General features: G+C 30.0%; 349 protein-coding genes, 1 tRNA gene, 6 pseudogenes, 1 riboswitch and 1 other annotated feature. Of the genes and pseudogenes, 106 read left to right on the forward strand and 250 right to left on the reverse strand.

The features are described 5' to 3' along the window. The first annotated feature begins 158 nt into the window (after positions 1-158). From CRN98_RS00005 to tkt, 5 genes are all read left to right on the forward strand, one after another. Complete coding sequence (locus CRN98_RS00005; protein ID WP_097025372.1) at positions 159-803, forward strand: hypothetical protein; 645 nt, start codon at positions 159-161, stop codon at positions 801-803. Between the two features lie 13 nt (positions 804-816). Continuing rightward, positions 817-1953, forward strand: a complete 1137-nt coding sequence (locus CRN98_RS00010; protein ID WP_097025373.1) for an AAA family ATPase — start codon at positions 817-819, stop codon at positions 1951-1953. 11 nt (positions 1954-1964) lie between these two features. Next, entirely contained in the window at positions 1965-3359 is a 1395-nt protein-coding gene (locus CRN98_RS00015) for a vWA domain-containing protein (RefSeq protein WP_097025374.1), read from the forward strand. 77 nt (positions 3360-3436) lie between these two features. Continuing rightward, entirely contained in the window at positions 3437-4312 is an 876-nt protein-coding gene (locus CRN98_RS00020; protein ID WP_097025375.1) for a YitT family protein, read from the forward strand. Positions 4313-4396: 84 nt separating this feature from the next. Next, entirely contained in the window at positions 4397-6385 is a 1989-nt protein-coding gene (gene tkt / locus CRN98_RS00025) for a transketolase (RefSeq protein ID WP_097025376.1), read from the forward strand. Positions 6386-6422: 37 nt separating this feature from the next. Here tkt and CRN98_RS00030 read toward each other — a convergent pair whose 3' ends face one another. Further along, positions 6423-7190, reverse strand: coding sequence for a polysaccharide deacetylase family protein (locus tag CRN98_RS00030; RefSeq protein ID WP_097025377.1), 768 nt, complete (start codon positions 7188-7190; stop codon positions 6423-6425). A 333-nt stretch (positions 7191-7523) separates the two neighbouring features. On the opposite strand from CRN98_RS00030, the gene CRN98_RS00035 reads away from it, so the two are divergent. Further along, positions 7524-7769, forward strand: a complete 246-nt coding sequence (locus CRN98_RS00035) for a TM1266 family iron-only hydrogenase system putative regulator (protein ID WP_097025378.1) — start codon at positions 7524-7526, stop codon at positions 7767-7769. A gap of 22 nt (positions 7770-7791) precedes the next feature. Next, positions 7792-8319: an ECF transporter S component gene (locus CRN98_RS00040; RefSeq protein WP_097025379.1), complete on the forward strand. Its 528-nt coding sequence runs from the start codon at positions 7792-7794 to the stop codon at positions 8317-8319. A 29-nt stretch (positions 8320-8348) separates the two neighbouring features. On the opposite strand, the gene yyaC is transcribed toward CRN98_RS00040, so the two are convergent. Continuing rightward, positions 8349-8930 carry a spore protease YyaC gene (yyaC, locus tag CRN98_RS00045; protein ID WP_097025380.1) on the reverse strand — a complete coding sequence of 194 codons (582 nt, stop codon included), beginning with the start codon at positions 8928-8930 and terminating at the stop codon, positions 8349-8351. A 130-nt stretch (positions 8931-9060) separates the two neighbouring features. Beyond that, positions 9061-9243, reverse strand: a complete 183-nt coding sequence (locus CRN98_RS17435; RefSeq protein ID WP_143331263.1) for a hypothetical protein — start codon at positions 9241-9243, stop codon at positions 9061-9063. A 246-nt stretch (positions 9244-9489) separates the two neighbouring features. Here CRN98_RS17435 and CRN98_RS00050 point away from each other — a divergent pair, with 246 nt between their 5' ends. The 13 genes from CRN98_RS00050 (at position 9490) to CRN98_RS00110 (ending at position 21391) form a co-directional block, all read left to right on the forward strand. Further along, a complete protein-coding gene (locus tag CRN98_RS00050) occupies positions 9490-10521 on the forward strand; it encodes a pyruvate kinase (protein ID WP_097025381.1) in 1032 nt (343 codons plus the stop codon). A gap of 104 nt (positions 10522-10625) precedes the next feature. Then, on the forward strand, positions 10626-11345 hold the full coding sequence (locus tag CRN98_RS00055; protein ID WP_097025382.1) for a hypothetical protein: 720 nt from the start codon (positions 10626-10628) through the stop codon (positions 11343-11345). Positions 11346-11373: 28 nt separating this feature from the next. Further along, positions 11374-11473, forward strand: a riboswitch (purine riboswitch). A gap of 103 nt (positions 11474-11576) precedes the next feature. Then, positions 11577-13001, forward strand: coding sequence for an NCS2 family permease (locus CRN98_RS00060; protein ID WP_097025383.1), 1425 nt, complete (start codon positions 11577-11579; stop codon positions 12999-13001). A gap of 134 nt (positions 13002-13135) precedes the next feature. After that, the gene (locus CRN98_RS00065) at positions 13136-13900 is read left to right on the forward strand and encodes a ZIP family metal transporter (protein ID WP_097025384.1); all 765 of its coding nucleotides are present in this window, start codon (positions 13136-13138) and stop codon (positions 13898-13900) included. Positions 13901-13917: 17 nt separating this feature from the next. After that, complete coding sequence (locus CRN98_RS00070; protein ID WP_097025385.1) at positions 13918-14622, forward strand: pseudouridine synthase; 705 nt, start codon at positions 13918-13920, stop codon at positions 14620-14622. A gap of 14 nt (positions 14623-14636) precedes the next feature. After that, positions 14637-14801, forward strand: a complete 165-nt coding sequence (locus CRN98_RS00075; protein WP_097025386.1) for a DUF4264 family protein — start codon at positions 14637-14639, stop codon at positions 14799-14801. 98 nt (positions 14802-14899) lie between these two features. After that, positions 14900-15778, forward strand: coding sequence for a MurR/RpiR family transcriptional regulator (locus tag CRN98_RS00080; protein ID WP_097025387.1), 879 nt, complete (start codon positions 14900-14902; stop codon positions 15776-15778). A 52-nt stretch (positions 15779-15830) separates the two neighbouring features. Then, a complete protein-coding gene (locus CRN98_RS00085; protein ID WP_097025388.1) occupies positions 15831-17054 on the forward strand; it encodes a BaiN/RdsA family NAD(P)/FAD-dependent oxidoreductase in 1224 nt (407 codons plus the stop codon). 122 nt (positions 17055-17176) lie between these two features. Beyond that, complete coding sequence (gene cmk / locus CRN98_RS00090) at positions 17177-17845, forward strand: (d)CMP kinase (RefSeq protein WP_097025389.1); 669 nt, start codon at positions 17177-17179, stop codon at positions 17843-17845. Positions 17846-17851: 6 nt separating this feature from the next. Continuing rightward, entirely contained in the window at positions 17852-18694 is an 843-nt protein-coding gene (locus CRN98_RS00095; protein WP_097025390.1) for a 4-hydroxy-3-methylbut-2-enyl diphosphate reductase, read from the forward strand. A 232-nt stretch (positions 18695-18926) separates the two neighbouring features. Continuing rightward, on the forward strand, positions 18927-19307 hold the full coding sequence (gene speD, locus CRN98_RS00100) for an adenosylmethionine decarboxylase (protein ID WP_035307771.1): 381 nt from the start codon (positions 18927-18929) through the stop codon (positions 19305-19307). 88 nt (positions 19308-19395) lie between these two features. Further along, positions 19396-20472: a CotS family spore coat protein gene (locus CRN98_RS00105; protein WP_097025391.1), complete on the forward strand. Its 1077-nt coding sequence runs from the start codon at positions 19396-19398 to the stop codon at positions 20470-20472. Positions 20473-20524: 52 nt separating this feature from the next. Then, positions 20525-21391 carry a GNAT family N-acetyltransferase gene (locus CRN98_RS00110; protein WP_179631851.1) on the forward strand — a complete coding sequence of 289 codons (867 nt, stop codon included), beginning with the start codon at positions 20525-20527 and terminating at the stop codon, positions 21389-21391. Between the two features lie 205 nt (positions 21392-21596). Here CRN98_RS00110 and CRN98_RS00115 read toward each other — a convergent pair whose 3' ends face one another. Both CRN98_RS00115 and CRN98_RS00120 read right to left on the reverse strand, forming a co-directional pair. Beyond that, positions 21597-23249, reverse strand: a complete 1653-nt coding sequence (locus CRN98_RS00115; RefSeq protein ID WP_097025393.1) for a recombinase family protein — start codon at positions 23247-23249, stop codon at positions 21597-21599. A gap of 19 nt (positions 23250-23268) precedes the next feature. Then, positions 23269-23691 carry a helix-turn-helix domain-containing protein gene (locus CRN98_RS00120; RefSeq protein ID WP_242960760.1) on the reverse strand — a complete coding sequence of 141 codons (423 nt, stop codon included), beginning with the start codon at positions 23689-23691 and terminating at the stop codon, positions 23269-23271. A 205-nt stretch (positions 23692-23896) separates the two neighbouring features. On the opposite strand from CRN98_RS00120, the gene CRN98_RS00125 reads away from it, so the two are divergent. From CRN98_RS00125 to CRN98_RS00350, 48 genes and pseudogenes are all read left to right on the forward strand, one after another. Continuing rightward, on the forward strand, positions 23897-24106 hold the full coding sequence (locus tag CRN98_RS00125) for a helix-turn-helix domain-containing protein (protein ID WP_097025394.1): 210 nt from the start codon (positions 23897-23899) through the stop codon (positions 24104-24106). A gap of 71 nt (positions 24107-24177) precedes the next feature. Further along, on the forward strand, positions 24178-24324 hold the full coding sequence (locus CRN98_RS17550; protein ID WP_179631852.1) for a hypothetical protein: 147 nt from the start codon (positions 24178-24180) through the stop codon (positions 24322-24324). A 280-nt stretch (positions 24325-24604) separates the two neighbouring features. Further along, positions 24605-24730, forward strand: a complete 126-nt coding sequence (locus CRN98_RS18000; protein WP_278335384.1) for a hypothetical protein — start codon at positions 24605-24607, stop codon at positions 24728-24730. A gap of 18 nt (positions 24731-24748) precedes the next feature. Beyond that, the gene (locus tag CRN98_RS00130; RefSeq protein ID WP_179631853.1) at positions 24749-25675 is read left to right on the forward strand and encodes a phage replisome organizer N-terminal domain-containing protein; all 927 of its coding nucleotides are present in this window, start codon (positions 24749-24751) and stop codon (positions 25673-25675) included. Continuing rightward, positions 25656-26351, forward strand: a complete 696-nt coding sequence (locus CRN98_RS00135; protein WP_423237073.1) for an ATP-binding protein — start codon at positions 25656-25658, stop codon at positions 26349-26351. The genes CRN98_RS00130 and CRN98_RS00135 overlap by 20 nt, the downstream gene beginning before the upstream one ends. A gap of 12 nt (positions 26352-26363) precedes the next feature. Further along, positions 26364-26750: a single-stranded DNA-binding protein gene (locus CRN98_RS00140; protein WP_097025397.1), complete on the forward strand. Its 387-nt coding sequence runs from the start codon at positions 26364-26366 to the stop codon at positions 26748-26750. Between the two features lie 16 nt (positions 26751-26766). Next, on the forward strand, positions 26767-26934 hold the full coding sequence (locus tag CRN98_RS17555; RefSeq protein WP_179631854.1) for a hypothetical protein: 168 nt from the start codon (positions 26767-26769) through the stop codon (positions 26932-26934). Further along, positions 26903-27130, forward strand: a complete 228-nt coding sequence (locus CRN98_RS00145) for a hypothetical protein (RefSeq protein WP_097025398.1) — start codon at positions 26903-26905, stop codon at positions 27128-27130. Before CRN98_RS17555 ends, CRN98_RS00145 begins: the two co-directional genes overlap by 32 nt. Beyond that, positions 27130-27633 carry a dUTP diphosphatase gene (locus CRN98_RS00150; protein WP_097025399.1) on the forward strand — a complete coding sequence of 168 codons (504 nt, stop codon included), beginning with the start codon at positions 27130-27132 and terminating at the stop codon, positions 27631-27633. The genes CRN98_RS00145 and CRN98_RS00150 overlap by 1 nt, the downstream gene beginning before the upstream one ends. 31 nt (positions 27634-27664) lie before the next feature. Further along, positions 27665-28381, forward strand: coding sequence for a bifunctional 5,10-methylenetetrahydrofolate dehydrogenase/5,10-methenyltetrahydrofolate cyclohydrolase (locus CRN98_RS00155; RefSeq protein ID WP_097025400.1), 717 nt, complete (start codon positions 27665-27667; stop codon positions 28379-28381). A gap of 12 nt (positions 28382-28393) precedes the next feature. Beyond that, entirely contained in the window at positions 28394-28600 is a 207-nt protein-coding gene (locus CRN98_RS00160) for a helix-turn-helix domain-containing protein (RefSeq protein WP_097025401.1), read from the forward strand. A gap of 16 nt (positions 28601-28616) precedes the next feature. Beyond that, positions 28617-28790: a hypothetical protein gene (locus CRN98_RS17560; RefSeq protein WP_179631855.1), complete on the forward strand. Its 174-nt coding sequence runs from the start codon at positions 28617-28619 to the stop codon at positions 28788-28790. 51 nt (positions 28791-28841) lie between these two features. Next, the gene (locus CRN98_RS00165; RefSeq protein ID WP_097025402.1) at positions 28842-29177 is read left to right on the forward strand and encodes a hypothetical protein; all 336 of its coding nucleotides are present in this window, start codon (positions 28842-28844) and stop codon (positions 29175-29177) included. 32 nt (positions 29178-29209) lie between these two features. Continuing rightward, positions 29210-29572 carry a hypothetical protein gene (locus CRN98_RS00170; protein WP_097025403.1) on the forward strand — a complete coding sequence of 121 codons (363 nt, stop codon included), beginning with the start codon at positions 29210-29212 and terminating at the stop codon, positions 29570-29572. Positions 29573-29631: 59 nt separating this feature from the next. Next, positions 29632-29955, forward strand: a complete 324-nt coding sequence (locus tag CRN98_RS00175) for a hypothetical protein (RefSeq protein WP_097025404.1) — start codon at positions 29632-29634, stop codon at positions 29953-29955. A gap of 139 nt (positions 29956-30094) precedes the next feature. After that, the gene (locus CRN98_RS00180) at positions 30095-30904 is read left to right on the forward strand and encodes a hypothetical protein (RefSeq protein WP_097025405.1); all 810 of its coding nucleotides are present in this window, start codon (positions 30095-30097) and stop codon (positions 30902-30904) included. Positions 30905-30931: 27 nt separating this feature from the next. Beyond that, positions 30932-31396: a hypothetical protein gene (locus tag CRN98_RS00185; protein WP_097025406.1), complete on the forward strand. Its 465-nt coding sequence runs from the start codon at positions 30932-30934 to the stop codon at positions 31394-31396. 35 nt (positions 31397-31431) lie between these two features. Next, positions 31432-31704, forward strand: coding sequence for a hypothetical protein (locus CRN98_RS00190; protein WP_097025407.1), 273 nt, complete (start codon positions 31432-31434; stop codon positions 31702-31704). 78 nt (positions 31705-31782) lie between these two features. After that, positions 31783-32817 carry a nucleoid-associated protein gene (locus tag CRN98_RS00195; protein ID WP_097025408.1) on the forward strand — a complete coding sequence of 345 codons (1035 nt, stop codon included), beginning with the start codon at positions 31783-31785 and terminating at the stop codon, positions 32815-32817. A 356-nt stretch (positions 32818-33173) separates the two neighbouring features. Beyond that, positions 33174-34168, forward strand: a pseudogene (locus CRN98_RS00205) (tyrosine-type recombinase/integrase). A 25-nt stretch (positions 34169-34193) separates the two neighbouring features. Continuing rightward, positions 34194-34709, forward strand: a complete 516-nt coding sequence (locus tag CRN98_RS00210; RefSeq protein WP_097025687.1) for a hypothetical protein — start codon at positions 34194-34196, stop codon at positions 34707-34709. Positions 34710-34886: 177 nt separating this feature from the next. Further along, positions 34887-35213, forward strand: a complete 327-nt coding sequence (locus CRN98_RS00215) for a hypothetical protein (protein WP_179631856.1) — start codon at positions 34887-34889, stop codon at positions 35211-35213. Positions 35214-35235: 22 nt separating this feature from the next. Then, entirely contained in the window at positions 35236-35844 is a 609-nt protein-coding gene (locus CRN98_RS00220; RefSeq protein ID WP_097025409.1) for a tyrosine-type recombinase/integrase, read from the forward strand. A gap of 294 nt (positions 35845-36138) precedes the next feature. Then, the gene (locus CRN98_RS00225; protein ID WP_097025410.1) at positions 36139-36627 is read left to right on the forward strand and encodes a helix-turn-helix domain-containing protein; all 489 of its coding nucleotides are present in this window, start codon (positions 36139-36141) and stop codon (positions 36625-36627) included. Between the two features lie 8 nt (positions 36628-36635). Next, positions 36636-37076, forward strand: a complete 441-nt coding sequence (locus CRN98_RS00230; protein ID WP_097025411.1) for an HNH endonuclease — start codon at positions 36636-36638, stop codon at positions 37074-37076. Between the two features lie 117 nt (positions 37077-37193). Next, on the forward strand, positions 37194-37658 hold the full coding sequence (locus tag CRN98_RS00235; RefSeq protein ID WP_097025412.1) for a phage terminase small subunit P27 family: 465 nt from the start codon (positions 37194-37196) through the stop codon (positions 37656-37658). Beyond that, on the forward strand, positions 37655-39346 hold the full coding sequence (locus CRN98_RS00240; protein WP_097025413.1) for a terminase large subunit: 1692 nt from the start codon (positions 37655-37657) through the stop codon (positions 39344-39346). The genes CRN98_RS00235 and CRN98_RS00240 overlap by 4 nt, the downstream gene beginning before the upstream one ends. 222 nt (positions 39347-39568) lie before the next feature. Continuing rightward, complete coding sequence (locus CRN98_RS00250) at positions 39569-40819, forward strand: phage portal protein (RefSeq protein ID WP_097025415.1); 1251 nt, start codon at positions 39569-39571, stop codon at positions 40817-40819. Beyond that, a complete protein-coding gene (locus CRN98_RS00255) occupies positions 40794-41075 on the forward strand; it encodes a head-tail connector protein (protein WP_097025416.1) in 282 nt (93 codons plus the stop codon). Before CRN98_RS00250 ends, CRN98_RS00255 begins: the two co-directional genes overlap by 26 nt. A 15-nt stretch (positions 41076-41090) precedes the next feature. Continuing rightward, the gene (locus tag CRN98_RS00260; protein ID WP_097025417.1) at positions 41091-41690 is read left to right on the forward strand and encodes an HK97 family phage prohead protease; all 600 of its coding nucleotides are present in this window, start codon (positions 41091-41093) and stop codon (positions 41688-41690) included. A 50-nt stretch (positions 41691-41740) separates the two neighbouring features. Beyond that, the gene (locus tag CRN98_RS00265) at positions 41741-42820 is read left to right on the forward strand and encodes a phage major capsid protein (RefSeq protein ID WP_097025418.1); all 1080 of its coding nucleotides are present in this window, start codon (positions 41741-41743) and stop codon (positions 42818-42820) included. A gap of 50 nt (positions 42821-42870) precedes the next feature. Further along, complete coding sequence (locus CRN98_RS00270; protein ID WP_097025419.1) at positions 42871-43212, forward strand: phage head closure protein; 342 nt, start codon at positions 42871-42873, stop codon at positions 43210-43212. A 2-nt stretch (positions 43213-43214) separates the two neighbouring features. Continuing rightward, positions 43215-43568: an HK97-gp10 family putative phage morphogenesis protein gene (locus CRN98_RS00275; RefSeq protein WP_097025420.1), complete on the forward strand. Its 354-nt coding sequence runs from the start codon at positions 43215-43217 to the stop codon at positions 43566-43568. Between the two features lie 9 nt (positions 43569-43577). After that, positions 43578-43934, forward strand: coding sequence for a prohead protease (locus CRN98_RS00280; protein WP_097025421.1), 357 nt, complete (start codon positions 43578-43580; stop codon positions 43932-43934). Between the two features lie 21 nt (positions 43935-43955). Then, positions 43956-44534 (forward strand): major tail protein, encoded by a 579-nt coding sequence (locus tag CRN98_RS00285; RefSeq protein WP_097025422.1) that lies wholly within the window; start codon positions 43956-43958, stop codon positions 44532-44534. 61 nt (positions 44535-44595) lie between these two features. Beyond that, a complete protein-coding gene (locus CRN98_RS00290) occupies positions 44596-44931 on the forward strand; it encodes a hypothetical protein (protein ID WP_097025423.1) in 336 nt (111 codons plus the stop codon). A 74-nt stretch (positions 44932-45005) separates the two neighbouring features. After that, positions 45006-45146, forward strand: a complete 141-nt coding sequence (locus CRN98_RS00295) for a hypothetical protein (RefSeq protein ID WP_179631857.1) — start codon at positions 45006-45008, stop codon at positions 45144-45146. A 15-nt stretch (positions 45147-45161) separates the two neighbouring features. Beyond that, positions 45162-48422, forward strand: coding sequence for a phage tail tape measure protein (locus CRN98_RS00300; RefSeq protein ID WP_097025425.1), 3261 nt, complete (start codon positions 45162-45164; stop codon positions 48420-48422). Next, on the forward strand, positions 48422-49126 hold the full coding sequence (locus CRN98_RS00305; protein ID WP_097025426.1) for a distal tail protein Dit: 705 nt from the start codon (positions 48422-48424) through the stop codon (positions 49124-49126). The genes CRN98_RS00300 and CRN98_RS00305 overlap by 1 nt, the downstream gene beginning before the upstream one ends. Then, positions 49126-50763 carry a phage tail protein gene (locus CRN98_RS00310; RefSeq protein ID WP_097025427.1) on the forward strand — a complete coding sequence of 546 codons (1638 nt, stop codon included), beginning with the start codon at positions 49126-49128 and terminating at the stop codon, positions 50761-50763. Before CRN98_RS00305 ends, CRN98_RS00310 begins: the two co-directional genes overlap by 1 nt. 16 nt (positions 50764-50779) lie before the next feature. Then, entirely contained in the window at positions 50780-53401 is a 2622-nt protein-coding gene (locus tag CRN98_RS00315) for an SGNH/GDSL hydrolase family protein (RefSeq protein WP_097025428.1), read from the forward strand. A gap of 89 nt (positions 53402-53490) precedes the next feature. Next, positions 53491-53913, forward strand: coding sequence for a phage holin family protein (locus CRN98_RS00320; RefSeq protein ID WP_097025429.1), 423 nt, complete (start codon positions 53491-53493; stop codon positions 53911-53913). A gap of 3 nt (positions 53914-53916) precedes the next feature. Then, on the forward strand, positions 53917-54474 hold the full coding sequence (locus tag CRN98_RS00325; RefSeq protein WP_097025430.1) for an N-acetylmuramoyl-L-alanine amidase: 558 nt from the start codon (positions 53917-53919) through the stop codon (positions 54472-54474). A gap of 294 nt (positions 54475-54768) precedes the next feature. After that, entirely contained in the window at positions 54769-55407 is a 639-nt protein-coding gene (locus CRN98_RS00330; RefSeq protein WP_097025431.1) for a DUF4352 domain-containing protein, read from the forward strand. Between the two features lie 104 nt (positions 55408-55511). Then, complete coding sequence (locus CRN98_RS00335; protein ID WP_097025432.1) at positions 55512-55712, forward strand: helix-turn-helix transcriptional regulator; 201 nt, start codon at positions 55512-55514, stop codon at positions 55710-55712. Positions 55713-55839: 127 nt separating this feature from the next. Beyond that, complete coding sequence (locus CRN98_RS00340; RefSeq protein WP_097025433.1) at positions 55840-56076, forward strand: hypothetical protein; 237 nt, start codon at positions 55840-55842, stop codon at positions 56074-56076. A 12-nt stretch (positions 56077-56088) separates the two neighbouring features. Further along, positions 56089-57444: an FtsK/SpoIIIE domain-containing protein gene (locus tag CRN98_RS00345; RefSeq protein WP_097025434.1), complete on the forward strand. Its 1356-nt coding sequence runs from the start codon at positions 56089-56091 to the stop codon at positions 57442-57444. Continuing rightward, entirely contained in the window at positions 57441-58016 is a 576-nt protein-coding gene (locus tag CRN98_RS00350) for a hypothetical protein (protein WP_097025435.1), read from the forward strand. Before CRN98_RS00345 ends, CRN98_RS00350 begins: the two co-directional genes overlap by 4 nt. Positions 58017-58371: 355 nt before the next feature. Here the strand turns inward: CRN98_RS00350 and CRN98_RS00355 are convergent, their stop codons facing one another. Beyond that, on the reverse strand, positions 58372-58653 hold the full coding sequence (locus CRN98_RS00355) for a helix-turn-helix domain-containing protein (RefSeq protein WP_097025436.1): 282 nt from the start codon (positions 58651-58653) through the stop codon (positions 58372-58374). An 83-nt stretch (positions 58654-58736) separates the two neighbouring features. After that, positions 58737-58973, reverse strand: coding sequence for a helix-turn-helix domain-containing protein (locus tag CRN98_RS00360; protein ID WP_097025437.1), 237 nt, complete (start codon positions 58971-58973; stop codon positions 58737-58739). A 377-nt stretch (positions 58974-59350) separates the two neighbouring features. Here CRN98_RS00360 and miaB point away from each other — a divergent pair, with 377 nt between their 5' ends. The 6 genes from miaB (at position 59351) to CRN98_RS00390 (ending at position 68001) form a co-directional block, all read left to right on the forward strand. After that, a complete protein-coding gene (miaB, locus tag CRN98_RS00365; protein WP_097025438.1) occupies positions 59351-60709 on the forward strand; it encodes a tRNA (N6-isopentenyl adenosine(37)-C2)-methylthiotransferase MiaB in 1359 nt (452 codons plus the stop codon). Positions 60710-60780: 71 nt separating this feature from the next. Continuing rightward, positions 60781-63450: a DNA mismatch repair protein MutS gene (gene mutS / locus CRN98_RS00370; RefSeq protein ID WP_097025439.1), complete on the forward strand. Its 2670-nt coding sequence runs from the start codon at positions 60781-60783 to the stop codon at positions 63448-63450. Beyond that, positions 63450-65327 carry a DNA mismatch repair endonuclease MutL gene (mutL, locus tag CRN98_RS00375; RefSeq protein WP_179631869.1) on the forward strand — a complete coding sequence of 626 codons (1878 nt, stop codon included), beginning with the start codon at positions 63450-63452 and terminating at the stop codon, positions 65325-65327. The genes mutS and mutL overlap by 1 nt, the downstream gene beginning before the upstream one ends. A 14-nt stretch (positions 65328-65341) precedes the next feature. After that, entirely contained in the window at positions 65342-66277 is a 936-nt protein-coding gene (gene miaA / locus CRN98_RS00380; protein WP_097025441.1) for a tRNA (adenosine(37)-N6)-dimethylallyltransferase MiaA, read from the forward strand. A gap of 79 nt (positions 66278-66356) precedes the next feature. Then, positions 66357-66608: an RNA chaperone Hfq gene (gene hfq, locus CRN98_RS00385; protein WP_097025442.1), complete on the forward strand. Its 252-nt coding sequence runs from the start codon at positions 66357-66359 to the stop codon at positions 66606-66608. 112 nt (positions 66609-66720) lie between these two features. After that, the gene (locus tag CRN98_RS00390; protein WP_097025443.1) at positions 66721-68001 is read left to right on the forward strand and encodes a methionine gamma-lyase family protein; all 1281 of its coding nucleotides are present in this window, start codon (positions 66721-66723) and stop codon (positions 67999-68001) included. Positions 68002-68048: 47 nt separating this feature from the next. On the opposite strand, the gene lexA is transcribed toward CRN98_RS00390, so the two are convergent. Next, positions 68049-68648, reverse strand: a complete 600-nt coding sequence (gene lexA / locus CRN98_RS00395) for a transcriptional repressor LexA (RefSeq protein ID WP_097025444.1) — start codon at positions 68646-68648, stop codon at positions 68049-68051. Between the two features lie 185 nt (positions 68649-68833). Here lexA and CRN98_RS00400 point away from each other — a divergent pair, with 185 nt between their 5' ends. Next, a complete protein-coding gene (locus CRN98_RS00400) occupies positions 68834-69211 on the forward strand; it encodes a hypothetical protein (protein WP_097025445.1) in 378 nt (125 codons plus the stop codon). Between the two features lie 24 nt (positions 69212-69235). Here CRN98_RS00400 and CRN98_RS00405 read toward each other — a convergent pair whose 3' ends face one another. The 13 genes from CRN98_RS00405 to CRN98_RS17565 form a co-directional block, all read right to left on the reverse strand. Beyond that, positions 69236-70240: a tyrosine recombinase XerC gene (locus tag CRN98_RS00405; RefSeq protein ID WP_097025446.1), complete on the reverse strand. Its 1005-nt coding sequence runs from the start codon at positions 70238-70240 to the stop codon at positions 69236-69238. A gap of 155 nt (positions 70241-70395) precedes the next feature. Then, complete coding sequence (locus CRN98_RS00410; RefSeq protein ID WP_097025447.1) at positions 70396-70911, reverse strand: hypothetical protein; 516 nt, start codon at positions 70909-70911, stop codon at positions 70396-70398. A 549-nt stretch (positions 70912-71460) separates the two neighbouring features. Continuing rightward, positions 71461-72387, reverse strand: a complete 927-nt coding sequence (locus CRN98_RS00415) for a coiled-coil domain-containing protein (RefSeq protein WP_097025448.1) — start codon at positions 72385-72387, stop codon at positions 71461-71463. A 526-nt stretch (positions 72388-72913) separates the two neighbouring features. After that, the gene (locus CRN98_RS00420; RefSeq protein ID WP_423237074.1) at positions 72914-73543 is read right to left on the reverse strand and encodes a Vat family streptogramin A O-acetyltransferase; all 630 of its coding nucleotides are present in this window, start codon (positions 73541-73543) and stop codon (positions 72914-72916) included. Positions 73544-73573: 30 nt separating this feature from the next. After that, positions 73574-74329 (reverse strand): exodeoxyribonuclease III, encoded by a 756-nt coding sequence (locus tag CRN98_RS00425; RefSeq protein WP_097025450.1) that lies wholly within the window; start codon positions 74327-74329, stop codon positions 73574-73576. 373 nt (positions 74330-74702) lie between these two features. After that, positions 74703-75398, reverse strand: coding sequence for a pirin family protein (locus tag CRN98_RS00430; protein WP_097025451.1), 696 nt, complete (start codon positions 75396-75398; stop codon positions 74703-74705). A gap of 141 nt (positions 75399-75539) precedes the next feature. Continuing rightward, the gene (locus CRN98_RS00435) at positions 75540-75953 is read right to left on the reverse strand and encodes a (2Fe-2S)-binding protein (protein ID WP_097025452.1); all 414 of its coding nucleotides are present in this window, start codon (positions 75951-75953) and stop codon (positions 75540-75542) included. 80 nt (positions 75954-76033) lie between these two features. Next, the gene (locus tag CRN98_RS00440; RefSeq protein WP_097025453.1) at positions 76034-76222 is read right to left on the reverse strand and encodes a DUF1858 domain-containing protein; all 189 of its coding nucleotides are present in this window, start codon (positions 76220-76222) and stop codon (positions 76034-76036) included. 16 nt (positions 76223-76238) lie between these two features. Next, positions 76239-76823: a hypothetical protein gene (locus CRN98_RS00445; RefSeq protein WP_097025454.1), complete on the reverse strand. Its 585-nt coding sequence runs from the start codon at positions 76821-76823 to the stop codon at positions 76239-76241. A gap of 210 nt (positions 76824-77033) precedes the next feature. Beyond that, positions 77034-77465 (reverse strand): hypothetical protein, encoded by a 432-nt coding sequence (locus CRN98_RS00450; protein ID WP_097025455.1) that lies wholly within the window; start codon positions 77463-77465, stop codon positions 77034-77036. Positions 77466-77564: 99 nt separating this feature from the next. Continuing rightward, a complete protein-coding gene (locus CRN98_RS00455; RefSeq protein WP_097025456.1) occupies positions 77565-78011 on the reverse strand; it encodes a MarR family winged helix-turn-helix transcriptional regulator in 447 nt (148 codons plus the stop codon). A gap of 115 nt (positions 78012-78126) precedes the next feature. Beyond that, positions 78127-78627 carry a YybS family protein gene (locus tag CRN98_RS00460; protein WP_097025457.1) on the reverse strand — a complete coding sequence of 167 codons (501 nt, stop codon included), beginning with the start codon at positions 78625-78627 and terminating at the stop codon, positions 78127-78129. A gap of 191 nt (positions 78628-78818) precedes the next feature. Then, positions 78819-78962: a hypothetical protein gene (locus CRN98_RS17565; RefSeq protein ID WP_179631858.1), complete on the reverse strand. Its 144-nt coding sequence runs from the start codon at positions 78960-78962 to the stop codon at positions 78819-78821. 241 nt (positions 78963-79203) lie between these two features. On the opposite strand from CRN98_RS17565, the gene CRN98_RS00465 reads away from it, so the two are divergent. After that, positions 79204-80121: a DMT family transporter gene (locus CRN98_RS00465; protein ID WP_097025688.1), complete on the forward strand. Its 918-nt coding sequence runs from the start codon at positions 79204-79206 to the stop codon at positions 80119-80121. 62 nt (positions 80122-80183) lie between these two features. Here the strand turns inward: CRN98_RS00465 and CRN98_RS00470 are convergent, their stop codons facing one another. From CRN98_RS00470 to CRN98_RS17905, 8 genes are all read right to left on the reverse strand, one after another. Further along, entirely contained in the window at positions 80184-81149 is a 966-nt protein-coding gene (locus CRN98_RS00470; protein ID WP_097025458.1) for a carbohydrate kinase family protein, read from the reverse strand. Positions 81150-81631: 482 nt separating this feature from the next. Then, a complete protein-coding gene (locus tag CRN98_RS00475) occupies positions 81632-82342 on the reverse strand; it encodes a hypothetical protein (RefSeq protein WP_097025459.1) in 711 nt (236 codons plus the stop codon). A gap of 4 nt (positions 82343-82346) precedes the next feature. Next, on the reverse strand, positions 82347-83480 hold the full coding sequence (locus CRN98_RS00480) for a PD-(D/E)XK nuclease family protein (protein ID WP_097025460.1): 1134 nt from the start codon (positions 83478-83480) through the stop codon (positions 82347-82349). Between the two features lie 204 nt (positions 83481-83684). Further along, a complete protein-coding gene (locus CRN98_RS00485; protein WP_097025461.1) occupies positions 83685-83867 on the reverse strand; it encodes a hypothetical protein in 183 nt (60 codons plus the stop codon). 97 nt (positions 83868-83964) lie between these two features. Further along, positions 83965-84228: a hypothetical protein gene (locus CRN98_RS00490; protein WP_097025462.1), complete on the reverse strand. Its 264-nt coding sequence runs from the start codon at positions 84226-84228 to the stop codon at positions 83965-83967. Positions 84229-84316: 88 nt separating this feature from the next. Further along, complete coding sequence (locus tag CRN98_RS00495) at positions 84317-85312, reverse strand: helix-turn-helix transcriptional regulator (RefSeq protein WP_097025463.1); 996 nt, start codon at positions 85310-85312, stop codon at positions 84317-84319. A gap of 150 nt (positions 85313-85462) precedes the next feature. After that, positions 85463-85762 (reverse strand): recombinase zinc ribbon domain-containing protein, encoded by a 300-nt coding sequence (locus CRN98_RS17900; protein ID WP_242960761.1) that lies wholly within the window; start codon positions 85760-85762, stop codon positions 85463-85465. Further along, positions 85737-86081, reverse strand: coding sequence for a recombinase family protein (locus CRN98_RS17905; RefSeq protein WP_242960762.1), 345 nt, complete (start codon positions 86079-86081; stop codon positions 85737-85739). Before CRN98_RS17905 ends, CRN98_RS17900 begins: the two co-directional genes overlap by 26 nt. A gap of 322 nt (positions 86082-86403) precedes the next feature. Here CRN98_RS17905 and CRN98_RS00505 point away from each other — a divergent pair, with 322 nt between their 5' ends. Then, positions 86404-87111: a DUF2238 domain-containing protein gene (locus CRN98_RS00505; RefSeq protein WP_097025464.1), complete on the forward strand. Its 708-nt coding sequence runs from the start codon at positions 86404-86406 to the stop codon at positions 87109-87111. 101 nt (positions 87112-87212) lie between these two features. On the opposite strand, the pseudogene CRN98_RS00510 reads toward CRN98_RS00505, so the two are convergent. The 6 genes and pseudogenes from CRN98_RS00510 to CRN98_RS00535 form a co-directional block, all read right to left on the reverse strand. Then, a pseudogene (locus CRN98_RS00510) lies at positions 87213-87317 on the reverse strand (acetyltransferase); the annotation flags it as partial. Positions 87318-87386: 69 nt separating this feature from the next. Then, complete coding sequence (locus tag CRN98_RS00515) at positions 87387-87767, reverse strand: hypothetical protein (RefSeq protein ID WP_097025465.1); 381 nt, start codon at positions 87765-87767, stop codon at positions 87387-87389. Positions 87768-87837: 70 nt separating this feature from the next. Then, a complete protein-coding gene (locus tag CRN98_RS00520; RefSeq protein WP_097025466.1) occupies positions 87838-88167 on the reverse strand; it encodes a hypothetical protein in 330 nt (109 codons plus the stop codon). Between the two features lie 275 nt (positions 88168-88442). Further along, positions 88443-89174: an AAA family ATPase gene (locus CRN98_RS00525; RefSeq protein WP_097025467.1), complete on the reverse strand. Its 732-nt coding sequence runs from the start codon at positions 89172-89174 to the stop codon at positions 88443-88445. Between the two features lie 217 nt (positions 89175-89391). Beyond that, on the reverse strand, positions 89392-90348 hold the full coding sequence (locus CRN98_RS00530) for a DUF4367 domain-containing protein (RefSeq protein WP_097025468.1): 957 nt from the start codon (positions 90346-90348) through the stop codon (positions 89392-89394). A gap of 2 nt (positions 90349-90350) precedes the next feature. Beyond that, the gene (locus CRN98_RS00535; protein WP_097025469.1) at positions 90351-90896 is read right to left on the reverse strand and encodes an ECF subfamily RNA polymerase sigma factor, BldN family; all 546 of its coding nucleotides are present in this window, start codon (positions 90894-90896) and stop codon (positions 90351-90353) included. A 178-nt stretch (positions 90897-91074) separates the two neighbouring features. On the opposite strand from CRN98_RS00535, the gene CRN98_RS00540 reads away from it, so the two are divergent. Then, positions 91075-91488 (forward strand): hypothetical protein, encoded by a 414-nt coding sequence (locus CRN98_RS00540; RefSeq protein WP_097025470.1) that lies wholly within the window; start codon positions 91075-91077, stop codon positions 91486-91488. Positions 91489-91599: 111 nt separating this feature from the next. Here the strand turns inward: CRN98_RS00540 and CRN98_RS00545 are convergent, their stop codons facing one another. Together CRN98_RS00545 and CRN98_RS00550 are read right to left on the reverse strand one after the other, a co-directional pair. Further along, positions 91600-93219, reverse strand: a complete 1620-nt coding sequence (locus CRN98_RS00545; protein WP_097025471.1) for a methyltransferase domain-containing protein — start codon at positions 93217-93219, stop codon at positions 91600-91602. Between the two features lie 207 nt (positions 93220-93426). Then, the gene (locus CRN98_RS00550) at positions 93427-93936 is read right to left on the reverse strand and encodes a hypothetical protein (RefSeq protein WP_179631859.1); all 510 of its coding nucleotides are present in this window, start codon (positions 93934-93936) and stop codon (positions 93427-93429) included. A 470-nt stretch (positions 93937-94406) separates the two neighbouring features. Between CRN98_RS00550 and CRN98_RS00555 the strand changes: the two genes are divergently transcribed. From CRN98_RS00555 to CRN98_RS00570, 4 genes are all read left to right on the forward strand, one after another. Then, on the forward strand, positions 94407-95060 hold the full coding sequence (locus tag CRN98_RS00555; protein ID WP_097025472.1) for a Crp/Fnr family transcriptional regulator: 654 nt from the start codon (positions 94407-94409) through the stop codon (positions 95058-95060). A gap of 113 nt (positions 95061-95173) precedes the next feature. Further along, positions 95174-95665 (forward strand): OsmC family protein, encoded by a 492-nt coding sequence (locus tag CRN98_RS00560; RefSeq protein WP_097025473.1) that lies wholly within the window; start codon positions 95174-95176, stop codon positions 95663-95665. Between the two features lie 22 nt (positions 95666-95687). After that, positions 95688-95933: a TIGR03905 family TSCPD domain-containing protein gene (locus CRN98_RS00565; RefSeq protein WP_179631860.1), complete on the forward strand. Its 246-nt coding sequence runs from the start codon at positions 95688-95690 to the stop codon at positions 95931-95933. Positions 95934-95958: 25 nt separating this feature from the next. After that, positions 95959-97146, forward strand: a complete 1188-nt coding sequence (locus tag CRN98_RS00570) for an L-lactate MFS transporter (protein ID WP_097025474.1) — start codon at positions 95959-95961, stop codon at positions 97144-97146. A 200-nt stretch (positions 97147-97346) separates the two neighbouring features. Here the strand turns inward: CRN98_RS00570 and CRN98_RS00575 are convergent, their stop codons facing one another. The 4 genes from CRN98_RS00575 to purB all read right to left on the reverse strand — a co-directional run bounded on the left by CRN98_RS00575 (position 97347) and on the right by purB (position 103527). Then, complete coding sequence (locus CRN98_RS00575; RefSeq protein WP_097025475.1) at positions 97347-97952, reverse strand: methyltransferase family protein; 606 nt, start codon at positions 97950-97952, stop codon at positions 97347-97349. A gap of 41 nt (positions 97953-97993) precedes the next feature. Continuing rightward, entirely contained in the window at positions 97994-100456 is a 2463-nt protein-coding gene (locus tag CRN98_RS00580) for a heavy metal translocating P-type ATPase (protein WP_097025476.1), read from the reverse strand. A 621-nt stretch (positions 100457-101077) separates the two neighbouring features. Further along, entirely contained in the window at positions 101078-101731 is a 654-nt protein-coding gene (locus tag CRN98_RS00585; RefSeq protein WP_097025477.1) for an aspartate/glutamate racemase family protein, read from the reverse strand. Positions 101732-102096: 365 nt separating this feature from the next. Next, a complete protein-coding gene (gene purB / locus CRN98_RS00590; RefSeq protein ID WP_097025478.1) occupies positions 102097-103527 on the reverse strand; it encodes an adenylosuccinate lyase in 1431 nt (476 codons plus the stop codon). A gap of 179 nt (positions 103528-103706) precedes the next feature. On the opposite strand from purB, the gene CRN98_RS00595 reads away from it, so the two are divergent. Next, positions 103707-103925 carry a DUF378 domain-containing protein gene (locus CRN98_RS00595; RefSeq protein WP_097025479.1) on the forward strand — a complete coding sequence of 73 codons (219 nt, stop codon included), beginning with the start codon at positions 103707-103709 and terminating at the stop codon, positions 103923-103925. Positions 103926-103950: 25 nt separating this feature from the next. On the opposite strand, the gene CRN98_RS00600 is transcribed toward CRN98_RS00595, so the two are convergent. From CRN98_RS00600 to CRN98_RS00780, 37 genes are all read right to left on the reverse strand, one after another. Then, positions 103951-104208 (reverse strand): HPr family phosphocarrier protein, encoded by a 258-nt coding sequence (locus tag CRN98_RS00600; RefSeq protein WP_097025480.1) that lies wholly within the window; start codon positions 104206-104208, stop codon positions 103951-103953. Positions 104209-104290: 82 nt separating this feature from the next. Further along, positions 104291-105484 (reverse strand): pyridoxal phosphate-dependent aminotransferase, encoded by a 1194-nt coding sequence (locus tag CRN98_RS00605; RefSeq protein ID WP_097025481.1) that lies wholly within the window; start codon positions 105482-105484, stop codon positions 104291-104293. Positions 105485-105635: 151 nt separating this feature from the next. After that, positions 105636-105896, reverse strand: a complete 261-nt coding sequence (locus tag CRN98_RS00610; protein ID WP_035307675.1) for a stage V sporulation protein S — start codon at positions 105894-105896, stop codon at positions 105636-105638. 176 nt (positions 105897-106072) lie between these two features. Further along, positions 106073-107614, reverse strand: a complete 1542-nt coding sequence (rny, locus tag CRN98_RS00615) for a ribonuclease Y (RefSeq protein WP_097025482.1) — start codon at positions 107612-107614, stop codon at positions 106073-106075. Between the two features lie 191 nt (positions 107615-107805). Continuing rightward, positions 107806-108852, reverse strand: a complete 1047-nt coding sequence (gene recA / locus CRN98_RS00620) for a recombinase RecA (protein ID WP_097025483.1) — start codon at positions 108850-108852, stop codon at positions 107806-107808. Between the two features lie 198 nt (positions 108853-109050). Continuing rightward, positions 109051-109632 (reverse strand): CDP-diacylglycerol--glycerol-3-phosphate 3-phosphatidyltransferase, encoded by a 582-nt coding sequence (gene pgsA, locus CRN98_RS00625; protein WP_097025484.1) that lies wholly within the window; start codon positions 109630-109632, stop codon positions 109051-109053. Then, entirely contained in the window at positions 109616-110950 is a 1335-nt protein-coding gene (rimO, locus tag CRN98_RS00630) for a 30S ribosomal protein S12 methylthiotransferase RimO (protein ID WP_097025485.1), read from the reverse strand. The genes pgsA and rimO overlap by 17 nt, the downstream gene beginning before the upstream one ends. A gap of 10 nt (positions 110951-110960) precedes the next feature. Then, positions 110961-113204: an FtsK/SpoIIIE family DNA translocase gene (locus tag CRN98_RS00635; protein ID WP_097025486.1), complete on the reverse strand. Its 2244-nt coding sequence runs from the start codon at positions 113202-113204 to the stop codon at positions 110961-110963. 84 nt (positions 113205-113288) lie between these two features. Further along, positions 113289-113984 carry a ClpP family protease gene (locus tag CRN98_RS00640; RefSeq protein ID WP_097025487.1) on the reverse strand — a complete coding sequence of 232 codons (696 nt, stop codon included), beginning with the start codon at positions 113982-113984 and terminating at the stop codon, positions 113289-113291. Between the two features lie 60 nt (positions 113985-114044). Next, a complete protein-coding gene (dapG, locus tag CRN98_RS00645) occupies positions 114045-115253 on the reverse strand; it encodes an aspartate kinase (RefSeq protein ID WP_097025488.1) in 1209 nt (402 codons plus the stop codon). 14 nt (positions 115254-115267) lie between these two features. Beyond that, positions 115268-115543: a YlmC/YmxH family sporulation protein gene (locus CRN98_RS00650; protein ID WP_097025489.1), complete on the reverse strand. Its 276-nt coding sequence runs from the start codon at positions 115541-115543 to the stop codon at positions 115268-115270. 74 nt (positions 115544-115617) lie between these two features. After that, positions 115618-116919, reverse strand: coding sequence for a M16 family metallopeptidase (locus tag CRN98_RS00655; protein WP_097025490.1), 1302 nt, complete (start codon positions 116917-116919; stop codon positions 115618-115620). Positions 116920-116988: 69 nt separating this feature from the next. Next, on the reverse strand, positions 116989-119115 hold the full coding sequence (locus CRN98_RS00660) for a polyribonucleotide nucleotidyltransferase (protein ID WP_097025491.1): 2127 nt from the start codon (positions 119113-119115) through the stop codon (positions 116989-116991). A gap of 114 nt (positions 119116-119229) precedes the next feature. Further along, positions 119230-119493: a 30S ribosomal protein S15 gene (gene rpsO / locus CRN98_RS00665; RefSeq protein ID WP_035307656.1), complete on the reverse strand. Its 264-nt coding sequence runs from the start codon at positions 119491-119493 to the stop codon at positions 119230-119232. A 102-nt stretch (positions 119494-119595) separates the two neighbouring features. Continuing rightward, entirely contained in the window at positions 119596-120546 is a 951-nt protein-coding gene (locus CRN98_RS00670) for a bifunctional riboflavin kinase/FAD synthetase (protein WP_097025492.1), read from the reverse strand. Between the two features lie 10 nt (positions 120547-120556). Further along, complete coding sequence (gene truB, locus CRN98_RS00675) at positions 120557-121423, reverse strand: tRNA pseudouridine(55) synthase TruB (RefSeq protein ID WP_097025493.1); 867 nt, start codon at positions 121421-121423, stop codon at positions 120557-120559. Continuing rightward, positions 121423-122385 carry a DHH family phosphoesterase gene (locus CRN98_RS00680; protein ID WP_097025494.1) on the reverse strand — a complete coding sequence of 321 codons (963 nt, stop codon included), beginning with the start codon at positions 122383-122385 and terminating at the stop codon, positions 121423-121425. Before CRN98_RS00680 ends, truB begins: the two co-directional genes overlap by 1 nt. Next, positions 122372-122740 carry a 30S ribosome-binding factor RbfA gene (rbfA, locus tag CRN98_RS00685; protein WP_097025495.1) on the reverse strand — a complete coding sequence of 123 codons (369 nt, stop codon included), beginning with the start codon at positions 122738-122740 and terminating at the stop codon, positions 122372-122374. The genes CRN98_RS00680 and rbfA overlap by 14 nt, the downstream gene beginning before the upstream one ends. An 18-nt stretch (positions 122741-122758) precedes the next feature. Next, positions 122759-124843 carry a translation initiation factor IF-2 gene (gene infB / locus CRN98_RS00690; RefSeq protein ID WP_097025496.1) on the reverse strand — a complete coding sequence of 695 codons (2085 nt, stop codon included), beginning with the start codon at positions 124841-124843 and terminating at the stop codon, positions 122759-122761. Between the two features lie 17 nt (positions 124844-124860). Then, positions 124861-125175 (reverse strand): ribosomal L7Ae/L30e/S12e/Gadd45 family protein, encoded by a 315-nt coding sequence (locus tag CRN98_RS00695; protein ID WP_097025497.1) that lies wholly within the window; start codon positions 125173-125175, stop codon positions 124861-124863. Beyond that, complete coding sequence (gene rnpM / locus CRN98_RS00700; RefSeq protein ID WP_097025498.1) at positions 125165-125434, reverse strand: RNase P modulator RnpM; 270 nt, start codon at positions 125432-125434, stop codon at positions 125165-125167. The genes CRN98_RS00695 and rnpM overlap by 11 nt, the downstream gene beginning before the upstream one ends. Before the next feature lie 25 nt (positions 125435-125459). Then, positions 125460-126509 (reverse strand): transcription termination factor NusA, encoded by a 1050-nt coding sequence (gene nusA, locus CRN98_RS00705; protein WP_097025499.1) that lies wholly within the window; start codon positions 126507-126509, stop codon positions 125460-125462. 20 nt (positions 126510-126529) lie between these two features. Beyond that, positions 126530-126991, reverse strand: coding sequence for a ribosome maturation factor RimP (gene rimP / locus CRN98_RS00710; protein ID WP_097025500.1), 462 nt, complete (start codon positions 126989-126991; stop codon positions 126530-126532). A 244-nt stretch (positions 126992-127235) separates the two neighbouring features. Beyond that, positions 127236-128285, reverse strand: a complete 1050-nt coding sequence (gene ispG / locus CRN98_RS00715) for a flavodoxin-dependent (E)-4-hydroxy-3-methylbut-2-enyl-diphosphate synthase (RefSeq protein WP_097025690.1) — start codon at positions 128283-128285, stop codon at positions 127236-127238. A gap of 15 nt (positions 128286-128300) precedes the next feature. Next, entirely contained in the window at positions 128301-129314 is a 1014-nt protein-coding gene (gene rseP, locus CRN98_RS00720) for an RIP metalloprotease RseP (protein ID WP_097025691.1), read from the reverse strand. Positions 129315-129355: 41 nt separating this feature from the next. Beyond that, a complete protein-coding gene (gene dxr, locus CRN98_RS00725) occupies positions 129356-130507 on the reverse strand; it encodes a 1-deoxy-D-xylulose-5-phosphate reductoisomerase (RefSeq protein ID WP_097025501.1) in 1152 nt (383 codons plus the stop codon). A 16-nt stretch (positions 130508-130523) separates the two neighbouring features. Further along, entirely contained in the window at positions 130524-131513 is a 990-nt protein-coding gene (locus tag CRN98_RS00730) for an AI-2E family transporter (protein ID WP_179631861.1), read from the reverse strand. A gap of 2 nt (positions 131514-131515) precedes the next feature. Next, entirely contained in the window at positions 131516-132310 is a 795-nt protein-coding gene (locus CRN98_RS00735) for a phosphatidate cytidylyltransferase (RefSeq protein WP_097025503.1), read from the reverse strand. A gap of 20 nt (positions 132311-132330) precedes the next feature. Continuing rightward, positions 132331-133089 carry an isoprenyl transferase gene (locus CRN98_RS00740; protein ID WP_097025504.1) on the reverse strand — a complete coding sequence of 253 codons (759 nt, stop codon included), beginning with the start codon at positions 133087-133089 and terminating at the stop codon, positions 132331-132333. A gap of 64 nt (positions 133090-133153) precedes the next feature. Next, positions 133154-133711 (reverse strand): ribosome recycling factor, encoded by a 558-nt coding sequence (gene frr, locus CRN98_RS00745; RefSeq protein WP_097025505.1) that lies wholly within the window; start codon positions 133709-133711, stop codon positions 133154-133156. A gap of 14 nt (positions 133712-133725) precedes the next feature. Continuing rightward, positions 133726-134439, reverse strand: a complete 714-nt coding sequence (gene pyrH / locus CRN98_RS00750) for a UMP kinase (protein WP_097025506.1) — start codon at positions 134437-134439, stop codon at positions 133726-133728. A gap of 99 nt (positions 134440-134538) precedes the next feature. Further along, positions 134539-135453 (reverse strand): translation elongation factor Ts, encoded by a 915-nt coding sequence (gene tsf, locus CRN98_RS00755; RefSeq protein WP_097025507.1) that lies wholly within the window; start codon positions 135451-135453, stop codon positions 134539-134541. 80 nt (positions 135454-135533) lie between these two features. Continuing rightward, positions 135534-136235 (reverse strand): 30S ribosomal protein S2, encoded by a 702-nt coding sequence (gene rpsB, locus CRN98_RS00760; RefSeq protein WP_097025508.1) that lies wholly within the window; start codon positions 136233-136235, stop codon positions 135534-135536. 224 nt (positions 136236-136459) lie between these two features. Continuing rightward, complete coding sequence (gene codY / locus CRN98_RS00765) at positions 136460-137236, reverse strand: GTP-sensing pleiotropic transcriptional regulator CodY (protein ID WP_035307623.1); 777 nt, start codon at positions 137234-137236, stop codon at positions 136460-136462. Positions 137237-137478: 242 nt separating this feature from the next. Next, positions 137479-139572: a type I DNA topoisomerase gene (gene topA, locus CRN98_RS00770; RefSeq protein ID WP_097025509.1), complete on the reverse strand. Its 2094-nt coding sequence runs from the start codon at positions 139570-139572 to the stop codon at positions 137479-137481. Positions 139573-139652: 80 nt separating this feature from the next. Then, a complete protein-coding gene (gene dprA / locus CRN98_RS00775; RefSeq protein WP_097025510.1) occupies positions 139653-140762 on the reverse strand; it encodes a DNA-processing protein DprA in 1110 nt (369 codons plus the stop codon). A gap of 14 nt (positions 140763-140776) precedes the next feature. Next, complete coding sequence (locus tag CRN98_RS00780; protein WP_097025511.1) at positions 140777-142288, reverse strand: YifB family Mg chelatase-like AAA ATPase; 1512 nt, start codon at positions 142286-142288, stop codon at positions 140777-140779. 297 nt (positions 142289-142585) lie between these two features. Here CRN98_RS00780 and CRN98_RS00785 point away from each other — a divergent pair, with 297 nt between their 5' ends. Beyond that, positions 142586-142954: a YraN family protein gene (locus tag CRN98_RS00785; RefSeq protein ID WP_097025512.1), complete on the forward strand. Its 369-nt coding sequence runs from the start codon at positions 142586-142588 to the stop codon at positions 142952-142954. 4 nt (positions 142955-142958) lie between these two features. Here the strand turns inward: CRN98_RS00785 and CRN98_RS00790 are convergent, their stop codons facing one another. From CRN98_RS00790 to pta, 22 genes are all read right to left on the reverse strand, one after another. Then, on the reverse strand, positions 142959-143786 hold the full coding sequence (locus CRN98_RS00790; RefSeq protein ID WP_097025513.1) for a ribonuclease HII: 828 nt from the start codon (positions 143784-143786) through the stop codon (positions 142959-142961). Between the two features lie 15 nt (positions 143787-143801). Further along, positions 143802-144653 (reverse strand): ribosome biogenesis GTPase YlqF, encoded by an 852-nt coding sequence (gene ylqF / locus CRN98_RS00795; protein WP_097025692.1) that lies wholly within the window; start codon positions 144651-144653, stop codon positions 143802-143804. Positions 144654-144684: 31 nt separating this feature from the next. Then, positions 144685-145197, reverse strand: coding sequence for a signal peptidase I (gene lepB / locus CRN98_RS00800; protein WP_097025514.1), 513 nt, complete (start codon positions 145195-145197; stop codon positions 144685-144687). A gap of 52 nt (positions 145198-145249) precedes the next feature. Next, on the reverse strand, positions 145250-145594 hold the full coding sequence (gene rplS / locus CRN98_RS00805) for a 50S ribosomal protein L19 (protein WP_097025515.1): 345 nt from the start codon (positions 145592-145594) through the stop codon (positions 145250-145252). A gap of 116 nt (positions 145595-145710) precedes the next feature. After that, entirely contained in the window at positions 145711-146439 is a 729-nt protein-coding gene (gene trmD / locus CRN98_RS00810; RefSeq protein ID WP_097025516.1) for a tRNA (guanosine(37)-N1)-methyltransferase TrmD, read from the reverse strand. Next, positions 146424-146918, reverse strand: a complete 495-nt coding sequence (gene rimM / locus CRN98_RS00815; protein ID WP_097025517.1) for a ribosome maturation factor RimM — start codon at positions 146916-146918, stop codon at positions 146424-146426. Before rimM ends, trmD begins: the two co-directional genes overlap by 16 nt. A 56-nt stretch (positions 146919-146974) precedes the next feature. Then, positions 146975-147202: a KH domain-containing protein gene (locus CRN98_RS00820; protein ID WP_097025518.1), complete on the reverse strand. Its 228-nt coding sequence runs from the start codon at positions 147200-147202 to the stop codon at positions 146975-146977. A 16-nt stretch (positions 147203-147218) separates the two neighbouring features. Then, complete coding sequence (rpsP, locus tag CRN98_RS00825) at positions 147219-147476, reverse strand: 30S ribosomal protein S16 (RefSeq protein ID WP_097025519.1); 258 nt, start codon at positions 147474-147476, stop codon at positions 147219-147221. Between the two features lie 38 nt (positions 147477-147514). After that, positions 147515-148870, reverse strand: a complete 1356-nt coding sequence (ffh, locus tag CRN98_RS00830) for a signal recognition particle protein (protein ID WP_097025520.1) — start codon at positions 148868-148870, stop codon at positions 147515-147517. An 11-nt stretch (positions 148871-148881) separates the two neighbouring features. Beyond that, a complete protein-coding gene (locus CRN98_RS00835) occupies positions 148882-149226 on the reverse strand; it encodes a putative DNA-binding protein (protein ID WP_097025521.1) in 345 nt (114 codons plus the stop codon). A 162-nt stretch (positions 149227-149388) separates the two neighbouring features. After that, entirely contained in the window at positions 149389-150300 is a 912-nt protein-coding gene (gene ftsY / locus CRN98_RS00840) for a signal recognition particle-docking protein FtsY (RefSeq protein WP_097025522.1), read from the reverse strand. A gap of 11 nt (positions 150301-150311) precedes the next feature. Further along, positions 150312-153869 (reverse strand): chromosome segregation protein SMC, encoded by a 3558-nt coding sequence (gene smc / locus CRN98_RS00845; RefSeq protein ID WP_097025523.1) that lies wholly within the window; start codon positions 153867-153869, stop codon positions 150312-150314. A 14-nt stretch (positions 153870-153883) separates the two neighbouring features. Beyond that, positions 153884-153982, reverse strand: a complete 99-nt coding sequence (locus tag CRN98_RS00850; protein WP_097025524.1) for a DUF4044 domain-containing protein — start codon at positions 153980-153982, stop codon at positions 153884-153886. Positions 153983-154089: 107 nt separating this feature from the next. Further along, a complete protein-coding gene (locus CRN98_RS00855; RefSeq protein WP_097025693.1) occupies positions 154090-154350 on the reverse strand; it encodes a stage V sporulation protein S in 261 nt (86 codons plus the stop codon). Positions 154351-154411: 61 nt separating this feature from the next. Next, a complete protein-coding gene (locus CRN98_RS00860; protein ID WP_097025525.1) occupies positions 154412-155500 on the reverse strand; it encodes an elongator complex protein 3 in 1089 nt (362 codons plus the stop codon). Next, the gene (gene rnc, locus CRN98_RS00865; RefSeq protein ID WP_097025526.1) at positions 155493-156194 is read right to left on the reverse strand and encodes a ribonuclease III; all 702 of its coding nucleotides are present in this window, start codon (positions 156192-156194) and stop codon (positions 155493-155495) included. The genes CRN98_RS00860 and rnc overlap by 8 nt, the downstream gene beginning before the upstream one ends. Positions 156195-156319: 125 nt before the next feature. Continuing rightward, positions 156320-156553 (reverse strand): acyl carrier protein, encoded by a 234-nt coding sequence (gene acpP, locus CRN98_RS00870; protein ID WP_097025527.1) that lies wholly within the window; start codon positions 156551-156553, stop codon positions 156320-156322. A gap of 64 nt (positions 156554-156617) precedes the next feature. After that, on the reverse strand, positions 156618-157619 hold the full coding sequence (gene plsX, locus CRN98_RS00875; RefSeq protein WP_097025528.1) for a phosphate acyltransferase PlsX: 1002 nt from the start codon (positions 157617-157619) through the stop codon (positions 156618-156620). Between the two features lie 143 nt (positions 157620-157762). Next, positions 157763-157945 (reverse strand): 50S ribosomal protein L32, encoded by a 183-nt coding sequence (gene rpmF, locus CRN98_RS00880; RefSeq protein ID WP_097025529.1) that lies wholly within the window; start codon positions 157943-157945, stop codon positions 157763-157765. 19 nt (positions 157946-157964) lie between these two features. Then, positions 157965-158459: a YceD family protein gene (locus CRN98_RS00885; protein ID WP_097025530.1), complete on the reverse strand. Its 495-nt coding sequence runs from the start codon at positions 158457-158459 to the stop codon at positions 157965-157967. A gap of 101 nt (positions 158460-158560) precedes the next feature. Then, the gene (locus tag CRN98_RS00890; protein WP_097025531.1) at positions 158561-159760 is read right to left on the reverse strand and encodes an acetate kinase; all 1200 of its coding nucleotides are present in this window, start codon (positions 159758-159760) and stop codon (positions 158561-158563) included. Between the two features lie 66 nt (positions 159761-159826). Further along, the gene (pta, locus tag CRN98_RS00895) at positions 159827-160825 is read right to left on the reverse strand and encodes a phosphate acetyltransferase (protein ID WP_097025532.1); all 999 of its coding nucleotides are present in this window, start codon (positions 160823-160825) and stop codon (positions 159827-159829) included. 263 nt (positions 160826-161088) lie between these two features. On the opposite strand from pta, the gene CRN98_RS00900 reads away from it, so the two are divergent. Further along, positions 161089-162306 (forward strand): nucleotidyltransferase, encoded by a 1218-nt coding sequence (locus tag CRN98_RS00900; protein ID WP_097025533.1) that lies wholly within the window; start codon positions 161089-161091, stop codon positions 162304-162306. Positions 162307-162362: 56 nt separating this feature from the next. Then, positions 162363-163535: a sporulation integral membrane protein YlbJ gene (gene ylbJ / locus CRN98_RS00905; protein WP_242960763.1), complete on the forward strand. Its 1173-nt coding sequence runs from the start codon at positions 162363-162365 to the stop codon at positions 163533-163535. Here the strand turns inward: ylbJ and CRN98_RS00910 are convergent. The 6 genes from CRN98_RS00910 to CRN98_RS00935 form a co-directional block, all read right to left on the reverse strand. Further along, complete coding sequence (locus CRN98_RS00910) at positions 163515-164042, reverse strand: ATPase (protein WP_097025534.1); 528 nt, start codon at positions 164040-164042, stop codon at positions 163515-163517. The two genes, ylbJ and CRN98_RS00910, sit on opposite strands and share 21 nt — an antisense overlap. Before the next feature lie 2 nt (positions 164043-164044). Further along, the gene (gene coaD, locus CRN98_RS00915) at positions 164045-164536 is read right to left on the reverse strand and encodes a pantetheine-phosphate adenylyltransferase (RefSeq protein WP_097025535.1); all 492 of its coding nucleotides are present in this window, start codon (positions 164534-164536) and stop codon (positions 164045-164047) included. A 1-nt stretch (position 164537) separates the two neighbouring features. Beyond that, entirely contained in the window at positions 164538-165095 is a 558-nt protein-coding gene (gene rsmD, locus CRN98_RS00920) for a 16S rRNA (guanine(966)-N(2))-methyltransferase RsmD (protein WP_097025536.1), read from the reverse strand. Positions 165096-165217: 122 nt separating this feature from the next. Continuing rightward, the gene (gene recG / locus CRN98_RS00925; RefSeq protein ID WP_097025537.1) at positions 165218-167269 is read right to left on the reverse strand and encodes an ATP-dependent DNA helicase RecG; all 2052 of its coding nucleotides are present in this window, start codon (positions 167267-167269) and stop codon (positions 165218-165220) included. Between the two features lie 72 nt (positions 167270-167341). Further along, positions 167342-168982, reverse strand: a complete 1641-nt coding sequence (locus tag CRN98_RS00930) for a DAK2 domain-containing protein (protein WP_097025538.1) — start codon at positions 168980-168982, stop codon at positions 167342-167344. Positions 168983-168996: 14 nt separating this feature from the next. Further along, a complete protein-coding gene (locus CRN98_RS00935) occupies positions 168997-169350 on the reverse strand; it encodes an Asp23/Gls24 family envelope stress response protein (protein WP_097025539.1) in 354 nt (117 codons plus the stop codon). Positions 169351-169552: 202 nt separating this feature from the next. On the opposite strand from CRN98_RS00935, the gene rpmB reads away from it, so the two are divergent. Continuing rightward, entirely contained in the window at positions 169553-169744 is a 192-nt protein-coding gene (gene rpmB / locus CRN98_RS00940; RefSeq protein ID WP_035307559.1) for a 50S ribosomal protein L28, read from the forward strand. A 34-nt stretch (positions 169745-169778) separates the two neighbouring features. Here rpmB and spoVM read toward each other — a convergent pair whose 3' ends face one another. The 32 genes and pseudogenes from spoVM to CRN98_RS17910 all read right to left on the reverse strand — a co-directional run bounded on the left by spoVM (position 169779) and on the right by CRN98_RS17910 (position 195327). Beyond that, positions 169779-169871: a stage V sporulation protein SpoVM gene (gene spoVM / locus CRN98_RS18165; RefSeq protein ID WP_423237075.1), complete on the reverse strand. Its 93-nt coding sequence runs from the start codon at positions 169869-169871 to the stop codon at positions 169779-169781. Then, positions 169861-170106, reverse strand: coding sequence for a hypothetical protein (locus CRN98_RS00945; RefSeq protein WP_143331265.1), 246 nt, complete (start codon positions 170104-170106; stop codon positions 169861-169863). The genes spoVM and CRN98_RS00945 overlap by 11 nt, the downstream gene beginning before the upstream one ends. 25 nt (positions 170107-170131) lie before the next feature. After that, a complete protein-coding gene (locus CRN98_RS00950; RefSeq protein ID WP_097025540.1) occupies positions 170132-170770 on the reverse strand; it encodes a thiamine diphosphokinase in 639 nt (212 codons plus the stop codon). Next, entirely contained in the window at positions 170767-171420 is a 654-nt protein-coding gene (gene rpe / locus CRN98_RS00955) for a ribulose-phosphate 3-epimerase (protein WP_097025541.1), read from the reverse strand. Before rpe ends, CRN98_RS00950 begins: the two co-directional genes overlap by 4 nt. Further along, complete coding sequence (gene rsgA / locus CRN98_RS00960) at positions 171417-172298, reverse strand: ribosome small subunit-dependent GTPase A (protein WP_097025542.1); 882 nt, start codon at positions 172296-172298, stop codon at positions 171417-171419. The genes rpe and rsgA overlap by 4 nt, the downstream gene beginning before the upstream one ends. Before the next feature lie 34 nt (positions 172299-172332). Then, a complete protein-coding gene (gene pknB, locus CRN98_RS00965; RefSeq protein ID WP_242960764.1) occupies positions 172333-174222 on the reverse strand; it encodes a Stk1 family PASTA domain-containing Ser/Thr kinase in 1890 nt (629 codons plus the stop codon). After that, positions 174179-174925 carry a Stp1/IreP family PP2C-type Ser/Thr phosphatase gene (locus tag CRN98_RS00970; RefSeq protein WP_097025544.1) on the reverse strand — a complete coding sequence of 249 codons (747 nt, stop codon included), beginning with the start codon at positions 174923-174925 and terminating at the stop codon, positions 174179-174181. Before CRN98_RS00970 ends, pknB begins: the two co-directional genes overlap by 44 nt. A 26-nt stretch (positions 174926-174951) precedes the next feature. Beyond that, positions 174952-175980, reverse strand: a complete 1029-nt coding sequence (gene rlmN, locus CRN98_RS00975) for a dual-specificity RNA methyltransferase RlmN (RefSeq protein WP_097025545.1) — start codon at positions 175978-175980, stop codon at positions 174952-174954. A gap of 8 nt (positions 175981-175988) precedes the next feature. After that, complete coding sequence (gene rsmB / locus CRN98_RS00980; RefSeq protein WP_097025546.1) at positions 175989-177314, reverse strand: 16S rRNA (cytosine(967)-C(5))-methyltransferase RsmB; 1326 nt, start codon at positions 177312-177314, stop codon at positions 175989-175991. A gap of 85 nt (positions 177315-177399) precedes the next feature. After that, complete coding sequence (locus tag CRN98_RS00985; protein WP_097025547.1) at positions 177400-178086, reverse strand: zinc metallopeptidase; 687 nt, start codon at positions 178084-178086, stop codon at positions 177400-177402. A 15-nt stretch (positions 178087-178101) separates the two neighbouring features. Then, positions 178102-179031: a methionyl-tRNA formyltransferase gene (fmt, locus tag CRN98_RS00990; protein ID WP_097025548.1), complete on the reverse strand. Its 930-nt coding sequence runs from the start codon at positions 179029-179031 to the stop codon at positions 178102-178104. 5 nt (positions 179032-179036) lie between these two features. Beyond that, positions 179037-179489 (reverse strand): peptide deformylase, encoded by a 453-nt coding sequence (gene def, locus CRN98_RS00995; protein WP_097025549.1) that lies wholly within the window; start codon positions 179487-179489, stop codon positions 179037-179039. Between the two features lie 21 nt (positions 179490-179510). Then, the gene (gene priA / locus CRN98_RS01000; protein ID WP_097025550.1) at positions 179511-181712 is read right to left on the reverse strand and encodes a primosomal protein N'; all 2202 of its coding nucleotides are present in this window, start codon (positions 181710-181712) and stop codon (positions 179511-179513) included. A gap of 91 nt (positions 181713-181803) precedes the next feature. Then, positions 181804-183000, reverse strand: a complete 1197-nt coding sequence (gene coaBC / locus CRN98_RS01005; RefSeq protein WP_097025551.1) for a bifunctional phosphopantothenoylcysteine decarboxylase/phosphopantothenate--cysteine ligase CoaBC — start codon at positions 182998-183000, stop codon at positions 181804-181806. Positions 183001-183002: 2 nt separating this feature from the next. Continuing rightward, complete coding sequence (gene rpoZ / locus CRN98_RS01010) at positions 183003-183221, reverse strand: DNA-directed RNA polymerase subunit omega (protein WP_097025552.1); 219 nt, start codon at positions 183219-183221, stop codon at positions 183003-183005. Then, complete coding sequence (gene gmk, locus CRN98_RS01015) at positions 183202-183831, reverse strand: guanylate kinase (protein WP_097025553.1); 630 nt, start codon at positions 183829-183831, stop codon at positions 183202-183204. The genes rpoZ and gmk overlap by 20 nt, the downstream gene beginning before the upstream one ends. Then, a complete protein-coding gene (gene remA, locus CRN98_RS01020) occupies positions 183831-184106 on the reverse strand; it encodes an extracellular matrix/biofilm regulator RemA (protein ID WP_035307528.1) in 276 nt (91 codons plus the stop codon). The genes gmk and remA overlap by 1 nt, the downstream gene beginning before the upstream one ends. 16 nt (positions 184107-184122) lie before the next feature. Beyond that, positions 184123-185001, reverse strand: coding sequence for a YicC/YloC family endoribonuclease (locus tag CRN98_RS01025; protein ID WP_097025554.1), 879 nt, complete (start codon positions 184999-185001; stop codon positions 184123-184125). A 155-nt stretch (positions 185002-185156) separates the two neighbouring features. Next, on the reverse strand, positions 185157-186314 hold the full coding sequence (locus tag CRN98_RS01030; RefSeq protein ID WP_097025555.1) for an aminotransferase class I/II-fold pyridoxal phosphate-dependent enzyme: 1158 nt from the start codon (positions 186312-186314) through the stop codon (positions 185157-185159). A gap of 145 nt (positions 186315-186459) precedes the next feature. Then, complete coding sequence (locus CRN98_RS18005; protein ID WP_278335391.1) at positions 186460-186585, reverse strand: hypothetical protein; 126 nt, start codon at positions 186583-186585, stop codon at positions 186460-186462. Between the two features lie 285 nt (positions 186586-186870). Continuing rightward, entirely contained in the window at positions 186871-187020 is a 150-nt protein-coding gene (locus CRN98_RS17570; RefSeq protein ID WP_179631862.1) for a hypothetical protein, read from the reverse strand. A gap of 64 nt (positions 187021-187084) precedes the next feature. After that, positions 187085-187264, reverse strand: coding sequence for a hypothetical protein (locus tag CRN98_RS01040; RefSeq protein ID WP_097025557.1), 180 nt, complete (start codon positions 187262-187264; stop codon positions 187085-187087). A 96-nt stretch (positions 187265-187360) separates the two neighbouring features. Continuing rightward, positions 187361-188014 (reverse strand): N-acetylmuramoyl-L-alanine amidase, encoded by a 654-nt coding sequence (locus CRN98_RS01045; RefSeq protein ID WP_097025558.1) that lies wholly within the window; start codon positions 188012-188014, stop codon positions 187361-187363. A 382-nt stretch (positions 188015-188396) separates the two neighbouring features. After that, positions 188397-189608, reverse strand: coding sequence for a nuclear transport factor 2 family protein (locus CRN98_RS01050; protein ID WP_097025559.1), 1212 nt, complete (start codon positions 189606-189608; stop codon positions 188397-188399). Between the two features lie 642 nt (positions 189609-190250). After that, positions 190251-190391 carry an aspartyl-phosphate phosphatase Spo0E family protein gene (locus CRN98_RS01055; RefSeq protein WP_097025560.1) on the reverse strand — a complete coding sequence of 47 codons (141 nt, stop codon included), beginning with the start codon at positions 190389-190391 and terminating at the stop codon, positions 190251-190253. Between the two features lie 177 nt (positions 190392-190568). Next, positions 190569-190745 (reverse strand): H-type small acid-soluble spore protein, encoded by a 177-nt coding sequence (locus CRN98_RS01060; RefSeq protein ID WP_097025561.1) that lies wholly within the window; start codon positions 190743-190745, stop codon positions 190569-190571. Between the two features lie 276 nt (positions 190746-191021). Next, a complete protein-coding gene (locus tag CRN98_RS01065; RefSeq protein WP_097025562.1) occupies positions 191022-191978 on the reverse strand; it encodes an alpha/beta fold hydrolase in 957 nt (318 codons plus the stop codon). 237 nt (positions 191979-192215) lie between these two features. Further along, positions 192216-192533, reverse strand: coding sequence for a TIGR04076 family protein (locus CRN98_RS01070; RefSeq protein WP_097025563.1), 318 nt, complete (start codon positions 192531-192533; stop codon positions 192216-192218). A 470-nt stretch (positions 192534-193003) separates the two neighbouring features. Beyond that, positions 193004-193612, reverse strand: a complete 609-nt coding sequence (locus CRN98_RS01075) for a DUF3862 domain-containing protein (protein WP_097025564.1) — start codon at positions 193610-193612, stop codon at positions 193004-193006. A 324-nt stretch (positions 193613-193936) separates the two neighbouring features. After that, positions 193937-194194: pseudogene (gene tnpA, locus CRN98_RS01080) on the reverse strand (IS200/IS605 family transposase); the annotation flags it as partial. 173 nt (positions 194195-194367) lie between these two features. Further along, positions 194368-195168: a glycoside hydrolase family 73 protein gene (locus CRN98_RS01085; RefSeq protein ID WP_097025565.1), complete on the reverse strand. Its 801-nt coding sequence runs from the start codon at positions 195166-195168 to the stop codon at positions 194368-194370. Positions 195169-195171: 3 nt separating this feature from the next. Then, on the reverse strand, positions 195172-195327 hold the full coding sequence (locus tag CRN98_RS17910) for a phage holin family protein (RefSeq protein WP_479723513.1): 156 nt from the start codon (positions 195325-195327) through the stop codon (positions 195172-195174). Positions 195328-195374: 47 nt separating this feature from the next. On the opposite strand from CRN98_RS17910, the gene CRN98_RS17575 reads away from it, so the two are divergent. After that, complete coding sequence (locus tag CRN98_RS17575) at positions 195375-195548, forward strand: hypothetical protein (protein WP_179631863.1); 174 nt, start codon at positions 195375-195377, stop codon at positions 195546-195548. A gap of 197 nt (positions 195549-195745) precedes the next feature. Here the strand turns inward: CRN98_RS17575 and CRN98_RS01090 are convergent. The 22 genes from CRN98_RS01090 to CRN98_RS01190 form a co-directional block, all read right to left on the reverse strand. Continuing rightward, positions 195746-195821: transfer RNA gene (locus CRN98_RS01090), tRNA-Pro, on the reverse strand. 180 nt (positions 195822-196001) lie between these two features. Then, positions 196002-197480 (reverse strand): stage IV sporulation protein A, encoded by a 1479-nt coding sequence (gene spoIVA, locus CRN98_RS01095; RefSeq protein ID WP_097025566.1) that lies wholly within the window; start codon positions 197478-197480, stop codon positions 196002-196004. A gap of 147 nt (positions 197481-197627) precedes the next feature. Continuing rightward, on the reverse strand, positions 197628-198623 hold the full coding sequence (locus tag CRN98_RS01100; RefSeq protein WP_097025567.1) for an NAD(P)H-dependent glycerol-3-phosphate dehydrogenase: 996 nt from the start codon (positions 198621-198623) through the stop codon (positions 197628-197630). Position 198624: 1 nt separating this feature from the next. Then, positions 198625-199941 carry a ribosome biogenesis GTPase Der gene (gene der / locus CRN98_RS01105; protein WP_097025568.1) on the reverse strand — a complete coding sequence of 439 codons (1317 nt, stop codon included), beginning with the start codon at positions 199939-199941 and terminating at the stop codon, positions 198625-198627. Between the two features lie 2 nt (positions 199942-199943). Beyond that, the gene (locus tag CRN98_RS01110; protein ID WP_097025569.1) at positions 199944-201257 is read right to left on the reverse strand and encodes a DUF512 domain-containing protein; all 1314 of its coding nucleotides are present in this window, start codon (positions 201255-201257) and stop codon (positions 199944-199946) included. Between the two features lie 103 nt (positions 201258-201360). Further along, positions 201361-202068: an HAD family hydrolase gene (locus tag CRN98_RS01115; protein WP_097025570.1), complete on the reverse strand. Its 708-nt coding sequence runs from the start codon at positions 202066-202068 to the stop codon at positions 201361-201363. Positions 202069-202184: 116 nt separating this feature from the next. After that, a complete protein-coding gene (gene phoU / locus CRN98_RS01120) occupies positions 202185-202841 on the reverse strand; it encodes a phosphate signaling complex protein PhoU (protein WP_097025571.1) in 657 nt (218 codons plus the stop codon). A gap of 29 nt (positions 202842-202870) precedes the next feature. Beyond that, a complete protein-coding gene (pstB, locus tag CRN98_RS01125) occupies positions 202871-203620 on the reverse strand; it encodes a phosphate ABC transporter ATP-binding protein PstB (protein ID WP_097025572.1) in 750 nt (249 codons plus the stop codon). A gap of 11 nt (positions 203621-203631) precedes the next feature. Continuing rightward, positions 203632-204519: a phosphate ABC transporter permease PstA gene (gene pstA, locus CRN98_RS01130; protein WP_097025573.1), complete on the reverse strand. Its 888-nt coding sequence runs from the start codon at positions 204517-204519 to the stop codon at positions 203632-203634. Then, complete coding sequence (pstC, locus tag CRN98_RS01135; protein WP_423237072.1) at positions 204519-205412, reverse strand: phosphate ABC transporter permease subunit PstC; 894 nt, start codon at positions 205410-205412, stop codon at positions 204519-204521. The genes pstA and pstC overlap by 1 nt, the downstream gene beginning before the upstream one ends. 109 nt (positions 205413-205521) lie before the next feature. Next, a complete protein-coding gene (locus CRN98_RS01140) occupies positions 205522-206409 on the reverse strand; it encodes a phosphate ABC transporter substrate-binding protein (protein ID WP_097025575.1) in 888 nt (295 codons plus the stop codon). A gap of 95 nt (positions 206410-206504) precedes the next feature. After that, positions 206505-206681: a hypothetical protein gene (locus CRN98_RS17585; RefSeq protein ID WP_179631864.1), complete on the reverse strand. Its 177-nt coding sequence runs from the start codon at positions 206679-206681 to the stop codon at positions 206505-206507. Between the two features lie 70 nt (positions 206682-206751). Beyond that, a complete protein-coding gene (pnpS, locus tag CRN98_RS01145) occupies positions 206752-208470 on the reverse strand; it encodes a two-component system histidine kinase PnpS (RefSeq protein WP_097025576.1) in 1719 nt (572 codons plus the stop codon). Positions 208471-208478: 8 nt separating this feature from the next. After that, the gene (locus CRN98_RS01150; RefSeq protein ID WP_097025577.1) at positions 208479-209174 is read right to left on the reverse strand and encodes a response regulator transcription factor; all 696 of its coding nucleotides are present in this window, start codon (positions 209172-209174) and stop codon (positions 208479-208481) included. A 170-nt stretch (positions 209175-209344) separates the two neighbouring features. Continuing rightward, positions 209345-209800: a transcriptional regulator NrdR gene (nrdR, locus tag CRN98_RS01155; protein ID WP_097025578.1), complete on the reverse strand. Its 456-nt coding sequence runs from the start codon at positions 209798-209800 to the stop codon at positions 209345-209347. An 80-nt stretch (positions 209801-209880) separates the two neighbouring features. After that, entirely contained in the window at positions 209881-210144 is a 264-nt protein-coding gene (locus tag CRN98_RS01160) for a YlmC/YmxH family sporulation protein (RefSeq protein WP_097025579.1), read from the reverse strand. A gap of 102 nt (positions 210145-210246) precedes the next feature. Next, positions 210247-211020: an RNA polymerase sporulation sigma factor SigG gene (gene sigG / locus CRN98_RS01165; RefSeq protein ID WP_097025580.1), complete on the reverse strand. Its 774-nt coding sequence runs from the start codon at positions 211018-211020 to the stop codon at positions 210247-210249. Positions 211021-211095: 75 nt separating this feature from the next. Continuing rightward, positions 211096-211803, reverse strand: coding sequence for an RNA polymerase sporulation sigma factor SigE (gene sigE / locus CRN98_RS01170; protein ID WP_097025581.1), 708 nt, complete (start codon positions 211801-211803; stop codon positions 211096-211098). Positions 211804-211820: 17 nt separating this feature from the next. Next, positions 211821-212621: a sigma-E processing peptidase SpoIIGA gene (spoIIGA, locus tag CRN98_RS01175; protein ID WP_097025582.1), complete on the reverse strand. Its 801-nt coding sequence runs from the start codon at positions 212619-212621 to the stop codon at positions 211821-211823. Between the two features lie 156 nt (positions 212622-212777). Continuing rightward, entirely contained in the window at positions 212778-213905 is a 1128-nt protein-coding gene (gene ftsZ / locus CRN98_RS01180) for a cell division protein FtsZ (RefSeq protein WP_097025583.1), read from the reverse strand. Between the two features lie 19 nt (positions 213906-213924). Next, on the reverse strand, positions 213925-215214 hold the full coding sequence (ftsA, locus tag CRN98_RS01185) for a cell division protein FtsA (protein ID WP_097025584.1): 1290 nt from the start codon (positions 215212-215214) through the stop codon (positions 213925-213927). 192 nt (positions 215215-215406) lie between these two features. Beyond that, positions 215407-216687, reverse strand: coding sequence for a glycosyltransferase family 2 protein (locus CRN98_RS01190; protein WP_097025585.1), 1281 nt, complete (start codon positions 216685-216687; stop codon positions 215407-215409). Between the two features lie 409 nt (positions 216688-217096). Between CRN98_RS01190 and CRN98_RS17590 the strand changes: the two genes are divergently transcribed. Beyond that, positions 217097-217237 (forward strand): hypothetical protein, encoded by a 141-nt coding sequence (locus CRN98_RS17590; protein ID WP_179631865.1) that lies wholly within the window; start codon positions 217097-217099, stop codon positions 217235-217237. Between the two features lie 34 nt (positions 217238-217271). On the opposite strand, the gene CRN98_RS01195 is transcribed toward CRN98_RS17590, so the two are convergent. The 14 genes from CRN98_RS01195 to alaS form a co-directional block, all read right to left on the reverse strand. Beyond that, positions 217272-218327, reverse strand: coding sequence for a type IV pilus twitching motility protein PilT (locus tag CRN98_RS01195; protein ID WP_097025586.1), 1056 nt, complete (start codon positions 218325-218327; stop codon positions 217272-217274). 404 nt (positions 218328-218731) lie between these two features. Then, complete coding sequence (sigK, locus tag CRN98_RS01200; protein ID WP_097025587.1) at positions 218732-219433, reverse strand: RNA polymerase sporulation sigma factor SigK; 702 nt, start codon at positions 219431-219433, stop codon at positions 218732-218734. 180 nt (positions 219434-219613) lie between these two features. Next, on the reverse strand, positions 219614-221263 hold the full coding sequence (locus CRN98_RS01205; RefSeq protein WP_097025588.1) for a penicillin-binding transpeptidase domain-containing protein: 1650 nt from the start codon (positions 221261-221263) through the stop codon (positions 219614-219616). 146 nt (positions 221264-221409) lie between these two features. Then, entirely contained in the window at positions 221410-222039 is a 630-nt protein-coding gene (gene udk / locus CRN98_RS01210) for a uridine kinase (RefSeq protein ID WP_097025589.1), read from the reverse strand. Positions 222040-222077: 38 nt separating this feature from the next. Next, a complete protein-coding gene (locus CRN98_RS01215; RefSeq protein ID WP_097025590.1) occupies positions 222078-223295 on the reverse strand; it encodes a peptidase U32 family protein in 1218 nt (405 codons plus the stop codon). Beyond that, entirely contained in the window at positions 223288-223941 is a 654-nt protein-coding gene (locus tag CRN98_RS01220) for an O-methyltransferase (protein WP_097025591.1), read from the reverse strand. Before CRN98_RS01220 ends, CRN98_RS01215 begins: the two co-directional genes overlap by 8 nt. A gap of 13 nt (positions 223942-223954) precedes the next feature. Continuing rightward, positions 223955-224965, reverse strand: a complete 1011-nt coding sequence (gene mltG, locus CRN98_RS01225) for an endolytic transglycosylase MltG (protein ID WP_097025592.1) — start codon at positions 224963-224965, stop codon at positions 223955-223957. A gap of 17 nt (positions 224966-224982) precedes the next feature. Beyond that, on the reverse strand, positions 224983-226806 hold the full coding sequence (gene typA / locus CRN98_RS01230; RefSeq protein WP_097025593.1) for a translational GTPase TypA: 1824 nt from the start codon (positions 226804-226806) through the stop codon (positions 224983-224985). A gap of 181 nt (positions 226807-226987) precedes the next feature. Beyond that, positions 226988-228655: a ribonuclease J gene (locus tag CRN98_RS01235; RefSeq protein ID WP_097025594.1), complete on the reverse strand. Its 1668-nt coding sequence runs from the start codon at positions 228653-228655 to the stop codon at positions 226988-226990. 40 nt (positions 228656-228695) lie between these two features. After that, a complete protein-coding gene (locus CRN98_RS01240; RefSeq protein WP_097025595.1) occupies positions 228696-229148 on the reverse strand; it encodes a Fur family transcriptional regulator in 453 nt (150 codons plus the stop codon). A 131-nt stretch (positions 229149-229279) separates the two neighbouring features. Continuing rightward, the gene (locus CRN98_RS01245; protein WP_097025596.1) at positions 229280-229543 is read right to left on the reverse strand and encodes a DUF1292 domain-containing protein; all 264 of its coding nucleotides are present in this window, start codon (positions 229541-229543) and stop codon (positions 229280-229282) included. A 36-nt stretch (positions 229544-229579) separates the two neighbouring features. Beyond that, the gene (gene ruvX, locus CRN98_RS01250; protein ID WP_097025597.1) at positions 229580-229987 is read right to left on the reverse strand and encodes a Holliday junction resolvase RuvX; all 408 of its coding nucleotides are present in this window, start codon (positions 229985-229987) and stop codon (positions 229580-229582) included. A 56-nt stretch (positions 229988-230043) separates the two neighbouring features. Further along, the gene (locus tag CRN98_RS01255; RefSeq protein WP_097025598.1) at positions 230044-230295 is read right to left on the reverse strand and encodes an IreB family regulatory phosphoprotein; all 252 of its coding nucleotides are present in this window, start codon (positions 230293-230295) and stop codon (positions 230044-230046) included. 81 nt (positions 230296-230376) lie between these two features. After that, positions 230377-233016 (reverse strand): alanine--tRNA ligase, encoded by a 2640-nt coding sequence (alaS, locus tag CRN98_RS01260; protein ID WP_097025599.1) that lies wholly within the window; start codon positions 233014-233016, stop codon positions 230377-230379. A gap of 77 nt (positions 233017-233093) precedes the next feature. Then, positions 233094-233269, reverse strand: a binding site (T-box leader). A gap of 205 nt (positions 233270-233474) precedes the next feature. On the opposite strand from alaS, the gene CRN98_RS01265 reads away from it, so the two are divergent. Then, a complete protein-coding gene (locus CRN98_RS01265; protein ID WP_097025600.1) occupies positions 233475-234848 on the forward strand; it encodes a YjiH family protein in 1374 nt (457 codons plus the stop codon). A 92-nt stretch (positions 234849-234940) separates the two neighbouring features. Here the strand turns inward: CRN98_RS01265 and CRN98_RS01270 are convergent, their stop codons facing one another. The 12 genes from CRN98_RS01270 to CRN98_RS01325 all read right to left on the reverse strand — a co-directional run bounded on the left by CRN98_RS01270 (position 234941) and on the right by CRN98_RS01325 (position 244976). Beyond that, complete coding sequence (locus CRN98_RS01270) at positions 234941-235729, reverse strand: ABC transporter substrate-binding protein (RefSeq protein WP_097025601.1); 789 nt, start codon at positions 235727-235729, stop codon at positions 234941-234943. A 267-nt stretch (positions 235730-235996) separates the two neighbouring features. Continuing rightward, complete coding sequence (locus CRN98_RS01275) at positions 235997-237016, reverse strand: AI-2E family transporter (RefSeq protein WP_179631866.1); 1020 nt, start codon at positions 237014-237016, stop codon at positions 235997-235999. Next, complete coding sequence (locus tag CRN98_RS01280) at positions 236991-237509, reverse strand: PRC-barrel domain-containing protein (protein WP_097025603.1); 519 nt, start codon at positions 237507-237509, stop codon at positions 236991-236993. Before CRN98_RS01280 ends, CRN98_RS01275 begins: the two co-directional genes overlap by 26 nt. Before the next feature lie 139 nt (positions 237510-237648). Beyond that, complete coding sequence (nifU, locus tag CRN98_RS01285) at positions 237649-238077, reverse strand: Fe-S cluster assembly scaffold protein NifU (protein ID WP_097025604.1); 429 nt, start codon at positions 238075-238077, stop codon at positions 237649-237651. A gap of 1 nt (position 238078) precedes the next feature. Beyond that, positions 238079-239281, reverse strand: coding sequence for a cysteine desulfurase NifS (nifS, locus tag CRN98_RS01290; RefSeq protein ID WP_097025605.1), 1203 nt, complete (start codon positions 239279-239281; stop codon positions 238079-238081). Further along, on the reverse strand, positions 239274-239717 hold the full coding sequence (locus CRN98_RS01295) for an RrF2 family transcriptional regulator (protein ID WP_097025606.1): 444 nt from the start codon (positions 239715-239717) through the stop codon (positions 239274-239276). Before CRN98_RS01295 ends, nifS begins: the two co-directional genes overlap by 8 nt. 141 nt (positions 239718-239858) lie before the next feature. Further along, positions 239859-240329, reverse strand: coding sequence for a metal-dependent transcriptional regulator (locus CRN98_RS01300; protein ID WP_097025607.1), 471 nt, complete (start codon positions 240327-240329; stop codon positions 239859-239861). 60 nt (positions 240330-240389) lie between these two features. Then, on the reverse strand, positions 240390-241343 hold the full coding sequence (locus CRN98_RS01305; protein WP_097025608.1) for a 2-hydroxyacid dehydrogenase: 954 nt from the start codon (positions 241341-241343) through the stop codon (positions 240390-240392). A 2-nt stretch (positions 241344-241345) separates the two neighbouring features. Next, a complete protein-coding gene (locus CRN98_RS01310; protein ID WP_097025609.1) occupies positions 241346-242617 on the reverse strand; it encodes a replication-associated recombination protein A in 1272 nt (423 codons plus the stop codon). 43 nt (positions 242618-242660) lie between these two features. Beyond that, positions 242661-243632, reverse strand: a complete 972-nt coding sequence (locus tag CRN98_RS01315) for a hypothetical protein (protein ID WP_097025610.1) — start codon at positions 243630-243632, stop codon at positions 242661-242663. A gap of 56 nt (positions 243633-243688) precedes the next feature. Continuing rightward, positions 243689-244183: a flavin reductase family protein gene (locus CRN98_RS01320; RefSeq protein WP_097025611.1), complete on the reverse strand. Its 495-nt coding sequence runs from the start codon at positions 244181-244183 to the stop codon at positions 243689-243691. Positions 244184-244199: 16 nt separating this feature from the next. Further along, entirely contained in the window at positions 244200-244976 is a 777-nt protein-coding gene (locus tag CRN98_RS01325) for a histidinol phosphate phosphatase (protein ID WP_097025612.1), read from the reverse strand. Between the two features lie 295 nt (positions 244977-245271). On the opposite strand from CRN98_RS01325, the gene proB reads away from it, so the two are divergent. Together proB and CRN98_RS01335 are read left to right on the forward strand one after the other, a co-directional pair. Next, the gene (gene proB / locus CRN98_RS01330; protein ID WP_097025613.1) at positions 245272-246078 is read left to right on the forward strand and encodes a glutamate 5-kinase; all 807 of its coding nucleotides are present in this window, start codon (positions 245272-245274) and stop codon (positions 246076-246078) included. A gap of 12 nt (positions 246079-246090) precedes the next feature. Beyond that, a complete protein-coding gene (locus CRN98_RS01335) occupies positions 246091-247368 on the forward strand; it encodes a glutamate-5-semialdehyde dehydrogenase (RefSeq protein WP_097025614.1) in 1278 nt (425 codons plus the stop codon). 156 nt (positions 247369-247524) lie between these two features. Here the strand turns inward: CRN98_RS01335 and CRN98_RS01340 are convergent, their stop codons facing one another. The 7 genes from CRN98_RS01340 to CRN98_RS18225 form a co-directional block, all read right to left on the reverse strand. Next, positions 247525-248181, reverse strand: coding sequence for a lipase family alpha/beta hydrolase (locus CRN98_RS01340; RefSeq protein ID WP_097025615.1), 657 nt, complete (start codon positions 248179-248181; stop codon positions 247525-247527). Positions 248182-248392: 211 nt separating this feature from the next. Continuing rightward, the gene (locus tag CRN98_RS01345) at positions 248393-249568 is read right to left on the reverse strand and encodes a chloride channel protein (RefSeq protein ID WP_179631867.1); all 1176 of its coding nucleotides are present in this window, start codon (positions 249566-249568) and stop codon (positions 248393-248395) included. A 101-nt stretch (positions 249569-249669) separates the two neighbouring features. Beyond that, positions 249670-250236 carry a TetR/AcrR family transcriptional regulator gene (locus tag CRN98_RS01350; RefSeq protein WP_097025617.1) on the reverse strand — a complete coding sequence of 189 codons (567 nt, stop codon included), beginning with the start codon at positions 250234-250236 and terminating at the stop codon, positions 249670-249672. 179 nt (positions 250237-250415) lie between these two features. Then, positions 250416-251786, reverse strand: a complete 1371-nt coding sequence (locus CRN98_RS01355; protein ID WP_097025618.1) for an aldehyde dehydrogenase — start codon at positions 251784-251786, stop codon at positions 250416-250418. An 81-nt stretch (positions 251787-251867) separates the two neighbouring features. Continuing rightward, complete coding sequence (locus CRN98_RS01360) at positions 251868-252302, reverse strand: GNAT family N-acetyltransferase (RefSeq protein WP_242960766.1); 435 nt, start codon at positions 252300-252302, stop codon at positions 251868-251870. A gap of 52 nt (positions 252303-252354) precedes the next feature. Continuing rightward, the gene (locus tag CRN98_RS18220) at positions 252355-252600 is read right to left on the reverse strand and encodes a cupin domain-containing protein (RefSeq protein WP_479723511.1); all 246 of its coding nucleotides are present in this window, start codon (positions 252598-252600) and stop codon (positions 252355-252357) included. 6 nt (positions 252601-252606) lie between these two features. Then, the gene (locus CRN98_RS18225; RefSeq protein WP_479723512.1) at positions 252607-252921 is read right to left on the reverse strand and encodes a helix-turn-helix domain-containing protein; all 315 of its coding nucleotides are present in this window, start codon (positions 252919-252921) and stop codon (positions 252607-252609) included. 88 nt (positions 252922-253009) lie between these two features. Here CRN98_RS18225 and CRN98_RS01370 point away from each other — a divergent pair, with 88 nt between their 5' ends. Then, positions 253010-253597 (forward strand): LysE family transporter, encoded by a 588-nt coding sequence (locus CRN98_RS01370; protein ID WP_242960767.1) that lies wholly within the window; start codon positions 253010-253012, stop codon positions 253595-253597. Positions 253598-253717: 120 nt separating this feature from the next. On the opposite strand, the gene CRN98_RS01375 is transcribed toward CRN98_RS01370, so the two are convergent. Continuing rightward, positions 253718-254644 carry a DUF2935 domain-containing protein gene (locus CRN98_RS01375; protein ID WP_097025619.1) on the reverse strand — a complete coding sequence of 309 codons (927 nt, stop codon included), beginning with the start codon at positions 254642-254644 and terminating at the stop codon, positions 253718-253720. A 153-nt stretch (positions 254645-254797) separates the two neighbouring features. Then, positions 254798-255484 carry a ferric reductase-like transmembrane domain-containing protein gene (locus CRN98_RS01380; RefSeq protein WP_097025620.1) on the reverse strand — a complete coding sequence of 229 codons (687 nt, stop codon included), beginning with the start codon at positions 255482-255484 and terminating at the stop codon, positions 254798-254800. Between the two features lie 261 nt (positions 255485-255745). Here CRN98_RS01380 and CRN98_RS01385 point away from each other — a divergent pair, with 261 nt between their 5' ends. Both CRN98_RS01385 and CRN98_RS01390 read left to right on the forward strand, forming a co-directional pair. Beyond that, the gene (locus CRN98_RS01385) at positions 255746-256444 is read left to right on the forward strand and encodes an ABC transporter ATP-binding protein (protein ID WP_097025621.1); all 699 of its coding nucleotides are present in this window, start codon (positions 255746-255748) and stop codon (positions 256442-256444) included. Next, a complete protein-coding gene (locus tag CRN98_RS01390; RefSeq protein ID WP_097025622.1) occupies positions 256444-258687 on the forward strand; it encodes an ABC transporter permease in 2244 nt (747 codons plus the stop codon). Before CRN98_RS01385 ends, CRN98_RS01390 begins: the two co-directional genes overlap by 1 nt. Before the next feature lie 140 nt (positions 258688-258827). Here the strand turns inward: CRN98_RS01390 and CRN98_RS01395 are convergent, their stop codons facing one another. The 11 genes and pseudogenes from CRN98_RS01395 to CRN98_RS01445 form a co-directional block, all read right to left on the reverse strand. Then, the gene (locus CRN98_RS01395) at positions 258828-260177 is read right to left on the reverse strand and encodes an APC family permease (protein WP_097025623.1); all 1350 of its coding nucleotides are present in this window, start codon (positions 260175-260177) and stop codon (positions 258828-258830) included. A gap of 352 nt (positions 260178-260529) precedes the next feature. Continuing rightward, on the reverse strand, positions 260530-261402 hold the full coding sequence (locus tag CRN98_RS01400) for a polysaccharide deacetylase family protein (protein WP_097025624.1): 873 nt from the start codon (positions 261400-261402) through the stop codon (positions 260530-260532). 60 nt (positions 261403-261462) lie between these two features. After that, a pseudogene (locus CRN98_RS01405) lies at positions 261463-261633 on the reverse strand (ATP-binding protein); the annotation flags it as partial. A 104-nt stretch (positions 261634-261737) separates the two neighbouring features. Beyond that, positions 261738-262649 carry a PhzF family isomerase gene (locus CRN98_RS01410; RefSeq protein ID WP_097025626.1) on the reverse strand — a complete coding sequence of 304 codons (912 nt, stop codon included), beginning with the start codon at positions 262647-262649 and terminating at the stop codon, positions 261738-261740. A gap of 60 nt (positions 262650-262709) precedes the next feature. Next, positions 262710-263075, reverse strand: a complete 366-nt coding sequence (locus CRN98_RS01415) for a DUF4180 domain-containing protein (RefSeq protein WP_097025627.1) — start codon at positions 263073-263075, stop codon at positions 262710-262712. 48 nt (positions 263076-263123) lie between these two features. After that, positions 263124-264440 carry a sensor histidine kinase gene (locus CRN98_RS01420; RefSeq protein ID WP_242960769.1) on the reverse strand — a complete coding sequence of 439 codons (1317 nt, stop codon included), beginning with the start codon at positions 264438-264440 and terminating at the stop codon, positions 263124-263126. Next, positions 264433-265125: a response regulator transcription factor gene (locus CRN98_RS01425; protein ID WP_097025628.1), complete on the reverse strand. Its 693-nt coding sequence runs from the start codon at positions 265123-265125 to the stop codon at positions 264433-264435. The genes CRN98_RS01420 and CRN98_RS01425 overlap by 8 nt, the downstream gene beginning before the upstream one ends. Then, a complete protein-coding gene (locus tag CRN98_RS01430; protein WP_097025629.1) occupies positions 265097-266353 on the reverse strand; it encodes an ArnT family glycosyltransferase in 1257 nt (418 codons plus the stop codon). The genes CRN98_RS01425 and CRN98_RS01430 overlap by 29 nt, the downstream gene beginning before the upstream one ends. Before the next feature lie 19 nt (positions 266354-266372). Further along, on the reverse strand, positions 266373-266720 hold the full coding sequence (locus CRN98_RS01435; protein WP_097025630.1) for a DMT family transporter: 348 nt from the start codon (positions 266718-266720) through the stop codon (positions 266373-266375). Next, entirely contained in the window at positions 266717-267064 is a 348-nt protein-coding gene (locus CRN98_RS01440; RefSeq protein WP_097025631.1) for a DUF2304 domain-containing protein, read from the reverse strand. Before CRN98_RS01440 ends, CRN98_RS01435 begins: the two co-directional genes overlap by 4 nt. 17 nt (positions 267065-267081) lie before the next feature. Then, positions 267082-267762 (reverse strand): glycosyltransferase family 2 protein, encoded by a 681-nt coding sequence (locus CRN98_RS01445; protein ID WP_097025632.1) that lies wholly within the window; start codon positions 267760-267762, stop codon positions 267082-267084. Positions 267763-268006: 244 nt separating this feature from the next. On the opposite strand from CRN98_RS01445, the gene CRN98_RS01450 reads away from it, so the two are divergent. Together CRN98_RS01450 and CRN98_RS01455 are read left to right on the forward strand one after the other, a co-directional pair. Beyond that, complete coding sequence (locus tag CRN98_RS01450; protein ID WP_097025633.1) at positions 268007-268750, forward strand: hypothetical protein; 744 nt, start codon at positions 268007-268009, stop codon at positions 268748-268750. A 15-nt stretch (positions 268751-268765) separates the two neighbouring features. Next, positions 268766-269293, forward strand: a complete 528-nt coding sequence (locus tag CRN98_RS01455; RefSeq protein WP_097025634.1) for a hypothetical protein — start codon at positions 268766-268768, stop codon at positions 269291-269293. Between the two features lie 67 nt (positions 269294-269360). Here the strand turns inward: CRN98_RS01455 and pepF are convergent, their stop codons facing one another. From pepF to CRN98_RS01505, 10 genes are all read right to left on the reverse strand, one after another. After that, complete coding sequence (pepF, locus tag CRN98_RS01460; RefSeq protein WP_097025635.1) at positions 269361-271169, reverse strand: oligoendopeptidase F; 1809 nt, start codon at positions 271167-271169, stop codon at positions 269361-269363. Positions 271170-271402: 233 nt separating this feature from the next. Then, the gene (locus tag CRN98_RS01465; RefSeq protein WP_097025636.1) at positions 271403-271816 is read right to left on the reverse strand and encodes a hypothetical protein; all 414 of its coding nucleotides are present in this window, start codon (positions 271814-271816) and stop codon (positions 271403-271405) included. Between the two features lie 524 nt (positions 271817-272340). After that, on the reverse strand, positions 272341-272967 hold the full coding sequence (locus CRN98_RS01475) for a hypothetical protein (protein WP_097025637.1): 627 nt from the start codon (positions 272965-272967) through the stop codon (positions 272341-272343). 238 nt (positions 272968-273205) lie between these two features. After that, the gene (locus CRN98_RS01480) at positions 273206-273844 is read right to left on the reverse strand and encodes a hypothetical protein (protein ID WP_097025638.1); all 639 of its coding nucleotides are present in this window, start codon (positions 273842-273844) and stop codon (positions 273206-273208) included. Positions 273845-273868: 24 nt separating this feature from the next. Beyond that, positions 273869-274534, reverse strand: coding sequence for a hypothetical protein (locus CRN98_RS01485; protein WP_097025639.1), 666 nt, complete (start codon positions 274532-274534; stop codon positions 273869-273871). Between the two features lie 18 nt (positions 274535-274552). Continuing rightward, complete coding sequence (locus tag CRN98_RS01490) at positions 274553-275848, reverse strand: SPFH domain-containing protein (RefSeq protein WP_097025640.1); 1296 nt, start codon at positions 275846-275848, stop codon at positions 274553-274555. A gap of 189 nt (positions 275849-276037) precedes the next feature. Beyond that, positions 276038-276145 carry a DUF6688 family protein gene (locus CRN98_RS18170; protein ID WP_423237076.1) on the reverse strand — a complete coding sequence of 36 codons (108 nt, stop codon included), beginning with the start codon at positions 276143-276145 and terminating at the stop codon, positions 276038-276040. 27 nt (positions 276146-276172) lie between these two features. Beyond that, positions 276173-276358 (reverse strand): MerR family transcriptional regulator, encoded by a 186-nt coding sequence (locus tag CRN98_RS01495; protein ID WP_097025641.1) that lies wholly within the window; start codon positions 276356-276358, stop codon positions 276173-276175. Between the two features lie 196 nt (positions 276359-276554). Further along, a complete protein-coding gene (locus tag CRN98_RS01500; RefSeq protein WP_097025642.1) occupies positions 276555-277529 on the reverse strand; it encodes a DUF4367 domain-containing protein in 975 nt (324 codons plus the stop codon). Then, positions 277519-278034 carry a sigma-70 family RNA polymerase sigma factor gene (locus tag CRN98_RS01505; protein WP_097025643.1) on the reverse strand — a complete coding sequence of 172 codons (516 nt, stop codon included), beginning with the start codon at positions 278032-278034 and terminating at the stop codon, positions 277519-277521. The genes CRN98_RS01500 and CRN98_RS01505 overlap by 11 nt, the downstream gene beginning before the upstream one ends. 288 nt (positions 278035-278322) lie before the next feature. Here CRN98_RS01505 and CRN98_RS01510 point away from each other — a divergent pair, with 288 nt between their 5' ends. Beyond that, positions 278323-278991, forward strand: coding sequence for an SIMPL domain-containing protein (locus tag CRN98_RS01510; RefSeq protein WP_242960771.1), 669 nt, complete (start codon positions 278323-278325; stop codon positions 278989-278991). 163 nt (positions 278992-279154) lie between these two features. On the opposite strand, the gene CRN98_RS01515 is transcribed toward CRN98_RS01510, so the two are convergent. The 12 genes and pseudogenes from CRN98_RS01515 to CRN98_RS01570 form a co-directional block, all read right to left on the reverse strand. Further along, positions 279155-279517 (reverse strand): DUF5412 family protein, encoded by a 363-nt coding sequence (locus tag CRN98_RS01515; protein ID WP_097025645.1) that lies wholly within the window; start codon positions 279515-279517, stop codon positions 279155-279157. Positions 279518-279864: 347 nt separating this feature from the next. Continuing rightward, a complete protein-coding gene (gene preA, locus CRN98_RS01520; RefSeq protein ID WP_097025646.1) occupies positions 279865-281118 on the reverse strand; it encodes an NAD-dependent dihydropyrimidine dehydrogenase subunit PreA in 1254 nt (417 codons plus the stop codon). Positions 281119-281130: 12 nt separating this feature from the next. Continuing rightward, positions 281131-282345, reverse strand: a complete 1215-nt coding sequence (locus CRN98_RS01525) for an FAD-dependent oxidoreductase (RefSeq protein ID WP_097025647.1) — start codon at positions 282343-282345, stop codon at positions 281131-281133. 97 nt (positions 282346-282442) lie between these two features. Next, complete coding sequence (locus CRN98_RS01530) at positions 282443-282928, reverse strand: DUF1097 domain-containing protein (protein WP_097025648.1); 486 nt, start codon at positions 282926-282928, stop codon at positions 282443-282445. Positions 282929-282955: 27 nt separating this feature from the next. Further along, the gene (gene hydA / locus CRN98_RS01535; protein WP_097025649.1) at positions 282956-284344 is read right to left on the reverse strand and encodes a dihydropyrimidinase; all 1389 of its coding nucleotides are present in this window, start codon (positions 284342-284344) and stop codon (positions 282956-282958) included. Between the two features lie 116 nt (positions 284345-284460). After that, positions 284461-285681, reverse strand: coding sequence for a Zn-dependent hydrolase (locus CRN98_RS01540; protein WP_097025650.1), 1221 nt, complete (start codon positions 285679-285681; stop codon positions 284461-284463). A gap of 326 nt (positions 285682-286007) precedes the next feature. Next, a complete protein-coding gene (locus CRN98_RS01545) occupies positions 286008-287129 on the reverse strand; it encodes a DegT/DnrJ/EryC1/StrS family aminotransferase (RefSeq protein WP_097025651.1) in 1122 nt (373 codons plus the stop codon). Positions 287130-287159: 30 nt separating this feature from the next. Then, the gene (locus tag CRN98_RS01550; RefSeq protein WP_097025652.1) at positions 287160-287930 is read right to left on the reverse strand and encodes a DeoR/GlpR family DNA-binding transcription regulator; all 771 of its coding nucleotides are present in this window, start codon (positions 287928-287930) and stop codon (positions 287160-287162) included. Between the two features lie 169 nt (positions 287931-288099). After that, on the reverse strand, positions 288100-288594 hold the full coding sequence (locus CRN98_RS01555; protein WP_097025653.1) for a GNAT family N-acetyltransferase: 495 nt from the start codon (positions 288592-288594) through the stop codon (positions 288100-288102). Positions 288595-288837: 243 nt separating this feature from the next. Then, positions 288838-290724 carry an endonuclease MutS2 gene (locus tag CRN98_RS01560; protein WP_097025654.1) on the reverse strand — a complete coding sequence of 629 codons (1887 nt, stop codon included), beginning with the start codon at positions 290722-290724 and terminating at the stop codon, positions 288838-288840. A gap of 357 nt (positions 290725-291081) precedes the next feature. Continuing rightward, positions 291082-292428, reverse strand: coding sequence for a B12-binding domain-containing radical SAM protein (locus CRN98_RS01565; protein WP_097025655.1), 1347 nt, complete (start codon positions 292426-292428; stop codon positions 291082-291084). 67 nt (positions 292429-292495) lie between these two features. After that, positions 292496-292627, reverse strand: a pseudogene (locus CRN98_RS01570) (helix-turn-helix domain-containing protein); the annotation flags it as partial. A gap of 381 nt (positions 292628-293008) precedes the next feature. Between CRN98_RS01570 and CRN98_RS01575 the strand changes: the two are divergent. Beyond that, on the forward strand, positions 293009-293896 hold the full coding sequence (locus CRN98_RS01575) for a potassium channel family protein (RefSeq protein ID WP_097025656.1): 888 nt from the start codon (positions 293009-293011) through the stop codon (positions 293894-293896). A 252-nt stretch (positions 293897-294148) separates the two neighbouring features. Beyond that, the gene (locus CRN98_RS01580; protein ID WP_097025657.1) at positions 294149-294991 is read left to right on the forward strand and encodes a UPF0489 family protein; all 843 of its coding nucleotides are present in this window, start codon (positions 294149-294151) and stop codon (positions 294989-294991) included. Positions 294992-295514: 523 nt separating this feature from the next. Here the strand turns inward: CRN98_RS01580 and CRN98_RS01585 are convergent. The 7 genes from CRN98_RS01585 to CRN98_RS01615 form a co-directional block, all read right to left on the reverse strand. After that, on the reverse strand, positions 295515-296297 hold the full coding sequence (locus tag CRN98_RS01585) for a DeoR/GlpR family DNA-binding transcription regulator (RefSeq protein WP_143331267.1): 783 nt from the start codon (positions 296295-296297) through the stop codon (positions 295515-295517). A 47-nt stretch (positions 296298-296344) separates the two neighbouring features. Beyond that, entirely contained in the window at positions 296345-297307 is a 963-nt protein-coding gene (locus CRN98_RS01590; protein WP_097025659.1) for a sugar phosphate isomerase/epimerase family protein, read from the reverse strand. 16 nt (positions 297308-297323) lie between these two features. Next, positions 297324-298349: an ABC transporter ATP-binding protein gene (locus CRN98_RS01595; RefSeq protein ID WP_097025660.1), complete on the reverse strand. Its 1026-nt coding sequence runs from the start codon at positions 298347-298349 to the stop codon at positions 297324-297326. Between the two features lie 15 nt (positions 298350-298364). After that, entirely contained in the window at positions 298365-299153 is a 789-nt protein-coding gene (locus tag CRN98_RS01600; RefSeq protein WP_097025661.1) for an ABC transporter permease, read from the reverse strand. 7 nt (positions 299154-299160) lie between these two features. Continuing rightward, positions 299161-300003: an ABC transporter permease gene (locus tag CRN98_RS01605; RefSeq protein ID WP_097025662.1), complete on the reverse strand. Its 843-nt coding sequence runs from the start codon at positions 300001-300003 to the stop codon at positions 299161-299163. 85 nt (positions 300004-300088) lie between these two features. After that, positions 300089-301186, reverse strand: coding sequence for an ABC transporter substrate-binding protein (locus CRN98_RS01610; protein ID WP_097025663.1), 1098 nt, complete (start codon positions 301184-301186; stop codon positions 300089-300091). Between the two features lie 17 nt (positions 301187-301203). Further along, positions 301204-302007, reverse strand: a complete 804-nt coding sequence (locus CRN98_RS01615) for a histidinol-phosphatase HisJ family protein (RefSeq protein ID WP_097025664.1) — start codon at positions 302005-302007, stop codon at positions 301204-301206. Between the two features lie 408 nt (positions 302008-302415). Here CRN98_RS01615 and CRN98_RS01620 point away from each other — a divergent pair, with 408 nt between their 5' ends. Further along, positions 302416-302910, forward strand: a complete 495-nt coding sequence (locus tag CRN98_RS01620; protein WP_097025665.1) for a DUF2127 domain-containing protein — start codon at positions 302416-302418, stop codon at positions 302908-302910. A 121-nt stretch (positions 302911-303031) separates the two neighbouring features. Here the strand turns inward: CRN98_RS01620 and CRN98_RS01625 are convergent, their stop codons facing one another. From CRN98_RS01625 to CRN98_RS01670, 9 genes are all read right to left on the reverse strand, one after another. Beyond that, on the reverse strand, positions 303032-303970 hold the full coding sequence (locus tag CRN98_RS01625; protein WP_097025666.1) for a metallophosphoesterase: 939 nt from the start codon (positions 303968-303970) through the stop codon (positions 303032-303034). A gap of 296 nt (positions 303971-304266) precedes the next feature. Continuing rightward, positions 304267-304986, reverse strand: a complete 720-nt coding sequence (locus CRN98_RS01630) for an MBL fold metallo-hydrolase (RefSeq protein ID WP_097025667.1) — start codon at positions 304984-304986, stop codon at positions 304267-304269. Positions 304987-305601: 615 nt separating this feature from the next. Further along, positions 305602-306537: a nucleoside hydrolase gene (locus CRN98_RS01635; RefSeq protein ID WP_097025668.1), complete on the reverse strand. Its 936-nt coding sequence runs from the start codon at positions 306535-306537 to the stop codon at positions 305602-305604. Positions 306538-306968: 431 nt separating this feature from the next. After that, positions 306969-307688 (reverse strand): Crp/Fnr family transcriptional regulator, encoded by a 720-nt coding sequence (locus CRN98_RS01645; RefSeq protein ID WP_097025670.1) that lies wholly within the window; start codon positions 307686-307688, stop codon positions 306969-306971. Between the two features lie 699 nt (positions 307689-308387). After that, a complete protein-coding gene (locus tag CRN98_RS01650; protein ID WP_097025671.1) occupies positions 308388-309086 on the reverse strand; it encodes an LbetaH domain-containing protein in 699 nt (232 codons plus the stop codon). Positions 309087-309423: 337 nt separating this feature from the next. Further along, on the reverse strand, positions 309424-310332 hold the full coding sequence (locus tag CRN98_RS01655) for a sensor histidine kinase (protein ID WP_097025672.1): 909 nt from the start codon (positions 310330-310332) through the stop codon (positions 309424-309426). Positions 310333-310553: 221 nt separating this feature from the next. Then, positions 310554-311306 carry an ABC transporter permease gene (locus CRN98_RS01660; RefSeq protein WP_097025673.1) on the reverse strand — a complete coding sequence of 251 codons (753 nt, stop codon included), beginning with the start codon at positions 311304-311306 and terminating at the stop codon, positions 310554-310556. Continuing rightward, a complete protein-coding gene (locus tag CRN98_RS01665) occupies positions 311299-312219 on the reverse strand; it encodes an ATP-binding cassette domain-containing protein (protein ID WP_097025674.1) in 921 nt (306 codons plus the stop codon). The genes CRN98_RS01660 and CRN98_RS01665 overlap by 8 nt, the downstream gene beginning before the upstream one ends. A 118-nt stretch (positions 312220-312337) precedes the next feature. Further along, a complete protein-coding gene (locus CRN98_RS01670; RefSeq protein ID WP_097025675.1) occupies positions 312338-313039 on the reverse strand; it encodes a response regulator transcription factor in 702 nt (233 codons plus the stop codon). A gap of 245 nt (positions 313040-313284) precedes the next feature. Here CRN98_RS01670 and CRN98_RS01675 point away from each other — a divergent pair, with 245 nt between their 5' ends. Next, positions 313285-313704, forward strand: coding sequence for a MarR family winged helix-turn-helix transcriptional regulator (locus CRN98_RS01675; RefSeq protein WP_097025676.1), 420 nt, complete (start codon positions 313285-313287; stop codon positions 313702-313704). A 3-nt stretch (positions 313705-313707) separates the two neighbouring features. Then, entirely contained in the window at positions 313708-314910 is a 1203-nt protein-coding gene (locus CRN98_RS01680) for an MFS transporter (protein ID WP_097025677.1), read from the forward strand. Between the two features lie 402 nt (positions 314911-315312). Here CRN98_RS01680 and CRN98_RS01685 read toward each other — a convergent pair whose 3' ends face one another. Further along, positions 315313-316191 carry an AraC family transcriptional regulator gene (locus tag CRN98_RS01685; RefSeq protein ID WP_097025678.1) on the reverse strand — a complete coding sequence of 293 codons (879 nt, stop codon included), beginning with the start codon at positions 316189-316191 and terminating at the stop codon, positions 315313-315315. A 427-nt stretch (positions 316192-316618) separates the two neighbouring features. Then, entirely contained in the window at positions 316619-317029 is a 411-nt protein-coding gene (locus tag CRN98_RS01690) for a CGGC domain-containing protein (protein WP_097025679.1), read from the reverse strand. A gap of 143 nt (positions 317030-317172) precedes the next feature. Here CRN98_RS01690 and pdxR point away from each other — a divergent pair, with 143 nt between their 5' ends. After that, positions 317173-318585 (forward strand): MocR-like pyridoxine biosynthesis transcription factor PdxR, encoded by a 1413-nt coding sequence (gene pdxR, locus CRN98_RS01695; RefSeq protein WP_097025680.1) that lies wholly within the window; start codon positions 317173-317175, stop codon positions 318583-318585. Positions 318586-318864: 279 nt separating this feature from the next. Here pdxR and CRN98_RS01700 read toward each other — a convergent pair whose 3' ends face one another. Further along, positions 318865-319407, reverse strand: a complete 543-nt coding sequence (locus CRN98_RS01700; RefSeq protein WP_097025681.1) for a PadR family transcriptional regulator — start codon at positions 319405-319407, stop codon at positions 318865-318867. 300 nt (positions 319408-319707) lie between these two features. Between CRN98_RS01700 and CRN98_RS01705 the strand changes: the two genes are divergently transcribed. Both CRN98_RS01705 and CRN98_RS18175 read left to right on the forward strand, forming a co-directional pair. Then, entirely contained in the window at positions 319708-320355 is a 648-nt protein-coding gene (locus CRN98_RS01705) for a biliverdin-producing heme oxygenase (RefSeq protein WP_242960773.1), read from the forward strand. Between the two features lie 114 nt (positions 320356-320469). Beyond that, a pseudogene (locus CRN98_RS18175) lies at positions 320470-320676 on the forward strand (IS701 family transposase); the annotation flags it as partial. Here CRN98_RS18175 and CRN98_RS01715 read toward each other — a convergent pair. From CRN98_RS01715 to CRN98_RS01725, 3 genes are all read right to left on the reverse strand, one after another. After that, complete coding sequence (locus tag CRN98_RS01715) at positions 320677-321192, reverse strand: hypothetical protein (RefSeq protein WP_097025682.1); 516 nt, start codon at positions 321190-321192, stop codon at positions 320677-320679. A gap of 70 nt (positions 321193-321262) precedes the next feature. Beyond that, positions 321263-323359, reverse strand: coding sequence for a PocR ligand-binding domain-containing protein (locus CRN98_RS01720; protein ID WP_097025683.1), 2097 nt, complete (start codon positions 323357-323359; stop codon positions 321263-321265). Between the two features lie 571 nt (positions 323360-323930). After that, positions 323931-324983, reverse strand: coding sequence for a BtrH N-terminal domain-containing protein (locus CRN98_RS01725; RefSeq protein WP_097025684.1), 1053 nt, complete (start codon positions 324981-324983; stop codon positions 323931-323933). Between the last annotated feature and the right edge of the window lie 179 nt (positions 324984-325162).

Genomic DNA, 325162 nt, shown 5'->3' on the forward strand with positions numbered 1-325162 from the left:
ATAATAAGGGGCTGTCTCAAAATGATTAAAAAATCATTTTGAGACAGCCCCTTATCACTTATTCTTAGTAAGTAATAATTATTGTTTATTAAAATTATGAAATATGATATCATATTAACAGAAAATATAAAAGTTAAATCATGGATGGTGAGGAGTATATGAATATAGAAAAAAATTTAGATATCATAAAAAGGGATCCATATTTCATAAAAAATATAGATAATCCTACAGAGGAAATGTGCCTATGTGCTGTAAAAAATGCATGGAATTCACTAAAGTTTATAAAAACTCCTTCAATAGAGGTTATGAAAGAAGCAGTAAAAAACAGGGGATGGGCACTACAATTTATAAAAGAGCCTCCTTATGAAATTCAAAAGTTAGCAATAGATAGAGATCCAGATTCCATAAAATATATAAAAGAGCCCTCTTTAGAACTACAACTTATGGCAGTACATAAAGATTGGAGTGTACTAAAATATATTGAAAATCCATTTTTAGAGGTTGAAAAAGTTGCAATCAACAAAAATGAAGAGTCAATGAGATATATTGTAAACTTAAATGAAGAAAAGTTAAGAGTGCTTGTAGTAGAAAATATAAAAATAGCTAAGTATATAGATGAGTATAGCAAGGAAAAGTTATTAGATACAATAAAATTTAAACTAGGGGAAGAAGACATAGATAGCAAATATGTAATTGACTTTATAGAATGTGAAGCATTTAAGTTCAATAGAATAAAATTTATTCATAAGTATGGAAGTAAGAAAACTAAGAAAATATTAGTAGACTATAAACTTGGAACATAAGGAGTGATAATAAATGAATTTTAATGATGCGCTTTTAACAGTAAAACTTGCAATAGTAAGCGGTGCAGTACCACTTTTAATAGGAGAGAGCGGTATAGGAAAAACTTCATTGATAAAGAAATTAGGTGTAGATGAAAATTATTATGTAGTAAATATAGATGCTAATCTTTTAAAAGAAGGAGAAATAGGAGGACTTCCTACAGTAGAAGATTATGTAGTAAGTAAAGATGGAAAAATGATTAAAAATAAAAGAACGGTATATGCTATACATATAAAACTTTTGCAAATAGAGGAATATTTAAGAGAAAATAATGCTGGAAAAGTGCTATTATTTATAGATGAAATAAACAGATGTGAACATACAGTACAACAAGAGCTTATGAACTTAATATTAAATAGGGAAATAAATGGGTACATGCTTCCTGAAAATGTATATGTAATTGCTGCTATGAATCCTTCTAATAAATACGATAAATATCATCAAAGTGAATATCAAGTAGTAGATATGGATCCTGCCCAGGAAAATAGGTTCGTTTGGATTGATATTGATTCAGATGCAAAAACTTGGCTTACATGGGCAATGAGTAAAGAGGGAAATATACATAAAGATATTGTTGAATTTATTGGAACCTTTCCAGAGTATCTACATACACCTTATATAGAGGAAAGTATAAAAGCAACTCCAAGAAGCTGGCAAAGAGTTTCGAAAGCTTATGAAATTTATTTGAGTAATAAAAATAAATATCCTAGTAAAATATTTTATAATTTAATAAAGGGAAATGTAGGCGGAAGCATTGCACAAGACTTTTTAAATTTTTTAGAAGAAAACAAAAACCCAATTATTAAACCACAAGATATATTTGAAAAAGGATACTTAAGCGATGAATTATACGTAAAAGTGAAAAGTGAAAGTCATTCAAGACTTTATATTGCAGCTAAAAATGCTCTATCATACCTAAAGGACATTGAACATGGAGATAAGGAGATAAACTTATTTTCGGAGTTTATTCAGATGTATCCTAAAGATTTAAAGGTAGGTATAATGCAGGAGATTAAATTTAGTTACAGTGATTCATTGTACAAAGAATTTATAAATAATGATATATTTATTGAAGGATACTTTAGTCTATATGAAGATTTAGAGGATTAAAGGAGATATTGATGAATAGCAATGGTTTTGAGAATTTAAGAAAAGAACTTTTAAAAGAAGTATATACTTTAGGAGAAGAGCTAAGCAAAAGTGAAAGCTTTAGAGTAAAATTTAATAAACTAACAGAATATTGTACTTTTTCACTAATGGAGGGAGAAGATAATTTTTTTGGGTTATTCACTATGCAAATGAAAAGAAACATAAATTATAATACCGTTAGTGCATTAGGAACCACAGTATCCTTATCCAGCTTTATATTACATTTTAATCCAACAATATTTTTACAGTGTTCCTTAAAAGAAATGAGAGCTCTTATAAAGCATGAAATATATCATATCATGTTTGGACATTTTAAAAGACATACAGAACTTAGAAAGAAATATAGTGAAGCTATAGTAAATTTAGCTTTAGACGTTTCTATAAATCAATATATTGAAAATTTACCATCTTGGAGTCGCAGCATAAAGGAAGTAAGTTTATCTTATAATGTAGATTTAGAATATGAAGAGTCAGCAGAATACTATGCAGAAAAAATTCATAATGCTATAGAGAAATTAATTAAAGATTCAGGTACAGAAATATCAAAGGAAGTGTTTAATAAGAGTGGATCTGAAAGTGAATATGTATTAGATATAGAAAAAATCCATGATATATGGACGCAGGATAATTATGATTTTAATATGGAACATATAAATGAACTTACTAAAAAGACAGTTGAAAATGCCAAAAGAGGTAAAATGCCTACATCAATAGAAAAAGCTATAAATTTATTAAATAAAAAAGCAGAAATATCTTGGAGTGATTATTTAAAAAAGATTTTAGGTACAATGCCTTCAGGTTATAAGAAAACCATAACTAGAAAGGATAGGAGACAACCGCATAGACTTGAACTTAGGGGAAAGCTTTCTAATCATTTAGCACAAATAATAATAGCAATAGATATAAGTGGAAGTATAACGGATAAAGAAGTTGAAAAAATAATGATTGAAGTATTAGATATAGTTAAAAATTATAAATCAGAAATTACTATTATAGAATGTGATAATAGTATAAGAAGAAATTATAAGGTTAAAAGTAAAAAAGATGTAAAACCAAAAGTGGATACAAAGGGAGGCACTGCTTTTTCTCCAGTATTTGAATATATATATGATAATAAGTTAAGGAATCATTTCCTCATATATTTCACAGATGGAGTAGGAGAAAAGGAACTTACTGTAAATCCAATAAATTATAAAACGTTATGGGTTCTTACAGGAAAGGAAGAAAATTTATCGCTTACAAATCCCCAAGGTGAAGTAAAAAAATTATCTAATAAACCTACTATGAAAAATGATGTAAATATTGCAATAGAAGCAATGAAAGAAATAACTAAGGATTGGGCAGCAGCTGCTAATCAGTATATTTAATAAAGTATATAATAAAATTATCTAAAAAGGAAATTATAATATATGATATCGTATTTGTAGGGAAGGATGTATACTATATGAATTTAAAAATAATAGATAAACCTATAGCGTGGCATCTAAAAAATTTAACATTTATAATTATAGGTACGTTAATATCGTCATTAGGTATTAACCTATTTATAGTAAATGCTAATCTTTTGAGTGGAGGAGTATCTGGTATAGCTCTTATATTACAATATGTATTTAATATACCAGCGGGGTATTCAACTCTTGCAATAAATATACCACTTCTTTATTTAAGTTATAAGAAAATGGACTTAAGATTTACGTTATACACTATCATAGCAACTATTTCATTTTCTGTAATGCTTATAGTAACAAATCCATTACAAAATATAATTTCCATAGATGATACTTTGCTGTTATCCCTGTATGGTGGAATATTAAATGGGGTAGGAATAGGAATAGCATTTACTTATTATGGCTCTACTGGAGGATTAGATATAATTTCCTCGGTTTTGAAAAAGAAAAATGAAAATTTTAATATAGGAACTACTACATTTTCAGTAAATGCTGTAATAGTTATTATAGGAGCATTTATATTCGGAATCACAAGTGCATTATATACACTAGTATCTATATATATAACATCATATATGATAGATATGGTTATTAAAGGTTTTGATAGAAAAAATAAGTTGATTTTTATAATAACTGAAAAAGAAAAAGAAGTTAGTGAAGCTATAATGCAAAATTTAAGTAGAGGTGTTACTTTTTTATATGGTGAAGGTGCATATACTAATGCTGAAAGAAAGGTGTTATATTGTGTAGTAAATCTTCCACAAGTACCACTTTTAAAACAAATGGTGAAAGATATAGATCCAAATTCCTTTATTTCTATATTGGATGTAGCGGAAGTAGAAGGAAAGGGGTTTAGAAAAGATTCTATATAATACAAAAAAATTCTATATTTAATTTGAAAAACTATAGTTTTAGTTTATAATATTAATAGAATAAGTTAGAAAGGTGATGATTACATGAATAATGTAGATAATTTAGCTGTAAATACCATAAGATTTTTATCCGCAGAAGCTATAGAAAAGGCTAATTCTGGTCACCCAGGATTACCATTAGGTGCAGCACCTATGGCATATACCTTATGGGCAAAAAATATGAAACATAATCCTAAAAATCCTAACTGGATAGATAGAGATAGATTTGTGCTTTCAGCAGGACATGGTTCTATGCTTATATATTCACTTTTTCATATGTTTGGATATGGATTAACAATTGATGATCTTAAAAATTTTAGACAATGGGGAAGCAAAACACCAGGACACCCTGAATACAAGCATACTGTTGGAGTAGAAACTACTACAGGACCACTTGGACAGGGATTTTGTAATGCTGTAGGTATGGCTATAAGTGAAAGTTATTTAGCTGAAAAATTTAACAAACCTGATTTTGAAATGATAAATCATTATACATATACACTTGTAGGAGACGGATGTTTAATGGAAGGTATTACTTCAGAAGCAGCATCCCTTGCAGGTACTTTAGGACTTGGAAAGCTTATAGCATTATACGATTCAAATAATATATCTATAGAAGGACATACAGATATAGCTTTTAGAGAAAATGTGGGTAAGAGATTTGAAGCTTATAATTGGCAGGTACTTTATGTAGAAGATGGAAATGATATAGAATCCATAGATAAAACAATTAAAGAAGCTAAGAATGAAGAAAGCAAGCCTTCACTTATTATAGTAAAAACACATATTGGATATGGATGTCCAGCAAAACAAGGCAAGTCTTCTGCTCATGGTGAACCATTAGGAGTAGATAATATAGGAGCTTCAAAAGAATTTTTAAAATGGGCTTATAAAGATGAGTTTTATGTTCCAGATGAAGTTAGAAATCACATGGAAAACCTTCAAAATGATTTCTCAAAAGAAGAAGGAACTTGGAATGAGTTAAAGAAAAAATATGATGGAAGCTATCCTGAACTTGCTAAAGAATGGGATTTATGGTTTGCTAATAAATTAAATGTAGATTTATTAAACGATGAGTCATTTTGGAGTTTTGATAAAAAGATGGCAACACGTGCATCCTCAGGAGAATTGATAAATAGATTAGCTAAAGTTCTTCCTAATTTAATTGGAGGTTCTGCAGACCTTGCACCATCTAATAAAACTTATATGAAAGACAAAGGTGATTTTTCAAAAGAAGATAGAAGCGGAGCAAATTTACATTTTGGAGTTAGAGAACATGCTATGGCTGCTATAGGTAATGGTATTGCTCTTCATGGAGGACTTAAAACATTTGTATCAACATTCTTTGTGTTCTCTGATTATATGAAGGCATCAATGAGATTATCAGCCCTTATGGGACTTCCTGTAACTTATGTTCTTACACATGATAGTATAGGAGTAGGAGAAGATGGTCCTACTCATGAACCTATAGAACAATTAGCTGCACTTAGAAGTATACCTAATATGACAGTATACAGACCAGCGGATTCTAAGGAAACTGCTGCTGCATGGTATCATGCTATAACTCATGAAGAAGGTCCAACAGCATTAGTATTAACAAGACAAAATCTTCCTTTATACGATGAAACAGGTAGGGAAGCTTTAAAGGGTGCTTATATACTTAAGGATTCTGAAAAAGATATACCAGATGCAATACTTATGGCTACTGGTTCAGAAGTAGAATTAATATATGAAGCATCCAAAGTATTAAAAGAAAAAGGAATAGATGTTAGAGTAGTAAGTATGCCTTCTTTAGAAGTATTTGAAGCTCAGGGAGAAGAATATAAGGAAAAGATTCTTCCAATGAATATAAGAAAAAGAGTTGCAGTAGAAGCAGCTTCTTCATTTGGTTGGCATAAATATGTTGGATTAGATGGAGAAATAATATCAATTGATAGATTTGGCGCATCTGCTCCAGCAGAAATACTATTTAAAGAATTTGGATTTACTGTAGAAAATGTAGTTGAAAAAGTTGAAAAGTTAATGAACAAATAATAAAACTAAAAAAATAGAGCATGTTAAATAGTATGCTCTATTTTTTTAGTTTATAATAATATTCTTGTGTATTGTTATCTATAACTTTGAAGTCATATCCTAAGTCTTTATAGTATCTGATTATTTGTGGAAGAGCTTTCGCAGTGTTTTTATTCTTAGAATTACAATGAAGTAATAATATAAGTCTGCTATAGCTTTCTTTATATTTCTTTGCATTTTGAACAAGTTTATTTGTAGTTAAATTTGGATTCACTCCATCAAAAATATCTACATTCCAATCATAAACTTTGAAATTATGCTCATGTAAACTTAACAAAAAATCTTCAGTGAGATGGTTAGCGCTTCCGCCTGGAAATCTTATTACTGAAGGTGAAATATTAATAACATCCTTAACTTTATTACGCACCTTTTCCATTTCTTCTATAAATACTTCTTTACTTGAATATATACTTTTAAAATTGTGAGAATAAGTATGAAGTCCTATAGCATGACCCTCATTGTGTATTCTTTTTAGTATATCTTCTCGCCCTTCAATTTCCTTACCTACTACAAAAAATGTAGCTTTTACGTCATTTTCTTTTAAAACATCTAATAGCTTATCTGTAATTATACAGGTAGGACCGTCATCAAATGTAAGATATACAGTTCTTTTATAGGTTGAATCATCTGCATTATAAGCGCTTAAAGGATTTGATTTATCTTTAGCGTGTAATATATTTAAATTTTTATTCTTAGTACTAATTATAGCTATAAAGACTAAAACGAAAGATAATGTAAATATTATAATTTTTTTAAACTTAAGCACTGCTATCAACTACTTTCATTATATTATTATAATTAGTATCTCACTAAATTTTTTTTTTATTAAGTTTATTATTTTAAGCTGTCAATAATGTAAAATATAATTTTTTTAAATATATTATTAAAAATATATTAATTGACTAAAATGTACTAAAAAAGTATAATAAGATATATCCCTTTTGTTGGTAATTTTTACGAGCAAAAGAGATATTATATTTTAATATGCCTAATTGCAAGGAAGCTACTAAGCAAAAGGGGGAAATACATGAATAATAACGCATTTAAACCTTCTAGAGCTTTTCTAGAAGGTTTTTATTTATATAGAGGAGGATAATTTATGGATAAAAGAATAGGAGTAGTAGGCATAGTTGTAGAGGAACTTGAAAGTGCAGAAAAGGTTAATAATACGTTACATGAATTTGCATCTATAATAGTTGGAAGATTAGGTATTCCTTATAGAGAAAGAGGAATTAGTGTAATTTCTCTTATAGTAGATGGTACATCAGATGAGATAAGTGCCATGACAGGTAAAATTGGAAAAATAAAAGGTGTAAATGTAAAGTCGGCTATGACAAAGAAATAATTTTATAATTAGGGGGACGTAAATGAATACTGTACAAAAATTAGTAAGAGCATCTTTATTATTAGCTTTAGCCATTGCAGCACAAGCTATAGGAAGGAATTTCCCTCAAATAAGTCAATTATTTGTTGGATCTATAGTAAATGCTGTACTTATAATCGCAGCTATAAGCTGTGGAATGCAATGGGGAATACTGGTTGGAGGACTAACTCCTCTTTTAGCATGGTCTATTGGCCAATTACCAGCACCATTTGGTCCATTTGTACCTTTTATAATGTTAGGTAATATTATATTCGTGGTAGCATTTTCATTAATAAACAAAATGGGGGATAAAGCTAGTATTTTTGGAATAATAATAAGTTCATTATTAAAATTTGGATTTCTATTTTTAGCATCTTCTAAGCTTATTACTATATTTAACTTAGCCATTCCTAAAAAAGTTGCAGATAAGTTAGTAATTAGCATGGGAGCTCCTCAGCTTATTACTGCACTTTTAGGCGGGTTTATAGCACTTATATTAACAAATTTATTAAAGAAGAGAAGAGTATTATAAGAGGATGGAAAATTCCATCCTCTTATTTTTTACAGTAGCACTTTATTATTATCATAATTTGAATTGGTCAATGAATTACTTAGATTATATGTTCTTAATAAAGATTTAGCTAAATTATTAGCCATAGAATATACATAAAATAATCTTGTTTGTTGAAGCATATATAAATTAGCATATTTAATATTATGATATTTATTTACAACAGCTTTTATAGATACATTTCCCATACAAAATGCACTATCACATAAGGCAGAAGCAGGAATTAAAGGGGTATCCTCTATTATAAATTTACCAATACTTTTTTTATCTCCTAAACAAGCATCTAATGCAATTATAAAATGATCTTTATATTTGTCTTTAATTGTATCATTATTAGATTTAATAAAACCCAAGTCTATAATATTTTCAAGATCCCCTAGTATGTCATAAGAGCAATTGCTTTCCTTTAGAAGTGTACCAGTTAGGGGACCAAAAGAGTCTCCTAAACAATTATCAGTGCCTATACAAAGTATCAAAATCTTTTTTTTATCTTTAATTTTAGGATATATAAAATTAGAAACATTAATAATTGAATCATCACTTAAAGCATCACAATAATACTTTTCTCCCATGATTTTGGCCCCCTTTTAACTTTGCCATGTACTTACATTAAATAATATATATTATAACATATATTGCCTATATATTGAATAAATTGGAATAAAAAATAGAGCAGTATATAAATACTGCTCTTAATAATCTTTAGCATCTTCTACAAAACAAAGCTACTAAAACTAAAGGTAGTAAAAAATTATTGTTGTTTCCTAAAAATGAATTACCTCCACAGCATTGATTACATTCATGACTATGGCAACATTGACGATTTCTATTACAACAACAGCTAGACTTCTTACAACAATCTTTGTGTTTATGCTTATGACTCATATCCTATCCCTCCTTTTATGATATGTTTATTGTCGTAGATAGGAGTACTAGTCATAATTCATTATATTCAAATAGCGTAAATATGATAATGAATTAATTATTTACATATTAATATTATGTAAATAATTAAAATTAAAACAAACTTTTTTAAATATAATATTTAGTTTATAATAATATAAAAAAGAAATATAAAAGCTTATAGTAATTTTTAAATTTTCTATAAGTGATTCAAGGAGGTATGACAAAATGTATATAATAGCATCTATTGGACCTAAAGTAAATAATATTGATAGTATAACAAATATTATAGAAAATGGAGCAAATGTATTAAGATTTAATTTTTCTCATATTGATTATAGATATTCTGAGGATTTAATTAAATATGTTAAATCAAATTACCCTCATATACTTATTATGGCTGATATACAAGGTAGTAAAATAAGGATAAGTGATAAGTTTAAATTTGAAATAAAAGTGTATCCAGGTCAAAAGGTAGACTTTTATAATGAAAAGGCTAATTTATTTGTGAAAAATGATAGACATAGAGATATGATTCCTTTAATACCTTTAAAATTCAATGGAATTTCTATTGAAAATTTTAATGGTAAAAAGCTTTTAATGAAAGATGGAACTATGGAGTTTGATATTTTACAAAATAAAAATTCTATATTGCATACTATTGTAAGAAAAGGTGGAATACTAAGGAGAGAGAAGGGCATAAACATTCCAGGAGTTAAAAGAAAACATCTAAGATTAAATTATAAAGATAAAGAAGATATAAAATGGGCATTAATCAATAAAATGGATATAATATGCCTATCATATTGCTCGGTAGTAGAGCAAATTATTGAATTAAAAAACTTTATAAACACTCATAAAGGTAAATCGGAATACAATTCACTAATTTGGGCTAAATTAGAAGAAGAAGAAGGTATTAAGAATAGTAAAGATATATTAAAAGTAGCCGATGGAGTGGTAATAGGTAGAGGAGATTTAATAAGTGAAGTAGATATAGCTAAGATACCATTATTTCAAGAAAAAATTATTAAAAATGCATTATTAGAAAATAAGGATGTAATAATAGCTACCTATGTATTAAATTCAATGAAAAATTGCTCTAATCCAAATATAAGTGAAGTTAATGACATATATAATTTTATTACAAGAAAAGTTACTGGCTTTTTACTTGCAAGTGAAGTGTCAGTTGGTAAATACCCAATGGAACCTATAAAGTTTTTGAATAAAATGATCAATTTTTATAACAATAATATTAAATAGTATTATTGGATAATTAAGTATACATAATATATATTATGTATATAAAGAAAAATGTTATCCAACAAATAAAATTTAACTTGAACTTAAATAAAGGAGGGTAACAAATGAATAAACATTATAAAAAAGTATTAAAAAATAATAAAAGTGTATCTACTAATTGGGGAGCATTTCAAGACACTACAGATCCATTATTATTTGATTCTAAAGAACATGCAGTAGATCCATATCAAGATATAAATCAACCCTTAGGAGAAGATTCTCATACAATACCTCTAGATATGACAGTAGAAAATGATAGGGTAAATCCCTCTGTAGGTCGTGAAGCTATAAATACCATAACTGGAGATCCTTATATGTTTACTGGTGGATTAAATAGTAAGATGAATGCTAATATTGCTGACTTAGGTCCCGATACTATACCAGGTACCTATAAAATGCCTTATGAGAGTAGTAGAACTATAAATAGAGGTATTAAAGCCCCTATATTTGATGATACAGATGATCCTATTATTGCTTATGATGATATAAATAAAAATGTAGGAGAAGCAATAGCGCAAAATGGCTTTCAACTAAATGACAGATTAGATCCAAGTTTAAATACTAAAAAAGTAAATTATAATTTGCACAACAGGCAAGACCCTACTATTGAAACCTTGCAACATACAAAATTAAATCATCTTTTAACTGAGCAAAAAAAAGGTAGTGCAAATGAAGAATATATCCATACACGAGACAGCCATGGTTTATTTTATAACTTAGATACAAGGTTTAATGAAAATATCGAAAATAGAGTAGATGTGAACATAAATCCAAAAAAATCTTGACCATTTGCAATTTTCCTGTTATCATTAATAAAAATTGAATATTATCATCCATATAATTCTGATAATATGGTTCAGAAGTTTCTACGGGAGACCACAAATTTCCTGCTATGGGTGAATCTGTTGCATTTATTTTTAGGATTTACTATAGAATTAACATATGCTGGTAACGGGTTTGCTCATAACCCTTTACCAGCTTTTTTTATTTAAAAAACTAAATTTAGGAGGTCTGTAATGAATAATATTTATTCAAACAGCAATAAAAAATCATTATTTGAGTCAATTTTTAAATTATCTCAAAACAAAACTGATGTAAAAACTGAAGTTCTTGCAGGATTTACTACTTTTGTTACTATGGCCTATGCCCTTTTAGTTATTCCTAATATATTAAAATTTTCAGGAATGAATTCATTAGGAGTGATAGGGGACAAGGCTGCCAATCTTTCTACTGCAAATGATCCTGTTATAGCGGCTGCATTTGTCGGTATGTGTATTACTTCAGCTATTGGTACAATACTTATGGGACTATATGCTAATTTACCCTTTGCTGTTGCCCCTGGTATTGGGCTTACAGCGTTCTTTACATATAGTGTATGTTTAACACTAGGTTATACTTGGCAACAAGCATTAGCCGCAGTATTTCTTTCAGGACTACTATTTATTTTAATAACTGTTACTTCTATAAGAGAAAAAATTGTAGAAGCACTACCTGAAAATTTAAAAATAGCTATTACTGGTGGTATAGGACTTTTCATAGCATTAATAGGCTTAAAAAGTGGTAGTATAATAATTGCTAATCCATCTACCCTTGTAGGTTTCGGAAGCTTTACAAATCCTAGCACTATATTAACTTTAATAGGAATTGTTTTAATGGCAGTTTTAATGGCAAGAAACATAAAAGGTGCTATACTATTATCTATAATTATTACTACTATAATAGGGATACCTATGGGAATCACAAATATAAAAGATATAAGCTTTTTAAGTATGCCAGCGAACCCTGGTCCTACATTTATGGCTTTTGATTTTAAGGGACTTATGCATCACGATGGTACAGGAGTTTTAGGAGCATTCATAAGCATATTTATGGTAGTATTAACATTTAGCTTAGTAGATCTTTTTGATACTATCGGAACACTTGTAGGAACTGCACAAAAGGCAAATATGATTGAAGAAGATGGTAAAATTAAAAATATGAAAAAAGCACTTTTAGCCGATGCTATAGCTACAACTATAAGTGCAATGTTTGGAACTACAACAACTGCAACTTATGTAGAATCTACTGCAGGAATTGCAGAAGGTGGACGAACAGGACTTACATCCGTAGTAACAGGACTTCTATTTATACTTTCCTTATTTTTAGGTAGTTTAGTAGGTATAGTTCCATCTGAGGCAACTGCTCCAGCACTAGTAATAGTAGGAGTACTTATGATGAGTTCTGTTAAAGAAATTAACTTTGATGACTTTACAGAAGCAGTACCTGCTTTCTTTACAATAGCAATTATGCCATTTAGTTATAGTATTGCTAATGGCATAGCCGCTGGAATAATATTTTATCCAATAATGAAAGTAGCTACAGGAAAACATAAAGATGTACATCCTATAATATATATATTAGCTGTATTATTTGTATTAAGATTCTTATTACTTCCACAATAATATATAATATAAATATTAAAAGCTCAGCATAATTAATTTGTGCTGAGCTTTAACATTTATTGTTTAGTTGTATATAAATGTATTATAATAAATATTGGTTATTTTATGAAGTAATTAGTAGGAGGATGCATTTAATGTCAAATATAATACTTGGTACTTTAGCAAGCGTATTTACAGGTTTAGCAACAGGCATAGGAGCTATACCAATATTCTTTACCAGAAAAGTATCTCATAAGTATTTAGATGCAATGCTTGGATTTGCTGCAGGCGTTATGCTCGCTGCCACATGTTTTAGTCTTATAATTCCTTCAATTAACTATGGAGGAGGTAATATAAAAGCAGTACTTATAACAGCTGCTGGAATATTAAGTGGAGGTATAATGCTGGATTTAATAGATAAGTATGCACCTCATGAGCATTATTTATTTAATAATAAATCTGAAGGAAAAACCTCTAACTTAACAAAAGTTTGGCTATTCATCATTGCCATAACCATACACAACTTTCCTGAGGGATTAGCAGTAGGAGTTGGATTTGGTGGTAATAATATAAATGACGGAATATCTCTTGCTGTGGGAATAGCACTACAAAATATGCCTGAAGGTCTTGCAGTAGGCTTAGCTTTACTGAGGGAAAACTACTCTACAAAAAAAGCCTTTTTAATAGCACTCCTTACAGGCTTAGTTGAACCTATTGGAGGCATAATAGGTGTATCTTTAGTAAGTGTAGCAAAACCTATACTTCCATTTATATTGGCCTTAGCTGCAGGCGCAATGCTATTTGTAATAAGTGATGAAATAATACCTGAAACTCACGAACATGGTTTTGAGAGAATAGCAACCTATGGACTTTTAATAGGATTTATAATAATGATGATTATGGATGTTACTCTAGGATAAAGGAGTGTAAAAAATACATGGAAAGATTACAAAAGTTTATGGCTAGATGTGGTATAGCTTCAAGAAGAAAATGTGAAGAAATAATTCTAAGTGGAAAAGTTAAAGTAAATAATGAGATAGTAAAAGAATTAGGAGCAAAGGTAAATCCTTTAAAGGATACTGTTATAGTAGATGGTAAACTTATAAAGCCTGAGGAAAAAAAGCTATATATAGCTTTAAATAAGCCTGAAGGATATCTTTCAACTGTTAAGGATGATAGAGGAAGAAAAACCCTCTTAGATTTAGTAAAGGTAGATGAAAGAATATATCCTATTGGAAGACTTGACTATGATACATCGGGGCTTATACTTCTTACTAATGATGGTGAAATATATAATAATATAATGCATCCAAGGGTAGAGAAAAACAAAAGATATATAGCAGTAATCAAAGGTACTCCTGATGAAATAAAACTAAATAAATTTAAAAGTGGTATTGATATAGGTGGATATATTACTGCTCCATCAGATATAAAATTATTGAAGACGAAAAATAATAATACTGAAGTGTTAATAACGATACATGAGGGGAAAAACAGACAAATAAGAAAAATGTGTGAAAAAATAGATCACCCTGTGTTAAAATTAAAAAGAGTAGCTATTGGAAATATAGAGCTTGGTAATTTAGAAAAGGGTAATTGGAGATTTCTTACAAATGAAGAAGTAAAATATCTTAAAGAATAACAGGAGGAATACATATGAAAAATGAGTTGCAATTAATCGCTGTGAAGGAATTAAATCATTATGATGATATGTATAAAATAGTAGACTTTCTTAATAAAAATTTGAGTAATATTAATTTAGTCTTTGGATTAACCGAAAAAGAAGGCAAAGATATACTCTCCATATATAAAGAATCTTAGCAAAAATTGAAAGATATATTGATTATATGTTCATTAGATGATAAAATGAAATAAATGTTGCAATATTTTAGGGAATGTGGAGAAAGGATTGAATTAATATGGATGTTGGAAAACAAGATTTAATGAGAATTATTCAAAGTAGATTCCCAAGACTTAGTAAAGGTCAAAAGCTTATAGCTGAATATATATTAAAACACTATGATAAGGCTGCTTTTATGACTGCCGCAAAACTTGGAATAAGTGTTGGAGTTAGTGAATCTACTGTAGTAAGGTTTGCAAATGAGCTAGGTTTTAGTGGATATCCAAAACTTCAAAAGGCATTGCAGGAACTAATTAAAAATAAATTAACTACTGTTCAAAGAATTGAACTTTCTAATGATTTTATAAGTCAAGAATCTGCGTTAAAAAGTGTTTTGAAATCAGATATGGAAAATATAAGATCTACTCTAGAAAAGATAAATCATAAAACTTTTGATGATGTGGTAAATAGCATTTTTAAAGCTAGAAAGATATATATTGTAGGCCTTAGAAGTTCCACCGCTATGGCTGAATTTTTAGGATTTTACTTAAACCTTATATTAGATAATGTAAAGGTTATTGGTTTTGGAGTTAGTGACATATTTGAACACATGCTAAATATAAATGAAGAAGATTTAGTTATAGGAATTGGTTTTCCAAGATATGCAGCTCGTACTATAGAAGCTTTGGATTATGCAAAAGGTAAGTATGCTAATGTGGTAGCTATTACAGATAGTTTATTATCTCCCTTAGCAGCAAGAGCAGATTATACCTTAATTGCTCAAAGCAATATGGCTTCATTTGTGGATTCTTTAGTAGCTCCTCTAAGTGTAATAAATGCACTTATAATTGCAGTAGGCCTTAGAGAAAAGGATAAGATATCTTCTACTTTTGAAAAACTAGAAAAAATTTGGGAAGACTATGAAGTTTATGCTTATAAAGAAAAGAGATCTGAATAAATGAGAGCGAACCTTTAATGGTTCGTTTTCTTGATTATAGGAGGTTTTACAAGTGTCAAAGGTTGTTGTTATAGGTGGTGGCCCTGCAGGTATAATGAGTGCCATTACTGCGGCTGAGCATCATGATGTTATTTTAATAGAAAAAAATGAAAAGCTAGGGAAAAAACTTTTCATAACTGGAAAAGGCAGATGTAATGTTACTAATGCAAAGGATATAAGCGAATTCTTTGATTATATTCCTGGTAATCCTGAATTTTTGTATAGTTCTCTTTATACATATACAAACGAAAATGTAATGAGCTTTTTTGAAAATATAGGAGTAAAGCTCAAAGTAGAAAGAGGCGATAGAGTTTTTCCTGAATCTGATAAATCCTCTGATATAATAAAAGGTTTAGAACAAGAACTTATTAAAAGAAATGTTAATGTAAAATTAAATGCCAAGGTAAAGGATATAATATTAAATGAAGGTAAAATTGTAGAATTAGTTTTGCAAGATGATTCCCGTATTAGAGGTGATTATTTTATATTAGCTACAGGTGGGGCTTCATACCCTCAAACTGGATCTAGTGGCGAAGGATTCAATTTTGCTAAAAAAGCAGGTCATAAGATAATATCATTAAAGCCTTCATTAGTGCCTATAGAACTTGAAGAGGAATGGATTAAAGAACTTCAAGGATTGTCTCTTAAAAATGTAGAAGTAAAAATCAAAAAAAATAATAAAGTTATATATAAGGAATTTGGCGAAATGCTATTTACTCACTTTGGTATTTCAGGGCCTATAGTATTAAGCAGCAGTCGATTTGTAGAATCAAATTCATCCATGCAAGCTGTAATAGATTTAAAACCAGCTTTAACTGAGGAAGAACTTGATAAAAGAATACAAAAAGACTTTGCCAAATATATAAATAAAGATTTTAAAAATTCCTTAGATGATTTATTACCTAAAAAATTGATAAATATAATTATAAAATTGTCTTTTATACCTGAAGATAAAAAAGTAAACTCCATAACGAAAGAAGAAAGAAAATCATTAGTTTACTTAATAAAAAATCTTGCATTTAATATAAAAGGATTAAGACCTATAGCTGAAGCAATAGTAACCGCTGGTGGTGTAAATGTAAAAGAAATAGATCCTTCAACAATGAAATCTAAATTAGTAGATAACTTATACTTTGCAGGAGAAGTGATAGATGTGGATGCATATACAGGAGGGTATAATATACAAATAGCATTTTCTACTGGATATTTAGCAGGTAAAATGATAGGTGATAAATAATCTGTGGAGTAAGAGTAGTTATTACTATAGAAGAAAAAATTTAGCTAAATAAAGGAAAACTACTCTTACTATAGAATATATAATATATATATTTAAAAGTAAAAAGGAAAGGAAGTTTGCAATTGAAAGTAGCTATAGCAATTGATGGGCCTGCAGGAGCAGGAAAAAGTACCATTGCAAAAATACTAGCAAATAAATTTAATTTAATGTACATAGATACAGGTGCAATGTATCGAGCAGTAACTTTACTTGCTAAAACAAATAACATATCTCCAGATAATATATCAGCATTATGTAAGTTACTTGAAAATACAAATATGCATTTTGAAAATAATAAACTTATCTTAAATAATACTGATGTAAGTGAAGCTATTAGGACTCCTGAAATAAGCAATAGTGTATCCTTATATGCAGCTATTTCAGAAGTAAGAAATCTTTTGGTTAAACAGCAGCAAAAGATGTCCGAAAAATATGATGTTATCATGGATGGTCGAGACATTGGTACAGTAGTTTTAAAGGATGCACCTTTTAAATTTTATCTTATTGCCTCTCCAGAGTTACGTGCTAAAAGAAGATATGAAGAGCTTTTAGCTAAAAATATAAGTGTAAAATATGAGGAAATTCTTAATGATATTATAAAAAGGGATTATATAGATTCTAATAGAGATGTAAATCCTTTAAGAAAAGCAGAAGATGCTATTGAAATAGATACTTCCTACTTGACTATAGATGAAGTAGTTGAAAAAATTTCTAATATAATATCTAGTGCTTTAAAAAACAAAGAAAGGTGATATATTATGGAAGTTATACTTTCAAGACATGCAGGCTTTTGCTATGGGGTTAAAAGAGCTGTTGACATGGCAATAAGTGTTCAAGAAAAATATAAGAAAAAAATATATACCTTAGGACCATTAATTCATAATAATGATGTTGTAAGTTATTTAAAAACATTAAATATTTTTCCTATAGAAATAGAAGATATAGAAAATTTAAAAATAGATGATATAGTAATAATACGTTCACACGGTATTCCACTTGAAATATTTAATAAACTCAAGGAAAAAGAAGTTATAATAATAGATGCTACTTGTACATATGTTTCTAATATACAACAAAAAGTAAAAAAATACTACGATTCAGGATACTCTATATTAATAGTGGGAGATAAAAATCATCCTGAAGTTATAGGAATAAATGGATGGTGTAATAATTCTGCTATAATAACAAATGATAGTAATAATATAGAGCATCTCCCAAGAAAAATATGCGTGGTTTCTCAAACTACTGAGAAGCAATCTCGCTGGGAAGATGTACTTGAAAAGGTAGTTAAGTTTAGTAAAGAAATAGTTGCTTTTAATACTATTTGTAGTGCTACGGAGATTAGACAAAAGGCTGCTTATGATTTATCTAAAGATGCAGAGTATATGATAGTAATAGGAGGCAAAAATAGTTCAAATACAACTAAACTATTTGAAATATGTACAAAAAATTGTAAAAATACAATTCATATAGAAAACTCTAAAGAGATTCCTTTAGAATTATTAAATAATAAAAATATAAAGAAGATAGGAATAACCGCCGGTGCATCTACTCCAGATTGGATTATAGATGAAACCATAAATAAATTAAGTAATAAGTAACATAGTATAATTTTATAAAATGCGTGTATGCTAATATAGCACACGCATTTTACAAGTTAATGTAAAAAACATTAAATATAGTAGTAATCAAGAGATAAATAGAACAATTACTAGTTTAAATGAAAATATTTTATAAAAACAAGTAAATATATTGACATTTCTCGTATATTTGATAAAATTTACTTGTTAATGAATTATAAAATATACTGTATCAAGGAGGAGTTTTTATAGAATGAACACTTTAGGACGCCACATTTTAGCTGAAATATATGGTTGCGATGGTGATATATTAGATAATAAAGAAATGATAGAAAGAATAATGGTAGATTCTGCACTAAAGTCAGGAGCTGAAGTTAGAGAAGTAGCATTTCATAAGTTTAGTCCTATGGGAGTTAGTGGAGTAGTTATAATATCAGAATCTCACCTTACTATACATACTTGGCCTGAGCTTGGATATGCTGCTGTAGATGTATTTACATGTGGGGACAAGATAAATCCATGGGATGCATGTAACTATATGACTGAAAAATTTCAGGCTAAAAACATGACCGCTACAGAAGTAAAGAGAGGTATATTTGAACAGCCCGTATCCGTTAAGGTTTCCAATATTTAAAGGTCATCGCTTATAGATGTCCTTTTTTATTTGTAATAAATTCTCCTATAATTAATATAATTTAATAGATACTAATAGGAGGGTAATTATGGGAGATAGAAAGTTAATACAGTATGTGGACGAACTTACTGATAAAGAAAAATTGATGGTAAAAAAAGTTCTAGAAAACTATAATTTCTCCATAATAGATATTACCAAAGTAAGAAGTAGTTATAAAATAGATACTAATATAAGAACTGTATGCTTAAAAAGAGTAAAACATAATAAAACGAAAACTCTTAATAGCAATTATTTAGCAGAAGAATTAAATAAAAATAATTTTCCTTATACATCTAAATTTTTTAAAACAAAAGATAATTATTTATTTGCAAAACATAAAAAAATGTATTTTTATGTTGTAGAATGGATTGATGGGGATGAATGTGACTTAAATGATATAGATGAGGCATGTGATTGTGTTCGCCTTTTAGCTAAGTTTCATATATCTAGCCAGCATATTGACACAAAAGTATTAAAAATTAAAAACAATTTAAAAAACTGGCCAAGAATATTTAAAAAGGATTTAGAGGATTTGGAAAAGTTTAAAAAATACATTGAAAAGAAACGTTTAAGAAATGAATTTGATAAATTATATAAAAGTTATTTAGAGGGATTTTATAATATGGGCAGTATGTGTTTACAAGTATTAAATACCTCTGATTATTATGTACTATCTAAAAAAGCTAATGAACAAAAATTAGTTTGTCATGATAGTTTTGATTATCAAAATATAATAAAAAAGGACGATACTTATTATATAGTAAATTTAGATACTATATTAATAAATCTTCATATAAATGATTTAAGTAAATTTATACGAAGGCTTATGTTTAAAAAAGAGTATCAATGGGACTTTGAAAAAGCTAAAATAATGATAGAAGCTTATGATAGTGTAAATAAATTATCTAAATCTGAAATAGAAGCTATGCTTTCTATGATTATTTTTCCACATAAATTTTGTAGATTAGGTAAAAAAAGATATATAAAACATAAAGATTGGAGCGAAAATAAGTATATTCGTAAACTTAATAAACTTCTACGATATAATGAAGCTCAACAAAAATTCTTAAATGATTATTTAGATTACTTGGGAACTTTTAATGACTTGAAGGAAAATATTGACTAAGTTTTTTAAAAGTTTTATACTTATTTATAATATTAGACTTATGGGGAATATTATGTGCAAATATGTTAAATTAAGTAAAAGTTTAATGCCACAATTTGAAGAATTAAATGCTGATAGAAAATCATTTAACTCTTTAAATGAAGATTTTTTTCAATACTATAATACTACAACTTTACCTCAAAGATTATTTTTACGAAGAAATATAAACATACTTGAGAATAATAAAAATTTATGTGGCTATATTTGGACCTCTATAGATGACAAAAACTCTTATAATATAAGGGCTTTAAGTGTAAATTTATCTAGCAAAAGTGCAGACTATATAAGACTACTTTTAAAAACTTTAAAACCTGGTTTTACAGCAAATTTTTTATGTGAAAACAATGGAATTAATATGGAACTGCTAAAAGAAGCAGGTTTTTGCAAAAAAGTAGGCACAATTGAAATGAGCTTAGATTTAAAAAGAGAAATTAATTCTGTAGCAGTAGCAAATATAAGTTTTGAAGTGTTTAGAAAAGGATTTGATGAAAAAATACGATGTTATATTCAAAATGAGGTATTTAAAAATAAAAATAGAGTTCCTATTTCTACTAAAGATATATACTTTGATGAAAATCAATATTATTATTTTAGCCCTGGTACTATATTTATAAAAGAGGATAATAAATATATTGGATATGGTCAAGTTATAATAGAAGGAGATATACCTATTATTGTAAATGTAGGTATTTTACCTGCTTATAGGGGTAAGGGTTATGGAAAATTACTTATAAATTATCTTTTAAAGATAATTTATAGTTATAATTATAATATAGCAACTATAAATGTGGATATAAATAATACCGTTGCATTTAATTTATATAAGGATTGCGGATTTAATGTTTTAAAAGAATATGTGAAATTAGAAGTAAAGACATAGTCTCACGCTGTGTCTTTTTTTATTACTTATAATTTTACAAATTTCAATAAAAAATAGATAAACATTATAAAATATAGTATAATGTTTAATGTTACTTAGGAAAACTTTTATATGAGGTGAAATAATTTATGAATAATCAAAAATACTTTTATATAGAAACCTGGGGCTGTCCGTAAGTTCAAAGTGGTAGGAATAAAAGCAATACTTATAACTTGTATATAAACTTAGTTTCAAGGCCGTTTTTGAATTTTATATTTAAAATTTGCTTATCCTTTATCAATACTTTATCAATTATTGTATTTACAAAGTCCTTTAATTGTTCTCTACCAACATTTAATAATAAAGTTTTGTAATCTATATATTCTGCATTTAATAATTCTTTTGAAAGCATAAAATTAGATACTTCTTTCATTAAATTTAATTCTGATACATCTACACAAGTATCTAGTTCCTTTAGCTTATTGTTTAATTCTTTAAGTTTTTCATTTATTTTCGTCTTTTTAATTACATAGTCTTTTTCGCTCATAGTTTCATCATCAAAGAGGTACAAATCTTCTAATCTTTGCATAGCTCTTTCAAATTTAACTTTTTCTTTTTTTATAATTTCTAATTCAATCGAGTTATCCTTAGTATCCACATTCTTGGCTTTTAATATATTTTTAGAATAAGATATTTTTTGTATAGTTTCTATATTCTCAACTCCAATAATATCTTTAAATATTTTTCCATCAAGTAAAGCCCTTTCTAATGTTAGAGCATCAAGTTTATTTATTTTATTTTGAGATACCATAATGTTAGATATAAAATTAAATATAAAAGTACCTATGTAATTATCAGATATTGTTTTCTGTGTGCATCCTAAGTGATTGTATCTACCACTACAAACGTATATAGAAGGTATGAAACCATCAATATTGGGTTTATCTTGTTTGGAATACAAATTATTATGACATTCTCCACACTCTAACAATCCTGCAAATACATGTACTTTTCCATTAGATCTAAAGCCTGCTGCATTATTCCGTTGAGCATTTATGTCCATAATATTATTACATATACCCCATAATTCTTTATCTATAATTGCTTCGTGATTATCTTCAATCAAAACCCATTCTTTTTCATTTTTAACTTTACCACGTCCTGGCTCTCTATAATTATACCTATATGTACCTTTATAAAATGGGTTTCTAATTATGTCGCTTATCGTTTTAGTCGTCCAGCTACCTCCGCGCTTTGTTTTTATATTATTGGCATTTAATACCCCTCTTACTGCAGTAGTAGATTTTGTCTTTTTATATGTATTATAAATTAGCTCAACCGTCACATTTTCTCTTTCGTCTACCACGGGAAATTTTTTAACTTTATCCCAGACATAACCGAGTGGTATTGGAGCTCCATTCCAAAGGCCTTTTGTCGCTCGATCTAACATTACAGCAGTAACTCTTTCGCCCGTGAGTTTCCTTTCTAGTTCTGCAAACACCAATATTATTTTTAGCATAGCTTCTCCCATAGCAGAAGAGGTGTCAAATTGCTCGTTTCTGCTTATAAAAGCAACGTTATATTTTTTTAATTCATTGTACATATCACAGAAATCCAATAAGTTACGAGAGATTCTATCTATTTTCCATACTAATAAATGAGTAAATTCATTTTGCCTAATTCTAGACATCATCTCTTGAAATTTTGGCCTATCTGTATTCTTAGCAGAATACCCAGCATCTTGAAATATTTCATAATCGTCTGTGTTAAGTAAATACGAAGTATAATTTATAAGATCCTGTCTTTGAAGGGGTAGAGAATCTTTATCAATTTGATGATGCGTAGAAACACGCACATAAATAGCAACCTTAGTATTCATAATAAATTACCTCCTATGTTTAATCTTCTTTATTAATTTTCTTCTTTTCTAATAAATATTCAATATCGGCTTTTAAAGCTGCTATTAGTAATTCCTCCAAAGTTCCCTCTGGATAATTGCCATTAAATAGCTTATCAACATCTTTTACTAACCCTAAATCCATTATTTGCTCGACAGCTTTTCTAACACACTTTAAATCCTCTCTAACATTTATATAATCATTTTTTTCAATTCCATATATCCAGTATTCCTCTGGCATATTACTTTCGCAGACTAGCTTTTCAATAAAAGATTTACTGGGGTTCCTTTTACCATTTTCAATCATATTATAATAACTTTCACTTACATCAAGTGCTCCGGCGAATTCTCTTTTCAATAAGTTCTTACTCTCTCTATAATTTTTTAATCTTTCATTAAACAATATAATCACCATTCCTTCCATCTTTCACAATTTATTATACCAAACTTTACATAAAAGTAAAGTAAAAAAACAAAAATTTGCAATACTGAAAATTTATAAACATATAAAAACGATAGATATATTCAGAAATATCGAGTTATTTTTCAATAATAGCCAATTTTAACCAATTTTTAAACTTAACATATTAGAAAAGTTAATGTACTATTATGGCAAGGGGGTGCAACACATGACACTTAAAGAATTACGACAAGAGAGTGGGCTAAAAGCTTATAAAGTTGCTGAATTACTAGGTGTTAGCAGGGTCCAATTAAATAACTTAGAAAAAGGTAAATATAAAATGGACAGGCTAAAAATTGAGAAGTTAAGTAAAGTTTATTGTAAAGATGTTAAAGAAATTGAAATGGCAATTGGAAAAGGTGGTGAAAGCAATGTCTGAAAAAGAAATAAAGTTCAATAAATTATTAGAACAATTGAAAAAGAAAGTAAGTGGGAAAAATGAGTGAGGAAATGAAAAGAATTTGGGAAGTTTTAAATAATCGTTATGGTATTTACACTAAAGAACAATTAAAAGAAGAAATGAAAAAGACAGTATTAGATATAGGAATATTTACCATGCCAATTAATGAAGGGAATAGGATAAATACAGATATTTAGTTATAGTCCAAACTTTACCACAAGAGATAAGGGAGGCTGAAAAGCCTTTTTAAAAAAGCTTTTTACAGTAAAAATACAAACACTTCCTCAATATATTATATGCAGCAGTCTAAAAATTAGTACTAGGAGGTAGATAAATATTAGTAAAAAGTTAACTCAGTACAAAGCAAAATACACCCTCTGGCAAGGGTGCACTAAATCAAGATTTTAAATTTTTAGATAAGAGCTTTGGCCCTTATCTCCAGTATAGCAGAGTGCATATACTTTCTCAATATTTAGTATGCACAAAAAATATAAAATTTATACGGGGGATGGAAAAATGAAGAAGAAAATAAGGATTAAGTTTATAAATTGGATAGACGCGCATGGCAATAAAAGAGTTGTAATGGTAGGGAAAAACTTTTAAGCGAATGAGGTGATGTACTTGGCAGAAGTAAAGTGGATTAAGATAAATACAACTATGTTTGACGATGAAAAAATAAGACTTATAGAAGCTATGCCTGAAAAGGACACTGTATTGATAATTTGGATAAAATTATTAGTATTAGCTGGGAAATGCAATAACAATGGTTACATTTATCTCTCAGAAAATATTCCATATACAGAAGAAATGCTTGCAACTTTATTTAACAGACCACTTAATACAATAAGAATGGCATTACAAACATTTAAAACATTTGGAATGATAGAAATGAAAGATAATCAATTAATTTATATTGCAAATTGGGGGAAACATCAAAATGTTCAAGGCATGGAAAGAATAAAGGAGCAAACTAAGAAAAGGGTTGCTAAGCATAGAGAAAAGAAAAAACTATTAATAGAATCAGCAGCAGATGAAACTTGTGGAAATATATTTAGTAACGAAAATTGTAACGTTACTGTAACGTTAAGTAACGCAATAGAAGTAGAAGAAGAAGTAGATACAGAAGAAGATACTACTACTCCTACTACTGGTAAGGAGAATATAGAAGATTATATAAGTTTTTTTAATAAAAACATGGGACATTTACTAACACCACATGAATTAGAAATATTTAAAAGCTATGAAAATGATGGAATGGAGAAAGAAGTAATTACATTAGCATTAGAAGAAGCAGTTGAAGCAGATGCAAGAGATATAAGATATATAAAAACAGTTTTAAATAGATGGCTAGATAATAAAATAACTACGGTTGAAGCTGTTTTAAATGACAAGATGAATTTCAAAAATAAAAAATTGAAAGGAAGACATAAAAATGGAGCTTCAGGCTGTAATAGAAAGAATGAGAGTAAAGTCACAGGGAAATATCAAGGATACAGACCACCAGCGCCAAAAACCGCAGGGGAAGTCGATACAACAGGACTTATATAAATGTAGTATATGCAAAGATACAGGATGGATTATTAAAAGCCAAGAAGATTCTCAAGATTTGGTTATACCATGTAAATGTCAAGAGTTAGAAAAGGTAAAAAGAGTATGGAAGTCCTCTGGAATAAATTCAGAGCAAGCTAAGCACACGTTTGCTGGATATAAACCCTATAATGGGATAACTCAATTAGCTAAAGAAACTGCAATTAAGTATTATAAAGATTTTGGAGATATAAAAGAAACAAGACAAAACAGCATAGCTTTTTTAGGTCAAGTTGGGAGTGGTAAAACACATTTAAGTATAGCACTAGCTGTAAACTTTTTAGAAAATAAAAAAATTCCAGCTATTTATATGCCCTACAGAGATACCATTACAAGTATAAAGCAGAATATGCTAGATAAGGAGTACTATGTAAAACAGTTGAGTAGGTACCAATTAGCTAAAATTCTTTTAATAGATGATTTGTTTAAAGGCAAGGTTACAGAATCAGATTTTAATATAATGTTTGAAATTATTAATTATAGGTATCTAAATTACTTGCCAATAATAGTTAGCTCTGAATTTACTGCAGATAGATTGCTTGATTTTGATGAAGCTGTAGGGAGCAGGATTATACAAATGTGTAAAGACTATATGGTACAGATAGAAGGTAAGGATAATAACTATAGATTGAAATAAGGGGGAAAACAAATGAATAAAGTAATTTTAATAGGAAGACTTACAAAGGATCCAGAGTTAAAGTTTACTCCTGGAAACGGAACTGCAGTAGCAACATTTACATTAGCTGTTGATAGAAGATTTTCTAAGGATGGAAAAAAGGAAACTGATTTTATTCCAGTAGTAGTATGGGGCAAGCAAGCAGAGGCTACAGCCCAGTATGTAGGTAAGGGAAAATTAATAGGAGTTTCAGGCAGGATACAAACTAGAAACTATGAGGCTAAAGATGGTACAAAACGATATGTTACAGAAATAGTTTCAGAAGAGGTGCAGTTCATTGAATGGACTACTAATAAACAAGAAATTAGTGAGTATCCAGATGACTTAACTCCAGTAGATGATGGGGAAATACCTTTTTAAAAAGGGAGGTAGAAAGATGGTAAACGTTAAAAATGTAGTAGATCTTGCTGCAGAGATTGCCATTAAAGAAGTAGAGAAAACTGGCAAAGGATACATGGAATGCATTGATAATTCAATAGAAGAAGCGTGTATAAGATTAGAGGTGACAAGAGATGAAGTCTATAAGAGCATTGGAGAACAGTGATTATTTTAATGAAACATCTAGAAATTTAGTAGTAAAAGTTATAAGGCAAGCAATTAAGGATACTAGAAATAAAATGGTTCCAGAGTTCTTAAGGGAAGATGCCAAGGTGTGGTTAGAAAGTGAATCATGTAAGACTTATTGTGAGCTATTAGGATTAAGTCATTCAGAAATAATAAAGAGGGTAGGAGTAAACTAATGGATATTAAAATACTATTGGACAAGCAAAGGGAGCTAGATATTTTTATAGCAAAGGAAAAGAACTTAGGCAATGCATATGATAAGAAGTTCTTAGAAGATAGAAAGTTAGCATTACTTGTAGAGGTCGGAGAGTTTGCTAATACAACTAGATGCTTTAAGTATTGGAGCAATAAAGGTCCTGAAGCAAAGGAAGTAATTTTGGATGAAGCAGCAGATTGCTTACACTTTATTCTAAGCCTTATAAATCTAACTAATATACAAGCTAAATTTAACCTAGAAGATATAGCTATGTCAGCTAAGCTAGTTTTGGAAATAGGCCCGGTAAACTTAATAACTGGATTTAATACTTTATTTGAATTAGTAACTAAAGAATATTGGGAAGATGCATTAAAAAGCCTTATAGCACTAGTTACTGTTTTAGGCTTTACTTTAAAAGAACTGCATGAAGCTTATTTGAAAAAACATGAAGTAAATTATCAAAGGCAAAGATTAGGATATTAAGGTTGGTTTCAATAATAAGGAGGAAAAAACTATGTATATAAATTTAAAACCACTAATTTATAGTTTAGAGCATAATTCAACAGAAGAAAATCGTACATTAGCAATTTTAAAGCATGGAGAAAGAGAAGATAGTACTAATTATATCAAAAGTATAGAAAGAAATGCAGATCAAGCAAGAGTAAGTATTTTAACACTAGATTTAGAAAATAGATTTGATGTAGGCAAGGTGGTCAAAGAAGTACAAGCAAAGGTAAATGCAGTTTTGCCAATTAAACCTTTAGGAGCTCTTGAAGAAATTCTTATAAAAGCGTGCATGGATGAAGAAAAAGATATAGATAATTTCACAGGAGAAGGAGTCTTTGAAAATTGTACAGTTGAAGCTGTAAATAAGATATTAGAATCCTTGGATATAAACTCTAACAAACGTGTTTGTGTGATTGGTAGACATTTAGGTTTAGAGATAGCTTTATCTTTGTTAGAAAGAGATTTTACTCCTACTATATGCCACTCTAAAACGGAAAATTTAGAGCAATATACAAAAGATGCAGATGTGATTATAAGTGTTACAGGTAAAAAGGGACTTATAACTAAGAATATGGTAAAGGTTAATAGTTTAGTTATAGATGTAGGTCTTGGAGATGTATCAGAAGATGTTATAGAGAAGGCTTATGTAACTCCAGTTATAAATGGTGTTGGAGCAGTCACAACACAAATATTGTTCAAGCACATATTTGAAGCTGGTAAATAAGGAATGATGCAAATGAATATAGGGTTAATGATAGCAAAAGAAAGAACTAAAAGAAATATGAGTAAAAGAAAATTAGCCAAACTTATTGGCTGTACTGAGAGAGCTGTAGAATATTGGGAAAGTGGAGAAAGAAATATAAGCTTGAAATACTTAGATAATATTTTAAAGGTTTTTAATATGACAATGAAAATAGGATATGAAAGTGATCTAATCATTTAGAAAGGAGCCTAAAGTAATGAGATATGAAAATATTAATCAGAAAGATGCTATAGAGATATATAAGGAATATGGCTCTATGAATAAGGCTGCTATGAAGATAGGCTGTTGTGCCAAAACATTAAGAAGAATACTTGTCGAAAATGATATATCAATAAATAAACCTAAAAGTAACAGATTGGGTGCGAAGTAGTAATGTGGCGACATCTGAGAGTATTGTGAATTAAGAGGAGAGGAAATTTATATGATTATAAAAACAAATTGTAAAGATGCTCTTATAAAAGTAACAGGTGATGAAAGTGAAGTAAATGAATCTAAGTTTATGATTTTTGCAATTCCAAAAAGAAAAGTTTATAAAACATGGATTGAAATAAATTCGGATATGAGTTATCAATATGGTTTTGATTTAAGAAATTTTAAAAATGGAAGAAGTCTTATTCATCTCAAAGATTTTGGAACACAACATATTGTAGGAATTATCATTCCTTCAAGACTAAGACAACCAAAAGTATTTGTACATGATGATAAAGGTCAAGATATAAATAAAATTGCAAAATTCTATTATAAAAAATTAAAATAGTTCGCAATTCAATTAGAAAGGGTTGAAGACTAATGAAATATTCATGTTATGAGTGTAAGCATGCACCATACAAAAGAGATTTTCCATGTACTACATGTGGTAATTATGTGTTATCTGAAGATGGTGAAAGCACCGTTTATGTATATACTAATTGGAGACCAAAGATGTATAGTATGGAATTTGAAGTAGGCAATAAGATAATAAATCTTAAAAATGGAACATATGGAGAAATTGCAAGTATTAAAAATGATGTAGCAGAAGTTATTTGCCAAGAAAAAATAATAGGATTATTTAAAATTACTGATAAATTAGTATATGAATCAGCAAGAAGAACTATACATTTGAGTTTGTTAAGAAAAGGTATTGAAAGTGGACTGTATAAAGTTGAAAACTAATTCGCAATGCAAGAGTTAGATAACATGAAAAAATTGCGTACCAAGAAAGGAAGGTTTTTATGGTTAAAATCTCTTATGAGAAAGAAAAATTTATAACAGAAGAACTTGAATTTTGCATTGAAGACACTAAAAATATTTTTCTTGAAGGTCGTACAGAAAGTAATAATAGATTGTGTTATTTAGGAATATGGACAAATAAAAAAGGCTTAAAAGAAGTAACCTTAAGTGATAATAATATTTATTTTGATTATAGCCTTACTTGTTCAGTTAGCACTGAGATTACTATAAAAAACTTTCTAAGAAAACATACTGCAATTAAAGCAATAAGTAAAGATATGTTTTTTAGTAAACTAGATGACATCAAAACTATTCTGGAATCATAAATTGGAATCTTAACATTTTCTTCATTTTAGAGTACCATGGTGCTCTAAAATGAAGAAATAAGAAAAAATAATAAGTCAGACTTCAAAAATTAGATAAGGTGAGAATATGGCGAAGTAAATTTAAGGAGTGAAATAAATTATGGATAATGAAATGACGAGATGCCTCACAAGTTTATTTAATGCGTTAACTGCAAAATCGGAAGAAGAATCAATAGAAATGTTTGGAGAAGCAATTAGTCATGCAAAAGAAAGTAAGGTTAAAATAAATAATCCTGAGAATTTTGATTGTTTTATCAATCATAAATTAAAAAAAGGTGTGAAATTATTAGCAAGTACATTACATGAACCATCTGTTTGCAAAGATAAAAATAAACCTAATTTTATTTATGCAAATTATGGCTTTTTAGAAAATCATATAAAAAATTTATGTGTTCTAAGAGAAGGTTCATCCTGTTGTGCAGATAAATCAAGATATATTCTTAAAATGTATTTAGAATATTCTATAACTGGTAAAATTCCAAGTTTTAATCCAAATGTTGAAAAATACTGGATACCTAATTTTGGAGATAATCAAATGTGGGTTAATTATTGCGATAGCCTTTGTAGATTATATTATGGGTACACTGAAGAATATTTTAAGGCTTATAATTCTTTAATTCAATGTGAAATAAGAAAGTTCAAACATATCCTTCATAGATGGTTTGTTGAATATAGAAATGGTGAAATTATAGAGTTCACTACAAGCTGGGATGAACGTACTGAGAACCCTTTAAAAACAGACATGGAAGGAGACTATTATATTATAAATAAGAAATATACTGGAACAGTCGAGACAGAACCTTATGATGCTACAGATGAAGAATTTCAGTTTTTGTATAGACATTGTGTTAAGGTTCATAAAGATAAAATTGCACGTATTTATCATACAGATGAAGAAAGAATGTGCTAATGAAAATAAGGCGAAGGAGTGATTGAAGTGAAGGTTATTAAAGAGAAAAAAGATAAAGGCTATATAATAACAGTTTTAATTGGAAATCATGGTCAAAATAGTTATTGGACATCACCACCTATCTATGGAATAGATAATCACCACTATAATTTTGAAAAACAATACTTAGTTGGCAGATACCCAATGATTAATACAAAAGAAAAGGCAAAAACATTTTCGAGATTGTATAAAAATCTGTGGGTTGAAGTAACGCCTTATCAATTAGATTTAATGAAGCACTGCATAGGATTAGATTATAAGAAGAAGCCTTATAGAAATAGGTATCAAACTCAAGCAGAAGATGAAGGTTGGAATGATTTAGTTAAAAAGGGTTTGGCTAAAATGAGTGATAATATTGCTGATAATGGATTAACTTGGTTTTGGCTAACGCAACAAGGTGTGGAATATGTTCTTGGAAAGTCAGTAAGTAAAAAGGTTTATGAAGATTTATAGTCGCATTTCAAAAATAAGAAGCAGGAGGTTCAATAGTGCAAAGGCAAAAGTCAAGTATTTATCCTAAAGTTAAAACCATATATCCTAGATGGTTATGGCATGAATGTAGATTTTGCAATAAAGAATTTAAAAGAGAGAATGGGTTTAAGATAATAGATTATAAAAAAAGCAGAGCTGTTAATGAAGACCCTTTGTTTACTTCATATTGTTGTAATAAATGTGCTAATAGTATTGAAGAAGTAATCGAAAAAATAAAAAAACAGGATATACGCATAATATTAAAAAACTATAAAAGAAGTTGTGAATGAAAAAATAATAATACAATTATTGGATTAAAGATTTAGATAAAGAAATAGAAAATTTATAAGTGAAAAGGAGAAAATTTTATGGAATATATTAGAGAGGTAATTATAAATGAAGCTATAATACATGTTTTGGATAACAATGCGGATGAGCCTATATTAAATGAACAAAAATTAACACTTAATGATGAGGTATATACTTTTTTACTTAAGCATATTCAAAAATGCCTAAAGGATGAAGAACTTAAGTATGGTAAGTTTAAACAGGAAAGAAATATTATAAAGGAATTAAGCCAAGAATATTTATCAGGCCAAGGGAATTTTAAAGAAATATCAAAGGAAATAGGTAGACAACTATTCATACTAATGCAGTCAAATGGAAATATACCATCTTCAGATCTTATAGTTGTAAGTATATCTACGGAAAGAGGCAACATGATTGGCATTATAAAAATGGATTATGTTAAAAACTATACCCATAGTATAAGTTTTAATGGAGAAAAAATAGACATTGATATAGTTCCAGAGCATGCAGGACTTCCACTTAGTAGTCAAAAGATACAAAAGTGTGTTTTTATAAGGTTTATAGACCCAGAGCAGGAATATGATTTGTTAGTTATGGACAAGCAAAAGAAAAACAATGAAGAAGAATATGGCTCTAATTACTTTATAAATAAATTTTTAGGATGCAAGATCATAGAAAATGAGAGGGATATGACTAAAAATTTTGTAAGAGCTGCAGAAAAGTGGACTAGAACAAATCTCAATGAAAATGCAGATAAGGCAGAAGAGGTAAGAAGTTTCATTAAGAAAAAACTTAAACAGGAAGAGAACTTAAACTTATATGAAGTATCAGATGATATATTTGGTGAAGACACGGAGAAAAAGGCAAGCTTTGTGGATTATGTATTCTCAGAAGGTGTACAAGATAATATAACCTTAGATAAGGATTGGATAGAAAAAAAGTTTAAGAGGATAAGATTAAAAATAGATAAAGATATTGATCTTTATATAAATGAAGAAGCTTATAGTGATACAAACAAATTTCAGATTAATAGAAATGGTGATGGAACTATTAATATAGTACTTAAAAATATTGTTAATTATATTGAAAAATAAGTTTTTTAGTTTAGATAGCTAATAATGCAAGTAGTGAACGGCACAGGTATAAATTTAAATTATCATATGAAAATCAAATGATATAAAAGAGGGTGAGGGCATTGAGTAAGAGAGGGGAACCAGTCGCAATGGCATTACCATATCGAAATTTTAAAGAGAAAATTAAACTTACAAATAAATACTTAGAGAAATATAGGATAGAAGATCTTGGCGGGATTTTATATCTAGAGAGAAAAAAATAAAAAACAAAAGAGAGCTGCTTGTCTGGACAACTTTCAGCTCTCTTTAAAAATCTCAAACGAGACACCTATATTATACACTAGAGTGTCTCAGTAAACAATATAGGAGGAATTAAAATGTATAGTACAAGCAGCAAAGATGAAGTAGTAATAAAAATAGTTGGGAAATTAACTCAAGAGTTCCCAGAAATGAATCAAATTAAAGTAAGAAATATTGTAGAAGAAGTGTTGTACAAGTATAATGTTACTCCAACTGAGACAGCTCTAGTTACAAGCGATGTAGAAGAAAAAATACAGTTATATCTAGCAGTAAAGAAATTAGATGGTTTAAGTGCTAAGACATTAAAGAATTACGAATATAACTTAATAATATTAGCAAGCCATCTAAGGAAACCACTAGCTACTATAACTGCAATGGACTTAAGAATGTACTTATCTGTAAGATGTAAAGAAATGAAACCAAGTTCTATGAACGCGCAAATTTCTATATTAAAATCATTCTTCGGCTGGTTATGTGATGAAGAATATATACCCAAGAATCCAACGAAGAAACTGAAGCAAACCAAGGAGCCAAAGAGGTTAAGACATGCACTTACGGATGAAGAAGTCGAACTATTAAGACAAGCATGTAAAACAAATAGAGAGAAGGCGCTGGTAGAATTTCTTATAAGTACTGGATGTAGACTTAGTGAGGTAGTGGGAATAAACAAAGAAGATATAAATTGGTATGATATGAGCTTAAATGTTATCGGTAAAGGCAATAAGGAAAGAAAAGTATATTTTAGTATAAAAGCAAAAATATTGCTTAAAAAATATTTAGAGACAAGAAAAGATGATAATCAAGCTTTATTTGTTACAATCAGAGCACCTCATGGAAGAATGGGTGGAAGAAGCATAGAAAGAGAAATCCAAAAGATTAAGGAACGTGCTGGATTTGACAAATCAGTTTATCCTCATTTGTTTAGGCATTCATTTGCTACCCACAACATAAACTCAGGAATGCCATTACAGATACTGCACATTTGATGGGACATGAAAGCCCTGATACTACGCTTATTTACGCAGAATTGAATGAGGACAACGTAAAGCATGAGTATAAAAAAATCTCATAAAATACAAGTGATAAGGAGAATAATAATGATAGATAAAGAAATATTTAAAAAAATAGAAGGAAGATTATATAGATACTATAAAGATATGAGTGAAATAGATAAGCTAGAATATAGATGCATGGTATTAGAAAAAGCAAAAGAACAATTAAGGGAAGATATAAGAAATACCAATATAAGTATAGAAACAGAGTTAAATATGGGGATAAGCTATGAAGAAAGAGTACAATCTTCTTCTAGTGGGTCCAGTTATGCAGAGCAAGAAACTATAAGGCAAGTAGAAAAGTTAGAGCAGGAGTGGAAGAATACTAGAAGGCAGATACTTAAAGCTCATGCAAGGATAAGAGAAATAAAAAATAAAAATGCTGATATGAATTATATTATAAAGTTATTAGGAAGTAAGTATAAACTCATTGCAGAAATGAAATATAAAGATGAGTTAAGCTTAGATCAAATTGGTAATAGGCTGCACATGGATAAAAGTACAGTGAGTAGAAATAGAGAGAGGATTGTAATGGACGTAAGTAAATTGATTACATTATAAAACGTGCAACAAAAATGCAACAAAAGTGCAACGAATTATAATGAAATTCATGGTAAGATAATAGTATAGAAATTTAAGTTACTCATGAAATTCCCGTATTATCCCCATAGTTAAGCACTTGGACAAGTTCCGAGTGCTATTTTTATATTTATATAAATTTAAAGGTGGTGGAATCTTATGAATCAAGTCTATAAAAAAGAAAACTATGTAATAATACCAGTGGAAGAAAATTATATAGTAATTAATATAGAAAAAGCTTTTAAAAATGGACATACTCATATTGGAGATTTTTCCAAAGCAAAGTTATTAATAGATTTGGCTATTAAGAAAAAATTACCTAAAAATTATAAGTTAGTAGATAGCTTAGAAAGAATATCAAATAATAAAGAATATATAGATAAGTTAATAGCATTTAAAGAAGAATCGAATATAAACTTTGCAGAGCTAATGCAAGGTGAGCATGTATATAAAAGAATCAAAGGAGCTATAAAACAAATTAAATGAGGGGGTGGAGAGTGATGTATAAGTGAAAAATAAGAAAAGACCTGCTAGACCAATAAAAGATATAGAGCTAGTATATGACATTCAAGATTATTTAAGATATAAGAATGAACGAAATTATGTATTATTTGCATTAGGAGTAACAACAGGGTATAGAGCTGGAGATTTAGTAAAATTAAAAGTAAGAGATGTTAAAGAAGCTTTAAGAACCGGTTACTTTTTAATTTTAGAAAGTAAGAAAGAAAATACTAGGAACATAAGAAAAGAAAATATTAAGCCAAGAGAAGTTAAAATAGTAGCTAAAACTGAAAAAATATTAAGAAGCTATATAAAAGATAAAAAAGATTATGAGTATATGTTTATGAGTAGAAAAGGCACAAATAAACATATAACAGTATCTCATGTTAGTAGAGTAATTAGTGAAGCAGCAGAAAACTTTGGATTACAAAATATAACTGCTCATAGCATGAGAAAGACATATGCCTACCTAATATATGTTGAAAGTGGATATGATATTGTTGCTGTAAAAGAAATGTTAGGTCATAGTAGTATAGAAATCACCAAAAGATATTTAGGATTAGATAGAGAACTTTATGATAAGTACTCAGATAAACTAAATAATCTAATAAGGTGATTTTTTATTTTTGGAAGTGAATGTTTCATTTTAAGGATGGTAAGTATTGAAGTGTCAGAAAAGAGTGGCATATATTAGTAGAGATTTTTTAAAAGGAATGTGTGGTTCTATATACAAATAGCACATTCAGAAAATAAATAAAACTACAGTTAAATGCAGATACATCAATGCTTAAGGAGGATTTAACAAAGAATATAAAAGAATTGATTTTTAGTAAATTTAAGAAAGTAGGGAAATACAGAAAAATATCGTAGCACTTTGCAGAGTGACTGCTACGATAATGAGGTGATAAAAATGGCAAGAAGTGATAGTTTTGAGGAACTAATTGAGAGCCATCTAGACGAGATAGAACAATGGGTTGAACGTGGTGACACTGACAAAGAAATATCAGAAAAGCTTGGAGTAGCATATTCCACATATAGGAAATATAAGAGTGTTAGCGTAGCACTTAAGGCTAGAATTGCTACGGCAAAAGATAAGAAGAACCAAGAGGTTGAAAAGGCACTTTATAAAGGGTGCATTGGATATGCGTATTACGAAGAAGTTGCTACTAAAGTAAAAGAAGAATACTTGGCAGAAGATGGTCAAACTATTCTTTCCAGGGAAGATGTTAAAGTGGTTAATGTTAAAAAATATAAAGGGCCTGACTTAGCAGCACAGAAGTATTGGTTAAATAATAAGGAAAAGGCTAAGTGGAAAGAAGATCCTCACAAAGTTGAGAATGATAAGAAGCTTACTAAACTTAAAGAAAAAGAAGTTAATTCTAAGGTGATAGTGATATAGGAGAAGCAATGGCTATATATAGAAAGTGTACTCAATGTGGTAAGAAAGTATTGGAAGGTACATTGTGCCAATGTGAAGTAAAGAATAGAAAGGAGAAGTATAAAGAGTACAAACATAGAAGGCTACAAGACAATGCAGAAAAGGAAAGACAGAAGTTTTATAGCAGCAATATTTGGTTAACATTAAGTGAGAATATAAAGAAACATTACTTTGGTTTATGTGTAGTGTGTTGGTTTAAAGGATTGATACAAGAGAATGAATATACACATCACATTGAAACCATAAAGGATAGATTTGATTTAAGACTAGAAGAAGCCAACCTAATACCATTATGCGATTGTTGCCATAAGAAAGTGCATAGGCTAATGGATAAGAGTAAGAAAGATAAAGTTGGCATACAAAAGTTTTTAAAAAAATTAATGAAGAAGTTTAATGATGAATTTTATTAACCCGGGGGAGGTGCGAAAAGTTTTACATGGACTTAGAAAGTCCATGGTGCCCTCTCAGTCGGATAAATTTCCCGAAATGAAAGTTTAAAGTTTTAAAATAAAAGGCAGGTGAATATTTTGGCTAGGCCTTCCAAGAACGTAAATTTAATGAGTAAACATTTAACAAAAGAAGAAATAGAAAATAGACAAGAACAGGAAGAACAGCTTAAAGGAAAAGCTGATAATATTGAACCTCCTAATTATTTAAATGATAATCAGGCTAAGTTATTTAATTATATTAAAAATGAACTTGAAGAAAGTAAGCTTTTAAGTAATCTAGATGTTTATATTTTATCCTCATGTGTAATCGCTATTGATAGACTACAGTTTATAGAAAGTAAAATAAATAAGAATCCAGGATTAATAATGCAAAATCAAATTATGAGCGCAAAGGATAAATACACAAAAGACTTTTATAGGTGCTGCAATGAATTATCATTAAGTCCCCAAAGCCGAGCTAAATTAGGAAACATTAATTTACAAGCACAAAAGCAAAAAGAAGATCCTGTGCTAAAAGCTTTAAGAGAAGATGATGAAGAATGATACTTTTAGATAAAGCTTTGAAATACTGCACAGATGTTGTTGAAGGGAGAGAGATAACCACAATAGAGGTTGGACTTCAATGCAGCATTTTTATACAAGATTATTATAAAAATCAATGCCAGGAAGATTTTGAATTTTACTTTGATGAAAAAAAGTTAAAAAAGATAAATAGCTTATTGAAATTATTTAATTATGCAACAGGATTTGTGGCTGGCAAACAAGTATTAGAAGGCTTGGATGGATTCCAGGCTTTATTTATTGCAGCAATTTTTGGATGGAGACAAAAGAAAAATAAAAAGAAGTTTAGGTATAGAGATGTAGTCTTATTTATACCTCGTAAGAACGCAAAGAGCTTTATAGCTGCTTTGGTAATTCTTCTATTAATGCTTACGGAGCAAAACTTTAGTGAATTCTATAGTATCTGTATAGATAGAGACTTAGCAAAAGAAACAAGAAAAGCAATGGCACAACTTATTGAATCAAGTCCAGATATTAAAAAACATTTTACAGTATCTGAAAGTGAGATAGGAATTATAAAATGCAAAATAACCAACAGTTATTATGTGCCTAGAACTAGCAAGGCAAATAAAAATAACTCTATTAGACCAGCTTGTTTTGTGGCTGATGAAGTTGGAGCATTTACTACTAATGGCAATATCCAAGCTATGAGAAAAGGCCAGCTAAGTGTGTTAAATCCTATTCAGATACAAACAACTACTGCTTATGCAGAAAGCGATTCTATTATGCTTGAAGAACTAGAATATGATAGAGCTGTATTAAATGGAATTGTTGATAACCCGAGGTTATTCTGTTTATTGTATTATTGCAGCAAAGAGGAAGCGTGGACAGATGAAGGCCTTTACAAAGCTAATCCTCTACGAGTAGAAGAAAACTATGAAGAGATTCGAGCAGACAGGGAAAAGGCTAAGATAAAAACAAGTGAACAGGAAGAATTATTAACGAAAAACTTTAACATATTTCTTGAAACTAATGAGAAAAACAAATACCTTGATATGAAACACTGGAAAAAGTGGGTTGTTACCGAGGAAGAGTTTAGGGGAAGAATTAAAGGTAAAAAGGTTAAGGTTGGGGTTGACTTGTCAGTTACTACAGATTTAACAGCAGTAGGTATAGAATTTCAAGATGAAGAAATTGTTTATTGTAAATCACATGGATTTTTACCTGAAGACAGTTTAGCAAGTCGAAGAGAAAAAATAGACTATAGAAAATATGCTGAAGCAGGCTATTGTGACATTCATCCTGGAATGACAGTAAGTTATACGCTTGTTGAGGAATATATACGCAATATAGAAAGTAAGTATGAATGTGAAATTGAGGTAATAGTAACAGACCCAATGAACGCAAAAGAAATGATGGAGCGACTTGCAGAGGATTATGATGTGATACTATTAAAACAAACTTTCACTAATTTAAGTCCAGCTACAAAGGAATATAGGAAGGCTGTGTATGATAAAAAAGTAAGACACGTTAAAAATGAATTGTTGGATTGGAATATGAATAAAGCAAGTACTACTAAGGGAAAAGCAGATGATGAAATGCTTATAAAAGAGGATAAAAATAAGCAGAGAATAGATATGGTTGTAGTTTTAGTATTTTGTTATACAGAATTCGTAAGTGGAGATACTCACTATAACGCAGTTGATGCTTTAGAGAAAGCTGATTGGTAGAAAGAAGGTGATACAAGTGAAGAAAAAACTTAATAAATTACTTAATGAGACTATTCTCAATGACATTTTTGTTATGGAAGTAGTCTTTTTCATTGGTCTTTTTATCATCATTTACACCAATTTCAAGATAAATTTATATTTTGGCTTATACTTTCTAGGAGCAGCTCTAATAGCTTTTAGTATATTTCTATACAAATTCACAGGAAAGGGAGGTGATAATAAGTGATTTTTGATAAATTGATTGAAAGAAGAGAAGAAATTAACGCAAATGATTGGAAGTCGGTATATTCCTTTGAAAACGGCTATGATATTACCCCCTTTGAACTTGAAATGAGAGAAAGCACATATTTTAGTTGTATAAAATTTATATCTGAAAGTATTGCTAAATGTACCTTGCAGGTTAAAAAAGAAACTGAAAAGGGGGAAATATTAGCAAAAGACCATTATTTATATGATAAGTTAAGGTTGAGACCTAATGAATATATGAGTGCTATAGATTGCTACAAACCATTTGTAGCTTTAGCGAAGCATTGGGGATATTCAGGACTTTTTATTGATAGGCAAGGTTCCAAAATAAAAGGACTATATCCTGTTAAAATTACAAATGTAACAATAGATAATGCTGGATTAATTAAAAGTACAATGAATAATAAAATCTTATGGGATTTTGAAAGTGTAGAAGGCGAAACAGGAAGTTGCTTTGATAAAGAAATAATAATTCTAAGAGATTTTACTATGGATGGAATAAAGGGCAAGGCAAATAGAAGTATTTTAAGGGAGAGTTTAGATAGTAGCTTAAAAAGCCAAAATTATTTAAATAAGCTATTTACTAATGGGTTAACTAATAAAATAGTTGTACAAATGACTTCTGATATAAAAGAAGAAAAGGAATTAAAGAAAGTACAGTCTAAATTTGATAGGATTTATTCAAATAATGGGAGGATTTTCACGGTTCCTGCAGGTTACAATATACAACCTTTGAATTTAAGTTTGTCAGATGCACAATACACTGAACTAAGAAAGTTATCCAAAGAAGAAATAGCAACTAGCTTTAATGTCCCCTTATCAAAATTGGGGATAATGAGGGATACCGCAGTAAGTGAGGAACAGGACAATATTAAGTTTTTAACAGATTGCTTGCTAATAATATTTGAACAAATAGAGCAAGAAATGGACTGGAAGCTATTAACACCAACTGAAAGAGAAATGGGATACAAGATAAGGTTTAATATTAATGTATTGCTTAGAACAGATAGCAAAACACAAGCAGAAGTAATAAGTTCGTATGTTAGGAATGGAGTTTATGACCTAGACCATGCCAGAGATATTCTAGGGGTAGAGAAAATTGGAGGAGAGCTTATAATAACTCTTCCGAGTGGGCAAGTATTACTTTCCGACTTACTATCCGGCAATGTTAGTTACTTGAATAAGAAAGTAGGTGATGACAATGGCGGTAATATTGGAGCAGGTTAAAAGCTATCTTAGAATTGATGATACTTATGATGATGCTTATTTATCAGTTATAGTAGAAACAAGTCTTATATATATTGATTCTATGGTAGGGGAAGAGTATAAAGCTGATGTTAAAGCAATTAAATTAGCAGATTTATTACAGTTAAAAATAATAGCTGATATGTATGAAAACAGAGGTATAGAAATTCCAGATAATACTAAACAAGATAGAATTACTATGAGTATTCTAGATAAATTAAGTAATTATACAACTTAGAAAGGTGGTGATAATATGCAAATAGAAATTAGAGCAGACCATGCAATAATTAAAGGTTATGTAAATGCTATTGAGAGGGATTCAAGAGAGTTGTATGATTCAGAAGGTACGTTTGTAGAGCAAGTACGTGCTGGAACCTTTGGAAAGGCTATACAATCAAATAGCAATATATTTGGGTTGCTAAACCATGCTAAAAAGAGAATACTAGGCGAAACAGGCAAAAACTTAAAGCTTAAAGAGGATAACATTGGTTTATACGCTGAAATTAGAGTTACAGATCAAGAAGTTATTCAGAAGGCCCGAAAAAATAAATTAATGGGTTGGAGCTTTGGTTTTATACCTAAAAAACAAAGCTGGGGGAAAACCGACTCTGGAATAAGGAGAAGATACCTTGAAGAAATAGAACTAAAAGAGGTATCTATTTTAGATGATACCAGGACACCAGCTTATTTTGGTACAAGCATAGAAACTAGAGACGATAAAAACGAGTATGTTGAATTTAGGTGTATTGATGATGATTTAGAAATTGTAATTGATGAACAAAGACAACTTGAAAAAGAAGAGTTAGAAAGAGAATTAAAACTTAAATTATTAAATTTAGAACTGGAATTATAACGGTTCTTTTTTTATACCAAAAATTAAAATTCGAAAGTGAGGAAATTATAATGGGATTAGAAGAATTAAGAGCATTACTGGAGGCTAAAAAGAAGGAGATTAGAGAATTTATTACTAATAAAGATGCTGACAAAGCTGAAAAAGCAATGAAAGAAAAAAGAGATTTAGAAAGCTTGATTAAGGCAGCAGAGGATTTAGAAGAAGATGAAAAAAGAAATTTAGAAAGTCAAAAGAAAAAGAAAGCCAAAAAAACAGAAGAAGTAAACGAGTTTAGATCAATTGTTAAGAGTGTTATGGGTGCGGATATGACGATGGAGGAGAGAGCTGATATTACAACTACAGATAATGCTGCAGTTATACCTAAACAATTTGTAAATCAATTAATTGAAATACAAAAGGGATTTGGTTCTCTAAAAGGACTATGTGATATTATACCTGTTACAAAGAATGAGGGGACTATCCCAGTTGTAGATCTTGACCAAAACGAATTATTAGACGTTTTAGAAGGTGAGGACATAGTAGATGGTACTTTAGTTACTACAGATGTATCATTTAAGTGTGCAAAGGTAGGCCTAATACAATCCTTAACAAGTGAATTAATAGAAGATGCAGAGATTGAAATGGAAAGTTTAGTAAAGAAGAACTTTGCAAATATAGCTACTGCAAAGGAAAATATTAAGATATTAAAGGTTATAAAAGATAATGCTACTGAAATAACGGGAGCAACTTCTTATGAAGATGTAGAAAAAGCTATAGATGGTTCATTACCTTCTGTTAAGGCTGGATTAATAACTATTACAAACGTTACCGGATATGTCCACTTGAAAAATAAAAAAGATTTAGAAGGCAGACCATTAAATCTTATAACAGAGGTAAATGGAGTAGAATACTTTCATGGGAAACCAATAGTTCATGTAGAAGACACTTTACTACCAATTACAGAATTAAAAACTCAAGTTTTTTATTTAGCAAATATGAATGAAGCAGTTAAGTATTGTGACAGAAAAGCAGTAACTATAGCCAGAAGTACAGAAGCAGGATTTAAAGATGATACTGTTAAAATAAGAATACTAGAAAGATTTATACCAGTTTTAGGCTCTAAGAGATCAATAAAGAAGATAGAATTTTAGTTAAAAGGTAGGAAATCAACCTACCTTTTTATTATAAAAGTGAGGTTAACATGGCTGATGTAGGCAAAATGAAGCATAGAATTATCATACAGAGATTTGTAACAACAACAAGTGCTAATGGTTTTGATGAAGAAAAATGGGTGGACTATAAGCCAGTGTGGGCTAAAAAGAACAATCTATTTGGTAAAGAGTTTTGGGCAGCTAAAGCAATCCAAAGCGAAAAAACAGTAGAGTTTGAAGTAAGATATTCTAAAGATTTAGAACTTTTAACTGAAAAAAATGGCACTGAATCATATAGGATATTGTATAAAGATAGACCTTTTAATATTATCTATGCAGACAATGTAAGAGAAGAAAATAGATGGTTAAAGATTAAAGCTGTTGAGGTGTAGTTATGTTTCATGGTATTGAATTAGATGGTTTTGATGATTTGGAGCAAATGCTGCAGGATATGACTATAGATGAAGCAGATGAAAAAAAAGCCATGAAAAAAGCTATAGAAGTTATAGCAAATGAAGTAGGGAAGAATACTCCGGAGGGAACTACAGGAAGACTTAAAAGAATTAAAAAATCTGTAAAAAAAGAAGGACTTGCAACTGTAGGTATCGTCAAAATGGGAGCTTTCTATGATATATTTCAGGAGTTTGGAACTAGCTACTCTAAAAAGAATAAAGGTTTTTTTGAGAGAAGCGTAAATAAAACTCAAAATGAAGCCTTAGAAGTTTTAAGTAATGAATTATTAAAGTAGGTGTCTTATATGTCAAATATAAAGCAATTTTTAAGAAGTATCTTAATGGATCAGGAGATTATTGATTTAACTGCAGATAAAAAGGTTTATTTTCTTCATGCTATTAGTCCAACTCCACCTTACGTTGAATATGAAATAATAGATGAAAATGGAGAAGAATGGGCAGAAAACAAGGAAATAGCAACTACTTATTATATTCAGGTAGATATATTTTCAAAAGGAGATTACACAGAACTTGAAAATAAGATAAAAGAAAAAATGATAAACGCAGGCTTTAATAGATCTAGTGCTGTTGATTTATATGAAGAAAATACAGGACTATTTCATAAAGCTATGCGTTTTGTTTTTACAACAAATTCAAATTAGATTAGAGAGGAAAGTGATAATATGCCTATAGTAGGATTAGAAAAGTTATATTATGCAAAATTAACAGAAGATAATGCAACAACATTAACTTATGGAACTCCTGTATATTTACCAGGAGTAAAGGAATTAAAAGTAAGTCCCAAAATGGCAACAGAGAAGCTCTATGCAGAAAATAAAATTTGGGAGCAGGATACGGCATTGGATGAAGTCGAAGTAACAATTGCTTTAGCAGATTTGACTAATGCGGAAAGAGCTGAGCTATTAGGACATACCAAGGCAACAGAGGGTGGAGTTTTTGCTACTGCAAATGACTCAATGCCATATATAGCAGTATTATATAAGGCAAATAAAAGTAATGGGAAAGCAAGATATCAAGTGTTATATAAAGGGAAATTTGAACTGCCTGAAGATAGTGCAAAAGGCAAAGAGGGGAAAACAGAATTCCAAACACCTGAGATGAAAGGGATTTTCCAACCTACTCAAAATAATAACATGTGGAAATATCAAGTAGATTCAGATGATACAGATTGTCCAGCAGATATTGAAACAACATTCTTTACTAATGTAATAAAACCAACTAAAAAGGTAGTTGTACCATAAGAATAGGGTAGATTAAACCTACCCTATTCTACATTAGTTTATAAGGAGGATTGATTAATTTATGATAAATATAGAAGTAAGAGAATTTAAAATAAAAATAGATAATAAAGAGTATACTTTTAGATTAGATTTTGAAGCATTAATAAAATTTGATAAAAAATACGGGCTTGAAGGTATGGAATTATTTAACAAATTTTTAAGTGGTAATGATACTTATGAATGCATTATAAAAATATTATCTTGTTCTTGTATAGAAAAGGAATGGGAAGAAGAAGAGCTTAAAAAGGGATTGTCATTTAATTTCAATACTATGAGATTATTTGATGAAATAACATTTACATTAGCTGAAGGATTAATAAATGATGATTTAGATGGAAGTAATAAAGAAAAAAACTAGATAGCCAGTTAAAGAAACCACAACATATAGTGGACTTTGACTGGTTTTTCTATATTGCTACAGTACATTTAAATATGAGCGAAGAACAGTTTTGGAGAAGCACACCAAGAAAAATAGGAACACTTTGGGATTTACATTCTAGATTTAATGGTTTGAAGTTTAAAGAAAATAAAAAAGAAGAAAAAGTATATATAGACCAAATACCATTCTTATAAGAAAGGAGGTATACAATGGCAAATGATTTAGAAAAGCGAATAACCGCCAAGATGGTACTTGATAGTTCAGGTTTTAATTCTAATATTAAGGGCATAAATGGCCAGCTTAAATTAACTCAAAGCCAACTGAAAAATGCTAGTAGTGAAGTTGGCTTGTTTGGTAAAAGTTCAGAAAAATTAAAAGGTGTACAAGAAGCGTTAGCAAAACAAGTAGAACTTCATGCTAAAAAAGTTGATATATATAAAGATAGTATTGAAAAGACTACTGTGAAAATGAATGACAATATAAAAGAAAGAGACAAATTAAAAGATAGTCTTGAAAATGCTAATAGAAAATATGATGAAGCTATAAAACTTTATGGAAAAGAAAGTGATGAAGCTAAAAAAGCTAAGACAGAGGTTGATGAACTTACTGAAGAATATAAGAAAAAAGAAAAGGCGATTGAAAGTAATGCGAAACAAATAAATAATTATGAAACTAATCTAAATAAAGCAAATGCAGAATTGAATAAAACTAAAATTGAACTAAATAAATTAAATGATGAGTTAGGAAAAAGTAATAATAAATGGATTAGTGCTAGTGAAACTTTAAGAAATAGTAGTGAAAAACTTAAAAATATCGGTAGTAATATAAGTAATGCAGGAGATAAAATATTAAAAATATCAGCACCTTTAGTTGGAGCTGGAGTAGCATCCTTAAAATTTGCTACTGATTTTGAAAATTCTATAGCTAAAGTTAGCACCATTTCTGATGAAAGTGAAGTATCTATTAGAGATTTAAGAAAACAAATTTTAAATTTATCTAGTGATACAGGAATAGCAAGTACTGAAATAGCTAATAACGTTTATGATGCAATTTCAGCAGGACAAAAGACTGGGGATGCAGTTAACTTTGTTGCTAATTCTACTAAGCTTGCTAAAGCTGGATTTGCAGAGGCTGGACAATCGCTTGATGTACTTACTACTATTTTAAATGCTTATAAAATGAAATCACAAGAAGTAACTAGGGTTTCTGATTTGCTTATTCAGGTTCAAAATAAAGGTAAAGTTACAGTTGGAGAGCTATCTAGTGTAATGGGTAAGGTTATTCCTACTGCGGTTGCTACGAACACATCATTACAACAACTAGGTGCTGGATATGCAATTATGACCAGTAATGGTATAAAAGCAGCAGAGACAACAACATATATAAACTCTATGCTAAATGAATTATCTAAAACTGGAACTGATGCAGATAAAGCATTAAGAAAAATGACAGGAAAATCATTTTCTGACTTGATGAAACAGGGGAAAAGTTTATCAGATGTATTGATAATACTTGATAATTATGCTAAAAAAAATAAATTAAGCCTTAATGATATGTTTGGAAGTGCTGAAGCAGGAAAAGCAGCTTTAGTTCTTTCTACAAATGCAGGGAATGACTTTAATAACATGTTAAAAGATATGAATAATGTTACAGGGGAGACAGATAAGGCTTTTGCAAAGGTTACTAATACGAGTGGTGAGAGATTGAAGAAAACACTTAATCAATTAAAAAATGAAGCTATTAGATTTGGTGATACTGTAGCACCAATGCTTGATAAGGGCACTGAATTGCTTGGTAAAATAACTGATAAATTAAGCCAAATGGATGAAGAACAATTAAAGAATATAGCTAGTCTAGGAATGTTTACTGTAGGTTTAGGTGGAGTTTTAAAGATTGGTGGAAGTGTAATATCTACAGTTGGGAATATTGCAGGAGGATTAAGTAAATTAACAGGAATAATGGGAGTTACAGCCGGTGCTACCACTACAGTGGGGACAGCAGGTGCAGCAGCAGGTGGTGCAACTGGAGTAGGAGCATTGGCCGCAGGACTCGGGACTGTAGTTACTGCAGCAGCACCTTTTTTACTTACAGGAGCAGCAGTTGTAGGCACAGGATATGCTATTAAGAAGGTTATGTCACAGGAAGTAGTTCCTTCTATAGATTTGTTTGCAAATAAGATAGAGACTACTGCAACAAATGTTAAAAATTCCGCAGGAGAAATGGAGCAATCATACACACAAACTTCTACCAAGATAAGTGAAGAAACTAAAAAAGCAGTAGGAGCTTACATGGAATTAGATAAAAATGCTACACAAAGTCTTACTAATTTATATGTTAGTACAACTACCATAACAAATGGCAATTCTAAAGCGATTATAGACACTTATAATCAAATGAACCATCAAATTAAACAAGGTTTTGACCAGCATTACCAGGAAAGGATAACATCACTACAAACTTTCTTTGCTGAAAGTACTGCTATATCTACTACGGAAGAAGCTGAAATACTTAATAAAGAAAAGTGGAGCAATGAAGAGAGAAAAGCTTCCCAAGAAGAATTTAATCAAAAAATTCTTGAGATAATTAATAGAGCTAGTAAGGAAAAAAGAACTTTGACGGCTGATGAAGTAAGAGAAATAGGAATATATCAAAATAATATGAGGCAAAATGCAGTAGAAAGTCTTTCTAAGCAAGAAATTGAAAGCAAGATAATACTTGAAAGACTTAAAAGTTATAGTGGTAGAATTACAGCAGAGCAAGCTAGTGAAGTAATTAAAAATGCTGAAAAACAAAGACAAGAGGCTGTAAAAAATGCAGAGCAAGAATACCATGATAGAGTTGCTCAAATAATTAAAATGAGAGATGAAAGTGGAACCATAAGTGCTGCACAGGCTGACAAACTTATAAAAGAGGCTGAAAGGCAAAGGGAACAAAGTATTCTTAAAGCGGACTTAATGAAGCAAGGTGTAGTTAAAAAAGTAAGTGAAATGAATGCTGATATAATCAAAGATATAGATACTAGTGATGGAAGCATAAAAAGTAGATGGGATAAATTGAAGGAATGGTTTAATAATAATCCTATTGTACGAACTATAAAAACTGTTGGTGGTATGGGTAATTTAGTAGGTGTGAATAATACTATAGATGAAAATTGGACTGGTACAAGCAATTATAGAGGTGGATTAACTACATTACATGAAAGAAAATATGAGTTGTATGATTTGCCAAGAGGTACTAGGATATTCAACCATGAAGCAAGTGAGGAATTAGTCACAAAAACGGCTGAAAGTGTGGCAACTAAAGTAGCTAATAGTGTTTTATCTGGGATTAACATAGGAAGTGGTGCAGGAGAGAAAACTATTATAGTACCAGTAACTTTAGATGGTAGAGAAATAGCAAGAGTTGTAGCGCCATACAATGACCGAATACAAGGCAATAGCTTACGATTAGCTGAGAGGGGGATAGGTTAATGATAAGAGGTTTTACTTTTAATGATAAACATAATTACAAAGATTTTGGACTTGTATTAGAAAGTAAACAAATACTACCCCCATCAAAACAAAAGATAAAAATTAATGTTCCTTTTATGAGTGGTACTTATGACTTTAGTGTAATTGGCAGTGATGGAGAACAGATATTTGAAGAAAGGCAAATTCAAGTTGTATTAGGATTAGCTACAAGATCTAAAGAAAAATTACATGTATTATATTCGCAAATCTTAGAATGGCTACAAGATATAGGGCGGCGGAAATTAGTATTTGATGATATATGTGATTATTATTTTGAAGCAGAGGTTGAAAACGCATCTTCTTTTGAAGAGATGTGCAGATTTGGAAAGATAGCCGTAACCTTTATATGTCAGCCATTTAAAATAGGAGTTGATTATGAAGGTGAAAAGTTATGGGATAGTTTCAATTTCGATGTTGATGTATTGCAGGATACTGGATTTGATGTTGCTGGAAATAAAACAGTAAATATAATTAATGTTGGTAGAGCAGTATGTCCTGTAATTAATGCAGACGCTAGTATGTCTGTAGTATTTAATAGTAAGGTCTATAACTTAGCTATAGGGGATAATAAATTTTATGATTTAAAGCTACAACCAGGAGAAAATAATTTTATTATTAATGGAACTGGTCACACAAAATTTATCTTTAGGAAGCAGGTGTTATAGTGTATAAGGTATGTATTTATAATAATGGTATGGAAACTATAATGCATTACCCAAGTTCTGACCAAGAAGCTCCACATCTTAATAAACTTCCATTAAAAGAAGGATTATCTATGGTAGATAGTCTTTCTTTTATTTTGTATCCAAATAATCCAGGATACAATGATACCTTTGAAATTGCAACAAAAGTAAAGTCAATAGACGTAAGAGATAATTCTGTTAGGTTCACTGGTAGAGTGCTTAGCATTGATGAAAAGATGGACTCCAATGGATTGTTTTATAAAGAAGTGTTATGCGAAGGTGCACTAAGTTATCTTAATGATACTAAAACTAGAAATGAAACTTTCTTAGGTTCTCCTAGAGATTTTCTAATATGGATACTAAATAAACACAATGCAAAAGTGGAAGATGCTAAGAAAATAAACATAGGAAATATAGATATAGTAGGTTCTGTGGCTTACACATGTGATTTTAAAAGTACTTTAGAAACTCTGATAGAAGTAAGAGGAAAATTAGGTGGAGACATAAGGGTAAGGGAAACTAATGGATTATTATATTTAGATTGGTTACAGGTATTTTCTAGCGATACTATAGATATTATCTTAGGTATTAATATGAAAGAAATGGTTAAAGGCAAGGATATAACAAGCCTTGGTACCAAGATAATACCTCTTGGAGCAAACAACTTGACTATAGCTAGTGTAAACAATGGAATAGATTATATCGAAGATAATAATGCTTCAACTATATATGGAACATTAGAAAAAGTAGTTGAATACAGAGAAATAACAGACCCTATAGAACTTTACAATACTGTTTTGGCAGATTTACTAAATCATACTCAACCTTTATTATTGTTAGAAGCTAATGCCGTAGATTTATCCTATTTAACAGGCAATAAACCAGAGCAGTTTACTTTAGGTGTTAATTTGCACTTATTAAATCCAATTATGAACATAGATAGCATTTATAAAGTAGTTGGGTTAGATTTGGATTTGCTTCAACCCTACGATCCGAAATTGACAATTGCTAATTTCCCTGTAAAATTAACCAATGCAATAAATGACTTAAGAAAAAGCACTGTTCAAGACAATGGAGTGTACAATAACGTGCAAGTTGGAAGTGCTTTTGGTATTAGGGCAGTTAGAAGTGATGGGAAAGTTGTAACAACTATGAACGCTACTGAAGGTATAAGCATAGAAAATGAAAATCAAAAGGTGTTTAGCGTTGATGAAAATGGTGACATTATAGCTAATAAAGGTACTTATAATGAAATAACCACTAATAATATGGTAGCTAACGAAATGAGAACCTCTAATACAGTAAATTATGCTAAACTTCATGACCAATACTTAGATTTTTATAATGAAAATTCAAAAATAGGTTCTTTAGGATATGCTCCAAATCCATTGTATGAAGATGGAAATTATGACTTTGGTATAATAACTCCTCATTGCTCATTTACAGTATATCCCGGGTCTAGTGGGTTTGATTTGAGGTCAGAAGGTTGGAACTACATTTGGGGAGATTGTGATTTCAAAGGCCAAATAAAATCAGATGGTTATAGAGTCGTTACAGAGAGAGATTTGATTAGCTTGGAAAATAGAATAGCTGCATTAGAATCTTCATCAACACCATAGAAAGGAGCGTGATATAATGGCTAGTATAATTGATAAAATAGCACAAATTAGACAAGCAGTATTTGGTAAAGATGTTAGGGAAAGCATTGCTAGTGGAATTGAAGATATAAACACAGAAGTTGAGAGTACTACTGCAAAACAAAATTTACTAGAAACTGAATTTGACCAACTTATAATCAATGAAGGAAATTCTAATGCTGAAATAGTACAAGCAAGAGTGGATGCTTCAGGTAAAACTTATGTGAATTTACAACAAAGAATGAATAGTGTTGATTCGTCTTTGGCTGAAAAGTCGCAACAAATATCTGCTTTAGATACTAATAAGGCAGATAAAACAGAAGTTAATTCACTAGCTACAGAAAAAGCTGACAAAACACAAGTTAATGCTCTTGATATAAAAAAAGCAGACCAAGCTTTTGTTGATGCACAATTTGCAACTATTGTGAGTGGATCTCCTAAAGAAACATTTATATATTTGGCTGCTTTACAAACTAAATATCCCAATGGTACGGATGGTGTAATGTTAGTATTAGAAGATGGATATTGGTACTATTGGAACTCAACAACTCTAGAATGGACAAGTGGAGGGGTTTATCAAGAAAAAAAGATAGCAGATAAATCTGTAACATTTAAACATATAAAAACTATTCAAATCGGTAATTTAAACTCTGATTTACAAAAAGACTTTAAGAAACAGTTTTACCAATTAGATGTTGAATTTGGTGGCATTAATCTTGATGGCTCATTTCTCGAAGGGATTAATAGAATAAGAACTAAGGATTTTATAGACGTAAGTGCTGGTGATGAAATAATAAACAGACCTGTACTTAGTGGTAATACTAAATTTCTATATAATATCGGATTCTATGATGGTAATAATAAAATTATTGGATGGTCTGATTATATGTCTGATAATTATATATTTGCAGATAATGCAAGAATAAAAATTGTATTTAAGACTTCTGCTGGTACTGATATGTCTGTAAATGCACCAGTAAATGTAATGCAAGGCGCATATTTAAATAAACTATCAAAATATGATAAATATGTTTCTAAACATAAAAACAATATTGCTAGATGTATTGTAAATAATGCAAAAATTAATATAGGCACTGGTACAATTTCATTGATTTATGATGAAGCTTATTATTGCATAGCATTAGTTGAAATCGAAGGTAATGCTAAATATAAAGCAAATAAATTTAGAACTATATATTTATATGATGCAAATTATCAATATATATCAAATATACCTATAGCTAATATTATTGATAATACAATAACTACACCAATAAATGCTAAATATATGTCCTATTCTTTACTGAAAACCGATATTATCACTACTGATGATATTTATTGTGCAAAGGAATCTGATTATGTACAAGGTACTTATATAAAAGATTTATACATTGAGAAATCTTTGGAAGAATTAGGTGCAAATTTCATTTATCAAAAGGCGGATGAAAGAGGTGCTAATTTATATTTAACTAAGAAATATATATTTGGTTCTTATTACAAAGCTGGGCAATTAACTTACAATGATAGTGTTGTAAATAACGATGAACCATATGTTGTAGCTGAAGGTGATAAAGTCTATGCGAGTGTATTTGGCTTCACGATTGGCGGTATCACTGGAATTAGGTTAAGTTGTTGGAATAACGGAGTATTTGTAAAAGATATTTTGCCAGAGGAAGTTGCTAACAAAGAGTATATTACAATTCCAGCCGGTATAAATGAGTTATATATTCCAATTTGGGTAGAACTAGCTGAGTATGATAGAGATGTTAGGATATGGAATACTAGCACAACCCCACAAGTACAGATTACAGCAAATGAAAAAATCAAGGAGATTGATGAAAAGGTAGGTAAAATAGAAGGTTCTCCACTAAAAGGATTAAATCTATCAATAATGGGAGATAGTAGGTCTAGCTATCCTGGATGGGTTCCAGATGGGTATAGGTATTATTACAATGGAAGTAATGCTGGCGTATCATCTGTAGACCAAATGTGGTGGAAAAGATTAGCTGATAACAATGATATGAATATATTAAAAATAGAGTCTTACAGTGGTTCAAAAGTTTCAAATAATAAACTAAATGATCCTGACTATGTATTTGTTCCATTTTCTGACCTAAGCCGATGTAACAATTTGCATGCAGCTGAAGCAGACCCAGATATTATCGTGATTATGGGTGGAACTAACGATTTCTCAAAGGACTTTGCCAAATTAGGTACATGGAATGGACATGAAGCTATAAGTACAGATGATAGTAATTTTAGAGGTGCTTATGCTTTAATGTTACATCGTATCCAAACAAGGTATCCTTTTGCAAGAGTATTCTGTTGCTCTATACCTACATTTGTACGTACAAAGTCTGATACAGGTCAATGGCTAGAGTATAATGATGAAGGTAAAACAGTTGTGGAATATAATAATGCAATCAAGGAAATTGCTGAATTATTTAATTGCGGATATGTTGATTTAACTCAATGTGGAATCAACAGACAAAATATATATCCAACTTATTGTACTGAAGAAAATACGGCAGAAATCGGAAGATGGACACATTGCAATTCGGCTGGTCATTACATGGAATACAAGCAAATTGAAAGAGATATTTTAAAGGTGCTTAAGTAATTGAGTCATCTTAGGTTTAAAAGACGACACAATTAAATAATTTTAAAGACACTCTATAAAGGGTGTCTTTTTATTTTAAGGAGGAAAATATGAAAGAATTACAGTGGGATAAAATTACTAGTACATTTATAGCTAGCTTAGGAGCATGTGCAAATTATTTCTTCGGGGGGTTAGATATGACGATAAAAACATTGCTCTTACTTATGGTTTTAGATTATATAAGTGGGCTAATTTGCGCTGGCAAAGACAAGACATTAAGCTCAAGTATAGGATTTAAAGGACTAGGTAAAAAGATAATAATACTTACTATAGTGGCGTTAGGTGTATCTATAGATAATATAACTGGTACAAATGGGATTGTAAGGAGTTTGGTTGTGTTCTTTTATGCTAGCATGGAGGGTATAAGTATACTAGAAAATGCAACTAGAGCAGGAGTACCAGTACCAGATAAATTAAAAGATATGCTTATACAATTAAAAGAAGGTAATAAAAAAGAAATAAAGGAGGACTAATACATGAAAATTATAGAAGGAAATCTTAAATTTAAAGATTTAGACTATGGAAATAAGCCTGTTATGCTAGTGTATCATCATGCTGAAGCTTCTAAATGTGCGATACAAGATATTCATAATTGGCACTTAAACTTTGGATGGAGTGGCTGTGGCTATCATTTTCTAGTTAGGAAGGATGGTTCTATATATCAAGGAAGACCAGAAAATGCGGTAGGAGCACATTGCCCAAGTGCAAATGATAAGTCTATTGGTATATGTGCGGAAGGAGCATATGATACAGAGACTATGCCTGTAGCGCAAAAAAATGCACTAATAGAATTAGGACAATACCTAAAATCTAAATACAATATTGCAAAAATTTATGGACATAAGGAATTATACTCTACAGCATGTCCTGGTAAGAATTATCCACTACAAGAAATTAAGAATGCAGTATTAAAAGGTACTTTAGATACCGGAAAACTTTACAGAGTACAAGTAGGAGCTTTTAGTAGTAGATCTAATGCTGAAGCTCTGTTAAAAGATTTGAAAAAAAAAGGATATACAGGATTTATAGTCTAGACGTACACCCCAGGTTTGATGCCTGGGGCTTTTTTTATTTACTTAGAAAACTTTATCTTTCCTGTTTTTAGATATATGTTTAATAAAAAATGCTGCTATAGTTGTTATGTATATAAATAGCAGTATAATTGCAAATGAAAACCCATAGCACATTATTTTTATTATTTGTAAATCCATTTTTATCACCTCTACTTAGATACTAGACAAATGTAGCAAAGAATATACAAAACCCATAACAAACTTTACAAAATATGATAAAGGTTGTTATAATTGTAATGAAAGGTAGGGGTTGTAATGAATAAAAAACAAACAATAATTACTGTTGTAGCAGTCCTAGTGGCATTTATAGTTGGATATTTTGTAGGCGATAGCTCGGCTATAAATAGAGTAAATAAGCAGGTAGATTCGAAGATTGCAAGTCAGCAAGATAAAAACAAAGAAGAAAGTAACGAAGAACCTAAACAAGAGGAGAAAGAAGAGGCTAAAATATATAAATTAGGTGAGGAAGGGACTTCAGGTAGTTGGAATATTAAGGTCTTAGAAGCCAAAGAAACTAATACAATAGTTGGTGGAAATAGCTCAGATAAGGTAACAACAAAAGAAAAGTTTATTGTAATTAAATTGCAAATGAAAAATTTATCTAAGCAAGCAGCTGAATATAGTGCGAAAGAATTTGCTCTAGGGAATATGAAGGATAAAACTCAATACAACATAACAGATGTTGCGTTTGAAGCCATGGGAAATGCTAATAGCAAAGAAACTATATATAATAAAAATAGCAACTTTATAGGAGTATATTCAGATATTAATCCTAATACAACTAAACAAACTTATATAGTATTTGAAGTACCAAAAGATATGACTATTTCTGATAGTGTTCTAATAAATAGCAATGGTGGTTCTGAAGCTACGGGATTCTACTTAAGTAAATAAAGTAACCCTGGGTAATCCAGGGCCTTTTTATTTTTTGTAAAAATATTTCAAAATAAAGGAAAAGAAAAATCACTATAGAATATACTATCATTAGAGGTGGTTTTATGGAGGTTAAAAACAGACTGAAAGAAATAAGAATGAAGGAATACGCTATGGAACCAGGAGAGTTTGCAGCTCTTATAAAGGTAAATGTGAAAACATATTATGCTTGGGAGCTAGCCAATGCAATTCCATCTATGAAGGAAGGATTAAGAGTAGCTAAAGAACTGCATAAAAAAATAGATGATATATGGTACTTGGAATAGTATCATATTTTTTTATAATTAATTTCTATAAAATAAAGAAATATTTTATAAATTAAGGAAACTTTCTATAAATCACAGCATAGTATATACCATAGTAGATAGTTAAGTATTAAATGGAGGGTATATTATGAAACCAGATGCTATTGATCTTATGATTTTAGAACAACTTAAGAAACTAATTGACCTAATATTTCCAGTGCCTAATATCGACTTTGGAGGATGTGGAGATGTAAATTTAATAGGTAAGTATATTAGAGATTTACTTTTAATGTATGGGTGTGGAGAAGTTGTAGTTGCTTTTGTTAAAAGACGTGAAGCAAAGAAAAAGGTTAAATTGTTTGGTATGAATAGAAATGATGAATAAGGAGGATTATATATGTTTTGGCAAATAGGAGCTTATGCAATTACTTCTTATGCACTTTATAGAACAGTATGCAGAGAAAAAATTAAGTTTGAAAAAACGTTAAGAGAAATATGTGAAAAGGGAACGGGTTTTTTTAATAGGCAGATGGAAACTTTGAAACTAGATTATTTTAAAGTTATGGATTGGGGGTATTATGTTAAAGTGGGTATTCCATATGGCATAAGTTATCAAGAACTAGAAGATAAAAAGGACTTATTTAAAACTAATTTTAAAGCAATAGATATAGAAATGAAAAAAATTGAATCCTCTAGCATGATGGAAATGAACGTAATAACAAAACCTTTGAAGGAATTGAAGTATAAAGCTATGGATACAGATGATGGAGAAATATTAATAGGATACAGTTATAAAGATTATGTAAAAGTTAATCTTAATAAATTCCCTCATATGCTCATAGGTGGCGATACAGGGACAGGTAAGAGCAGATTAATGTTGCTAATACTGACTAATTTAATTAATAGATTTAAGGATATAGAAGTATATTTAATGCAAATAAGAAAGTCTGATTTGGCAGTTTTTAAGGATTGCAAGCAAGTTAAATACATGGCTAGAACTTTAGAGCAGACAAGAGATATATTAAAGTATTTAGATAGCATATGTAGTAAAAGAGACGCTATTTTAGAGAAGTATTTAATGGAGGGTGTATATAATATACAGGATTATAATAAGAAGTTTAAAAAGGATAAGATGAAATACATTTATATAGTATTAGATGAATTTGCTTTTTTTAATCATTCTGGAGCTGATACTAAAGAAGAGAAAGAAATAAAAAAGGAGATATTAGGCTATATAAAAAATATTGTATTAACAGGTAGAAGCACAGGGATATTTATATTTACAAGTTTGCAAAAGCCAACTAGCAGCAGTATTCCAACGGACATTAAAAGCCAATTAACCACCAGAATAAGCTTTAAGATGCTAGATAAAGAAACAAGCGTAATAGTTCTAGGTAATGCCAACGCAACTGGTCTAAAGGAACGAGAAGCACTTGTAAGGACTATAGAAGAAGATAAAATAAAAGTGCCCTTCATAGATCATAACTTAATTTTAAAGCACATCAAGGTGAGTATAGAACCTAATCACAAATATATTACAATTCCACAAATGCAAAAGAGTAGTCACAAGTTGCCTAGTATTAATTCTGAGCCACTTACAATTAATTTTAACAAGAATACCAATATCACTCCAAAACCTCCTAAAGTTGAAAAGAAGACTGAGAAGCCACATATAGAAGAAGTTGCAGTAGAAGGGACAAAGGAGAATGGTATAGTAGATTTAAGTAAGTTTAAAAAGGGGAATATAAAATGATGACTGATAGAGATAATAATATTATTCAATTCATTGATAAATTTGATGGGATTACAATTAATCAATGCGCTAAGCTATTTTTTAATAATGCTAACTATGGAAAGGATTTAGCTAGAAAGAGATTGAAAAAACTATCAGATAATAATGTTTTGAAATATGAAGACGATTGGGTAACTAATCAAAGGGTTTATTTTATAAAGAAGAAACCCTCTAGTCACAGTATTATGTTATTAAATTTCTATTCAGAACTAATAGAAACTGGAGTAGAGATAATAGAATTTCAAAAGGAATATAAGATAGATAATATTTGTCGCCCCGATGGATTTATAGTATTCCAATACCATAATAAAGGGAAAATGGCTTTTATAGAAATAGATATGAGCCATAAGACGGATTTAAGCAAATATGAAAAGCTATATGATACAGAATTATTCCAAAGGGAATATAATACCTTCCCCGAAGTAATTATTATATCATCAACTCAAAACTACGAAACTAAAGGACATAACTTTTCTATTAAGATATTAGATTATAGCTTAAATCAGCTCAAAGACAAGATACTATACTTTTAACTATAATGTTTATTTTCCTCTAGTAAGTACTAGATTATAATCTAGTACTCCGTACAGCCAAAGTGCCTTTAAATGTAGATAACAAGCTGATTTACAAAAGAAAATTAACTGGAATAATATAATATATTATATTAGGAAGTATAGATTCATTCTTATCTATATATTTTTTAAGACCATCTTTTCTTTTTCTTTCTTATCGTTATCTTATTACTGAGACAATTTATTATTATATTTGTATACTATTATTATTTACATTAATAAGATTATTATTAATGTAAATATAAATAGGAACCATCTAAGGTTCCTTATTTCTTTTGACGTCAAAAATTTAATGCGGTTAGTATATATAAGAGTCTTATTTTTTATGATTTTCTAATACCTTTATTATATCCATTATTAAATCTTTATCTTTTTTATTTTTTAAATTTAAATTAAATCGTTCTTTTGTTCTTCCTAACAAGTAATCTAGACTTACATTAAATATATCTGCTAACTTAACTAAGTTCTGGAGATTTGGTTCATTACCTTCTGCTTCGTATCCAGACACAGCTTGTCTAGAAATGTTTAATAGCTTCCCCAGCTCTTCCTGAGTGAGTTGTTTTTCTTCTCTTAATTCCCTAAGCCTATCCCCAAACATAATTGATCCTCAATCCTCCTATAAACTTATTTCTTATAAAATAAGTTTATAGCAGGTAAGGAGGTAAGAAGTATTAATTACAGTTATTCTGTCCTTTTGTTATTAAAAAGACAGAATAACTGTACATTTAAAAAATATAAAAATACAGCAACAGGGCAAATGTTAAGTTCAACTGCTAATTTTTCTATCATAGCTATGTTAACATTTATTTTGTAAATAGAATTATTTTCTAACTTGCTTAAATGTGATTGACTTATATCTAATCTTGATGCTAAGTCTGCTTGCCTAATACCTTTATGTTTACGAATAGCCTTTAACATTTGCAACACCCCACAGAATATTTGTTTTAGTACAATTTTACGACAAAATATACCAATAATAAATAAGAAATATGTAACAAAAAAGGGAACGATATTCAGCCTATGAATATTTTTTGAGGTATAATAGACATGCGAATGGTATATTGGATTTTAAATGGCATAAAATTTTAATTTTTTAAAAACACAAGGGGGCCAATTTATGATGAAGGAAAGCGAAATAGCATTTTACAAGTTATTGCTTAAATTAAAAAAGAAAAGAGATAATAAAAATAAACAAACCCAAACAAAATTCAACGAGTTTGTTTATTTTTAGATATTTATTATGATATAATACTAGAGAATTTAATACAATTATATTTTGGAGGGAACAGACTATCATGGATGAAAATATATTATCTAATATACAGAATAAACCAGAACAAAAACACTTCTTAATTTATACTTACGGTTGCCAGATGAATGAAGAGGATTCTGAAAAGCTTTCAGGAATGCTAAAAAACATGGACTATTCTAAAACTGAAGAAAAGAAAAAAGCAAGTATTATAATTTTTAATACCTGCTGTGTAAGAGAAAATGCAGAACTTAAGGTATACGGAAATCTTGGAGCATTAAAAGCATTAAAAGAAAAAAATTCTGATTTAATTATTGCTGTATGCGGATGTATGATGCAGCAAGAAGGTATGGCAGAAGCTATAATAAAGAAATATCCTTTTGTAGATATAATATTTGGGACTCATAATGCTCATATGTTCCCTGAGTATTTAAATAGAACAAGACAAGAAAATAAGTCAATAATAGAGGTATGGGATAAGGAAAAAGGCATTGTAGAGGGACTTCCTATAGATAGAGAAAGCAATACTAAAGCTTTTGTAACTATTATGTATGGATGCAATAACTTTTGTACTTATTGTATAGTTCCTTATGTTAGAGGTAGAGAAAGAAGCAGAACTCCTGAAGAAATTGAAAAAGAAATAATAGAGCTTGTAAATAAAGGATACAAAGAAGTAACCCTACTTGGACAAAATGTAAACTCTTATGGAAAAGATCTAGTTCCAAGTCTTAGCTTTGCAGATCTTTTAAAGAGGCTTAATATTATAGAAGGTATAGAGAGAATAAGATTTATGACTTCTCATCCAAAGGATTTAACTGATGATGTTATAGATGCTGTAGCTGAATGTAGCAAGCTATGTGATCACATTCATTTACCTGTTCAATCAGGTTCAAGTAAGATACTAAAAGAAATGAATAGAAAATATACAAGAGAAGAATATTTAAACTTAGTAAGTAAAATCAAGGCAAAAATTCCTGGAGTAGCTTTAACTACAGATATAATAGTTGGCTTTCCTGGAGAAACAGAAGAAGATTTTAATGACACTTTAAGCTTAGTTCGCGAAGTAGAATATGATTCCGCTTTCACTTTTCTTTATTCTACTAGAAAAGGAACTCCTGCTTGTGAATTTGAAACTCAAGTAAGCGAAGAAGTAAAACGCGAAAGATTTAATAGATTAGTTGAAGAAGTAAATAAGGCATGTGCAAAGAAAAACAAGGAATATGATGGCCGTACAGTGAAAGTTTTAGTAGAAGGTACAAGTAAAAATGATGATGAAAAGCTTATGGGAAGAACTGAAACAGGTAAACTTGTAAATTTTGCTGGAAATAAAGATAATATTGGTAAAATAGTTAGTGTAAAAATAACTAAAGCACAAACTTTTTCACTATTAGGCGAAGAAATATAAATTTGAAAGAGCATATAATGCACTAGCATCGCATTATATGCCTTTCATACTATTAAGGAGGTTTTGTAAAATTGGCACTCACTCCAATGATGCAGCAATATCTTGAAATAAAAGAAAAATGTAAAGATTCCATATTATTCTTTAGGTTAGGAGACTTTTACGAAATGTTCTTTGAAGATGCTGAAGTTGCATCTAAAGAATTAGAGTTAGTTCTTACAGGAAGGGATTGTGGTCTTGATAAAAGGGCCCCTATGTGCGGAATTCCTTATCACTCTGCAAGCTCCTATATAAGCAGACTTATATCTAAAGGCTATAAAGTAGCAATAGGTGAGCAGTTAGAAGATCCTTCTGTTGCTAAAGGAATCGTAAAAAGAGATATAATAAAAATAATAACTCCAGGTACATATACAGATTCCTCATTTTTAGAAGAAAATAAAAATAATTTTATAATGAGCATACATATTGACAAAGATAATGCGGGACTAAGTTTTTGTGATGTTTCCACTGGTGAATTTATCTCTACTTATACTAAAACAGAAACTTCAATAATATTAAATGAAATTTCTAAATTCAATCCTAGTGAAATATTAGTAGATAGTAATATAAGCGAGAGTTTTACTTTAGCAATTCAGGAAAGATTTAAAACTTCTCTTACTTTTATAGATGATACATATTATAACAATGAAGATGCATTACAAGTACAGTTTTTAGATTTTAATTCTTCTTCCTATAGTAAATGTGTAATAAAAAGTAGTGCTGCACTACTTACCTATATAATCGAAACCCAAAATACATCTCTTTCTCACATAGATAAATTTGAATATTATCATGTATTAGATTTTTTATCCATGGATATTAATTCACGAAAAAATCTTGAACTTACAGAAACTTTAAGAGAAAAAAGTAAAAAAGGATCTCTTTTATGGGTATTAGATAAAACCAGTACCTCTATGGGAGGAAGACAACTAAGAAAATGGGTTGAGCAGCCACTTGTAAATAAGGAATTAATAAATAATAGGTTAGATGCAATTGAAGAGGTTATATCTAATATTTCTCTTCATGAAGATATAAAAGAATCTTTAAAAAGCATATATGATATAGAAAGAATAGTGGGAAAAATATCTTCTAAAAATGTAAATGCAAAAGAGCTTATAGCTCTTAAAAACTCCATTGGAAATATCCCTGCTATAAAACAAATACTTAATAATTTTAATAGTAATTTGTTAAAAAATATGTATTTAAATATTGATGAATTAAGTGATATTTATAATTTACTTGAAGAATCAATCGTAGATAATCCATCTTTATCTATAAAAGAAGGAAACATAATAAAATCAGGATATAGTAATGAAATAGACAGTTTAAGAGATGCTAAAGCTCATGGTAAGGAGTGGATCTCCAAACTTGAAGCTCAGGAAAAAGATTTTACAGGTATAAAGTCTTTAAAAGTAGGATATAATAAAGTTTTTGGTTACTTTATAGAAGTAACTAAGAGTAATATTTCTTCAATACCAGAAGGACGCTACATACGAAAACAAACCTTATCAAATGCAGAAAGATATATTACTCCTGAGCTAAAAGAAATGGAAGAAAAGATCTTAGGGGCAGAGGAAAAATTGACCGCCCTAGAATATGATATATTTTTACAAATAAGAAGTACCATTGAAAATGAAATAGATAGAATGAAAAAGTCTGCTCATATAATTTCTGACCTTGATTGTTTAAGCTCATTAGCTACCGTGGCATTAGAAAACAATTACTGCAAACCTTCTATATCTGACGAAAATGACTTATCCATAATAGAAGGACGTCATCCTGTTGTGGAAAATATGATACCTACAGGAAGCTTTATATCTAATGATACACTTATGGATACAAAAGAAAATCAAATGATTTTAATTACAGGGCCTAATATGGCAGGGAAATCAACTTATATGAGGCAAGTTGCTCTTATAACTATTATGACTCAAATAGGAAGCTTTGTACCTGCAAAATCAGCTAAAATATCAATATGTGATAAGATATTTACACGAATAGGGGCCTCAGATGATTTAGCTGCAGGTAAAAGTACATTTATGGTTGAAATGTGGGAAGTTGCAAATATACTTCAAAATGCCACTAATAAGAGTTTAGTGCTATTAGATGAGGTTGGCAGGGGTACCAGTACCTTTGATGGATTAAGCATTGCCTGGTCTGTTATAGAGCATATATGTGTAGATGATAATTTAAGATGCAAAACGCTATTTGCTACTCATTATCATGAACTTATAGTATTAGAAAATAAACTTAAGGGCGTTAAGAATTTTTCAGTTTCTATCAAAAAAATAAATAATGAACTAGTATTTTTGAGAAAAATAGTACAGGGTGGTGCTGATGAGTCCTATGGAATAGAAGTTGCAAAGCTGGCTGGATTACCTGACAAAGTTATAGAAAGAGCCAAGGAAATACTTACTACAATTGAAAAAGATAAAAATGTTGTAACAAATATAGATGAAATATCATGCAACACTTCCGAAGTTGCAATAAGTAAAACTTTAAGTGAGCCAAGAAGTATTGCTGTAACTTCAAAGCATCATAATGAAATTAAAGAGGAAAGTCTTCAATTGAACTTTACTGACATTGAAAAAAATAATCTTTTAGCCGAGATTGCATCTATAGATATAATGAATGTAACTCCTATAGAAGGATTTAATAAACTTTATGAAATAATTAAAAAAGCTAAAACTATCTCAAAGGTGTGATGAGTTTGGGTAGAATAAATGTATTAGATAAAAATACTTCTAATAAAATAGCCGCTGGAGAAGTGGTGGAAAGACCATTTTCTGTAGTAAAGGAACTTTTAGAAAATAGCCTAGATGCCAATGCAAAAAGCATTGTTATGGAAATAAATGAAGGTGGTCAAAAACTTATAAAAATCACAGATGATGGAGTAGGTATACATCCTGATGATATAGAAAAGGCATTTTTACCACATGCAACAAGTAAAATTTCAAGCATTGATGATATATTTAAATTGAGTACCATGGGTTTTAGAGGAGAAGCACTAGCTAGCATCTCCTCAGTATCTAAGGTTACTCTTAAAAGCAAAATTAAAGATTTAGATTTTGGCAGGGAACTTCATATTGAAGGTGGCAATATACATTATTTAAAAGATACAGGAAGTAACAATGGTACAACTATTGAAGTAAGAGATTTGTTTTATAATGTACCTGCAAGACTTAAGTTTTTAAAATCTTCTTCCCGTGAAGCGTCATTAATATCAGATATTGTGCAAAGACTAGCACTTGCTCATCCTGATGTATCCTTTAAACTAATAAATAATGAAAAAACAGTACTTCATTCTTTTGGAACAGGAGATATAAAGGACGTTATCCGAAATGTATATGGGAAAAACGTTTTAGAAAATGTGATAAATTTTGAGTCTCATAAGGATATAATTTCTGTTCATGGTTTTATAGGAAATAGAGAGATAAGTCGTGGTAGTAGAAATCATCAAAGTATATTTGTAAATAAAAGATATATAAAGAGCAGACTTATTACCACCGCTGTAGAAAATGCCTTTAAATCCTTTTTAACTATAAATAAATATCCCTTTTTTATATTATTTATAGATATATTTCCAGAGTATGTAGATGTAAATGTACATCCTACTAAAACAGAAGTTAAATTTAAAGATGAACGGGAAATATTTGGCACTGTATTTCATTCTGTTCATGAGGCTATAAAAAATAGTGTTATAAATTCATTTAACATAGAAGAGGAAGTAAAAGAAACAGAAAAAGAAATAAGATCTATAGAAACCTTTAAGCTACCTATAGATTTTCTAAATTCCTCAGATACAGATAGTTTATCTACAAACTTCAGTGAAAAAACTAATAATATTAATATAAACTCAAATTTTAACAAAGAATACACTGAAGAAAAAGAAGCTATAACTATTAAAGCTCATAATGATAACTTTGAAGAAAAGTCATCATTATATATAAAAGAAGAACCCCTTAAGAAAGAACAAACTTTAGAAGCCCCAAAGCTCGCAAAATTACCTGAAATAAATATAATAGGTCAGTTTAATAAAACTTATATATTAGGGGAGATAGGTGACGATCTTTATATAATAGACCAACATGCAGCTCATGAAAAAATATTATTTGAAACATATTCTAAGAACATAGCAAAGCAGCAGGTGATTTCTCAAATACTCATAAGCCCAGTTATAATAGAACTTTTACCAGAAGACTACTGCTATTATATAGAAAATAGTGAGATATTTAATAAAGCAGGGTTTAATATTGAAATTTTTGGAGAAAATACTATAAGTATACGAGAAGTTCCTTTAATACTCGGAAAGCCAGAAATAAATAAATTGTTTTTAGAAATATTAGATAATCTTAAAAATATGGGAAGCGGCAAAACACCTGAAGTTAAATATAATACCATAGCAAAGCTCGCTTGTAAGTCTGCAGTAAAGGCAAATAATAAGTTATCTCTTGAGGAAATGAAATCCTTAATAAATGAACTTAGGTTTATCGACAATCCATTTACCTGTCCTCATGGTAGACCTACTATAATTAAACTAACCTTGTATGAATTAGAAAAAAGATTTAAAAGAGTTCAGTAGAAAGGGAGATAATTTTGAAAAAAGATTTATTTATACTAGCAGGACCTACTGGTATTGGGAAAACTGATATATCTATTAAGCTTGCCCAAAAATTAAATGGTGAAATAATATCAGCAGATTCTATGCAAATATATAAGTATATGAATATAGGCTCTGCTAAAATAACTAATGAGGAAATGAATGATATTGAGCACTATTTAATCGATGTAGTAGATCCTCATGAAAGTTTTAATGTAGCACAGTTTAAAGAGATGGCGGAAAAGTATATAAGCAAGATACATAATAAAAATAAATTGCCCATGGTAGTTGGTGGAACTGGATTATATATAAATTCACTTATATATGACTATAATTTTACCGAAGCAGATAAAGATGAAGAATATAGAAGTTATTTAGAAAAACTTGCTGGAGAAAAAGGAAATGATTATGTCCATGAAATGCTTAAGGATATAGATAGTGAATCTTATAATAAAATACATGCTAATAATTTAAAAAGAGTTATAAGAGCATTGGAAGTTTATAAATTAACTGGTAAAACTATAGGGGAATATACTATGGATAAAGAATGTTATGAAATTCCGTATAACCTTCATTACTTTGTACTTACCATGGACAGAGAAAAACTTTATAATCGGATAGATAGAAGAGTTGATATCATGCTTGAGAAAGGACTTATAGATGAAGTAAAGCACTTAAGAGCTATGGGATATACGGAAGAAATGCAGTCTATGCAGGGGATAGGGTACAAGGAAATTCTTTGCTACTTAGAAGGTAAAATATCCTTAGATGAAGCCATTTATCTAATTAAAAAAGGTAGTCGAAATTACGCCAAAAGGCAACTTACTTGGTTTAGACGTGAAAACCACGCTCATTGGATAAATAAAGATGACTTTTCTAGCGAAGATGATATAGTAAATGAAATTTTAATTCAAATGAAGGGTATTATTTAGTAATTTCTAGAAAAAATTAAAGGATTTTAATATATCATATAGAATAATAATATATAAGCTATAATGGAGGGTGAGTTATATGAATAAAACAGTAAATAATTTACAAGATATATTTTTAAATGGAGCACGAAAAAGTAGAACTGATGTAACTATACATCTTGTAAATGGATTCAAAATAAATGGTTTTGTAAAGGGATTTGATAGCTTTACGGTTATATTAGATTGTTTAGGAAAGCAAATGCTTGTTTATAAACACGCTATATCAACTATAACTCCAGCAAAGGCAATTTTATTTACACCTAATCCTCAAGATACGCAATTTAATGGTTAAGGAAATAATAGGCAAATTTTTTGCCTATTATTTTTTTATGTGGTAATATATTATGTTGTATGTTATTTTAAAAACTATATTATAAATTGTTAGGTTGGAGGATGTAATTATAATGATTAAATTAACTAAAGATTATCTTAAGAATGTCTATCACATAAAAGATAATATACTAGATTTATACGAAAAAGCCTTAAAAGATGTAGAAGAAGAGTTTAAAAAGTATGATGAAATAAGAGAATTTAACCAGTTAAAGGTTTTAAATGCACTTCAAGAAGAAAGAATAAGTGAATCTCACTTTACTAATTCCACAGGATATGGCTATGGAGATATCGGAAGAGATTCTTTAGATAAAGTATATGCAAGAATATTTAATACAGAAAGTGCACTAGTAAGACCTCATTTTGTAAATGGAACTCATGCCATTGGTGCAGCATTATTTGGGAATTTAAGACCTGGTGATACCATGTTATCAATAGTAGGTTCTCCTTATGATACTTTACACGGAATTATTGGAATTGGAGAGCAAAAAAACATAGGTTCGCTTAAGGAATATGGAGTAAATTATAGACAAATAGACTTAAATAATGGAAAAGTAAATTTAAAAGAGGTAGAAACAGTATTAAAAGAAGAAAGCTCTATAAAACTTGTACATATCCAAAGATCTACAGGCTATGGCTGGAGAAATTCATTGCTTGTATCTGAAATAAGTGAAATAATAAAATTTATTAAAAATATAAGAGAAGATGTTATTTGTTTTGTAGACAATTGTTATGGAGAATTTATAGATACTACAGAACCTACAGATGTAGGTGCAGATTTAGTAGCGGGATCTCTTATAAAAAACATAGGGGGCGGAATTGCACCTACAGGTGGATACATAGCTGGCAGGGAAGAGTATGTAACTCAAGCCGCATATAGACTTACAATTCCAGGTATAGGTGGGGAATGCGGTTCTACCTTTGGAGTGATGAGAACTTTATTTCAAGGCCTTTTCTTAGCACCTCATATTGCTATGGAAGCGGTAAAAGGAGCTATACTTTGTTCAAGAATAATGGAGCTTGCTGGTTTTGAAGTACTTCCAAAGTTTAACCAAAAAAGAAGCGATATAATTCAAGCTATTAAATTTAATGATAAAGAAAAGCTTATTAACTTTTGTAAGGGTATACAGCTAGGCTCTCCTGTAGATTCATTTGTACAATGTGAGCCATGGGATATGCCAGGGTATGAAGATCAAGTTATAATGGCGGCTGGAGCTTTTATACAAGGATCATCTATAGAGCTTTCAGCAGATGCTCCAATTAGAGAGCCTTATATAGCATATCTACAAGGTGGCCTTACTTTTGATCATGCAAAAATAGGAATACTTATAGCTCTTAATAAAATATTGAATTAGAAATTTATCATATAAATAAAAAACCAAGCATGATGTTATGCTTGGTTTTAATATTTTCTATAGAGTCCTATAAGTTTTCCTATAATTGTACATTCTTTTACTATTATAGGTTCCATAGTCTTATTTTCAGGTTGTAGTCTTATGAAATCTCTTTCTTTGAAAAATCTTTTTATAGTAGCTTCATTTTCAATAAGTGCTACTACAATATCTCCGTTTTCAGCTGAATTAGTTTTTTCTATTATAACTAAATCTTCATTCATTATTCCTACATCAATCATGCTTTCTCCATGAACCTTAAGCATAAATAATTCTTTATTGCTTCTTATAAAGTTAACAGGCAAAGCAAAGGTATCTTCTATATTTTCAACTGCTAGTATAGGCATGCCTGCAGTAACTGTACCTATTACAGGAATACTAACTAGTTCTCTTTTAAAAGATTCATCCGTAACTTCTATGGCACGAGGTTTTGTAGGATCTCTCTTTATAAGTCCTTTTTTTTCTAACCTTTGAAGATGACCGTGAACAGTAGAAGTTGATTTAAGGCCTACTGCACTACAAATTTCTCTTACGGAAGGTGGGTAACCCTTATCTTGTATTTGCTGCTTTATATATTCGTATATTTCCTTTTGCTTATCCTGCCTAGACATAAGAACACCTCTTACATATAATTTTAATAAAATTATATCATACTATAAACAAAATATCAAACTTATGTTCCCATATGCTATAACTTGTAATAAAATCATTTTTTATAAATACTTCATTGAATATAAAATAGTAATTTGTTATAATAAAATATTGTTATAAATTTTTTAGAAAAAGAGGGATATATATGGCTAGATATACATATTGTATTTTTGAAGAAGGAAAGTCTTGTAACGACTGCGGAAAATGCGATATATGTGATTTAAATCCAAATAAAATATGTAATAATTGTGCTAAATGTTTAGAAAAGGATGGCTTTGATATGCGTTCTGTAACTATAGATGGTATAGCACAAGAAGAGGAGGATATTACAGATTTTGATATGCCAGATTCAACTAATGACTCTTTTGTAGCAGATGGCGAAGATGGTATAACCGATACTGAAAATATAGAACTTATAGATGATATAGAAGGACTAAGAGGGCTTTTGGAAGATGAAGAAAAAGCTTCACAATATACTTATGAACAATTTCCAGGTCTTATAAGACTTAGAAAGAATAACTAAGAGGTTAGGGGAGAGGTATGAGGATTATTCCTCATACTCATCACTTAACGGATTTGATTTAACAGCTTCTCTTAATCTTTCATTATCTACATGAGTATAAATTTGGGTAGTAGATATATTCTCATGACCTAATATCTGTTGAAGGCTTCTTATATCTACATTTCCATGCTTATACATAAGCGTGGCTGCTGTATGCCTTAATTTGTGAGGAGTATATTTTTCTGTATCCAAACCAGCTTTGCCTATATATTTTTTTACCATTACTTCTATAGAACGTGTGCTTATTCCTTTTTTATCTTTATTTAAAAATAATATATCTTTATGTTCAAGGGGAATTTTATCTAGGTATTCATTTCTAACCTTTAGATAACTATTAATAGCTTCCATAGAAGCTTTATTTAAATAAACTGTTCTTTCTTTATTTCCTTTACCTATGACAGTTAGAGTATCGCCTTTAATTTTAGAAATGTTTATACTGCAAAGTTCTGATATTCTCAATCCGCAATTTAAAAATAACGTAATTGCGCAATAATCTCTCGCTTTATTAGGACCATCTATGGCCCTTAATAGTTTTTTGCTTTCTTCTAATGTTAAATACGCAGGATTTCTCTTATCGATTTTTGGTTTTTCTAATTCTAATGCTAAATTTTCATCTAAAATTTTAGCTTTGACCTGTAAATATTTAAAAAACGACCTTAATGCAGCTACTTTTCTAGCTCTAGCATAAGCACTATTTTCTCTGTATTTTTCAAGAAAAGACATAAATCCATATAAGTCGGTTAACTTTATTTTTCTTAAGAAGTCATTATCAATATCGTTTATAGGTATTTCTTCAAATTCCATAGTATCATCTTTATGTATCCCTTTATATAACTTCAAGAATCTAAAAAACATAGTTAAATCAACTTTATATCCCTTTATAGTATTAGGAGATTTTCCTTTTATAGTTTCTAGATAATTTAAAAAGTCTACTACACATTCTGGTAAACTATTGTTATTTTCTCGTATTGCACTAAAATCTAATTTCATATTTATTTCTACTCCTATTTATGCTACTTTTTATTTTCCAGTATATTAATTCGCATTAATTTATATTAGTTATCAACAGTATACTTAAAATACATTATATATTTTTAGCATGCTAATAATGAAAATAGTATACTTAGCCAAAGTTAATTATCCAGTTAATTCATTATAATTTTTATTAATTCTTCAATCTTTTTTTCTGTTTCTTCCGAACACTTTAATTTAGCATTATATCCATCCATTACTTTATAATCATTGAGTACTTGAATTAATAAATCATCAATTTTACCCCTGACATATTCCTTTGATAATCGCCGAGGCAGCTCTCTGTGCGAAACTTTGTTTTTAGACATTTTATCAAGAGTTTTTTTATTTCTTCCTTTTGGAGATTGGTTGATTCCAAGTTCTTTTAACCACACTTGTATAGTTCTTATACTTACATCGTAGATTTTCGATATATTTGCAGTGCTCATATTTTTCTTAACCATAAGTATATATAAGTCTTTTATGATGTATTTATAACCTCTGTCGATATTTAAAGATTCATAATAACTATAGATTTTTTTAAGTTCTTGATTATCTTTAGAATCAAGAATAGCAGAGGATAGTATAGTTTCAATATCATCAGTATATTTAAAGTTTTTATACTTGTAAGTTATGGTTCGCCCACGCATATATTATAACACCTCCTTAAACCGTTGAAACCGTTCATTTTACTAGCTTATATTATTTCGCTATGGAATTAATACGCAGTTTAATAAATGTATATTTAGCGAACATAATATTCTATGAAAAGAGGGGGAAAGTCCTTGTTTTTAGCTTATTTTTTTAATCCTTATTTCTACAAAATTTTAAGCAAATATTTAAGGTTAATAATAGAAAAATACATTCCGATAATTTTAAAATTTATTTTTTGGTCAAAATCCACGTATAAATACTTAGAATTATCGGCATAATATATAATAGTATTTTAATAAAAATCCCCCTTCTCTTCTTCATTTTAATTTCAATTGATAATACATATCACTTAGAAGGGTGTATACCTGTATTACTTATCAAAATAACAAAATACATACAGATCATATCCTAAAATAATCACTTCTAAGACTTACTTAGCACAGACTAGAAATTAGTAATTTAAAAATGCTATTTTTACGGCAAAAGAACATATGTTCATTATGCCCAAATTGACCATTTTTAGCTACAACTAATTATACACTTCTTCACTTAATTTTGGAACTTATAAGCAATTCATTATATTTGTTTTTCATATCTACTAGTTCAAGTTTAGCTTCAGCTAGCGAAAGTTTTCTTTCCGCATCCATTTCGGTTATAATTCTATTTTTGACTTCTTCTACTTCCTTTACTTTAGCATCATCATAGGATTTAACTTTATTATTTAATTCAGAGATTATAGTTTTATACTTTTCATCAATAGCTGAAATCTCTGCTTTTTTCAACATTTCTATATTATTTATCGTAGATTGAAAATTTGCATTTACAACTTCAAGAGATTTAATTTTGGTTTCATCAGCAGTTATTTGCTCTAATATTTTTTTATTCTCTAATTTTATATCAGTATTTTCCTTCTGCAAAACACTGTTTTGCATTTCCGATTCCTTGTTTTTTCTATATTGCTCTTTTACTAATATCTCATGCTCTTTAATTTCAACACTTTTCTTCTCAAGTAATTCATTTAACTCAGCTATTTTAGAGTCTAAACCACTTTTTACATCATTAAATATCTGATTTGTATGTTCCAGTTCTAAGTTTCTTTTTTTAATCTCTTCAATTTTCTTTGAAAGTGTGTCCAATTCAAGCTTTAAATTCTTTTCCGTTTGCTCTGAATTTGTTTTAAATGCCATTACTGTATTTTGCGCCTTTTCAGTAATGCTTTTAATATGAGATAACACATTATTTAAATCTGTAGATATTAAACTTAACTCACTTTCATAACTTATAGCTTCTTCTTTCTTCCCCTTTTCCTCACCACTGATGAAATTCCAAAACATATATTCAAACATCTCGGTTTGGCTTATTTTTTTATCAGCAGCCATCTTTTTAAACTCATTTTCTACATAATCTGCAGGTCTAATTGCTCCAAGACCAGCTTTTTGCTTCTTCGGTTCATTATTTTCTTCTTTTTTCATATGTATATCACCCCTATAATAATATCATCTATATTATACCAATCATTTTTGCAATAGTATATAAATTTTCATATTAGCAATCTATATTTGCACAATATACTTAGTATACTATATGATATACAGCATACTAATAATGCATTATAGTATGCTATGTGTGAAAATAATAATATTACAGAAATATTCAAAGAGTTATAAGTGCTGTTTAAATATTATAGTTACACATAAAAAAAGAGCTCGGCATTGCCTAGCTCCTTCAATAATCCTAATATTAATCTTTTTTATGTGTTTTTTTACTATGCTTAGTTCCAGCGTTGTTTTCTTTCTTTTCCTTTTGTTGTTGGCTTGCAACAGAAGAATCGTGTTTTTCACCCATAGTATTTATTCCTCCTTGTATATATAAGTTTATTATGAGTATTACTCTACTATTTTGTTCAATATACATATAATAATACTATGAAATTAATTGCAAGAATAAAAATACCCCTTCAAAAAGAAGGAGCACTTTTAGTATGTTATGACTTCGAAATTACTTAATAGATTTAATCCTATCTAAATCAGAACTACAAAGTATTTCAAGATTAGAAAATATTTTTTCTGCTGACCAATTCCACCATTTTAGATCTAATAGATATTGGATTAAATTATCATCAAAACGTTTTTTTATAATTTTAATAGGATTCCCACCGGCAATATGATATGGCGGAACATTTTTTGTAACTACTGAGTTTGCCGCAATAATTGCACCATCACCTATGTGAACTCCAGGCATAACAGTAACATTTTGCCCAATCCAAACATCATTACCAACAACAGTATCACCTTTAAATGGCAAATCTTTAATGGATGGCATTGCCTTTTCCCAACCGCCGCCCATGATATTGAAAGGATAAGTTGTCACAGAATTCATTCGGTGGTTTGCACCATTCATAATAAATTCTATTTCTTTTGCAATTGCGCAAAACTTGCCGATAATAAGTTTATCACCAATAAAATCATAGTGATGAGTAACATGTTTTTCAAAGTCTTCAGCGCCATTGACATCATCGTAGTAAGTATAGTCTCCAACTTTAATATTGGGATTTTTTATAACATTCTTAATATAGCAAATTTGTTTTATGTTTTCATTTGGATAAATACTATCTGGATTTGGTCCCATTTTATTCATAAATTACACCTCATCAGTTTATTAAATCTCTATCTCACATTCAACTGGGCAATGATCCGAGCCCATTACATCACTATGTATGGATGCAGATACAAGTTTTTCATCTAGTCTATTAGAAGTGCAGAAATAATCAATACGCCAACCGGCATTCTTTTCTCTAGCTTTAAATCTATAAGACCACCAAGAATAAGCCCCTTCCTTATCTGGATAAAAATATCTAAATGTGTCTGTAAAACCCGCTTCTAAAAGTTTACTAAACTTTGATCTTTCCTCATCTGTAAAACCAGCATTATTACGATTTGTTTTTGGATTCTTCAAATCAATTTCTTTATGTGCAACATTCAGATCTCCACACACTATAACAGGTTTATTCTTGTCTAAACCTAATAAATGCTCTCTAAAATCCTCTTCCCATTTCATGCGATATTCTAGTCTTGCTAATTCACTTTGAGAATTTGGAGTGTATACTGTAACAATATAGAATTTATCATACTCAAGTGTAATTACACGCCCTTCCTTATCATGCTCTTCAATTCCTATTCCATAAGATACAGATAGCGGAGTATGCTTCGTAAAAATTGCCGTGCCAGAATATCCTTTCTTCTCAGCATAATTCCAATACTGCTCATATCCATCAAATGAAATATCAATCTGCCCTTCTTGTAATTTAGTTTCCTGAATACAAAAGAAATCCGCATCTACCTTCTTAAAAAAATCTTCAAATCCCTTCTGTACGCAAGCACGCAATCCATTCACATTCCATGATATAAATTTCATTTTTTATCCTCCGTTCACTTAATATCTATTTTACTACTATCATACAAGATTTTTATACAAATTCAAATGACTTCGCTGTTATTTTTATAAAAAGAACCTTTGTTCATTCCCCTAGTTTTGTATATACTATTCTTGCAAGCATTTCATAAGCTTCATCAAATAGATTATACCATTTAATACCACAATATCAAACCAAAGGTAAAATTAAAATATCAAATGTGATGTTGAAGCTCTGGTATGCCTATTATCCTATTAGAAACAACAAAAGGAGAGGATTTAAATGAATAACAAAATTATATTTTATAAAAAAGTTACCTCAAACTGATCTGTCTGAGGTAACATAAAACATACTTCAATATATAACTGATAGAAATTACTTTTTCATCTCTATAATTATAAAATGTGAAAGAGTTTCCGCCTTTATCTTTATACTTTCTTCAATAATTTCCATGGCATCTCTTTGATTTAAAGTAATTCCATTAATATTTGATTTTCCTTCTATTTGAACTAAATAAGCCTGTCTACCTTCTTTTACTAAATAGTCTATCTCATTATTTTCTTCTAATTCTAATGCAGATAAATTGACGTCTTGATTTACCTTAATAGTTGCCTTGCCCTGCTTACTTGATACCATATGCAGCCATGCATTCTGTCTATCATTCCAATTAAATCTATAATCTCCGTAGTTTGGTTTATAGCCGTTATTATCAGGTAATATCCATATCTGCAAAAATCTTAACTCATCTCTACCTAGGTTATGTTCACTATGATAAACCCCTGTTCCTGCACTCATGTATTGAACATGACCACGGGTTATAGTGTTTTTATTTCCCATGCTATCTCCATGAGTAAGCTCTCCATTAACTACATAGGATATAATCTCCATATCTCTATGTGGGTGAGTATCGAATCCAGTACCAGCTTCAACTAAATCATCATTTATTACTCTTAGAACTCCGAAGTTCATATTGTTCGTATTGTAATACTCCGCAAATGAAAAGTGGAATTTACTTCTTAACCACCCAAGATCACTGGAACCCATATTTTTACTTTCAATTTTTTTTAGCATTATTAAACCCACTCCCTCTATATTCTTTAAATGTTAGTGATTTCTCAATAACTTCTAAACCATAACCACCAAAAACATTAATTTATCTGACATAAATTAGTTTCCTCATTTATTGCTTTACTATGCAAGCACTACGAATTATTATTTTGCTAATAATTGAGCAACTAATGCTTTATTGCTTTCTACACATTTACCACAACCAGTACCTACTTTAGTAACGGCTTGCACCTCTTCAAAAGATTTAGCGCCATTTTTGATTGCATTATTTAAATCTTGTACAGTAACTTTAAAACATCCACATACCACTTGATTTTCATCAACTTTTTTTCTTAATAATAATTCATTTGCCAATACTTTATTGCTTTCAACGCACTTACCACAACCTGTTCCTACTTTAGTAACGGCTTGCACTTCTTCAAATGAGTTAGCACCATTTTTGATTGCATTATTTAAATCTTGTACAGTAACTTTAAAACATCCACATACTACTTTGCCATTCACTTCTTTATTTTCGCCTTTGCTTTTTATAAACTTTGAAATTATTGATTTAAACATTTTTTATCTCCTCTTTTCATTTTTTTTAATCATCAAATGATCTTTTTAAGGATTTATATATTAAATAAACTTCAATCTTTTTAAATATTATTTAGACTTTGAAGTAAATTCTCTACATTAACTCCATGAACTACAGCAGCTTCTTCTATACTCTCATTTTGAGATGCAGGACATCCAATGCATCCCATCCCAAGACCTATTAATATTTCTATTGCTTTAGGTCCCATATTCACTATATCCTTTATTAATGTTTCTCCATTAACTTTCACAATATACACTCCTTTATTAAATATAATCCTTGCTCATATCAAACCAATTCTCCCAAGGTCCAAATAATTTTTCATGAGGTTCAATACATCCCCTCCTGTAAGGAAAACTATCCTTTTTATAAAGGCCTCTTTCCTTTAGCCCTTCTAATATTCTATTCATTCTCATATCTCTTTCTTCAATGGATTGACTATATATTAGTATAACCCTGTCACTGTCTATTTCCCCCTCTAGATATCGATCTGGTTTCGCATCTTCCGGTATTGTATGACTAATTCCAGTACCTAATCTCTCCCCTTTTTCCTCATAAATCAAAGATTTATTTTTCATCATCTTTCCGCTTAAATTATGATCTTCATCTGCCTCTTCTAATAAGAATAATAGGGTTTCATCCAAGTTCGTTAAGTTATCTTCCCAAATTTCAAACTTCCAACAATTTATACATTCCTTGTTTGGTGTTTTTTGTATTTTAAGTTTATAATAACATTGGGAGCATTTATTACCCCAATCTTCTCCATAGCCAAAATAAGTCCAATAATCATCTTCTGAAAAAGGTACGCGCTTTATAATTTCATTAAACCTATCTAGTTGCTTTTTTTCCATTATTATCTCCTTCAAACAATTTAACTAATAACCTATAGTTCTCTTGACATCTCATCCAAATCTTTTCTATGTATAAATGAAATTTTATTAGATAAGGTATATCCTATAGGTAGTAATGCAATAGGGATTCCCCCTTTCTTACAATCAAGGATTTCCTATTACCACATAATTTTTCAAATTCATTAATCATAATATTCTCCTAATAATAAACTATCCTATACGCATATATTCTTGCTTTATTAACTCTGCAAGCTCTGCTCTTTGCTTAGATACATTCATTAAATAAAGTATTATATTTCCTGGATATGCTATTTTATCTTTTAATTGCGTGTATTCTAAAGTTCTTCTTGTTAAGGCTATAACACAATTTTCATTATGATTTTCATTACACTCCTTGCATAACCTACATATATTAGCAATTCCCTTAGCAATCACTTTTTCATCATAATATTTAAAATCATCTTTTGGAATTAAATTTTCTCCATCATCTATAGAATAAGTTTGATTATCTTTGATATTTTTAATAACATAATCTGCGAATCCAATATTACACTTTCTAAAATTACATCTTTCAGATGATTTGTGGCTACATTCATTACAAATTTCTTCAACATTATTTTCCAAGCTTTTTAAATAATCCATCTTAATATCCCTCTTTATCTCTTATAGAATTAATCAAAACATAACTAATTAGTTTATTACTAATTAGTATTAAGTAGTTAAAAGCTAAGGTGTATACATTTATACACCTGATAATTTCTTTAATAAACTTATTAAATTTTTCTTTTCCTCTGATGTTAAGACTCTAAAGATTTCGTTTATATTTTGTAAATGTTTAGGGAAAATTTCACTTATAAGGTTTCTTCCTTCTTCAGTAATACTTATCAAATTAACTCGTCTATCCTTTGGGTCAATGCATCTTTTAACCAGATTTTCTTTAACTAAATTATCTATAACAACAGTCATGTTCCCACCGGTAGAAAGAATTTTATCTATTATTTCACAGACTCTTAAATCTCCTTTATGATATAATATCTCAAGTACCGCAAACTGAGTAACTGTTAAACCTCCTTCTTTAATGGTTTTGTATTCTCTTTTGTGAACATTTTGAGCACATCTACTTAATGCTATTAATGCTTTTAAATTTAAATCTTCCAATTCTCCATAAGTATTTTTTTCTTTATTCATATTTATAATATATTACTAATTAGTAATATCGTCAAGCTTTTTTTTATTATATTGTTAAGTATTTCAAATCAAATAATCAATTTTACAAAATCATATGTTTATTCTTTATCACCACCTAATAAATCTTTAATCTCTTAAGAAAATTAAAAATGAACCTCAAAAAATAATAAAATAAAATATTATAAATCATTGAAAATAAAAATATTATTGCTATCTGAATCATCATTGCACCTGGAATCTTAGTTCCAAAAACAGGGATTCCTATACCGTAATTCATTATGCTTAACGTAATTGTTAGCATAAGAGAACTTAAAAGCCAAATGATATATTTCTTTTTTGTGTAATAGCTGCATATTCCAAGTGAAATCCCAACAATTCCGTTAGTACATAAGAAAAACAGTCCTTCATGTATACTTAAAAACATAGTAAGCATAGCGGCTACAAAGTATGATAAAACACCTGCTCTAGGTTTTATCCTTGAAACAATATAAATAGGCAGTGCACTAAATATAGTCAAAAATACAAATGCTTCAGAAAACATAGTAGGCATTAATTGGAATAAAGCAGCTATGACTGCGAATAGCCCTCCAATTGCAATAGTCTTGGTATTTATCATTACATCCCTCCAATAATTTAATTGTTAATATACAGATAATGCAATATATATTATATGGCTTTAAATTATTTTATGTTACAAACTTCATTTGTATTTCTTAGTTTACAACCAATCAATAACGCGATTCAAAAATATAATATTATATAAATAAAACCCTATGCTCGGCATAGGGTTTTTGAACAATCTGAAGCCTATTTAGACTCCTTCTTATTCGCTATATTGTTTTTTATTTTGTTTTTAATCTCAGGGTTTTTATAAATCTCAGCTCCTACTTCTATCATATTATTTCCTAGAGCAGCCATTCTAAGCTGAGCTGCAGTTAGTTTTTTACTCATAAATATACACTATCCTTTCAAAATTAAGGTATCACTCTTAAATATAGTATGTATCAGAGGCTTATATTTTATGTTTTTTAAGAATAACTAAATCAGTATAATAAGCAAAATAACCATTATCTTTGTTATCTTCCATATCCAGCCAGAGTGTGATAGCATATAATATAGATAAATACTACATAAAAGGAGACGTACTGATATGTCTAGTACAGTATTAGAAGTAATAAAAGGAAGAATTGAAATGACTAACAAAAGACTACGTGCAAATATACTCTTGCTACTTACTGCTGCTATATGGGGATTTGCCTTCGCTGCACAAAGAGTAGGTTCTCAATATGTAGGAGCCTTTACCTTTAATGGGGTAAGATTTGCTCTTGGAAGCATTTCTCTCATACCCCTGATTGTATATTTCGATAAGAAAAAGAAAAGTGACAGTAATAATGATAGCGATAACGAAGTAAGTGCTAAGAAAATAATTGTACCTGGAGTGTTGATTGGTACGATTCTTTATATAGGTTCAACTCTTCAACAAATTGGTCTTTCCTATACAACCGCTGGAAAGGCAAGTTTTATTACAGGTCTTTATATGGTGGCGGTTCCGATAATTGGAATGTTTTTAGGGCATAAAATTGAAAAGAATTCATGGCTTGGAGTATGCCTTGCAGTTATTGGGCTCTATCTTTTAAGTGTAAATGAAGATTTCAGTATAAGTTATGGCGATTTACTTGAAGTTATAGGCTCTATATTTTGGGCAGTTCACATTTTGGCAATAGATTACTTTTCTAATAAGGTAGATTCTTTAAAGTTGTCATGTATTCAATGTGCAACATGCTCATTTTTAAGTCTTATATCAGCCTTAATATTTGAACAGATTACTATGAGTGGCATATCAAATGCCTTAATTCCAATCCTTTATGGAGGTCTTTTATCAGTTGGAGTAGCATATACTCTTCAAGTAGTAGCTCAAAAGAATGCTAAACCATCTCATGCAGCCATCATACTAAGCATGGAATCAGTATTTGGTGCTATAGGCGGTGCACTTATACTTGGAGAAATTATGAGTATAAGAGGATATATAGGTTGCATTCTTATACTTGGAGGAATATTGGTATCACAAATTAAACTCTCTCCAAAGCAACCATGTTCGGCGCAATCATAAACACTAAATAACAAAAATAGTTAAGAGATAATTGTTGTAAAAGACATTTATCACTTACTATTTTAATCATACTGTTTTATAAAATTTTCCACAGATTCCAAAGAAGGAATAGCACTTATAGCACCTTTATTCATAGTAGTTAACGCTGCAACTGCATTTGAAAATTTAAGAATATCATTCATATTTTTGTATGCTATGTTATTTATATCTATATCATTACTTGAAATTTGATATAAAAAAGCTCCAATAAACGAATCCCCTGCGCCAGTAGTATCTACTGCTTTAACCTTAAATCCCTCGGCATTTATTTCATAATCACCAAAGTAAGCTGAAGCTCCATCACTTCCCCTTGTAATAAGCAGAACTTTAATATCAAATGACAATAACCATTGAATTGCTTTTTCTTCATCATTAATTCCTGTAATAAATTCTAGCTCATCCTCACTTACTTTTAGTATATCAGCATATTTTATAAATTCACGGATTATACTTTTATATTCCTCATGATCCTGCCATAAAGGAAGTCTTATATTGGGATCAAAAGATATAATTCCTTTAGCTTTTTTAACCGCTTCAATAGCAGCTATATGAGCTTTTCTAACTGGTGCATCTATAAGACTTACAGAACAAAAGTGAAGAATATCTCCTGTTCTAAACCAGTCCCTGCATATTTCACTTTCTTCTAAAAGCATATCGGCACTCGGGTTTCTATAAAAAGAAAAGTCTCTTTCACCCTCGCCCTTTAAGGAGACAAACGCAAGAGCAGTATTAGCTTTATTAGTTCTAAATATATACTCCGTTCCTACTCCCGCATTTTTTAAAGTTTCAACGAGAAAATCTCCAAAAGCATCTTGTCCTAATTTTCCTATAAAATAGCTTCTACCGCCTAATATTGATACTGCAGCGGCTACATTGGCTGGAGCACCACCTGGGGCCTTTTGAAAAGAATTAACCTTTTTTAATTCAACACCACTTTGTTCAGAAATAAAATCAATCAGTGCTTCACCAATTGTAAATATCTTTCCCATTATTGAACCTCCTATTTAATCTTCTTTAGTTTATATGAAAAATACTAGTCTTTTTCTATAATTTAAGTAAATTTAATTAAAGAAAATCCCCTCAAACTAATGTAGCTAAAGCAATATTTTCTCTTTCGCCCAGTAGCCTTCTGTTTTATTTCTTTGCCACATTGCAGACAAAGTACATATAAGAATTCTTCCTGTAATAACATCTTACAGTGCATTGCTAACTCTTCACCAAAACCATCTAATCCATGTCTCCTGCAATATCCTTTTACAGAATCACGTTATAAGCCAATTTCATTTGCTATTTGCTTATAACCTATTCCTTGCTGGCGCATCTGCTTAATTTTTTCTTTTTGTTCATCTGTCATTTTTACATCTCTTCTTGGGAAATAATAATCTAGTAATTCCTCTAAAATTACTATTTGTCAAGGAGTTGTTTATAAATTCGTATTATCCACTACATTAACAATATCCTAATATACTAACTATTCTCTTAGTTCCTCTGTATAATTAATGGCTATTACTGAGTCACTATTCAAATTATTAAGGTTACTTTTATCAATTTTTTCTACTATATAATAGTATGAATTTACCCCTTTAAATTGTCTTATACTTGAATCTTTTGTATTAATAAAAACCGCTTTTGAATTTTCATTAGAATCAATATTTTTATAATTCCATACTATAATATTAAATTTATCTTTTTGATGTATATCTATATGCTCAATAATTATATTGAATTCGTACCCGATAATCATATTTAAATCATAAGGAAAAATATGATAACTATTAAAAGAGTAATATATGCTGAGAATTACACTTAATGCTTGTTCTTTTTCTTTAACAACAATATTACATGTTCTAATCCCATCAACATAAGAATCTTTTAAACATATTATGATACCTTTAAAATTCTCAAGTTTAATAAATTCTTCTTTTGAACTTGCAAAGTATATTTCATAACTTTCTTTTGAAATATTATTAATTTTATCTCCAATAATTGATTGGATTTTTTCTTCATCAAAGTATTTCAAATCAAACGAAAAATCCAATTCATTGCTAATGTTTTCAGCTTTTATTTCATTACTACTGTATAATTTAATATTGGAAAAATTCTCTTTACTTATTTTTCTATTAATAAAATTATCATCAGAATATAAATGTATTTCTGTTATTGATGGTTCAAAAGTAGCCATTTAGTCACCTCTGTTTTACTAGCTGCAAAAATCTGTTTGTAACAGCTGCCAGATTATTTTCAAGCCACACTAAAGTGTCTATACTGTCTAATCTAAAACAACCTATCTCACTTTCATAAGCTCCTCTGTTAGATGTATAAATTGTTATGTCTTTATTTAATTCTCTAACAGATTTTTCAAAGCATTCACGATATATGTCCAGCCTTTTCATTTTATCTTGAAACAAAATCTCTTTATCATTTATTCCTTCTTTTTTCATAAATTCTGCAGTATCGTATTTAGGATATTGTCTTAGCGACAGATAATACCCCTCTTTATTTCTACCAACTCTATAAAAAGCTTCATCATTTCCTTTTAGATATCTATCGTCAATATCATATAATGTCCATGGGTTTCCATTTGGGTTATTCCCTTTTCTTATATTATTCTCAGCGTTTGTTTCAATATTTGATGTTAGCTTTTTCATCAATTCCCATTGTGCAAAATCTATATTTAAAGTTTCTATCAATATACTTATATTTCCGCATTGAACTGCTCTGTCATATACAAAACTAATATGATTTTCATATTTTTGCTTGGTAACTAAATGTGCATAATAATCGCAAAATAGAAGCGGCATTTCGTAGTCTTCAAATATCTTCATAATATTTAAGATTTTCAGCTTATCATAAACAATATAATGATGTTTTTCCATTTCGGAGTATGATTCAAAAATATATCCAGTTTTGTAATAAATACATATAGGTTCAGGGAAATCAGTGTACTCCTCAATTATTATTTCTCTATACCTATCAAGCTGATTATCATGTTCTGATGTATCAGTCTTATCTTCAATTATGATTGGTAAAATTGATCCATTTCTTAACTTTGCCAAAACAAGAACATCAATATTTTTATATTGCTTTATTAATTCCACTTTCTCTATATCCAATGGATCTATTTGATTTTTATAAACAGATTCCTTCACAAAGCTTTCCAGAAGCAGATATGCAAACTCACACATTTGATGTCCACGTATATTTCTCCATTCTAATGCCCAACATAAAAAAGCATCTTGAGACAATTCTTTTGTTGCATAATTAAACAAATTGGGTAGGTCTAAATCATTAAGCCTTTCTTTTGGCGAATAAGTTTTCATAATTAAATCATCCTCTCACAACTATGTTATTTTATATATTAAATAACTTAATTCCCACATCAATAATTTATCAATTTGATTACTAACATTTCCATCATTGAATTATTACTACTTACTTATACCATTTTTGTCATAACACAACTGTTATAGTTATAGTAAATAATAAAAGAAAGTAGGTATATATTCAAATGTTTAATCTGTAAATTATTTACTTTTTTTATCATCCATTAATGCAAGATCAATACTATAAAGAATATTTGCATACTCTTCTTTAATTTTTGTTACTTCTTCCTTAGTTTCAGGAAATTTATTTACCACTTCCATATTGAGTTCTTTTAGATTATTAATAATAGATACTTCATTTGTATATATCTTTATAGGCTTCATGTATTCACCTTCTCCACTTTAATGTTATTACCAGTTATGTCACTATCAAATTAGGTTAGATATGAAAGGCACTAGTTCCATCTAAAAATTCACCATTTCATTTTTCATCAATACAGCATCCAATTATAATCAGTATAATTGGTGTAATTAACAGTACCCCAGTAACAAATAAATTACCACCTGTGGCTGTAGGCGTAAATAAGTATACTAATATCTTATATGCAGCAAATAATCCTAGAAAAACTCCTATTAAATTTGCTACAGTACCGTTAATTTTCATTACATTATGCAATATACCATATACGATTTTTATTATCATTATTGTCCAACCTATTGCAGAAAATATTGCTATTATGGCCATTATATTACCTCCCGCTCTAATCTTTAAATAACCAATCAATAACCATATAATACAACAATAGGTGTCCCATCCATCGTACAGTAATTACTTAATATAAGTTAATAATTCCTTCTGCTTTATTTTTAATCATATCTCTTAAACTCTTAGGTGCTATTACTTCCGCAGCATCACCAAAAATGAGCAACCATGAAACAAGACCATCACTAATAACTGCTTCCGTATGAACAATAAAACTTTCTTCATCTTCTTTTAATAATGAAACATCTATACCAAATCTATCTATAACAGCATCAATTAAATAATTTTCAAAACTGACTTCAATTTTCTGCAACTCCCCTGAAAACATATTATAAATTTTCTTTGAGTAATCTGCGGTATTGAAGTAATTTTTATATTCTACCAACTCTGTAAAACTTCTTCTTGGTTTATCTAATACATTAACAGAACATATTCTATCAACTCTATAATGAGAGATATTATCATATTTGTGGTAATTGCCGACTAAATAATAGTTATCATCAAACCAAGTTAAAGTATAAGGATTAACAAAATGTTCCATACCCCCATTACGAAATTCCTTATTTTTGTTTAAATCGTATTTATAATATTTAAATGAAACCATTTTATTTTCTGCTATTGCATTATGAATTTTATCTATACTGTAAAAAATTTCTTCATTGTCATATTTAATCCTATCATTCATAAAAACCTGCGTTTCCAACTTTTTCGAATTATTTTTACTTGTTAAGCCCTCTATTTTCTTGATTAATTCCTTTGATTTTTTAGGCGTTATAAATTTGGCTGATTGAACAGCATCTATTAGTAACCTTAACTCTGGAACTTCAAATTCACGACTACCAATAAAATACCCATAATTTTTTCCCTTGACTCTACAAATATCAATACCAAAATTCTCAAGCAAATTCAAATCGTTATATATAGATTTTCTTTCTGCATTTATACCATATCTACTAAGTTCATTAATTATTTCATTAATACTTAAAGGCTTTTCTTCATCAGACTGTTCATATAAGATTTTTGATAAGCAAAGCAACTTTATTTTACTTTTATCCGAACCTGCCATAATATCCCCTCAATCCACTAAACGCTTCCAAATATAATGATAACTTTCTACAACAATTTCATAATTCCTTTTATTTGTTAGTCTTTAAACTTAATTTTGTAAAGTAACAAAATAAATATGTTAATTATAGTGGCAAATTTTTTTAAATTCCTAGTAAATAAAGTAATCCTTATTTTCAATAATTGCATTGAAGATATTTATAAAAGTCTGATATAAAACCTTATCATCAATGTGTCTATTTTGGCAGCCTTTTTCACCTTTTACTACATACCTTTTATTGCATATCCAAACACTTCTCCTGTGTATTTCATTTGTGGAGTTCCAAACTTTCCTTCCAAATGGACTGCCACAACTTCCACATATAACTCTCCTTGCGAAATGATTATCTAATGTAGCATAGTTTAATTTATATACACCATAAATTTCAACAAATACTTTCCTTCTTTCCATTCCAACCCTTAACCCCTTCACCTTCAAATTCTCTTGCAATTCTATTTGAATCTTTTCCATCAAGATAATCCTTATAAATTCTTCTTACTATCTTAGCTTGTTTTTCATCTATTATTAAGTTTCCTTCTTCACCTTTATCATAACCTAAAAACTTTTTAGGGTTTACTACTACCTTTCTTTGTTCAAATTTTCTTCTAATTCCCCAAGTGGAGTTTTCGCTGATACTCCTTGACTCGTCTTGTGCCAAGGAACTTAATATGGTAAGTAAAACTTCTCCTTTTGAATCTAACCTATTTATATTTTCTTTTTCAATAAACATATAAAAACCCTGATTTTTCAGAACCTTTTTTCTATACTTTTACGCAATTTCTAAATAATTACGCAAATATCCTTAGCTCTGCGTAAAAGTAGACCCCCTAAACAAAAATCCCCCCAAACTCTTTAGTCTAAGGGAACATAAAACATACTTCAATTTTGATATCAGCGTATTTCCTCTCTATCAACACAACTGTCTCCACGTGCCTTGAGTGTATAAAAGTGATATAATTTATTATGAAGGATTATTTATTGTAATAAAATATAAAAATAAAGTGTCCGGATATCGGCAAAGCTAAACATCAATGAAAAGAGGAGGTAAAAGAATGAAAAAAATACTTAGCAAGAGGAATTTTATAAAATTTGTTTTTGTAACAATGATATTATCCTCTGTTTTTGTAACAATCAGAATGATTATGGCGCCCACAGTTGCACCGTTTTATAATCCCGATGTAAGGGTAAAGAGCGATTACTTTTTGATGCTTTTGCAGTGTATACTAGGCACATTTGCAATGTTGCTTCCGGGCTTTACAGAAAAACGTTTAAAAGTAAGCATACCAACAAATATGATATTTGTTTATTCTGCATTTCTTTACTGTGCAATTTATTTGGGAGAGGTAAAGAACTTTTACTACAGAATTCCCAACTGGGATATGATTTTACACACATTCAGTGGTGCTATGATAGGTGCATTAGGATTTACCGTAATAAGTTTTCTGAACAAAACCGAAAAAGTCCCGATTTATCTTACACCTGTATTTGTCGCATTTTTCTCGTTTTGCTTTGCTGTAACTGTTGGTGTCGTTTGGGAGTTTTATGAATATGCTGCAGACGGATTATTGGGAACCAATATGCAGAAATTCAGGGCAGAGAACGGAACCTTGTTCGTAGGGCACTATGCGCTTTCAGATACAATGGCCGATTTGTTGGTAGACTGTATTGGTGCGTTTGCAATGTCTGTAATAGGTTATATCTCTATTAAGTACGATAAAAACTGGCATGAAAAATTAATGTTCAACCGCAAGATTAAATAGGCTAGATAAATATTTTATGTAAACTTATCAACTCCTTCTATGGTAGAATACTAAAATCATAGAAGGAGTTACTATGCCTTTGGCAACATTTTGAGGACACCGCCAAAGATATTGAAAGGATAAGTTGTAATTCCATCCATTCTGTGGTTTGCTCCATTCATGATAAACTTAACACCCTATGCAATTGCACAGAACTTGCCTATAATGAAATTGACTCATGTAATTACTTTTTTCCGTCTGAGAAAGCGACCCTGATTGGGACGCCTTCCTAGCTTTCATCTATTAATAAACTTTTTTCCTATATAATATACATCAGTATTGTTTTTCTTCACAATTATTATTTTTTGGAATAACCCAAATAATATTGGTCGCATATTAATACTTTTTTCAGATTTCATTTCTACAACTTTAACATTCCTTGGCTTAACATCCTCTGGGATTTGTTTATAACAATAATATTTGCCTAAATCTATTATATAAATATTAGACTTACCTATACCTAAAATGTAATAATTGTCTTTAGAATCAAGAGTACCATCTACAAGAAAAAACCATATAACCTCAAATAAAACTCTAACTTTGTTAATTGCACCTGTTGCACATATTTCAAACAATAATTCATCATTTTCTTTTAAATACTTCTCACATATATTCATGACATCTTATCCCTTAATTTTTATTTATAATTATTTCATGTCATCATACCACTTTGGCTTTCTCTACTACCTATTTTTCAATAACATATCTATTAACACCATCGATATCTTTAAATGTATACATATTATCCGTTATAACATAACTATTTCCATCCAAATCATAAATTTCTTCAGAAACCTCATCATCAAATTCAACATCTATATCCCTTAGCTCGCTTAACTCTTCTTGAAAATCGTCAAATTCAATATCATTAACTCTTATCATAGATAACTCATCTTCTAAGCTAATTTCGCCACTCTTCACTAAAGCTTTATACTCTGCAATAACGTCATCATCTTCATATTGTTTAATTACAGTATAATTTTCTATAAGTTCTCTAACTGTTACATCAAAATACATCTATTTTCACTCCTGATCTTTTAAATATTCGTCATAACTAATAAGTCCTTTGTTTATGGATGAGTATATCCTTACTCTATCAAAACCGCCCTTAATTTATTAGGTTTTCTTTGTTTTTATCATATTAAATACTTAGCGTTATTATTTGACTTAAAATAACCTATGACTAATTTTAGTATAACATAAAAATTAAGGAGTTAAATTTAAATTATTGCAAATTATGCTCATATTTCTAAGTTGTATTATATTCAACAAACTCATTTTAACAAATCCTTCTAGTCGGTCATAAGTATATCCAAAATTTTTTTAGGATTTCCAATAAAAGATTTCATAATTTTATAATGCTCTGTATCTTGATAATTCACTACTTTAAAGTCATCATTTAATTCATAAAGTATTGAATCTGGATAAGCCATTACTATTGGAGAATGAGTAGCAATTATAAACTGAGAATCATTTTGTACTAAATCATGAATCCTTGAAATCAAAGACATTTGTCTATATGGTGATAAGGCTGCTTCTGGCTCGTCTAAGATATATAACCCATTTCCTTTAAATCTGTTCATAACAACAGACAAAAAGGATTCTCCGTGAGATTGTGAGTGCAGCGAAATTCCTCCATAGGAACCTATTGCATCTATTTCGTCAATATTTGTAGCTACATTATAGAAACTTTCCGCTCTTAAGAAAAAACCATCCTCCGGTTTTCTTACTCCTTTAACTAGTTTTAAATTTTCCCATAACTCTGAATGAGTATTATTTGTTGAAAAGTTAAAGTTCTTACTCCCACCTTCTGGATTAAAACCATATGCTATTGCAATTGCTTCAAGTATGGTTGATTTACCAGTACCATTTTCACCTACAATATATGTTACTTTAGGATGAAACTCCAAAGTTGATAAATTTTTTACCGCTGATAAGCAATATGGATATGTAGAGAAAGAATCTACTTTTTCTCTACATAATTCAATTTTTCTCAAATACTGATTAAAGTTTGTACCATTCATTATTTACACCTCTAGCACCATTCAAATTTTACTTACAGTTTTTATACAAGTTGTTAATTGTTATAACTACAACTCTATATTGTAAATTATACCATAACAGAATATAAACACAGTTCAATATAGTCATGTTAGATAAATAATTAAAACATAAAATAGGAGCCACTTTTATAGTTGCTCCTATTTTTATTAAATAAGATGTATTGAGATTTTGTAAATTTTATTTAATAGACTCAGCAATTTTTATTAATTCATCTTTTGTAAATTCTCCCCTACCTGACAAACTATAAAGCACACCATTTGCTTCCCAATCAATATATCTATCATCACTTATTACAGCATCTACACCATTAACTTTTACTTTTTCAATTTTACCATCTGTTCCAGTTTCATATTTAGTTTCTTCATCAGCAAATCTTTGCTGCATATAAATGAATTTTCCTGTTTCTTCATTAGTGAAGAATAAATCAATATATTTTTTACTTATATCCCCTTTTTCACCTTTATAAAATTCTGCCCTGTCAAACTTATAATCTTTTGGCAAATACGAAGGTAGTTTAACATTAAAACAAGTATATTTATTTAAACTACTAGCATCTTTAACTACGTATAACTTATTTTCATCCATTTTTTTTGCTTCAGCTACTGTTATTATTTTTCCGTCTACACAACTTTCAATTTCTTCTCCTGCAGCTGTATATATTTTCCCAGTATCTCTTGTAACTACTGTAAGAGGTTTTTTATTCTTATCAAAAATCTTACCTTTTAGGTTATCTGGAACTTTAACCTCTTTTTCTTCAGAAGGCTCTGTTTGTATAGCTGTTATATGTCCAAGGGATATTTTATTTATTACTCTTTCTGCTAAATCTTTGGCAAATGATGTTTGACTAAAAACTCCACATACTATCACAAATGATGCTGCTACAATCCCAGCTTTTTTAAATTTATTAGATTTTTTCATAACATTATCCCCTTTACCTTCATTTATGTTTCTTACAGTTCTATTAAAAACTGATTGTTTGTTACTGTTTTCACTGAAATTTTTATTGGCTAAGGTTTTACCAATTTCTAAAAGTTCGTTGTATTCCTCATTATTTGATTCATTAACATTCTCTATACCATTAAAATAAGCATCTATATCTATAGAAAATCTATCTTCAATACTTCTCTTATTCATGACTATACCTCTCTTTCCATTTCAGTTTTAAGCTTTTTCATTACTCTATAAAGTATTACCCCTACATTACTTTCTGTAATATCTATAATTTCTGCAATTTCCTTATTTTTTAGGTTTCCACCAAACTTAAGTGCTACGATATTTCTTTCTCTACTACTTAAAATATTTAAAGCCTTTAAAAGTTCATCATTAGTTTCTGCTTTTACTACTATATCCTCTGGATTCTTTTCTATGGATATAAGTTTATTAATTTTATCAATAGAGAAAAATTTACACTTTTTTATACTTCTGAAATAATCATTTATTACATTTCTTGCTATAGCAAATAACCATACTTCAAAAGGTGATTTATCTTCAGAATATGTTTCTATTTTAAGCATTACTTTTTCAAAAACTTGGCTTGTCAGGTCCTCTGCTTCCGCATTACAATTAACTCTGTAATATATATAATTGTAAATTCTTTTATAGTAGGTTTCAAAAATATAAGTAAAGTCTTTTTCTTTAACTTCTTTTTTGTGTAAAGAATTAATTAAAGCAATTTGCTCCATATTTTCAAAGACCTCCTTTCTTTTACTTTTTTACTTAGCTAAGTATTCATATGTTAATACGGATATTCTTTTGTTTCATTACATAAATTTTCAAGTTTTTTGGATTATATAAATTTCCAAGTCCGAAACTTAACTTATACTCCTTATAGAAACTCTATATTTTAACTATGCTGTGAAGATGCCTGTAGCAGAAATAGCAAAAGTTGTAGCTTTAGGTGCTATAAATGCACTTATATTTTCACTATTAGCAGTTTTGATTATGGGTAAATTTAAAAGAGAAGTCCATTTTTATTATATTAATACTAGTGCAAAAGTATCAATTGCTAAGTTATTAACTAATATGGTAATTTTATCATTTGTTTATGTTATAATTCACCTTATTTTTGGATATTTCGTTGCATGGCAATTTGCTGATTTGAGATATTTTTATACTGGAAGTACAAATATTGTTAATGTATTTCAGCATCTTTCAAATCAATTTAAACAGGATCCTATATTGATTTTATTTCAATTATTTAGAGGGTTTTTATGGTCTGGTTTAGCTATTACAATAGTAAATGCATTAAACAATAATAGTGAGGAGTATATATGAAGGTATTATAAACTCTGTGATTAAAAAAAAGAGTGAGATTTTTCCCACTCTTAATAAAAATACTTTATTATTGTATTATTGAACTTCAACTGATTTCATGAGTTCATCTACTTACCTCACTTTTATTACAAAAACATAAGGGATTAATCCACCAGTTTCAATCTTTATGGTATCAATAATTTTAAGCTGCTTATTACCTATTAAATTTTGCTTAAGTAAATTTTTTTCTACTGTATAAAGGAATGCCATTCCCCCTGGCCTTACAAGGCTAGGAATTCTATTTACAAATTCGCTATATAATTTCTTATTAAAGCCACTAGCTCCTGCCTTACTTTCAAAAGGCATATTTGATATCATCTCATCAAACAGGTCTCTTGATGAAAATTCTAATATATCTTCAGCTATTAATTCTATTTTAACATTAGCTAGTTCAGAATTTATTGCTGCATATGTAATACCTGTGTTAAATATATCAACTCCTGTTAAGGTTTGAAAATCTTTTAATTTGGCCCTTTCAATTAGCATAGTCCCCACACCACAAAATGGGTCTATAACTTTAGCATTAGGTTTTAGCCATCTTGCTATAGATTTCATTACAATAGCGGCGGTTACAGGGTTTATGGATGTAGGCAAGTCTTTCTCCCTATAATCAAATCTATTATCCTTTAAGGTATATAGCTTTATAAATACGCTGCATAAATTGTTTTTCTCAACTATTCGAATTTCAACTTCATAGGATGATGGGCTATTTTTTAAATTTCCACCTGAAATTTCATCTAATTCTCTAGATAAGTTTTTTACAAACTCTGATCTTTCCCTGTTATGATCCATGGTTTTAAATTCAACTCTGTACCAAAATGGATTATTTCTATCACCTGCATGACACTGATTTAAAAAATTCACAATATCTGCATTTATAATTTCAGTGGCTATTGACTTATAATCAAGTTCCAAATCAGTACAGGATTCTAAAGGAAAAAGAGTTTCATAAAAGGTTCTACATCTATAAATTTTTTTAAAATCCTTCTCATTAATATATATACCTTCAGTCACAAGCTGACCTTTAATTAATTTTTCATTAAGATCCATCAAAGTAGTTTGAAAATGATCATTCATAGTTGTAAGTATCATAGGTACAGGATTTTTAAAACCTATAAATTCATGCTTAACTCGGGGAGACAATTTAGCTATAGCCCTTGTAAGTGCACGTTTTTCTTCATTAATATGCTTTTCATCCTTTATGTTCCCGCTTTTATCCTCGGAAGCTTTTTCTTTTATTGTTAAATCTTCAAGTATTTTCGTAAGCCTTTCTGCATCCAAAACTCCGCCGCAATTTCCTATTGCAAGTATATATGAGGATTTTACAAAGAGTTGTTCCTCAGAAGCGTAGGAACTATATAAAGGCTCTAAATATTCCGAATCACCTATTTCACCAATAATACTACATACATTCTTTCTAACCTTCGGATCTGAATGCTTTAAAAAATCACCAAGTTTTTGTTTAGAATTGCCCATAGCTCTTTTGAATATGCCTCTAGGTTTTTCTTTTTTTATCATATCCCTTATAACAGAAAGTATTGCTCTTGGATTCTCCTGATTTAAAGCTTCTCTCCATAATAGTGGCATTGTATTATTATAATCCTTTGAAAGTTTATCTATTATTTCAGCTCTCTGTTTATCATCAGAAGTTTTTAGATCTTCTATTAAATTTGTATAATTTATATCTTTCATTTCATTCACCTCTTATGCTTTAATTTAACAGCTTTCATTATACCCTATATTTCGAAATACTTGCAACGTTACCTTTAACTGCCTAACAATATAGATATAATTTTATTTACTAAACAAAGTTTCATAAATAAAATCATATCAGGGCTTTTTAGAAAGCGATATAAAATTAAAAGCAAATAATCATGTAATTGGAATACAAATATAATTCTATTCTTGTGTTATATCTAGTTTACATTCTTCTAAATATTTGCTTTCTATAAGCTTATATCTAGCCCCTGCATATAAAAAGCTTACTGCTGCTAATAGAAGTGAAAGCCCAAGAGTTATATAAAAGGTGCCCATATATAGCGAAGGTATAATATGTGATCGTCTTAATGTAATACCACCTGTAATCATAAAGGCCATAATTCCAAAACCCTTTAAATCAAAGAACGAAAAGATACATGGCCTTTCAATCTCTAAATTTACTATTCTTTTTGTATGCTTTTTATACATCTTATAAAAAACATATTTAAAAAAGAAATAGCATCCAAATATTCCTATAGAAAGGTTAATCCAATACGATGATGTATTACTAATAATATCGCTAACTCCTATTTTCAATATCCTAGAGGAAGCAAAACCCCAAACTGCTGCTGCTAAAAAGAAAAGTACTCTTTTAGGTACTCCTAGCTTTATCTTCTTTAGTATTTTCTTTAATGTATCCTTTATATTCATATTTATCTTCTCCTCTTAAATTACTTATATTTAAACTTATCAATAACATGCCCTAAAGCTATCCTTGGATTATGAACTAATAGTCTAGTACCTAAATATCTCATATGAAGTCTGATTTTTTCTGACTGTCTACTCTATTAGATTTTACTGACATAAAGTTCCCCCATGAATTATAATACGCAATATTTTGAACAACGTTTATGTAACTATAAAAAAATATAACCTCATTAGTTTTATTAATTTAATACAATATGAACTATGTTCATATTGTATTAAATTATATGATTTTTGTCAATATAATAAAATTTACTTCATCAAAGATATTGTCTAGTATTCTGAACCATATAATCCCATCTTCTTATAGTGAGGATTTAATACAATTCTAGTGTGCATCCTTTAACGGAACGTCCTCTTAGTTTTGTATATAGAAAAATAATCTGATATTATTAAGATAGCAAGGAGTGATTTAAATGTCTTTTAAAAATAAATTCAATTCTAAAAAAATTATCAATTTGTTTCCTGAAAATTGTTTTAATCAATGGATGAAAAATGGATTAGAATTCACTTTTAAAAAGGGCGAATTGATTTCTACGCCTGAAAAATTATCTAAATATGTTTTTATTATTAAGGAAGGAAATGCATGTGAGTATCATCTCCATATAGATGGAAAAGAGTGTGTTATAGGTTTATTATCAAATGGAGATGTCATAGGACTAACAAATGTTTTTATACAAAATGAAAGTAGAATATTTTCAAAGGCTTTGACAGATGTTACAGTAGTCGCAGTTTTCAAGCAAGAAATAAGAGTACTTATTGAGCAAACTCCATCAATATCAATGTCGCTGCTCAGTCACTTTTCTGAAAAGCATGAAAATATGGTTGAAATTTTAGAGCAAATTGGTTATGGAAGAGTTGAAGAAAGACTTATTTTTTTATTTAAAAAACTCATTGATTTTAATAGAGAAGATAATGGCTGGTATCCAATTCCTGTTTCAATTACTCATAAAGATATCGCTGGTATGATTGCTTCAACTCGTGAAACAGTGACTTTAACTATTAATAAGCTTTTACAGGATGGTGTGATTAAACATCATGAAAATAACCTTTGGATTCGTTTAAAATAAAAAAGTGATAAAGAATTTTAAAAATGTAATCTACATTACATACCGTAATAACATCTATTGCTAAAATTAAAATGTAATTAATAATAAATATTAAATATTAGGAGGATGTTATTATGAACAATATAGCATTAGATGCTGTACAGCAAGTTGCAAATGCAATAAAGGAAAAACCAGAGTTAGCCATTAAAAAATGGACTGCTCATATCAATTGGAAAGATGGTACTGAAAACAATGTGTTTATAAGAGATTTTGCACCTATAATAATTGATGAACCAGCTCAATTAGGAGGAACAGATAAAGGTCCTAATCCTGTAGAATATTTAATAGCAGGAGTAGTTAGTTGTTTTACAATTACTTTTCAAGTTTTTGCTAGTCAACAAGGAATTAAATTAGAAAAGGTAGATGCGTGTATTGAAGCAGATTTAAACGTTGCTGTATTTTTAGGATTAGAAAAAGGAGAACGTGGAATTCAAAATCCAGTTATAAAATTAAATGCAGTTACTTCTGCACCAATAGACAAAGTAAAGGAAATAGCAGATCTTGCTTTATCGGTATCGCCGGTTTTAAGTAGCCTTAATACAAAAGTTAAATTAGTTGTAGAATAATTATTATAAAGGAATGATATTTATGATTGAGTATAAAACAGAAGGTGTATGTTCAAAGAAAATTCAATTTAGAATTGAAAATGGTATACTAAAGGATGTATCTTTTATAGCTGGCTGCAGCGGAAATCTTAATGGTATAAGCAAACTAGTTGAAGGTATGAGAGTAGAAGATGTTATATATAAGCTTGATGGAATTAAGTGTGGAGCAAGGAGTACTTCTTGTCCGTCACAATTAGTCAAAGCATTAAAAGAAGAATTAAAAAAGTAATCCTGTGTTTTGGAAGGTATATATCATGAAGAGTTATAAAGTAAAACAATGGTTAGTAGTATTAGGATCTATATTACTCGAGATTTGTCTAGGTTCTATATACTCCTGGAGTTTATTCAACCAGCCACTAATCGATAAATTTGGCTGGGAAAAGTCTTCTGTTGTTTTAACATTTTCTATTACAATATTAATGTTTGCATTTTCAACGATTTTTGCTGGAAAGTTACAAGGTAAAATTGGACCAAAAAAAGTTGCAACTTTGGGAGGAATCTTATTAGGAGTAGGACTAATTTCATCAGGAAGAGCCTCATCATTAGTTGAACTGTATATTTGTTATGGAATAATTGGCGGTATCGGTGTTGGTACAACCTATGTGGCACCTCTAACAACATGTGTAAAATGGTTCCCAGAAAAGAGAGGCTTTATAACTGGTGTAGCAGTAGGTTCCTTCGGACTAGGAAGTTTAATATTTAAGCCTATTACTTTAAATTTTATTTTATCAAGAGGAATATCTCAAACTTTCTTATATCTTGGCTTAATAAATATGATACTAATAGTTTTGGGAGCTCAATTATTAGTTACACCTCCAGAGGAATCTAAAACAGTGGAATCTATAAAAAGTAATAATAATGATTTTACTGTCAGACAAATGACTAACACAAGACAGTTCTATATGCTATGGGTTATTTACTTTTTAGGATGTATAAGTGGTTTACTAGTGATAGGATTAGCCAATGACATAGGAATTGAACTTGTAAACTTAACTCCTGAAACTGCAGCTAACACTGTGATTATGATAGCATTATTTAATGCAGGTGGTAGACTTACATGGGGAATTGTTTCAGATAAGATTGGAAGAATTAAATCTTTTTTAATTATTTACATTAGTACAGCCATTGCTATGATTATAATGAGTTTAGTTACTATGAATTTTATTATATTCTTTACATGTATTGCCATGGTAGCCTTTAGCTTTGGTGGTGTTGTAACAGTAGTTCCCGCAATTACTGCTGACTATTATGGTGTTAGAAATTTAGGTTCTAACTATGGAATTGTATTTCAAGCTTTTGGTGTTGCAGCTATCGCAGGACCTATTATATCAGCTTTTTTCGGACTTGAAAAATCATTTTTTATTGCAGCTGTATTCTCTTTAATTTCAGCAATTGTCGTTTTATTTATAAAGCCCCCAAAGCCAAAATCAGTTTTAAATTAATAAATATTTAACTGCAGGTAACAATTTATTAGTTTTTAAAATAAGTTGTTACCTGCCTTTAGTTTCAATACCTATCCTAGACCTATCTTAGGATAAAACCTTTCCTACTATTTTGACACATAAAAAAGGCTAGCCATCTATATACTGCTAGCCTATAAATTCTAAATATTATTTCTATAATAAAATTACAATATGGCCTCTCAAAATAACAAATATCTCGGTGTCTTATTTGCATATTCATTATATTTCTTTTGGAATACTTCTTTCATATGATTTTCTTCTTGAAGTATTTGCAAATGGAGACTAATAATAACTAAGATAGACAAGACCATTGTTATAAGATTTCCATGAATAATTGCTATCCCAATAAACATCAAATCCATTCCAACAAAGGCTGGATTTCTACTATATCTGTAAATACCTGAGGTTACAAGTGTCGTTTTTGTGGACTTGTCTATACCTGCTCTCCATGAAGTTTTCATAACCATCATGGCCAGTATAAAAAGTGAAATACCAATTAAAGTAATTGTTAGTCCAAAAAAACTTATTCCAAAGCTTTCGTATATTTTGATAAACCACTTTTCTGCAAATGCTGGAAACAAAGCATCAACTGTCCAAATCCCAATTTCTATAAAAGTTATTACTTTCAAACATTTTTCAACAACAAGAGTTTCTTTGAGTTTTATTCCTTTTCCAAAAACATTAGCTTTAATATTGTTTTTATAAGCTAATATTATTAACTTACTTATATATGAAATTCCAAATATACATAGTAATGCAAATGAACCAATATTAATTAAATTCATAATTAACCCCACCCCAAGAATTACTTTTTGCCCCCTTGCTTTTAATCAATTTTCATAGCTCTCATAGCATTTAGAACTGCAAGCAATGCTACTCCAACATCACCAAATACCGCTTCCCACATTGTGCCCACTCCTAATGCAACAAGGACTAATAAAATAAGTTTAATACCTAAAGCAAAGACTATATTTTGCATTACTATAGTTCGCGTTTTCTTTGCTATTTTTATAGCATCAGCAATTTTTGATGGCTCATCAGTCATTATAACTACATCAGCAGCTTCAATTGCAGCATCTGAACCTACTCCCCCCATTGCTATCCCTATATCAGCCCTAGCTAAAACTGGAGCATCATTTATTCCATCACCTACAAATATTAATTTACCCCTTGGTGATTTTTCTTTATCTAGTAATTCTACCTTTTCAACCTTTTGATCTGGCAGCAGCTCAGCATAAACTTCATCTAACCCTAGCTGTTTTGCAACTTTAGCTCCCACTGTATTATTATCACCTGTTAGCATTACTGTTTTCTTAACTCCAAGAGCTTTTAGAGACTTAATTGCTTTTGCTGAATCCTCTTTAACTTCATCAGATATTACTATATATCCTGCATATTCTTTATCAATGGCAACATGAACTACTGTACCAATAGTTTCAACCTGATCATATGGAATATTTTCTTTATTCATTAATTTATAGCTTCCAGCTAAAACCTCTTTTCCGAGAGCTTTAACCTTAACACCATGGCCTGATATTTCTTCATAATTCTCTACTGCATCCTTAACAATTTCCTTGCCATAAGCACTTAAGATAGAAGTAGCTATTGGATGATTAGAATAACTTTCCGCATAGGCTGCAAAGCCTATAAGCTCATCTTTAAAAATGTTATTTTGTGGCTTTACGTCTGTTACTTTAAAGACACCTTTTGTAAGTGTTCCAGTTTTATCAAATACAACAACTTCAACATTATTTAAAGCTTCGAGGTAATTTCCTCCCTTAACAAGTATTCCATTCTTTGAGGCTCCACCTATACCTCCAAAGAAACTAAGTGGTATAGATACAACTAAAGCACAAGGACAAGAAACTACAAGGAATGATAAAGCTCTATATAACCACTGTGAAAATGTTGCTCCTTCTATGATTAGTGGTGGTATTACAGCTAATGCTACTGCTGAGAAAACAACAGCTGGTGTATAGTATCTAGCAAATTTAGTTATAAAGTTCTCTGTAGGAGCCTTGTTGCTGCTTGCATTTTGAACTAAGTCCAGTATTTTGGCAACAGTAGAGTCTCCAAATTCTTTTTCTACTTCAATTGTCAAAAGTCCATTTTTATTAATAACTCCACCTAAGATATTATCTCCTACTCCTACTTCTCTAGGTACTGATTCACCAGTTAAAGCAGATGTATCTAGCATAGATCTGCCCTCGATTACTTTACCATCTAGAGGAACTTTCTCTCCTGGTTTTACAACAATAATATCACCTATACTAACTTCTTCCGGTGATACTTTCTTAACACCATTTTCTATTTTTAAGTTAGCAAAATCCGGTCTTATATCCATTAAAGCTGAAATAGATTTTCTTGAACGATTAACAGCCATATCTTGAAACATCTCTCCCAGCTGATAAAAAAGCATAACTGCTACACCTTCTGGATATTGTCCAATAGCAAAAGCTCCAACAGTTGCTATACTCATAAGAAAATTTTCATCAAATAATTGTCCATTTCTTATATTTTTTAGGGCTCTTAAAACTACTTCTCCACCTACAATTACATAGCTTATAAGAAAGAGACTTAGTTCGATAGCGTTGGAGAACTTCATAGTAGTTGCTATTCCGAAGATTACCGCACCAATAGCAAACTTAACTATTTCACCTTTATTGCTTTCTCCATATCCCTGTTCATGAATTTCATCATTTGATATCTTATTTTTATTTGTAAGCTCAATAACTTTAACAGCAGGCTCTATTTTCTGAACTATTTGCGTTACTTTCTCTATAATGGCATTTGCTTTAGATGGGCAGTCAATTTCCATAACAAGCTTGCTGGACACAAAATCCACAACTGCAGATTTTACACCATCTACATTATTTGTTTCCCTTTCAATTTTTCCGGCACAGTTTGCGCAACAAAGTCCTTCAAGCAATATTTCTTTTTTCAAAACTTTATCTGATTGTTTTTCTCTTACGTTAACATGAGATTCAATCTTCTTAACAACATCAGTGGTTGCGGCTATTAATTCTTGCGCTTTATTCATTTCTTCAATCTCTATAGTTAGAGTTTTAGTTATAAAATTTACATTAGCTAAATTAATCCCTTTGATTTTACTAACACCTTCCTCAATTTTAGATGCACAGTGAGCACAATCTAGCCCCTCAAGAAGAAATTCCTTTTTAATATTACTGTTGTTCGTTATCTGATGTCTCAAATTAGTATCCATCTTATTAATATTTTTAGTTGCTATTTTTAGATTATCCTTACCAGGTTTTTTAATCACTTTTCCCATAATCTTAATTCCTCCAATATTAATTTGTGTTTTTCATCTATATGAATTAAAGCTTGGTCAAATATAGTCTTAAACAGTTAAATAATAAATCATTTTATCAACATAACATGTGAATGCATGAATAGTTGTTCATATATTATATTATATTCTCTATCTTCATATGTGTCAATAAAACTAAGTAAATATTTTAAACATATGAAATTATGATATTATCAACGACTATGAATAAAGGCCTATAAAATCAAACAAAGATTTTATAGGCCTTTTTTATATTATACTATTTTAATTTTTCTATTCTTACTTCTTTTTTAACAAAAACAAGGTGCAATGCATTAAATATTTTATTATAAAATTCTAAGAGTATTTTCTTTTATAAATATTTTCCAGGAAATAATTCACAACATTCAGTCTTTGTTCATCAATAGTTTATTCTTGATATTTCAACGTTGCAGTTTCCTGATTACGATAATCTGGCATCACATCAGGTCCAAAAATAGTCTGCTAATCTCCATACGAAAAAAGCTTTTCGGAAATATCTTAATACGTTATTTTAAAGATGCTATCGTAGCTGCTTCTGGAAAACAGCTTGCTTCCACTTTTGTTACTTTTTAATATACAGTACTAAACATTACATATGATATTGTACATTAATTCTGCAGGATCAAGAATAGGGATAGATGCATACTTTTTTAATTCATTATATAAATAAGGAAAGTGAGTACATCCAAGAATAACTACATCTACTTTTATAGAGTTATAAAATTCCATTACATTTCTTAATGCAAACTTTTCAATTATTTTTTCAGCAGATATACCTTTTTCTATATCCATAACTACAGGAAGTACTCCTATTCCAATAACATTACAATCAGAATTTATACTTTGTACAACTTTTTCAATACCTGCTGAGCTCTGATTGTTAGCTGTAAGTACTCCAATATTTTTATATTTACTAGCAATTTTTTTATATACGGTAAGTGGAGTAATTATTTTTACATCTTCTTCTTTAGACAATTTATCCATATCAACTGCTGCACTTAAAGAATTGCAATATATAATTATTGTATCAATGCTTTCATGCTTTATTTTCTTTATTATCTCTCTAATATTATTAGTAAGCTCAAGTGGGGATAATATTTGAAGCTTGGACTGCTCTTGAGAACATGAAGATACCGGGTAACCCAATGCATTAATTCCTTTTGAAATTAAAAAGTTTACTCCCATTTGAGTATCTACAGGAGTTCCTGCAACAACTCCAACCTTTATACTATTCAAAGATATCACCCCTTCATAAATTCACTTAAGCTATCTTATTTTTACATCATTTGAATATCCCAATTAATTATATTCCGCATAACTGCATAGTATGTTCTTTTTTCTATATTCTTTTTAAAATTATCTCAAAGTTTTTTTAAATAGTTTTTGATTAACTTTAATAATTATGCAATTTTTTTTGGTGCATATCTTTTGTGATTAAAGTTATTATTTCGATTTATAGATTTATAGTTCTATATAATTTATTAGTTTACATTAAAATTTAATTTACATAATATTTATTATGACTACTATACTCTTCATAAATATATTTTATAAAAAAATAAGTAGGTTCCCATTAAAGAGAACCTACTTATTTTTTTATTTTAAACTTGTATATCAGCTTGTAATCCTAATAACTCTTCATTACCTTTTAATATTGGATTAACTACTTCCTCAATAAAATCTACTACCTGAGAAGGAGCTCTTCCAACGAACTTGTTAGGATCTACTGAATTCATTATTTCTTCTTTAGTTAAATTAAAGAATGAATCATTTGCTATTCTATCTAAAAGATCGTTGTTTAATCCTTCAGACTTTACTCTATGTGCTGCGTCCATAGAATGTGTTCTTATTCTTTCGTGTAATTCTTGTCTGTCTCCACCCTTTTTCACACATTCCATTATTATATTTTCAGTTGCCATAAATGGTAGTTCATCATTAACATGTTTAGCTATAACTTTTTCATATACCACCATATTACTGCTTACATTTAAATATAAATTTAATACTCCATCTAAAGCTAAAAATGCTTCAGGAATAGATATTCTCTTATTAGCAGAATCATCTAAAGTTCTTTCAAACCACTGAGTAGATGCAGTAATAGCAGGGTTTAAAGCATCAATAATTATATATCTTGCAAGGGCTCCTATTCTTTCACATCTCATAGGATTTCTCTTATATGCCATAGCTGAAGATCCTATTTGATTTTTTTCAAATGGCTCTTCTATTTCTTTCATACTTTGAAGAAGTCTTATATCATTACTAAATTTGTAAGCACTTTGAGCAACCTCTGATAAAGTATTTAATACTATTGAATCTAATTTTCTTGGGTAAGTCTGACCTGTAACTTTAAAAGCATCCTTAAATCCCATTTTGCTTGAAACCATTTTATCTAAAGTTTTTACCTTGTCTTCATCTTCATTAAACAGTTCCATAAAACTTGCTTGAGTTCCTGTAGTGCCTTTAACTCCTCTAAATCTCATCTTTTCTAGCACAAACTCTATGTTTTCTAAATCTAAAACTAAATCTTGAATCCATAAAGTTGCTCTTTTTCCTACTGTGGTTAATTGAGCAGGTTGAAGATGCGTAAATCCTAATGTAGGTACATCTTTGTATTTAACAGCAAACTTAGATAACTCATTTATTACATTTATTATCTTATTTTTTAATACTTTTAGTGCTTCTTTCATTATTATTATATCTGTGTTATCACCAACATAGCAGCTAGTAGCCCCTAAGTGTATAATTCCCTTTGCAGTAGGACATTGTACTCCGTATGCATAAACATGGCTCATAACATCGTGTCTTACTTCTTTTTCTCTTTTTTCTGCTACCTCATAATTTATATTCTCACTATTTTTCTTTAATTCCTCTATTTGTTCATCTGTGATATTTAATCCTAATTCTTTTTCGCTTTCTGCTAAAGCAACCCATAACTTTCTCCAAGTTTTAAATTTCATTTCATCTGAAAACAAATAACTCATTTCCTTAGATGAATATCTAGAGTTTAAGGGTGTATTATATGTATTTCTCATTGATTAACCTCCGAATATAAAAAAGTTTTTTTGTTGTTTCATTCATATTATAACATAATATTTACTTTTTTTATACAATATAGTTCGTATTTATTCATATAAAAATATGTTCTATTAAATAGTTCTCAATAATATAATCTATTAGGAACAAAAATTATATTTATTATAAGGAGGCAATTATGTACAAGTTTAATCTCTTCGACAAAATTGCATTTATATTAGTTATTATCGGCGCTCTTAATTGGGGACTATTAGGATTATTAAACTTTAACTTAGTTAGTGCAATCTTTGGAGAACCCGCAAACCTTTTATCTAGAATACTCTATATAATTGTTGGAGCTGCAGGAGTATATATTATATTATTACTATTAAAAATTAAAAAATACTCCAGAACATAAATAAAAGGCGTAAAGACGCCTTTTATTATTCCATTGTTTCTATTAACTTACATACTTCTTCCACAGCCAAAGTCTCATCGTCACCAGATGCAGAAACCGTGATATTTGCCCCACTGGTAACAGCCAAAGAAAGTACTCCGATCAAGCTTTTAACATTAGCTTTCTTGCCATTAAATTCAATATACACATCAGATTTAAATGCTGACGCCTTTTTTACTAGTAGCGTAGCTGGTCTAGCATGAAGTCCTGTAGAACTTTTTACAATTATATCTCTTGTTATCATTAGTATCACCTCTATATAAATTATAACTAATTCATGCGTCAATTTCTACTTAGTATTCCATTAATTTAATAATTTATAAGTTTTATATACATTTTTTTATAAAGTTTTCTATCCTATTTAATCCTTCTTGTATATTTTCCATAGATGTTGCATAGGAAATTCGTATGAAACCATCTATTCCAAAAGCTTCTCCTGGAACAGCTGCCACCTTTCCTTTTTCTAAAAGCTTACTACAAAAATCTAAAGAGTTTTCTATAGTTTCTTCTTCAATTGATTTTCCTATGATTTTTGATATATCTATAAATACATAAAAAGCACCTTTGGGTTCAATACAACTTATATTTTCAATGCCATTTATTCTTGTAACTATATAATCTCTTCTGTTTTTAAATTCTTGCTTCATAGCATGTATAAACTCTTGAGTTCCTGCAAGCGCTTCTAATGAGGCATATTGTGCTATAGAATTAGGATTAGATGTAGTATGGCTTTGTATATTTGACATAAGTTTTACTATTTCTTCACTTGCTGCTGCATATCCTATTCTCCATCCAGTCATAGAATATGTTTTAGAAACTCCGTTAATAACTATAGTTCTTTTATAAGCATCCTCACTTAAAGAAGCTATACTTACATGCTCATCATCACCATATATAAGCTTTTCATATATTTCATCAGAAATTATAATCAAATCATGTTCCTTTGCAAATTCAGCTAATTTAATTAACTCTTCTTTTGTATATATACTTCCTGTTGGATTGTTAGGACTGTTAACTATTATAGCTTTTGTCTTAGAAGTTATATTTTGTTTTAAAGATTCAATATCATACTTATAACTATTTTCCTGATTTGTTTTTACAAATACAGGTACACCATCTGCCAGTTTTATAAGTTCAGGATAACTTACCCAATAAGGCGTAGCTATTAGCACTTCATCACCAGGATTTAATATAGCAAAGAATGCATTTGATAAACATTGCTTAGCTCCTGTTGATATTATTATTTGAGAAGGTTTATAACGTAAGTTATTATCTTTTTCAAATTTATTTATTATAGCTTCTTTTAATTCATTAATCCCTGATGCTGGAGTATATTTTGTATATCCCTTTTCCATAGCTTCTATAGATGCATTTCGAATATTAGCTGGAGTATTGAAATCTGGTTCCCCTGCACCAAATCCTATTATATCTATACCTTGAGATTTTAATTCCTTAGCCTTAGCTGTTATAGATAAAGTGATTGATGGTTCTATATTACTTGCTTTTTTTGATAAAATCATTTGAGCACCCCCAATATTTATATAATGTATATATAATATATAAAATTTTACCCAATTGCAATTGCAATTTTATTATTTTATTAAAATTCACAAAAATAATAAAGGGATTACACATAATCCCTTTATATAATAAATATATTAAATATATTAACTATCTTGGCTGAATTATAAGCTTGATAGCTGTTCTTTCTTCACCATCAATTTCTATATCAGTAAAAGCTGGTATGCATACTAAATCTATTCCACTTGGTGCTACAAATCCTCTTGCAATAGCTACAGATTTAATAGCTTGATTTAACGCTCCAGCTCCAATAGCCTGTATTTCTGCTCCTCCCTTTTCTCTTAAAACCCCTGCTAATGCTCCTGCAACCTTATTTGGACTTGATTTTGCTGAAACTTTTAATACTTCCATAATAAACCTCCTATATATATAACTTTATTTATTATTACTTTATTTATAATATTCTACATATAATGAAAAAATCCTTTTAATTTTGCAAAATTTCTAGTATTTACAAAATAAAAATGAAAAAATCCTTTTAATTCTGCAAAATTTCTAGAATTTACAAAATTAAAAGGATTGATTATTTACTTTGCGTATTCTATTGCTCGGGTTTCTCTAATAACATTAACTTTAATTTGACCTGGATATTCTAATTCGCCTTCAATTTTCTTGACAATATTTCTTGCCATTTCAACTGATCCGGCATCATCTATTTCTTCTGGTTTAACTATTATTCTCACTTCTCTACCCGCTTGAATGGCATATGACTTTTCTACGCCTTCATATGAATTTGCTATTTCTTCAAGTTTTTCTAGCCTTTTGATGTACGCTTCTAAAGTTTCCCTTCTAGCAGCTGGTCTTGCTGCAGAAATAGCATCTGCTGCTTGAACTAATATTCCTTCAAGGGATTGGAACTCTACATCACCATGATGAGCTGCTATGGCATTTACTATTATAGAAGATTCATGACATTTTTTAGCTATTTCCGCACCTATTAATGCATGCGGACCTTCTACTTCATGATCTACTGCTTTACCAATATCATGGAGTAAACCAGCCCTTTTAGCAAGCGTAGGATCCATTCCTAACTCAGATGCCATTAAACCGGCTAAATAAGATACTTCTATAGAATGTTTTAATACGTTTTGACCATAACTAGTTCTGTATTTTAACCTTCCAAGTAATCTTATTAATTCTGAATGAAGACCATGTACCCCAGTCTCAAAAGTTGCCTGTTCGCCTTCTTCTCTAATATTATTTTCCACTTCTTTTTTGGCCTTTTCAACCATTTCTTCTATTCTCGCAGGATGAATTCTGCCATCCATTATAAGCTTTTCAAGGGCTATCCTTGCCACTTCTCGTCTTATTGGATCAAAGCTTGAAAGAATTACAGCTTCTGGAGTATCATCTATAATTAAATCTACTCCTGTAAGAGTTTCCAAGGTACGTATATTTCTACCTTCTCTACCTATTATACGTCCTTTCATTTCATCATTAGGAAGATTCACCACATGTACTGTTGTTTCTGCAACATGATCTGCAGCACATCTTTGAATAGCATATGTTATAATTTCTCTTGCCTTTTTATCGGCTTCTTCCTTAGCTCGCATTTCCACTTCTTTAATCATCATAGCGGTTTCGTGTTTTATTTCCTTGCTAACTTCTTCAAGTAATATTTCCTTTGCTTGATCTGAAGTTAAACCTGATAATCTTTCTAATTCTTCTCTTTGCTTAGTGTAAACTTCTTCGATACTTGCTTCTAAGTCAGCTAATTCTTGCTGTTTTTTATTTAAATTTTCTTCTCTTTTCTCAAGCATATCACTTTTCTTATCAAGCAGTTCTTCTCTCTGAAGTATTCTTCTTTCTAGACGCTGTATTTCATTACGTCTATCTCTAGATTCTCTTTCAACATCATTTCTTAATTTGTGGACTTCTTCCTTTGCCTCAAGAATTGCTTCTTTCTTTTGAGATTCAGCATTTTTTTCAGCTTCACCTATTATTCTTTTGGCTTCTTCCTCAGCATTTGAAATTTTTGCTATGGAAACGTTTTTTCTTATATAAAAATCCACATATATAGCAATGACTGCTATTATAACAGGTATTACTATAGTATAAACTGGATTCACATGAACACCTCCTTTGCTTCTCTTTTCTATCTATTTTTAGTAAATATAAAAGCATAGAAAGGTGTCATAGTATTCAAATGGATGTTTTCGCTAAACCAGATTTTGTATTTATTTTATATTAATTTTGTCATTATGTCAAGTTATATATGTGGAACAGCTAGCTAATTAATCATTATTTTTCTTTTATGCTATTATTTATCATTTTTCGGTTGTTTATTGTCTTCCTTTGGTGATTTCTCTTCTTCCCTTAAAGGTAATTCATGTTTTTGTCTTATCTTATTTTCTACTTCCATAAGCACTTCTAAATTTTCCTTTAAAAATTGTTTAGCATTTTCTCTTCCTTGACCAAGTCTTATATCATTATATGAAAACCACGCTCCACTTTTTTGAATTATTTCTTCCTTTACTCCTATATCTAAGACATCACCTGTTCTTGATATTCCTTCATTATACATTATATCAAATTCGGCATTTTTAAATGGGGGTGCTACTTTATTTTTAGTTAGTTTTACTCTTGTTCTATTTCCAACAACTTCATCACCTTGTTTTATAGAATCTATTCTTCTAATATCCATTCTTACACTAGAATAAAACTTTAAAGCTCTACCACCTGTAGTAGTTTCAGGACTTCCGAACATAACCCCTACTTTTTCTCTAAGCTGATTTATAAAAATTGCTACACATTTAGATTTGCTAATAGAGCCTGCTAATTTTCTTAAAGCTTGTGACATAAGTCTTGCCTGTAATCCCACATGAGAATCGCCCATTTCTCCTTCAATTTCTGCTCTTGGAACTAATGCGGCTACAGAATCTACTACTATTACATCTATGGCATTTGATCTTACTAATGCTTCTGTAATTTCAAGTCCTTGTTCCCCTGTATCTGGTTGGGAAACTATTAAATTGTCAATGTCTACTCCTAATTTTTTAGCATATGATGGATCTAGTGCATGTTCTGCATCAACATAAGCAGCACTTCCTCCAAGCTTTTGAGCCTCAGCTACTATATGCAGTGCTACAGTAGTTTTACCTGATGATTCTGGTCCATATATTTCTATTATTCTTCCTCTTGGTACTCCACCTATACCTAATGCTATATCTAGTCCTAAACATCCAGTAGAAATAGAATCTAAGTTTAATACACTATGTTCTCCAAGTTTCATTATAGATCCTTTTCCAAATTGTTTTTCTATTTGTCCCATAGCTGCTTCAATTGCTTTTAATTTATCATTATTCATGTTATCCCCTTAAAGGGAGTCACCGTCCTTTCATACTTTTCATCATTCGAACATTTGTTCTACATAACTAATTATATAATAAATTTATTATACGGTCAACATAAGAATATAGTTCCTAGAAAATCTAGGAACTATAGCCATTTAATCACTGCAATAATTATTATATACAAATTTATATTTTCTAATCAATACCAAACCCTATCTGTCAGGTTTTATAGCTTCTTTATTTTTAACAAAATAATCTACTCCAGACACAATAGTTATTATTATAGCAAGTGCCATAGATATTTGAGCAATTAGCTCTAAATAGCTAAATGGTATAATAGTAAATACTGATGAAGCACTTAAAATATCCTTATTTAAATCAATTAGTGCTGCTATTATAGCAACTATTTGAGTAACGGTCTTAGCTTTACCCCATCCGCTAGCTGCTATAACTATACCTTCTGCTGCTGCTACAGATCGAAGTCCTGTTACAGCAAATTCTCTTGCTATTATTATCATAGCTGCCCACGCAGGAAGTACTTGAAACTCTACTAGTGATACTAGCGCTGCTGTAACTAAAAGTTTATCTGCTAAAGGATCCATAAACTTTCCAAAACGAGTTACTTGATTTCTACTTCTTGCTATGTAGCCATCTAGCTTATCTGTAAGTGCTGCCAGGATGAAAATAATAGTTGCTATACTTTTGCCATAAGGCATTCTTTGTGCTGCTAAAAATACTAAAAATACCGGAACCAAAATCATCCTGATAATAGTTAGTTTATTTGCTAGATTCATAATATACAACTCCCATTAAATCATATTCTAAATTTTGCTCAATTTTAATTTTAACAAAATTGCCTATATTTAATATTTTATCACATTTGAAATAAATTGCACCATCTATTTCGGGAGTCATTTCATAGCTTCTTCCAATATAATACTCTCCATCAAAGCTTTCTACAACAACTTCATATATCTTACCCACTTTATTCTTATTTATTTCACAAGAATTTTCTTGCTGTATGATCATAATTTCTTTTTCTCTTTTTTCTTTTATCTCTTCATCTATTTGATTTTCCATTTCTGCTGCTGGCGTTCCTTCTTCTTGAGAATATCTAAATACTCCTAATTTATCAATTTTAGTATCTCTTACAAATTCTTTTAATTCTTCAAAATCACTTTCACTTTCACCAGGAAAACCTACAATCAATGAAGTTCTTATAGTCATACCTGGTATCTCATGTCTGAGTTTTTGTATTACATTTATTATTTCTTCTTTTCTTCCTCTTCTTCCCATAAGCTTTAACACATTATTGCTTATATGCTGCACTGGTATATCTAAGTACTTACAAACTTTATCATTAACTTTTATCTCATTTATAAGTTCATCTGTTATTTCTTCTGGATAACAATAAAGCACTCTTATCCATTTTATATCATCTACCTTAGATATTTCTCTTATAAGTTCTGGAAGCATCTTTTTATTATATAGATCTATTCCATATCTAGTTGTATCTTGTGCTACTAATATTATTTCCTTTACACCTTGTGCTCCTAAAGATTTTACTTCTTCTAACACACTTTCTATCTTTCTACTTCTATATTTTCCTCTTATACGTGGAATTGCACAGTAGGTACAAAAATTACTACATCCCTCTCCTATTCTTACATATGCATAGTGTTTAGATGTTGTAAGCACTCTTTGGCCTTCATTTATATTTACGTCACTATAGTTACAATAAATTGACTTTTCATTATTCATTAAAGCTCTATCTATAGCTTCTTCCAATTTATCATAGTCATTTACTCCAAGTATTACATCTGCTTCAGGTAAAAGCTCTTGCAGCTCTTTTCCATATCTTTGAGTTAAACATCCTGTTACAACTATAACCTTACATTTACCTTTTTTATATTCACTCATTTCTAAAATTGTATCTATAGATTCTTGCTTAGATGATTCTATAAAGCCACAAGTATTTACTAAAATTATATCTGAATCCTTAGGGTTATTTGTAATAGCATAACTTCTACCCAATTTATCTAATACTATCTCACTATCCACCCTATTTTTATCACACCCTAAGCTTACTATTCCTACCTTTAACTTTTCCATAATTGTCCTCCTACTCCATATTATCTTTATCTACTAGTATTTGCCTTGGTTTACTTCCGTCTCTTCCAGAAATAATTCCTCTTTCTTCTAATTGTTCTATTATTCTAGCTGCTCTATTATAACCTATTCTAAGCCTTCTTTGCAAAAGAGATGTTGAAGCTTGGCTAGTTTCTATAACTATTCTTATTGCTTCTTCCAATAATTCATCCTTATCATCTTCATTTACCTTTGTAACCGTATTTATTTCTTCTATAATGCTATTTTCATATTCTACTTCTTCTTGAGCATTTTTTATAAATTCTACTACTTTTTCTACTTCTTCCTCTGAAATAAATGCACCCTGTATTCTAAGCGGTTTTGCTTCACCTGTGGGATAAAAAAGCATATCACCTTTACCTAAAAGTTTTTCTGCTCCAGCCATATCTAAAATAGTTCTTGAATCCACCTGACTAGAAACTGCAAAAGATATTCTAGATGGTATATTTGCTTTAATAACTCCAGTAATTACATCTACAGAAGGTCTTTGAGTTGCTATTACAAGATGCATACCTGCTGCCCTTGCCATTTGAGCAAGACGTCCTATATAGTCTTCTATATCATTTGGGCATACCATCATTAAGTCAGCTAATTCATCTATTATCATAACTATTAATGGTAACTTCTTATCTATTTTCCCTTTTTCATATAACTCGTTATAGCTTTCTATATTTCTTACATTGTTTTCTGCAAATATTTTATATCTTCTTGTCATCTCATTAACTGCCCAATTAAGAGCTCCTGCAGCTTTTTTAGGTTCTGTAACTACAGGTATTAAAAGATGTGGAATTCCATTATATATGCTAAGTTCTACTACTTTAGGATCTATCATAAGCAACTTCACATTTTCAGGTGAATATTTAAAAAGTAAACTCATTATAAGTGTATTTATACATACACTTTTACCTGAACCTGTGGCTCCTGCTATGAGTAGATGTGGCATTTTAGCTAAATCTGTAACTACACAATTTCCACCTATATCTTTTCCAAGTGCAAAGGCTAAATTTTTATTGAAATTTTTATATTCATCAGATTCTAATACTTCTCGCAAATAAACAGAAGTTAATTCTCTATTAGGCACTTCTATACCTACAGCAGACTTACCTGGTATAGGAGCTTCTATTCTTACTCCAGAAGCCGCTAAACTAAGTGCTATATCATCAGAAAGATTTACTATTTTACTTACCTTTACTCCAGAACTTGGCTGAAGCTCAAATCTTGTAACAGATGGGCCCTTAGTTACTTGTATTACCTTAGCTTCTACTCCAAAACTAGATAAAGTTTCTTCAAGTTTACTAGCATTATCTATAAGTTCTTTTTTATCTTCTCTATTTAATTTAGAAGATACATTAGCGTTTAAAAGATTTAACTGGGGATAAGAATATTCATAATCGACCTCAAAATTATCTTCTTTACTCATTTCATTTTCTAATTGTTTATGTATATCTTCGTCCACAGCTTTAGTATTATTTTCACTACTAAATTTTATATTTATTTGCCTTTCTTTTTCCATCAAATCCTTTTCTGAACTTTCATCTTTATCACTTTCTATAGTGGACCTTTTAAATAAATTTATAACTTTTAGCTTATTTTCTTTTTTCTCAACTTCCTCATCGCTATCATAAGCTACTAGCTCTTCAGGTTTCTCCTCTATTAATTTCTGTATATTCTTTTGTTCCCTCTTTTTATTTCTTAATTCTTCTATTACATTATATAAAGATATTTGACTTACCATTATAAAGGATATAATATATATAGCCATAAATATTACAATGCTTCCAAGCTTACCAAATAAATTATATAAAGGTATATCGATTATATGACAAAGTACTCCTCCATGCATTATGGAATCAGAATAATATAATCTTTGTATACTAGAAATTATTCCATTTTCTAAAGCAGATTTATCAATAGATGCCATATGTATTAGTAAAAGAGTATCTGATATAAAAAGAACTATACCGTAAAACTTGCTATTAAAATTTATTTTTCCCCTTCTAAGTATTAAACAAACTCCTATAAAAACTATTAAAAACGGAAAAACAAACGCACCTAATCCAAATATAAAAATAAGGACCTTTTTTATAAACCTTCCTATTGCACCAGATTCTGCTGGTGAAAATACACTTATTATCATCAATATTCCAATAGTAATAGAAATTATTCCTTTAATATCATTATTATCTTTAGCTTTTCTTTTAGTTTTTTTTCTTGCCAAATAATTCACCTCCCTATATTCCTATAACCTATTTTAATTATTATAAAGAAGCTTGTCTATACAAAAATTAACCATAGGAAAATCCTATGGTGTTAATTTCTTTGCATTTATTAATGTTTTAAGTTTATCTATTGCCTCTTTTATTCCTCCAACTTCATCTATAAGTCCAGATTCTACCGCTTCCTTGCCAATAAGTATGGTACCCATGTCATTTAATAAATTATCTGTTTTAGTTAATAATTCTTGTAAAGTATCTTTTTCTATTCTAGAAGTTCTTACTATAAAATCATTTATTCTTTCCTGCATTTTTTTAAAATACTCAAAGGTTTGAGGAACTCCTATTACTAAGCCATTCATTCTTATAGGATGAATTATCATAGTTGCTGTAGGAGAAATAAATGAGTAATTAGAAGATGTGGCAAGTGGAACTCCAATGGAGTGACCTCCTCCTATTACAAGTGATACTGTAGGTTTACTTAAACTATTTATCATTTCTGAAATAGCAAGCCCAGCTTCTACATCACCACCTACAGTATTTAAAACCACCAGTATTCCTTCAACGTCGCTATTCATTTCTATATTAACTAATTGAGGAATAACATGTTCGTATTTAGTAGCTTTACTCTGAGGTGGAACCATGTTATGCCCCTCTATCTGCCCTATGATAGGCAACACATATATTTTATCATCTTTAATCGGAATATTTGTTATACCCAATTCCTTTATATTTTCTAATTGCTCATTTCTTATGTGTTCTCTTTGGTCTTTTTCATTAATCATTTTGTTCCCCTCCTAACACAAATTATTTTGTGCATAAGAGGAAATATTATACTATAAAATTTATTTTATTTCTCCTAGTTTAAATCCTATGTGCAGAGCATTTATAGCTTGTTTAGTATATTCACCTTCTACTAAACACCAAATAGTTGTATGAGAATCTGATGTCTGTAATACTTTTATATTATCCTTGTTCAAATAGTTTAAGATTTTTGCCATTACTCCTGGAATTCCTCTAATACGACTTCCTATAATAGCAATCTTACTGCAATTTTCTGTATAGGTATATAAAAGATTTAGATTTTTCATTATATGATCAAATTTACTTATATCTTTCCCATCTATGGTAAAGACACTTTCCTCTGGAAACACATTAATTAAATCTAAACTTATTTCATTTTGTGCTAGTACGTTTAAAAGTTCATAGTAGTTTTCATTTTGATTATTTTCTTTTAAACTAACTCTCACCTGAGTTCTATCACTCATATGGGTAATACCAGTTATAATATTATCCATCTTTAAATCCCCATTATTATTTATAGTAGTTCCCTTTGAGGGACTTAAAGTATTTTTAATTACCAGAGGAATATTGGACTTCATAGCAACTTCTACTGCCCTAGGGTGTATAACCTTAGCTCCTTGATCTGCAAATTGAAATACTTCATTATAGCTTATTTCTTTGATTAAAGAGGCATCTGAAACTATTCTAGGGTCTGCTGTCATTATACCATCTACATCAGTATAAATCTCTACTTGTTCAGCATTAAGAGCTACTCCAAGTAATGCAGCAGTTACATCGCTTCCACCTCTACCTAAAGTGGTAATATATCCTTTTTTACTTATACCTTGGAAACCTGCTACTACAGGAATATTACCTTCCTTTAAAACCTCTAATATATTTTCAGGATTTACATTTAATACATTGGCATTTCCATAGTTATCATCTGTTAAAATACCAGCCTGTCCTCCTGTTAATGGAATAGCTTTTTCCTTATGGTTTAATAAGTCATCTGTCATAACAACAGTACTTATAATTTCACCACAACCCATAAGCAAATCTATACAAAGTTTATTTTCATCTTTTAATTTATCACTTACTAAGGAAAGAAGTGTATCTGTAGCATAGGACTCTCCCTTTCTCCCCATAGCTGAAACTACTACAACAGGAGAAAAGCCTTCTTTTTTTGCTTCACATATTTTTTCTATTACCATTTCTCTTCTTTCTTTAGTTGAAACAGATGTTCCCCCAAACTTTTGTACAACTATCTTCATCTACATCCCTCCAATTACATTCGTGTCTTTTTTAAGATTTTTTCATCCACATCTAGTATTATAGTTCTTGAACCTATCTTTTTTACATTTTCCCAAGGCACTTCTATAAATTCACTTTTCCCAAATAAGCTAAATTTAGTTTTAACATCATTTAAAATAAGCAGTTTAAAATTTCCATCCTCATCAATTACTACATCATTATTAGATAAATAGCTATATTTATCTCCATCATTAATATTTATTATTTCATATCTTTCTATTTGACTATATAGTTTCATATCATCATCCATATTATAAACCTCCTTAATGCATTTCATAAAATAATATGAAATACATTAAGGAATTATTACTTCTATACTGAATACTACACAATTATATCATTACTATCACTTTTAAATAAAGTTATATCTTCTTCTAATAATGACTTAACTCCATTTAAATCTAATTTATCTCCTACATAGGCAGAATTTAATATACCATTTTTAAAAGTATACTCCATTACTCTTTGTATTTTTTCCATATCTATAGAATCTATTTTTTTAATTATATCTTCCGGTTTATTTATTCTATCTAAAAATAATGTGGATTTCCCATTGTTAAACATCCTGCTGCTAGTACTTTCTAGTCCTAAAATATAATTGCCCTTCATTTGTTCTTTGCTCTTTATCAATCTTTCCTTTGAAATAGTGCTCTTAGAAAATTTAATTACTTCTTCTTTAATAAGCTCTACCACTTCTAAAGAATATTTAGGATTTAATCCGGTATAAATTGATACTATTCCCGTATTGCTAAAAGAACTTAAATAAGAGTATATAGAATAACATCTTCCCTTTTCTTCTCTTATCTTTTGAAACAAAATAGAAGAAGCTCCACCGCCTAAAATATTATTTAATAATATAAGGGCATAAGCATCCTCATGCCCCATTTCTAATCCGTTGAGACCTAAACTTAGATGTAACTGTTCAATTTTCTTTTCTTGAAATAAATGATTATGAAGAATGTTAGATTTAGTGTAATTTATAACTTCATTTTTGTTGTACTTCCAATTTCCAAAGTATTTTTCTACTAAACTTTCAATTTCATTTGCATCAAACTTTCCTGCAATAGAAAGCACACAATTTTCTGGAACATAACGAGCGTTAATATATTCTAATATTTGTTCTTTAGTAAATGATGTAACTGTATCTATAGAACCTAAAATAGGAAGTGCAATTGCTTCATCACCCCAAATGGCCTTACTATGAAGATCCATAAGTACATCCTCAGGTGAATCTTCATTCATATTTATTTCTTCTATTATAACGCCCTTTTCTTTTTCTATATCTTCTTTGTCAAATTTGCTATTAAAAAGCATATCTGCTATAACATCTAAAGCTAATTCAATATGACTATCTAATATTTTAACATAGTAGCAAGTACTTTCTTTCCCAGTAAAAGCATTAAGTTGACCGCCTACATCTTCTATAGATTCTGCTATTTGTTTAGCATTTCTATTATATGTACCCTTAAAAAACATATGTTCTATAAAATGTGAAATACCATTATTATAATTATTTTCATTTCTTGACCCATTTTTTACCCATAGTCCTACACTAACAGAATTTACATAATCTATTTTTTCTAATGCAATCTTTAATCCATTTCTAAGTGTAATTAAATTATACATTGTTAGCCTCCCACAATTCTATAAATTATAAAAAATAAAAAATAAAAAGGCACAAAGCCCTTCTATCTTTTACTTATCAATTGTTTTTTCGGATTGTTGCTCTTCATCTGCTTCATTTTTCATAGCATCTTTTCTTGAAAGATTTATTCTTCCTTGATCATCTACTTCTGTTACTTTTACGAGTATTTCATCGCCTACTGAAACCACATCTTCTACTTTATTAACTCTTGTGAAGTCTAATTTAGATATATGCACTAATCCTTCTTTACCTGGAAGAATTTCAACAAAGGCTCCAAAATTCATTATTCTTGTTACCTTACCTAAATATATTTCTCCTACTTCCACAACTTTAGTTAAATCATTTATTATCTTAAGAGCTTTATTAGCTCCTACGCTATCATCAGATAATATATATATCTTTCCGTCTTCTTTAATGTCAATTTTTACTCCAGTTTCTGCTATGATCTTATTTATAGTTTTACCGCCTGCTCCTATAACATCTCTTATCTTTTCTGGATCAATACTCATAGTATATACCCTTGGAGCATACGGAGACATTTCTTTTCTTGGCTCAGGTATACATTCTTGCATCTTGCCTAGTATAAATAAACGTGCTATTCTTGCATCTTCTATAGCTTTCTTTATACATTCATTAGATAATCCTTTGATTTTAGTATCTACTTGTATAGCGGTTATTCCCTTTTCTGTTCCTGCTACTTTAAAGTCCATATCTCCAAAGAAGTCCTCAATACCTTGTATATCAGTTAATACTTCTTCTTCTGATAAGTCATCGCTAGTTACAAGTCCCATAGCTATACCTGCTGCTGGTCTTTTAATTGGTACTCCTGCATCTAGTAAAGCTAAAGTACTAGCGCATACACTTGCTTGAGAAGTTGATCCATTAGAACTCAATACTTCAGAAACTAATCTAACTGCATATGGGAACTCTTCTTCAGACGGAATAAGAGGTTCTAATGCTTTTTCAGCTAAAGCACCATGGCCGATTTCTCTTCTACCTGGTCCTCTAAGAGGCCTAACTTCTCCAACACTATAAGATGGGAAGTTATAATGATGCATATATCTTTTAGATTCTGCTTCACCAATTCCATCTAATATTTGAACATCACCTAATGGTCCAATTGTAGCTGCTGTCATAACTTGAGTAAGTCCTCTTGTAAATAAACCTGTACCATGAGTTCTTGGGAAAAGACTTACTTCGCAGCTTATAAGTCTTACTTGGTTGAACCCTCTGCCATCTGGTCTTCTTCCTTCTCTTAAAATCATAGTTCTAACAATTTCTTTTTGAAGTTTATATACTACATCAGCTATATCAGAACCATTTTCAGGATATTTTTCTCCAAATTGTTCTGAAACCTTAGTACGTACTTCATCTATAGCAACATTTCTTTGATCCTTATCTGTTATATACATTGCATCTTTTACCATTTGGAAAGCGTAATCTCTAACTTCTTGTTCTAAGTTTTCATCCATTTTATGTAAAACTGGTTCCAACTTTTCCTTTCCAAACTTTTGCATAGCTTCTTCTTGAAAAGCTACTATTTTCTTACATTCTTCAAAACCAAACATAATAGCATTATACATGGTTTCTTCATCAACTTCATGTGCACCTGCTTCTATCATAGTAACTCTTTCTTTAGTAGCACAAACAGTTAAATTTAAAATACTATTTTCTCTTTCACCTTGAATTGGATTTAGTACAAATTTTCCGTCAACTAACCCTACAGAAACTGTTCCAACTGGTGTGGTAAAAGGAATTGAAGATAGACATAACGCTAAAGAAGCACCATTCATAGCTAATATGTTAGGTGAATTATCTTGTTCAACTGATACAACCGTACATACTACTTGCACATCATTTCTATATCCCTTAGGAAATAATGGTCTTAACGGTCTATCTATAGCTCTAGCAGTGAGTATTGCATCTTCTGAAGGTCTTCCTTCTCTCTTGATAAAGCCTCCTGGTATTTTACCTACTGCATAAAGTCTTTCTTCATATTCTACACTTAATGGGAAAAAGTCAATTCCCGCTCTAGGTTCTTTAGATGCATTTGCATTTACAAGTACTACTGTTTCACCATAACTTATAAGTATAGCACAATCAGAAAGCATTCCTACTTTCCCAAACTCTACTTTAAGTTTTCTTCCGGCTAAAGTAGTTTCAAGCATATGATTCATAATTTACCTCCCTTCGATATTTCCACTATTATTATTGTATATTTTGGTATTTTTTATACAAAATTAATTACTTAATTCAAAATAATAGAGCGGACAAAGCCGCTCTTAATGATATTATTTTCTTAATCCTAATTCTTTGATAATAGCACGATATCTTTCAATATCTTTCTTTTCTAAGTAGTTTAAAAGTCCTCTTCTCTTACCAACCATCATTAAAAGACCTCTTCTAGAATGATGATCCTTCTTGTGAAGCTTTAAGTGAGCATTTAAGTGATTGATTCTTTCAGTTAAAAGTGCTATCTGCACTTCTGGTGAACCAGTATCTCCCTCATGTCTTGCGTGTTTAGTTAATAATTCTTCTTTTCTTGCCTTTTCCATTAAAATACACCTCCAATTGTTAAATCCCCCTTCTCCAAGAATACCGACGGCAATCCAGTAATCATAGAGTAAGGTTCACTTGAATAAGTATATCAAATAAGCTTATAAAAGTAAATTGTTTTTTGAAATTAATTGTAAACTTTGCTTTTCCACGTATCCTTTATCTTTTCCTATCCTACAAGCCAATTCTTCTAAAGAATCAAATTTCTTTTCATCTCTTATTCTTCCTGTAAAATAAATTCTAATGGTTTCATCATATATATTATTATTGAAATTTAATATATGAGTTTCTATGCTAAGTTTTTGGTTTTCGACAGTTGGGTTATATCCTATATTAGTTACCCCTTTATAAAGCTTATCATTGTATTTCACAACAGTAGAATATACTCCACCCTTAGGTATAACAAAATCTTTATTATAATCTAAATTTATAGTTGGAAACCCAATTTCCCTTCCAATTTGCCTTCCTCTTACTACTTTTCCCTCTATAGAAAATGGTACATACAGCATAGAATTAGCTTTTTTAATATCTCCTTGTTCCGATATTATATTTCGTATTCGTGAACTACATACTAATTCATTATTTTGTTTTACAGGATTTATCACATAAAGTTTAAAATCATATTTAATACTTAATTTTTTAAGAAGTGTTATATCTCCTAAGTTCTTATATCCAAATCTATAATTAAATCCTACTATAATACCCTTTGCATTATAATTTTTAACTATATTGCAAATAAAATCTTCAGGAGAAACCTCCATAAAATCTCTACTAAAATTTATTAAACTTAAATAATCCACTCCCATATTTTCTAAAGCCATTATTTTCATATCATTATCCATTAATAACTTAGGCATTATCTCTTTATTTATAATAGACAAAGGATGATTTTTAAATGTATATATCATACTCTTGCCTTTATTTTTCTTTGCCACTTCCATAGCCTTTTGTACTAATGCCCTATGTCCCAAATGTAAGCCATCAAAACTTCCTAATGCTATGTAAGTCTTATAAGGGATTTTTTTATTTATTTCTTCTCCCAATAAATCCATATTATTACCTCTAAATAAGTAATTTTTCTACTTTAAAACCCTTTTCAGTTTTTTTACCTATTCCTATAAATCTCTCTTCTATATATACCTTATATAATATATTTTCTTCTATATCCTTAATTACAAAAGGATTTTGTATAGTAACTCCATTTAAAAGAAGCTTTTCAAATTTATTGCTAAATACTATAGGTTTATATGCCAAAGCTTCATGCATAGGTATAATAAAACTTTCAATATTTTCTTCATTTAAATCTTCTAAAGCTATGGAATTTTCTATAGAAAAAGTACCTGTCTCAACTCTCTCCAAATCCCACATAGCTCCTCCAACTTTTAAAATGTCTCCTATGTCATAACATAAGCTTCTTATATAGGTTCCCTTAGAACATTTAACAGTAAATTTAACATATGGAATATCTATATTTTCTATATTTATATCATATATAGTTATTTTTCTCTTTTGTCTTTCTACTTCAATGCCTTGTCGTGCTAGCTCATAAAGTCTTTTGCCATTAACTTTCAATGCTGAATACATAGGAGGCATTTGTTCTATATCTCCAATAAAATCTCTAATAACTTCTTCTATGTGTTTATTAGTTACATTACTAAGTTCACTTTCAGAAAGTATTTTCCCTTCCCTATCATAAGTATCTGTTGTAACTCCTAATTTTAAGGTAGCTTTATATACTTTATGATTTTGCATTATATAATCTACAATTTTGGTAGCATTACCTATACATATCGGAAGTACTCCTGTAGCCATAGGATCTAAAGTTCCTGTATGACCTACTTTCTTAGTTCTAGAAAGCCTTTTTATAGTTCTTACCACATCAAAAGAAGTAATACCTGAAGGTTTATATACATTTATTACTCCATTCATCATATCAACTCTTTTTGTATAATTTTTAGTAATTCTTCCTTAGCTTCCTTTAGAGATTTACCTTTAATAGCAGCCCCTGCCGCTCTTATATGGCCTCCGCCTCCAAAGTTTTCAGCTATTTTTCTTACATCTACTTTTGATTTAGACCTAATACTTAATTTAACTTCATTTTGTTTTTCTTTAAAAAGAACAGTTACTTCTACTCCCTCAATTTGATTACCAAAGGAAACTACATCTGAAGTATCTGTACCTGGATCTATATTATATTTTCCGAACATTTCTTGAGTTACTTCCATAAAACAAATGTTGCTATTTATAAGCTCCATTTTATTAAATACTTCTCCATAAAGCTTAAATCTTACGAATTCCTTATTGTCAAATATAATTCTATGTATAGCACTAAAGTCTATTCCCGTATTTATTAAATCTCCAGCTATAGCATGAGTAACAGAGGTAGTATTAGAATATCTAAATGATCCTGTATCTGTTAATATAGATGTATAAAGACACTTAGCTATATCTTGGTCTATCTCTACTCCAAGTGACCTTAACATTTGATATACTATCTCAGCCATACAAGAAGAATTAGTGTCTACAAAATTTAAGTCTCCATATAAGCCATTAGATATGTGATGATCTATATTAATTAATGTATAATTTTTATTTTTCATATCTAAGTTAGCATTTATTCTTTCAAAATTTCCACAATCCAATACTATAACAAGATCAGTTTCCTCTTGTACGGTACTTACATTGCCATCTATCTCAATGCTATAAGGCAAAAAACTAAAAGTATTATCAATTTCTTCTTTACATATAATATAAGCATTTTTATTAAGTCTTCTTAACGCTTGTAATAAACCTAGAGAACTCCCTAATGAATCACCATCTGGAGAAGTATGAAAAGTAATACCTATCGTATTACTTTTCATAATAAGGGATAGAATATTATTCATTATCATTTCTATCCTGCTCCTTTTTTATTTTAGATAAAATTGCATCTATATGCATTCCCTGCTCTATAGTATTATCTAGTTCTATTAGTATCTCCGGAGTAACTCTTAATTTTATTCTATGTCCTACTTCTCTTCTAATAAATCCTGCGGAACTTTTTAGAGCTTTTAAAGTACCTTCTTTAGCTTCTTCATTCCCAAAAATACTTACATACACTTTAGCATAACTTAAATCCTTTGTAACATCTACTTTCGTTACACTTATCATTGTGTTTACTCTAGGATCTTTTAATTCATGCTGTATTATGTCTGATACTTCTCGTCTAACTTCCTCATTAATTCTCCCTGCTCTATGCTTTGCCATATCATATCACCTCAAATTCTATAGCTTATCTTTTTTTATTTCCTCCATTGTAAATGCTTCAATTATGTCTCCTTCTTTTAGATCATTGAATTTTTCTACCATAATACCACATTCATATCCAGTAGCTACTTCTTTTGCATCATCTTTAAATCTTTTTAAGGAGTCAAGTGTTGATTCACATACAACTATTCCATCTCTTATTATTCTTACACTAGCATTTCTTGTTATTTTTCCATTTAAAACATAACACCCAGCTATTGTTCCCACATTAGATATCTTATAAAGCTGTCTAACTTCAGCTCTTCCAAGTACTACTTCTTTATAGTCAGGTTCTAACATTCCAACCATAGCTGATTTTATATCTTCTATAGCAGTATATATAACTCTATATGTTTTTACATCTACATTTTCTTTTTCAGCAAGTGTAGTAGCATTATTATCAGGTCTTACATTAAATCCAATAATAATTGCATTTGAAGCATTTGCAAGTGATACATCTGTTTCTGTTATAGCTCCTACTCCGCCATGTATTACCCTTACTTTAACTTCATCTGTAGATAACTTTTCAAATGATTGTTTTACTGCTTCTACAGAACCCTGTACATCAGCCTTTACTATTATATTTAATTCTTTTATTTTTCCCTCTTTTATTTGACTATAAAGGTCTTCTAAGGATACCTTATGAGATTGTAAGTATTCATTTCTAACCTTTTCTTTTCTCTTTTCAGCCATTTCTCTTGCAGTTTTTTCATCTTTAACTACATTGAATCTATCACCTGCTGACGGAACCTCAGAAAGACCAAGTATCTCAACTGGTATTGATGGACCGGCTGATTTTATCTTTTTACCTTTATCATCAAACATTGCTCTTATTCTACCATAGGTACTTCCAACAATTATTGAATCTCCTACTTCTAAAGTACCATTTTGTACTAATAAAGATGCAACTGCTCCTCTACCCTTATCTAATTTTGCTTCAATTACAGTACCCTTTGCTTTTCTTTGGGCATTAGCTTTAAGCTCTAACATTTCTGCAGTTAATACTACCATCTCAAGTAAGTTATCTATACCTTCTCTTGTATGTGCAGAAACTGGAACAGTTACTGTATCTCCACCCCAATCTTCAGCAAGCAAGTTTCTTTCTGCTAACTGTTGTTTTACTCTTTCAGGGTTTGCTCCAGGTCTATCCATTTTATTTATAGCTACTATCATTGGAACATTAGCTGCTTTACAGTGATTTATAGCTTCTTCTGTTTGAGGCATTATACCATCATCTGCTGCTACTACAAGTATTACTATATCTGTTATTTGAGCTCCACGTGCTCTCATTGAAGTAAAGGCTTCATGTCCTGGAGTATCTAAAAATGTTATCTTTTCTTCACCTATATTTACAGTGTAAGCTCCTATATGCTGAGTTATTCCACCAGCTTCTGAAGCTGCAACTTTAGATTTTTTTATTCCATCTAAAAGTGAAGTCTTACCATGGTCAACGTGACCCATAACTGTTACTACTGGAGGTCTCTTTTCATTTAATACTTCATCTTCCTCATCTTCTTCAGGTTCTACTGCTTCTAAAGTTAAATCCTTTTCCTTTTGAACAACAAAAGCTTCAAATTTTTCTCCTAGCTTTTCAGCTGTTTGAAAATCTATTTCTTGATTTAATGAAGCCATAACTCCTATAAATATAAGCTGTTTTATAACTTCTGTATAAGGTTTTTTTAGCTTATCTGCAAGTTCCTTTACAGTAATGGTATCTTCCATTTCTATTACTATTTCGCCATTTCCTTCTTCAGATGAAGACTGTTCATTCTTATCTTCTTTAGCCTTTTTACCTTTATTTTTAGTAACTTTTATTTCTTCTTCTATCTTTTCTTCTTGAAGCGCTCCATATTTTTCTTCTATATCATCTTCAATCTTTATAGAACTTTTTTCACCCTTATTATTCTCCATATATAGTTCTTTTATAAGCTGAGCATCCTCATCTTCTATTACACTCATATGGTTTTTTACTTCTATATTAAACTCTTCCTGTAGTAAGGTTATAAGCTCCTTACTTGAAATATTTAATTCTTTAGCCAATTCATAAACTCTTATTTTTGACAAAATATTCACCCCCGAAACTAAATATTATTACCTTGTTTCCATAATTCTAAAATCTTACTTGCAATTGAACTGTCACTTATACCAATTATTCCTATACCTTCTCTTCCAATAGCTGTAGATAGCTCCTCTGTGGAATAATGATTAATCATAGGAATATCTTTTTTTTCTGATATTCTTAAGAATTTTTCTATGGTATTTAATGCGCAGTTTGATGAAACTATAAGCAAAAAACACTTATTTTTTAATGTAGTTTCTTCACATTTATTATAGCCTTCTATAACTTTTCCAGCTTTTTTAGCAATTCCTAAAAAGCTTAATAACTTATCCTTCATCTCTTATCTCTTCCTTTAACTTCTCATAAACTTCCTGGCTAAGGGTGGTTTCTAGATTTCTTTCTAGTTTTCTCGTTTTAAAAGCCTTTTCAAGGCATTCTACACTTTTACAGATATATGCACCTCTTCCAGGTTTTTTTCCTGTCAAGTCTATAGAAACTTCTCCCTCTTTATTTTTCACTACTCTTATAAGTTCTTTTTTGGGTTTCATCTCCATGCATCCTGTGCACATTCTTTGAGGAACCTTTTTTACCTTCATATTAAACCACCTTCCTTCTCCAGCTTTATTCTGTTACTTGTGACTTGCTTTTAATATCTATTTTCCATCCTGTAAGTTTTGCAGCAAGTCTTACATTTTGGCCTTCTTTACCAATAGCAAGAGATAATTGGTTATCATCTACTACAACTTTTGCAGATTTGTTTTGTTCATCTATAGTTACATCTAAAACATTAGCTGGACTTAGAGCATTTCCAATGTACTCTTCTGAAAGCTTACTCCACTTTATTATGTCAACTTTTTCATTTTTAAGTTCATTTACTATGTTTTGAACTCTAGTTCCCTTAGGTCCTACGCAAGCTCCCATAGGATCTACATCCTCATCATTCGAATACACAGCTATCTTTGTTCTAGATCCTGCTTCTCTTGATATACTCTTAATCTCTACAACCCCACTATATATTTCTGGAACTTCTAATTCAAACAATCTTTTTACAAGTCCTGGATGTGTTCTAGAAACTACAACTTGAGCTCCTTTAGTAGTATTTTTTACTTCTACAATATAAAGCTTAAGTCTTTCGTTGAAATTATACTGTTCTCCATGCATTTGTTCATTTGGTCCTAAAACAGCTTCAACTTTCCCAAGGTTTACAAAAACATTGCCTTTATCTTTTCTAATTACAGTTCCCGTAATTATATCTGAGGCTTTTTCTAAAAATTCATTATATACAATTCGTCTTTCCTCTTCTTTAATTCTTTGAATAACAACTTGCTTTGCAGCTTGAGCCGCTACTCTACCAAACTTTTTAGGAGTTACTTCTATATTTACTACTTCATCTATTTCATATCTTGGATCTAAAGTTTTTGCATCTTCTAGTGATATTTCATTGAACTCATCTTCTACTTCTTCTACTACCATTTTTCTGGAAAATACATTTATTTCTCCAGTTTCCCTATTCATATTTACTATTACATTTTGAATATTTGCCCCTTGTTTAGCATAATTTTTCTTGTATGCTGCAACTAGTGCATCTTCTATAGTACTAAATATAAGTTCTTCACTTATTCCCTTTTCTTTAACTATTTCCCTCAAAGCTTCTATGAATTCTTCATTCATTTTTTTATGAACCCTCCTTATTAAAGATCAACCCTTAAGTTTACTTTAGAAACCTTATCTCTTGGTATAACTATTTCTTTATTTTTATCTAACAAAGTAATATCTTCATCAGTAAAAGACTTTAAAATTCCTTCTAACTTTTTCTTACCATTAAATGGTGAAGCTAACCTTATTGTAATAGAATTATCAATGTATTTCTCTAAGTGTGCATCTGTATGCAACTCTCTTTCTATTCCTGGAGAAGAAACTTCTAAATAATAGCTATCAGAAATAGGATCTTCTGCATCTAACATTTCACTTACTTCTCTACTTACCTTTTCACAATCATCTAAGTTTATTCCATCTGCACTATCTATGTATATTCTTAAATAATTTTCTCCATTTTCTTTTACAAATTCAACATGATATAGTTCATATCCTAATCTTTCAGTTATAGGAAAAACTAAAACTTCTATATTATTTACAATACCTTCTTTTTTCATTGTAATCCCTCCTTATGTATATATTTTGCAGTAATCTACAATAAAATACTAAGTATCCAATTAATTTAAAAACGCAACAATATAGTTGCGTTTCAAATAAATAGAAAGAGCGGGTTTAGACCCACTCTTCTCAGCTAATGTATTATCAGTAACTTTACACCTTTTCCATTGTATCATACAACATTTGTTATTTCAAGCAAAACTTGAATTTATAAATTAAATATAGAAGTCATATACTCTCAACTTACATCTTATTTATTTCTTTCAATAGCTCTTCTACTAAATCTTCTTCTTTTACTTTTTTAAACATTTCTCCTTTTTTAAATATAAGCCCTACACCTTTTCCTCCTGCTATACCTATGTCTGCTTCTCTTGCTTCCCCAGGTCCATTTACTACACATCCCATTATAGCTACCTTAATATTTTTATCTAAATCTTTTATCTTTTCTTCTACTTCTTTAGCTATATTTATTAGCCCAATTTCAGTTCTTCCGCAGGTTGGGCAAGATATTATTTCAATACCTTGTTTTTTAATTTGTAAAGCCTTTAATATTTCAATACCTACTTTCACCTCTTCTACAGGGTCTCCTGTAAGTGAAACTCTTATAGTATCTCCTATACCTTCAGAAATTAAAGTTCCAATCCCTATGCTGGATTTTATAGTTCCTCTCCAAGGAGTACCAGCTTCTGTTACTCCTAAATGTAGTGGATAATCTGATTTTTGAGAAATTAATCTATAACTTTCAATCATATCCAAAACATTAGAAGATTTTATTGAAATCACTATATCATTAAAATTTGTATTCTCTAATATTTTTACATGTTTTAATGCACTTTCAACTAAAGCTTCAGGACATACTTTTCCATACTTGTTTAGTAATTCTTTATCTAAGGATCCAGAATTTACACCTATTCTTATAGGAATTTTTTTATCCTTTGCCCTTTCTGCTACCATCTTAACTCTTTCTATACTTCCTATATTTCCTGGATTTATTCTTAATGCAGAAACCCCATAGTCTATAGAATTTAATGCTAATTTATAATCAAAGTGTATATCCGCTACTACTGGTATAGTTACTTCCTTTATAATATACTTCAATGCCTCTGCGGCTTCCATATCTGGCACTGCGCATCTCACTATCTCACAACCTGCATTTTGCAGTCTATTTATTTGGCTTATTGTTTCTTTTATATTTCTAGTATCAGTATTTGTCATGGATTGTACTGAGATAGGCGCATCTCCTCCAACAAATACACTTCCTACTTTTACTTTTCTTGTGTTTATTCTATTTATCATATCAATCAACTCCTAGAATTGTACAGGGTATAATATATCTTTTATCGTAACTATAATCATCAGTGTTATAAGTACAACAAAACCAATATAATTTAATACTCCTATCTTATTACTATCAATTTTCTTTCTTGTAATAAACTCAATTAAGAATAGTATTATCCATCCTCCATCTAGTGCTGGGAAAGGAATTATATTAAATATTGCTAATTGAACACTTAAATAAGCCGCAAAGGATAGTAAACTTAAAAATCCTTCTTTAGCAGCTTCTCCAGATACTCTCATAATAGTTACGGGTCCACCAAAATCATTTATAGAAGCTTTCCCTGTAAATAATGTTTTAAAGAATCCAAAGGTTTGCTTTACTAATGATGTAGTTTCAACAAATCCATATTTTATCGATTCACTTATTCCTGGATTTTTTACGAGTGTTGGATAAACTCCTACCACAAATCTATTTTCTTTTTCATCTTTAACAGGAGTAATCGTGGAAGATTTAGTTTCTTCTCCTCTTTCATAAATTACACTTATAGTGTTTCCATTTGCAGTATAAACTTGAGTTACAAAATCTTCCCATGTGGTTATAGCCTTGTCATTTATTTGAACTATTTTATCACCTTGTTTTATACCTGCCAAGTCTGCTGGGTTACCAGGAATTACTTTATCAACTACAGGAACTAAGAACCCTCTACTACCTGCTATTATTGAATACAAAACTACAGCTAATATAATATTCATAATAGGTCCTGCTGATACTATGCTAAGCTTTCTTAAAGGCGATTTATTTTGAAAAGCTCTTTCATCTGATGTTACTTCTCCATCTTCTCCTAACATTTTTACATATCCACCTATAGGAAGGAGCTTAATAGAATACTCTGTTTCTCCTCTTCTTACTCCAAAAAGCTTAGGACCCATTCCTATGGAAAATTCCTCTACTTTTACTCCATTTAATTTTGCCATTATAAAATGTCCAAATTCATGTACTATTACTAAAAGACCAAAGGCAAATATCGCACCTAGTATATAAATTATGTTCACTATATATTCCTCCTTAAAATTTATGTAATGAATTATAGATATGTATTATATACGAATTCCTTAACAGATTTATCTAAACTTATTATATCTTCTAACTCATAGGAAAAACTTGCATTAAACTTACTCATACTTTCTTCTAATATATATCCTATTTCTAGGAACTTTATATGACCTTTCATAAATAGATCAACTGCTGCCTCATTTGCTGCATTTAAAATAGCTGGCATAGTTCCTCCTATTTTCCCTGCTTCATAAGCAAGTTTCAAAGGCTTAAAAGTATCTATATCTGGCTTTTCAAAAGTTAGCATTGCTACCTTAAAAAGATCTAATTTATCAATGACAGATTTTTTTCTAAGTGGATAATTTAAAGCATATTGTATTGGAAGTCTCATATCTGCTACTGATAATTGTGCTATTATACTTCCATCTTTATACTGAACCATAGAATGTATTATGCTTTCAGGATGAACTGCTACCTCAATATTATTATAATCTAAATTAAATAAAAAATGAGCCTCTATTACTTCTAGTCCCTTATTCATTAAAGTAGCCGAATCTATAGATATCTTTTTGCCCATGCTCCAACGCGGATGATTTAAAGCCTCTTTTACCGTTACATTCCTTAATTCATCACTTTTTTTCCCTCTAAAGGGCCCTCCTGAAGCAGTAAGTATTATTTTTTCAACATCCTCTCCCTTATTCCCTCTTAAGCATTGAAAAATAGCACCATGTTCTGAGTCCACAGGGAGTATATTTACATTATATTTTTTTGCTTCCCTTATTATCAATTCTCCTGCTACTACTAAAGTTTCCTTGTTTGCTAAAGCTATATCCTTCTTGGCTCTTATAGCTTTTAAAGTTGGTTCAAGTCCTATCATTCCAACCACTGAAGTTAAAACTATATCTACCTTTTCTAAAGAAGCTATTTCATTTAAACCATCAATTCCATATAATACATTCGTTTTTAAACCTTTTTCCATGCAATATTCAGCTACTTTTTTATAAGCTGTTTGATCCATCATAGCCACGTATTCTAAATTAAATTCCTGTAATATTGATATAATTTTTTCCCAATTTGTATTAGCTGATATAGCTACTAAATTTAGTTCATCATCATTTTTTATAACATTTAAAGCTTGAGTCCCAATGGAACCAGTAGCTCCAAGTATACATATGTTTTTCACATTTAATCTCTCCTTTTTATGTCTTGCTTTCTAATATACTCTTGCATATTATAACACAAACTGGTGCCATAAATATTCCAATTAGTCCAAAAGTTTTTAATCCTACATAAAGAGCTAATATTGCAATTAACGGATGTATTTTAAATTTACTACTCATAAACCTAGCTTCCATTATTTGTCTCATAATAATCAGTAATATATATAAACAAATTAATCCAAATGCAATTATATAATTTTTACAAACTATTTTATAAATTATAATTGGGAAAAATACAATAATGGTTCCTACATATGGTAGGAAATCCAGTATACCACAAATAACTCCTAGTATAAAAAAGTTCTCTATATTAAGTGCCCATAACCCTAATATTGTTTCTATAGTAGTAATAAGTATTAATATTATCTCTATTTTTATAAACATTTTCATGTCTTTCCATTTTTCTTCTAAAAACTCAATCATATTTAATGGAAAAAACTTCTTAATAGCATTTAATATAACATATCTATCTACTAAAATAAAGTAGGCAGTTATATTACCTATAAAATAATTTAAAATGCTATCGGTAGTATAAGCTGCCCCTCTTTTAAGAAAACTGCTATCTAATACACTTAAATAATAGCTTTCCATTTTTTCATTTAGTTCTTGTATATTTAAATTAAAAGTTATACTAATGTTTTCTACGGATTTTAAAAGTGAATAATAAGTATCAATAATTATACTTCTTATACTGTAAATCCATCTTCCTATAAGAAATAGAGCTACCATAAATAATATGTTTATAATAACTATAGTGATTACTGCACTGATTTTCTTACTTATAAAATTTGACTTAATTAATAAATTATAAATTGGATAACAAAATAATAACAACATAGCAGTTATTAAAAAAGGTCTAAAGTATTTTTTAAAAATTAAGGCGAAAAAAATAACTACTATTATAGATATTGCACAATATATTAATTTTATATATATTGAGCTATTTTGATTTTTGTTTTTATATATCAATATTACAACCTCATTATAAATGTTATATAATAATATACTACCAATGAGGCAAAAAGTATGCTATCAAATCTATCTAATATTCCTCCATGTCCTGGAATTAAGTTACTATAATCCTTTACTCCTGCATATCTCTTTATAGAAGATGCTGTTAGATCTCCAAACTGCGTAATAATTCCGCACAGTGCTCCTAGTAAAAAGAAATGTATTACAGGAACATTAACTCCTCTACTAATTACATATATTCCAAATATTCCACAGGCAATGGTGCTTCCTAAAAAGCCTCCTATGGATCCTTCTACTGTCTTTTTAGGACTTACTTCTGGGCATAGCTTTCTTTTTCCGAAAAATTTACCAGAATAATAAGCCGTAGTATCACAAACCCAGGAAGATATAAAAATAAACCATATTAATAAATTTCCATATTCCTTATTGTTTGTCATTACTATGAAACTAAAAAAAACTCCTATATATAAAAATCCTAAAAATGTCACGGATATATCGATAAAGTTATAGTTTTTATTTAATACAGGAATACACAGCGAAATCAGGATGGCAAATATGATTATAAAAAACAAGCTCTCAAAGTTCATATTATTAGGATATAAATAATATATTATACAAATTGCATATCCTATCCAAGAAATAGGATTTATATTCTTTTCTTTAGATACCTTGTAAAATTCATACATACCACATAACGATAAAATCAAAACTAAATATTTTAAAAATATACCTCCTATAAATAAAAATATAATAAATGGAGATATTATTAGGGCTCCTATATATCTATTGTTCATACAATCAGCTCCTTAAATAATTATTTTATACCTCCAAATCTTCTATCCCTATTTTGAAAGTCATATATTGCTTTATGAAGATGCTCCTTTTTAAAATCCGGCCATTTTATATCAGAATACCAAAATTCGGAATAAGCACATTGCCATAATAAGAAATTACTTATTCTTTGCTCTCCGCTTGGTCTTATAATTAAATCTGGGTCCGGCATATCTTTCGTATAAAGATATTTAGAAAACATTTCTGAATCCATATCTTCTAGCATTATCTTTTCCATATTTAAATCTTCATATAAAAGTTTTATTCCTCTTAAAATTTCATCTCTTCCGCCATAATTTAATGCTAAATTTAATACTAATCCTGTATTATTCTTAGTTTTTTCATAAGCATTTTTAAGCTCTTCCCTGCAAATGCTAGGTAAATTCTCTATTTCCCCTATAGATTTAACAACAACCTTATTTTGGTGTAGTTCCTCTACTTCTTTTTTTAAGTATTCTACTAAAAGTTTCATAAGTGCATTTACTTCTTCTGCTGGCCTCTTCCAATTTTCTGTTGAAAACGCATATAAGGTTAAATATTTCACACCTAAGTTGCTGCACTCTTTTACTATTTGCCTAATATTTTCTACACCTGCTTTATGTCCCATAGGACGCGGAAGATTTCTTTGTTTAGCCCATCTTCCATTCCCATCCATTATAATAGCTATATGTCTAGGTATATTATTTTCATCTAAGGAAATATCTTCATTCTCCTGCTTTTTATTACTAAATAACTTCCACACAAACCATCACTCCATGTTCTCCTTATTAATAAAACCTGCGATTTCGCAGGTTTTTAATAAAATACTATACAGTCATAATTTCTTTTTCTTTTCCTTCTAATATCTTATCAATTTCCTTTATAAAGTTATCAGTTTTCTTCTGGATATCATCTTCAGCTTTTTTAATTTCATCTTCAGATATATCTGATCCCTTTTTTAAGTTCTTAATCTTTTCATTGCAATCTCTTCTTATAGATCTTATAGCAATTTTAGTTTCCTCACCAGTTTTCTTAACTGTTTTTACAAGATTTTTTCTTGTTTCTTCAGTTAATTCAGGTATCATTAATCTTATTATTGTTCCATCACTAGAAGGATTTAATCCTAAATCAGATTTTAAAATAGCCTTTTCAATAGCTTTTATAGCACTTTTATCCCAAGGCTGTATCTGTAAAATTCTTGCTTCTGGTATGGAAATATTTCCAACTTGGCTTATTGGTGTCATAGTTCCATAGTATTCAACTTCAATTTTGTCAAGAATAGCTGGATTAGCTCTGCCTGCTTTCATTGAACCTAATTCATTTTTTAATACTGCAATTGTTTTTTGCATTTTTTCATCAGCTGCTTTAAGTATGTCTTTAATCATAAAAATGCCTCCCCTTATTCTTTAAATATTATAGTACCTATTTTTTCTCCCATTATAGCTTTTTTAATATTGTCAGGAGACTCAAGTCCAAATACTAATATAGGAATATTATTATCCATACATAAAGAAGTAGCAGTGGAATCCATAACCTGTAAACCCTTTTCTAGTACATCTATATAAGTTAATTTGTCAAATTTTACAGCATCACTATACTTATGAGGATCTTTATCATAAACTCCGTCTACCTTTTTAGCAAGTAGTATAACATCTGCTTCTATTTCCGCTGCTCTAAGTGCAGCAGTAGTATCTGTGGAAAAATAAGGATTCCCTGTTCCTGCAGCAAATATAACTACTCTTCCCTTTTCTAAATGTCTCATAGCTCTTCTTCTTATAAAAGGTTCAGCTATTTCTTTCATCTCAATAGCAGTTTGAACTCTTGTGTTTACACCCATTTGCTCTAATGAATCTTGAAGAGCTAATGCATTTATACACGTAGCCATCATTCCCATATAGTCAGCGGTAGTTCTGTCCATTCCATTTCCGTTTCTACCTCTCCAGATGTTTCCTCCTCCAACTACAGCTCCTACTTCTATTCCCATATCTACTAAATATTTAATTTCTTGTGCTATTCTTTGGGCCACCTCAAAATCAATCCCGTAACCCTTTTCTCCTGCCAATGCTTCTCCTGAAAGCTTTAACATGATTCTTTTATACTTAATATTACACATATATTATACCTCCAAGTTGTTAAAAATTACATAGTAATTTTTAAAATACAGCATTTTGGTTTCAAAAAAAGAGAACACAGGGTGTTCTCTTTTAAATTATTACTTAATCTGTTTCATAACTTCTTCTACAAAGTTTTCTTCTTTCTTCTCTATACCTTCTCCTCTTTCATATCTAACGAAAGTAGCAATTTTCATTTCAGCGCCTACTTCTTTAGATTTTTCTTGAAGGTATTTTGTAATAGTATAATCAGGATTTTTTACCCAAACCTGTTCAACTAAACAAACTTCTTTTAAGTATTTTTGTACTCTTCCTTCAACCATTTTATCAACGATTTTTTCTGGTTTTCCTTCATTTAAAGCTTGAACTCTGTATATTTCTCTTTCTTTATCTAAAGTTTCGTGATCTACAAAGTCCTTGTTTAAGAATAAAGGATTTGCTGCTGCTATATGCATAGCTACATCTTTTGCTACTTCTGAAAGTACTGGACTTTCATTTTCGCATTCAATTTTTACTAAAACTCCAATTCTTCCGCCGCCATGAATATAACTCTGGATTGCTCCCTTTTCAACTGCAAATCTATCAAATCTTCTTACAGACATATTTTCTCCAAGTTTTGCAATTAAATTAGTTACAGTATCTTTAACTGTAGTGTTTTCATCAGCTATGTACTTTTCTTCTAGTAATTCTTCAACTGTAGTTACATTTGAATTCGCAACTTGCTTAGCAATATTTTCTGTAAGAGCTTTGAATTCTTCGTTAGCAGCAACGAAGTCTGTTTCACAGTTAACTTCAACTATAGCACCGTTTTTCTTATCTTCAGAAATATAAGTATAAACTAATCCTTCTGCAGCAACTCTGCCTGCTTTTTTAGCAGCAGCGGATAGTCCTTTTTCTCTAAGAACTTCTATAGCCTTTTCTACATCTCCATTAGCTTCTGATAAAGCCTTTTTGCAGTCCATCATTCCTGCTCCAGTTATTTCTCTTAACTCTTTTACCATCTGTGCAGTTATCATAAATACTTCCTCCCGTTTTGTAGTTATTTGTAGTCATTAAAAGGTACATGAAGCCTAAGCTTCATCTACCTTTATATTTACTAGCCTTCTAATTGTTCGCCTTGTCTTCCTTCCATGATAGCATCAGCCATTTTAGCAGTTATTAATTTTACCGCTCTAATAGCATCATCATTTCCTGGAATTACATAATCAACTTCATCTGGATCACAATTAGTATCTACTATAGCTACTACTGGTATTCCTAAAGTTTTAGCTTCAGATATAGCATTTTTTTCTTTTCTTGGGTCAACTACAAATAAAGCTCCAATGTTTCTTACGTCCATTTTCTTTATTCCACCTAGATTTTTCTCTAGCTTTTCTTCTTCTAATCTTAGTTTTATAACTTCTTTCTTTGGTAAAACTTCAAATGTTCCATCTTGCTCCATTTGTTCTAATTCTTCTAATGTTTTGATTCTTCCCTTGATAGTTGAGAAGTTTGTTAACATTCCACCTAACCATCTATTGTTTACAAAATACATGTTAGATCTTATTGCTTCTTCTTGAATAGCTTCTTGAGCTTGTTTCTTAGTACCTACAAATAGAATATCTTTTCCTTCTGCTGCAACTTCTCTTATGAAGTTATAAGCTTCTTCTACTTTTTTTACAGTTTTCTGTAAGTCAATGATATAAATACCATTTCTTTCTGTAAATATGTAAGTAGCCATCTTAGGGTTCCATCTTCTTGTCTGATGTCCAAAGTGTACACCAGCTTCTAATAATTGTTTCATTGAAATAACTGCCATAAATTTATACCTCCTGGTTTTTTCCTCCATTACCTTCATATTATATAAACTACCTCTAAGGCACCATTTATAAAATTAGGTAATGTGTGTATTTTTTCTCACCTTTGATAGTATATCATATGAATTTCTGCTATTCAACATTATTTTAAAAATAATTGCGATAGATTGGTGATTTTTATAGTATATAAAAAAACAGAGCATGGTTTGCTCTGTTTTTTATATAACTATTTTATTTTCTTTAACTCTTCTAATAATTTATCATTCAATATCTTTATGTGAGTTCCCTTCATACCTAATGATCTAGATTCTATTACTCCAGCACTTTCAAATTTTCTTAATGCATTTACTATAACTGATCTAGTAATTCCAACTTTATCTGCTATTTTAGATGCAACTAAAAGTCCTTCGCTTCCGTCTAATTCATTAAATATATGCTCTACTGCTTCTAATTCAGAATAGGATAACGTTCCTATAGCTAATTGAACAACAGCTTTTTTTCTAACTTCTTCTTCTATTTCATCATGCTTAGATCTTAATATTTCAAGTCCGATTATAGTTGCTGCATATTCAGCAAGTACTAAATCATCATCTGTAAAAGTATCATCAAATCTAGCAATTAAAAGTGTTCCTAATCTTTCTCTATTGCCATTAATAGGTACTATAGTGGTTAGCTTATTTTCTATTCCACATTCGATATTATCTCCAAATACACATTTCCCATTATTAGTTAAATTAGATAATGATTCATGAACGTTTAATAACTTATTGTTATAAAATTCAGGGAAACGCATTTCTGTCATTACCTTTTCTTTCACTTCATCACATTCAAATCCAGTAGAAAAATCATATCCTAATATTTTACCTTTTTTGCTTAATATATATACGTTACAAGTTAAGACTTCACTTAAAAGCTTGCATATATCATCAAATACTACTGGTTCAGTTCCTGATTTCTGAAGAATTTTATTTAATCTTCTTGTCTTATTTAAAAGAGATGACATTTGATTATTCCTCCTCTGTTTCATATATGGTTTTATTGTTTTAGTCTTTTCCTAAGGCTACATATATTATATATATATTATAAATCATTATTTAAAATTTATATAGCATTTTTAAGACTTTTTTAAATTTTTAGAATTGTTTTGTACATTACATTATTCATCATAGCATACACTCTATCAAAATTCAACAGCATTTTTTATATTTTGTATACTTTTTTTAGTTTTTCGACATTTATTGCAAACTATTCATTTTTCTTTTCTTCTTTGTATACCTTATTTTTGCATTCTTCATTTATACATTCTAAGTAATTACCCTTACTTTTATTATATTTTTTAACCATATGTCCTCCACAACTAGGACATTTTTCATTTGAAGGTTCAAACCAACTTACAAAGTCACACTCTGGGTAATTACTGCATCCATAAAACTTTCTACCTTTTTTAGTTTTTTTAACTACAATATTACCAGAGCATTTAGGACACTTCGCATCTATTTGTTCCACAATTGGTTTAGTGTTCTTACATTCAGGGTAACCAGGGCAAGCTAAGAATTCTCCAAATCTTCCGTGCTTTATAACCATATTTTTGCCGCACTTATCACATTTTATGTCAGTAACTTTATCTTCTATAGTTATCTTTTCTACTTCTTTTTCGGCTTTTTCAATTAAAACTTTAAGTGGTGTAAAGAAATCATTTACTACCATTTTCCAATTTTCTTTTCCATCTTCTATATTATCTAGCTTATCTTCCATTTCAGCAGTAAATTCTGCATCTACAATAGGCTTGAAATACTCTACTAATATGTTATCAACTATGAACCCTAATTCCGTTGGCTTTAATGTTTTCTTTTCTCTTTCTATGTACTTTCTGTCTAATATAGTAGATATAGTAGGAGCATATGTACTTGGACGTCCTATACCATTTTCCTCTAATGTTTTTACTAAAGTCGCTTCGGAAAATCTAGCTGGTGGTTGTGTAAAATGCTGCTTACTATCTATATTCTTACATACTAATTTATCATTGTTCTCAAGATTAGGGAGCTTTGTGCTTTCGCTTTCATCTTCTGTTGAATACTCATAAAGCTTCATAAATCCATCGAATTTAACAATGGATCCGCTAGCTTTAAAAAAATATGCTCCATTTACAATATCTATTGCTGTTACATCAATTATGCAGGATGACATTTGACTAGCCAAAAATCTATTCCATATTAATGTATATAGCTTATATTGTTCTGGGCTTAAATTTTCTTTAGCTATATCTGGAGTAATTTCAACATTAGTAGGTCTTATAGCTTCGTGAGCATCTTGTATATTCTTTTTACCCTTAAATTCTCTAAATGACTCTGGAACATATTCATTTCCATACTTATCTATTATGAATTGTTTAGCCCCTTCTTGAGCTTCTACAGAAATTCTTACAGAATCAGTTCTCATATAGGTAATCAAACCTATAGCACCATGACCTTTAATATCTATTCCTTCGTATAACTGCTGCGCTACTGACATAGTTCTTTTTGTAGCAAAGTTCAACTTTTTATATGCATCTTGTTGAAGTGTACTAGTAGTAAACGGCGCAAGAGGATTTTTGTTCTTTTTGCTTTTCTTTACGCTTTTTACTATGAATTCTCCAGCTTTTAAATCGTTACTTATTTTATCTGCTTCTTCTTTATTGTTTATTTCTATTTTTTTATTATCTTTTGAATGCAATCTTATTGGAAATGTTTGCTTATCCTTTTCTTTATGAACTATACCTTCAATTGTCCAATATTCCTTTGGTATAAATTTTTCTATTTCAAGTTCTCTATCACATATTAACTTCAATGCTACAGACTGAACTCTACCTGCACTTAATCCCCATCTTACTTTTCTCCAAAGAATAGGGCTAATTTCATAGCCAACTAACCTATCTAACACTCTACGCGCTTGTTGTGCATTTACTAAATTTAAATTCACCTCTCTTGGAGACTTAATAGCATTTTTCACTGCACCTTTAGTTATTTCATGAAAAACAACTCTACATTTTTTACTTTCATCTATTTTTAGTGCTTGCAATAGATGCCATGAAATAGCTTCTCCTTCTCTATCAGGGTCTGTTGCCAAATATACTTCATCACTTTTTTTAGCTTCTTTCTTTAATTTTTCTAACAGTTCTCCTTTGCCTCTTATAGTAATATACTTAGGATTATAATTATTTTCTATATCAACGCCTAGCTGACTTTTAGGCAAATCCCTTATATGTCCCATAGATGCTTCTACTATATAATTCTTTCCCAAATACTTTCTAATTGTTTTAGCCTTTGCTGGTGATTCTACTATAATAAGTTTTTGTCCCATGCTTCCCTCTGATAACTTTTTACCAGAGTTGACACCCCCCTTAAATTCTAATTGCTTTTTTAATTTAAAATTTTCTTATATTAAATACTATTTGCAATTTTAACATAATAATTGCCAGAAAGGCAAGTTATTCTATTTTTTAATTGCAATTCAAATAATACCTCATATAACTGCTTTATGTCAACATTACTATATTTTAATATATCATCAATATACATAGGTGTTTCATTGATAATTGAATATATTTTACTTTCAATCTTATCTAGTTTTATTATATTTTCCTTATCTAATCTTATTTTATCTTTTTTGTTAGAATTATATTCAATATTCAACAAATTACATATGTCTTCCACTGAAGTAAGCGGAAATGCTCCCTCCTTTATTAATTTATTTGTTCCTTTACTAGTTTCAGATAATATTGAGCCTGGAACAGAGAACACATCTCTTCCTTGGTCTAATGCATAGGTAGCAGTAATCAATGATCCACTCCGCTCTGAGGCTTCCACCACTACTACCGCTTCGCTTAATCCGCTTATTATCCTATTTCTTAAAGGAAAGTTATATGAAAGAGGCTCAGTTCCCGGTAAAAATTCCGATACTACACATCCTCTTTTTATTATTTCTTTATATAATTCCCTATTTTGCTTAGGATATATTACATCTACTCCACACCCTAGTACTGCACAAGTAAATCCATTATTTTTTAATGCTCCGAAGTGAGCAAAAGAATCTATGCCCTTTGCCATTCCACTAATTATACTTACTTCTTTTTCACATAGTTCTCTAGATATTATTTCAGATATATTTTCACCGTAATAAGAACACCTACGTGAACCTACTATAGCTACACTTCTATAATGATTTAATGATACTATATTACCTTTATAAAATAAGGCTATAGGAGCATTGCTGCATTCTTTTAATTTAATTGGATAATTTTCCTCATTAAATAGAACCATATTTATTTCTTTATCCTCTAGTACATTTAAGTATTTATTAAGTTCATCTTTATCCCACTGATTTTTCATGAGCAATTTTATTTTTCTTTCTGCTTCAATATCCTTACTTATATATAAATTATTATTACAATACTCGTAAATTGCTTTTGATGCTTTAAATTTATTTAATAAATTTATCTTTAGTTTATTGTTTAATTTGATCTTGACAAACCAAATATCATATAAATTCATATTATACACCTCTTTTATACTACATCACTTAAAAACCTTCTATATTGAATTGCCTCTATTAAATCCTTTTCCTCTATTAACTCTTTTCCCTCTAAATCTGCTAAGGTACGAGCAAGTTTAATCACCTTATGATATACTCTAGTGCTAAAATTAAATTTATTATATATTTTTTCTATAAAAACTTTTTCTTTTTTCCCAAGTACACAATATTTCTTTATTTGAGAAGATGACATTTCTCCATTTGTTCTTATTTGTAAGCCTTGAAATCTTTCCTTTTGTATTTCTCTCGCTCGTTCTATTCTTTGTTTAATAAGTTTAGAACTTTCTTCTTTTTTCCCATTTCCTATGTCTTTAAATTTTAATTTATTTACAAATGCAAATATATCAATTCTATCCATTAAAGGTCCTGACAACTTTGTAATATATCTCTTTCTTTCATAATCACTACATATACAATTCCCTGATCCATAATTCCCACAGGGGCACGGGTTTAAAGAACTCACTAGCATAAAATTACACGGATACTCAACTGTCCCTGTGGATTTTGAAATTTTTACTTTTCTATTTTCTAATGGTTGCCTTAATGCCTCTAATGAACTTCTGTTAAATTCTAACATCTCATCTAAATAAAGTACTCCGTTATGAGCTAAACTTATTTCTCCAGGTAAAAGCTTTGCTCCACCACCTATAAGTGCTATTTTTGACGCTGTATGATGAGGGCTTCTAAAAGGCCTGTTTGATATTAGGTTATATTCATTATTAAGCTCTCCAGCCACACTATATATCTTAGTGCACTCAAGGGATTCCTCATAACTTAAATCCGGTAAAATAGTAGGAATTCTCTCTGCAAGCATAGTTTTTCCTGTACCTGGAGGTCCGTAGAGAATTATATTATGATTTCCAGCAGCTGCTACTTCAATTGCTCTTTTAACACTTTCTTGTCCTATAACCTCCTCAAAGTCAATATTATATTTTACAGTTCTTGATATAGCATCTTCTCCATAAAAAGGCATTAAATCTTTGTACTGCAAGTAAGAAACTACTTCCTTTAAAGTTTCCAGAGGGTAAATCTCTGCATTTTTTACCAAAGATGCTTCTATACTATTAGAAACCGGAATTATAAATTTATTAAACTTATTTTTAATTCCTCCTATTATTATTGGAAGAGTTCCTCTTATACCTCTCAACTCTCCTCTTAAGGATAATTCTCCTAAAAATATATAATCATCTATATCCATAGTAATTTGTTCTGATTCTTTTAAAATTCCTATAGCTATAGCAAGATCAAATAAAGATCCTTCTTTTTTTACATCTGCTGGTGCTAAATTTACCGTTATTCTTCCTACAGGAAACTCAAATCCTGAGTTTATTAAAGAAGTTCTTACTCTTTCCTTTGATTCTTTTATTGCTATGTCGCCTAATCCTACAATATTAAAACTTGGAAGGCCTCTCCCAATATCCACCTCCACATCTACCATAATTCCTTCAACACCTGTGAAAGCAGCAGAATTAACTTTAATAGCCATTTTCAATCACCTCTTCTGCAATTTTAACCAAAATGTGTATTTTTATAATTCATATAAAAATTTTAAACAAAAAAATAAGTACCAAGCATATAGTTTATCTATGTGCTTAGCACTTGCTTTTGCATTGCATGAATATTAAGATTCTTTTCTCTAGCATTCTAAGATATAATTATATTATAATATAATTAACAAAATAGTTAAGTTATTTTACTCAGTTTATAATATATTTTTACTAGAATTAGGAAACAATATTATTTAGAAGATTTAAAAAATGTTTTAAATGAGAGGAGAGTTTTTATGTATTCCTATAAAAAGGATATAGGAAATCTAGGAGAAAATATTGCAGAAAACTATCTTATTGATAGGGGTTATATTATTTTAGACAGAAATTACAGATGTAAGACAGGAGAAATAGATATTATAGCAAAGGACGGAAATTATATAAGCTTTATTGAGGTAAAAACAAGGTATGGAACCCTTTACGGCACTCCCGGGGAATCCGTAAATTATTTAAAACAATATCGCATATATAAAACCGCACAAATGTATATTTTAAAAAAAAGACTTAACAAATTTAATTTTAGATTTGATGTAATTGAAGTAATCTTAAATCATATTAATAATGATTTTTCTATAAAACTTATAAAAGATGCTTTTCAAATATAATATATCATAAAATATTCTTTAAAAAACTCATTCTATGTATTTTGCATGGTCCAAATTTTTTCAATGCTTCTATATGCTCCGCTGTGCCATAACCAGCATTTTTTTCAAATCCATAACATGGATAAGTTTTTGCATAATTGTCCATAATATTATCTCTGTAAACCTTAGCTATTATAGAGGCGCATGCTATACTAGCACTTTTAGAATCTCCTTTTATAACATATTCATTTTTTATATTTATATTTCTTATAGCATATCCATCAGATAAAACAAGGTTAGGCTGTATGTCTAAATTCAAAGTGGATTGTTTTAGAACCTCATTGTTACACCAGCTTATGCCTTTTTCATCTATAATAGTATTATTTATTTCAACAATTTTATAAGAAATAGACTTAGCCTTTATTATAGAACTCAATTCTTCTCTTAGTTTTGCGGATAACTTTTTAGAATCCTTTATACCTAAAATAATATCCTTACTATTTGCTTCATTTAAATTTAAAACCACTGAAGCTCCCACAATTGGCCCTGCTAGGGGGCCTCTTCCTACTTCATCCGTTCCAGAAATATATCCATTACTAATAAAACCTTTATCAAAACTGTACATGTTATTTACTCTTTCAATTTCCTTATTGGTTTTTTCAATAAAATTTTGTAAGCTTATTGAAAGCTTTTGTACATTTTTTCTATGGTCTTTATTTAGTAATTGTATTATTTCTTCTATATTTATTTGAGCTTTTATATCAAAATAATTTTTCTCAATACATTTTATTTTATTTTTGATTTCATCAAATTTTAAATTAATAAAATCCATATTATTTAAATTTTCTATCATAGTTTCTATCCTTCATTATATACTATCAGGTTTTTCAAGAGATATTTTCCCTAACTTTCCAGCTCTAAATTCATCTAGCAGCATAATAGCTACTCTATTATAATCTATTTCTCCTCTTGAAATTACAGCTCCTCTTTTTCGTCCTATATTATCCATATTTTCCAACGCATTATCACTTAAGGTCTCCAACTTATATCTGGTTTTAAGGTTTTCAGGATATTCCCCTTGAAGTTTTTCTATAAGTTTTAATGCTAAAGTTTCTATATCCATTATTTCATCTTTTATAGCTCCTGTAAAAGCTAAATTTAAACCTACTTGTTCATCTTCAAATTTTGGCCATAATACTCCTGGTGTATCTAAAAGCTCAACATCCATTTTAGTTTTTATCCATTGCTTACTTTTAGTAACTCCTGGCTTATCTCCAGTCTTTGCAACACTCGCTTTTGCCATTTTATTTATAAAAGATGACTTCCCTCCATTAGGAATACCTACTACCATTACTCTATCTACAAATTTCATTATGCCCTTATTTTTTATTCTATCATGCTTTTCTTTTAACAGTTCATCTAATAAACCTCTAATCTTATTAGTTCCTTCACCAGTTAAAGCATTAAACGCTATAGCCTTTACATTTTGTTTAGATAAATTCCTTATCCACTGATTAGTTATTTCTTTTTCACTTAAATCAGCTTTATTTAAAAGAATTATTCTAGGCTTATCACCACAAATTTCTTCTATTTCAGGATTTGCACTAGATTTCACTATTCTGGCATCTCTTATTTCAATTACTGCATCCACTAACTTAAGATTTTCTTTTATTTGCCTTCTCGTTTTTGCCATATGACCTGGAAACCAGTTTATTGCCATATCCATATATCTCTATCCCTTCTTTAGTTTATTAGTTTATACTTCCAAAGTTTTTAAAAGGATAAACCCTTAAAGCAGCTCTTCCTACTACCATGTTATATTTTACAAACCCAACTCTAGAATCTCTGCTATCCAAACTATTATTTCTATTATCACCTAAAACAAACACTGTTCCTGATGGTACTGTTACTTCAGGAAAGTCCTCCATTTTTTGTTCAAATATATAGTCCTCACTTTGAGAAACTCCATTTATAAATAATGTATTATTTTCTATCTTAACTTTATCCCCTTCTACTGCTACTACTCTTTTTATAAACTTTTCTTTAGGATTTGCTGGATATTTAATAACAACAATATCCTGTGGTTTTGGTTTTCTAAAATAATATGAAACTTTTTCAACAATAAGTCTATCCTTATTATGAAGCGTAGGATACATAGATAATCCATCCACATTCACTGTTTCAAATACAAAAGTTATTATTAAAAACGCTGCTATTATTGCTATAAGTATAGATTTACCTAATTCTACTAACTCTTTCATCATACGACAACACCACCTAATATATAAAAAAGGGACTTATTAAGCCCCATTTTTATTATAATCTTTCTTTTACTTTTGCAGCCTTACCTACTCTATCTCTTAAGTAGAATAACTTAGCTCTTCTTACTTTACCTCTTCTAACAACTTCGATTTTTTCAACAGTTGGAGCATTAACTGGGAATGTTCTTTCAACTCCTACATTGTAAGCAACTCTTCTTACAGTAAAAGTTTCTCTTAATCCACCGTTTTGTCTCTTAATTACTGTTCCTTCAAAAATCTGTACTCTTTCTCTGTTACCTTCTTTAATTCTTACATGTACCTTTAAAGTATCTCCGACATTAAATTCAGGTAAGTCATTTCTGATTTGTTCAGCTTCTATAGCTCTTATTACATCTAACATTGTGCATTCCCTCCTTGAAAATATGTAACGTTCGTGCCCATAGTTTTAGACAGAGGAACGTCCGTACTAGCACAAAGCTTATTTTAACATATATATATTTATTTTTCAACAACAAACTATGATTTTTTCTTCCATTTTTTTAATAATTTAATATCTTCTTCTGTTAAATTATAGTTTTTAAATAAATCTGGTCTTCTTTCTTCCGTTATAGTTAAAGATTGAAGTTTTCTCCATTTCCGTATATTTTCATGATGCCCTGATGTTAATACCTCCGGCACTCTTTCCCCTCTAAAAACTTCAGGTCTAGTATACTGTGGATATTCTAAAAGTCCATCATAAAAGGATTCATCCATAAAACTTTCACTACTCCCTAAAACATCTGGGATTAGCCTGCAAATGGCATCAACTATAGGTATACATGCCATTTCCCCTCCAGTCAAAACAAAGTCACCTAATGAAATTTCCATATCTATGTGATTATAAACTCTTTCATCAATTCCTTCATAATGACCGCAAACAAATATTAGTCCTTTTTCCTTAGAAAGCTCCTTTGCCATTTCTTGATTAAATGTTTTTCCCCTTGGTCCTAGAAATATAACTTTTCCTGAGTTTAACTTTTTTGCATGGTTTATAGCATCCACTACAGGTTGAGCTGACATTACCATACCTGCACCACCGCCATATGGATAGTCATCTACCTTTCTATGTTTGCTTTCAGTAAAGTCTCTTATATTTACAGTATTTATATTTATAATATTATTTTTTATAGCCCTACCCATTATACTGTGGTTAAAAATTTCAAACATCTCTGGAAATAGGGTTAATATATCTACTCTGACATCCATTGTGAAACAGGCTTTATAATTACTTTTTTTTCTTCAATATTTATATTAACCACAATATCTTTTAACGCTGGAATAAGTAGTTCTTTTTTTTCTTTAATCCAATATACATCATTGCTTTTAGTTTGTATTACATCTGCTATTTTACCTAAATCTTCCCCATTTTCATCATACACTGTACATCCAATTAAATCAGCTATGAAAAAGGTACCTTCTGGAAGCTTTTTAGCATCATCTCTTTTTACTTCTATGTATTTGTTTTTATATTTCATTGCTTGTTCAATAGAGTCTATTCCTTCTATTGTTAAAATCAGTTTATCATTTTGAAATTTAACATCTAATATATTTGTTTCTTTGTTATCAATAAATATTTTCTTTAAGGTTTTAAATACTTTTATATCATCAGTTAGAGGAAACACCTTTACTTCACCTTTTAATCCATGGGTGTTTATTATTTGACCTACGCTTAAATACTCTTTCATCGCAAATAATCTCCTTTTAAAAAAAAGAGTTAGGCATCCCTAACTCTTTAGTTCTTTTATAATATTTCAACAACAACTCTCTTGTTTTCCTTAATAGCTGCTGCTTTAACTACAGTTCTAATAGCTTTAGCTATTCTTCCCTGTTTTCCTATTACTTTTCCCATGTCTTCTGGAGCAACTCTCAATTCTAAAATCACTGATTGCTCTCCAGTTATCTCATTCACTTGAACCATATCAGGGTTATCAACTAAGGACTTAGCTATAATTTTAACTAATTCTTTCATTTAATACACCCCCATATTATTTTCCAAGCTTCTCTGAAACACCAGACTTAACAAAAAGTCTTTTAACTATTTCTGTTGGTTGAGCACCATTATTTATCCACTGAATAGCTTTTTCTTCATCTATCTTTATAGTTGCTGGTTCAGTGATTGGGTTGTAGTAGCCTATTTCATCTATGAATCTTCCATCTCTTGGGGATCTGGAATCTGCTACAATAACTCTATAGAAAGGAGCTTTTTTAGCACCCATTCTTCTTAGTCTTATCTTAACTGCCATGTTTTTTCACCTCCTTTAAAAGTAAAACATTTAATATATTAGAAAGGTAATTTTCCAAATAGGCCTTTTTTCTTCTTAAAGCCTTTTTGCATTCCCTTCATTTGCTTCATCATTTTTTTCATTTCTTCAAATTGCTTTAAAAGCTTATTGATATCTTGAATAGTTGTGCCTGATCCACTAGCTATTCTTTTCTTTCTTGAAGAAGAGCCACTTACTAAGGAAGGATTTCTTCTTTCTTTAATAGTCATAGAACTTATAATAGCTTCTGTTTTCTTAAGTTCTTTTTCACCTTGACTAAGGTCTACTCCTTGAAGTTCCTTAGTACTTATGCCAGGAATCATTTCTATTATTTTATTTAAAGGTCCTAAGTTTTTCATTTGCTGCATTGATTGTAGGAAATCCTCTAAATTAAATTCCTGATTCATAATGCGACTGCTAAGTTTTTCTGCTTCCTTTTCATCTATTGCTTGTTGAGCTTTTTCTATTAAAGTCAATACATCTCCCATACCTAATATTCGAGATGCCATTCTATCTGGATGAAAAACTTCAAAGTCATTCATTTTTTCGCCTATACCTACAAACTTTATAGGTCTTCCAGTAATAGCCTTTATAGAAAGAGCTGCTCCACCTCTAGTGTCACCATCTAACTTTGTGAGTACAACTCCTGTAATATCTAATTTACTATTAAAACTTTCTGCTACATTTACTGCATCCTGTCCTGTCATTGAATCCACTACAAGAAGTATTTCATCAGGGTTTACACCTTCCTTTACATCTTGCAGTTCCTTCATTAAGTCTTCATCTATATGTAATCTTCCTGCTGTATCTATTATAACTACATTTAAGTTATTGTCCTTAGCATGCTTTATAGCGGCTTTAGAAATATCTACAGGACTTACTTTATCGCCTAAAGAAAATACAGGAATATCTATTTGTTTTCCTACTACCTGTAACTGCTTTATTGCAGCAGGTCTATATATATCACAAGCTGCAAGTAGTGGCTTTTTATTTTTCTTCTTTAACTGAAGAGCAAGCTTTCCAGCTAGTGTGGTTTTACCAGCACCCTGTAAACCTACAAGCATTATTACAGTGATATCATTTTGAGCAAAATTTATCTGACTTTCTGTGGTTCCCATAAGTTCTACGAGTTCTTCATTTACTATTTTTATTACTTGCTGACCAGGTGTTAAACTTTCTAGCACCTCGTTACCCATAGATTTCTCACTTACTTTTTTCACGAAGTCTTTAACTATTTTATAATTAACATCTGCTTCTAAGAGAGCAAGCTTTACCTCTCTCATGGCTTCCTTTATATCTTTTTCCGTAAGTTTTCCCTTACCTTTAAGCTTTTTTAAAGTTTCTTGAAGCTTAGAAGCTAATCCTTCAAAAGCCATACATATCCTCCCTAAATATTATCTATCAACTGAGTTCTTATACAATCAACTATTTCTATTTGATTTTTATCACAATCTTTTTCTAACTTTTCTAGTTCAACTAGAATATTTTTTTTAACATTTGCCAATTGCATATTCTTTTGCATTATCTTCAGTTTTAATTCATAATCTAATAAAAGCTTATTACATCTCTTTGTTAAATCATAAATAGCTTGCCTACTAGTATTTGTATGTTCTGATATTTCTGCTAATGAAAAATCTTCATTATAATAAAGATTCATAATATACCTTTGTTTTTCCGTAAGTAAAGCACCGTAATAATCTAAAAGCAATGAAATTTCTATTCTTTCATCCATGAGTTTTGTGCTAGTGCACACTCACTCCCCTATCATTTATTGACGAATTATATAATATCAAACTTTTAGATGGCTGTCAAGTATTTTTACTTAACAGCTATTTAAAAATTAAATTATACTTTAATCATTGTAAAAGCAACGATTGACAAACTATCCAAGACATTAAAATAGTGCTTCAACAAATTCTTCAGGATTAAATTCTTGCAAATCTTCTATTCCTTCTCCTACTCCAATAAGTTTTACTGGAATATCTAGTTGATGTTTAATAGAAATAACTATTCCACCCTTAGCTGTACCATCTAACTTAGTAAGTATTATTCCATCAACTTTACATACTTCCATAAACTGTTTAGCTTGAATTACCGCATTTTGACCAGTTGTAGCATCCAAAACAAGATAGGTATGTTTTTCTGCTTCAATATATTCTCTTTCTATAATTCTATTTATCTTACTTAATTCATCCATAAGATTTTTTTTATTATGAAGTCTTCCCGCAGTATCACATATGAGAACATCGGTATTTCTTGCTTTGGCTGCCTGTATAGCATCATATACTACTGCTGCAGGATCTGAACCTTCTTGATGCTTTACTAAATCAACCCCTGATCTTTTACTCCATACTTCCAGTTGATCTATAGCCGCAGCTCTAAATGTATCTGCAGCAGCCATCAACACCTTATACCCGTTATTTTTAAGTTTAGCTGAAATTTTTCCAATAGATGTAGTTTTACCAACACCATTTACTCCAACTATTAAAAGTATTTCAGGAGTTTTTTCTGGATTAATAGATACACTTTCTTCTCCTAATATATCTAATATAACTTTTTTAAGACATGGTTTTACTTCTACAGGATCTTTTATCTTATCTTCTTTTATTTTTTCTTTTAATCTATCAATTATTTCTAAAGAAGTTTCTACACCTATATCTGAAGTAATAAGTATTTCCTCTAGTTCTTCAAATAAATCCTCATCAATATTTACATATAATTTTAGCATTTGGCTAATCTTATCTGTAAAATTCCCCTTGGTTTTATTAAGTCCTTGTTTTAATTTTTCAAAAAATCCTCCAAACATGTTATCGCTCCTTATGTTGTTAAATTTACTGATACTATTTTTGAAACTCCTTTTTCCTCCATGGTAACTCCATATAAAACATCACTAGATTCCATAGTTCCTTTTCTATGAGTAATAACTATAAACTGTATATTCTCAGAAAACTTCTTTAAAAATTCAGCATACCTTGCTACATTTGCATCATCTAATGCTGCCTCTATTTCATCTAATATACAAAAAGGAGTAGGTTTCATTTTTAATATAGCAAATAATAATGCTATGGCTGATAGAACCTTTTCTCCACCAGACATCAAATTTATATTTTGTAACTTTTTCCCTGGAGGCTGTACATTTATATCTATAGTACCTGTGAGTTCATCCCCCGTTAATATAAGGTCTGCACTTCCTCCTCTAAATAATTCATTAAATGTTTCATTAAATATAGTTCTAAGCATATGGAAATTTTCATTAAAAACACCTTTCATCTTTTGAGTCATTTCTTCAATAACATTCATAAGCTCATTTTTAGCTTTTATCAAATCCTCTTTTTGGCCATTCATAAAACTAAACTTCTCTTGAATTTCCTTATACTCTTCTATGGCTCCTACATTTACTACGCCTAAATTTGATATACTCATCTTTATACTTGAAATTTCTTGCTTATATTTGCTTATATCCTCTATTTCAACTTTAAAGTCCAAAGCCGTATAAGAGTCTATTTCGTGTTCTTCATATAGTTTATTTTCAAGACTTTGTTCTTCAGTTTGAAGCTTAGTTAAATTTACTTCATATTTGTGAAATTCACTATCCTTCTTTTCTTTAAGAATATGAAATTCCTCTAACTGAGCCTGATATAAATTTATTTTTTCCTTTACTTTTATAAGTTCTACTTCTCTATCCTTAAATTTAATATCTAAATTATTTATAACTTCATTTATGAATTCTATCTTACTATTATTATCCTTAGTTTTCAGTTGAAACTCATGGATATTATCTGCTGAATTTTTTATGGATATTATTAATTTGTCTTTTCTTTCTTTAAAATCATTTATTTCTTTATCTAATCTTTCTACTTCTTTTACATTATTTAAATGCATTTCATCTACTTGAGCTTTTTCTATTCTCTTTGACGTTAAAGCTTCTTTTATTTTTTCTAGTTCACCTTGTTTATATGAAATTGATTTTTCTATGTCTGAAATTTTATTTACATTTTCACTTTGTAATTTTTCTAATTTATTAACTTTTTCTTCTTTTATATCTTTTTCTTTAATATTTTCTTGTATATCTATATCTATAGAACTAATTTCACTTTTAGATATATTTAAATTATTTCTCAATCTAGCGGTTTCACTATCAATGTGAGAAAGTTTTTCTTTAAGTTTGGTAATTTCTATATTTTCATAATAAACTTGGTCTTTTAAATTTAAGTTTTCTTCATCTAATTTTTTAACAATTTGATTTAAATTGTTAACTTCACTATTACATTTATCTATTTTTAGTGAAGTTTTTTTTATAGAATTATCTATTTCTTCTATTTCTCTTTTTCTTCCTATAACATTAGTATTTTTATTATTATAAATACTACCTCCTGTTAAGGAACCACCAGGATTTATCACTTCTCCAGATAATGTTACTATTTTATAACTGTAAGCACATCTTTTAGCTAATATAAGTGCATTATCCATATTATCACATATAATCGTTTTCCCCAATACATAATCAATTGCTGAAGTAAACTTGCTATTATATTTTATAAGTTCACTTGCGATACCAATGTAGCCATTCATGCTTTTTATATCTTTATTTAATAAAACCCTCTTACCTTTAATAATGTTTAGAGGTAAAAAAGTCCCTCTACCTAAATTATTTTGTTTTAAATACTTTATAAGTGTTTTAGCAATTTCTTCTTCAGAGGTTATAACATGTGAAATAGCCCCTCCTAAAGCTATTTCTATTGCCTTCTCATAAAGTTTGTCAACTTCAATTATTTCTCCTAATACAAACGCATTGTTTGTGGCTTCTGGAATTCTCCCCTTATCTATAGCTTGCATAAGGTTTTTTATTGATTTTGAATATCCTTCATACTGCTTATCTAAATTCAATAAAAAATTATGATTAGCTTCCAACTTATTATAAATTGAGTGCAATTCTTTTGTCTCTTTTTCTTTTATTAATAACTTATCTTTAAGTGTAGATAATTCTTTCTTGTTTATGTTTATGTTTTCTTCATATGAATTTATTTTACCCTTTAGCTTATTTATTTCCAAATGAAGCATTTCTTTAGTACTATTATTTATTTGTATAGAATTAATAAAGCTCTCGCAGGAAATCTTTAGCTGACTAAGTTTTTTATTTAATCCTTCTATATTATTATTAATTAGTAATATGTTATTTCTAAAAGAAGACACCTTACTCAAGTACTCTATATGGCATTCTTTAATCTCTTTTAATACTTTTTCTTCATCTTCCAATTCAGAATTTAAGCGTAAAATAACATTTTCCTTATCTAAAACATATTTATTTAATTCTTTACTTTTTATAGATATATCACTAAGACATTTTTCAGAAAGATTTCTAGTCTTAGATAACTCTTCTATCTTTTTATCTATTTCCTCTAAATCTTTTGTGGAACTCACTGTAATATTTTCTAAATTAGCTATTCTCTCCAATAATATATTATTTTCAGATATTATATTTGCTAGTTCTTCTTTTTTAGTATAATAAGTTTTTCTTTCTTCTAAACTTTCATCTTCAAATTTTTTCAGTTTTTCATTCCATATATCTAACTCTTTTTTACAATTATCATTTTCATTATGTAAAGTGTTCAGATCATTCTTTATATCTTTTATTTTATTACTTATTTCACCTATATCAGTACTTAATTTCTCAATAGAGTGAACTATTATATTTACTTCCTTTGACTTTAACTCCTCACTTAATCTTAGAAACTTCTTAGCCTTTTCACTTTCTACTCTTAAAGGCTCTAATCTTTCTTCATAAGTAGTTAATATATCAGATATTCTAGTTAAATTACTCTCTGAATTTTGCATTTTTTTTTCCGCTTCTTGTTTTCTTGTTTTAAACTTTACTATTCCTGCTGCTTCTTCTAAAAGACTTCTTCTTTCTTCTGTTTTTCCACTTAATATAGCATCTATTTTACCCTGTCCTATTATGGAATAACCTTCTTTTCCTATACCTGTATCCATAAATAGTTCCTGTATATCTTTTAATCTGCACTGTGTATTATTTATATAATACTCACTGTCTCCAGACCTATAAATTCTTCTAGAGACTGTAACGTCTGTATATTCTATAGGGAGTTCTAATTTAGTATTATCTAAGGTAAGGGATACTTGAGCAAGACTTACAGGTTTTCTAAATTGCGTTCCGGCAAAAATTACATCTTCCATTTTGCCACCTCTTAAGCTTTTAACACTTTGCTCCCCTAAAACCCATCTAACAGCATCGGATATATTACTTTTACCACTACCATTAGGTCCTACTATAGACGTTACTCCTCTTTTAAACGTAAGTTCTGTTTTATTTGCAAAGGATTTAAATCCCCTTATTTCAATTGATTTTAAAAACATTTACCATAGCTCTCCTATCTTCCAATCACAAGAGGTAACAAGCTTACTATAAACATTATAAGCACTACATATACCATTATTTTTTGCATTTTATCTCTTTTGGCTTTTTTCATAAAAAACACCTCTAATTAAAATATTTAATAATATACTAGTTTATATTAAAAAAACTAAAATATCAACGCTAAAAATAAAAACCATGATTCCCATGGTTTTTTATATACTATCTTGGCTGCACAATAAATTTAATTGCTGTTCTTTCTTCCCCTTCTATATTAACTTCTGAAAAAGCTGGAACCACTACCAAATCAATCCCATTAGGAGCTACAAATCCTCTTGTAATAGCAATTGCCTTTACTGCTTGATTTACTGCTCCTGCTCCTACCGCCTGTACCTCTGCACTGCTCTTTTCCTTAATTGCTGCGGCCAACGCCCCTGCTACTGATTTAGGTTCTGATTTAGATGAAACCTTTAATATTTCCATATATACTTCCTCCCCATATACCATAAAATAATCACTCCAATTATAGTTCAATTATCTTATTCTATATGAGCTTTAAATATCCTTCTTTGTACTTATTTATTATATACTCATGCATCGACAATTTAACACAATTTTCATCTAATTTTAAAATTAAATTACCTAATTTAATATTAGAATTTTGAACAACCTTAAAACTAACTGTCTTTAAATTACTTATCATGTCATAAAAAAATTCCTTTTTATTTGAATAAAGCTTAGATATATCTTTGTTATTAATTTCTATTATAACCTCACCATTATATTTTAAAGGAATATTTTCAAATATCATATCATTCATTATACTACTCTCTACAAGTTCTCTAAATGCAGGATGAAATGGTCCTTCAACAATTTCTTTTCCTACATTTATTTCTTCTGTAGGCTGAAGACCTATTCTTATAACTTTAATATTATTAGATATAAGCATTCCGTAAATTACTTTAGTTATTTTTATTGCCTCACTTAATGAATATGGTGTATATGAATTATTGTTAAGCATAAATTCCATAGGAGTGTTTTTTACCACCAGGGCTGGATAAATTCTGCATATCTCTGGTTTCATAGATATTACTTTTTCCGTGGTTTCTATATCCTTTTTAAAGTTATCTCCAGGCAATCCCAGCATTATTTGATGGCCTAAAGTAAATCCATATTCTTTAATTAATTTAGAAGAAGTATATACCACCTCTTCTTCATGTCCTCTGCCAGATAATTTAAGAACCTCATTATCTAAGGATTGTACGCCTAGCTCTATTATATCTACTCCATATTCTTTTAAGTTATCTAATATCTCTTTATTTATACAATCTGGACGAGTGGAAAGTCTTATATACTTTATTTTGCCTTCATCTTTATAATACTTAGCTACCTTGAGAAGTGATTTTTGCCTATTTATATCTATTGCAGTAAAGCTTCCTCCAAAAAACGATACTTCTATAACCGCATTATCATTTTTTATGGTATTCAAATAACTTTTTATTACATTATGAGTATACTCCTCATCTACTGTCTCATGAATTCCAGTTATAGAGCTTTGGTTGCAAAAGACACAATTATATGGACATCCTTCATGAGGTACAAAAATAGGGATTATATAGTAACTTTTACTCATTATCTTCCTCCATAGTTTTAATAGCTTCTTTTGCTGCATTTTGCTCCGCTTGTTTTTTACTATATCCTGAACCATGACCTAATATTTTATCATTTAGCTTAACTTGAGTATAAAACTTTCTTCTATGAGGTGGCCCTTCATATTTTAAAAGATCATAAATAATTTCAACATCTCCTCGTTCTTGAAGCTTTTCTTGGAGCTTTGTCTTATAATCTAATATTATTTCATCCCTCATAGCTTTTTCAATTATATTAAAAAAGTTATGTATTACAAATTCTCTTATGACTTCTATACCCTTATCTAGATATATTGCGGCAATAACAGCTTCTACACAATCCGCAAGTATCGATACCCTGTCTCTTCCTCCAGTCAATTCTTCGCCTTTACTCATATTAATATATTGACCTAATTCCCATCTTTGAGCAACTTCAAACAATGAATTTTCACATACAATAAGAGATCTCTTTCTAGATAATTCTCCTTCTGATTTGTTTTTATAATTCTTAAACAAATATTCTGTTATAATAAGCTGAAGTACAGAATCACCTAAAAATTCTAATCTTTCATTATATCCTATATTCTTTTTTTGATTAGCATACGAACTATGAGTAACAGCTGTATCTAAAAGCTTTTCATCTTTAAATATAACTTTTAATTTTCTCTGTAATACTTTTAATTCTACATCACTTTTCATAACCTCTAACTCCTCTTAGAAGTTTATTCTTCAACTTGCTTTTTAAACTTAAACAAATTCAAGGATAAACTTTTAGCTTATTTATTAAATTTTAAAGTCCCGTAAATATCCACGGGACTTTAAAATTACTCTTCAGTATGAGCTTTTATATATTCTACAATATCTCCTACTGTATTAATGCTTTCAGCTTCTTCATCTGGAATTTCCAAATCAAATTCTGTTTCTAAAGCCATTATTAACTCAACTATATCAAGTGAGTCAGCTCCTAAATCATCAACAAAGGATGATTCCATTGTTATTTCTTCTGCATCAATTCCTAATTGTTCTGAAATTATATTTTTAACCTTTTTAAAAATCATAACTTTACCTCCCCGAATTCTTTTAATTAGATAATATTATATATTAATCATATCGTCAATATTATTAAGCTTCATTTAAGCTTATAAGTTCTTCTTTTATAAGTTCAATAATATTGTTGTTATGATAATTAATACATTGTCTTACAGCATTCTTAAATGCTCTTTTATCTGAGCTGCCATGTGCCTTAACACATATTCCATTTACACCTAAAAAGGCAGCTCCTCCATATTCCTTGTAGTCAAATTTTTTCTTTATATTTTTAAAAACAGGTTTTAATAAAGCTCCTCCTATCTTAGTTGAAAAAGAGCTCATTATTTCTTCCTTTAATATATTAAATATATTAAAAGCCGTTCCTTCATACATCTTAAGAACAGTATTTCCTACAAACCCATCACAAACTAAAACATTTACATCTCCGGTAGGAATATCTCTAGGCTCTACATTTCCTATAAAATTTAAATTAGACTCTTTCAAAAGAGTATATGCAGCTTTTGTAAGTTCATTACCCTTTTCTTCCTCTGCACCTATATTTATAAGTCCCACTGAAGGATTATCTTTTTTTAATATTTTCTCAAAGTATATCTTGCCCATTGATGCAAATTGAAGTAAATTATCAGGTTTGCATTCTGCATTAGCTCCTACATCAATAATCATAAATGGTGAATTTTTTCCTGGCATTATTGGAGCTAAAGCTGGTCTATCTATTCCTTTAATTCTTCCTACTATAAATAATGCACCCGCCATAAATGCTCCTGTGCTGCCAGCTGAAATTATAGCATCAGCTTCCTTTGATTTTACCAAATTAAGTGCTTTATTTAAACTAGAGTCCTTTTTCTTTCTTATAGCCATAACAGGTGGTTCATTAGAAGATATTACTTCTTTAGCATCTATTATACTCAATAAATTTTTATCGTATTCATAATTAGATAATTCTTTATTTAAAAGGTCCTCAGGTCCTGTAATAAGAAACTTTAAATCTTTAAACTCATTTAATGCTTCTATACATCCAGCGATTACTTCTTTTGGAGCTAAATCTCCTCCCATGCCATCCACTGCTATAATCATAGTTACGAATTTCCTTTCAATAAAAAACTTGGTATTTTATCTGTAAAAAGTATATACTAATTTTTTAATAAATACAAGATGAAATGAAATAAAAAAATATAATTTTCAAGACATAAAATAAAAGAAAGTCAAAAGACTTTCTTTTATTTTTCAGTAGCTACAACTTCTTTTCCTTTATAATATCCACAGCCTTTACAAACTCTATGCGCAAGTTTCATTTCATGGCACTGAGGACATTCAACTATTCCTGGCAAGCTTAATTTGAAAGTTTGTGCTCTTCTAGAATCTCTTCTACCTTTAGAGAACCTTCTTGCTGGATTTCCCACAGTAAACACCTCCTTAGTTTTATCGAAACAATTCCTTTAACTTAGCCAATCTAGGATCTATATCTTCATCTCCACAATTACAAGTTGAGTGATTTAAATTAGTTCCACAATTCTGGCAAAGACCTTTACAACTTTCACTGCAAAGCCTTCTAATTGGTAAGTAAAGTATAATGTTATTTTCTATAATTTCTGTGATGTCAATAACATCACTATCTATAAAGATGCAATCATCATCTTTATTGGCATCATCATTAGAGAATTTTTCCTCAATAGAAAACTCCATGTCTCTATCAAAATTCCCTAAACATCTTGAACAGCTAAGTTCAATCTTAACCTTTGCTTTAGCATCAAGTGATATTTCATTTCCTAAGGCACTTAATGTACCCTTAACTTCAATGGGAGTTAGGAATTTAACTTCTTCTTTCCCATCATAAAAACCATCTTCTTCAAAGCAAAGATCTATATTTTTTTTGGTAATCTTTTTTCTTAATAAATCAGATATATCTATCTTCATCTTTTCTCACCTCAATGAATTAGCCACAATTTATTATATAAAGATGATAAGTAAAAGTCAAGTTTTATTTGTTTTTTTGCTAAAATATGAAAATTTATGTGCTATTTATTTTCAACTATTTCCTTAGTATCTCTAGCTATCATAAGCTCTTCATCAGTTGGTATAACATATACTTTTACTGAAGAATCAGGAGTACTTATTTCTTTAGCAAATCCTCTTCCTTCATTATTTTTCTTTTCATCTATTTTAATTCCTAAGAATTCTAGATTCTTGCATATTTCACTTCTGCTTAATGCTGAATTTTCTCCAAGTCCTGCAGTAAATACTAAGCAATCTACTCCGCCCATCGCTGCTGCATAGGAACCTATAAATCTCTTTACTTTATAGTGGAATACATCAAGTGCAAGTTCAGCTCTATGATTTCCTGATTCAGCTGCTTCTTCTATATCTCTAAAGTCACTGCTTACTCCTGAAATTCCATATACTCCTGATTTTTTATTTAATAGGTTGTTTATTTCATCTATACCTAAGTTTAATTCTTTCATAAGGAAAGTTATTATAGCTGGGTCTACATTACCAGATCTAGTTCCCATAGCTACACCTTCTAATGGAGTAAAGCCCATACTTGTTTCTACTGATTTTCCTCCATCAACAGCACATATACTAGCTCCATTTCCTAAATGGCATGTAACTATTTTTAAATCTTCTATGTTCTTACCCATCATTTCTGCTGCTACATTTGAAACATATCTATGAGATGTTCCATGGAATCCATATTTTCTAATTCCATAATTTTTGTATAGTTCGTATGGTAAAGCATACAAATATGCATATTCTGGAATAGTTTGATGGAATGCAGTGTCAAATACCGCTACCATAGGAGTATTTGGCATAAGAGCTTTGCATGCATTTATTCCTATTATGTTTGGAGGATTATGTAATGGTGCAAGTTTTATACAATCTTCTAAGGATTTCATTACTTCATCGTTTATTAAAACAGAATTTGCATACTTTTCTCCACCATGCACAACTCTGTGTCCTACTGAAGATATTTCTGACATATCTGAAATAACTCCATGTTCTTTATCTACAAGAGCACCTAATACTAATCTTATAGCATCTTTATGATCTTTCATTGGCTCTTCAATTATATATTTTTCTCCATTAACCTTTTGAGTAAGTATAGAACCTTCTATTCCAATTCTTTCAACAAGTCCCTGTGCTAGAGCAGTTTCATTGCTCATATCTATTAACTGATATTTTAAAGATGAACTTCCACAATTAATTACTAATATTTTCACTTTAATATTCTCCTTCCAGATCTGTTTTACGTTTAATATATTTAATATAAATTAATACAATAAATTTTACTGATTTTGAGCTTGAACTGATGTAACTGCAACAACGTTTACTATATCTTCTGGACTGCATCCTCTTGATAAGTCATTTATAGGTTTTGCAAATCCTTGAGTTATAGGGCCTATTGCTTCTGCCTTAGCAAATCTTTGAACTAACTTATATCCTATATTTCCTGCCTGTAAATCAGGAAATATTAATACATTTGCTTTTCCTGCTACTGGACTATTTGGAGCTTTAAGACTAGCAACTTTATCAACTATAGCTGCATCTAATTGTAATTCACCATCAATTTTAATGTCTGGTCTCATTTCTTTTGCAAGCTTAGTTGCTGTAGTAACTTTCTCAACTAGTTCGTGACTAGCACTTCCCATAGTTGAGAAAGAAAGCATAGCTACTTTAGGTTCCATATTGCAAAGTGATTTTGCAGTTTCTGCAGTACTTATAGCTATAGATGCTAATTCTTCTGCAGTAGGATTTGGATTAACAGCACAGTCTGAGAAAAGTAATAGCCCATCTTGACCATATACAGAATCTGGGACTACCATAATAAATGCACTAGATACAACTGAAGCACCTGGAGCTGTTTTTACTATTTGTAGGCCTGGTCTTAACAAGTCTCCTGTAGTATGTATTGCACCAGAAACCATACCATCAGCATCGTTTAGCTTTACCATCATAGTACCAAAATATAAAGGATCTTTTACAACTTTAAGTGCTTTTTCAATAGTCATACCTTTGCTTTTTCTTAATTCATATAATTCTTTTGCATATCCTTCTGTCTTATCACTAGTTTCAGGATCTATTATTTCTGCTCCCTCTACGCTAACCCCTAATTTATTTGCCATTTCATGAACTTTTTCTTTATTTCCTACTAAAACTATATTTGCAAGCTCATTTTTTATTATCATTTCACAAGCTTTTATGTTTCTTTCTTCTTCCCCTTCAGGAAGGACAATTTTCATTTTATTGGATTTTGCTTTTTCCCATATTTGTTCCATTAACTTCATAATAAATAATACCTCCACACATTAATTAATTAAAGCACAATATATAATATAGGCTTTTTATATAAGCTTTTCAAGGGTTAATTTAAAAAAAATATATATTATTTAAAATTTATACATCCATTTTCTGGCCAAATTTTATGAAAAAGTATAGTATTTTTAAAAAAAAGTGTTAAATAATTATCAATGTTTGTATAATTTGAAAATTTGTCTATAATAATTTATGTAAACAATATAAATTAATTACTAATATTTGGAGGATAATTATGAAAATAACAGGTATAGTTGTTGAATATAATCCCTTGCATAATGGTCATGTAATTCATGTAAAAAAAACCAAGGAAGTTACTAAGTGTGATGGTGTTGTTGCTGTAATGAGTGGTCATTTTGTTCAAAGGGGTGCACCTGCCATTTTAGACAAATGGACCCGCACAAAAATGGCACTTTTAAATGGAGTAGACTTAGTAATCGAACTTCCCGTATTATATAGTATTTCTTCAGCTGAATTTTTTGCCTGGGGTAGTATGAGCTTACTTAATAGCTTAGGTATAGTTGATTCTTTATGTTTTGGCAGTGAAAGCGGTAATATACTAGATATTATGAAGATATCTAATATTCTTGTTAATGAGCCTTTAGAATTTAAAACTAGTTTAAAGAAATATCTAGATGAAGGAAATACCTTTCCATTAGCTCGCAACTTAGCATTGTACGAATATTTAGGAAATAACAAAAAAAATTGTTTGTCCTTTAACAATTTTTTTGCCTCATCTAACAATATTTTAGGAATAGAATACTGTAAAAATTTATTGAAATTAAATAGCAATATTAAGCCTTTTACCATTTCAAGGCAGGGAAGTTCTTACAATTCACCAAATTTAGAGTCAGAATTTTCCAGCGCTACTGCTATACGAAATCACTTACATACTAATACGGATATAAATTATATTAAATATTTTACCCCTGATAGTGTATGGAATATACTTGAAAGTTTCAAAAAAGATGATTATTCCTTTAAATTTGAAGATAAAGTATTAAATTATATAAAATATAAATATATTTCAGGAATTGGAGATACAGAAAAAATACCTGAAGCTTCTGAGGGACTTTCTAATAGAATTAATTCCTTTATTCTTAATTCTAATGACATGAATGAACTTATAATGAATATAAAAACTAAACGATATACATATTCAAGAATAAGTAGAATCTTATATCAATACTTTTTAAATTTTGACACCTTAAACTATGATATGCTAAGAAGAGAACCATGCCCATATGCTAGAGTCTTAGGATTTAATAGTATAGGAAGGGAAATGCTTAAGAAAATGAAAAAAAGCTCTTCTATCCCTATATATACTAAACTTCCAAAGCATCTGCCTCGGGCATTAGAAGTAGATATTAAAGCAACTAAATCCTACAGTTTAATTAATAATTTTTTAGATCCATTTGCAGATTACAAAATTAAACCTATAATTCTAGAGTAATAAAATTTAACCATTACAATATATTTATATTAAAGTATTTTTGTAAGGATAGTTTTATGATAAGAATTGTATTATATTTAATGATTATAATATCAATAGTATTAATTTCTTGCTTATTAAAAAATAAATCTGTGCTAATAACTTTAATTTGTTCTATATTAATAATAAGTTTTGCTTTAAATCCTAGTATATCTATAGCTGGAACTATAGAAGGAGCTAATTTATTTTTTTATAAAGTTTTTCCTTCACTGTTCCCGTTTTTAGCCATATCAAATATAATGTTATATTGTAATGGCGTATTTATATATTCTAAACTTTTCGGAAAGCTTCTTTGCATTCCACTTAGATTACCAGTACAATGCAGTTTTGTAGTAATAATAAGTACCTTATGTGGATATCCACTTGGAGCAAAATATGCTTGTGAACTATATGAAAAAAAAATTATAGACTTTAATACTTGTAAAAGGCTTCTAAATATAGCTTCTAATGCTAGCCCTTTATTTATTATAGGTTCTGTAGGTGTATCAATGTTTAAGAGTTTAAGGATGGGTTATATATTATTAATTGCTAACTATCTGTCCTGTTTCATTATGAGTTTACTAATAAAACCTGATGATAATAAGATTTCAACTAAATTTACTTTAAATAACATGTATGATTTAAATTTAGGCTCTGCTCTTAGAGCTTCTATAGAAGATTCTATAAAAACCACTTCATCTGTAGGTGGATTTATAATATTATTTTCAGTTATAAATAACATAATAAAAAATAGCATCATTTTTGATGCTATTATAAAAAATATCAGTATACTATTTAATATTCCTCTAAAAGTTATACAAGGATTTTTACTAGGACTTATTGAAATGACAAATGGTTGCAATATACTTTCTACCACAAATATTAACCCTGCAATAAAGTTAAGTATTGCAAGCTTTTTAATTGGATTTAGCGGACTATGCATACTTTGGCAATGTAACTCTTTTATGAGTAAATTTAATTTTTCTCTTATTAGATATAGCAAATATAAATTAATACAGGGGACAATAAGTTCTGTTATATGCTTTTTAACATATAACATCTTTTATACTACTTCCCCCATATTTAATAATTCATATTATACAATATCAACAATTAATTTATATATGTACATTTTTTTGATTATTATATTACCAGTGGTAATTTATAAAATTATCATCAAACTTAAAAAGTTACTTTTTCATACTTCTTAGTTCTTGTATATTTTCTCTTATGGTATCAGATGTGAATTTTACTTCTCCCTCTAAACTACTTATAAAGCGCTCCATTTCGTCTTTGATACTGCTTAACATTTTATCGCTTTTTTCTGAGATTTCTTTTTCTAGCTCAGTTAAAATTTCATCTGCATATTCTCTCGCTCCTAGTCTTAAAGCTTTTGCTTCATTTTGGGCTGAAGAAATTATTTCTTCGGCTCTTTCTTTTGCTTCAATGGTAATATCATGGCTTTCTATTTGTCTCTTTAAAACTTCAATATTTTGTTTTTTTATCTCTTCTGCTTCTTTTTGTGCTTCGCTTATTATTCTATCCTTTTCTTCATAAACCCATTGAGCTTTTTTAAATTCTGATGGCATATAATTTATTACTTTATATATCGCTTCAGTAATTTCTTTTTTATCTACCATTATCTTGCCGGTCATAGGTACTTTTGAAGCTGTTTCTATTATTTCTTGAATATATTCTAGTAATTTAAGTACATCCATTATTAAATCCCCCTCTTTTTATCTATCCTTTCTATTACATCTTGTATAATTTCATCAGGCACTAATCCCTCTATACATCCTCCAAACATAGCTACTTGTTTTACAGAAGATGAACTTAAAAATGAATACTCTGCCGCTGTCATCATAAATATTGTTTCCATATCAGGATTTAATCTCTTGTTCATTAATGCCATTTTAAACTCATACTCAAAATCCGACACTGCTCGTAGTCCTTTTATAATAACTTTTATATTTCTTTCCTTCATAAAATTAACTAAAAGTCCACTAAAGCTTTCTACTTTTACATTAGGTATATCTTTAGTAGCTCTCTTTATAAGCTCTACTCTCTCATCTATTTCAAACAATCCTTTTTTATCGGGATTTACCAGTACTCCTACTATGACTTCATCAAATGTATTAGATGCTCTCTTAATTATGTCTAAATGCCCATTAGTTATAGGATCAAAACTTCCTGGGTAAACACCTATATTCATTTTATTCCTCCCTATACTCGTAAAAGCAAACGGTTGTATTGCCATATTTTCTGTGATCAGTTAACTTAATATTATCTGTTCCCTCATATATCTCTTCACTTGAATCAATTTTACTTACTATAAGTCCATCCCTATTAAGCAAATTATTATCATCAATTATTTGCATAGCCGGCGGAATCATTTCTTTTGAATACGGTGGATCTATAAAAATTAAATCGAAGACCATTCCTTTACTTGCTAACGCCTTTAAAGCTTCATAAGAATCCATATTTAAACACGTACATTTATCTTCAAAACTCAAAGTTTTTACATTTTGTTTAAGAAGACTAAAGCTTTTTTCTCCCTTATCTACTAGATAACACTCTTTTGCACCTCTACTTACCGCTTCTAACCCTAAACTACCTGTACCTGCAAAAACATCTATTGCTTTTGTTCCATATACACGAAATTGAATCATATTAAATATATTTTCTTTTACTCTATCTAAAGTAGGTCTAGTTCCCATACCTTCAGGAGGTAAAATCTTTTTTCCTTTTGCAATACCTGCAATTATTCTCATACAACTTCCTCCTATTCCTTTTTTCGTTAATTTCTCTAATATTTTATCACATTTAGTTCTTTATTTCAAAGAATAAGCCACTTTATTTAATAAAATCTTTAATAATATTATAAACACATCATCTAATTAAAGCATATATATTTTGAGCTATTTTCTAACTTATTATAAATATAATTTATCAATAGCTTATAATTTTCATCCTCATTTTTAATTATATATTTCGCCTCTTTATTAGCTTCTTTTAATAAATTCATATCCTCAGCTAAGTTTGAAAGAATAAATCCTTCATCTCCATGCTGTCTTAATCCAAACATTTCTCCAGTTCCCCTTATTTTTAAATCTTGTTCTGCTATATAAAAACCATCATTACTATTTACCATAGTCTCCATTCTCTTTTTAGTAACTTCATTTTTTATTTCCGATAAGAGTATACAATAAGACTTATATCGCCCTCTTCCAACTCTTCCTCGCAGCTGATGAAGCTGAGCAAGACCAAATCTTTCTGCATTTTCTACTACCATAAGTGATGCATTTGGAACATTAATTCCAACTTCTATAACTGTTGTGGAAATTAAAACTTTTATTTCATTACTTTTGAACCTTTCCATGATAGCATCTTTATCTTTAGATGACATTTTACCATGTAAAATAGCAATTTCTATATTTTGAAAATAACTTTCCTTTAATTCATTATAAAGATTTTCTACAGAACTTAATTTTAAATCTTCATTTTCTTCTACCAAAGGACAAACTATATATACTTGTCTTCCTTCCTCTATTTCACTTTGTGCAAAATTATACGCCCTATCTTTTTTCTTAATATCTATGCAGTATGTATGAATTTTTTGTCTTCCAGGCGGAAGCTCATCTATTATTGATATATCTAAATCTCCATACAAATATAGTGCCATTGTTCTTGGTATTGGTGTTGCTGTCATAACTAGTACATCTATATTTGCTCCCTTATTAAAAAACTTACTTCTTTGCATAACTCCAAATCGATGTTGTTCATCGGTAATAATGAGCCCTAAGTTAGCAAACTCTACATCATCTTCTATTAATGTGTGAGTACCTACAATTATATCAATATTTCCTACTTTTAAATTTTCCTTTATTTTTTCTTTTTGCTTTTTAGGAGTACTTCCTGTCAAAAGCTCTACTCTAACATTAAAGAAAGATAATATTTTTAATACTTCTTTATAATGCTGTTTTGCTAAAATTTCTGTAGGTACCATAAATGCACCCTGATATCCATTTTTAACTATGTTAAACAATGCCATAATTGCAACTATGGTTTTTCCACTTCCTACATCACCCTGTACTAGTCTATTCATACATCTATTCCGCTTTTGATCTGATAATATTTCCGTTATAACTCTTTTCTGTGCATTTGTAAGTTCATATGGTAATGAATACATTAGCTCATTTACTTCATCATAAATTTTAAATGAAGTTCCATTATTATTCTTATTTCTATAATTTCTTAACAATAATGTTTTTAATGAATATGTAAATAACTCTTGAAACTTTAACCTTCTTTTTGCTTCTTGAAGTTCATTTATATCATTAGGCTTATGAATTACTGATATGGCTTTATTTAAAGAACAAAATTTATATCTGTTAACTATTTCTTCTGGCAAGTTTTCCTTTATAGAAACTTTCTTTAATACTTCATCTATTGAATTAACTAATAGTTTATTTTTTACTCCTTCTTTTAACGAGTAAATAGTCATTATACTTTTTTTAAAACTAGTATCTTTACTCAAAATATTTTCTTTTACAACTGAAGGATTTATAAGTGTATTCTCACCCTTATAAATTTGAATTTTACCCTTTAATAAATATATATTTCCAATAACAAAATGATTTTTCATGTAAGGCTGATTAAACCATTGGCATTTAAATATATTTTCTCCTTCACTAAACAAAAGGGTAGTAAGTACTTTCCCGCCCTTAGTACGTATATCTTTTTTTATTTCCAATAAAGTGGCATTAACTATTATTTCTTCTTTATTATTTGCATCATTTAAATTTCCATATAGACTTACCTCTTTATAATCCCTAGGAAAATATAATAAAAGGTCTATAACAGTAAATATACCACACTTATTTAAATTTTCCCGAGCTTTAGGTCCTACTCCTTTTATGCAGCTTATATCACTGTACACATTCATATTATCACTCCATATATTAAGTTAAGACAATCTATAATTTTCTACAGAGTAAAAAAAGCCTTAAGGCTTTTTTTATTCAACAGAAAATATAAAATAATATAAAGGCTGGTTTCCTTCATAATATTGTATATCTATATCACTATATTTATCTTCTAACTCATTTATAAAAGTTTCTACCTGTGCCTTATCACAATCTTCTCCATAAAAAATTGTTATAAGTTCACTGTCTTCATTAACCATTTTTTCTATTAGATTTTTGCAAACCTCAAACTTATCATTACCTATTTCTTCTATTTTTCCTTCTCTTAATCCTATTATGTTACCTTCTTTTATAACCTTATCATCAATTTCTGTATCTCTTACTGCATAAGTAATGGAACCTGAAGCCACATTTTCTATAGAAGCATTCATAGCTTCTATATTATTTTCCACTGTGGTATCTGCATTAAAGGAAGTAACTGCAGTAATTCCTTGAGGAATTGTCTTTGTAGGAATTACATATACATTCTTTTCTGTAAGTTCTGCTGCCTGAGTTGCTGCCATAATTATATTTTTGTTATTTGGAAGGATAAATATATTGTCTGCCTTTATTTCATTAATAGCATTTAATATATCTTCAGTACTTGGGTTCATTGTTTGGCCACCTTCTATTACCACATCAATACCTAAGTCTTCAAATATGTTTTTTATTCCTTCTCCTAAAGAAACAGATACAAAACCATACTCTTTATTTTGTAAATTTTCTTCTACTTCTATTTCTTTATTTTCTTCTTTATAATCATCTTCTAAAATATGTCTGTGTTGTTCTCTCATATTATCTATTTTTATTTTAGAAAGTTCTCCGAGGCTTATAGCTTTAGATAATACAACTCCTGGATCATTTGTGTGTATATGAACCTTAACTAATCCTTCTCCACCTACTACTATCATGGAATCTCCCAGTGGTTCTAACTCTCCTTTGAATTTGTCTATATTTACTTTTTCAGAAAGAATAAAGAACTCAGTACAATATCCATACTTTATGTCTTCAGTAGATAAGGATTTTGGAGCTGAAGCATTATTTTCTTTTGCTGTTTCATTTATTATTTCCACAGACTTTATGTCATTTTTAAGAACTTCAAGCATTCCTTTAAATATTACTAAAAGTCCTGCTCCACCGGCATCTACTACCTTAGCTTGTTTTAAAACTGGAAGCATTTCAGGAGTTTTTGCCAAAGTAGCTTCACTATGAGAACAAACTTCTTCCATAAGTTTTGTAATATCTGTTTCAGTGCTCTTTACAGCAGCTTCTCCTGCCGCACGTATAACTGTAAGGATTGTTCCCTCCGTTGGCCTCATTACAGCCTTATATGCAGATTTGGAACCTTCCATTATACTTTCAGCAAATTCCTTTGCTGTTACCTCTGTTTTACCTTCCAGGCCTTTTGATATTCCTCTGAGTATTTGAGAAAATATAACTCCAGAGTTTCCTCTAGCCCCCATTAACGCTCCCTTAGCAAGTACCTTAGCAATTTTACCTATCGCTTCTCCATTTAGGCTTTGTATTTCGTTAACTGCTGACTTAAACGTCATTGACATATTTGTTCCAGTATCTCCATCTGGTACTGGAAAAACGTTTAATGAATTAACATATTCCTTTTTTTCCTCTAGTTTATTGCTAGCATTTACTACCATATTATAAAAATGCTGTCCATCTATACTTAAGTGCTGCATATTATGTTACCTCCTTAAACTCTGACACCCTGCACATTCACTGTTATACTAGATACTTTAAGACCTGTATAATTTTCTACATTATATTTTATCTTTTGAATTATATTATTTGCAATTACAGAAATTTTAGTTCCATATCCCACTATTATATATAATTCCACAATCAGTTTATTTTCTTTCATACTAATTTTTACGCCTTTACTAAGATTTTCTCCCTTTTTTAAAAGCTCCCATAATCCGTCCTTAGCATTTTTAGAAGCCATTCCAACTACTCCATAACATTCCATTGTGGAAACTCCCACAATGTTCCCCAAAATTTCTTCAGAGTAATTAATATATCCATATTCATTAGAAATATTTCCAATCATAATAATCCTCCTTATAAATAACTGCTTTATAAAATATTTTATATTATATAGTGGATTTATTCAAGGAAATATAATATATTGTAATAATTTTAGTATTATAATTTATATTATACTTGCAAAAATTACATTACTTATGATAAAATGATATAGGCTTAAATTGAGAAGATTTTACTTTTCTCAATTTATAAAGGAGGTGTTTTTAATGTCAAGAAAATGTGAAGTATGCGGAAAAGGAGTTGTAGCTGGAGTTCAGTACAGCCACTCTCATCGTCAATCCAAAAGAACTTGGGCTCCAAACATAAAAAAAGTTAAAGCTATAGTTAAAGGAACACCTAAGACTATACATGTTTGTACAAGATGCCTACGTTCTGGTAAAGTGCAGCGTGCTATATAATATAAAAAATGCAATTGTTCACCAATTGCATTTTTTATTTTTTTCTAAGTATCCATTTAATTATATTAGATATAATCTTTGGGAGTTTGATTGTAACTATCCTCATATAATCCCCCTTAGTCATCATGATTTTCAATTAGATACCAACCTACATATATAAATCCCGCCCCTGCTATAAGTATCCATGCCCATATAGGTACTAAAAAGGTAAGTACTATACCAATTCCTACAGATCCTATTATGAGTCCAGCTTTCTTTTTTACTTTATGCCAGCCTTTAGACATAGTATTTCCTTTATCATAATTGCTTATAATATAGTATATGAATAAAGTATCATTAATGGTACAAAAAACTTTGCTCATTTTATAAATAAGCAAAGTTTTAAATTCAATCTCTACTTTCAACTATTAAAAGTAGTCCACTTTTAAAATTTATCTCTACAGATTTACCTAATAAAAACTCATTAGAAACAGCTAAAGAGTCTCCTAATTGAAGTTCATAATTATTTAAAGGATATTTACCTCCTTCAATAGTTAACCCATTCACCGTTTCCCCATAGCTTAAAAGAGAAAAATATTTATATCCCCTATAGTTTAATGTTATATTTTTATCTGTTAATAAAATTATATTATTATCATCTCTTATATAACACTTTACCTTTTGCTTAAGACATTTAATAAGCAGGCCAATATTCCCTAGTACATGATCTATTCTACTTCCTGTAGCGCCAAGTATCACTAACTCATCTACTTTTCTTTTTAATACCTCACCTATTGCAATTGTTGTATCTGTATCATCTTTTTCTGCAGGGAACTTTATTATGGGAATGTTTTTATCCTTAAAGCTTTGTAATATGGATTTATCTATAGAATCAAAATCTCCAATTATCTCATTAGGCTCTATTCCGTACTTATATGCAACTTCTGCTCCTCTATCTGCACATATTATATACTCCGCATCTTTTACTTCTTCTCTTACTATATCACTAGAAGGCATTTGTCCTCCTGTAATTATTACTGCCTTCATTTTAAAGCCTCTCTAAGATTTTTTATATTTTCTTCTATATTATTATTTTTAAATACTGCGGATCCTGCAACAATTACATTTGCTCCACTTTTAACTACTTCACGTATATTAGTTTTATCTACTCCTCCATCAACCTCAATTAAAAGGTTAGGGTTGAGCTTATCCTTTAACTCTTTTATTTCCATTATCTTATTTGAAGAATATTTAATATATTTTTGTCCTCCAAAACCAGGGTTAACACTCATTATTAAAACCATATCAAGTTCTGGTATTAAATTCTTTATATTTGATACAGGTGTTCCTGGGTTTAATGCTACTGCTGCTTTAATTCCAAAGCTTTTTATGTAATTTATAGTTCTATCTATATGCTTATCAGCTTCATAATGAACCGTTATTATGTCCGCTCCAGCCTTTACAAAGTCCTCTATATATCTATCTGGCTTTTCAATCATCAAATGAACATCAAAGGGCAATTTAGTTACATTTCTTATACTTTTAATTATTGGCATTCCAAAGGTAATATTTGGCACAAACATACCATCCATTACATCTATATGTACAATATCCGCTCCATGAGTTTCTATGTTTTTTACCTCTTCCCCTAACTTTGAAAAATCAGCTGATAATATAGATGGTGCTATTTTTATCATCTTCCGTCTCCTCCTTTGTAAGATTTCTTTTGTGAAACTTCTTCAATAATTTTTACGTAAAAATCATATCTTTTAGAATTTATATTGTGTTTATCAACCTCTTTTTTTATAGCACAACCAGGTTCCTTATAATGAAGGCAACTGTTAAATTTACATTGTCCTAAATAATCATGAAATTCTGGGAAACAATCCTGCACATCCTCTTTACTAATAAAACTTGTATCTAATGAAGAAAACCCAGGAGTATCTACTATAAAACCCTTACCTATTTGTAAAAGTTCACTATGTCTTGTAGTATGCTTACCTCTTTTTAATTTTTCACTTATATTACCTGTTTCCATTAGTTTTTTTCCCGCCAATGTATTTATTATAGTTGATTTACCTACACCAGAAGGTCCACATAACACAGTAACATTTCCATCTAAATAGCCCCTTAACTCTTCTATACCTTCTCCCTCTTTAGCCTTTAAAAACATAATCTTATATCCCGCGCTTTTAACCATATTAACAACTTCATTTTCATGTATAGAATCTGTTAAGTCTGTTTTATTAAAGCATACTATTATATCAAGTTTGTTAAATTCACATAGCATCAAAAATCTATTTAGTAAATCCTCATTAATATCAGGATTCTTTATTGCAAACACAACTATTGCTTGAGTAACATTTGCAACGGAAGGTCTTATTAGCATATTTTTTCTTTCATATATATCCTCAATAACACCTTTCCCATTTTTCTCTTTTATTTCTACTTCATCCCCTACCATGGGGGAAAGTTCATTGTGCCTAAACTTTCCCCTAGCTTTACATTCAATAATTTTATCTTCACTTTTTACATAATAAAATCCGCCTATGCCTTTTATTATAATTCCCTGCATAAATCCTCCTTTAAAAGTATCTATATTCAATTGTTTATTGAATTATATTTCCCTTTGGTTTATTTTCTTCCATATTTTTATTTCCCTGGCCTGTGCCTTGATTACTTCCACCTGGATTCCCTTGTGATTGATCCTTACTTTCATCAGTTTTACCATCTCCATTTGGATTTTTGTTATTTTCATCTGGATTTGGCACAAGTTTTGGGTCAAATACGTAATATGTTACATTTAGCGTTGTTCCCTCTTTTACCTGAACTCCAGGCTCTATGCTTTGCTCGAAAATCTTTCCTTGTAAAGTTTCATCTCCAGTTGCTTGAGTATTTGAATTGCCTAATTTCAAATTAGAATTAGCAAGTAATATCTTTGCTTGTTCTATTGTTTTTCCACTTAAACTTGGAACAGTTGAATATTTAATTTCAACTCCTTTGCTTACTACTACATCTACTTTTGTATTTTCATCTACTTTTTCATCACGAGACGGACTTTGACTTATAATACAATTCTTAGGAATAGTATCATCATATGCATATTGAACATTACCTAATTGCAGCTTATATCTACTTAAAATATCCTTAGCTAATTGTAAATCTATTTCTTTCAAATCAGGAACCATTGACTTATCCTTGCCCGCACTTAATGTAACTCTTACCTCTGAATTTGGCTTAACAGAAGTTCCTTCTGTTGGATAACTCTTTAAAACAGTCCCCTCAGGTTTATCATTTTTTTCTGTTCCGATTATTGTAAATACTAGATTCTTGCTTTCTATAATACTTTTAGCTTGGTCTTTGCTTAATCCTTCTATTTTAGGCACTATAACATCCTGAGCTTTGTTTTTTCCCGGAGAGATAGAGTTATTAAATATCATATACCCTGAAGCAAATCCCGTAATTAAAACAAGTATTATTGCAGTAAAGGCTATTATCATTCCTCTTTTTTTCTTATTTATTTTATTTTTTCCTTCATTATTTTTATCTTCTTCATCCACAGCATCATTTGAGAATTTATTATGATTTAATGAATCTACTTTTATAGCTTTCATTACTCTAGTTCTGTCTTCATCCATATCAAAAAAAGCTACGTTGATTTTTTCTTTATTTTTCACTTTCCTTAAATCCTGTAACATTTCCTTAATACTTTGATATCTTTTAATAGGTTCTTTTTCTATGGATTTTAAAATAAGATTATTAATATTTTGAGATATATTAGGAACTATATTTTTAGGTGGAACTGCCTGTTCCTGTATATGCTTTAAAGCTACCGAAACAGGACTATCCGCATCATAAGGAACTTTGCCTGTTATCATTTCATAAATTACTATTCCAAGTGAATATATATCAGTTCTTGCATCTACATAGCTACCTTTTGCTTGTTCAGGTGAAAAATAATGTGCTGATCCCATAACTTTACTAGTATTTGTGATAGTCACAGAGTTAGTAGCCTTAGCTATTCCAAAATCAGTAACTTTCACTAAGCCTTCTTCTGTTACCAATATATTATGAGGTTTAATATCTCTATGTATTATATTATTTCTGTGAGCACATTCAAGAGCTTTAGCTATTTGTATAGCTATATTTATTGCTTCTTCTTCATTTAATTTACCTTTTTCTCTTATAAATTCTTTTAGCGTCTTACCCTTTATATATTCCATTACTATATAATGTATATTATTTTGAGAGCCTACATCATAAACATTTACAATATTATTGTCTGAAAGACTTGCTGCTGCAGTAGCTTCTCTTTTGAACTTATCTACAAATTGAGAATCCTTTAATAACTCATCTTTTAATATTTTAACTGCTACAAATCTATTAAGTAAATGACATTTGGCTTTATAAACTTCAGCCATACCGCCTTCGCCTATTTTTTCTAGCAGCTCATATCTATTCCCTAGTAAAGTTCCTACCATCTTTACACTCTCCTCCAAAAACTATGACTGAAATGTTATCTCTACCGCCTCTTTGTTTACTACATTCTATGAGCACTCTACATGAATCTTCTTTAGTATGATTAAGTACTATTTCACAAATCTCTTCAGGAACAAGATCATTTGTCAATCCATCTGTACATAATATTATATTTTTAATCTCTTTAAGATTTAAACAAAAAGTATCAATTTCTATTTGCTTATTAGTTCCAAGTGCCCTTGTGATAATATTTTTGTTTGGATGCTTTTTAGCTTGCTCTTCAGTTATAGTTCCATTATCAACTAGTTGCTGTACTAATGAATGATCTTTTGTGATTTTTTTTATCTTATCATCCTTATCTATAATATAGCAACTACTATCACCTACATTTGCAACAATAGCTTTATCTTCGCTTATTAAACATGCAGTTATGGTAGTACCCATTCCAGAAAGATTTTTTCTACATTTTGATAAATTAAATATTTCCTCATTAGATTTTTGAACCGCTATAGTAATTTCTCTTTTTAAATCTGTTATATTACTTAACTGTTTAATATAATCAATAGTTAAATCAACTGCTACTTTACTGGCCACTTCTCCCGCATTGTGCCCTCCCATGCCATCAGCAATGACGTATATAGCCCTATCTTTTCCTTTATAACAACCGACGGAATCTTCATTGATTTCCCTTATGTTTCCTACGTCTGACAGTATACCCACCATACAACTCCACCTCTTCAATTTAAACTTTAAATTTTATTGGTATAGCTTCTTCTTAATTGTCCACAAGCTGCATTTATATCAGATCCCATTTCTCTTCTTACTGTAGCTTCTATACCATTTTTAATTAATATATTACTAAATCTTTTTATATTTTCATTTGTAGACCTTTCAAAACCACTTTCCTTTACCTCATTTACAGGTATTAAATTTACATGACACAACATTCCCTTAAGCTTTCGGCTTAATTCCTCTGCATGATTGTCACTATCATTTACACCACTAACCAAAGCATATTCAAATGTGATTCTTCTATTTGTCTTTTGTATATAATATTTGCAGGCTTTTAAAAGCTCTTCTATATTGTATTTATACGCTACAGGCATCATATTTTTCCTTATATCATCACTTGGAGCATGAAGTGATATAGCTAAAGTTATTTGTAATTCTTCATTTGCTAAGTCTATTATTTTAGGAACAATTCCACAGGTTGATAGCGTTATATGTCTTTGCCCTATATTTAACCCATAAGAAGAATTTACTATATGTATAAACTTTAAAACATTATCATAATTTTCTAAAGGCTCTCCACTTCCCATCATTACTATATTGGATATTCTTTCACCTGTGGTCTCTTCAGCTTTTAGTATTTGGCCTAATATTTCCCCTGATGTTAAATCCCTAATTACACCCCCTAATGTAGATGCACAAAATTTACATCCCATTTTGCATCCCACTTGAGTGGAAACGCATATAGAATTACCATGATTATATTTCATAACTACGGTTTCAATGACGTTATTGTCTGCATATTCAAATAAAAATTTATAAGTATCCTCATTTTTTGATTTTAACATTTTTACTACTTTAGGTAAACTAAAATAAAAATTATTTTTTAATTTAGTTATAGTGTCCTTAGGAATATTATTCATATTATCAAAATCAAATGTCTTTTTATATACCCAATCAAAAACTTGTTTTGCTCTAAAATCCTTTTCTCCATTTTCTTTCATCCATATCTTAAGGTCTTCTAAAGAAAAATCTAGTATATTTATCATAAAAACACCTATCCTTGTTTTCTTAGTTTAGCTATGAAAAATCCATCCATATTATCATCAGGTAAAATAGTTACAGTTCCCATTTCACTATAAATCATATTATCAATATTACCATAAAATAAAGTTTCTAATTTAAATTCTTTAAAATTTTCTAAAAACCAATTTATATTTTTTTCATTTTCTTCTTTATTTAAAGTACATGTTGAATAAAGAATTATTCCTCCTGGTTTTACATACTGAGCAGCATTTTTCATTATATTTCTCTGTATAGGAATTAAGCTTTTTAAATCTTTATATGTTTTATTCCACTTTATTTCTGGTTTTTTTCTTATTATTCCAAGCCCAGAACAAGGAACATCTATAAGAACTCTATCTGCTTTATTTGCTAAATCCTTATTAAATATAGAAGCATCCATTGTATCCAGCTTTATATTTGTTATTCCAAGTCTTTCAGTATTTTGTTTTATTAAAGTCAATTTATTTGTATGTATATCAAAAGCATGAATTATACCTGTATTATTCATTATTTCAGCTATATGAGTGGTTTTTCCTCCTGGTGCACTGCAAAGATCAAGCACTACCATATTATCCTGAAGTTCCATACTTGGAGCTACAAGCATTGCACTTTCATCCTGTACTGTAATACACCCTTCTCTAAAAAATGGATTTCTTTCTATACTTCTTCCCTTTATTATTTGTATAGCTTCTGGACAAACTTTTCCCTCTTGTATGTTGTATTCATTACTCTCAAGATTTTCCCAAACCTCATCGTAATTAGTTTTTAAATTATTAACTCTAACGGTATTTGATGGAACTGAATTTAATCCCATTAGTATATGTTCTGTACTTTCTTTACCATATTGCTTTACAAATAATTCTACCATCCATTCTGGAAATGAATATTCAAAGCTTAATCTTTTTATATCACTTTTGAAGTCAATCTTTAAATCTTTATTACGTATGAAATTTCTTAAAACACCATTTACTAATTTAGAAAATTTAAAAGACTTTTTCTTCGCAAGCTCTACACATTCATTTACAGCTGCAAAATCCGGTATTCTATCCAAATATTTTATTTGATAAACTCCTATTCTTAGTATATTAAGTATTTGTTTATCTAGCTTATTTGTACCACTTTTTAAGAAACTATCTAATATTTTATCTATGGTATATTTATATTTTATAGTACCATATACTATTTCTGTTACTAGAGCTTTATCTCTTTCTTCTAGTCCAGAAGAATTTAATTTATGATTTAATATAATATTTGAGTATGCATCTTTGTAAAAAACTTCATTTAACGTATCTAAAGCTATTTCTCTAACATCATTCATATTTATACCTCAATTCATTAAAATTACTCTTTATAAAGTGAAATAGTTTTCCAGAACTTATTCTTTCCGGAAAACTTATCTTTCACTAGTCATCTCTTCTGCTATTACTTAAAACTATAAGTCTTAAAAGTTGTGCTATAGACATAAGGGTAGCCGCCACATATGTCATTGCTGCTGCACTTAAAACCTTTTTTGCTCCTGCGACCTCATCTTTATAAAGAATTCCTGTATTTTCAATCATTTTTAACGCTCTATTAGATGCATTAAATTCTACAGGAAGAGTTATAAGTTGAAATACTACCACTGCTGAAAACAACAATATTCCTATATTCAAAAGCCCTGGAAGTCCTAAAACAAAACCTAATAAAAGTATAACCCATGAAGCATTTGAGCTAAAATTTACGATAGGTACTATGGAATTTCTAATTATTAAAGGAGAATATCTTTCTTGATGCTGAAATGCATGACCGGTTTCATGAGCTGCTACTCCAATAGACGCCACAGAAGTCCCATAAAAAACTTCTTCTGAAAGCCTCATAACCCTATGCACTGGATCATAATGATCTGTTAATTTCCCTCCTATAACCTGTACCGGAACATCAAATAATCCTTGGCTATCCAGTAACTTTCTTGCTACCTGTGATCCTGTGTAGCCATTTACGCTTCTTACAGCAGAATATCTTTGAAATGTTGAACTTATTTTCATCTGGGCCCATGCTGATATTATAATAGCAGGAATTAAAATTATCATACTTCTATCAAAATAAAACATATGTTATATCCTCCTTTATTTTAAACGAACACCTTTTTCTATAGTATTTCCTTTAATATATTCCTGTACAAATAATGGCTTTCCTGAAGGAAATTGTACTTTCTTTATTAACAAAACTTTGCTTCCTGTAGATACTTTTATACCGCTTTTATCTACATCAATAATGGTTCCATATTCTTTATTACTATCCTCATTTGTTAACTCTGCTTCAAGTATTTTCATTCGTTCTTCTTTGTAATAAGTATAAGCTATAGGCCAAGGATTTAAACCTCTTATTAAATTATTGATATCTGTACTCTCTTTTTTCCAGTTTATTTCCCCTAATTCCTTATTAAGCATTGGAGCATAACAGGACTCTTCTTCGATTTGTTTCTCTCTTGATATTTCTCCATTAACTATTCCTCTTATAGTTTTTACTAAAAGTTCAGCTCCATCCATCATTAACAAATCATGTAACTGTCCTGCAGTCATATTATCTTTTATTTGAACTTTATTTTTTAAAAGCATATCTCCTGTGTCGAGACCTATATCCATAAACATTGTTGTATTTCCACTTTCACTTTCTCCATTTACAATTGCCCAATTAATAGGAGCTGCACCTCTATACTTAGGTAAAAGAGAAGCATGTAAGTTTATACAACCATATTTAGGGATTTCTAAAATTTCTTTTGATAAAATTTGACCATAAGCCACTACTATTATAAAATCTGGCGAAATCTCCTTTAAAGCTTTAATACATTCTTCATCTTTTTTTAAATTTTCAGGTTGATATACTTTTATATTGTTTTCTAAGGCTACTTCCTTAACTTCAGACATAGCAAGCTTTTTTCCTCTTCCTTTAGGCCTATCTGGTTGAGTGAAAACTGAAGTTACATTAAATTCGTCTATAAGTCTTTTTAAAGCTGGCACAGCAAATTCTGGAGTACCCATAAATACTATATTCATAATACTTACCTTCCATTTTCCTTTATAATCTTATCTACAAATAATACTCCATTTAAATGATCTATTTCATGGCATAGTGCCCTCGCCATTAATTCTTCTCCTTCTATAACAACTTCATTTCCATTTCTATCCAAGGCTTTAACAGTTACTTTGTATGGTCTTTCTACTTCTCCTTGTTCTCCAGGTATGCTTAGACATCCTTCTTCATCTATGTAGGATCCTTCTGTTTTTATTATTTCAGGATTTATTAAAAATACTGGTTCTTCTCCTATATCTATTACTACAACTCTTTTAAGAATACCTATCTGTGGAGCTGCAAGACCTACTCCATTACTTTCATACATAGTTTCTAACATATCATCTAAAAGCACTTGAAGTCTATCATCTATCTTCTCTACTTTTTTACTTTTCTTTCTTAATAATTCGTCTCCAATTTCTCTTATACTTCTTAATGCCATAATAAAATTACCTCCATATATTTATATTAAGCTTAGTGGATTTACATCTATGCTTATTCTTATATTATTATAACTTTCTTTTACTGAATCATATATACTATTTTTTATTTCTTTTTTTATATTTTGATTTAACTCACCTTTAATTATAATTTGCCATCTATAATTATTTTTTATTTTAGAAATTTCTGAGGGACATGGCCCTAATATTTCTACTTTATTTGTATTTTGTAATAGTGATTCTAAATTAATAGCTGCATTTTGTATGTTTTTTATCAATAACTCTTCATTAGGACTACTCATATTTATAAGCATTATCTGAGAAAATGGTGGATAATTCATAAGCCTTCTAAGTGAAAGTTCCTGTTCAAAAAACTCCTGGTAGCTATTTTCTGCAGCACACTGTATACTATAGCTCTCTGGATTATAGGTTTGAACTATAACTTCTCCTTTTTTCTTTCCCCTTCCTGCTCTTCCAGCTACTTGTGTTATAAGCTGAAATGTTCTTTCTGAAGCATGAAAATCAGGAATGTTTAAAGATAAATCCGCTGCAATAACCCCAACAAGTGTTACATTTTTAAAATCTAATCCCTTAGCAATCATTTGAGTTCCAACCAGCACATTAGCTTTTTGCTCTTTAAAAAAGTTATATATATTTTCATAAGAATTTTTACGACGAGTGGTATCAAAATCCATTCTTAACACCCTTGCAGATGGAAAATATTTTTTTACTTCTTCTTCAACTTTTTCTGTACCAACTCCAAAATATTTTACATACTTGCTTCCACATTCAGGGCATATTTGAGGAACTTTTTCAGTTTTGCCGCAGTAATGGCAATTTAAATTATTGCTATTATTATGATATGTAAGTGAAATATCACAATTGCTGCATCTAAAAACATATCCGCACTTTCTACAGGATACAAAAGTTGAAAATCCTCTTCTATTTAAAAATAATATTATTTGTTCATTTTTTTTAAGCCTATCTTCTATACTTTCAAAAAGACTGCTACTAAACATACTTTTATTATTTTTAACAAGCTCTTCTCTCATATCCACCACATGAGTGTCAGGCATAAGAGCACCATCTGCTCTTTTTTTAATCGTAATTAATTCTAACTTGTTATTTATAGCTCTATAATAAGTTTCTATGGATGGGGTGGCAGAGCCTAAAACTACTTTACAACCATATATGTAACTTAACATTTCTCCAATTTCTCTAGCATGATACTTAGGATTGCTATCAGATTTATAGCTATTTTCATGTTCCTCATCTATTACAATAAGACCTAAGGTTTTAAATGGCAAAAATATAGCTGATCTAGCACCTATTGCAACTTTTACTTTTCCTTCTTTAACTCTTAACCACTCATCATATCTTTCACCTTCGGAAAGTTTACTATGAAATACTGTAATATCCTTTCCAAATCTTCCTTTAAATCTTTCCACCATTTGAGGTGTAAGAGAAATCTCCGGAACTAGTATTATGGATTCTTTTCCTTTACTTATCATTTCTTCTACTAAGTTCATGTATATTTCTGTTTTACCACTGCCTGTTACACCATGAATTAAAAATAACTTATTTACAGAATAAATTATTTTATTTAAAGCAGACTTTTGTTCACTATTTAATGCTTTCTTTTCATAAAATTCATATTGCCTTGTATCATATCTATTTATTATATTTTCTTCTTGAGTTAAAAAATTGTGTTTAAGCATTGTATTAATGGAAGACAATGAAATATTGAATTTATTACTTAAAGCACTTTTAGTGTATAATCCATTATTTTCACTTACTACTTTATATATTGTAGTATAGGGTTCCTTATTAAATTTTTCATTTAGTTTTTCTGAAGTATAAATTAGGTTCTCTTTCTTATTTTTCATTCCTTTAAATAATGCTGCAGGAAATAGTGCCCTTATAACCTCCATATGAGTACATAAATATTTTTCTCTCATATTTTTTATAAGCGTAAGATATTCTGGTGTAAGTAGCGGAAAAGAACTATCAATTTTTATTATTTCTTTAATATTTTTTATATCGTCAATTTCTTTATAGATTTCCATTATAAATCCATCTATCTTTTTATTACCTATTCCAAAGGGCACATATACCCTAGAACCCACTACAGCCTTATCTATTAAATTATCAGGTATTTTATATGTAAATACTTTATCTAATTGAATGGACGTACTATTTATAATTACACCAGCATATTTATCCACTTAATCACCCTTTAGCAAATAATTTAGTAAATAAAAGAGGCTATCTTTACAAGTTCATTTTGCAAAGTAACGCCCCTTTTATCTTAACAACTTATACTTCTTTGTTTTTCTCATTGATAATATTAAATAATTTTTGTGCTACTTCTCTTTTACTCATTTTATCTAATGAAACATCTTTTCCTTCTCTAGTAAGTATAGTTACTTTATTTTCACTAGATTGAAAACCTGTATCAGCTGAAGTTATATCGTTAGCAACTATGTAATCTAAATTTTTCTTTTTTAGCTTAGCTTGTGCATTACTTATTAAATCATTGCTTTCTGCTGCAAAACCTACTAACACTTGATTTTGTTTTATTTCCCCTAATTTCTTTAATATATCAGTATCTTTTGTAAAATTTAAAATAAGTTCGTCAGAGGACTTTTTAATTTTATTTTGTGAGTACTCCATTGGTTTGTAATCTGCTACAGCAGCAGCTTTTATAACTATGTCTTGAGAATCAAAGTGTTTTAAAACCTCATTTAACATTTCTTCATTAGTGGTTATATTTATAGTATTTATTCCAAAAGGAGCCTTTAAAGACGTAGGGCCAGATACTAATGTAACTTCAGCTCCTCTATCTCTAGCTTCCTCTGCTATAGCATAACCCATTTTTCCTGAAGACCTATTTGTTATAAATCTAACTGGATCTATTAAAGACCATGTAGGACCAGCTGTAACCAAAACCTTTTTTCCTACCATATCTTTTATTGGATAAAGCATACTTAAAACCTTATCTACAATAAGTTCCGTATCTGCAAGCTTTCCTGCCCCAACATCTCCACAAGCAAGCCTTCCGCTTTCAGGTTCTATAAACTTATATCCATAATTTTTAAGCTTTTCAATATTATTTTGTACTATTGGATTTAAGTACATATTTGTATTCATTGCAGGTGCAAATACTACCGGAGCATGAGTGGCCATAATAGTAGTAGAAAGCATATCATCTGCTATTCCATTTGCTACCTTTCCTATTATATTAGCAGTAGCCGGTACTATAAGCATTAAATCAGCTTTCTTTGCAAGAGATATATGTTGTATTTCCCAATGTTTAGGCTCATCAAACATATCGGTTACCACCATGTTTTGGCTTAAACTTTGGAAACTTAAAGGATTCACAAATTCACCTGCAGATTCAGTCATAATTACGTGAACATCTATGTTCTTTTTTCTTAATCTGCTGATTACATCTAAAGCCTTATATACAGCTATTCCTCCTGTAACACCTATAACTACAGTTTTTCTTTCCATTTTTACTTTATACCTTCCTTAACAGTTTCATAAGTAATAGCTGTTGCATCTATTTCATTTATCGCTACAGTTACTGGTTTTGTTAAATCAGTATTTATAAGAGGTGCATCACCATCTATAAGCTGTCTTGCTCTTTTTGAAACTACTACTACTAAAGAATATCTGTTATCAACTTTATCTAATAAATCCACTATTGATGGATTAATCATAGAGTTGTTCATGCATCAATCCCTCCTTACAATCAAATATTGTTTCTTTCATTCTATCTACTCTACATCTTTCTGCAGAAACTATAGACTCAATTTTTCTTACTGCATCATCTACATTATCATTAACTACTGCATAATTATATTTAGAAACATAGTTTATTTCCTTATAAGCAGATTTAAATCTAGTCATAAGGGACTCAGGTGTTTCTGTACCTCTTTTAGTAATTCTGTTTTTTAATTCTACCATAGAAGGTGGTAATATAAATATAAATACTCCTTCTGGATAATTATCCTTAACCTTTAATGCTCCTTGAATATCTATCTCTAAAATAACATCTCTTCCTTGTTCTATCATTTCTAACACCTTGGATTTAGGTGTTCCATAGAAGTTTCCATAAACCTCTGCATATTCAAGAAAATCATCGTTGTTAATTTTAGATACAAACTCCTCTTTTGCAAGAAAATAATAACTTTTACCCTCTATCTCTCCTACTCTAGGGGAGCGAGTAGTTGCAGAAACAGATATCCAAAAGTCATTTTTATCTAAAATAGCTTTGCATACTGTTCCTTTCCCTGTACCTGAAGGTCCTGAGATTACTATTAAAAGTCCTTTTTCCTTCATTAGCTGTCAACCTCTTCTGTATCCTCAACCTCTTCTTTGGAAGATAGTCTATGTGCCACTGTTTCTGGCTGTACTGCGGATAAAATTACATGATCACTATCTGTAATAATAACTGCTCTAGTTCTTCTTCCATAAGTAGCATCAATAAGCATTCCCCTATCCCTTGCTTCTTGAATTATTCTCTTAATTGGAGCTGATTCAGGACTAACTATAGCCACTAACCTATTAGCTGAAACAATATTTCCAAATCCTATGTTTATTAGTTTAATACCCATTCCTTGCCTCCAGTACTTACTCTATATTTTGTATTTGTTCTCTTATTTTTTCAATTTCATTTTTTATTGAAATAGCTAAATTAGATATATTTAAATCATTAGCTTTTGAAGCAATTGTATTGGTCTCCCTATTCATCTCTTGTACTATAAAATCCAACTTTCTGCCAATAGATTCATCTAGCTTAAGTGTTTCTTGCATTTGAATTATATGACTATTAAGTCTAACTATTTCTTCATCTATGCATGCTCTATCTGCTAGAATAGCTACTTCCATAGCCATTCTATTTTCATCTATATTATAGTCTTCTAAAAGTTCTTTTAGCCTCTCTTGAAGCTTTTGCTTATATGTTATAGGAACTAAAGGAGCTCTTTCTTCTATATTATCTAATATATTTTTTATATTATTACATTTTTCTATTATATTTTCTTGTAATTTTTTTCCTTCTACTTGTCGCATTTCTAGCAGCATATCAATAGCTTCATTAAGCGGACCTGATAAGCTTTTCCATAGTTTCTCTATGTCCTCTTCTTGCTGCTGAATTGTAACTACTTCAGGAAATTTAGCAACTAAAGAAAGTGATATATCATCTTTTATATCATATCTACTTTTTATGCTTCGAAGGCACTCCACATAACTATCTGCTAAAGTTTCATTAAAAACAGTTCTTATATCTTTCTTATCATATGTAGTAAGATTTATAAATACATCTACCTTACCTCTATTTATTTTCTTTTGTATAGTAGATCTTATCTTGTCTTCTATAGAAATTAAACTTTTAGGCATTTTTAAGTTTATATCACAATATCTATGATTTATACTTTTAATTTCTACAGTAAAACTTCTACTGTCATCCTCAAAGGTTGCTCTCCCAAATCCCGTCATGCTTCTTATCATAATTTTCATCCTTCCATATAACTAAGCTTAAAACACATATATTCATTATACATACATATTTATAATAAATTCAAGCATATTTTGCAATAACACAAAATATGCTCGTTTTTTAACTATTAATTTAAATTATATCATAAATCTTGCATTATTGAACTTTATTTATTTAAATTATTTAATTTACTTAATCCTTTTTCTAATTCCATTTTATCTTTCGTAAGTGACATTCTAAAATATCCGTGACATAGGTTGCCAAATACATATCCAGGTGTCACTATAATTCCACATTTATTTAACAACTCTTCACAAAATTCATCTGTAGTATATTGTTTAGGAACAGTAGCCCAAATATAAAATGCTCCTTTACTTTTGAAAAATTTTATATCACATTCCTTTAATTTATTTTCTGCTAATTCTATTCTTTCATCGTATATTTTTCTTACTCCATTTACATAGTCCCTGCCTAATTTAAGCGCTTCAACACCGGCCCATTGAACAGGTACAAACTGACCAGAATCCATATTCATTTTTATTTTCAGTATAGCGTTTAATACCTCTCTATTTCCTACTACATATCCTAATCTAAATCCTGACATACTAAATATTTTAGAAAAGCTGCCAAATTCTATAAATTTTTTTTGATAATCAAATTGCAATAAACTTAATGGAGCTTCGGTTCCCCTTATGATTTCATTATAGGCGCCATCATTACATAATACTATATTGTTTTTATAACAAAACTCAATAATTTCCTTAAAGAAATAAGGATTTGCTACAGCACCTGTAGGATTATTAGGATAATTAATCAAAAACATCTTAGATTTATTAATTATTTCATTAGGTATAGCTGAAAGATCTGGAAGATATTCATCCTTCTCTTTTAAAGGTATTTTATAAGAAACCGCTCCCCATAATTTTGCTGCCAAATCATATACAGGATAAGATGGCTTAGGAATTATAGCATAATCACCTGTATCACATAATGCTGGTATTAAATTACTTATTCCTTCTTTAGATCCAATCAATACAAGTACTTCTTCCCTGTCTAATGTTACCCCAAATACATCCTTATAATATTTAATTATCCCATCTTTCAATTCTTTTATCCCAGCATATGGTGGGTAATTATTGTATCCCTTATAAGTTAAAGATTTTTTTAAGCCTTCAATTATGGTGTTATCAGTTAATAAATCAGGGTCTCCTACACCTAAGTCTAATACTTCTTTTCCTTGACTTAATAAATTTTCCTTTATTTTATCCAATTTACCTAATTGATATTCGGGAAGGCTAATCAATCTGTTATTTATTTTTAACATTGCTCCTCCTAAAATATTTCTTACTATTTTATTATTTTATTCATTTTTTTCTCTATTTGTTACAGTTTACATTTGTTTTACAATTACATAATTTATATTATGTAAACAAGGTTTCTAACAAATAAAGACCTGAGTTTTCAGGTCTTTAACATGTACTTTTTATTTTATCAATATATTCTTCATCATCACTTATTCTAATTAAACTTTCAATAAAATATTTATTTCTATTTTTAGGTACTTTCTTATGGCTTATAAGTTTTATCATTATCATACATATATCATACTTATGCACATGTGTATGTCCGTTTTTAAAACTTTTTTTCGTATTGTGTATTATAAAACCGCTCCCCGCTTTATATACCTTAAAGTTAAGGTTTTGGTATATTTGAACACTCAAGTCTTTCACCTCTTGGTTTTATAATATCCTTATGAAATTAAAAGTTTATTTACCAAGTGATATTTATTTTTTAATATATATTATGAAAAATTTAATAAAATGTTAAAATAAAGCTTGATTTTAAAAGAGATATTTTCTCATAAAATCAAGCTTTATTTTTTATACATCTTCGTTTTTAATCTTTAATACGTTTTTATGTGTTAAATTAGTATCTTGTAATACATCTGATGTTTCCTTATTATCACCTATCATTTTTCTTGCTCTCTTACATGCTTGTGTATAAGGCAGTTTTTGATTTTTCTTAACCATAATACTTTCCTCCTCTTTTGTTCTATATTAAATTTATTTTAACCATAGATATAGCTATTATTCTTCAAAAAAATTTTACTAGCTTAAATTGTGCTTTATTAATATTCCATGCATATCCATCTCTATAATAGCTAAATACTTTTGCACTATGTTTATCTTCATACCATTCCTTAAATTTTTTAAATTGTTCATTACTCATTTTATGAATATCAGTTCCCCATTGACCTTTTAATTCTACTATCATATATAAACACCCCCACTTTTTATATATTCATAAATTTATAATTTTATGATATATAAAAAGGAAATTGCATGACAATTTCCTTTTAGCACTCAATTTCTAATCTATTACAGCGTTGAATCCCTTTTCTTTTAGCTTTTGAACCATTGCCTCAGCATTATTTTTATCTGTAAAAGCTCCCACTTGAACTTTGTATATTTTATTTTCCTTATCATTATCTTTTACAGGAACACTTTCTTCAGGCGCCTTTCCTGTAAGTCCTTTAACTATAGCATTAGCTATCTTTTCAGCATTGTATTTGCTCATATCGTCTTTACTATCCACAAAAGATACTTCGATTAATATAGCTGGAGCTTTTGCATTTCTTACCACATACAGGCTACTGCCATTCTTTACTCCTCTATTTTTATACCCTAACTTTACAAGTTCACTTAATACACTTTTTGAATATCTCTCTCCTGTAGTACTTCCGGGATAGAAGTATACTTCTGACCCCTGTCCACCTCCAGCGTTAAAGTGAATTGATACATATAAATTTACATTATTTAAATTTGAAACTTGTACTCTTCTATTTAGGCTATCTGAAACACTATTACATCTTACTGGAAGCACATTTATCACTTCATGCCCTAGCTTTTTTAGCTTTTCTATAACTTTTGAACCAACTTCCTTTGTTAAAGCGTCTTCAAATTTTATTCCTTTAGCTCCAATATCTGGTGAACAGTTATGCCCTATATCTATAGCAAATTTCATTACAATCACTTCCTTAATTAAGTTGTTACTATATAATATGCAAAAGTAATTATAAATGCTCAAATTTTAGCTATAATACTTATTAGTAAAATATGCTTAAATACAATAAAACCATAATAAAGTCTGTAACCTCTTAAGTTTACAGACTTTATTATGGTGTATTTGAACTTGCAGTCTAATGCATTTCACACATATAATTAATTCATTAATTTCATCACCATTTATAATTACTATATTGGCATATATATAATAGTAAGAATTTTTTTAACATTGAGCTCTGCTTAACAATACTTTTAATAAATTAAAGTTCACCCTTACCACAACCGATATTAAGGCAAGCTTCAACATTATAATCTTCCATTTTCATACCTGACTTAGCATATTAAATGTTCTTTTCTAAAATAGAGGCTGCTTCTGTCTTACCTTCTAGAAAGTAATCAAATGGAAGAGAAAACTGAAGATATTTAAACACCCATTGTTGCTTCTCTTTAATAAGCACTCCTTCGAATCTGAATGGCCAAACATATTCTTCCCCTTTGGCATTTTCCTTTAGAGTATCGGCAATTTTTCTTCTTATGTTAAAGAGCTTATCTCTATCATCTAGATTACTTGCAAATATATTATTTATTGCATTTATTGTATTTTTAAATGCATTCTCTTCATTTATACTTTTTTTCATAATGCCGTGAGTAACTATCCAAACTATCTCTTCATTGGAATTTATTAAACAGTTCTCACAATCTAATCTGATTTCATCGTAATATTCCCTGTGTGTCTCTATTAATTCCTTAATTTCTTCCTGATTACTACAAATAACTTTGTCTATATTAATAATAAGTGGATTATTAATAGCAAAATATTTATTTACTACTGAATCTATATCTTTATCTGTATCTAGATACTCGTTATTAAATCCTTGTAGAAGTTTAGTTATTTCATCTTTATATATAGATGTAGTGCTTGCAGAGTAATTCTTAAGCTTTTTCACTTCCATATTGAAGCTTTCTTCATCATAGTCAATATTATCAATTCTTACATCTGGTAAATGTCCAACTGCTGGAAGTGAAAATTGCATTTGTTTTATAATCCATCCTGTTTCCTTTTTAATTAACACAAAAGAAATACGTAAATCCCATAAATAAATTCTTTCATTACTGTCTCTCTGACTTAATAGATGGCATAAAATCCAATTAATCTTAGTTAGTTTTACCTTGTCAGACTTTTTACTATTAGAAGAACCTTGATCAAAATATTGCTTAATATAGCCTAAATACCTTTCATAAGTATTACTGTTGCTGTAAAAAGTATATTTTATTGTGCCTGGAACGTAGATTAGAGCAGTATTTGCAAGTGATACTATTGAAGCTTCATCAGCCTTAATCCGTAGATATTCCCAATCACTGATAAATATATCCTTGACTTCCTCATAACTTAAACACCATTCACCATTACTCGTCCCAACCACAATTACATCTTCATTTTTATCAAATAATGCACTCATGAAATCATCAATTTTATTTACATCTCTTTGGATATATGCCTGTTGAAATATGTCCAATACTTTAATTAACTCATTCTTTATTTCGTTTTTCATACTTTACATCCGCCCACGATATATTTTTATATTTCAATCTTTCCATCCTATTCCATAAAGATTTAATCATAAATTTACTTCTCCATATAAACTAAAAAGACTGCACTAAGACAAAGCCTTGTTACAGTCTAAAAATATCTAAAATTTTTACATAATCAAAATACAGTATATAAATTCATGAAATCAACATAAATCCAAGTGATAAATTTAATATTGGACATGTGATGCCTTAACTAAACTCGGATTTAAGATGAATTTATAACAGTCAATGTAATGTAAAACAAAGATTTAATTTTAGTTCTATAAGTTGACTATCCCTACCTGCATATCTCAAAAAGAAGTAAAACAAATAAACCTAATGAATTAGGTAATTTAAAACTTCTTTTAATATTAATTTCCAATTTGAAAATTAATTAGCAAGTAGTAATCATCATTTATAGCACCTCCCATGTATTTACATGTAAATTATACCATATTAAATTTAAAATTTCAATAAATCCATACTTATATAAATTACTTATAGTCTATCAAATTCTACTACTAAAGAAACTGTCTCAGTTCTGATTTAAATCCTTTATATCATCTTATAACATTTTATATAATTATTTATAATCTTCTAAAAATAAAAAAAAACCTAGTTGTCTAGGCTAAACTTGTCTGATAAATATAAATAAGTTTGTCCAATTCTTGACTAAGTTGTACTACTTCATCAGAGTATAAGCATATCTCCCCTTCGGTTAATCGGTTTAGTTCTTCTCTAAGAATCTCAATTTTTTCTTCCATTGTTACAACCCCGCACTTACAAATTTACACAACATTAGCAATTATAGTACTAAATTCAAAACAATTCAACAATATAAAGTTAATTTAACACTTATTTAACAATATGTTTGTATATTAGTTTCTACCAGTTTAACTCTAAATGCAATAAAAAAACTCGAGCCTAAGCTCGAGGTAAAATTAATCTTCTTTCAAATCTTTTATATCTACATTTAATTCTTTATCTGTCTTGATATCTTTAACTTTAACTGTATTATTTTGATCATTAATATTTTCTAGCCAAACAGGATTTCCTTCATAACTTACCCCTACTACACCTAATGATTTAATAATTTCAGTAGCTCTTTTTATATCCATATATATTTCTCCTTTTTAAAAATATTTATTATATATTTTATCCTACAAAAGCAAAAAAATCCCCTCAAGTTAAAAGCTTGATAGACTCTCTAATAGGAATTGTAAAATTACTTCTACAATAATTGTAGATGATGATAAATCATTTATTAATAAAAGATACAGCTCATTATCATGCTAAAATTTATAGCACTTTATAATTAAGTTTCATTTAATTACAAAGTGCTATATTAAGAATGTTTAGTTCTACGATAGTGATTTATACTTATTTTCATAATCTCATATCTCTTTATTATTAATTTCCAATAACGCTTTAACAAATAATTGAGGCTGATCTAGCATTGTCATATGTCCAGCATCAGGTATTAAATAGAATTTTTTATATGGTGCATTGATTTTATTAAAGTATTCTTGTGCAATGACATAAGGTGTTTGCCAGTCATTTCCGCCTAAAATGTAATAAATTGGAATTTTATATTCTGCTGACTCTGGCTTTAAATCAAAGGCAAATAAAAACTCTAATACTTTTTCGTTTGCTTTAGCTCCTTTTATCAGTGCAAAAATATCTGATAACTTAAAAATAGGACTTTTAAATGCAGTTATGACTATGGAAAGACCTATCTTAACAGCCAAGTTATATTTCCCTTGAAGTTCACGCATTTTGCCACATTTTTTTATAAAGTTAATATCAAATTGATCTCCAGGATAATCACCTAAAATTTCAAGCTTTTTTAGAGATTTTTTATCGGCAGCCTGTAAAATTAACTCCTTAACTTTTTCGTAGCCAACACGCTCATTTTCAAGCATATTAATAACTTGTCCAACTCCAATATAATAAGCTACTTCTTCTGGATATTGCTTTATAAATATACTTCCTAAAACACTCCCCCAAGAATGACCAAGTATAATTATCTTTTCTTTATTATATTTTTTCTTTAGATACTGAATAATTTGAAACAAATCCTTTAACATCAAATCAATTGTAGGATATTTATCTGGATTTTTAGTAAGAGTTTTTCCAGAGCCACGTTGATCCCAATGAACTACTGTAAAAACATCTTCCCATTTTTCTTGAAAAGCATGTGCAAATATTGATTCAGCACTGCCAGGACCACCATGTAAAAATAACATTACCGGATTATCATACTTTGTACCAGAATGAAATAGATATTGATTTATGCCATTAATTGATACATATTCCTCAATATAAATTAACCTCTTTGACTTATTTTTCATAACTCCAATTCCCCTTTTTTCCTTGTGACACTTTTTTATGCTAAAATTACATATAATAATAATGTGTGAATCCTGAAATGCAATGAGACTTAAAAAGTAAGATAAATGCTAATGGCATACATTGTAAGTTTATGTAAAAAATGAAAGCCTTAGAATACTCTAAGACTTAATTTTATCTTCTTTATATAGGAGATACAGCTGTATATATAAAACTTCTTTAATTTAAATTCACAAAAATTAAGCTTCTACTCTTTCTAGTTTATAAATAACCGGATGAAGTCCATCATTACATGAATGTATTGCTATCCCATCTTGTTTTACATAAGGGCTGTTGCCACCTGATGCTAAAAGAGAAACTTTACTTTTCAAACCCTCCCAAGCACCAGCACAGAATTTATCTGGCATCTCACAATTTTTTGATATGTATTCATCACCTTCTTGTCCCTTTGCACAAATCACAGAAATGTTACTTTTCGCATAATCTTTATGAATATCTTCAACCTTTAATTTCTTCAATATTGTAATCTTAACATCATAACACTTTGCAATTTCCATGTTTATACCCCCCAATTTATAAATATTATTTTTTTATAATATCTTGCGAATATAACTTAATTAATATTATAGCACATTTTCTATATATTTTCATAATTATATGGAAAACACGGAAATTTTAAACATTGTGTTATTCGATTTTAACAGTTATGTCACATTTTAATCAAACTGTATACTAATTCATTTTTAGTAATACTCAAAAACAGAAAAGCCTGTAATACATTTATATTACAAGCTTTCTCTAAATCATTTATGGCACTTATAATTAGATTTAAAGTTTAAGCAACTTGTTATAATAATGTTATCATTATCTTCTAATGGAGCAATTAAACTTGAAACATATTGATATATTCTTACCTCGTTTTAAGACATAATAAAAGCACCTACAACATAAGTGCTGATTTAAGTTATTATAATTAAAATATTTTTATAAAAAATAAAAAATGCCCTGGATTACCCAGGGTTTTAATTTATTTTAGATTAAATTGTGCTTTCATCTGCATTTTCCCACCAGTAAACGTACAATTCATGTTTGAACCATCTCTATTTATCCAACTATAAATTGAACTTTCCATGTCCATTATTTTTGTTTGAGAAGTAAGTTCACCCTCTCCTAAGACAGCTTTTATTTGATCATAAGTCATTCCCTCTTTAACAGAGTTATATTTTTCTAATGTAACCTTAGCATTCATGTCTTTAAGTCCCGCTTGAGCTTTGCCTGTTACAACTCCATTTTGAACAGTAACATTCATATTGCTTATCCCTGGTCCACTCCATGAATATATAGCAGTTTTTATACCTGAAACTTCTGAAGAAGTTTCTTCTCTTCCTTCTCCCAAAACCTTTACAACATCTGAATATTTCATTCCCATCTTAATGCTAGCAAAGTTTTCATAATTCACTTTTGTTTTCTTAGTATCTTCTTTTTTCTGCTCTGCTGCAGTAGGTTTACTTGTATCATTTGACTTCTGAGCCTTATCGTTATTTCCTCCATTAGCTCCTATTACTCCTACAATGACTACGACGATTATCCAAAACCACCACTTTTTATAAAACTTCTTTTTGGGTTTATTATTCATGTTTGCAGCCTCCTCTTCTGTTGATTTACATATAAATTATATAACTATCGGCATGTTTTGTAAACTTATAAAACTGAACGAGCCCATGCCCCTAACCTCAGTAATTTGTATAGTTTTTGACACATTTGTCTAGTATTTAAATAGAGGTGATAAATAATGAAATTAGAACTACTAAAAATGATATGCTATGGTTTTTCATTTGCAATTATACTGCCATTTATATACGTAACAACATTAACAGTACTTTTATAAAATATATAACTAAAGTTGATAATACAAAAACTTTGTAATCCGAAAGTAAGTCATGACCACACGTAAACGGGTCAATGAACTTTTTCCCTTTAAATATCCCATAAATTGTTGAACACTTAACTTTGGTGGAATACTAACCAACATATGTATGTAATCTGGGCATGCATTTGCCTCTATTATTTCTACTCCTTAATGCTCACATAGTTTTCTTAATATCTGTCCTATATCTTTCTTTATCTTCCCGTATACTATTTACCTACGATATTTAGGCGCGAAAACTATATAATATTTGCAATTCCATTTACTATGTGCTGAACTTTGAATATCCATTTTAGATTACCTACTTTGTTATTAATGCGGTTGGCTAACCTGCATTTATTCTAACAAAGGAGGTATCTTTTTTCTACTCATAGCTATAAGCTCTTTAGAACCACAGGTAGAACCTGTGGTATTCAAAATACAAAAAGAGCCACGAGCTAGTTTCCTAACCCGCGGCTTTAAATTTACTTTGGTACTCTTAACACTATTTCATTCTCTGCTACAATCTTTCTATCCTTGTTATAACCTTTAACCTTAATTTTATAATTAGCTCCTTTACTAAAGGTATATCCACCATTTCTTGTAGTAATAACTTTACTTGTATTCTTTTTTAATACTGTATAGTTTAAGTTTGGAGGTACTAAGTCAAATGCCCAGCTTGCTCCCTTGTCATTGTCTACCCATGCAAAGCATCTTACAATATCCTGTGAATAATCTCTTATAATTAAATTTATCCCGGGAGATCCTTCTTTGTAACTAGCATAAGCTTCACCATCAACCTTTATAAAGCTATTACTTTTTATAATATCATATTTATTTAGACTATACTGTTTTATCAAATTTATTAATTGCTTTGCATAATCTGGTGCAGTTGCATATCCTGCTTTCTGCAAAGCATTTGCTTGTCCTACATAATCTTTAGCACTAAAAAATCCATGCTGATTATATCTAGAGTTATTTACTAAGAATAAAGCATGATCATCTATACTTTCTGCGAAACTATTATATACTCTAAAATAATCATTAATTAGAGTCTTTTTCCCATTATAGTATTCATAAGTTGCATAACTTTTCTTTTCTCCTCTCCATCCACCTATAGCTTTTACACCAAACAGATTTTTACTTTCTTTTGCTAATGTGCTGTTTCCCCAGCTGCTTTCTAATATAGCTTGTGCAATTGTTATACTTGCTAATACCCCATACGCTTTCATTGAAGCTATAGCTCCATCCTTAACACTATTTATAAAGTCATCTATATAAGACATAAATTATTCCTCATTCTTATAAATGCTCTGTTTAAATAACTGGTTTGCGTATATAGTTACTCCAGTTACTAAAACTCCTTGTATAATAGCATATGCGTTAAATCCCATTAAGGATATAGCTCCTAGCACACCCATCAGATATATCAGCGTTATTAGAATTTACAAGATTAACAATAAAATCGATTCTAGATTTAGAAATATTACATATGTACATTTTATTACTGCTATTTAATATTACTACTGGAATTTCTGGTGGTGCATTAATTGGCACTGGCAAGATAACAGGCATCTTATCAAAGACATCATCTAAGACTTTTGAATTTAAAGGAGGAACTTTTATGAAAAGGAGCACAAGAAAAAGAGGTACATGTTGGGAATAAATTAATTGTTGAAATTGAGCAAGGTGAATATATTCTGCAAAACGAAATTTTATTAAAAGATTACTTACAAAATTGGTTAAAGAGCATTAAGCCTAATATAGCTGGAAATACTTTTGTATACTATAGAAGAATTGCAGAAAATGAAATACTACAAAAACATAAAAACCTGTAGTCCCTTGAAATTACAGGCTTTCTCATGGTCTGGGTAACAAGACTTGAACTTGCGACCTCATGCACCCCATACATGCGCGCTACCATCTGCGCTATACCCAGATATTACCTAAATTATATCATATATTGTATAAATTGTAAATATTCCAACCGACTTAATCAAGGGATTCTTAGTTTTAGATGGATTTTCTTATGAAAACTACCCTTTCAATTTGAAGTTTATGCGAAAAAAATTATAAATTAGGGATCTTATATTGAAAATCCCTAATTTATATAAAATCATTAAAGTATTATACAGATAAGTCCGCCATTACCTTCATTTATTATTTTCTGTAGTGTTTTTTGAATCTTTATCTGTACATCTTCTGGCATCTTGAAAAGTTTGTTTTGTAATCCTTCTTTAACTAATACCTCTAAGGATTTGCCAAAGATATTACTTTGCCATATCTTTGAACGATCATTTTCAAATTGTTCTAATAGAGCTTTTACCATTTCTTCACTTTCTCTTTCTGTACCCATTATAGGTGATATTTCTGTTTCTATATCTGCTCTTATAAAGTGAAGTGATGGTGCACTTGCTTTTAGCTTAACTCCGCATCTATTTCCATTTTTAACTATTTCTGGCTCTTCAAGCTTCATTTCTGTAAGTTCTGGAGCAACCAAACCATATCCTGTTTCCTTAACATCCTTTAAGGCTTGTGCAACTTTATCATACTCTACTTTAGCATTATTCATCTCTTCCATTATAGCCATTAATTGATTTTCACCTTGTATTTCTCTATTGCATATTTCACCTAATATATTATAAAATAATCCTTGTCTAGGTTTTAAATCAACTTTTGCCGTACCTTCTCCCATATTTACTTCATTTAATTTTGATTCTCCTAAGAATTCAAATTCTTTAAATCCATCTAAAGTGTTAGTTATATCTCTTACTTTGTATATGGATGTACACATATCTTTAATCAAATTAACAAAATTTAATTTTAACCAGTGAGCTTTATCTAAGTTTTCTATCCACTCTGGCATATCAATATTTATTTCTTTCACTGGGAATTCCTTAAGTACTCTAGTAAATATGTTTGTAATATCTTCTTCTTTCATATTTAGCACATCCATTGTTTGTACAGGAACGTCGTATTTTCCTTCTAATTCCTTCTTAAGCTCCATAGTATTTGGATCATACATATGCTTTGTATTTAATACAATGATAAAAGGTTTGTTTATTGCTTTTAACTCATTTACAACTCTTTCTTCTGTTTCTACGTAATTTTCTCTTTCAATATCAGTAATTGAACCATCAGTAGTTACAAGCAATCCTATAGTGGAATGTTCATTAATAACCTTTTTAGTTCCAATTTCTGCTGCTTCTTCAAAAGGTATTTCATAATTGAACCAAGGAGTTGTAACCATTTTAGCCTTTTCCCCATCCATGTGCCCTGAAGCACCTTTTACTATATAACCTACGCAATCTACCATTCTTACTTTAAATTTAGTGTTATCCTTTAATTTTATTTCTATAGCTTCATTAGGAACAAATTTAGGTTCTGTGGTGTGAATAGTCTTGCCTGATGAACTCTGAGGCAGTTCATCTTGAGCCCTCTTCTTTTTAAATTCATTTTCAATATTAGGCAAAACCATCATTTCCATAAACTTCTTGATAAATGTTGATTTCCCGGTTCTTACTGGCCCTACTACCCCAACATAAATGTCACCTTGGGTTCTTTCTGCAATATCCTTGTATATATCAAAATTTTCCAAGATAATTTACCCTCCCAATCTATAATTTTAACAGTATATATATATTATTTAAAAGCTTAAAATATTACTAATAAAATAAAAAGCATATGGTACGTAAAAGTATCATATACTTTTACGTACCATATGCTTTCAAACATTATATAACCTTTAAAACTCTTCTTTTTTGTCCCTAGACATTAACTCATATACACCGTATTTAGGATCTTTTCCTTCAAAAACAACCTTATAAAGTACATCAGTTATAGGCATAGAAATATCCAACTTTTCTTTTAAATTATAAAATGCTTTACATGCTTTTATACCTTCTACTACCATTCCTATTTCTTTAACAGCCTCATCTGGCGCTACACCTTTACCAATTAATATACCTGCTCTTCTATTTCTGCTATGCATACTAGTACAAGTAACTATTAAATCTCCAAAGCCAGTAAGTCCAGAAAAAGTTTCAGCTTTTCCACCTAGCTTCTCACCTATCCTTACTATCTCGCTCATTCCTCTAGTCATAAGTGCAGCCTTTGCATTATCTCCAAAGCCTATTCCATCAGATATACCTGCTGCTAAGGCTATTATATTTTTAACTGCTCCACCTATTTCAACACCTATCAAGTCTGCATTAGTGTATACTCTAAATTTACTAGTCATAAATATATTTTGTATTTCTTTTGCATAATTCATATCCTCTGAAGAAGCTACAACTGCTGTTGGAATATCTAATGCAACTTCTTCAGCATGACTAGGTCCAGATAGGATAACTATGCCATTATCCGGCATTTCTTCCCTGATAACTTCAGATAATCTCTTTCCGCTATCCTCTTCTATTCCCTTCGCAATACTTATTATAATACTGTCCTTTTTTAAATAAGGTCTTATTTTACTTGCTACTTCTCTTATAGCTTGAGAAGGAACTGATAGTACTATATACTTGCTCTTTTCCAAGGCTTCTTCTAAGTTTAAAGTTGCATAAACATTATGTGAAACTACAACCCCGGGAAGATAATTAATATTTTCTCTTTTATTGTTTATATCATCTATTGTCTTGTGATTTCTGTCCCATACAAGCACATCAAATCCTTTTTTAGCCATCATAATAGCCAGTGCTGTGCCAAAACTTCCTCCCCCAAGGAAAGTGATACAATTCCCCATGTTAACTCTTCCTTTCTCTAAACTCCATCTTTATCCCTGTTCCGCTAAAGTCGAAACTATCTCTTAATTGATTTTCTAAATATCTTCCATAAGAAAAATGTAATGCTTCAGGATCATTTACAAAAAATATAAATGTAGGAGGTTTTACTCCTGTTTGAGTAGCATAGTATATTTTCATTCTTCTAATCCCTACTATAGGTGGTTCCTGCATAGTAACCGCTCTTGATATTACATCATTTAAAACTCCTGTTTTAACTCTCTTATTATAATTATCATAGCACATTTTTGCCATTTCTAAAACCTTATGTACTCTCTGTCCTGTTTTAGCTGAAATAAACAAGTATGGGGCATAGGACATAAATGAAAGTTCATGCTGAAGATTCTTTTTAAATTCATTCATGGTATTTGTTTCTTTTTCAATTAAATCCCATTTGTTTACAATTACCATAATTGCTTTACTCATTTCGTGAGCATATCCTATTATCCTTTGATCCTGTTCACTTATTCCATCTTCTGCATCTATCATAAGTATGCATACATCAGCTCTTTCTAAGGCAGCATAAGTTCTTACTACACTATATCTTTCTATTTCATCTTTAATTTTACTTCTTCTTCTTATCCCAGCAGTATCTACAAGAACAAACTTGCCTTCTTCTCTATCTATTATACTATCTATTGCATCTCTTGTAGTTCCAGGAATATTACTTACTATATTTCTTTCTTCTCCAAGTATTTTATTCACTAGTGAAGACTTTCCTACATTTGGCTTACCTACAAATGCAATTCTTATATATTCATCTTCTTCATTTTCTCCAATTATACTATCAAAATGTTCTACAACTCTATCAAGCATATCTCCAAGACCTAGTCCCTGGGAAGATGAAATAGCTATAGGCTCACCTATTCCTAAATTATAGAATTCATACGCATTATCTTCTTCAGTTATTCTATCTACCTTGTTTACAACTAACACTATAGGCTTTTTTGACTTTCTAAGCATTTGTGATACTTCATAATCTGCAGGAGTTATTCCTGATTTTCCATCTACAAGGAAAATTATCACATCCGCTGTTTCTATAGCTATCTGCGCCTGTCTTCTCATTTGAGATATTATTACGTCATCACTTTCTGGTTCTATACCACCAGTATCTATCATTGTAAAATTATACTTAAGCCATTCTGCTTCTGCATAAATTCTATCTCTTGTAACCCCCGGTGTATCTTCTACTATAGCTATTCTTCTTCCTGCTAATTTGTTAAATAAAGTAGATTTGCCTACATTTGGTCTTCCTACTATTGCAACTATTGGTTTAGGCATTTTTACTCCTCCTTACTATATTCGTTTATTTTATCTATTAAATCTTCTCCAGTATATTCACATATTAATATACTTTTATTGAAATGTTTTTCTAATTCTTCTACTGTTACATCGTCTAAAAACACTTCTTCACCTGCTCTTAGTATGTTCCTTGGGATTATTATATAATCACCTAATTTTGCATCTTTTAACTGTTCTTTTATATCCTTACTTGTTAAAAGTCCTACAACAGTTATAGTACTTCCAAAAAAGTTATTTACAATAGCATTAACCTGAACTTTTATATTAGAATTTACTTTTTCTATTTCTTCAGCTGCTGCTTTTATTTCCTTATGTGCTGATGTTCCTGTAATTAAAGTAAAACTTCCTTTTTTGTAAGTTGATAAGTTACTTAATCCCTCTTTAATATTCTCCCTAAAGATTCTTATCATTCCTACTCCATCTTCTAGTTGATCAAATTTATCATAAAAATCTTTACTTGGAACATCTATTCCCGCTGTTACATAAAATTCATCAGAAAGTCTTACAAAAGGGTATCCTATTTCATTTATGTATTTTTGCTGAATTTTCTTTACACCTTCAATTTCCATTAAGGAAGTTTCTTTATTATATAAAGTCATATCAAAAAGCCCTTCTCGGAATTTTGTAATTCCTACAGGAACTACTGCCACGTTTTCAATTGAAGGATGTAATTTATAAAGATCTTCAACAGTTTTTATAAGTTCTTCTCCATTATTTACTCCTGGACAAGAAACCACTTGGCAGTTTGTTTTTATGCCGCCATTAGAAAGCTTTATAAGCCTTTCATATACATTCCCAGCAAATCGATTACTTAACATCTTTTCTCTAAGCTCAGGATTTGTAGTATGAACAGATACATTTATAGGACTTATTTTATATTCTATAATTCTATTTATATCCTCATCTGTCATATTGGTTAATGTTACGAAATTTCCTTGTAAAAAAGATAGCCTTGAATCATCGTCCTTAAAATATAATGTTTCTCTCATTCCCTTAGGTAACTGATCTATAAAACAAAATATACATTTATTACAACAACTTTTAGCTTGATCCATTATGGAGTCTTTAAACTCTACTCCTAGATCTTCATCATAATCCTTTTCTATTTCAAGTTCCCATATCTCTCCATCAGCCTTTTCTATTAGAGCAACTATATCTTCATCTGCCATTAAAAACTTATAATCTATTATATCCCTTACTTCTTTTTCATTTATGGAAATTAGTTTATCACCTACTTCTATTTCTAATTCTTCTGCAATGCTTCCAGGCTTTACCTTTGATATGGTATTTTTCATTAGATCACTCCTACTTAATTATGTTTACCCCTTAATTCTATAATATTACCGTAATCTTCATATTTAGTCAATCCAAAAGGATTTATTAACTGTTTGCTATAATTTATATGCATGGTAAGCTTTCTATAAACTTATAAAACTCCTCATAATTTCCTTCATAATCAGTGATATAGCTTTTCTGACTTTTATTTAATATGTTGTTATTTATAAGATATGTTTTTATACCTATGTTTTTAGCTACTAAGTCCTCCACTGTATCATTTCCTACCATAAGACATTCTTCCGATGTCTTATTTATATCTTTTAAAACTTCCTCATAAAATTTTATTTGCGGCTTGCAATAATGATTTTTTTCAAAGGAAGTTATATATGTGAAATCTTCTGGCTCAAATCCAGCCCACCTAATTCTGTGATGTATTGCCTTTATTGGAAATAGCGGATTAGTAACAACTACAACATTATATCCTTTTTCCTTTAACATTTTTACACTTTTTATCATATGTTCTTCAGGATTTACTGAATTTTGTACCCTTAAAAATTCATTATCATAAAAGTCATCAAATCTGTACATAAATTCATGTAATCTATTATTAACTCTTATATTAAAGTCTTCCATAAATACTTCCTCATTTGTTCTCTCATCCAAGCTTGATACCATAGCCTTTGTGGCTCCCCATATATGCTTCCCTAATTCCATTGGTTCCATCAGATCACTAAATGACTTCCCAATTTCATTAAAATAACTCTTCTCAAATTCTTCTGCATCCATCGAAAGTAATGTTCCATCTAAATCAAAAAGAATAGTATTCATTATTTTGCACCTCTTTATTTTGCATAATTTTTTATAAAATATAAATCTATTTTATCAGATTTCATATAAAAAGGAAAAGACATACAACAATTAATATATCGCATGTCTTTTTAATACTATTCATTTAAATCTATTTGTTCTCCAGTAACAAGATAAATAGTCCACTCGCATATATTTGTAACGTGATCTGCTATTCTCTCTAGGTATTTACATATAAATAAAAACTGAGTTGCTTGATTAATAGTACTGTTATCTGCTGCCATTATAGGAAGCATTTCTTTAAATACTCCTCTATATATGGCATCAATTTGATCATCCTTTTTACACACAATATAAGATCCTTCTACATTTCCATCTACATAACAATCTAAAGATTCTTTTATCATTTCATTTACTAAATTAGACATCTTAGGTATATCAACTAATGGTTTTATAAACTTTTCATCTTTAAGCCTAATGGCAATTTTAGCAATATCTACAGCATGATCAGCCATTCTCTCTAAGTCTGTTACTATTTTAGTGGTAGTAAATATCATACGTAAATCCTTAGCCAGTGGCTGCTCTGTAGCTATAAGCTTTATACATTTATCTTCAATTTCTCTTTGAAGACCATCTACTAAATCATCATCTTCTATTATTTTTTTTGCCAAGTCTACATCGTGATTTACCAAAGCCTCTATACAAAGATGTATTTGTTTTTCTACAATGCTGCCCATTCTTAATAAATCATTATGAAGATCCGTAAGTCTTATATCAAATCCGCCTCTTGTCATAACCCTCACCTCTTATATCATTTTAAATTTTAACCAAATCTACCTGTAATATAATCTTCAGTTCTCTTATCCCTAGGTTTATAAAATATATCTTCAGTTTTATTAAATTCTACCACTTCTCCAGTTAAGAAAAATGCTGTATAATCAGAAATTCTTCCTGCCTGCTGCATATTATGAGTAACTATTATTACTGTGTATTCCTTTTTTAATGTATCCATAAGTTCTTCAACCTTTAATGTGGAAATAGGATCTAGTGCTGAAGTCGGCTCATCCATTAAAAGTATCTCTGGTTCAACAGCTAAAGTTCTTGCAATACACAGTCTTTGCTGCTGACCTCCAGATAGGCCCATTCCATTTTTCTTTAATCTATCCTTAACCTCATCCCAAAGTGCTGCTCCTATTAAGCTTTTTTCAACTATCTCATCTAACTGTGATTTGCTTGTTATACCATGAATTCTTGGACCATAAGCTATATTATCGTATATTGACATTGGAAATGGATTAGGTTTTTGAAACACCATTCCAACCCTTTTTCTAAGTTCTATTTCATCATAATCCTTATATATGTTTTTCCCCTCAAATAATACTTCACCCTCTATTTTTACGTTTTCTATCAAGTCGTTCATTCTATTTAAAGTTCTTAAAAACGTAGACTTCCCACATCCTGAAGGTCCTATTAAAGCGGTTACCGCATTTTTTTCTATTTCTAAGTTTATATCTTTAAGTGCTTTTGTAGCACCATAATAAAGTTCAAGATTTCTAGTTTGTATTATGCTCATATTAACCCTCCCTATTTACTCCCAGTATAGGACTCATAAATCTTCTTACCTATTATACGAGCCAATATATTAAATATTAATACCATAATTATAAGTACTGCCGAAGCTCCATTTCCTACTCTAGTAGCATCTGGAATCATTCCCTCGGAATTAACCTTCCAAATATAAACAGCCAAAGTTTCCGCCGGCCTAAATAAATTAAACGGAGATGATTTACTGATCAAATTTGAAGCCTCAAAAGAAAGTGATGGTGCACTCATTCCTGCAGTATAAAGTAGAGCTGCAGCTTCTCCAAATATTCTTCCTGCAGCTAGAATTACCCCTGTAAGTATTTGAGGCATGGCTGATGGAAGTATTACTCTTTTTATAGTTTGCCATCTAGTAGCTCCTAGCCCTAAGCTTGCTTCTTTAACTCCGCGAGATGCAGCTCTTATTGCATTTTCACTTACTCTTGTTAAAGAAGGTAGATTAAGTATTGTTATTGCTAAAGCTCCTGCAAATAACGTAAATCCCCATTTTGTCATTTTTACAAACACTAATAGTCCAAATAATCCTACCACTATAGAAGGCAATGATGCCATAGTTTCTATACAAAGTCTGATAAAATTAAGAATCTTTCCCTCTTTTGCATATTCAGCCAAATATATTCCTGCTCCTACACCTAATGGTATAGTAATTAAAAGGGAAACTACAAGCATGTAAAAGGAGTTAAATAGCTGAGGTCCTATTCCTCCACCAGCTTCCCCTATCTTTGGGTCTCCAAACAAGAAAGATGGAGTAAGTGTTCCAATTCCTTCAAATAATATATATCCTATTAAAGCTACTAAAAGGAGTACAACAAAACCTGAAATTATATATAAAATACCAGTCCACATCTTATCTTTTGATTTAGAATTCATTATTTAATTTCACCCCTTTTACCAATAGCCCTAATTACTATAATAAATATAAATGAAACTATTAAAAGAATTAATGCAAGAGTCCATAATGCATCATTCCATGCAGTTCCCGTTACAGTGTTTGCCATATCCATAGTTAATACTGAAGTTAATGTACTAGTTGGGCTTAATAAACCTTTAGGTAATTTAATAGTATTTCCAATTACCATTTGTACTGCTAATGCTTCTCCAAAAGCTCTTGCAATTCCAAGTACTATAGCAGTGAGTATTCCATTTTTAGCAGCTGGAAGTATTACCTTGCTTATGGTTTGCCATCTTGTAGCTCCAAGTCCATAAGATGCCTCTATAAAATCTTTTGGAACTACTTTTATAGCATCTGATGAAAGACTTGCTATAGTTGGAAGTATCATTATGCTTAACACTACAATACCTGCAAGCAAGCTAAAGCCTACTCCTCCAAATATACTTTTTATAAAAGGGAGCAGCACAGTTATACCTATCCATCCATAAACTACTGAAGGTATACCTACAAATAATTCTAGTGCTGGTTGTAATACTTTATTCCCAAGCTTCGGAGAAATGTAATTCATAAATATTGCAAGTGCAATACTTATAGGTGCACTTATTAAAACTGCTCCAATAGATACAAGGGTAGATCCTATTATGAATATACTTGCTCCAAAGGCTGGATTATCTGCCTCTGGTGACCACTTTGATGAAAAAATAAAATCTCCAATTGAATATCCGTGTTTTGTGAAGGTACTAATGCCTTTTGATACTATAAAAAATATTATACTTAATGTTAAAGCCACTATTAAAAATCCACAAAATGTAGCATAAAATTTCCCTAAATATTCTGTTCTTAATCTTTTAAATTTGATATTTTTATTCACACTTATCATCATCCCTATTTTACTATTTAAGTTAAAAATTGCGATATATTATTTACACAATAAGGCTAGTTGCACATATAAATGCACCCAGCCTATTTTAATAATTAAATTATTTTATCTCATTTGCTGAAATATATCCTAATTTTTCAACTACAGCTTTATTTTCATCACTCATCATATAATCAATGAAAGCTTTTGTTAGTCCTGTTGCTTCGCCTTTAGTGTACATATGCTCATAAGACCAGAAAGGATATTTCTTTGCTACTATGTTTTCTTTTGTTGCTTCTACATTATCAATTTTTATAAGCTTTAAATTTTGTCTTTTTTCCTCAGTTAAATAAGATAATGCTAGATAACTTATTGAACCTGGTGTGGATGTTATAGTCTTTTCAACTGTTCCACTGGAATCCTGAGTAGTTCCAAGTCCTTCTTTTTCATTTTTTCCATTCATAATAGTTTCTATAAATGTAGCTCTAGTTCCTGAAGACTTTGGTCTATTAACAACTTGTATTGGTAAGTCCTGGCCACCAACTTGGTTCCAATTTGTATATTTTCCTTCAAATATACCTTGAACTTGTTCTTTGGTTAAGCTATCTACTTTTACATCCTTATGAGTAACAATTGAAAATCCTATAGCAGCTACTTTATGATCTACTAACTGTTTAGCTATTTCTTTATCCTTAAGCTTTGATTCTGCAGTTACATCAGAATTACCTATCTCTACTGAACCTTCTGCTACTTGATTTAATCCTGTTCCACTTCCTCCGCCTTGTACATTTATAGTTGCATCTGGATTTTTTGTTTTAAAATTTTTAGCTGCCTGCTCTACTAATGGTTGTAATGCTGTAGACCCTACTGCAGTTATTGTTCCAGATATTTTATTACCAGTTTTTGTATTTCCCGCTTCTTTATTACTTCCACCACATCCTACGAATGCTCCTGCAACCATAGTAATAGCTAAAGCTGCTATGATTGTCTTTAAACTTTTTGTTTTCATTTAAGAAAAACCTCCATTCAGTTTAAAATTATTTTTAAATGATTGCTACAAGAATAATATTAGTGTATTAAGGTTAAGTGACTATTATCTAAATGTTAAGGACAAGTTAAATTAGGGACTTTTTTATTTAATATGTGAAATTCATCTAAATTTAGACTCAAATCTTCACAAATATTATCTAAATTATTAACAGTATTTAATCCTTCTACTACGTTAGTATTTTCATTATTTAAACTTTCTATACTTTTATCTAATTCATTGATATGTTTCATTATTTTATTTATAGAGCTTATACCCCATTAAAATTCTTATCAAAAAATCATAAAGGGACATCCTTTATAATTAGGACTGTCCCTTTATAATTGGTATACTAACTGTAAACTTACTGCCTTTTCCTACTTCACTTTCTACTTTTATCTCCCCTTTAAAACTTAGTACTATATGTTTTACTATAGCAAGACCTAACCCGGTTCCTCCTTGAGCTCTGCTTCTTGCTTTATCCACTCTATAAAATCTTTCAAAAAGCCTTGGTATATACTCTTGGTCTATTCCTACACCTGTATCCTGTACCCATATATTGCACTTATTACATACAACTTCAGTTCCTATAGTTATATTTCCGCCTTTTTCAGTATACTTAATTGCATTATCTATTAGATTTATAAGCATTTGTTTAAACCTATCCTTATTTCCTAGTATATTCGGAACCTTTTCTCCTACTATATTTAAGGATATATTTTTATTATCTGCTGAATTTTTAACTAAATAACATATATCTTCTACAAGTTTATTTATATCTATGCTTTCTTCATTTATTTCTGCTGGTTTAGTATTTTCTATATGGGATAAAGTTAAAATATCATTAATAAGTCTTGTAAGTCTTTCCGCTTCTTCATTTATTATGTGTAAGAATCTTTCCTTAGTTTCTTTATTTTCTACATATTTTAGTGTTTCTGCAAATCCTTTTATAGACGTTAGTGGTGTTTTAAGTTCATGAGATACATTTGTCACAAACTGGGATCTCATATTTTCAAGTCTTTTTATATCCGTTACATCCTGTACTACTGCCACTGTACCTATAAGATTTTTACCGTTATTTATATCTGCGGTTTTTATTCTTAAGTCTCTTTCCTTTGGCCACAATATTTTTATTTCTTTATATTCATCTGTCTTTATTTTAAAGATGCTTTCTAATTCAAAATCCCTTATATTATCCAAAAGGTTTTTTCCTATTATATCCTTATTTATACCAAATATATTTTTAGCATAAGGATTAATCATTATAACTTTAAAATTTTTATCTACTGCTATTACTCCGCTGTCCATACTCTTTAATATAGCTTCAAGCTTATTTTGCTTATCCATCGAATCATTTAAAGTAACTTGAAGCTGCCTTGCCATATTGTTAAAGGTTTTTCCAAGCTCCCCTATTTCATCAGAAGAGTATATACTTACTCTTCTATCTAATTCTCCTGCGGCTATTCTTGAAGTCATAAATTCTAAATCTTTAATAGGGCTTACGAGGCCCTGTGAAAGCTTCGAAGCAAATAAAAAACAAATAGCTATAGAAAATAAGGCTATGCCTACATAGTACTGTACATGTTTCCAACTAAACCCTATAACACTAGTCATTTCAGCTGCACTTCTTATAATATATCCATTTCCAAAATAAGTTGCAAAGTACATAGTATCCATATCCGTAGATTCACTATGACGCACTCTATACCCCATACCATAATTTCTAGCTTCTTTCACTTCTTCACGTGTATTATGATTATCCATATTACTTGGATTAGTTTCTGAATCTACAAGCACGTTACCATCTTTATCTATTAGGGTTACTCTAATATCTCCACTTGTAAAATCTCTTTTTATAAATTCACTTATATTATTTACATTTTCCTTTTGAATCAATTTTATAATTAAATTATTATTTGATTTTAATATTTTTTTTGTACTTTCAACATATTGATAATTTATCATTATAACAAATAAAGTTATAACTATAACTAAACTTATCACAAGAGTCGTAAGCATATAAAACATCAATTTTTTTTTCATATTATCACCTATTCAGATAAGTTAAATCTATAACCTACACCTCTTATAGTTTCTATAAACTGAGGATTTTTATCATTCTCTTCAATTTTTTGTCTTAAATGTCTTATATGAACATCAACAGTTCTAGTTTCTCCCACATATTCATATCCCCATATTTTATCCAAAAGAAAATCTCTTGTTAAAACTCTCCCCTTGTTTCTTATAAGCACTTCTAATAATTCGAATTCTTTTAGTGTTAATTCTACTTTTAAATTATCTTTTATAACCTCATGTTTTTCTAAGTCAATAATAACATTTCCAAACTTATAGGATTTATCAATATTTTGCACTGAAGTTCTTCTAAGAACAGCTTTTACTCTAGCTAAAATTTCTCTTATTGAAAATGGTTTTGTTATATAATCATCTGCACCTAATTCTAATCCTAAAACTTTATCAAATTCCTCCCCCTTAGCTGTTATCATAATTATAGGGGTAGTAGATACATTATTATCTTTTCTTACTTCCTTACATACATCATATCCATCCATTCCCGGAATCATTAAATCTAAAAGAATTAATTGTGGTCGCTCACTTTTTATAAGCTTTAATGCATCAATTCCATTATCAGCATATATTGTAGAATACCCTGAATTTTCTAAGTTGAATTTCAAAAGTTCCCTTATATGTTCTTCATCATCCACTATTATTATCTTTTCTTCTGCCATGTCCTGCCTCCTAATTATTGAAATCTTTAAGTATATTTTATCATTCCTAATTCACAATTATAATATATTATTTGATTAAATATAATATTTTTAACTATATATTAACCTTAATTACGGATAAATTAACAACTAAATAAAATTTCTCATAGAAATTTATTCTATGAGAAATTTTATTTACTTTCTATAAGTCTTTTTATTTCTTCCATAAATGTATTAACATCTTTAAATTGCCTATATACAGAAGCAAATCTTACATAAGATATCTCATCTATATTTTTTAAACTTTCCATTATTAGCTCTCCAATATATTCAGATTTTACCTCAGTTAGCATTTCATTATTTATCTTCTTTTCTACTTCATCAGCTATATCTTCTATCTGACTACGTGATACAGTTCTCTTTTGACAAGCCTTAATTAATCCATTTACTATTTTAGATTTATCAAAGTATTCACGACTCATATTTTTTTTAATTACGAGTATTGGTACTGTTTCTATTTTTTCATAAGTGGTATATCTTTTAGAACACTCCTGGCATTCCCTTCTTCTTCTTATAGATGCATTATCTTCTGTTGATCTGGAGTCAACTACCTTACTTTCCGTATATCCGCAATAAGGACATTTCATAAATACAATCCCGCCTTTTACTATAGTTTGATTCCTAATTTCCTCTGTTATTTATATTATACACAAATTTTATTATTTTTCTACTCTATATTAGCTTCAAGAATATCTGCCCCATCTACTAATATAACATCTACACCTATTTTTCTAACTCTATTCCAAGGTACCTCTATATCATTAATCTTACCAAACCAGCTCATCTTTTGACTAGGCAATATAAAAGATAATACCTTGCACTGTCCTATATCTATTTTGAAATCCTTTATGTATCCCAGCTTACACCCAGAATTAATGTCTATAAGTTCCATAGTTCTTAAGCTGTTTATAGAGTAAAAAGTATTATTCATAAATTCTTCCCCCCAGATTATATTTATCTTATATATTATATTGTATGAAAAAAATCTATATCCAATTACGGATATAGATTTTTTTATTTAAATAATAAATATTTAAACATATTTCTTCATGTGCTTTAATGCTGTTTTTTCAAGTCTGGATACCTGCGCCTGAGAAATTCCTATTTCATCTGCTACCTCCATCTGAGTTCTTCCATCAAAAAATCTAAGTGTAAGAATTAATTTTTCTCTATCATTTAACTTTTTCATGGCTTCTTTTATAGAAATATTCTCCAGCCAACTATCATCTACATTTTTATTGTCGCTTATTTGATCCATTACATAAATTGCATCTCCTCCATCATGGTAAATTGGTTCAAACAAGGATACAGGATCCTGTATAGCATCTAAAGCAAATACTACTTCCTCACGTGGAACATCTAACTCCTTAGCTATTTGAGTTACTGTTGGTTCTTTATTATTTTCCGATACCAACCTATCTCTTACCTGTAGTGCTCTGTATGCAATATCTCTTAGCGAACGGCTTACTCTTATTGAGTTGTTATCTCGAAGATATCTTCTTATTTCTCCAATAATCATTGGTACTGCGTATGTAGAAAATCTTACATTTTGGCCTAAATCAAAATTATCAATTGCTTTAATAAGACCTATACATCCTACTTGAAATAAATCATCTACATTTTCCCCTCGATTATTGAATCTTTGTATTACACTCAAGACTAATCTTAAATTTCCCCTTATAAAAGTTTCTCTAGCTCCCGTATTACCGTCTCTCATGCTTAATAAGAGCTCTTTCATTTCCTTTTCCTTTAACACAGGCAGCTTAGAAGTATTAACTCCACAAATTTCCACTTTGTTAATCATCATTAATAATCAGCCCCTTTGTATTATTAGCATTTAAATTATTTCCCCAGAAGCTGATTTTTATACTAGAGACAAGTATTATAACATTTTATTTATTTCTTTTTTTAATCTTTTTATTATTCTTTTTTCTAATCTAGATATATATGATTGAGATATACCAAGCATATCAGCTACTTCCTTTTGAGTTTTTTCATTTCCTCCTTGAAGCCCAAATCGTAAATTTACAATTTCTCTTTCTCTGTTACTAAGCTTATTCATAGCTAAAAGCAGAAGTTGCTTGTCAACCTCATCTTCTATCAAATTATATACTTCATCTGTATCCGTTCCTAATATATCTGATAATAATAGCTCATTTCCATCCCAATCAACATTGAGAGGTTCATAAAATGATATTTCTGATTTGACTTTACTGTTTCTTCTAAGATACATAAGTATTTCATTTTCTATACATCTAGAAGCATATGTGGCAAGTTTAATTTTTTTATCTGGATCAAAAGTATTTACAGCTTTTATAAGTCCTATAGTCCCTACAGAAACTAGATCTTCTATGCCTACTCCAGTATTTTCAAACTTTCTTGCTATATAGACCACAAGCCTTAAATTTCTCTCTATCAAAATTGATCTTATACTTTCATCTCCAGCCATGAGTTTTATTACTAAATTCTCTTCTTCCTCTTTGCTTAATGGCGGTGGAAGTGCATCATTCCCCCCTATATAATATAATTTTTTAGTAAATAACTTTAGCTTTGTAAGTATTCTGTTTAATAACAATTTAATTTTTAACATATTTCTTCCCCCAATGCTTATATTATTCCCCTACTTAACAATGCATTATAATCCCCACTTTGACTCAATTTTTTATCACAAAAGGCTATTAATGCTTCCCTATCTTCAAACCGTCCATTTATGTTAACTTTTATTTTCCCCGGCTTTATAGCTTGGAGTTTGCCACTATATCCATTTATAACACTGTAAGGTATGTAAAACATTTCTTCTTTTTTAAAATTTGTTTCCTTAAACAGGTTTCTTTCTACAATTATCACCGGATATCCTGTAACTGGTTCTATAAGCTCATTACCCGTATCTAAAAAAGCTTTTAATCTTTGTGAGTTATTATTTAATATAATTTCTAAATCAAATATATAGCTTTGTAAACTTTGGCGATCTTTTATAAATAAAATTACTCTTCTTAAAATTACATACATAATCATAAAAGACAATATAAGTTTTTTATAAGAAAAATCATATATTACCATATTGCTGTCTAAATCTTTAACGGAGTTTAATTCTATAAATACACATAACCCTGCAAGTACCATTGAATATAATATAAATAATACGAAAACCTTAAAATTAAAAATTATATCTTTCTTTCTAAAAGCTATTAATATCATTATTAAAGCTATTAAAAATTTTACTGGTAAGCTCTTAAGGAAATTTAAACTGTCTTGCAATACAATTAATATATATAAGCTTCCAATAAATGCTGCTAAATTTAAATACAGGCGATTTATGGATACTCTTATAGTTTGTGCTGTAATTTCTAGTAAAAATCTATTAACTATAAAGTTCTCCAAGAGTAATACATCTAGATATAAAGTCATTATTCTCACCTCTTAAATAATATTATATACTTATGTTTTTCAAAATTTTGTCATATTATGATATCAATTCCTTTTTTTATTTTTTATGATTTTCTATCAAAAAATAAAAAATCCGACTTTTTTATTTTTTAAGTCGGATTTTTAATATTATTAATATTATTTTCTTTGTCTTCTTAAGAACGTAGGAATTTCTAAATCATTTTCATTATAATTATCCATTCTGTCCATTTTATCTACAGTTGCTGCTACCTCTGTTTTAATATCATTTTTTATGTTTGTAGGAGCACTTGGTGTACTTATACTAAAACTATCATTATTCTTCTTTATTCTTTCCGTTTCAAATCCTGTTGCAATTACTGTTATTCTTATTTCTTCTTTTAAACTTTCATCTATTACTGCACCAAATATTATATTAGCATCTGGATCTGCAGCTTCTTGAACAATTTCAGCAGCTTCATTTATTTCAAGTAATCCTAAATCTGCTCCACCAGTTATATTTAATAAAACTCCAGTGGCACCAACGATAGAAGTTTCAAGTAAAGGACTAGAAATAGCTTCTTTTGCTGCTTCCTGCGCTCTATTATCCCCTGTTCCTGTACCTACACCCATATGAGCCAGTCCTTTATCTGTCATAATAGTTCTTACGTCAGCAAAGTCTAAGTTAACAAGTCCTGGTATAGTAATCAAGTCAGACACACCCTGTACACCTTGTCTTAATACATCATCCGCTAATTTAAAAGCGTCTACAAGTGATGTTTTTTTATCTACTATACTAAGAAGTTTTTCGTTAGGTATAGTTACTAATGTATCAACGCTTTCCTTTAAATTTTTAACACCCATTTCGGCATGAAGCATTCTTTTTCTTCCTTCGAATGGGAAAGGTTTTGTCACAACACCTACTGTAAGTATTCCCATTGATTTAGCTATTTGTGCAATTACAGGAGCTGAACCAGTACCTGTACCGCCTCCCATACCAGCGGTTATAAACACCATGTCTGCTCCTTTAATTGCTTGAGCTATTTCTTCTTTACTTTCTTCTGCGGCTTTTTGGCCAATTTCAGGATTTGCACCTGCTCCTAAGCCTTTAGTAAGCTTATCCCCTATTTGTATCTTTTGAGAAGCATGAGATAATATCAACGCTTGTTTATCTGTATTTATCGCAATGAACTCAACATTCTTTAATCCTTCTTTTATCATTCTATTAACAGCATTATTACCGCCGCCACCGCAGCCTATAACTTTTATCTGAGCAAACTGTTTTACATCAACATCGAAATCTAGCACAATAATACCTCCCTTTATATTAGAAAAAATCTGCAAAAAAGTTTCTTATTTTTGAAAAAACTCCATTACTGCTTTCTTCTGTATCTTCATCTTCTTCATCATCCCAAACGATTGATTTTTTTTCATATTTCTTAGACTTATGATTTCTCATTTCATCTAAGGATTCTTCTTTACAAAGGTTTACTTTCCCTGAATCAACAACATCTTTTACTACACCTACTGCAGCTGCACATATAGGACTACCTACTCCAGTATATTCTGGAATACCTATTCTAACAGGCTTGTCTAATATTTCTTTACACAAATCGCTGCAACCTTTTAATAAAGCTATACCTCCTCCTACTACTACTACTCCAGAGACATTGTCCATTTGCTCACTTATCATTAGCTTTTTCTTTATTAGTAGGAGTATTTCCTCCACTCGTGCAGTTATTATCTCTGTAAGTACATTATAATCTATTTCTACAATATTGTCATAATTTGTGTTTATTTTTATTTTAAAATCTTCGTCAATAAAATTAGATTTCCCACTTCCATACTTTACTTTCAACTTTTCAGCTTCTGAGAAAGGAATCTTTAAACAAAGGGAAATATCATTAGTTATTATATTCCCTCCTAAAGCTAGATTATCACTATAACAAAGCTTTCCGTTCTTGAAAACAGATATATTGGTATTTTCTGCCCCTATATCTAAAAGAAGTGTGCCTATTTTCATTTCCTCAGCTTTTAAAACTACATTTGCTGTTCCTAAAGGTTGAAATACCATTCCGTTTAAATTCAACCCTGCTTTTTTGATACTTTTGAACAAATTATTTATTACTGTAGATTGAGATAATATAAGTTGAGCATCAACTTCCAATCTTAAGCCACTCATGCCAATTGGATCGGTAATATTATCATATCCATCCACCATAAATTGTTGTGGTATTACTCCTATAATTTCTTTATCGGATGAAATCGTAATAATTTTAGCGGCTTTTAGCACTCTGTCTACATCATTTTTTTTAATTTCTCTATCTTCCGAAGATACTGCTACAACTCCCCTATTTACGATAAGTTCACATATCTCTCCTGGTATTGATATAAATATGTCATTTATATCAAAGTCTATCATTCTATCCATTTGTTGTATGCAGTCTTTAATACATTCAGCTGTACTATCTATATCAACTACAATGCCTCTTTTTATACCACTACATTTAGTAGAAGTAACGCCTATTACTTGCATTTTACCATACTTGTCTAACTTACCTGCTATAGCGCATACTTTGGAAGATCCGATATCCACTCCTACTACATATTCCTTCATCAAGCTTTTCCCTCCTTAAGAGAACCATTACAAATTTATATATTCAACAAAAAAAAGTTTTTTCCTCTATATATAAGAAATTTTTTTATAAAATATAATTATAGTCAAATATGTTTATATATATAACTATAATTAGTAAAAAAAGAAAGATTTATTAAATCTTTCTTTTTTTATATTTTGTTATACACTTAGTTAATTAGCTTTTTCTAGTTCCTTAATATCTACACTTCTAGTATGCAATGTATGACTCCACTCTTTGTCATTTTTATGAATTATACCTTGAATTGATATAGGTAGCCACGTAATAGAGTATATAGGATATAGTAAATAATATAAAAATATTTTAAAATTTAATTTTTTATCTAATATTAGTATAAAAGGAGTATATATAAACTGCAATATGGCAATAAGAAGACCAATTATAGTTACCATATTAAAACTCAAATTAGATAATCCATTGAAATTTTGCAAATTAGACATTATATTAAATACCTTAACTCCTTGATTAAATCCTGCTATCACCATAGATATTCCAAGCAATATTATTACAATTGGTTGTATACTGTAAAGCGCACAATCTAATGCAATAAAATTTAATTCTTTTATAGATTTCTTTAAAAGCTTAAAAAAATATCTACCAGCTACATCCGCAAACCCCTGCATCCATCTTCTTCTTTGAAACCAAGATTGAACTAAAGTTAATGGCTTTTCATCATAAATTTTAGCATCATGAGCCCATCCTACTTTGTGCCCATTAAGAACTAGCTTGCAAGTAAACTCTAAGTCTTCTGTAAGACAAGTAGCTCCCCATCCAAGTTCTCTTAATATGTCAGTTTCAATACAAAAGCCTGTTCCTCCTAATTGATTAGAAAGTCCCAAATTACTTCTTGAAAGTTGAAACATTCTATTTGATGTCCAAAATGAAATAGAGTAACTACCTGTTATCCATGTATCTGTAGGATTCTTACTATCTAAATATCCCTGTACTACCTTAAATCCTCGACACATTTTCTTGTTAATTTCATTTAAGAAATCCTTATGTACGAGGTTATCAGCATCAAATATTGCGACAGCATCGTATTTTTTGTCCATTTTAAATATGTTATTGAACATCCATTCTAGAGCGTAACCTTTTCCTCTTTTTTCTTTGTTGAATCTTTCATAAACTATAGCTCCTCTAGAGCTTGCCTTTGCAGCAGTCTGATCTGTACAATTATCAGCTATAACAAATATATCATACAATTCTCTCGGATAATCCAATCCATGTAAACTATCCACAATATTACCTATAACTATTTCCTCATTATGGGCTGCTACAATTAAGGCAAAACTTTTTTGTGGATTTACTTTTGTATTATCCTTTTTTCTCCAAATTCCAAAAAAAGATATGCAAAGATAATACATAGAAATTGTAAAGACCACTTGTGTAAATATCCTGGAAGTAAAATATATTATATCTCCTATTAACTCCACTTAAAAATCCCCCCTAATTCACAGATATTTTAGCATAAATACACCATAATTACTATAGCGATGTTATAATATTTTTTAATTATTTTATATTTATGAGTAAAACTGTGTAATAATTAGATAAACAAGAAGATTATTATTTTAATTTCATATAATCTTAAGTATTCCTTTATAATTAAATATTATCCATTTTTAAATCTTTTATAGCCTTTGATATATACTTATAAAAATGTTATAATATTATAAATAAAGTATATAATATTATTATATATCTAAAAAGGGGGTAGAGCCTTATGAGGCGCTACGAACTGATTTATTTTGTAGACTTAAGAAGGCTTCATAAAAAAGATGAGTCCTTCTGGTAAACCTAAAGTCCTTTTTTAAAATTAATATTCTTAAGGAGGATTTAGGTATGGAAACTTTAGTGAAAAAAGAAGGCACTTTATCATTATCAACTAATAAAAAAAATGAAGTAAAGAAAGAAATAAATGCTTCAAAACCACTTAATTCACATGAAATAAATTTGAAAATGCATGATTATATGATATTTTAGCTAAAGGAGGGATTACTATAATCCCTCCTTAATTTTATAACATTGTTAACTTTTGAAACATTTCTCTATCTATAGAATACAATAAAGCATTTTCAAAGCTCACTGCTTGTTTTTTATAAAGATCCGCTAAACTCATATCCATAGTTTTCATTCCATACTTTGAACCCGTTTGAATTGAAGATTCAATCTGATATGTTTTTCCTTCTCTTATCATATTCTGTATTGCAGAAGTGGATACCATAACTTCTAAAGCTGCTGACCTTCCCTTTTCATCCAATCGTGGTACAAGCTGTTGAGATATTACTCCATTTAGCACCGCTGCCAATTGAATTCTTACTTGCTGCTGTTGATATGGAGGAAAAACATCTATTATTCTATCAATAGTTTTACTTGCTCCTATAGTATGTAATGTAGAAAATACTAAGTGCCCTGTTTCTGCGGCAGTAAGTGCTACAGATATGGTTTCTAAATCTCTCATTTCTCCTACTAATATAACATCTGGATCTTCTCTTAAAACAGATTTTAGTGCTGTTGCATAACTTTTACTATCTTTTCCAATTTCCCTTTGATTTATTATAGATTTATTGTGCTTATGAAGATATTCTATAGGATCTTCTAGAGTTATAATATGGGATGCTCTATTTAAATTTATCTCATTTATCATTGCTGCTAGTGTAGTACTTTTACCAGATCCTGTAGGCCCAGTTACAATTACAAGTCCCCTTTGCTTATCAGTAAGTTCTTTTACAACTGATGGGAAACCTAATTCGTTTAATAAAGGCACCTTAAGGCCTACTGCTCTTAATGCTATAGCATCGCTACCTCTTTGTTTAAATACATTAACCCTAAATCTACCTATTCCCGCTATAGAATAGGATGTATCAGCTTCTCCTACCTTTTCATATTCTTCATAATTATCCTTTAATATTTCTTTAGCATAATTTTGCACATCTTCTGGCGTTAACTTTTCCCTACCTATAGGTACAAGTTCCCCATTTACTCTTACTATTGGAACTATACCTACTGTTAAATGTAAATCAGATGCCCCTTCCTTTATAGTAATTTGTAATAAATCATTTAATAATATCAATTTGTTTCTCCCCTCTTCCTATGTACCCTATGCAAATTTAAATTGCCTTATAATACTTAACCTTTAACCTAAGTTCACCATTTATTATATTTACTCCTAAAGTATTAGCTTATTAAAAAATGAATAACCTTAAGAGTATACTTTAAATTATAAATTAATTGATACTGTTTTTACTTATGTCAATTACTTTTTTATCTTTAGTAAAATCTTTTTATCATTCCCTACACAAGGCATAGCTACATAAAATCCTATTATATTATTTATTCGTAGATTTTTTAATAAAATTTAATAGTTCTTTTGCTTTCATATCAAATATTTTATTCTAAATGGTAAATTGTTCCGTTTATGCATAATTACTTAAAATATATTTTACTACAAAACTAACGATTTATCAAAAATTCATTTTACCCTTTGCCACCATTCATTTCCTTATATAATTTTTTCAAGGCTCTTTTTTCAATACGTGATACATAGGAACGTGAAATATCTAATATTGATGCGATTTCTCTTTGTGTTTTGGGTCTTCCGTCTATTAGCCCATACCTCATTTCTATGACTATTCTTTCTCTCTCCTGTAAAACTGAACTTATTTTTCCATATAACTTCTTTACCTGAATTTTATTTTCTACTATTTCTAATATAGAATCTTCTTCACTACTAAGTACATCCATTAAAGAAATTTCATTTCCTTCCTTGTCTACTCCAATAGGATCCTGCAAATATACTTCACCTTTAGACTTTTTATTATTCCTTATAAGCATTAATATCTCATTTTCTATACATTTAGCGGCATAAGTTGCAAGTCTTGTTCCTTTTGTTGTGTCAAATGAATCAATGGCCTTAATTAATCCTACTGTGCCAATAGATATTAAATCATCCATATCTTTACCTGGATATGCATATTTTTTTACTATATGTGCTACGAGCCTTAAGTTTCTTTCTACCAATACTCCCTTTGCTAGTACATCTCCATCTTTTAATTTGTTTAAGTAATATTCCTCTTCCTTTTCATCTAATGGCTTAGGAAAAGAATTTGAGCCTGTTACATAAGCTGATAAAAATAATCCATTTCCTAATAAATTAAGGAGACAATCAAGTATAAACATAGTGCTTCCTCCAAATAATGCTTATTAATATAATATGTGTGTTTATACTAAAATGTGCTTGGCCACTTATTAGTTAATAAGAAATATATAATATATTAAAATTAAGGAAACATCTCAAAATCTCATATAGACTAATAAAAAATCGGATTTAATCCGATTTTTTATAATTTATATTATCATTTATTGATTTTTATTTATTAAATACTCCGCTATATCTTTGAAAATTGGTGCTGCTGTAGTTCCACCGCCTTGTGTATCCTTATTTATATTTTTTACAAATATAACTACTGTATAAGATATGTTTTCCTTTTTTAAAAATCCTATAAACCAACCATCTGAAAATTTTTTGGTAGTGCTTTCCCCTTTATCGTTTTTTACAACTTCATATCTTTCTGTAGAACCGGTTTTACCTCCAACTTCTGCTCCTTCTATATTTGCAGCCTTTGCCGTTCCATTTAAAACTACATCTCTTAAAGAAGTTTCTATAATACTTGCTTGTTTTTCAGTAAGTATTTGTTTAGATTTTAAACTAGGTATATATGAAATGGTTTCATTGTCTTTGACAAATTCATCTACTATAACTGGTGGTATATACTTTCCTTTATTTACTATAGTATTTATTATATTCAATGCTTCTAAAGGTGTAATTCTTAAATTTTGACCTATTGACATAATTCCCAGTGTTCCATCCTCAGCCTTAGGAGTTTTAACTTCAATGTTTCCCTTTTGCTCTTTACTAAGTCCTAATACCTTTTGGAATAAGTGCTGTTCATTACATAATTCATTTAATTTATCAAAACCTACATTTACACCTATCTGTGAAAAAATATCATTACATGAAACTGCAAAAGCTTCATTTATATTTAATTTACCATGATGCTTATCTGATTTTTTTTCATAAACTCCTGTACAATGAAAACTTTTACTTTCGATATCTGGATACTTTGTTATAGCTCCTTCATATACCAATGTTTTAAAAATTGATCCTGGAAAAAAGCCATTTAAAGTCTCTGCACCTATAAGAACATTAGGTAAAGTTTCATCCTTCTGTACTAAACTTCTTATTTTTCCTGTTGAAGGTTCAGAAATCACTACTCCTATTTGTTCATATTCACTATATTTTTCTTTAAGAAGATTTCTTAAATCATCTTGAAAATCACTATTTAATGTTGAAATTGTTTTATCTATTGAATTCGCATTTCTATTTTTCTCTTCCGTAATATTTCCATCTAAATCTGTATTATATATGTAGGAACTATTTTTGGAATCCTTAAACTTTTCATTTATAATCATTTCTAAACTATCTTTTTCTTTTAAGGAACTATCTTGAGTATTTCTTATGTTAGTTAATACATTTTCTATTTTCCATACATCTTTTCTCTCTACTTCATCATACTTATATAAATAAAATCCTTTTACTCCCTTTATATTTTTTAATTTATCATAAGTATTTTTATCAACTTGAAAATAAAGCTTTTGACTATTATTATTGTTATAATTTCCATTACTTAAATCATAACTTTCATCATAGTTTTTTAATATATATAAAAACTTAAGAAACTCTTCATAGTTAGTATCTAAATTATTTTTAGCAAAAATAGATGGCAATACAACAACACTATACTTAGAATTATAGTCTAATAAATCTTTTCCACTATCATCTACTAATCTATAATTTAATTCCTCTTTTTTTTCTTTAAATTGATATTGAGAGTCTGCCATTACGCTATATTTTTCTCCATTATTATATTGTATATGGAACATTCTTATATCTAATAAAAAAAAGAGCATAAAAAATAAAAGACTTACTGTAATACATCTTTTTTTCATATTACCATCTCCTACAAGTTATAATAAAAATTGATTTTAAATCCTATTATATCCAACGTCACTTCTTTTATACCAAAAATAAAGAAGGTATACAAAGCTACTCTTATTTAGAGCTTTGTATACCTTTTATTTAATAACTTTTAAAATTAATTTTCATTATTTAGAAGAAGTTGTTTTATATTTCCTACAATCACGTCTATGGCCACTTTATTCTGTCCACCTTCTGGTATTATTATATCTGCATATCTTTTGCTTGGTTCAATAAACTGCATATGCATTGGTCTTACTACATTTAAGTATTGATTTATAACAGAATCAAGGGTTCTTCCTCTTTCTTTTATATCTCTTAAAAGTCTTCTTATAATTCTTACATCTGCATCAGTATCAACATATATTTTAATATCTAGAAGTTCCCTTACAGTTGGTTCTTGTAATACAAGTATACCTTCTACTATTACTATATCCCTTGGTTCAACTTTAACGGTTTCTTTTTTTCTATTATGCGCCTCAAAATCATATATTGGTTTTTCTATAGCTTCTCCTTGCGTAATAGACTTCAAATGCATTACTAATAAAGAAGTATCAAAAGCATCTGGATGATCATAATTAGTCTTTGTTCTTTCTTCAAAAGAAAGATTACTTTGATCTTTATAATATGAATCCTGTTCTATCATAACCATGCAGTTATCAGGAAATTTTTTACATATTTCTCTTGCGATAGTACTTTTACCTGAACCCGTACCACCTGTAATACCTATTAAAACTGGACGCTTCATACTATCTTCTCCCCTTAGATATAATTTAATTAAATCTATTACTTTTGCTTAATAAGCATATAATCTTTTTCTAAAGCTTCATTAACCTTTGCTTTATAAATCATTTGTGCTACTGGGGTAGAATCTATTTTTTCTCCATCTTTATTAGTCAAACCTTCAAGCTTTATTTTAAAATTCGCCCCTGTTGGTCTTAAGATCTCTACAGTATCTCCATCAAATATCTTATTTCTCTGTTCTATAGTTGCGATTTTAGTATCCTGGTTATACTCTCTTACTATTCCTACTATATCATAATCCCTTATATATGATGAATTTTCGTATATTTGGCTATCCTTATCTCCAAAGTAAAAGCCTGTATAGTAATCTCTATGACTTGTCTTTAAGAGATTATCCATCCATTCTTCCTTGAAACTGTACTTTTCAGGATTTTCCATATAACTATCTAAAGCTTCTCTATAGGATTTCACTACAGAAGCTACATAATAAGAGCTTTTCATTCTTCCTTCAATTTTAAAGGAATTTATGCCAGACTGAACAAGCTCTGGTATGTGTTTTATCATACATAAGTCCTTAGAATTTAATAAGTAAGTACCTCTTTCATCTTCAAACACAGGGAAGTACTGATTTGGTCTTTTTTCTTCTACTAAAGCGTATTTATATCTACAAGGCTGAGCACATTCTCCTCTATTAGAATCTCTGCCTGTCATGTAGTTAGATATCAAACATCTTCCTGAATAAGACATGCACATAGAACCATGTACAAAGGCTTCTAAGTCACAATCCTCTGGTATGTTTTCTCTAACTCCTTTTATTTCTTCTAATGATAATTCCCTTGCAAGTACTATTCTCTTTACTCCTTGTTTATACCAAAAGTTAGCAGTTTTGTAATTAACGCTGTTTGCTTGAGTACTTAAATGAATTTCCATATTAGGTACTACTTCTCTTGCTGTCATTATAATACCTGGGTCTGAAACTATTATAGCGTCTACACCTAAGTTATATAGGTTTATTAAGTATTCTTCTAATCCATCTAAATCTTCATTATGTGGGAAAACATTTATAGTAACATATACTCTTTTTCGTCTTGTATGTGCAAATTCTATTCCTTCTTTTAGCTCATCATCACTAAAGTTATCTGCAAAAGCTCTTAAATTAAGCTTGCTTCCACCTAAATATACTGCATCTGCACCAAATGTTATAGCGGTTTTTAATTTTTTCAAATTTCCTGCTGGTGCAAGTATTTCTGGCTTATTCATTTTCAAACCTCCTTTTTATAACTGCTACTCCATCTCCCATAGGAATAACTGATGTTATAAAATCATCTTCAGAAACCATATTCAAGAATTCCCTCATTCGCTTTACTATTGTAATTTTTCTTCTCTTTATGAGTTTGTCAGAGGCTACCATTCCTCTAAACAACACATTATCTGCTACTATTATACCTTCTTTATTCAAAAGTCTTAAACAATGAGGTAAAAAATGATTATAATGGCCTTTACCTGCATCCATAAAAATTAAATCATACTTTTCATTTAATTTTTCTAGGATTTCTAAGCAGTCTCCTTCTAAAATATCTATATTTTCTTTAAAGCCAAAGCTTTCTATATTTTCTTTAGCCTGTTTTATCATTTCAGGATCTCTTTCTATAGTATCTATATGGAAGCTTCCCTTAGAAACACTTGCCATAAGTATAGCTGAATATCCTATAGCTGTGCCTAATTCTAGTATTTTTAGAGGCTTTCTTATATCAATCATAAGTTCTAAAAATCTTCCTACTTCTTCGTGTATAATAGGCACTGAATTATTTCTAGCATACTTTTCTAAAGCTTCAAGCTTTTCGTTATTTCCTTTTATGAGACTTCTTATAAATTCCTCCATATAATCATAGGCAATTGTGCTCATTATAACCTCCTACCTAAAAGCCTTGGGTTTTTTCTTTGACTTTTAAAAATTCTTGATAATCATTTGTGAAAAAGTGTGTACCATCGTTATATGATACAAAAAATAAGTAATCTGTTTTATCCGGATTTAAAGCAGCTTCTATTGATTCCTTGCTAGGGCTTGCTATTGGTCCTGGAGGTAATCCATTATTGATATAAGTGTTATAAGGAGATTTAACTTCTAAATCTTTATAGTAAAGTTTATCTTTATGTTTACCTAAAGCATAAAGCACTGTAGCACAGGACTGCATTTTCATTTGCTTTTCCATTCTATTATAAAAAACAGAAGCAACCTTACCCTTCTCATTTACTCCAGATTCCTTTTCTACCATAGATGCCACAGTTATTATTTTATCTATATCGTCTTTTGTAAGCTTGCTATCTTTGCTTATATCATAAAATACTTCTTCAAATCTTTTAATCATGGTTTCAATTATATCTTCTGCTTTAGTTCCCTTTATAAACTCATAGGTATCTGGATAAAGATATCCTTCTAAAGCATATTTTTTCTTAGGATTATTCTTGACATATTCAGGCAAGGGATACTTTTTTACTGCAGTTATAAATTCTTCTTTAGTTAAAAGTCCCGTTTCTTGAATAGTATTTGCTATAAGATCAATATTAAATCCTTCTGGAATAGTTAATTTTACTAGATTTTTATTATGAGTACCCTTATTTAAGGCATCCATAAAATCTGTTAATGAAATATCCGAATTAAATTCATAACTGCCTTGCTTTATAGATACAGGAAGATTAGCTTTTTTTATATAATATTTTATTACATACTGGTTTTTTATTTCCTTATCATTATATAATTTTGACAATATTTTATATAAGCTATCCCCTTTTTCTACGGTTACTTCTACATTGCCATCCTTTTGGGTAAAAGGATGGCTTACAGTGTTATTGTAGTAAATTATAAAATATGTTGAAGCACTAATTAAAATTAATAATGTTATAATTAAAAAAGTTAACTTCTTTTTCATAATTCCTCCAGAGTAACTTAAGCTTTTCTTGCTGCTCTCTTTCTTTGTTCAGAATTTAATATCTTCTTTCTCATTCTTACATTTTTAGGAGTAACTTCAACAAGCTCATCAGAAGATATAAATTCTAGACACTGCTCTAATGACATAGGTACTATAGGAGTTAATTTTAATGCATCATCTGAGCCTGAAGATCTAGTATTTGAAAGATGCTTTTTCTTACATACATTTACATCAATATCCTCAGATCTAGAACACTGTCCTGCAATCATACCAGCATAAACGTCTGTTCCTGCTCCTATAAACAAAGTTCCTCTTTCTTGAGCATTAAAAAGTCCATAAGCTATTGCTGTACCTGTTTCAAATACTGTGAGTGATCCTCTTGATCTTTCGCTTATTTCTCCTTTATAAGGCTCAAAGCTATCAAAAACATGATTCATTATTCCGTTACCCTTTGTATCTGTCATAAATTCATTTCTGAATCCTATAAGTCCTCTAGCAGGTATTTTAAATTCAAGTCTTGTATATCCATTTACAGCAGAAGTCATATTTACCATCTCTGCTTTTCTAGGTCCTAGCTTTTCCATAATAACGCCCATAAATTCTTCTGGTACATCAATGGTTAAGTATTCCATAGGCTCCATTTTCTTGCCATCTACTTCTTTAAATATTACTGTTGGCTTTGAAACTTGGAATTCATATCCTTCTCTTCTCATTGTTTCTATAAGTATAGATAAGTGAAGTTCTCCTCTTCCACTTACTTTAAATGACTCTGCAGTATCTGTTTCCTCTACTCTTAAACTTACATTAGTTTCAATTTCTTTCATAAGTCTATCTCTTAAATGTCTAGAAGTTACATATTCCCCATCTTGGCCTGCAAAAGGAGAATCATTAACCATAAAGTACATGCTAAGAGTCGGTTCATCTATTTCTACAAATGCAATTGCTTCAGGTCTGCTGATATCTGCAACAGTTTCCCCTATATTTATATCAGGAATACCAGCAATAGCAACTATATCGCCAAGCATTGCTTCCTCTGTTTCTTCTCTCTTAAGTCCACTATACACATAAAGGCTACTTACTCTAACATTTTCAACTTTTCCATCTTTTCTTATAAGTGCTACTGTCTGATTTTTCTTGATAACTCCTCTTTCTATTTTTCCTATACCTATTCTTCCAACATACTCGCTAGAATCTATTGTAGTTACAAGCATTTGAAGAGGCTCATCTATATAACCTTCTGGTGCTTTTACATTTTTTATTATAGCATCAAATAAAGGCTCCATATTTGTACTTTCATCTTCCATTTCCTTTTTAGCTATTCCTTGTCTTGCAGAACAATAAACTACAGGGAAATCTAACTGATCATCATTTGCTCCAAGCTCTACAAATAAGTCAAAAATTTCATCTAACACTTCTTCAGGTCTACCATTAGGTTTATCTATTTTGTTAATAACCACTAGAGGCTGAAGATTTAATTCCAATGCCTTTTTAAGTACAAACTTTGTTTGAGGCATAGCTCCTTCATAAGAGTCAACAACCAAAAGAACGCTATCTACCATTTTAAGTACACGTTCAACTTCTCCACCAAAGTCCGCATGTCCTGGAGTATCAACTATATTTATCTTAGTACCATTGTAATTTACTGAAGTATTTTTTGATAATATAGTTATACCTCTTTCTTTTTCAAGATCATTTGAATCCATTACTCTTTCTTGAACTTTTTCGTTTTCTCTGAAAACATGACTTTGCTTAAGCATGGCATCTACTAAAGTAGTTTTACCATGGTCAACGTGAGCAATTATTGCTATATTTCTTATATCATTTCTAGTAAATATTTTCATATATTTTCCCCCAATATATCTTCTTAAATTTTTTTCAAAAAAATTGGATACATTTAAGTATCCAATATCTCCAACATATCTATTTTAATAGTATAGTAATAAAAAGTCAACTTATGTAAAGTATTTTCGCTATTTCGACATTTAAACTAGAATTCGACTTTTCATTCAATAGTTAAATAATTTAGATTTCCATAATTATAGGAAGTATCATAGGTTTTCTCTTAGTCTTTTCATATAAGAATCCTCTAAGAGAATCTTTTATGCTAGACTTCATAGTAGCCCATTCTTTGATATGTTTTTCTTCACATTGCCTTAATGCTTCTTTAACTACATTTCTTGCTTGCTCCATTAAATCTTCTGACTCTCTTACATATACAAATCCTCTTGAAATAATATCCGGACCTGCAATTACACTTCCAGATTCCTTTTCTATAGTTACTACAACTGTAAGTATTCCATCTTGAGATAAGTGCTTTCTATCTCTAAGTACAATATTACCTACATCTCCTACTCCTAGACCATCTACAAATACTTGACCTGAAGTTACCATTCCATTTTTTCTTATACCATCTCTGCCTACTTCTATTACATCACCGTTTTCTGGAATAACTACGCTACTCGCTGGTAAACCTAACTTTTGAGCTAGCTCTGAATGCTGTTTTAAATGTCTATATTCACCATGAACAGGCATGAAATATCTTGGTTTTACCAAAGTATGCATTAACTTGAGTTCTTCTTGACAAGCATGGCCAGATACATGAATATCTGCTAAAGCCTCATATATTACCTCTGCTCCTTTTTTAAATAGCTGATTAATAACCCTTGATATAAGCTTTTCATTTCCTGGAATAGGTGAAGCAGATATTATAACCATATCTCCTGGTACTATATTTACTTTTCTATGCTCTGAAGCAGCCATTCTTGATAAAGCAGCCATCGGCTCTCCTTGACTGCCTGTTGTTATTATTACTATTTTGTTACTTGGATATTTATTTATGGAATCTATATCTATAAGTATATCTTTAGGCGGATTAATGTATCCTAACTCCTTAGCAACTTCAACTATATTTTCCATACTTCTTCCTGAAACAGCAACTTTTCTTCCATATTTATCTGCTGCATTCATTATTTGTTGAACCCTATGGATATTTGAAGCAAAAGTAGCAACTATTATTCTACCCTTTGCTGTAGCAAATATACTTTCAAAGGCTTCCCCTACTGTGCTTTCAGACATTGTATAGCCTGGTCTTTCTACATTGGTACTATCAGCAAGCATAAGCAGCACGCCTTTTCTTCCAAGCTCTGCAAATCTATTTAAATCCGCTACACATCCATCGATTGGAGTAAAATCTATTTTAAAATCTCCTGTATGAAGAACAACACCTATAGGAGTGTGTACTGCAATTGCTACTGAATCTGCAATACTATGACTTGTTCTTATAAACTCTACAGATATATTAGTAAGTCTTACTATATCTTTAGCACTAATTCTCTTAAGCTCTACAGAATCTAAAAGATTGTGTTCTTTAAGCTTCGTTTCCACTATTCCAAGTGTAAGCTTTGTTCCATATACAGGTACATTTAACTCTCTTAACACATATGGAAGAGCACCTATGTGATCTTCATGGCCATGAGTTAAGAATATTCCTCTAACTCTCTCTTTGTTTTTAATTAAATATGAGACATCAGGTATAACTACATCTATTCCGAGCATTTCTTCATCCGGAAACTTAAGACCGCAATCTATAACCATTATGTCATTTTTATATTCTATAGCAGTTAAGTTTTTGCCAATTTCATTAATTCCACCAAGCGGAATTATCTTTATCTTTTCTTTTTCTCTTCGCATTTTATCCCTCCTTTGTATTTTGTTTTTGTCTAATGGTTTTTTATTTTCTTGGGCATTCATTACATAATCCATAAAATTTCACACTATGATCCTCTATCTTAAAATTATATTTTTTTTCTATATTATCTTCTAATTCTTCTAAAAGGTCTCCCTGTACTTCTATAACCTTCCCACAATTTCTGCATATCAAATGATGGTGTTGATGATTTTCATCTTCATGTATCAATTCATATCTACTGCATCCATCATTTAAATCCAGTTTTGAAAGTAAACCCATTTCCTCTAAAAGCATAACTGTTCTATATACAGTTGCGAGTCCTATTTCAGGGCATTCATCTTTAACTAAATTATATATTTCCTCAGTAGTTAAGTGACTACCCTCATTCTTTATTATAATTTCTACAATAGCTCTTCTCTGTGGAGTAAGCTTATATCCTTTTTCTTTTAAAACATTTTTTAAATTTTCCACATCTTCATAAGGAACCTTTGACATGAAATTACCTCACTTTATTAACCCATATATTTAGGTGTTTACTTTAAATTACCAAATTCAATTATAATTTTAAAAGCTATGTATTGGAACATAGCTTTTTCTTAAATATTAATTCAGCTCTTCCTTAAATATTAATTCAAATCTTCATCATCAAATAATGCTTCATAAGCTTCTACTACAATAGCAAATTCATCTTCATCATCTACTGTAACAAGTAAATCATTTCCATCTTCATCTTTGTCTATTCTAAGTGCTACAGCTTCATCTGTGTCTTCATCCTTTGGCACTACAATTACATACTCTTTGTCTTCAATATCTAATTTTGTAATAACCTCAAATTCTATTTCTTCACCGTTTTCATCTGTAAGAACAATATTTGTTATATCATTTTCCATAATATACACCTCTTTCAATTTATTTTTAATTTATTTTTAAATACTATCTAAATACCCCTGTAGTATATATGTTGCCGCAACTTTATCCACTAATTTTTTTCTTTTACTTCTTGATAAATCTGCTTCTAACATAACTCTATGAGCTGCTACAGTGGTTAATCTTTCATCCCACATTATTATCTCTAAATTTAAAGCTTCTTTTAACTTATCACAAAACGCTACAACCTTTTCACTTTGTGGTCCTAGTGTTCCATTCATATTTTTAGGTAAGCCTGATACTATCTTTTCTACTCCATATTCTTCACAAATCTTTTTTAACTCTTCAATATCTATTTGCTCAGTTTTTCTACGTATAGTTGTAATTCCTTGTGCGGTAAATCCCAATGGATCACTTAAGGCCACCCCTATAGTTCTATCTCCTACATCTAGTCCAAGTATTCTCATAAATTTCTCCTTTTAATATACTTCTTTTTAAAAATAAAAATGCCCTAAGGGCATTTTTATTTTATACCTAAATAGGTTTTTAAAACTTCTTCTAAGATTTCATCCCTTTCAAGTTTTCTAACTAGAGCCCTTGCACCATTATAGTTAGTTATATAGGTAGGATCACCGGATATTAAGTATCCCACCATTTGATTTACAGGGTTATAACCTTTTTCTTTAAGGGCACCATACACCTGTGTCAAAATTTCCTTGGTTAAATCTTCTCTGTTCCTGATCACATCAAATTGAATGGTGTTATCATTCCCCATTTTTCTTCACCCCACTTAAGTAAAAAGTTTATATTTTATTACTCGTATATTTATTATAAAACATAATGCATAAAATGTATACTATTTTGCTAAATTTGCCACTATAGTTTCTACTGAACCTATAGCTTCTTCTAGTTTTTCAGGTAATTTACCACCAGCTTGAGCCATGTCTGGTCTTCCGCCGCCGCCGCCGCCAGCAACAGAAGCTACTTCTTTTATTATCTTTCCACAATGTATTCCCTTAGCTATTACATCTTTAGTTGCCATAGCCACAAATTGCACTTTTTCATCTGCATTACTTCCAAGAACCACTACGCCTGATTCAATCTTACTACGTAATTTGTCAGCTAAATCTCTTAATGCATTAGCATCTACTCCATTTAATGCACCTGTAACTACCTTTATTCCATTTACTTCTTTTACATTGTTTAGTATTTCATCCTCTGATCCACTAGCAAGCTTTGATTTTAACTCTAGTATTTCTTTATCCTTGTTCTTCATTTCAGTTAATTGAGAACTAATTTTACTTAAAATTTCTCTTTCAGAAGTTTTAAGTAATGCTGCTGCTTCTTTTAATGTCTTTTCTTTTTCTTCAACATACTTTATAGCATTTAATCCTGTAACGGCTTCAATTCTTCTTATACCTGCAGCTACACCACTTTCAGATATAATTTTAAATAATCCTATTTCTCCAGAATTAGTTACGTGAGTTCCTCCGCAAAGTTCCTTGCTAAAGTCACCTACATTTACTACTCTTACATCTTCTGCATACTTATCATCAAATAATGCTGTGGCACCACTTTTCTTAGCATCTTCTATAGACATAACTTCAGTATTAACAGTATTAACATTCATTACATTTTTATTTACTAAAGTTTCTACTTCTTTAACTTCTTCTTCAGTTAAGCCTTGAAAATGACTGAAGTCAAATCTCAATCTTTCATTATCCACATAAGAACCAGCTTGCTGTATGTGTTCTCCTAATATTTTTCTTAAAGAAGCATGTAAAATATGTGTGGCAGTATGATTTTTTGTTATATTATTTCTTCTTGGCTCATTTACTATTAAGGTAACTGTATCTTCTTTTAGTATTTCCCCTTTTGTAATTTTTATGAAATGTAATATCTTTCCGCCTACATTTTTTTTGCAATTTAAAACTTCTCCTGTAAATCCTTTGCCTTCAATGATACCTATATCTCCAACTTGACCTCCCATTTCAGGATAAAAAGAAGTTTTATTTACAACAAGTACTCCTTCCTCTCCTTTTTTAAGAGAACTTACCATTTCCTCATCTTTTATAAGAAGTAAAACTTCCGCTTCTTCCTTTAAGGAGCTGTAGCCAGTAAACTCAGTGTTTAATTCCTTTGGAAGCTTATTTAATATAGTATCTTCTGCTCCCATGTAATTACTTTCTCCTCTAGCAGCTCTTGCTCTTTCTCTTTGTTCCTTCATTTCCTTATTAAATCCATCTATATCTATAGCTATTTCTTTTTCTTCTAATATTTCTGCTGTAAGTTCTAGAGGGAAGCCATAAGTATCATATAATTTAAAAGCTTTATCACCAGCAAGAACTTTTTCTCCCTTTTTACTTAACTCATCTATATATTCATTTAATATATCTATACCTGAATCTATAGTTTCAGAAAATCTTTCTTCTTCAAGCTTTATAACTTTCTTTAAATATTCTTCTTTATCCTTTAATTCTGGATAAGCCTTATAAGAATTTTCTATTACTACATCACATATTTTATAAAGAAATGTTTCTTTAATTCCAAGAAGTCTTCCATGTCTTGCTGCTCTTCTTAAGAGTCTTCTTAAAACATATCCTCTTCCTTCATTAGATGGTAAAATTCCATCTGATATCATAAATGTAACACTTCTTATATGGTCAGTGATTAATCTTAAAGATATATCCTGTACTTTGTCTTTTCCATAAGTTGCACCTGCAGCTTCACTAACCTTATCTAAAATAGCTCTTATTGTATCTACTTCAAATATGCTGTTAACACCCTGCATTATAGTTGCCATTCTTTCAAGTCCCATACCTGTATCTATATTAGGACTAGCCAGTTTATTATAGTTTCCATTTTCATCTTTATCAAATTGAGTAAATACTAAATTCCAAAATTCAACTATTCTATCTTCTTCTGCTGCCTGTAAAAATTCTTCTACAGTATTTACCTTTCCTTCTCCTCTATCAAAATGTATTTCAGAGCAAGGTCCACAAGGTCCCTGACCTATTTCCCAGAAGTTATCTTCTTTTCCTAGTCTAAATATTCTACTTGCATCTATATCAGTGGTTTTAGTCCATATATCATAGGCTTCATTATCATCTAAATATATAGTTACATATAACTTATCCTTTGGAACATTTAAAACCTTTGTTATAAGTTCCCATGCCCATGGAATAACTTCTCCTTTAAAATAATCTCCAAAAGAAAAGTTTCCAAGCATCTCAAAGAATGTACCATGTCTTGCTGTCTTACCTACATTTTCAATATCCCCTGTTCTTATGCACTTTTGGCAAGTTGTAACCCTATTTCTAGGTGGAATTTGAACTCCTGTAAAGTAAGGCTTTAGTGGTGCCATACCTGCATTTATTAAAAGTAAACTTTTATCATTTTGAGGTACTAAAGGAAAACTCGCTAATCTTAAATGTTCCTTTCCCTCAAAGAAACTTAAATACGCTTCTCTAATTTCATTTAATCCCATTTTATTCATATAAACTTCATTCCTTTCTTTGAATGTTTTAAATAATATACTAAAATCAAGGCAAATAAAAAAAGCTCTAGTCTCCTACAAGGGACGAAAGCTTTCCGTGGTACCACCCTAATTATATAAGTCATATAACTTATATCTCTCAATATAATAAAGGCTCCAAAACAGCTTCAATACTTATACTAAGAAGTTTTCACCAGCCACTTCCTCTCTTAATAGTAAAATAGTATTTACTCATTTTTTTCATAGCCAAAATATTCATTTTTATAAAAATTATAAATTAAAAAATATTAAATGTCAACGTTTTAGTCACTGTTTGAGATAAATTCACAGATTTATATCATAAAAATTTAAGTTAAAACTATTGTAAAATCAGATGTTTTATATTAGTATAAATATCGCTGCGTAAATTTAAAATGGACTTATAAACTATTAAATAAGCTTAAATCAAGGAGGACAATATGACAGAAATAACTAAAGATAAAGAAATGAATAGATACTCTCTTAAAAATTTCCTTAAATTTTTGATACCATCACTAATAGGTATATTATTATTTATGACACCTATTACATTAGGTGAAGAAGTTACAATACCTGTTGCATTTTTTTCTAAAAATGTACAAACCTTATTAGAAGGATATTTACCACTAATAATGACAGTTCTTATAACAGTTTCATCTTTAATTACTATAATGACAAAAGTATTTAAACCAAAATTTATAATAAATAACGGCTATCTAAAGAACCTTTTTGATGTGAGCCATGTTTGGTTTGCAACTAGAATTGTTGGTATGGTTATTGTACTAGCTACTTTCTTTAAGATAGGAAGTGGTGCTATATACTCTGATAATACTGGAGGACTTTTGTTATATAATCTTCTTCCTATATTATTTGCAGTGTTTTTATTTGCCGGCTTATTACTACCTTTAATATTGGACTTTGGATTACTTGAGTTTTTCGGAGCCTTGCTTACTAAAGTCATGAGACCTGTTTTCAATTTACCTGGTCGTTCCTCAGTAGACTGTATAGCCTCTTGGCTTGGAGACGGAACTATAGGTGTCCTTTTAACAAGCAAGCAATATGAAGATGGATATTATTCTTCTAGAGAAGCCGCTATAATAGGTACTTCTTTCTCAGCAGTATCTATAACCTTTTCCTTAGTAGTTATTTCTCAAGTTGGCCTTGGACATATGTTTATGCCATTTTACCTTATAGTAACTTTCTCTGGTTTAATAGCTGCGTTCGTTGTTCCAAGAATACCTCCTCTTTCTAGAAAACCTGACTCTTACTACAATAATAATAAGAGAGCTGCAAGTGAAATCATTCCTGATGGACATTCCTCTCTTAGTTGGGGGCTTTCTCAAGCTGTAGAAAGAGCTGAGCAAAATAATGATATAAAGAAATTTTTCATAGATGGCTTAAAGAATGTTTTTGATATGTGGTTTGGAGTAACTCCAGTAGTTATGGCTTTAGGTACACTAGCCTTAATAGTTGCTGAATACACACCTGTATTTAACTTACTTGGAATGCCTTTTATTCCACTACTTAAACTTTTAGGACTTCCTGAAGCCTCTACCGCCGCTTCTACACTAGTGGTTGGTTTTGCGGATATGTTTCTACCTTCTGTTATAGCTGCAGGCAGCATTAAAAGTGAACTTACCCGTTTTGTAATTGCTGCTGTATCTGTAACTCAGCTTATATATATGTCTGAAGTTGGCGGGCTATTAATAGGCTCTAAAATACCCGTTAATTTTAAAGAGTTATTTATAATTTTCATAGAAAGAACCTTAGTAACTCTACCAATTATAACTTTATTTGCACATTTTTTATTCTAATAAAAAATACCCTAGAAACAAATAGATTTGTTTCTAGGGCATTTTTCACTTTGAACTTGCCACTTGCCATGTGGATGGCACTTAGGTGGCACTTATTTATAGCTGTCAAAGCCAAACCATTTTATAGAAAGCTTTGATAATGTACCATCTTTTTTCATATCGTCTACTATCTTATCTATTGCTTCTCGTAACTCTTTATCCTCTTTTCTATAGCCAATGCCCATAGGTTCTTCACTTATTATTCCTTTTAACACTTCATATTCTCCTGGTTTTTTAGTAGTATAATATCCACCAACCTGAGCATCCATAACTACTGCATCTACTCTTCCATTGGATAATTCATAAAAGGCTTCAGTTATTTTATCATACTTCTTTAACTCTTTTACTCCTTTTATAGTTGAGGCCACATTTTCTCCTGTAGTTCCAAGCTGACACGCAAGTACCTTTCCTTGTAAATCCTCTACGCCCTTAATGCTTTTATTTCCTTTTTTAACTGCTAGCACTTGGCCGCCCATTATGTACGGTTTTGAAAAATCTATGGACTCTTTTCTCTTATCCGTTATACTAATTCCTGCTATGGCTACATCAAACTTCTTAGCATTAAGAGCCATTATTAATCCACTAAAATCAACTACAAAAAATTCAGTTGTTACACCTAATCTCTTTCCTACTTCATTGGCAAAATCCACATCAAATCCTACTAGATTCTTATTTTTATCTCTAAACTCCATTGGGGGATATCCTTCTTCAATTCCCACCACTAGTTTCTTTGACTTTTTAATACTTTCCATAGTACTCAAATTTTCCTCTTTTTTACCGCAGCCTGCAAATACAGTTACAATAAAAAATAAGGGAATAAGAATTTTAACAATTTTTTTCATAAAAAAATCCCCCTTAATTTATATTTAAATATTCACTTATGAATATTTATACAAACACATTTTTTAATTTGTAGAGTGCTAAAGTAAATTAATCTTTTATAATTATAGTTAAGTATCTATAATTATTCAATGTTTTTTTAAATATTCTTTACAAAAAATATAGAGTCCTTTTTAATAGACTCTATGTAACTCTATAACTATATATAAAACATGTAACAATTTCCTTCTTTATTTAAATCTTTTATTAATACTCCTAATAAATTATACTTAAAACATGTAATAATTTAAATCCTCATATATAACTTTAGCTACTACCCCTACAGGTACTGCAAGAACCATTCCAAAAAATCCGCCTACTTTACCTCCTATGACCAGTATTAGTATTACAGCTAAAGGATGCATACTTATATTGTCACCTATAAACTTGGGAGATATAAAATCCCCTTCCACTTGTTGAATAAGATAAAGCCAAAAGGCTACCCAAAGAGCTGCTTGAGGTGATTTAAGTAGCGCCATAACTATTGCAGGTATTGCTCCAAATATGGGTCCAAAATAAGGTATTATATTAAAAAAAGCATTTAAAAGTGATAAAGTCAGTGAAAACTGCACTCTAAAAGTTATTAATACTATAAAAGTACACACACCAATTATAAAACATAATAAAAATTGAGTTATTACATATCTGCTTAATATTCTATCAGTGTCCTCTAATATCTTATCTATGATATTTCTGCTTTGAATAGGAAAAAGAGCAAGAAACCTATTTTTAAGCTTTAAACTATCTGATAAAAAGTAATATGATATTATTGGTATAATAGCAATAGACAGTAAATTTTCTCCAAGTGTCAGTGCCTTGTTTAGCCAATTATTTAAAAATAATTCAAAAGCCTTGCTTCCCCTTATGTATATACTTTGAGAAATATTATATGCAATTCCTCTATTTATCTTAATATTTTCATAAATTTTATTTGTATAATTCCCTAAGTTTTTTAATGAATCATATAAATTTAAACTTTCTTTAATAATTGATGGAATTATAAAAATAAATATTGCTACAAATACGGTAATTACTATAAATATTATTATTAATGATGAAATTCTTCTGCCTAGCCCCTTATTCATAAGCATATCTCTAAAGGGTTTAAAAACATAAAATAATATGAAGGATACAAATATAAGATTAAACATATCCCTTATAAATTTCACTTTTAAAAGTAATATAAAGGCTAAAATAAATATAAAAGCTATTATTAATCCCTTTTTATATTTTTTTATTATTTCTAACATAAGCATCCTCTTCCCCAAACAGCTTACTTGGTAAATTTATAAAATCAATATTATAACTCTTTCCATGATACAGTATGTGATTATCACCAAGTAACAAATCTTTTGGCAGTAATATCTTCTTTCCATGCAGAAAATTAGTAGCATACCCTGTACAAACTATTACTCCTTGTATCACAAATGTATCCTCGTTAAATATTATATCTTCTACCATTCCTATCATATTTCCCTTAATATCTATTACATTCATACCTCTTATATCTTCAAAGTTTAAATATTTCCCTTTATGCTGAGAACTAGCTATCATATGTTTATTAAAAGAAATTATATCTTCCTTAAATACATAAAGAGATGACTGAAAAAGTGAATAAGAAGATATTAAGAACCCAATTACTCCTCCTACATGAAAATCCACAGCTAAATCTTTAACAAATCCCATGGATTTTCCTCTTACATTACTTACATTCATAAATAAGAAATCTTTTTTTCTATACACTCCACATCACTCCAAAGATAATTCTAAATATATTCTTACCTATTATGTGAAAAATATGATGTGTTTATAAATAAAAGGAGATTAGATAATACAATTATCTAATCTCCTTTTATTTCCTGGGAAAATTTCCTTGAATTAATTATTCTCCATGTACTTCTTCATGAATATGCTCGGAATGTTCTTCCATATACCAAGGCTCTAAGCCTGCACTTCTTCTATAATCATTTATAGCTTTATGAATAGCTTCTTCTGCAAGTACGGAACAGTGCATTTTCACTGGTGGAAGTCCGTCTAAAGCTTCTGCTACTGCCTTATTAGTTAATTCCCATGCTTCTTCTATAGTTTTTCCCTTTATAAGCTCAGTTGCCATGCTAGAGGAAGCTATAGCAGAACCACATCCAAAAGTCTTAAATGTAACATCTTTTATTATATTATCTTCAACCTTTAGATATATTTTCATTATATCTCCACATTTTGGATTTCCTACTTCTCCTACACCATTGGCATCAGCAATTTCTCCTACATTTCTTGGATTTCTAAAATGGTCCATAACCTTTTCGCTATACATATTATTTTTCCCCTTCCTTTAAGCCGTTTAAGTATTCTTCCCAATAAGGTGACATTTCACGTCTTCTTTTTATTATCTGTGGTAATACATTTAATACGTATTCTACATCTTCTTCTGTACTATTAGCTCCTAAAGTAAGTCTTAGTGAACCATGAGCTATTCCATGAGTAAGTCCCATAGAAAGTAAAACATGTGATGGATCTAGAGAACCAGATGCACATGCACTTCCAGTTGAAGCACATATTCCTTCAAAATCTAAATCTAGAAGCAGTGTTTCTCCTTCTACTCCTATAAAGCACATATTTACGCTACCAGGTAGTCTTTTATCTCCCTTTGGTCCATTTAACTTAACATGAGGTATTCTTTCTGTAAGTCCATTTATAAGTTTATCTCTTAAGTAGGATACTCTACTGTTTTCCTCTTCTAATTCAGAAACAGCAAGATCTATAGCCTTTCCTATACCAACAATTCCAGGTACATTTTCTGTACTTGCTCTTCTTCCTTTTTCCTGTCCGCCACCGTGAATTAAGTTTTCTATCTTAACTCCTTTTCTAATATATAATGCTCCTATTCCCTTTGGTCCATAAAATTTATGTCCAGCCATAGAAAGCATATCTATATTCATTTCTTTAACATCTATTGAAACGTGTGCCACAGCCTGAACTGCATCTGTATGGAAATAAATATTTCTTTCTTTACAGATTTCACCTATTTCTTTAATAGGCTGAATAGCTCCAACTTCATTATTAGCAAACATTATTGATACAAGTATTGTAGTATCTTTAATGGCATTTTTTAAATCTTCAACTCTTATAATTCCTTCTTCATCTACAGGAAGATATGTTATTTCAAAACCTTGCTTCTTTAAAAACTCACAAGTGTGTGTTATAGCATGATGTTCTATAGCTGTAGTTATTATATGATTCCCTTTGTTCTTATTTGCAAAAGCAACTCCTTTTAATGCCCAGTTATCTGCTTCAGAGCCACCAGCTGTAAAGTAAATTTCATCTTTTTCTGCATTAATAGCTTTTGCTACTCTTTCTCTTGCCTGGTCTATAGCCTTTCTTGGCTTTTCAGATATAGAATAAAATTTAGAAGAAGGGTTTGCAAAGTTTTCAGTAAAATAAGGCATCATTTCTTCTAAAACCTCTGGTTTTGTAAATGTAGTAGCTGCATAGTCCATATACACATATTTTTTATCCATTGTTGTTTTCCCCTTTCTTATTTGCAATTAAATTATTATAATCATCTACCATATCTTGCAAGGTCGTAGTTTTAGTAACTTGATCTATACTTTCCTTTATTCTTGCCCACAAAAGTCTTGTGGAACATACTTTTATATTAGAACACGCCCCGTCCTGTAAACACTCAGATAATTTTAAAGGTCCTTCTAATACATTCATTATTTCAGATACGGTTATGTCTTTGGGTTCTCTGCTTAATATATACCCTCCTTGAGCACCTCTTATACTTTTAATAAGCTCTGCCTTTCTTAAAGAAGAAAAAAGCTGCTCCAGGTAATATTCAGATATATTTTGTCTTTCTGAAATACTTTTTATTGAGATAGGTTCTTTGCTATAGTTTATAGCTAAATCCACCATAGCTTTAACCCCATATTGTCCTTTAGTTGATAATTTCATTAAATCACCTCTTTATATTATATGTAATGTTGAGTGATTTACTATACTTTCAAAATCATAATATCAAACCCGAGTAATCTTGTCAACAATATTTTTTATGAATTTTACTAAATAATTTAAGGATATGTATCACTTAAATTATTACATATCCTTATCTATTAAATACTTACTATATTTATCTGCAATATCAGGATTTTTATTTAAAAAATCTAAAAAATAATTTAAATTTTCTATGGTTTCTGGGGTAAGTGAATGCTCTATTTTTTCTGTTTGCTCTAACACATCTCCCTTTGGAGATATTAGTTTTAAAAAGCTTTCAATTATTTTGTGCCTTTTTAAAAGCAGCCCCCCCATCTGTTTTCCTTCATTAGTTAATGTTATAACTCCATATTTTTCATAGGCCACAAGATTAAGTTCAGAAAGCTTATGAAGCATCTTTGTAGCGGAAGGCGGCTGTACATTTAATGACTTTGATAATTCATTTACTCGAGTAAATCCTTGGGCTAAAGATAATCTATATATCATCTCTATATAATCTTCCATTGAAGCTGTGATATATCCCCAATCTCTTTCCATATAACCTCTAAAAGTATAGAAATCTTCCCCTGACATTTAAATCTCCCCTATCAATTCCAACATAGGCTATCTTTTATTAAAGATAGCCTACATTAATTATTTTATTAAATTTTCAGGATTTCCCTGAAGCCATTTAGTAATATTATCAAATGTAGTATGAGCTCTTCTTACCATAGCTTCCTTAGTAGCAAAGCCTATATGTGGTGTAACTACAGAATTTGTAGTACTTAAAAGAGGATACTTTGTATCAAGTGGTGGTTCTATATCAAATACATCTATACCAGCGCCTTTAATTTTTTCTTCTCTTAGAGCTTCTGCTAAAGCTTCATTGTCCACAATAGGCCCTCTTGCAGTATTTATAAGTAATGCATCTTTTTTCATTAATGCAATTTTATCTTTATTTATAAGTCCGCGAGTTTCCTCATTTAATGGTACATGAATGGATACTATATCACTTTCAGCCATTAATTCTTCCATGGAAACATATTTTACTCCTAATTTTTCTACTTCTTCTTTTTTAGTTCTATTATAAGCTAATATGTTGCATCCAAAGGCTTTTCCTATTTCTATTACTCTTCTTCCAATTGCTCCAGTACCAATTACTCCAAGGGTTTTTCCTTCAAGATCATTTTGAGAAAATCCTTGTTTTGTATTACCTTCTCTAGTAACTTTATCTAAAGGTACTATATTTCTTAAAAGTGATATTATAAGTCCAAAAGTAAGCTCTGCCACTGAAGTAGTACTATACCCAGCTGCATTACATACAGTTATATTTCTTTCTCTGCAAGCATTTAAATCCACATGATCTACCCCTGTAAAAGCAACCGAAATCATTTTAAGTTTATCATTTGAATTTATAACTTCAGCCTTTAAAGGCATATTTGCGATTACTAAAACTTCTGCATCCTTTGCCCTTTCCTTTAATACTTCTATATCTTCATTTCTATCATCATAAAGTACAATTTCATGCCCTTCATTAATAAGTGCTTCACCTATTTTTAAAGCCTCTTCCTTTGAAATACCTAGTGGTTCTAATACAGCTATTTTCATTTTTATTCCTCCCTTAAATATCTCATATATTGAGCTATCTTTTCCTCCATTTTGTTTACCCCCGGAGTATAATACACAGCTTCTTTTATATTATTTGGTAAATATTGTTGTTTAACATAATGATTTTTATAATTATGAGGATATTTATATTCTTTTCCTCTTCCCAAAGCGTCAGCTCCACTATAGTGAGCATCTTTTAAATGCTCTGGTATGTCCCCTACATCTTTACTTTTTATGTCACTTAATGCCTTGTCTATGGCAATAACAGCAGAATTAGATTTAGGTGAGGTGGCTAAAAGTATAACAGCCTCCGCTAGTGGTATTCTTGCCTCTGGAAATCCCAATTGAAAAGCAGCATCGGTACAAGCCTTTACTATAGCTATAGCATTTGGATAAGCAAGTCCTATATCCTCTGCGGCAATTACTAAAAGCCTTCTTACTATAGAAGCTAAGTCCCCTGCCTCTACAAGCCTTGCCAAATAGTGAATTGCAGCCTCTGGGTCGCTTCCTCTTATGGATTTTTGAAAAGCACTTAATATATCATAATGGCTGTCCCCAAACTTATCATAATTTAATATCTTTTTTTGAGCACATTCCATAGCTATGTTTAAGTCAATATGTATTTCCCCTTCTAAATTTTTATTAGTGGAATATACACATAACTCCAGTGCATTCAGTGCCTTTCTTAAATCTCCACCACTTACCTCACTTATATAACTTAGTGCATCTTCTTCTATAACTATACTTTCATTAAACTCTCCCTGAAGTTTATGCAAAGCATTTGTAATTCCCTCTTTTATATCTTCTTTTAAAAGAGGTTTAAATTCAAAAATAGTAGATCTGCTTAAAATAGCCTTATATATATAGTGATATGGATTTTCCGTAGTGCTTGCAATTAATGTTATAGATCCATTTTCCATAAACTCCAAAAGGGATTGCTGCTGCTTTTTATTAAAATTTTGAATTTCATCTAAATATAAAACCACACCATTTATGGTCATTAAGCTATTTAAATCCTTTATAATGTCCTTTATATCACTTAAAGATGCATTAGTAGCATTTAGCTTGTAAAATGTCTTATTTGTAATCTTAGCTATTATATTTGCAACGGTTGTTTTTCCTACCCCAGGAGGGCCATAAAATATCATATTTGTAAGCTTACCGGATTTTATTATTCTATTTAATATTTTTCCATCCCCTAAGATATGTTTTTGTCCTACCACCTGAGAAATATCCTCAGGTCTCATTTTATCCGCCAGGGGCTTATTTATCATCAATGAAAACCACCTCAATAAAATTTTGAATAGGCTTAAAAGCCTATTCTTTAATTAAAACATCTAAAGTTTTATCTAAAATCTTTTCACCTGTCCTAATGAATTTTCCACTTTGTTTTGTAACCATATTCACTGCTCCAAAGGTTGCAGCCTTTAATATATTTTTTCTATAGGCATACTTAAACCTTTTTACCTTCTTTTGCTCTATAACTCCTAAGTAATACATTAGCTCATCTTTACTACCATTAGATACTACTTTTAATGCTTCTTTAAAATGCCTATTGCTTAATATAGTAAGATTATCTCTTTCTAAAGGCTCTTTAGCTTCCTTTGCCAAAAGCTGTGCACTTCTTCCTATACATATAAGAGTCTTTTCATCTTTTATATCGCTTTTGAGTCCTAGGTTAATACATTTAAGAAGTGCTCTTTTATAGCTCCATTTGTCTTTATCCAAATTTTCTTCTATATAGCCTCCTCCTATTTCAACTCCTATATCAATTAAGGAGCCAATAGGATCCACAGGAATCTTTATTGTATTTAAAATTAAAAATGCCTTTTTATAATATTTTAATGTTTCCGCTAAAATAAGCCAGCTATATGGGTCTCTTGGATTTTCATTAACCATTCTTGTTATCTTTTCAATTTCTGATGCCCCTTCTACTAAATCATCTACTACAGTAACTATTGGCAAATCTTTAAACTGCTTTTGTAATTTGGAAATTGCACTTAAATCCTTATTATCATTACGTCTTTCATTTATAGATATCTTTGCTTCCTCTTTTAATTTTTTTGCTTCTTCTCTTCTTTGTATGCCCTCATTAAATTTAATTGCATTTATATTTTGAAGAGCTTCTCTTTTATTATACTGCATTTTACGTTTATCTTTATTTTTAGCATCATCTATATTCTTATCTAGTTTCTTAACTTTTCCCTCTAAATACAAACATTTTACAGTTTCCTTAGCCTTACTTAATGCTATCTTATTTAAGCTTACTAGTTTTTTACCTAAACCCATTTTTAAAACTCCTTTACTTTTTATTAATATCTTGTTTTAAAAATGAGCATTATGGGTTACTTTAAGTAACAATCTACTATTTCTCCATAATACATAGTATGATAATCACCATTTTCATAACAAGATTTATTTATCTCTGGAGATAAAAACTTTTCATCCATATGCTGCTTATATATTATTTTGCACTCAAATTGCAAATCGCATTCACCTATAATAGGAGAATTTACCTTATTTGATTTTTCCATAGATAAATTGCACTCTTTAAATTTATCTATATCTCTTCCTGACTTTGTTCCACATATTGCAAGCTCCTTTTTTAAATCGCAGTTTACAGGAATACTTACTGTGAAATCTTCTGCTGCTTCTATAATATCATAGGTATATCTGGATTTTCTAACCATAACCATAAATACTGGCTTTCTCCATATATATCCTATATCTCCCCAGCCTATAGTCATAGTATTTACCTTATCTCCACTTTTTACTGTTAAAAAAGCCCCTTTAGTTTTTAAAACATCCATAGCATCCTTTGCATATTTTGTGAATTCCATAATAAATTCCTCCTAATTATAAATATTCAGGTTTTCTATTTCTAAAATAAACTGGCTTTAAGCCACATAATTCTGCTAGGTTAATTGCTAAATCAAAATTTTTTCCAATACTTTGGGCAGTGTGCGAATCAGAACCTATAGTTATTATTTTACCACCTAATTCATTGAATCTTTTATATATTTTTTGTAAATTCCCCATTGCTTCCTTTTCATTAAATCTTCTAGTATTTATTTCTATAGCCTTTTCACTTTTGGCTATAGCATTTAATATTTCATCTATGTATTCATTATAATCATCATAATATATTTCCCTATCTTCAAAAGGGGCATATCTAGCTATATAATCTATATGTCCTAGAGAATCTATAAAATCATATTCTTTTACGCATTTTAATATGCCTTCTAAATAATTTATGTAACATTCTTTTTTACTTCTACCTTCATAAAATTCTTCTGCATATATATCATAATACTTTCCATCATAATTTACCACATGTACAGATCCTAATATAAAGTCCAGATCATATTTTGATGCTATCTCTCTATTTTCATTTATAACATCTTCCCTCATACCCATTTCTATACCAAGTAAAACTTTTTTATTTCTATATGGTGTGTATTCCTGAAAATATTTATCTATATCAAATATAAACCTATCCTTAACCATGTATTTTAAGTCAAAATGATCTGTAATTATTATACCTATGTTATTTTTATTTGCAGAACTTATTGCATCTTTTAAAGGCATTATGCAATCTGTAGAAAAACTTGTATGTACATGACTATCAAACATGTAAAATCACCTCCAAAGTAACTTTAATTGTGAATTTAATTATTTATAATAGGTATTTTACCCATCCTTATTTTAATAACTCTTTAACAATATAGGAATATTATTTAAAAATGTTCAATATTTCTCTAATATATTATACATCAATTTTTTTTACTTACCAGATAACCTCAGGATATTTATGTAATTTATTTTAGATTTATTATATTCTTTATAAAACTTCATTTAAATTTTTATAAAATTATGAGATAATCATTAATAAAGATTATATTTTAAAATGTTTATAGGGGGCGTTTTGATGACTAACTTACGCAAGGATTATTTAAAAACTATAAAAAAAATAATTGTTAAAGTTGGTTCTTCTACTTTAACTTATAATAATGGGCTTTTAAATCTTTCTCATATAGAACATTTAGTAAGACAACTTGCAGATATGCACAATCAAGGATACAGCGTTGTTCTTGTAAGTTCTGGGGCAATTGGAGCAGGTATGGGAAAATTAGGACTCAAAGAAAGACCTAAAAGTATTCCTGAAAAGCAAGCTGCGGCTGCTGTGGGGCAAGGCATACTTATGCATATGTATGAAAAGATATTTTCTGAATATGGCAAAACTGTAGCTCAAGTTCTTTTAACTAAAGAAGACATGACAAATAAAGCACGTAGAGAAAATGCTCATAACACTTTTTCTGCTCTTTTAAATCAAAATGTAATTCCTATAATAAATGAAAATGATGCCGTTGTGGTAGATGAAATAAAGGTTGGAGATAACGATACCCTATCTGCACTGGTATCTGAACTAATTAAAGGAGACTTACTTATACTTATGTCTGATATAGATGGTCTATACGATTCAGATCCTAGAAAAAATAAAGATGCAAAACTTATAAGTACAGTGGATAAAGTTACGGAAGATATAGAAGCATGTGCAGGGGGCGCTGGAAGTAATCTTGGTACAGGTGGTATGGCTACAAAAATTAATGCTGCAAAGATTGCCACAGCTTCTGGCATATCCATGGTAATTGTAAATGGAGATAATGCAGAAGTACTAGGTAAGGTAATTGCAGGAGAAGAAGTAGGAACTTGGTTTAAAGCTGACGTAAAATAAGGAGGAATATTCGTGGAAAACATACAAGAATATATATTAGGCATTGGAAAGAAGGCTAAAGAAGCTTCTAGAAGTCTTTCATCCCTAGATACAAATTCTAAAAACAAAGCACTATTATCTATGGCTGAAGGTTTAAAGAATAATACTTTAGAAATTATTGAAGCAAATAAAATTGATTTAAAACTTGGAGAAGAAAAAGGATTAAATAAGTCTCTTTTAGATAGACTTCTTATAAATGAACAAAGAATAAATGCCATGGCTGAAGGATTAAGACAAGTAGCAGAGCTTCCAGATCCTATTGGAGAAGTTATAAGCATGTGGAAAAGACCTAATGGCATAACTATAGGACAAAGAAGAGTACCTTTAGGAGTTATAGGGATAATATATGAAGCTCGTCCAAATGTAACTGTGGATGCTGCTGCATTATGTTTAAAATCCGGTAATGCAGTAATACTTAGAGGTGGCTCTGAAGCTATAAATACAAATATGGCTATAGCTAAAATACTTAGAAATTCTCTTATATCCTGTAACCTCTCACCAGATTTTATACAACTTGTGGAAATTACAGATAGAGAAATTGTAAATATAATGCTTAAGTTAAATGAATATATAGATGTTTTAATTCCTCGTGGAGGAAAAGGACTTATACAAACTGTTGTTAAAAATGCCACAGTGCCTGTTATAGAAACAGGAGTTGGTAATTGTCATGTGTTTGTAGATAGCTCTGCAGACCTTTCCATGGCTGAAAACATCATAGTTAATGGAAAAACTCAAAGACCTGCAGTCTGTAATGCCATAGAAACAATTTTAATTCATAAAGACGCTGCAGAGGAATTTGTACCTAAAATCACAAATACATTAAATAAATTAGGTGTAGAATTAAGAGTTTGTGAAAAAACTAAAGAAATAATAAATGCTAATAATATAGAAGCAAATGTAAAGCCTGCAATTCCTAAAGATTGGGATACAGAATATCTTGATTTGATCTTAGCAGTTAAAATTGTGGACTCTTTCGAAGAAGCAATAGAACATATTTATAATCATGGAACTAAACATTCTGAATGTATAGTTACAAATGATTATAAAAACTCACAAATCTTCTTGGATACCATAGATGCTGCAGCAGTTTATGTAAATGCTTCTACTAGATTTACAGATGGTTTTGAATTTGGCTTTGGTGCTGAAATTGGAATAAGCACACAAAAACTTCATGCTAGAGGCCCTATGGGACTTACTCAGCTTACTACTATAAAATATGTAGTATATGGCAGCGGACAAATTAGAGAATAAAAATAAAATGTAGAAGCTTTGCATAATAAAGTTTCTACATTTTTATATTTTAGTCATAATTTTTTAATTACTAGTCTCTACTTGATAATCTTAAATGAAATCATTCCTTCAAGGCCAATTACCTGCTGTTTTAAATCATAAAATAAATCATTAAATTTATGCTTCTTTTATAAACCTTCCCGTTTCAATAAAATCATCTATTAATTTTGCTGTTTTCCACTTATAATGTATTTCTTTATGCTGAAATGGTAAAATCGCAAAGTCTTCCAACCCTTCATAATATACCGAGTTTACTGTGACCCTTCCATCATTTTCTCCATTTAGCAACTTTCCTAATACAAGTTTATCATTTCTTCCCGCAATGGCACCTATTTTAATTCTTTCATCATTAATAAAATCAACCCTTTTTACATTTTCTGTTTTTAAAGAATTTAAAGTCTTAAAAATATAAGTGAGAATATTAAAGTAATTCCCCGCCATATCCGCCAATTCGCTGCCATTATTAGGTGTTGCAATTAAAACGCACTTATTTATTCTATATCTATTTTTAGATTGTAACAAATACTTTCTTATTATTAATCCTCCTGTACTATGTCCAATCAAATTAACTTTTTGATTTTTTTTCATGCCTTTTAAAATTTCCTCTACAATTCCTTCAAATATAAAAGTAGCATAATCAATTTCCTTATATGTTAAAGGCAAATCTACTAAAATACATTTGTGATTTAGCTTTTCAAGATTTTTTGATAAAATAGTCATATCATTCTTATTCTTATTATATCCATGAATTAAAATAGAAACCTTCTCTTCCAAGTAACCTCTCTCCATCCAATTTTAGCTTATCAATGAATTTCTTTTTCAAGAGTCATTTTAATTAGATATTCATATCTATTTTCTCTCATTATATAAACATCATTTAATAAGCTCTCTAGTATGCTTATTATACAATATTCCTATAATTTTAAAAACAATAATTTTCTTTACAATAGACCTAATCTTATAAGCTTAATAATTCTTGGAAATATTAAATACATAAATATTTGCTTATAGATGTTTTACATATAAATTTATTATTTATAAAATTTATTAAGAAGGCTGATATTATTGCAAAAATCCAATGTGTCACAGGTAAGAAGAAACATATTAAAACTACAGCTAGAATAGGTTTTTTAAGTACCACTGTAATTACTCCAGTTGCAGTAATAGCTACAAGATAAGTTGAATCAATATTCAATATACAACTAAGAGCAAATGCTATACAAAATGAGGCAAATATTGTAGGAAATATTTGGCCACCAACCCATCGAAAATTAACAGATATTTTAGTAGCTAATATTTTTAGAAAAGCAATAAGTACTAAGTAAGAAACTCCCAATTCCTCAAAATCATTAACAATTTCTCTTAAAGCATGTTCGCCAGAAAAAAGTGTAAGAGGAAAATATGCTCCTAAAGCTGCTAAAGTAAATCCACCAATTATCGCAGCTATAAATGGACTTAAACTTAATTTAGTTTTTTTACAAATATATTTTATTAATTGTCCGATATAGTTAAAAGATAAACCTATTATTATTGAAAGAATTAAAATAGGTATAAAAAACAACAACTCTTTACTAGAAATATTATTTTGCTCTAATTTAAAAATAAAGCTTTCTTTATGTGTTAAATTATTTAAAAATTTTATTATAAAATAAGCAGATAAAGTTGTACAAGTATATGTGATATAATTTAATAGTTTTTTTGAAATAAGCTTTAGTTTATGAATTGAGTTTTTATCATAAGAAAATGAGCTAAAAAAAGGGACTTCAAAAATAGCAGTAAGTACAGCAGTAGTTGAGGTTTCTATAAGTTCTTCTTTTAATTCAGGATTTGAATTTTTAATTTTTATGCTTAAAAAAGTTGAAAACATAGCTACCATCCCAAAAAGGCCAGCTTCAGGCCCTATACTGCCTCCAAAAATTAGTGGTAAAAAAGCACATACAATATATTTGGGTAGCGGTTTATAATCAATAGTTTTTGTAAGCTTATATTCGTGAAGTATTTCTTCCATTTCTTTTGGATAAGGTCCTAAAAACTTTTGGCCAAGACCTATCATTATTCCTCCTACTATGCATAAAATTATAGTCATAGTAAAATTACTTACTTTTATAATATGAGGCAGCTCATGCCACAAGAAATTAGTTGATAGATTTATAAGAAACATAAATAACCAGCAAAAGGCACCAACAACTGTACCCATAATAAAACCGAAAAATATAATATTTTTTGCAATAGATTTAATAATAGACACCACCTTTTCTATTTTTATTTTACAGTTAAACTAATAAATTCAACTAAAAAATTAATGTTGTCTTCTTTATCATTTCGATGAAATTCTAACATTGTTAACATGGATACTAATAAAGATTCTGCGAGTCTAGTATCAATCTTGGAACATTTATTAAGAGTCTCTACCTTATTAATACATTTAAATAAATTTTCTACTCTTAAAATTAAGCCATTTTTTAAATTATTAATCTCTTTATCATCCTTTAGCTCTGCTGCTGAAGTATTTATCAAATCTTTCCCTAAACCATTTCTTGCTTCAATATCCTCATAAAGCATCCTTATGAAATTTCTAAGTTTTTCTTCTGAAGAAATAGTAAGTTCACTTATAGCATCAAGCTTATTAAATGTATTTTCCCAGCCTTCTTTAAGTATACATAGATAAAGTTGCTTCTTATTTTCATAGTAATTATATAAAGTTCCCACAGCTACTCCAGATTTTTTAGATATCATTCTCATGTCAACATTAATATAGCTAAGTTCAACAAACAATTCAATAGCACAATTTCTAATAGTTTTCTCAACATCTTTTATTATCTTTGGCATAGCATTACCCCTTATTATGAACTACAGTTCATTTAAAGTATAGTATTATTATATGATGTTCTCTTTTATTTGTAAAGAAATTTGTAGATTTAAGGAGCTAAACTGTACTTTAAAGTTTAGCTCCTGTTATTTCTTCTAAAATCAAATTTTCCGTACTAAACTTAATTATTATTTATTATTTACCTCATAATCTTTTTTAATAACTTTAAATGTTCTTTGTATGGCGGATACCTAAGTGGTATATCTAACAAATTAGATTTTTTCAGGATACTTTTTTTATGAGAAAAAGTATCAAAGCTTGCTTTCCCATGATATCCTCCCATCCCACTGTCTCCAACACCCCCAAATGGCATGTATGAAGTGGCCAAATGTACTATTGTATCATTTATACATCCTCCACCAAAAAAAATGTTCTTGATGACGTTTTTTTCTCTCTCATTATCATTTGTAAATAAATAGAGTGCCAATGGCTTTGGATGCTTATTTACTACTGAAATAACCTCACCTAAGCTTTCAAATTCTAGCACAGGCAGTATTGGCCCAAATATTTCTTCCTGCATAATAGCACTATCCCATGTTACAGTATCAAGGATTGTTGGAGAGATTTGATTAGTTTTATCATTGCATTCTCCTCCAAATATAATGTTTCCACTCTTCAGTAGACTTAGAAGCCGATTGAAGTGCTTGTCATTAATAATCTTTGGGTAATCTACGTTATTACAGGGACTTTCACCATAAAATTCAGTAATATACTCTTTCATTTTATGAATAAGCTTATCCTTTACACTACTCTGAACCATTAAATAATCTGGTGCTACACAGGTTTGTCCTGCATTTAAAAACTTCCCCCAAACAATTCTCTTTGCAGCAAGGTCTATATTTGCTGTTTCATCTACAATGCAGGGGCTTTTCCCTCCCAGCTCCAGCGTTACAGGTGTAAGGTGCTTTGAAGCGGCTTCCATTACTATCTTTCCTACTGGTACACTACCAGTAAAGAAAATATAATCAAACTTTTCTTCAAGCAATGTTTTATTGACTTCCCTTCCACCTTTTACTACCGCAATATGATATTCATCAAAATTCTCACTTATAAGCTTATCTATAACTGCAGATGTATGGTATGAATACTCGGATGGTTTTATAATAGAGCAATTTCCCGCTGCAATAGCACCTATAAGTGGTGCTATAGTTAGTTGAAAAGGATAATTCCATGGTGACATAATTAATGTTATCCCATAGGGTTCGGAATACATATAGCTTCTAGATAAAAAGTGTGTTAATGGCGTTTTTACCCTTTTACGTCCTGCCCAATTTGGAAGATGCCTTATAGTATATTTTATTTCTTCCAAAACAAGGCCTACTTCTGTCTCATAGGACTCAAAATCAGCCTTGTTTAAATCTTTTTTCAATGCCTCCATTATTTCTTGCTCATTCTCAATTATTACTCTTCTTAATATCTTGAGTTTTTCTATGCGAAAATCTATATCTTTTGTTCTACCCTCTTCAAAAAACAATCTTTGTTTTTCTATAATTTCTTTAATATTATACATAAGGAACCCCTCCTAAGTTAATTCTAAATCTATAAAGCTTAAAGTCAATATTAAGGCCCTTTTGTAGATTTTAATTATTAGTTAATCATTATATCTATAAAAACGATTATTCTGGTTATATGCAAAGCCAAACTTTTTATAGAAATTATCAAGCTCATCTATTGCAATTAGACCAATAATAGCACCATCTATGCAATTATTATCAATATAATCTATTATTTTTTTCATAATCAATGTACCAATTTTCTGCTTTTGATATGAAGGTACAACCATTATGTCTTGTATGTAAAAAACTGTTGCACCATCGCCAACAATTCTTCCAAATCCTATTATATTACCTTGGTCTTCTACACAGACACAGTAAGTTGAATTATTCAATCCCTTTTCAATTTTATCATGCTGTAATATTTTCCAACCAATAGAGTTTCTTAGCTTAATATATTCTTCAACTGATGGTTTTCTTTCAGTTACTGTAATACTTTTCATATTTAAAACTCCCTCCATATCAGGTTTCAATTAATTTCAAACCTCTTTGAAATTAATTAAGATAAATTCATAACCATAAGGACTATTTGTTATAAAATCTTGAATAATAAATAACCATACTAATTCTTGTTAATTTATCACCTGAATTATGATATATGTGAGGTTTGTCAGCTTTTAGCCTTATAGAATCCCCTTCCTTTATCGTGAATTCTTCATTATTCACTCGAATAGTTAATTCACCATCAAAGACGGTTATAAATTCTTCTGTACCTTCTCTATGTGAATCTGCACTTAAATAACCACCCTCTTCTATTTCAACAGTATACATCTCAAATTACCTTTCACTTTCATAAGGAAAAAATGGATAACCCTTATATTTCCCACTGTCTTCAACTAATGGTTTAATACTTTCTTTCTGAATAACTACAGCATTTTCCTGAGTGGATTTTATTAATTCAGTAAATGATATTTTTAGTCCATTAGCTATTTTCCAAGCAGTAGTAATTGTTGGATTTGATTCACCTCTTTCAATCTGACCTAGCATACTCTTACTTACACCAGTAATTTGTGCTAAATTATCAAGACTCAATTTTCTATCCTCTCGAATCTGTTTCAAATTTGTGGCTAATATTATATTTAAATTTTCCAAAATACTTTCATCTCCTCTTGTGCATTATAACGTACATATCGTATAATTATATTGCACAAAATATTTATTTTATTTAAGAGGGATTACAATGATGTTTAGTTTAACCGCATTTTTATCCTATGTGTTTGTTTCCAATTTTACACCAGGACCAAATAATATTATGGCTATGTCCAATGGTAGTAATTTTGGATATAAAAAAACCTTTAAATTTGTTTTAGGTGTCACTACTGGTTTTGGAATAATCATATTGTTATCTAGTTATCTTAATCTGCTTTTGCTTAACTTCATTCCAAAGATTAAATTGTTTGTTGATTTTGTTGGATTTGCATATATGATTTATTTAGCTGTTAAAATTTTAAAAAGTAAACCCCAATCAGAGGATACCATATCTAACAGCATGAACACTTTTCTTATAGGGATGGCTATGCAGTTTATTAACCCAAAAGTGATAATTTATGGCATAACTGTAACCTCAAGTTTTATAATACCATACTATAAGACAAATTTATCACTCTTTTTATTTTCTATTTTTCTTGCATTTATAGGATTTATAGCAAACTCTTGTTGGGCACTTTTTGGTGCTTTGTTTCAGAAATTTTTAATGCAATATAGAAAACCTTTCAATGCTTTTATGGCATTACTCCTAATATATAGTGCAGTATCTATTCTAAATTAGCCTATCTGATTAGATTTTAAAAATCACAAGGCCTGTTTATTATGAATTTAAACAGACCTTGTATTGCATAATATTATATTATAGATAAACTTATTAATTACGATGTATCTAAATTAAATTTCATACACCTTTTTTAAATATCTTTAATAAACGTAAATAGTGATTTGCTTCACGTAAAGTATGGTCACCTAACAAAGGTATTATTATGGATTTGATTTTACATTCTACCAATCCTTGCGTACCTTGTGCCTTAAATTTTTTTATTTCCATAGTTGCTTTAAGACTCTCATCTGTAACTTCTGAAATTAGCATTGAATTATCCATGGCTTCTCTTGCCTCTTTTGTCAACTGATCAAATTCATTTCCAAAGTTATTTGCTGTCTTTATAAGCTCTTCCTCAGTTGGGTCAAGAAGCCCACGAATAAATTTTGAATGTTCAGCCATAATTCTGTTCCAGAAAGTTTCTTGTTCATAAGCTTCTCTTTCTAAGTTGATTTCTTCACGATTTTGTAGTCTTTTTACTATCTGAAAATAAAATTTTGCTTCTCTTAAAATATGGTCTATAAGCAAAGGATAATTAACTGTAAATATCCTACAGCATAAAACATCTGATAATAGCTTACTCTTAAACTGTGCTAATGCTCTAGTTAGTTCCATGACTCTCTGATTAAGTATAAATACTTTTTCTTCAATCACAGGGTTACCTATTATTGAGGTATCACCCGTTAATCCCATCTCTGATTTAGTCAAGCTAGTTGGAATTTTCACTCCTGTAAAATATGCTGAAGCCATTTCAGCTTTTAATGTAAAAGGTGTTACTACTTCACCAGACTGTAAAACACTAGGGCTAACAACGCCATTAGAAAGAGATATGGTATCAGCTAAAATTCTATCGAACTCTATTCTAAAAGCGTTCGCCTGTTCTACACACCCTGAATCCTTAGGTGTAAAACCTATTTGTAAAAAAAATGAGTGTTCCTTCATAATCCTTGCAAAAAAAAGATGTAATTCCAGTGACTGTCTTATAAATTCGGTTCTAGATAGCATGGTGAATTCTCCTTAAAAAATTTTTCTTCGCTATCATTATATTAATTTTATCCATAAGAGTTACTCTTATCATACAGTTATACTTGTAAAATTTGTATACAGGCTGTAACAAACTATATAAAAATATAATAAACTTCTTAAACCTTGGTTTATCTATAGTGACACAACTTGAGCTTGTCTAGTATTTTTGGACTTTAGAAATCTTAAAATTGCATAACCACCAAATATTATTGTATAAGTAATTAATTTTAGCCAATCTATTTTTTCTTTATCCACTAATATAATTAAAATGTGAAGATATGCTAAGAGATAGAAAAGATATGCCCATCTTTGCAATTTCTTCCATTGATGGCCTTTCATTTTAAGTCTTATCTTTTTAAATGAAGTAATAAATAATGGTATCATTATGATAAATCCTATAGTTCCAATAATTATATAACTTAAGTATATTACCGATAAAGAACCATTCATTGCTTTAATAATAAAACGAATTAAATATATAAAACCATGTGGTAATAAAAGAATAGAAGCTATAATAGCTAATTCAGCTCTAATTCTTAATAATTTTCTTGTAATTGCCCACTTTGTTTGTAAAGCACCTGCAAACATAACTAACACAAAAAACGATATTGAAATAATACCCTTTATAGATGCCTTCTCTAGGATAGAAATAAATCCATAAAGTTTCATATTAGAAGTAAGTCTTAAGATTTCGTATATAGTTGTACTAATAGCTACTAGTCCTGATAATGAGTAATAAAACCAATAATGTTTCTTAATACTTGATGTAAAAACTAATGATAAAACTGCTGCAAAAATTAATGAATAAATTAAAACCATGTTAATTCTCCTTTATAATTATATTGATAATGATTTTCGTTATCATTTTAATAGAATCCTCTGAAAAAGTCAATAAATAATTATATTTAATTACCTGTGAGAAAGCTCAAGAACGCTTTTAATTCAGCTGAGAGAATATATGATGAATAATGGAAAAAACGTAGGAGAAGATATATTTGATGAACCTTTTGAATTAAATGACAAAAACTAAATATCACGATTGAACTAATAAAAAATCAAATGTTTGGTGGGAGAAAGTAAATGTTTTTAAAAGTAGAAAATTTAAAGAAAAGCTATAAGACAGGTGATGTAACTACTACAGTTTTAAAAGGTGTAGGAATGAATTTAGACCAGGGTGAGATTGGAATTATACTTGGCCCTTCCGGTTCCGGGAAGTCAACCCTTCTTAATATTATAGGTGGAATTGACAGATGCGACTCCGGTATTGTTTCAGTAGACAATATTGAAATTACTAAATTAAATGATACCAAGCTCACAGACTACAGAAGAGAAAGACTGGGTTTCATATTTCAGTTTTATAACTTAATACCTAATCTTACTGCAGGAGAAAATATAGAGGTTGCTTCAAACATAAGCATATCCCCTCTTAATACTGATGAGGTTTTAAACGCCGTAGGTATGCTTGATAAAAAGCATAGATTCCCCAAGGAGTTAAGCGGTGGTGAACAGCAGAGAGTTTCCATTGCAAGAGCAATAGTTAAAAATCCAAAGCTTTTATTATGCGATGAGCCAACCGGTGCACTTGATTTTTCAACCTCCAGGGAGATATTGAAGCTTCTTCAGAAAATTAACAAGGATTTTGGCTCAACCATACTTATGATAACACATAACACTGCAATCAGTGCTATGGCTAATAAAGTTTATAAAGTACGAAGTGGGGAAATCGTAGAGAGCATGGTTAATAAGACAACTATGCCTGCGGAAAGGATTGAGTGGTAATGATTGTAAATAAAAAAATTAAAAGAACCATGCTGGAAAGCAAATCTCAATACCTTGGTTCCTTATTGCTTATTATTTTTAGCTGCCTTCTTTTTACAATGTTTAATTTACTTTCAGTCAACTTAACCGGACTATTATCTTCTTTTGAAGGAGACTATAAGCAGGAAGATGCCAACTTTATGTCCAGCAAAAAATTAAATAATATTGAAGTTTTAGAATCAAAGTTCAATATGAGCATAGAGGAAACAAAATCAGTTGATTATTCCATATCAAAGGATAAAACACTGAGAATATTCAGAGAAAATACTAAGGTTGATATACCTGCTATAATTGAAGGTAAAACTCTAAGTGGAGGGGATATTCTTATTAATCCCTCCTATGCAAAAGCTAATAAATTAAAGATTGGTGACAGCATAAAAATATATAATAAAAATTTTACTATTTCTGGCTTTATGTCTCTGCCAAATTATATATATCCATTAAAATCAGAATCAGATATACTTAATGATCCAAACAGTTTTGGTATAGCAGTAATAGGAAAAGCTGACTTTGACAGTTTAAATAAAGGAAATAGTTTTTATGCTATAAGATTTAATGGTGATAGAAATAATTTAGATAATAGAATATCTGAATTTAAGGATTACTTAAGAACTGAGGATGTTTTTATCCTAAGATGGATGAACGTAACGGATAACCCAAGAGTAACCTATATGACTGCAAAGCTTAATGGGATTGATGAAATGAGCTCACTTATGCCTATAAGTATACTGCTTCTTACCTGCATACTAACAGGTATAGTAATGTGGAGAATGCTAAAAAGAGAAGCTGTTATTATAGGAACTCTTTATTCACTAGGTTATAGAAAGAAAGAGATTATGAAACACTATCTTTTATATCCTTTAGTAATCTCATTATTAGATGGTGTAATTGGAACTATACTTGGAACCATGACCTTAAGACCTATGATTTCCTATTATGTGTCATACTTTAATATACCTATAAGTTCTTTAAGCTTTAATATAAGTTATCTTGTAATAAGCGTTCTGCTTCCGGTAATCTTTTTAATTATCTGCGGCTATTTTGTTGTAAATAAATCACTTAAAGATTCACCTGTTGAACTTATGAGAGGCGGAAAGGAAAAGAATAAAGTTAGTTTTATAGAAAGGGCAGTAAAGCTTCATAAGCTAAGCTTTAATACCAAGTTTAAAATAAGAGAACTGCTTAGAAGCATACCAAGAAGTGGATTTCTTCTACTTGGCATTATTATGGCGACTATGCTGCTTTTAATGGGCTTTGCGGCAAAGAGTTCTATGGACTACTTAATCAAAGATTCTTTTAGTGAAGCATTTAAATATAATTATCAATATGTATTTAATTCTGCTGAAAATGGTAAACCTGAAAAAGGTGAAGCTTTCTCTGAAATACCATTTGCATTAAAATCAGATAGTAAGCTAACTTTTACGGTGTATGGTGTAAGTCCTAATTCTCAGTATATTTCCTTTAAAGATAAAGCAGGAAATGTATTGAAATCTGATAAAGTTATTATAACAAGACCTCTAGCTGATAAGCTTAATATAAATTCAAAGGATACTGTTAGCGTTATTAACAGGCTGGACTCAAAAGAGTACAGCATAACAGTTGATAGTATAGCAGAAACTTACGTAGGTAATTATATTTATATACCTCTTGATAAACTTAATGATATGCTGAGATTCCCATCAGGCAGCTATACTGGACTATGGAGTTCAGAAAGAATAGATATTCCAGAAAACAAATTACTAGCTGCTGTAACGGTTGATGATATGAGAAATGCCTTTAATACAATGACGAAGCCCCTTCAGGCTGTTATTGGCGGTATAGCTTTTATCTCCTTTATAATTGGACTTATAGTAATATATGTTGTCACTTCCCTTACCATAGAGGAAAATAAGGAAAATATATCTCTAATGAAGGTCTTAGGATACAGAAAGAAGGAAATTTATTCTTTGATTTTAAACAGTTCCTCCTTTATAGTAGTAATCGGCTATATTCTTGGAGTCCCACTGCTTCTTGCATCCTTAAGTGCTATGTTTAAATCAATAACCAAAGATATGAGTGTCTCCTTCCCCGTAACTATAAATTATATTTATGTTTTAGTTGGTTTTGTTATAATATACTTAACCTATGAACTATCAAAGTTATTAAGCAGAAGAAAGATAAATAGAATTTCCATGGCTGAAGCTTTAAAATCTCGAATGGAATAAAATGCCATAAATCTAGTATGGGAATAATGACATAATAAAATTGATAAAAAAGCAAAAGTTTCCTCATAACAAAAATAAAAAAATAAGTGGCTCATAGCATTTTTCCATGAGCCACTGGATTAATTAATCAAAAGGTCTTATTACTTAGACCTTGACTTGTCAAAGAACACACCTATTAACATAATCACTGCAAAGGTAATAAGATACCATACAACTGCCATCTTATGGGAGAAACATGCCGCAACAATCATAAACAAGCAGCCGCAGATGGCAAGAATAGGAGCTACAAAACGCTTGAAAACACCCAAATCTTTTTCCTTTTTAATGAGCATAATGAAAATGGGAATATATGCAGCATAAATTGTAACGATAGGAAGCTCTGTCATGTCGAAGTTAAAGAATCCAAACCATGACTCGGTAAGCTGCGAGCCATAGAAGTAAAGGAGCCATATCCCACAGAACAGCAAACCAAGAATAGCAGAGTTTGTTGGCATATTTGTTGCCTTATCTACCTGTTTGTATACGTTTGGCGCAGGTCCCATATCACGAGCAGCCAGAGCATATATACCACGAGTACAGCCCAGCATGAGACCATTCAGAGTCCCCAGGCAGGAAATTACAACGAACACGAACAGCGCAGTACCGCCAACCTTTGAGAAAACTTTCTCGAAAGCCATTCTGACACCTTTCTGACCACTCTCCATCAAGGCTGCGTTACTCACTGCTCCTGAAAGTCCGATATAGTAAAGTATATAGGTAACAACTACAAGAACCGTTCCAATAACCAGGGCTTTAGGAAGGTTTTTCTTAGATTCCTTCAATTCAGCATTTATGGAGGTTGCAATAATCCATCCCTCATATGCAAAAGCGGTAGCTACAACAGCAGTAAACAGAGCATTGCCTGTGCTGACCTGCTTAGTTATGGTGGTAAAGTTTGCAACGGTCATACCGGTTGATAATCCCACTATAGTACCCACAACAGCCATGATTAATAGCGGAACTAGCTTAATTGTAGTTGCTGCTACCTGGAACTTACCGGCAAGCACGGGGGACAATGCATTAACAGCATAACTTGTTACCAGATAGAAGCTGGTGATTGCTAATGCTTCCGGCCCGACGATATTAAAATCCAACAACACACAGGTATAGCGAGCTGAAACCCATGCCAGTGCAGCTGTAAGGGTTGGATAATAGATAGTAGACATAAACCACCCGATGTAATATCCATACTTTTTGCCCATTGAAACCTCTGCATAGTCTACAATACCATTAACATACTCATAACGGGTTGCCATAATGGAAAATGTATACGCACATACTACCATGATTGCGCCACCGATAAGCCATGCTAGGATACCTAACAGCAAGTTACCGCCAGTTGCGGCAAGTACCTTTTCTGCTTTAAAAAACACACCGCTTCCGATAACGATGCCCACTACCATAGCAATAGCGGTGATTAGTCCATACTTCTTGTTAAGATTTGATTCCAACTTTCATCCCTTCTTTCTTATAATTATAATGATGCTTGAAACATGTAGTTTCCATATATATATATTCTGACTAAAGCATTTATGCTTACAATCATATGCACATTCTTACTGTGAGGGCTTGTACTTTTTTTGCTACATACTTTAGTATATAAATCTCCTAATACTTAGAAAAGGAACGAATTTTACCTATGCAAAAATTCGTTCCTTTTTACCACTTTTGTTATTAAATATATAAATTAAATTGTGGAAAATGATCTTTAAGGGGGAAAGCCTAGTACAGAGATAGATGGAATACTCTTTAAAGCAATAATAGAGTTTAATATATAGAAAAACCAGAGGAGACCTGATTTTTCTATTTTTTACTGTTTAGGATCTGCATTCCCATGCCAGGGAACATTCTGACTCTAGTTAGTGTATATAATCCATCCGATTGTTTGGCATGCCCAGGTTTAGTAGTAAAGCCTATTTTATATCCTGCAGTTTTCGCTGCTTTTATAGTATCTGCATTATACCTTCCCACAGGGTAACATATACAATCTATATTTTTATTCAATAGTTTACTTAAGGCCTCTTTAGACCGTACTAATTCATCCAGTTGTTTTTGATATGGAAGTACATTTAACTCGTGATGTGAAGCCGTATGGCTCTGAAAGTCTATATTATTAGCATACATCTCTCTAATTTGTTCTTCATTAAGCACAGAATGTTGCCCAATTGAATCAGTTATCAAAAATATAGTAGCTTTAAAATTATATTTTTTTAATATTGGATAGGCCTCTGTATAGTTATCAACGTAGCCATCATCAAATGTTAATGCAACAGGCTTAAGAGGTATATCTTTACCTGTAGTAAGCATTGAATATACTTCATCTAAAAATAAGGGAGTAAATCCATTATCCTTTAACCATTTAATCTGTTTATCAAACTCTTGTGGTGTAATTATTAAATTATTTGTACTTTTAACATTTATTGAATGGTACATTAATACAGGTATTTTAACTGCAGCTGAATCCAAATCTCGTTTTGATAATGCTTCATGTTTTACAGGTTCGTAAGTTTTATATTTAATATTAGAATTTTTTTCAGTTAGCAACTGTCTATTCTCAGCTGCAGGATTTGATTTATAAATATCACAAGCAATAACATTAGAATACGAAATCATCTGAGCAGCGAAAATGAATACAATAAATATAGATAGTAATCCTTTTGTTTTTAAATTATTCATCGTATCACCCCATTAAATAATAATATGTAATATTATTATAAGCTTGTGCAATAATACAATTTAAATACATAAGATTTTAGAATTTAATTCTATATTGATTACAAACTTATCAGCTTCATTTTTCGCCCATATCTTTCCTTTATGCAGTTCTACTACACTTTTTGCAATGGCTAGCCCCAATCCTGATCCTGAAACTTCTGAGTTTCTTGATTCATCTGCCCTATAAAATCTATTGTTAACTATAAAAAAGCGGCTGTATCCTTATATTGGATTACAACCGCATACTTTTTATTTATTGGATGAAACACCAAGTTCCTTGAAGCACTCATTCTGATTTAATCATTTAATAATAATTGGGATTTAAATATTATTACAGCATTTCCAGAAACCTTAACTTCAACAGGTTCTTTATCTTCTATTTTTACCTCAACTTCAATAATACCTGGTCGTTTTATAGCTTCACCTTGCTTAGCCTTGAATCTAAACAAAGAATTATTGTGCTTAACAAGATTATGATGAACAAGATATGCACCTAATGGACCATTGGCATTGCCAGTAACAGGATCCTCATTAATACCTATTGCAGGTGCAAACATTCTTCCGTGTATTAAGATATCACTATCTTGTGAATTAATCGTAAAAACATAATATCCATTACATTTAATAATCTTGCTCAATCTAGAAAGTGCATCATAGTCTGGCTTTAATGTATTTAAAGTATCAATGCTTTTTATACCAATCATAACCTTAGAATGACCTGTTGATACAATTTGAACTTCATAGTTTTCCATCAAATCATTATTTGTTATATTAAGAGCCGATAGAAGTTCTTTTTTATTTGACCCATCAATAGTTGTACCAAACTCAATTTTCCCCTGTGTCATAACAATTTTGTAATCCTCATTTTCCTTTATTATATCCACAGGCAAAATTCCAGCACCTGTTTTATGATAAACCCTTGAAGTATCGAGTCCATTTTCAACAGCACGGGCATAATGAGCAGCAATAGTGGCATGCCCACAAATTGGCACTTCATTTGTTGGAGTAAAAAAACGTATATGAGCATCATACTCATTGCTATTTGAAGAAAAGATAAAGGCTGTCTCAGAATTATTAAGTTCTCTAGCTATTTTTTGCATTTCATAATCAGTTAATCCATCTGCATTTGTTATTACTCCTGCTGGATTTCCTGTGAATTTTTCCTTTGTAAATGAATCGATTTGATATAAATTATATTGTCTTATCATGATTCCCCCCCTAAATGTACTGTGAATTTATAAATTACACTTCACTTTTTTAGTTTAAGGTTAAGCATCGCTCAATTTTTCAATAGCTTCTTTTTCACTTGACAAAAAAAATATATCCTTTCCCTTGTTGCTTTCATAGATGAAATCTCTTAAGCTCTTGCTTGAATACATAGAAAAATCACCGATTATTGCAATTTTCATTTGATAATTAATAAACTTTTGCAAAATCTCTCCTGCAAGTCGTGTTTTCAATTTAAAAAACTCCTCGCATATTGCAGACTTATTTAAAATTATACGATCACAGTCTGTTTCATATCTTACTGTCCCAATGAAATCCAATGATGATTGAACATCAGTTATCAAAGTCTCGCTGCTATTTACAATAGCAATTCCTATATCATTCTCTTTTATTATAGTTATTTCCATAATTATCCCCTAATAAGTTAATATTTTTCCTTACAATATAAACATTCTTTATGTAAAAGAAGTATTTAGTTCAACATTTATTTTAACTCTATTTGCTTCAGATTCTGCACTTATAGTACCATCATGAAGCTCCACAATACTTTTTGCAATAGCAAGTCCAAGGCCAGAGCCTGACATCTTTGAATTTCTTGATTTATCAACTCTATAAAACCTTTCAAAAAGCAGTGGCAATACTTCTGTTGGTATTGTGTCCCCTTGATTTTCAAATGATAAAATTACCTTTCCCCTGTTTTGAATTATTGAGACAAATATTTTGCTGTTTAATTCTTTGTAACTGTACTTAATTGAATTTGAGAGTATATTCTCAAAGGTTCTTGCCATCAAATCCGAATCAACATCTACATATATTTCAGGGCTTGAACACTCTATTTCAAAGGAAAGATTATTTTGTTTTGCTAAGATGGACATTTCTCCAAGAAGCTGGTCTATAAGCTCCACAATGTTAACAGTAGTTTTATTAACTCTTATAACTCCATTGGTAATTTTAGTAAATTCAAATAAATCCTCAATAAGTTTTTTTAGTCTTAACGATTTTAAATAGGCTCTTTCAATATAATCATTCATAGTTACCTCACCATCATAATTTTTATCCTTAACAAGAGTCAAGTAGCCTATGATAGTTGTAAGCGGTGTTTTCAAATCATGAGATACATTAGTAATAAGTTCATTTTTAGTTTGCTCAGCTCTTCTTTCATCTTCAATTTTATTTTTCAATTCTACTGACATTTTATTTATGTTTTTTGCAAGAATTTTAAACTCATCATTTCCTCTTTCTGCTACTTTAAAATCTAAATTACCCTTAGAAATTTCCTGAATACCAGTTGTAATTTCCTTTATGTACTTAATTTTTCTCCTTGTTAAAAGATGAAAAACTAATATGTATGCTGGCACAGCCCAAAGTAAGGATATAAACATATGCCAATCAGTAATATTAAATGCAATAAGATATACACTACCTGCTACCAGAATGCTGATCACATTGGCTACAAACACTTCCATACCAATGTTTCTCATTATATATTTTTGATTAACACTGTGAATTCCAATTAATATGTTCTTAATTTTCCTAACTTTATTTCCAAAAACGAAACATACTATAAATACAATAAATCCAGTTATGGAATAGCTATTAAGCAGCCTCCATCTATATGAATATGGAAAATAATATAGTATATCAAAATAAGATAATATCAACGGGAATATCACAGCCAAAGTAAGACTTACCAAAAATCTTATTATCAGTGAGATTTTTTTTAATGTGTTACCCTTTAGTACAATGACCTTTTCTGTCTCATTACTAGCCAACTTTATAGCCTACCCCCCATACTACCTTTATATATTTGGGATCCTTAGGATTTATTTCTATCTTCTCTCTTATGTTTCTAATATGAACTGCAACTGTGCTTTCTGATTCATAGGCTGGTTCATTCCAAACACGCTCATATATTAACTTAGTATTTAAAACTCGTCCCCTGTTTCTAGCCAAAAACTCTAAAATAGAAAACTCCGTTGGAGTAAGCTTTATTTCCACCTCGTCTACTTTAACCTGATGGGTTGCTGTATTGATTCTAAGTCCTCCGATTTCAATTTCCTCGGATTTTGTTTCCTTATGTTCAGTAATCATTGCACATCTTCTGAGCTGGGATTTAACCCTTGCCACAATCTCAAGTGGGTTAAATGGTTTTGTTACATAATCATCTGCACCTGTATTTAAACCAAGTATTTTATCAATATCCTCGCTCTTTGCGGAGAGCATTATTATAGGAACATTTTTATCCTTCCTTATTTTCATACACGCCTGAATGCCATCCATTTTAGGCATCATGACATCCAGTATTATTAAATCAATCTCTTCTCTCTCAAGCACATCAAGAGCTTCAATTCCATCCTCAGTTTTAATAACACAATATCCCTGATTAACAAGGTATATCTCAAGTAAATCTCTGATATCTTCTTCGTCATCAACAATTAGAATTCGCTGCTTTTCCACACTTCAACCTCCTTATAATGAATTCATATATTCCATACCCTGCTATAATGAACACCATAGGCATTATTGGATAGGAGTATCTTGACATTGTAAAATATGGAAGATAAATTAAATTAAAAAATAAAACTGTGGTAAATATAAATAAAAAGTCTCTATTCCTTTTTATAAAAAGTCTAATACTTTCAACTATTGCAAGTATTAAAGCCAACCAATGAAAGATGATTGCAGCATAAAAGCTAACCCCCAGGATTTCCTTCCAATAGAATGGAGCATTCCAAAGATTCCATGACTTCCCGATGGTATACCAGTAAGCATATTTCAATGGTTCTTTGACTGCATAGGTTTTTAGTCTATATAAGCCTGCATTGATCTCATTTTGGTTTGTTTCAATTGTTGTTTTACCTGACTTATATGGAGTATAATCAACGCTTTGATCATAATTGACATAGGTTCCCTGTAAAAAGGGATTACCAGATGAAAGTGTTAATGGTATAAATTTATGAAAAACCACATAATTTCTAATCCACCATGGGCTCATAACAATTGAAAATGCAAGGGTTGTAACCATTGTGAACTTCACCATATCTTTGAGTGTATATTTTTTTATTATCCATATAATAAGTACAATGCCTGGATATGCTGCTAGTGTTGGTCTAACAAGGCATCCAAATCCCCATATAATTCCTCCTATAGTATAGTATAACAAATTTTTCTTTTCAATAGCATATAAGGAAACATATATAAGCAGAAGAAGTAAAAACTTAAAGAGTATTTCAGTTAAAATAACTGTAGTTGCATAGTATTCCGCAATATATAATGAATTTAAGAAGCAACCTAAAATAGCTGCTCTGCTGTTAAAAATCTTTCTTCCTATTAAAAATATAAGGTACATTGATGCTGCTTGAAGGACAGCTTGAAAAATTCGAAATGCGGTTATTCCTCCAAACTTTCCAAATATCTTTACGAAAAATGCTAATGTATAGGGCAGTCCAGGCATTATAAAAACCGTTGGCTCATCGACCCTGTTGTAAATAAAGTGTCCTTTGTCTGCAAGTTCCCAAGCGCTTCTTATATATTTAATATCATCGTTATCAAACTTTTCAAAACTTCCAAGATAGTTTTCAGTTCCATATCTTAAAGTTGCATATAGATTCACTATAAAAAATATTGCAATTATAACAATTAAACTTATTTTAACCCATTTATCTTCGTTTTTTATACTAAACATTACTTTTCCTCCTGCTTAACTATTTAATGGAAACAAAGCACGCTCCCAATACAATTAATCCAATTCCAAACCATCTGGTTAGCGGTATATTTTCCTTAAAAATTAAAAGAGCAACTAGTGCTGCAGCAACATAGCAAAGGCTTTGAAGCGGATATACCAGCGATAACTCTGCCTTTGATAAAATATAAAACCATATTATAGTGGCTAATGAATATATAGCTAGTCCTCCAAAGATGTAAGGATTAATTATCATCTTTATAATCCCACGAACAGTAAATTCCAAATCCATGCCTGACAGTCCAATTTTCCATAAAGTCTGCCCTACAACAAGGAATATTATATTTAATAAAAGCATTAGGTATATCATCTATTAACCTCACTTTCATTACTGCAGCTTTTAATTATTCCTATCTCCTGAGTAAGGGATGTAATTTTGCTTTGCATTTTCGATATCACTAAATTTAAATAAAATATCAATATTAAAAGAAAAATAATACCCGTTACAAATAAAAAAGCTGGTGCATAAGAAATTCCAACTTTCCTTGCCATATCCTCGGTAAGATTTATATCAAGAGAAAATATAATAAGTGTCAAACTTATTGAAACCCAAAATATACTGTATTTAAAATCAAGCATCCTTTTTTTAACGAAATATAATGTGCCAATTAAAAACAAAATAGAAAGCACGAGACAATATGTGTATGGTTTCATAAAAACACCTCATTTCATTATGGTTGAAGTAAAATTGCGCATGTAACTTTAATCATGTAGTAAATTGATTTCAATGGTGTAATGGAAGATTTTCCTCCTTGCCGTTTCTTCATATCAACTGATATTTCCTTAATCCTTACTCCCCTTTTGGAAGCATATACTATTGTTTCAACCTCAGGATAATCTCTAGGATAATATTTGGCGAAAATATTAATAACCTTTCTATTAACAGCTCTGTAGCCTGAGGTGGTATCAGAAAAATCACTTCTGCATACAAAAGATACGAGCTTTGAAAAAAAATTAATCCCAAGCCATCTCATTTTAGTTGATTCATAGTCGGTTTTCTCAGCAAACCTAGAACCTATAACCATATCTGCTTCATCCTTTTCAATTGAGTCAATCAGTCTAGAAAGATCCTTTGGATCGTGTTGTCCGTCTCCATCCACCTGAATTACAACATCATACCCTTTCCTGTTTGCATAAATATATCCAGTTTGAACAGCCCCTCCAATACCAAGGTTTTGTGGAAGATCTATAACAAATGCCCCAGCCCTTTGAGCTTCAACTCCAGTTAAGTCTCTTGAACCATCATTGATTACCACCACATCCACCTCTGGATTATTAAATTTTACTGCATTAACAACTCTAAAAATATTTTTTTCTTCATTGTATGCAGGTATTGCAACCATAACTTTCATATAATGCTAACCTCCCCTAAAATTTCCATAATTTTATTCTAAAGCATATTTTTAAAGAACTTCCTTAGAAATTATTAAGATTTTCGAAAGATACTCGCAATAATATAAAAGTTTTATACTTTACCTTAATCTTAAAATATAGTTATAAATGAACAAAGGCTATTGTTGAAAAATAATACATATTATTGAATATCATGGCAATATTTGTTATTATTGAAATAAGGAATGTGGGGGGATGATATTTATGAACAAGTTTAACAAAATTGCTATACCTATGGTGGCGTCAATATTACTTTGCACTTCAAATGTATTTGCTGCAGGAGAAAATCTGTCTGGTAATGGAAAAGCAGATATATCCTTAGTAAGTACTAGTCAATTAGCCAGTTCAAGTGATCTTTATACAGTTGATGGAACAGGACAATTCAGCGGCTATAAGATATTAAAGGGCTACCCGAATGAAAATAAGTTCCGGGTTTATTTTTATGGAGATATAAACTCCTATTGTGTTTCATCTCAAGATTTGAGAGGAATTAATTTAAATGAAGTTGTAACATGGACATACAATGGTGTAACACATAGGAATACTAAAGGAGAATTGTACAACATTTTCTCAGATGCTACTTGGATTAAAAGTCAGTTGGGAGTAAGTGGGGGTACTCTGTCAGAAGAATGGTTTGAGAAGGTATTTGGTAACACTTATGTAGAATGGTTTGAAGGGATGGCTTATTCTTGTGAAGCAGAAAGACTTGTGGAAAAGTATTTTGAGAAAACAGGACAATCTAGAATAATTAATAATGTAACACTAACTCCAGATTTTGAATATGAAATAAAAACTGATTTTAAAGAAGTAGATGGAGAAACATATTTTCAAGCTTACGATAAACAAGGAAATTTATTAGGCAATTATTCAGATGGTGATGATTATAATCTTATAATGGCTAAGTATGAGAAACTAGAAACGCTGCCACCAAAGTTATCTGATGGATGAATAAATACTAATTTATTGCAAAAAATTTATGGTTTAGAAATTAAGGAAGATGGTAATGATCTTGTATTTCAAACCAATCCAATCGTTACTAATTATCAAGAATTTTTGAGATTAAAGCTACCTAATGGATGGTTAACTGACGATACTAAAGAAGCTAAAGTTAATGGAGTTAAGCTAAAAAAATATACGATTGAAGATAATATGCTTAATAGTGAATGGATTGATAGGCGTACGCTTGATCAAGAATATGGGATATATTGTGGCATTGGAAATAGCATAAATGATTTTAAACTATATTCCCCATATGATAGCGATACTGGAGTAAGATCAGTACTTTTTTCAGGAACATGGCCTTCAGAATGGCAAGAAAACAAAAATCAGATTGAGACAGATGTGGATGGACTTCGAATAAAGCGTGAGAATAATTTAGATTATTTTAATGTAAGAGACCTACAGAAACTTAATATTCTCCCTAATACAAAAGCAACCAGAGTAATTTATCTAAATATAAAGGACTTACAAGAAATAGGATTAATTAAATAGATCACTAAAAATAACAAAAACACTCTCATACAGGGTGTTTTTGTTATTTTTCAAGTAATGGGAGAAGTTACGCTTCAATTTCTTCAGTGAGCTTAACTATCTCATCAATTATGCTGCCAATATACTCAATAGTATCAAGAAGCGGCTTATCTGTAGTTATATCTACTCCTGCCATTTTCGCAAGTTCTACCGGTGTTTTGGTTGAACCTGCTGCAAGTACTGCTTTCCAATCATCTATAGCTTGTTGTCCTTCTTTTAATATTCTCTTGCTGACTTCTGTTGCTATAGTAAGCCCTGCACTATAAGTGTAAGAATAAAGTCCCATATAATAATGAGGCTGCCTCATCCAGGTTAATTCTGCTCCGTCAATTATCTTTACCTCATCTCCCCAGAACTTTTCAAGTACTTCTTTCTTTATTTTACTAAGAGTTGAAGGCTGAACGCTTCCTCCTTCATCAATTATTCTGTATACTTCTCTTTGATAAGCTGCTTCCAAAAGATGAGTTACAAAATTATGATAATAAGTATGGCCAATCATTGAAGATAAAACCCATCTTCTAAACCTTTTATCATTATTAGTCTTTAAAAGGTAATTTGCCATAAGAAGCTCATTCATGGTGGATGGTGCTTCTACGAAATACATAGAAACATCTACATCAAATATATTTTGACTTTTATTGCATAATCTGAAGTGACCTGCATGTCCAAGTTCATGAGCTAAGGTAAATACCTCTGCCATCTTTTCACTCCATGATAGTAATATGAAAGAATGACTTCCATAAGGACTTGCACAGAATCCTCCTGTGGATTTCCCCTTATTTTGCGCAAAGTCAATCCATCTCTCATCGTAGGCTTTTTTCACCATTTTTAAGTAATCATCACCTAATACAGCCAAAGCGTCTTCAATATATTTTTTAGATTCTTCTATAGTTACATTAGGGTCATATTCCGGATCCACTGCAATCTTCAAGTCTGCAAAAGTCATTTCATCAAGTTTGTGTATTTTCTTTAAGAGTTTTGCATACTTTCTCATATGAGGTGCCAGTTTCTCAGTTATAAGATCTATCTGTCTGTTATATAAATCGCTATAAACCTTTTGAGGGAACAGTAAACTATCTATAACAGAGTCAAAACCTCTTAAGGCAGCTATATTTTTTTCTTTCTGCACTTGAACCTGATAAGCTGCAGCTGTAGTATATTGATATTCTCTTAATTTATCTGAAAATGCTTTAAAAGCATCCCTGCGCACCTTTGCATCACTTTCATACTCATATTCATTTTCGAAAAGTGCATAACTAAGGGGATATTCTTTTTCATCTACAGTAAAGCCTTTAAAATCCATATCTGCATGCTTAGCTTGCTCATAAACTTGATAAGGTGCCTCCAAAGTTCCAGATAAAGCAGCTAATACTCTTTCTACTTCTGGATGAAGTGCATGTGCCTTTTCCCTTTTTTTGTCCTTTAAATAATTGCTGTTTTCTTTGGAAGCACTTATTGCAGCATCTAAAACCTCATCATCAGCTTGGATGATTTCACTTTTTATAAAACTTAATCTGCTTTCAATGTCGGATATTATATTTATCATTTTAGAATATCTATCCTGATTTTCATTATTTGTATAATCCACTGAAACTAAAAGCTCTACATAAGAACTTGTAAGGCCTATAAATTCATATAATTTTCTTAGTTCATCTAAACATTCATTAATCTTGCTTGCTGTATTCAATTCACCTTTATATTCTTTTTCAATCTTCAAAGCAAGCTCTTTCATCTCTTTTACAGCTGATTGAAATTTTTCATCTGTAGCATAAATAGCAGATAAATCCCAAGTAAGTGCTTGATCTATATCTTTTCTCTCCTTTAGAACTTTTCCCATTAACAATGCCCCCTTTTATATATCTTCAACGCAACTTACATTTTATACCTTTTTATTCGTTCAGTCTACTTAAATTACTTATAAGTGTTATCTATTATGCAATATTATAGGAACCCTTTTATTTTGGGTTGTACACTTAAACGGTTCACCTTTTGTAATTCTAAAACCTTACAAAATACAAAAAACCGTACTAGATTTTTCCAATACGGCTTACGGTTAACCTAATTTTAATTCTATATACGAGGTGTAACTCCAGTTATAATTAATGTTGACCATTCACTATCTTCATTATTAATCCACTGGCATTCCACATCTAAATATTTAAGCCATGCATTAAGTCCATAACTTTTCTTACTTATGTTAGGAGATTTTCTGCCATGATGTTCTTTTATAACCTCTAGCAATTTAGTTTGCTCATCCTTACCTAACTCTTTATCTACTAATTCTAGTACTACTTCAAGACATTCTGTATATGCTCTTCCATCCCCAAGATAAATTTCATCTGAATAAACTTGTCTTTCCTTATTTAAAGCATCAATAATTTCATTAATTTCTTCTTTATTAGATAAGTAATACTTTGCTCTTCTTAAAGCTTCAATGTCTCCATCTAATTTATTTATCTTCTTCTCTAAACTTTCTTTTATCATAAACATACTCTCTTTTCATATATTAATTAGTCTTCATTAAATACATTAATAAAGACCAATTAATTATACCAGTAATAATATATTATTACTATTTATTTTTATATTTAAATTTTATTATTATTTAGATATAGATTTTTATACACTAAGTTATACATAACGCTTACTAGTTATATTGGGAGGTGAATAATATGACTTATGTATTGTGCGGGAACATAATATATTATAATTTTTCTCTTTCTTTTTTAGTTGTCCTTGTATACGGTTCACCGTATAACTTTTAAGTGAGTTTTTCCCATCTTATTCCTCTGTATATATTCTACATAATTATGATATATAGTTGAATGTGAGCTATTGGCATCACTCACCTTTCTTTCGGAAGGAGGTGGTAATTATGAGTAACGATGATTTAATGTTACTATTTACAGCAGCTTTATTCTTAATAGCACTGTTAACATTTGTAGTGTTACTTATAGAAAAAATCCCAGATGGTTCTTCTACTCTATCTGAGATTTTTAAATATTATTTTATAGTGGTGATCCACAATATTCGCATTCTACAACACTAGTAGTTATCTTATTTTGAGCTCCACAACATTTACATGTTACAACTTTCGCCTCAATTTTTGACTCATAGTTAGGTGTAGTCTCATTGATATTTCCCTTACTTTGTTGTGGTAAAACTATTTCGTTAGTACTATTATTTATATAGGCACCTTGGAAATATTCATTATTAATCATATCATTTAAATCTTTTCTTACAACATTTGTAGGTAAAGACATAGCCTCTGCAATGTTATCTATAATAAGTTGTTTTTCATTTGTAATTATAGAAGTATATTTTTCATATTTTTCAGCCTTAAAAGCAAGTTTTTTTGAAAGCCTAAACAATGCTACTCCTACAACAAAAAATAATATAGTAGGTGCAATACTTTCTTTTGTATTATCTGAGGAGGTTAATGTCACTAATATACCTACTGCAGTCATAAGAAAGCAGAAATATGATATATATCTTGCAAATCCCCTCTTCTTATTAATGTTAATTCGCTTGTATATTAAGTACATTCCAAATGGCCAAAACACTATAATAAATATTATAATTACAGGCCAAGAATATAGTGTTTTTACTTTCTTTTTATAATCATTATTATTCATTTATTTTCTCCAATACCTTAGAATTTATATTGATCCTTTTTTTATACTCTTCATCTTTATATTTCTTTTTTTATAAGAAAAGAAAGTTCTTTTAAATACTCTGATAAATTTTACTTAATAGTTCTTTATATTCACTGTACTCACTATCATTATTTATTATTATATATAGTAACTTAGCAATTAAATATAAAAACCTCAGATAGTCCTTCTACTCTATCTGAGATTTTTAGGTATTATTTTATAGTGGTGATCCACAATATTCGCATTCTCCAACACTAGTAGTTACCTTATTTTGAGCTCCACAGCATTTACATGTTACAACTTTCGCTTCAATTTTGGACTCATAGTTAGGTGTAGTGTCATTTATATTTTCCTTATTTGGTTGTGGTAAAACTATTTCGTTAGTACTATTATTTATATAAGCACCTTGGAAGTATCCATTATTAATCATATTATTTAAGTCTTTTCTTACAACATTTGTAGGTAGAGACATATCCTCTGCAATGTTATCTATAATATATTCATTTTCATTTATAATTATAGAAATATATTTCTTATATTTTTCTGCATCAGAAATAAGTTTTTTGGAAAGTATATACAATGCTACTCCTAAAACAAGAAATGATAAAGTCACTTTAAAATCTTCACTCATGAATCCGTTAACTAAATAAACTATTGTCCCAATTGCAACGATAAAGAAGCATAAATATGACAAACATCTTACAATCTTACCAATTATAAACCCTGCCATCTTGTCAATTTTAACTCGCTTATATACTAAGAATATTCCTACTGGCCAAAATACTATAATAGATATTATAATTACAAGCCATGAATATAGTGGACTTATCTTCCTCCTATAATCATTATTATTCATTTATTTCCCCCTATACATTAAAAATTATATTGATCCTTTTTTTATACTCTTCATCTTTATATTTCTTTCTTTTATAAGAAAAGAAATTTCTTTTAAGTACTCTGATAAATCTTCTTTGTTTTCTGATATACCTTCTATCTTTTGTAGCAAGGAACCTTCCATACCACATTCTGATGAAATATCACTATATTTTATATCCTCATAAATTTTGTTTAATTGTTCATTGTACTCACTATACTCACTATCATTCAAGTAAGATTGAATCCTACTTTCACATTCAATCATTATATCCTCTACAGCTAAAGTCTTATTATCAATTTTATTTATATGATCTGCAAAATTATTTAGATTAACTACTACTATGCCTGTAATCCCCATTAACACAACATTTATTATTATATATAAAGTTAAAAATACCATTAAGAAATTAACAAATACTAAAGCTAACACTATAGTAGAAAAAAGATATAATACTACAGCTGTAATTACGCTACTTCTTAATACTTCCTCTTTAGTCTTTGCTATTATAAACAAAGTCACTACTTCAGCTAAAATTACGAAAAAGAATGATAATAGCACCATAGGAACCTTAATTATATTTCTACATCCGATAAAATAAATAAGGATTGTTACAAAAAATAAAATTCCTCCACTTATAAGTATACTTTTTGACCATTTATCTTCACTCATTCTATATCCTCCATTCTATTACAGCTTGTTACCACACTCAGGACAGAATTTTGGTTCTCCTTCTATTTCACTACCACAACTGCCGCACTTCTTAACTAATGATATTCCACATTCTGAACAGAACTTAGCATTTTTATTAAGAATATTGCTTCCACAGCCTGGACATTTTCTAGGAAGAGATTCATTGCAAACAGTACAAGTGCTTGCTCCATCTGGCATATCTCCCTTGCAATGTGGACATGGATTATATTTTTTACCACACTCTGGGCAAAACCTAGTATTTTCAGTTAATTTTGCTCCACAAGATGAACACTTTATTTCAGTATTCTTATCTTCTATTTTTATAGTAGTATCATATCCACATTCACCACAGAATTTTGTATTTTTACTTATTTCAGCATTACATTTCGGACATTTTTTTGTTTCGACTTGTGTAGAAATATTACTAGCAATACCACTAAATTGTGACCCTACGGCTCCACCTACTCCAACTCCCATTCCAAGACCCATTCCGACACCCATAATATTACCTTGCATTGAATTTGGATTAGTTGCTGCTCCCTCTAAAGTATTAAAGGATCTTTCTTGTTGATAGTTAAATCCTATTATATCCATTTCAGCCTTCTTAGATAAAGCATCCTTTAATCTAATTACTGCTTTATCATCCTCTGGTACATTTATATCGTTAACATAGAATGATACTAATTTAATACCATAGTCCTTAAGAACATCTATCATCTTTTTTTGAAGCTCTTCAGATAACTCTTCTAAGTAAGCATTTATCTCTAGAATACTTATCTGATTTTTAACTAAATAAGTAGATATTGAATCCTTTACTTTAGTCAAGTATAGTCCCCTAAAGTAGTTAATCATACTTTTCTTATCAAAAACAGGCATTGCTCCAACTAGCTTTACTATGAACTTTTTAGAATCTTCTATTTGTATTCCAAATTGCCCAAATGCTCTTACTGGAACAAATATATTGTATTTTGGATCCTGTAATTGAATAGGTGATGCTGTACCCCACTTTACATCTAAATCATAAACTTTATTTACATACCAAACTTCAGCAGTGAAGGGAGACCTGCCACCAAAAGGTAAATTAACTATTTTATTTAAGATTGGGATATTGGCTGTATCTAGTGTATGTCTACCACTCCCAAATACATCTAACGCCTTTCCACCTTTAAATAAAATTGCCTCCTGTGACTCATTTACAATTAATTGAGACCATGTTCCTAGCTCTTCATTAGGATATTTCCAAGCAAATAAGTCCGTTCCTCCATTATACTTAACGACTTCAACGATAGCCATTATTACTCACCACTTCCTCACATTTCTTTTTTGACAAAAATACTCCATTATTCCAATTAAATTATATTAATTTACAGTTATTTAGTCAATGAAGCTTTCAAATTTTACTATTTTCTAAGTTCATTATACTACATATTAATTTATTTTCATGGTTCTTATCTATAGTATACAAAACAAATAAAATATTTATTACAAATGCTTCATTGATATATACACCAAATCTGATTCCCAACTGTTTATTATATAGTTAATTAATGGAAGTCCATGTCTATCATAGATGTATCTATTAACTAATATTCTATTACCCTACTCTTATTGGCTTGACTATTCTTTTAAAGAGAATTCAAGTTCTTTTAATAATTTAACAGTTCTTAATTTCAGTAAATCACCTTCTCTATGATTTCTATAATTATTTCCTTCTCTATTTGATATAACTATTCCATAATCTTCATATAGTCTTAAACTTTTTAAAGATATATTAATTAATTTACATACTTCATTAGTATTCATTAAATCGGCTCCAATAAAAGTATAAACTCTGCCTAAATGGCAGAGTCAATAATTTATTAAAATATAATATTTTTAAACCTCATTTATTTATGGCACGGTTCACCGCTAATAATCTTATAACAAATTCAAAAATGGAAAAACCCTTGACATCCGTCGAGGGTTTCATTGGTGGAGGCGAACCTCATCAAATCACTGTTCAGTAATTATTAATGGATTCAGCTATCTTTATTAGAGAGTCTTCTGGCAAGGTGCTAGATAAAGAATATTGCACATTATCCATTATCCAGGTAATTTTTGTAGTTATAATATTTGTTTTTTCATCTTTAACAGAGTTAATGTAAGCTGTATTATTTCCAATAGATATATTCTCAGTTCCTGATAATTTGGATAGACTTTTACTTTGTAATATTTCAAAATCAGCTGAGCTTGAGCTGTATTTCAATTTAATACATTTTTGTTTTTCATCTGGCATAGATATATCGGTTAGCGCAAATCCTTCTGGAATATAGGAAGGAAGCAGGATCTTATCTTCAAAGTATTCTTCAGCTTTTTCAATAGTTAACGGTTCAGGCGCTAATGGTAAACTAGTATGTAACTCAGCTACCGAGTTCATTTCGCTATTATTACTATCACTATTACTAATATCAATCCTATTTTGCGGAACGCTATCAAAGGTTTTACTAGAATCATTCCTGCTTTGTGAATCAGCTTCTTTATTCTCATTTACTGCATCAATATTATTATTTTGAGGAATATTGTTTGAACCTTTCATTGCAATATCTGCATTCTTATTCTGCGGTACAGGCACATTATTTTTTGTATTGTTTTTGCTATTTGAAACTACAGAGGAAGATTTGTCTGAATCACTGCTGCCTGCTATTTTAGTAGCTTCTTTTATTTTGTTTTCGTTATCTAAGGAATTTTTATATTCCTGATTTATTGATTTTGCTATATGGTTATTAGTAATAGCTGATTTATGAAAAAAATAAATAAATATTCCAAAAAAAACTATTAAAGCGGCAGAAAAGGCTGCTGTTAGTTTTGTTTTTATTATTGATACTTTTCTATGATTACATTTTTCTAAGGTTTTTCTTTTTAATTCATCAGTAACATAAATATTTTTAAGGATTAAGTCTGATGCTTCTCTAAAGTTTTTCATGTTATCTTTCATATTCAATCTTCCCCTCTAGACTAGATTTCAGTATCGTTCTGGCACGGAAAAGTCGACTTCGTACTGTTCCTTCTGGTATTTTCAATGCCGCACTTATATCCATTGTAGATAATTCCTCATAGTAATAAAGAATAACCAGCTCTCTATATTTAAGAGGAAGATTCATAACTTCTTTTAATAATTCCTCATATTGCATTTTCCTTGCAATTTCTTCATCCACATTTTCATAGGTATCTTTTAGTGAATCATCACCAATGTCTTTAAAAAAACGAACTTTTTTAAACCAGGAAATCCTTAACATGTCTCTGCAGGTATTTATTGTAATCCTCATAATCCATGTCTTTTCACTGCTGTTATTTTTAAATTTATTATAATTTTTATAGACTTTTACGAATACTTCCTGGAAAGCATCTTCTGCCAAATGCTTGTCCTTTAAATATAAGTAAGCAATTTTCAGAACATCATTTCCATAGTCATTCATTAGCTGTTCTACTTTTTCATCCATTTCTTATCTCCCGTTAAGTATATATGTAATAAAATAGAATATATTTAATTAATTACTATATTAAATTATACGTATAAAATTCCAGTTTAGTTTCATATGTTTAAAAATTTTTACATTATTACATAAATTTATGGAGCAGATTTATATCATAGCTCGTCTAATATTATGAAACTAATTATAAAGGAGATTATATCTATGAAAACTAATAATTTATTAAGGTCAAGATGGTCATTCATTTTCACATTTGCAGTTGCATTTATCCTATCCCTTAACTTTGGAGCTTCAAAAGTGCTGGCTGCAGATTCCAGTGTAGTCACTGCTGATGCAGCAAGAACAATAAATGTTACAGGGACTGGTGAAGTAACTATAGCTCCAGACATAGCTTACTTATATTTAGGAGTAGTAACAGACAAGCTTACAACTATCGAGGCCCAAAGTGCTAATTCAACTGCAATAAACAATGTTATCGCTGCTATTAAAAAAGAAGGCATAAAAGATGAGGACATTAAAACAACTGATTATAGTATAAATCCCAAATACGATTATGACAAGAACACTGGAAAAAGTTCACTTGTTGGGTATACGCTGTCGAACACATTAAAGGTTACGGTTAAAGATATCAGTAAGGTTGGGCAAGTAATTGACACGGCTGTAAAAAGCGGAGCAAATACTTCCAATAGCATAAGTTTTGGAGTCAGTGATTATGAGAAATATTATAATAAGGCTTTACTAAACGCATTATCAAATGCACAAAGTAAAGCCCAAGCAATTTCCAGTTTTTTAGGTGTAAAACTTACATCACCTGTAAAGGTAATAGAAAATTCAAGCGGAATCCCTAATGACTATCCAGTTCCATTGAATGCTAAATTTGAATCAGCTGATTCTTCAGGTTCTACATCTATTCAAGCTGGGATTTATAAAGTAAAAGCAGATATCAGCTTAGTTTACCAGTATTAGATGATAAAAAAGGCTTAAGTGGTATATACCCCTTAAGGCCTTTTTATTATTGTAACGTTAAATAAAAATGTTATTCACTCTCAAATGTAGAGATTATCATTTTATAGAGAAAAAATTTAATTCATTTCTAATCATAACAAAATTAATCCTTACATATAAATTTTTATTGCAATGTAATATCTATAATCTTACCTTCAATTTGAACATGATTACTGTCTACCCATCTAACATCCCTATCTTTTCCATAATGTCCAATGTAAATACGCTGATTTTTCTTAAATATATAACAATATTTTTTGACTAAATCTACACAAGTAGCCCCACCTAAGGCACCTTGATCTATAAAATAAACTTCAATTTGATGTTTATTGTTTGGTGAATTTACTGTCTTTACTAATGTTGTAGATGTAAAATTTAATCTTACAAACAAAGTAAGCAACATCATAATTAAAAGCAAAACATATGAAATAGCAGAAAAAAATTTAAATATCCCATGAGATTTTTTAGAGGAAAGTAACGGAAACATAAAAAGCAGCGAGTTTCCAGCATGTACACATGCAAGTCCTCCACCTTCATTAAAGTATCCTCTTCAACTCTCATTCCGTCATAGGTCATAAACATTTTAAAACTTGAATAACCTTCTTATATTACAACTGGTATTTCTTTCATTACGTTTTTATCTATATCAGTAATTGCAATATGAATTCCATAGTCTATACAAGCTTTGCCTGTACCAATCCATTATCTAGTAATGCCCCAAAAAATAAAAATTACTACAGGAAGTTTTTCCTATAGTAATTTCCAAATATATTAAAGTCTATCTATTTAATTTTACACAAAACTATGGACGTTACTTTAAAATGTCCATTTAATCTAAGAATATATAGTTTTTAAAGCCACTTCATGTGACACCCTATTTTCCTTAAATTGAACTTCACCCGGGGTAATACATTGGTATACTGGACAAACATTTAAGCATAAATGACAACCAACACAAGTGTCCTTTATGGTTGGTTTTCTATTTGCTTCATTCCAATCAATAGCTTGATGTCCTCCGTCATAACAAGAAATATAACATCTGCCACAACCAACACATAATTCTTCATTGATCTTAGGAATAATCTTAAAGGAACGATCAACTTCATCAGATCCAACTACATTAGGTAATGCTAAACCTATTAAATCACTTAATTTGTCAAATCCCTTTTCTTCCATATAATAAGATAATCCACTGATCATATCCTCAACAATTCTATATCCATATTGCATTACTGCAGTTGTAACTTGTATATTCTCGCAGCCTAACAATAAAAATTCCAAACAATCTTGCCAAGTTTCTATACCACCTATTCCTGAAAGTGGTACATCCTTCAAATCTGCATCCTTTTTTAAATCAGAAATAAATCTAAGAGCTATAGGTTTTATTGCTGCACCAGAATATCCTGATACAGAAGACTTGCCATTTATAACAGGCATTGCAGTTAAGTTTTCTAAATCAATATTAGTAATAGACTTAACTGTGTTAATAGCAGCTATTCCCTTAGCCCCAGCATCCACAGCAGCCTTTGCTGGAACCTGCATTAAAGTAATATTTGGTGTCATTTTAGCAATGACTGGTAGAGTAGTGTTTTCTACTACAGCTTTAGTGTATTCATATACTAAAGCTGTATTTGTTCCTACATCTGATCCCATAGAAGAACTAGTCATTTGTGGGCAAGAGAAGTTACATTCTATCATATCTGCGCCTGCCTTAGTTACCTCTCTAGCTAAAATCTCCCACTCTTCCTTAGTGCTACCCATAATACTAACAACCATAACCTTACTCGGATAATCCTTCTTTAATCTTCTTATATATTCTAAATTAACCTCTACTGGTTTGTCAGATATCTGTTCCATATTCTTGAACCCTGTCCAAGGAGTGCCTTCCTTTTTAGTTATATCAAATCTAGGAGAACATTCATCAGGAATATAAATACCTATTGTTTTATAAAAAACGCCTCCCCATCCTGCATCGAAAGCTTTGGCTATCATATCGTAATTGCTTCCAACTGGTGACGAAGATAGAAAGAACGGATTTTCACATTTTACACCTAAAAATTCTATAGATAAATCTTTTTTATATGCCATAACGAACCCTCCCTATTTATTTAAATATGCAATAATTTTTTCTGCAGATTCTTTTCCCTCAGCAACTGCTTCTACTACAGTTTTTCCACCGTTAGTAAAATCTCCAGCTGCGAATAAACCATCTTCAAGAGTATAGTTTTTATACTCCTCATAAGGTTCTTGTCCAATTGCAAAGATTATATGATCTGCCTTTAACTTCATTTCTGAGTATCCGTCTCGAGACTTACAAACTAAAGCTATAGCTTTATTATCTTCTCCAAGTATCTTTTCTGGAGCAAACTCTGTATATATAGGAATTCCCATACCTTGGGTATAGGTAAGTTCAGCACTGTGTGCAGGTGATTCCTCAATACTTCTTCTATATACAATACTAACTTTACCCTTGGATAACTGTTTTGCAGTTATTGCACAATCCAGCGCTACATCTCCTAGTCCAATAACAACTACATTATTTCCTACTTTAACTTTTCCATTAGAGCTTCGAGCATTTGCTAAAAATGATAAAGCATTTTCTACGCCATCTAAATCATGACCTTCAATTTTAATGTCTTTAGATTTAGCAAGACCAATGCCAATAAATATAGCTTTATATTCATTTTTTAATTTCTTGATATCTTCTGGTGCAATATGTTCATTAGTTCTAAATTCTACACCTAATTCCTTAAGGCAGTTAATATCTTGATCAACAACCTCTTGAGATAAACGTGATGGAGTGATTCCATAAGTAAGCATTCCACCTAATTTTTCCTTTTCCTCAAATACTGTTACTTGATATCCTTCTAGGGCTAATTTTGCTGCACATGCTAAGGAAGCTGGACCTGAACCTATACATGCAATCTTTTCTTCTGTTTTTTTCTCAGGAGCTTTTAATACTTTTAAATTGAAAAGTTTCTCCTGATCCATAGCAAATTTTTGTAGTTTTCCAATATTGATTGGCTTGTCTATTCCAGTTCGGCTACATGCTTTTTCGCATAAATTTTCATGAGGACATATCATAGCACAGGATGCGCCTAGTATATTGTTGAATCTAACAACTTCTGCTGCTCCTTTAATATTTTTAAAGCGAATAGAGCGTATAAACTTACCTGGATCAGTTAGTGCTGGACACGCCTTGCTGCATGGTGAATCCTCACATAATAAACATCTACTAGCTTCCTCAACTGCTGTTCTAATATTATAATCCTGCACATTCTGCTCACCATAAGCGAGTTTATTAATTTTTGCCATTATAATTCCCCCTTATATAAATCTAAGAATAGATGGGCATGCATACCCATCTATTCAATACAGGTAATGCTTTTAGCTTATTTCTGTAAAACTTGTCTTAATTAACTTCTTCACTATTTTCTACTACATCATTCTTAGCAAAGTATTTATTGTAAGCCCATGTACCAGAAGCATCACATCCATATCCTAAAATTGCACCTAATATTACAGAACTTCCTAACAGTAGCCAGTCTCCATTAGCAGCAAAGGTTGTGAAACAACCTAAAAATATACCAGGTACAAAAGGAGTATATTTCCATAGGCCTAAGAAGCACATTACAGCAGAAATGATTGCACTTGCCACTGCTCCTCCTCCACTAAAGGCAAATAAATTAGTAAGAAACATCATAGACATACCACATGCTATACCAGCTAAATTGCATCTAATTGCTACACCTATACCTTCTAGTCCATGTTTCCCTGAAGCAAAATAGGTAGTTGTTCCAGCAAATCCTCCCCATACTGATAATGCTATTAATGGTGCTACAAAAGTCCATACTCCGCATAATATACCAGTGGATATACCAAGTATTATTAAATACATACACTCAGCTCCTATAATTAATTCATTTTAAATAACCTGAGTCTTTCCTCTTTTAATAAATTCCCCTCTTCCTTTTTCACCTATATATTCCCCATTTTCAGCAATCAACTCTCCACGAGAGAACGTTGCTACAGGATAGCCTTTTATTTCGAATCCTTCATAAGGTGTATAGTCAACGTTTTCATGTAAAACTTCCTTTGATACTTTTATTTTCTTATTAGGATCTAAAACTACAATATCTGCATCACTACCTATTGCAATTGTTCCTTTTTTAGGATACATGCCAAATATCTTTGCACTATTTGTAGATGTGATTTCAACATATTTGTTCAGAGAAATCTTTCCTTTTTCTACACCTTCTGAATACATTAATGCCATCCTTAATTCAATACCAGGAGCTCCATTAGGGATCTTAGTAAAATCACCCTTACCCATCTCCTTTTGTTTCATGAAAAATGGGCAGTGGTCTGTTGCAATGGTTTGTAAAATACCGTTATTAATCATCTTCCAGAGAACTTCGTTATTCTTCTTATTTCTTAATGGTGGTGACATTACATATTTTGAGCCATTAAATTCAGGTTCATCGTATCTACTGTCGTCTAACATCAAGTATTGTGGACATGTTTCACCCATTACAGGTAAGCCTTTTTCTCTAGCTTCTTTAATTGCCTTAGCAGATTCCTCGCAGCTTACATGCACTACATGTAAAGGCGAATTTGAAATCTGTGCCATCTTTATTGCTCTATTAGTAGCCTCCTCCTCACATACATAAGGTCTTGATATTGCGTGATATCTTGGTTCAATCTTTCCTTCAGAGAGCAGCTTTTCTACTAGATACTTTATAGCGTAATAATTTTCTGCATGCACTCCAATGAGTCCACCTGCTTCGCTAGCGGTTTTTAAAACCTCAATTAAAGTAAAATCATCAACTCTCATATTGTCATATACCATAAATACTTTAAAACTAGAATAACCTTCAGAAATAACTTGAGGAATTTCTTCCTTTACATTCTTATTCAACTGTGTAACTGCAATATGAATTCCATAATCTATGACAGCCTTTTTATCAGCTTTATCTCTCCATATGTCGATAGTTTCGTGTAAAGTCTTTCCCTGGGGTTGTACAGCAAAATCTACTATGGAAGTAGTTCCACCAATTGCAGCAGCTTTAGTTCCAGTATAAAAATCGTCACTAGAGAAAGTTCCTCCAAAAGGCATATCTAAGTGGGTATGGGCATCAATCCCACCAGGAATAAGATACATTCCATTTGCATCATAAGTTCTATTGCCTTCAGTTTCTTGTATGTTTTCTCCTATTTCTACTATCTTTTCATTCTTAATAGCAATATCTGCTTTAAATGTATCTGATGCTGTAACAATAGTTCCATTCTTGATGATAAAATCATACTTAGTCATAATGACACCTCTTTCTTTTTTATCCTTTATTAATCTAATTTGAAAGTAATTATTATACTAAACAACAAAGTTTCAGTAGAAGTAAAATTTCTACTGAAACTTTGCTTCTATTGCCTCTATTTTTTATCTATGTCTAAAATTGTTTGAAGCAATACATTAGCTCCTTTTAAGCAGTTATCAAGAGAAGTTTTTTCTATTTCACAATGGCTGTGTCCACCGATGCTTGGAACAAATATCATAGTTGTAGGTAACATATCAGCTGCAAATTGAGCATCATGTCCAGGGCCGCTGTAGATTCTCATATTAGCGTATCCGTAAAGGTTTGCATTTTTTTCAACGAAGCTTACAAACTCCTTGTTGAAACTAACAGTTTTACGTGACCATAATTCTTTATAGCTTACTTTACACTTTGCAAGCTCTTTAGGTATATTTTCAATAATCTTAACAACTTGTTTTATCACTTCTGGGTCCTGGTGTCTTGCATCCAAAGTAAATTTAACATCATCTGGTATAATTGTGTGTACATTTGGTGAGCAAATAATTCTGCCTGTTGTATATACCAGCTTGCTATCAAGCTTATCAAGTTCTCTATGAAGATATTGAATAGCTTCAGAAGCTGCTAAAAGTGCATCCTTTCTGATCTTTTGAGGAACGGTTCCTGCATGACCAGCTTGACCAACAAACTGGAATTCATAATTCACCATTCCAACAACACCTTCTACAACTCCTATATCCATCTTCTCAGATTCAAGTACTGGCCCTTGCTCAATATGTAATTCTACAAGAGCCATATAGTCCTTAGGGCTTATTCTATTCTTTTCATCACCTTTATATCCGCTTGCATCTAATGCTTCACCAAAAGTCATTCCTTCTTTATCCTTTGAAGCAAGCATCTTTTCTTTATCAAATTTACCAGTAATAACTCCTGATGACATCATAGCAGGATCAAATCTAGCTCCTTCTTCATTTGTCCAAATCATAACTGTAATTGGATGTCGATGAGAAATATTCTCTCTTACAATAGTTTCAGCAGCTTCCATTGCAGTAAGTACTCCTAAAATACCGTCGTAATTTCCCCCTTGTATTACTGAATCACAATGGGAACCAGCTGCAATATGAGGAAGATCCTCTGAGCCTTTAATAGTGGCATATATATTTCCCATGTCATCTGTTACTATATCTGCACCAATGGCTTTCATTCTTTTACAAAACTCTGCTCTTGCCTTAAGAGCTGGCTCTGATAAGGATAATCTTGTTATTCCTCCTCTTCCAGTATCACCAAATTTACTAAAGGTAAGAATCTTATCTTCCAACCTTTCTTTGTTACAACTTAACATATTCCACACTTCCTTTTATAGATAGTTTAAATTCTGGTGTTTTTCCACTCTCAATTTTATCCTATGATTTTATTCCATATTTTATCACTATTTATATTTTATTCAAATTAATGTTTTATCCCTTAATTACTAACTTTATTTCTTATTTATTCTTTTTATATTTTTAAATTTGACTATTTTTTCTTCTTTTAAAACCGCATTTAATCTTTAAAATTGAAAGTTTACTGTAGCTTATGCAAATTTTTCTGCTTAAAAAATTTCAAATGTTTTTCCAAAAAATAAAAAAGATACCCCTTAGATTCAAGGGGTATCTATAATATCTATACCTATTTTTTATAGAATTTTTTAATTGTTTCACATACAAATTCAACTTCTTCAGTAGTGATTTCAGGATAAATTGGAAGTGCAATAATCTGCTCAGATACTCTTTCTGCTACTGGAAAATCTCCCTTTTTATATCCTAGATATTCAAAACACTTCTGCATATGAAGAGGCATTGGATAGTATATGCTGTAGCCAACTTCATTTTTCTTCAAATACTCTGCTAGTTCATCTCTTTTTTCTGCCAATATATTAAATACATAATAAACTTGCTTTTGATCACCTTTAACCTTAGGAAGTTTAATATTTTCACAATCGCTTAATCTTTCAAAATATAACTTAGCTATTTCATTTCTTTTCTTTATAGCTTCGTCTATATATTTTAATTTTACTGATAAAACAGCTGCCTGAAGTGTATCTAATCTTGAGTTATAGCCTATAAAATCATAATGATATTTCTTTGAAGCACCATGTACTCTGAAGTATTTTACAAGCTGTGCCAATTCCTCATTGTTAGTTACAATCATACCCCCATCACCGTAGCCTCCAAGGGTCTTTGTAGGGAAGAAGGAGTATACTCCAAAGTCTCCAATGGCTCCAGAGTGCTTATACTCGCTGCCGTTTCCTTTCCATCTCATTCCAAAGGCTTCTGCGGCATCTTCTAGTACTCTTAAATCATGTCTTTTTGCAATCTCCATTATTTTATCCATATCTGGCATCTGGTCAAATAAATGTATTGGCAGTATTCCTGCTGTGCTCTTGTTTATTTTTTCTTCAATTTTATTTACATCTATTCCAAAGGTATCCTCATCAATATCTACAAAAACAGGTTTTCCCTTGTGTTTTGTTATACATGATGTGGAAGCTAGGAAGGTAAAAGGAGAAGTTATAACTTCTTTTCCATCCTTAAAGCCAAGTATGTCTGATGCTATAATTAATGCATCGGTACCTGAAGCTACTCCAATGGCATATTTTGCACCAGTGTATTCTTGAATATCTTTTTCAAACTGCTGTACCTGCTCGCCAAGTATGAAGTTTCCTTTTTCGATAACTGATTGAATTGCTCTGTCAAACTCACCTTTTTTCTCAAGGTATTCCCTTTGAGAAGTATAAAAATTTACCTTCATTTTTACATCTCCTTTTCATTGTTTATATGCTTATATTTCTTTTGCTATTAAAACCTTTACTCCAAGCTTCTGGATTTCATCAATTTCTTCCTCTGGTGCTTCCCAATCTGTAATTAGTATATCCAAATCTTTTACATCCACTGTCTTTGAAAAAAACTCGGTGCCTACTTTATCAAAATTTGCAAGGCATATTCTTCTGCGTGATACTCCTGCTACCGTCCTCTGAAAAATGGCTCCTTCCGGTGTAGAGCTGCTTAATCCATGTTTAGCAGAAATTCCTCCGCCAGTCAAAAAAGCTATATCAATTCGTAGGTTCTTAATAAAGTCAGTTGCTAAAGCATCAACTATTCCTTCTTCACTCTTTATCTTTCCACATACTATATAGGTCTCAACATTGCTTAAACTCTTAAGTTTTTCTGCAATTGTAAGTGAATTAGTAATTACTGTATAGTTTATATCCAAAGGTAGGTATTTTAATAAAACATAGTGAATGCTAGCTCCACCTATAAATACAGTATCGCTCTGTTCTATATAAGCTGCAGCTAGTTTGGCAACAGCATTTTGATGCTCTGTTCCCTCGCCATATCTAATTTTTTCATCTATTGGGAGTCTTCTAACCTTAGATAATGGTACTGCGCCGCCATGAGTTCTTTTTAAAAGTCCGCTTTTCTCCATTACTGTAAGATCTCTTCTTATGGTATCTATTGATACTTGAAGCTCTTCCGCCAGATCTTTTGCAAATACTCTTTCCAGCGTCTTTACCTTGGAGAGTATTAATTCTCGGCGTTCTTCTGCAAACATTTTATTAAAGCCCCCTTCACTTATGTTTTAACTATAGCTTTCCCGACATATTATAATCATACCACTTATTTGCCATTTTGTTAATGATTATTTGCTTTTATTTGCTTTTTTATGCATGTTTTCTGATAAATTTATTTATGAGAAATCCAGACAATGATTTTATATCATATTATAGTTTCTTCTCAAGCAAATAAAATAAGCCCTTTCTCCAATTTGTTTCCCCAACCTTTTGGTATCCAAGTGCTTTATACATTTTTAAGGCATATGGATTTAGCGAAAATGCATCTAATCTGATGGACTCTATTCCTTCCTTCTTCAATATCTCTTCAAGCATACTCATTGTAGCCTGTCCTATTTTTTGATTTTGATAAATTGGGTTAACACATAATCTATGAACTACTACAAAGCTTTCATCTGCATATTTCCAATCCCCATTTTTATACTGCTCATCAAATTCATTATTAACTACTAGAACAGAAACAATTGTATCCCCCTTAATTCCAACATACATTTCTTTTTTTAATATATCTTCTTTGAGAATTTCACTGGTTGGGTATATTTCATCCCATTGAGATATATTATTATCATTCATTTCACTGATTGCATTTTTAAAGATGTCTATTATTATATTTAGATCCTCAAGTTCTGCTTTCCTAATCTTCATATTAACACTCCTTCTTATTTAATGAGCCTTATATAATGATTTTATTGATATTTACCATTTTATCCCTAATGGCATAACATATCAATAAGAAGCTGAGTATCTACCGCATCAGTTACTATATTAAGAAATTGATAATAAAAAAACTTTAAAGAGAACTGTGTTTCAGTTCCCTTTAAAGCTTTTATACTAAAGTCTATTAAAATTCTTTAACTTATGCTTCACTTTAATTTATATTTTGTATCTTCATTTCAAGCTTTCTTTTCTTATTTTCTTTAATGCTTTTTTAGATCCTCTCTTAATATCTCTTTCTAGCTTTCTTTCCTTAAAACTTACAAATAGCTGATTTAAATCATAACCCTCTGGATAAAGATCACTTGCCTTTAATTCTAGTTTTATTCTCTTATAATTAACCTCAATAAATTCATTGTTATATAGTACAGTCACATTATTTAATCTGTCTCTTTCCTTGTATACAATGGCTGATTCATTATTTTCTAAAAGAGTAACCTTATCTCCTACGGAGTATTCATATAAATTCTCAGCTTCCTCTTCCTCTTTACTTTTAATACTCTTGCTATCCTTTATCAGATTATAGTTATAGTTTTTAGTATTCATATATTCCCTTGCTCTACTTATAATTGAGTCATATAATCCCATCTTTTTAGAAATATATAGTGCATTACTATCTCCTACTTTTCCTATACTAAGTTTATATAGCGGTTCAAGAGTTTCCTTTTCAAATTCCATAGCTGCATTTTCAAAATCAGGGTGTTCCTTTGAAAAGTTCTTTATTTCTCCATAGTGAGTGGTTGCTATAGTTATGCATCCCTTATGATACAATTCTTCTAGTATTGCAATGGCTAAAGCTGATCCTTCATTAGGCTCTGTTCCACTGCCAATTTCATCAAACAATAATAATGTTGAATTTGTGCTTTTTCTTATTATTTCAGCTAAATTCTTTACATGCGATGAAAATGTACTTAAAGCATTTTCAACGCTTTGATTATCACCTATATCAACAAATACATTGTTAAATATTGAAAGTTCTGTACCTTCTGCTACTTCAATATGAAATCCAGACTGAACTGCTAATGTGAGGAGTCCAATTGTCTTTAACACTACAGTTTTACCCCCTGCATTTGGTCCTGTTATTATTAGCCCCCTGTAGCTTTTACCAATTTCAAAATCCAAAGGTACACTGTTCTTAATTAAAGGATATTTTCCTTTGATTATCTTAATATATCCATGATTATTTAGCTTAGGCTTAATTCCATCTATTTCTTTGCTGTATTTAGCTTTTGCTAAAATCATATCGTACTCGGATATAACCTCAATATTCATCTTTAAATCTTTTATTCTCTGGAAAAGCATATCTGTTAAAGTAGCTAATATTCTATATTCTTCAACGGCTTCTTCTGCCTTTAATACACTTAATTCACTTGTATACTTTGATATAGTAATTGGCTCTATAAAAACAGTACTTCCCTTTGAAGACGCTTCAATAACTGTTCCTTGAACTTGATTTTTATATGCTGCTTTAATAGGAATAGTATATTTCCCATTACGCTGACTGATAAAGAATTCTTGAATATATTCCTTATTTTCACTGCTTCTAAGAAATTTGTCTAATTTCTCCTTTATCTTGCCTTCACATATATCAATATATCTTCTTATTTTCTTTAATTCTTTACTGGCATTTGAGTCAACTATGCTTCCTCTAATTGAAATGTTTATTTCATCTTCAATGTAACTTAAATCAGAAATATTTTCTCCATAGGCACTCAAGGTAGGTGCATACCCCTCTTTATCCTTTATGAATAATTTAACTTTTCTGCACCCGCTTAAGAAGTTTGACATCATAGTCAAATCAGCTGCCTCTAAGGATGCTCCCTTTTCAATCTTATCAATAAGAGGCAGTACATTAAAAATCCCCTTTAATGGCATATGATAAGAAGCATCTATTAATGCTCTTCCCTCTGATGTTTCATTTAGTCTTTGATTTACAATTTTCATGCTGCTGCTTGGCTCTAATCTATCAATTAACATTTTTCCTAATCCGCTAACGCAATATCCTTTTATTATTTCTTTTAACTCATAGTAATGTAATTTTTCTAATGTTTCATTATTCATATCAATAACCCTTCCTTGCTTTCTTTTATTACACTACAAGTCAACGAAATCTCGATAGATTTCTAGATTTTGTATAATAAAAAAAGCCATGGACACCTCCACAGCTTAAAATTCAACAATTAATAAAGGTAACTTTAATTACCTCTTTAAAGTAAATTCGTGGACTTGTATCTTCAATAGTACAAATTAATTCCGTAACAAACAAAGGCATAATGAAGCCCCATTTTTTGGAATTAATATTAAGTTAACTATTTTAGATACTAGACACTCACAAAAATACCTCTCTTCTTTGAAATCTATCTTCTATAATAATATATTATAATTTTAATCTAAATGTCAATGTTATTTTTACTAAACCTACTTTATAAAATAAGCTGACCATCTAAAAAATCTTCCTATATTTTTAAAAGAAACTATACTACACAATAGTTCAGTAAGCTTTCCAAACTTCCTATAAAAGAAGTTAAATGCCAGAAATGGAATCCACTGCTTTTTAGATTTTGGTAGCCTTTTCATTATATTTTTAAAGGTGTACACTTCTTTATATATCCATAGGTAGCCATTATATAATTCTTCTGCTGTCATATTCTTGGGTTTATATACGACATGCGCAGTATTATAATTTGACAAATTAAAATCCACAATTCTATTTTCCTCTATTAATGATGAGTATAACTTTGTACCAGGATATGGGGTAAGGATATGTGAGGTTACCGTTTCTATCTTATTTTTAACTATCCATTCTAATGTATTCTTAAACACAGAGACATCATCTTCATCTAATCCGAAAACAAAACTTGCATTTATCATTATTCCCCTTTTATGAATTTCATCTACAAGTTTTTCATACCTCTTTACACTATTTTGCACCTTATGGACACTATCTATTGACTTACTATTTATACTTTCAAAACCTATAAATAAACTTTGACAACCAGACTCCTTCATTTCATCTAATAATTCAGGCATGTCCACTATATTAGAAGTAACCGCTGCATTCCACTTTAGTTTAAGAGGTTTTATTTCCTTTAATAATTTTTTTGTCCACTTAGGATTTCCAATAAAATTATCATCAATAAACATTATATGTCTTGTTTTTAATGCATTTATATCTTTAATTACATCCTCTATAGGTCTATTAATATAAGTTTTAAGTGTATCTTTGCAGCTATTATAGCAAAAATCACATTTAAAAGGACATCCTCTGCTTGTACTAATTATATTAGTATATAAATACTTTTTATTATCAATAATGTAATAGTTAGGTGATACTATTTCTTCCCCAACAATATTTTCCATATCATAATATATCTTCTTCAGTGAATTATTTTCTTTATCCTTAAGGATTTTTGCCCAAACTCTCTCAGCCATTCCCACACATATTGCGTCAAAACTATTAAGAGCTCCCTCTGGATCTGCTGTAATATGTATACCTCCTGCAATTACTGTAACGTTGCGATTTTTAAACTCCTTTGATATTTCCACCGCTCTATTCATAACATCTACAGTGACAGTTATTGCTACCATATCTACAGGTTCATCAAAATCTATCTTTTCAACATTTTCATTCAGAGTGATAACTTCATGCTCTTTCGGCGTAAGATTTGCTATTGTGAGTAATGCTAATGAAGGAGACATTCTTGTTTTTAACTTTGTATCCATAGGTCTTGGCAGCATTGCAGGTTGTATTAATTTAATCTTCATATATTACCTCCTCAAATAACTTTACAAAGCATTTAACTAATCTACTTGCAGTATAGAACTTCCAAATTTATGTGTCATTTCTATATTCTAAAATATCACCTGGTTGGCAGTCCAAAGCTTTGCATATTGCCTCTAAATTTGAAAATCTAATAGCTTTTGCCTTTCCATTTTTCAATATAGAAAGATTCGCCATCGTTAAGAAAATTGTTGAACATCGTTTCATAAAAAGCATCCGCTTTAATTTCCATATATAGGATAACATATTTTTTATCGTTTACCTATAGATTTTTATTTATTCATATTATATGTTTATTGTTGAATAGCCCCGAATTCGCAGCGTATCAAATCCGGCAGGCCTGAGCAATACACTACCAAAGTGTTTACCAAGACTATAGGCAGTTTCATCTATAATTAGGATATCAGTGACATTGAGGCCTCAGCGGACTGCAGACAACGAGATAAATACCTTAATGCAAGCCCCAAAACCAGTCCCACAAGCCAGTTATGTAAGATAACTATTTTTTATTTCAGATTTTTGATATAATTATTTATAAATTTATTGATATTATATGAGGTGCTAATGGGAAGTTTCATAATTATTTTAACAACAACTATTGTTCTTGCTACCTTAATTATAAGAAGCGTAAGGAATAATAGAAAAATTAAATCTGTTTTAGGAACACTTGTAGTAGAAATTAATAAAACTTATAAAGAACTTTTTAAAGGGAGCACCTTGCTTTATAAAATAACACAAGGTGGAATGGTTATATGTGGTGAAGTATTTGCATTTATAACTATATTTACGACAGTTATGAGATATTTAGATACACATTTAGCCTTTGGTTTAGAATGGTTACTAAAAATAATAGCTATAATAATATCTTTTATAATTGTTCATTATTCAATAGGCTATATATTATTTGTTAGCTCTAAAATTCATAAATTTATTTATAAAGTTGAAGATAAAAACTTAAAGCTAGATTTTATATCAAGCTATTTTATTACAAGTACATTTTTAGCTGTACTTATAATTTTTCCAGATCAGTTTAAGCAAAATGCAATTATAGGAATTATAGGAGTTATAATTTGCTACTATTTAAATATAAAGGTGTTACTAACTCTTATGAGAAAACCAAACAACATTAAATCAGAGAAGGAAGAAAAAACTAATTTTGCAAGAGTACTAATAGCAGCTATTTTAGTGTTAGTAATGCTTGTGATGAATTTGTATTTAGCTGTTTGTTTTGTAAATGCCGCTGCAGATGGTGCAGCATATTTAAATGCTACAGGAAATTTTGATTTATTTTATTACACAATGATTACTTTTGTTACTATTGGATATGGCGATATAGCACCAGTGACTACATCAGCTAAAGTAGTAGCTATAGTCATTTCCATAACAAGTGTAATTTGTTTAACTGTATTTTTAAGTAGTATTTTATCATGTAAAGAGAAATTTGATTCATAAAATCTATAAACCTCCGTTGCTTATGATACGGTTCTCCGTATCGCTTCTAAGTGAGGTTTTTCATTAAAGCTGGTTTTGTAACACTTCTAATTAGTAATATATTAAGATTGAGAGCTAATTAAAACCAACTGTGATGATAAGAACTTTTTTACAACATAATCATCTCCCAAACGACACTTTTACTTTTATTAAAGATGTGATATGTTATATAATGTCGAAACTTGTAGAGTGTTTTTAAAGGAGTGATTATTGTTGAAAACAGATAAAGTAACTGAAAAAGTAGTAAGAGGAAAGAAAATTTATATTGTAGAAAATCATCACGAAGTTATAATTCCATGGTCAGAATATGCTTCTAATAATGAAACTGCACCAGTATTATTAACTTTTGACCACCATATGGATACCCGTAGTGCATTTTACAGGCATTCTTGTAAGGTTGCTGGCCTAGAATGGAGACCTGTAAGAGATCAATTGATAGCAAATGCAGATATAAATGAATCAAGTACAATTACATCATCATTAGACAAGCTTTGCAATGATGAGCATATAGATTTTGCATTACAAGCAGGGATGATATCAGACGCAGTAGTATTTAGCCTACTGAGTGCAGGTATTTGCAGGGATTATGCCAATAGTAAAATATACTATATAGATCCTTGCTGCACTATCAAATGTAAAAAAAGTTCACATGGCGATGAGTGCCAAATTGATGTATATGATAAGGTAATAGAAGGAGCTGAACTATTATTTAAATTAAATCAGATAAATAATTTTATACCTGGTTTTTTTATCTCGAATAGAATAAACAAGAAATTTATTTTAGATATTGATTTAGATTGTTTTCATACTAAAAAAGCTATCAATGCCGTGGACATGTCTGTTTTTAACTATTTAGTAAATAATGCAGAAATAGTTACTATAGCAACGGAAGGATATTATGTTGAGTTAGAAAAAAAGGATAATGATATAACTGAGAATTATCTTTTAGAAAAGTTATTAGTACATATAGAAAATGCTATAGAAATAACGGAAGGTAATAAAAGATTTAAATTCTCTATGTACAATAACACAAGAGAACTTATTACAGTATCTTGAAGAAGTCATTGTATTAGAGTCTATTGCTACTAAAATCACAAGTGAGGTCAAGGGAAATAGATTTTCAAATTAAAAAATCTACCCTCACTGTGAAAGCGAACTAACATAACCCTAATCATTCTCCGGCATTTAATTCAACTATTTTTGACTTTAATAACATGTACTTTACTTCAATATTATCATCAAGTTTAATTTGGTCAATCTTAACACTTCTTCTTATTCCATCACTATAAAGTTTAAAGCGGTTTCTTTTTCTATTCTTGTATTGAACAAGATTTCAGTAGCATATCAAAATTCTATCTTATACTTTTCACAAATTCATAAGCTATCTGTTGTAAGTTTTCAACATAAAAAAGCATATTATAATTATTTTAACTTATGACATGGTATATTAATCTATAAAATCACTCTAATACCAGCTATATCAAGCTTCCAAAGAGAAACCGCACTTACTTATAGTACGGTTCACCTTTTGTAATTCTAAAACCGTACTGGATTTTTCCAGTATTCAATTCCCTTCTCTTTATGCTTTAATCCAATCAATTTCATATTCATTCAAGCTATTAATCCACTCATTAGGGGCTTCTTCATCAGAGATTATTACATTAACATTTTCAATATCTGCTATCTTGTAAAAATTTCTTACTCCTATTTTAGAATGGTCTGCAACTACTATAACTTCCTTGGCATTTTCCATTATTTTTTTTGACAGGTTGGCTTCATTAATTTCATAGCTTGTTAGTCCATTTTGTAAACTTACTCCCCCAACTCCTATAAATGCCTTATCCACATAAAAATTATTCAAAAGATTTTCACTTATAGGCCCACTGCAGGATAATTGGTCGGAATTTATTTCTCCACCTAGAAAAATTATTTTCCCATCAAAAACTCCTTTATTTTTTAAATCTATCAATATATTAAGTCCCGCTACTGTATTAAGTAAAATTGTCAGATTTCTCTTGTCTTTTATATAATAAAGTATTTCGCAGGTTGTGGTTCCAGCATCTATAGCTATTACATCATTATCATTTACTAGACTAGCTGCTTTTTGACCTATTCTTTGTTTTTCTTCTCTGTATACATCTCTTTTTTGATTATGAGAAGGTTCATGTTTATCAAATGAAATTTTTATTGCTCCGCCATGTATTCTCTTTAATTTATATTCAACCTCTAAAGCATCTAAGTCCCTTCTAATTGTTTCTGTGGTAACACCAAATTTTTTTGCAAGCTGCTTAACCGATACTTTACCATAATTTTCTAATTCGTGTAATATAAGATTTTTTCTTTCATCAAAAAAAACTGTCAAGTTAATCACCTTTATCCAATATTTAAAATTTAATATTTCACAATCATTTATCTACAATACTTATCTCTAAGCCCAAGCACATATCTAACTGATTCCTCAACACCATTTTTTTGTGCTTTAATCATCTTTTCTTTAGGCTTTTCTGGAGGATAATAATAATCTGACGGCTTAACCTCATAAATGTCAAAAGGCGGTTCCTCTACTCTAAATGCACCTTTTCCTACCTCATGTACTCCACCAGTACCCTTTTCCCTTTTAAAACATGAAACATAAGGAAAGCACATCTCAATATTTATTCTTGTTAATGTTGAATCATTAACCAATATTTTAAAAGCTTCCTCTAAGTCTATATTTCCTTTTCCTACAGGAACTCCACAGACCTTATATTCACCGTCATCTTCTATAATAATATGATCTTTAAAGTGTGTTGTAAAGGCATATGGGGCTAATTTTTTAATAGCTTCAATAGGTTCTTCCCAAGCCATCATAGAGTTTCCAATATCGCAGTGTGCTCCAACCCAAGGGCTATTAACTTCCTTAATAATCTTAATTATTTCATCTGCTATTTCTTCCTCATGGTTTTCAACAGCAAGCTTTATTCTGTATTTTTTTAGAAGGGGTACTATTTTCTTTATATCTTCTGGAGCTCTTTTAAGTTTCTCTGCTTCATATTTTCCAAAGCAGCAGTAAGTTCGAATAATATCTGCACCTATTTTGTGAGCAACTTCAATAACCTTTGTTAAATGAGCTGGTTCAGTGCCTCTTGTATCAATTTCTGCATACAAGCCATACTTTTCTATTTCTTTTCTTACTTTATCTAAATGCTCATCCTCAGCGCCTCCAAGAGCACCCCATTCTGGGTGAAGATATCTATCTCCTGGAAAAGCTATAACATTAATCATTACACCATCAAGTCCTAGCTCTGCAGTCTTTCTTATAAATCCGAATATATCCATTAATCCATTTTGAAAAAGTAAATGATAGCTCTCCGTTTCCAATCCTATTTTCATACCATTTCTCCTTTACCTATGCTGTAAGAAATATACATTGCTTCTTAGGCACATATATATTTACTTTATCCCCTAATTTTATATCTTCCATAGCTTCAACATCTCTGTTTATAGCATCTATATTCATAGTAAGGTCATCTTTTCTAACTTCGTATCTTATTATATTTCCTATTATTGAAACATCTGTTACTTCACAAGACTTTAGATTGTATTCAACTTCATTTGCGAGTTCTTCTTTTGTTATTTGTATTACTTCAGGTCTTATGGCAACCTCTTTTGTATCGATAGCCTTCTTAAAATGTTCTTCAAAGACATCCCTGCCAAGGACATTATAATTTCCTATGAATCTTGCTACAAAGGAAGTTTTAGGGTTATTATATATCTCTTTAGGCTCGCCGCTTTGTTCAATAACTCCATTATTCATTACATACACTTCATCAGAAATAATCATTGCTTCTTCCTGGTCATGAGTTACAAATACACTAGTTATATCTAATTCTCTTTGAATTTTTTTAATCTGAACCTGAAGATTTCTTCTTATCTTTCTATCTAATGCACTAAAGGGTTCATCAAAAAGTAATATTTTAGGCTGTAGTATTATAGAACGTGCTAAAGCAACACGCTGCTGCTGCCCCCCTGAAAGCTCATGAGGATATGAATTGATTTTCTCTTGTAATTCAACTAAATTTAATACCTCTTTAACTTTTTTGTCTATTTCATTTTTATTCATTTTTCTTAGCTTTAAGCCAAAGGCTACGTTGTCATAAACATTCATATTAGGGAAAAGAACATATTGCTGAAATACCATTCCTACATCTCTTTTTCTTGGTTCCTTATTTGTTATATCCTCTCCATCAACTATAATGGATCCACAATCTATATTCTCAAGTCCAGCAATACTTTTAAGCAGTGTACTTTTACCACTTCCACTTGGCCCAAGCAAGGTAACTAATCTTCCTTTTTCAATACTTAATGAAGCTTTCTTTAATACCTTTAGATCTCCAAAGTTTTTTTCTACATCCTTTATAATTAAATAGCTCACTTTATTCCACCTCTACTATTGTGATTTTCCCACTTCTATGCTTTTGCTTAAATTTAGTCCAATATATGAAATTACTAGGACAATAGCAAAATACGTTGTTACTAAGGCACTGGAAATATGACCAGATTCTCTAAGCATTTTATATAACATTATTTGTATAGTCTCATAACGTCCCCCAATAAGAAGGTTAACTAATGCAAATTCACCAAACAATGTGGAAAAGGACAGCAGCACTGAAACCTTTATTCCTGGTATAATATTTGCAATAACTACTTTAGTAAATGCCTGTATCTTTGTTGCTCCTAAAAGCTCGCATGCTTCAACTAACTGTTTAACATTTATATTTCTTAAGCTATTTCTAATTCCTTGATACATAAATGGAAGTATAAATACGGAATAAGCAAATATAAGCAGCCATATGGAATTACCGAGAGTATTTGAAAATAGTTTTATTAAAGCAATTGCCAGTACTACCCCTGGAAGTACATAAGGCAATAATACTATGGACTGTAATAGTCTCTCATACTTTGGCAAGTATACAGTTACTACAAAAAGAACTAATAATACAGCCACTAGGCTTATTATTATCGGAACTATTGAAACAAATAATGAACGTCCCATAGCCTCCCAAAATCTCGTATCACTAAACAAACCTTTGTACCATTTTAAAGAATAAGCTGGTGGTAATACTGTTCTATACCATTCAGTTGCAATAGAATATACAAAGGTCGCTGCTATAGGAAATACTAAATATAACATAAGCAAACCTACTACTGTTTTGTGCAGCCACATTCTTTTGTTCATAATGCTATCATCTCCTAAAATATTTACTCATTTTTTCATTTATCATCATCATTGTTATGGAGGTTATTCCAAGTATTACTGCCAATGCACCAGCCAGCTCAGGTTTAGGCATAATATCTCCAACTACCAAGGAACCAATTCTTATAGTTAATAAATTATAATTTCTTCCTACTAATGCATAAGCAGTTGAGTAAGCGCCCATAGCATTGGCAAATAGAATACTTAAAGTTCCAACTATACTTGGAAGTAAAACTGGCATACCAATTTTAGCCCAAAATTGAGATGATGTTGCTCCAAGCAGCATTGCTGATTGTCTCCATTCTTTTTTTATACCTAAAAATGATGGATATAACAGCATTATCGCTAAAGGTATTTGAAAATACACATAAGTTATAACAAGTCCTATCCATGAATATAAGTTAAAACTACTTAATGAATTTATTCCAAAATGCTTAAATAACAGAACAAACATCCCTGAATTTCCAAGAAGAATAATATATCCAAATGCTAAAGGAACGCCGGAATAATTTGAAGTCATATTTAAAATCGTTATAATTAGATTTTGTCCCTTTACATTAAATTTTGAAATAGAATAAGCACATACTAGAGCAATAACAAGACCAATCAAGCTAGAAATTAAGGATATTTGAATACTATTGATTATTCCTTTTAAATAAAAAGTATTTGTAAGTGCTATTTTATAGTTTTCAAAAGTAAAATTACCGCTGCCACTTTTAAAACTATCTACAATCATCATAATACTTGGTAGCAACAAGAATAATGCAATTATTATTACAAAAGGTAATAGTGATTGTGCTATAAATAATAATGTTTTCTTATTTTTATGCATTTCTCTACCTCTCTCTAATAGAGTTAATTATATTTCAGAAGGTTAGACAACAAGGGATTACCTCTCCTATTGTCTAATAACTTAATTATTTAATATTTACTAAAACTTGCTCTTGCCATAATTGTGGAAGGTCAGCTTTTGTCTTTGTCCATGCAGCATAATTCACTGGTTTAACATTTTTGTATGCTTCTGCTGGCAATAATTTTGCTTTAACATCCTCTGGAAGCTTAACATCTTCTCTAACAGGCTTTGCAAATCCCCTTGCTAAGTTAATTTGCCCTTCATCACTAAAAATATATTCACGAGTTAACATTGCAGAGTAAGGGTGTGGAGCATATTTATTTATAATAGTTGTGTATCCTGTACTAATACTTCCTTCTGCTGGAATACACACATTAAATCTATTGGGATCAATCTTATCTCTATAACCTAATCCATTAAAGTCCCATACTAGAGTAACTTGTACTTCTCCTTTTTCAACACTTGCTAAGTCATTTTTGTTAACAACCAATCTTCCCTGTTTAGCAAGTTTTGCAAAGAAATCAAGTCCTGGTTTTATGTTATTTTCGTCTCCTCCAAAAGCTTTTGCAGCAGCTAAAACAGACATCTGTGATTGATTACCAGCAGCAACATCATCAATAGTTACTTTATAATCTCCATTTAATATATCTTTGAAGGATTTAGGAGGATTTTTAACTGTAGCTTTATTTGTTAAAATAGCCATCGTTCCTGTATAGGCTATCATCCAGTTACCATCTTTATCCTTAGCCCAATCAGGCACGCTATTCCAGTGTGAAGTTTTGTATGGTAATGTTATCCCCTTCTCCACTGCTATTGGAGCAAAGGCTGCACCTATATCACCTATGTCTGCTGTAGCATTTTTCTTTTCAGCTTCATATTTTGCAATTATCTCGGCACTGGACAAATCTGTGTCTCCTATATGATTAACTGAATACTTTGTTTTTATATCATTCCATGTACCCTTCCAGTTTGCCCAACTGTCTGGCATACCTACACTTACAACTTGGCCTTCTTTTTTTGCAAAATTAGTTAATTCTTCAACGCTGATATTTTGTTTTACTTCATTTTTGCCTGCTTCTTCTGCTTTCTTACCACACCCTACTACTGAAGTAGTTAAAACTACTGACGCAATTGCAACCACTAGTACCTTTTTAAATTTCATAAAAAATCCTCCTTAATTTATATGTTAATAAATTTTGGTTTTCTGTTTTTAAATGTTGTAATTTCTTTAAATCCAATTTCTTTAAGTTCCTTTATAGCTTTATCAAAACCTGAACATAAATCCTTTGAAGTATGGGCATCTGAACCTATGGTGATAATCCTGCCCCCTAGTTCAAAATATCTTTCAAGTATTTCCCTGTTAGGATGCATAGAATTAAGATTATATCTTAATCCTGAAGTATTAAGTTCAATGCCTTTTCCTTTACTTAAAATTAGAAGTAAAATTTCATCTATAATATCTTTATAGTCTTGGTACCTTAATACCTTGTTATCAAAGTTACCGTATCTTACTATAAAATCTAAATGTCCATATACATCGCAATTATCAAAATTCTCTATAGTATACTTCATACTTTCCAAGTATGTCCTATACCCTTCATACTGAGTTCTTGTTTTAAACAAATCACCTTTATCTAGTTCTACCCCTTCTAAAGCATGTATGGAACATATTACAAAGTCAAATGGATAAGCTTTTAATAATTCATTATATCTATCGTTTAAATTAGGTTGATAGCCTAGTTCAACCCCTAGTATAATATCAATTTCTTTATATTGTTCTCTAAGCTTCTTAATCTTCTCCATGTATTCTTCATAATCTATTTCAAAGAATATTTCATTGCTTGGATAATCAAAGTCTACATGATCTGTAAATATTACTTCTTTTAATCCCAATCCAATAGCTCTGTTTATAATATCCTCCATTGGTGTATTACAGTCTCCTGAGAATTCTGTATGCACATGATGATCAGTATAAATGCTCATTATTAACCTCCTTGTTATTCAACCTACAATTACATTATAAGAATTATATGTTAAGCGATAATTAAATCAATGTTAATCAATGTTTGATTCATGTTAATTTTATGGTTTTAATTTTGTTTTTATAGTTAAATAAACATAAAAACAAAGTGATGACCATCAAAAAAGCTATACCCGTTCTTTAACTGATATAGCATTAACTATTACAATATATCTTAATCTGCATTAACCTTAATTTATACTTTATCATTGACACTTCTTGTTAACAACCCCTGTGCATTTTTTAATAATTATAGTACAATATTGAAATAATAATCTATGAACCGTAAGTAAGATGGCTACGGTGGTTTTAAATATTCTATCCTTATAAAGATTATTTATATTTTGAACGTTTAATGGAGGTAATAGACTTTGAATAATATAATAAATAGAAGAAATATACATGTAGGTTTCCATATTGGTTTGATTTTAAAGGGCTTGTACGATATAGGGGAAGTGCTATGCGGTATTTTATTGATTTTTCTAACGCCTGAAAGAATGAGTAAACTCATAACATTGATATCAAAGAATGAGTTGCTTGAAGACCCGAATGACTTTGTAATGAATTATCTTGTTTCTTTTAGTCATGTATTCTCAATCAGTATGCAACATTTTACATCGTATTATTTATTATCCCATGGGATAGTTAAAGTTTTAATTTTAATTCTTTTGTGGAAAAAAAAGTTATGGGCTTATCCTCTGTCTTGTGTAATGTTCACGATTTTTATTATTTTACAAACATACCGTTTTAGCCAAACTCATTCCATTATGCTTTTAGCTTTGACACTAATTGATATTTTAATGATTGCACTTACCATTTTAGAATATAGAAATATTAAAACAGATAAAGGCAACAATGAAGTATAAGCGTTATCTGGAGTAATTTTACAATTTCTTATAGGACGAACTAAAGGAACCTCTAATTGGTTCCTTTTAATATTACCATAATATCAACACTATTCTTAAACCTAAATTTATTAAAGTCTTTTTAATCATCACTTGCTTCATTTCTTTTATTATTTCTTAAATCAAATGTTTCGATTGGTTCTGGCCCTCTTAATATTTTTCTTTTTATATGAAGATCACCCTCTAAATTAGTTCTGATCCTCCATTCAATCAACATTATTTTTCCATCTACTATTTCAATACCTTGAATTCCACTTGCTCGGACGCATGAACCGTCATTAAAGTAAGGTAATTCTTTGGCTTTGGGAAAATGCGGTCTATGAGTATGCCCACAGATGATCATAATTTTGTTCATTTCAATCCAATTACTATAAATGCGTTCAATTTTATGAATCTTTTCAGCACTTTTTACAGGGCTTGCAGGATTTATAAACCCTATTGAGTGAAGAAATCTCCAAAAATATCTTACTGTAAGCCTATTAAAACGCCATAACTTGTCATTCATTATGTCTCCTTGATGACCATGAAGAGTTAGTATTTCCTGTCCTGTATTTTTATGTTTAAACACTACTGCCTCATGTAGCGTAATGTCAGGAAATAATTCTATTTCCTCCTCATTATAATCGTCATAGAATTTATAATAATTCTTTTCTACAAAATGTTTATATTTTAAGCATATATTGTGATTACCGTATAACATAATCAATCTATTGGAATCAAAGAACTTTTTTAATAGAGTATATATTTCATCATGTGCTAATCTTATATGTTTAAAATTAGAGTATTCCCAAAGTTCATCTCCATCTCCAACCTCAACATAAGTAAATCCATTATCAAAATAGTATTCTAATGCAAACAAAAAGATATTTTGATTTTTTGCAAATTCATCAGAAGGTGTACTATCTCCCCTATGACAGTCACTGAAAAATATATATTTAGAATTGTTATCAAAGTATTCAATTTTGGCATTATTATAAGCTTCTGTTAATCTATTTTCTGCTAACTTCTTTTTCGATATCATAGCACACCTCTGTTTGACTAATCAAATTAACTTTTGTATTAACATATAAAAATTTAATTATATATGGTTAATCTACCCTCTTAAGTAGGAATATATTTATGTAATATTTTAAAATATATAAGAATTAAATCTAATATTCAAAAAAGTCTCCGTTACTTATGGTACGGTTCAGCCTTTATAATTCTAAACATTTTTTTATAAACAGGAAAAACCCTCGACGGAAACATCGAGGGTTTCATTGGTGGAGGCGAAACGCAGCCTTTAAAATCCACTACTTCACCTTCAACCAAAATTGCTTACTTTTTCTTATGTTGTGATTTTAAATACTCAATAATCTCAGTTTTATTTATAGGTGATGAGTGTCCTGAAAAACAAATATTAAACTCTAAATTCTTTAACATATTTATAAGACTCTCTAACTTAACTGGATCATATTCACAATTATTATAATAGTCCATACCATAAGCATCTCCTATAAATACTACTTTTTCCTCAGGTACATAAACTATTACTGAATCCTCAGAATGAGGTGAAATAACATTCTTTAAAATAACTGTTAATCCTCCCAAGTCTATTTCTAAATCATTTTTAAATACTATATCTGCAGGTATAACTTTTATATCTTGAAGCGCTTTATATTCTTTACGAATATTAGTATCTGCAAATACAATATCTTCTCCCGTTAAAAGACGCTTTTTCATTTCTTCATCTGTCCATTGCCACTTAGACATAACCTTTAATTGTTCATTAGTTATTTCACATGCTATTGTTTTTCCTGCAACTGCATGCATTCCATAAGTATGATCCCAATGCCAATGAGTAATTGCAACATAATCAGGTAACCTTAAACTCAATTTTTCTATAAAATTATTAAATTTTTCAACATGATTTTTTGAGTTTCCTGCATCCACCATTAAAGAATATTTATCTCCTTTAATATACCCAAGCACTGGTCTGTCAGTTTCTCTGTCATTAATAAGATAATAAACCCTTTCTGTAACTTTTGTTAAATCCATAAAACTTTCCACCTTTCTTAATAGAAATTAAAACTCCCCATAGACAAACAATATCATCTAGGGGGAGTTAATTTATATAAAAATCTTTTATTATATTTAAATTAAATTTAATACAAAACATATACTTATCAATATTTTAGTTTAATAAAAATAAGCCTATGTATTATTTTATGTGTATTTAGCGTTATTTTACTTTTATAAAAGAGTTTATATAGAAGATATTGTTCTTAAAATGCACACTCAATAAAGCTCCATACTAGAACTTTAAAGCATCTTAAACTATTTAATTTTAATAGTTTAGTTAAGAACAACTAAAATCATCTCTTCAAGTCTCCTTTTTTTATAAAATAATTATTTTAAATAATATCACATAGCATTTTTACTGTCAATATTTTCATTTGACTTCCTTTACTTTGATAAATTTTATTTATAGCGGATAAGATAAGCTGTAATCTCTTTCTTATGAATTTATCGGCAGCCTGCTGTAAAAATAACGTTTGTTTTTTAATTTATATTCATGTATTTCACCATTGATTCAGAAAAAATGATGGTGTTACAGATTTTTGCTCTCTTTTAATTCTAATTATTTATACATTTTTCTTTAATTATAATGAATTAATTATATGCCTTTATTCCTTCTTCAATAATATCCCAGAATTTTTCCACATCAATGTCTATTGATACATTGCTATTTGGTTTTTTCTTAAAGTAATTGAAATAATCACAGTTTGTTCTGCCATAACTCTGCTCACTTCTTATATCTATCTGTGTAAACATCTCTTTAGTAGTCAGAACCGAAGGATCAATTAAGTACGCTATAGTAACTGGGTCATGTAAAGGGCCTCCTGCCCATCCAAAAACTTCATTTTGGCTTTTGTTAAAAAATGTCATCAAATCAATGAACAGTTTTGAGGCCTTGTTTTGAGTCTTAGCCATACGTTCCATTACTGAAGGCAGGCAAAGAACTTTTCTTGTAACATCTAAACCAACCATCGTAATTTTTCGACCACATGTAAATACAACATGAGCTGCGTCTCCATCTGCCAGAACATTGAATTCCGCAGCTGGTGTCATATTCCCCAACTGATAACAGCCTCCCATTAATACTATTTCCTGAATCTTAGGAAGGATCTCCGGACAAAGCCTGATTGCCATTGCCAGATTAGTCATAGGACCAGTAGTAACAACAGTAATATCTCCTTCAGATTTTAAAAGAGTGTCAATAATATATAGTACTCCATGCTGTTTTTCTACTTCTCTATTAAGAGGTTCAAATTTTGGGCCATCCAGTCCAGAATCTCCGTGGATGTCATCAGCCACTATCTGTTTGTCCCTGATCATCGGATTCTCACAACCTCTATAAACAGGTATATCCAGATTAAGATATTGACATACATTAAGTGCATTGACTACAGTTTTGTCCAATGTTTGATTACCTGCCACCACTGTTATTCCCAATAAATCTATTGCCTGGCTTTTTGCAGCCAGCATAATAGCTATTGCATCATCATGTCCTGGATCACAATCCAAAATTATTTTTCTTTTTATCATTTTATTTCCTCCCTAGTATTCTGTATTATTCTAGTCGCTTGCAGAATTCCGCAAGCGTTGATTCGCCTAACCTTTTAGCCGTTAGGCTTTTATATTTTCCTCCACTATGAAATAATAAATGTTACCACACAAAATAATAAAACATAGAGGAGGAGAACAAACATGTTTTGTCTTAATAAAATTAAACAACTGAATATTTTTGAACAGGTATCTGAATTAAAATACATGACTACTAAACAGCCCGTAAGGTTCATTAAGTTACTTGCTGATAACTTTGATATTAACACCTTTATTCCTAATTCATTTAAAGAACACTATTATTCTAACTTAGGAAAAAATAGAGAATATGAACTTTCTTCTGTTTTATCAGCACTTCTAATCATGCAGATATTTCATATACCTACTACTGTCTTATTAACGATCTTTCTTATTCAGTCTTCTAATTGATCAATTTTATCTGCAATAAGCTCCTTGATTTTTTCGTATTGTACTTCAGTAATAACAATTTTTCTTCCATTTTTCGTTATATAGTTATCATCAACCAATCGTTTTATTGCTCTGGTAACTGTTCGGATATTTAATCCTGAACAATTGGCCAATTCATGCCTCGTCAGATAAATGGTACATTTTTTATTTACAGAATTATATTTATATGACTGTAAAAGTAGATAATAGATTCTTTCCTCGCCTTGTATAAAAAGAAATATTCTTTCCTTTTTTGCCTGAGCCAGTAAATGATGTGTAGCTATTTTTGTTTGTTCCAATACAGCATGAATATCATTCATCATCCACTTTTCAAATTCACCTCTCGATATTTTCAACATCTTGCATTGGGTCATAGTTATCAACGTCGTAATATAAGTATCATAACCCATTAGGAATTCCATGGCTCCAAATATATGAATCGGTTTGTACCATGTGTAATCATATACTATATCATACATACGAAAATCCGTCGCTTTTACTCTTCCCTCAACGAGAATATATACATTGTTAGCACTATCATTTTCTTCAATAAAGTCTTTCTCTTTAGGAAAAGTTACAATTTGAAATGCATCTAATATCCAGATAGGCGCATTAGATAAAATTTTTTCAAGGAACTCCCTATCATTTGAAGGCAAACTTTGTATCAATTTAACAACTTCATTCATAATAATTACCCCTTTTTAAGATCTAGCCCATTTTTCATAGGGCTTTCCACTTGCCTTAGGTGCAACAGACTGCCCAACAAATAGCATCAATACGAAATTTATATTTCATCATTAACGATTACAATAAAATTTCTCAATGCCATAATGGAATTTTCTGAATCATACTTCTTGGTTTTCATCACTGAATTTAGCATGGATTTTTTCTTTTACTTTCATGAAGATAGATTTTTAACAGTATATCGTTTACTTCAGCTTTTCACATAGACAATTTAGTTTATTGCTTGTTGCTTTATGAACATATAATAACACTTAAATTGATGTTAAAAAAGGACAAGTGGCACTTTACGGCAAGAATTAAATTATATTTTGTTTGTATAATTTGTATTCTCAGTAAATTCAAATTTCATCTCACAATGAACATACTTGTACTTGGATATACCCTCTAACTACCTGTGTATGCTATGGACTTTCCCATTACGAGTTCACCCTTGCTGGGAAAACAAAAGAGGCAGTTACTTTTTAGTAATTACCTCTTTAAATAAAATACTTTTGCAGAATTATAGCAATAACTTTTCAACCTCTTTCCAGCTAAAACACCTTTGTCCTGTCCAGCTCTTATTCCAAGCATATTCCTTGCCAAAACATATTTTATGTTCAGCATTAGTGCTTAAAAGATTAGCTGAATAACTATGATTTTGTCTAATTGTGAATTAAGGTATTATGATTGCAACAAAGACCGCAACTACAACGTGTATCACCAAATTTCAAGTCGTAAACTTCTGAAAGCTCTACATTAACTTTAATAACCTTTTCTGCAAAATCTGATTGTTCCTTTGGTACTTCTAAAAGATTATCTGCCTTAGCCTGTGTATTTATAATTGCACCAATTGGAACATATCTATTTGCAGCTATCCTAATTCCTCCTGTTACAATTGCTCCAGTATCAATATAGCAATTGTCCTCTACTATAGCGTTAAATATAATTGAATTAAACCCAACAAATGTATTGTTTCCTACAATAGCTGGCCCATGAATTAATGCTCCATGAGCTATACTTACTTTATTCCCAATATATATTGAATATCCTATACCATTTACAGAGTATTTAGCATCTTTTAGCCCATGAAATATTACTCCATCTTGTATGTTAGAATTACAACCTATATAAAATGGTGTTCCCTCATCTGCTCTTAGCACTACATTAGCAGCTACAAATACATTCTTTTCTATTGTTACATCACCTATTACACTTGAAAATGGTCCTATAAATGCACTTTCACTTATTCGAGGATATATACCTACAGGATTAAATGAAGTAATAGGATTTTCTCCAATAAAGTAAGCATATAAATTAGTTGGTCCTATTGGCTTATAATCTTTTTTTACACTATTACACATTATAACTTTCTCCTTAAATTAATATTATATTATATTAAACTTAATATTAATTTGTTAATCATTCTATAAATATAAAAATCCACTATAACACTTTATTTTAGTTATGGTGGATTTTACTATAAAACTTGCTGACTTTTTAACTTACATTATTTTAAAGAGTTTATATAATCAATAGGCATATATATTACACTATCTTTACCTTATTGATAAAAACCTCCCTTACTTATGATACGGTCCATTGTTTCTAATCCTAAAACTTTTATAGTAGTTATGTCGTCATAGACTACTAGTGTGTACTCAATTATAGTATCTCCGTATGCTAATCATAACATTGATATTATTCTATGTATTTCCATTCGCATATTATAGAAACCCTATTTTGTTCAAACTTTGAGGTTATAACTCCATCCATCTTTTCCATTAAACTTTTTGCAATAGAAAGACCAAGTCCTACTCCTTGTCCTTTTCTCACCTTATCTGCCATATAAAATCTATCAAACATACGTAATACATCTTTTTCATCAATGCTTGTACATATATTGGAGATTTTTAAAATAACTTTATCTTTAGATTCTTCTAAATTTATTTCAATGTCTTTTTCTGCATATTTTAATGTATTAGAAAGTAAATTATCTATTATTCTCTCTAAGCTGTCTTTATCACTCATTATAAAAATTGATTTATCCAAAATATTTATCTTTGGTTCAAGTCCCTTGCTCTGAAAAGCTTCATAAAGTGATAAAATTTCATCACTTACCACATTAGTTAAATTTACTTTTGTCATATCTAGTTCATAACCTTCACCTTCTATTGAAGCTAACTCAAAAAAATCATTTATAAGCACATTTAACTTATTAGCTTTATTTTTAAGTATATCCAGTGCTTCTTTTTTATCTATTTCATCATTTTGAAGTAATTTTAAATATCCTACTATTGAAGTTAATGGGGTTCTTAAATCATGAGACATATTAGCTATTCCTTGTTTTAATGTGTTTTCAAATATTACCTTTTCTTGTTCATTTCTTTTATAGAGTTCTAAGTACTCATTAACCTCACAAGCAAGTTCTTCTATATCTTTATCTGCTATTTGAGTATTAATCTTTTTACTTGTTTTTCTCTCTTTAAAGTCTCTAATCTGATTAGTAATATCTCGTATTTGCCTTTTATATGCAAATAATTTAATACACATTACTATTGAAAATATAATTATAAAAATCATAAATAAAATAATAGCTAATAAATACATCTCAATTCTCCTAATTTATATAATAAATTTTTTATCCGATGACTACCCGCTCTAATACTCCCATTGCACTCTGTGAAAGCGATTCGCACCAAATCAGAGGTTTGGGCTCTCTGCTTTTCTTAAAAGTGGGAGTAAAGAGCGTTTACGTCCCTGGATAACGATTTCTAAACTTTAGTGGGATTAAAAACTCCCTCTGAAGTCAAGACCTCTGTTTATCTTAATTACTTAATATCCTCATGTTTTACATATAATAGACTTGCTACAATTGTTATTATAAATGTTACAATTGATGAAATTATTCCAATTATGATATATGATTTTGGTGCAAATTGGGCTATTGCTCCTTGACCAACAATAAAAGGACATGCGTATGCAACTATAGTTGAAACAGGTGATTCTAAACCTGATACAAAAAACAATAACATAAATAAAATTGGTGAAACAACTGTGCACAAATTATTCCTTGTTACTATGGCAATCATGACAACTATAGATATTGTTGCTACATTATACATTATTCCAATAACAATTATTCTAATTAAAAATAATATAGTATTATAATTTAAAGCTTCACAAAATCCATAGTTGACTGAAGCATATATAACTAAAATTGTTGTGTAAATTAATTCTAGAAATAAAGAGGATATTGTAAAGACTATTAACTTACTTAATATAACTTCACTTCTCTTATATCCATAAATAAAACTTTTACTCATATTATTTTTTAAGTCTTTAGCAATAAATTCTCCTGCAAATAAAGCAAATATAAAACTTGTAAATAAAATATATTGAAATGCATAATGTATTGAATACATTCCATTTACAAGTTCAGGATGTGCACCTCTTAATCTTTGCGCATCTGAATCAAAACCTATCATCAAAAAAAATGAAGTCACTAATGCCAAAAATATCATTCCAATAAAATACTTACTTTTTCTTAATTTATAAAATTCTCCTCTAATTAAATTACTCATTATCTTCTCCTCCAACTAGCTTAGTAAAATAATCTTCTAGAGATTCACCCATTTTCATTATTTCTTTAATTCCTATGTTATGCTTAGCTAAAGCCAAAGCAATCTTTTCTCCATTAAATTCATCATATATTCTTATAATATTATCTGAAAAAACTTCATAATCTTTTATTCCAAGTTCATTTTCTAGAATAATTGAAGCAACTGAAGAATCGTTTATTTTGAGGTGAAGATACATTCTACATTTATTAGAAAGTTCACTTGCAGTTATTTCTTCAATTAATTTTCCATCATTTATAAAACCATATCTATTTGAAATTTGAGTAAGTTCAGATAATATATGACTTGATATTAAAATGGTAGTTCCTCTTTCTTTATTTAATTTAAGTAGAAGTTCTCTTATTTCTTTTATTCCAATTGGATCTAATCCATTTATAGGTTCATCTAAAATCAAAAGTTCTGGATCGCTTAATAAAGCCATAGCAATTCCTAATCTTTGTTTCATTCCTAATGAGAAATTTTTAGTTTTTTTCTTCCCTACATCATTAAGTCCCACTAAATTTAAAGCCTCATCAATACATTTAGTTCCTGGAATCCCCCTTTGAATTCTGATAAGTTCAAGATTTTCTTTTGCATTCATATTAAGATACAGGTCTGGTGATTCTATTAATGCCCCAATTCTTCTTCTTTCTTTTATAACCTCTTTCTCTTCACTACTTCCAAATAGCTCAACTTGTCCCTCATTAGGTATAACAAGTCCTGTAAATACCCTAATCATAGTTGTTTTACCAGCACCATTTTTTCCCACAAATCCATATATATCACCGTTTTCAATGTTAATTGATACATTATCTAGTACCTTTCGCTTCTTATATATTTTTGTGATGTTACTAGTTCTAATTACATATTCATTCATTTTAGACTTTACCTCCTCTTATAAATCATGCTTTTATAATAAAGAATATTTTATAAGAAACCTTTGCTAAAACCTTTCAAAAGTATTAAATCTTTTTTATAGATATTTTTTATATTAACTATTTCCTTAATCTATACCCCATTGCCCAAACTGTTTCTATGTAATCTTCACCTCTACTATTAGCTCTAGATAGCTTATTTCTTAATCTACTTACATGTACATTTACGGTATTATCCTCACCTAAAAATTCTTCTCCCCATATGCTTTCAAAAATATTGGCTTTACTGTACACCTTATTAGGATTAGTTAATAATAACTCTAATACTGAAAATTCTCTTGCTGTTAATGTAACTATGGCTTGTCCAACTTTCACTTCCTTACTTTCTGTATTTAAAGCAATATCTTTATAACTCAAAATGTTATTCCTATTTTCCTCATCTGTAGAAAATTCTAAATATCTTCTCAGATTAGAATTAACTCTTGCAACCACTTCATCTGGATCAAAAGGCTTACAAATAAAATCATCAGCTCCCTTTTCTAATAATTCTAGCTTAGTCTTTTTAGATGTTTTTGCACTCACAATAATGATTGGAGCTTTTGTGATTCTTCTTATTTTTAATATTGCTTCTTCTCCACTAAGGCCTGGAATCATCAAATCTAGTAAGATCATATCCCACCTTTCATTTTCTACACACATTAAAGCTTCTGTTCCTGAAAAAGCCGCTCTAGATTTATATCCCTTATTTTCAAAAATGCTACAAAGTAATTTATTAATATCATTGTCATCTTCAACTACTAAAATCCTAGCTCTTTTATCCATAATTTATTCCCTTCTAAATCTATATAAATTTATTTTTTATTTTGTAATTTCTATATGAATATTTTACCACAACCCATTTCTTCATTCTTGGTAAAATACAATTATACTAAGTTGAGTAGAAAACAAAGACAAAAAAGTCTTCTTAAATGCAGAATCAGTTTCTTGACATTAGAGAAAAGAAATAATATAATTCCCTAGGGTAATAGTTAATAAAGGTAACTAATTATTTTTTGGGAGGTATCGAAATGCAAGGATTATTTCAACGTTTTTTTTCATTATATCGTCCACTTGTAAATAAGCTGAATGAGTTACTAGGTGAATATGATCTTTCTTATTCTTTATGGCAAGTCATTTATTATTTAAAAAATAACGGGCCATCCGCCCTTGTAGATATCGCTAACTACTATAATATAGAAAAGCCAAGTGTTACTAAGAGAGTTAATAGTTTAGAGGATAAACTGATGGTTAGAGCAATATCAAGTAAGGATAAGCGTGAAAAAATCATTAAGTTAACGGAAATGGGAGAAGAACTTTACAAGGTGTGCCGTAAAAGAATAACCGAATTGGAAGATGATGTGATGAAAGATATTGCTGAAAATGAACAAATCATCATATTTGAAACACTTTGTAGAATGAAAGCAAATATTACAAATGAGGAGAAATAAAAAATGAATAAACCTAAGTTATGGACAAAGAATTTCTTGATTGTTTCCACGGCAAACTTTTTTCTTTATTTTACATTTTACTTATTGATGGTTACCATAACCATATTTGCAACAGAAAAATTTCATGCTTCGCCTAGTGAAGCAGGTTTAGCGTCCGGCATATTTGTTATAGGACTACTTATTTCACGTATTTTTACCGGGCGATATATTGATCAAATTGGATGGAAGAAAACGCTTTATATTGGATTTGTTCTCTTTTTAATTACTACATGTTTATATGTTTTAGTAAATAGTATGGGATCCCTTTTGATCGTTCGTTTCTTGAATGGCGCTGCTATGGGGATTGCTTCTACAGCAACAGGAACAATTGTGGCAAAAATTATTCCAAATGAACGTCGCGGAGAAGGCACCGGTTATTATGCATTAAGTCTTACTGTTGCTGCGTCTATTGGACCTTTTTTAGGAATGTTTATTACTGAGCATGCAACCTTTTACATGAATTTCATCGTCTGTATTGTTTTCTTAGCCTTTAGTTTTATTGCTGTATTTTTTATAAAAATTCCGAAATTAGAATTTACGAAAGAACAATTGAAAAGTAGGAAAGGTTTATCTTTGCACAATTTCTTTGAAGTAAAAGCTATTCCAATTTCAATCATTTCTTGCATAATTGCTCTTGCTTATTCAAGTATTCTTACTTTCATTACCACCTATGCTAAGGAAATTAATTTAGTTGATGTGAGCAGTTTTTTCTTTATTGTTTATGCGGTATTCGTTTTAGTTTCAAGACCTTTTACTGGTCGATGGTTTGATGAAAAAGGTGAAAATTTTGTTATGTATCCAGCTATCTTATTGTTTGCTATGGCTTTGTTTTTTCTTAGCCAAACTCATAAAGGTTTCTTTCTTTTATTAGCTGGGGCTCTATTAGGTCTTGGATACGGTACCACTTCTTCTAGTGTTCAAGCAATTTCAGTGAAAGTTTCACCAAAGCATCGTATAGGATTAGCAACTTCTACAAACTTTATCTTTCAAGATTTAGGCGTAGGCATTGGACCATTCATATTAGGTTTTTTTATTCCATTAATAGGTTATCGTGGATTATATATGATGATGTCAGCAGTGCTATTGGTTTGTCTTTTCTTATATTATTTGTTGCATGGTAGAAAAGCAATGTATGTAAATGAAGATGTTAAATCAAAGTCAGCCTAAATAGATGAGGGCCTTTACCAGTTGCCTAAGTAACTAGAATTGTATACTATATGGTGTTAAAAGCAAGAAAAAAGTGCCCCATCCTGCAAAGAGTAGCACTTTTTCTTAATTAATCTTCAATTAATTTCATCCAATAGCCCTAAAACAAAATAAATGTTCTAAGACTTAGCTTAGTGTTACCAGCACTAAGCTTTTCTTATTTATATTATATCAAATTTTTATAAAAAATAAGCCTATATAATTGTTATATTTAAGAACGTCTATCTTAGTAACATATAAATTGAAATTTATCGCTCTAAAAATTCCACATCAAAATTTGAATCGACATATTTCACAATATAAGAACTAAGAGAAGCACCACGCCAAAGCACAATGCTTCTCTTATCAACATTAGCACATTTTCTATTTCTTCTCAACCGCTACCCAGATTTCGCAGCGATAGTCTGAGGATGACACATCTGCCGATGGATATGCTTCAAAATCAGTTCCTCCGCATGGCTGATATTCACTTGCCGGGAAAAATTCGCTGTAAATCTGCTGATACAGCTTCTGGAATGCTTCCGGCATCTTTCCTACACAAGGGAATACCACATAGGTGTGTGCCGGAATCTCCTTCACAATCAAATCCTTTTCCTCTACCGGTGCTCCGTTATACATTGCGCCGATTGCATATGGAAATTCTTCGTCCGTGGCATCCTTACCAAAGCTGGCTCCTACAATACAATTTCCAAAAATATTGTCCTCTGGAATGTACTTACATAATGCTGGAATTGTACCATCCATACTACACTGCTGCCAGAATTCCGAAATCTCTGCTGTCGTTAGTTCCTGGTTACAGGAAACCTTTTTCTTTCTCATGACCAGTTTAAATGCTTTCTTTGTTTCGATTCTATAATCCATCGTATTTCCTCCGTTTAAAATAAGTTTTACGGAAAGACGGGAAAAAGATTTCAAAACTGCACTGTTATTTTTTGCCTGCGAAGGTGCTATTCCATGAAAACGGGTAAACGCCCTGCTAAAACTTTCCGGTGTATCGTAACCGTACTTCAATGCAATGTCGATGATTTTGTCATCGGAACTAAGCAATTCACTTCCGGCAAGCGATAATCGCCTACAACGAATGTATTCCCCCAATGTAAAACCACATAAGATACTGAATACACGCTGAAAATGAAAACTTGAGGAATACGCACGCTTCGCCACCTCTTCGTAATCAATGGGTTCCATGATGTGGTCCTCTACATAGTCAATTGCTCGTTGTATGCCTGCAATCCAATCCATCGTCTCTCTCCTTCCGTATAGTCTTATCTTAAAGGATTGTAGATGTTCTCTCTTGACTTTTTGTGCTGCTAGGTGTTGTGTTCAAAAAGCTTTTTCATCCTTTTTTACAAATTCCTATTTATCTATTACTTATACACTCTTTATTATAACATATTTTGTAAATCCAATATGCAAATTACATACTAGATTTTTGATTCTAATATAATACTTTCGCTAACAAAAATAGCCCTAGGCAAACTATATCAATACCTAAGACTAGTTTCCTCATTTACTTATGGTACGGTTCTCCGTACCCTGTATAAAGGAGGCCTTTCTGTAAAGAACATACTAGAACAGATTCCTTCATTCCCTTTAATTCTTCACAGCATTTTAGCTCTAGAGAATTTCTCTAAGGTTTATTTAAGATTATTATTTGTCTTTAAAACTTCTAGTAATTTTTATATATACCTTTTTTTCTTTTATTTTCTGTATTTTCATATATGTACGACTTCTCTACTACATTTTTGTATCCTTTTTTTAGAATAATACTTTTAATATAGTCAACATGAGGACATCTATCAGAATGATGATTATCAGTTACCATACAAGATGACAGGTGAATAAAAACATCATCTTTATTTATACTATTAAATATTCTAGACTTTTTAGCAAAATGTTCTAATTTTGCTGCTACACTTTTTCCACAACATCCACCACAAGTAAAAGAAATATATCTTATATCGTCTTCATATTTTTCAAACATTCCCTCTTTATTATAAAAAGCATTAGTACAGGCAATACCACTACATCTTCTATGTGTAATGTCACACTGAATAATAACAACATACTTTACATTCATGTTAATTCCTCCCTTTAATTAATAAAATCTACTCTATATATTACAATACTTTGAACTCTATTTGAGAATAGTATATCATAGTATTGTATATATCGTTAGATACAGTTATTGTTTAACTAATAGGTACAGTTTGGAGGTATGTTATGAACGAGATAATACTTAATCTAGAAAGAAATTCTAATGAACCACTATACATACAACTTTACAAATATCTTCGTGAAGAAATAAAAGCTAATAGAATAAAAAGAGGTACTAAACTACCTTCTATTCGTTACCTAGCAGATTATCTGAATGTCAGCAAAATTACAGTAGATAATGCATACCAACAATTATTAGTTGAAGGATATATAGAAAGTAGACAGAGAAGTGGAATGTATGTTCAACAGATTGAAGGAATGCTATTTACACCACTAGAAGTTAATAAAATGAATATTTGTCCGACCCCATCTTTTAATCGTATCAAATATGACTTTCATTATGGAACTATTGATACTGAGAGTTTTGACTTTAATATATGGCGAAAGTTAACTTCTCAAGTTTTAAAATCATCCCAAGAAGAACTTCTTCAGTGTGGAGATCCTCAAGGAGAATTGGATTTTAGAGAAGAAATAGTAAACTATCTTAGATTATCAAGAGGTGTATTATGCTCATCTAGTCAGGTGATAGTCACATCAGGTACTCATAATTCCTTACAGTTATTGTGTGAGCTAATAGACTATGATAATAAATCAATAGCCATTGAAGACCCCGGATGGAATAATTCCAAGTTTATCTTTCAGAAAAACAACTTTAAAATAACTCCTACTCTCCTTGATAAAGATGGTATCTGTTTAAAAACGTTGAGAGAAAGTTCCCCAAAATTTGTTTATGTTACTCCTTCTCATCAATTTCCATCTGGAATAGTTATGCCTATTACAAGAAGACAAAACCTCTTAAGATGGGCTAAAAATACTAAAGCATTCATCATTGAAGATGACTATGATAGTGAGTTTCGTTATATCGGTAGACCTATTCCCTCCTTGCAAGGTCTTGATGATGATGAGCGTGTTATTTACCTCGGTACATTTTCAAAGTCTCTTGCACCTTCTTTACGTATAAGTTATATGGTTTTACCTAAGAAATTGCTAGATAAATATAAACAGAATATGTCTATGTACGAACAACCAACCTCAAGATTAAATCAAAAGACTCTTCAATTATTTATGTCTAATGGTTACTGGGAACGACATATTCAAAAGATGCGTAAAGTCTATCGTAAAAAATACAATACATTAATAAAATCGATAGAATATTACTTAAATAATAACGTTAGATTAATTGGCGGGAATGCTGGCCTACACATACTTTTAGAAATAAGAAATGGTATGTCTGAAGATATGATTATTCAAAAGACAGAAATGGCAGGTGTGAGAATATATCCAACTTCAAAATACTGGATAACCCATAGTGATTTAGACTACCCCATTTTCTTAATAGGTTTTGCAGCTCTAAGTGAAAATCAAATAAGAGGGGGAATAGAATTACTTGGAGACGTATTAAATAGTAATGAATCATGAAAAAATACTAATATTGCCTTTAGTATAATAGCTGAGGACAATATTAGTTATTCATTAACTTTTTATCTTGATGTTAGTATAAAAGTGTTGACAATCCATTAAGTGTTGTAGTGGTTTGTTAACATGTCTTTTAATTCTTTATTAAATATTTTCCATATTCTCTTCCCATTTTATATTACCAAAACATACATACTTTAATACTAATCTTTATAACGGTGTTTATTAGCCTTTATTAAGTTAAAGGAAGCTCAAAAGGGCTTCCTTTATAATTTAGAAGATCTATACTTCTTCGGTGTTAAGACGGAAACTTTCCCTAAGGCTTTTCACACAGGACAGGTCTTCTTTTAGTAAAGCTGATCTCCTTTTTATGGCAAAAGCTATACCATTATGACTCTTGTGACCTTTAGGGGGGGTTTGGATTATAGCTTTATATTCTTCAATGATCTTTTCTAGTTTTTCTATTCTTTTATCTAAACAAGATATTACTTTTTCTTTTGGTAGCTTATCTAAAAATAGAAATGCAACATCGCCAGAAAAGTTGATTTCATCTACATTTTTTAAACTGCTTTCCATTAACTCTAAAAATAAGGTCTCACCTTTTTCTGTTATAGAAAAAACTTTTTTTGTGGGATGGTTTTCTGTTTGTTCTTCCTTCATTTGAATATATCCTTCTTCTTGAAGCTTGTTTAGTATAGCATAGGCAGTGGGTTTCTTTAAAGGAAGTATGCAGCTCATATTATTTTCAATAAATTCGTTTATTTGATAACCGTGTTGACTTTGAAATTTTAATAATCCTAATAATAAAAGATGTCTATCACCCATAATTTATATTTAATGAGGGATACTATTATTAATAAGTATAAAGCCTCATTAAAATTCAACCCCTTTCTATATTGTCTAACTTTTCTACGTAAGGTGATTCTAAGACTTAGATGGAGTGAATATGAGTAAAAGCTTACTACATATGAGTCTTAGAAAAATTTACCCAAGGTATATCTACTGGGTAAATGATTTAATCTTTATTATAGTCATACTTGACTATAATGTCAAAAGTGCTATAATGAAATCAATCAAGAATGACTACTCAATAATAATTAGTTTTATTTAAAAGGAGATAATAATATGAGTAAAGAAAAATTAATGTTAAATATACGTGAAAATACAAAAGATCTACATGCTATGGCTGAATCTACTGGTTTTATTAAGAGATTATTTGCTGAAAAGGCATCAAAAGATAGTTATGCAGAATATCTATTTAACTTATATTTTATTTATAAAACTATAGAAGAGGAGATGGATAAGAATAAAGATAATGAAGTAATAAAACCTTTTATTTATGAGGAATTAAAAAGAGGTAAGGCTATAGAAAAGGACTTAGAGTTACTTTTAGATGAAAAAATGAAAGAGATAATTCCATTAAAATCTACTGAAGTTTTTGTTAATAGATTAAAAGAAGTGTCTAAAGGTCAACCAGAGCTATTAGTAGCCCATGCTTATACAAGATATTTGGCGGACTTATTTGGAGGAAGACAGATGTTTTCTCTTATGGAAAACTACTATAAGGTTGATAGGGAAGCCTTAAACTATCATGTTTTTGAAGGAATAAAAGACATAAGATCTTTTGTTGGGGTATACCACAATAAGCTTAATGAGATTAACTTACCAGAAGAACTTCAGGATAAATTTTTAAATGAGGTGAATTTAACTTATTTATTTAATGTAAGTGTATCTGAGGAAATGGAGTTTAAGCTAAATAAATCAGAAAAGTAAAGATAACATGACTTAGACAGAAGAATTTATATATCAAAGTCCAATTTAAACAAACTATATAATAAAAGTAAGAAAATTCTAATATTTTTCTTACTTTTTTGTTATTTTTCCCTTATTTGGTGTGATAGTTGGTATAGTTGTAAAGCTATTTTTAATAGTTCCATAAAAGCTGGCTACAGATACATCGGTGCTCTTAAAACTAATAGAATAATTTATCCTAAAGGTCATGAAAGATTAGGAATAAAACTCCATAAATTTGCAACGGCACTAAATATAGAGGACTTTAACCTAGTCACCGTTAGAGGCCAAGAATACTATATCTTATAAACAGGATATAGCTAAAGGTTTACCTCTTTTGCAATATTGATTTAGAATGTACATAATATAATCACCTTTGTCAAACAGTCTATTACTATTGGGATTACCACAAACTTTAACCATTTCGCAAATTGGAACTGTTAATCGACTATTTTGAGCTAGTGATGTATTACATATATAATTATTAATTACCTTCTCTATACTGTATTTCTTTATATTACCTAAACACCACCAAGACGATATTTGTGAGTAGTTTGGGTACACGTCAAAATCTTTTGTAACATAAAATACAGGAGAATTTGAAACAAGATTTTCCGTTGAATTATCTTTAATAAGTTCATTGTATAATTTGTTTTCTGTTTCGCCTAAACAATGTTGAAACTCTTTGGGAATACGGGTTATATCCTCGTCAGTGATTCTTATATCATATGATTTTTCATTTTCTCCATCACAACTTCCTTGATGAACAAATAATTTGAACTCCTGCCCAATATTTTTACATTTCTCAGCAAGCAGCATATAACTCTAGTTGAGGTCTAAATCCCATTTTATAGATTGTCCTAAGTTACTAAATTACAAAGGCTACATGTTAATTAAAATAAATATCAGAAAACTCAATGTTTACCTTTTCTACATTAGAGTATTCGCTTTTTTGCTTATTATTTAAAGTTTTAGCTTTATTAGTGCAGAATTCCATGTTAGAGGGAAGTTTAACTATGAATTCACTGCCTTCGCTATAGCTGCTTTTAACCTCGATTGATCCATTATGCAGTTCTACCAGTGCTTTTACAAGGGATAATCCAATACCGCTACCTTCCTGTTCCCTTGTAAAAGATTTATTTACCTGTTTAAAACGTTCGAATATGATATTTAGCTGATCTTCTTTAATTCCTATACCGGTATCCTTTACGGAAAAGGAAATACCATTCCCCATATCTTTTAAAGATATATTAATAATTCCAGGTGGATTGCTAAATTTAATTGCATTTGATAGTAAGTTTAATACAATTCTCTCAATTTTATCAGGATCACAACACATTATTTTTTCTTCAATATCTGTATCAAAAACCAACTCTAATCCTTTGCTTTGTATATATGGTATTACAGAGAGTGTTATATCCTCTATTAAATTAACAATATTACACTTTTCCATACTCAGCTCTAAAAATCCTGCATCGAATTTAGTAATATCAATCAAATTGTTTACTAATCTTAGTAATCTATAGCAATTTTGTTTTATACTTTTTTTACAATTTACTAATTGAACGTTATTTTCATTAGGTGAATTATTATAATATAAGTCAGCTAATTGTATTGAACAAAATATTATGTTTAATGGAGTTTTCAATTCATGAGATATATTTGCAAAAAATTCTGTTAAGCTTTTCTCTTCATTTTTTCTTTTTGTTATATCTAAGCCAATACCAATAATATTTTTAAATATGCCATCTTCATTTTTTATTAATTGAGTATTCCAAAGTATAGTAACTAATGAACCTTGCTTACTATAAAAAGATTTTTCAATTTGAGTTGAGAATATTTCTGGGCTTAGTGAACGAATGTAGTTCAATATTTCATTGCCATCTTCTTCTTTAAAGATAGTATTCATCCATCCATAACCTAAAACTTCTTCAGCAGGATACCCTGAAAGCTTTTCTCCATATTTATTGAATTGAACTAGAAAACCATCTTGGTTCCAAACACAAATTATAACATTTGCATGATCTATTATGGTTTTAGAAAAAGTTTGTTCATTCTTTAATTGTTCTTCAGTATTTTTTTGATAAGATAGATCTGTTAAAGAACCTGACATTCTTACGGGAACGTTTTTATGATTCAATATAGCAGCCCCACGTATTAAAACCCACTTATATTTATCATGCTTAGCTTTAATTCGAACCTCCTGTCTAAAATGGCTATTATGTCCTTGTAAGTGGAAGTCCAATTCTTTTATGAAATACTCTCTATCTTCAGGGTGAATAAATTCCTTATAATTGTGGCGGTAAAGGTTAAATTCAGATTTCGTATAACCTAAAATCTGAAGTAACCTATCTGAAGCATAGAAAGTATTTTCTATAATTCTGTAATCCCATATTCCATCATTAGAACCATATAGCGCAAGTTCATATCGCTCATCAGAAAGCATAAGCTTTTTTTGAGATTCTAAAATTTTCAGTTGACGTAAACCTAACTCGCTAACAATTTCCGAGAGATGTTTTAGAAACGCAAGCACTTTTTCATGCTCTTCTTTATTAACAATTGGAATTTCATCTAAAGCTTTTAGGTAAGCATCTTCATCAAAACCAAATTCTTTTGCTTGCATCCGAAAGAATTCTTTATCTGGTTTTTCGAAAAAAATTTGGCCGCTAAAGATAGTGGCAAGAAAGATTCCCTCTAATACAATAGGTGTCCCGATATCTATCAAACCATTTTTGCATTTATGATTTATAATAACGTCTTTATTTTTTAGCTCTTCTAGCATGAATATATCACTTTCAATACACCTGAGTTTAGATTTAGGATTTACTCTATGAAACTTTGTACACATATCTCTCCAACCTGTTGTGGTGAGAATGGTTCCATCTCTTGAAACAATTCCAGAAGCAATACCAGTTGAGTGATAAAAGCTATCTAATAATTTTTGAAGCTGATTAATATCTACAAGATCTGTTAGTTCGTATTTCATAATATCCCCCCGAAAATACAAATGAAATTAATACATGATCTCTGTAATTTATACAAAATAATCTATTTTTCTATTTATCATGTTAATATATTCTACATTTAACTAAAAAGTCCTTTTTAAAAATATTACTATTATTATAGCTAGTATATTATTAATAACCTATTATAGATAAAAGAAGACTTATCTTTCTCAAATTGAATTGCTACATTGACATGTGAACAGAGTAAGTCCACTCGAATTGTCAGTATTCTTTTTGGATGAACGTTAATAACAATAAAAAAAAGCACCCATCCTCCCGAGATTAGTGCTCTTCTCTAGAATTAAACGTTAATTTAAATTCATCCAATAGCCCTAAAACAAAATAAATGTTCTAAGGAAGCTTAGTGTTGGTAGCACTAAGCTTTTCTTATTTATATTATATCAAATTTTCATAAAAAATAAACCTCTATAGTTTTTATTTTTAAATTTTCACTTTATTAAATTATAAATTGGAATTTATCGAGGTACAGGTTATTCTCATAATCTTCCCAAAAAACTGAAGCAATAACTAATTATACCATGAATAGACATTTCAAAAATCTAATGCATGGTATCCGTCTATCATCTTCTCTAAAACTTCAGCAAACAGTTTAGGCAACAAGTCTGTATTATCTTCTTTATCAGATAGATACTCTATTATAACATCAGAAACCCTCTTAATTACTGCTGCACCTTCATCAAAATAGACTGCTGACTTTGTCCAGTAATCATTTTTTGTTTCATCTCCTAAATATCTAAGCATCCTACTCATTTTATCAAATCCACCTTTAAATTCAACGAAGTCGGGCTCATCAATTCCCTTAATAGCATTTGGAATTGTTGGAACTGTACCGAAAAACTCTACCATATTAGTCAATATTTTATCATACTCTTCTTTGCTAATCTCATCCTTCCATCTTGGAAGTTCACTGATAAACTTTTCAAACCCTTTATATCCGAGAAAACCTGTTGTTGGATTTAAAAATGAATCTTTTTTCCTTGCAAGAGCGTCTTTGGCAATTTGAATCTTATCTCTTTCTTCAATCATTCTAATCGTGCATATTGTATTTTCTTTGCTTAAACCAGGATAATTACAATTCATAGCATTACGTAGTTGGATATAAGAGAGTGAGAGGAGCTCTAACCTACCACAATCGTATAGATAAATACTTTGTTTTTCATCATCGTATCCAACCATAAGTATATAATGAAAAGGAATATGTTCCTTATGGTACAACTTTTCAAAATATGGAAGGTAAAACATATCTATAGCTCCCAAAACCACTGGATATCCAGAATCAATTTCGGATTTGGCTTTTATTAATGCTTTTTCAAAACTCCTGTATTCATGATGCTTGTATTCAAAACCAACAATTGGTGCCAAAAATTCATACATCTTTTTTGTTCGTCCATCTCCTAAAGCCACCATCCTCTTTAGTTCAGCTTTTTGAGTTTTTAAATAGCAAAACGAACCAAACCCTGATAGAAGAAAGAAAAAATTGTTTGGCAAGCATTCTCCTGTTTTATTCACATATATATCTTCTATCCCATTCCACATGCATTCATAATCGTCAAAATGATGCTTTATATCAATTATTTTTCGCATATTACATCTCCTAAAACTTATATTTTTGTTGCAACACAAATATAATAAACCCTCGTGCGATATAAAATGTACCCTATCGGATAGACACTTGAAAAAAGTCTACCCGGTAGGGTATTTTATCTATAATAGAGTAAATAAAGAAATGGGTGGGTTTAATGAGTAATAAGATATTTACACAA

Origin of the sequence: Clostridium peptidivorans, from assembly GCF_900205925.1 — a bacterium.
Lineage (GTDB): Bacteria > Bacillota > Clostridia > Clostridiales > Clostridiaceae > Clostridium_AK > Clostridium_AK peptidivorans.

Coding starts and splice junctions, on each gene's coding strand:
- CRN98_RS00005 (WP_097025372.1), top strand. CDS start 159: ATGAATATAGAAAAAAATTTAGATATCATAAAAAGGGATCCATATTTC.
- CRN98_RS00010 (WP_097025373.1), top strand. CDS start 817: ATGAATTTTAATGATGCGCTTTTAACAGTAAAACTTGCAATAGTAAGC.
- CRN98_RS00015 (WP_097025374.1), top strand. CDS start 1,965: ATGAATAGCAATGGTTTTGAGAATTTAAGAAAAGAACTTTTAAAAGAA.
- CRN98_RS00020 (WP_097025375.1), top strand. CDS start 3,437: ATGAATTTAAAAATAATAGATAAACCTATAGCGTGGCATCTAAAAAAT.
- tkt (WP_097025376.1), top strand. CDS start 4,397: ATGAATAATGTAGATAATTTAGCTGTAAATACCATAAGATTTTTATCC.
- CRN98_RS00035 (WP_097025378.1), top strand. CDS start 7,524: ATGGATAAAAGAATAGGAGTAGTAGGCATAGTTGTAGAGGAACTTGAA.
- CRN98_RS00040 (WP_097025379.1), top strand. CDS start 7,792: ATGAATACTGTACAAAAATTAGTAAGAGCATCTTTATTATTAGCTTTA.
- yyaC (WP_097025380.1), bottom strand. CDS start 8,930: ATGGGAGAAAAGTATTATTGTGATGCTTTAAGTGATGATTCAATTATT.
- CRN98_RS17435 (WP_143331263.1), bottom strand. CDS start 9,243: ATGAGTCATAAGCATAAACACAAAGATTGTTGTAAGAAGTCTAGCTGT.
- CRN98_RS00050 (WP_097025381.1), top strand. CDS start 9,490: ATGTATATAATAGCATCTATTGGACCTAAAGTAAATAATATTGATAGT.
- CRN98_RS00055 (WP_097025382.1), top strand. CDS start 10,626: ATGAATAAACATTATAAAAAAGTATTAAAAAATAATAAAAGTGTATCT.
- CRN98_RS00060 (WP_097025383.1), top strand. CDS start 11,577: ATGAATAATATTTATTCAAACAGCAATAAAAAATCATTATTTGAGTCA.
- CRN98_RS00065 (WP_097025384.1), top strand. CDS start 13,136: ATGTCAAATATAATACTTGGTACTTTAGCAAGCGTATTTACAGGTTTA.
- CRN98_RS00070 (WP_097025385.1), top strand. CDS start 13,918: ATGGAAAGATTACAAAAGTTTATGGCTAGATGTGGTATAGCTTCAAGA.
- CRN98_RS00075 (WP_097025386.1), top strand. CDS start 14,637: ATGAAAAATGAGTTGCAATTAATCGCTGTGAAGGAATTAAATCATTAT.
- CRN98_RS00080 (WP_097025387.1), top strand. CDS start 14,900: ATGGATGTTGGAAAACAAGATTTAATGAGAATTATTCAAAGTAGATTC.
- CRN98_RS00095 (WP_097025390.1), top strand. CDS start 17,852: ATGGAAGTTATACTTTCAAGACATGCAGGCTTTTGCTATGGGGTTAAA.
- speD (WP_035307771.1), top strand. CDS start 18,927: ATGAACACTTTAGGACGCCACATTTTAGCTGAAATATATGGTTGCGAT.
- CRN98_RS00105 (WP_097025391.1), top strand. CDS start 19,396: ATGGGAGATAGAAAGTTAATACAGTATGTGGACGAACTTACTGATAAA.
- CRN98_RS00110 (WP_179631851.1), top strand. CDS start 20,525: ATGTGCAAATATGTTAAATTAAGTAAAAGTTTAATGCCACAATTTGAA.
- CRN98_RS00115 (WP_097025393.1), bottom strand. CDS start 23,249: ATGAATACTAAGGTTGCTATTTATGTGCGTGTTTCTACGCATCATCAA.
- CRN98_RS00120 (WP_242960760.1), bottom strand. CDS start 23,691: ATGGAAGGAATGGTGATTATATTGTTTAATGAAAGATTAAAAAATTAT.
- CRN98_RS00125 (WP_097025394.1), top strand. CDS start 23,897: ATGACACTTAAAGAATTACGACAAGAGAGTGGGCTAAAAGCTTATAAA.
- CRN98_RS17550 (WP_179631852.1), top strand. CDS start 24,178: ATGAAAAGAATTTGGGAAGTTTTAAATAATCGTTATGGTATTTACACT.
- CRN98_RS18000 (WP_278335384.1), top strand. CDS start 24,605: ATGCACAAAAAATATAAAATTTATACGGGGGATGGAAAAATGAAGAAG.
- CRN98_RS00140 (WP_097025397.1), top strand. CDS start 26,364: ATGAATAAAGTAATTTTAATAGGAAGACTTACAAAGGATCCAGAGTTA.
- CRN98_RS17555 (WP_179631854.1), top strand. CDS start 26,767: ATGGTAAACGTTAAAAATGTAGTAGATCTTGCTGCAGAGATTGCCATT.
- CRN98_RS00145 (WP_097025398.1), top strand. CDS start 26,903: ATGAAGTCTATAAGAGCATTGGAGAACAGTGATTATTTTAATGAAACA.
- CRN98_RS00150 (WP_097025399.1), top strand. CDS start 27,130: ATGGATATTAAAATACTATTGGACAAGCAAAGGGAGCTAGATATTTTT.
- CRN98_RS00155 (WP_097025400.1), top strand. CDS start 27,665: ATGTATATAAATTTAAAACCACTAATTTATAGTTTAGAGCATAATTCA.
- CRN98_RS00160 (WP_097025401.1), top strand. CDS start 28,394: ATGAATATAGGGTTAATGATAGCAAAAGAAAGAACTAAAAGAAATATG.
- CRN98_RS17560 (WP_179631855.1), top strand. CDS start 28,617: ATGAGATATGAAAATATTAATCAGAAAGATGCTATAGAGATATATAAG.
- CRN98_RS00165 (WP_097025402.1), top strand. CDS start 28,842: ATGATTATAAAAACAAATTGTAAAGATGCTCTTATAAAAGTAACAGGT.
- CRN98_RS00170 (WP_097025403.1), top strand. CDS start 29,210: ATGAAATATTCATGTTATGAGTGTAAGCATGCACCATACAAAAGAGAT.
- CRN98_RS00175 (WP_097025404.1), top strand. CDS start 29,632: ATGGTTAAAATCTCTTATGAGAAAGAAAAATTTATAACAGAAGAACTT.
- CRN98_RS00180 (WP_097025405.1), top strand. CDS start 30,095: ATGGATAATGAAATGACGAGATGCCTCACAAGTTTATTTAATGCGTTA.
- CRN98_RS00195 (WP_097025408.1), top strand. CDS start 31,783: ATGGAATATATTAGAGAGGTAATTATAAATGAAGCTATAATACATGTT.
- CRN98_RS00210 (WP_097025687.1), top strand. CDS start 34,194: ATGATAGATAAAGAAATATTTAAAAAAATAGAAGGAAGATTATATAGA.
- CRN98_RS00215 (WP_179631856.1), top strand. CDS start 34,887: ATGAATCAAGTCTATAAAAAAGAAAACTATGTAATAATACCAGTGGAA.
- CRN98_RS00225 (WP_097025410.1), top strand. CDS start 36,139: ATGGCAAGAAGTGATAGTTTTGAGGAACTAATTGAGAGCCATCTAGAC.
- CRN98_RS00230 (WP_097025411.1), top strand. CDS start 36,636: ATGGCTATATATAGAAAGTGTACTCAATGTGGTAAGAAAGTATTGGAA.
- CRN98_RS00240 (WP_097025413.1), top strand. CDS start 37,655: ATGATACTTTTAGATAAAGCTTTGAAATACTGCACAGATGTTGTTGAA.
- CRN98_RS00255 (WP_097025416.1), top strand. CDS start 40,794: ATGGCGGTAATATTGGAGCAGGTTAAAAGCTATCTTAGAATTGATGAT.
- CRN98_RS00260 (WP_097025417.1), top strand. CDS start 41,091: ATGCAAATAGAAATTAGAGCAGACCATGCAATAATTAAAGGTTATGTA.
- CRN98_RS00265 (WP_097025418.1), top strand. CDS start 41,741: ATGGGATTAGAAGAATTAAGAGCATTACTGGAGGCTAAAAAGAAGGAG.
- CRN98_RS00270 (WP_097025419.1), top strand. CDS start 42,871: ATGGCTGATGTAGGCAAAATGAAGCATAGAATTATCATACAGAGATTT.
- CRN98_RS00275 (WP_097025420.1), top strand. CDS start 43,215: ATGTTTCATGGTATTGAATTAGATGGTTTTGATGATTTGGAGCAAATG.
- CRN98_RS00280 (WP_097025421.1), top strand. CDS start 43,578: ATGTCAAATATAAAGCAATTTTTAAGAAGTATCTTAATGGATCAGGAG.
- CRN98_RS00285 (WP_097025422.1), top strand. CDS start 43,956: ATGCCTATAGTAGGATTAGAAAAGTTATATTATGCAAAATTAACAGAA.
- CRN98_RS00290 (WP_097025423.1), top strand. CDS start 44,596: ATGATAAATATAGAAGTAAGAGAATTTAAAATAAAAATAGATAATAAA.
- CRN98_RS00295 (WP_179631857.1), top strand. CDS start 45,006: ATGAGCGAAGAACAGTTTTGGAGAAGCACACCAAGAAAAATAGGAACA.
- CRN98_RS00300 (WP_097025425.1), top strand. CDS start 45,162: ATGGCAAATGATTTAGAAAAGCGAATAACCGCCAAGATGGTACTTGAT.
- CRN98_RS00305 (WP_097025426.1), top strand. CDS start 48,422: ATGATAAGAGGTTTTACTTTTAATGATAAACATAATTACAAAGATTTT.
- CRN98_RS00315 (WP_097025428.1), top strand. CDS start 50,780: ATGGCTAGTATAATTGATAAAATAGCACAAATTAGACAAGCAGTATTT.
- CRN98_RS00320 (WP_097025429.1), top strand. CDS start 53,491: ATGAAAGAATTACAGTGGGATAAAATTACTAGTACATTTATAGCTAGC.
- CRN98_RS00325 (WP_097025430.1), top strand. CDS start 53,917: ATGAAAATTATAGAAGGAAATCTTAAATTTAAAGATTTAGACTATGGA.
- CRN98_RS00330 (WP_097025431.1), top strand. CDS start 54,769: ATGAATAAAAAACAAACAATAATTACTGTTGTAGCAGTCCTAGTGGCA.
- CRN98_RS00335 (WP_097025432.1), top strand. CDS start 55,512: ATGGAGGTTAAAAACAGACTGAAAGAAATAAGAATGAAGGAATACGCT.
- CRN98_RS00340 (WP_097025433.1), top strand. CDS start 55,840: ATGAAACCAGATGCTATTGATCTTATGATTTTAGAACAACTTAAGAAA.
- CRN98_RS00345 (WP_097025434.1), top strand. CDS start 56,089: ATGTTTTGGCAAATAGGAGCTTATGCAATTACTTCTTATGCACTTTAT.
- CRN98_RS00350 (WP_097025435.1), top strand. CDS start 57,441: ATGATGACTGATAGAGATAATAATATTATTCAATTCATTGATAAATTT.
- CRN98_RS00355 (WP_097025436.1), bottom strand. CDS start 58,653: ATGTTTGGGGATAGGCTTAGGGAATTAAGAGAAGAAAAACAACTCACT.
- CRN98_RS00360 (WP_097025437.1), bottom strand. CDS start 58,973: ATGTTAAAGGCTATTCGTAAACATAAAGGTATTAGGCAAGCAGACTTA.
- miaB (WP_097025438.1), top strand. CDS start 59,351: ATGGATGAAAATATATTATCTAATATACAGAATAAACCAGAACAAAAA.
- mutL (WP_179631869.1), top strand. CDS start 63,450: ATGAGTTTGGGTAGAATAAATGTATTAGATAAAAATACTTCTAATAAA.
- hfq (WP_097025442.1), top strand. CDS start 66,357: ATGAATAAAACAGTAAATAATTTACAAGATATATTTTTAAATGGAGCA.
- CRN98_RS00390 (WP_097025443.1), top strand. CDS start 66,721: ATGATTAAATTAACTAAAGATTATCTTAAGAATGTCTATCACATAAAA.
- lexA (WP_097025444.1), bottom strand. CDS start 68,648: ATGTCTAGGCAGGATAAGCAAAAGGAAATATACGAATATATAAAGCAG.
- CRN98_RS00400 (WP_097025445.1), top strand. CDS start 68,834: ATGGCTAGATATACATATTGTATTTTTGAAGAAGGAAAGTCTTGTAAC.
- CRN98_RS00405 (WP_097025446.1), bottom strand. CDS start 70,240: ATGAAATTAGATTTTAGTGCAATACGAGAAAATAACAATAGTTTACCA.
- CRN98_RS00410 (WP_097025447.1), bottom strand. CDS start 70,911: ATGCGTGGGCGAACCATAACTTACAAGTATAAAAACTTTAAATATACT.
- CRN98_RS00415 (WP_097025448.1), bottom strand. CDS start 72,387: ATGAAAAAAGAAGAAAATAATGAACCGAAGAAGCAAAAAGCTGGTCTT.
- CRN98_RS00420 (WP_423237074.1), bottom strand. CDS start 73,543: ATGGGACCAAATCCAGATAGTATTTATCCAAATGAAAACATAAAACAA.
- CRN98_RS00425 (WP_097025450.1), bottom strand. CDS start 74,329: ATGAAATTTATATCATGGAATGTGAATGGATTGCGTGCTTGCGTACAG.
- CRN98_RS00430 (WP_097025451.1), bottom strand. CDS start 75,398: ATGCTAAAAAAAATTGAAAGTAAAAATATGGGTTCCAGTGATCTTGGG.
- CRN98_RS00435 (WP_097025452.1), bottom strand. CDS start 75,953: ATGTTTAAATCAATAATTTCAAAGTTTATAAAAAGCAAAGGCGAAAAT.
- CRN98_RS00445 (WP_097025454.1), bottom strand. CDS start 76,823: ATGGAAAAAAAGCAACTAGATAGGTTTAATGAAATTATAAAGCGCGTA.
- CRN98_RS00450 (WP_097025455.1), bottom strand. CDS start 77,465: ATGGATTATTTAAAAAGCTTGGAAAATAATGTTGAAGAAATTTGTAAT.
- CRN98_RS00455 (WP_097025456.1), bottom strand. CDS start 78,011: ATGAATAAAGAAAAAAATACTTATGGAGAATTGGAAGATTTAAATTTA.
- CRN98_RS00460 (WP_097025457.1), bottom strand. CDS start 78,627: ATGATAAATACCAAGACTATTGCAATTGGAGGGCTATTCGCAGTCATA.
- CRN98_RS17565 (WP_179631858.1), bottom strand. CDS start 78,962: ATGAGTAAAAAACTAACTGCAGCTCAGCTTAGAATGGCTGCTCTAGGA.
- CRN98_RS00465 (WP_097025688.1), top strand. CDS start 79,204: ATGACTAACAAAAGACTACGTGCAAATATACTCTTGCTACTTACTGCT.
- CRN98_RS00470 (WP_097025458.1), bottom strand. CDS start 81,149: ATGGGAAAGATATTTACAATTGGTGAAGCACTGATTGATTTTATTTCT.
- CRN98_RS00475 (WP_097025459.1), bottom strand. CDS start 82,342: ATGGCTACTTTTGAACCATCAATAACAGAAATACATTTATATTCTGAT.
- CRN98_RS00480 (WP_097025460.1), bottom strand. CDS start 83,480: ATGAAAACTTATTCGCCAAAAGAAAGGCTTAATGATTTAGACCTACCC.
- CRN98_RS00485 (WP_097025461.1), bottom strand. CDS start 83,867: ATGAAGCCTATAAAGATATATACAAATGAAGTATCTATTATTAATAAT.
- CRN98_RS00490 (WP_097025462.1), bottom strand. CDS start 84,228: ATGGCCATAATAGCAATATTTTCTGCAATAGGTTGGACAATAATGATA.
- CRN98_RS00495 (WP_097025463.1), bottom strand. CDS start 85,312: ATGGCAGGTTCGGATAAAAGTAAAATAAAGTTGCTTTGCTTATCAAAA.
- CRN98_RS17900 (WP_242960761.1), bottom strand. CDS start 85,762: ATGGAAAGAAGGAAAGTATTTGTTGAAATTTATGGTGTATATAAATTA.
- CRN98_RS17905 (WP_242960762.1), bottom strand. CDS start 86,081: ATGTTTATTGAAAAAGAAAATATAAATAGGTTAGATTCAAAAGGAGAA.
- CRN98_RS00505 (WP_097025464.1), top strand. CDS start 86,404: ATGAAAAAAATACTTAGCAAGAGGAATTTTATAAAATTTGTTTTTGTA.
- CRN98_RS00515 (WP_097025465.1), bottom strand. CDS start 87,767: ATGAATATATGTGAGAAGTATTTAAAAGAAAATGATGAATTATTGTTT.
- CRN98_RS00520 (WP_097025466.1), bottom strand. CDS start 88,167: ATGTATTTTGATGTAACAGTTAGAGAACTTATAGAAAATTATACTGTA.
- CRN98_RS00525 (WP_097025467.1), bottom strand. CDS start 89,174: ATGAATGGTACAAACTTTAATCAGTATTTGAGAAAAATTGAATTATGT.
- CRN98_RS00530 (WP_097025468.1), bottom strand. CDS start 90,348: ATGAATAAGAGAAGTATTGAAGATAGATTTTCTATAGATATAGATGCT.
- CRN98_RS00535 (WP_097025469.1), bottom strand. CDS start 90,896: ATGGAGCAAATTGCTTTAATTAATTCTTTACACAAAAAAGAAGTTAAA.
- CRN98_RS00540 (WP_097025470.1), top strand. CDS start 91,075: ATGCCTGTAGCAGAAATAGCAAAAGTTGTAGCTTTAGGTGCTATAAAT.
- CRN98_RS00545 (WP_097025471.1), bottom strand. CDS start 93,219: ATGAAAGATATAAATTATACAAATTTAATAGAAGATCTAAAAACTTCT.
- CRN98_RS00550 (WP_179631859.1), bottom strand. CDS start 93,936: ATGAATATAAAGGATACATTAAAGAAAATACTAAAGAAGATAAAGCTA.
- CRN98_RS00555 (WP_097025472.1), top strand. CDS start 94,407: ATGTCTTTTAAAAATAAATTCAATTCTAAAAAAATTATCAATTTGTTT.
- CRN98_RS00560 (WP_097025473.1), top strand. CDS start 95,174: ATGAACAATATAGCATTAGATGCTGTACAGCAAGTTGCAAATGCAATA.
- CRN98_RS00565 (WP_179631860.1), top strand. CDS start 95,688: ATGATTGAGTATAAAACAGAAGGTGTATGTTCAAAGAAAATTCAATTT.
- CRN98_RS00570 (WP_097025474.1), top strand. CDS start 95,959: ATGAAGAGTTATAAAGTAAAACAATGGTTAGTAGTATTAGGATCTATA.
- CRN98_RS00575 (WP_097025475.1), bottom strand. CDS start 97,952: ATGAATTTAATTAATATTGGTTCATTTGCATTACTATGTATATTTGGA.
- CRN98_RS00580 (WP_097025476.1), bottom strand. CDS start 100,456: ATGGGAAAAGTGATTAAAAAACCTGGTAAGGATAATCTAAAAATAGCA.
- purB (WP_097025478.1), bottom strand. CDS start 103,527: ATGAGAAATACATATAATACACCCTTAAACTCTAGATATTCATCTAAG.
- CRN98_RS00595 (WP_097025479.1), top strand. CDS start 103,707: ATGTACAAGTTTAATCTCTTCGACAAAATTGCATTTATATTAGTTATT.
- CRN98_RS00600 (WP_097025480.1), bottom strand. CDS start 104,208: ATGATAACAAGAGATATAATTGTAAAAAGTTCTACAGGACTTCATGCT.
- CRN98_RS00605 (WP_097025481.1), bottom strand. CDS start 105,484: ATGATTTTATCAAAAAAAGCAAGTAATATAGAACCATCAATCACTTTA.
- CRN98_RS00610 (WP_035307675.1), bottom strand. CDS start 105,896: ATGGAAGTATTAAAAGTTTCAGCAAAATCAAGTCCAAATAAGGTTGCA.
- recA (WP_097025483.1), bottom strand. CDS start 108,852: ATGAATAATGATAAATTAAAAGCAATTGAAGCAGCTATGGGACAAATA.
- pgsA (WP_097025484.1), bottom strand. CDS start 109,632: ATGAATCTAGCAAATAAACTAACTATTATCAGGATGATTTTGGTTCCG.
- rimO (WP_097025485.1), bottom strand. CDS start 110,950: ATGGAAAAGTTAAAGGTAGGAATAGTAAGCTTAGGGTGTGATAAAAAT.
- CRN98_RS00640 (WP_097025487.1), bottom strand. CDS start 113,984: ATGATTAATGAAAAAGACCAAAGAGAACACATAAGAAATGAGCAATTA.
- dapG (WP_097025488.1), bottom strand. CDS start 115,253: ATGAAGATAGTTGTACAAAAGTTTGGGGGAACATCTGTTTCAACTAAA.
- CRN98_RS00650 (WP_097025489.1), bottom strand. CDS start 115,543: ATGGATGATGATATGAAACTATATAGTCAAATAGAAAGATATGAAATA.
- CRN98_RS00655 (WP_097025490.1), bottom strand. CDS start 116,919: ATGTATAATTTAATTACACTTAGAAATGGATTAAAGATTGCATTAGAA.
- CRN98_RS00660 (WP_097025491.1), bottom strand. CDS start 119,115: ATGAATCATATGCTTGAAACTACTTTAGCCGGAAGAAAACTTAAAGTA.
- rpsO (WP_035307656.1), bottom strand. CDS start 119,493: ATGGAAAAGGCAAGAAAAGAAGAATTATTAACTAAACACGCAAGACAT.
- CRN98_RS00670 (WP_097025492.1), bottom strand. CDS start 120,546: ATGGATTTATTGGGAGAAGAAATAAATAAAAAAATCCCTTATAAGACT.
- truB (WP_097025493.1), bottom strand. CDS start 121,423: ATGAATGGAGTAATAAATGTATATAAACCTTCAGGTATTACTTCTTTT.
- CRN98_RS00680 (WP_097025494.1), bottom strand. CDS start 122,385: ATGATAATGAATAATATTCTATCCCTTATTATGAAAAGTAATACGATA.
- rbfA (WP_097025495.1), bottom strand. CDS start 122,740: ATGGCAAAGCATAGAGCAGGGAGAATTAATGAGGAAGTTAGACGAGAA.
- CRN98_RS00695 (WP_097025497.1), bottom strand. CDS start 125,175: ATGAAGGATAAGTTATTAAGCTTTTTAGGAATTGCTAAAAAAGCTGGA.
- rnpM (WP_097025498.1), bottom strand. CDS start 125,434: ATGAAGGTAAAAAAGGTTCCTCAAAGAATGTGCACAGGATGCATGGAG.
- nusA (WP_097025499.1), bottom strand. CDS start 126,509: ATGAATGAAGAATTCATAGAAGCTTTGAGGGAAATAGTTAAAGAAAAG.
- rimP (WP_097025500.1), bottom strand. CDS start 126,991: ATGAAAAAAGAAGGTATTGTAAATAATATAGAAGTTTTAGTTTTTCCT.
- CRN98_RS00735 (WP_097025503.1), bottom strand. CDS start 132,310: ATGAACAATAGATATATAGGAGCCCTAATAATATCTCCATTTATTATA.
- frr (WP_097025505.1), bottom strand. CDS start 133,711: ATGATTAAAGACATACTTAAAGCAGCTGATGAAAAAATGCAAAAAACA.
- pyrH (WP_097025506.1), bottom strand. CDS start 134,439: ATGTGTAATATTAAGTATAAAAGAATCATGTTAAAGCTTTCAGGAGAA.
- tsf (WP_097025507.1), bottom strand. CDS start 135,453: ATGATAACTGCACAGATGGTAAAAGAGTTAAGAGAAATAACTGGAGCA.
- rpsB (WP_097025508.1), bottom strand. CDS start 136,235: ATGGCAGTTATTTCAATGAAACAATTATTAGAAGCTGGTGTACACTTT.
- codY (WP_035307623.1), bottom strand. CDS start 137,236: ATGTCATCTCTTTTAAATAAGACAAGAAGATTAAATAAAATTCTTCAG.
- topA (WP_097025509.1), bottom strand. CDS start 139,572: ATGGGACAAAAACTTATTATAGTAGAATCACCAGCAAAGGCTAAAACA.
- dprA (WP_097025510.1), bottom strand. CDS start 140,762: ATGAATTTATATGATATTTGGTTTGTCAAGATCAAATTAAACAATAAA.
- CRN98_RS00780 (WP_097025511.1), bottom strand. CDS start 142,288: ATGGCTATTAAAGTTAATTCTGCTGCTTTCACAGGTGTTGAAGGAATT.
- CRN98_RS00785 (WP_097025512.1), top strand. CDS start 142,586: ATGTATTCCTATAAAAAGGATATAGGAAATCTAGGAGAAAATATTGCA.
- CRN98_RS00790 (WP_097025513.1), bottom strand. CDS start 143,786: ATGATAGAAAATTTAAATAATATGGATTTTATTAATTTAAAATTTGAT.
- ylqF (WP_097025692.1), bottom strand. CDS start 144,653: ATGGCAATAAACTGGTTTCCAGGTCATATGGCAAAAACGAGAAGGCAA.
- lepB (WP_097025514.1), bottom strand. CDS start 145,197: ATGATGAAAGAGTTAGTAGAATTAGGTAAATCTATACTTATAGCAATA.
- rplS (WP_097025515.1), bottom strand. CDS start 145,594: ATGTTAGATGTAATAAGAGCTATAGAAGCTGAACAAATCAGAAATGAC.
- trmD (WP_097025516.1), bottom strand. CDS start 146,439: ATGGATGTCAGAGTAGATATATTAACCCTATTTCCAGAGATGTTTGAA.
- rimM (WP_097025517.1), bottom strand. CDS start 146,918: ATGAAAGAGTATTTAAGCGTAGGTCAAATAATAAACACCCATGGATTA.
- CRN98_RS00820 (WP_097025518.1), bottom strand. CDS start 147,202: ATGAAAGAATTAGTTAAAATTATAGCTAAGTCCTTAGTTGATAACCCT.
- rpsP (WP_097025519.1), bottom strand. CDS start 147,476: ATGGCAGTTAAGATAAGACTAAGAAGAATGGGTGCTAAAAAAGCTCCT.
- ffh (WP_097025520.1), bottom strand. CDS start 148,870: ATGGCTTTTGAAGGATTAGCTTCTAAGCTTCAAGAAACTTTAAAAAAG.
- CRN98_RS00835 (WP_097025521.1), bottom strand. CDS start 149,226: ATGGATGAAAGAATAGAAATTTCATTGCTTTTAGATTATTACGGTGCT.
- ftsY (WP_097025522.1), bottom strand. CDS start 150,300: ATGTTTGGAGGATTTTTTGAAAAATTAAAACAAGGACTTAATAAAACC.
- smc (WP_097025523.1), bottom strand. CDS start 153,869: ATGTTTTTAAAATCAATTGAAATAAGGGGATTTAAATCCTTTGCAAAT.
- CRN98_RS00850 (WP_097025524.1), bottom strand. CDS start 153,982: ATGAAAAAAGCCAAAAGAGATAAAATGCAAAAAATAATGGTATATGTA.
- CRN98_RS00855 (WP_097025693.1), bottom strand. CDS start 154,350: ATGGAAATATTAAAGGTTTCATCTAAATCAGAACCTAAATCAGTAGCA.
- CRN98_RS00860 (WP_097025525.1), bottom strand. CDS start 155,500: ATGAGTAAAAGTTACTATATAATCCCTATTTTTGTACCTCATGAAGGA.
- rnc (WP_097025526.1), bottom strand. CDS start 156,194: ATGAAAAGTGATGTAGAATTAAAAGTATTACAGAGAAAATTAAAAGTT.
- acpP (WP_097025527.1), bottom strand. CDS start 156,553: ATGATTTTTAAAAAGGTTAAAAATATAATTTCAGAACAATTAGGAATT.
- plsX (WP_097025528.1), bottom strand. CDS start 157,619: ATGATTATAGCAGTGGATGGCATGGGAGGAGATTTAGCTCCAAAAGAA.
- CRN98_RS00885 (WP_097025530.1), bottom strand. CDS start 158,459: ATGAAGATAGATATATCTGATTTATTAAGAAAAAAGATTACCAAAAAA.
- pta (WP_097025532.1), bottom strand. CDS start 160,825: ATGAAGTTAATGGAACAAATATGGGAAAAAGCAAAATCCAATAAAATG.
- CRN98_RS00900 (WP_097025533.1), top strand. CDS start 161,089: ATGAAAATAACAGGTATAGTTGTTGAATATAATCCCTTGCATAATGGT.
- ylbJ (WP_242960763.1), top strand. CDS start 162,363: ATGATAAGAATTGTATTATATTTAATGATTATAATATCAATAGTATTA.
- CRN98_RS00910 (WP_097025534.1), bottom strand. CDS start 164,042: ATGGATGTACTTAAATTACTAGAATATATTCAAGAAATAATAGAAACA.
- coaD (WP_097025535.1), bottom strand. CDS start 164,536: ATGAATATAGGTGTTTACCCAGGAAGTTTTGATCCTATAACTAATGGG.
- rsmD (WP_097025536.1), bottom strand. CDS start 165,095: ATGAGAATAATTGCAGGTATTGCAAAAGGAAAAAAGATTTTACCTCCT.
- recG (WP_097025537.1), bottom strand. CDS start 167,269: ATGAATGTGTACAGTGATATAAGCTGCATAAAAGGAGTAGGACCTAAA.
- CRN98_RS00930 (WP_097025538.1), bottom strand. CDS start 168,982: ATGCAGCACTTAAGTATAGATGGACAGCATTTTTATAATATGGTAGTA.
- CRN98_RS00935 (WP_097025539.1), bottom strand. CDS start 169,350: ATGATTGGAAATATTTCTAATGAATATGGATATATTAATTACTCTGAA.
- rpmB (WP_035307559.1), top strand. CDS start 169,553: ATGTCAAGAAAATGTGAAGTATGCGGAAAAGGAGTTGTAGCTGGAGTT.
- spoVM (WP_423237075.1), bottom strand. CDS start 169,871: ATGATGACTAAGGGGGATTATATGAGGATAGTTACAATCAAACTCCCA.
- CRN98_RS00945 (WP_143331265.1), bottom strand. CDS start 170,106: ATGAGCAAAGTTTTTTGTACCATTAATGATACTTTATTCATATACTAT.
- CRN98_RS00950 (WP_097025540.1), bottom strand. CDS start 170,770: ATGAAGGCAGTAATAATTACAGGAGGACAAATGCCTTCTAGTGATATA.
- rpe (WP_097025541.1), bottom strand. CDS start 171,420: ATGATAAAAATAGCACCATCTATATTATCAGCTGATTTTTCAAAGTTA.
- rsgA (WP_097025542.1), bottom strand. CDS start 172,298: ATGCAGGGAATTATAATAAAAGGCATAGGCGGATTTTATTATGTAAAA.
- CRN98_RS00970 (WP_097025544.1), bottom strand. CDS start 174,925: ATGGTGGGTATACTGTCAGACGTAGGAAACATAAGGGAAATCAATGAA.
- rlmN (WP_097025545.1), bottom strand. CDS start 175,980: ATGATAAATATACTAGATTTTTCTTTAGAAGACCTTAAGATATGGATG.
- rsmB (WP_097025546.1), bottom strand. CDS start 177,314: ATGAATGATGTTAGAGAAATAGCTTTAGATACGTTAAATGAAGTTTTT.
- CRN98_RS00985 (WP_097025547.1), bottom strand. CDS start 178,086: ATGTTTTATTTTGATAGAAGTATGATAATTTTAATTCCTGCTATTATA.
- fmt (WP_097025548.1), bottom strand. CDS start 179,031: ATGAATATAGTATTTATGGGTACTCCAGAATTTGCTGTGCCAGCTTTA.
- def (WP_097025549.1), bottom strand. CDS start 179,489: ATGGCATTAAGAAGTATAAGAGAAATTGGAGACGAATTATTAAGAAAG.
- coaBC (WP_097025551.1), bottom strand. CDS start 183,000: ATGGAAAGAAAAACTGTAGTTATAGGTGTTACAGGAGGAATAGCTGTA.
- rpoZ (WP_097025552.1), bottom strand. CDS start 183,221: ATGAACAACTCTATGATTAATCCATCAATAGTGGATTTATTAGATAAA.
- gmk (WP_097025553.1), bottom strand. CDS start 183,831: ATGAAGGAAAAAGGACTTTTAATAGTAATCTCAGGACCTTCAGGTACA.
- remA (WP_035307528.1), bottom strand. CDS start 184,106: ATGGGTATTAAACTAATAAACATAGGATTTGGAAATATTGTTTCAGCT.
- CRN98_RS01025 (WP_097025554.1), bottom strand. CDS start 185,001: ATGATAAGAAGCATGACGGGATTTGGGAGAGCAACCTTTGAGGATGAC.
- CRN98_RS01030 (WP_097025555.1), bottom strand. CDS start 186,314: ATGTTAAAAATAAATAACAGATTGATTAGCCTTCCCGAATATCAATTA.
- CRN98_RS18005 (WP_278335391.1), bottom strand. CDS start 186,585: ATGATAATGATAAAACTTATAAGCCATAAGAAAGTACCTAAAAATAGA.
- CRN98_RS17570 (WP_179631862.1), bottom strand. CDS start 187,020: ATGGTTAAGAAAAATCAAAAACTGCCTTATACACAAGCATGTAAGAGA.
- CRN98_RS01040 (WP_097025557.1), bottom strand. CDS start 187,264: ATGATAGTAGAATTAAAAGGTCAATGGGGAACTGATATTCATAAAATG.
- CRN98_RS01045 (WP_097025558.1), bottom strand. CDS start 188,014: ATGAAATTTGCTATAGATATAGGGCATAACTGTTCACCAGATATTGGA.
- CRN98_RS01050 (WP_097025559.1), bottom strand. CDS start 189,608: ATGAAAAACGAAATAAAGAATGAGTTAATTAAAGTATTGGACATATTT.
- CRN98_RS01055 (WP_097025560.1), bottom strand. CDS start 190,391: ATGGAAGAAAAAATTGAGATTCTTAGAGAAGAACTAAACCGATTAACC.
- CRN98_RS01060 (WP_097025561.1), bottom strand. CDS start 190,745: ATGGATATAAAAAGAGCTACTGAAATTATTAAATCATTAGGTGTAGTA.
- CRN98_RS01065 (WP_097025562.1), bottom strand. CDS start 191,978: ATGAAAAATAAGTCAAAGAGGTTAATTTATATTGAGGAATATGTATCA.
- CRN98_RS01070 (WP_097025563.1), bottom strand. CDS start 192,533: ATGGAAATTGCAAAGTGTTATGATGTTAAGATTACAATATTGAAGAAA.
- CRN98_RS01075 (WP_097025564.1), bottom strand. CDS start 193,612: ATGAATAATAAACCCAAAAAGAAGTTTTATAAAAAGTGGTGGTTTTGG.
- CRN98_RS01085 (WP_097025565.1), bottom strand. CDS start 195,168: ATGTCTTATATAGATGACTTTATAAATAGTGTTAAGGATGGAGCTATA.
- CRN98_RS17575 (WP_179631863.1), top strand. CDS start 195,375: ATGTACATTTTATTACTGCTATTTAATATTACTACTGGAATTTCTGGT.
- CRN98_RS01100 (WP_097025567.1), bottom strand. CDS start 198,623: ATGGGGAATTGTATCACTTTCCTTGGGGGAGGAAGTTTTGGCACAGCA.
- der (WP_097025568.1), bottom strand. CDS start 199,941: ATGCCTAAACCAATAGTTGCAATAGTAGGAAGACCAAATGTAGGCAAA.
- CRN98_RS01110 (WP_097025569.1), bottom strand. CDS start 201,257: ATGAAAAATACCATATCAAAGGTAAAGCCTGGAAGCATTGCAGAAGAA.
- CRN98_RS01115 (WP_097025570.1), bottom strand. CDS start 202,068: ATGAATACTATTCTTTTTGATTTAGATGGAACATTACTTTCGATGGAT.
- phoU (WP_097025571.1), bottom strand. CDS start 202,841: ATGACAAGAGGCGGATTTGATATAAGACTTACGGATCTTCATAATGAT.
- pstB (WP_097025572.1), bottom strand. CDS start 203,620: ATGAGCATAATACAAACTAGAAATCTTGAACTTTATTATGGTGCTACA.
- pstA (WP_097025573.1), bottom strand. CDS start 204,519: ATGAATTCTAAATCAAAAGATAAGATGTGGACTGGTATTTTATATATA.
- CRN98_RS01140 (WP_097025575.1), bottom strand. CDS start 206,409: ATGAAAACAAAAAGTTTAAAGACAATCATAGCAGCTTTAGCTATTACT.
- CRN98_RS17585 (WP_179631864.1), bottom strand. CDS start 206,681: ATGAAACATATCAATGAATTAGATAAAAGTATAGAAAGTTTAAATAAT.
- pnpS (WP_097025576.1), bottom strand. CDS start 208,470: ATGAAAAAAAAATTGATGTTTTATATGCTTACGACTCTTGTGATAAGT.
- CRN98_RS01150 (WP_097025577.1), bottom strand. CDS start 209,174: ATGGCAGAAGAAAAGATAATAATAGTGGATGATGAAGAACATATAAGG.
- nrdR (WP_097025578.1), bottom strand. CDS start 209,800: ATGAAATGTCCTTATTGCGGATATACGGAAAGTAAGGTAGTTGACTCC.
- CRN98_RS01160 (WP_097025579.1), bottom strand. CDS start 210,144: ATGAATAATACTTTTTACTCTATAAACAGCTTAAGAACTATGGAACTT.
- sigG (WP_097025580.1), bottom strand. CDS start 211,020: ATGATGATTAACAAAGTGGAAATTTGTGGAGTTAATACTTCTAAGCTG.
- sigE (WP_097025581.1), bottom strand. CDS start 211,803: ATGTTAAAAATTAAATTGTTATTAAACAGAATACTTACAAAGCTAAAG.
- spoIIGA (WP_097025582.1), bottom strand. CDS start 212,621: ATGACTTTATATCTAGATGTATTACTCTTGGAGAACTTTATAGTTAAT.
- ftsA (WP_097025584.1), bottom strand. CDS start 215,214: ATGAAGGAATATGTAGTAGGAGTGGATATCGGATCTTCCAAAGTATGC.
- CRN98_RS17590 (WP_179631865.1), top strand. CDS start 217,097: ATGGAAACTTTAGTGAAAAAAGAAGGCACTTTATCATTATCAACTAAT.
- sigK (WP_097025587.1), bottom strand. CDS start 219,433: ATGTTTATACTTGATTGTCTCCTTAATTTATTAGGAAATGGATTATTT.
- CRN98_RS01205 (WP_097025588.1), bottom strand. CDS start 221,263: ATGAAAAAAAGATGTATTACAGTAAGTCTTTTATTTTTTATGCTCTTT.
- udk (WP_097025589.1), bottom strand. CDS start 222,039: ATGAAGCGTCCAGTTTTAATAGGTATTACAGGTGGTACGGGTTCAGGT.
- CRN98_RS01215 (WP_097025590.1), bottom strand. CDS start 223,295: ATGAATAAGCCAGAAATACTTGCACCAGCAGGAAATTTGAAAAAATTA.
- CRN98_RS01220 (WP_097025591.1), bottom strand. CDS start 223,941: ATGAGCACAATTGCCTATGATTATATGGAGGAATTTATAAGAAGTCTC.
- mltG (WP_097025592.1), bottom strand. CDS start 224,965: ATGAAAAAGAAGTTAACTTTTTTAATTATAACATTATTAATTTTAATT.
- typA (WP_097025593.1), bottom strand. CDS start 226,806: ATGAAAATATTTACTAGAAATGATATAAGAAATATAGCAATAATTGCT.
- CRN98_RS01235 (WP_097025594.1), bottom strand. CDS start 228,655: ATGCGAAGAGAAAAAGAAAAGATAAAGATAATTCCGCTTGGTGGAATT.
- CRN98_RS01240 (WP_097025595.1), bottom strand. CDS start 229,148: ATGTCAAAGGTTCCTTATGAAGATGTGGAAAATTTAAAAAATGTTTTA.
- CRN98_RS01245 (WP_097025596.1), bottom strand. CDS start 229,543: ATGGAAAATGATATAACAAATATTGTTCTTACAGATGAAAACGGTGAA.
- ruvX (WP_097025597.1), bottom strand. CDS start 229,987: ATGAGAATACTTGGACTAGATGTAGGAGATAGAACTATAGGGGTGGCC.
- CRN98_RS01255 (WP_097025598.1), bottom strand. CDS start 230,295: ATGGGGAATGATAACACCATTCAATTTGATGTGATCAGGAACAGAGAA.
- alaS (WP_097025599.1), bottom strand. CDS start 233,016: ATGAATAAAATGGGATTAAATGAAATTAGAGAAGCGTATTTAAGTTTC.
- CRN98_RS01265 (WP_097025600.1), top strand. CDS start 233,475: ATGACAGAAATAACTAAAGATAAAGAAATGAATAGATACTCTCTTAAA.
- CRN98_RS01270 (WP_097025601.1), bottom strand. CDS start 235,729: ATGAAAAAAATTGTTAAAATTCTTATTCCCTTATTTTTTATTGTAACT.
- CRN98_RS01275 (WP_179631866.1), bottom strand. CDS start 237,016: ATGTTAGAAATAATAAAAAAATATAAAAAGGGATTAATAATAGCTTTT.
- nifU (WP_097025604.1), bottom strand. CDS start 238,077: ATGTATAGCGAAAAGGTTATGGACCATTTTAGAAATCCAAGAAATGTA.
- nifS (WP_097025605.1), bottom strand. CDS start 239,281: ATGGATAAAAAATATGTGTATATGGACTATGCAGCTACTACATTTACA.
- CRN98_RS01295 (WP_097025606.1), bottom strand. CDS start 239,717: ATGAAATTATCAACTAAAGGACAATATGGGGTTAAAGCTATGGTGGAT.
- CRN98_RS01300 (WP_097025607.1), bottom strand. CDS start 240,329: ATGTCAGGGGAAGATTTCTATACTTTTAGAGGTTATATGGAAAGAGAT.
- CRN98_RS01305 (WP_097025608.1), bottom strand. CDS start 241,343: ATGAAAATAGCTGTATTAGAACCACTAGGTATTTCAAAGGAAGAGGCT.
- CRN98_RS01310 (WP_097025609.1), bottom strand. CDS start 242,617: ATGATAAATAAGCCCCTGGCGGATAAAATGAGACCTGAGGATATTTCT.
- CRN98_RS01315 (WP_097025610.1), bottom strand. CDS start 243,632: ATGGGTTTAGGTAAAAAACTAGTAAGCTTAAATAAGATAGCATTAAGT.
- CRN98_RS01320 (WP_097025611.1), bottom strand. CDS start 244,183: ATGGAATTCACAAAATATGCAAAGGATGCTATGGATGTTTTAAAAACT.
- CRN98_RS01325 (WP_097025612.1), bottom strand. CDS start 244,976: ATGTTTGATAGTCATGTACATACAAGTTTTTCTACAGATTGCATAATG.
- proB (WP_097025613.1), top strand. CDS start 245,272: ATGACTAACTTACGCAAGGATTATTTAAAAACTATAAAAAAAATAATT.
- CRN98_RS01345 (WP_179631867.1), bottom strand. CDS start 249,568: ATGTTTCTTATAAATCTATCAACTAATTTCTTGTGGCATGAGCTGCCT.
- CRN98_RS01350 (WP_097025617.1), bottom strand. CDS start 250,236: ATGCCAAAGATAATAAAAGATGTTGAGAAAACTATTAGAAATTGTGCT.
- CRN98_RS01355 (WP_097025618.1), bottom strand. CDS start 251,786: ATGTATAATATTAAAGAAATTATAGAAAAACAAAGATTGTTTTTTGAA.
- CRN98_RS18220 (WP_479723511.1), bottom strand. CDS start 252,600: ATGTATACTGTTGAAATAGAAGAGGGTGGTTATTTAAGTGCAGATTCA.
- CRN98_RS01370 (WP_242960767.1), top strand. CDS start 253,010: ATGATGTTTAGTTTAACCGCATTTTTATCCTATGTGTTTGTTTCCAAT.
- CRN98_RS01375 (WP_097025619.1), bottom strand. CDS start 254,644: ATGCTATCTAGAACCGAATTTATAAGACAGTCACTGGAATTACATCTT.
- CRN98_RS01380 (WP_097025620.1), bottom strand. CDS start 255,484: ATGGTTTTAATTTATTCATTAATTTTTGCAGCAGTTTTATCATTAGTT.
- CRN98_RS01385 (WP_097025621.1), top strand. CDS start 255,746: ATGTTTTTAAAAGTAGAAAATTTAAAGAAAAGCTATAAGACAGGTGAT.
- CRN98_RS01390 (WP_097025622.1), top strand. CDS start 256,444: ATGATTGTAAATAAAAAAATTAAAAGAACCATGCTGGAAAGCAAATCT.
- CRN98_RS01400 (WP_097025624.1), bottom strand. CDS start 261,402: ATGAATAATTTAAAAACAAAAGGATTACTATCTATATTTATTGTATTC.
- CRN98_RS01410 (WP_097025626.1), bottom strand. CDS start 262,649: ATGATAAGACAATATAATTTATATCAAATCGATTCATTTACAAAGGAA.
- CRN98_RS01415 (WP_097025627.1), bottom strand. CDS start 263,075: ATGGAAATAACTATAATAAAAGAGAATGATATAGGAATTGCTATTGTA.
- CRN98_RS01430 (WP_097025629.1), bottom strand. CDS start 266,353: ATGTTTAGTATAAAAAACGAAGATAAATGGGTTAAAATAAGTTTAATT.
- CRN98_RS01435 (WP_097025630.1), bottom strand. CDS start 266,720: ATGATATACCTAATGCTTTTATTAAATATAATATTCCTTGTTGTAGGG.
- CRN98_RS01440 (WP_097025631.1), bottom strand. CDS start 267,064: ATGAAACCATACACATATTGTCTCGTGCTTTCTATTTTGTTTTTAATT.
- CRN98_RS01445 (WP_097025632.1), bottom strand. CDS start 267,762: ATGAAAGTTATGGTTGCAATACCTGCATACAATGAAGAAAAAAATATT.
- CRN98_RS01450 (WP_097025633.1), top strand. CDS start 268,007: ATGAACAAGTTTAACAAAATTGCTATACCTATGGTGGCGTCAATATTA.
- pepF (WP_097025635.1), bottom strand. CDS start 271,169: ATGGGAAAAGTTCTAAAGGAGAGAAAAGATATAGATCAAGCACTTACT.
- CRN98_RS01465 (WP_097025636.1), bottom strand. CDS start 271,816: ATGATAAAAGAAAGTTTAGAGAAGAAGATAAATAAATTAGATGGAGAC.
- CRN98_RS01475 (WP_097025637.1), bottom strand. CDS start 272,967: ATGAATAATAATGATTATAAAAAGAAAGTAAAAACACTATATTCTTGG.
- CRN98_RS01480 (WP_097025638.1), bottom strand. CDS start 273,844: ATGAATAATAATGATTATAGGAGGAAGATAAGTCCACTATATTCATGG.
- CRN98_RS01485 (WP_097025639.1), bottom strand. CDS start 274,534: ATGAGTGAAGATAAATGGTCAAAAAGTATACTTATAAGTGGAGGAATT.
- CRN98_RS01490 (WP_097025640.1), bottom strand. CDS start 275,848: ATGGCTATCGTTGAAGTCGTTAAGTATAATGGAGGAACGGACTTATTT.
- CRN98_RS01495 (WP_097025641.1), bottom strand. CDS start 276,358: ATGAATACTAATGAAGTATGTAAATTAATTAATATATCTTTAAAAAGT.
- CRN98_RS01500 (WP_097025642.1), bottom strand. CDS start 277,529: ATGAAAGATAACATGAAAAACTTTAGAGAAGCATCAGACTTAATCCTT.
- CRN98_RS01505 (WP_097025643.1), bottom strand. CDS start 278,034: ATGGATGAAAAAGTAGAACAGCTAATGAATGACTATGGAAATGATGTT.
- CRN98_RS01515 (WP_097025645.1), bottom strand. CDS start 279,517: ATGTTTCCGTTACTTTCCTCTAAAAAATCTCATGGGATATTTAAATTT.
- preA (WP_097025646.1), bottom strand. CDS start 281,118: ATGGCATATAAAAAAGATTTATCTATAGAATTTTTAGGTGTAAAATGT.
- CRN98_RS01525 (WP_097025647.1), bottom strand. CDS start 282,345: ATGGCAAAAATTAATAAACTCGCTTATGGTGAGCAGAATGTGCAGGAT.
- CRN98_RS01530 (WP_097025648.1), bottom strand. CDS start 282,928: ATGTATTTAATAATACTTGGTATATCCACTGGTATATTATGCGGAGTA.
- hydA (WP_097025649.1), bottom strand. CDS start 284,344: ATGACTAAGTATGATTTTATCATCAAGAATGGAACTATTGTTACAGCA.
- CRN98_RS01540 (WP_097025650.1), bottom strand. CDS start 285,681: ATGTTAAGTTGTAACAAAGAAAGGTTGGAAGATAAGATTCTTACCTTT.
- CRN98_RS01545 (WP_097025651.1), bottom strand. CDS start 287,129: ATGAAGGTAAATTTTTATACTTCTCAAAGGGAATACCTTGAGAAAAAA.
- CRN98_RS01550 (WP_097025652.1), bottom strand. CDS start 287,930: ATGTTTGCAGAAGAACGCCGAGAATTAATACTCTCCAAGGTAAAGACG.
- CRN98_RS01555 (WP_097025653.1), bottom strand. CDS start 288,594: ATGAAGATTAGGAAAGCAGAACTTGAGGATCTAAATATAATAATAGAC.
- CRN98_RS01560 (WP_097025654.1), bottom strand. CDS start 290,724: ATGAATAATGAAACATTAGAAAAATTACATTACTATGAGTTAAAAGAA.
- CRN98_RS01565 (WP_097025655.1), bottom strand. CDS start 292,428: ATGAAGATTAAATTAATACAACCTGCAATGCTGCCAAGACCTATGGAT.
- CRN98_RS01575 (WP_097025656.1), top strand. CDS start 293,009: ATGGGAAGTTTCATAATTATTTTAACAACAACTATTGTTCTTGCTACC.
- CRN98_RS01590 (WP_097025659.1), bottom strand. CDS start 297,307: ATGAAAATAGGATTGGAAACGGAGAGCTATCATTTACTTTTTCAAAAT.
- CRN98_RS01600 (WP_097025661.1), bottom strand. CDS start 299,153: ATGAACAAAAGAATGTGGCTGCACAAAACAGTAGTAGGTTTGCTTATG.
- CRN98_RS01605 (WP_097025662.1), bottom strand. CDS start 300,003: ATGCATAAAAATAAGAAAACATTATTATTTATAGCACAATCACTATTA.
- CRN98_RS01610 (WP_097025663.1), bottom strand. CDS start 301,186: ATGAAATTTAAAAAGGTACTAGTGGTTGCAATTGCGTCAGTAGTTTTA.
- CRN98_RS01615 (WP_097025664.1), bottom strand. CDS start 302,007: ATGAGCATTTATACTGATCATCATGTGCATACAGAATTCTCAGGAGAC.
- CRN98_RS01625 (WP_097025666.1), bottom strand. CDS start 303,970: ATGATATCGAAAAAGAAGTTAGCAGAAAATAGATTAACAGAAGCTTAT.
- CRN98_RS01630 (WP_097025667.1), bottom strand. CDS start 304,986: ATGGATTTAACAAAAGTTACAGAAAGGGTTTATTATCTTATTAATGAC.
- CRN98_RS01635 (WP_097025668.1), bottom strand. CDS start 306,537: ATGATAAAAAGAAAAATAATTTTGGATTGTGATCCAGGACATGATGAT.
- CRN98_RS01645 (WP_097025670.1), bottom strand. CDS start 307,688: ATGAATGAAGTTGTTAAATTGATACAAAGTTTGCCTTCAAATGATAGG.
- CRN98_RS01650 (WP_097025671.1), bottom strand. CDS start 309,086: ATGTGTAATAGTGTAAAAAAAGATTATAAGCCAATAGGACCAACTAAT.
- CRN98_RS01655 (WP_097025672.1), bottom strand. CDS start 310,332: ATGTATTTATTAGCTATTATTTTATTTATGATTTTTATAATTATATTT.
- CRN98_RS01660 (WP_097025673.1), bottom strand. CDS start 311,306: ATGAGTAATTTAATTAGAGGAGAATTTTATAAATTAAGAAAAAGTAAG.
- CRN98_RS01665 (WP_097025674.1), bottom strand. CDS start 312,219: ATGAATGAATATGTAATTAGAACTAGTAACATCACAAAAATATATAAG.
- CRN98_RS01670 (WP_097025675.1), bottom strand. CDS start 313,039: ATGGATAAAAGAGCTAGGATTTTAGTAGTTGAAGATGACAATGATATT.
- CRN98_RS01675 (WP_097025676.1), top strand. CDS start 313,285: ATGCAAGGATTATTTCAACGTTTTTTTTCATTATATCGTCCACTTGTA.
- CRN98_RS01680 (WP_097025677.1), top strand. CDS start 313,708: ATGAATAAACCTAAGTTATGGACAAAGAATTTCTTGATTGTTTCCACG.
- CRN98_RS01685 (WP_097025678.1), bottom strand. CDS start 316,191: ATGGATTGGATTGCAGGCATACAACGAGCAATTGACTATGTAGAGGAC.
- CRN98_RS01690 (WP_097025679.1), bottom strand. CDS start 317,029: ATGAATGTAAAGTATGTTGTTATTATTCAGTGTGACATTACACATAGA.
- pdxR (WP_097025680.1), top strand. CDS start 317,173: ATGAACGAGATAATACTTAATCTAGAAAGAAATTCTAATGAACCACTA.
- CRN98_RS01700 (WP_097025681.1), bottom strand. CDS start 319,407: ATGGGTGATAGACATCTTTTATTATTAGGATTATTAAAATTTCAAAGT.
- CRN98_RS01705 (WP_242960773.1), top strand. CDS start 319,708: ATGAGTAAAGAAAAATTAATGTTAAATATACGTGAAAATACAAAAGAT.
- CRN98_RS01715 (WP_097025682.1), bottom strand. CDS start 321,192: ATGCTGCTTGCTGAGAAATGTAAAAATATTGGGCAGGAGTTCAAATTA.
- CRN98_RS01720 (WP_097025683.1), bottom strand. CDS start 323,359: ATGAAATACGAACTAACAGATCTTGTAGATATTAATCAGCTTCAAAAA.
- CRN98_RS01725 (WP_097025684.1), bottom strand. CDS start 324,983: ATGCGAAAAATAATTGATATAAAGCATCATTTTGACGATTATGAATGC.